Below are 359,922 nucleotides of genomic sequence, written 5' to 3' on the forward strand. Positions count from 1 at the left end.
CGCCGGTGTAGTTGAATTCGCGCATGCCGAGGAAGGTGAAATTGTCGTCGCGCAGCCATTCGAGGAAGGCGATCGCCTCGGTGACATGGGCCTTGTCGAGCGGCACTGGCGAGTAGCGGAATTCCGAAATCGCCTGGTCGAGGCGGGCGAGCATCGGCTTCCAGTCGGTGACGGCGGCGCGCACTTGGCCGAGCAGCTTGGTCAGGCGCGCGGCCAGACCTTCAGCCTGCTCGGCCGAAAGGCGGCCGATATGGACATGGATGACGCTCAGCCGGTCATGGCTGTGGTCGCCCTTGGCATAACCCCCGTCGCCGAGGATTTCCTCGACGCCGTTTTTGCCGTGCCTGACTACTATGACCGGGTGGGTAACCAGCAGCGGCTCGCCGGCGCTCTCGGTGATCTCGCCAAGGACGGAATCGAACAGGAACGGCATGTTGTCGTTGACGACGGTGATCACCGTCATCGGCCGACCCTGGCGGACGACACCGGAATCGACGTCGATGGCAACGACGCAGTCGTCCTTCTTGTGCCTGGCCACTGCGCGGCCGGCGAGTTCGGCAGCGCGTTCGAGATCGATGACGTCGTAGGCGGCGACATCTTCGGCCGGAGCTCGGGCCAGCAGGTAGTCGGCAAGCCTGCCGGGCTTTTCGCCACCCGCGGCTTCACCCCTCGTCAGGCCGGCTTTTTTCAACCGGCTCGCTGACTTTACACTGGCCATGAGTCCCTCCCGTCGCATGTTTTTGCGGCTATGCTAACAGATGACGGGTATTTGGCGACAAAGGTTTGACGGCTTGCGACGAAATGTCGGAATTCACCGGCAGCCTGGCGAAAAACGAGGAGAAATCCGCCATGACGGACAAAATCACCGCACTTGACCTGGCACCGGCGGAGCTGAGCGACGCGACCAAGGCCTATTTCGCCAAATGCCGGGAGAAACTCGGCCTCGTTCCCAATGTGCTACTCGCCTATGCCTTCGACGAGAAGAAGCTGCGCGCTTTCACCGACATGTACAATGATTTGATGCTGGGTGAATCCGGCCTGTCGAAACTCGAGCGCGAGATGATCGCGGTCGCCGTCTCTTCGGTCAACCATTGCTACTATTGCCTGGCCGCGCATGGCGCGGCGGTGCGCCAGCTTTCCGGCGACCCCGCCTTCGGCGAGATGATGGTGATGAATTTTCGCGCCGCCAAGCTGTCGGACAGGCAACGCGCCATGCTCGAATTCGCCGTGAAGCTGACCGAGCAACCGGCAAAGATCGTCGAAGCGGACCGGGCGGCGCTGCGGCAAGTCGGCTTTTCCGACCGCGACATATGGGATGTCGCCTCGACCGCGGCATTCTTCAACATGTCGAACCGGCTGGCATCGGCAATCGATATGCGGCCGAACGATGAATACCACGCGATGGCTCGATAGGGCGCCGCCGTTGCGGGCCAACCGCACATTATATTAGCTACTTCGCATTCTCGTTGCTTGTTTGCCGGTTTGGTCAGATGATCGGCATGCGGCATGACCGCATGCCGGTTCGATGCCGCCGATCAGAGGAGGAGAACATGGCGAAATTTCTCTACGTCTATCATGGCTCGGGCAAGATGCCGACCGAGGAGGCCGAACGGAAGGCAGCGATGGATGCCTGGACCGGCTGGTACGGCAAGCTCGGCTCAGCGGTGGTCGACGGTGGCAATCCAGTCGGCATGTCGAAGACCGTGCTGCCTGGCGGCAAGGTCGAGAACAACGGCGGCAGCAATCCGACCGCTGGTTACACCATCATCGAAGCAAAAGACATCGACGATGCCGTCGGCAAGGCCAAGGATTGTCCTATCTTGACCGACCCAGCCTTTAGTATCGAGATCGCGCCGATCATCGAAATGGGTTGACGCGCCGGCTCAGGACCGCGCCGCGATCGCCGCATCAGCGCCGGCCATGGTGCCGGCGCTGATGCGGTTGGCGATCTTCATCGCCCGCTTGCTTCTCAAGAGCTTGCGCGCCTGCGATGCGGCGAGCACCCAGGTCAAATCGATGGCGACCAGGACCACTGCCATGGTCGCCGTCAGCTCGACCCAGCCGACCACGCTGACCGAACCGAGGTCGATGATGGTCGGCAGCAGCGCCAGATAGAACATCATGATCTTGGGGTTGCCGAGCGTCACAGCCATGCCGGCAAAGAACAGCTTGGCAGGAGAATCTTCGCGCGGCAGCGAACCTTCCTTCGCCTCGACCGGTGCCGTCCACATCTTCCAGGCAAGCCAGCCGAGATAGGCGACGCCGACCCACTTCACGACGACAAAGGCATAATGGAACGTCTGCGCCACCACGGCGAGGCCAAACACCGCCAGAGACAGCCAGATCGCTTCGCCGATCCACATCGCAAGCAGGAACGGAAACACGTCGCGGAAGCCCTTTGCGATGACCCGCGCCACAAGAGCGGCGATCGACGGGCCGGGCGAGCCGGCGGCAACAAGCAGGGCGCCGGCAAAAATCAGCAGCGACGTGAAATGCATGACGGGGTCTCGTTTGAAGTGTTTGGGGTGTTCAACATAACCCAACTGTTCCGGCGACGGTAGCGTCTACCGAAAGAAGGCTTGTCCGCCAGGCACCTCACGGCTAGAGATGTCGTTCCGAAATCCTTTCCGAGCTTCACTTTGCCTACGTAACCGCCGGTCTCGTCAACTCCCCCAACCCAGAGCAGGGCGTCGCAGTCGCGGTGCCTGTTTTCACATGACCTGTTCTTCAGGGTGGCGGTTCGAGACCGGTTTGGCACTGCTGAACCGCTGTCGCGCATAACCACCCGCGACACCTGATTTCCAACTGCCGCAGTCTCTCGCCACGCCGTGCCCGCAAGGGGTTCTCGATATCGCCGATCTGACGAACTTCCCGACGGGAAGGGCTTTTCGGCATGCCTTCGATACTGCGCATCCGCTGGGCGATCGCGCCCAAAACCGCACCTCGACCTCACCTCAACTGCAATCGCTGCGGCGGCCTGAAAGCCTATCGCTGCAGCGGCAAATTCCGCGTCAATGCCAATGGCAAGCGCATTGACGCCTGGTTGATCTACCGCTGCATCGACTGCGACAATTCCTGGAATTTCGGCATTCTGGAGCGCTGCAGCCGCCGGGATATCGAACCGGCAATATTGCAGGCGCTCGAAAGCAACGATCCGGTCCTGGCGCGGCGCCATGCCTTCGATGTTGCCGCATTGCGAAGCAGTATCGGGCGCGTCGAGGAGTTTCCCGAAGCCGCCGTTCATAAGGAGGTGCTCGGCGACAGGCTGAGAAACACCACCGCTCTCGAACTCCAGCTCTGGCTCGAAATGCCGACAGCGCTGCGGCTCGACCGGTTGCTCGCCAGCGAACTCGGTGTCTCGCGATCGCGGCTTCAGGTTTGGGAAGAGAAACGATTGCTGGTCATTAGTCCGGACGGAGCCAAAGCCTTGCGCAGGCCGGCGCGGACGGGAACGGCGATCCGCATCCACCTGTCTGGCGAACCAGACCGGGACGATATCATTTCGGCTGCAGGCAGATGAGGCGACGGCAAGGGCATCCGCAATCGGAGACAGTTGCGGCCAGAGGTCAGTCGCCCTCTTTGGGGGCCGAGCCAATCAAATCCTTGGCCGCATCGAGATCGCTGTCGGCGACTTGCACATGGATCAAGCCGAGCCCGTGTCGAGAAGATAATTCGCGAGAGCGTAAATTCCATACGCGTCGAGCATCGACACGCAAACTTCGGGCTCGGGTCGATTGTCGTATATGACAGCCGTGACGAGTTTACCGCTCACTGCGCGGTATTGCCCTTTATGCCGCGCCGACCACTTTCGCCGACTTCTCAAAACGCTTGCGCTCGTTCGGGTCGAGATAGAGCTTGCGCAGCCGGATGGTCTTCGGCGTCACCTCGACCAGCTCGTCATCCTGGATCCAGGCCAGCGCGCGTTCCAGCGTCATGCGGATCGGCGGCGTCAGCTTCACCGCCTCGTCCTTGCCGGCGGCGCGGATGTTGGTCAGCTTCTTGCCCTTGAGCACGTTGACCTCGAGATCGTTGTCCCTGGAATGGATGCCGATGATCATGCCCTGATAGACCTTGACGCCGGGATCGATGACCATCGGGCCGCGGTCTTCCAGGTTCCACATGGCATAGGCCACCGATTCACCCTGTTCGTTGGAGATCAGCACGCCGTTGGTGCGGCCCGGCAGCTCGCCCTTATAAGGCTCATAGGCATGGAACAGCCGGTTCATCACGGCGGTGCCGCGCGTGTCGGTCAACAGTTCCGACTGGTAGCCGATCAGGCCGCGCGTCGGCGCGTGGAAGACGATGCGCTGGCGATTGCCGCCCGAAGGGCGCAACTCGACCATCTCGGCCTTGCGCTCCGACATCTTCTGCACGACGACGCCGGCATGCTCCTCGTCGACGTCGATGACGACTTCCTCGACCGGCTCCAGCAATTCGCCGTTATCGCCCTTCTGCATGACGACGCGCGGCCGCGACACGGCGATCTCAAAACCTTCGCGGCGCATCGTCTCGATCAGCACGGCCAGCTGCAATTCGCCGCGGCCGGAAACGAAGAACGAATCCTTGTCAGGTGATTCCTCGATCTTCAGCGCGACATTGCCTTCGGCCTCGCGCAGCAGGCGGTCGCGGATGACGCGGCTGGTCACCTTGTCGCCTTCGGTACCGGCCAGCGGCGAATCGTTGACGAGGAAAGACATCGTCACCGTCGGCGGATCGATCGGCTGCGCGTGCAGCGGCTCGGTCACCGACAGGTCGCAGAAGGTGTCGGCCACAGTGCCTTTCGACAGGCCGGCGATGGCGACGATGTCGCCCGCCTGCGCTTCCTCGATGGGCTGACGCTCAAGCCCGCGGAAGGCGAGGATCTTCGAAATGCGGCCGGTTTCGACCTGGGTGCCGTCATGGTGCAGCACCTTGACCGCCTGGTTGGATTTCAGCGTGCCGGATTCGATACGGCCGGTGATGATGCGGCCGAGGAACGGATTGGCTTCCAGGATGGTGCCGATCATGCGGAACGGGCCGGGATGAACGGTCGGCGCCGGCACGTGCTTGATGACGAGGTCGAATAGCGGCGCCAGAGCCTGGTCCTTCGGGCCTTCAGGGTTTTCCGAGACCCAGCCGTCGCGGCCTGAACCGTAAAGGATAGGAAAGTCGAGCTGCTCGTCGGTGGCGTCAAGTGCTGCGAAAAGGTCGAACACCTCGTTGACCACTTCGACATGGCGCGCATCCGGCCGGTCGATCTTGTTGATGACGACGATCGGCTTCAGTCCAACCTTGAGCGCCTTGCCGACGACGAATTTGGTCTGCGGCATCGGGCCCTCGGCGGCGTCGACCAGCACGATGGCCGAATCCACCATCGACAGGATGCGCTCGACCTCGCCGCCGAAATCGGCGTGGCCGGGCGTGTCGACGATGTTGATGCGGGTATCCTTCCAGTCGACCGAGGTCGCCTTGGCCAGGATGGTGATGCCGCGTTCCTTTTCAAGATCGTTTGAATCCATGGCGCGCTCGGCGACGCGCTGGTTGTCGCGGAACGAGCCGGACTGTTTCAGGAGCTGGTCGACGAGGGTGGTTTTTCCATGGTCGACGTGCGCGATGATCGCGATATTGCGGATTTTCATGTTTCGGTCTCGGGAGCGTTGCAGGCAGCAGGCCAAAAGGCGCTGCCTCTTTCGGTTGGGCGGCTCATACAGGGTTTTTCGCATTTGCGAAAGAGGAGGCAAGCCACCAAATAAAGTCACCAAATCTTAAATGTCTTGGTGTGAAGTGGAATTATTAACCAAGGCGGAACCTTTCGTGGTCCGGACAGTTCGAATTTCATGATCGAGACAGGCATCAAACTCCGGCCGATTTTGGCATGTACCGCGCTCGCCGTCCTCCTCGCGGCAAGCGCGGCGCAATCGGCCGCGCCGTCCAAGGAGACGCGGTCTGCTCTGCCGTCCGACAAGCGCTCGGCAGAGCAGCTTTTTGCCGATGCTCCGGACGGCGTCGACCCGGTGGTGACCGGACCGGTCAGCACCGCCTTCAAGCAAAGGCAAAAAAACGCCGGATGCAACAGCGCCGTCTGGCCCAAGATTCCCGTCGTCTGCTATCCCGATTGATGCACATCCACCTTCGGGGTGGTCCTAAAAGGCAATCTCACGCCGACCGCACCGGATCGAGCGTGACCTTGTAGAGTTCGCTGTCGTCGCGATCCATCAGCCGCACCGTCAACTGCTCGGTGGCTCCATCGATGTCGACGAGCCCGAAGAACTGCAGGCCGGCCGACGGCGGCAGGTTCTGACCCTGTTCGGCGGTCGGTGCCTTGATGAACCTCAGCTCCGGGCCGAAAGTCATGTCGAAAGCATTCGGTCCGAATGTGCCGGCGTGGATCGGACCCGAAACGAATTCCCAGAACGGATTGAAGTCCTGGAACTGCGCCTTGTCCGGATTGTAATAATGCGCGGCTGTGTAATGCACGTCTGCGGTTAGCCAGACGGTATTGCTGATCCCCGCGTTCTTTATATAGCGAAGGAGGTCGGCAATTTCCAGCTCGCGCCCCTTGGCCGCGCCATTGTCGCCATTGCTGATTGCCTCGGCCCCGACCTTCTTACTGCCGTCGTTCCAGACGACGAGGCCGAGCGGCATATCGGCGGCGATAATTTTCCAGGTTGCATTGGAATTCGCCAGCTCGCGCTTCAGCCATTTCGTCTGTTGTTCGCCGAGGATGCGTGATTGCGGCGTCATCGTCTCCTGCATATTCGGACCGTTGGGGCCGCGATAGGAACGCATGTCGAGGAAGAACACATCGAGCAGCGGCCCATAGGCGATTTTGCGGTAGACACGGCCGGGCTCAGACGGCTCGTAGCGGATCGTCGTCATTTCGTGAAAGGCGCGCGCCGCGCGTGCCGTCAGTACATGGATGGATTTTTCGGTGTAGCGGTCGTCGGCGCTCAGATCCTTCGAATCCGACCAGTTGTTCACCACCTCGTGGTCGTCCCACTGGTAGAACGTCGGGCAGATGGCGTTCAGCGCCAGCACGTTCCTGTCCATCAAATTGTATTTCCACTGACCCCGGTATTCATCCAGCGTCTCGGCAACCTTGCGTTTTTCGTCGATCAGCACGGTGTTCTTCCACTTGCCGCCGCCGGGCAGGTCGACCTCGTCCTTCATCGCGCCGTCGGCATAGATCGTATCGCCCGAATGCAGGAAGAAGTCCGGCGTGTGCTTGGCGATCGTGGCGTAGGTCTTCATGCCGGTGTCGTCGATGCCCCAGCCCTGGCCGGCGGTGTCGCCCGACCAAGCGAAACGAATGTCGCGCTTCGAGGCAGGTGCCGTGCGGAAGCGGCCGACGATCGGCTCGGAAACGGCGTTGATATCGGAAAGATCGGCCGCGACCATGCGGTAGAAGATGTCCTGGTCGGAGGCGAGATCGGTAAGCAGCCGCTTCACCGTATAGTCGCTGGCCGGCGAGCTATCGAGCGGCGCCAGGCGGACGGCATTGGCGAAGCTCTCCGTCGACGACACTTCGAACATGACGCGCGACGGCGGGTCCGTGCGCGCCCAGACCATGCCGCTGGTCGCGTCGACGTCGCCGGATTGGATCCCGTGGGTAAAGGCCGGGCGCTGATTGGCGCGCGAGTAATAGGGAAGCGCGAGGCCCGACGCGCCGACCAGGCCAACGGCGCTGGCCGACGTGACGAAAGCGCGCCGCGTCATCGAAATCTTGTTCATGGCTGTCTCCTGGATGGCGTTGAACGTCGCCGCCAAGCTCCAGCTTCAATGTTTCAGGCACATTTCGAAACGATGAAGGTTTGATAACAGTGAACAGGCGGGCGATCTCCCCCCCTTGAGGGGGAAATGTCGCCGCAGGCGACAGAGGGCGTCGCCTCGCGTGGAGCGCCGGCTTCCTGCGTCTGCGATAAGAGGCCGAGCCCAGCCGAACCGACCCCCTCTGGCCGCTTCGAGGCCATCTCCCCCTCAACGGGGGAGATTAGCACTCAACTGTGCACCCTAAGCCGCCTGCGGTTCCGGCTCGAAGGCCGGGCGGCTGGTGTTGATCAGCAGCGAGATGCAGGCGGCGGCTATTGCCGTCATACCGGCGATCAGGAAGGCAAGCTCGTAATTGCCTTGCAGCTCGCGCATAGTGCCGCCGAAGAAGGCCGCTGTCGCGGCGCCAACCTGATGGCCGGCGACGATCCAGCCGAAGACGATCGGTCCGCTGCGGTCGCCGAACGCCTCGTTGGAAAGCCTCAGCGTCGGCGGCACCGTGGCGATCCAGTCCAGTCCGTAAAACACGGCGAAGATGATCAGGCTGGTTGCCGAAAAGCCGGAATAGGGCAGATAGATCAACGACAGGCCGCGGATGCCGTAATAGACGCCGAGCAGCTTGCGCGGGTCGAAACGGTCGGTGAGCCAGCCTGATAGCGTCGTGCCGATCAGGTCGAAAATGCCCATCATCGACAGCAGGCCGGCGGCTTGCACTTCGCCTATGCCCATGTCGCCGCAAAAGGCGATCAGGTGCGTGCCGACCAGCCCGTTGGTGGTGAAGCCGCAGACGAAGAAAGTGGCGAACAGATACCAGAACACGCGCGTGCCGGCGGCGCGGCGCAGCGTGCTCAGCGTATGCGAAAGGAAATTGCCTTGCGCGGCCGGCGGCGCCGGCGGCACGTCGTCGGCATCGGCGCCATAGCGGACCATGCCGATCGAGGCCGGGCGCTCCGGCACCAGCATATAGACCAGCGGCACCAGGCAGGCGGTGGCCACGGCAATGGCGATGGCGACCGGCTTCCAGCCGCCTGACTGGGCGAGCGAGGCGAGCAACGGCAGGAAGACCAGCAGCCCGGTGGCGCTGGACGCCGACATCAGTCCCATCACCAGGCCGCGATTGGTCTTGAACCAGCGGTTGACGATGGTTGCGCCGAGCACGGTGGCGACGGCGCCCGAGCTGACGCCGGAAAACACGCCCCAGGTGAGGAGCAGATGCCACGGCTTGGTCATCAACAGGCTGAGCGCGGTCGATCCCGACATCAAAAGCAGCGCGGCAAGCAAGGTGCGGCGCAGCCCAATCCGCTCCATCAGCGCCGCGGCAAACGGCCCGGTCAGGCCATAGAGGAAGATGCCAGTGGCAGCGGCCAGCGAGACGACGTCGCGCCGCCAGCCGAAACTGTTCTCCAGCGGCAGCATCATGACTGCCGGCGCCGAACGCAGGCCCGCTGCGATCAGCAGGCAAAGGAAGATGACGGCGACCACGACGAAAGCGTAGCGCTGGCCAAACGGGCGGGATTGAGCTATCATGTTACTGACCGGTACGTTGCAGGAGCGCGAAACATACGTACCGACCGGTAACATTGTCAACCAGCTAATCGGTACACCAGACATGAAAAGCATTGAACCAACGATCAAGGCGAATGACGCATCGCCGCCTCGCGCCGCCGAACGGATTCTCCAGGTGGCGCGCGACCTGTTTTACCGGCAAGGCATCAGGGCGATCGGGGTCGACGAGATCGTGCGGCGTGCCGGCGTCACCAAGCCCAGCCTTTACCGCAGCTTTCCGTCCAAGGATGAGCTGGCCGCATCCTATCTTCGGCACTATGAGCTCGAATTTTGGGAGCGCTTCGACGAGGCGGTGAATGCCCATCCCGGCGATCCGCGCGCGCAGATCGTCGCCTTCCTGACGCGTGTCGGCAAGCGTACGCAGAAGCCCGACTATCGCGGCTGCGGCATGACCAATGCCGCGGTCGAATATCCGGAACATGGCCATCCGGCCCGCGTCGTGAGCGAGGCCAACAAGCAGGAATTGCGCCGGCGCCTGCGTGCCATGGCGGCAGAGATGGGCGCCGGCGACGCCGACACGCTGGGCGACGGGCTGCTGCTCCTGATCGAGGGCGCCTATATCAGCGGCCAGCTGTTCGGTGTCGGCGGGCCGGCGCAGTCGGTCGCCCGCAACGCCGACCTTCTGATCGAGGCAAGCTTGAAGAAATAGCGTACCGTTTACCAGATCACTGTGAGCAGCCTGAGTTCGTCTAGGCTGCTGCTAGATTTGACGGTACGCTGCGGCAGCCCGAACGGAGTTGTCCGCCATGCGCGCTCTTTTGATCCCGCTTGCCTTCGCCGGCTTCTGCAATGCCGCCCGGGCTGGCGACATATCCAGCGTCTATACCGATCTCGTCTGGGAGAAGGACTGCGTGACTTATGCCCAGGCGGAGGAAGGCGACGGCGACTGGGCCGACCTCGCCTGTTCGGGTTATGGCGGCTACCCGGTGATGGTTTCCTACGACGACGCGCGGGAATCGCTGTTCTACGGCTTTCCACCCGGCGATATGACCACGGTCTGGGAAAGCTTTTCCGGCCTCAACTCGGCTGGACCTAAAGTCGAGTGGCGGATCGAAACCAACGGCAAAACCACCATTCCGTTCGCCGCCATTCATCGTCGCTCGATCAGCGATACCGAGGGCGAGAACAAGTCGACGGAAGTGTTGATCGTCGCCAAGGTTGCCCAGCCTGACACCCACGAAGGCTGCACGATCGGCCTTGTGCTCGCCACCGGTAATCCCGCCGCCAACGATCAGGCGCGCAAGCTTGCCGACGAGAAGGCACCCACCTTCGCCTGCGGCAAGGACAAGCGCGTAGTGATCGGCGACGCGCCCGCTTTCGGCCGCGTCGACAACTGATTATTTGCGCCCGATAATTACTTGCGCTTGGCCCGCTCGATTGCCTCGACGATCATCTTCTTGGCATAGGCCGCATCGTACCAGCCTTCGATCTTGACCCATTTGCCGGGTTCGAGATCCTTGTAGTGCTCGAAGAAATGCTGCACTTGCTGGCGGGTAATGTCAGGCAATTGCGTGTATTCGTGGACGTCCTCGTAGCGTAAGGTCAGCTTGGGCGAAGGCACCGCGATGACCTTCTCGTCCTGGCCGGCATTGTCCTCCATCACCAGCACGCCGATCGGCCGCACATTGATAACGCAGCCTGGCACCAGCGCGCGCGTGTTGCAGACCAGCACGTCGATCGGGTCGCCGTCGCCCGATAACGTGTGTGGTACGAAACCGTAATTGCCGGGATAGCGCATCGAAGTGTGAAGGAAGCGGTCGACGAACAGCGTGCCGGCCTCCTTGTCCATCTCGTATTTGATCGGCTCGCCGCCGATCGGCACCTCGATAATGACGTTGACGTCCTCGGGCGGGTTCTTTCCGCTGGCAATCGCTTCGATCCGCATCGCTTTATCCCTCTCTCGATTGAAGATCGATAGCGGCCGATGGCGAATGGTGCAATGCGGCGAATGGTACTGGGGGGATCGTCCGAACCGAAACCGGCCGGATCATGCGCTGGCCGTCATTCCCAGACGAAAGCGACCTTCTTCAGCGCCTTCTGCTCGAAGATCTCGACGCCCTCGGCCACATCGCGTCCGCCGGCGCCGGCATAGAAGGCAAGTGCGTTCTGATTGTCTTCCAGCGCCCACACCACCATGCCTTTCAGGCCATGGTCGGCCAGCCGTGCCCGTGCGGCTGCGAACAGCCGGCTGCCGAGCCCGATGCCTTGATACTCCGGCCGCAAGTAAAGCTCGTAGATCTCGCCCTGCTGCCTGAGTTCACGTGCTCGGTTCTTGCCGATCGTCGCGTATCCGGCAATTTTGCCGCCGATTTCGACGACCAGGACGGTGGCGGCCCGGCGAATGGCATTTGCCCACCAATCGGCACCGCGGCGGTTGATCATCGATGTCAGTGTACGGTGCGGGATGATGCCCGAATAGGCGCCGCGCCAGGCCTCGAGATGCACGTCGGCAATGGCGGCTGCATCGCGTGGTTCGGCTTTCCTGATGTCGATGCTCAGCGTATTCATGATTGGTTAACCATAAACCCGCCGCGCCCGATTGCAAGAGTCCGGTCGGCCGCCGCGATGCTTTCACACAGCCGAACAGTGCGTCCTTGAGACGCTGGAAAACCGCTTTTAGCGAGATCAAATCTCGACCAGATGGTCGTCCAGTTCGTTGCTGTCGCCGGTCGAGACCGGAAAATGCTCGGCCAGTACCGCACCGACCGCTTCGATCGCCTTGACGAACCCGTCGGCAAGCCGATCGTCGCCGGCATGCGCCGTAAGGTCGCGGACGACACCGTCCCAGACATGCTGGCCGACACGAGAATCGATGCCGCTGTCGGCGACCACCTCGGCATAGCGCTCGGCGATCGAGACGAACACCAGCACGCCCGTGCGCGCCGTGGTGCGGTGGACGTTGCGGGCGAGAAACTGCTTCATCGCATTGGCGTGGGCGGCTTGGTAGCGCAGACGCCTCGGCACCAAATGGATGCGCAATGCGGGCAATGCCCACAACAGGATGAGCACACTGGCAAGCGCCAGCAGCTCGGCGATGACGAAATGCGGCAAGCGGATCGACAGCCACCAGGCTTCCAGCCCGTAACCGACGGCGAGGCTGACGACGAGCATGCCGAGCATCGCCATGAAAGCGGCCGGGAAGAAATAGCCGTCGCTGGCATGCGCCACGACGCAGTAGATCTCGCCGTCGGTCTTTGCTTCGGCAGCGCGGATCGCATCGGCGATGCGCTCATGATCCTCGGGGCTGATCGGTCGTGTTGCCATGATTGATGTCTCACCAGCTTCCTGAAGAACCGCCGCCGCCGGACGAACCGCCGCCACCTGAAAACCCACCGCCCGAACTTCCGGACGACCAACCGCTGCCGGAACTTCCAGACGACCAGCCACTGCCGGACGAGGTCCCCGACGTCCAGCCAGCGCCACCGGAGGATGACGACGCTGGCCCACGGCCGTAGCGGAACGTCATGCCCAGCCACTTGTACACGCCCGGCGACAGCTTCGTGCCGAAGATCGGCGGCAGGAATGCCATTGCCAGGCCGCCGAAGAACATCGTCGCCCACAGGACGATGAACAGAACGAAGATGGGATCGACAGGATTGTCATTCGCCGGATTGCGCTTGCCGCGGGCTTCCAGCTCTTCGGGATTGCCTTCCAGCACCATGATCATGTCATCGACGGCCTTGCTGATGCCGCCGGAGAAATCGCCGGCACGAAAAGCCGGCACCATGTCGTTTTCGATGATCAGCTTGGTGTGCAGGTCGGTCAGCGTGCCTTCCAGCCCATAGCCGACCTCGATGCGCATCTTGCGGTCGTTCGGCGCCACCAGAAGCAGGACGCCGTTGTTCTCCTTCGCCTGGCCCAGTTTCCAGGCGCGGAACAGCCGGTTGGCGTAAGGCTCGATTTCCTCGCCGTCGAGGCTGGGGATGGTCGCGACGACGATCTGGTCCGAACCCTTGGTCTCGAAATCGGCAAGCTTCTGCGTCAGCGCCGTCTCGGTTGCGGCATCGATGATGCCGGCATTGTCGACGACCCGTCCGGTCAGCGCCGGCAATTCGGCGGCAATGGCCGCGAAGCCGACCAGCAGCACCGCCATGGCCATAAGCGCGGTGCCGATCGTTTTGATGAAACGGCTGAATTCCACCGGGCTGATGGCGTGTCTTGTCATCTCGTCACCAACTTCCCGAGGAGCCGCCGCCACCGGACGAACCGCCGCCGCCGGAAAACCCGCCACCGCTTGAACCCGACGACCATCCCCCGCCGGAATCTCCCGACCAGCCGCCGGACGACCGCCGGTTTGGCTCGAAGGTCATGCCCAACCAGCGATAGCGGCCCGGACCGATCTTCTGGCCGAAGATCGGCGGCAGGATGGAGGCTGCGAGGCCGCCGAAAAAGATGATTGCCCAGATCGCTATGAAGATCGTGAAGAACAGATCGTCGCTGTTGAACGGCGCCTGCTGGTTGCGCTTGCCGCGCGCTTCCAGCTCTTCGGGATTGCCTTCCAGCACCATGATCATGTCATCGACGGCCTTGCTGATGCCGCCAGAGAAATCGCCGGCCCGGAAGGCCGGCACCATGTCGTTTTCGATGATCAGCTTGGTGTGCAGGTCGGTCAGCGTGCCTTCCAGCCCATAGCCGACCTCGATGCGCATCTTGCGGTCGTTCGGCGCCACCAGAAGCAGGACGCCGTTGTTCTCCTTCGCCTGGCCCAGTTTCCAGGCGCGGAACAGCCGGTTGGCGTAAGGCTCGATTTCCTCGCCGTCGAGGCTGGGGATGGTCGCGACGACGATCTGGTCCGAACCCTTGGTCTCGAAATCGGCAAGCTTCTGCGTCAGCGCCGCCTCGGTTGCGGCATCGATGATGCCGGCATTGTCGACGACCCGTCCGGTCAGCGCCGGCAATTCGGCGGCGAGAACGATGAGAGGGAGCAGGAGAAAGGTTAGAACGAAGCCAAGAAAAATCAGGCCGGCGTTTCTTCCCACCCCCCTCTGTGGGGAGATGTCCGGCAGGACAGAGGGGGGCGCGAAGGAATACAAGGCCAACAGGCCCAGGCTCAACAGGCGCCGTTCACCCGCCTTGCGTGGTGCTGGTGCCGAAATCGACCTTCGGCGGCTGCATCTTATCCTCCTCGATGGTGAAGTTCGCAAACGGCTGGTTGCCGCGAAACCACAAGGTCGCCCAGATCACCGACGGAAAGGTCCTCAGCGTCAGATTGTACTCTCTCACTGCCTGGATATAGTCGCGGCGGGCGACCGTGATGCGGTTCTCGGTGCCTTCGAGTTGTGCTTGCAGCGCCAGAAAGTTCTGGTTGGCCTTGAGATCGGGGTAGTTCTCCACCACTGCCAGCAGGCGCGACAGCGCGCTGGTCAAGCCGGCCTGGGTGTCCTGGAATTTCTTGAAGGCTTCCGGATTGTTCAGCGTTTCCGGCGTCACAGTCACCTGCGTCGCCTTGGCGCGCGCTTCGACCACGGCATCGAGCGTATCCTTCTCGTGCGCGGCGTATCCCTTGACCGTGTTGACAAGATTGGGGATGAGATCGGCGCGGCGCTGGTATTGATTCAACACCTCGCTCCATGCTGCCTTGGCGTTTTCCTCAGCTGTCGGGATGGTGTTGTAGCCGCAGCCCGCAAGCAGCGGCAGCATGACGGCCATGACCAGGAACGCAGCTATATTACGGAAGATTGGCGGTGAACAAAGGCGCTGGGCGAGCATGATAAGGTCCCCTCGATAGCATTGGCAGGCGAAGCATTAGCACAATCCTTGCGTAAGAAAATGACTTCGGCCGAGAAGTGTTACTGGTTTCTGCCATTCACCGTCAGGCCCTGTGACAGGCAAGGCGAACGGGTTAAGCTCGGCATGAAACGGGGTATCACCATGGCGAAACGCCACGACAGCGACGCGGAATCGCGCCGCATCATCGAGCGGGTGGCGCGCGAGACCGACCCGGGCGGCACCTCGTTCCTCGCGCGAACAGCCAGAGGTGCGCGCGACCGCGTCACCGCGGCCGATGCCGACCGGTCGGATCCGATCGAATATTGGGGCACCCGCATCGGTCGGGCAGCGGGCTTGCTTATTGCCATCGGCCTGTTGATCTGGCTCGTGCTTTTCGTCACCAGGGGCAGTTAGGAAAATCAATGAGTGCCGAAAAAACCGACGCGCCGCGCGCGGTCATCGTCGTCTCCAGCCATGTCGCACGTGGCTCGGTCGGCAACCGTGCCGCCGTCTTTGCGCTGGAGACGCTCGGCTTTCCGGTTTGGGCGGTGCCGACCGTCATTTTGCCCTGGCATCCGGGCCATGGCCGGGCCACCCGCATCGTGCCGCCGCTGGACCAGTTCAAGGCGCTGATGACCGACCTCGAGCGCGCGCCGTGGCTGGGCGAGGTCGGCGCCGTGCTGTCCGGCTATCTCGGCGAGGCTGGCCAGGCCGATGCCGTTGCTTCGCTGGTCGGCGCGGTCAAGGCGAAGACACCGGAAGCCCTCTATATCTGCGACCCGGTGATGGGCGATTCGGGCGGCCTCTACGTACCTGAGCCGACCGCTATCGCCATGCGCGACCGGCTGATGCCGATCGCCGATATCGCCACGCCCAACCGCTATGAGCTGGAATGGATGGCCGGAGCGCCGCTGCCAGACCTGAAATCGGCAATGGCTGCGGCCCTGCAGGCCGGCCCACCGGCCATGCTGGTCACTTCGGCGCCGGCGATGATGGCCGGCGGCACCGGCAATTTGCTGCTCACAGGCAGGGAGGCGCTGCTTGCCGAACACCGGCTCATCGACAAGCCGCCGAATGGGCTCGGTGACCTGACGGCTGCCGTCTACCTGGCGCGGATCCTGTCCGGCCAGCCGGCCGCCAAGGCTCTGCAATCGACCACCGCGGCGGTCTACGAGATCCTGGCGCGCACCGCCAAGCGCGGTGGCGACGAATTGCAGCTCGAGACCGATGCCCAGAGCCTGTCGCACCCAATGGCGATGGTGCAGCTTCGCCATCTCCTGCATCCGGAACGGGACCGCCGGGCGTGACGCAGGCCGAAAACGCCGTGCCGCAGGACGATGCGCCCGAGGACGTTGTGCTTGTCGGCGTCGACGGTTGCAAGGCTGGCTGGATAGCCGTCCGCCGCGATCCCGGTGCGGCACCGTCTACAGCCGTTTTCCCAAGCTTCGCGGCGTTGCTCGACCGACTGCCCGTCAATGCGATCGTGGCGGTCGACATGCCGATCGGCCTGCCCGATTTCTCGCAAAGAGGCGGTCGCGGCCCGGAGGCGCTGGTGCGGCCGCTGCTCGGGGCCCGGCAGTCCAGTGTCTTTGCCATCCCCTCCCGGGCCTCGCTCTACGCCGAGATCGAAGCCTTCACCACGGTCGATGCCTGGTATGCCGCACATCGCAAGGCAAGCGAGGTGGCCAGGACGACATCAGATCCGCCGCGCGGCGTCTCGATCCAGGCCTTCGGCATCTTCGCCAAGATCCGCGAGATCGATTCGCTGCTGATCGCGCGGCCCGAACTGCGCAGCCGCGTCTTCGAATCGCATCCGGAAGTTGCCTTCTGCAAACTGAACGGCGACCGCGCTATGCGCCTGCCCAAGAAGATCAGGGGCAACATCAATCCGGCCGGCATGGCCGAACGCAAGGCGCTGCTTGCCCAGCATGGCTATGGCGAGGATTTTCTCGAACAGACGCCGCCGCGCGGCGCGGCCGCCGACGATTTCCTCGACGCCGCGGCAATGATGGTGGTTGCCGGACGCATCGTCCGAGGCGAGGCAATGCCGTTTCCGGATCCGCCGCTCGCCGATCGTTTAGGCATTCCGGTCGCCATTTGGGCCTGAGGACCAGGGCGTCAGGAGCGTGATCTGAGCGCCTCGTTGAGTGCCCACATATCCTTCTCCTCGGGCGCAGTCTCCAATCCGAGCACGGGAATTTGCTTACGTAAATGGTCGTGGTGGGTGCGCACGCCATATTCGAGATCGGAGAGGTAAAAACCTCCGAAGGCTTCGGACAGCATGGATTCGTTGGACCACATCGAAAGCTGCACGTCCTCGGCCAGCGTGTCGCGATCGATGCGGTAGGACAGGTAGCGGGCAGCCGCCTGTTGCCTGGTCTCGTCGCGATAGCGGTAGATGGCGCCGCGCAGCAGCGTCTCACCCGTCGACAGCGGGAATTCCTGATAGAACTGTACCGATTCCGGCATGATCGACAGCACGTTGTTCGGGAAGATGCCGTAGTAGATCCAGGCCTTGCGCAGGTGCTCCGGCAGGTGCTTCGCCTCGGGTGCGAGCTTGATATATTGCGCGACGCTCCAGCGCCGTCCGGCATGCGGATTGTAAGTGGCGAACGAGCGCGACACGCCGTTGACGAACGGCTCGTCGAAATAGGTTGCACCGTAAAGATCCTGCAGTGCCGGATGTGCCATGGCGACGTGGTAGCCTTCATTGTCGACGTCGCGCACCGACTTCCAGTTGACCGGCGTGTTTTGGGTCCAGATGCCCCGGGACGGCACCATCTCGACTACGCCATAATGAGCAATCTCGGCTTCGATCGGCTTCAACAGCTCGGCCACGGATGGCTGCGGCGCACCCTTGCGGAAGCGGATGAAGATGAAGCCCATCCAGACTTCGAGCTCGAGCGGCATCAAGCCGAATTCGGTCTTGTCGAGGTCGGGGAAGGAACGCGGGCGGGCAGCACCGCGCAGTGTGCCGTCGAGATTGTAGACCCAGCCATGGAAAGGGCAGACCAGCGCGTTCTTGCAAGTGCCCTGGCTGTCGGCGACAACGCGACTGCCGCGGTGGCGGCACATATTGTTGAAGGCGCGTACAACGCCATCCTTGCCGCGCACGATCAGCGCCCGCTCGCCGACCACATCCATCGTCAGATAGTCGCCGGCGTTCGGCACGTCGCAGACATGGCCGGCGATCTGCCAATGATTGCGGAAGACGTGCTCTTTCTCGAGTTCGAGCAAGGCGTCGGAATGATAGCTCCAGCCCGGCAGCCCCCGCCGATCCCAATCGTTGGGAATTGCCACGTCACGCAGATGGGGGTTCATAAAGGCTCTTTATTTATTGAATGCTCGTTCAATAAAAGCATATTTCCCGTTGAAATGCAATGGCTTGCGAAAATGGGGCGAATTTTTGACGGGAAATCGAGCGGGATTTGAGAGCCGAGTCCGAACAATCGAAGCCAGGAAAATCCCGGGAATTCCGGACGTTAATCCCCTTACACTTGTTGAACCCCGACGCTCCGTGGGCCTGGAAAGGCGACGTGGATCTGGTGCCGTGGGTAGCTGAAAACGAGAATGCCACCGGTGCTGCCGGCTACGCCTGATCGGTTTGCCCAGGAATGGCCGCGGGCTTGGTTTCATGCCGGTTACACAATCGTTAATCCATCATCGTTGGCCGGTTACAAGGTGCGATTAGGTTCGTTTCAACAGAGAAAAGAAGAAGACCGAAGGAAACGACGATGCGTACGAAAATCCAGGTCACCAATACCGACCTTCGCCAGCAGGGTCCCCAACGTAACGACCGGCGCCCGAAGCTGGCGCTGCGCCAGCGCGCCAGTGATCATCCAATGGCGATGTTCATGCTGCTGGCGTCCGCCGCATTTGCCGGCATGGCGTTGACGCCGACCGTCGGTCCGGCCTTCGCCTCACTGAACCCGCCGGCCAACCTCATCGATGGCGCGACGACCACCACCAAGACGGCGCGCCTGCCGATTTCGGAGATCGATTTCGCCTGCAAGGGGCAGGCCTGGGGCGCCGAGAGCCTGGACTGCCTGCGCGTCATCGCCGCCCAGTCGGGCAAGGCACGGCCGGTCCGCATGATCGCCAACGCCGCCCCGCTGGCCGATACGCCGAACGTTTTTTGATTTTTGCGAGCGCCCTCCAGCACTCCAGTCAGGCTCCCGCCGCAATGTCGGCCGGGAGCCTTTTTCTTCCGGGAGAGATGGCGGAGTCTAGCCGCCCAGAGCGGCCTGCTCGGCAATGGCCGAGAGCACGCCGCGCACATCCAGCGTGCTGAACGGTTTTTCGAGGATTGGCGGCCGTTGCGGCGCCGGCAGCGCCTCGATCTCGCCTTTCGCGCCGATCAGATCGCCGGTGACAAGCACGAAGCGCCGCGCCAGACCCGGCAATTCGCCGAGTAGCTCGCGATAGGCGGCTATGCCGCTGGTGCCGGGCATGCGCAAATCGGAAAACACGATGTCCGGCGGGACATGGCCACTCAGCGTCGCGGCGGCCGAGACCCAGGCCGGCACGATCCGCGACTTGATACCCATCAACTCCAGAATGTCGGACAGCGACGCGGCGACATCCGGCTCATCGTCTATGATCAGCGCGTGACGCAAGCCGCTCGACCGCGACGGAGCTTCGCCGGCGGCGGCCGCGCCGGCCGCGATCGCCGGCAGCTGCACGACAAAACGCACACCTCGCGGCGAAACCTCCTCGAACCAGATATTGCCATTGTGCCGCTCGATGATCGATTTCGAGATCGACAGACCGATGCCGGTACCGACACCGACCGGCTTGGTGGTGAAATAGGATTCGAATATGCGTGAACGTATCGCTTCCGGCACGCCTGGTCCGTTATCCTCGACCGAGAATCCGGGATTGCCGCGGTCGCTGCGAAACGTCCGGACCTTGATCCGGCGGTCGCCGGCAACGCCGGCCAAGGCATGCTGGCTGTTGATGAGGAAGTTGGCGGCCACCTGCGTCACGTGGTCGGCATCTGCCATCGCCAGCAGCGGGCCGCTGGCGAAATCGGTGTCGATGATGATGCCGCTCGACCGTGCGCCATAGGCGGTCACTTCGAGTGCGGCGCGGATCACCTGGTTGAGGTCGGTTTCGGCCTGTGCGGCCGGGTGCAGGCGGACCATCGACAGGAAGCTCTTGACGATACGGCCGCAGCGCTCGGCAGCGGCGCGCACTTTTTCGGCGCGCACTTTGGTCTGCGGATCGGCGGCGAATTCGTGCAGCAGCGTCGACTGGGCGACAACCACGGCCAGCGGATTGTTGAGCTCGTGCGAAACGCCGGCAAGCAGCGAGCCCATTGCCGCCATCTTCTCGTTCTGGTGCAGTTTTTCGCGCTGGCGGTTGATTTCCTCCTCAGCCCGCAACTTGTCGCGCAGGTCGCGGATCGAGCCGAAGATCAGCTGGCGATCGGCGACCCGCATCTCGGTTGCCGTCAGCTCGATCGGGAAAACCTCGCCAGCGGCATTCTGGGTGACCGTTTCAAGCCGTTGGCCGACCATCGGCGCGCCGCGGCCCGACATGTATTCGGCGCCTGACGCATAGCCCTTGCGGTAATATTCCGGCACGACCGTATCGAGCAGGTCCTTGCCGAGGATATCGCTGCGCCGATAGCCGAACATCTTCTCGGCGGCCGGATTGAATTCGATGATCGAGCCGGTCTCGTCGATGACGATGATAGCGTCGAGCGAGGCCTGCAGCATGGTGCGGCGAATGACGTCGCTGGCATGCGCGTCGGAGGGCGACCGTTCGATGGCATCGCCGATGGCGAGTGCCACCATGTGCAGCGCCGCCTCTTCCTGGTCGGTCCATTCGCGTTCGTGGATGCAGTCGTTGACCGCCAGCGTGCCCCACAAATTGCCGTGCGAAAAGACCGACACCGACAGGAACGACTTGATGTTCTGCTTTTCGAAATCGGTCCGCAGAAAGCCTTCGAGATCGCGTGTGTGCCCGGCGAAAATCTTGCCTTGACGCTCGTCCTCCGCCAGCCGTTCCAGCAATGGGTCCGAATCGACGACCGACTGCATGATGACGGTCGGTGACGCCAGCTCGCCGCCAAACCGGGGGGCGATCCAATAAGCGGCGACCGACTGGGCGAAGCCCTGGCCAGGCAGTTCGCGCAGGCGAAACAGGATGCCGCGGTGACAATCCATGGCTTCGCAAAGCGTTTGGAGGATACCCTCCATCTCGCGCTGCCAGTCACCGGCTTCGCGCAGCCGGCGAACCACATGCACGGCCACCATCGCCGCGCCCTGCCTGGCGCCCTGCACGTCCACGCGTGTTGTTTCAGCCGTCATGATCAGCCGTCATTTCCTGGCCGCGGCTTCCTCAAGCCTTAGTTATTTTCGCCCACTGGCAGCGAGAAGATATAGCCTTCGCCGCGCACCGTGCGCAGGAATTTCGGATTGGCCGGATCCGCCTCGATCTTCTTTCTCAGCCGCATGATGCGGATGTCGACGGCGCGGGACGATTCCGGATCCTCGACGAAACCGATCGCCTCGGAGATCGCCGCCCGCGTCAACAGCCGGTTGGCGCGCGTCAGGAACACCTCCAGCACGTCGAACTCGCTCTTGGCCATGTCAATGACCGCGCCGTTGGCGCCGGTGACGAGCCTGCCGTCGAGATCGGCGTGAAAGGGTCCGAAGCTCACGGACCGGCGGCCGCCGGATGTTTCAGCCTTGGCCTTTTGTGGCTCGGTCGGCTCCGGAACGCGACGCAGCACGCTGCGCACCCTGGCCAGCACTTCGCGCAATTCGTAAGGCTTGACGATGTAGTCGTCAGCGCCGAGCTCCAGTCCGACGATGCGGTCGAGCGCGGTACCGGCGGCCGTCGCATAGATGATGCCGATCGGCATTTTCGAGCGCATCCAGCGCCCGAGCGACAGGCCGTCCTCGCCCGGCATGGCGATGTCGAGAATGGCCAGATGGAAGGACTGCACTTCCAAGAGGTCGCGCGCCGCCGCCGCACTTTCGGCCGTGGCCACATCATAGCCGCTGGCGCCCAGATACTCGGCGACCGCGTCCCTCAGGTCGGGCTCGTCCTCGACAATGACAATTCGTGCACGCACGATGCTTTCGCTCCCGCTTTCAGTGGAAAGTAGATTGGGTATAAACATGATGTCCAGCACTCTTCTTGGGTTGCCGTATGCGGGGTAGAAAAACATGGCTGCACGATCCGTTATCGCGCTTGTTTCCGTCGCTGAAGTAATTGCCACCGATCTCGCCGATCATCTCGAGCGGCGCGGTCATGACGTCCGTGCGGCGCGACAGCCGTGGGAAGCCGAATCGCTGCTTTCGGAAAAGGGTATCGATGTCGTGGTTGTCGGCGACAGCGTCAGCCAGGCAGAGGGGCGCGACCTGCTCAGGCGACATGGCGGCGAAGGCGGACCGGATTTCATCCTGATCTGCCGCCCGGCCGATCTGGTCGACAAGGTGCTGGCGCTCGAACTCGGCGCCGCCGACGTCGTCGAGAGCCCCCTCAATGTCAGGGAGCTTGCGGCTCGCGTCGGCGGCCTTCTGGCTCGGCGCGGCACGAGCGCCGGGGAACTGATCGTGCTGGAGAACGCGACCGTCGATCTCCGATCGGCCATTGTCATGCACCGCTCGGGAACGGAAGAACAGCTGTCCCCCGGGCAGGTGGCGCTGCTCAGGCTGTTCCTGGCCAGCCCGCGCAAGGTTTTGACGCGGGACGACATCATCGCCGCCGCGCCCGCCGAAAATGCCGAAGCCTTCGATCGGTCGATCGATTCGCGCATCGTGCGGCTGCGCCGCAAGCTCGACACCGAAACCATCACCACCATACGGGGTGCCGGTTACCGATTCGATCCGCCGACGCAATTCGCCGATTGAAGGCAGGACAGCCACCCTTTTGTCTTGAGCATCGGGTTTTCCCAAAACCGGTTTCCACTTTGGGGTCCGATGCTCTTCAGCGCACCACGAGAAGCGACGGGCCGGACGGCATGTCACCGGTCGTACTGACCTCGCCGGCATGGGCACGTTCCTTCAGCAGCACGGTGGCGAGGCCGGCAATGCCGAGCAGCCCCTGGACGTAAAGCAGGGCGGAAAGCACGGAAGCGGCGAATTTCGTTTTCATCCTGTTCGTTCCTCAAAATTGGAATTTACGGGCACTTCAGGGAACCCCCGAAGCGCCCGCGCCGCCAGCGGAGCCCCCCGTTGCGGCGCGGGCCTTCGGTCCTCTCGGCTGCAAGTTGCCGGAGGCGCCGCGCATCCTCAACGGCCCTAAGCCGCCCCCGCCAGAGGGGCTTGAGCCGGTCGACGCGCAGGCTGGAAAGTGTCCAGATCAATCCAGGCCGTAGCGAAAACAGTGTTGGCTTCCGATCGTTAGTTGCCCGCTGTTTCGTTAGATCAACTTTGCCTGTTCGCTGTATCCGGATCATGCCGCCGAGGCTGCGCTTTGTTGCAGCTCGGTTTCGGAGTCAGGTGAATTCCTATCAAACGAAAGGCAATCGCGTATTGGCGCCGCGGTTTGGCCGATCCGCCTAGGCAAACACGCCACCCGTCATGACGACGTCGTGCAACTGCAAGCTGCTTTGCACGGACCTTTTCTGTTAACCAGGGGAAACAGAATCGAAACACAAACGAGCATCTTGCGAAATCGGCTTGAAACATGACGCCCCGATAAGCCGGTCATGAATTGGGCCGGCCCCGACCGGCAGAATAGGGGAGACATCATGTACACTGCCATTTCCGCCAAGCTCATCAACATCGCCGCCGCCGTCATCACCGGTACTGCCTTGCTTGTCAGTGCCGGCAACGGCGCAGCCCACGCCGCCGCCAACAAGATCGTCGCGCGTGTGTCGCTATCGCAGCAGACCATGGAAATTCTGGTCGACGGCCGGCCGACATTCGCCTGGAAGGTTTCGACGGGCGACAGGACGCACGTCACACCGACCGGTTCGTTCAAGCCGACCCGCATGCATGAAATTTGGTATTCGAAGAAATACGACAACGCCCCGATGCCGCATTCGGTGTTCTTCAACGGCGGCTACGCCGTACATGCGACAAGCGCCATCAAGCGCCTCGGCCAGCCGGCCTCGCATGGCTGCGTGCGTCTGCATCCGGACAACGCCGCCGATTTCTACCAGCTCGTCGAGGTCTTCGGCCCGGCCAACACCAGCATCGTCATCGTCAAGTGAGCGATGCTGCTCTCGTCGCTCTCAAAAAGGCCGGAAATCCGGCCTTTTATTGTACAATATCAGTACAATCTAATCCGGCATCGCCGGCATCAGCTTCGGATCCGGCTTTTCGGCGTGATGCGGCAGGTCCTTGCTGGCGATAAAGGTGTAGAACATCGGCACCACGAACAGCGTGAACATGGTTCCGACCAGGATGCCGGTGAAGATCACCAGGCCCATCGAATAGCGTGCCGCGGCACCGGCGCCGCTGGAGATGATCAGCGGCACCACGCCTAGCGCCATCGCCGCCGTCGTCATCAGGATCGGCCGCAGCCGCACCCTGGCCGAAGCGATGATCGCATCGCGCCGCCGCATGCCGTGCATTTCACGCTGCTGGTTGGCGAACTCGACCAGGAGGATGCCGTGCTTGGTGATGAGGCCGATCAGCGTGATGAGGCCAACCTGGGTGTAGATATTGAGCGTGCCTAGCCCGATATTAAGCGGCACGATCGCGCCGAAGATCGAGAGCGGCACCGCCATCATGATGATCAACGGATCGCGGAAGCTTTCGAACTGCGCCGCCAGCACCAGATAGATGACGAGCACAGCCGCTGCGAAGGCGATGATGATCGTGTAGCCCTGTTCCTTCTCCTGCCGCGATTGACCGGTATAGTCGATGAAGAAGGTATCGGGCAGGCTTTGTTTGGCAATGTCCTCGATCGCCTGTAGCCCATCCCCGGTAGTGATGCCGGGCCGCGGCAAGGCAGAGATCGTCGCCGAGTTGAGCTGGTTGAACTGCTCGATGGCGGCCGGCGACGCGTTGGTCGAGATCTTCACCACCGCCGAGAGCGGCACCATCTCGCCAGACACGCTGCGCACGAAATACTCACCCAGTTTTTCGGGATTGTCGCGGAATTGCTGCGGCACCTGCGGGATGATGTCGTAGCTGTTGGATTCGCGGTCGAACTGCGCCACCTCGGCGCCACCGACCAGGAGGGTCAGCGTCCGGCCGATGTCGGCGATCGGCAGGTTGAGCGCGGCGGCGCGGTCGCGGTCGATCGTCACCGTCACTTGCGGCGCGTCGAAGGTCATCGAATTCTGCACGACGATGAAGCGGCCGGACGCCTGCGCCTTGTTCTTGATGTCTTCGGCCGCCTCGTACACCTGCGAGGCGTCGCCGGTAGAGCGCACCACCATTGTGATTGGCAGGCCGCCGCCGGAGCCGGGCAGCGTCGGCGGCGCGAAGACGAAAGCTTCGACGCCCGCCACCTTGCTTAGGCGGCCCGTAATGTCTTGCTGGATTTCCTTCGAGTTGCGCGCGCGCTCGGCCCAGTCCTTGAACGCAAAGCCGACGAAAGCGCTGTTCGTCTGGCCGCCGCCGAAGGCGACCGCCGAGAACTGTGCCCGCGTCTCAGGCAGGTCCTTGACCAGGCCGAGTATCTGATTGACGTAGGTTTCGGTGTAGTCCGACGTCGCGTACCGCGGCGCGGTCACCAGCGAAAGCAGGAAACCCTGGTCCTCTTCCGGCGCCAGTTCGCTCGCGGTCTTGGTGAACATGAAACCTGTCGTGGCGACCAGCGCGACGACGATCATCAGCGTCACTGGGCGATATTTCAGCGACCCGCTGACCAGCCGCTCATAGATGTGTTCGACGCGCCCGAACGTATTGTCGACAATGCGCTGGAAGCGGCTGTGCGAGCCGGACCTCAGGATACGCGCCGACATCATCGGTGTGATGGTTAGGGCGACGACACCCGAAAGCACCACCGAGCCGGCAAGCGTCACCGCGAATTCGCGAAACAGCGCGCCGGTCAGGCCGCCGGTGAAGGCCAGCGGGGCGAACACGGCGGCCAACGTTATCGTCATGGCGACGACGGCGGACGAGATCTCGCGCATGCCGTTGAAGGCAGCCTGCATCGGCGACAAACCGTCTTCCTCCATGTGGCGGTGGATGTTTTCCACCACCACGATGGCGTCGTCGACGACGAGGCCGATCGCCAGCACCATTGCCAGCAACGACAAAAGATTGATCGAATAACCCAAAGAAAACAATAGGAAACAGACGCCGATCAACGACAGCGGAATGGTCACGATCGGCATCAGCACCGAGCGGAACGAGCCGAGGAAGAGCAGGATGACGACGATGACGATGGCGACCGCCTCGCCGATGGTCTTGAACACCTCCTCGATCGACGCGCTGATCTGCTCGGTCGAGTCGTAGACGATCTCGATCGTCATGCCGAGCGGCAGCGTCTCCTGGATCGTCGGCACAATCTTGTGGATCGCCGCCGCGGTGGTCAGTGGATTAGCGGCCGGCGTCGGAAAGATGGCGAGAAAGATGCCGGGCTTGCCGTTGAACGTGACCCTGGTGTCGGTGCTCGCCGCGGCGAGCTCGACGCGGGCCACGTCGCGCAGCCTCACCACATTGCCGTCTTTCGAGCGGAGCGGAAGGGCAGCGAAAGCCTCCGGCGTCTGCAGGGTCGAGCGAACCGTGATCGAGGAAGCCACATATTCGTTTTCGGTATCGCCGGGCGCGGAGAGGAAATTCGATTCGTTGATGGCGGTCAGCACTTCCGCCGCCGTCACGCCGCGCGCCGCCAGTTTGATCGGGTCGATCCAGACACGCATCGAATATTCGGCGGCGCCGAAAATCTGCACGTCGGCGACACCTTCGACCGTCGAGATACGCGGCCGCACGACACGCTCGATATATTCGGTGAGCTGTTCCGGTGTCATGTTCGGATTCTGCATCGAGATGTACATCATCGCGAACTGCTGGCCGGTGCCCTTGACGATCACCGGGTCTTTGGTTTCGTCCGGCAGATCGCCGCGAACACTCTGAACCTTCGACAAGACTTCGTTCAGCGCGACGTCGGGGTCGGAGCCGAGCTTCATCTGCACCGTCACGGTGCTGGAGGACGGCCGGCTCGACGACGTGACATAATCGATGTTTTCGGTCGAAGCGACGGCACGCGCGATCGGCGCGGAAATGAACCCCTGGATCAGGTCGGCGCTGGCGCCGGGATAGGCCGTGGTGATGGTGATGGCCGTTTCTTCAACCTCTGGATACTGCCGAATCGAAAGGTTGAAGATGCCCTGAATACCCAGAAGCAGGATCATACAGGCAAGCACGGTCGAAAGGACCGGGCGGCGGATGAAAAGGTCGGAAAAGCTCATTGCTGGGCTGCCTGCTGGTTCCCCGGCTTGCTCGGATCGATCGTGTTGTCGACGGCAACGGACATGCCGTTGGAGAGCCGGTTCTGGCCGGCCGTAACGACTTCGTCGCCGGGCGCGATGCCCTCCAGGATTTCGACCAGGCCGGCGTTGCGGCGGCCTGGCTTGACGAACACCTGGGCGAGCACGAGCTGCGGTTTCTGTTCTTCCGCTGCCGGCTTGGCTTCCGCTGCCGGTTTGGCTGGGGTAGCAGCCGGCTTTTCGTCGGGTTTTGCCACGGGTGCTTCGGCCGCCGGCTTGGCAGCATCTGCAGCCGGCTTTTCTTCCGGCTTTGCCTCGGGAGCCGCGCCGTTGGCTTCGGCGGATTTGGCCGGGCGCACCACGAAGACGAAGTCGCCGTACAGGCTGGAGGTCAGCGCCGTCTGCGGCAGCGCCAGCACGTCGTTCTCCTCGGGCAGTTCGACGCGCACCTGGACGAACTGGCCGGGCGTCAGCTTGCCTTCGGGATTGCCGACCTCCGCCCTTACCGTCACCAGCCGGCTGGTCGGGTCGATCTTCGGATCGATGCCGCGGATGCTGCCGGTGAACGGCATGTCGCCGCCGCCGACGCCCAACCGCACCCTCTGTCCGATCTTCAGTTGCGGAAGCTGCTGCTCCGGCACGGTGAAATCGACACGCATCGTATCCATGTCCTGCAAGGTCACCACGGCGGTGCCGGGTGTGAGATACTGGCCAAGGTCGATTTTCGGAATACCGACAGTACCCTTGAAGGGCGCGGTCAACTGCTTTTGGTCGAGCACCGCTTGCAGCTTGTTTACCTGCGCGGCGGAGACCGATGCTGCTGCCTGCGCCGTGTCGAGCGTGGCATCGGTGCCGACCCCGCGCTTCTGCAGCTCGAGAGCGCGCATCAGCGTCGTCTGGTCGGAGGTGGCTTGCGCCTTCGACGCGACGAGGTCGGCTCGCTCGACGGCATCGTCAAGCTGCAGCAGGACGGCGTTGGCGGCGACCTTCTGATTGGCATGGAACAGGATGTCCTTGACGATGCCAGCAGTTTCGACCGTCAGGTCGACGCCGCGTACGGCACTGACAGTGCCGATCGCCTCGATGCCGGGGGTCCAGGACATCGGTTTGACAATGACTGTCGACACGGTCGTGGCCGGCGGCTTCATGGTGGCGAAGAACTGTTTGATCGCATTGTCGCGAAACAGGTTGAAGCCGACGATGCCGCCGCACACCAGCACGAGCAGAATGAAGGCGATGATGAAGCGCTTGATCACGAACAGTTCCCTCGGCCATGGCCCAGCATAACGGTCGGATGACCGGAACACATACCTGTGACTGGTCCCAATTTCAAATGATGGCGATCTTACTGTACCGTCTGGACGGTCTTGTCAATTCCGCCTAAGCTAATGAATGGGGAACGATTGATGAAGGTCCGCAGAGCAAATTCGCGCGAAAAAATTCTCGCTGCTGCCGCCGCGGTGGCGCGCGAGACGGGTCCTGGCAGCCTGTCGCTGGACGCTGTTGCCAGCCGTGCCGGCGTGTCGAAGGGTGGTCTTCTCTACAATTTCCCGACCAAGGCGAAATTGATGCAGGCGCTGGTGGAGGATTATCTCAGCGCATTCCAACAGGCGCTGGAGGCCGCCCGCAAGAACAGCGGCAGCGGCGAGAGCCCGCTCGCCGCCTATATCAGGCTTTCGGCCGAGCATGCCGAGGAGTCGAAGCCATCGGCATCCTGGATATTTTCGGCAATCGCCGAGGATCCCGATTTTCTAACGCCGATAAAATCGTTCAGGCGGCAGGTGTTCGAGCAGCTGAAGGAGGAGACGCCGAATCTCAAGGCGCTACTGGTCTGCTATCTCGCCATCGAGGGGCTTCGCAGCATGAACCTGTTCGGTTCGGACATTCTCTCCGTCGAAGAGCGCCGGCTGCTGATATCGACCCTGCTGGAGATCGCGGAATAGTCTAGGAATACGCCGGCCGGGTTCAGTTGCGTCGACTGTCGGGATGTGGCTGGAGCGAGGTGCCGTCCACTTGGGGCAGAGTGAGCTCCACGCTTTGAACCTGCGTCTCGGTGGTTTCCGAAAATCGGTTCCGATTTTCGGGCCGATGCGCTAGAGCCTTTCGGGATTGACCCGAGCTGCCTTCAACCCGGAAAGGCTCCCACCGCTGCCCATGCCCCATCTTCCCGAGCATCTTCTCACCGGCTACCGCAGTTTCATGAGCGGCCGCTATCTCACCGAAAGCGGCCGTTATCGCTCGCTGGCGCGGGAGGGCCAGGCACCGGAAACGATGATCGTCGCCTGCTGCGATTCCCGCGCCGCACCCGAAGCGATCTTCGATGCCGGGCCGGGCGAGTTGTTCGTGCTGCGCAATGTCGGCAATCTGGTGCCGCCCTATGCGCCCGACGATCAGTTCCACTCGACATCGGCGGCGCTCGAATTTGCCGTGCAGAGCCTCAAGGTCAAGAACATCGTGGTGATGGGCCACGGCCGCTGCGGTGGCATCCGCGCGGCACTCGACACCACGGCCGCACCCTTGTCGCCGGGCGATTTCATCGGCAAGTGGATGAGCCTGATCGCGCCTGCGGCCGAGACCGTATCGTCCAGCACCTTCATGACCGCGACCGAGCGCCAGACGGCGCTGGAGCGCATCTCGATCCGTTATTCCATAGCCAATCTGCGCACCTTCCCTTGTATTTCGATCCTCGAAGGCAAGGGGCGGCTGTCGCTGCACGGTGCCTGGTTCGATATTTCGACCGGCGAGCTTTGGGTGATGAACAAGGACACAGGCGATTTCGAGCGGCCGGAGACCGAGTAGGAGACGAGGCATGATGCGAGCTCGGTTCGCGTTCGCGGCGGCGGCACTGCTGTGCTCAGCAAATGTTGCGCGCGCCGACGATAGCGCGATCATAGACCGCTGGTATTCGGCACTGCTGGTCGTCGACCGCACCGAATTGTCGGACCTGCTCGCCGACAACGTCCGCATCAAGCTCGACGACCTCGGCGTCGTGCAAAGCAAGCAGGAATTCATCGCCTCGATCGCCGAGTGGCAGGGCGCCGTCGCCGGGGCCGAAATCCGCCACCGGATCGAGAAGACGGAGGGCGGCGTCACCACTGTGATCGCCTGCTATGATTTTCCCAGCAACGACATGCTGATGCAGGAGACTTTCGCGGTCGCCAACGACCAGATCAGCGCCAGTTCGCAAGCCGCGATCGCCGAAAATTGCGAGGGTTACTGACGAAATTTTCGTCCAGGCTATTGAGGACTGGCGCTGGAATTGCCGGTGTTATTTCGCGTCTAAAAATGCGCTATCACCGCAATTCTTGCCTAGAACGATATAGACGACACGATTGATCGGGCAACGTCTAATTCTTCTAGGTAATCTTCATCAGCAAGACATAGATACGTCATAAATACAAAATCATTTCCATTTGACATATACCATGCAGACAGCAATTTTTCGGTAGTTTCTGACAATACGCCAACAGAGACTATACCTTCAGATTCATGTTGCGTGATATGCCTTACATCTATAGAATTATGATTACAAAACTGAATCATAAATGTTCTCAGAACGTCAACATCTACGTTTGGTTTTTCTCCGCTACGATACTTCGCAATTGAGAACTGAATCGCTCCGCAGCCGTCCGTTTCTTTGGCTAAGGTAGGTGGCGATCCCTCAGGAAGATCGCCGGCTATGTCTACCCATCCGGCAGGCAGGTCGAAGGTGAGGCCATGGAATTCTACTCTCATTAAGGTTCCCTTGGATCGGGTGTCAGGTCGGATTCCAGGAATTCCGGTGAACAGTGCACCTTTTGCTGCACGGCGCGTGAGTGAGTATCCTCAGGGTCGCATACGAGTGGAAGCCTCAGTCAAGGGAAAATGCAGGCTACAAGATAATAATCTTCGTGGGCATAGAATTCGGCTCGAATGATAACTCACGGCACCATGTGCGCACGCTTTCAGCGCTAACCGGGCGCTGTTGCGCGCAACCGGCCGGCGCCTTACATCGGTGACGATTCATCTTCTCCCGCCACTCAGCGAAAGTTTGCCCATGCCGTCCACCGTCGACCTCGCCGCCCATCCGCTGACCGCATGGCAAGGGCCGCTCGGCCTGCCCGATTTCACGCGCATCGGCGATGGCGATTTTTCTCCGGTCTTCGACGCGGCCCTGAAGGCGCATGAAGCCGAGATCGAGGCGATTGCCGGCAACGCCGGGACGCCGACCATCGAAAACACGCTTGCCGCGCTCGAGCTTGCCGGCGAGGCTCTCGACCATGTCTCGTCGATCTTCTGGTGCCGCGCCGGCGCCCACACCAACGAGGCGATCCAGGCGCTGGAGCGCGACATCTCGCCGAAGATGTCGCGGCACTTCTCGGCAATCTCGATGAACGAACGCCTGTTCGCCCGCATCGACCACCTCTATCAGCGCCGCGATGCTTTGAAGCTCGATGCCGAAACGCTGCGGGTCTTGGAAAAGACCTGGAAAAACTTCGTTCGCTCCGGCGCCAGGCTCGACGCCGAAGGCAAGAAGCGGCTGGCCTCGATCAACGAGGAATTGTCGTCGCTCGGCACCAATTTCGGCCAGAACGTGCTTGCCGACGAGCGCGACTGGGCGTTGTTCCTCGACGAGGCCGACCTTGCCGGCCTGCCGGAATTCCTGAAGAGCTCGATGGCGGAAGCCGCCGAGATGCGCGGCCAGAAGGGCCGCTACGCCGTCACTCTGTCGCGTTCGATCTACGAGCCGTTCTCGACCTTCTCAGAACGCCGCGATCTGCGCGAGACAGCGTTCCACGCCTTCATCATGCGTGGTCAGAATGGCGGCGCTACCGACAACACGGAAGTGGTGCGCGACATGCTGCGCCTGCGCGCCGAGAAGGCGAAGCTGCTCGGCTATGCTTCCTACGCCGCATTGAAGCTCGACGATACCATGGCCAAGACGCCGGAGGCGGTGCACGCGCTGCTCGATCCGGTCTGGGAAAAGGCGGTGGAAAAGGCCGCAAGCGACCAAGCCGAATTGCAGCGGCTGGCGGCCGAGGCCGGCAGCAACGAAAAATTCGCCGCCTGGGACTGGCGCTTCTATCAGGAGAAGCTGCGCGCAGAGAAATTCGCCTTCGACGAGGCCGAGCTGAAGCCGTACCTGCAGCTAGACCGCATCATCGACGCCTGTTTCGATGTGGCAACACGATTGTTCGGCATTTCTTTCGAAGAAAAGAAGGGCATTGCCACCTGGCATCCCGACGCACGTGTTTTCGTGGTGAAGAATGTCGACGGCAGCGAGCGCGGCCTGTTCCTCGCCGACTATTTCGCGCGACCCTCGAAGCGCTCCGGCGCCTGGATGAGCGCGCTGAAATCCGGCTACAAGCTTGGCGACGGCTCCAAGCCGGTCATCTACAACATCATGAACTTCGCCAAGCCGCCGGCCGGCGAGGCCGCCTTGCTGTCGGTCGATGAAGCCAAGACGCTGTTCCATGAATTCGGTCATGCTCTGCACGGCATGCTGACCGACGTCACTTGGCCGTCGGTCGCTGGCACCTCGGTCAGCCGCGATTTCGTCGAACTGCCTTCGCAGCTTTACGAGCACTGGCTGACGGTACCGGCGGTGCTGGAAAAACATGCGCTGCATGTCAAGACCGGCAAGCCGATGCCAAAGGCGCTGGTCGACAAGATGCTGGCGGCGCGCACCTTCGGCGCGGGCTTCGCCACGGTCGAGTTCACTGCCTCGGCGTTGGTCGACATGGCTTACCACGCGCGGCCGGATGCACCGGACCAGCCGCTTCGTTTCGAAGCCGAAACGTTGGAACGGCTTAACATGCCGGATACCATCGCCATGCGTCACCGCACCCCACATTTCGGCCACATCTTTGCCGGCGACGGCTATTCGGCCGGCTATTATTCCTACATGTGGTCGGAAGTGCTCGATGCCGACGCCTTCGCCGCCTTCGAGGAGACGGGCGATCCGTTCAATCCGGCGCTGGCCGAGCGGCTGCGCAAGAACATCTACGCCGCCGGCGGCTCGAAGGACCCCGAAGAACTCTACACCGCCTTCCGCGGCAAGATGCCTTCACCGGAAGCAATGATGGCCAAGCGCGGACTGGTGTGATGCGTGCCCGCTCTTGTCACGGTTCTCTTCCATCCTGATTGATGTCGGCCGTCATGGCGTCGGGTTGCGTGCCGCCTGATCCGGTTTCTGTCGGTCTCGGCTCGGCCTCGCTGGCTGCGGCTGTGTCGTTGAGGCGACTGCCCGCTATGCTGATCGGCCGCTGGCGCATCCGGACCGCCTTGCGACGACCGCTACGGAAATAAATCTCTCAGTCGCGAACGTCAGGCGGGGCTGGTAAGTTGATTGCCCCGACAAGCTTTTTTTCCGGAGCGATTGGCATAGTCTAGACCCATGACCAGCCAGCTGCAACGATTCCACCTGGCCATCGCGGCACGGGCATCAAGGGGGCAACGACCGTAATGCGACCGCTTCTCTACTCCATCAACGTCACCCTCGATGGTTGCTGCGACCACAACGCCATACCGGCGGACGAGGCACTGCAGCAGACGACAGTGCGCGCGATACATCGCCACGCCACCGAGAGCATCGGCCGGGCCGACGCTCTGCTCTTCGGCCGCGTCACCTACCAAATGATGGAAGGAGCGTGGCGGCTGGCGACGCGGACAATAACGCCGCCCGACTGGACGGAACCTTTCGCGCGCACCATCGACGCGATGAAGAAGTACGTCGTTTCGAGCACGCTCGACCGGGTCGATTGGAACGCGGAGCTGCTTAGCGGAAACCTTGGTGAGGCAGTACAGAAGCTCAAGGAGCAGCCGGGCAAGGCGCTGTTCACGGGCGGCGTGAAACTCCCCATGGCGCTGGCGGAGCTGGGTCTGATCGATGAGTACGAATTCGTAGTGCAGCCCAGACTTGCGGGTCATGGGCCCACGTTGTTCGCCGGGCTCTCCAAATACATCGAGTTGAAGCTCGTCGACCGGCGAGAGCTCAGCACAGGCGCCGTAGTGCTACGCTACGAGCCGAGGAGGTAGCGCGTAAGGTCAGGGAGGGCACAGGACTACTGGATTTCGATCACATCACAATCAAAGGCTTAGCGCGCACTACGTTTGGCAATGGGTATTCGCCGGTTTTGTGGTTTGTGTGACAACCGTTGTCATCGGAGCCACCGCTATGCGCATAGGCACTGGCGCAAAAGGCCGCTAACGTGAACGCCGCAAATGCGGCCAGAATTGTAGGCGAGAAATAAGCGGTGGAGCGTGGAGACCCGGATGACCGCTGACCAAAGCTCCGTTGCAAATCCCAGCCATGACGCCTGCGCCTGTTAGTAGTTTCATTGTAGGCATGACCCTCTGCTTCGTCGGGGTTCTGGCCTATCACTGGTTTGGCGCCATCGCGCTGTTTGTTGTCGGAGGGATTGGTCTTCCGGCGGTGCCCGCCTTCTCCTTATACCGATTTGATTTGAAAAACCGGAAGGCCTGTGAATGGCCTCATCCGACAGACAAGGAATCCTAGACTCCAGTAGGTCACAGTGACAGACAAAAACACAAAAAAGGCTGGGCAAGGATCAGCCATGCTCACCTCGAAGCTAGAGCTTTTGATTTCTGCCCTTTGAATTGGCGACAATATCGAGAGTTTTACCGCCAGCTATATGAAAAACATGAGTTGGTGAGGCCCCTCAAGATTGGAATCTGGGCGGGCATGGCCGTCTGGGGGCGTTCGTCATCTGGACCGTTGTCCACGGCGGAATGTGACGCTGGCCGCCCGCGCCCGCCTAATCCACCATGTCCCGTAGAGGCTTCTTGCGCTTCGGCGCCCTGTACTTCTCGACTAACCTGACCTTGTCGATATCGACCGTCACCAGCGTTCCAAGGTCGATTGTCACCTTCCCGCCTTCCTCGTCCATGCGCGTGACCTCGGCTCGCAGCTCAATCGGCTGGCCCCGCTTGACCTCGGACTTGCTGTCCCTGATCGAATGCGGGAAATGATAGCTCGGGATAGAGACGCTGACGCGGTCGTCTGTCACGCGCCTTCGAACAGTGGCGGTAACCGCCACCACGTCACCAATGCCTACTCCCCGCGCCATAAATTGAGTCTGGGGCGGCCTGTGAGGTAGTCAAGACGTTGCTAATATGCGCTTGGCGGACTGGCGAAACTCCCCCTATGTCCGGCGAATGGCAAAGGGCTGGACGTTTCAATCTCTGATCGACGCGAAAATGGCCGTTACGGCGCACTGCCATCATGCGCCATGCCACCATCGTCAAGAGTTGGATCTAACGAAGCTGAGAAAGACAGCCCCGCTTTCCTTTTTCGGTTGCCTCAACGAGGCTCACCCGCACTGGATATTCCTTATCCTGCGAACGGATCGTATCCCGCGCCAATCGGTGTGCTCTCAGAGCCATGTTCTTAGACTTCCAAACTGACTTGTCTGATGCCTATCGCATCCACGCATTATGAATAACGCGGCGGTGAGGCTGCCCCGGCTTATCTTGTTGGAGGGGGAGTTAGTTCACAAGCCTATAGAGGACAATGGCTTAGGCCAATTTAAAACGGATTTCCGGGGCGGAACAGCGGCCAAGGTTTGGCACTATGCGCGAAGATGCGAAAGCCACGGCAAGGCAAGACATCCCCCGAGGGCGGAAAGAGCGCAAATTTATTTCACAAGCATCGAAGCCGTTTGGACGGGTGCGCATCTGCACCAAGTGGAGATGGAAGTGGGGACCGACAGACACGCTTAGAAAATAGCGCGTCTTTCAGGTACCTAGGATATCCCGCTGGTGGAGCTGAGGAGGATCGAACTCCTGACCTCGTCATTGCGAACGACGCGCTCTCCCAGCTGAGCTACAGCCCCGTCCAGCGGATGGGGCTTTTATCGGCCGCTGCGGTTTCCTGTCAAGGCTGCGCTTGCTGCCGAAATGCCGGTCGGCCGTTCGTGCGCCTCGCCTACGCGTCGGAACGCGGCTCTTGCCGCTTTCAGCTACAGTGGCTACATGTCGGCAACAATCGGAGACCGGCATGATCGCCCTCATTCAGACCATTGTCATGGCGCTTGACCTTTACTGGTGGATCATCATCGCCTCGGCGATATTTTCCTGGCTCTACGCCTTCAACGTCGTCAACTCCCGCAACCAGTTCGTCGATACCATCAGCAACATGCTCTATCGGCTGACCGAACCGGCGCTGCGGCCGATCCGCCGCTTCATGCCCGATCTCGGCGGCATCGACATCTCGCCGATCATCCTGCTGCTGATCCTGTTCTTCATCCGGCAGTTCCTGCTCACCACTGTGCTTTCGCTGGTCGTCTGAGTGCAGGCGTCCCCTGCGCGCGCGTTCCGCACGCGCGCCGACGGCATCGACCTGTTCGTCCGGCTGACGCCGAAATCGGCGATGGACGGGCTCGAGGGGGCCGAAACGACCGCGGATGGGCGAAGCCATCTGAAGGCTCGCGTTCGCGCCGTGCCGGAAAACGGGGCCGCCAATCGAGCGCTGGAAAGGCTGGTCGCTAAGGCGCTTGGCGTGGCCGCTTCGGCCGTCTCGATCGTCGCCGGCGGCACCGCTCGGCTGAAGACGGTCCGTGTGCTTGGCGATCCCGCGGCGCTGGCGAAACGCATCGATACGCTGGGCACGCCTGCGCCATGATCTCGGCTCGCTCACCAACCCCGTAGAAAAAAGGCCGGGCTGCAAAGCCCGGCCAGATGTGAAGGTCGAAAACCTTCAGAGGGGAACGCGCCGGACGAATGGGAGGAAACATCCGGCGCAGCGTGCATATGGGTCGGCATCGCTGACGTTTCAATGACGGGAACGACAATAACAGCTTCGTGAAACCGGGCGGTGGATGTCGATGAACGCCTGGGATTGGGGACCTGTTTGACCGTTGTCTGGGCAATTATTCCTAAGCGATGTCGTCGCGAATGCAGGCCTTCAGATGGCCGTCGGCTGTCGCCCTCAGTGGCGGCACGGCCGCGGCGCAAGCCTCCAGCGCGAACGGGCAACGGGTTCGGAAAACACAGCCCGACGGCGGGTTCGCCGGACTGGGAATATCGCCTTTGAGCACCTGCCGGCCTTGCCTTGCCAGCGGATCGAGCGATGGAATGGCTGACAGCAGCGCACGCGTGTAGGGATGCTGCGGCCGGGCATAAAGCTCGGCGGCCGGCGCAACCTCCATGATGCGCCCGAGATAGAGCACGATGACCGTGTCGCAGATGTACTCGACAACGGCCAGATCGTGCGAAATGAACAGCATGGTCAGGCCGAGCCGGAGCTGCAGGTCGCGCAACAAATTGATGATTTGCGCCTGGATCGAGACGTCGAGTGCCGAGACCGGCTCGTCGGCGACGATGAATTCCGGCTCGAGCGTCAGCGCCCGGGCGATGCCGATGCGCTGGCGCTGGCCGCCCGAGAATTCATGGGCGTAGCGGTCATAGGCGTCGAACGGCAACTCGACCGCGGTAAGTGCCTTCGCGGCCTTCGCCCGCCGCTCGGACCTCTTGCCAATGGCTTGAATGTCAAGGCCTTCGGTGAGGATCTGCCCTATCGTCATGCGCGGCGACAGGCTGGCGAAGGGATCCTGGAAAATATATTGCATCTTGCGACGCTGGCGGCGCAACTGGGCGGCACCCAGCCTGGTGATATCGGTGCCGTCATAGGTGATTTGGCCGGATGTCGGCTCGATCAGACGCAGCACCGAACGGCCGATCGTGGTTTTGCCTGAGCCGGACTCGCCAACCAGGCCGACCACCTCGCCACGCCTGACATCGAAGGAAATGTCCTCCAGCGCCCTGACCACCGGGCCACGCGAGAACGCTGTCGGCGCAAAATGCTTGGTCAGGTTTTTGACCGAAAGGAAGGGAACGTCGGCCATCAGAGCTCCTCGCAACGCAGGCAGCGGCTTTGCTGGGTCGGCGTCGCCGCAAACAAGGGCGGGACTGCGGCACGGCAGGCAGCGATAGCCATCGGGCAGCGCGGCGCGAAGGAACAGCCTTTGGGCAGCAACGCGAGCGACGGAACATTCCCGGCAATGGTCGGCAGCGGCGTGCCCGCCAGCTTCAGTGCCGTGGCCTGGCCGAGCCGCGGCACCGAACGCATCAACCCGGCGGTGTAGGGATGACGCGGACGGGTGAACACTTCGCTCACCGGACCTGTTTCGACGATACGCCCGGCATACATCACCGCTACCCGGTCGGCGATTTCGGCGACGACGCCGAGATTGTGGGTGACGAACAGGATGCCCATGCCGCGCTGCGCCTGCAGCTCGGCCAAAAGATCGAGGATCTGGGCCTGGATGGTGACGTCCAGCGCGGTGGTCGGCTCGTCGGCGATCAGCAAGCCCGGATCGCAGGACAGGGCCATGGCGATGGTGGCGCGCTGGCGCATCCCGCCCGAAAGTTCGTGCGGATACTGCCGCGCCCGCCGCTTCGGATCGGGAATGCCGACCTGTTCCAGCAGCCGCACCGCGTCTGCTTCTGCCTCGCGGTGCGATTTGCCGAGATGAATGCGGATCGGTTCGGCGATCTGCTCGCCGATCGTGTAGACCGGGTTGAGGCTGGTCATCGGCTCCTGGAACACCATGCCGATCTCGTTGCCGCGTATCTTGCGCAGCGACTCGGTATCGAGGCTGGTCAGTTCGGTGAGCGTGCCGTTCTTGCGCCGCAGCGCGATCGACCCCTCGGCGATATGTCCGACCCTTTTCGGCAGCAATCCGATGATCGACAGGCTGGTGACGGACTTGCCCGATCCGGATTCGCCAACGAGCGCCACGGTCTCGCCGGAGCCGATCGTCAGGTCGACATCCCTTATCGCCGCGATGTCGCGCCCCGCAATGCGGAACACCGCGCGCAGGCCGGAAATCGACAGGATCGGCGTGGCGCTCAGCGGAGCAGCCCCACATCGCGAAGGATCATGTCGATCTTTGCGGTTTCCTGCTCGTTCAGGCTGCGCTGCGGCCGCGCCATGGTGTTCGAGGCGATGATGCCGAGGCTCTTCATCGCCGCCTTGAAGGCGCCGACGCCGGCCGAGCCGGCGCTGGTCCTGCCGAGCGAGATCCAGACGATCTCGAAAAGTTTCAACAACCGCTCCTGCTCCAGGCGGGCTTCGGCAAGCTGGCCCGCCTGCGTCAGCTTCCACAGCCTGACATAACCATGCGGGTCAACATTGGCGAGGCCCGGCACGACGCCATGCGCGCCCATCGCCAGCACGCTGTCGACCAGGATCTCGGAACCGGTCATGCCGAAAAAACTGGGATCGTCGGCCATGTCCTTGAGCACGTAACGCAGATTGCCGTCATCGCCGCTGGAATCCTTGATACCCGCAATGGCTCCTTCCCTGGCGAGACCGACCGTGGTCTTGCGCTCCAGCTTGACGTGCACGCAGACCGGGATGTCGTAGGCGATGACCGGAATGTCGAGCGCATCTTTGATGTAGCGGAAGTGATCGCCGATCTCGGGCTGGCTGGTGCGGGTATAAAACGGCGCGGTGACGACGATGGCGTCGGCACCGGCCGATCTGGCGATGCGGGCGTGGTTGATGACGCGGTCGGTCGTCGGGTCGATAACACCGGCGAAGATCGGAACCCGGCCGTTATTGACCTTGACCGCGTGCTCGAGGACGGCCCTGCGGCCCGCCTCGTCGTGGAAGACCACCTCGCTGGTCGAGCCCAGCACGAACAGCCCGTGGACGCCGCCGTCGAGCAGGTTCTCGATGGTGCGCGTGAACGACGGGAAATCGACGCTGAAATCGGCATTGAGCGGGGTGACGACAGGTGGGACGACGCCGGTAAACAGGGGCATTTTGATGAACCTTCGAGGTCAGTTGAGATCGGAGCGGGGATCGAATGCATCGCGCAGGCCGTCGCCGATGAAGTTGATGGCGAGCACCGTGAGCACCAGCGCGGCGCCTGGGAACATCCATTGCCACGGATAATTTTCAAGCACGACGGTGGAGCGGGCGAGATTGAGCATGTTGCCCCAGCTGGCTTCGGGCGGCGCGATGCCGAGGCCGAGGAAGGACAGGCCAGCCTCGAGCAGGATGGCGTTGGCGATCTGCAAGGTGGCATAGACGACCAGGATATCGATGCAATTGGGCAGGCCGTGCCGGAACAGCAGATGCGGCAGCCCCGCGCCCATGCCGCGGGCGGCAACGACGAAATCGCGCTCGCGCAGTTCGAGCAGCCGGGCGCGCACCATGCGCGACAGCACCGGCCAGGAAAGCAGCGAGATCACCAGTATGGTCGGCGCGATGCCGGTGCCGGCAATCGAAGCCAGCACCAGCAGGAAGATCACCGGCGGCAGCGTCATCGCCAGATCGACCAAGCGCATCACCGTGCCGTCGACGAGGCGCCCGCCAAAGCTGGCGACGGCGCCGACCAGGAAGCCGATGACGGTCGATATAGCGACCGAGCAGACGGCGACCAGCAATGAGATCCGCCCACCTTGCAGCAACCGGGCCATGACGTCGCGCCCGACGCCGTCGCTACCCAGCCAATGAATGGCCGACGGCGCCTTGTTCATCGCCCTGAGGTCGATGGCGTTCGGGCCGAACGGCCACCACAAAGAATATGTCGAAACCGCCAACAGGATCGGGATGACGATCAAAAGCCCGGCACGCGCCGCGCGGTTTTCGAAAAAGCGGTCGAACGCGCGGCGGAGCGGCCCCTTGGTCTGCGGTAACGCTGTCGGGTCGACCGTTGGGTCCGGCGCAGTGATTGCCATCACGCCACCTGAATGCGCGGGTCGACGACGGCATAGACGACGTCGGTCAACAGGTTGACCAGGATGACGCAAACGCCGATCACCAGCGTGGCGCCCATGATCACCGGGTAATCGCGGGTGCCAACGGCATTGACCAGAAGCAGTCCCATGCCCGGCCAATTGAACACGCTTTCCAGGAAGATGGCGCCGCCGATGGCGATGCCGACGGTCGAGCCGATCAGCGTAATGACCGGCAGGAGCGCGTTGCGGGTCGCATGCTTGATGATAACCCAGAACTCGCGCACGCCCTTGGCACGCGCCGTCCGCACGTAATCCTGGTTGAGCACTTCCAGCAGCGAAGCGCGCATGTAGCGCATGATCAGCGCGGCATGGCCGATGGACAGCAGGCAAGCGGGCAGGATGAGGTGCGCAAGCACGTCGGTCATCGAGAACGGCGCACCCGCGGCCTGCATGCCGCCGGACGGCGCCCAGCGCAGCAGCACCGAGAAAAAATAGAGGCCAAGCAGCGCCGTCAGAAAAGCCGGGCTGGAGATACCGATAAACGACAGCACCGACAGCGCGATGTCGAACGGTTCGTTACGGCGCACCGCACTGAAAATGCCGGCGGAAATGCCGAGCACGATGGCGATCGCCAGGCCCGTGCCCATCAGCAGCGCGGTCGGGCCGATGCGCTCCATGACCAGCGGCAGCACGGCGACGCCGCTGCGCTGGATCGAAAAGCCGAAGTCCCCGCCCAGCGCCGCGCGCAGCCAGGCCAGATATTGCACGGGAAGCGGCCGGTCGAGCCCAAGCCGTTCGCGCAGCCCCTCGAGATCGGAGGCGGACATCGGCACCGACGGGTTGATATAGGCGTCGATCGGATCGCCCGGTGCCAGCCGCAACAGGATGAAGATGAGGACGCTGAGCGCGACCAGCATCAGCAATCCTGTCGCGCTGCGGCGGGCAATGAAGCTCAACATGGGCTATCCGTGGCGGTGGCAGGCGGCGCCAAAGTGGTCCGCCTGCTCGCTTCGTTGCGGGGTTCTTACTGGATATCCCAGCGCTCCGGGTGAGCTGCGTAGGGGCCGCCGCCCGGCGCCGGCGTCCAGACGAAGTCACGCAGCTTGTTGGAGGCCACGCCATAGCGGTTGGCCACCCACAGCGTTGCCCAGGGCAGGTCCTTGTTCATCACCTTGCAGACCTCCTGCCAGGATTGATCGATCTTGGCCGGATCGGTCTGGCCGAGGGCGGTGTCCAACGCAGTGCTCAGATCGTCGAATTCGATGCGCATGGTGTTGAAGCCTGCCGGCGGGATCTGCGACTTGTTGAGGCCGGGGTTGAGGCTGGCCGGATTGGGGCCGTTCTGCAGGCCGGCATAGACCATCGGAAAGCCATTCCAGTCCGGCGTGCCTTGTTTGTAGACGATGCCGTTATAGGTCGGCGTATCGACGACGCGCGGCACCACGTTAATGCCGACTTCGGCCAGCATCGACTGAATGGCGGCCATCACGTTGGCCGCCTGCGGCGAGCCGTAGTAGGTCAGCAGGGTGATCGGTTTGTCGCCGTTGATCTTGTCCCAGCCCGCCTCGGTCAGCAGCGCCTTGGCCTTGGCCGGATCGTAGGCATAGGGTTCGAGACCCTCGGGAACGAGATGCGGCGCGACATAGCCGCAATTGGCCGGCTTGGCGGCACCGCCATAGAGACTGTCTATGATGGCGTTGCGGTCGATCGCGTACATGATCGCCTGGCGGACACGGATATCCCTGAACAGGTCGACCTTCTGATTCAGCCCGATATAGTTGACCACGTAGGAGGCACCTTCGATCACTTTGAAATTGCTGTCACTTTTGAAGGAGGCCGCATCGTCGGGCTCGACATAGGTGAACTGGATTTCGCCGGCACGGAGCGCGGCGACGGCCGCCGCCGGTGACTCGAAATAGCGGTTGATGAGCACGTCTATCTTCGGTTTGCCGCCGCGATAATCGTCATCGGCTGCCAGCTCGACATATTGGTCGCTCACGTAGCGTTTGAACTTGAACGGGCCGGTGCCGACCGGAGTGGTCGACCACCAGGTGCTGGTCGCCAGCGATTCCGGCGACAGGGTGGCCAGGGCATGCTCCGGCAGGATCATCAGCTGCGAGAGGATCGATAGAAACGATCCGTTCGGTTTCGATAGCTTCACCACTGCGGTGTGGTCATCCGGCGCATCGACCGAGGCGATGTCGGCGAGACGGGCGGCAAACAGGCTGCCGGAGGCCTTGTTCTTGGCAAGCTCGAGCGTGAACTTGACGTCCTTCGAGGTGAACGGCTTGCCGTCGTGCCAAGTCTCGTTGACCAGGTTGAACGTATAGCTCAGCTGGTCGTCGCTGATCTTGTAGTCCTTGGCGAGGTCGCCTTCGATCTCGGTCAATCCGGCATTGTAGATGACCAGCGGTTCAAAATAGGTGCTGAGCCAAGTGTAGCCGCCGGTCGCGACCAGCGGGTTGAAGTTCTTGGGAAAGCCGCCGGGACCGACGTCGAAGCCGCCGGCGATGGTTTTGGCGTTTTGTGCCTGGACGCTGGTCACTGGGGCAATGCTGGCGAGCAGCAGCCCTGCGATAGAGAATGCGGTGGTCCTGATGCGCATGGTTTCCTCCCTTGGCATGTTCAGGGTGTTCGGTTTTTGGCGATAACCTGCTGGATTCCCCGGTAATGGTCGTCGAGCCGCCGACGCGCCTGGTCGACATCCTTGGCGGCCACGGCTTCGACGATCTCGTGATGGTCGCGCCATGTCGCCAGCGGCGTCGGATTATCGAGATTGGCGAAATTCGAGGCCTTGTTGAACGCCATCCAGAAGATGTCGATCAGTGCGCTCAGCATGCGATTGTTCTGGCAGCGGAACAGCAGCTGATGGAATTGCTGGTCCTCTTCGGCGAAGCTCTCATGGCGCTCGGCACGTAGCCGCATGCGCTCGGTCAACTGGCGCAGCGCCTCGATGTCATCGGCGCTGATCATCTCGATTGTCTTGGCGATGAGGCCGGTTTCCAGCACGCGACGGATTTCGCGCAGCTCTTCGACGTCGCGGAGCGAATCCTGCAAACCGTAGGCCAGGTTGTCCAGCAGCGGCTTGAACGAGAACTCCTTGACGAACACGCCGATGCCGCGTCGCGTCTCCAGGATGCCGATCGATTCCAGCGCCTTGATGGCCTCCCGCACGGAGTTGCGGCCGACGCCGAGCCGCTGCGCCAGGAACGTCTCCGGCGGCAAGGGATCGCCGGCCTTGAGCTGGTTGCTTTCGATATAGGCCCTGAGGCTTTCCTGCACGGTGACGTGAAGGAGCGGCGGCCTGCTCAACGGTTCGATCGACTTCAGGTCCGCCATCCCACTGCTTTCATTATCCGCTGGACTACCCTGCCCGCTGCTTGTCGTATAGCTACTTATAGGATATCCTGCAAGCCCATAGCAAACATGTTGCTCCCGAATGAAGATAATCCTCGCCGGCTCGAGCCACTGGCACGCCGAAATGCACCTCGACGCCGCACGCTTTTACGGTGCGGAGATCGCCGGTATCTGGGACGAGAATCCTGGCCAAGCGCATGCGTTCGCCGCACACCACGACCTGCCGTTTATCGAAGATTTCACGAAGATACTCTCCAGCCCGCCGGACGTGATCTTGTTGATGGGGCACCCTTCGACGGTGCCGGCGCGGGTACGTGCGATCATCGGGGCAGGGATACCGCTGATCCTGGAGAAGCCGGCGGCCAGCCATACGAGGGAACTGATGGCGCTGCGCGACGTCGCCCGACAGCACCAGGCCTTTGTCGCTGTGCCCCTGCCCAATCGTTTCGGGCCGGCCGTTGCCGCCTTTGAACGGCTGCACCAGCAGGGCCGTGCCGGTGTGGTGGCGCATTGCCAGTTCCGGCTGGTCAATGGCCCGCCTGGGCGCTACATCGCCGACGGTGTCGCCTGGGTCGTTGACCCGGTGGTTGGTGGTGGAGGTGCGTTGCGGAATCTCGGCATACACGGCGTGGATGCTGCACTCAGCCTCGCAACCGGCAGGCTTGGCCTGAAGACTGTTTCGATTGCGAACCGCATCCATCCCGGCCCGGTCGAGGATCATGCGCTGCTGGTGCTGGAAGACGAGGCCGGCGCGCTGTTCATCGTCGAGGCCGGCTACACTTTTGCCTCGATGCGCCCCGGTGGCGACTTCGAATGGCGCATCGTCGCTGCCAATGCGACCCTGATCGACCACGGCGACCGCGCCATCTGCGCCACGCTCGATGATGCGGCAATCGTCGATCTGCCGGTCGAACTGCCGGCAACGCGCTACCGTCTGTGCATGCGCGACACGCTTGACCGGCTGGCCAGAAAGGCGCCTCCGTCGGTGTCCATCGAGGATTACGTTGCGGCGATGTCGCTGATCGACGCCGCTTATGAAAAGGCAGGACCATGATTGGACTAGGAATTATCGGCGCCGGCGATTTCGGCGCAGCCCATGCGCGGGCAATCCGCGAGGTTGGAGGCATTCGCCTCGCCGCCGCCTCTCGTGGAAACGCCGATGCACTGCGGCAATTCACCGCCGAATATGGGGGCAGCGGCTACACCGACTGGCGTCGGCTGCTGGACGACAAGGAGGTCGACGCGGTCCTCATTGCCAGCCCGCATCACCTCCACGCCGAAATGGCCATCGGCGCAGCAGAGGCCGGCAAGCACATCCTGCTCGAAAAGCCGATGGCGCCGACGGCGGCCGCCTGCGATGCGATCAATGCCGCCGTGGCCGATAGCGGCGTCAAGCTGATGGTCGCCCACCTCATGCATTTCGCCCTGCCCTGCATGGCGGCCAAGCAGGTGCTGGAGGAAGGAGTGCTCGGCCGGCCGCTCATCGGATCGAGCTGGATCATCAAGCTCTGGATGGAGCACAATCGCCGCGACTGGCATCTGCGCAAGGCGAGCGGCGGCGGCATGCTGTTGACTGCTGGCATCCACGCGCTCGACCGCCTCGTCTGGCTGATGGATGACGATGTCGTGTCGGTAAGCGGCATGCTCGGCGCCAAGTTCCATGACCAGGAAGCAGACGATACCGCCTTGCTCGGACTGCGCTTCGCCGGCGGCGGCATCGGCCAGGTGCAGAGCGTCGGGTACAGCACCGGCGCTACGACCTACGCCATGGACCTTATCTGCGAGCAGGGAACGCTGCGCATCGACATGGACCGCGGCACGATGCTTGGCCGCGATACGGTCTGGACCGAGCTGCCCGGTTCCTTTGAACCGAACTGGATGCATAACGCGCTGGTGCGCGAATGGAGCGCGATGCGCGATGCCATTGCCGACGACACGCCGGTGCCGGTCGACGGCGCCTATGGGCGCAAGATGATCGCCATCATCGAGGCCGCCTTTGCCTCGAACGAAACCCGCCGCGAACACGAGATCGCCGGTGGACGCTGATCTTAACGACCACCTGGCCCGCTTGCCCGCACACGCGCCGCGCGGCGTCTGGAGCGCCGTGATGCTGGCCATTGATGATCGCGGAGCGATCGACTGGCAGGCGACGAAAGAGACGATCGCCCGGCTCTGCGCATCGGGTGTCGACGGCGTCTATTCCAATGGCACAGCCTGCGAATTCCATTGCCAGACCGAGCCCGAATTCGACCGGCTTTGTGAGCTGGTTGCCGAAACAGCCAGCCGCGCTCGCCTTCCTTTCCAGATCGGCATCAGCCAGTCCAATCCGCGCGTCGCGCTGGAGCGGCTGACGCGGGTCGCCGCACTTCGCCCGACGGCGGCTCAATTCACCTTGCCCGACTGGTGGCCGCCCAGTGACGACGAGATCTTGCGTTTTGTCGGCGGCCTCTGCGAGGCCGCGCCCGAAACGCCGCTGGTGCTCTACAACCCGCCGCACGCTAAGCGCCGCCTGACGCTCGACGGCATCGCCAGGCTGCGTGCGGCCGTGCCATCGCTGGTCGGCGCCAAGCTGCCGGGCGGCGACGCCGGCTGGTATGCCGATATGCGCCGCAAACTGGACGGATTCTCGGTCTTCGTTCCCGGCCACACGCTGGCGACAGGGTATGCCGGAGGGGCTCACGGCAGCTATTCCAACATTGCCTGCCTCAACCCGAAGGGCGCGGTGCAGTGGTGGCAGATGATCCGCACCGACATGGTCGCAGCTGCCGAGGTCGAGGCCCGCATACGGGCCTTCCTCGCCGCACATGTTCTACCGTTTCGCACCCGTTACGACCTCGGGGATGCAGCACTCGACAAGGCGATGGCGGCGGCCGGCGGCTGGGCGCCGCTCGGGCCGCGATTGCTCTGGCCCTACAGCTCCGTTCCCGATGAGGAAATCCCGACCTTGGCCAAGGCCGCTCACGCCGCTTTCCCGGAATGGCGGCAGCGCCGCCAGCGAGGTGCGTGACGACGGCGGCTCTTCAGCAACCGGCTCTCGCGCCCTGTGTCGCGCGTGACGCAAACGCCCCCGGCTGAGGGATATCGGCCTCGCGCCGTGCCAGCGAATTGCGCAGCAGCGCGATCGCCTCGCGGCCGGCCGTCGCAATCTCGCGTGGCCTGTCGACGCCGACAATCATGAACTCCTTGATCCCCAAAGCGGCGTAGGAAAGCAGCGACAGCGCGACCTGCGCCGGCGTCCCGGCCAGTTCGACCGCCTTCTGGCAGGAAGTGGCCGGTTTGTCTTCCGAGCGGATTTGGACGGGAAGCGCGAAACGCAGCTTGCCGGCCCGGCCGTGTTCGGCGGCGGCGCTGCGTACACGCTCCATAGACTGACGGATTTCTGCAAGCGGGCCCGGCGCCAGCTCGAACACGTCCGCATGCCTGCCCGCGACCCTGAGCGCCGTGCCGGACCGTGCGCCCATGCGGATGTTTACGTCGGCGCCATGCGGCCCCTTGCGCGGCACATAGCCGCCTTTGATGCTGTAGAAAGCGCCTTCATGGTCGAACGGTCTGTCGTTCGACCACAACCGCTTCAGCAGCACCAGATATTCGTCGATGCGTTGCCAGAGCACCGTATGGCTGGCTGGACGTGCCTCGGCATCGTCGTCGCTCAGCGGCTCGCTGAGCATCCTGAGCGACAGCCGGCCACCGCTTCTCGCGTCGAGGGCAGCGAGCTGCCGCGCCGCCACGGTTGGTTCGATCACGCCTGCCCAATGCGTCAGAACGACTTCCAGCGACGAGGTGCGGTCCAGCGTCTGGGCGGCAAGGTCCATATTGGTGAGCAGCCCGGCCTCGTCGTCGATGACGATCTTCCGGAATCCGGCATCTTCGATCAGTGACAGCTTCGTCGCGGTCTCGACAAAGTCATAGAAAAAGCTGGCGTCGGCAGCGCGTATCTTACCGGGAACATGCGTGAACTCGATCGGCATTGCCATCTCCATCACGTTGGAATCAGGGCGCGCAGAAGCGCACCGGCATTCGGTCAACTCCGGAATTTCTGCAAACGGCAGGCCGCTATCCCGAGGAAGCCTCGACGATCAAGGCCTCAATAATCAGGGAATCAGCCCGAGGACCACTGCCCCGGTGAATACAAACGCAAGGGCAAAGACGAGATAGGCGAAAGCGCCGGCGTAGGCCGGCCGCCATACCTGGTCGGAACCCAGCCTTTGACCTCTGCGGGCAGTCTGAGTGTTCTGGCTATAGGACATATCGACCTCCGTCTCGGCGCTTAATCTATAAAATCAGTAGACTTTGTCGAGTGCTATTTTCGCGCGATCCTTAGAACAATTTTCTCCAAACGGCGGACAAATTAGTGCTTTTACTGCTTAGCGTGCTGCCTTTTGAGGCAGGCGGGGTGACGGCAGAAAATGGCAGGTCCACGTGTCCGTGGCTCCTTGGCCAGCCATTGGATGAGGGATAGCATCGCTGCTTCAGTGGAAAGCCACGACGTCACGGCAAGGCAGCAGGAGCAAACCATGGGCACAAGACTGGCCGGCAAGGTCGCCATCATTTCGGGTGGCGCGACGGGCATGGGCGGTGCGGCCTCGGAGCTTTTCGCGGCCGAGGGCGCCAAGGTGGCGATCATCGACCGCAACGGCGAAGCTGCCGCCGCTACCGCAGCAGCAATCAGGCAACGCGGCCATGTCGCCGAGCACTGGGTCGCCGACGTCTCGGACGAGGCGCAGGTCGAAGCGGCGGTGAGGGGCGTGATGGAAAAATTCGGCCGGGTCACGGTTCTGTTCAATCACGCCGGCACCATCGTCATAAAACCCTTCCTGGAGACCACGCTGCAGGAATGGGAATGGCTGCATGCCGTCAATGTGCGCTCGATGTTCCTGATGACGCGCGCCGTGCTACCCGGCATGATCGCCGCCGGCGGCGGTTCCATCGTCTGCACCTCGTCGATCTCGGCGGTGGCGGCGACGCCGATGGAGGTGCTCTACGATACCACCAAGGGCGCCTGCCATATGTTCGCGCGCGCCATTGCCGTCGAGTTCCGCGACCGCAACATCCGCTGCAACGCGGTCTGTCCAGGCTTCATCAGGACACCGCATGGCCTGCGCGAGGTCGCCGATCTCGACAAACTCGGCATCGATGTCTCCGACGCGGCAATGGCGGCGCAGCAAGGACGGATCGGCGAGCCGGAAGAGGTGGCGAAGGCAGCCCTGTTCCTGGCCAGCGACGAGGCCGGCTTCGTCAACGGCGCCCATCTGTTCGTCGACAACGGCTTCACCGCGATGTGAAAGGCGAAGCGCCGTTACCGCTCTTCGCGCCGGAACGGCTTGAGCAGCGCCGAGGGCGCCACCGCATTGCGCGACATCACCGCCATGGCGACGATGGTGAAGATGAACGGCAGCATCAGGAACGCCTCGTAGGGGATATGGCCAAGCCCGCTCGCCTGCATGCGCAACTGCAAGGCGTCGACGGAGGCAAAGAGCAGTGCGGCGCCTGCCGTGCGCCAAGGGTCCCAGCGGCCGAAGACGACGAGCGCGATCGCCACCCAGCCGCGTCCCGAAACGACGCCGAAGGTGAAGGCGTTGAACTGCGCCATCGACAGGAAGGCGCCTGCGAGCCCCATCAAGGCACCACCGAGGATCACCGCCTGGAAGCGCGTTGCGATGACGCTGACGCCGGCCGAATCGGCGGCCCGCGGGTTTTCACCGACCATGCGAACCGACAGGCCCCATGGCGTGCGGTAGAGCACGAAGGCGGCCAGGGGAATAGACAGCATCGCCATGTAGACCAGCGAAAACTGGTTGAACACCGCCGGCCCAAGCACCGGTACGTCGGACAGGATTGGGATCGGCAGCGTCTCGAACCCCTTGATGTTCGGTGGCACCGATTGCTGGCCGAAGATCAGCCGGTAGAGGAAATAGGCAAGGCCCGACGAGAACAGCGTCACGCCGATACCGCAGACATGCTGGCTGAGGCCGAGCGCTACCGTGAACAGCGCATGCACGGCACCCATCAGTCCCCGGTCAGCACCGCCGCAAGCACGCCGAGCCACAGGCTGCCGCTGAGACTCGCCGCGGTGAAGCCGGTCATTGCCGACAAAAGCATGATGCCTTCGATGCCGAGATTGAGCACACCGGCGCGCTCGGAAAACATTTCGCCCAGCGTTGCGAAGGCAAGCGGCGTGGCGATGCGGATGATCGCGGCCAGGAAGCCGACCTGGAAGATTTGCTCCAGCACCACGCTCATCTGGCGGCTCCGACGCGGCGGATGCGATAGGCGGTGAACAGGAGCGCCACCAGCATGGCGAGCAGCGCAGTTCCCTGGATGACTTCGCTGAGGAAGGCCGGAACGCCGGTCGCCCGCGACATCGCCTCGGCGCCGGTCATGACGGCGGCAAGGAAGATCGCCGCCGGCACCACGCCGAGCGGATTGAGCCTCGCCAGCATGGCGACGACGATGCCGGAATAGCCATAGCCCGGCGAGATGTCGCTCATCACCTGGAAATGCACGCCGCCGACCTCGCCGACGCCTGCAAGGCCGGCCAATGCGCCGGACAGCAGCGCCGTCGAAATCAGCACCCGCTCGACATTGATGCCGCCATAGCGCGCGGCTTCCGGGTTCTCGCCGGTGACCCTGATGCGAAAGCCGAGCGTTGTACGCGCGACCACGAACCAGATCAGGGGTGCCGCGACCAGCGCCGCGACGACGCCGAGATGCAGCCGCGTGCCTTCGATGAGTACCGGGAAATTCGCTGAATCCTCGATCGGGGGCGAGATCGGGTAGCCGCTGAAACTGTCCTTCCATGGCCCCTCGATCAGCGCCATCAGCGCGTAGAAAATGACCGAATTGAGCAGCAGCGAGCTGACCACGTCATCGACCCTGAATTTCACCCGTAGCGTCGCGGGGATCAGCGCGACGGCAGCGCCGGCGGCCCCACCCGCCAGCGCCATCAGCAGCATGGCGAGCGGCCCCGGCATCGGGATGGCGCCGACGGCACAGCTCGCCACCGCACCGGCGAGCAATTGCCCTTCGGCGCCGATGTTCCAGAACTTGGCGCGGAAGGCGACCGCCACAGCAAGCCCTGTGAAGATCATCGGGGTGGCACGCACCAGCGTTTCGGTGACGGCGTAGCTGTCGCCCAGCGACGCCGAAAACATCACGCTATAAGCCTCGACGACGCCGGCGCCAGCCAGTGCGATGAGGCCGCTGCACAAGATCAGCGTCGCCCCGATGGCGAGCAGCGGCAGCGCCAGATTGAACCAGGCGGGCGTTGAGGTGCGGGCCTCGAGACGGAACATCACGCCTCCGCTCCGGTCATCATCAACCCGAGTCTGGCGACGCTGGCGTCGGCACTGTCGAGCGTGCCGACGATGCGGCCCTCATACATCACCGCGATACGATCCGAGAGCATCAGCAACTCTTCCAGGTCCTCGCCAATGACGATGATGCCGCAGCCCTTGGCGCGCATGTCGAGGAATTTTTCGTGGATGAAGCGCGCGGCGCCGATGTCGAGGCCGCGAGTCGGCTGCGAAACGATCAGCACCTTCGGATCGAAGGCGAGTTCGCGCGCCAGAAGCGCCTTTTGCAGATTGCCGCCGGAAAGCGCCCCGGCGCGCGTCATCGGGCCGGGGCAACGTATGTCGTAGGCCTTGATCTGCGCCTCGGCGAAGGCGCGGATCGCATCCGGCTTGAGCAGGCCGTTGCGGCTGAACGCCGCCGTGCCGATGCGCGGCAGCACCATGGAATCGGCAAGCGGCAGATTGGTGACCAGCCCTGTCGTCATGCGGTCTTCCGGGATGCGGCCGAGGCCGAGCGCCTGGACTGTGCTCGGCGAGAACCGCGAAACCGCTTTGCCGGCTATGGTCATCTTCCCGGCATCGGGCGCACGCACGCCGGAGATGACTTCGGCAAGCGCGCGCTGGCCATTGCCGGAGACGCCGGCGATGCCAAGGATCTCGCCGCCACGAACCGACAGCGAAACATCGCGCAGCGCCATGCCGGAATGATGCGATGTCGAGATACCGTCGAGGGTCAGCACGGCCGCACCGGGCATCGACGGTCCTCTGGCCGGAGGCACGATCTCGTGGCCGCACATCAGCCGCGCCATCTCCGAAGACGTCGTGCTGGCCGGCGCATCGACGCGACCGGCAACGCGCCCATGCCTGAGCACGACGCAGCGATGCGTCAGCGCCCGCACCTCGTTGAGCTTGTGCGAAATGAAGATGATGCCGAGCCCTTGTGCCGCCATCGAGCGAAGCGCCGAAAACAGTCCGTCGATCTCTGTCGGCGCCAGCACCGCCGTCGGCTCGTCGAGGATCAGCAGCCTTGCGCCGCGAAACAGCGCCTTGACGATTTCGAGCCGCTGTTGCTCGCCGACCGACAGCGCCGAGACGGGGAGGTCTGGGTCGAGCGTCAGCCCGTGCTGGCGGCCGATCTCGGCGAGCCGCGCCACCCCGCCGGCGCGGTCGATTCGGCCCGATCTGCCGGGAATGCCGATCAAGAGGTTCTCCAGCACCGAAAGCCGCGGCGCGAGATGAAAATGCTGGTGCACCATGCCGATGCCAGCGGCCAGCGCATCGGCCGAGCTGTTGATCGCCAGCGGCCGGCCCTGCACCAGGATCTCGCCGGCATCGGGCGCATAGGCGCCGAACAGCACATTCATCAGCGTCGTCTTGCCGGCGCCGTTTTCGCCGAGCAGCCCGAGGATTTCACCCGGCGCGACGCTGAGATCGACGGCTTCGTTCGCCTTGACGGCGCCAAAGCTCTTGGAGATGCCGCGCATTTCGATGAGAGGGGCAGGCGTTGACAAGGCGGGATCCTGGTGGCGTTGACGCCGATATCCCTCCACCTTGAGGGGAGGGTGCCGAGCGAAGCGAGGCGGGAGGGGTCGTCTCAACCGCCTCGACGTTTAGACCGAAAAAGATGGAGCGCGTCGCCGAGAACCCCACCCGGCCCTGCGGGCCACCCTCCCCTCGAGGGAGGGATGCGCCGCTCAGTCCGAGACCGGCGTATTCTCATCGACATCGACACGGAAATTGCCGTCGAGGATTTCGGCCTTCTTCTTTTCGACCAAGTCCTTGACCTCGGTCGGCAGCGTCTTGTCGAACTTGTGATAGGGCGCGAGGTAGGAGCCGCCCTTGGCCATGCGCGAGAAATCACCGTAATCCTGCGCCGTAAAGACGCCGGCCTTGACCAGCTTGATTGCCTGCTCAACCGTCGGATACATGTCCCAGACCGGCCCGGTGATCACCGTGTCGGGGCCGAGGCTCGATTGGTCCGACATGTTGGAGATAGCGAGGATCTTCTTCTCGACCGCCGCTTCGATGACGCCAAAGCGCTCGGCATAGATGACGTCGACGCCGGCGTCGATCTGGGCGACAGCAGCTTCCTTTGCCTTCGGCGGATCGAAGAACGAGCCGATGAAGGCGACCTTCTTCTTGATGTTGGGATTGACCTCCTTGGCACCGGCAAAGAAGGCGTTGACCAGCCGGTTCACTTCCGGAATGCCCATCGCCGCGACGGCGCCAATCGTGCCCGATTTCGACATTTTTCCGGCAATCATGCCGGACAGATAGGCCGGCTCGTGGATCCAGTTGTCGAAAACCCCGAAATTCGGCTCGGCCGGCCCTGCGCCGGAGCCGAACAGGAAGGCGGTCTTCGGGAATTGCTTGGCGGTCCTGCGCGATTCGCGCTCGGCGGCGAAGGCATCGCCCAGCACCAGCTCATAGCCGCCCTGCGCATATTCGCGCATGACACGGCTGAAATCGGCGGTCTGCACCTTCTCCGACCATTTGTATTCGATGCCGAGTTCCTTCTCGGCCTTCTGCAGGGCGACATGGATCTGGTTGTCCCACGGCTCCTCGATCGGCGTGGCGAAGATCGCCGCCACTTTCAGCTTCTTGGTCTTGGCGAAGGCGCTGTCCGGCAGCATCGCCGCCGCCAGGCCGAGCGCGCCCAGCTCCAGCACGTTGCGTCGCGAAAGCCCTTCGCGTTTCGATTGGATTCTGCTCTTCCCGTTGTCCATTGCATGCCCCTCTGATTGGCGCCGTGTCGAGCCGGCTCTCTTCTCTGGAATATCGGCGGAGGAACTATGGAACGGTGCCCGGCTTTTGTCCACATGGTCAAATTTGGCCGGGCGGAACTGCTGTAAACGTTCGTGTAATCGCAGCTTTAGAACGACCGGAGCTGCTTGCTCACAATCTCTCGAGCGCCACCGCGATCCCCTGGCCGACCCCGATGCACATGGTCGCGAGGCCGTAGCGGCCGCCGCGTTCGCGCAGCTCCAGCGCCGCCGTGCCCGTGATGCGCGCGCCGGACATGCCGAGCGGATGGCCGAGCGCGATGGCGCCGCCATTGGGGTTGACGTGCTCCGCATCCTCGGCAATGCCGAGTTGGCGCAGCACGGCAATGCCTTGCGAGGCAAAGGCCTCGTTGACCTCGATGACATCGAATTGTCGCGGCTTCAGGCCGAGCCGGGCGCATAGCTTTTGCGTGGCCGGCACCGGGCCAATGCCCATGATGCGCGGCGCCACGCCGGCGGTGGCACCGCCGAGAATACGGGCGATCGGCGTCAACCCGTATCTTTTCACGGCGGTCTCCGAGGCGACGATCAGCGCTGCGGCACCATCGTTAACGCCCGACGCATTGCCGGCGGTAACCGTGCCGCCTTGCCGGAACGGCGTCGGCAACTTGGCCAACGCTTCGATCGACGTGCCCCCGCGCGGATGCTCATCTCTGTCGACAACGACCGGATCGCCCTTGCGCTGCGCGATCGTCACCGGCGTAATTTCCTTCGCCAGCCGACCATTGGCTTGCGCGGCTACGGCCTTGTCCTGGCTGCGCACGGCAAACGCATCCTGGTCTGCGCGGGAGACAGCGAACTCTTCCGCCACGTTCTCGCCGGTCTCCGGCATCGAATCGACGCCGTATTGCTTCTTCATCAGCGGATTGATGAAGCGCCAGCCGATCGTGGTGTCGTAAATCTCGGCATTGCGCGAAAAGGCGGTCTCCGCCTTCGGCATGACAAACGGAGCACGGCTCATCGATTCGACGCCGCCTGATACTATCAGCTCCGCCTCGCCGGCTTTGATGGCGCGGGCAGCAATCATCACCGCATCCATGCCCGAACCGCAGAGGCGATTGACGGTCGAGCCGGAAACCTCCTTGGGCAGGCCGGCCAGCAGCAGGGACATCCGCGCCACATTACGATTGTCCTCGCCGGCCTGGTTGGCGCAGCCATAGACGACATCGTCGATGGCGGTCCAGTCGATGCCCGAATTACGCTCGACCAGCGCCTTCAAAGGGATAGCGCCGAGATCGTCGGCACGCACCGCCGACAGCGAACCGCCGAAGCGTCCGATCGGCGTGCGGATGTAGTCGCAGATATAGGCCTCGGCCATTAGCCTCTCTCTTGCACTGACGATTTCTGCTCCCGGCCCAGCCATGTTGGCCGCATTTTCCTTGAGACGAAAGCACATCTTGCCGCCGGCCGTTCGGCCAAAGACAATTTCAGCTGCCGCCCGCCGGGAGCGGCGGATCAGCCGATGCTTTCACCCCCGTCGATCACCAGCGCCTGGCCGGCGTTGATACTAGCCGCCGTCCCAGGAACCGGTTTCGGCCATCTGTCTGAGCCGGGGTGCCACTCGAAAGACGTCCTTGCCGGTCCGCCGGTGCCAGTGATCCAGCCGCTGGATGATCTTGTCCACGCCTTCGAGGCTCGCCCAGAACATCGGCCCGCCCTTGCCGACCGGGAAGCCGTAGCCGTTGACCCAGACAAGGTCGATATCGGACGCCCGGGCGGCAATCTTTTCCTCGAGGATTTTGGCGCCCTCGTTGATCATCGGATAGAGCGTCCGCTCGATGATCTCCTCGGCGCCGATTGGCCGCGGTGCGATGCCGCGTTCGGCAGCCTTGTTGCGGATCAGCGTCTCGACCTCGGGATCGGGCAGCGGCGTGCGCGAACCGTTCTCATAACGATAGAAGCCGCTGCCGGTCTTCTGGCCGAAATGTCCCTGTTCGCACAACGCATCGGCGATCACGGCCGTCCGGCCGCGCGCCTTGCGGTTGCGCCAGCCTATGTCGAGGCCGGCGAGATCGCTCATCTCGAACGGCCCCATCGGCCAGCCGAAATCGGTGAACACCTGGTCGACCTGGCTCGGCATGGCGCCTTCCAGTAGAAGCGTCTCCAGTTCCGCACCGCGCGCCGCCAGCATGCGGTTGCCGACGAAGCCGTGGCAGACGCCAACGACGACCGGCACCTTGCCGATCCGCCGTGCCAGATCGACGATGGTCGCCAGCACGTCGGGCGAGGTCTTGTCGGCGCGGACGATTTCCAAAAGCTTCATGACGTTAGCCGGCGAAAAGAAATGCATGCCGAGGAGATCTTGCGGCCGCGACGTCGAACCGGCGATCTCGTTGACGTCGAGATAGGAGGTATTGGTGGCGAGGATCGCGCCCGGTTTGGCCACCGCATCGAGCCTGCCGAAGACATCCTTCTTGACCGCCATCTCCTCGAACACGGCTTCGACGATCAGGTCGCAATCGGCGAGGTCGGCATAGTCGGTGCTGCCCCTGAACAAATCCAGCCGCTCGCGCTTGGCGTCTTCGCTCAGCGATCCGCGGATAACGGAAACGGCATAATTCTTGGCTACCGTCGTCAGTCCGCGTTGCAATGCTTCCTGCGTCGTCTCCAGCAAGGTCACGGGAAGACCGCCATTGGCGAAGGCCATGGCGATGCCGCCGCCCATGGTGCCGGCGCCGATGACGCCGACCCGGGCGATCTTGCGCCTAACGACATCCTTGCCGGTAATCTTTGCCGCCTCACGTTCCGCGAAGAACAGATGCCGCTGCGCGCGTGACTGGTCACCGGCGACAAGCTTGAGGAACAGGTCGCGCTCCGCCGCCAGCGCTTCGTCGAAGGGCAGCGTCAGGGCGTTGCGGACCGACTGCGCACAGGCGATCGGCGCCTCGAGGCCGCGTGCTTTTTTGGAAAACGCTGCCGCCCGCTTGTCGAAAGTCGGCAAGTCGGCCTGGTCGAGGCGATCATTGCGGTCGCGCGCGGGCGTGAACGGACCGCCTTTCGCGGCCGTTTCGCTGGCGAAACTCACCGCTTTCGCGATCAGGTCGCCATCGAAGACGGCATCCACCAGGCCGTCGGCGAGCGCCTCGGCAGCACCGATCGGCGTTCCCGAAACGATCATGCTGAGTGCCTTTAGCGGACCAACCAGGCGCGGTAGACGAACCGTGCCGCCGCCGCCCGGCAGCAGGCCGAGCTTAACTTCCGGCAGGCCGAGCCTTGCCGTTCGGTCGGCAACACGGAAATGGCAGCCGAGCGCCAGTTCCAGGCCGCCGCCGAGCGCAGTGCCGTGAATGGCTGCGACCGTCGGCTTGGTGATAGTTTCCAGCACGGCGACAATAGCGCGCAATTCCGGCTGCTGCGCCGGTCTGCCGAACTCGGTGATGTCGGCGCCTGCAACGAAGGTCCGCCCGGCGCAGGCGATCACGATTGCTCCGACCGACGGCTCGTCCCGCAGGGAAACGAGCGCCCGCATCAACGGCTCGCGCACATGGAAGCTCAGTGCGTTGACCGGCGGATTGTCGATGATCACCACCGCGACGTTGCCATGCCTTGTGGTGCTGACGAAATCGGACACGCAAACCTCATACAACGATGTTGGCCAATAGCGCGACGGGATTTACAGCGCTGGCATGCGGATGGGAACCACGTGTTTTGCGGGCCGGATCGTTATCCCCTCGCCGCCGGGTGCCTCGCCTTAGCGCAGCGCCTTCTGCCCACCGGCGGCGGTGATGACGCCGACGATGATCAGCCCTGTCAGCACCAGGCGGACGCCGACGCTGACGCCGAATGTGTTGAGCATGGTCAACAGCAGCACGAGAAACAGCGCCGCGCCCCAGACCCCCGGCACATTGGCCTTGCCGCCAGCCACCGACGTGCCGCCGATGACGACGACCGCGATTGAGGCCAGCAGATACTCATTGCCGATATCGACATTGGCGCCGCGGAAATAGCCGGCGAGCAGTGCGCCGTCGAGGCCGCCGAGCGCGCCCGACAGCGTGTAGGTGAGGAAGCGGGTGCGGCCGACATTGACGCCGGCCAGCCAGGCGGCGCGGATGTTCTGGCCGATCGCCAGCACCGAGCGTCCGTAGATCATGCGCTGCAAAACGATGCCGGCGCCGATGGTGAACAGCACGGTGAGGATCGCCAGCACCGGGATGCCGAACACCTGCCAGTTGGTGAAGTCGGCAAAGCCCGGCGGCGGCTTGATCTGCAGGCCGCGCCCATAGCTGATATCGACCGACTGGATAACGAAACTGGCCGACAGCGTCGCGATGATCGGTGGAATGCGCAGCGCCCAGATCAGCAGATAGTTGACGGCGCCGATCGCCATGCCGCAGGCAAGCGCGGCCAGCAGCCCGACCGCGATCATCGCATCGTTGCCGTCCATGACCTTCATGGCGACGGCGCTGGCAAGGCCGATGTTGGCCGGCAGCGACAGGTCGACATTGCCCGGCCCGAGCGTGATGACGAACATCTGGCCGACGCCAACAATGACGGTGAAGACCGCGAGCGACAGCGCCGCCGTGATCATGCCGCCGCCGCCATAGCCGCCGGTGAAGGCGATGGTCGCCAGCCACACCAGCAGCGCCCCGAAGAATGACCAGATCCAGGGTCTGGCGAGCAGGGTCCGCAGCGAAGCCATGCTCACCTCTCCCTGCGGCTGATCAGCACCCGCGCCGCCAGCACGATGATCAGGATGGCGCCATTGGCGGCGACCTGCCAGTCGGGCGGAATGTGCATGAAGGTCAAGAGCGGCGATGCCGCCAGCGCCAGCGTCAGCGCGCCGATGACGGCGCCGATCGGCGACACCCGGCCGCCGACGAACTCGCCGCCGCCGAGGATGACGCCGGCGATCGAAAGCAGCGTGTAGCCATTGCCGATATTGGCATCGGCCGAGGTGGTGATGCCGATCAGCGCCATGCCGGACAAAACGCCGAACAGACCGGTCAGCGCAAACAGTGCGATCTTGGTGCGCAGCAGCGACCAGCCGGCGCGCTTGAGTGCGGCTGAATTGCCGCCCGATCCACGCAGGATGACGCCGTAGGAGGTGCGCATCAGGCCAAAGTGGACGACGGCCGCGATCAGCAATGCCGCGACGATCGGGAACGGAATGAAGGGTGGCTTGAAGGCCATCAGCGCCAGCAGCCAGTCCGGCGCCTTGCCGCCGGGCTTGGGCAGGATGAGGATGGCCATGCCCTGCCAGACGAAACTCATGCCGAGCGTCACCACGATAGAGGGCAGGTTGCGCAGATGGATCAGCGCGCCGAGCAGCGCGTAGACGCCGATCGACCCGAGCAGGATGACGACGCCGAGCAGCGGCGCGTCCTTCAGCCACGTCGCCGTCACACAGCCGACGAAGCCGACAAAGGTGCCGATCGACAGATCGAGCTCGTTGCCGGCGATGACGAACATTTGCGCGATCGTCGCCAGAGCGATCGGGATCGCCAGATTGAGCATCAGGCTGAAGCCGAAATAGCTGATGGCGCGCGGGTTGAGCCAGGCGATGGCGATGAGCACCAGCGCCAGCGACAGTGCCGGCAGCAGGCTGCGCAGCATACGCGCCCGCCTCGTGGCGCGAGCCGAAGATTTTAGCCCATTCTCGACAGATGCCGCTGTCATCTCAGGCCGCCTCGCCGAACGACGACTGGATGATTTTTTCCTCCGTCAGTTCGTCGCGACGAAGGTTGGCGACAATCCGGCCGTTCTTGAACACATAGATATGGTCGCAATTGTCGAGCTCTTCGGTTTCGGTGGTGTACCAGAGGAAAGTGCGGCCATGGCGAGCCTCCTCGCGCACCAGGTCGTAGACTTCGAGCTTGGTTCCGATGTCGACGCCGCGCATCGGATCGTCCATCAGCACGATCTTGGCGTCGGAGCCGAGCGCCCGCGCGAACAGCGCCTTCTGCTGGTTGCCGCCGGACAGCGAGAAGATGTTGTTGTTCATGTCGGGCGTGCGGATGCCGATTTTCCGCTGCCACAGCTCGGCGAGCTCGGCTTCCCGCTGCGGCGAGATCAAGAGGCCGTTGCGCAATCGCGCCAGCGAACGGATGCCGATGTTCTCGGCGATCGACCATTGCGGAAAAATCCCGTCCGACTGGCGGTCGCCGGCAACCAGCGCAACCGGCGCGGTGACCTCGATGCCGGTCCTGGCGCGGGAAGCCGCAGCAAAGATCGCCAGCAAAAGATCGGTCTGCCCATGCCCGGCAAGCCCGGCAAGGCCAATGATCTCACCAGCACGGGCGACGAGCTCGTTGCCGTCCTGCTGTCGCGCCGGCCGCGCCCGGACCCGCAGCGGACCGGGCTCCGGCTTGCCGCTGGCAATCTCTGCGGCGGCCTTCTCGCGTGCCGCAGCTCCGCCCATCGCCGTCACCAGCCTGTCGCGGTCGAATTGATCGGCCTGCCCGGCGGCGACGACCTTGCCGTCGCGCATCACGACGATGCGGTCGGCATTTCCGAGCACTTCGCCGAGCACATGCGAGATCAGGATGCAGCTCTTGCCGGCGGCTACGAAGCGGCGCACGAACGCCAGCAGCTGGCCGGCGGTATGCGCATCGAGCGAGGATGTCGGCTCGTCGAGGATGACCAGTTCGAGCGGCTCCTGCGTGACCGTGAAGGCGCGCGCCACCTCCACCATTTGCCGGCTGGTGATGGAAAGATCACCGACGATGTCGGATGCCGAGATGCTGTGGCCGGGGAATATCTCGTCGAGCTTGGCGGCGATCAGATCGGCCGCCTTGCGCCGCCAGCCGAAGCCATTAAGCGACGCGTGGTTGATCCGCGTGTTCTCGGCGACGCTGAGGTTCGGGCAGAGCGACAGTTCCTGGAAAACACAACGGATGCCGAGCTGCTGTGCGCGCGGCACCGAATAACTTGCCTCGACACCGCCGCGGACCGCGATCTGCCCGGTGTCGGGGGCAAGCGTGCCTGCCACCATATGCATGAGCGTCGATTTTCCGGCGCCGTTATGGCCGACGAGACCGACGCATTCTCCGGCACGAACGCTGAAATCGACACCGGCGAGCGCCTTGACGGCGCCGAAATGTTTTTCGGCTCCGTCCAGTCTTATGATGTCCAAACTGACGGCGCCGAAAAGCTTTTCGGCGCCGTCCGGCATGATGATGTCTGCATTGGCCTCGGGCATCCCTCAACGATACCCGGTTATCCGTGGCGGCAACAATAGTGCCATGCTCACTTGATGTTGGCCTTGATCGCGGCGATGGCGTCTTCCTGCGTGTATTCGTGGCTGGCGACACCGCCCTTCGGAATCTTCGGCAGCGCGGCCTCGAAATCATCCTGTGTGAAGGCAAGATAGGGAACCAGCAGGTCGTGCGGCACGTCGGTGCGGCCGTCGAGCACCTGCTGCGCCACCCAGAAGGCAAGCGTCGATACGCCCGGTGCGATCGATGCCGACCAGGTCTGGTAACCGTCTTTTTCCTTCTGCTCCTTCCACCACTGCAATTCGTCCTGGCGATTGCCCATGATGATGGTCGGGCGCGGCTTGCCGGCGGCGGCGAAGGCCTGCGCCGCGCCGTAGCCGTCACCACCCTGGTCGACGACACCGACAACATCCGGCAGCGACGGCAGGATCGTTGCGACCGCTTTCTGTGCCGTTGTCTGGTCCCAGTCGCCGGTCACCGAGCCGACGATCTTGAACTCGGGATGGGCAGCGACACCCTCGAGGATGCCGGCGTGGATGGCGTCGTCGATCGAAGTGCCGGCGAGACCGCGGATTTCCAGGAGATTGCCGCCCTTGGGCTGGAACTTGGCCATCTGTTCGACTTCCTGCTTGCCCATGTCCTTGAAGTCGACGACGACGCGGTAGGCGCAGGGTTCGGTGACGATGCCGTCGAAGGAGACGACGACGATGCCGGCGTCGCAGGCCTGCTTGATGGCGCCGTTGAGCGCATCCGGAGACGCCGCGTTGATGACGATCGCGTCATAGCCCTGCAGGATCAGGTTCTGCACTTGCGCTGCTTGCGTCGGCACTTCCTTGTCGGCCGTCGTGAAGACGTCCGCGGCGCCGACCACCTTGTCGGCAACCGCCTTCTTGGTGACGATGGCGTAGCTGTCCAGCATCGCCTGCCGCCAGGAATTGCCGGCGTAATTGTTAGAGAAGGCGATTTTCTTGCCGCTGGTGTCGGCAAGCGCGGTGCCCGAGGCGAGCATCGCCGCAAGGGCGCCCAAAACGAATATTTTCTTCATGTCATACTCCTCCCGTGAGTTGCTGTCTTACTGGTGGCTAATGGCTGGCTGGTGGCTGATGGTTGATCGCTCACAATGCTGTTTTTTATATATTATCAGACAAATGCAGATGGGCGACAAGCTGTCAACAGCAATCCATGGCCGGCGATCAACTTGCGGTGCAATCATTGAAAACGGTTCGGCTCCTGGTCTAGGGATGGCACTGGAGACCGATTGAATGGCAGCGAACCTTGCCCCGGGTGCACCCGGCATTCCGGCGCGCTGGACCTCGAGCGCCAAGAGCGGCGTCGGCACTGCGCTCTCGCCGGCCTGCCCGATCTGGTTCACCATCAGTCACGGTATTCTCAACGAGATCTACTATCCCCGCCTCGACAGCGCCTGCACCCGCGATCTGGGGCTGATCGTCACCGGACCCGATGGCTATTTCTCGGAAGAAAAGCGCGACGCCGAGCACAGCATCGAACCGCTCGAGGACGGGGTGCCTGCCTATCGGCTGGTCAACACCGCGGCCGATGGAAGCTATCGGATCCAAAAGCGGATCATTACGGATCCGGAACGTCCCGTCGTGCTGCAAGAGATCATTTTCACGCCGCTCAAAGGCGCGGCCGCCGGTTACCGCGTCTACGCGCTGCTGGCGCCGCACCTCGTCAACGCCGGCATGGGCAACACCGCCTGGATCGACGGCCATGAAGGACAGCCTGTCCTGTTTGCATCGGGACGCGGTGTCTGCCTGGCGCTCGCCTCGTCGCTGCCGTGGAAGGCGTGCTCGGCCGGCTATGTCGGCGCCTCCGACGGCTGGCAGCAGCTTCGTCAAGGCGGCCGGCTCGATCCGGCCTGCCGCAGGGCCGAGGATGGCAATGTCGCGCTGACCGGCGAGATCGGCTTTTCGGCCGCGAATCCAAAAATATTGCTGGCGCTCGGCTTCGGCACGACACCGCAACAGGCGGCGGAAACCGCTTTCGCCAGCCTGAGGCAAGGTTTTGAGCCCGCGGTCAGATCCTATGGTCAAAAATGGCGCCAATGGCAGGCCGGTTTGCTGCCGCTGGACCGGCAAGCGGCGTTCGGCCTCAATCCCTACCGCATCAGCACTGCGGTGCTGGCGGCACACCGCTCGTCGACCGGAGCAGCCGTCGCCAGCCTGTCGATCCCGTGGGGCTTCAACAAGGGCGACGACGATCTGGGCGGCTATCACCTGGTCTGGCCGCGCGATCTGGTCGAAACCGCCGGCGGTTTCCTCGCCGCCGGCGACCCGGCGGAAGCCTTGCGCATCCTTGGCTATCTGCGCTCGATCCAGCAGCCGGACGGGCATTGGCCGCAGAACGCCTGGCTCGACGGTTCGGCCTATTGGCCGGGCATCCAGATGGACGAATGCGCCTTTCCGCTGCTGCTCGCCGACGCGCTGCGCCGCGCCGGGCATTTGCCGCCTGCGGTACTCTCCTCCTTCATGCCGATGATCGAGCGCGCGGCCTCCTACGTCGTGCGCAACGGCCCCGTCACCGGCGAAGACCGCTGGGAAGAGGACGCCGGCTACAGCCCGTTCACGCTTGCCGTCGAGATCGCCGCATTGCTTGCGGCTGCGGACATGTTCGATGCCGCCGGCAAAACAGAGCCGGCAAACTACCTGCGCGAAACCGCCGATGTCTGGAACGATCAGATCGAGCGCTGGACCTACGTCGCCGGTAGCTCCTCGGGCGATGAAGCCGGCGTCGAGGGCTACTATGTCCGCATTGCGCCGCCCGACAAAGCCGGCGCGGCATCGCCGAAAGACGGCTACGTCCCGATCAAGAACCGCCCGCCGGCCGATACGGACCGGCCGGCCAAGGCGATCGTCAGCCCGGATGCCCTGGCCCTGGTCCGCTTCGGCCTGAGAGCCGCCGACGATCCGCGCATCCTCGACACGGTCAAGGTGATCGACGCGCAATTGCGTTGCGAGCTGCCGCAGGGGCCGCTCTGGTACCGCTACAACGGCGACGGCTATGGTGAGCATGCGGACGGCGCGCCCTTCGATGGAACCGGCCAGGGCCGGCCCTGGCCGCTGCTGGTCGGCGAGCGCGCGCATTACGAGCTGGCGGCGGGGCGCAAGGACAAAGTGGCAAGCCTGCTCGCGACGTTTGAGGGCTCCGCCGGGCCGGGCGGCCTGCTGCCGGAGCAAGTCTGGGATGGTCCAGACATGCCGGAGCGCGAATTGCGGCATGGCGGCCCCTCCGGCAGCGCCAAGCCGCTGGTTTGGGCGCATTCCGAGCACATCAAACTATTACGTTCGCTCCGCGACAGCGCCGTCTTCGACATGCCGCCACAAGGCGTCAAGCGCTATATCGAGGGCAGAACGGTGTCGCGCCTCAGGGCATGGCGCTTCAACCACAAGATCCGTACCATCCCGGCAGGCAAGGCGCTGCGCATCGAAGTTCTGGCCCGGGCGGTGGTTCATTGGAGCAGCGACAATTGGGCTACCGTCCATGACACCGGGACCGCCGCGAACCTTTTCGGCATCCATTTCGCGGAGTTGCCGGTTGCCGACGCCGCTCCGGGCAATAGCATTGTCTTCACATTCTTCTGGTCCGATGCCGGCCGTTGGGAGAATGTCGACTTTTCCGTTGGTATCGACGATGCGTCACAGCCACTAGATCATCGATCCCTCAAGTAAGGCAGGACGAGACCATGCAGATAGGAATGATGGGACTGGGCAGGATGGGCGCCAACATGGTTCGGCGCCTGCTGCGCGATGGCCACGAATGCGTCGTCTACGACATCAACCCGGCGAGCGTCGCGGCGCTTGTGAGCGCCGGCGCGGTCGGAGCCGCCTCGATGGAGGACTTCGTCGGCAAGCTGACGAAGCCGCGCAGCGCCTGGCTGATGCTGCCGGCGGCGATCACCGGCCGGATCGTCGACCAGGTGGCCGCCCTGATGGAGCCGGGCGACATCATCATCGACGGCGGCAACTCCTATTATCATGAGGCCGTCGACCACGCCGCGCGCCTGGCCTTGAAAGGCTTGAGCTATGTCGATGTCGGCACCAGCGGCGGCGTCTGGGGCCTCGAGCGCGGCTACTGCCTGATGATCGGCGGCCCTGACAGCGCGGTCCAGCATCTCGATCCGATCTTCGCCACGCTGGCGCCCGGCGCCGACGCCGCTTCGCCCGCCCCTGGCAAGGACGCCGGAACCGCTCCCTTCGGCTATCTGCATTGCGGGCCGAGCGGCGCCGGCCATTTCGTCAAGATGGTCCATAACGGCATCGAATATGGTGTCATGGCCGCCTATGCCGAGGGCATGAACATCCTGAAGTCGGCGAATGCCGGCAAACGGCAGCGCACCGCCGACGCGGAAACCAGCCCGCTGGAAAACCCGCAATATTACCAGTTCGACATCGACATCGCCGAAGTGGCCGAGGTGTGGCGGCATGGCAGCGTCATCGGCTCGTGGCTGCTCGACCTGACGGCAGGCGTGTTGAAGGCCGATTCGGCGCTGACGCAGTTCGGCGGACGGGTATCGGATTCCGGCGAAGGCCGCTGGACGCTGAAGGCGGCGATCGACACCGGCGTACCGGCGCCGGTGCTGTCGTCGGCGCTGTTCGACAGGTTCTCCTCGCAAGGCGAGTCCGAATTTGCCGACAAGCTTCTGTCCGCCATGCGTTATGCCTTTGGCGGTCATGTCGAAAAACCGAAGGCCGGCTCGTGACGGGCGACAGGGAGGCACGCCCATGAGCCAGGAACGGTCCGACACGCTGGTGCTTTTCGGCGCCACCGGCGATCTCGCCCACAAGAAGATCTTTCCCGCCCTCTACGCCATGGTGGCCAAGGGAACGCTGAACGAGCCGGTGATCGGCGTCGCCTTCGATCCCTGGGACCTCGCCAAGCTGCAGGCGCGCGCCCGCGACGGTATCGTCAATGCCATCGGCAGCATCGACGAGAAGATCTTCGCCAGGCTTGCCTCGCTGCTTCGCTATGTCAGCGGCGACTACCGGGCGCCTGCGACCTTCGAGAAGCTGAAGACCGCGCTGGGCAGCGCTGAGCGGCCGCTGCACTATCTGGCGGTGCCGCCAGCCATGTTCGAGGTCGTCGTCCAGGGGCTGGAGCAGTCGGGCGCCGCCCAGGGCGCGCGCCTGATGGTGGAAAAGCCGTTCGGCCACGATCTGCAATCGGCGCGCTGGCTGAACCGGGTGCTGCATCTGGTCTTCGACGAAAAGTCGATCTTCCGCATCGACCATTATCTCGGCAAGGAGGCGATCCAGAACCTGCTCTATTTCCGCTTCGCCAATTCCTTCCTCGAGCCGATCTGGAACCGCAATTACGTCGAGAGCGTGCAGATCACCATGGCCGAGGATTTCGGTGTCGAGGGGCGCGGCCGCTTCTACGACGAGGTCGGCTGCATCCGCGACGTCATCGAAAACCATCTGCTCAATATCCTCTTGCTGCTCGCCATGGAGCCGCCGGTCGGCCGTTCGGCCGACGATCTCATCGACGAGAAGGTCCAGGTGCTGCGGGCGATCCGGACGCTGACCAGGGACGATGTCGTGCGCGGCCAGTTCGACGGCTATCTCAACGAGCCGGGCGTCGCGCCGAACTCGCCGGTCGAGACCTTCGCGGCGGTGCGCTTTTTCGTCGATACCTGGCGCTGGCAGGATGTGCCGTTCTTCATCCGCGCCGGCAAATCCCTGCCGGTGCACGCCACCGAGGTCATCGTGCGGCTGAAGCGGCCGCCGCTCGACGTCTTCGATCCGATCAAACCCGGCGAATGCAATCACGTGCGCTTCCGCATCGATCCGCAAGTGGCGATCTCGATCGGAGCCCGGCGCAAGGCACCCGGCGACGACATGGTCGGCGAACAGGTCGAGCTCACCGCGTTGGACGACAGCAAGGGCGACATGCCGCCTTACGAGCGGTTGATCGGCGACGCCATGAACGGCAACGGCCAGCTGTTCACCCGCCAGGACGCCAGCGAACTCGCCTGGCGCATCGTCGGTCCGGTGCTCGGCGACACCACGCCACCGCCTGTCTACGCGCCAAAGACGTGGGGGCCGGCCGAAGCCATGGCTGGATTCGGGCCACCGAACGGCTGGATCAATCCAGCGAAATGATTTCTGGGAGGCGAAAGCGATGGCCAAAGCGGTGAAGCGACCCGCACCCGACGCCGAACAGATCGTGCTTGCGATCGATATCGGCGGCTCGCACGTCAAGGTCCGCACCAGCGCCGGCGCAGAGGAGCGCAAGACCGCTTCCGGACCGGAGCTGACGCCGCAGCAGATGGTCGCTGCAGTGAAGACGCTCGCCGAAGGGCTGCACTACGATGTCGTCTCGATGGGCTATCCGGGTCCCGTGCACCACAACCGGCCTTTGACCGAACCGGCCAATCTCGGCAAGGGCTGGGTCGGCTGCGATTTCGCCGCTGAGTTCGGCAAGCCGGTGAAGGTCGTCAACGATGCGCTGATGCAGGCCGTCGGCAGTTATGAAGGCGGCCGCATGCTGTTCCTTGGCCTCGGCACCGGCCTGGGGGCCGCGATGATCGTCGATAACGTCGCCCAGCCGATGGAGCTTGCCCATCTTCCCTACAAGAAGCGCGGCAGTTTCGAAGACTATGTCGGCGAACGCGGGCTGCAAAAGCGCGGCAAGAAGAAATGGCGCAAATACGTCTTCGACGTCGTCGACCGGCTTCGCACCGCCATGCAGCCGGATTACGTGGTCATCGGCGGCGGCAATGTCGATGAACTCACCGACTTGCCCGCCGATTGCAGACGCGGCGACAACACACGCGCCTTCGAAGGCGGATTTCGACTGTGGCGCGACAAATCCCTGATTATCTGATATTGCTGATTGTCTGATATTATCGAGCACCGGCTCAGGGTTGTTAATCCCGCGCTGCCGTTAGTATTATTATTCAAAATAATGTGTGACGTGGCGCGGCGTCATTGCATTGCGCAGCTTTGCCGACTAGGAATTTCTGCGACCCCCACGGACGGAGAGATAGATTGACCGACGACAACAACAACGCTCGCAAAGACATCGACCTGCTCGAGCTGACCGCCCATATCGTCTCCGCATATGTCGAGAAGAACCGCTTGCCGGCTTCCGGCCTCGGCGATCTCATCGCCAGCGTCAGCGCTTCCATAGGGGGGCTGGGGCAACCGGCAGTGCCGGTCGCCGCGCCGCTGACGCCTGCCGTCAATCCCAAGAAATCGGTGACGCCGGACTACATCATCTGTCTCGAGGACGGCAAGAAGTTCAAATCCTTGAAGCGCCATATCGGCGTTCATTTCGGGCTGACGCCAGACGCCTACCGCGCCAAATGGGGCCTGCCGTCGGACTACCCGATGGTCGCTCCCAACTACGCGGCCTCGCGTTCGCAGCTGGCCAAGGCGATCGGCCTCGGCCGCAAAGCCGCCCCGCCCGCGCCCGTCAAGAGCCGGGGCAGGAAGGCCAAAGCGACGGTTTGATACCAAGGCGAGAGCAGGTTTGATCCTTCAGCGATACCACGTGGGCAGGCGTGGGAGCGCGCTTCGTTATCCCGAGCGAAGCGACGTCGTGGAAACCTTGGTATCCATGCTGCGACTTTCTCCGCGTGGCGAAGGTGCGGAATTTTTTGGTACCAGAGGGACAGCGCCCCCGTCTGTCCTGCCGGACATCTCCCGCTCTAGTGGGGAGATTGGCTACCTCGCCAGTCGTCTCTTTAAACGCACGAATCGCCTTTGACGCTGGAGATTGGCGAAAGCCGTCGGGACGTCCAATCTCCCCCCTTGAGGGGGAGATGTCCGGCAGGACAGAGGGGGGCGCGAAGGAACTCGACCTGGTGCGCCAAATAACCTCTCCACCTCCGCCGAGCGCGTTTGCCATATGCAATTAGCATGGTAGCCCGAAATTCCTTGATCCAGGCCGGATTTTTGCGCGCGCCTCCGGCCGAACTGCGCTAAAGGCTCTCTTGGCCGGACCAGCGCCCATCGTGGAAGTGCCCCGCCGGCCGACATCGCCGCCACGGGGCCTTATTCCATGACCGCAGAATCCCAAGTACCATCCGACCAGCGCTATGCCGCCTTTCGCCACCGGCCGTTCCTGAGCTATTGGGCGGCGCGCTTCCTCTCGACATTCTCCACCCAGATCGTGTCGGTCGCCGTCGGCTGGCAGATCTACGATCTGACCCGCGACCCGTTCGACCTCGGCCTTGTCGGCATCGTCCAGTTCCTGCCTTCGCTGCTGCTGGTGCTGGTCACCGGCGACGTTGCCGACCGTTTCGGGCGTCGGCTGATCATGGCGCTGGCGGTGCTGGTCGAGGCGGGCTGCGCCTTGGCCCTCCTGCTGCTGACGCTGCGCGGCCTCTCCGGGCCGATGCCGGTCTTCATCGTGCTCGCCATGTTCGGCATTGCGCGCGCCTTCTTCGGGCCGGCCTCGTCATCGCTGTTCGCCAATCTGGTGCCGCCTGAGGATTTCGCCAACGCCATCGCCTGGAACTCGTCCGCCTGGCAGACGGCAACCATCGTCGGGCCGGTCGCCGGCGGCCTGCTCTACGGGCTTTCGGCCGAAGCTGCCTACACCACAGCGGCCGTGCTGATGCTCGTTGCCGCCGTGCTGATCTTCACCATCCCGAAGCCTGCCCAGCGCAGCCGGACCGACAGGCCGACGGTACAGACCCTGTTCGCCGGCTTCGGCTACATCTGGAGCGAAAAGATCGTGCTCGGCGCGATATCGCTCGACCTGTTCGCGGTGCTCCTGTCCGGCGCCTCGGCGCTGCTGCCGGTCTACGCGCGCGATATCCTCGAACTCGGCCCGTGGGGGCTCGGCCTGTTGCGCTCGGCGCCCGGCGTCGGCGCCATCTGCGTCGCCATCTGGCTGGCCGGACACCCGATCCGCAACCATGCCGGCCTTGTCATGCTCGGCTTCGTTGCGCTGTTCGGCGCGTTCACTGTCCTGTTCGGCCTCTCGACCATCACCTGGCTGTCGATCGCTGCTCTCGCCTTGCTTGGCGCCACCGACATGTTCAGCGTCTATATCCGCGAGACGCTGATCCAGCTGTGGACGCCGGACGACGTTCGCGGCCGTGTCAACGCCGTCAACCAGGTGTTTGTCGGCGCCTCCAATGAGCTCGGCGAATTCCGCGCCGGCACCATGGCCGCGCTGATCGGCACGGTTCCGGCCGTGGTGGTCGGCGGTGTCGGGGCGATCGCTGTCGCCGGGCTATGGGCGGTGCTGTTCCCGCAGCTGCGCAAGGTGCGTCATCTCAGGGGGCGAAACTGATTACCGCGGCGCCGGCTTGCCGAAAATCATCGGCAGGAACTCGCCGAGCCAGCGCTTGAGGTGCATGTCCCAGATCAGCCGGCCGCCGAGATGGTCGCGGCCGGGCTGCGCGCCGGGCAATTCGAAGCGGTGCGCGCCGCGCACCACCCAGCGCTGCATCATCGCCCGGGTCAATTCGCCATGGAACTGGATGCCCCAGGCATTGTCGCCATAGCGGAAGGCCTGGTTGGGATAGGTTTCGGCCGTCGCCAAAAGCGTCGCGTCCTTCGGCAGCGAAAAGCCCTCGCGATGGAATTGATAGACCATCTCAGGCCAATGCATCAGCCTGCTGCCCGCTTCGGTCGCCTTAAGCGGATACCAGCCGATTTCGACGAGGCCCTCGCCGTGGCCCTCGACCCTGCCGCCAAGATGCTTGACCAGCATTTGCGCGCCGAGGCAGATGCCAAGCAGCGGCCGGTTCTCGTTCAGCGGAATTTTAAGCCAGTCGGTCTCGCGGCGGACGAACTCGTCGCCGTCATTGGCGCTCATCGGGCCGCCGAACACCACCGCGCCGGCATGGCCATCCAGCGTCTGCGGCAAGGCCTCGCCGAGCGGCGGTCGGCGGATGTCGAGGTCGAAGCCTTCCTCGATAAGCATATGGCCGACCCGTCCGGGGCTCGAATGCTCCTGATGCAGCACGATCAGGATCTTTGGTCTCGGGCTTGGCTTGGGCGGCATTGGAAGGCTGGACCCTGTTTATTCGTCGCTTGACGTTCCGGCAGCACCAGGAGCCGCGGCGGCCGCCTTGAGGCGCGCCTCGACACGGTCGCGACGTTCGACGCCGATCAGCTCGGCGACCCGCCAGACGGTATTGTCCTCGAGTTCGTGCAGCTCGCCATCGGCATAGACGATCTCCCACATCAGGCCGATGAAGCCCTTTCGCGCCTCGGCGTCGAGATGGCGCTTGAGCACGCTGGTGAAGGCGTAGAGGTCGATCGCCTCATTGTCGGCCCGCTCGCCGGCAGCCGCCAAAGCGTCGAGTTCGTCGCCGCTGATCGAGTAACTTTCCGCCAGCACCTTCTTGAACCGTTCCCATTCGGTATCCTGGCGCACCCCGTCGGCGTTCATCACGTGGAAAAGCAGGGCGGACGCGGCAACGCGCGGATCGTCGGCGCTGGGGCTGGCGCCACCACCGGACGGCAGATCCCTTAGAAACGACAAAACGCGTTCGAACATCAAATCATTCCCAATAAGTCCGGGTCCACTCGACCCTTATCAGAACAAACGAAACCGGCGCGTCGATTTGTCCGCCGCGTCGTCGGGATCGACGCCGGGATCGTCGGGCAGCCGCGTCAGCTCCTGCGCCGGCTCGACGGCTTCGGCATCTTCCGGCACTTGGGCAAACGCCGCCGCGGTGATTGGTGTCACATGATCCTCGGCGGCACGGTTTTCGGTCCTCACTTCGGTCGCTGTACCCGGTGTCTCGGCAGCAACGGCTGTGTGCTCGATCGCCTCGGCTGTTTCCTGTACCGGTTTGGCTGGAGCCGCGATGGCCGGCATCGGTCCCTCCGGAGTCTCTTCATGGCTGTCGATCAACTGGCCGAGCCGCTCCATCGGCGCCCGCCATTCGAATGCGTCGAGCCTGCCGGTGATCGGCGATACCGGAGCCCAGCGTTCGGAGACGACGCCGTCGGCGACCCAGGCCGGGTCGCGCGGCGCTCTCACCGCCTTCGACAGCAACTGCCGCACCTTGCCCTGGTCACCGCTCTCGGCCTCCTCGATGTCGGCCAGCAGCAGATAGGCGCCTTCGCGGCGATCCATGCGGATGGCGGCTTCCGCCTCGCGGCGGGCGGTTGCAAAATCCTGCGCATCGAGCGCGGCGCGCGCCACGGCCAGCGAAGACTCGGCATGATTCTTCTTCAGCTCCTGCAGCTTCTTTGCCCGGTTCAGCCGGTCGAGCACGGCATCGCCCGGCCTGGCATGGACATAGAGCTCCGCGATCTCCGGGTGCGGCTCGGCCTTCCACGCCGCCTCGAGGATTTTCGAGCCTTTGCGCACGTCGTTCTGCCGAAACAGCAATTTCGCCGCGACGACCGCCGCCGGTGCGAAATCCGGCCGCAGCCGGTTGGCTTCGAGCGCCGCTGCCCTTGCAGCATTGGCATCGCTGTCGATCAGCGCCTGCGCCTTGGCGGTCAGCAGCACGGCGCGACGCCGGTTGGCCGCATCGCGCTCGATCTGCCGGGTCGACTTCTGGGCATCGACCAGTTTCAGCGCGCCATCCCAGTCGCCACGCCCGGTCAGGTCTTCCAATGTCGATTCGGCCGCCCAGGCCAGTTGCGGCGCCACCGCCGCTGCCCGGCCGGCATAGTGGCGGGCCGCGTTGCGGTCGCCGAGCCGCTCGGCCTCGAGATAAAGCCCGCGCAGGCCGAGCAGCCGCATTTCGGGATCATCGAGCATGGTCTCGAATTTTTCACGGGCGCCTTCATGGTCGCCTTCGAGCAGCGAGGCCTGCGCGTCGAGCAGCTGGATCAGCGGCTCCTGGTCGGAGCGGATCAGCTTTGCCGCTTCCTTGGTCTTCTTGCGGGCGAGCGCGCCGTCACCGGCGCCAGCGGCGATCATCCCGGTCGACAGCGCCTGATAGCCGCGGTCGCGGCGACGCACGCGGAAATAGCGCGAGATCGTATAGGGACTGTTCCACAGCGCCTTGACCAGCCACCAGACGATCATCACCGCGGCAACCACGGCAACGACCGCCACCGCCGCGACCATCAGGCTGACCTGGTATTGATAGCCGTTGAAGGTAACGAGCATTTCACCCGGCCGGTCGGCCAGCCAGGCGAAGCCGAGCCCGAGCGCAAAGACGACGGCAAGGAAGGCGAGGATGCGGATCATTGGGTTCCTCACGCCTTCATCGCGCCGGCGATGAGCGAATCGATCTGTGTCTCGACCTCCATCCGCGCTTTCAGTTTCCCGGCAAAGTCGGCGCCGGCGGCCTTGGCCGCCTCAGGCAAGGTTTCGTATTCACTGAGCGCCTTGGCGTAGTCACCCTGATTGACCGCGACCTCCATACGGGCGACGGTTTCCGGGACGCCGGTGCCTTCGACGGCGCCGATCGGCCTGACCTTGACCAGCGATTCGGCGCTCGACAGCAGCTTTTGCAGGATGCCGGCATTCTGGTCGACAGGCATTGCGGCAGCGACCATGGCGTTGGCGGCGGCGTCCGCTTCGGCGGCAATCTCGGCCCGCGTCGGCACCCCCTTTTCGGCATAGGCGCGCAGCGTCGCGATCTCGGGCGCATCCGGTGAGATCGCGGCAAAGGTTTCGAGTTCGGCTGCGAACGGCGCACCTCGGTCGAGCGCAGCCTTGAGCGCCGAGGCGGCAATGGCCAGCGCGATCTTCGGCTGCGAAGCCTGTGCATCGACCTTGCCCGAGAGCTGGGAAACCGACTGTTCCAGGGCCGCAAGCCGGCCTTCCTGCGCCTTTGCCGTTTCGCCGGCTGACTTCACCAAGGCGTCGAGCGCGGCCAGCCTTTCGTTGAGCGGGCCGAGATCGACCGGCACCGTGCCGCCGGCCTTGCCGAGGGCCGCGACCGCCTGCTCGATCTGCCGGACCTTGTCGCCAAGTGCCGCCAGCCCGGCATTGTCGCCGGCGCCGCCTTGTTCGACGGCCGACTTCAACGCCGCGACGTCCGCCCTGACCTGGTCCAACGCCGACGACAGCCCGTCCACCTTGGCCGAGGCGTCATTGTTGGCGTCGGCCTGTCTGAGGTCCGCGACCTCGCGTTTCAGCGAAACGATCTCGCCATTGACCGCGTCGAGCGACACGCCGCCCGACCCCGGCGCACCGAGCAGGCCGGCAAATTGCAGCCCGCCGGCGGCGGCGAGCGCGATGACGCCGCCAACAATGCCGGCGGCGATGCCGCTGATGCCGCTCCGCTTCGGCTGCGCTGCCATATGGTCGTCCCTCGCCTCAGCTGTCTTCTCGCCGGAGCCTGGGATCCCCGGTTCGTTGGCCCCGGTTGGGCTGGATGCATCTTCGAAACTGTAGTCGGAAGCCGTGGAGCGCCCGGCCGGCGCATCCGAACCGGCGGGATAAGAGGTTTCCGTTTCCCGGGTAGGATCGGCGCCGGCATCCGCCGGCTCTTGCGTGCCGGCCGGCGCGGCTGCGTCGGCATGTTCCCATGGCTCGAGATCGGTCTGGTCGGCATGCACCGGCTCTTCAGGCGGCTCGGGCTGCGAGGCGTTCGCCGCTTCCTCGGCTTTCGCCTCGCCGGTTTGCGCCCCCGCTGACTCTGCATTGTCTGGCTGCTGTTTGCCGGCTTCCTGTTCGGCGGCGACTCGCGAGACGGCGCCGGGCTCGAGCTCGATGGTCACCGGCTCACGGCGGCTCTTGGAATGCCGCATCTTCGGCGTCTTGACCATGCTCGGGCTCCGCAAAATTCGCTTCGGATGGTTTGAAGGGTCTAGCACATCACCAAGCGGTGAAAAGGGGCGGCGTGATGACGCCATCGCTTTGGAATTCAGTTTTGGCAAAACGCTGCAGCGATTTTGGGACACGGCATGCGGGACCAGAAATGAAAAACCCGCCTCGGCGGCGGGTCGTTGGCGCGAATCAGCACCTAAGTGATTTTCTAGCATAGCTGCCGGCACAAAGCAAGAACAAAATGTGGCTCGAGGGCGAATCGTCCATGTTGGCGCTGCCCGCCAAGCTGCCGATCTCCCCCCTTGCGGGGGAGATGGCCGGCAGGCCAGAGGGGGTGTGACTGAGCACCAACGTCGACTTAAACCTGTCCCGAACCGGGATGGAGGGCTCGATTGGCTGACAGGTCGGAGGGACAGCACCCCCCTCTGCCCTGCCGGGCATCTCCCCCGCAAGGGGGGGAGATCCGCAGCTTCGCCGACAGCGCCTACTGCGGAATAAATTGAGGATGCCGGCAGAGGTATGCCAACGTCCGGAACAGGCGGATGCCGGTCAGCGCGACGCCTGCAAAAGCCCCAGCAAGGCATCCTCGCTGGGCTCAGGCGCAATCCGGATCCCGGCGACCTCGCCCAAGGCCTCGGCAATGCGCCCCGACAAAGCGAAAAAGCGCGTGTCCTGAAAAAGGCCACGCAGCGCCGGCCGGCTAGCCAGGGCCTGCATCGCCGTGGCCGCCTTGGCCGAATAGAGCAGCACCGCCTCGACCGGCCGGGCGGACAGGCGCGCAAGAACGGCCTCGTCGGAATAATCCAGCGCAAAAGTGTCGTAGGTCTCGACGGCGCGGACATGAACGCCCGACGCAAACAGCCGCTCCTCGAAATCCGGAAAGCGCACCCGCCCGCAGAGATAGACGATGGTCTGCCCCGCGTAACCGCCAGCGAGCGCATCGGCCAGCGCCTTGGCATTGCCCGGGCCTTCGCCGACGGACAGAAACCCGGCCCTGCGGGCGGCTTCCGCCGTCTTCTTGCCGACAGCCTGGCACGGCAAGCGCGCGAGCCCGGCAATGACCTCTTTCGGCGCATGGCGAACCGCATTGGCGCTGGTGACCGCGACCGCCGCGGCGGCGTCAGCGAGCGCGCCTGCTTCGACCGGCAGCGCCGCCGTTTCGGTCAGCGGCAGCAGGATCGGCTGAAAGCCGGCATCGGCGAGCCGGCGCGCCGTGCGCGAGGCGCCCGGTTCGGGCCTCGTCACCAGGACGCGGAGCATGTCAGGTCCAGCCGTCGAAGAATGTTTCGCCGGCCTTGGCCCGAACGATCGCGGCGGCTTCCGCGCCGATGCCGGCAGCCTGTTGCGCCGGCCCTTCCAGCCTGACCTCATGCGACTGCGTGCCATCGGGCGAGATGATCAGCCCGGCAAAGGAAACCGTTCCGCCCGATATCGTCGCATGGCCGGCGATCGGCGTGCGGCAGGAGCCGTCGAGCGCCGCCAGGAAGGCGCGCTCGCAGGCCAGCGCCTCGCCGGTCGGCCCGTCGTGGATCGCTGCCAGCATCTGTTCCACATCGCGGTCGCCGATGCGGCTTTCGAGGCAGATCGCGCCTTGCCCCGGCGCCGGCGGAAAGACGTCGAGCGGCATCAGGTCGGTGACGACGTCCTCGAGCCCGAGCCGCTTCAGCCCGGCATAGGCGAGGATGGTGCCGTCGGCGATGCCGTCGTCGAGCTTGCGCAGCCGCGTCTGCACATTGCCGCGAAACATCACCACTTCGACGTCCGGCCGCATCCGCCGGATCAGCGCCTGGCGCCGCAGCGACGACGAACCGACCTTGGCGCCTTGCGGCAGGCCGGCAATCGTTCGCGCCGCCTTGCCGATGAAGGCGTCGCGCGCGTCCTCGCGCGGCAGGTAGGCGGACAGTTCCAGCCCCTCGGGCAACAGCGTCGGCATGTCCTTCGACGAATGCACGGCGATGTCGATGCGGCGCGCCAGCAGCGCCTCCTCGATCTCCTTGGTGAACAGGCCCTTGCCGCCGGCTTCCGACAGCGGCCGGTCCTGGATGCGGTCACCGCTGGTCGAGATGACGACCACCTCGAACGCCTCGACCGGCATGCCGTGCGCGGCCATCAGCCGCGCCTGCGTTTCATGCGCCTGCGCCAGTGCCAGCGGGCTGCCGCGTGTTCCGATTTTCAAGGTTGTTTGCATGACGCGCCGTCCGTGATAACCCCCGGCAGATCGAGGCAGTTTTCCGGGTTTTCTCCTATCGGGGAAAGGCCGATTGCACAATCATCGAGGACAGCGACGAATTGATCCGCGTTCTGGGCATCGAGACGAGTTGCGACGAGACCGCCGCCAGCGTGGTGGCGCTGGACGGTCGCAGCACGCCGCAAATCCTGTCGAACATCGTGCTCAGCCAGATCGAGGAGCATGCTGCCTTCGGCGGCGTCGTGCCGGAGATTGCCGCGCGCGCCCATGTCGAGGCGCTCGACGGCATCATCGAGGCAGCGCTGGCCGATTCCGGCGTCGACCTCGCCGACATCGATGCGATTGCCGCCACCGCCGGTCCCGGTCTTGTTGGCGGGCTGATCATCGGCCTGATGACGGCAAAAGCCATCGCCGCGGCAGCCAAAAAACCGCTGATCGCCATCAACCATCTCGAAGGCCACGCGCTGACGGCCAGATTGACCGATGGGCTCGACTTTCCCTACCTCTTGCTGCTGGTCTCCGGCGGCCATACCCAGATCGTCGCCGTGCGCGGCGTCGGCGACTACCAGCGCTGGGCGACGACCATCGATGACGCGCTTGGCGAGGCCTTCGACAAGACGGCCAAGATGCTCGGCCTGCCCTATCCGGGCGGACCGAATGTCGAGAAGGCGGCGGCAAATGGCGATGCGGCGCGTTTTGCGTTTCCGCGCCCGATGAAGGGCTCGGCACAGCCAGATTTTTCCTTCTCCGGTCTCAAGACCGCGGTACGCCAGGCGGCAACGGCGATTGCCCCGCTGAGCGACCAGGACGTCGCCGATGTCTGCGCCTCCTTCCAGGCGGCGGTCGCGGATGCGCTGGGCGACCGTGTTGCGCGGGCGCTGACCAGGTTCCGTCAGCAATTCCCGGACAAGGCCGAGCCTGCGCTGGTTGTCGCCGGCGGCGTCGCCGCCAATCGGACGATCAAGGCGACATTGCAGGGCCTGTGCAAGCAGGCCGGGTTCAGCTTCGTCGCGCCGCCGCTTAACCTCTGCACCGATAATGCGGCGATGATCGCCTGGGCCGGCATGGAGCGCCTGCGCGCCGGGATATCAGGCGAAAATGCCGCCGATTTCGTGCCGCGCTCGCGGTGGCCGCTGGACAGCATCTCCGCTCCGATGGTCGGCTCGGGCCGGCGTGGGGCCAAGGCATGACCGGCAGCGAGCACAAGGCTCCAAGCGGTTGGCGCGTCGCCGTGCTCGGCGGCGGCGCCTGGGGCACGGCGCTGGCGCTGGCCATGCTGCGCGCCGGTCATTTCGTCCGCCTCTATGCGCGCGACCCGGAGACCGTCGCGGCGATCGACCGTGGCGAAAATCCGCGCTATCTGCCGGGCATCGCGCTCCAGGCCGGCATCGTGGCGACGAGCGACATCGTGGCCGCGCTCGACGGCGCCGACTGCGTTCTGGCGGTGGCGCCGGCACAATCGTTACGTGTTATGCTGACGGCCGCGTCCAGCCATATGCCGAAAGGCGTCCCGCTGGTCCTCTGCGCCAAGGGCATCGAGCGCGACACCGGCGCGCTGCTGTCGTCCATTGCCGAGGGTATCCTGCCGGCAAATCCGGTCGCCGCTTTGTCGGGCCCAAGCTTTGCCACCGACGTCGCCAGGGGCCTGCCGACGGCTGTCGTGGTCGCCGCCCGCGACGAGGCTCTGGCCACCGACCTCGCCGCCCGCTTTTCGGCGGAAAACCTGCGCTGTTATTCGAGCGACGACCTGATCGGTGTCGAGATCGGCGGCGCGCTGAAGAACGTCTTTGCCATTGCCGCGGGTGCCGTCACCGGCGCCGGGCTCGGTGCCAGCGCCCAGGCGGCGATGGTGACGCGCGGTTTCGTCGAACTGCGCCGCATCGGCGCCGCCTTTGGCGCCAAGGCTGAGACGCTGATGGGACTTTCCGGCCTCGGCGACCTGCTGCTTACCTGCTCGTCCGCGCAGTCGCGCAATTTCGCTTATGGGCTGGCGCTGGGGCAAGGCAAGCCGCTTGCCGGCTTGCCTTTGGCGGAAGGCGTGCCGACGGCGGCAATCGCCGCCCGCATCGCCGGCGAGCGCCGGATCGACGCGCCGATCATCGCCGCCGTCGCAGCCATACTGGACGGCACCATAACCATAGACCAGGCGGTATCGGCATTGATGACACGGCCGCTCAAGACCGAAACCGACATGTAATTCCGAACGATTGCGGACATGGAAAAGATGCTGTTTGCGTTGATTTGCAAGGACAAGCCAGGAAGCCTGCAGGTGCGGCTCGATACGCGGCCCAAGCACCTTGCCTTCCTGGAAGGGCTGAACGGCGACAAGAAATTGGCCTTCGCCGGCCCGTTCCTCGACGCCGACGGCAAGCCGAACGGCACTCTCGCCGTCGTCGAGGCGCCCGATCTGGCTGCGGCAAAAGCCCTGTCGGCGGCCGATCCCTATACCAAGGCAGGGCTGTTCGAAAGCGTCGAAATCCAGCAGTGGAACTGGAGCTTCAACAAGCCGGCGGACATCTGATCGCGGCGGCACCTGAGGAGGAGCAACACAATGAACTACTGGCTGTTCAAATCCGAACCTTCGGTCTTCTCCTTCGAGGACCTCAAGGCCAAGGGCAAGGCCGGCACGCAATGGGACGGCGTGCGCAATTATGCGGCGCGCAACAACATGAAGGCGATGCAGATCGGCGATCTCGGCTTCTTCTACCATTCCAATGACGGGCTCGACATCGTCGGCATCGCCGAAGTCTGCGCGCTGGCCCATCAGGACAGCACCACCGACGACCCCCGCTGGGAGTGCGTCGATATCCGCGCCTTCAAGGACATGCCGAAGCCGGTGACGCTGGAGCAGGCCAAGGCCAATCCACAGCTGGCCGACATGGCGCTGGTGCGGCTCGGCCGGCTGTCCGTGCAGCCGGTGACGCCGGCCGAATGGCAAGAGGTTTGCCGCATGGGCGGCCTGACGCCGGCGCCATGACGGCGCTGACGCCGGACAGCGCCAGGAAATTCATCCTCGACAACACGGCGCTGATGGCGCCGCCGCATGTGCCGGAGATCCGCCTGCACCTGGCCGACGAGGCACATGAATTATGGCAGCGGACCGAGGACGAGCTGACCGAAATCGGCCTGCCGCCACCCTTCTGGGCTTTCGCCTGGGCCGGCGGCCAAGGCCTTGCCCGCTACATCCTCGACAATCCGGCGGCGGTGCGCGGCAGGCGCGTGCTCGACTTCGCCTCAGGCTCCGGCCTTGTCGCCATTGCAGCAGTGAAGGCCGGCGCTGCCGAGGTGATCGCCGCCGATATCGACCCGTTCTGCGCGACCGCGATCCGCCTCAATGCCGAGGCCAATGGGACCGAGATCGAATTCCTCGCCGGCGATCCCATCGGCAGCGATGCCGGGTGGGACGTCGTGCTGGCCGGCGATGTCTTCTACGACAAGTCCTTTGCCGACGGGCTGATGCCGTGGTTCGCCCGGCTGAGGGCGCGCGGCGCCGACATTCTCGTCGGCGATCCCGGCCGCTCCTATCTGCCGAAGACCGGGCTGGAGCCGCTTGCCGTCTACGAAGTGGCGGTGACCCGCGCGCTGGAAGACGCCGAGATCAAGCGCACCACCGTCTGGCGTCTTGCTTGACGGCATCGCCGAACAGGCGTTCCATCGCGCAATCGACCGGAGGGAACCATGGATTTTTCGGCAATCAATTGGCTGGCGGTAATCGTCGCCGCCGTCGTGGCGTGGTTGTTCGGCGCCGCCTGGTACATGGGTTTGAGCAAGCCGTGGCTGAAGGCCGCCAAGCTTGATCCGGCGACGATGAGCAAATCGATGCTGCCCTTCGTCGTCTCCTTCGTCGCGGAGATCGTGATGGCGCTGGTCATGTCGCTGATCATCGGCGCGGTGACCGGCGGCGAACCGAGCCTGCTTGCCGGGGTGATCTTCGGCTTCGTTCTCTGGCTGGGGTTCGTCGCCACGACGCTTTCGGTCAACCATCGCTACGAAGGTTTCGGCTGGGATCTGACGCTCATCGATGTTGGTCACTGGCTCGGCGTGCTGCTTCTCATCGGCGCGGTGATCGGCTGGTTCGGCGCGGCGGCGACCGGCTGACCGTCAGGTCGGCGTCTTGGCGACTTCCTCGAGGAGCCAATCGCGAAAGGCGACGATGCGCGGATCATTCGCCGCCGTTTCGGGATAGACCAGGAAATAGGCGAATTCGGGCGCGACCTTGATGCCGAGTTCGAACGGCCGGATCAGCCGGCCTTCCGAAAGGTCGTTTGCCACCATGGCGAAATCGGCGAGCGCAACCGCGTTGCCGTCGAGCGCGGCCTGGACGGCATCGGTCGAATTGCCGAACACGATGGTCCGGCTGTCGTCGAAATCGTCGACGCCCGCCGCCGCCATCCACATGCTCCAGTTCGGCCAGGTGACGCCCTGGCGCGACCACTCGATATGCGCCAGCGTATGATGAAACAGGTCGCGCGGCTCCTTGAGCGGCGGCCCGGCCCGCAACAGGGCCGGGCTGCAGACCGGAATGATAACGTTTTCGAACAGCCGGTGCGAGCGAAGCCCCTGATATTTGCCGGTGCCGAAACGGATGCCGAGATCGACGTCGTCGCGATCGAAGTCGCGCACCTCGTAGCTGATGTCGAAACGCAGCTCGATCGCCGGATGCTGCTTGCGAAAATCGTCGACGCGCCGCATCAGCCACTTCGTCGCGAATTGCGCATCGAGGGTGACCTTCAGCAGCGCCGATCCGCGTGCCATCTTCTGCGCCCGTGAGACGGCCCGGCCAAGCAGGTCGAGCGCATCGGTCGAAGCTTCGAACAGCACCGCACCCGCCTCGGTCAGCCGGATCGTGCGGCTGGTGCGCGTGAACAGCACGATGCCGAGCTGGTCCTCGATTTCCTTGATCTGATGGCTGACCGCCGCCGGCGTCAGGCCGAGCTCGTCGGCGGCGCGGGTGAAATTGAGATGCCGGGCCGCTGCCTCCAGCGTCCGCAGCGCACGGGTTCCAGGCAGCAGGCGCGCCATCAGTGCCAGACGAGGAAAGTTCGGTCGAGCATCCCAATCCTCAAACAAAACTTGAAGATGCAGAAAAAACTACTCGTTTCCTGTTTGGATTTCAATCGGTCATGATCTGGTCATCGAAGAAACATCAAACCGGATTTGATGTCCGGAGAAGCGGGTTGCACCATGTCTGACATCACCTTGCGCCCTGTTACCCTCCGCCCGGCCTGGCTGCGCGCCGTGCTTGACTGGTTTCGCTACGCAAAAATCGCGGTCAATCTTCCCTACGAGAATGTCGAGGATCTCTCCGATCGCCAGCTGCGCGACATCGGCGGCGAACGCAAGGACATCGCACGCGCCATGGACCGCGAACTCGGCCGGCTCGGCCTTCTCGACACGGGTTGGCAGCTGCCGAGGAAGCGCTAGGACGGTGTAGTGAGTAGTGAAGCTAAGCGGCGGGTCCGCGAATATCCTTCCCGACCAATTTCCCTATTCACTACTCACTATTCCCCTACCTTAATTCACGACTCCCTCACCTTACCACCCTCACCACCGTCCGTTCCGACAGCAGCGGCAGCAGCCGCGCCATGGTGCGAGCCGTTACCGCGACGCAGCCTTGCGTCGGCGTCAAGCCGGGGCGCGCCAGGTGGAAGAAGATGGCGCTGCCGCGCCCGCGCCGCCGCGGCACAATGTTCCAGTCCAGCACCAGGCAGGCGTCATAGAGATCGTCGGTGCGCAGCATCCGCTCATGGCTGGCGCCATAGGGGATTTTGACCGGGCGGTTGTAGTTGCGGTCCCCAGGCACTTCGCACCAGCCGAGGTCGCGGCCGATCGGCGTCATCGCGAGCCGCGTCCGGCGGCCGCCGGCGAAACGGTCGCCGCGAAAATATCCCGACAATATCCGCATCGAGGCAAGCGGCGTGGCGCCGTCGCCCTCGCGCTTGGCCGCCGAGATGCCGCCATGCCCCAGCGCACATGGAAACACCAGTTTGCCGGCCTGCAGAAAGCCCTGGCTGGCATGGCCCGGGCGCGCGCGCACGGTGAGCACGGCGAGCCCTTTCGGCAAAATTGCGCCGACTGCATTGCGATCGTGTTTTTTCTTGTATGATCGTGCCACGGAACAAATCACTGTGAACGGCTGTTGTGCCGGTCAGCTTCCGCATAAACAGGCTGCGGTCAACTGAAATCTCTTTTCAAAACAACGGATTGATCCATGACTTCACGCACCATTCTGATCGTTGACGACGATGACGACCTGCGCGGCACCCTTGTCGAGCAATTGTCGCTTTATGAGGAATTCGATGTCCTGCAGGAAGCGACCGCCGCCAAAGGCATCGCCACGGCGCGCGGCGGTCTCATCGACCTGCTCATCATGGATGTCGGCCTGCCCGACATGGATGGCCGCGAGGCGGTAAAGATATTGCGCAAGGGCGGCTACAAGGCGCCGATCATCATGCTGACCGGCCACGACACCGATTCCGACACCATCCTTGGCCTCGAGGCCGGCGCCAACGACTATGTGACGAAGCCATTCCGCTTTGCCGTGCTGCTGGCCCGCATCCGCGCCCAGCTGCGCCAGCACGAGCAGAGCGAGGACGCCACTTTCTCGGTCGGCCCCTACACGTTCAAGCCTAGCCAGAAGCTTCTGATCGACCCGCGCGGCGCCAAGGTGAGGCTGACCGAAAAGGAAGCCTCGATCATCAAATATCTCTACCGTGCCGACCAGAAGGTGGTGACCCGCGACGTGCTGCTGGAGGAAGTCTGGGGCTACAATTCCGGCGTCACCACTCACACCCTCGAAACGCATGTCTACCGGCTGCGCCAGAAGATCGAGCGCGATCCTTCCAACGCGGAAATTCTCGTGACAGAAAGCGGCGGCTACAAGCTGGTTCCTTAAACATTTCATTATTCAAATAAGCGATCCGGGCGGGGCGCTTTTCGGGTACGGTCCTGAGGCTGGAGGTGGTTTTGGATCGGCCTCGTAGGGGAGGAGTCGGACTGACGGTTCGGGGACATAGCTAGATGGCGCTGGATGACGACATCCGCATCCTGTCCACCGTGAGGCTCTTCGAGGGCTTTACGCAGGAACAACTGCGTCTGCTCGCCTTCGGCGCCGAAACCACCAGGTTGCAAGCCGACCACAAGCTTTACCGCGAGGATGACGCGGCCGATTGCGCCTATATCGTGATCAGCGGCCGCATCGTCCTCTACCGCGAGCACGACGGCGAGCGCATCCCGATCGGCACCGCCGGCCCCGGCACCATGCTCAGCGAACTGGCGCTGATCGCCGATACCAACCGGCTGACCAGCGCCTCTGCCGAAATCGATTCGGAAGTGCTGCGGCTCAGCCGCAAGATGTTCCGCCGCATCCTCGAGGAATACCCGGAGCTGGCGGTTTACCTGCACCAGCGCATCTCGGAGGATTTCCAGGCGATGATCCGCCGCATCGAGGAGCTTGGGCCGCGTTTTGCCGGCTAATACAGCGCCTCTGGTCTAACCAGATCGATTTCGGAACTGCGAGTTCTCAAGGCCGCTGCGTTGCGGAAACAAGCTCGGCCTTGCGCCGCGCCGTCTCCAGTCCGAGCGAAATGAAGCGGCGCGCATGTTTGGCCAGCTCCATATTGTCGGTCCACAGATTGCGCCAGATGGCGGTTTTCCGCGACAGGTTCTCATCGACGATTTCCGACGAGAAGGATTCGAAGCTGAGATCGTCGCTGTAGCCGATGGCGGTCAGCGCGTCGAATATCGCGGCAAAATCGATATTGCCGGTGCCGAGGAAGCCGCGATGGCTCTCACCGATATGGACATAGCCGATCTTCCTTGCGGCGTTGCGAATGGCCAAGCCGACATCGGCCTCCTCGATGTTCATATGGAAGCTGTCGAGATGCAGGAAGATGTTGTCGGAGCCGCTGTCCGCGATGAAGGCCATGCCTTGCGCGGCGGTGTTGAGCAGGTTGCTTTCGAAGCGGTTGACGATCTCGAGGTTGAGGCTGACGCCAGCTGATTTTGCTGTCTCGGCCACCTCGGCAAGCGTGCCGGCGCTGCGGTTCCACTGGTCGCGCGTCGGCGCCTCGCTCTGCAATCCATGGCTGGTGCTGAGGATGCCGGCAACCTTCTGGCCGCCAAGATCGCGGGTCAGCGCGATCGTACGTCTCAGGATTTCGACTCCGCGCGCCGCAATCGTTTTGTCGGCGCTCGAAATATCGCCGTCGGCCGGCAGTCCGATGCTGATCGCGACGCCGAGGCCGAGGTCGCCGATCCGCTTGGCCAAGCCGTCGATGTCGACATTGGCGGGGTCGAGATAAGAGAATTCGATCAGGTCGAAGCCGGCCTCCCTGGTGTTGGCCAGCGTCCGCTCGAGGTCGCTCTGCGCCGAGCTCGCCGACCAGACGAATGAGTGGATTCCGATGCGCGACATGATTGTCTCCGGTCATTCCAGGAGTAGCGGACCCAAGTCCAAATCGGCTTTTGGCAATCCATTGCTCCGATAAAAAGGTGCGGCCGGTCATCCCGGCCGCACCAGGCTTGGGAAGCTTAGCGAGCTGCGGTCCAGCCCTTGTAATCCTTCAAATTGTCGGCCGTGATCAGCTTCGGGTCGAGCAGTACCGTCGGCTCGGCCGGCTTCTTGCCAGCAAGCAGGTCAGCCGCCATCGTCAGCGACTGACCGGCCATCACATAGGGATCCTGCGAGGCCGAGGCTTTGATCATCGACGTGCCGGAAGCGAGTTCCTTCTCGATATCGGGCGCGCCGTCGACCGCGGTGAAGATGAACTCCGAGCGGTTGAGCTGCTTGGCCGCAAGCTGGGCGCCGATCGCCGTCGGATCGTTGATGGCGAAGACCGCGTCGATCTTGTCGAAACGGGTCAGCAGCGACTGGAACACTTTCAGGCCGCCGTCACGCGAGCCTTCGGCGTTCTGGTCGTCGGAAAGGATCTTGATGTCGGGGTGTTTTGCCAGCACGTCCTTGCAGCCCTTGACCCGCTCCAGGATCGATGACGAGGCCGGGCCGTTGAGGATGACGTAGTCGCCCTTGCCGCCGGTATGATCGACCAGATACTGGCACGCCTCTTCGCCGGCCTTGACGTTGTTGGTCATCACGGTGACGTCGGCGCCCGGCGCCGAAACGTCGAAGGCGGCAACGACGATGCCGGCCGCCTGTGCCTTCTTGACCGCCGGCGCGATCGCTTTGGCATCGACAGCGTTGAGCATGATGACGTCGACACCGGCGGCGATGAAGGAATCGACCTGCGAAACCTGCTTGTTGAGGTCGTAGTCGGCCGATACCGAGGTCACCTGCACATTCGGATTGATCTTCTTGGCCGCGTCCTCGATGCCCTTGATGGTGGCGACGAAGAACGGATTGCCGAGCAGGCCGACCGAGATGCCGACCTTGTTCAGGTCTTTGGCTGATGCCGGCGCGATGACGGCGGCCGCAAAGGCTACGCCGCAGAGCAGTTTAGCGATGGTCTTCATTGTTTTATTTTCCTCCTGATGCCCCGCGCCTCTCACGGTGCGTTACACATGAAACCGGCTCGTTGGATGCCGGCGACTAAGGGCCATCACGTTCTTGCCCCTGCCTGGAGCCGGTAACGGTCGAGGGCGACCGCCACGATGATGACCAATCCCTTGATGATGTACTGCCAGATGTCCGAAACACCGGCGAGGATGAGCCCGTTGGACAGCACGGCGATGATCAGGCCGCCGATCAGCGTGCCCCAGATCGAGCCGACGCCGCCGACGAAACTGGTGCCGCCGAGGATGACCGCGGCAATCGCGTCGAGTTCGTAGGACTGGCCGAGCTGCAGCCCGTTGGCGGCATAGAGCCGGGCCGCCGACATAGCGCCGCCAAGCCCGGCCAGAAGGCCGGAAACGCCATAGACGAAGAGCAGCACCAGCGGCACTTTGATGCCGGTCAGCCTGGCGGCCTCGGCGTTACCGCCGACGGCGTAGATCCAGGTGCCGAGCACAGTGCGCTTGAGCACCAGCCAGGACAGCACCACCACCGCCAGTGCGATGATTACCAGCCACGGAATGCCGAACAGCGATCCGTTGCCGATGAAGTCGAACGGCAGGTCCGCGTTGAACACCGTAGTGTCCTGGCCAAGCAGGCGGGCGACGCCGCGCACGGCGGTCAGCGACCCCAGCGTGACGATGAAGGGCGGCAGCTTGATATAGGCGATCAGCAGCCCGTTGATGACGCCGAAGCCGAGGCCGACGAGAATGGCCGCCGGCACGCCCAGCAGTCCCCAATCGGGCACCAGCGACACCATCACCGCCACCATCGCCGAGGCGGCAAGGATCGAGCCGACGGACAGGTCGATGCCGCCGGTCAGGATGACGAAGGTCATGCCGGCCGCCAGCACGATGTTGATCGACGATTGCTGCATGACGATCAGCAGATTGGTCTGGGTGAAAAAGCGCGGGTTGATGAACTGGAAGCCGACCGCCAGCAGAATCAGGATCGGCAGCATGCCGAGTGCGGCGATGGCGGTGCGCCACCTCGTACTTCTGCCGATCGCCCGGTCGTCCGCTTTCATCGTGTCGGCCACCTTGTCGGTCATCGCTGAGCCGCTCCCGTTGCAAGTTCCATGATCGCTTCCTGCCGCAGCGGCTCGCCCTCCGACGCCGTCACCTCGCCGGCAATGGTACCGTCGCGCATCACCAGCACGCGGTCGGCGATGCCGATCACCTCCGGCAGTTCGCTGGAGATCATCAGGATGGCGATGCCTTTCTTGGCCAGGTTGTCGATCAGCCGGTAGATTTCCGACTTCGCCCCGACATCGACGCCGCGGGTCGGCTCGTCGAGGATGACGACCTGCGGCTCGGTTTCCAGCAGGCGGGCGAGCAGCACCTTCTGCTGGTTACCGCCCGACAGCGAACCCGCATTGGCCTGCACCGAGCTGGTGCGGATGGAGAGGTCTGACACCGCCTTGGCGGCGCGCTTTTCGGCAGCCGCGAAGTCGCGCAGACCGCCGGCCTTCGCGTCCTTTGCCAGCACGCCCATGCTGATGTTGTCGGAGATCGACATGTCGAGAAACAGGCCAAGTTGCTTGCGGTCCTCGGTCAGGTAGGCGATGCCGGCATCGAGCGCCTCGCTCGGCGAACCGATGGATATCGGTTTGCCGCCGAGCTCCAGTGTGCCCGATATGTGCCTGTCGGCGCCGAAGATCAGCCGTGCCAGTTCGGTTCGGCCCGAACCGACCAGGCCGGCCAGTGCCAGCACCTCGCCTTTGTGGAGGTCGAAGGAACAATTCTTTATGAGATTGCCGTCCGACATGCCGCGCACCGACAGCGCGACGGCGCGCTTGCTGTCCGGCGGGCGGTGATCCTTCTTGTAGAAGGTCGACAGATCGCGCCCGACCATCATTGATACCAGGCGCGAGGCGTTCAGATCGGCGCGGTCGAGCGTGCCGACATAGCCGCTGTCGCGCAGCACGCTGACGCGGTCGGCGAGCTGGTAGACCTCTTCCATGCGGTGGCTGATGTAGATGATGGCGATGCCTTGCGACTTCAGCGTCGCGATCACCTCGAACAGCCGGTCGGTCTCACGCGAGGTCAGCGACGTGGTCGGCTCGTCCATGACGATGATGCGCGCATTGGTCGACAGCGCCCGGGCGATTTCCACCAGCTGGCGCTCGCCGAGCGACAGGTTGGTGACCGGGGTGCGCGCCGAAAAGGCCACGCCGAGCCGCGCGATGATCTCGCTGGCGCGCTGGTTACATTGCTCGCGGTCGACGATGCCGAACCGTCTTGGCTCATTGCCGAGGAAGATGTTCTGCGCCACCGACAGATTGGGCGCCAGCGACAGCTCCTGATAGATGACCGCAATGCCGGCGGCGCGCGCCTTGATCGGGTCGCCGGTGGCGGCCGGTACGCCGTCGATCAGGATTTCGCCGCCGGGGTCCGGCCGGTAGGCGCCGGACAGCACCTTCATCAGCGTCGACTTGCCGGCACCGTTCTCGCCCATCAACGCGTGCAGCTCGCCGGCGTGAACGGTCAGCGACACATCATGCAAGGCGCGGATCGCCCCGAACGTCTTCGAGATGTGGCGCATCTCCAGCACCGGCTGGCGCATCGTCTCGATCCGGGCGGCGGCGCTCATCGTGCACCTCCCGAGGCTGCCCTGGCCACGCCCCGGTCGGCGGCAAGGCCGCGCCAGTCGTTGCGGTAGCCGGCAAGGCCGCTGAAGCTTGCCGCATGCACCGCCTCCGGCGCCTCGGTGGCAAACTCGCGTCCGACGCTTTCAAAGGCAAGTGCGGCGGCACCGGTGGCGCTGCCCTCCAGCGTTGCGCCCTGCAGGAAGGTCTGCCCGGGCCGCAATTGCGCCAGCAGCGCGGCAAGCAGCCCGCCATTGTTCAGGCCGCCGTCGACGATCACCGTATTGTCCGAATGGATCAGCTCGAGGCACAGATCGAGCATCAGCGCGACGTAGAGCAGCGCCACGGCCGCGCGTTCCTCGGCATTAGGCGTACGCCCGACCAGTTCGCCGCGGCGGTGCGGCATCGGGCCGCCGGGCGCGAAGCTCGGCAGCGCCATGATGCCGGCGTCGATCACCCGTTGTACCGATGACGGCGCGATTGCGCCCTGCCAGCCGGCGCTGATCGTGGCGAATTCGCGACCGCCCATGAAGCGGATGGTCGGCACCGGGCCGCCGTAGACATCGACATTGACCAGCATGTCGCGCTCGCCATCGAGTGCATTGAGCGGACAGTCCGGATTGAGCACGACCACCCAGGTGCCGGTCGAGACCACGGTCACCGGCCCGAGCTGCTGTCGGCGGTAGGCATGGAGCGCAGCATTGCTGTCATGGACGCCGTTGTGGACGGCGACCGGCTTGGCGGCCCGGCTGAAGCGCTGCTCGCCGATCACCGCGCCGGCACGCTCGAAGGCGGGCATCTGGCCGCGCCAGCCCTCGGCATCGACCAGCGAGCTGAAATCGCGTTTGCGCGGCGCCCATAGATGCGAATGGCAGCCGAGATAGGAGACCTCCGACACCGGCCGGCCGCCAAATCGCCAGCTCCAATATTGGGGGTAGCCGAGGATCGATTTCGCTGTGGCGAAGGCACCGGGCTCCACCTCCTTCAGCCACAACATGTGGCGGCCGTAGTTGAAGCCAAGCGGCAGGCGCGGCGAAAAGGTCTCGGCAAAATCCGGAATGCGGCGGTCGATCTGCGCGGCGATTTCAGCTGGCGGTTCCTGCTCGTAATCGAGGATCGGATGCGTCAGCGCGGCTTCGTCGACCAACGCGAAGGTGCAGCCATGGCCGGATACCATCAGCCCTTCCACGCCATGCGTATCGACGGCGTCATCGATGGCGCGAGCCGCCCAGTCGTGCAGCGTTGCCTCGTCGAGCACGCTGAAGCCGCCTTTGCGGATCCAGCTCGGCTGGGTGCGGCGCTCGTCGAGGATCTGTCCGTCCTGGCCGAAGACGAACAGCTTCGAATTGGTCTTGCCGAAATCGAGGACCGCGATGTTCACTGGGCGCCTCCCGAGGAAGCGGCGATCCTCACCGTGACGCCGGCATCTTCGAGCATGCGGGCATCTGTCTCGGACAGGCCGTCATCGGTGACCAGCGTGCCGATCCGCGACAGCGGCAGCGCCACATTGCGCGCGTGGATCGACAGTTTTCGGCTGTCGGCCAGCACGACGATCTGGTCGGCGCAGAGGCTGAGCTCGACGATCGAGCGGACCAGCAGCGGGTGCGATTCCAGAAGGCCTTCCTGGCCGATGCCTTGCGCGCCGAGAAAAAACTTCGAGGCGTAGAACGGCACCGTCTGCGTCAGCGAATGGATGATGCCCGGCTCGCGGTGCAGGTCGCCGCCGGCAACGGTCAGACTGCAATGGCCGTGATCGCTGAGATAGGCCGCGAGCGGCATCGAGTTGGTGTAAAGCCGGATATTGCGGTCGGCGAGCTTGACGCCGAGATGGAAGCAGGTCGAACCGCCATGCACGATGACCGCGTCGCCGTCGCGCACCATGGTGGCGGCGAGAGCGGCGATCTGCCGCTTGGCCTCGACCGCGAGGTCGCGGTTCTCGTCATAGGGCCTGGCATAGGCGACGCCGGCTTGCGAAGCGCCATCGAGCGCCGAGATGCCGCCATAGACCTTGCGCGCTTCGCCGGCCTCATCGATCTTGTCGATGTCGCGCCGCACCGTCGCCGCCGACACGCCAAGCCGCTCCTGCAGCTCGCGCACCGATGCGAAAGGCCGGTCCCGCAAAAGCTCGACGATCTGACGCTGGCGGCCGGAGTCGCTCAACCCTTACCTCCCAATGCGCTTGCCTCCCGAGCCACTGCACGGCATGCCATTTAGCACGGCAATTGGTGCAACTTACTCAACGGCCCTCGGATTGCAAGTCTGATTTGACGCGATAACATCACTGTTGACGTAACTTACTCGCATCTGCGATACCAGCGTCGGTCTTCGTCCCGGCGGCAGGACGTCCAAAGCCGTGGCCACGCGGCCGGTTTGTGGAGGAATTTCGATGACGATCAGTGCGGATGCGCAGGAATTGGCAGCGCTGCGGTCGCTCTCCGCCGAGATCGGCAGCGACCCGCATCTGACCCAGGCCGCCGGCGGCAACACCTCGCTAAAAGCCGGTGACACGCTCTGGATCAAGGCCTCCGGCACCTGGCTGAAGGACGCGCTCACCGCGGACATCATGGTGCCGGTCAGCATTCCGCCATTGCTCGACGCCATCGAACGACGCGACCCGACCGCCGAACAGCCACAGGCCTTCACTGTCGGCGCCCTCAATCCGCGCGGCCTGCGCCCCTCGATCGAGACCACCGTACATGCGCTGATGCCGCAGCGCATCGTTCTGCATGTCCACTGCGTCGAGACCATTTCGCTGGCCGTGCAGGCCGACTGCGAGGCCGAGGCCGCCAGGCGGCTCGACGGCCACCAATGGGCGTATGTTCCCTATCGCCGGCCGGGACTGCCGCTCGCCCAGGGCATCGCCGAGCGCCTGCGGCCAGGCGTGGACATCCTGATCCTCGGCAATCACGGCCTGGTCGTTGCAGCCGACACTGTCGCTGAGGCGGGCATGCTGCTGCGCCGCGTGACACAGCTGCTGGCACGGCCGCCGCGCCAGGTGGCTGAGCCGGACACCGCGGCATTGATGGCGCGCGCCGGCGACAGCGACTACAGATTGCCGGCGGACGTCGAGGCGCACGCGGTGGCGATCGACCCCGAAAGCTGCCGCATGGCTTCGGGTGGCAGCCTCTACCCCGACCACGTCATCTTTCTCGGCAAGGGCTCGGTCGTGGCGAGGCCGGGCGAGGATGTGGAGCGCGTCATCGAGCGCTGCGGCGCCGCACCCGTGGCGATCCTGTTTCCCGGCCTCGGCGTGCTGATGCGCGGCGACGCGGGCGCCGGTGCCGACGCCATGCAGCGCTGCCTCGCCGACGTGACAGCGCGGGTCGATGTCGCGGCGAAGCTTAATTATCTGACAGCGGCAGAGAATGACGAACTGATCAACTGGGACGCCGAAAAATATCGCCAGAAACTCAATGCCGGGGGCAGCTGACATGCCGCGTTCGTCTGGCCCGCTTGCCATCGGCATCGACATCGGTACATCCGGCGCGCGCGCCGTCGCCATGCGCCCGGACTTTTCCATTGCCGCGCATTCCGCTATTGCCCTCGAGCGATTTGGGCCGAACGGCCGCGACCCCGCCATCTGGTGGGAGGCCGTCGGCGCGACGTTGGCGGAACTGCTCAAGTGTATCGATCGCGCGGCAGTGCGCTCGATCGCCGTCGACGGTACGTCGGGCACGCTGCTGCCGGTCGACGGCGCCGGGCGGCCGCTGGCCGAACCGCTGATGTACAACGACAAGGTCGCTGACGACACTATTCTGAGTGAAATAGCCGGCGCGGCACCGGCAACGAGCGCTGCACTCGGGGCGACCTCCGGTCTCGCCAAGGCGCTGTCTTTCCAGCACCTGCCCGGCGTCGCCGCTGTGCTGCACCAGGCCGACTGGATCGCCGGACAGTTCTCCGGCCGCTTCGATGGCAGCGACGAAAACAACGCATTGAAAACCGGCTACGATGTCGAAACCCGCCGCTGGCCGGACTGGATCGCGGCCACCGGAATGCGCATGGAATTGCTGCCTGGCGTCGTGCGGCCGGGCGATGTCACGGGTACGCTCACCGCCAGCGCCGCGAAAATGTTCGGCCTGTCGCGTGACGTGGTCGTGGTCGCCGGCACCACCGATGGCTGTGCGTCGTTCCTGGCAACCGGCGCGACGGCGGCGGGCGACGGCGTCACTGCGCTCGGCTCATCGCTGACCATCAAGATTCTCTCCGACCGGCCGATCTCGGCGCCGCAATTCGGCATCTACAGCCATCGGCTGGGTGACACCTACCTGGCGGGCGGCGCCTCGAACTCCGGCGGCAAGGTTCTGGCCCAGCATTTCCCCGTCGCCCGCATTGTCGAACTCAGCAAAAAAATCGACCCGGCGACCGAGACCAGTCTCGACTATTACCCGCTGCCGGCGCCGGGCGAACGCTTCCCCATAGCCGATCCAGCCTTGCCGCCGCGCCTCGAGCCGCGGCCCGCCGACGACGCCGATTATTTGAAAGCGATGCTTGAGGGTATTGCGGCGATCGAAGCGCTCGGCTATCGCCGGCTTGCCGAACTCGGCGCACCCCGGCTGACATCGGTCAGGAGCGTCGGCGGCGGAGCGGCCAATCCGGCCTGGACGGCAATCCGGCAGCGCAAGCTTGGCGTCGCTCTCGTGCCGGCTCTTTCGGAGGAGGCCGCCGCCGGCACGGCGCGGCTGGCGCTGATGGGCGCTAGCGCAGCGGGGCTTCTATGACGGCCAAGGCAATTCAGCACCTCGACGGCATCGCCGCGCTGGCCGAGCGCTATCAGGTATTCCTGCTCGACCAATTTGGTGTGCTGCACGACGGCACCAGCGCCTATCCAGGCGCTGTCGAGGCCTTGTCGGCACTCAAGCGTGCCGGCAAGACCATCGTGCTGATCTCGAATTCCGGCAAGCGGGCGCAACCCAATGAGCACCGCCTGCTGAAGCTCGGCTTCGAACCGGGAAGCTGGGATCACTTTGTCTCCTCCGGCGAGGTGGCGTGGCGCTCCTTCCATCAAATGGCGGCATCCGGAGCCCTGCGCCCGCAGACAAAATGCCTGCTGATCCGCCGCGACAATGACCGTTCGGCTGTCGACGGCCTGCCCTTCGTCCTGGCCAAGGACGGCGACGATGCAGAACTGGTGCTGATTTCCGCCAGCGAGGGCGATCGCTACGACCTCGACCATTATCGCCGGCTTCTTGGTCCGGCGGCCGCGCGCCGGGTGCCATGCTTCTGCACCAATCCCGACAAGATCATGCTGACTGCCGTCGGCCCTCGCTTCGGCGCCGGCCGGCTCGCCGATCTCTATGAGAGCCTCGGCGGCAGCGTGGCGCGCATCGGCAAGCCCAATCCGCAGATATTCGAGGCAGCGCTGGCACTGGCGGGTCACCCGGAGCGCGACAGCGTGGTCTGCGTCGGCGACAGCGTCGAGCACGACATCGCCGGCGGCAACGGCGTCGGCGTCGCGACGACGCTGGTCCTGTCGGGCATATTGGCGGGGGCTCCAGACCTGGACAACGTTTTCGCCGCGCTCAACGCCCGTCCCGACTACATCGCGGATAGCTTCAGGTTTCGTTGAGTTGTTAAGGCGAGACAAAGCTAATCGAGGTTGAAACGCCCGATCACCGGCACGTGGTCCGAGGGCCGTTCCCAGCCGCGTGCCAGCCGCAGGATTTCGTAGCCGGCAAAATGCGGCACAAGGTTTGGCGACGACCAGATATGGTCGAGGCGGCGGCCACGATTTGAGGCCTGCCAATCCTGGGCGCGATAGCTCCACCAGGTGTAGAGTTTCTCCTCATAGGGCACATTGAGCCGCATCAGGTCGACCCAGTCGCCGGAGAGCCGCATCGCCTCGAAATTTTCCGTCTCGACCGGCGTATGGCTGACGACATTGAGGAGTTGCTTGTGCGACCAGACATCGTGCTCGAGCGGCGCGATGTTGAGGTCGCCGACCAGGATCGAGCCGGAGTGCTCGTCATGCTCGGCCCGCACGGCGTTCATCTCGGCAACGAAATCGAGCTTGTGCTTGAACTTTCGGTTAACGGCCGGGTCGGGCTCATCGCCGCCGGCCGGAACGTAGAAATTGTGCAGCAGGATCGTTTTGCCGCCGGCCTTGACGGTGACCGACAGATGCCGGCTGTCGTCGATCTCGCAGAAGCGGCGCTTTTCGACCACCTCGATCGGACGGCGCGCTATGGTCGCAACGCCGTGATAGCCCTTCTGGCCATGGAAGGCGATGTGCTCGTAGCCGAGCTTGCGGAACGCCTTCTCCGGAAACAATTCGTCCGGAACCTTGGTTTCCTGCAGGCAGAGCATGTCCGGCGCCTGCTCGACCAGCAGGCGCTCGACGATCGGCATGCGCAGTCGAACGGAGTTGATGTTCCAGGTAGCGACGGAAAACGGCATGTGGGGTTCCGGACAACGCAAGATCCGCCGGATGGCTCCGACGGAAGTCAATCGCGGAAACTACTGCCAGCCGCGCACCGCAAAAACAAGCCGCCCGCACCAACGCGGAAAAGCCATCCCGCAGCAGTAGAAAGTTACCGCGTCTTGGTGTTCAGCTCGCGGTTCGCCGTATAATCGATGGCGAAGGTGTCGGGGGCGAAGCTGACGCCCTCCTTGGTGTTGAAGATCATCACCGTTGTGTCCTTGCCCTGCGCATCGGTGATGGTCCACTGCCGCAATTCATAGGATTTCGGATCGAACATCATGGTGATCTTCGAATTGCCGAACACCGATTTGTCGGCAAGCTGGATGGTGGTGAGATCGTTTTCTTCCTTGACGCTTCTGACGCGCCCGCCCGACAGATCGATCTTGTCGTCGAGCAGCAGCTTCAGCGGCGTCTTCGACAGCGGATAGAGGTCGGAGGTCCGCAGTTTCTTGTTGAGGATGACCACCGACTTGCCGTCGGAAATCACCCTGAAATTCGAGGCGCCGTCATAATTGAAGCGGATCTTGCCCGGCCGTTCCAGAAAGAACTTGCCGCCGGTCTGCTCGCCCTTGGGCCCGAACTGCACGAACTCGCCGCTCATCGATTTGACCGAGGAGAAATGATCGGCGATCTTCTGCGCCGTCGCCGGAACCGCTGCTTGCGCCGACGCCAGCAGCTGGAAGCCGGGCACGACATTGGCGGCCGCCGCACCGGCCAGGACCAGACCGAGGCCGAGCACCTGCCGGCGGGTTGGGGCGAAATCCCTTTTTGGGGCGAGAGTTGCGTTTTTCATGCCGGTCACCATCATCTGATTGCTTGCTCGTTATATTGGTCTGGCCCCCCAGTTGGGCTTAAGTTTGGCGGGCCGCACGGCGCTCATCGTTGCAACGCGCCAAAAGGTTCAAAGTTGCCGGCGCGGATGTGCTCTAGAACTTGTCGTCCTCCGTCGGCACCAGGATTTCGCGTTTTCCGGCATGGTTGGCCGGGCCGACAATGCCTTCCTTCTCCATCTTCTCGATGATCGAGGCGGCGCGGTTGTAGCCAATGCCGAGCCGGCGCTGGATGTAGCTGGTCGAGGCCTTGCCGTCGCGCAGCACCACCGCAACCGCCTGGTCGTAGGGATCGTCGGAATCCTCGAAATTACCGCCGTCGCCGCCGCCACTGCCTTTGCCCGTCGGCTCGTCGTCATCCTTGTCGTCGTCCTCCGTGATGGCGTCGAGATATTCCGGCACGCCCTGCAGCTTCAGATGCGCGACGATCTTCTCCACCTCGTCGTCGGAGACGAAGGGACCGTGCACGCGCTGGATGCGGCCGCCGCCGGCCATGTAGAGCATATCGCCCATGCCGAGCAGCTGTTCGGCGCCCTGCTCGCCCAGGATGGTGCGGCTGTCGATCTTCGATGTCACCTGGAACGAGATGCGGGTCGGGAAATTCGCCTTGATGGTGCCGGTGATGACGTCGACCGACGGCCGCTGCGTTGCCATAATGACATGGATGCCGGCGGCGCGCGCCATCTGCGCCAGGCGCTGCACCGCGCCTTCGATGTCCTTGCCGGCGACCATCATCAAATCGGCCATCTCGTCGATGATGACGACGATGTAGGGCATCGGCTCGAGGTCGAGGTTCTCCGTCTCGTAGATCGCTTCGCCGGTCTGGCGGTCGAAGCCGGTCTGCACGGTGCGGGAAATCCTTTCGCCCTTTTTCTCGGCCTGCTGCACGCGCGCGTTGAAACCGTCGATGTTGCGAACGCCGACCTTCGACATCTTGCGGTAGCGGTCCTCCATCTCGCGCACGGTCCATTTCAGCGCCACCACCGCCTTCTTCGGATCGGTGACCACCGGCGTCAGAAGATGCGGGATGCCGTCATAGACCGAGAGTTCCAGCATCTTTGGATCGATCATGATCAGCCGGCAGTCCTGCGGCGTCAGCCGATAGAGCAGCGACAGGATCATGGTGTTGATGGCGACGGACTTGCCCGAGCCGGTGGTACCGGCGACCAGCACGTGCGGCATTTTGGCGATGTCGACGATCACCGCCTCGCCATTGATGGTCTTGCCCAGCGCCAGCGCCAGCTTGGCCTTGGTGGTCTCGAAATCGCGGCTGGCCATGATCTCGCGCAAATAGACGGTCTCGCGCCTGGCGTTCGGCAATTCGATGCCGATGGCGTTGCGGCCCGGCACCACGGCGACACGGCAGGCGATGGCGCTCATCGAGCGGGCAATGTCGTCGGACAGGCCGATGACCCGCGACGATTTGATGCCGGGCGCCGGTTCCAACTCGTAGAGCGTGACGACCGGACCCGGACGCACATGGATGATTTCGCCTTTGACGCCGAAATCCTCCAGCACGCCCTCGAGCAGGCGGGCGTTCTGCTCCAGCGCGTCCTTGGACAGGCTTGCGTCGCGCACCACGTTCTTCGGTTCCGACAGGAAATGCAGCGACGGCATCTCGAATTTCTCCGAGCCGATCAGCGACGTCTGCGCCTCGCGCTGGACGCGGGCGCCTGGTGCCGGCCGCGGCGCCGGCGCCTCGACGCGCGTCGCCGCGTCGGAGCGGAAGTTCTGCACCTTTGCCGTCGGCGCGGCGCGGCGCTGGCCGGCCGGCTCGGGCGCGAAATCCATGTCGTCATTGTCGTCGTTGTCGAAGACGTCGGCATCGTCGGGGTCGATCGAGGCACTGCGGTCGTTGACCATGGCGGCGAAGAATTCCGGCTCGACGCGGGCGCGCCCGCCCGGGCTCATCCGCGCCTCGGCGAACTCGGCCGATTCGACCCGTTCGGCCGCCCGCCGCCAAGCGCTGGGGCGCGGTTCCATCTCCGGTTCGAAATCGTCGCGCTCGCGCCGACGCGCGGCGCGGCGGCGCAGGTAGGCCCGCAGCGACAGCCACCAGTGGGTGATGGCGCCAAGCGCCAATATGCCTTCGTCGCCCTCGTCCTCTTCATTGTCGAAAAGCAGGTCGTCCTGCGGATCGGGCACTGCAGGCTGTTCGAGGACGGCAAAGCCGTTCTTGCGCGAAATCAGCGCCGAGCCATACAAGAATACCCACAGCGCCGGCGCTGCCAGGAGCACGGCGAGCACGCTGGCGACGAGGCCGGTCGGATAGCCGCCGATGATGAGGCCTGGGATATTGAGCACCATATCGCCGAATACGCCGCCGAGGCCGGTCGGCAGCGGCCAGGTCTTGGGCGGCACCACGCAGCCGGCGATTGCCGCGCCAAGCAGCGAAAACCCGAACCAGGCGAGCGCCCGTTTCGGCAGCCTGTCGACGCCGCGCGCGGTAAACAGCAGAAATCCCCAGATCACCGCCGGCACCAGTGCCGCAACGGCGGCAAGCCCGAAGAACTGCATGGCGATGTCGGAAAAGACGGCGCCCGCATAACCCATTGCATTGGTGACGATATTATCGGTGGCGTGCGAAAAGCTCGGATCGGCGACGTTCCAGGTGGCAAGGGCGGCGACGCCGAAGCCAACCAGAGCAAACAGCCCGGCACCGACCAGCCGCCCGACCTGGCGCCTTGCGAACGCCCGGATGCCGTGCCCCGTATCGGCCAGCGCAAGCGGTGCTGAAGCCCCTGAACGCATGCTCTTCCTCGTCTGTCGTTGCCCGGCCGGGCGCGGACGCGCAACACGGCAGATTCGGCTGTCAGACTAGCGGCGGGAAGGTTAAGGGCGCATTAACCATGGGCAATCTGCGTCTCAGGGACGGGCGCAAGATGTCATGCCTGACGTCCCATTCGAACATGACGACCGCCACCACAGTTCGGAGCCGCCGCGGCCGATGTTTCACGCCGCCGGCGGATCGAGCACCCTTGATCAAGCGACCGCGATCGAGCCATCACGGCCATCCGCGCGCAAAAAAGAGGCCCGGAAGGTTTCCGGGCCTCAAGGCGTGAGTCCTTTCGGGAGCGTCACGACGGGATCTTCCCGGCACCGGCAAAACGCCGATGCCGGCCAATGCCTTTACGCCACCACTTCGCCGTGCTGGCTGATGTCGAGGCCTTCGACCTCTTCCTGGGTGGAAGGACGCAGGCCGACCAGCGCCTTGACGATGTAGAGGATCACGAAACTCGCGATCGCCGTCCACAGGATGGTGAAGACGATACCGTAGAGCTGCTTGCCGACGGAGGCGCCTGAGCCGAGGCTGTTGATCGCCGGATCGGCGAGCACGCCGGTCAGCAATGCGCCGATGATGCCGCCGATGCCGTGCACGCCGAATGCATCGAGCGAGTCGTCATAGCCGAACGCGTGCTTGAGCTTGACGGCCGAGACGTAGCACAGCACGCCGGCGACGATGCCGACGATGAAGGCGCCGGTCGGATTGACGAAGCCGGAAGCCGGCGTCACCGCGACCAGGCCAGCGACGGCGCCCGAGATGATGCCGAGAACGCTCGGCTTCTTGGCGACGATCCATTCGGCGAACATCCAGGCGAGCGCCGCAGCGGCAGCGGCAACCTGGGTGTTCAGCATCGCGGCGCCGGCAAGGCCGTCGGCGGCCAGTTCCGAACCGGCGTTGAAGCCGAACCAGCCGACCCACAGCAGCGAAGCACCGATTACGGAGTAGACGAGGTTGTGCGGCGCCATGTTGGTGGTGCCGTAGCCTTCACGCTTGCCGAGAACCAGCGCGCAGACCAGGCCGGCAACACCGGCATTGATATGAACGACAGTGCCGCCGGCGAAATCGAGAACGCCGGCTGTGCCGAGGAAGCCGCCGCCCCACACCCAGTGCGCGATCGGGGCATAGACCACCAGCAGCCACGCCCCCATGAAGATGAGCAGCGCCGAGAACTTCATGCGTTCGGCGAAGGCGCCGGCAATCAGCGCCGGCGTGATGATGGCGAAGGTCATCTGGAACATCGAGAAGACGAACTCAGGGATGTTCGCCACGCCCGGCAGCCACAGCGACGAGGTGGTGATGCCGTTGTGGAAGAACTTCGAGAAGCCGCCGAGATAGGCATTCATGCCGCCGCCATCCGAGAAGGCCAGCGAGTAGCCGAACATGAACCACAGCACCGTCACCAGGCAGGTGATGGCAAAGCTCTGCATGATGGTGGCGAGCACGTTCTTCTTGCGCACCATGCCGCCATAAAACAGCGCCAGGCCCGGTATGGTCATCATCAGCACCAGCGCCGTCGAGGTCAGCATCCAGGCGGTGTTGCCGGTGTCGAGCGCGGGCGCTGGGGCAGCCGGTGCTGCCGGTGCCGCTTCCTGCGCGAACGCAGCAACCGTGCCCAGTGCAGCGAGAGCGAGCGAGCCCAAAACGGCCGCGCGTCCCGTTATCTTCAAGGTGGAAGGAATATTCATTGAACTCTCCATTGGAATACGTATCGGCGGCTCAAAGCGCGTCGGTGTCTGTTTCGCCGGTGCGAATGCGCACCGCCTGGTCGATGCCGAAAACGAAGATCTTGCCGTCGCCGATCTGGCCGGTCTTGGCCGCGGCGGTGATGGCTTCGACAGCCCTGTCGACCATGTCGACGGCGACCGCGACTTCGATCTTGATCTTCGGCAGGAAGCTGACCGCGTATTCCGCCCCGCGATAGATTTCCGTGTGCCCCTTCTGGCGTCCGTAGCCTTTTACTTCGGTGACGGTCAGGCCCTGGATGCCGACCGCGGTGAGCGCCTCGCGCACCTCGTCGAGCTTGAACGGCTTTATGATTGCCATCACGATCTTCATAAGGTTTCACCCTTTGCTGTTGCGGGTCCCCGCGTTTTGCACGACTTCGCCGATCCCCATGAGAGCCGGAGAGTGCCCGCTAGGATTCAAGCTCTGTGCCAATTGCCGAAGCAGGGTGTTAAGCTGTTGTTAAACAACGAAATCGGGAAGGTTTGCCGGCTGCCTGTTCACAGTCGCGGCAACGCATATGATTAAAAAATAGGCAAATTTCGAAAAATGCCTACTCCGCAGGCGGTCGCCTCAGCCGGATGAGTCCTTCTTGGGCAACCGAGGCGATCAACGTGCCGTCGCGGGCAAACAGCGAGCCGCGGGTAAAACCGCGCGATCCTTGCGTCGACGGGCTGTCTTGCGTGTACAGCATCCAGTCGTCGAGCGGGTGGCTGCGGTGGAACCACATGGCATGGTCGAGGCTGGCTGCCTGGATATCGCGATCGAAAATGGCGCGGCCATGGGCAAAGGTTGAGGTGTCAAGCAGCGTCATGTCGGAGAGGTAAGCGAGCACAGCCGCCTGCGTGGCGCGATCGGCCGGCACCGGACCGGTGGTGCGGATCCAGATGTTCTGCTTCGGCTCGAGCTTTTCCCGGCTGGTATAATGCTTCAGCATCACCGGCTTCATCTCGATCGGCCGGTCGCGCTCCCAATAGCGCTTGATGCCCTCGGGCACCGCTTCGCCGAACTTGCCCAGCAATTCGCGTTGCGACAGCAACGTGTCGGGCGCCGGCACGTCCTGCGGCATCGGCACCTGATGTTCCAGGCCGACCTCATCCTGCTGGAACGAGGCTTCCAGCGAAAAGATCGCCTGGCCGTGCTGGATCGCCACGACGCGGCGCGTGGTGAAGGAGCCGCCGTCACGGATACGGTCGACCTCGTAGATGATCGGCACCTTGGTGTCGCCCGGCCGCATGAAATAGCCATGCAGTGAGTGCACATAGCGCTCGGGCTCAACCGTTCGCTGTGCGGCGACCAGCGCCTGGGCGATGGTCTGGCCGCCGAAGATGCGCTGCCAGTCGAGCTTGGGGCTGCGACCACGATACAGGTTGTGTTCCAGCTGCTCGAGGTCGAGAATGCCGAGAAGCTCGTCCATGGCTGCCGTCATCTTGACCTCGCCGCAAAATTACCATGGCGGTTTCCGACAGGAACAGCGGGCAGTCAAGGGCGGAAAGCCCGGCGACGGTCAGGCTGCGAAAGGAATTGCGATGGTGGACAGCAAGAATTCGCTCGACGTTCTTGTCGCCGGCGCCGGCTATGTCGGCCTGGCCGCCGCCGTATCGCTGAAGCAGGCGCGGCCGAGCCTTGCCGTTGCCGTCGTCGATGCAGCACCCGCCGGGGTCTGGCGGAAGGACGGCCGCGCCTCGGCGATTGCCGCCGCCGCGTGCCGCATGCTCGACCAGCTCGGCGTCTGGAACGAGATCGCGCCGGAGGCGCAGGCGATCACCGAAATGATCGTCACTGATTCGCGCACATCCGATCCGGTCCGCCCGGTGTTCCTCACTTTCGATGGCGAGGTCGCGCCCGGCGAACCCTTCGCGCATATGGTCGCCAACAAGGATTTGAACGGCGCCTTGCGCCGGCGCGCCGAACAACTCGGCATCGGCATCATCGAAGGCGTCGCCGTCAGCGCCTTCGACATCAACGGCGCCGGCATAACCGTGCATCTTGCCGACGGCGCGACGCTGAAGGCGCGGCTGCTGGTTGCCGCCGACGGCGTCAATTCGAAGCTGCGCGACATGGCCGGCATCAAGACGGTGAAATGGGAGTATGGCCAGTCCGGCATCGTCTGCACGGTGGCGCATGAGCGGCCGCACAACGGCCGCGCCGAAGAGCATTTCCTTCCCGCAGGCCCGTTTGCCACGCTGCCGCTCAAGCCGGGCAAGGACGGCACCAACCGCTCGTCGATCGTCTGGGTCGAACGGTCGCAGGATGCCGACAAGCTGGTCGGTGGCGACACCCTGGTCCTGGAATATGAGCTCGAGCAGCGCTTTGGCCTGAAACTCGGCGAAATCCATATCGCCGACAAGCCGCGTGCCTGGCCGCTTGGGCTGATCATTGCGCGCGCCTTCGTCGCGCCGCGCATCGCCTTGGCCGGCGACGCCGCCCACGGCATCCACCCGATCGCCGGCCAGGGCCTGAATCTCGGCTTCAAGGACGTGGCGGCGCTGGCCGAAGTGGTGGTTGAGGCCGACCGGCTCGGCCAGGACATCGGCGCGCTGGACGTGCTTGAGCGCTACCAGCAATGGCGGCGTTTCGACACGGTGCAGATGGGCATCACCACCGATGTGCTGAACCGGCTGTTTTCCAACGATTTCGGCCCGCTGCGCACTTTGCGCGACATCGGCCTCGGCCTTGTCGAGCGCATGCCGCGGCTGAAGGGGTTCTTCATCCGCCAGGCGTCGGGTCTGTCCGGCGACACGCCGAAACTGTTGAAGGGCGAGGCGATCTAGGGCCGGCAAGCGCGCGCGTTTTACTAGCGTTCGGTCAGTTGACCTCAAAGCCTAGCTTCTGGCGCAGCCGAAGCATGCGCTGGTCGGGAATCGGCAGGTTTTGTCCACCAGCTTCCGCCGCACGGCTGACCATTCGCAGCAGATCGTTCCTTTCAGCTGCGTCGAGCCGTTCGCGCAGAAACGGTGCCAGCTTGTCGATGACGACCGTGGCGTCGTCGCTTTGCGATGCCGCCCATTTGGCGTAGATCACGGCTTCATCGGTCTGCTTTTTGTCGGCGATCTCCGAGATCGCCGATCGAATGGCGGCTTCGCGTTGCGGCAGCACAGGACCATGCTCGGAAACAATCGCGGTGATCAGCGTCGCGGCCGCGACGACCGGATCGTCGATCGCCGTCAGCGGCGAGAGCGCCGCCTGCTTGCGCAGCTTCTTGCGGCGGATATTGCCCTGGACGCGGCCAACGACGTCGGCAACCTCACGCGCCGCGTCGTTCATGATCTTCAGCCGGTACCACCAGAACGCCGCTGCCCCAAGCAGGCCGATTGCAGCAATCAATATATGCATACCCCAAGATCCCCAATCTCGGGCGACGATAGGAGAAGTATTGCTTCGCTTCAACACGCAAAAGTTGCATCGATCGAAGAAAACGAAAGCCTGCGCCAGTCATCGGCCGCCATCACTTTGCCAAGGATCGTATCGGGACATCCCTACGACCCCGGCACGTTGTAGATCGCCCGCACCTCGATCGTGCCGATTTCGGCTAGCGGAATGCCGCCGGCGATCTCCAGCGCCTCCTCGAGATCCCCGGCCTCGATCATGACGAAACCGAGCAGCTGCTCCTTGGTCTCGGCGAAGGGGCCGTCAGTGACCAGCCGCTTGCCCTGGCGCCGGCGCACGGTCTTCGATGTCTTCACCGATTGCAGCGCCTGCGCGATGATCAGGCGGCCGCTTTGCGCCACCGACCTGTCATAGGCCAGCGAATCGGCGTCGAGCTTGGCCAGCCTCGCAGGCGTCATTGCGTAGAGATCTTTTTCTTCACCATAGACCAGGCAAACGTATTTCATCTTTACCTCCATTCCTGGGTTGGACCGTAGGACGAGGCTACGGAAACATTGGCCGGGCCTTTGGCCGCTGCATAATCGAGAAAGGACACCGCAATGCCGATAATGGCAATCGCCGCAAGCAGCCGGCCGAAGCCGGAAGGCGGCAGGCGCGACCAGTCGGCTTGTTGTTCACCGGCCATGTGGCTGGTGCTTGTCCAGTGAGCAGAAAACAGATTGTTCATGTGGTCCTCCATCCGGCCACCAATTCCATGGCCGCCCGCAGGACGGCCGGGACAGATGGAAGTCGACATTTTTGCACGCGTATTTTTTCGAATTTTTTTCGCTCGAACATGGTGTGTCACGCTGCCGCCGATACGAAAGCGTGGGTGGCCTTCGCTCCGGCGCGCGCTATAGTCGACCGGACGCCGACTACGGGCTCAATCACGACAATCAAGGAGGAATTGATGGACCGCACCGCCAACGCCGTTTGGAAAGGCAGTTTCAAGGAAGGCAAAGGCACGCTCGATACCCAGAGCGGGACGCTGAAAGGCACGCCCTATTCTGCCAAGATGCGTTTCGAGGACGAGAGCGGCAAATCCGGCACCAACCCGGAAGAGCTGATCGCCGCCGCCCATGCCGGCTGCTTTGCCATGCAACTTGCGCATCTTCTTGCCGAGAACGGCACTCCGGCTACCGAGCTCGACGCCAAGGCCGTGGTGACACTGGTCCCCGGCACCGGCATCACCGGCAGCGCGATCACGCTGGTCGGCAAGGTACCGGGCATCGATGCCGCCAAATTCCAGGAACTAGCCGAAAAAGCCAAGGGCGGATGCCCGGTCTCGAAGGCGCTCGGCGCCATCAAGGTATCGCTCGACGCCAGACTCGGCTGAGGGGCGAGGTTCGGGGCAATCGGTTCAGACAGATGGACCCCAATTGTTGAGGCCGGCGCTGCCCCTCACCCGTCCACCGGGCATTTCTCCCCGTATAGTGAAGGGGAGAAAGAAGCTGGCCCCAGCCGCGGCACCCTTCTTGCTACGCTAACTATTGGGCGAAACCGTCGATGAGAACGTCCTCTCCCCGTCACTATACGGGGAGAGGACGCCGGTAGGCGGGTGAGAGGCAGCGCTAGCCGATCGAAAGCGGCAACGAACATGTCACCTTGAGGGCGCTGTCCGCCAACGTCTCGAAAATCCTTATCGCCCATCGCCGGTCAGCGCATCCAGGCGGGCGCGCAATGCCGCGACCTCCTCCTCGAGGGCCTGCACGCGCGTCTCCAGATCCGAGGCCGGCGAGGACGATTGCAGGGGCGCTGCTGCAGTCGACAGCTGCACCGGCCCGCTGAGCAGATGGACATAGCGATCCTCGCGCTGGCCGGGGCCGCGATCGATCTGCTGCACCAGCGGCGGCCTTCGGCCGATCAGCAGATCGAGATTGCCGCGAAGCTCGTCGATCGACGGCAACCGCGCCAGGCGCTCGCTTCGCGCCAGCAATTCATAGGCCGTCTGCGGGCCGCGCAGCAACAACAGGCCGAGCAGCGCGATCTGCGCCGAGGTCAGGGAAAAGCGCTGCGCCACGACATGCTCATAGCGCTCGACGCGCGACGCGAACACCTGCCTGACGAGGCCCTTCTGCTCGAGCTGGCCAAGCGCCCGTCTGACCTCGGCAAGCTCGACCGACATTACCGGCTCGCGCGCCGTTTTCTGGTTGGCCGCCGCATGTGCTGCATTGAGCGTCAGCGGATAGACGTCCGGCGTCAGTTCCTTCTTCTCGATCAGGCTGCCGAGGACGCGCGCTTCGATGGGCGAGAGGACGGGAAGGTCGGAGTCGGTCATTGGATCGGCTATCCTTCTGAGGCCGGAGGGACAGCACCCCCCTCTGTCCTGCCGGACATCTCCCCCGCAAGGGGGGAGATCGGCAGCTTCAACGCTGTGCGTCCATTCTTGCAATGGTGGAGATTAGCGAAAGCCAAGATGACGGCCAATCTCCCCCGTTGCGGGGGAGATGTCCGGCAGGACAGAGGGGGGCGCGAAGGATCGCTACGGACAACACGATCGGCAACGCCGCCAGCCCCCTTATACCCGTCGCTCCACCATCATCTTCTTGATCTCGGCGATCGCCTTGGCCGGGTTGAGCCCCTTGGGGCAGGTCTGGGCGCAGTTCATGATGGTGTGGCAGCGATAGAGCCGGAACGGGTCTTCGAGATTGTCGAGCCGCTCGCCCGTCGCCTCGTCCCTGGAATCGATCAGCCAGCGATAGGCCTGCAGAAGCGTCGCCGGGCCGAGATAGCGATCGCCGTTCCACCAGTAGCTCGGGCAGGAGGTCGAGCAGCAGGCGCACAATATGCACTCGTAGAGCCCGTCGAGCTTTTCGCGGTCCTCGTGGCTTTGCAGCCATTCCTTGGCCGGCTCGGGCGACACCGTCTTCAGCCAGGGTTCGATCGAGGCGTGCTGGGCGTAGAAATTGGTGAGGTCGGGCACGAGGTCCTTGACCACGGCCATATGCGGCAGCGGATAGACCTTGACCGCGCCGGAAATGTCGTCGCAGCCCTTGGTGCAGGCGAGCGTGTTCGACCCGTCGATGTTCATGGCGCAGGACCCGCAAATGCCTTCGCGGCAGGAGCGGCGCAGCGTCAGCGTCGGGTCGATCTTATTCTTGATCCAGAGCAGCGCGTCGAGCACCATCGGCCCGCAATCGTCCATGTCGACGAAATATGTATCCATGCGCGGGTTCTCGTCATCGTCCGGCGACCAGCGGTAGATGCGGTATTCGCGCAGATTGGTGGCACCCTCCGGCTTCGGCCAGGTTTTTCCGGCCATGATTTTCGAGTTTTTCGGAAGCGTGAGTTCGACCATTACCTCAGGTCCTTTCGGATGACGAGCTTCAGCCCGGACCAGATCTCGTTCACGGCGGCGACCTTGACGTCGACGAGGTCGAGTTTCAGCGCCTCGGCGCGGATAACGTCCTCGGTGACGTCGGTCGGCACTTTCGACGCCTTTTTCGGCCAGGACACCCAGACCATGCCGTCGCGCTTGATCGCCGCTTCGACATCGGCGAGACGGTCCTCGATCTCTGCACGCTGTCTGGTGAAGGCGTGAACGGCATCGTATTTCAATGCAGCATTTGAAATCTTCGACCAGTCGGCCAGCCGGTCGACATGGGCGAAATCGACGGCCTCGGCCAGATCGTCGAGTTCAGGCGGCAAGGCGATGAAGGCGGCAATCATCCCGTCCTTCAGGCCGAGCTTGGCCGGACGGGGCGTGCCGGAATATCCTGCAACCGCCAGCGCCACCATCAATACACCCTGGCCTTCGGCGCAATCTTGGCCGGATTGATGCCGCCGTCTGCCTCCTTGAGCAGCGTCTCGGTGTGCACCGGCCGGTAGCTGAGCGCCACCTCGCCGGCCTCGTTGAGCCGGGCCAGCGTATGCTTGCGCCAGTTGGCGTCGTCGCGGGCCGAAAAGTCCTCCCGCGCGTGCGCGCCGCGGCTTTCCTTGCGCGCCTCGGCGCCGTAGACGGTGGTGATGGCGTTGGCCATCAGATTTTCCAGCTCCAGCGTCTCGACCAGGTCGGAGTTCCAGATCATCGAGCGGTCAAACACCTTGACGTCCTTGAGCTCGCCCCAAAGCTGCGAAATGCGCCTGCAGCCGCTTTCCAGCGATTCCTGGGTGCGGAACACCGCCGCGTCCTCCTGCATCGCCTTCTGCATTTTTTCGCGCAAAACCGCTGTCGGCGTCGAGCCGTTGGCGTGACGCAGCCGGTCGAAGCGGTCCATGATCTTTTCGACGGCGGCCTCGTTGGGCGAAGGGATCGCCGATGTCCGGTCGATCACCTGGCCGGCCCGGATTGCCGCCGCACGGCCGAACACCACCAGGTCGATCAGCGAGTTCGAGCCCAGCCGGTTGGCGCCGTGCACCGAGGCGCAGCCGGCCTCGCCGACCGCCATCAGCCCGGGCGACACCTGGTCCGGGTTCAAGGCAGTAGGGTTGAGCACTTCGCCCCAGTAATTGGTCGGCACGCCGCCCATATTGTAATGGACCGTCGGCAGCACCGGGATCGGCTCCTTGGTCAGGTCGACGCCGGCAAAGATCTTTGCCGATTCCGAAATACCCGGGAGCCTCTCGTGCAGAACGGCCGGGTCGAGATGGTCGAGGTGCAGGAAGATATGATCCTTCTTCGGGCCGACGCCGCGGCCCTCCCTGATCTCCAGCGTCATACAGCGCGAGACCACGTCGCGCGAAGCCAGATCCTTGGCTGACGGCGCGTAGCGTTCCATGAAGCGCTCGCCCTCGGAATTGACGAGATAGCCGCCCTCGCCGCGCGCGCCCTCGGTGATCAGGCAGCCGGCGCCGTAGATGCCCGTCGGGTGGAACTGCACGAACTCCATGTCCTGCAGCGGCAGCCCTGCGCGTGCGGCCATGCCGCCGCCATCGCCGGTGCAGGTATGCGCCGAGGTGGCCGAGAAATAAGCGCGGCCATAGCCGCCGGTCGCCAGCACCACCATTTTCGCCGAAAAGCGGTGGATGGTGCCGTCGTCGAGGTTCCAGGCGACGACGCCGGTGCAGGTGCCGTCCGGCTCCATGATCAGGTCGAGCGCGAAATACTCGATGAAGAACTGCGCATTGTGCTTCAGCGACTGGCCGTAGAGCGTGTGCAGCATGGCGTGGCCGGTGCGGTCGGCGGCCGCGCAGGTGCGCTGCACCGGCGGCCCCTCGCCGAAATTCATCATCATGCCGCCGAACGGCCGCTGGTAGATTTTCCCGTCCTCGGTGCGGCTGAAGGGGACGCCGTAGTGCTCGAGCTCGTAGACTGCCGCCGGCGCTTCGCGCACCATGTATTCCTGCGCGTCGGTGTCGCCCAGCCAATCCGAGCCTTTGACGGTGTCGAAGAGATGCCACTGCCAGTTGTCGGGACCCATATTGGCGAGCGAGGCGGCAATGCCGCCCTGCGCCGCGACCGTATGCGAGCGCGTCGGGAACACCTTGGTGATGCAGGCGGTGCGCAGGCCCTGCTCGGCCATGCCGAGCGTGGCCCGCAGGCCGGCGCCGCCGGCGCCGACGACCACGACGTCGAATTTGTGGTCGACATAGCTATAGGCGGAAGCCGTGTTGGCGTTCTTCGCGTCCTTGGCCAAAACTCAGCCTCCAAATGCCAGTTTAAGCAGGGCGAAGACCGAAGCGACGCCGACGATTACGGGAAAGAATGTGTTGAGGGCGAGCAGCGCCAGCCTGGCGCCTTCGCCATGCACATAGTCTTCGATGATTGCCTGCATGCCGAGCCGCATGTGGTAGAGCACCGACAGCAGCACCAGCGCCAGCACCAGTGCCACGAATGGATTGGCAAGTGCGGCGCGCACCTCGATATAGCTGGCGCCGTTGAGTGCGATCAGGAAGCCGACGAAGAACAGGACCAGCGGGATGTTGGAGATCGCCGTCAGCCGCTGGCGCCAGAAATGGCCGGTGCCCTCGCGGGCGGAACCGAGGCCGCGGACCTTGGCCAGCGGCGTGCGCATGTCGGTGTTTTTGCCGCTCATGTCACGCTCCCCCGCGCCATGTAGCCGGCGATCCAGATCAGCAGCGTCAGCGTGACCGAGCCGGCCAGCGTCGCCCAGGCGATCCTCGACGCGGTATGCTTTTCCAGCCCTGCCCCAGTGTCCCAGATCAGATGGCGCACACCGCCCAGCATGTGGTGCATCAGCGCCCAGCTGTAGCCGAACAGCACCAGCCTTCCCAGCCACGAGCCGAAGGCCCAGTTGACGGCATTGAAGGTCGCCTCCGAACTCGCCGCCGCCATCAGCCACAGCGCGACCAGCAGCGTGCCGAAATACAGCGCCCCGCCGGTGATGCGGTGGACGATCGACATCGTCATGGTGATCGGCGGCCGATAGACGGTCAGGTGCGGCGAAAGCGGCCGTTCACGTCTGGCAAATTCGCGGGTGGCTGGTGATTTGCTCATGGCTCCCCCAGTTCGGCGTCTCTGGAGCCTCAGGTGGGAATGCGGCATTGCCGCTTCCGGTTGCGACTTCGGACAGCCGGTTTCTAATGCTCTTTTTGCACCGCGTCAAAGCCGGAAAACCGTTTCGAAAACGTAATTTAGTCTGATGAAAGCGAGGCTTTCAGCTTCAATCGATTAGGACTGTCGCCTTGAGCCGGCACAATGTCGCTGCACTGCAAAATATGGCTGCCACAGGGGGGCGGATCAGCGCTTGCAGGCCAGCGGTGAGGCACCGCCCTTCATCACCAGCGCGTCACGCCCGTCGATCACGATTGCGTCATGCGCCTCGCCGTAACGGCTGGTCTGATTGGCCGGTGAGGCCGGCAGCTCGGCACTGGTGCCGTCCTGGCCGAGCACGCGCACCGACGTGCCAAGGTTCTCGATGGTCATCACGCTACCGTCGGCGCAGTTGTAAGTAGCAATGCGCGGCTGCGGTGCCGTCGGTTCGCTGGCGGCGGGAGCAAGCGACACGGAAGCGGCGGCCGTATTGCCAAGCTTGGGCGCGCTGGTCTGCGGCGCGCAGGCGGCGGCCGCCAGTAGCGGCGGAATGGCCAGCGCCACCCGAAACCTGCGGTGTAATCTCATGCTGCTTTCCCCCGCGCATCGAGCCCCCCGGATTTTCATGCTTTTTGAGTCGCGCCCGATGCCGGCGATCGTGGGAACAAGGCATGGCCGAATGATGGCCGGCGGGCGATCGGGTATTAACCATATTTTGCGAGACCTCGCCCCGGCTGCGGTTGCCCTCTTAACAAAGGTTAATAAAAGGTTAATTTCTGATTCGAGGAGGCTTGCCTCTCAGCAATGGAGCAGCACGCCATGCATTCGAATTCAGCAGGATCGCGCCTTCCCTGGTTCCTACTGGCGGCGCTCGCCTTCGGCGTCGTCGCACCGGCATTCGCCGGGGCGCGCCATCATGACCGCGTCTATGCCGATTCCTTCGGCAATCTCGTCATCGAAAGCGCCGCCGGCTACAAGCGTATCCTCGTTGGCGAGGGCAAGCTGGCCAAGGAGTTGTCCGACTACACCGGCGCCGGCCAGCCCGACGTGATCTACGAAAACGAATCGGACGATGTCCGCGGCGGCGACTGCTACAGGCCGCCGGTTTTCGTCAAGGGCCGCAGCTATATGTACGGCCTCTCCGACGGCGAAATGCCGGAGCTCAGCCCCTGCCGCTGACGGCCACGCCGCCCTTGGTTGACGGCGCCGGCAGGGCAACAGCCGGCCCCACCGAGACACGCACGCAATCGCGGCCGCTGCCCTTCGCCTGATAGAGCGCTTTGTCGGCGCGCCGCAGCAGGTCGGAAAAGCTTTCGCCCGGACCAAGCTCGGCAACGCCGAAGCTGGCGCTGCAGCGGTGATTCGCGGGCAGGCAGTCGATCGGCGTGGCACCGAAGGCGCTGCGCGTGCCCTCGGCAAAGAGCCGGGCGGCGGCTAGATTGGTCCCCGGCAGGAAAATAGCGAATTCCTCGCCGCCGATGCGTCCGGCGACATGATGGTCGGCCGCGGCATCGCGGAGAAAACCGGCAAAGGCCTCGATGACCCGATCGCCCGACGCGTGGCCGTAAGTATCGTTGATGCGCTTGAAATGGTCGAGATCGGCAATGACCAGTGCCGCTGGAACGGCGCGCCGCATGGCATCACGCAGTGCGATCTCGGCATGGCGCTCGAAGCCGCCACGGTTGAGCAGCCGCGAAAGCGTGTCGGTTTCCGATTTCGACGTCGCCTCGGCGAGCACGTCGCGGACCAGGATAGCCAATGTCACCAGCGCAAGCGCCAGGCCGAACACGGTGCCGACAGACTGCGACACCAACGCATAGCTGGTCTGCGCATAAGATTGCGGGTTGGCGCCCCAGCCACCAAGCGCATGGGCGATGAAGGGTTTGCTGGTGAATTGCAAGGTGCTGGCCGCCAGGACAGCCATCAGCATATAGTCGAGCCGCTCGCGTCTTTGCCTGGACGACAGGACGATCGCCAGCCCGGTGAATTGCATGGCCGCATAGGGAAGCTGGTAGGCCGCCATTCGCACAAAGGATTGGCGTGGCAGATCCTGGACGAAGTAGACCGCGAGGGTGGCGAAGACCAGGAAGAGCAGCATCGGCGGCCAAGGCGGCGAAACGCGGTATTTATGGGCAAGCCCGCCATTGAAGGCGATGGTAGCAGCAAGGAAAGCGGCAAAGGCGGGGACAACTACGGGGCGCGCATTGTCGAAGGCAGGAATGCTGAACTCGATCGCGAAATAAGCCATGCCGAGCACATAGCCGAACGCTAGCCAGCGCGCCGACACCCGGCCGGCGTCATAGACCGCGATCGTCATGAAGGCCGCCGCCAGCAGCCCGGCAACGAACAGGTTGATCAGCAGGATGAAATTAGCGCTGCCCATGGCGTTTTGGCACTCCCCCGAACAGCAGATCACCAACGCGCGAAAAAGACGTTAATTCGAAGCCGCCGCTGATGCTCAGCCAGCACTGGTCCGATTGGGAAGGACGACCGTTTCAGGCCGCTGATAGGACAGGCACACGCTGTCGCGGCCATTCCTCTTGGCTTTGTAGAGCGCTTCGTCGGCGCGGCGCATCAGCGGGTCTAGCCCTTCGTCGCTGGTGCGGGCGGCCACGCCGAAGCTCGCGGTAACTCTTGTCTCGGGCGGAAGCCCGTCGATTCGGCCCGCCGAATAGAGCGTGCGAACGGTTTCGGCATACAGTCTTGCCGCGCCAAGGTCGCTGAGCGGCAGCAGCACGGCGAACTCTTCGCCGCCGATGCGGCCGGCAACGCCGCGCGTACCTGCAGCCGACAGAAGCTTGGCGGCGAAATCGACGATGACGCGATCGCCGGCCGCGTGGCCATGCTGATCGTTGAGTGCCTTGAAATGATCGAGATCGGCCAGCACCAGCGTAACCGGCAATCGGGCCGTGGCACAGTGCTGCAGCACCAGCGTGGCGCGCTCCTCGAAGCCGCGGCGGTTGAGCAGGCCCGACAGCGGGTCTGTCAGGGTTTCGGTCTTCAGGGTCTTCATCACATCGAGCGCGGCGGCGCCGAACAGGCAAAGTGCAATAAGCAGCGACAGCAATGCATGCGACAGCAGCGCCGTCGTCCAATAGGACGAGGTGTAAAGCCCTTCATAGCTGGTGAACGGCCCATGCGCGATGACGACGGCAAGGGTCCGCGCCAGGAAGTTCATGCCGGAAAGCAGCGACAGCACAAACAGGACCATTTCTGTCGGGCCGTTGTTGCGCACCGCGCGCAACTCGGCGGCAACAACCAGGCTGATGCCGCCGAAGCTGAAATTGACGGCAAGGATGCGCCAGGTGAGATCCGGCCGGGCAAAAAGAAACCACGAGAACGCGGCCAGTCCGCCGCAGGCCAGAATGCCGACCGCCGTGTAAGGCACGCGCCGCCCATAGCGCGCAATGACCGCGCCGGCGAGACAGCAAGCGGCAAAGGTGAAGCACAGGATCGAGATGAGCTTGGTGGGCGCCATACCGACAGGCAGCGTGAAATACTGGAGCAGGAAGCCTGCGGCCGAGGCCGAATAGCCCGCCGCCAGCACAGCCAGATAGGAACGGTGGCGCTGATAGAACCACAGCACGAGAAATGCCGCTCCGAGCGTGAGGGCGATGCCTGGATTGAGCAGCGCTATGAGCAGGCCGGTGTCCAAGCGCTGTAATTTCCCCTCGCTTCCCTCCGGAGACGTTAGAGCGGAAGCCCAAACAAGCGGTTAAGCGAAAGCGAATATACGACAGGTGCGTCGACGCAGCCGCTGGGCGGAACCGCGAACGGCGAGCGGCGTTTCACGACGGCAACCAGGAGACGCTCCGATGGCCGACACGATCATGTTGACCGATCACGATGCAATTCGCTCATGGGCGGCGGCGCGCGCCGGCTTTCCGGCGATCGTCGACGTGTCGCCCGAAGCCGGAACGCAGCCCATGCTGAGGCTGGTCTTCGGCCAGCACGCCTATCAGGACCAGGATGAGCCCGAACGTCCGGTCAACGCCGGCGGCTATGAACTGGTCGAATGGGATGAATGGTTCGAACTCTTCGACGAGCGCCAACTGGCGCTGGTCGTTGCAAAGGACCAACCCGGCCGACGTGAGGGATTTCACGAATTTGTCAGGCGGCCCGGCTGAAGAATGCCCGAACCGCATTGCGGCTCGGGCACTCTCATATCCGACAGGGCGCGCCCTGCGCTATTTCCACTCGCGGATGTCGACGAAATGGCCGGCAATTGCCGCCGCCGCCGCCATTGCCGGCGACACCAGATGGGTGCGGCCCTTGAAGCCTTGGCGCCCTTCAAAATTGCGGTTCGAGGTCGAGGCGCAGCGCTCATGCGGCTTCAGCCGGTCGTCGTTCATGGCAAGGCACATTGAGCAGCCCGGCTCGCGCCAGTCGAAGCCGGCCGCGACAAAGATCTTGTCGAGGCCTTCGGCCTCGGCCTGTTCCTTGACCAGGCCGGAGCCCGGCACGATCATCGCGCTGACCCGTGGATTGACCTTCTTGCCTTCGATCACCTTGGCGGCGGCGCGCAGATCCTCGATGCGGCCATTGGTACAGGAGCCGATGAAGACGCGGTCAAGTTCGATATCGGTGATCTTGGTGCCCGGTGTCAGGCCCATATAGTCGAGTGCACGCTGCTTGGACGTGCGCTTGTTCTCGTCGGTGATGTCGTCCGGGTTCGGCACGATGCCTTGCACCGAGACCACGTCCTCGGGCGAGGAGCCCCAGGAGACGATCGGCGGCAGCTTTGCCGCGTCGAGCACGACGACTTTGTCGAAATGCGCGCCTTCGTCGGACTGCAGCGTCTTCCAATAGGCGAGCGCGGCATCCCAGGCTTCGCCCTTGGGGGCGCGCGGCTTGTCCTTGACATAGGCGAAGGTGGTCTCGTCCGGCGCGATCAGGCCGGCGCGCGCGCCGGCTTCGATCGACATGTTGCAGATCGTCATGCGGCCTTCCATCGACAGCGCACGGATTGCCTCGCCGGCATATTCGATGACATAGCCGGTGCCGCCGGCTGTGCCGATCTCGCCGATGATGGCGAGGATGATGTCCTTGGCGGTGACGCCTTCCGGCAGTGCGCCGTCGACGCGCACCAGCATGTTCTTGGCCTTGCGCTGGATCAGCGTCTGCGTCGCCAGCACATGCTCGACTTCCGAGGTGCCGATGCCGTGCGCCAGCGCCCCGAACGCGCCATGCGTCGAGGTATGGCTGTCGCCGCAGACGATGGTCATGCCGGGCAGCGTGAAGCCCTGCTCGGGACCGATGATGTGGACGATGCCCTGGCGGATATCCTTCTCGGAATAATATTCGATACCGAAATCCTTGGCGTTTTTGGCCAGCGCCTCGACCTGGATGCGGCTTTCCTCGTTCTTGATGCCGAACTTTCGCTCCGGCGAGGTCGACACGTTGTGGTCGACGACAGCCAGCGTCTTTTCCGGATGCCGAACCTTGCGGCCGGTCATGCGCAGGCCTTCGAAAGCCTGCGGGCTGGTGACTTCATGGACGAGGTGGCGGTCGATATAGAGCAGGCAGGTGCCGTCGTCCTGGCGGTCGACGACATGGTCGTCGAAAATCTTGTCGTAGAGGGTGCGCGGTGCGCTCATGTGCGTAAATCCGTCGATTTAAAAAGGGAAAAGGACGCCGGTCGGCCCCGGCGAAACAGCCTGGCGAGTCCGCCCTAGCGAAGTCGGCTGGTCAGCGCCCCGCAGACGCGCGCGGAAAATCGCGACGGCAGGCGTTTCCTGTCCTGCAGCACGAAACCTTTATAGGCCGGATCGCCAAAAAGCTCTTCCATGGCGCTGCTCATATCAATGTTTTGGCTTTTCAGCAATCGCGTCTGCCTTCGCAGGCGCTTCACAGCACCTCGAACACGAAGGTCTTCACCAGCGCATTGGGCTCGGCGATCGCGTAGCAGCGGAACCATGGGCTCTCCTCGACCGGCCGCCATTTTTTCGCCTGCTCCAATTCGCCAAACACGGCCTTGAACCCGCTGCTTTCAAATACCTGGTCACGGACCGTAAAGATGGCGTGGCCGCCCTTCCGGGTGATGCGTACCAGCTCATGCAGCCCCGACGCCGGCGCGTGGCTGATGGTGAACACGCCGGTCGAGAAAAAGGCGCGGAAATAGCCGTCCGGCCAGGGCAATGGCCCGCCGAGTATCGCCTGTTTCAGCTCGCTGTAGGCCTGCCGGCCGCCGGCGATTTTCAGCATGTCCTGCGACAGGTCGAGGCCGGCAATGTCGTGGTAGCCGAGCGCCTTGAGCGACGGCCCCGACAGGCCGGTGCCGCAGCCGGCGTCGAGCAGCGGTCCTTCGCCCGGCGGCACGTAGCGCGCCACCCAGGCGGTGATCAGGGACGGCAGGAGATAGCCGAGCGCCGCGGTTTCGCCGTCATAGGTCGCGGCCCATTGCGCATAGGCCTTGGCGAGCGCCTCAGGCGTGTCGGCCGTGTAGACCGCTTCAAGCGCCGCATTGGCCTTGTCGATGATCATGGGTCCTCCCCGGTCGCGTCCGCTCGATGGTAGCGCCGTTTTCGCCTGCCTTCTATTCCCCGTGCTGGTGGCGCAGCCGCTTCTCCAGCGCCCGCATGGCCAGCGACAGGCCGACGGTCAGGATGAGATAGATATAGGCGACGATCGAATAGGTTTCGAAGAAGCGGAACGAGCCGGCGGCGTAGATCTTGCCCATCTGGGTGATGTCAGCGACGCCGAGCACCGAGACCAGCGAGGAATCCTTGACCATGGCGACGAAATCATTGCCGAGCGGCGGCAGGATGGTGCGGATCGCCTGCGGAAAGACGACCAGCCGGAAGCGCTGCGTGCGCGTCAGCCCGAGCGCCTTCGCCGCCTCGATCTGGCCCTTCTCGACCGCCTGGATGCCGGCGCGGAACACCTCCGAGATGAAGGCGGAATAGCCGATGGTCAGCGCCATGACGGCGCGCCATAAAAGCGAGACGTCGCGTACCAGCAGCTCACCGAAGAGGCCGGCGCTTTGCAGCGGCGCCGTCAGCGCGTTCCACGCCGCGACGAAGGCCGGCGCGCCGGCAAAGGCGATCCAGAACAACAGCACCAGCATCGGTACGCCGCGGATGATCTCGACGTAGAAGCGGGCGATCTGGCTGAGCCAGCGTGAGCCCGACAGGCCCATCAGCGCGACGCCGAGCCCGATCGCGCAAGCCAGCGCAAAAGCGACCACGGTGACGAAGATGGTGACGCCGATGCCCTTGGCGACGGTTGCGAAGACCTGGGCATAGAGGTCGCTGGCAACGATGAAGACGGCGGCGGCCAAGGCGATCGCCACGGCCACGGCAAGCCACCACGGGAAGTCGGATTTGGCCGAGGCGAGAGGCGGCGACGGCATCAAGCGGTACCGGTGACAGAGTCACGAAGGCAGCGTTCTGTCACACCCCCCTCTGGCCTGCCGGCCATCTCCCCCTCAAGGGGGGAGATCGGCAGCTTTGACCTCGCCGCCCGTTCTGCAACACTGAAAGTTAGCGAAAACCGATGCGAAATCCGATCTCCCCCCTTGCGGGGGAGATGGCCGGTAGGCCAGAGGGGGGTGTACGAGCGCAGAGTCAGCGCGAGTTCCCGCGCACAATCGTCATGAAATGCGCGCAACAAGCGGGCCTACTGCCCCATCTTGTAGTCGAGGAACCACTTCTTGTTGAGCGCGTCGAGCGTGCCGTCGGCCTTGAGCGCGGCGATCGCCGCGTTGACCGGCTTCACCAGGTCGGAGCCCTTGGGGAAGATGAAGCCGAAATCCTCGGTGCCGAGCGGCCCGCCGATCAGCTTCAGCCCGCCATTGGACGCATCGACATAGCCCTTGCCGGCAGTGCCGTCGGTGAGCACGACATCGACGTCGCCGGCCTTCAGCGCCTGCACCGTCGCGCCGAATGTCTCGAACAGCTTTATGCGCGGGTTCTGCTCATTGCCGTCGAGCACGCTGTAGACGGCGGTGTAGAACGGCGTGGTGCCGGCCTGCGCACCGATCAGCCCGTCCTTGAAGGCAGCGAACGTCTTGGCATCGGTGAAGCGTTTCTCGTCGCCGCGCACCAGCATGAACTGTTCCGAGCGCATATAGGGATCGGAGAAATCGACCTTCTGCTTGCGGTCGTCCTTGATGGTGATGCCGGTCATGCCGATGTTGTATTGATTGTCGGAAACCGCCTGGATCATCGCGTCCCACGAGGTGTTCTGATACTCGACCTTGAAGTTCAGCCGTTTGGCGATCTCGTTCATCGCGTCATATTCCCAACCGATCTGCTTACCGGTCTTGGCATCGATGAACTGCAGCGGCGGATAGGCGTTTTCGGTCACCACCACCACTTTCCTGCCGCCAAGATCGGGCAGCGCCTGCGCCAGGGCCGCGATGGGCACGAGAAGGCAAGCCAGCAGGCCGGCCAGCAGCAGTTTCGATTTGGTCATGACACGCTCCCCAGGAACTGAACCGCCTCGATCGACCGAGGCATGCAGGAAATCCGGCGCCGACTTTAACTTTCCGCAGGCGCCTTGCAAGCCGCTCCGATGCGCCGCTCGGCACGAAAATGAGTTTCCAATGCTTTCAATAGCGGCATTACGGAACGATCCGTATCGATTGCGGACCGGCAAAATCGAATCCACCTGGCGAAACAAAAAGGCGGCCGAAGCCGCCTTTCCGAAACCATGGGTTTTGACGACGCCTTATTCGGCGGCAGCTGCTTCCGCGGCCTTGGCGGCCTCGTCGGCGGCCTTCTTCTCGGCGGCGTCCTGCGCGGCCTTCTCGGCGGCCAGCGCCTGGGCGGCCGCCACCTTCTCGGCCTCGATGCGCGCCTTCTCGGCGTTCAGCGCATCGCGCTCTTCGTCGTTGAGCTTGCGGGCGCGCACGCCGGTGTTTTCCGAAATACGCGCCGATTTGCCGCGACGATCGCGCAGATAATAAAGCTTGGCGCGACGCACCTTGCCGCGGCGCACGATCTCGACGCCCTCGACCATCGGCGAATAGACGGGGAACACCCGCTCCACGCCTTCGCCGTAGGAGATCTTGCGGACGGTGAAATTTTCCTGGAAGCCGGCACCGGCGCGGGCGATAACGACACCCTCATAGGCCTGGACGCGGGTGCGGGTGCCTTCGGTCACACGGACCTGGACGCGCACGGTGTCGCCGGGCTGGAATTCGGGAAGCTTGCGCTTGGCTTCGATCTTGGCGGCCTGCTCGGCCTCGAGCTGACGGAGGATGTCCATCTCAATAATCCACTTCTTGTTCTTCCGACAGTCAGAGCGTCCGACACTCGCCTTGCAGTCGCATCGACCGCTCGGCTATGCCCTTCGTTCGAGAACTTCTGTTCGAGAACATCGGGCAGGGGCGACTACACCGTCACTGTTGACGGGTCCGGGAGAATTTTCTTCCGGTTCGGCGCGCACATACAGCTATTTCGGCGCTTTGTCACGCCTTCGCTGGCTCTTTTTTGGCGCTGCTTCTTTTTGGCTGGCGCCGCTGTGGCAATCCCGTGATCGCTTGTGGTCCAGGGGGTTGCGCCCGCGCGTCAAGCTTTCTAAGCCGGAAGATAAGCATTTTTCCTCCAGCGACGACACCCCTCATGCCAATCTTGGACGCGGTCCTGCTCTTTCTCGCCGGCTTTCTATCAGGTGCGGTCAACGCCGTTGCCGGCGGCGGCACGTTCATAACCTTTGGCGCCATGACCCTGGCCGGCCTGCCGCCGATCGTCGCCAACGCGACATCGTCGGTGACGCAATTTCCTGGCTATATCACCTCGACGCTGGCCTATTGGCACGACATCAAGCATTTCTGGCGCGGCGCACTGCTGCTCAGCCTCATTTCGGCTCTCGGTGCGCTGTCTGGCGCGCTCATCCTTCTAGGCCTCGACAACCCGTCGTTCCGCGCCTTGGTGCCGTGGCTGCTGCTGGCGGCAACAGCGTTGTTCGCTGCCGGACCATGGCTGAAGCCGGCGCCCAAGCCGGAGCATGAGGCCGCGGTGGGGTCGCTGGTCGGGTCGCTGGCGCAGTTCGCCACCGCCGTCTATGGCGGCTTCTTCGGCGCCGGCATGGGCGTCATGATGCTGGCGACGCTCGGTCTAACCCAGTCCGGCGATTATCATCGGCTGAACGCATTGAAGAACATGCTGGCCGTGGTCATCGCTGCGGTTGCCATCCTGGTCTTCGTCTCTGGCGGCGTCATCGCCTGGCTGCAGGCGATCATCATGATCCCGGGTGGCGCGCTCGGCGGCTATGCCGGCGTCTGGATCGCCAGGCGCGTGCCGCAGAACGCGGTGCGCGGCTTCGTCATTGCCGTCGGCCTGTTCCTGGCCTTCTACTATTTCGATAAGGGCTGAGCGGCTAAAAGATCCGGCCGTCGCTCCTTCGTCAGCCTCTCCGCTTCGGCCCGCCGCCACGCCGCGATCTTGCTGTGATTGCCCGAAATCAACACTTCGGGAATCGGCCGGCCCTCGAATTCCTGCGGCCGCGTATAATGCGGATGTTCGAGCAGGCCGTTTTCAAAGCTCTCTTCCTCGCCCGATACCGCATTGCCCATCACGCCGGGTAGCAGGCGCACCACGGCGTCGAGCAGCACGAGTGCCGCCGGCTCGCCGCCGGACAGGATGAAATCGCCGATCGAGACTTCCTCGAGGCCTCGCGATTCGATGACCCGCTGGTCGACGCCTTCGAAGCGGCCGCAGACGATCACCGCACCCGGCCCGGCGGCGAGCTCACGCACACGGCGCTGTGTCAGCGGCTTGCCGCGAGGGCTCATCAGCAGGCGCGGACGTGGATCGCCTGCCGGCGAGGCATGGTCGATAGCGCTGGCCAGCACGTCTGCCCGCATCACCATGCCGGCGCCGCCGCCGGCCGGCGTGTCGTCCACGGTCCGGTGACGATCGCGGGCAAAGTCGCGGATCTGGATCGTTTGGAGCGACCAAATGCCGGTCTCGAGCGCGCGGCCGGCCAGCGACAGGCCAAGCGCGCCGGGAAACATCTCGGGATAGAGCGTCAGCACCGAAGCCGAAAAACTCACCGGTTGCCTCCGGCGTCCCTCGGCCCGCGCGGCCTGCCCTTGGGGTCGAAGCTGTCGCGCTCGGCAGACTCTCCGTCCTCGTCCTCGACCAACCCTGCCGCAGCCGGATCGATGCGGACAAAGCCGCCGGCGATCGACACTTCCGGAACAGCGGCCTGCGTGAACGGGATAAGCACGCCTTTGCGCCCCGCCAGCGTCACGTCGAGAATGTCGCCGCCGCCAAAATTATGCACGGCGACGACCTTGCCGATAATGGCACCGGTGTCGTCCTTGACCTCCAGCCCGACGAGATCGGCGTGGTAGAATTCGTCCTCTTCGCCCTCATCAGGCAACACCGAACGGTCGACAAACAATTCGGTGCCGGCAAGCGCCTCGGCGGCATTGCGATCGTTGACGCCTTTGAAGCGCACCACCACGACGGTGTTGGCAGGCCTGATGTCGACGATCTGGAAGGCGCGGCCATCCCTGGCGTAGAGCGGACCGTAATCGGCCAGCGCCAGCGGGTCGCCGGTAAAGCTCTTGACGCGCAATTCGCCCTTGATGCCGTGCGCGGCACCGATTACGGCCATCTGGACGGGGTTTTGCGGTTTGCTCATCTGCGGAAAATCCTTTGCCTTGCTCTAACCCCAGCCCATCGTCATTTCAATGATGCCGCTCTTCACCGCTTACTAACCCGCATGCCGGAAGATGGCCGGGAACTGGAAGAGCGCAATGCAGGAATTCCTCATACCGGCAAAACCCGATCTTCAGGCGGCGCGCGAGGCCTGGCTGAAGATGCTGGCGCGCGAACGCCGGCTGTCGCCCGAAACCGTCGAGGCCTATGAGCGCGACACGCGCCAGTTCCTGCATTTCCTGACCGGCCATTGCGGCGGCTCGCCCGGTATTTCAGACATCGCCGATCTGCGCCCAGCCGATCTGCGCGGCTTTCTCGCTGCCCGCCGTGCCGAGGGCGCCGGCGCCCGCACGCTCGGGCGCGGGCTGGCCGGCATCCGCTCGCTGCTGCGTTTCCTGGAACGGCGCGGCCTCGCCAATGCGGCAGGTGCGGCAGCCTTGCGCGCACCGCGGCAGCCGAAATCGCTGCCCAAGCCGCTGACCGCAAGCGATGCAAAACACGTCGTCTCGGTGGAAGGCCAACTGGCGGAGGAGCCGTGGATTGCCGCGCGCAACGCCGCCGTGCTGACTCTGCTTTATGGGTCCGGCTTGCGGATCTCCGAGGCGCTCGGCCTGTCGGGCGCCGATCTGTCCTCACCTGGTGATACTGTGCTGCGCGTCACCGGCAAGGGCGGCAAGACGCGGCTGGTGCCGGTGCTGCCGGTGGCGCTGCGGGCGATTGCCGAATACCGCCGCCTCTGCCCCTGGCATCTCGATCCCAAGGGCCTGCTGTTTCGCGGTGCCCGCGGCGGCCCGCTCAACCCGGCGATCGTCCAGCGCGACATGGCCAAGCTGCGCTCGGCGCTCAACCTGCCCGACACCGCGACGCCGCATGCGCTGCGCCATTCTTTCGCCACGCATCTGCTTGGGCGCGGCGGCGACCTGCGCACCATCCAGGAGTTGCTCGGCCACGCCAGCCTGTCGACAACCCAGATATACACCGGCGTCGACACCGCGAGGCTGCTCGAGATTTACGAAGCAGCTCATCCTCGTGCGTGACGGACGCTTGAATCGGTGACGATCTCGCAACAATTTTGATGCGCCGATTAACCGTTTTGCCGCTTTTTGCGCCTACAAGCGCAGCATGAAACGCCTCATCGCCATCGCCGACCGCGCGACCCAAGTGTCGCTGAAGCTGCTCGTCGCGCTCAACGCCCTGTTTTTCCTCTCCTTCCTCATCATCGCGCTGCTCGCCGCGGCCAAGGCACGCGCCGAGACCCCGGTCTGCGCCGGTACCGATATGCTGAGCGCGCTGCAAAAGAACGACCCGGCTGGCTACCGCAAGATCGAGGCGGACGCGGCAGCAACACCGAACGGCAAGGGCTTGCTGTGGAAGCTCGAAAAATCAGGCGAAAAACCGTCCTTCCTGTTCGGCACCATGCACCTTACCGACCCGCGCGTCACCACGCTGCCACCCGCCGCGCAGAAGGCGTTCGATGCAGCTGGCACCGTCATCATCGAGACCACCGAAGTGCTCGACAAGCAGAAGATGATGGCAGCATTGCTGAAAGAGCCGGATCTGATGATGTTCACCGACAAGACGACGCTTTCATCGCTGCTGTCGCCGGAGGATGCGGCGGTGGTCGACAAGGCGCTCGACGCGCGTGGCATCCCGCCAGCGACCGTCGCCAAGATGAAACCTTGGTTGCTGTCGGCGATGGTGGCGCTACCAGCATGCGAAGTCGCCCGCCAGGCTGGCGGCGCGCCGGTGCTCGACGTCAAGCTTGCCAAGGACGCCGAGGCTGCAGGCAAATCAGTCGAGGGACTGGAGACAATCGCCGACCAGCTGCGCGCCATGGCTTCGCTGCCGATCGCCTTTCACCTGAAGGGGCTGGTCGATACGCTGAAGCTTGGCGACAAGGTGAACGACGTCAACGAAACCATGATCGTGCTTTACCGCCGTGGCGACACTGGCATGTACGTACCGCTGTTTCGGGCTGTCGTCCCCGAACAGGTCGACGACCAATCGGGTTACGCCGAATTCGAGCAGACCATGATCACCAGCCGCAACAGGGTGATGGTTGATCGTGCAGCGCCGATCCTCGCCCACGGCAATGTCTTCATGGCGGTCGGCGCCATGCACCTTCCCGGAGCGCAAGGCTTGGTCGAGGGTTTCCGCAAGACCGGCTATACGGTGACTGCCGTCAACTGAACAACACGCCGGAGTTGCACACCGAATCATCGCCACGCCTGGGTCAACCCCTACTCGCGGCGCGACGGCGGACCAGCCGCGCTTCGTGTCAAGAAACTGAAAAAGGTTCGCTTTGGCTCGACCGAACCCATTTTGCGGTGGAAATGCATGCCTGCAAGCGATTCCGGATCAGAATTGCCCTGTTTTCGGCGTTTTCAACGCCTAATGTGAAACCGATTCAACGATTGTACGTTGATGGCTATTACTTGATGTTTTTCATCCACGGAGGACACTTTTATGGCGAACACACCCAATCCGAACGACCCATTCACCTCGCCGGGCTCCGCGCGGCCAAGCGGCGGCGGCAGCGGCTGGCTGATTGCCCTGGTCGTCGTTATCCTGGCAATTGTCGCCTATTATGTTTTTGGAAGACGTAGCGAGGCACCTGCGCCTGCCGAACCGCCCGCAGCCAGCACACCAGCTCCGGCCCCAGCGCCCGCCGAGCCGATGAAACCAGCCGAACCGGCTCCTGCGCCAGCTCCGGCAACACCCGCTCCGGCTCCCGCTCCGGCAGAGCCTGCACCCGCTCCGGCCCCTGCGCCAGCCCCGGCCCCGGCACCAGCACCAGCACCTGCCCCGGCTCAGTGATCAAACTGCTGATTTGATATAAGAACGGCCCGCTGAAAAGCGGGCCGTTTTGTTTTTGGGAGCAGCCGTCGAGGGCTTTGGACGTTTCAGCCAATCTCTAAGGTTTGCGATTCACCGCTCAGATATGGATCGGCTTGAAGAACGTCGCCAGTGCCGCCTCCTTTACCGCTTCCGACATTGTCGGATGGGCGTGACAGGTGCGGGCCAGGTCCTCCGACGAGCCGCCAAATTCCATCAGCACGGCCGCCTCGTGGATCATCTCGCCGGCGCCGAAGCCGACGATGTGGACGCCGAGCACACGGTCGCTGGCCTTGTCGGCCAGGATTTTCACAAAGCCGTCGGTGTGCAGCATGGCGCGCGCCCGTCCATTGGCGCTGAAGGGGAATTTTCCGGCCTTGTAGTCGATGCCGGCCTTCTTCAATTCTTCTTCGGTCTTGCCGACCGAGGCGATTTCCGGCGTGGTGTAGACGACGCTCGGAATCACGTCGTAATTCACATGACCGGCCTGGCCGGCGATGGTTTCGGCCACCGCCACGCCCTCGTCCTCGGCCTTGTGTGCAAGCATCGGCCCGGCGATGACATCGCCGATGGCGTAGATGCCGGGCACGTTGGTCCTGAGATGACCGTCGGTCTTGACCCGGCCGCGCTCATCGACGTCGACGCCTGCCTCCTTCAGCCCGAGAGCGTCCGAATAGGCCCGTCGTCCCGTCGCAATCAGCACCGCGTCCGCCTCGATCGTCTCGGCTGCTCCGCCATTGACCGGCTCGAAGGTAACCGTCGCCCCCTTCCTGGCCTTGGCGACGCCGGTCACCTTGGCGCCCAGCCTGAACTCAAAGCCCTGCTTCGACAGCAGGCGCTGGAACTGCTTGGAGACCTCGCCATCCATGCCGCCCAGGATGGTGTCGAGGAACTCGACCACGGTGACCTTGGCGCCGAGCCGCGCCCATACCGAGCCGAGCTCCAGACCGATGACACCACCGCCGACCACCACCAGATGGCCCGGCACCTTGTCCAGCGACAGCGCGCCGGTCGACGAGACGATCACCTTCTCATCGAAATCGACCTTGACGCCGGGAATGCCGGCGACGTCGGAGCCGGTGGCGATGACGATGTTCTTGGTCTCGATCTCCTCGACCTTGCCGTCATCGGAGGTCACCGACACCTTGCCGGCCGCAACTATCTTGCCGGTGCCACGAAAACTGTCGATCTTGTTCTTCTTGAACAGGAAGGCGACGCCATTGACGTTGGCCGTTACCGTCGCATCCTTGTGTGCCATCATCTTCCCAAGGTTGAGCTTGGGCGCGCCGATCTCGACGCCGAGCGCCTCGAAGGAATGGCCGGCCTCGGCAAACATCTCGGACGCATGCAGCAGCGCCTTCGACGGGATGCAGCCGATGTTGAGGCAGGTACCGCCGAAGGTCGGGTCCTTTTCGACCACCGCCGTCTTCAGACCGAGCTGCGCCGCCTTGATGGCGCAGACATAGCCGCCTGGTCCCGATCCGATGATAACGACATCATAGGCCATGATAATGTCCCTTTTGCTTTAGCGGCCGCCGCCGATTTCCAGATTGGCGCCTGTTGTGTAGGACGCCTCGTCCGACAGCAGCCACAGAATTGCGGCTGCGACTTCCTCGGCGGTGCCGACGCGCTGCATGGGCACCACCTTGCGCATTCTCTCGGCGCGATCCGGCTGACCGCCGGAGGCATGAATTTCGGTGTCGATGATGCCCGGGCTGACCGCGTTGACACGAATGCCTTCGCCGGCCACTTCGCGGGCAAGCCCGATGGTGAAGGAATCGAGCGCGCCCTTCGAGGCGGCGTAGTCGACATATTGACCCGGCCCGCCAAGCCTTGCCGCGATCGAAGAAACATTGGCGATGGCGCCACCCTTGCCGCCATGCCTGGTCGACATCCGCTTCACCGCCTCGCGGGCGCAAAGCATCGGCGCGATCACATTGATGCGCATCATGCGCTCCAGCCTTGCAGCGCTAAACTCGTCGACGCGCGCGCTCTGGTCGACCACGCCGGCATTGTTGACGAGCGCGTCGAGCCGACCGAAACGGGCATCGACAGCCTCGAACATGGCCACTACGTCCGTCTCGCTGCCGACATCGGCCTTGACTGTGAAGGCTTCTCCGCCAGCAGCCTGGATGTCGGCGACCACCGTTTCGGCGGCTTTTGCATTCGACGCGTAATTGACCGCAATGCGATAGCCGGCCTTGGCGGCAAGCCTGCATGTAGCGGCGCCAATGCCGCGGCTGCCGCCGGTCACCAGCAGGATCTTTCCGCTCGCGCTCATTCCTGACATCCCTTCAGGGCAAAGACGTCCCAGGGCACCCTGGAAAAGCCGTTGGCGCCATAGGCCGCCGACATCTGCAACGACGCTCCCAAGTCCGGCAAGATCAGCTTCTTCGGCGCATCCTTTCCTTCGCCCGGCAGCAACGCGATATTGCCCTGGTCGTCGGCAGTGTAGATGACGCCCTCCCACACGGTGCAGGCGGCGAGCTCGTCGCCGGTGACGTCGCCGGCCGGGCATTTGTACATCAGCGAGCCGTGCGGCCGCGCCACGCCCTCCGTCCACATGACGATGCCGTCGAGCACGACGCCGTTGTCGAGCACCATCTTGAAGGTATTGGTGACGGTAGCCGACTCCATGGTCGGCCTGAAATCGATCTCGGCGGCGTTTTCAGGATCGCCATAGACGGCCAGTTCGAGCGGGCAGGCGGCGAGGGCCCCGGAGACCGTCTGCACGCCGAGCGCGCAGACTGTGACAAACAAACCGGACCGGAAACGACACGAACTCATCCGGCGGCGCAGATCCATACTCCGGCCCACGTCGGCCGCCCCTAGAGGTCGAGCACCAGCCGCTCAGGATCCTCCAGGCTTTCCTTGACCCGCACCAGGAAGGTCACCGCTTCCTTGCCGTCGACGATGCGGTGGTCGTAGGACAGCGCCAGATACATCATCGGCCGGATGACGATCTGGCCGCCGACCACCACCGGCCGCTCCTGGATCTTGTGCATACCCAGAATGCCGGACTGCGGCGCATTGAGGATCGGCGTCGACATCAGCGACCCGTAAACGCCACCGTTGGAAATCGTGAACGTGCCGCCTTGCATATCGGCGACGGAAAGCTTGCCGTCGCGCGCCGCAAGCCCCAGCCTGCCGATGTCCTTCTCGATTTCGGCGATGGACATCTGGTCGGCATTGCGCACAACCGGCACGACAAGGCCTTTCTCTGTACCGACGGCAACGCCGATATGAGCGTAGTTCTTGAAGATGATGTCGGTGCCGTCGATCTCGGCATTGACCGACGGGATCTCCTTCAGCGCATGGGTGACGGCCTTGGTGAAGAAGCCCATGAAGCCGAGCTTCACGCCATGCTTCCTCTCGAACACGTCCTTGTATTTGCTCCTCAGCGCCATCACCGCGCTCATGTCGACCTCGTTGAAGGTGGTCAGCATGGCGGCGGTCGATTGCGCTTCCTTGAGGCGCCGCGCAATGGTCTGGCGCAGCTTGGTCATGCGCACACGCTCCTCGCGCGACGCATCGTCGGCAGGGGACGGCGCGCGCGCGGCAACGGGTGCCGGTACAGGCGCGGCCTTGGGCATTTCTGCCGGCTGCGACGGCGCGCCCCTGGCGATAAGGTCGAGCACGTCGCCTTTCAGCACCTGGCCGCGCTTGCCCGAGCCCGACACCTGGTCGACCGCGAGATTGTGCTCGGCCAGCAGCTTTGCCGCCGACGGCGCCGGCGGCATGGTGCGCGTCTCGATCGCGCCGGCGTCGCCGGCAATCTTGGCCGTCTCGGCCGCAGCCTGCTTGACGCTTGAGGCCGCAGTCGGAGCCGAGGCCTGCGACACCGCCTCCTGCTTCGTTGCCGGAGCGGCGGCGGCATTGGCTGCCGCGCCGGCGCCTGCCGAAATCGTGCCGAGCAGTGCGCCGACGCCGACCGTTTCGCCTTCCTTGACGGCGATCTCGGCGAGCGTGCCCGCGGCGGCGGCCGGCACTTCCACCGTCACCTTGTCGGTTTCGAGCTCGACCAGCGGCTCATCGGCGGCGATCGCGTCGCCGACCTTCTTGAACCACTTGCCGATGGTCGCCTCGGTGACGGATTCACCAAGTGTCGGAACGCGGATTTCGGTTGCCATTGTGCCTGTCCGTTTCTTTCGGTTCTGTTCTATTCACCAAGCGCGTCGTCGAGCAAGGCGGCAAGCTGGGCGAGATGTTTCGACATCAATCCGGTCGCCGGCGAGGCGGCGGCCGGCCGGCCGGTATAGCGCACCCGCTGATGCTTGGCGTCGATATGCGCCAGCACCCATTCGAGATACGGGTCGATGAACGACCAGGCGCCCATGTTCTTGGGCTCCTCCTGGCACCACACCATCTCGGCATTACGGAAGCGCGACAGTTCGGTGATCAGCGCCTTGGCCGGGAACGGATAGAGCTGCTCGACGCGCAGCAAATAGATGTCGTTGATGCCGCGCTTCTCGCGCTCTTCGTAGAGGTCATAATAGACCTTGCCCGAACAGAGCACGACACGGCGGATTTTCGAATCCTTGGTGAGCTTGATGGCCTGGCCTGACAGCAGCTGCGCGTCATCCCACAACAGCCGGTGAAAGGCGCTTTCGCCCGACATTTCCGGGAGGGTCGACACAGCCCGCTTGTGGCGCAGCAGCGACTTCGGCGTCATCAGGATCAGCGGCTTACGGAAGTCCCGCTTCAATTGCCGGCGCAAGATGTGGAAGTAATTGGCCGGCGTCGTGACATTGGCGACCTGCATGTTGTCTTCGGCGCAAAGCTGCAGGAAGCGCTCGAGCCGGGCCGACGAATGCTCGGGCCCCTGGCCTTCATAGCCATGCGGCAGCAGGCAGACGAGGCCCGACATTCTGAGCCATTTGCGCTCGCCCGACGAGATAAACTGGTCGAACACCACCTGGGCGCCGTTGGCGAAGTCGCCGAACTGCGCTTCCCACAGCGTCAGCGCCTTCGGCTCGGCCAGCGAGTAGCCATATTCGAAGCCGAGCACGGCCTCTTCCGAAAGCATCGAGTTGATGACCTCGAAGCCGGCCTGCGCCGCCGACAGATTGTTGAGCGGGATATAGCGTGTCTCGTCGCGCTGGTCGTAGAGCACGGAATGGCGCTGCGAGAAGGTGCCGCGCTCAGAATCCTGTCCGGACAGCCGGATCGGATTGCCGTCGAGCAGGATGGCGCCGAAGGCCAGCGCCTCGGCCGTCGACCAGTCGATGCCTTCGCCGGACTCGATCGCCTGGCGGCGATTGTCGAGGAAGCGGATGATCGTCTTGTGCGCCTCGAAATCCTTCGGCACCTCGGTCAGTTTCTTGCCGATCTCCTTCAGCGTCTTGACCGGCACGGCGGTCTTGCCGCGCCGCTGTTCGTCCTGGTTGTCGGCCGAGCGCAAGCCGGACCACGCGCCGTCCAGCCAATCGGCCTTGTTCGGCTTGTAATGCTGGCCGACCTCGAATTCCTGCTCGAGATGCGCCCGCCAATCGGCCTTCATCTTTTCGAACTCGGCCTGGGTGATGTGGCCTTCGGAAATCAGCCGGTCGGCATAGATCTGCACCGTCGTCTTCTGGTTGCGGATCTTGCGATACATGATCGGCTGGGTGAAGGCGGGCTCGTCGCCCTCATTGTGGCCGAAGCGGCGGTAGCAGAACATGTCCACCACGACAGGCTTGTGGAACTTCATGCGGAATTCGATCGCCACCTTGGTGGCATGGACCACGGCTTCCGGATCGTCGCCGTTGACGTGGAAGATCGGCGCCTCGATCATCTTGGCCACGTCGGACGGATAGGGCGACGAACGCGAAAAGCGCGGGTTGGTGGTGAAGCCGATCTGGTTGTTGATGATGAAATGCAGCGTGCCGGCGACGCGGTGGCCGCGCAGGCCGGACAGGCCGAGGATTTCGGCAATCACGCCCTGGCCGGCGAAGGCGGCGTCGCCATGCAGCAGCAAGGGCAGCACCTTGGCACGCTCTTCCAGCGGCACGATCTCCTCGCGGCTGCGGCCGAACAGATAGTCCTGCTTGGCGCGCGCCTTGCCCATCACCACCGGATCGACGATTTCCAGATGCGAGGGATTGGCGGTCAGCGACAGATGCACCTTGTTGCCGTCGAATTCGCGATCCGACGAGGCACCGAGATGGTACTTCACGTCGCCCGAGCCTTCGACCTCGTCGGGCGCAGCCGAGCCGCCCTTGAACTCGTGGAAAATGGCGCGGTGCGGCTTGGCCATCACCTGCGACAGCACGTTCAGCCGGCCGCGATGCGCCATGCCGAGCACGATCTCCTTCATGCCGAGCTGGCCGCCGCGCTTGATGATCTGCTCCAGCGCCGGGATCAGCGACTCGCCGCCATCGAGGCCAAAGCGCTTGGTGCCCTTGTATTTGACGTCGATGAACTGCTCGAAGCCTTCGGCCTCGACCAGCTTCTGCAGGATCGCCTTCTTGCCGGCGGCGGTGAAGGAGATCTCCTTGTCGGTGCCCTCGATGCGCGCCTGGATCCAGGCTTTCTCCTCGGGGTCGGAAATATGCATGAATTCGACGCCGAGCGTCGAGCAATAGGTCCGGGTCAGGATGTCGAGCATCTGCCGGATGGTGCCGAATTCCAGCCCGAGCACATTGTCGAGGAAGATCGGCCGGTCGTAATCGGCTTCGGTGAATCCGTAATTCTCCGGCGACAGCTCGTTATAATCCTCGAGCGGCTTGGCAATGCCGAGCGGATCGAGATTGGCGTGCAGGTGGCCGCGCATGCGGAAGGCGCGGATCATCATGATGGCGCGGACGGAATCGCGCGTCGCCTGATGCACGTCGGCGTCGGAAAGCGCCGCGCCGTTGCCGGCTGCCCTGTCCTTGACCTTCTTTTCGATGTGCTTTTCGACGAGGCCCCAATTGCCGTCCAGCGCAGAGACCAGCTCGCCATTGGCCTGCATCGGCCAGGAGGGCTTGGCCCAAGAGGCGCCCTTGGCGTTCCTGCGCACGTCGCCGGCGTCATCCTTCAGCGCCGCGAAGAAGTCCTGCCATTCGGGATCGACCGAAGCGGGATCGTCCTCGTAGGCGGCATAGAGCGCGTCGATATAATCGGCATTACCGCCATAGAGGAAAGAGGTAAGCGAAAACTGGTCGTTGGCCTGATCTTGTCTTGCCATTTTTTGTCCGCGGAGCGCCTGCTCCGTCTCCTTTTCAGAGCGAATAGAGAGTAGCGAATAGCGAGTAGGGATTTTCCCTGGTTCGCGCCGTTACTCTGTTCTTACCTATTCGCTATTCACTACTCGCTACTCACTAACCTTTGATCGCCTCGACCAGCGTCGTGCCGAGCCGGGCCGGCGATGGCGAAACCTTGATGCCGGCCGATTCCATCGCCGCGATCTTGTCTTCCGCGCCGCCCTTGCCGCCGGAGATGACCGCGCCCGCATGACCCATGGTGCGGCCGGCCGGCGCTGTGCGCCCGGCGATAAAGCCGGCCATCGGCTTGCTGCGGCCGCGCTTTGCCTCGTCCTTGAGGAACTGCGCGGCGTCTTCCTCGGCCGAACCGCCGATCTCACCGATCATGATGATCGACTTGGTCTCGTCGTCGGCGAGGAACATCTCCAGCACGTCTATGAACTCCGTGCCTTTGACCGGGTCGCCGCCGATGCCGACGGCGGTGGTCTGGCCGAGGCCGACATTGGTGGTCTGGAACACCGCCTCATAGGTAAGCGTTCCCGAGCGCGAAACAACGCCGACCGAGCCCTTGCGGAAGATGTTGCCGGGCATGATGCCGATCTTGCATTCGTCGGGGGTCAACACGCCGGGGCAGTTCGGCCCGATCAGCCGCGATGTCGAGCGGTCGAGCCTTGCCTTGACCTTGATCATGTCCATCACCGGTATGCCCTCGGTGATGCAGACGATCAGCGGGATCTCGGCCTCGATCGCTTCCAGGATCGCTTCGGCAGCACCCGCCGGCGGCACGTAGACGACGGAGGCATTGGCGCCGGTCTTCGCCTTGCCTTCGGCAACGGTGGAGAAGATCGGCAGCGTCTCGCCCTTGGTGCCGGTCCAGGTCTCGCCGCCCTTCTTGGGGTGGATGCCGCCGACCATCTTTGTGCCGTGATAGGCGAGCGCCTGTTCGGTGTGGAACGTGCCGGTCTTGCCGGTCAGGCCCTGTACCAGCACCTTGGTGTTCTTGTCGACGAGAATGGACATGGTGGTCCTTTTTAAAAACCGTTGATCGGGGAAGGCCGCGCGCTCATGGTCACAACCGCTTCAGGTCGGCGACGGTGAGGTCGCTTTTGGCGTTGCCGGTGTTGAGCGTCGTCGCCGGCTCGAACATCAGCACGACAGGTTCCTCGCTCAGCGAGCGCGGCCGGTGCTCGACGGCGCGCGGCACGACGATGAACTCGCCGCTGCCAAGTTCCACCGTGCCGTCGCGGAAATCGATGGCGATGCGGCCGCGCAGCACGAGGAACGCCTCGTCCTCATTGTCGTGGGCGTGCCAGTCGAAGACATCGCCGAACTTGGCGATCTTGACCTGGCTGTCATTCACGTCGCCGGCAATGTGCGGATCGAACACCTTCTTGATCTTCGCATCGGCCGCTTCGACGAGGTTTATCTTATGCGGAGGCACAGACTCAGCCCTTCACCGCCGCGACAATCTTCTTGGCTGCGTCATCGAGGTCATCCGCCGACACCACGTTCAGTCCGCTGTCGTTGATGATCTTCTTGCCGAGCTCGGCATTGGTGCCTTCCAGCCGCACCACCAGCGGCACTTGCAGGCCGACCTCCTTGACCGCGGCGATGACGCCCTCGGCGATGATGTCGCACTTCATGATGCCGCCGAAGATGTTGATCAGGATGCCTTTGACCGCCGGATCCTTGGTGATGATCTTGAACGCCGCCGTCACCTTTTCTTTCGACGCGCCGCCGCCGACATCGAGGAAGTTGGCGGGCTCGGCGCCGTAGAGCTTGATGATGTCCATCGTCGCCATGGCAAGGCCGGCGCCGTTGACCATGCAGCCGATATTGCCGTCGAGCGCGACATAGGCGAGGTCGTATTTCGACGCCTCGATCTCCTTCTCGTCCTCTTCGGTGGTGTCGCGCAATTCGAGCACGTCCGGGTGACGGAACAGCGCATTGTTGTCGAACGACACTTTTGCGTCGAGCACGCGCAGCCGGCCGTTCTTCATGACGATCAACGGGTTGACCTCGAGCAGGCTCATGTCCTTTTCGACAAACGCCTTGTAGAGGATCGGAAACAGCGTGGAGCCGTCCTTGGCGGCGTCGCCGTCGAGCCTCAGTGCGGCGTTGAGCTTCTTCACATCGTCGGCCGTCACGCCCTTTTCCGGGTCGATGGCGACGGTAATGATCTTTTCCGGCGTGTCGTGGGCGACCGCCTCGATGTCCATGCCGCCCTCGGTCGAGACGACGAAGGCGACGCGCCCGACCGAGCGGTCGACCAGGATCGACAGATAGAGTTCGCGCTCGATGTCGGCGCCGTCCTCGATATAGAGCCGGTTGACCTGCTTGCCGGACGGGCCGGTCTGCTTGGTGACCAGCGTGTGGCCGAGCATCTCCTTGGCGTTGGCGACGACCTCGGCCACCGACTTCGCCAGCCTGACGCCGCCCTTGGCATCGGGCCCGAGCTCCTTGAACTTGCCTTTGCCGCGGCCGCCGGCATGGATCTGGCTCTTGACCACATAGAGTGGGCCGGGCAGCGCCTTGGCGGCAGCTTCCGCCTCGCTCGCCTTGAACACCGGCACGCCCTCGGCCACGGGTGCGCCAAAGCCTTTCAGCAGCGCCTTGCCCTGATATTCATGGATGTTCATGCGCTATGTCTCCAGCTTGCTTGGCGGGCTTGGTTACCGGCTTACTTGGCCGCGAGATGTGGAGCGATCTTGACGCAGGCGTCGCACAGGCCCTGCACCGCCGCGACCGAATTGTCGAACATCTTCTGCTCGTTCCTTGTGAGCTCGATCTCGATGATCCGCTCGACGCCGCCGGCGCCGATCACCACGGGAACGCCGACATAGGTGTTCTTGACGCCATATTGGCCGGAGAGGTACGCCGCACAGGGCAGCACCCGCTTCTTGTCCTTGAGATAGGCTTCGGCCATGGCGATGGCCGAGGCGGCCGGCGCATAAAAGGCAGAGCCGGTCTTGAGCAGGCCGACGATCTCGGCGCCGCCGTCGCGGGTGCGCTGCACGATCTGGTCGAGCCGCTCCTTCGAGGTCCAGCCCATCTTGATGAGGTCGGGCAGCGGGATGCCGGCAACCGTCGAATAGCGGATCATCGGCACCATGGAATCGCCATGGCCGCCGAGCACGAAGGCGGTGACGTCCTCGACCGAGACCTTGAATTCCTCCGCCAGGAAATAACGGAAGCGCGAACTGTCGAGCACGCCGGCCATGCCGACGACATGGCTCTTGGGCAGGCCGGAAAACTTCTGCAGCGCCCAGACCATGGCGTCGAGCGGGTTGGTGATGCAGATGACGAAGGCTTTCGGCGCGTATTTCTTGAGGCCGGCGCCGACCTGCTCCATCACCTTCAGATTGATGCCCAGAAGATCGTCGCGGCTCATGCCGGGCTTGCGCGGCACGCCGGCGGTGACGATGCAGACGTCGGCGCCCTCGATGCCGGCATAGTCGTTGACGCCGGTCAGCCTGGAGTCGAACCCATCAACCGGCGACGACTGCGCGATGTCCAGCCCCTTGCCTTGCGGGATGCCTTCGGCGATATCGAACAGCACGACGTCGCCGAGATCCTTGAGGCCGACCATGTGGGCGAGGGTGCCGCCGATCATGCCCGAGCCGATGAGCGCTATCTTGTTGCGTGCCATGTCAGGATGTTTTCCCTTTGACTATGACGGCGCCCAAATCCTTGACGATTTGATGACGGCGTCGGAGGAAGAGGCCGGAATGCTGCGGAACCGCGAAATTCGCCGCACGCAATAGCCCCGGCCGCACAAAAATTCAAACGATTATTTTGCAGTGAATAATTTCAATCGGTTAGAAACAATGGGACTTACGTAAACGTCAAATTCTGAAGCCGACTAGAGGAATTCTACACAATGGCACTGGAAATCAGAAGGCTGTTTCCTGGCGATGACGCCCTTGTGATGCGGGTTGCCGACGAAGTCTTCGACGAGCCGGTCAGGCCGGATCGGCTCTCCGCCTATCTTGCGGAGCCCGGTCATTTCATGGTCGTGGCGCTCGCCGACGGCATCGTCGTTGGCCAATGCGCAGCCGTCATCCACCGCCACCCTGACAAGGTGAGCGAACTCTATATAGACGAGGTCGGCGTGGCGCCGGCCTTTCAACGCCAGGGCATTGCGACGAGGATGCTCGACGCCATGTTCGCACTCGGTTGCGAGCATGGCTGTGAGGAGGCGTGGGTCGGCACCGAGCCGGACAATGTTGCTGCTCGCGCACTTTACGAGTCGCGAAAAGAGCCGCGTGGGCCGGCGGAGGGGTTCGTCATGTATGTTTATCGGTTATAGGCGCCGGCGGCAGGGGCCTCTTCTGTACTATCCCTCACGCCTGAGCCTGCCGTGCCTCGGTCGATGATCCCTGCGCCCTCTGCCTCTCCGCCCAGTTCTCCAGCCAGTCGTGGCTCTGCATCTCGATCAGCCGCGATGCGGTGCGCTCGAACTCGAAGACTTCGTTGCCGCGCTTGGCCGTATAGAGCTGCGCCGGCGGTGCCGCGGCGCTCATCACCAGCCGTACATGATGATCGTAGAGCGTATCGACCAGCAGGATGAAGCGCTTGGCTTCGTTGCGCTTGCCTTCGCCGAGCACCGGCACCCGGTCGATGACGATGGTCGAGAAACGACGGGCAATGGCAAGATAGTCGCGGGCCCCGAGCGGCCTCTCGCAGAGATCGGCAAACGAAAACCGCGCCGCCTCGCCGGCAGTACGCGGTACCACGACGTGTCGGCCCTTAACCGTCAGCATCGTCTCGGCCGTCGGCCTGCCATGCGTCATCACCGCCCACAGCTCGTCGAGCGTATGGTCGGCGGCGGCATCGGCCGGGGTGATGTAGACCGGCATGCGGCTGAGCTTGTCTAGGCGGTAATCCTTGTCGGCGTCCAGCGCCAGCACGTGCGCGTGGCGCTCCAGGATAGCGACAAACGGCAAAAACAACTGACGGTTCAGGCCGTCGCGGTAGAGATCCTGCGGCGCGACATTGGAGGTGGCGACCAGCACCACGCCATTGGCAAACAACGCCGAAAACAACCTGGACAGGATCATCGCATCGGCGATGTCGGTGACCGAAAACTCGTCGAAGCACAGCACCCAGGCTTCCTCGGCAAGCGCGCGCGCCACCGGCGGGATCGGGTCGTCCTCCTTGACCGTACCCTCTTTACGCGCCTGCCGGTGCTTCTGGATGCGGTCCTGCACGTCGGCCATGAAATCGTTGAAATGCACGCGGCGCTTGCGCCGCACCGGCAGCAGCTCGAAGAACATGTCCATCAGCATGGTCTTGCCGCGGCCGACGCCGCCATGGATATAGAGGCCCTTGACCGCCTCGCGCCCCTCGCGCTTGCGGGCGAACAACCACCCCAGCGCGCTTGATTTATGCGCCAGCCGCTTTGCCGATATCTCGTCGATCAGCCGGTCGAGCGCAGCGGCGATCCGCTCCTGCGCCGGATCGCGCCCGATGGCGCCCGTCTCGACCAGATGGTCATAGCGCTGCTTGACGGTCGCATGGGTCTGGAGGCCGTCACGCAGATGCATCGGTCACGTCGTTCCGGAGCAATTCCAAGAAAAGTGTGTTGCGGTTTTCTGTCCGGAATTGCGTAAAAAACAAAAGAGAGCAATTCCAGGAAAAGGGTGTAGCGGTTTTCTGCCCGGAATTGCGTAACAATGGGGGCCGTTCTCTTACCTTGTAAGCGAGATCGGCAGCCCGTTGGAAGTCTGGCCGTCGAATTTCTCGCCGCCCGAGGAATAAAGCCGTGCCAGCGTGCCGCCATTCTCGTCATAGAGCGTCAGTTGCTTGCCGGCGACGTTCCAGGATTTGATGCCGTCGAGCGGCGCCGGGCAATGCAGCGGTCCGGCGCGGTAGCCCGACCCGAATTTGGTCTGCGGCGTCGCCACCTGACAGCTCTGGCCGGACACGCTTGCTTTCCACACGCCAGCGACGCTTGAGGCGGTCAGGTCGGCCGCACCGGCCGGCGCCGTCCCGTCGGGCGGCAGCGAGGCGACCTGCGTGTTCTGCGGCGCAGTCGGAAATTTCGACGGGTCGGCCGCGCCGGGTGTCGCCGGTGGCGGCAACTGGTTTGCAGTCACCTTGCCGGCGGGCGCAGCTTCCAGCGGCGCCGGCTGCTGCTCGTCCATCGATGAGAACCGCGAGGTCGAACAGCCGCTCGCAACGAGCGCGGCCAGCGATACGGCCAGCAGGCCGGTTTTCGAAAATTTCATTCTTCAACCTCCGTCGGATCGAGCTGGGGAAGCCGTCCGCGCAATGTCCCCCTCACCAAGATGGAGAAGGTGGCGAAATTTCAACCCGATATGGTTAAAATACGGTTTGCGCCGCTAATGTTGCAAATTTGTCGCAAAATGCACATTGCCTGAATTGCGTCGCGCCTTGGCCTTTGGCCGGCACCTCCGGTTGATGCGATGCGGCGCGCTGGCGTCAAATCTTTCGCGTTTCCTTGGCGTTCACCTCAAATGCTTGTGCGGGCCGGCTCCGGCATTATCTCTTGGCGATCAGCAAACTGCAGGGAGCCGATTTCTTGGTCGCGAGAAAGAGAGCCGCCAACCGCTATTACAGCGGGCCGCCCAGCGATCATTTCGACGGCACCTTGTTCTTCAATCCCGGCGGACGGCCGCCGGGTCGCTTTGCCGATCTGTTGAAGTGGCAACTGAGCCGCGAGCGCTCGAAATGGCCGACGGCGGATCCGAGCCCGTTTCCGCCGGCAAGACCGTTCGAGCGCATCGATGGTTCTGCGCTGCGCCTCACTATGGTCGGTCATTCCTCGCTGCTCGTCCAGACAGCAGGCCTGAACATCCTGACCGATCCGGTCTGGTCGCGGCGTGTCTCGCCGCTCTCCTTCGCCGGGCCGAAACGCGTCAATCCGCCCGGCATCGCCTTTTCGCATTTGCCGCCGATCGACCTCGTGCTGGTCAGCCACAACCATTACGACCATCTCGACCTCGCCACGCTGAAGCGCCTGAAGGCAAAACACGACCCGCTGCTGCTGACGCCGCTCGGCAACGACACAATCATCGGCGCCGCCGTGCCCGGTATGCGGCTTTCCGCGCATGACTGGGGCGACCGGGTCGATATCGGCGATGGCGTCGCCGTCCATGTCGAGCCGGTGCATCACTGGTCGGCCCGCGGTGCTCGCGACCGGCGCATGGCGCTGTGGGCGGGTTTCGTCGTCGAGACGCCCGACGCAAAGATCTTTTTCGCCGGTGACACCGGCTTCCACGGCGGCATCAATTACCGGCTGATGGCGCAAAAGCACGGCGGCTTCCGCCTCGCCATCCTGCCGATCGGCGCCTACGAGCCGCGCTGGTTCATGGCGCCTCATCACCAGGATCCGGAAGAGGCGGTGCAAGGCATGCTTTTGTGCAACGCCGCCTATGCCGCCGGCTGTCACTGGGGCACGTTCCGGCTCACCAACGAGCCGATCGAGGAGCCGCCCAGAAAGCTCGGCGAAGCGCTCGATGCTGCCGGCCTGCCGCGGCAACGTTTTCGCGCCTTGCGGCCGGGCGAAGTGTGGGACGTACCGGAGGTTTAGCGCGGCGGAACCTGAGGCATCACATAGACGTTTGTAGGTTGTTCAAACCTGTCGGTTGCGAGGTGCCTCTTATGATCAGGTGGATTATCATTCTTTTGATTATCGCGGCCGCGGCGAGCCTGCTCGGCATGCCGGCACTGGCCGGAGCCGCCGCCACCGGCGCGCGCATCCTCATCGGCATCGTGCTGATCATCTTCCTGCTGATCGTGCTTGGCGTCTTCGCGGTGACGTGAAAATCACGCCGCGCTGGTAATTTCTGCCGCTATCCGCCATATAGGCGCCAAACCGGCAAGAGACCTTTCGATCGATGGCAAGCGCGGCCCCTTTCGCCAAGATGAACGGCATCGGCAACGAAATCATCGTTGCCGATATGCGTGGCCGTGCCGATCGCGTGACGTCTGCGGCAGCCGTCGCGCTCAATGCCGACACGTCGACCCGGTTCGACCAGATCATGGCGATCCACGACGCCAGGACGCCGGGCACCGCCTTTTTCATCGATATCTTGAATTCCGACGGGACCAGCGCGCAAGCTTGCGGCAACGGCATGCGCTGTGTCGTCCAGGCGCTCGCCGCCGAGACCGGCCAGAAGACATTTGCCTTTGAAACAGTCGCCGGCATCCTAAACGCCGAGGAACATGCCGACGGAATGATCTCGGTCGACATGGGCAGGCCGCGCTTTGGCTGGCAGGACATCCCGCTGGCCGAGGAATTCCGCGACACCCGCATGATCGAGCTGCAGATCGGTCCGATCGATGCCCCGGTGCTGCATTCGCCGTCGGTCGTCTCGATGGGCAATCCGCACGCTATCTTCTGGGTCGACCGCGACGTCTGGTCCTACGAGCTCGAGCGCTTCGGCCCGCTGCTCGAAAACCACCCGATCTTCCCCGAGCGCGCCAACATCACCATCGCGCAGGTGACTTCGCCGGAGACCATGATCATCCGCACCTGGGAGCGCGGCGCCGGCCTGACTAAGGCCTGCGGCTCGGCCGCTTGCGCCGCCGTGGTCGCCGCGGCCCGCACCCGGCGCACCGGCCGCAGCGTCACACTGATAACGCCCGGCGGCGGCTCGCTGCATGTTCTGTGGCGCGACGACGACCACGTCATCCTCACCGGTGCCGCCGAATGGGAATTTTCCGGCAGCTTCGATCCGGCGACCGGGGCGTGGGCGCGCGACACCGAAAGCGCCGCCTGATGCCTTCTCTTGGCAACAAGGGCATCGAGGTCGTCACCTTCGGTTGCCGGCTGAACACCTATGAATCCGAGGTGATGCGGCGTGAAGCCGAAAGTGCGGGCCTCGGCGGCCTCGAAGGCGGCGCCATCATCTTCAACACCTGCGCCGTCACCGGCGAGGCTGTACGCCAAGCCAAGCAGTCGATCAGAAAAGCCCGCCGTGAGAACCCGGCCGCCCGCATCATCGTCACCGGCTGCGCCGCGCAGACCGGCCCACAGGATTTCGTCGCCATGCACGAGGTCGACCTCGTCCTCGGCAATGAGGAAAAGCTGAAGGCGCATTCCTATCGCGCGCTGCCGGATTTCGGCGTCAACGACACCGAAAAGGCGCGCGTCAACGATATTTTTTCGGTACGCGAGACGGCCGCCCACATGGTCGACGCCATCGAGGGCCGGGCACGCGCTTTCGTCCAGGTGCAGAACGGCTGCGACCACCGCTGCACCTTCTGCATCATTCCCTACGGTCGCGGCAATTCGCGCTCGGTGCCGATGGGCGCCGTGGTCGAGCAGGTCAAGCGACTCGTCGGCAATGGTTATGCCGAGATCGTGCTGACCGGCGTCGACATGACCAGTTTCGGCGCCGATCTGCCGGGCGCGCCGAAGCTCGGCAAATTGGTCAAGACCATCCTGAAGCAGGTGCCGGACGTGAAACGCCTGCGGCTTTCCTCCATCGATTCGATCGAGGCTGACGACGATCTGCTGGACGCCATCGCCACCGAGCCCAGGCTGATGCCGCATCTGCATCTGTCGCTGCAATCGGGTGACGACATGATCCTGAAGCGGATGAAGCGCCGGCACAGCCGCGACCAGTCGATCCGCTTTTGCGAGGATATGCGCAAACTGCGCCCCGGTATCGTTTTCGGCGCAGACATCATCGCCGGCTTCCCGACCGAGACGGACGCCATGTTCGAAAACTCGCTGGAGATCGTCGAGGAATGCGGCCTGACGCATCTTCATGTCTTCCCGTTTTCGCCGCGCGAAGGCACGCCCGCCGCGCGCATGCCGCAGCTGCGCCGCGACGTCGTCAAGCAACGCGCGGCACGCCTGCGCGCGGCCGGCGAGGCCGCCTATCGCCGCCATCTGGCATCGCTCGCCGGCACACGCCAGTCGATCCTGGTCGAGCGTGACGGCCTTGGCCGCACCGAGGGGTTTACGCTGGCAGTGTTGTCGGCGGGCGCGCCGGGCGACATCGTCGAGGCTGATATCGCCGGCCATGACGGTATCAGACTGATCGCCGCGCCGCTTGCCGCCCGCGGCGTCTGAGAGCGCAAGACATGGCTGGTTTTTTCAAGAAGATATTTTCGTTCGGCAAGAAGGAAGTGGTCGAGGAGCGGCCCGACGAGACCGCACCGCTGCCGCCGATCAAATGGGACGAACTGGAGGCGCTGAAGCCGGCCGTCGAGCAGACCGTTCCGGAGTTTTTGAAACGCGAAGAGCCTCGCCCCGAGACCGAAGCCGTACCGCCGGTCGAGGCGGAAGCACCCGCGCCGCAGCCGGCGCCTGTTGAAGGGGCCGAGCCCGAGCCTGCGCCGACCCTTCCGCCCGAGCCGGACGTCCAGCCAGAAGCCGCTCCGGTCGAGGAGCCAGAGGCGCCTGCCGAACAGGCGGCGTCAGACGCCGCTCCCGTCGTTCCCGAGCCAGCCCCGGAGCCAGAGCCGAAGGAAATTCCTGAGCCAGAGCCGACGCAGCCAGAAATCGTCCAGACTGAGCCTCCGCCATCCGAACGTGGCGCTGCCCCTCATCCGCCTGCAGGCACCTTCTCCCCGTATAGTGACGGGGAGAAGGGTGCTGATCGTCACGCCGAGCCTCGTTTTGAAAGCGGCAAAGAAAAAGCTCCGGCGCTGACGCCCCCCTCTCCCCGTCCCTTACGGGGGTCCGAAGGACGGGTGAGACAAGCGGCGCGCCCCGGAACGGGTGAGGGTGAGGGGCAGCGCCAACCTGCGCAAGACGCGGCACCCACTGCCGAAATCACGCCACCAGCACCCGAAGCGCCGCCGCCGGCCGAAATCCCGCCGCCGATCCGCCAGCCAGCGCCCGTCGAGACGAAGCCGCCGCTCGCCGAGATCGCGCCCGAGCCGGAGCCCGTCCCGCAACCATCGCCGGAGCCAAAGCCCGCCCCCGGCAAAGTCACCGTAACCAAGAAGGTCGAGCAGAAAGCCGAGCCGCAGAAGGCGCCCGAACCGGCGCCGAGGCGCTCCTGGTTCCAGCGCATGCGAGACGGGCTTGCGCGCTCCTCCCGGGAGTTGTCGGGCAACATCGCCGGCGTCTTCACCAAGCGGAAACTCGACGAGGACACGCTGCAGGACCTGGAGGATGTGCTGATCCGCGCCGATCTCGGCATGGAGACGGCTTTGCGCGTAACCGATGCACTCTCCGCCAGCCGCTACGGCAAGGACGTCTCCGACACCGAAGTCCGCGCCATCATGGCGGCCGAGGTGGAGAAGGTGCTGTCCCATGTCGCCATGCCGCTGGAACTCGACCTCAGTCATAAGCCGCATGTTATCCTGGTGGTCGGCGTCAACGGCACCGGGAAAACAACGACTATCGGCAAGCTCGCCGCAAAGCTCACCGATGGCGGCCTCTCGGTGATGCTCGCCGCCGGCGATACTTTCCGCGCAGCCGCCATCGAGCAACTGAAGATCTGGGGCGAGCGCACCAACTCGCCAGTCATTGCCTCGAAGCTCGGCGCCGACGCCGCTGGCCTCGCCTATGACGCATTCGAGCGGGCGAAGGAGGCCGGCTCCGACGTGCTGATCATCGACACCGCCGGGCGGCTGCAGAACAAGACCGAGCTGATGGCGGAACTGGAAAAGATCGTCCGCGTGCTGGGCAAGCTCGATCCGGAAGCGCCGCACACGGTGCTGCAGACGGTCGATGCCACCACCGGCCAGAACGCGCTCAACCAGGTCGAGATCTTCCGCAATGTCGCCGGCGTCAACGGCCTGGTGATGACCAAGCTGGACGGCACGGCGCGCGGCGGTATTCTGGTGGCGATCGCGGCAAAGCATAAATTGCCGGTCTATTTCATCGGCGTCGGCGAACAGGTCGACGACCTCGAACCCTTTTCCGCAAGCGAATTCGCCAGGGCGATCGCTGGCGTGGCTTGACGAGCATGATCCCAATAAGGTGCAGGCTTTTTGGATTGAATCATGCGTAAGAAGGACCTTATGAGCCCACCCATTCTCGAACGCGACCCATCCGACCCGCAAAAGCAGAAGAAGGAAGCCGTCAATCCGTTGCTCAAGCTGGTGCTGGAGCTTGGCCCGCTGATGGTATTCTTCTTCGCCAATGCGCGCGGCGCATGGCTGGTGCAGAAATTCCCGGCGCTGGGCGAGTTCGGCGGACCGATCTTCGTCGCGACCGGCCTGTTCATGGCCGCGACCGCGATCGCGCTGATCGCTTCCTGGCTGCTGACCCGTACCTTGCCGATCATGCCGATGGTGTCGGGCGTCGTCGTCTTCATCTTCGGCGCGCTGACGCTCTATCTGCAGGACGATATCTTCATCAAGATGAAGCCGACCATCGTCAACACGCTGTTCGGCGGCGTGTTGCTCGGCGGCCTGTTCTTCGGCAAATCGCTGCTCGGCTATGTCTTCGAATCGGCCTTCAATCTCGACGCCGAGGGTTGGCGCAAGCTCACCTTCCGCTGGGGCCTGTTCTTCCTGTTCCTAGCCCTTGTCAACGAAGTGGTCTGGCGGAATTTTTCCACCGATACATGGGTTACCTTCAAGGTCTGGGGCATCATGCCGATCACGCTTCTGTTCACCTTCAGCCAGATGCCGCTGATCCTCCGCCATTCGCTCGAGGACAAGACCGAGAAAGCGGGAAAGGCCAGCAAGTAGCAATTCCAGGAAAAGGTCTGTGCAGCGGTTTCCCCTGGGAATTGCGTCAGAATAGGAGGGGACGAGGATGGAATTTATCATCACGCGCGACGAGCTGAGGACGATCTACAAGACGCCTCGGCCGACCGACGGCTCGATCCGCAAGGAATTGAAGACATTGGACGGCCATTGCCGTTCCTTCATCGGCAAGAGCCCGTTCGTGCTGATCGGCTCGGCCGACGGCGCCGGCAATGCCGATGTGACGCCCAAGGGCGACAGGCCGGGTTTTGTGGCGGTGCTCGACGAGAAGACCATCGCCATCCCCGACCGGCCGGGCAACAACCGGCTCGACACGCTGGAGAACATCCTTCTCAATCCCTCGGTCGGGCTGCTCTTCCTCATTCCCGGCATGAACGAGACGCTGCGTGTCAACGGCGATGCCCGCATCACCGTCGATGCGGCATTGCGCGAGCGGCTGGCGGTCGACTGCAAGGCACCGCAAAGCGTCGTCGTGGTGACGGTCAAGGCCGCCTACATGCATTGCGCCAAGGCCTTCATGCGCTCCGAACTGTGGAAGCCCGAAACCTGGTACGACCGCGCGACGCTGCCGACGCTCGGCCAGATCCTGCGCGACCAGCTGGCGCTTGCCGAAACGGCGGAGGCCACCGACCGCTGGCTTGACGAGGATTACAAGCAGACCATGTGGTAGCGTGCCCGGCAACGAATCGCCGAGCCGCTCCCTTTGCTGAACATTCTCGCCATTTCCGGCAGCCTGCGCGCCGCCTCGACCAATTCGGCCCTGGTCGCGGCCCTCACGCAAAACGCGCCGCCGGACTGTCACGTCTCCGTCTATGACGGGCTTGGTCGGCTGCCGATCTTCAACCCCGACGACGAAGGCGAGCGGACGCCGCCGCAAGCAGCGGCGCTGATCGATGCGGTCACCGCCGCTGACGGCGTCATCGTCTCCTGCCCGGAATACGCACACGGCGTGCCAGGCGGCCTGAAGAACGCGCTCGACTGGCTGGTGTCGCGCGATGCCGCCGTCGGCAAGCCAGCCATGCTGGTGCATGCCTCGCCGCGCTCGCTGTTTGCCCGCGCCGCACTGGTCGAGGTCATGCGGACAATGTCTTTTGCGCTCTATGAGGAAGCAGCGCTCGAAATCGCACTGCTCGGCAAGAGGCCGCCGGAGGTGGAGAAAATCCTGGCGGAGCCGGAAAACCGGCTGGCGATGCGCGGCGCCGTTTCGGATTTCGCCGAGTTCATCCGCGCTGGCTGAGCGGCGCTCAACCCTTGCCTCTCCGCGTCTCGACGTCGGTTTCGCCGACGAACCAGTCGCGTGCAGCGACCTCCTCGAAGACCACCCAGACATCGTTGTTGGTCAGGCCGGTGACGCCCGTTATGGCCGCTGTCACCTGGGCGGCGATCGCGGCCTTTTTGCCGGCCGGGTCATCGGCAATCACCTCCTTGACCAGGCGGATGTTCACGAATGGCATGGGTCCCTCCCTTGGATATGCCTGGCGTCCGCTCAGTAGGTTTTGGCGCCGTTGACCATGAGCCGGACCATGTAGAGCGAGGTCGTGCCGGCGATATAGAGGCAGTTCAGCTTGTTGCCGCCGAACACGCAATTGGCAACGACTTCCGGTACCTTGACCTTGCCGATCAGCGTCCCGTCTGGATCGTAGCAGTGGATGCCGTCGGCGGCGCTGGTCCAGATGCGGCCGTCCGCATCCAGCCTGAAGCCGTCGAACAGGCCGGCGGTGCAGTCGGCAAAGACCTTTCCGCCTGAGACCGTCTTGCCGTCCTGGCCGACATTGAACACCCGGATGTGCGCCGGGTTTTGCGCACCATGCGTGCGGCCGGTGTCGGCGACATAGAGTTGGCGCTCGTCGAGCGAGAAGGCGAGTCCGTTGGGTCTGACCATGTCGGTGATCACCGCCTCGGTCTCGCCGGTGCCGGGATCGACCCGATAGACATGGCAGGCGCCGATCTCGCTTTCGGCCTTGTCGCCCTCGTAATCGGTATCGATGCCGTAGCTCGGATCGGTGAACCAGATCGAGCCATCGGACTTGACCACCGCGTCATTGGGCGAGTTCAGCCGCTTGCCGCGCCATTTGTCGGTGATGGTGATGACCGAGCCGTCATGCTCGGTGCGGCTGACGCGGCGGCCGGAATGCTCGCAAGTAACCAGCCGGCCTTGCCGGTCGACGGTGTTGCCGTTGGAATTGCCCGACGGCTGACGGAACACGCTGACACTGCCGTCGGTCTCGTCGTAACGCAGCATGCGATTGTTCGGGATGTCGGACCAGACCACATAACGCCCGGCTGCAAACCAGGCCGGTCCTTCCGCCCATCGGCAGCCGGTAAACAGCCTGTCGACCTGTGCATTGCCGTTGAACAGCCGCGAAAAGCGCGGATCGAGAACTTCGTAGAATTCGCTGGCCATGGTTCCTCCCGGTAGCAGTCGCTTGGCGAGGCGCGATCAAGCCAGCCTGCGATCGATATGGCAAGATCGATGATGCGTCAGAAGCATTGTGGAAGCGAATGCTGGCCCGGACGGCAGGTCACATCCGGTTAACCGGTTATGCGCCCAGCGCAATGGTGCATTGCAACATCTTATTTTTGCAACGCACCATAACTATGTCATGCTTCGTATCGATCAAGGGAGGAACAACTGGCCGCAAATGCGGCGCAAAAGGAGACTCGCTATGATCATCGACAGCCTCATGAGCCGCGCTCGCGCCAGCATCGCCAAGCGCCGGCATTACAACCGCCTCGTCGCCGAAATCGACAGCTTCACCAGCCGCGACCTCGCCGACATGCGCGCCGACCGCTCAGAAATGCTCTACCAGGTCCACAAGCAGATCTACGGCTGAGTCTTCGGTCGACCTATCACAAACGGCGGGCAATCAGCCCGGCACGGCCAGCGCCTTCTCGATCTCCGGCAGCAGCAGCGTCTGCGCCGAGTCCGGCGTCAGCGGCCCGACATGCTTGTAGGCGATCTTGCCATCCTTGCCGATGACGAAGGTCTCCGGCACGCCGTAGACACCCCAGTCGATCGCCGTGCGGCCGGCCTGGTCGACGCCGATCGCCTGGAACGGATTGCCGAGATCGCCAAGGAACCGACGGGCGTTTTCCGGCTGGTCCTTGTAGTTCAACGCTGCCATGACGAAGCGTCTGTCCTGCGACAGCGCCAGCAGCACCGGGTGCTCTTCGCGGCACGGCGCGCACCACGACGCGAAGACGTTGACCAGCGTCACCTTGCCGGCGAACTGTTTTGAATCGAGGCCCGGCAAATTGGTGCCCTCGAGCGCCGGCAGGTTGGTCTGCGGCGCCGGCAGGCCGATCAGCGCCGACGGCACTTCCGACACGTCGCGCCCGGACAAGAGCTGCGCCAGGAACAATCCCGCCAGCCCGAGAAAGACCAGCAGCGGCAGCAGCACGATCAGGCGGCGGCGCGCCGGTGTTTCCGTTTCCGTGCTCATGACTTGACTGCCCTATCGGAGCGCCGGCGCACGCCGGATGCTTCCAGCTCGGCGAGTTCTCGCTTGCGGCCGCGCTGGTCCAGCAGGATCCAGCCGATCAGCCCGCCCAGCACCACGGCCGTGATCGCATAGGCGGCGGCGACATAAAGCGCGTGTACGCTCATGCTTTTCGCTCCGCGGCGCTTTCCAAACCGTCCGTCTCGCCTTGTTCCGACATGTCTTCTCTTAACGCCGCGCCATCGGCTCCGCAATTGTTCGCCGCGCCGCAGGGATGAGCTGAAGCCAACACATCAATCCGTTCCGTGCCGCAGCGCCAGCGCCGCCGCCACCGGCCCGAGCACGGCAAGGAACAGGGTCAGCGCGGCAAGAATGAGGAAGGGCTGCAGGAACGGATCGGGGTCCGCTACCGCGCCATAGCTTGCCGATACGCCGAAGATCAGCACGGGAATGGTCAGCGGCAGCACCAGCACCGAGATCAGCAGCCCGCCGCGCGGCAACGCTACCGCCACCGCAGCACCGGCGGCACCGATGAAAGTAATCGCCGGCGTGCCGACCAGCAGCGTCAGCGCCGTGGCGCCGATGCCGGCCGGCTCCATGTTCATGAACAGGCCGAGCAGGGGAGCGGCGACCACCAGCGGCAGCACGCTTCCCGCCCAATGCGCAAGGCATTTCGTCAGCACGGTCAAGGCCAGCATTTGCCGGTCGTTGCCAAGCACCAGAAGATCGAGAGAGCCGTCTTCCCGATCAGCCTGGAACAGCCGGTCGAGGCCGAGCAGGCAGGCAAGCAAGGCGGCAATCCACAGGATCGCCGGGCCGATGCGGGCCAGCAGCCTCAGGTCGGGACCGACGCCGAAGGGGATGGTCGCGATGACGGCGAGAAAGAAAATCACTCCAGTCAGCGCCCCGCCGCCGGCGCGGATGCTCAGGCGGATGTCGCGCAGGAAGAGGGCTAGCATGATGTGAGATGCTTTCGCCCAGGCACCCCCCTCTGTCCTGCCGGACATCTCCCCCGCAAGGGGGGAGATTGGTAATCACAACCGCTCTGGACCGCTGAAAGATGGGCGCAGCGACGAAGCTGCCGATCTCCCCCCTTGCGGGGGAGATGTCCGGCAGGACAGAGGGGGGTGGGAAGGAACGCCGACATCACCCACTTTCCCCCATCCTCAATGCCTTCGCCCTATCGATCCCTAACGGCAGATGCGTCGCCGCGACGATGATGCCTCCCTCTTCCAGATGCTGCGTCATCAGCCCGCCGAATCTCTCCTCCGAAGCCTTGTCCAGTCCTGCGGTCGGCTCATCAAGCAGCCACAATGGCCGATAGCTGACCAGCAGTTTTGCGATCGCCGCGCGCCGCCGCTGCCCGGTCGAGAGATAGCCGAACGGCAGATGGCCGATGCCGCCCAGGCCGACGGTTTCCAGCGCGTCTTCAACACCCGCAGAACCCGCGCCGGAAAAATCGCGCCAAAAGCACAGATTCTCCTTAACGCTCAGCGCCGTCTTCATCGCGTTGAGGTGGCCGAGATAGTGACAGGCCGAGGCGGCCGACGGAAAGTCTTCGCCACCACCTTCGAACCGCACACGGCCTGCCGCCACCGGCAACAGACCGGCGATGATCCTGAGCAGCGTCGATTTGCCGGCGCCGTTCGCCCCGGTGACGACCAGCGCCTGGCCATCCCCCAGCGCGAATTCGATGGCGGAAAATACCGACTCGCCGCCGCGTTCGCCGCCCAGATTTTCGGCGATCAGCCGCATCCGTTCCCCTTCGCCGAAAAGTACAAATGCGGCTTCGGTGCGCCGCAGCAAAAATGGCGATTCCGTGTCTAGAACTATTCCAGAAAATTCTCTATATCCGCATCATCCGTGCCAGCGGTCGGCGCGGGAACCGAATTTGCGCCGAACCAGCGCGCGTGCCGCCTTGAACGGCCCGGACGCTTGGGAACGGACAGCGGAAATGGCCGTACCCGCACCTTTGCGCGTGATTTGCATGCCCACTGGCGTCCGTTCCCTCCCGGCAACCGACAGTTAGGGATCGCACGTGTCCAAATCACTCGACAGCTTCAATTGCCGCCGCACGCTGACCGCCAGCGGCACCGAGTACATCTACTATGACCTTGTCGAGGCCGAAAAGAACGGCCTCACAGGCATTGCCCAATTGCCTTATTCGATGAAGGTGCTGCTGGAGAACCTGCTGCGCAACGAGGACGGCCGTTCCGTTACCAAGGAGAGCATCCAGGCGGTCGCCGGCTGGCTGACCGACCGGGGCACTGCCGGCGTCGAGATCGCCTATCGCCCGGCCCGCGTGCTGATGCAGGATTTCACCGGCGTTCCGGCTGTGGTCGACCTTGCCGCCATGCGCGACGCCATGGCCTCGCTCGGCGGCGACCCGCAAAAGATCAATCCGCTGGTGCCGGTCGATCTGGTCATCGACCATTCGGTCATCGTCGACGAATTCGGCACGCCGCTGGCTTTCGCCCGCAATGTCGAGCTTGAATATGAGCGCAACGAGGAACGCTACAAATTCCTGAAATGGGGCCAGCAGGCGTTCCGCAATTTCCGCGTGGTGCCGCCCGGCACCGGCATCTGCCATCAGGTCAATCTCGAGTACCTCGGCCAGGTGGTGTGGACCAACAGCGAAGACGGCGAGACCACCGCCTATCCCGACACCTGCGTCGGCACCGATTCGCACACCACGATGATCAACGGCCTTGGCGTGCTCGGCTGGGGCGTCGGCGGCATCGAGGCGGAGGCCGCGATGCTCGGCCAGCCGGTTTCCATGCTGCTGCCGGAAGTCATCGGCTTTCGCCTCACCGGCAGGTTGAGGGAAGGCGTCACCGCCACCGACCTGGTGCTCACCGTCACCCAGATGCTGCGCAAGAAGGGCGTCGTCGGCAAGTTCGTCGAATTTTTCGGTCCGGGCCTGTCCAACATGACGCTGGCCGATCGCGCCACCATCGGCAACATGGCGCCGGAATATGGTGCCACCTGCGGCTTCTTCCCGGTCGACAGCGAAACCCTCCGGTACCTGACCATGTCCGGTCGCGACGAAGGCCGCATCGCCCTGGTCGAGGCTTATTCGAAGGCGCAAGGCTTGTGGCGCGATGCCGGCTCGGCCGATCCGGTCTTCACCGACCTGCTGGAGCTCGATCTCGGCAGCGTCGTCCCGTCGATGGCCGGCCCCAAGCGGCCGGAAGGCCGGGTCGCACTTGAAGACATTCCGGCTGGCTTCGCCAAGGCCATGGAGACCGAATACAAGAAGGCCGCCGAAATCGACAAGCGCTATGCTGTCGAGGGGACGGACTACGATCTTGGCCATGGCGATGTCGTCATCGCCGCCATCACCTCCTGCACCAACACCTCGAACCCGAGCGTGCTGATCGGCGCCGGGCTGTTGGCGCGCAACGCCAACCGGCTCGGCCTCAAGCAGAAGCCGTGGGTCAAGACCTCATTGGCGCCGGGCAGCCAGGTCGTGGCCGAATATCTCGAGAAATCCGGCCTGCAGAAGGAACTCGACCAGATCGGCTTCAACCTGGTCGGCTTCGGCTGCACCACCTGCATCGGCAATTCCGGCCCGCTGCCGGCGCCGATCTCCAAGACCATCAATGATAAGGGCTTGATTGCCGCGGCAGTCTTGTCCGGCAACCGCAATTTCGAAGGCCGCGTCTCGCCCGACGTGCAGGCGAACTATCTCGCCTCGCCGCCACTGGTCGTCGCCCACGCGCTGGCTGGGACCGTGACCAAGGATCTGACCACCGAGCCGCTCGGCGAGGATCGCAACGGCAATCCGGTCTATCTCAGGGATATCTGGCCGAGTTCGGTCGAGATCCAGGAATTCATCGAGAAGAACGTCACGCGCGAATTGTTCGCCCGCAAATATGCCGACGTCTTCAAGGGCGACGAGTACTGGCAGAACGTCAAGGCGCCGGAAGGCCAGACCTATGCCTGGGACGACAATTCCACCTATGTGCAGAACCCGCCCTATTTCGCCGGCATGACGTCAGGCTTCGGCAAGATCGGCGATATCAAGGGCGCGCGTGTGCTCGGGCTGTTCGGCGACAAGATCACCACCGACCACATTTCGCCCGCCGGTTCGATCAAGGCGGCCTCCCCGGCCGGCAAGTACCTCACCGACCACGGCGTCGGCGTCGCCGATTTCAACCAGTACGGCACGCGCCGCGGCAATCATGAGGTAATGATGCGCGGCACCTTCGCCAACATCCGCATTCGCAACCACATGCTGGGCGAGAATGGCCGCGAGGGCGGCTACACCATCCATTACCCGTCGAAAGAAGAGGAATCGATCTACGACGCCGCCATGCGCTACAAGAAGGAAGGCGTGCCGCTGGTCATCTTCGCCGGCGTCGAATATGGCAACGGCTCGTCGCGCGACTGGGCGGCCAAGGGCACCAATTTGCTGGGCGTCCGCGCTGTCATCGCCCAGTCCTTCGAGCGCATCCACCGCTCCAATCTTGTCGGTATGGGCGTCATCCCCTTCGTCTTCGAGGAAGGCACCTCATGGGCCTCGCTCAACCTCAAGGGCGACGAACTGGTTGAGATCGACGGACTGGGCAACATCAAGCCGCGGCAGAAGATGATCGCCAGAATCACCTACGGCGACGGCAGCGTCAAAGAGGTTCCGATCATCTGCCGCATCGATACGCTGGACGAGCTCGACTACTTCAAGAATGGCGGCATCCTGCAATACGTGCTGCGCGATCTGGCAGCATAGAGAGAGGAGTAGGGCAGTCAGGGAGTAGGGAACGCTTCCCCTATTCCCCTATTCCCGGCTTTCCAAACCGTGCTGTCGCCGCCAGCAGCACACCGAGCATCAGCCCGTTGAGGATGTGCCACAGGAAGTGCGTGCCGAGCGGGAAGCTGCCGCAGACCAGCGGATCGATCATCCGGCAGATGACCGACACGACGAAGATCGCCGAGCCCGCCAGATTGTACCAGCCGGCACGGTTGCCGCTCGCCGCCACCAAGGCGCCGAAGAAGGCGAGCGCCAGGAAGGGCGGCAGATAGCCGGTCGTGCCGTTCGACGCCTCGCGCAGCCAGTCCGGCACGGCAAAGGTCACCAGCCCGGCGACGGCATAGAAGGCGACGAAGATGGTGATCGCCTTGCCCCATTTCATGCCGAGAAAACGCCGCAGGTTGAACAGCGTGTAGGCCAGCGTGAACCCGGCGATCGGCAGCACGTCGGCCCAGACCGTGCCACGGTTGGCAAAGGTGTGGAACAGCGACGAGCCGACGCCAATCGCCACCACCCACCAGGCCAGCACTTCGGCGAAGATGCCGGTGCCGCGCCTGCGCACCTGCCAGACACCCCACAGCCCGGCGGCAAAAAAAGCCAGATTGCTCAGCGCATTGAGCGGTTCGGCCCACAGTTCCGGCCCGGTCCGCTCGCAGTACAGGTCGACCGGCGCCAGGAGAGATTGCCACATGCTGATTGCCGCCCGAATCGCTTCCATGGTGTAGTGCAAGTCCACCTATTGCGCCCTTGCCGGCGGTTGCAACGGCAAAATTTCACCGCAACGTGACTTCCCGTTGACTGCCGCTTCTGCCACATATTTCGACAACCAGAACAAAGCCGGCGTCACCGGCGGGATCGGAACGGCCATGCCATCTCGAAGACCATTGCGGCTTGCGGCCCTTGCGCTGGCCCTCTCGGCGTTTGCCGGCGGGGCCCTTGCCGAGCCAACCGACAAACCATTAGGCGTCGTCGAGCTCTTCACCAGCCAGGGATGCAACTCCTGTCCGCCGGCCGACGAATTCTTCGCCGAGCTCGCCGCCAAGGAGAACATCGTCGCGCTCGCCTATCACGTCGATTATTGGGATTACCTCGGCTGGCAGGACACGCTGAGCCGCAAGGAAAATACCGAGCGGCAATACGAGTATATGCGCGCGTTCGGCAGCCGTTCCGTCTACACCCCGCAAGCCGTCATAAACGGCCGCAGCCATGTCAACGGCGCCAGCCGCAAGGAAGTCGACGGCGCGCTGGCCCGCATGGAGAGGGTCGGCGAAGGCATGCGCGTCGGCATCAAAGTCAGCCGGACCAGCGATCGCGTCATGATCGATGCCGGCGACGCCGTGACCGGCCCCGCCGACGCGCATGTCGTCATCGTCTATTTCAACCCGCCGCAGACGATAAAGATCGGCAAGGGCGAAAACAGCGGCCGCAGCATGACCTACTGGAACGCCGTCTCCAGCATCCAGACCGCCGGCATGTGGCACGGCAAGGCGCAGCGCTACGAACTGCCGATGAGCGAGATCGCCAAGAAGGGCGGCTGTGCCGTGCTGCTGCAGTCAGTTGGCAAGGACGGCATGCCCGGTCCGATCCTGGGTGCAGCCTTTATCCGCAAGCCTTAAATAGAGCGCTCCCCCTTCTTCCCTGTGGGAGAAAGGATAACCGCGCTCAAGCCTCCGACGACAGCCTATCTGGAGGGATCGCACCGCCGCGGCTCCGGCCAATAAAAAACCGGCGTCAGCTTGCTTCTGACGCCGGTCATTTAGGTTTTGGGATCGTCGCACCCGATCTTTCCAAGGAAAAACCGAGGTTGGTTCGATCCGACGCAGACCCGTGGGCGGGGGGCTTGGGGTTTACGAGCCGGTGCCGGACCGAACCGTCTCAGGCAACACCGGTAAATTCGTCGGACATTGGGGCATGAGCACGGATAAAAAAAGGCAGGATTGTGGCGAAGCATCACCAATTCCAACAGGCGTTTCGCAAACGTGACTGGACGCTGGAGAAACCGCACGGCGCTGCCCTTGCCCGGCCGGGCCTTGCAATTCGGCAACGAAAGCGCCAACTTTGGTCGGCGTACGATTCATTGCGAGGATCCAGGCATGACTGATCGCAGCAGCGGGATGGAGGATGGGGACGCATCCGCAATACTGATCCCGCTGCATGAGGCAAGACGCGAACGCCTCGACCAGCCGGTGCAGTTCGACCGGCGCGAACTGGACCAGATCCTCAGGCTCTACGGCCGTATGGTTGCCGCCAATGAGTGGCGCGACTATGCCATCGACCATCTCGCCGACCGCGCCGTTTTTTCTGTCTTCCGCCGCACCAGCGAAGTGCCGCTTTTCCAGATCGTCAAGGATCCGAAGCTGGCGCGCCGGCAAGGCGCGTTCGCCGTCATCGCCGCCGGCGGGCGCATCCTCAAGCGCGGCCAGGAGCTCGGCCGGGTGCTTGGCGTGTTCGACCGAACGCTGAAGCTGGTCGAAGCGTAACCTCTTATTTTTGTTCGCGGAACTTCCGCTCGGGCAGCGACTGCGGATCAGGCGGGATCGACGCCCCGCCATTGATCGGCAACTGCATGAACACCGTGTCGAGCCAGCGTCCGTGCTTATACCCTGAGCCCTCCAGGCGGCCGGAATGACGAAAGCCGAGCTTCTGGTGCAACCGTACCGAGGCGCTATCGGGCCGGCCGTCGCCGATCACCGCGATGATCTGGCGAAAACCTGCCGCCTTGGCCGCTTCGATCAGCCCTTGCATCAAGAGCAGCCCGACGCCTTGCCCTTTGGCCTCGGGCGCGACATAGACGGAATCCTCAACGACGAAGCGGTAGGCCGGGCGCGGCCGGAACGCCCCGGCATAGGCATAGCCGAGCACGCTGCCGGCCTTTTCCGCAACCAGATACGGAAAGCCGCCCGCTATCAGGTTGTCGAAGCGCGCGCCCATCTCGGTGCGGCTTGGTGGCTCGAGTTCATAGCTGGCAGTGCCATTCGTCACCGCGTCGGCATAGATTTCCGTGATCCGGTCGAGATCGGCCGACGTCGCGGCCCGCAAGGTGATGCTGCTCATAATTTAGGCACGTCGTTCATCTGCCCTATATCACAGCAAAAGCCAGCACAAAAGAAAAGGGCGGCCATTGGGCCGCCCTTTCCAAACTCGCTGGTCCAGGAAACCGTATTTAGCGACGGTCGCCCATGAACTGCAGCAGGAACATGAACAGGTTGATGAAATCGAGATAGAGCCTCAATGCGCCCATGATCGCCTTGCGGCCGGCAACATCAGTCTCGTCGCCCTCGAAATACATCTCCTTGATGTTCTGCGTGTCGTAGGCGGTGAGGCCTGCGAAGATCAGCACCCCGATCGCCGAAACGGCGAAGGAAAGCGCCGACGACTGCAGGAAGATGTTGATCACCATCGCGATGATCAGGCCGACCAGGCCCATGACCAGGAACGACCCGAATGCCGAGAGATCGCGCTTGGTCGTGTAGCCGTAGAGGGACAGCCCGCCAAAGGCGGCGGCGGTGGCGAAGAAGGTCTGCGAGATGCTGGCGGTGGTGTAGACCAGGAAGATCGACGACAGCGACAGGCCGACGAGGCCGGCATAGACCCAGAACGTCGTCTGCGCGGCCGAAACGCTCATCGACTGGACGCGGAACGACAGGAACATCACCGCTGCCAGCGGGGCAAAGATCACGAGCCATTTTAGCGGCGAGCCGAAGATCGCGTAGCCGAACGAGGTCAGCATCTCGCCGCTTGGCAACGTCGCGACCGCCGAGGCGGGATCGCTGGTCGTGGCCAGCATGATTGTGCCGACCGCGGCAAGGCCGGTGATGAGGAGGCCAAGCCCCATCAGATTGTAGACCTTGATCATGTAGGCCCGCAGGCCCTGGTCGATGGCAGCATCGACGCCGGCGCCGGGCACGGCGCGCGTCTGATAATTGCGAACGGGATCAGCCATGGAAATCCTCATATTGCTTCTGCCCCGTCCGGTGTCAGGTCCATTTGAACCCAGGCGCCGCTGGCGGGGCTCCAGCATGCCTGCGCCGAAATATGATGGTTCTTGGCGTAAACGACAAGACCGTAACCAGACGTAATGCTCCGTGAAGTGCCAGAGATCCGGTTTTATTGGCCTTCCCGCCCGGAACATTAACGAGATTTAATCAAAACCGGCTCTGGCTCAAAGATTCCGCAGCACCGGCGCCGCCTTGTGGCCCAGCACCCGCCACGTGCCGGCAAGGCCGATGCCGACCGTGACCACCAGTGAAAAGCCGATGGTCGCCACCGCCACCTCGGGCATGAAGTGCGATGGCAGCGTCATGATGCGCGCGACGACGAACCATGCCGCCACACCGCCCGCCGCCAGCGCGAAGATCGCGGTGGCAAGGCCGATCAGCATGTATTCCAGCGAAAAAGCGGCGATCAGCGTTTTCCTGGTCGCACCCAGGGTCTTCAGCACCACCGCGTCGTGGATGCGAGCCCGGTTGCCGGCGGCGAGCGCGCCGGCCAGCACCAGCACCGAGGCGATCAACGCCACGCCCGCTGCCGCCCTGATTGCTGTGCCGAGCTGCGCTACCAGCCGGTTGACGATTTCGAGCGCGTCCTTGACCCTGACCGTCGTGACCGCGGGAAAGGCACGCGTGACGGCATTGAGAAGATGCGCGTCGTCGGCTGCCGACGCATTCGTCTCGGTAAGCGTCGCCAACCAGCCGTGCGGCGCCCCGGCGAATGTGTTGGGCGAGAACACCATAACGAAATTGATGCCCATGGTTTCCCATTCGACCTGGCGGAAATTGGCGATCTTGGCCGTGATGTTGCGGCCGAGCACGTTGACGGTGATGGTGTCGCCGAGCTTCAGCCCGATCTCGTTGCCTTCCTTGGCGGAAAACGAGACCAGCGGCTCGCCGGCATAGTTCTCCGGCCACCAGCTGCCCTCGGTCAGCGTCGCATTCTCCGGCATCTTTGCGTCATAGGTCAGGCCGCGATCGCCGCGCAGCACCCAGGCGCCCCCGGCCGGAACCTTGACCTTGTCGGCAGCGACGCCGTTGAGCGCCATCACCCGGCCGCGCAGCATCGGCACCTTGATCAGCCTGCCCTGCGGCGCCTCTTTGCCGACCAGCGCAGAGAAAGCATCGACGTCGCCGCTCTGGATATCGACGAAGAAGAAGTTCGGTGCCCGTTCCGGCAGGCTGCCCGAGATCTGCCGCCTGAGGTTGCCGTCGATCAGCGCCAGCGTCACCAGCAGCGTCAGGCCGAGGCCAAGCGACAGAACCACCGATGGCGTCAAGGCGCCTGGCCGATGGATGTTGCCGATGGCGAGCCTGAGCGCGGTCGAACGCACGCGCGGGCTTTTCTTTGCCGCCCACTGCACCAGCGAGCCGACGACACGCAGCACCAGGAACGACACCACCGTGGCCCCAATGAAGATCGAGGCAATACGGCGGTCGTCGGAAAACAGGATCACCAGTACCGCCAGGAGCAGGGCGATGCCCAATGCCGCGGCGATGTAGAGCGGGTGGGGAAAACCGCGGCCCTCGAAACCCATTTCGCGAAACAGCGCCGTTGCCGGCACGTCGCGGGCGCGGCCGAGCGGAAGCAAGGCGAAAGCCAGCGTCACCAGCAGCCCGAACAGCGCTGCCATGCCGAGGGCGCCGGGATAGAACCCACCTTCCGCCGGCACAGGAATAACCGATTGGAGTGCGGCGCTGGCCGCGAATGGCATCAATGCGCCGAGCACCAGGCCCAGCGTGATGCCGAGGGCGGCGATCATCAGGATCTGGACCAGATAGACGGCAAAGACGAACCCGCCCGAAGCCCCTAGGCTCTTGAAGGTGGCGATGACGCCGCGCTTGCCGTCGAGATAGGCACGCACGGCATTGGCCACGCCGACGCCGCCGACCACCAGAGCCGTCAGCCCAACCAGCGTCAGGAATTGCGAGAACCGCTCGATGTTCGAGGACAACGCCGGCGCCGCGTTGCTGCGCGTGCGGATCGACCAGCCGGCCTGCGGGAACTCTTTTGCCGTCTGCTCCCGGATAGCCTTGATCTGTGCGTCGCCGGTGCCGCCGGGCAGCCGGACCTTATAGGCGTTCTCGACCAGGCTGCCCGGCTGGATCAGGCCGGAAGCGGCAAGCCCGTCGGTCGACACCATCAGCCGCGGCGCAAAGCCGAAGCCATCCGACACCGCATCCGGCTCGTTGACCAGCCTTGCACGCAGCTCGAATGTCGCGCTGCCGAGCTTCAGCCGGTCGCCGATGCCAAGGTTCAGCCGCTCGAACAAAAGGTCCGGCGCGGCTGCGCCGAAGACGCCGGATTTTTCGCCGAACAGATCCTCTCGCGACAGCACCGGCTCGGTCTCCAGCGCGCCATAGAGCGGATAGGCGCCGTCGACCGCCTTGGCCTCGACCAGCGCCTGGTCGGAGCCGTCCTCGAGCCTGGCCATCGAGCGCATGTTGGCACTGTGCGAAACCGTGCCAAGCCGGTCGAGGAAGCTGCGTTCGGCTCTGGTAAGATCGCGCTGGTTGAGCTGGAAGCGGAGATCGCCGCCGAGCAGCGTCTGGCCCTGGTCGGCAACACCGGCGGAAATCGCTTGCGCGACCGAATTGACGCCGCCGATTGCCGCGACGCCGAGCGCGATGCAGGCAAGGAAGATCAGGAAGCCGGACAGCCCGCCACGCATTTCGCGCAGCGAAAACCGAAAGGCGAGCCTCAGTGTTTGCGACAGCGGCATCAGGCGGTCACCTTGCCGGCCCTGGTGGCCGGCTCAGGCGCGTCCTCGATCAGCCCCGACCGCATCGACACCTGGCGCGAGCAGCGCGCGGCGAGTACCGGGTCATGTGTGACCAGCACCAGCGTCATGCCGCGCTCGGTGGCCTTGGCAAACAGCAGGTCGGCGACGTGCCGCCCCGTCGCCTGGTCGAGATTGCCGGTCGGCTCGTCGGCGATCAGGATGCGCGGCGACGGCGCCAGCGCCCGGGCGATAGCCACGCGCTGTTGCTCGCCGCCAGACAATTCGCCGGGGTAATGGGTGACGCGATCGCTGAGACCGACCGCCGCCAGCTCGCGCGCCGCCACGCCGAACGGATCGGCATGGCCGGCAAGCTCCAGCGGGACGGCAACGTTTTCCAGCGCCGTCATATTGGGGATGAGATGGAAAGACTGGAATACGATGCCGATGTTTCGCCCCCGAAACGATGCGATCTGGTCTTCGCTTTTGCCGTTGAGCAGCTCGCCGGCAATTCGAACCGTGCCCGAATCGACCCTTTCAAGCCCAGCCAAAACCATCAGCAGTGTCGACTTTCCCGAACCGGAGGGTCCAACGATGCCTGTCGCCTCGCCGCCCGCCACATTGAGGCTGACGCCCTTCAGCACATGGACCGAGGAGCCACCTTCACCGAGCGTCAGCGATACGTCTTTCAGCGAAATGACGGCTTCTTCCAAAATCAAATCGTCCTATATGGAGGATGAAGGCTAGAGCATCCGATGCTCGACAAAAATGAAAACCTGCCTTTGCCAACAGATGTTCCTGGTTCATATGGGGCCTGCCGCATGGCTTTCAAACACACCTTTGCCGCAGCCTTCGCCCTTTTCCTCGCCGTTTGCGGCGCCATTTCGTCGGCGAGCGCCGAACCGTTCACCATTGTCGGTTTGGGCGACAGCTTGATGGCGGGTTATGGCCTCGGGCCAGGTCAGGGCTTCACCGAAAAGCTGCAGGCGGCGCTTCGCGCCAAGGGCTACGATGTCACGGTCGCCAATGCTGGCGTCTCCGGCGATACGACGAGCGGCGGCCTGTCACGGCTCGACTGGTCCGTGCCGGACGGAACGCAACTCGTCATCCTGGAGCTCGGCGCCAATGACATGCTGCGCGGCGTTTCGCCCGCCATAGCGGAAAAAAACCTGGACGCCATGCTGGCAAAACTGAAGCAGCGCAAGATCGCCGTTTTGCTTGCCGGAATGCGCGCGGCGCCCAATCTCGGCGCCGACTACCAGAAGGCGTTCGACGCAATCTTTCCGCGACTGGCTGAAAAATACGGCGTGCCGCTCTATCCTTTCTTTCTCGAGGGCATCGCTGGTCAATCCGTCCTGCAGCTCGAGGACGGCCTTCATCCGAACGCCGGAGGCGTCGACCGCATCGTCGAGGGTATCCTGCCCGGTGTGGAGAAGGCCATTGCAACGGTGCGGGGTAATTCCTGAAGGCGAGCGTTCGCCGCCGCACCACATTCCGTAGGGGAAGCTTTTAGGCAGCCCTGCGACCAACAAACCGCTTGCCCCGTTCGAATATCGATGATTCGCTAGGGGCAAGAGTTCGATTCGAGGACAGGAGGCTTCCCATGCCGCGTCTTTTTACCGCCCTCGAAATACCGCGTGATGCCGCTCTTTCGCTGTCCCTGCTCAGGGGCGGCCTGCCCGGAGCCCGCTGGATCGACGTCGAGAACTACCATCTGACGCTGCGCTTCATCGGCGATGTCGAGGGCCATGTCGCCGACGAAATCGCCAACGCGCTCGACCGTGTTCACCGCTCCTCCTTCCCGCTGACGCTGTCCGGCGTCGGCGCCTTCGGCCAGAAGAAGCCGCATGCGGTGTGGGCCGGGGTCGCCGCTTCGCCCGATCTTTCCGCATTGCAGGCCGAGATCGAGCGCATCTGCCAGCGGCTCGGCATCCCGGCCGACCCGCGCAAGTTCATGCCGCATGTGACGCTGGCCCGCCTGCGCAATTCGAGCCCGCTCGATGTCGCCCAGTACCTGTCGGCACGCGGCAATTTTTCGACGCTGCCGTTCCGGGTCGGCCGCTTCGTGCTGATGTCGTCGCGCGATTCGGTCGGCGGCGGGCCTTACGTCGTCGAGGAGGCCTGGCCGCTTTCAGGTGCCGACAACCGCATCGCCAGCCGTTTGGTCGGCGTCGCCGACGCTTCGCGGATCATGCGGTAGGCGGATATGGCCAGGGAGAAACTAGCAAAAGAGGCGATCCGCGCCGAACTTGCCGGCCTCGAAGGCTGGTCGCTGGCCAAGGATGGCGGCTCGATCACCCGCACCTTCACCTTCAAGAATTTCTCCGAAGCCTTTGCCTTCATGACCCGCGTCGCCCTGGCGGCGGAGAAGATGGACCACCATCCCGACTGGTCGAACGTCTACAAGACGGTAAACGTGACCCTCAACACGCACGACGCCGGCGGCCTGACGGCGCTGGATTTCGATCTGGCCAGAAAGATGAACCGCTATTTCGGCGGCTGAGCCTAGCTGCACTTGCAGCGAGGTTCGGCTTTCACCACATTTTGCCTTGTGGTCATGCGTGAAGTCACGCGACGGCCGCACGGAGAGATTGATGGCGCAAAAATCCGGTTTTGATTTCTTCGGCCTCGGCAGCAAGCCGGGCAACGAGAGTGAAGTGCGCGATAAGTTCTGGCGTACGGCGAAGAAAGCCGCCCGGCATATCCCGTTTATGGAAGAGGTGGTCGCCGCCTATTACTGCGCCATGGACAAGAAGACGCCGCTTCGCGCCAAGGGCACATTGCTGGCTGCGCTCGGCTATTTCGTGCTGCCGACGGACGTCATCCCCGATTTCATGGTTGGGCTTGGCTTCACCGACGACATCGCCGTGCTGACCGCCGCGATCACAACCGTCAGCGCCCACATCACGCCCGCGCACCGGCTCGCCGCCAAACAGGCCATCGCCGACAAGAGCTGAGCCGGTACGGCGCAAAAAATCGCGCGAGACTTTCCGGCCGTCAAACCCACCGCCGCACCCGCGCCTTGTAGGCGCGATAGGCATCTCCGAACTTGCGCTCGAGATAGCGCTCTTCCGGCGCGATGACGCCGGTATTGATCACCCACAGCAGGGGGATGACGAGCGCAATAGCCCAAAGACTTCCGGCAGCGACGCCGAGGCCCAGATAGATGAGGGTCGCTCCCAGATACAAGGGGTTTCTGGTCCGCCGATAGATACCGTCGACGACCAGCGCCGTCGTTGGCAAGGTCGGTGGTATGTTGGTTCCAGCGGCCTGAAAGCGGCCCGCCGCCATAAAGAGGAACACGAAGCCGCACACCGCGAGCACGGCGCCGGCCAGATAGCGGGCGAGCGCCTGCCCGGCCATGACCGGGAGCGGCGCGAGCACCTCGAGCACGGTTGCCGCCGCCAGGAAGCCGAGGAAAATCAAAGGCGGTAGCGCAATGACCCCGGGTACGTCGGACGCGCCCGATCCGCCCGCCGCCTGTCCGCCATCCGACCGGGGCACCGCGCCGCTAGCCGCCGCGCGGACGCCGACACGAATGCCAAACACGATCGCCAGGACGACTGTGCCGCCCGCGAGGATCAGGACTGTCTCGGAAATGGCCATGGCCAAATCTCCCGTAAGCCGCCAAGGAGGGCACCCTGGCCGAGTGCCGTGGCGACGAACGCAGACATGGTACCGCCTGCAGGGAAATTCGTCACGTACCTCAAGAAAAGCGGGAATCGCCGCGAAACCTAGCTGCTTGAAAAGTCAAACTCTTGCCGTTTTCGTGGCCTCCAAGTCGCGGCAGGGACAGTGCGCCAGCCGCTTTTTTGAGCGGCAGCGCGAAGACGGCGGCGGTTTCCTGGCGTGAACATCCTTTTCTTAGGGAAATTCACCGTTTGGTAACCCAGATTAAATCAAAATGAAGCGACGGGCAGGACGCCGAGCCGGCCTGCCGCCGCACCAGTGGAATACGGGAAAAGCGATGCGCGGATTGATTGCTATAGTTTCCAGCCTGGCCCTGGTGGCCCTGACGGCGCCCGCGCTGGCGCAGTCGGCCACCAAGATCGGCCAGCATAATGCCTGGGGCACCTACAGCTATCAGGCGTCGGGCGGCGGCAAGGTCTGCTATGTCCTGACCGTCCCTACCGACAAGCAGCCGCCGACGCTCGATCACGGCGACATGTTCTTCTTCGTCAGCCAGCGGCCGGGGCAGCAAGTGTCCTACGAGCCGCAATTCATTGCCGGCTATACCTTCCAGGAGGGTTCCAAGGCCACCGTCACCATCGACAAGAAGTCTTTCTCGATGTTCACGCGCGGCAAGTCGGCCTGGGTCGAGAACGCCGCCGAGGAGCCGGTGCTGATCGCCGCGATGAAGACCGGCACCGACATGAAGGTATCGGCGAAGTCCGGCCGCGGCAACACCACCACTTACGTCTTCTCGCTGAAGGGCATCTCGGCGGCGCTGGCCTCGATCGCCAAGTGCAAGTAGGCGGTTAGGCACGGTCTTCCCTTCTCCCCTTGTTGTGGGAGAAGGTGGATCGGCGCGCAGCGCCGAGACGGAAGAGGGGTGTTGGACGGAACGCCGTCGGCGCCAAGCTGGAACGCCCCCGACCGAGCTACGCTCGGCCACCTTCTCCCAGGGGAGAAGGGAAGACCACCGGCATGACTCCGCCGCTAACCTGTGCTATGCGCCGCGCTTCATTTCGGGCACGATGCTGTATTCGGCCGCAAATCGCTTATATTGGCGCAACAATGACCCTTTCATTCGATCTTACCACTGAGGGCGCGCGTGACGCGTTGCGCACCCGCACGACGCCTGAAAAGCCGTCGCTGATCGGCCTGACGCGCGCCGAACTCGGGGCCGCCCTCGTCGCCGCCGGCATCGTGCCGGAGCGCCAGGCGAAAATGCGCGCCCAACAGCTCTGGCATTGGATCTATGTGCGCGGCGTTTCCGACTTTGCCGGCATGTTCAACATCTCCAAGGATCTGCGCGCCGCCCTCGACACGCATTTCACCGTTGCCAGGCCCGAGATCGTCGAGGAGCAGATTTCCTCCGACGGCACGCGCAAATGGCTGTTCCGCTTTCCGCCGCGCGGCGCCGGCCGGCCGGTCGAGATCGAGACCGTCTACATTCCCGAAGAAGGCCGCGGCACGCTCTGCATCTCTTCGCAGGTCGGCTGCACCCTGACCTGCTCCTTCTGCCACACCGGCACGCAGAAGCTGGTGCGCAACCTGACCGCCGAGGAAATCCTCGCGCAGCTTTTGACCGCCCGCGACCGGCTCGGCGATTTCCCCGACCGCGACACACCCGACGGCGCCATCGTGCCGGCCGAGGGCCGGAAGGTGTCCAACATCGTCATGATGGGCATGGGCGAGCCGCTCTACAATTTCGAGGCGGTAAAGAAGGCGCTGCTTATCGCATCCGACGGCGACGGGCTTTCCCTGTCGAAGAGGCGCATCACGCTCTCGACATCGGGCGTCGTGCCCGAGATCTTCCGCACCGGCGAGGAGATCGGTGTGATGCTGGCGATCTCGCTGCACGCCACCAATGACGATCTGCGCGACCTTTTGGTGCCGATCAACAAGAAGTATCCGCTCAACGAGCTGATCGCTGCCTGCCATGCCTATCCCGGCCTGTCCAACGCCAAGCGGATCACCTTCGAATATGTGATGCTGAAGGACGTCAACGATTCGATCGAGGACGCCAAGGCGCTGGTCAAGCTGCTCAAGGGCATCCCCGCCAAGATCAATCTGATTCCGTTCAATCCGTGGCCGGGCACCAACTACCAGTGCTCGGACTGGGAGACGATCGAGAAATTCGCCGACTACATCAACAATGCCGGCTATGCTTCGCCGATCCGCACGCCGCGCGGCCGCGACATCCTCGCCGCCTGCGGCCAGCTCAAGTCGGACTCCGAGCGTATGCGCAAGGTCGACCGGCTGGCGCTGGAAGCGATGATGATCGCGGGGCATGGCGAGGTGTGAATCGCGTCGTCGCCTATCTGATCCGCTTCGCCGTTATCCTTGTCGGCTATGGCGTTGCTTCGCTGGCGGCAAGCGCCTTCCTTAACATCATGTTCCTGGCGTCTCTTGGGCTGATAACGGATGAGACGCAACCGGCGGCGCAGGCTTCGCTGTGGTTTTCAGTCCCCTTCGTCGGGCTGTTCGTCGCCTATTTCGCTTTCATGCCGGCGGCGATCGCCATCCTGATTTCCGAGATCCTTGGTCGGCGGGACTGGCTGTTCTATGCACTGGCGGGCGCGGCGGTGGCGGCGGTCTTCCTCGGCTTCGTCCACCAGACGGCCGATGCCAATTTCGAGGTTACCAACACCAGCGTCATGCTGGCGGTGATCGGCTGCGGTATGGTCGGCGGTATTTTCCACTGGCTGAGCGCCGGGCGCTCGGCCGGAAGCTGGCGCCAGATCAGCGCATGACCCCGAACCAAAGGTTCGGAAAGGATCATGCGCAAAATGAAAGTACCTATTTCGCCTGGGCCGTCAGGATCTTGAGCGCGAAGGCCGAAAAAACTCCGGCAAACAGATAGTCGACGACGCGGGTCACGCGCGGGCTGGATTTCATCGCGGCCGAGAATTTTTCCGCCGCCAGCACCATCGGCGCCGTCACCGGGATCGCCAGCACGACGAACATCACGCCGAGGAAGAACAGCTTTCCCGGCGCGTTGGGATCATGCGCGGAGACGAATTGCGGCAGGAAGGTCATGAAGAACAGGATGATCTTCGGGTTGAGCAGATTGACCCCGAGCCCCGCGGCCCAGCTGCGGAACAGCGAGATCTGCGGCCCGCTCTTCTTCTCCGGTGAAAACGCCGACCCTTTTGTGATCGCCTGCCATGCCAGGAAGACCAGATAGCCGGCGCCGAAAATCTTCAGCACGAAGAACGCCATCGGCGAGGCGACGATCAGCGCCGAGACGCCGACCACCACCAGCGTGGTGTGAATCAGTGTGCCGCACAAGGCGCCGGCCATCGAGGCAAAGCCGGTGGCACGGCCCTGGCTCAGCGTGCGCGAGACGAACAGCGTCATGTCAGGCCCGGGCGTGATCGCCAGGATGAAGGTGGCGATGGCGAACTGGATAAGCGTCGTACTGTCGGGGATGAAGGACATGGCTCGTCTCGTAGCGGCAAAAGACGGCGCAGCCATAGCGCAGGACCCGTGTGCTCGCCAGCCTCTGAGCGATACAGCATCTGGTCCAGGCATCGTTCGTCCCTTGCGCTGGCCTAAAACGCCGTGATACCTCGCCCGCGAAGAACCCCTGTCGCGGAACTGCCCACCATGTCGAAAGCAAAAGCCGTCAAGAAAGTCGTGCTCGCCTATTCCGGCGGCCTCGATACCTCGATCATCCTGAAATGGCTGCAGACCGAGCTCGGCGCCGAGGTCGTCACCTTCACCGCCGATCTCGGCCAGGGTGGCGAACTGGAGCCGGCTAGGCGCAAGGCCGAGATGATGGGCATCAAGGACATCCGCATCGTAGATGTCCGCGAGGAGTTCGTATCCGATTTCGTCTTCCCGATGTTCCGCGCCAACGCCGTCTATGAGGGCAGCTATCTGCTCGGCACCTCGATCGCCCGGCCGCTGATCTCGAAACATCTTGTCGAGATCGCCAGGGAGACCGGCGCCGACGCGATCGCGCATGGGGCCACCGGCAAGGGTAACGATCAGGTGCGTTTCGAGCTTTCCGCCTATGCGCTGAACCCCGACATCAAGGTCATCGCACCCTGGCGCGACTGGTCGTTCAAGTCGCGCACCGACCTGATCAACTTCGCTGAGCAGCACCAGATCCCGGTGCCGAAGGACAAGAAGGGCGATGCGCCGTTCTCGGTCGACGCCAACCTTCTGCACTCCTCCTCCGAGGGCAAGGTGCTAGAGGACCCGTGGAGCGAGCCGCCGGAATTCGTCCACCAGCGCACCATCTCGCCGATGGATGCGCCGGATGAGGTCACCGAGATCGAGATCGAATTCCTCAAGGGCGACCCGGTTGCGCTCAACGGCAAGAAGCTGTCGCCGGCAACGATGCTGGCGGCGCTCAATGATCTCGGCCGTGACAATGGCATCGGCCGGCTCGACCTGGTCGAGAACCGTTTCGTCGGCATGAAATCGCGTGGTGTATACGAGACCCCCGGCGGCACCATCCTGATATCGGCCCACCGGGCGATCGAATCGATCACGCTCGACCGAGGTGCGGCCCACCTCAAGGACGAGTTCATGCCGCGCTATGCCGAGCTGATCTATAACGGCTTCTGGTTCGCGCCCGAGCGGCTGATGCTGCAGGCGATGATCGACAAGAGCCAGGAAGACGTTGAAGGCACCGTGCGGCTGAAGCTCTACAAGGGCAACGTCATTGTCACCGGCCGCAAGTCGAGGAAGACGCTCTATTCCGATGCGCTGGTCACCTTCGAGGACGATCGCGGCGCCTACGACCAGAAGGACGCCGAAGGATTCATCCGCCTCAACGCGCTCAGGCTTAGGACACTAGCGGCGCGTAGTCGTGAACGCTAAGTATATATTCATAAAAATATCGCTTAGCCCGGTTCAATATTCTTAACGAAGCTAATGTAGTTGTTTCTAGTGACAGCTGCAGAGCTTTTCTTGCTTGACCTCATGGCCAGATTGTCCAATTGCTTTTTTGGGCAATGGGGCTATAATAATGAAACGTCGTCTTTTGATTTTGCCGGCGACAATCGGCATTCTGGCGGGCTGCCAGACTGGACAAGAAGCCGTGAACAAGGACCCCAAAGCGGCATACGACCGGTGCATCGGCAACGTCGCGACATGGAGCATCACCGCCAAACACGAAGCGATGGCCTTCATGGGTGTTTCCGAAGAGCGCATGCCGGCCACATTTTGCCGACGCCTCGTCGACGCGTTGGCCAGCGGCAGACTTACCCTCTCCGATATAAACAGGCTTCAGACCAACCAACCCACCGACGTCTGGAGGGTCATCAAGGGGAAGTGACGGGTTGGGCAATGGTTATTTTGCGATGCGCCGCGCAAGTTCCGCTGGATGTTTCTGGTTGGCCTGGCGGTGGCCGAAGGAAGTCCCCGCCAGTAATCTTTTCCCTCCGGCAATATCAGCTTGATTCACATCCCGGCAAGGTGCTCGCCGGCTGCTCCTACGCGCTCGACGTGAAATAGAAAGCCCGGTGCTTGGCCGGGCTTTCCGTCGAAGAGAGCAATTCCAGGAAAGGCGTGAAACGGTTTTCTGTCTGGAATTGCGTTAAAACAAAGCTCTAGGGTTTTCTGTCAGTCGGCATCGATCGCTGTGGCCATGCGGGCGATGGCCTGTTGGTAGACGCTCGCGGAATTCCAGCCGGCAATTGCACCGATATTCGCCTGCGCGCTGGCGCCCGGTCGCCAACCATGACTCTTGAGGAAGTTGGCGGTAGAAGCCAACGCAGTGGCCTTGTCGCGCAGGTTTTTGTTACCTACGCCATATGTCAAAACATTTCCGGGCAGGAACTGCGTGTGACCAATCTCGCCATGCGCGGCACCGACCGACGAGGCGCTCAACGCTCCGCGATCAACCAGCTTCAGGGCCGCAATGGCATGCGGGTAGAAGAACTCCGGACGGCGGCAGTCATAAGCAAGCGTTAAAATGGCGGAGACCGTATTCTGGTTGCCCATGGCGGAACCGAAGCCGGTCTCCATGCCCCAGATGGCGAGCAACACGCCCGGCGACACGCCGTAATTCTGTTCGATCTTGTCGAACAGCGCAGCATTGGCCTTCTTCAGCGCACGGCCCCTGGCAATGATCGCGGACGCGCCACGGCGCTTCATGAAAGCTTCCACCGAGCCGCTGAAAGCCTTATGGATGGCGCGGTCGACGGAGATCGTCTTTGTCGCGTAGGTTGCGCGAGCCAGAGCGGCCAGACCCTTCGAGCCGACGCCGTCGGCCTTGGCCTCCGCGGCGAACTCCGGTTTCCACGCCTCGAAGCCGGCGCCGCTCTTGCCACAGCTGGCCGCCTGCGCGCCCGTCGCCAGCGCAAGCACCGCCACCACCGTGGCCACTACAAACATCTTCTTGGCAAGAAATGCCATGCTGCTCTCCTGGTTGCCTGAATCACGTTCCCAATTGCGAACTTGCCTGCGAAACACCTGCTTGTCACTGCCCCGGCGCCACGCCGATGCACTCAATACAGCAGGAACCTCAAATCCACCACACTGGCGGACGCCCGGGAATTTGCCTACGATCAAGTAATTATTGTGGCGGGGGCAGAATAAGCATGGAAGACGTTGACGTCGTGATCATCGGCGCCGGTTCAGCCGGGCTTTCGGCTGCCAAGACCCTGCGCGCTGCCGGTTTTTCCTTCAAATTGTTGGAAGCGATGAACCGCATTGGCGGCCGCGCCTGGACCAGCGATCAGCATTTCGGCGTGCCGTTCGACATCGGCTGCGCCTGGTTGCATGCCGCGGACCGCAATCCTTATTTTCCCGAGGCGAAAGCCGCCGCCTGGACGCTTCATCACCACGACATGAATGTCGATCATCTCTACTACCGCGAGCGAAAGGCAAGCGAAGCCGAAGAGGCGGCGATGAAGGTTGCCGACGCAAGGCTGTTCGAACTGGTGGCGGCACATCAGGTGAGGGAAGGCGACGACGACCGTCTTTCGGCATTGCTCGCCAAGGGACACGCGCCGCGCGCCGCCGCAACCTTCGCCGGGCCGATGGATTTCGGCGCCGACGAGGACGAGATATCGATCCGCGACTTTCAGGCGGCCGCCGATCTCGATCCGAACTATTTCACCAGGGAAGGCTTCGGTACGCTGGTTGCGCGCTTCGGCGCCGATGTGCCGGTGGCACTGTCGACGCCGGTGCGCAAGATCGTCTGGGATGGGCCGGGCGTAGCCTGCGTCACCGATCGCGGTACCATCTGCGCCAAGGCGGTTATCGTCACCGCCTCGCCGGCAGTGCTCGCCTTCGAGGAGATTGCGTTCTCGCCTGCACTCCCCGACGCGCATTTCGCCGCCTTCTTTGACCTGCCGATGGGCATGCTGACCAAGCTGCCGGTCGAAATATCCGGTACAAGGCTCGGCCTGGAGCCGTTCGACGATTTGCTGATCGAGCGGCTGGCCAGACACGACATCTACTTCCTCTGCTTTCCCTTCGACCTCGATCTGATGGTCGGTTTCGTCGGCGGCGATTTCGCCTGGGAGATGTCGGCGGCGGGCGAGGCGGCCGGCATCGACTTCGTCGTCGACCGGCTCTGCGGCATCTTTGGCGGCGACGTGCGAAAACATGTCGGACGCGCGATGATGACCAATTGGGGCGCTGAGCGGTTCGTGCGCGGCGCCTATGCGGCGGCGCGGCCAGGCCGCTCGCAAGCGCGCGCCACGCTGATGCAGCCGGTGGCGGAAAAGATCTTCTTCGCCGGCGAGCATTTGGCCGGTCCGCTGATGCAGACCTGCGGCGGCGCCAGGCTATCGGGCGCGGCAGTGGCCAAGGAGGTCGTCGCCCAGCTTGCGGCAAAATAGCGTCGGCCGGCAGGAACGTGGGCAGCTGACAGGCGTTTGGCGTTCTCCTGTTCGTATTGTCCTTCGCATTTCGAATGATTTGAGACGCCAATGAAGCTTTTCGACTGCCCGCATTGCGGCCACCGTCTCTATTTCGAGAACGCGCAATGCCTGCACTGCGCCAGCGTCGTGGTCTACGATCCCGAGCATGCGCGCTTCGCGCTGTCCGGCGGCGACGTCTTCCATTGCACCAATGCCGACGAATGCGCCTGCAACTGGATGGCGGAGCCCGGCCACGCCTTCTGCCGCGCCTGTGCGCTGAACCAGCTGATTCCGGATCTGTCGGTCGACGGCAACCGCCGCCGCTGGATCCGTGTCGAGGCGGCAAAGAAGCGTGCCGTGTATTCGCTGCTCGCCTTCGGCCTGCCGGTCGCACCCAAGCAGAATCCCGGCGACGAGATCGGCCTCGCTTTCGATTTTCTTGCCGATCCGATCGGCGGCGGTCCCGGCGGCGAGCGTATCTTGACCGGCCACGACAACGGCCGGATCACGCTCAACGTCGCCGAGGCGGATTCGGCAGAGCGCGAGCGACGGCGCGTCGAGATGGGCGAGAACTACCGCACGCTGCTCGGCCATTTCCGCCATGAACTCGGCCATTATTACTGGGACCGCCTGATCCGCGACGATCCGCAAAGGCTTGCCGGTTTTCGCGCTTTGTTCGGCGACGAGCGCGCCGATTACGAACAGGCGCTGAAGACCTATTATGCCGATGGCGCGCCGCCCGACTGGCAGCAGCGCCATATCTCGGCCTATGCGACGTCGCACCCATGGGAGGACTGGGCCGAGACATGGGCGCATCACATGCACATCACCGACACGCTGGAGATGGTGCATGCCCTGAATTTCCCGCTCGGCCGGTTGGAGACTGTTGAAGCCAACGAGCTGCCGCGCGCCGATACCGGCGGCAAGTTGCAGCCGGCACCATCGGAACCCGCCCCCAGGCCAGAGCCCTTCGAAAGGATTCTCGAGCGCTGGCTGGTGCTGTCGGAGGCGTCCAACTCGATCAACCGCTGCATGGGCCTGCCCGATCTCTATCCGTTCGTCATCTCGGACGTGGCGGCGCAAAAACTTGCTTTTGTTCACGAGCTTTTGACCGACCTGCCGAAAACGACTGGAACAAATCGTGAGCCGGCCGAAGCCTTTTAGCCGGAACGCATGCGGCTTTGCTTCGTTTTCGGTCCCGAGGGACTGTGAAACGGAGAGAAAACCATGAAACGCATATTGTTTCCGGCGGTGGCCGGAGCGCTCATAGCGATGTCGGGCTCTGCTTTGGCCGACACCGCCGTCTCGGCCATCACCGATCTCAATGTACGCGCCGGCCCCGGCCCACAATATCCGGTCATCGGTGTGCTCGCGGCCGGCCAGTCCGCGACGCTCGACGGCTGCATCGCCAACAGCAAATGGTGCACCATCGCCGAGGCCAACGGCCAGGGCTGGGTCTATTCCGACTATGTGACGGCCGATTTCGGCGGCAGCCGTGTGGTCCTGACACAGCGTCCGGCCAGCGCCGACATTGCCATCGTGACGCCGCCCGCCGATAGCGCCGAATATTCCGACACCTATACCGGAGCGATCGTTGCCGGCGAGGCGATCGAGCCCATCCGGAGACCGCCGGCCGAGATCCGCACCTATGTCCGTACGCATCGGCTCGAACCGGTCTATCTCGAGGGCGAGGTGGTGACCGGCGCGACGTTGCCTGACACCGTCGAGCTGCGCGAAATTCCTGACTATGATTACCGCTATGTCTATGTGAACGGCCAGCCGGCACTGGTCGATCCAGGCACCAGGCGCATCATGTACGTCGAGCGCTGACAATACAAACAGGGCGGTCGCATAGCGGCGGCCGCTCGCACTGCCGACATTGCCACACGCCGGTACTGCCGCTGCAATACCGGTTTCCACATTGCGGCCGATGTTCTAGACCTTGCGAGCCGAAGCAACAGCCAGCGAGCCCGCGTGACGATCGACCCAACCGCCTTCCAACAGTACCGGCACACCACCAACAACAAGACCACTTTGCCGCGGCTTCCGCTTGGAGCGGTGGTCGTCATCCTGTTCTGGCTCGGAACCACTGCCGCCGTGCTGTTCGGCGGCACATATGCCTTTGCCGTTTGGCAGGCGTCATCTGGCACCGCCTCGCCAGGTGGAGGAGCGGTGCAGGATTTCATGGCCTCTCGTGCGGGCATCCTCGCGGCGCTGGCTTCATTTGCCGGAATCTGGCTCGGCCTTTGGGCTGCAATGCGCTGGATCCATCGCGAAAAGCTGACCGCCCTGATTGGCGTCAGCCGGCGCATTTCCTGGGCGGGATTCCTGAAAGGGCTGACCGCGGTGCTGATCACCTCGCTGCTTTCCGAGATCCTGCTTTATGGTTTGCAGCCCGACATCGCGCGCGGCGCGATCGGCCTGTCCGCGTGGCTTTTGTTCCTGATCCCGATCGCCGCCCTGACCTTTCTGCAGACCTCGTCGGAGGAGATGCTTTTTCGCGGTTATCTGCTCAGGGGCCTGGCGAGCCGGTTCCAGAACCCTTTCATCTGGGCGCTGCTGCCGGGATTGCTGTTCACCTCCCTGCACTGGAGCCCAGGTTCGAGCGCCGCCATCAATGCCTGCGTGCTGGCCTCGATCGCCGCCTTTGCGCTGTTGCTGACCCTTCTGGTCTATGCGACCGGCAATCTCGGTGCCGGCTTCGGCGCCCATCTCGGCAACAATCTGACCGGTTTCCTGCTGATTTCGCACCAGCAAAGCTATAATTCCTTCGCCCTGTTCAACGCCAAGCCGCTCGAATCCGCCGGCTGGACGACTTTAGACGCCGTCCTCATCGCCGTGATCGGCATCGTCAGCAGCCTGTTGACTGTTCTGTTGCTTTTGCATCCGCGCTCACCGCTGAAGGTCGAGCCGGATATGCCGCTCGCCGGCGGCGTGCGCTGATGCGCCTTGCCTGGCCGCCCCGAGCATATTTGGCGCAAAGCCTGACCAAAGCTTGACTCTGCGGCCGATTTCCTGTCTACACGCCGCGAAATCCGCGACGAGTATTCCTCCGAGCAGACCGACCGGGACGCCGAAACCTCCTTGAGGTGAAGTGCTGTAAATCGATCCCGGAGGCCAACACCCGGCAGCGCTGTGCGCCCCCGGGTGCTTTTTGGCTTTGGGCTTTTGCCCGGACCGGCTTTTGTTTGGACAGTTGGCGCGAACGCATTACCTCTCGGGCACATCCGGGTGCCAGGGAAAAGGAAAAAGAATGTTTGAATCGCTACAGGAACGCACAAGAAGCGTGGAGGGCCATCGGCCCGACAGGGATCAAAATCAATCCAAGGCGCTGTCGCGCGGTGGGTTGACCAATGTTTGAGTCCCTGCAAGAGCGCCTTGGTTCGATCCTGAACGGCCTCACCGGCCGCGGCGCCTTGTCGGAGGCTGATGTCTCGGCGGCGCTGCGCGAGGTGCGCCGTGCGTTGCTCGAGGCCGACGTGGCCCTGGAAGTGGTGCGTTCCTTCACCGACAAGGTGCGCGAAAAGGCCGTCGGTGCCGCCGTGGTCAAGTCGATCAAGCCCGGCCAGATGGTCGTCAAGATCGTCCATGACGAATTGGTCGAGATGCTCGGCGCCGAGGGCGTCGCCATCGATCTCAATGCACCGGCTCCGGTCGTCATCATGATGGTCGGCTTGCAGGGTTCCGGCAAGACGACGACCTCGGCCAAGATCGCCAGGCGCCTCACCGATCGTCAAAACAAGAAGGTTTTGATGGCCTCGCTCGACACGCGGCGTCCCGCCGCACAAGAGCAGCTCCGCCAGCTCGGCGAGCAGGTCAAGGTCGCCACATTGCCGATCGTCGCCGGCCAGACGCCGGTCGACATCGCCCGCCGCGCCGTGCAGGCGGCCAAGCTCGGCGGCCATGACGTCGTCATCCTCGACACTGCCGGCCGCACCCATATAGACGAGCCGCTGATGGTCGAGATGGCCGACATCAAGAAGATGTCGTCGCCGCACGAGATCCTGCTGGTTGCCGATTCGCTGACCGGCCAGGACGCCGTCAATCTGGCAAAAAGCTTCGACGAGCGCGTCGGCATCACCGGCCTCGTGCTGACCCGCATGGATGGCGACGGCCGCGGTGGTGCGGCGCTCTCGATGCGCGCCGTTACCGGCAAGCCGATCAAGCTGATCGGCACCGGCGAAAAAATGGACGCGCTGGAGGAATTCCATCCCAAGCGTATCGCCGACCGCATCCTCGGCATGGGCGACATCGTCAGCCTCGTCGAAAAGGCGGCCGAGAACATCGACGCCGAGCAGGCGGCGGCGATGGCCAGGAAAATGCAGTCGGGCAAGTTCGACCTGAACGACCTCGCCGGCCAGCTTCAGCAAATGTCGAAAATGGGCGGCATGGGAGGCATCATGGGGATGATGCCCGGTATGGGCAAGATGAAGGACCAGATGGCCGCCGCCGGTCTCGACGACAAGATGTTCGGCCGCCAGCTCGCCATCATCTCGTCGATGACCAAGGCCGAGCGCGCCAACCCGGATATTCTGAAGCACTCGCGCAAGAAGCGCATCGCCGCCGGCTCGGGCACCGACGCGGCCGAAATCAACAAACTGTTGAAGATGCATCGCGGCATGGCCGACATGATGAAGGCGATGGGCGGCAAGGGCAAAGGCGGCGGCCTGATGCGCGGCATGATGGGCGGCCTCGCTTCCAAGATGGGGCTCGGCGGCATGATGCCTGGCGGCCCAGGCGGTCCCGGAGGCGGCATGATGGGCGGCGGCATGCCGGATCTCTCCAAGATGGACCCCAAGCAGCTCGAAGCCTTGCAGAAGCAGGCGCAGGCGGCCGGGCTCGGCGGCATGAAGGGCCTGCCCGGCGGTCTTCCCGGTGGCGGTGGCCTGCCTGGGCTGCCCGGCGGCATGAAACTTCCCGGCCTGCCGGGCGGTGGTGGGCTGCCAATGCTTGGCAAGAATGGCCTCGGCAAGAAGAAGTGAGAGCGCCATGAACGAAGAGAAGGACATGGCGGACGCACGTGCGGCGCTGGCCAATTATCGCGCCTCGATCGACAACATCGACGCGGCGCTGATCCACATGCTGGCCGAGCGCTTCCGCTGCACCAAGGCAGTCGGCGTGCTGAAGGCGGAACATGGCCTGCCGCCTGCCGACCCGGCGCGCGAGCAGGAGCAGATCGCCCGTCTTCGCCAACTGGCCAAGGACGCCCATCTCGACCCGGATTTCGCGGAGAAATTCCTGAACTTCGTCGTCCGCGAAGTGATCCGCCATCACGAGCAGATCGCCGCATCCAACGGCGTGACGAAAACCGGCTGAGGACCAGCCACCAACCGATCAACCAAATCAGAGCTTTAGGAGAAGAGAAATGCCACTGAAAATCCGATTGGCCCGTGCGGGCTCGAAGAAGCGTCCCTATTACCATGTCGTCGTCGCCGACGCGCGTTCGCCGCGCGACGGTCGTTTCATCGAGTCGCTCGGCTCGTGGAACCCGCTGCTGCCCAAGGACGGCGAACGCGTCAAGGTCGACGCCGAGCGCGTCAAGCATTGGCTGTCGCATGGCGCCCAGCCGACCGACCGCGTGCTGCGCTTCCTTGATGAAGCCGGCATCGCCAAGCGCGAAGCCCGCTCCAACCCGAAGAAGGCCGAGCCCGGCAAGAAGGCGCAGGAGCGCGCAGCCTTGCTGAAGAAGGCGCAGGAAGATGCCGCCGCGGCCGTAGCCGCCGCTGCAGCCGCGCCGGCCGAGGCGGAAGCCGCCAGCGCCGAATAAATCATCTCCACCACCACGAAACGGCGGGCCTTGCCCGCCGTTTGCTGTTCGTCCGCATGGTGCGGCCTGATCAATAGCCCTCGGGGCAACTCGCAACGTACACACGACCGTTACGATCGCGATAACGGCACTGGCCGCTTTCGCTGGCACGGCCGATCAGCGCACCGGCCAAAGCGCCGGCCGCACCGCCGATCACCGCGCCCTTGGTTGGGTTGCCGGCCACCGCAGCGCCGACCGCCGCACCGCCCAGGCCACCAACTGCCGCGCCTTGCTCAGTGCGGGAGCAGGCACCGAGCGGTACCAGCAAGGCCATCAAGATCATCACCTTTTTCATTGTCGTTCCTCTCCAACAGGGTGCCGTCCTCGCCGCTGCACCTCCTAACTCGCAACCAGGCGATTTGATCCAAAGAAGAAGATCGGCTGCCGCCCGGCGCTCTGGCGGCGTGGCCACCATCGAACGGCTTTCGAAGTCGCCGCTATTGGTTGAATGGGAACAACCCGCGCACCCTTGGATCGCGCAGATACAGGCCACCCCAGAGGATGGCGCCGAGATAGACGCCGAACAGTATGTGCGAGAACAAAGGGCTACCGATCCGCACATGCGTGGCGACGGCGCCGCCGAGATAGGCGGTGAGCAGGATGGCGCCGAGCACCGAGGTGCGCGGCAGCGCGTAAAGCGCTGTCGAGACCAGTCCAATGATGCCGAGCATGCGCGAGACATTGGCATCGGCCGGCCAGCCGAGCTGCACCATGGTCTGGGTGACGATTTCGAGCGGCGGTAGCTTGATCACGCCGTCGAAGATCATAAACAGCACGACGACGGCGCTGAGCACGCGGCCGGCCCACAAGGCACGCGATGAGACGGGTGCTGCCTGAGACATGGTCATTGATGTTCCCTCCGGTCGTTGTGAGCACTGGCTCCTCCGCCAGCTCGAACCAAGGACGCGGCCCGTGACGGCGATCCGACACGCCTCCAGTTTTTTCACTCCAGCGGCGAACCTTGGGTGTGTACGTTCAGTCAGCAACGAACCTGGCCAAGTCCACCTTGCGGGGTGAGGTGGAGGGCGTTATCGAAAATCCATAGAAGTGTCTTCGAGCGCTCGACGCAGCAGCCGCCTAGTCGCACAACGAAAGCAATCGATGGCCGGAGAGACCGACCTGAAACAGTTGCTGGCGGCAATGACGCCGGAATTGCTTGCCGGGGTTCATGTGTTTCACCACGTTGCCACCCGATGCGCCCGTTCCCGACAGGCTCCACCCGGTGATGCTATTTCGCGAGCGCGAGGGCATGACGCTGATCGTGCATGAAGACCATGCCAAGGCCGCTGGACTGAAAACCGTGTTCCGCTGCCGGATGCTGACGCTCAACATCCATTCGTCGCTGGACGCGATCGGCTTCCTCGCCGCCATCACCGCACGGCTGGCCGCGGCCGGCATCGGCGTCAATCCGGTCTCGGCCTTCTACCACAATCACCTGTTCGTGCCCGCCGACCGGGCGGAGGAGGCGCGGGAGTTGCTGTTGGACCTAGCGGAGGAGAACCGGCTGTGACGCCGGCACCTTGCTGCCTATTTGAGACGCCTGCGCTGCCCCTCATCCTCCTGCCGGAACCTTTTCCCCGTGAGCGGGGAGAAGGGCGCTAACGGCCGAAGGCCGTGCCTGCGACCGCAGGCCGCCGGTCGTCCGGCGCCCCGCGGAGGCCAGCCGCGTTAGCGGCGATACGGCCGTGAGCGAAACTACGCCGCCTTCTTCTTTGGCTGGATCAGCCCGCGCTCGACCAGCATCTCGGCGATCTGAACCGCATTGAGTGCCGCGCCCTTGCGCAGATTGTCGGAGACGATCCACATCGACAGGCCGTTGTCGATGGTCGAATCCTCGCGGATGCGCGAGATGAAGGTGGCGTCCTCGCCGGCCGATTCCAGTGGCGTGATGTAGCCTCCGTCCTCGCGCTTGTCGATGACCTGGCAGCCCGGCGCCTCGCGCAGGATCTCGCGCGCCTCATCGGCGGTGATCGGCTTTTCGAACTCGATGTTGACCGCTTCCGAATGACCGATGAACACCGGCACCCGCACGCAGGTCGCCGTCAGCTTGATCTTGGGGTCGAGCATCTTCTTGGTCTCGGCCACCATCTTCCACTCTTCCTTGGTGAAGCCGTCGTCGAGGAAGACGTCGATATGCGGGATGACGTTGAAGGCGATACGCTTGGTGAACTTCTTGACGTCGACGGTGTCGGCGACGAACACCGCGCGCGTCTGCGTGAACAATTCGTCCATGCCTTCCTTGCCGGCGCCGGAGACCGACTGGTAGGTGGCGACGACGACGCGCTTGATGGTGGCAGCGTCATGCAGCGGCTTCAGCGCCACGACCAGCTGCGCCGTCGAGCAGTTCGGGTTGGCGATGATGTTCTTGCGCGTGAACAGCGAGATCGCATCCGGGTTCACTTCCGGAACGATCAGCGGCACGTCCTGGTCGTAACGGAAGGCCGACGAATTGTCGATGACGACGCAGCCCTGCTTGCCGATCTTCGGCGACCATTCCTTGGAGACGTTGCCGCCAGCCGACATGATGCAGATGTCGGTGTCTGAAAAATCATATTGGTCGAGCGCCCTGACCTTCAGCGTGCGGTCGCCGAACGACACTTCCGTGCCCTGGCTGCGCCGCGAGGCCAGCGCCACCACCTCGCTCACCGGAAAGCCGCGTTCCTCCAGTATGTTGAGCATTTCCCGGCCCACATTGCCCGTGGCGCCGACGATCGCAACCTTAAAACTCATCGAAATCTCCTGTCCCTCTCCGCTCGGTTTCTGGAGAAAACCCGCCGGCCGATGCGGGTTTCAACCCCCGGGCCGGACCCGGGAGAGGGTGGTTAGGCCAAGGGAATCAGACCGTTTTGGTGGTCGTTTTGCCGGTTTTTTTGAGCAACAACGTGGGTTTGCTGGAACGAGGAGACGCAGCGACGCACCCGGCCCAATGGTTCGCATTGGGGCCGGGGATGTCGAATGCAAGGAGCGCCATCAGAAGGCCGCGCATCGAAACTATCCCGTTCGGTGCCGGCTTTTACGCGGTTTGCGTCCAGAGTCAATCGCAACCAGGCCGACCCGCCCGCCCTGTACAATGCCAGCGGCACCAAGTACGAACGGGTATCGTCTGGCTCGTGGCGCCCGTCCGTGGCGCTTGCCGACACTTGACCCGTCGCCGGGTATTTAAGAATCCGAATTTCGAAAGAGCAAGATGTCCAATTTCGAAGCTATCGTTCCCGCGCTGGCAAAGGCGCTGGAAAAACGCGGCTATGTCGAGCTGACGCCGGTGCAGAAGGCGGTTCTCGAGCTTGGCCAGGCCGATGCGCTGGTTTCGGCCCAGACCGGCTCCGGCAAGACCGTCGCCTTCGGGCTGGCTTTGGCGCCGACCCTTCTGGACGGCGCGGAACGCTTTTCCCACAGGGCGGCACCCCTGGCACTGGCCGTCGCGCCGACGCGGGAACTGGCCCTGCAGGTGACGCGCGAGTTGGAATGGCTTTACGAACTGACCGGCGCCACGGTGGCGTCCTGCGTCGGCGGCATGGACATGCGCACCGAGCGGCGCACGCTGGAACGCGGCGCCCATATCGTCGTCGGCACGCCCGGCCGCCTGCGCGACCACATCACCCGCAACTCGCTCGACATGTCGGCGCTCAAGGCAGTGGTGCTCGACGAAGCCGACGAGATGCTCGATCTCGGCTTTCGCGAGGATCTGGAATTCATCCTCGATGCTGCCCCTGCCGATCGCCGCACGCTGATGTTTTCCGCCACTGTGCCGCGCTCCATCGCCACGCTGGCCAAGGGCTACCAGCGCGATGCGGTACGCATCTCGGCTGGTGGCGAGGAGAAACAACATCTCGACATCGAATACCGGGCGCTGAGCGTCGCCCAGGCGGATCGCGAAAACGCCATCATCAACGTGCTGCGCTTTTACGAAGCCAAGAACGCGCTGGTGTTCTGCAACACCCGCGCCGCCGTCAACCATCTGACGGCGCGCTTCAACAACCGCAACTTTTCCGTCGTGGCGCTGTCCGGCGAGCTTAGCCAGAACGAGCGCAGCCACGCGCTGCAGGCGATGCGCGACGGCCGCGCAAAAGTCTGCATCGCCACCGACGTCGCGGCACGCGGCATCGACCTGCCCAACCTCGAACTGGTCATCCACGCCGACTTGCCGACCAACCCGGAGACGCTCCTGCACCGAAGCGGGCGGACGGGACGGGCAGGACGCAAGGGCGTCAGCGCGCTGATCGTGCCCAACAATGCCCGCAGGCGCACCGAACGCCTGCTGCAAAGCGCCGGCCTTGCAGCGACGTGGGCGAGCCCGCCTTCGGCCGACGACGTCTTGCGCCGCGACGACGAACGCATCCTCGCCGACCCGGTCTTCAGCGAGCCGGTGGCGGACGATGAGCGCGGCTTCGTCAACGCGCTTCTCGCCCAACGTGGCGCCGAACTGGTGGCGGCGGCCTTCGTGCGTCTCTGCCGCTCCAGCCGCTCGGCGCCCGAGGATCTCTTGGAGGTCGCTCCGTTCACGCCGTCGGGCGACAGACCCGCTGGCGACAGAGCCGCCCGCCGCGACGAGCCACCGAGCCGCCGCGACGATTTCGGCGACAGCGTCTGGTTCTCGCTGTCGGTCGGACGCCGGCAGAACGCCGAGCCGCGCTGGCTGATCCCGATGCTGTGCCGGACAGGCGGCATTTCCAAGCGCGAGATTGGCGCGATCAAGATGCAGCCGGAGGAAACCTTCGTGCAGATCGCGGCGGACTGGGCCGAGCGCTTCCTCGCTGCGATCGGTCCCGACCGCAAGCTGCAGGGCAACATTGCGGTCAACCGGCTGGACGGCACGCCGGATTTGTCGCGAGCCGGTTATCAGGAACCGCGGCCCGACAAGAAGCCCCACCGCGGCAAGCGCACCTTCGATCAGCATGCGCCCAAATTCGAGAAGCGCGCACCGGCCGACCAGCGCCCGGCATTCGAGGCGAAGCCCTGGGCCGGAAAACCGGCCAAGGCGAAGTTCGAAGGCGGACCTGCGAAACACAAGAAATCGAAGAAACGGCCGGGGTAAATAGCCAACACTCTCCATTTCCGCACGCCCTTGCGGTCTGCCGGAACTTTGCACACTCTGGGGCAGGGAAATGGGGGTGGGCAGGACATGCGCGGCGAAGTTCTTCATTACGACGAAGACCAGGGTTTTGGTTTCATCACCGGAGCCGACGGCAACCGCTACACTTTGGCGCGCGAAGATTTGCGCCGCGAAGCATCGGTTGCCGGAGGTACGACCGTCGAATTCCAGCCGGCTGGCGGACGGGCACGCGATGTTTTTTCGATCCGCGCCCAACCTCGCAGTGCGCCTGCCGACGCCTCCACTGCAACCGCCGTGCCATCTCAGGCCGGCAATGCGCCAGCGGCATGTCAGCCGCAGCATTTCGGCCGTTCCGCTGAGCAAAGTCCGGCCGAATCCGCCGGCCTGTGGAACGATTTCTGGCTGGGTCTAACCGAGAATTACTTCAACTTCGCCGGCCGTGCCCGCCGCAAGGAATATTGGGGGTATTGCCTGTTCTGGACGATCGCGCTGATCGTGGTCATAGGCATCGGCGTCTTCATCGACGACGCCATGGGCAATCTCGACAACAGTGAATTGCCGGCAGTGACGGTCGGCCTTTTCGGCCTCTTTCTACTGGCGACAGCCCTGCCGTGGTTCGGGCTGAACGTGCGTCGCCTGCACGACATCGGCCTGACCGGCTGGCTCTTCCTTCTTTTCCTGATCCCGACCTTCGGCATCGTGATCATCCTGATCTTTGCGCTGATCCCGACCCAGCCGCGTGAAAACCAGTGGGGTCCGGTGCCGGCAGGCGTCAGGGTTTAGCCGGCGCCGCGCCTCGCAGCCGCTCCATTCGCACATGTCATGCGTGCATATTGCAATTGAAAACAACCTTGGATAGTATCCGTACGGCACAGTATTTGGGGGCAAGCAATGCGCGGCGCGATTTATCATTATGACCAGGATCAGGGTTTCGGATACATCAATGGAACCGACGGCAAGCGTTACATCGTCGGGCATGAGGATCTGAGTCCCGGCGTGGCGTTGGTCAGAGGCGCACCCGTCGAGTTCCAGCCGGACGATGGGACTGCGCGCGCCGTCATTGCAGGAAGGCCAAGGGCTGCCGAATCCCGCAGCCTCATTCCCAACGGCGTTGAACCTGCCCAATCCACCGGATTATGGGCTTATTTCTGGCGCGCATTCAAAGTGAGACATGTCAGCTTCACCGGCCGCGCCCGCCGCAAGGAATTTTGGGGCTTTTTTCTGTTCACGCTGATCGTGTTCTTCGCGCTTTTTGCGTTCGGCGTCCTCATCAATGCAGCGATCACAGCTGTCAGAGGCGACCTGGAATTTGGAGCTTTGGGTTATGCGCCAGCCTTCGTGTTCCTGCTACTGACTGTCCTGCCGTGGTTTGCCCTTATGGTACGACGCCTGCACGACATCGGCCTGAGCGGCTGGTTCGTTTTGCTGTACTTCGTTCCCGGCTTCAACACGCTGGGTCTGTTGGCGCTTGGGCTTATCCCATCCAAGGTCGGTGAAAACCTTTGGGGGCCGGTGCCGGCGGGCGTCAGGGTTTAGCGATCGCCTTCAGCGCCTCGCTCGAAAGTCTGAGGAAGACCTTCCGGGCCTGGCGCTCCGCGCCGAGCCCGACGTAGAAGCGCAGCGCACGCTCGTTCCAGTCCTCGGCGGTCAAGTCGATGCGGCCGATGCCTTCGCGCAGGCAATGGCCGGCAAGGAATGCCATCAGCGCTCGACCGACACCGCCATTGCGGGCATCATCGCGTACGAATAGGTCCTTGAGGAACAGCAGCCGCTCGAGATCGATGCCGGGATGCGCGATCGCAACCGAGGCCAGCCCGCAAACTTCACCATCGACGAAGGCGAGCGCAAAATGCGGATAGGCCGGACTTTCGTCGCCAAGCCATTTCTGCGCCGCCGACAAAGCTTGGCTGGCGTCGAGTGGCGGCTGCCGGTAATGCACTGCCATTTCGCAAAGCATGGCGGCGAGTGCGGCGGCATCCCCGGTCGTCGCCCAGCGGACGTCGACCGACACGGGATCAGCCCAGGAACTTGGCGATGATCGCGTCGCCCATCTCAGCGGTGCCGACCTCGGTCATCCCCGGCGAATGAATATCCCTGGTGCGCAAGCCCTGGTCGAGAACGGCGGCGATCGCGCCTTCCAGCCGGTCGGCCTCTTCAACCATGCCGAAGGAATAGCGCATGCACATGGCGAAGGAGGCGATCATGGCGATCGGATTGGCGATGCCCTTGCCGGCGATGTCGGGCGCCGAGCCGTGCACCGGCTCGTAGAGCGCCTTGCGCTTTTTTGTCTTCGCATCCGGCGCGCCGAGAGAGGCGGACGGCAGCATGCCGATCGAGCCGGTCAGCATGGCGGCGATGTCGGACAGCATGTCGCCGAACAGATTGTCGGTGACGATGACGTCGAACTGCTTCGGCCAGCGCACCAACTGCATGCCGCCGGCATCGGCCAACATGTGATCGAGCTTGACGTCGGCATAGCGCGCCTTGTGCGTCTGGGTGACGACCTCGTTCCACAGCACGCCAGATTTCATCACATTGCGCTTTTCCATCGAGGTGACGTGGTTCTTGCGCGTGCGTGCCAACTCGAAGGCAACGCCCGAAATGCGCTCGATCTCGAACGTATCGTAGACTTGGGTGTCGATGCCGCGCTTCTGGCCGTTGCCGAGATCGATGATCTGCTTCGGCTCGCCGAAATAGACGCCGCCGGTGAGCTCGCGCACGATGAGGATATCGAGCCCTTCGACCACCTCCTGCTTGAGCGAGGAGGACGCCGCCAGCGCCGGATAACAAATGGCGGGTCGAAGATTGGCGAACAGCTCCATGTCCTTGCGCAGCCGCAGCAGACCCGCCTCCGGGCGCACCTCGTAAGGCACCGCATCCCATTTCGGTCCGCCGACGGCGCCGAACAGCACTGCGTCCGCGGCCATCGCCTTGGCCATGTCGGCATCGGAGATCGCCGCGCCATGCGCGTCATAGGCGCAGCCGCCGACAAGGCCCTCATCGGTGACGAAATCGCTGCCGAGCCTGTCGTTCATGGCGGCGATCAGCTTCTTCACCTCGGCCATCGCCTCGGGGCCGATGCCGTCGCCGGCAAGCAGGAGAAGATTTTTCGAAGCCATGAGAACCGTCCCGATTGTTTAGCGCATGAACGCGGCCTTGCTAAACGCCAAGCAGCCGGCGCGCAAGCCTGCGGTTCATAGCATTGGACCCAAAAGTGGAGACCGGTTTTGGGAGAATCCGATGCTCAAGCCAAAACGCCTACAGATGCGAAAGAATATTGACCAGCCTGCCGAACGGGTCGCGTACGAAGAAGCGCCGCACGCCCCAGGGTTCGTCCGCCGGACCATATTCGATGGCAAAGCCGGCCGTCCTCATGCCTTCAAGCGCGGCATCGACGTCGTCGACTTCGATAGAGATGTCCGGCACCGACGTTCCTGATCCCCCTTCGGCCATGAAACTGACCTGCACGGACATCGTCTCTTGCGAGCCGTAGGTAGCGATCCAGCCCATATCCATCTTGAGATCGAGGCCGAGCACATCCTGATAGAAGGGTTTTGCCGCCGCGATATCCTGCGTGTCTATGTTTGCAACGATGCGCCTGACCTTCACCATTGGCCGATCCTCATGCTAACCGTGTCGTTGTCGCAACCGTGGCAGGCATCAGGCTGTGCGCCGCAGCGCCGTCACCTCGATCTCGATCTTCATCTCCGGCTTGTTGAGCTGGCACACGATCATCGTTGCCGCCGGCCTGATCTCGCCAAAGGCCTCGCCGAGGATCGGGAACACCACATCCACGAAAGCCGCATCGGTGATATAGTAATGTGCCCGCACCACATCGGCCATCTCGAAGCCGCCGTCTTGCAATGCCTTGGCGATCGTCGCCAGGCAATTGCGCGTCTGCGCCTCGACCGTCTCCGGCATCGTCATAGTGGCATAGTCGTAACCGGTCGTTCCGGAGACGAAACACCAGTCGCCCTGCACCACGGCACGCGAATAGCCGGCGGTCTTCTCGAAGGGCGAACCGGTGGAGATCAGTTTTCGCATGGGGCGGCCTCGTTGGGTTGCTGAGCGTCGTCTAGCAGAGGGGCCGGGCGGGTCATGAGCCAAGCTAGGCAAATTGTTGTCACGAGGCGGCAAGACGCAAACCTTGGAGATTGGCCGGAGCATCTATCCGTCGTCATCCTATGGTGGAGCAAGGAGCGTAGCGACGCAGCGTAGACCATAGATCCATGCCGAGACATCATGGGCTTTGCCACGGTGCAGAATTTCTGCTCAGCCGCGCCTTCCGACAACGGTCGCGGCATGGATCCTCGGCTCAAGCCCGAGGATGACGAATGCGCAGTTGCGACCCCTTGTCGAAACCTTAATTCGCCGACCCCAGCGCCTTGTCCAGCGCTTCCTTGACGTCGGCCGGCCATGTACTCACCGCCGGCCACGCGTCCGGCTCGGGCTTGTCGCCGCGGCGGGCGAAATAGAGCTTATGGTTGACCGGGTCGACGGCCATGAAACCGTCATTGCCGCCGCAATCATGCGGCACGCAGCCGCTGGCAAAAAAGGCGCCCGAAGCGGTCTCCGCAGTACCGCCGCCGACCAGCAGGCTGGTCGCCATGTCGGGCATGTCCTTGCCGAGCAGCGTCTCGGCTAGCCTGTAGACGGCCTCGTTGTGAAAGGCATCAATGATGTTGTCGTATTTCGACGGATCGACGTCTTTCCAGTCCGTGCCAGGCTCCGGCATGTAGGTCAGATTACCGGACGTCGTCAGCCCGTCCGTCGGCGACCATTGCAGCGCCGGCTTGGAATCGCCCGGCAAAAGATAGGGTACGAAATAGATGGCGCTGTCGGAGATCGCGGCCGGCGGTGCGCCGCATTCATCCTGCTCGACCGTGGTCGTCTGGATCGTGCCGCCTTCCGGCTTCCACACGATCACCTTGGCTGGGCCGCATTGATTGCCGCCGTCGCCGACATCGACCAACGCCACCTTGACGCCGCCGACCTCGACGATCTTGTCGAAGAAGACGTCGTAATTGCGCGCCAGCTCCTTGCCGTCGAAGGCGAGCACCCGTTCCCCGTACTCTTCCTCCTGGGTGATGGTCAGCTGGCCGCCCTCGAACGGGATCGGCGCCTGTTTGTCATTGTCGGCAGCAGCTGTGTCGCTGGCGCCTTGATCTGTCGCTGGCGCCTCGGTGGTGGGCGTCTGCGTCTGGGCATAGACGCTCGCCGCTGGCAGCAGTATCAGCGGCAGTCCGCAGGCAGCGGCAACAAGCAAGCGTGTCATCACATCCCTCCCGGACTTAGGCCGACCGTCGGCGCGGCTTTAGAGCCTATGCCCAGGGGCGCTCAGCAGCATTCTTCTTCTCGAACGAAGCGATGGCGCCGGCCTTCTCCATGGTCAGACCGATATCGTCGAGCCCGTTGAGCAGGCAGTGGCGCTTGAACTCGTCGAGGTCGAACTTGACCACGCCGCCGTCCGGCCCGCGGATTTCCTTGGTCTCGAGATCGACCGACAGCGTCGCGTTGGAACCGCGCGAGGCATCGTCCATCAGCTTCTCCAGGTCTTCAGCGCTGACGGTGATCGGCAGGATGCCGTTCTTGAAGCAGTTGTTGTAGAAAATGTCGGCGAACGAGGTCGAGATGACGCAGCGGATGCCGAAATCGAGCAGCGCCCACGGCGCATGTTCCCGGCTCGAACCGCAGCCGAAATTGTCGCCGGCGACCAGGATCTGCGCCTTGCGGTAGGCCGGCTTGTTGAGCACGAAGTCCGGATTTTCCGAACCGTCGTCCTTGTAGCGCATTTCGGCGAACAAGCCGGTGCCGAGCCCGGTGCGCTTGATCGTCTTGAGATAATCCTTGGGGATGATCATGTCGGTGTCGACATTGACGATCGGCATCGGCGCGGCGACGCCGGTGAGCTTGGTGAATTTTTCCATGGTTCTTGCCCGTCTTCTTCTCGTTGCGGGGAATTGCTGGCGCCCGGTTTACACAAAGCCGCGGGCAAATAAAAGGCGGCTGTTTCCGGACTTCCGTCGTCGATCGAAACACAAAACGCTTCAAAACCACCGGCCCATGGTGCACTTTTATCGACATGACAACGCGATCCACGATCCTTTACGCCAGCGAACCGGGCCTCGGCATCGCCGAGTTCCGCCGCGTGCTGGTGGAATCCGGCCTCGGCGAGACACGGCCCGTCGATGACAACACTCGATTGAAGGCGATGTTGTCAGCGGCCAATTTGGTGCTCACCGCGCGGCTCGACACAGAAGGCAAGCCGCTGGTCGGTGTCGCTCGCGGCATCACCGACTTTTCCTGGGTCTGCTATATCTCCGAGCTCGCTGTTTCTGCATCGGCGCAAGGGCTGGGTATCGGCAAGGGTCTGATGGATGAGGCACGCCGGCAACTCGGACCGTCCGTCGCCATCAGCCTGATCTCCATGCCCGACGCCGTCGGCTTCTATGAGCGTATCGGCATGGAGCGCATGCCCAACGCATTCTGGTTCGCCCGCAAGCGCTGAAATCCACTTTCAGCGATCTCAGCCTGCGCATCCTCGGCCAAGGTTCTGCCTCTTGACATGCAACCAGATGGTTGCATATTAGGGTCATGAGCATGGATGCCGTCTTTCGCGCCTTGGCCGACCCGACACGTCGGCGATTACTGGACAGCCTTCATGCAAGGAACGGGCAGACGCTGAACGCGCTGTGCGGTGAGATGGACATGACGCGCCAGGCGGTGACCAAGCATCTGGCGATCCTGGAAGCAGCAAACCTCGTCACCACCATCCGCAAGGGACGCGAGAAGCAACATTATCTGAATCCGGTTCCCATCAACGAGATCGCCGAACGCTGGATCGGCAAATTCGAGCGGGGGCGACTGGGCGCCCTCAGCGATTTGAAGAAACGCCTCGAAAGGGAAGACTGATGAGCAACATTTTCGTTTATGTCACCTACATCCGCACCTCGCCCGAAAAACTCTGGCAAGCGCTGACCGAGCCGGAGTTCCAGCGGCAATATTTCCTCGGCGCCCAGATGCTAAGCGACTGGAAACAAGGTTCGGCGTGGAAGATGGTTTACACCGACGGCCGCGTCACCGACAGCGGCGAGGTCCTCGAGATCGATCCACCCAAGCGCATCGTGCTCAAATGGCGCAACGAGTTCATGCCCGAGGTCAAGGCGGACGGCTACACACGCTGCACCTTCGCCATCGAGCAGGAGGGCGAGATGGTGAAGCTCGCCATCACACACGAAGCCGATGGACCGCACAAGCTGCTTGGCCATGTGGCGAACGGCTGGCCGCTCATCCTGTCCAGCCTGAAGAGCCTGCTCGAAACCGGCAAAGGCCTGTCGCGCCCGGCGTCGAAGTGAGGTTGTTTCGATAGCGAAACGTTTCTGGAGGCAGGCGATGTACAGTGCCGCGGTGCACAGCATGACGAATGGCAAGACCGTTATGGCGAGCGCCGATGTTTGCGCGCCGCCCGAGCGGATCTTTGACGCGCTCGTTACACGCGAGGTCGAGCGCTGGTGGGGGTCCGCCAAGACCTACCGGATGACCGGATGGACGGCCGACCTCCACGTCGGCGGCCGCTGGAGCGTCACCGTCGAGACGGCGGCCGGCAGACACCTGCCCGCCAGCGGCGAATTCCTGGAGATCGAAGAGCCGCGCCGGATCGTGCAGACGCGCAGATACGGCTGGGACCATCCGACGCTAGGCCGCCGCGAAACCAAAGTCGCCTGGCTGCTGGAGCCGATCGCCGGCGGCACACGCGTCACCATCTGCCATGGCGGCTTCGCCGGCCTCGCTGCTGCCGCGACGAAGCATGCCGAAGGCTGGGCCCAGGTGCTGGGCTGGCTTCAGGCGTATCTTGGTACGGACGGCTTGGTGGCGGCTTAATCCACCAAGCAACGGTGGCATCCCTTCGGGCTAGCGTTAAATTACATTCAATTCCCGAAACGGCCGCCCATCGGCGATCCGGCTATACCCGAACGCCGAGCAATCCACCGTGCGATAGCCACCATGCACGATCAGTTCGGCCAGCGCCTTGCCGACCGCTGGAGCCTGCTGCAAGCCGTGACCGGAAAACCCGTTGGCGAAGAGGAAATTACCGACCTCGGGATGCGGGCCGATCACCGCATTCTGGTCGAGCGTGTTGTAGTCGTAATGGCCGACCCAGGCGCGCGTCGGCTTGATCGCCTCGAAGGCTGGAATGCGGGTCGCCAGCACCGGCCAGATCACCTCTTCGAACAGCGGCCAGTCGGGATCGAAGTCGGCGGGATCGGCTGGTCCTTCGCCCGCTTCCGGCTCGGCGCCGCCGGTGATGTAGACCGAGCCCTCCGGCCGGACATAGATGCCGCTCGGGTCGACCAGCAGCGGCATGTCCTCATATTTCTCGCGCGCCTCGAAGACAAAGACGTTGCGCTTGCGCGGCTCCACCGGCAGCGCCAGCCCGGCCATTGCCGCCACCTTGCCGGCATTCGGCCCGGCGGCGTTGACGACGGTGCCGGCCTCGAGCCGCTCGCCATTGTCCAGAAATACACCAGTGACGCGGCCGCCTGGCCGCTCGATACCCGTCACCGACGCCGTGATAAAGTCGATGCTCTTCGTCCGCAGTGCCTTGCGGAACAGCATCAGCATCGCATGCGCGTCGAACCAGCCTTCGCCGCTGCGGCCATAGGCGCCGGCGGAAATGCCTTCGACCGACAGCCACGGAAAGCGGCGGACGAGCGCCTCCGCATCGTCGAGCAGGATGTCGGCGCCCTCGGCCATCTGCGCTTCGTGGTTGGCCCGCAGGATAGGCAGCCCGTTTTCGCCGGCAAGGATGAGATAACCGCCTTCGCGAAAGCCGATATCGGCATCCGCGCCAAACTCTTCCCTGAGCCGCCGGAACAGTTTCAGCGTGAACTGCGACAGACGGATGTTTTCCGGGATCGAAAACTGCTGGCGGATGGAGGCGCAGGACAGTGTGGTCGCCGCATGAGAAAATTGCGGGTCGCGCTCGACAAGTGCAATCGAGCCCGAAAACCCTTCCTCGCGCAGGTAATAGGCAACCGACGAGCCGACGATGGCTCCACCGATGATGACGATGTCGTAATGCACCTTTTCGCCCTTCCGGTCTGAATCGCCGAGTCACGCCGCCGGCAGGATGATCTCGAAGCGCGTGCCGCTCGCGGAGTCAACCAGCCGGATCGTGCCATCATGCGCTTTCAGGAGGGCCAGCACGATGCCGAGGCCCATGCCGGTGCCGCCGGAATCGCGGCGCGTGGTGAAGAACGGCTCGAAGATGCGGCCTCGGTTGCTGGGCGAAATGCCGGCGCCGTCGTCGTCCACCACAATGGTGGCCTTGCCGTCCGCGCTTGCGGCCGTGATCGAAACCAGCGTTGCGCCGTGCCGCGCCGAATTGTCGATGAGGTTGGCCAGCACGATCGCCGCGTTTTCGGCCGATATGCGCAGACCGATCCGGGCGCCCGCCTCGAGGCGCACCGCCAGCCTGTCGTCGGCCGGCAGCAGCGCCAGCGCAGCGGTGAGCGACGTGCTTTCGCCGCTGGGCTCGAGATTTTCGGCGCGCGCCAGGTCGAGCAGGCGGCGCACCAGCAGATTGAGCCGGCCGGCATCGGTGACGATATTGTCCGAAAAGCGCCGCTGCTCGGCCTCGTCCATCGCGCTGCCCGAATCGCGCAACAGTTCGGCGGCGCCCTGGATCGCCGTCAGCGGCGATTTGAGCTCGTGCGAGACGTGGGTGGCAAAAGTCTGGATGCCGTCGGAGCGTGCATGCAGTTTTTCGGCCATGTCGAGGAAGGCGGCAGAAAGCGCCGCCATTTCGCGCGTGCCGTGGTGATCAAGCGGCCTGATCGCCGCGCGGTCGCCGGCGGCGATGCGATTCGTGCGTTCCATCAGCGCATAAATCGGCCGGCTGACGGTGCGCAGGAAAACCAGCCCGATCAGCAGCGTGCCGCCTAGTATGGCAATTGCCGCCAGCGCCACCTTGCCGCGCTCGCCATAGAGATGCTTGACGATGTTGTTGGGCGTCCGCGACAGATAGACCACGCCGGCGACCTTGCCGGAAACGGCAACCGGCATGGCGACAAAGACGCGAACCTTGGTGCCGCGGCTGACCGAATAGAGCGGCGGCGAAGGCTGGTCGGGAACCCGCAGCCTGAGCGCGCTGGCGTAGCGGCCGGCAAGCGCTGCGCGAACTTCTTCGACAGCGGCGAGCGACAGGCCGGCCTCCTCACGGCCGGCGATGACCACGCCTCTGGGATCGAGCAGCCGGAAGCCGGCAAGTGTGGTTTTCTGCGTCTCGGCAAGAATGCCCGACAGCCGCGCGCCGATGGCCGTGAAGGCAGGATCGACGCTGGCCGCCGTGGCTGCTGGCCGGGTTGGCAGGATCCTGTCGGACGCAAGATCGAGGCGCGGTTCGATTGGCTGGTAGGGAGAAGCCCGATCCCTGGTACTGGGTGGAGGCATGGATGTGCCGAGCTTTTCCGGGGCAAGGCCGGCCTCACGGACCTCTTGCGCATAGATCGCGGCAAGGGCGGCACCTTGTGCGATCAGCTCGGCCTCGGTTTGGCGGATCAGCTGGTTCTCGTAGAGCCGGAAGAAGAACAGGCCGGCCAGCGGCAGCGCCATCACCATGATCAGGATGGCAATGACGACCGTGGCAAGCCGTGGCCGCCATTTGCTGCCAATCCATTTTCGGGCGCTCAACTCCCGCATCGGCCGAGCCGGAAGCCGACGCCATGCACGGTCTCGATCGCATCGACGCAGCCGATGGCCGCGAGCTTGGCGCGGATGTTGCGGATATGGCTGTCGACGGTGCGGTCGGCGACGTGGATGTTGGCGGCATAGGCATTGGCCATCACCATGTCGCGGCCGAGCACATGCGCCGGCCGCGCCAGAAACCCTTTCAGGATCGCGAATTCGATCGAGGTCAGCGCCAGCGGCTTGCCGTCGAAGCTGGCTGTATGGCTTGCCGGCACCAGCGCCAGTCTGCCATGAGCGAATTGCCGGTCGTCGGCTGGTTCGGGCGCAGGCCGGGCGCGGCGCAGGATGACGTTGACGCGGGCGACCAGCTCGCGCGGGCTGAACGGCTTGGTGACATAGTCGTCGCCGCCCATTTCCAGCCCCAGTATGCGGTCGATCTCCTCATCCCGCGCGGACAGGAACAGCACCGGCACGTCGGATGTGTGGCGAAGCCGCCGGCACAGTTCCAGCCCGTCCATTTCCGGCATGCCGATATCGAGCACGACAAGATCCGGAGCACGGCGTTCGATCGCCAGCAAGGCAGCTGCGCCGTCCGGCACCGCCAGCGTTTTCATGCCGGCCTTTTCGAGCGCGAAGCAGATGATTTCGCGAATGTGCGGATCGTCGTCGGCGACCAGTATGTGGTGCGGCATCAACTCAGCGGCCCGGCATGAAGGGTTCGGACATCGGAGGGACCACAAACGGGCCACGCCTGTCGAGGGCGCGGTTGAGCCGCCAGTCACGAAAGCTCCAGCCGCGCCAGTTTTCCTGGCCGGCGCGGAAGCGTGCTTCGTCCTGTGCATACCAGCCGGCGAGTTCGCGGATGGAGGCATCCTCCGCGGAAACCGTCCTGCTCTGGTGCTGGACGAAACGATCGAGTGCCGGCAAGGCGCCGGGCCCGAGCGAGCGCAGGTACCAGACGTCGAGCTGGGTGCCTTGGCCGGTCATTTCGAAGGAATGGTCGACATTGTAGTTGGCGATCAGCGCGGCAAAGTTGATGAACGAGCAGGCATAGAGCGTCGCCGATAGCGTCAGAAGATTGGCGGAAAGCAGCCATTCGTTGGATTTTCCGCGCGCGATGCGGGCTATGATCAGGGCAAGGCCCGCCGCCACCAGCCCCATCCAGACGAAGGCGGCGACACGCCAGTAGGTCAGCGCATAGATGCCGATATAGAGATCGAGCCGCAGGATCGACGAGATGACCAGGAGTATGTTCTGCGCCACCCAGGCATAGACCAGCCGGCGGATGAGCGGATCGCCGGAGGTCGCGCTTCCCGGCCTCAGCGCCGCCAGCACGAAGCCGGCGGCCAGCAGTGCCGTGACAATCAGCGGGTAGGCGCCGCGATGCGCGTAGGCGGCATAGGTCAGCCCGTCGGGAAGCGCGATGCCGCCCCACAGATAGGTGGCGTCGAGTGCGCTCTGCACCGCGAACAGGATGTTGAAGACGACGAGCGCGCGGAGGATAGCGGCCTTACCGAAGACGATGTCCTCGATCGTGGTCCTGGTGGCCGCCGTCGCCGCTGCGCTGGCTGGCGACACCCTGCGGCGGCGGAGAAACCGCGGCAGGCGCGGCCGCAGAAAGGCCCATACGCCGACGAGCACGGACAGCCAGAAGGCAAGACGCGGCAACTGCATGAGGTTGAGCAGGGCGAAGAGGTCAATCAGCGAAAACCAGTATTCGATGACCGGATTGGCGGCGCCGAACAGCGCGAGAAACACTGCGCCGAGGCTCAGCGGCATGACCCAGACGGCGATCGCCGCAAGGCGCACGCGCCGCCTGCCAAGCCGCCGCGCCGCTGTGCGCCAGCGGAAGAAATCGCGGATGAACCGAAAAGGCGCTGCGAGCAGGAAGGTCAAAAGCTGGCCGGCAATGCGGGCAAGGCCGCGCCGCAGCCGTCCGGCCAGTGAAAGTACGAAAATGGCCAGCCCCGCCCCCGCGATCGAAACGGACAGTGCGCTGACATTTTCCACAAGCGGCAGCAGCCCCGCAAGCAGCGCAACCGGCTTGAACAAGAACTTGCCATCGTTGAAGACGCCGAGAGGATGGAGAGCCATGCTCGCCGCGGCAATCGCAACGCCGAACAGGAAAAGCGTGATGCCAGCCGGTTGGCCATAGAAGAAGAAATCGGCCAACGCGACGAGCAGGACGGCAACGCCGAAGCGGCGGCAATAGCTCGGCGTCGCCGAGAGGAATACTGTCATGATCGGGCTTTCTCGGCGGCTTTGATGCGGCCGGTGGGCAGGGATTTGCGGACGAAAGGGAGGAGGGGTGCCAAAGTCTGGGGCGGATCGACGAGCCACCAGCTTTCGCGGCGAAGCCGGTACGGCACGGACCAACGGGAGTTCGTTTGCTCTTGCATGCCGCCCTTGTCGCATTCTGCCGGGTGGCAAGCGGGGCGGAGACGAGGAGATTTTCCGAAATTGCGTGCAGTTTTTATGCACGGCTTGCCTCGGCTGGCTGCAGGCGGCATAGATCGAACATGATCACCGAAAGCTACCGCCCGCGCCGCTCGGTGCTTTACGTTCCGGCCTCGAACGACAAGGCGCTGGCCAAGATCCCGTCGCTGACCTGCGATGCCGTCGTCATCGATCTCGAGGACGCCGTCGCCCCGGCCGACAAGCTTTCCGCGCGCGAAAAACTGGCGGCGATTTTCGCCGGCCGTTCCAACCGGCGCTGCGAAATGGTGGTGCGCGTCAATGCGCTGTCGAGCGAATGGGGCGCCGACGATCTGCTGGCCGCGGCAAAATGCACGCCCGACGCCATCCTGCTGCCCAAGGTCGACACGCCGCGCGACATCCTCGAGGCCGGCGACGTGCTAGACGACAATTTTATCGCGGACGAGGTCAAGCTGTGGGCGATGATCGAGACGCCCAAGGCGCTGCTCAATATCGGGCCGATCGCCGAGCTCGGCCGCGACCCTGCCTCCCGCCTGGTTTGTTTCGTTGCCGGAACGAACGACCTGGTCAAGGACACCGGCATTCTCGCCACGCCCGATCGGCGCTATCTCGTGCCATGGCTGATGCAAATGGTGCTCGCGGCGCGTGCCGGCGGCCTCGATCTGCTCGATGGCGTCTTCAATGATTTTCGCGATATGGACGGGTTTGCGCGCGAGTGCACGGAAGCGGCCGCCATGGGTTTTGACGGCAAGTCGCTGATCCATCCAGCCCAGATCGAGGCGGCGAACCGCGCTTTTGTACCGACGCCTGACGCATTGGCCGAGGCGCGCGCGATCAAGGAAGCCTTCGCGCTTGCGGCAAATGCCGGCAAGGCGGTGATTGCGCTGAACGGAAAAATGGTCGAGCGGCTGCATCTGGCGCAGGCCGAAAAACTGCTGGCGAAGGCCGCCGCTGTTCGCGCATGATTATCGTAACTGACAACAGGATTGAAGAATGAAACTCTACCGCTTTCTGTCCGGCCCGGACGATGCCAGCTTCTGCCACAAGGTGACGGCGGCGCTGAACAAGGGCTGGCACCTGTTCGGCTCACCGACCTATGCCTATGACAAGGAAGCCAGGACCATGCGCTGCGGCCAGGCGGTGGTGAAGGACATCGAGGGCCAGGAATACGGCCCCGACACCAAGCTCAGCGATTGGTAAGCTTTGCAAAAGCGCCGAAGCAGGGTGTGTTGAGCTTCAGGTCAGGCCGCGCCGAGAATGGTGGTTTCCGAGAACCGGAGCGGAGCGTACTTTTGAGTACGTGAGCACCGGAAGCGCAGGAAACCGCCGTTCGCAGGCCGGCATCACCTGAATATCAGCACATCCTACTCCGCTGCCTCTTCGATCTTCTCCATATCGTCGTCCGACAGGCCGAAATGGTGGCCGATCTCGTGGATCAGCACATGGGTGACGATGTCGCCCAGCGTTTCCTCGTTCTCGGCCCAGTAGTCGAGGATGGCGCGACGATAGAGCGTGATGCGGTTCGGCCCCTCGCCGGTCTGCGGATTCCAGCGCTCGGCGATGCCGCGCCCCTCGAACAGCCCCAACAGGTCGAAGGGCGTTTCCAGCGAAAGGTCGTCCATGATCTCGTCGGTCGGGAATTCGGCGATCTGAATGACGATCTCGCCGGTCAATTTGCGAAAGTCCTCCGGCAGATGGGCATAGGCCTCCAGCGCCAGGAACTCGATTTCCTCCATCGTTGGCGAAAGCTGGTCGTGCCAGATGCGTGTTTGGTAGATGCGAGCCATGCTTTGTCCTTTGATCCCGGCATATAGGCTTTCGGGCCGGACTCGGCAAATGGCCGGGCTGGGGTGACCGTGCCACGCCCCTACTAGAGGAATAAATTCCCCATGACTCCGCTTGACTCTTTGGCCGGCCTCTGGAATCTATAGGAACATAACAGGAACAATTGTGAGTGGAAGCTGACCGTCATGGCGACAAGCGCCGTGGCGCGGGAGACTGTTTTTGCCCTGCGCCGCCAGATCGCGAAGATCGAGGGAACGCTGTCCGAACGTCTGGAGGCGTCGGCCGGCGCAGCCCCCGTTGATGCGGATGTCAGCCCCCAGACTCTGACATTGCCTCGAAATCTAACTATTGTCCGGCGCGGCCTCGCCGTGGCTTCGCAGGATGCGTTTTTGTCCACCGGCGCGGAGCGCCTCGATGCTGCGCTGAGCGGTGGCCTGCCGAAGGCGGCGCTGAGCGAGTTTCATGGCGCCGCGACGCGCGATGCCGGGGCCGTCGCCGGCTTTGTGCTCGCGCTCGTCAGCCTGATCCTCAGCCAGGGCCCGCGACTGCCGGTGCTGTGGATCGGCACATCCGAGGTTTTCCGCGAGGCGGGCTTCCCCTACGCCAGGGGGCTTCACGCCTTTTTCGGCATCGAGCCGGAGCAATTGCTGTTTTCCGAGGCGCCAAGGCTGCTCGATGCGCTGTGGGTCGCCGAGGAGGCTGCCCGGATGACGGCGCTGGCCGCTGTCATCCTCGAAATCCGCGGCAGCCCGCAGCGGCTGGATCTCACCGCGACGCGGCGGCTGCACGCCCGGGCGCAGAGTGCCGGCCGGCCGCTGTTCCTGCTGCGCCAGGCCGGCGAGCCCGAGCCGACGGCAGCGCCCGTCCGCCTCATCCTGTCGGCGGCACCGGCGGCAGCGCGCCAGACAATCGCCGGGCCGCTCGCCGGCTCGATCGGCCGGCCCGCCTTCACCGTCGCCATCGGCAAGAGCCGCACGGCTTTGCCCGGACAATTCACACTGGAGTGGAACCCCGATGAACGCATATTCGAAGAAAGACGGGGCGAGCAAGGAAGGTCTCAGGAATCGGCCCCAGAACGGCCAAAGAATCCTCTCCCTGTGGTTTCCGCATCTCGCCGCCGAGAGGATCCTGCGGCAGCGTCTGGGGCGGTCCTGGCGTTCCCGGCCGTCGGATCACCTGCCGCTGGTGATCAGCCATCGCCAAGGGAACGCCCAGCGCATCGCCGCCCTCGACGAACGGGCTGAGGCGCTTAATCTGAAACGCGGCATGGGCATAGCCGACGCATGCGCCATGCATCCCTCGATCGACATAGTGGAGGCCGATCCGGAGGCCGACCGGCGCCTGCTCGAAGGCCTCGCCGACTGGTGCGACCGCTATACCCCGCTGGTGGCGCTCGACGGGACCGACGGCCTCTATCTCGATGTCACCGGCTGCACGCATCTTTTCGGCGGCGAACGCTCGATGCTGGACGATATCCTGGCGCGTTTTTTCCATCAGGGCTTCGATGTCCGCGCCGGGCTTGCCGCCACACCTGGTGCTGCCTGGGCGGCGGCGCGGTTTGCCGGCGACCGCATCGTGCCCGATGGTGAGGAGGAAGCGCTTCTCGCGCCCATGCCGCTGGCGGCGCTGCGCATCGACCCGGAGGTCCGCGCCAGCCTCGAGAGCGTCGGCCTGCGCACGGCCGGCGCCGTCATGGCAGCACCGCGCGCGCCGCTGGCCCGCCGCTTCGGCGCATCGCTGCTCTTGCGCCTCGACCAGGCGCTCGGCCGCCTCGACGAAGCCGTGTCGCCGCGCCTGCCGGTGGCACCGCTTTCGGTCGAGCGTCACCTTGCCGAGCCGATCCTGTTGACCGAGGACATCGAGCGGCTGACCGGCATGCTGGCGACCACCTTGAAGAGCGACCTCGAGCGTCGAGGCGAGGGCGCAAGGCGGCTGGCGCTGCTGCTTTTCCGCGTCGATGGCGGCGTCAGCCGCATCGCCGTCGGCACCTCGCGGCCTTTGCGCGAGCCGCGGCTGATCCAGAAATTGTTCCACGAAAGGCTTGCTGCGCTCGAACGGGATATCGACGCCGGCTATGGCTTCGATCTCGTGCGCCTTTCGGTGCTGACCGCCGCCGCCTTCGACATGCAGCAGGCAGACCTTGCCGGCGAGACGAGCGACGACGGTGCCGATATCGCGCTTTTTGCCGACCGCATTCGTGCCCGGCTCGGCGAAGGCGCGGTCTTGAAGCCGGTCGCCGTCGAGAGCCATTTGCCGGAGCGCGCCGTCGCCACTATCCCCTTCACGGAGGCGCCGCAGAGAAGCTCGCCGCCGAAGCAGCCGGACAAGGCGAAGGACGCTCCCACGACCGTCTTCCAGCCTGAACGACCGATCCGGCTTTTCCGTTCGCCCGAGCCGATCGAAGTGCCAGCCACCGAAATGCCGGAAGGCCCGCCTTTGAACTTCCGCTGGCGGCGCGCGCTCTACCGGGTCGCGCGCGCCGAAGGGCCGGAGCGCATCGCGCCGGAATGGTGGCGAGAGGCGGCGGGACGAGAAGATGCCCCGACCCGGGATTATTTCCGCATCGAGGATGCCGACGGCCGCCGCTACTGGCTCTATCGTCAGGGCCTTTACGGCGCCTCTCAAGTCCCGCCGCGCTGGTTCATGCATGGGATCTTCGCATGAATGCGCTGACGGCCATCCCCTATGCCGAATTCGGCATCCAGTCGAACTTCTCGTTCCTGCGCGGTGCCTCGAAACCGGAGGAGCTGGTGGTCGCGGCAAAATTCCTGGGGTTTTCGGCGATCGGTCTCGCCGACCGAAACACGGTGGCGGGCGTGGTGCGCGCCTGGCAGCAGGCCAAGGTGGAGGGTGTTTCCTATCATCCCGGCTGCCGCCTGGTTTTTTGCGACGGCACGCCGGACATCCTCGCCTACCCGCAAAACCGCAAGGGCTGGGGTCATCTCTGCCGCATGCTGACGCAGGCCAATCTGCGCGACGAGAACGAAAAGGGCGCAACGCTTCTCAAACAGAGCGATCTTCTTGAATGGGGCGATCTCCTGTCGCTGGCCATATTGCCGGATCTGTCGGCGGACGCGGAAACTGGCCTCGCACTGATTAGCCGGCTCAGGGATCGGTTCGGCGAAAACCTGAGGCTGGCGGTTTCGCCGGATTACCGCGGTAACGACCGCTTCCGTATCGAGCAGGCGGCGGCGATGGCCGAGCTGGCTGGCATCCCGCTGATGGCCACCAACGACGTTCTCTACCATACGTCGGAACGGCGCCCGCTGCAGGACGTGCTGACGGCGATCCGCCTCAATGTGCCCGTCGCCGAGGTGGGGCTGGAGCTGGCGGCCAATGCCGAGCGCCACTTAAAGCCGCCGCTGGAGATGGCACGGCTTTTCCGCAGGCATCCGCAAGCGCTGGCGGAAACGCTGCGTTTTGCCAGCGAGCTGACCTTCTCGCTCAGTGATCTGCAATACAACTATCCCGACGAGCCGACGGAATCAGGCCTCGGGCCGCAGGCCGAGCTGGAAAGGCTGGCCAAGGAGGGGGCCGCCATCCGCTACCCCTCGGGCGTGCCCGCTTTTGTGACGCAACGCATCGAGGAGGAGCTCGCCCTGATCGAGCGCCTGAACTACGCGCGCTATTTCCTGACTGTCCACGACATCGTCAAATTCGCCCGCAGCCAGAACATTCTCTGCCAGGGGCGCGGCTCCGCCGCCAACTCGATCGTCTGCTTCTGTATCGGCATCACCGAAGTTGGCCCGGACAAGATCGACACGCTTTTCGAGCGCTTCATTTCCGAGGAAAGAAACGAACCGCCTGACATCGACGTCGATTTCGAGCATGAAAAGCGCGAGGAGGTCATCCAGTACATCTATTCCAAATACAGTACCAAGCGCACCGCGCTGGCCGCTGCCGTCGTCAGCTACCGGGGCCGCTCGGCGATGCGCGAAGTGGCTAAGGCGATGGGCCTGTCGGACGACGTCCGCAGCGCGCTGTCCAGTTCGATCTGGGGCTGGTCGACCTCGGAGCTCGGCGAAAAGGAGACAAAAGCCGGCGGCCTCGATCAGACAGATCCATCGACAAGGCACGTGATCGAATGCGCCAACGAGATCATGGGCTTTCCCCGTCATTTGTCGCAGCATGTCGGCGGTTTTGTCATCACCAGGGACCGGCTCGACGAGATCGTGCCCATCGTCAAGACGGCGATGGACGAGCGCAAGATGGTCGAGTGGGACAAGGACGACCTCGACGCGGTGAAAATCCTTAAAGTGGACGTGCTGGCGCTCGGCATGCTGACCTGCCTGCAGCGCGCCTTCACCCTGCTCCGGGATCATTATCCGGAGGCGCGGGACGATTACGGCCAACCCTATGTGCTGGCCACTCTGCCTGCCGAGGACAAGCATGTCTACAACATGATCTGCCGTGCCGACACGATCGGCGTCTTCCAGATCGAATCCCGCGCGCAGATGTCGATGCTGCCGCGGCTGCGGCCGAAAAACTTTTACGATCTCGTCATCGAGGTGGCGATCGTGCGGCCCGGCCCGATCCAGGGCGACATGGTCCATCCCTATCTGCGCCGCCGGCAAGGCAAGGAAAAACCCGAATACCCCAAGCCGGAACTGGAAAAAATCCTCGGCAGGACGCTGGGCGTGCCGTTGTTCCAGGAGCAGGCGATGAAGATCGCCATCGTCGCCGGCGGCTTCAGGCCGGGCGAGGCCGATGAACTGCGCCGCGCCATGGCGACGTTTAAGCGCACCGGCACGATTGGCAATTACCGCAAGAGAATGGTCGACGGCATGGTCGCCAAGGGCTACGCAAGAGACTTCGCCGAGCGCTGCTTCAAGCAGATCGAAGGCTTTGGCGAATACGGCTTTCCCGAAAGCCACGCCGCCTCCTTCGCCCTGCTGGTCTATGCCTCCTGCTGGTTCAAGACCTTCTATCCCGACGTGTTCTGCGCCGCGATCCTGAATTCCCAGCCGATGGGGTTTTACCAGCCGGCTCAGCTTGTCCGCGACGCGCATGACCACGGCGTCGAGATCCGCGAGGTCGACGTCAATTTTTCCAGCTGGGATTGCGCCTTGGAGAAATCGCCTTTCGATCCGGATCGTATCCTTGACCGCCATGCCCAGATGCACGGCGTCATCCGGACCAGCCATGCCGTCCGGCTTGGTTTTCGCCAGGTCAAGGGCCTGTCGAAGGAGCGCATGGAGACCTTTGTGCTGCGACGCGGCGACGGCTACGCATCCGTGCGCGATGTCTGGCTGCGCTCGGGCCTCAACGTCGACGAGATTGAAAAACTGGCACAGGCCGACGCTTTCCGCTCGCTTGGATTGAACCGCCGCGACGCTCTATGGGCGGTCCGCGCGCTCGACGGCAAGAGTGCCGCCGAAAAGCTGCCGCTGTTCGATCAGCCGGCGATCCGCTTGCGCGATCTCGAGCCTGAAACCCGGCTCCCGGCAATGCCGCTCGGCGAGCACGTCGTCCACGACTACCGCTCGCTCGGCCTGTCGCTGAAGGCGCACCCGGTCGCCTTCCTGCGTCAAAGGCTGGATCGGTCCGGCGTCACGCCCAATGCGCGGCTCGGCCAGGTGCGGGACGGCCGCCGCGTTTCGGTCGCCGGCCTCGTGCTGGTGCGGCAGCGGCCGGGCAATGGCAAGGCGATTTTCCTGACGCTGGAAGACGAGAATGCGGTCGCCAATATCATTTTCTGGGAAAGAACCTTCAACCGCTTCCGCCCCATCGTCATGGGCGCGCGTCTCATCCGCGTCACCGGCAAGCTGCAATCGGAGTCGGACGTCATCCATATCGTCGCCGAGAAGGTCGAGGATCTGACGCCGTGGCTGTCGGTGCTGCTTGAGGAGGCAAGGCTTGTGGATGAACCTTCGAGCGGCCCCGAGGAGAAGCGGCCCGATAGCATCGCGCAAACGGAACTATTGGGAAAGGCAGAGAAGGTCATGCCCAAAGGGCGCAATTTTCAGTAGAACAGTGGCTGGCTATTGGCCTCTTCTCTTCGTCAGGCCGTTCCGCCCAGGCGCGGTGGCGTGGGCACGGCATCGTCAATATTGATCGTGCGCGCCTCCGATGGCAGCATGATCGGAATGCCGTCCCGCACCGGATAGGCAAGCTTTGCCACCCGCGAGATGAGCTCGCCGCGCTCCGGATCCCAGGCAAGCGGCCCCTTGGTCAGCGGGCAGGCCAAGAGCTCCAGCAGCTTGGGATCGACAGCCCTGTTCCCGTCACGTCCATCCGCCATTCGATCCATCCTTTCCACAAGGCGACCGCTTCAGGTTTTTGCGCGCGGCCTCCCCTTCTCCCTTGTGGGAGAAGGAGGGCCAACCTACTGCAAACTCGAACCGAAATCCTCATTGTCGCGCGCCAGCGCCATTTCGGTGATGGCGATCAGGGTCTCGGCGCGTGTCTTCAGATCGGCCGCTTCGAGCAGCGCCTGTTTCTCGGCCGGCCCGTAGGGCGCCATCATCGACAGTGCGTTGACCAGCATGGCGTTTTCGGCGCGGCTGACGCTCTCCCAGTCGGCCTCCAGATCGTTGGCCTGCAGATAGGCGCGAAACGCTTTGAGCAGCGCCGGCCGGTCGATCTCGGCGTCTGCCTGTTCCTCGTCGAGATCGGCGAGAAAAGGTGCCAGCCGGCACTGGCGGAACGGCGTCTTGACCGTGAGTTCCTGAACAATGCGGAAGCGGCACACGCCCTGCAGCGAAATCAGGTAACGGCCGTCGCCGCTCTCGGACAGCGCAATGATGCGCCCGGCACAGCCGACATTGCAGAGCTCCGGCTCGCCGTCTGGACGCAGTGCACCGTCGAGGCTGGGCTGGATCATGCCGATCAGCCGCGGCCCAGCGATCGCTTCGTCGACCATCTGCAGATAGCGCGGCTCGAAGATGTTGAGCGGCATGCGGCCTCCCGGCAACAGCAACGCGCCCTCGAGCGGAAAGATCGGCATGGTCGACGGTAAGTCCGCAGCGAGCCGGTAATGCGCGTTTCCCGCCTGCACCTCAATCCTCCGATCGCTTTGTCAGGAAGCGCACCAAATCCGTCTCCTCCCGGCCGGCACAAGGCGCAACACCGGAAACCTGAAATCGAGCGCCGTCCGAAAACCTAATCTGGCGCAGCTGCCGCCCACCGCAAGCCCGCGCGACAAAACAGTCTGCGCCGGCTCAGGAAAACAGCAGCGACGACAATTTGCGCCGTGCCGACAGCGTTGCTTCGTCGGTCATGCCCCATGCCTCGAAGAGCTGCAGCAACTGGGTTCTGGCGCCGTCGTCGTTCCACGAGCGGTCGGCCTTGATGATCGCCAGCAGATTGTCGGCCGCCGCCATGCGATCACCCTTGGCGTTCTGGATCATGGCGAGCTCGAACCGTGCCTGGTGATCCCCGGGATTTGCGGCCAGCCGCCGTTCCAGTTCCGCCGGATTGCCGAGCACTGCTGCCTGCGCGGCGAGCGCCATCTTGGCCCGCAGCGCGGCGAGCTGGGGCGCATCCTTCTTCGCTTCCGGCGCCCGCTCCAGCACCGCCTCGGCACCTTCGGCATCGCCGGCCTCGAACAGCAGATCGCCCAAGCCGGCGATCGCCTCGATCGTCTCCGGCGCCTGTTCCAGGATGGCATCATAAATGTCGGCAGCGGTCTGCACGTCACCGGCGTCGCGCGCCTCGGCAGCGGCGGCCAGTGCCTCGGCCACTTGCGGCGCGCCACCGTTCTTGCCGCCGACCTTCTGGATGAATTGCGTGATCTGGCTCTCGGGAATGGCGCCCATGAAGCCGTCGACCGGCTGGCCGTCCTTGAAGGCAATGACCGCCGGTATCGACTGGATGCCGAGCTGGCCGGCGATCGATGGATGGTCGTCGATATTCATCTTGACCAGCTTGACCTTGCCACCGGCGGCTTTCACCGCCTTCTCCAGCAGCGGCGTCAATTGCTTGCAGGGGCCGCACCACGGCGCCCAGAAATCGACCAGCACCGGCTGGCGACGCGATTCCTGGATGACGTCGGCAGCAAATCCAGCGGTCGTTGTGTCCTTGATGACATCGGCCGGCGCCTCCGCAAGCGCGACCTTCTCACGCGCGGCGTCGGTGCCGCCATATTGCACGGTGGTGGCATACTGGCCGCCATTGCTGCCAAATGGGCCGCCAAAGGGGTTGCTATCGCTCATCTCTCGTCGCCTTTCGGTCGCGCCGCCGGCCAAGGGACGGGCGCAACATCCTTCTTTAGAACCCGGTTTCAGTCACCCCGGTCTTAGTCACCCATGTGGCGATCATGCCGAGACTTTCAAGATAACAGCATCATGTCCGGTTGCCTCGACGAATTTGACCAGGTCCGCGGCAGCGATGGAAGTCGTCGCTTCATTGGTCAGCGGGTGGGCATTGACCACCGCATGGCTCATCAGCTTCTCGTCCAAAACGACCTTGACCCTTCGCTCGGTGTCGTTGATCAGCCCGAACACCGTGACCGCGCCCGGGACGACGCCGAGAAGCTCCATCAGCATCTCCGGCCGGCCGAAAGACACGCGCCCCGCAGCGCCGATCAGATGGTGGATCTGCTTGAGATCGACCACCGCCTCCTCGTCGACGCTGACCAGGAAGAAATTGTCCTTCTTGTCCTTGAGGAACAGGTTCTTGGTGTGGCCGCCGGCAATCTCGCCGCGCAGCGCCTGCGAATCGGCGACCGTGAACAGCGGCGGATGCCGCCGCGTCGATACCTCGATCCCGAGTCCGGCAAGAAAGGCGAAAAGTTCGGCTTCGGTCTTCGGCATCGGTCTTTCTTCTGGTGGCCCGCTTTCAACGGCTTGTTCGGCTAACGCCGTTTACGGCCAATGATGCGGCCAAGACAAGTCCGTCGCGCAACGCCGGGGGTGATTGCCTTGCGACGTCCGGAGGAGCACTTCTCCGCATTGCCGGCGAAGCAAAAAAGCCTGCGAATTCCCTGTTGCAATCGCCGCGCTCTTCAGCCATATAGGCGCGGCTTGCGGCCCAAAAGCCGCGCGAGCGGGTGTAGCTCAGGGGTAGAGCACAACCTTGCCAAGGTTGGGGTCGAGCGTTCGAATCGCTTCACCCGCTCCATTTCTCTCAAGGGAAATCAGGCATCGAAAAGCCGCGGTCCGCCGCGGCTTTTTCGTTTTTGCGCGCCAACAGGGCGCAGCGCGCCGAATCGCCTGGCCGCGCGCGCAAGTTCATTTGCCACGAGATTCATCCGCAGACCGCTCAGGTGCTTTTGAGCGTTCCGTTCATTCCGTTCGGGTAGAAGCCGCCCTTGCTGACGCCTTTCTGGTCGGTCAGATATACGATCCGAAGCACTTCTTGCGGCGTCCTCGTGAAGGCGATTGCATCCGGGGTCGATGGAACGATATTGGCTTTGCCGTCCACTCGGATGCCCTGGTCCTTGTCTTCCGGTCCATCGATCTTGTCGCGGGCGTCGGAAACCGCATTGGCGGCCTTCCAGGCATCCTCGCCCATTCGGTAAAGCGACGATCGCGTGCACGGCGTATGGCGCGGGTCCTATCGTATCTGGGTCTGCGATGGTCAAAATGCTTCACGGGGAATCCCGCGATCACGTCGCGGGATTCTTCGATGATGTCTGCCTTGTGGGCCAGCGCGAGGAAAGCAGCCTCGCGTTGCAGTACAGCGCGGCCCGAAACCTCAGGAGATTGGTTAGCTACATTCGTTCAAGGCGAGGAGATTGTCCTTCCAAACTCCGTCGGCATAGGTCTGGATGAACTTATTGCCGTTAGAGCTGGTCCTGACACCGACCCAGGCGGTCTTCCCGCCCTCGTTCGTGTAGAACCTATGCGTACCCTGCTCGATGAACCGCACGATGTTTGGAACAGTGTCTTTCCAGCGCCCGCTGCTATTCGGATTCGGCCCGCCCGCGTGAGTGATGTGATCGTGGGTACTGTTGCGGTTCGGTTTGTTGATGCAGTCGATCCTGTGGTCAGCCATTGGCTACCCCTTTCGTGATGAAGTGACCCGCCCGAAGCGCCGGGTCATTGATCTTTAAGGGGAGGCCAGCTAGGGTAATGTTGTTCAAGACATGCCTAGCGGGGCTTCGGCCCCCGGTATCGGAATCCGGTTGGTCGTTTAGGTCAGCCGGTTTTCCATCCATGTCGCCTTCGGAGTCAGGTACGGGCCCCTAGGCGACAGCTCATCGGGATCGGCCGGAGCGACGCCGGCGAACCGGCTGCCTTCCTTGATCTCAGCGACCCGGCCCTGATTGACGCCGAAGAACGCTGCGATGTCGTGATGACGATCGCCACGAAGGATCATGCCGCGGATCAACGCCGCGTCGGACTCAGTGAGTGCCTGCCCGCTGGGCTCGGCTCGTGCAGCCATTTGAAACCTCATCGGTTAGTGGTGGAAGCCAGACTCAAGCCTGACTTTGGCAAATATGGGGTCCGGCGACGATGTCGTCAACATAAATTTGCGATGTACGGCAACGTAGTCAAATACGATTATGTCCAAATTGCCAAAAAGGCGGTTGACGTAGCATGATACGGGCCTTATCTATCGTGTATGAACGGACTGGCTGCACGATCTTTCTCCGCCCCTGTGGTGGCACGCCTTGGGGACATAGCCGAGGTGTTCGCGGGCGCCGGTGTAACCCGGGAAGACAGCCTGGAACGGCCCGGCGAGAAGTTGCCCGTTATAGGGGTGCGCCATCTTCAGGATACTGGCGTGGCGCCTACTGCCGAACTCGACCTGGTGGGATTTGCCTCCCGGACGCGTGCGTTGGCTAATGCGGTCAAGGTGGATGACGTGTTGTTGACGGGACGCGGCACAGTTTTGAAGTTCGGCCTCGTCGGACTCGAGACGGATGGAGCGATCGCAAGTGGCAACATCATCGTCGTGCGGCCCGGTGCCGGAGTCGTGGGAGGTGCGCTGTTCGCGCTCCTTTCAAGCGATACCTACCGGCCAAAGATTGAAGTGCTACGGCGCGGCGCAACCACTTTGCTGTCATTGTCGGCCAAAGACATCAAGAACCTCGAAGTCAGCTTACCGCCGCTAGACGAGCAACGCCGTGTCGCCGCGTTCGCAATCGAGGCGCAGACCGCTTACCGCACCGCTATCAAGGCCGCCGAAATCCGCCGCTCCCTTGCGCGCGCCGTTATGGACGCGCGTCTATTCGATAATCCAGAAACCGGGAAGAATGATGCCTAAGCTGACCAAAGACGAACTGTTCAACCATCTCTGGAGGTCGGCGGACATCCTGCGCGGGTCCATCGATAGCTCGGACTACAAGATTTATATCTTCGGGTTTCTTTTCCTGAAGCGACTGTCTGACCGGTTCGAGGAAGAAGTGCGCGAATGCGTTAAGCACGGTCTGCCGGCCGAGATCGCGTACAGCGATCCAGACGAGCACGAATTCTTCGTACCCGAGCGCGGACGCTGGAACGAAATCCAGAAGCTGACGAGCAGCATCGGCGATCACCTGAACAAAGCCTGCGCGGCGATCGAAGATGCGAACCCGTCCATGCAGGGCGTGCTCGTCAACATCGATTTCAACTCGGAATCGCGTCTTGGTGATGAGAAAAATAAGGAAAAGGTGCTGTCCCTACTCATCAGGCACTTCTCCTATCTGGACCTGTCCAACGCCTCGCTGTCAGAGCCGGATTTGCTCGGCCGTGCTTATGAGAAGCTTATTGAGTGGTTCGCTGACGATGCGGGCAAGAAGGGAGGCGAGTTCTACACTCCGCATCCTGTCGTCAAACTCATCGTTGAATTGCTGAACCCACAGCCGGCTATGCGCATCAGTGACCCGACTTGCGGCTCGGGTGGCATGCTGATCGAAAGCGCCAGGCACGTGGCTGATATCGAGGGCAAGCGCCTCGGGCAACCGATCAATGTGACGCTGCATGGCCAGGAAAAGAACCTCGGCACTTGGGCCATCGCCAAAATGAACCTGTTGCTGCACGGGCTGCGCGACGCGCGGATTGAGAAAGGCGATACGATCCGGAATCCGCGCCTTCTGGACGGCGATGGCAATCTGCTCGTCTATGATCGCGTCATCGCCAATCCGCCCTTCTCACTCGATAGTTGGGGCGCGGACGACGTTTCGAGCGATGCGGAGAAACAGGGGCATAACCGCTTCATCTATGGCATCCCGCCCAAGAATATGGGCGATTTGGCCTTTGTTCAGCACATGGTCGCGACCCTGAACACGAACGGCGTATGCGGCGTAGTCATGCCCCATGGTGTGCTGTTTCGCGGTGCGGGCGATGGGCGCATCCGCGAGGGGATGCTGAAGGACGATCTTTTCGAGGCGATCATTGGCTTGCCGGAGAACTTGTTCGCCGGAACCGGCATCCCTGCAACAGTGCTGATCCTCAACAAAGCGAAGTTGCCGCAACGCAAAGGCAAAGTCCTCTTCATCTATGCTGCCAAGGAATTTGTAGAGCGGCCGAAGAAGAACGTGCTTAGTGACGGCAACATAAGGCGCATCGTCGACGCCTTCCGCGCCTGGAAGGACGAGGATCGCTTTAGCCGCGTCGTCGAATTGAAAGAAATCGTGGAGAACGACTTCAACCTAAACATCTCCCGCTATATCGATACGCTGGAGCCAGAAGCACCGATCGACGTGAAAGGCGAGCTTGAAAAGCTCCGGAAGGCCGAACTGGCGCGGGATGGAGCAGTGGCGCGCATGAATGCCCTTCTTGAGGAGATGGGCTATGTCGAGTGAATTGCCAAAGGGGTGGCAGTCGGTCCGAATTGGCAATTTTGCTCGAGAACTATCCGAACGAAATCACAGCGGCGGAAGCATGCCTGTTTTGAGTATGACGAAGCACCGAGGATTCGTTCGCGCTGCTGAATATTTTTCAAAGTCGGTTCATAGTGAAAACACCGATAACTATAAAGTCGTTCGCAAGGGACAGTTTGCCTATGCCACTATCCATTTAGACGAAGGTTCTATTGATTTCTTACGCCGCTACGATGCTGGTCTAATCAGTCCAATGTATACTGTTTTCGAATTGACTTCAGAAGCAGTGGATAGTGAGTTCATTTTTCGAAGCTTGAAGCGCCTTGCGTTAATTGGACGGTTTGATCCTTACAGCAATGGCGGGGTCAATCGTAGGAAGTCTATCTCCTTCCACGATCTCAGGGCTTTCAGGTTCGCGCTCCCTCCACTTCCCGAACAGAGAGCGATCACTGACATCTTGGATGCGGTGGAGGCCGCTATCGGCCGGGCAGTGGCGTTGATTGCAGCCGTCGCTGATGCCAAACGCGCGACGATGCGTGACCTGCTAACGCGCGGCGTTCGCCGCTCAAACGCGCCGCTCAAGAAATTGCCGGCAAGATGGGTTCTTGGGCGCATTGCTGAGGGTGTGACGCATATTCCCGCCGACTGGGACCTAGCGATTCTCTCTCAGGTCGCCAAGCTTGAAAGCGGGCATACGCCAAGCCGCGATAAGCCCGGTTATTGGGGCGGTGACATTCCATGGATTTCTCTGGCCGATACCGACGCTTTGGACGCCCTGACGATCGGAACGACGGCGGAGTGCGTGACACCAGATGGCATAGCCAAATCGTCTGCTCGCGTGCTGCCAGCGGGAACAGTCGTTCTTTCGAGAACCGCGACCGTGGGAAAGGCAAGCCGTATGGTACGCGAGATGGCGACTAGCCAAGACTTTGCAAACTGGGTTTGCGGTCCAAAACTTCTGCCCGCCTATCTTGTGCAAGTATTCCGACATATGGGCCGTGAATGGGAACGGCTTCAGGAAGGCAGCACGCACCAGACGATCTACATGCCCGTATTCAAGAAGTTGCAAATTCTACTGCCGTCGGTGGCTGAGCAAGAAAAGATTGCGGCTGTTGGCGAGGCGTTTGACATGCGTATTGAAAATGAACAGGCCGAGCTGGCGGCATTGAAGAACTGTCGCAACACATTGGCACAAGAGCTTCTCTCGGGGCGCCTTCGCCTTCCCGAATGCATGATCGCGCGACACGCCAATACCCCGGACAAAGCGGCATGACTACTGCCAACGAGATGCTGGAACGCGAATGGGTGGAGGAACCTGCCGCCGACTTGCTGCGAGTGCTATTCGACTATAAGCCCTTGAGCGTATCCGACGTTTGGGCTTTACGGGAAGGCACGGCCAGTGAGCCGGTACTGAACATTCGTCTTGGCGAGTGCCTGAAGCGTCTAAACCCGTGGCTTGGGGACGATGGCGTGCGACGTGCCATCAATGCGGTGACGCGCATCGTCGCAACGGACCTGATGGAGGCGAGCGAAGCGGCGCATACGGCTCTGTCCTATGGTGTCACCGCCCCCCACACCGAAGCCGGACGTCGGCAAGATCGTACGGTACGCTTCTTCAGTTTCGAAGATCCTTTGGCCAACACGTTCGAGTTCGCGCGGCAGGTCGCAATCAAGGGTCCGCGACAGGAAATTATTCCGGACATCATTGTCTATGTGAACGGCCTTCCACTTGCCGTTATCGAATGCAAATCGCCATCGCTCGCCGATCCGATCGGTGAAGCCATGCGGCAATTCCGCCGCTATGAAGGCCGCGACGAATTCGCAGGTCTTGGCGCGCCACGTCTCTTCGAGACGGCCCAAATCTCTATCGCGCTTGGGCGGGACGTTGCCAAGTATGGCACGACGCTGACGCCCGTCCGTCACTGGGCAGAATGGAAAGATCCCTACCCGCTTACTCTCGATCAATTGATGTCCCAGCTTGGTCGCACGCCAACAGGGCAGGACATTCTGCTCGCCGGGCTGCTCGCGCCTGCGAACCTACTGGACCTCATCCGCAATTTCGTGATGTTCGAGACGATCGACGGGCGCCGAGTGAAAAAGCTAGCGCGCTATCAGCAATTCGTGGCAGTCGGCAAGGCAATCGATCGCATCCGCACGGCGCCCACCCCTCAGCGGCGAGGTGGTGTGATTCACCACACGCAAGGCTCCGGCAAGTCGCTGACTATGGTGTTTCTGGCAACGAAATTACGCCGGCTAACTGAGGCGGAAAATCCGACACTTGTGATTGTCACCGATCGCACGGACTTAGACGACCAGATCACAGGGCAGTTCAAGCGCTCAGGTTTGCCGAACCCAATTCAGGCCGAGAGCGGGCAAGCATTGCGGCAGACCCTCTCCGCTGGCGTAGGCACGACCGTACTGACGACGGTCCACAAATTCCACAGTGCCGTACCGAAGCGCTCGTCTGTCATCTCTGATGCTCAAAATGTTTTCGTTATGGTGGACGAGGCACACCGCACGCAATACGGCGCGCTCGCGGCCCGCATGCGAGCCGGACTGCCCAATGCATGCATGCTCGCTTTTACCGGCACGCCCATCGACAAAAAGGACCGCAGCACCCGTGAGGTTTTCGGCGACTACCTGCACCGGTACCTGATTGATCAGGCCGTTAAAGACGGCACCACCGTGCCTATCTTTTACGAAATGAGAGACGCGCGGCTCCGGATTGAAGGTCAAGGGATCGAGGCTGATTTGCGGAGCGCCTTCCGAGACTTGTCCGACGCAGAAATTGAGAAGCTAAAGCGCGGCTCAAACTGGAAGGAAAAGATTGCCGGGTCGCCTGTTCGGGTTGAGGCCGCCGCGAAAGACATCCTTGAGCACTTTCGCTCAACGATCGAGCCAAATGGGTTCAAAGCGCAGATCGTAACGGTGAACCGTGACGTGGCCGTGAGCTATGTCGAGACATTGCGCCGACTTGGCGCCCCGGAATGTGCGCTCATCATGTCGGCCTCGAACAATGACAGCGCCCGACTGCAAGCTCATCATCTCTCAAAAAGAGAGCGCGATAATCGAATTGCACGGTTCAAGCGCAAAGACGACCCGCTCAAGATACTGGTGGTCTGCGACATGCTATTGACCGGCTTCGATGCGCCTGTTGAGCAAGTACTTTATCTCGATGCGCCGCTGAAAGAGCACACACTTTTGCAGGCAATCGCCCGCGTGAACCGGACAGCAGACGGCAAGGGCTATGGGCTAGTCGTCGACTATTGGGGCGACAACCGGCGCATTTCGGATGCGTTGGACATGTTTTCGGAAGAGGATGGTGTAGGTAATGCACTCCGGCCACAATCCGAGAAGGTGCAGCTACTCGAAAGTCGCCACCGCGCGGCGATCCGGCTGTTCGAGGGTGTCGGTTGCAATGACGAGCGAGCGTGTCTCGACCTGCTGAAGCCCGACGATACTCTCGCCAAATTTGAACTCGACTTTCTGCGGTTCGCGGAAGCGATGGACATGGTCCTGCCGGATCCGAAAGGCTTGGAAGAGCCCTATGTTTCGGATCTCAAATGGCTGTCTCGACTTCGTGTCACCGCGCGTCGCGTACATTACTGGGAGCCCTTCGACCCAAAGGACTATGGCGCGAAGGTGGGAGATATCATCACCCGGCATCTTGCGGTGGAGGGCGTGGAACTCCTCCTCACGAAGCGAGACATTCTTGACCCGTCATTCAGGCAGCACCTCGCGAGCTTAGCTTCGGCCGAAGCCAAAGCCGCAGAAATCGAGCATGCTATCCGTCAGGAAATCCACGTGCACCGCGACGAAAATCCGGCGGCCTACGCTTCGTTGTGGGAGCAGTTGGAGAAGATCGTTAACAAACGCCGCGAAGATCGCGTCGCTGCCGCAAGCGCGCTGGAAAACTTAGGCGAGCTTGAGGCGCTCGCCGCACAGGTCCCCAATGCCCGTGCTGGCAAGAGCGAAGGCGGCTCAGGACTTGCCGGTACGGCAGGGCGCATTCTGCCCTTTGTTAGCGAGGTTCTGCCGCCTCAGGCTCGGGCGGCAGCCGCATCCGACATTGCGTCCGCACTTGAGACCTATGCAAGTTTCGTCGACTGGCAGCATAAGGAAGATGTGCAGCGACAGATGCGGCGCGCCATCAAAGAGCGCCTTCGGTCCGCTGGCATCGAGCCCGCCATTGTCGAGGCAGCAACGGCAAGCATGATGGATGTGGCACGTAAGAGCCTAGCTAGATGACGGCAACGCATGAATTCAATTTCGGGGGTGAATTTATCCGGTTCGCTATCGAACGCACTTCGCGGCGCAAGACGGTTGCCATCTCCGTAGGCTTTGACGGAGTGAGGGTGCTTGCCCCGTCTGATCTGGATGACGCGCGTGTTATCGAAATCGTGCGTAAGAAAGGACCTTGGGTCCTACGCAAGCAGGCGGGCTATCGCGAACTCGGTGGCGTTCCAATTGACCGGGAATTCGTCAGCGGGGAAACATATCACTATCTCGGGCGCCCATACCGCCTGCGGATAGTGCCTGACGCAGACGCTGTTATATCGCGGATCGTAGCACGCGGGTCGATGTTGATAGCGCCGGTCCTGCCGGACATGCAGGCCCTCATCCAACGCTCCGCCGTTCGAAGCGCACTAAGGCACTGGTATCGCGACAAAGCCAAGAAGCATTTCCCAGAGCGGGCGCGCATCATGGCTGAAACTTTAGGGGTCAGGAGACCACCGATCCACGTGGTGGACCAATCCAAACGGTGGGGGAGTTGTGACGCAAGAGGACATATTCGTCTGAATTGGCGGTTGGTCATGGCACCTGTATCGCTCATCGACTACGTCATTGCGCACGAAACTTGTCATATTCTTGAACACAACCATTCTCGGCGCTTCTGGCGAGCTCTCGAAACGATTATGCCCGACTATGAAGGGCGGTTGAGAAAACTCGACAGACTAGGGCACAAGTTTATCTGGTAAGCTCGCCGGATTGTCGGCTGCCCAAGACAATGCAGTGACATTTGCGGATCGACGAGGATGAGATGCCCGTGATAAACCAGCACGCTTTAGAAGCCCTCGTTGTCGCCAATCCTGACTTCGAAGCTATCGAACGATCCCGCAGCGTTTTTTGCCCCTTCGAGGCAGTCGGAATGGTGCGCCAAGAAATCCGGCACGGCCACTTTCTGGGTTACTGTCTGGATCCGCAGCGCCCCCACGGATTTGGGTCTGAATGCCTCCGTGCGTTGCTACGCTCTGCAGCTTACGCGCATCGTTCCGAGTTGGGCGAACCACGTTCCGGCGCTATTACCCCGCTTAGCGTCCATCTCATGGATTTTGAGAAGGCTCAGATCCGCAGAGAGTGGCGCGGCATCGATCTTCTCGCGATCGTCAATGACGAAAAGCTCGCGGTCGCAATTGAACTCAAAATTGATTCCACTGAGCACAGCGGGCAGCTGCGCCGTTATCGGGAGCAGATCACGCAACAATGGAAAACAGAGCACGGCTGGCGGCACCTGTTTCTTTATCTGACAAAACATGGGGATGAGGCGAGCGATGAGGACGGCGAAGGTTGGTTGGCGCTCCACCTAGATATGGTCGCTAATGAGTTTGATAGCGTAGTGCAGCGGCAAATGGGCACGCCGGAGGCTCTTGGACTCCTTAGGGCATATTTGGCCATGCTTAGGAGGCATCACTTGACGGATGAATATCTAGAAGAGCTCGCTACCAAATTGTGGAGCCAGCATCGCGAAGCTCTGAATTTTCTAATGGAGCGGCGGCCTGACGCTGCTTCTGAGCTGTTTGCACAAATTTATGAACGCCGGGCGCAACTCGCTCAAATAATGACCGCAAGGTCCGGCTTGGAAATAGTTCCGGACGACAGTTCCCGCAGCATTGTCCGATTCGCCATCAAAGAATGGGACACGCTTCCCGATTTCCTCACCGCGCAACGATGGACGTCAACCAGTAGACTCCTTTTGATGGAATTCCAAAGCGACAACGACAAGCGGAATTTGAGGGTCCGGTTTGTGCTGGGCCCTTCGGACCCAGCTAGACGAAAAGCGTACTATCAAGCTTTGGTTGCTGCAGGGGTGCCAACCACAAAAAAGAAGATCACGGATTCCTATACTCGCCTAGCTACCAAAAGCGTTCGCGTCGCTGATGATGACGATTCAGAAACGAAAGCGGACCTTTATGACCGCGTTGTCAGTCTAGCCGAAGCGTACGCGAGAGACATAATTCCTGCGTACAATGCCGCGATAGCGTCACTCCGTGGCTGACCATATTGCTCGCCAATGCTCTCAACCAGTGGAATGCGGTCACCACGCGGTTACAGTTCCTGGCGTGCACGGAGCTTCGTTAGGTTTCGTCACGGCAGCGTGCAGAGGTCCCGTTCTCGCGCCCATTCGGAGGCATTCCAGCGAACTGCTTTGAATTGGGCAGACGGCGCAATTTCTGCCTTGCCAAGGTTGGGGTCGAGCGTTCGAATCGCTTCACCCGCTCCATTTCTCTCAAGGGAAATCAGGCATCGAAAAGCCGCGGTCCGCCGCGGCTTTTTCGTTTTTGCGCGCCAACAGGGCGCAGCGCGCCGAATCGCCTGGCCGCGCGCGCAAGTTCATTTGCCACGAGATTCATCCGCAGACCGCTCAGGTGCTTTTGAGCGTTCCGTTCATTCCGTTCGGGTAGAAGCCGCCCTTGCTGACGCCTTTCTGGTCGGTCAGATATACGATCCGAAGCACTTCTTGCGGCGTCCTCGTGAAGGCGATTGCATCCGGGGTCGATGGAACGATATTGGCTTTGCCGTCCACTCGGATGCCCTGGTCCTTGTCTTCCGGTCCATCGATCTTGTCGCGGGCGTCGGAAACCGCATTGGCGGCCTTCCAGGCATCCTCGCCCATTCGGTAAAGCGACGATCGCGCCATCCCCATGTGATAGGCCTCGACGGCCAGGATGCCAGCGGCGGCGGCCTGGAAATCTTTGTTTTTCAGAAGGGGCGCGGCGCCGGCATAGGCAGTGACGCCGACATCCTCGAACAGCATGCCGCCGAGCACGAAGTTCATCTGGTTGCCGAAAGGATCGAAGTCCGCTCCGAGCCCCGCCGCCTTGGCAACCGCCGCAAAGCCTGCATCGAAATCGATTGCCGGCCGGTCGACCGCATCGCTTCCAAGTGTCTTGCGATAGAACCTGACATGGGCAAGTTCGTTTTCGGCGACCTCCCGCATGAACTCGCCGATTGCAGGCGTGTCAAAGTGAACCTGTTTGCCGCCAGCCACAGCGCCGGCCTTCGGGCCGGCATCCGAATCATCGATCCCTTTGCCGGTGGTGCCGCGCAGGTAATATTCGGCTTCCATATATTCGAGATTGAGGGCGAACCGGAAAATGTCTTCGTCTTTGACCTCATCCTGCGCATAGGCGCGGGAAACCGGGGCAAGCCCGGTGGCCGAAGCGAGCGTGGCCCCTAGGCCAAACTGCAATGCGCGGCGGCGTGAAACACGAAATGCAGGCGTGACGCGGATCATGGCTTCCTCCCAAAAGCCCGCCGGCATCAAACATTTTGGCACCTCAAAAGCGGGCCTGCGCTCCCAACTTCACGAAGGGTGGAATGTTCCTCAATCGCCTTAAATGATCTCGCCGGATGGCGAGCACCGAGGTTTCCTCGATTGTAACCTCATGTCAGCCGACGCACGCTGCGCTGCAGCGGCGCTGGATCTGACGGCAGCAAAAATCCAGCCGTTGCGGTCGTCCGAAGTACGCTGTCGATAAAATTAAGGACTTTTGCGTGCCGGTTTCGGACCAAGGTCCATCTTGCAGAATACTGTATTTGAACAAAGCTAGTAACAGCCGGCTTTCACATTGGAAGTCCTGACGTTTTTCATCTGGAACCCATCCTGGCGGGAGGGCGATTCGAAGGAGGAACTATGAAAACGCGCACCTGTCTATTCGCGACTGTAGCCGCTCTCACGCTTGTCGCATCTCCGGTCCTCGCTGCTCCCGGCGGCAATGGCAATGGCAACGGCAATGGCGGCAGCAACGGCAACGGTGGAAACTCGGCCGGGGCCGGCTCGCAGGGACACGGAGCCGCTACCTCCGCCGCGGCCAGGGACAAGTCGACGCACGGAGTTGCTCACGCAGCGGCGGTCGTTGCGACGACACCAGCCTCACCACAGGCCACGTTGGCCTTGCAGGCAGCGCTGGCAAGACAGACCGCGGATGACGCGGCGGACACTGCCGACGACACCTCCGACGAAACCGAATAAGCTTTCGAAGCAGCCACTTGTTGTGTTGAAAAGCCGCGGTTCGCCGCGGCTTTTTCGTTTCCCGACGACGAACTCTCAAGGTGAACAGCGCTTCCAGAAAAAAGCTGCTCAACGGCGGCACTGAAGCTACGCTAAGGCCAAACGCCGCCGCATCGGCGTCGGTTTCGATTGCATTTGAGGAGATCCCATGACCGGCTTTGTCGACCGCGAGCGCGCAACTGACCTGATGCAGCGCGCCGGCATCGAGGCGCTGGTGCTTTGCGAACCCGAGGCGTTCCAATATGCCACCGGCGCCTGGATCGGCCCGGCCGGCCTGTTCCGGCGGGCCGGCGCCGGTTTCGTCGTTATTCCCAAGCGAGGCGACCTGCCGATCGGCGTCGTGGTGGCGGATTTCCAGGCTGCCCAGCTCCCGGCGGCGATGGCCGGCGCCATGGTGCGCACGCATCCGATCTGGATCGAATCGGCGTCGCTCGAGCCGGCGACTGCCGACCGGCCTGTTGCGCAGCGCATCGAGGCCGGCCTGGTTGGCCGCGGCCCCGGTTTTTCACGTCCGGCGACCTTCGAGCTTGCCCGCTCCGTCCGCGAGCTGAAAACGATCCTCGCAGAATTCGGGCTGGAGCGTGCGACGCTCGGCCTCGAGCTGGATTTTGTCTCGGCCAGCGATTTTTCCGCGATGCAGGCGATGTTGCCGGGCACTGCCCTGGTCAACGGTTCGCCGATCCTCGACCGGCTGCGGGCGATCAAGTCACAGAGCGAGATCGACCTGTTGCAGCAGGGCATCGTCCTGTCGGAGGCCGGCCTGTCGCGGCTGCAGCAGCATGCAGCGGCCGGCATGCGTCAGTCTGAGCTGGTCGCGCTTTACCGGCAAGGCGTCGCGGATGCAGCCGCCGGGTCGTCGCAGCAAATCTCGACGGCGGAATACGTCACGCTGGGCGCTCGCCCAAAGGGCGCCGACGCGGTCGCCGCCGCCGGCGATCCGCTGAAGGCCGACATGGTGTGCAGCGTGAACGGCTATGCCTCGGATATGTCGCGGAATTTCACCTTCGGGCCGCCGTCGCCCGAACAGGCCGAATTGCATGCGATAGCCGAACGCGCCTTCGCCGACGGGCTTGCCGCGCTTATGCCCGGAAAGCCGTTGGCCACTGTGTATCGCGCCGCCAGCGACAGCCTGGCGCGCCAGGGCCTGCGTTCCTATCGCCGCGGCCATTTCGGCCACGGCGTCGGCCATTCCGTGTTTTCCGAGCAATGGCCGTTCATTTCGGCCGACAGCAATGTCGTGATCGAGGCCGGCATGGTGCTGGCATTCGAGATCCCGCTCTACATCGACGGTCTCGCCAGTTTCAATCTCGAGGACCAGTTCCTGATCACCTCCAACGGACCGCTGCCGATGAACCGCCTGCCGGGACGTCTGGGGGTTATCGGCTGAATCCAGCCGGCGCCCTTATCTGGCGCCGGCCACGCCCCTGCGGAAATCCGACGGCGACATGCCGGCAAGCTTGCGGAACGACTTGTTGAACGCGCTGAGCGAGCCGAAGCCCGATTCCATGGCGACGCGCAGCACATTGGCATCCTGATGCATCAGCAGCGCCTGCGCGTAGCTGAGGCGCAGCAGATTCACATATTCATTGAGCGTCATGCCGGTCGATTTCTTGAAGATGCTCATGGCGTATTTGGGATGGATGTCGGCCGCCGCGGCGATGTCGACGCAATCGATCTCGTAGAGGAAATTCTCCGCAATGAAGTCGCACATGCGCCCGACATTGCGCAGCGATTGCTGATCGAACGGGCTGCCTAGCTCCTGTTCGACCGGCGTTTCCGGCACCAGCCGGTAGGGCTCGAATCGCACCCGCTCAAGCCGCAGCAAAAGCTCGTTGACGGCATGCTCCGCCTTGACCGGGTCGCCGGAGCGGGCATAGCGGTTCCAGCGCTCAAAATTGTGGTCGTCCGACCGGTCGGTGGCATCGGTCACCAGCGTCGCGCCGGTCATCAGCCTGTTGCGGACATCGGCGGGCAAATGCAGCCGGAAGAAATGAACCAGCGGCAGATGCGCGCCAGCGTAGATGGCATCGTCGGAGGCTTCGTCCATCTGGTGCGGCAGGCCGCCCCAGAACAGGCACATGTCGCCCGCAGAAAGCGAAAGCCCGTGCCCGTCCATGCGGTAATGCACGGGGCCACGCACGATGAAATTCACCTCGACCTGGGCGTGCCAATGCGGCTTGAGCATCACCAGGGGCTGGGTGTGGAACATTTGCAGCAGCAGCGGCAGGCCCTCCACGCTGCTGGCGCCAGGCTGGTAAAACGGCCTTTCCGGCATCTTACTTTCCGCTCATTTCTTATTCCCTTTGTCGCGGACAAGGCTTTCCCGAAGCCTAGTCTAGCCACGCTCGCAAACAGAGAGCAACTGAAATGGGAGGATTTCAATGCGCTTAAAATTGACCTGCGCCGCGCTCGCGCTTGCCCTGGGCTCCAGCCCAGCCTTTGCGCAGTCCGGTGAAATCACGATCTGGAGCTGGAACATCGCCGCTTCGTCGCTGAAGGCCACCATAGCGGGCTTCAACAAGCAGTATCCCGACATCAAGGTCACGGTCGAGGACCTCGGCAACCAGCCGACCTACGACAAGTCGATCGCCGGCTGTGCCGCCGGCGGCGAGGGCCTGCCGGACATCGTGACGATCGAGAACGGCGAGGCGGAAAACTACTGGAGCCAGTTCCCGGATTGCTTCGTCGACCTGCATACGCTCGGCTACACCGCGGAAGACCAGGCAAAATTCCCAGACTTCAAGCGTACCGAGCTCGAGGTTGACGACAAGGCCTATGCGATGCCCTGGGATTCGGGCCCTGTAGCGATGTTCTACCGCCGCGACTTCTATGAGAAGGCCGGCGTCGACCCGTCTTCGATCAAGACCTGGGACGATTTCATCGCCGCCGCAAAGAAGATCCAGGCCGCCAATCCCGGCGTGACGATGACCAACGCCGATTTCAACGGCGATTCCGAATTCTTCCGCATGATCTCCAACGAGCAGGGCTGCGCCTATTTCTCTGCCGATGGTCAATCGATCACCGTCAATCAGCCCAAATGCGTCGATGCCATGACCAAGATCAAGGAGATGAAGGACGCCGGTATCATTTCCTCTGCCGACTGGAGCACCAAAATCACCAACAACACCGCCGGCAAGGTCGCCAGCCAGATGTATGGCGGCTGGTATGAAGGCACCATACGCACCGAGTCGCCCGATGGCGCAGGCAAATGGGGCGTCTATCTGATGCCGAGCCTGACCGCCGACGGTCCGCGCGCCGCCAATCTCGGCGGCTCCTCGCTCGCCATCACCTCGGTATCGAAGAACAAGGAAGCCGCCTACGCCTATCTGAAATACACGCTAGGGACGAATGAGGGCCAGATCACCATGCTGAAAGGCTTCGGCCTGGTGCCGTCGCTGATCTCGGCGCTCAACGACCCTTACGTCTCCGAAGGCCTGCCCTATTGGGGTGGCCAAGCCGTGTGGAAGGATATCCTCGGCACCTTGCCCAAGGTCGTCCCCAGCCGCGGCACGCCGTTCCAGAGCGACGCCGAAATCATCATCCGCGCGGTGCAGACCAAATATCTGGCCGGCGGCTATCCCGACGCCAAGGCAGCGCTCGACGATGCCGCAAGCCAGATCGCCGCGGCGACCGGCCTGCCGGTCAAGTCGTGATCTAGATACGGGATGGCTCCAGACTTCGTGATCTATTTCGAACGCTGGCGCTGCCCCTCACCCTTACCCTCTCCCCGTGAAGGACGGGGAGAGGGGAATCCCCCAGCATTGCGGCCAAGCAGGCGGATGAGGGGCGGCGCCGGCCTTCGAACAAGCCGCCGTTTGCGGCGGCGCATCACCTGAACATCAACACCGCGCGCCCCAGCAGGCGAAAGCAGAAAGGAGGAAAACGATGCGCTACCAGAACGCCACGGCGTATCGCTTTCTCGCGCCCTATCTGCTGATCTTCTCGATCTTCTGGCTGTGGCCGATCATCGATTCCTTCCTGATCTCGTTCCAGGCGACGCGCACCGTGCCGTGGCGGTTCGCGCCGACCTTCAACTGGGGCCGGCTGATCGGCGACCCCGCCTTCTTCAATGCGTTGAAGAACACATTGCTGATCCTCGTCATCCAGGTGCCGGTGATGATTTCCCTGGCGATAGTGATGGCGGTGCTTTTGAATTCGCCGCTGCTCAAGGCGCGTGGCCTGTTCCGCTTTGCCTTCTTCGCGCCGGTCGTGGTCGGCGAAGTCGCCTATTCGGCGGTTTTCCGGCTGATGTTCAATCTCGACTACGGCATCATCAACAAATTGCTGAACAGCATCGGCCTGCCCAGTGTCGACTGGTTTACCAACGTCACCCCGGCGATGGCGGTGATCATGATGGCGGTGACCTGGCGCTGGGCCGGCTACAACGCCATCATCCTGCTCGCCGGCCTGCAGTCCATCCCCGAGGATGTCTACGAGGCGGCAACCTTGGACCGGGTCAGCAAGGTCAAACAGTTCTTTTACATCACGCTGCCGCTGCTCAAGCCGATCATCGTGTTCTGCGCCGTGCTGTCGATCATCGGGACCATGCAGCTGTTCACCGAGCCCTTCCTGATCACCGAGCGCGGCGGGCCGGGCGGCGGCACCGAAACGCTCGGGCTGCTGCTTTACCGCCAGGGCTTCCGGTCGCTCAATTTCGGCTACGCCTCGGCCGTCGCCTACACCATGGCCGGGCTGGCGATTGCCATTTCGCTGGTGCAGATATGGCTGACGAGGGAACCGAAATGACCTCGCGCTCCCCAATCAGCCATTCCCGGGTCAGCCGTTCCCAGGCCAGATTGGGCCGCAGCATCGCGCTGCATCTGTTCCTGACGCCGCTGGCGCTGGTCTGGCTGTTTCCGCTGTGGATGATGGTGGTCTTTTCCACGATGCCCGACAATGGCATCTTCAGCCCCGACATCGAGCTTTTGCCGCACGGCAATTTTCTCGACAATGTCAGCAATCTGCAGCGCGGCACCAATTTCATCGGCGCCATCGGCATCTCCGTCTCAGTGGCGGTCACCTATACCTTCCTGTCGGTGATGCTCACCTCGATGGCCGGCTGGGCGCTGGCGCGTTACAACTTCTTCGGCAAGGGCATGGTCGTCGCCATCATCTTCGGCACCATCACGCTGCCCTATGCGGTCGTGCTGATCCCGCAATTCATCATGGTGGCGCGCGACTTCAAGCTCGCCAACACCTGGGTGGCGCTGATCGTGCCGCCGCTGTTCAACTCGCTGGGCGTGCTGTTCATGCGGCAGAGTTTTTCGATGATGCCGCACGAGCTGTTCGACGCCGCCAAGGTCGAGGGCGTCAAGGAATGGCGGATATTCCTGTTCGTCGCATTGCCTCTGGCGCGGCCGATGCTGGCGGCACTCGCCATCATCCTCTTTCTTGCCTCCTGGAACAATTATCTGTGGCCGCTGCTGATCAATTCCAAGCCGGGCGCAATGACCGCGCCGGTGGCGCTCGGCACGCTGATCGGTCTCACCAAGGTGTCCTGGGGCGGCATCATGGCGGGCGCGGTGATGCTGACGGCGCCAATGCTCGTCGTGTTCGTGCTTCTGCAGCGCCATTTCGTCGCCGGCATCGCCGCCGGCGCCATCAAGTAAGGATCAGCATGGCGGCAGTCACACTCAAAAACGTCATCAAGCGCTTCGGCGTCTTCGAGATCGTCCACGGTGCCAATATCGATATCGATGACGGCGAATTCGTCGTCTTCGTCGGCCCTTCCGGCTGCGGCAAGTCCACGCTGCTCCGGATGATCGCCGGGCTCGAGGACATCAGCGACGGCGAGATCGCCATTGGCGGCAAGGTGGTGAACGACGTCGAGGCGGCCGATCGCGGCATCGCCATGGTGTTCCAGTCCTACGCGCTCTATCCGCACATGACGGTCGAGCAGAATCTGAGCTTCGGCCTGAGAATGACCGGCAACCCCAAGGCAGATACCGAGCGGCGGGTGAAGCGGGCTTCCGAAATCCTGCGCATCGCCGAGCTGATGAAGCGGCGGCCGCGGCAATTGTCGGGCGGCCAGCGCCAGCGCGTCGCCATCGGCCGCGCCATCGTGCGCGAGCCGCAAGTGTTCCTGTTCGACGAACCGCTCAGCAATCTCGACGCCGAGCTCCGGGTGCAGATGCGCGTCGAGATATCGCGCCTTCACAAGGAGCTTGGCGTTACCATGGTCTATGTGACGCACGACCAGACCGAGGCGATGACGCTGGCCGACAGGATCGTCGTGCTCAACGCCGGCAATATCGAGCAGATCGGCGCGCCGCTCGATCTCTACGACGACCCCGCCAACCGCTTCGTTGCCGGCTTCGTCGGCTCCCCGAAAATGAACTTTCTGGCGGCGAAAATGGTCGGGGCCGACAACGGTGCTGCGGTCGTCGAACTGGTCAATCATCGCGGCGCGCGACTGCGCAAGCCGCTTTCGGATGCTCTGCCTGCGATAGGCGGCGATGTCGTGCTTGGCGTGCGGCCGGAGCATTTCTTCGACGCCGGCCAGGGCGATTGCGACCTTACCCTCAAGGCCGACGTCGCCGAGCACTTGGGATCGGTGAGCTATGTCTATGCCAATTCCGGGACCGGGGGCGGGGGCGAGGAACTGATCATCGAGCGCGAGGCCTCGCGGCATCGCGCGAACGGCGACGACCTGGTGGTGTCGATCAAGGCCGACCGCTCGCTTCTCTTCGACGCCACCGGCGCACGCATTCGCTAACCCATCTTTTTTTGTCCGATCGCGACTGGTCGCGGCCCACCCCACGGAGATTTGACATGACGTCCAAACCAGAACAAATTCGCTGGGGCATTCTCGGGCCCGGCAACATCGCCAAGGCGTTTGCCGGCGGCGTCGCCCATTCGCGCACCGGCACATTGGTCGCCTTAGGGGCGCGCAATCCCGGCAAGGCCGGACTCACTGAGGCCTTCCCCGGCGCCCGCATCCTCGATGGCTACGAGGCTTTGCTTGGCGCTCCGGATGTCGACGCGATCTATATTTCAACGCCGCATCCAAGCCATGCCGAATGGGCGATCAAGGCAGCCGAGGCCGGAAAGCATGTGCTTTGCGAAAAGCCGCTTGGCCTGACCGCCTTCGAGGCCGACGCCATGATCCATGCCGCGCGCAAGGCCGGCACCTTTCTCGGCGAAGCCTTCATGTACCGGCTGCATCCGCAGACGGCCAGGCTGGTCGAGCTGGTCAGGGCCGGCGCGATCGGCGACATCAAGATGATCAAATCCAGTTTCGGCTTCGCCATGCCGGGCTTCATGCCGGAGCACCGGCTTTACGCCAAGGATCTCGCCGGCGGCGGCATTCTCGATATCGGCGGCTATCCCGTCTCGATGGCGCGGCTGATTGCCGGCGCCGCGGCGGGAAAGCCCTTCGCCGAGCCGGACAAAGTGGTCGGCGCTGCGCATCTCGGCCAATCCGGCGTCGACGAATGGGCGTCGGCGCTGTTGCATTTTCCGGGCGGCATCGTTGCGGAAGTCTCCTGCAGCATTTCGCTCGCGCAGGACAACGTATTGCGTATTCTCGGCAGCAAGGGCCGTATCGAGGTGGCGGATTTCTGGTATGCCGGCGGCCAGCAAGGCGGCACCGGCGAAATCCGCATCATCCGTCCGGGTGTCACCGAGGTGGTCGAGGTCAAGGAGGACGGCTGGCTTTACGCATTCGAGGTGGACGCCGCCGGCGAGGCCATTCTCGGCGGGAGGCAGGAGTTCGCCTGGCCGGGCATGGGCTGGGCCGACAGTCTCGGCAATCTGCGCGTGCTCGATAAATGGCGGGCCGCCATCGGGCTCGAATACGACATCGAGAAACCGGCAAAGCGCGTCCACACGATCTCCGGACGGAAGCTGCGCTCCGGCGGGACCGCCATCCCCAAGCGCGGCATTCCGGGCCTGCCGCGGCCGGCTTCGTGCCTGGCACTCGGCTTCGAGGATTTCCGCACCTTTTCGTCGGGCGCCATCCTGCTCGACGCCTATTTTGAGGCGGGCGGCAATCTGTTCGACACCGCCTTCGTCTACGGTTCCGGCTACACCGAGACGCTGCTCGGCCAGTGGCTGAAGAACCGCGGCGTGCGCGAGCAATCGGTGGTCATCGGCAAGGGTGCGCACTCGCCGCTCTGCTATCCCGACGTCATCGGCAAGCAGCTCACCCAGTCGCTTGAGCGGCTGCAGACCGACCATATCGACGTCTATTTCATGCATCGCGACAACCCGGACGTGCCGGTCGACGAGTTCGTCGATGCGATGGATCGCGAGGTCAAGGCCGGCCGCATTCGCGGTCCGTTCGGTGGCTCGAACTGGACGATGGAACGCATGGACGAGGCGATTGCCTATGCCGAGCGCACCGGCAAGCAGAAACCCGGCGCGCTTTCCAACAATTTCTCGCTGGCCGAGATGCTGGAGCCGATCTGGGCAGGCTGCGTCACGTCCTCCAGCGACGAGTGGAAGGCCTGGCTTACCGCCCGGCAAATGCCGAACTTCGCCTGGTCGAGCCAGGGCCGCGGCTTCTTCACCGACCGCGCCGGCCGCGACCGGCGCGACAATGAGGAACTGGTCCGGGTCTGGTACTCGGAGAGGAACTTCGGCCGCCGCGACCGCGCCATCGAGCTCGCCAAACGGCTAGGCAAAAGCCCGATCCACGTCGCGCTCGCCTATGTCCTGGCGCAGCCCTTTCCGTCCGTCCCGCTGATCGGGCCGCGCACGCTCGACGAGTTGGAAGACAGCCTCCAGGCGCTCGACATCTCACTTTCGCCGGACGATCTTGCATGGCTGGATAGCGGTTCGGATCAGGCCCGCGCGCGCGCCTGATAGCGGGGTCTTGCGCTGCGCCCTTAATTTCCGGACTGTTTGCGCCGCCCCTCACCTACCCTCTCCCTCCTCTTCGGGAGAGAGGATAAGGTTAAAGGGCAGCGCCGAAGTCGCAGGAGATAGGGAAGACAGATGCTCGACATATCACCGTCGAAACAGGCGGCCACCTGGCTCGGTTCCTTTGCGCGAGCGCTCGAGGCGGGCGACGTCGCGGCCGCAATCAACCTGTTCGTCGAGGACTGTTACTGGCGCGACCTGCTGACCTTCACCTGGAACATCAAGACCATGGAAGGCCGCGCGGCGATCCGCGACATGCTGGAAGCCACGCTGGCAATTACAAGGCCTGCTCGGTGGCAGCTCAGCAGCGAAGCGACTTCGGACGAAGGCATTATCGAAGCCTGGTTTTCTTTCGAGACGTCATCAGCGTGGGGCCAAGGCATCATGCGCCTCAGGGACGGCAAATGCCGGACACTGTTTACGGCGATGAGCGATCTCAAGGGGTTTGAGGAGCGCAAGGGCCCGGCGCGGCCTCTGGGCGTCCGCCACAGGGCCGATCCGGAGCGCGAGACCTGGCTGGAGGCGAGGGCGCGCGAGACGCGTGAACTCGGCGCCGGCCAGCAGCCTTATTGCCTGGTCATCGGCGGCGGCCAGGGCGGCATCATGCTGGGCGCACGGCTCCGGCAACTCGGCGTGCCGGCCATCATCATCGAGAAGAATGCGCAGGCCGGCGATTCCTGGCGCAATCGCTATCGCTCGCTCGTGCTGCACGACCCGGTCTGGTACGACCATCTGCCCTACATCCCGTTTCCCGAGAACTGGCCGGTGTTCACGCCCAAGGACAAGATGGGCGACTGGCTGGAAATGTACACGCGCGTCATGGAGCTCAACTACTGGACCTCCACAAGATGCATCAGCGCGTCCTACGACGACACCGAAAAGGTCTGGACGGTCGAGGTCGACCGCGCCGGCCAGCGCATCACGCTAAAGCCGAAGCACATCGTCTTTGCAACCGGTGCTTATGGTCCGCCCAGGCAGATCGACCTGCCAGGCGCCGAGGCCTTCCAGGGCGAGATCCTGCACTCCAGCCAATATTTCAGCGGCGAGAAATTCCGCGGCAAAAAGGTCGCCGTCATCGGCGCCGCAAGTTCCGGCCATGACGTCAGCGTCGATCTGTGGGAGAGCGGCGCCGAGGTGACGATGGTCCAGCGCTCGCCGACGACGGTGGTCAAGTCGGACACTCTGATGGAGATCGGTTTCGAGATCTTTTCGGAAAAGGCGCTGGCCCGCGGCATCACCACTGAGAAGGCCGACATGATCGTCGCCTCGACGCCGTTCGCGCTGCTGCCACAGGGCCAGCGCGCGCTCTACGACATCATCAAGGCGCGCGACGCGGCCTTCTACGACCGCTTGCGCGGCGCCGGCTTCGCCATCGATTTCGGCGACGACGAGACCGGGCTTTTGATGAAGGCCTACCGCACCGGCTCGGGCTTCTACATCGACGTCGGCGCCTGCGATCTGATCATCGACGGCGAGATCGGCATCCGCAGCGGCGTCGGGATCAAGTCGCTGACGCCGACAGGCATCCTCTTCGACGACGGCACCGAACTGGCGGCCGACGCAATCATCGCCTGCACCGGCTATCTCTCGATGAACGAAACGGTGGCGGCGATCGTCTCCCGTGAAGTCGCCGACAAGGTCGGGCCGTGCTGGGGGATTGGCTCGGGCGTGAAGGGCGACCCGGGTCCATGGCAAGGCGAATTGCGCAACATGTGGAAGCCGACCGCGCAGGAAGCGCTGTGGTTCCACGGCGGCAATCTGGCGCTGTCGCGCTTCTATTCGAAGTTCGTGGCGCTGCAGATCAAGGCGAGGATGGAAGGCATTGCGACGCCGGTTTATGGGACGCCGCGGTGAAGCTGTGATCTCCCCCCTTGAGCGGGAGATCAGCCACGCCCGAAATGCCGGGCGGCAACCTCGACATGCGTGTCGTGCGCATGCGCTTCGAAGCGCTCGGTTTCGCCGAGATCGTTCAGGGCCTCGTTCGGCCACCACGTGCCGCCCACCACGATGCCGTCCGAGACCAGCCTTTGCTCGGCGACCAGCGAGGCGCCGACCGAGTCGACAAAGGTGAAGCGGCCCGGACGCAGCCGCAGCACCGCGATGTCGCCGACCGCACCAACCGCAAGCCTGCCCAAATCGGGCCTGGCGATCGCTTCGGCCGGCCGCTGTGTCGCGGCGCGCAGCACCTCGACCAGCGGCATGCCGAGGACCAGCAGCTTCGACATGCACACCAGAATGTCGAAGGCCGGCCCGTCGACGCAATAGAGATGCACGTCGCTGCTGATCACGTCCGGCGCCAGCCCCTCGCTCAGCATCGCCTTGGCCACCTCGAAATCGAACGAGCCCATGCCGTGGCCGATATCGAAGATGACGCCGCGCTCGCGCGCCAGCCGCATGTCCGGCCGCACCGCGCCCGAAGCGAAGACCGGCGCGTTGGGAAACGGCCGGAAGCAGTGGGTGAGGATATCGCCTTTGCGCAGCCGCGGCAGCACTTCCGAGCGGCCCGGCGGCGGCTCGTCTATATGCGCCATCAGCGGCAGGCCGGCCTTGTCGGCGGCTTCCAGGCCGAGATCGACCGGCGCGATGCCGCTGCTGCCGCCGGCATGGCGACCGGAGCGGACCTTGACGCCGACTACCACGTCTGCGTGCTCACGCGCCGCCGCCACCGTTTCGCGCGGTTCGCAGAGCCTGAGGTCGCTGCATTCGCCGACCGCGACGGTCTGCGAGAAGCCGAAAATGCCGGCAAAGGAGATGTTGACGTAAGCCAGGATACGGACCTTCGAGCGCTCGATGACGTGGCGGCGAAAGCCGAGGAAATTGCCGGCGCCGGCGCTTCCGGCATCGACGAAGGTGGTGGTGCCGCTCTTTGCGGCGAGCCGGTCGGCATCGACGCCGAGCGACGTGCCGCCCCAATAGACATGGCTGTGCAGGTCGATCAGGCCGGGCGCGACGATCGAGCCCGTGGCGTCGATGACGCGGGCTGCACGTTCGAAGGGGATTTCGGCGTCGATGGCGGCGATACGGCCGTCGGCAATCGCCAGATCGCGTTGTGCGTCGAGGCCCGACGCCGGATCGATGAGGCGGCCGCCTTTTATCAGGAGATCGAATTGCATTGCGCCTGTCTCCGCTTTTCCGTCACGCCGGCCTGTAGGCGACGGCTTCGACCTCGATCTTGATGTCGATCATAAGCCGTGACTCCACCGTCGTGCGTGCCGGCGGATCTTTCGGGAAATGCCGGGCGTAGACGGTGTTGAAGATGCCGAAATCGCGCGCGTCCTCGAGCCAGACCGTCGTCTTGACCACGTCGTCGAGCGTGCAGCCGGCCAGCGCCAGTGCCGCCTTGACGTTCGACAGCACCTGTTCGGTCTGCTCGGCGATGCCGCCCTTGACCACCAGCCCGTCGCTGCCGACCGGCACCTGGCCTGAGACATAGACGAAATCGCCGGCCCTGACCGCCGGCGACAACGGCACATGGGATTTTCCGAAACACTGCTTGGGCAAGGGGGCCTCCTGTCTAGGTCCTTTGGGTGAACGCGCGATGCTGCGAGAGATTGGGGGCGGCTGCACGCCATCGATCCACATTTTGAAAGCCTATATCGCTTTGCTGCGGTAACGCCAGAACGATCACCGCCCTTGCTGATCCTTCGCGCCAGCGTCTGGACCCGCGACACCAGCCGGCTCAGCGGTCGATCCGCGTCGACAGGATGATCGACGACGACGTCCGCTCGACCCCGTCCATGGCGCCGATCTGGTCGAGGAGCGTGTCGAGATCCCTGATCGACGGCGCTTCGACGACAACGATCATGTCGAAATTGCCGCTGACCGAGTGCAGGGTTCGAACCGGTGCCAGCGCCTGCAGGCTGCGCACCACCTTGTCGGCGAGCTTGGGGGTGACGGTAAGCAGGACATGCGCCCTGACCAGCCCCTGTTCGTAGTCGGGCGAAAGCCTGACACCGTAGCCGGTGATGATGCCGCGCTGTTCCAGCCGCTCGATCCGGCTCTGCACCGTGGTCCGCGACACGCCCAGCCGCCGCGCCAGTTCGGCGGTCGAGGCGCGTGCATTGATGCGCAGCAGGGAAAGTAGAGCCTGGTCGGCATCGCTGAGCATTTCGACGAACCTTGCCGGCACATTGCACAAAGAGAGACTGCGTTTCGTACAGTCTCACGCTTCCTTTCGACAGGCAAGCTGCGATTCTAGCCATCAATCCAATGTTGGTGCGAGGGACCTGTCATGAAGGAAATCATCGTCGTCGGCGCCGGCAAGATCGGCTCGACCATTGCCGAGATGCTGGCTTCCACGGGCAACTACCATGTCACGCTCGTCGACCGCTCGGCGGCGCAGCTCGGCGCGGCCGAACTGCCTGAAACGGTCGAGACGCTGGAACTCGACATCGAAGCCGCCGGCACCCTCGAAGCGGCCTTGGCCGGCAAATTCGCGGTGCTCAGCGCCGCGCCCTTCCATCTGACCACGCGCATCGCGGAGGCGGCGGCCAGTGCCGGCGTGCACTATCTCGATCTGACCGAGGACGTCGTCAGCACCAGGCGCGTCAAGGAGCTGGCGCGCTCCGGCAGCAGCGCCTTCATTCCGCAATGCGGCCTGGCGCCGGGCTTCATCTCGATCGTTGCCAACGACCTCGCCAGCCGCTTCGACACGCTGGAGAGCGTGCGCATGCGGGTTGGCGCGCTGCCGCAGTACCCGTCGAACGCGCTGAACTACAATCTGACCTGGAGCACCGACGGCGTCATCAACGAATATTGCGAGCCTTGCGAGGCGATCGTCGAAGGCGAGCTGATCGAGGTGCCGCCACTCGAGGAGCGCGAGGAGTTCTCGCTCGACGGCGTCACCTATGAGGCGTTCAACACCTCGGGCGGGCTGGGCACGCTGGCCGAAACGCTGAAAGGCAGGGTGCGCACGCTGAATTACCGCACCATCCGTTATCCCGGCCATGCCGCGATCATGAAGGCGCTGCTCAACGACCTCGGCCTGCGCCACCGCCGCGACGTGCTGAAGGACATTTTCGAAAGCGCCCTGCCGGCAACGCTGCAGGACGTGGTTATCGTCTTCGTCACCGTCAGCGGCCGCAAGAACGGCCGTCTGCTGCAGGAGACCTATGCCAACAAGATCTACGCCAGGCGCGACGGCGAAAAGGTGCGCAGCGCCATCCAGATCACCACCGCATCGGCGATCTGCGCCGTGCTCGACATGCTCGCCGACGGCACCTTGCCGGCAAGAGGTTTCATCAAGCAGGAGGACATCGCGCTGGACGCTTTTCTGGCCAACCGATTCGGCCGCGCCTATGCGCAGCACGAGATGGTTAGCCGGCTTGCGGGGTGAGCTGCGTAATCTCCCCCCTCGAGGGGGAGACGTCGCCGAAGGCGACAGAGGGGGTCGCCTCGCGAAGAGCGCCAACCTCCATCTGTCGCAAGGGAGGTCGCATCCAGTCGAACCGACCCCCTCTGGCCTGCCGGCCATCTCCCCCTCAAGGGGGGAGAGCGCGAGCCCTCAAACATGCAGCGCATGCCCCAGCGCCTTGAGCGCCGCTTCCTGAAAACCCTCGCCCTGTGTCGGATGGGCATGGATCGTCCCGGCGATATCCTCCAGCGTCGCGCCCATCTCCAGCGCTAGGCCAAAGGCCGTAGATAATTCCGACACGCCCTGGCCGACGGCCTGGATGCCCAGCACCAGATGGTTGTCGGCGCGGGCAACGACCCGGACGAACCCGTCCTCGCCCAACTTCGTCATCGCCCGGCCATTGGCGGTGAAGGGAAACAGTCCGACCTTGATCTCGCCACGCGTCTTGGCCTCTTCCGGCGACAGGCCTGCGGCGACCAGCTCCGGATCGGTGAAGCAGACAGCCGGGATCGCTCGTCTGTCCCAGCTGCGCCTGTGGCCGGCGACGATCTCGGCGACCATTTCGCCTTGCGCCATCGCCCGGTGCGCCAGCATCGGCTCGCCGGTGACGTCGCCAATGGCAAAGATACCGCGCATCGAGCTGCGGCACTGGTCGTCGATGCGGATGAAGGGGCCGGCCATGTCGAGGTCGATCTGCTCCAACCCCCAGCCTTCGGTCACCGGCTTGCGACCGACCGTGACCAGGACCTTGTCGGCAGCGATCTTGCCGTTCTTGCCGCCATTCGTCTCGACCAGCAGCGCGTCGCGCTTGGTGGACAGCCCCTTGGCCTTGGCGTTCACGAGCACCTCGATGCCCAACTCGGCCAGCCGCTTAACCACCGGCCGGGTCAGTTCCGCATCGTATTGTGCCAGCACGCGCGGCAACGCCTCGACCACGGTCACCTTGGCGCCCAGCTTGGCAAAGGCGATGCCGAGTTCCAGCCCGATATAGCCGCCGCCGACCACCGCCAGCCTCGCCGGAACTTCGCTCAGCGCCAGCGCCTCGGTCGACGAAATGACCGGTCCGCCGAATGGCAACGATGGCAGTTCGACCGGCGCCGAGCCGGTCGCGATCACCACCGTTTCGGCGCGGATCACCTGCATGCCGATCTCGGTCTCGACGGCAACGGTCTTTCCGTCGCGAAATGTCGCCCAGCCATGCACCGTCTTCACGCCAGCTTTCTTCAGCAGGCCGGCAACACCGTTGTTCAGCCGGCTAACGATGCCATCTTTCCAGGCCATAGTGCCGGCGAGATCAAGCGATGGTGCGGCGATTGCAATGCCGAGCGGGTTCTTGCCGCTGGCCATGTGCGAGAGCTTCTGGAACTCTTCGGCCGCATGAATCAGCGCCTTGGACGGGATGCAGCCGACATTGAGACAGGTGCCGCCCGGTCTGCCGAACTCGACGATAACCGTATCGATGCCGAGCTGCCCGGCACGGATAGCGCAGACATAGCCACCCGGACCAGCGCCGATGACCAGCAGCTTGCAGGAGATTTCCTTCATCATGTCACGCTAGTTCCTCTCGACGGTACAGGACTTTGAGGCCGGAGGGACAGAAGGATCGCCACTCCACTCATTCTGCGCCGCTGCAATCCTCCGCCCACGGGTCTAATCCACAAAAATCAACGCCGGCGTCTCGAGCAGCGTCTTGATGCGCTGGATGAACACCGCAGCGTCCCAGCCGTCGACGACGCGATGGTCGAAGCTGGAGGACAGGTTCATCATCTTGCGCGGGATGAACTGGCTGCCGTCCCATACCGGCCGCACCATCATCTTGTTGACGCCGATGATCGCCACTTCCGGGTGATTGATCACCGGCGTCGTCGCCACGCCACCCATGGCGCCGAGCGACGTGATGGTGATGGTCGAGCCCGAGAGCTCGTCGCGCGTCGCCGTGCCGGACTTTGCCGCCTCGGCCAGCCTGACAACCTCGGCTGCACAGTCCCAGATGTCGCGCGCCTCGGCGTGCTTGACCACCGGCACCATCAGCCCCGCAGGCGTCTGCGCCGCGATGCCGATATGGACGCCGCCATGCTGGTGGACGATGCCGGCTTGGTCGTCGAACAGCGCATTGAGGTTCGGCTGGTCGGCAACGGCCTTGACCATCGCCCGCATCAGGAACGGCAGCAGCGTCAGCTTCGGCCTGTCCGCGCCCGGCCGCTTCTCCTTGTTGAGCGCGGCGCGCAAATCCTCGAGCGCGGTGACGTCGATCTCCTCGACATAGGTGATGTGCGGGATGCGCGACTTGGCCAGCGTCATCTTCTCGGCGATCTTTCGCCTGAGCCCGACTATCTTGATGTCCTCGACCGCCTCGTTACGGGCGAGACCAGGGGCCTTCGCCAGCTGTGGTCCGCGTGCCAGGAACGCGTCGATGTCCTCATGCCGGATGCGACCGGCCGGGCCGGTTCCCGGGACCTGCCGAAGGTCGATGCCGGCCTCTTTCGCCCTGAGGCGGACGGCCGGCGAGGCCAGTGGCTTTTCTCCCTCGGGACGCGGCGCGCTGTTGACCTTTGACCTGGCGCCGTCATCCTCGGGCTTGTCCCGAGGATCTACCGACCTCTCGGAACTGATCGCGTCATATCCGTGTGGGACGGCAGATCCTCGGGACAAGCCCGAGGATGACGGCGCCAAATTGGGTAATGACGGCCCCAAGCCCGAGGACGGGCGAGCCCGCCCATCGTCAGGGGTACCCTCCGCCGTAACGTCTGCAAGCGTCGCGCCAACCCTGACGTTCCCCTCGCCCGCCACCCTCAGCCTGACAATCGGCGAGCCGATCGCCACAGTGTCGCCGATCTCGGCGCCAAGCCAGAGGATCTCGCCATCGACGGGCGAAGGAATTTCGACCGTCGCCTTGTCGGTCATGACCGCGGCAAGCACGGCGTCCTCGCGCACGAGATCGCCGACCTTGACCTGCCATTCGACCAGCTCGGCCTCGGCGACGCCTTCGCCGACATCGGGCAGCTTGATGACATATTCGCCCATCGTCTTCCCCCTCAGGCTTCCATCGTTTCGATGAGCGCGCGGCCTAGCCGGGCGGGACCGGGAAAATAGTCCCACTCCTGCGCATGCGGATAGGGCGTGTCCCAGCCGGTGACCCGCGCCACCGGCGCTTCCAGATGGTAGAAGCAGTTCTCCTGAACCAGCGCCGAAAGTTCGGCGCCGAAGCCGGATGTCAGCGTCGCCTCATGCACGACCACGCAGCGCCCGGTCTTGTTGACCGAGGCGACGATCGTCTCGAGATCCAGCGGCAGCAGCGTCCTCAGATCGATGATCTCGGCATCGATGCCGGTCTCCTCGGCTGCTGCTTGGGCGACATAGACCATCGTGCCGTAGGCAAGCACGGTAACTGCCGCACCAGGCCGCCGGATCACCGCCTTGCCGAGCGGCACCGTGTAGTGGCCATCGGCGACTTCGCCGAGCTGATGTTTCGACCATGGCGTCACCGGCCGCTCGTGATGACCGTCGAAGGGGCCGTTATACAGCCGCTTCGGCTCTAGGAAGATCACCGGGTCGGGATCCTCGATCGCTGCGATCAGCAGGCCCTTGGCGTCGTGCGGATTGGACGGAACCACGACTTTCAGGCCGGAGACATGGGTGAACAGCGCCTCCGGGCTCTGGCTGTGGGTCTGGCCTCCAAAGATGCCGCCGCCGGTCGGCATTCTCACGACGATCGGGCAGGTGAAATCGCCGTTCGACCGGTAGCGCAGCCGCGCTGCTTCCGAGACGATCTGGTCATAGGCCGGATAAACATAGTCGGCAAACTGCACCTCGACGCAAGGCTTCAGCCCATAGGCCGCCATGCCGATGGCCGCGCCGACAATCCCGGATTCGCTGATCGGCGCATCGAAGCAGCGGCCCTTGCCGTATTTCGCCTGCAGGCCTTGTGTGCAGCGGAAGACGCCGCCGAAGAAGCCGACATCCTCGCCGAACACGATGACGCGTTCGTCGCGCGCCATCGACACGTCCATGGCGTCGCGGATCGCCTCAATCATGGTCCGCCGGGGCATGGTCAGACCCCGGCCTGTTGGCGCTGGCGCCTGAGATGCGGCGGCATCTCGGCATAGACGCCCTCGAACATATCGCGCGCCGAAGGCTTGCCGCCGGCATGCAGCGTGCCGTGGCGCTCGGCCTCCCGCTGCGCTGAAATCACCGTGTCGAGGATTTCCGCCTCGGCCTGGGCGTGGCGTTCGTCAGACCAGACGCCGCGCTGGATGAGATGGTTCTTCAGCCTGACGATCGGGTCGCCGAGCGGCCAGGCGTCGGACTCGGCCTTCGGCCTGTAGGCCGACGGGTCGTCGGAGCTCGAATGCGCGCCGACGCGGTAGGTGACGTATTCGACCAGCGTCGGCCCGAGATTGCTGCGCGCCCGTTCCGCCGCCCATTTGGCCACCGCATGGACGGCGAGATAGTCGTTGCCGTCGACGCGCAGTGACGGGATGCCGAAGCCGAGGCCACGGGCGGCAAAAGTGCCGGAGCCGCCGCGGGCGATGCCCTGGAAGGTCGAAATCGCCCACTGGTTGTTGACGACGTTAAGCACGACCGGGGCCTTGTAGGTCGAGGCGAACACCAGCGCCGAATGGAAGTCGGACTCGGCGGTCGAGCCGTCGCCGATCCAGGCGGCGGCGATCTTTGAATCGTTGCTGATTGCCGAGGCCATCGCCCAGCCGACTGCCTGGATGTACTGCGTCGCCAGATTGCCGGAGATCGAGAAGAAACCGTGCTCCTTCGACGAATACATGATTGGCAATTGCCGCCCTTTCAGCGGATCGGCCTCGTTCGAATAGATCTGGTTCATCATCGTGACCATCGGGTAGCCGTCGGCGATGAGCAGGCCGGCCTGCCGATAGGTCGGAAAATTCATGTCGCCCCGCGACAGCGCCTTGCGGAAGGCGCAGCTCACTGCCTCTTCGCCGAGATGCTGCATGTAGAAGGAGGTCTTGCCCTGGCGCTGCGCCATCTGCATGCGCGCATCGAAGCTGCGCAGCGTCATCATATGGCGCAGCCCCTCCAGCAACTCGTCGTCCGAAAGCAGCCCTGCCCACGGCCCGACCGCCTCGCCAGCGCGGTTGAGCACGCGGATGATCGAGAAGGCCAGATCGCGGATGTCGCGCGGGTCGACGTCGATCTTCGGGCGCGGCACCGAGCCAGCTTTTGGAATGCTCACGTTGGAGAAATCCGGCGTCCCGCCCGGCCGCACTTCCGGTTCCGGAACATGGAAGCGCAACATTCCGGCATCGGCCATGATCTCGGTCCTCCACTGTTGCCCGGCCACGATATTTGCACACCGCCGGACCAGTGCCAATTCGCCGGGCGCAGCTTCGGGCCAACGACCGCGCCGGCCAGCACTCGTCAAGATGAAGATATGTCCGCGAAATTTCTTGTCGATCTTCCTCCGCCATGCGCAATTTGCCGAATGGTCCGGCCCGATCTGGCGCATGAGAAGGGATTCCTGCTGGCAAGATCCCTCTGTCGAGTTCCTTCGCGCCTATAGAACAGAGGGGGCGCTGTCCTATAGGCGTCTCGATACAATCCCGCCAATCCCTCCGTTCACCCCGCGCCCGCCTCGTGCTAATCAGCGCCCATGGCACAGAAGAAAGCATACGAAGTCGATGCATGGCTCGCGAAGCCGGATCCGCGCGTCTCGATCGTGCTGCTTTACGGTCCCGATCGCGGGCTGGTTGCTGAGCGGGCAAAGGCCTTTGCCGCCAAGACCGGCCTGCCGCTTGACGATCCGTTCTCGGTGGTCAGGCTGGACGGTTCGGAAGTCGATCGCGACGAGGGCCGCCTGCTCGACGAGGCCCGCACCGTGCCGATGTTTTCGGAGCGGCGCCTGCTATGGGTGCGCAATGCCGGCGCCCAAAAGGCGCTTGCCGACGACGTCAAGGCGCTGATGTCGGAGCCCGCGCGGGACGCCATCATCCTTATCGAGGCCGGCGACCTGAAGAAGGGCGTCGGCCTGCGCGCCGTGGTGGAGGCGGCGGATAATGCCATGGCATTGCCTTGCTATGCCGATGAAGCCAGGGATATCGACACGGTCATCGACGACGAACTGCGCAAGGCCGGCATGTCGATGACGCTGGAGGCCCGGCAGGCGCTGCGCCGCAATCTCGGCGGCGACCGGCTGGCCTCGCGCGGCGAGATCGAAAAGCTTGTGCTTTATGCGCATGGCCAGGCCGAAATCGGCCTTGACGACGTCAAGGCGACGTCTGGCGACGTCTCAGGCCTCTCCTTCGATGCGGCGGTGGACGCCCTGCTCGAAGGCAGGATCGCCGACTTCGACACCGCCTTTACCCGCCATTGCCAGTCCGGCGGCCAGCCCTTCCTGGTGCTTTCATCGGCGATGCGGCAGCTGCAGACGATCCAGGCCATGCGCGGCCAGATGGACGCCGGCGGCCGCAATGCCGCTTCGGTCGTTGCCGCGGCGCGCCCGCCGGTTTTTTTCTCCCGGCGCAAGCTGGTGGAGAAAGCCCTCGAACGCTGGAGCAGCGAAGCGCTCGGCCGCGCACTCAACCGCCTGCAGACGGCGGTCCTGCAGACACGCCGGAGGCCGGATCTGTCGGTCGCGCTGGCGCGCCAGGCCCTGCTCGGCATTGCCGTGGAGAGCGCAAGGCTGGCGCAGCGAGCCTGATCTCCCCCTTCGAGGGGGAGACGTCGCCGAAGGCGACAGAGGGGTCGGCGAGCGCAAGGCGCCAGCGCCTTCCGCGACGACAGACGACGTGGGCGCTTGATGTGAGACGACCCCTTCTGGCCTGCCGGGCATTGCTCCCGTTATAGTGACTCCCTCAAGGGGGAGATTGACGGCTTCAGCGATTTCGCCAACCGCCAATGTCTCAAAGAGAAAACGGCCGACGCAATGGCTGGCCTTTATTGACTCACTTAGTCTACTTCATTTGCCGGCTAAATACCGCGATCTTTAGTAGCCTACCTACTCCCGCTTCAGCCTTCGGCAAAGCTCGTCAAGCTGCTCCAGCGTCCGGTAAGCGACGCTGATCACGCCGCCGCGCTGGTTGTGCTCGATCGTGACGATCATGCCGATCGTATTGGTCATCAATTTTTCCAGCGCCAGCGTGTCGGCATCCTTTTGCGGCGGCGCTGCGGGCGGGCGCTTTGCCGCCGGCGCGCCGACCGGCATTTGCGCCAGCGCCTCGGCCTGACGCACCGAAAGCCCTTCATCGATGATCCGCTTGGCGAGCCCGGCCGGGTCGTCGGCCGTCACCAGGGTACGGGCGTGGCCTGCCGAGAGCGCGCCGTCGACCAGCATGTCGCGGATCACGTCGGGCAGCTTGAGCAGTCTCAACGTGTTGGCGACATGGCTGCGGCTCTTGCCGATCACCTGGCCGAGATCGGCCTGGGTGTAGCCGTGGTCGTCGATCAGCTGCTGGTAGCCCAACGCTTCCTCGACCGGGTTGAGGTCGGTGCGCTGGACGTTTTCGATGATCGCCAGCTCGAGCGCCGTGCGGTCGTTGACGTCGCGTACGATGATCGGGATTTCGGTCAGCCCGGCGCGTTGCGCCGCGCGCCAACGACGCTCGCCGGCGATGATCTCGTAGCGGCCCGTTTGGGTTTTCGACGGCCGCGCCACCACCGGCTGCACCACGCCATGTTCGCGGATCGACTGGGCGAGGTCGGTCAGGTCGGCGTCGCCAAAATGCCGGCGCGGGTTCTTGGGGTTGGGGCTGAGGAACTCGATCGGCACCTTGCCGTCGGCCGCCAGCCCGGGCTTTTCCGGAGCCGCCGGGCGATCGATTTCGCCGATCAGCGCCGCCAGTCCCCGTCCCAGTCTTTTTCTCGAAGGGTCTTCGTTCATCGTCCGTCCAGATCGTTTCGGTGTCGAATCGGCTTATCGTTCAGGCGGCCCGCAATTTGCGCTCGCGGCGGATCACTTCCGAGGCAAGCTGCAGATAGGCCTGGCTGCCCGAGCATTTGAGGTCGTAGAGAATCGCCGGCTTGCCATAGGACGGCGCCTCGGAAACGCGGACATTGCGCGGAATGACGGTCTCATAGACCTTGTCGCCCATATGCGCCCGGACATCCTGCACCACCTGGTTGGCGAGATTGTTGCGGCCGTCAAACATGGTTAGCACGATGCCCTGGATCGTCAGGTCGGGGTTGATCGAACGGCGCACCTGCTCGACCGTCTCCAAAAGCTGGCTCAGGCCCTCCAGCGCGAAAAACTCGCACTGCAGCGGCACCAGCACCGAATCTGCCGCAGCCATCGAATTCAGTGTCAGCAGGTTGAGCGAGGGCGGGCAATCGATCAGCACATAGCCGAAATTGGCCGAGCGCGCGGCCGAAGCCCGCAGCGCGTTGCGCAGCCGCAGCACCCGATCCGGCGCCGAGGCGATTTCCATCTCGATGCCGAGCAGGTCGAGCGTCGACGGCACGATCGACAGGCCGGGCACCGCCGTCGGGATTGCCGCCGCTTCGAGGTCCAGTTCGCCGGTCAGCACATCATAGGAGGAGACGGTGCGGTCGCGCCGGTCGATGCCAAGCCCGGTGCTGGCGTTGCCCTGCGGGTCGAGGTCGACGATCAGCACCTGTTCGCCTATGGCCGCCAATGCGGTGGCCAGGTTGATGGCCGTCGTCGTCTTGCCGACGCCGCCTTTCTGGTTGGCGACGGTGATGATTCGGGGGCCGTTCTTCATCATGGGTCTATGCCAGAAATTCATTTGGGCCAGAAATTCATTTGGGGTCGCCGGTCACAAGCCAGGGTGCGGTCGCAAGTCGGATACTTCGAGAATGACGCCCTGCGCGTCGGTTGCACTGGCATGTTCTACCAGATCGAAAGACCATCGTTGAGCGCTTTCTGCCACTTCGGCGCGGTAATCCCTGCCTTTGTGAAACAGGCCATGCGACCCCTTGGTCAGCCACGGCGCCGCCAGGTCGAGCAAGTCGGGCAGCGATGCGAGTGCCCTAGCTGTGACGATTTGCGGTGCAGGAACAAGAGGATAGCTATCGTCGATGCGGCGCGCGATGACCTTGGCGGGCAGATTGAACTTTCCGACCACCGTTTGCAGGAACGATGCTTTTTTCCGGTTGCTTTCAACAAGATCGATGCTGGCGCCTTCCCGCTCGGCGAGCAAAAATGCCAGCACTAGGCCGGGAAACCCGCCGCCGGAGCCCAGATCGACCCAGCGCTTCGCCTCTGGTTTGATTCGCGCCAGCTGCGCGCTGTCGAGGATGTGGCGGCGCCAGACATCGTCCTGCGTCGATTGCGCGGCGAGATTGATCCGGCGGTTCCATTTCTGGAAGACGGCCTCGAACGCGACCAGGCGATCGAATGTTTCACGTGAAACCGGGCCCGCTGCCGCCTGCAGGTTTGCCCAGGACGCAGCGCTCACGCGACCTGCTTTCGCGCAGCCGCCTCGGCATTGCGCACATGGGCGACGATGATCGCCAGCGCCGCCGGCGTCATGCCCTCCATACGCTGCGCATCGGCAATGGAGCGCGGCTGGCGTGCCAGCATCTTCTGCCTCAATTCATTGGACAGGCCGGGAACAGAGGCAAAGTCGAGCGATTCGGGAATCAGCCGGCTCTCCTCATGCCTGATCTGCGAGACGTCTGCCTGCTGGCGGTCGAGATAGACAGAATATTTAGCTTCCGTTTCAAGACGTTCGGCCGTTTTGCTGTCGATCGCCGCGAAAGCCGGTTCGATCCGCGCCAGCCAGGCGATGTCGACGCCGGGATAGGCCAGCAACTCATAGGCCGAGCGACGGACGCCGTCCCGGTTGATCTCGAGCCCATGGCGCGCCGCCTCATTGGGAGTCATGGTGGTGCCGAGGGCGAGCTGTCGCGCCTTCTCAAGGTCTTGCACGACATTGTTGAACCGCTGCATCCGCTCGGGCGAGGCAATCCCCAGTCTCATCGCCAGCGGCGTCAGCCGCTCATCGGCGTTGTCGGCTCGCAAAGATAGCCGGAACTCGGCGCGCGAGGTGAACATGCGGTAGGGTTCGGCGATGCCGCGGCTGGTCAAATCGTCGACCATCACCCCGATATAGGCTTCGGTGCGGCTGAGCACGATTTCATCGCTCACCGAAGCCTTGCGCGCCGCGTTGAGGCCGGCGAGCAGCCCTTGCGCGCCGGCCTCCTCGTAGCCGGTGGTGCCGTTGATCTGCCCGGCGAGGAAAAGCCCGCCGATCCGCTTTGTCTCCAGCGTTGGCTTGAGCTCGCGCGGGTCGACATGGTCATATTCGATGGCATAGCCCGGCTGCAGCATGGTTGCCCGCTCCAGCCCTGGAATGGTCTTTAGAATATCCAGTTGCACATCTTCCGGCAGCGAAGTCGAGATGCCGTTCGGGTACACCGTGTCGTCGTCCAGCCCTTCCGGCTCCAGAAAGATCTGGTGGCCGTCGCGGTCGCCGAATTTGACGATCTTGTCTTCGATCGACGGGCAGTAGCGCGGCCCGACGCCTTCGATTGACCCCGAATACATCGCCGAGCGGCCGAGATTGGCGCGAATCAGCTCATGCGTGGCATTGGTCGTTCGGGTAATGCCGCAATGGATCTGCGGGTTTTCGATGCGCTCGGTGAGCAGCGAGAACGGTACGGGATCTTCGTCCGCCGCCTGGCTCTCCAGCGACGCCCAATCGATCGTCCTGCCGTCCAGCCGCGGCGGCGTGCCGGTCTTCAGCCGCCCGAGCTTGAAGCCGGCGCGGCTCATTGTCGCCGACAGGCCGGCGCTCGCCTGCTCGTTCATGCGGCCGGCGACGATCTTCTTCTCGCCGATATGGATCAGCCCGCGCAAGAAAGTGCCGGTCGTCAGCACCACGGCGCCGCAGGCGAGCCGGCGTCCATCCGCCAGCAGCACCGCCGCGATGCGTCTGTCGTCGATTTCTCCGTCGTTGATTTCCCTGCCGTTGATTTCGAAGTCCAGCACCTCGCCTTCGATGACCTCGAGCCCGGCCTGCTGGCGGATTGCCGCCTGCATGGCAAGACGATAGAGCTTTCTGTCGGCTTGCGTCCGCGGACCACGTACCGCCGGCCCTTTGCGGCGGTTGAGCAGCCGGAACTGGATGCCGGCCGCATCGGCAACGCGCCCCATCAGCCCGTCCATGGCATCGATCTCGCGAACCAGATGGCCCTTGCCGAGGCCGCCGATCGCCGGATTGCAGGACATCACGCCGATCGTGTCGAAGCGCAGCGTCACCAGCGCCGTTCTGGCGCCAGCCCGCGCAGCGGCGCTTGCGGCCTCGCACCCAGCATGGCCGCCGCCTACCACAACCACATCGTAGCGATTGGTCATTTGTGTATTCCGATTCAAATCTGCCGACACATGTGCCCACAGCCACATGCTGTCAAGAACAGTGCTCGTTTCACGTGAAACAATGTGGCGGTATCGGGGCCCTGGTGTTTCACGTGAGTCATGGCGTTGGTCCCTTCGGTGGCGCAGAACATCGGCGGGACAGCGAAGGAGCGCCGTCGCTCGGCTTCCGTCACTGTTGCTTGCAACGTTTCACGTGAGTCATTTGCCGATACAGAACTGCGAAAAGATAACGTCCAGCATATCCTCGACATCGACCGCCCCGACGATTCGTCCAAGCCGATCCGCTGCCAGGCGCAGTTCCTCGGCCCGTAGCTCCTGCCCGCGATGACCACTGGCCCCTGCTGCGACCAGGAAGCGTTTCGTCTCGTTGAGCAACTCGACGTGCCGCAGCCGCGACGGCAGGATATCGCCGGCCTTGCCGATCTGCGCTGCGGCACGACGCCCGATCTCGTCCAGCAATTCGGCCAGACCCGTGCCGTCCCGCGTCGAGATGGCGAAATCATAGTGCGCCGTGGGCGAGGGTGACTTGCCGCCCAACAGGTCAATTTTTGTTCCGACCCTCAGCGCCGGAATGCCGCTCGGCACCACACCGATCGCGACTGGCTCCGCCAGATCCTCCAGCAGCAACAGCAGATCAGCGCTGTGCGCCTTGGTTCTGGCCTTCTCGATGCCAATCGCCTCAATCTTGCCGGGCGCCTCGCGCAGACCGGCGGTGTCGGTTACCCTGACCCGCACGCCTTCCAGGTCCAGTACAACCTCAAGCAGGTCGCGGGTCGTGCCGGGCTCGTCGGTGACGATGGCCGCTTCGCGCCGCGCCAAAGCGTTGAACAGGCTGGACTTGCCGGCATTCGGCGCGCCAAGGATGACGACTTCGAACCCGTCGCGGAGGATTTCGGCGGCACGAAAGCCGGCGACATGGCGCTCGATTTCGTCGATCATGGCCTGAACATCGGACCAGACCGAATCGGCGACCGAACCCGGCACGTCGTCCTCGTCGGCAAAATCGATCTCGGCCTCGATCATCGCCCGGGCGTGGATCAGCCGTCGGCGCCAGCCCAGATAGAGTTCGCTCTGCACGCCCTGAGCGTTGTGAACGGCAAAACGCCGCTGCGCTTCGGTCTCGGCGTTGATGAGATCGGCCAGCGCCTCGGTCTCGACCAGATCGAGCTTGCCGTTGAGAAAGGCGCGGCGGGTGAATTCGCCAGGCTCGGCATGCCTGACGCCATCGAAGCCGGCGATCGTTTCCAGCATCCTCGCCACGACGGCGCGTCCGCCATGCACGTGGAACTCGGCGACGTCCTCGCCGGTGAAACTGTCGGGCCCGGCAAAGAAGACAACCAGGCCGCTGTCCAGCACCGATCCGTCGCGCGCCCGGAGCTTGCGATAGGTGGCCACGCGGTTCGGCACGGTCGATCCGGAAATCGTTTCGACAACGAATCGACTCTGCGGCCCGGAAATCCGGATCACCGCAATGCCGGCCGGCAGGCGCCCGCTCGATAGCGCTACGATGGAGTCTTTTAAAATCATTTGCCCGCTCTGCCGAAGCGCCCTAGCTATGCCTGTTCAATCCGCCATCGAGTAGCGCCGTGACCTTGCCTGCACAAAACCTGCTTGCCGAAGAGGCCAGCCCCTATCTGCAGCAGCACAGCGGCAATCCGGTGCACTGGCGGCCGTGGTCGCCCGCCGCTCTGGCCGAAGCAAAGGCGCTGCAGCGCCCGATCCTGCTCTCTGTCGGCTACGCCGCGTGCCATTGGTGCCACGTCATGGCGCATGAGAGCTTCGAGAACGACGACGTCGCCGCCGTCATGAACCGTCTCTTCGTCAATATCAAGGTGGACCGCGAGGAGCGGCCCGACATCGACCAGATCTATATGGCGGCATTGTCCTCGATGGGCGAGCAAGGCGGCTGGCCGCTGACCATGTTCCTGACCCCGGACGGCAAGCCGTTCTGGGGCGGCACCTACTTTCCGCGCGAGGCCCGCTACGGCCGGCCGGGCTTTGTCCAGGTGCTGGAGGCGGTTGACAAGGCTTGGCGGGAGAAGAAAGAAAGCGTTAACCAAAGTGCCGACGGCTTGAGCACGCATGTCGAGACGCGGCTGGCGGGCAGCCATGCCAAGGCCGTACTCGACCGCGGCATGCTGGCAAAGTTCGCCAACGGCATTGACGGCATGATCGACCGCGAGCTGGGCGGCCTGCGCGGCGCGCCGAAATTCCCCAACGCGCCCTTCATGCAGAGCCTCTGGCTGTCCTGGCTGCGCGACGGCACCGCATCCCACCGCGACGCCGTTCTCCTCAGCCTCGAAAAGATGCTGGCCGGCGGCATCTACGACCATATAGGCGGCGGACTCAGCCGCTACTCGACCGACGCCGAATGGCTGGTGCCGCATTTCGAAAAAATGCTCTATGACAATGCCCAGCTCGTCCGGCTATGCAACTGGGCCTACGCGGCGACCGGCAAGGAATTATTCCGGCTGCGAATCGAAGAGACGGTCGCCTGGCTGTTGCGCGAAATGAGGGCCGAGGGCGGTGCCTTTGCCGCCAGCCTCGATGCCGATAGCGAGGGCGAGGAGGGGTTGTTCTACACCTGGAGCAGGGATGAAATCGAGACCGCCCTTGGCTACGAATCAGCCTTGTTTTTCAAATACTTCACACTTGCCGATCCGCATGGCTGGGAAGGCAAGCCGATCATCCACCAAACCGAAGCCCAGCAAATACAAAGCGTCGTCGATCAAGACCTCCTGGTTCCGCTCAAGCAGAGGCTGCTGGCAGCGAGGGAACAGCGCGTTCGGCCCGGGCGTGACGGCAAGGCCCTGACCGACTGGAACGGGTTGACGATCGCAGCCCTTGCCGAGGCCGGACGATCGCTTGGCCGATCCGACTGGATCGAAGCGTCGGAAGCGGCCTTTGCCGCCATTGCGGGCGCCGCCCGCGACGCCCGCCTGCCGCATTCCATGCTCGGGGAAAAGAAATTGTTTCCCGCGCTGTCGAGCGACTATGCGGCCATGGCCAATGCAGCCATCTCACTGTTCGAGGCGACCGGCAATCCCGACTATATCGATCGCGCCAGGAAATTCATCGGGCAACTCGATCTCTGGCACCGGGACAGCGACAAGACCGGCTACTATCTGACCGCGTCCGACAGCGCGGATGTGCCCATCCGCATCCGCGGCGATGTCGACGAAGCCATTCCTTCCGCTACCGGCCAAATCATCGAAGCCCTGGTCCGATTGTCGTCGCTGACCGGCGATCTCGATCTCTGGGAAAAAGCCGGGACGGTCGCCGAGCATGCAGCCGGGCGGGCTGAGCACCAGGGCTATGGCCAGGCGGGTATAGTCAATGCCTGTACCTTGGCGTTCGAGCCGTTGAAATTGGTGATCGTGGATAGATCTGAGAATCCAAGGCTTGTTCCGGTTGCGAATCGAAATCCGGACCCGCGCCGGGTGGACATCGTCGTGCCCGTCGGCTCTGCGACAAACCTGCCGACGCTGCCAGGCGGCGTCCTGCCACCAACCGAAAAGCCCGGCGCCTGGCTCTGCACCGGGCAGGTCTGCCTGCCAGTGATAACGGAAGCTGAGGAGCTGGAACGGATGCTGCGGCGGTGATGGACCTGGCGCTCCGTCCCTTCTCCGTTGTGGGAGAAGGTGGATTGGTGCGCAGCGCCGAGACGGTTGAGGGGTGTTGGACGGAGTGCCGTCATAGCCAAGCTGGAGCACCCTCATCCGACCGAGCTTCGCTCGGCCACCTTCTCCCACAAGGGAGAAGGGAAGGCCCGCAACCCTACGTGTTCATCGAATCGAAGAAATCCGCATTGGTCTTGGTCTGCTTGAGCTTGTCGATCAGGAACTCGATGGCGTCGGTTGTTCCCATCGGCGCCAGGATGCGGCGCAACACGAAGATCTTCTGCAGGTCCTGGCGCGGAACCAGAAGGTCCTCCTTGCGGGTGCCGGACTTGAGGATGTCCATGGCCGGGTAGATGCGCTTGTCCGCCACCTTGCGATCGAGCACGATTTCCGAATTGCCGGTGCCCTTGAACTCTTCGAAGATGACTTCGTCCATGCGGCTGCCGGTGTCGATCAGCGCGGTGGCGATGATGGTCAGCGAACCGCCTTCCTCGATATTGCGGGCAGCACCGAAGAAGCGCTTCGGCCGCTGCAGCGCGTTGGCGTCGACACCGCCGGTCAGCACCTTGCCGGATGACGGCACGACGGTGTTGTAGGCGCGGCCGAGGCGGGTGATCGAATCCAGCAGGATGACAACGTCGCGGCCGTGCTCGACGAGGCGCTTGGCCTTCTCGATGACCATTTCGGCAACCTGGACGTGGCGAACCGCCGGCTCGTCGAAGGTCGAGGAGACGACCTCGCCCTTCACCGAGCGCTGCATGTCGGTGACTTCCTCCGGCCGCTCGTCAATCAGAAGCACGATCAGGTAGCATTCCGGGTGGTTGGTGGTGATCGAATGGGCGATGTTCTGCAACAGCACCGTCTTGCCGGTGCGCGGCTGCGCCACGATCAGGGCGCGCTGGCCCTTGCCGAGCGGCGCCACCAGGTCGATGACGCGCGCCGAAATATCCTTAGAGGTCGGAACCTCCATCTCCATCTTCAGCCGCGAGGTCGGATAAAGCGGCGTCAGATTGTCGAAATGGATCTTGTGGCGGATTTTTTCAGGGTCGTCGAAATTGATCGTGTTGACCTTGAGCAGCGCGAAATAGCGCTCGCCCTCTTTCGGGCTGCGGATCGGCCCTTCGACCGTATCGCCGGTCTTCAGTGAGAACCGCCGGATCTGCGATGGTGAAATGTAGATATCGTCGGGGCCTGGCAAATAGTTGGCATTGGCGGAGCGCAGGAAGCCAAAACCGTCCTGCAGCACTTCGACGACGCCGTCGCCGATGATCTCGATATCCTGGGTCGCCAGTCTCTTCAGGATCGCGAACATCAGCTCCTGCTTGCGCATGACGCTGGCGTTCTCGACCTCGAGCGATTCCGCATAAGCGATCAGCTCTGGTGGTTTCTTGTTCTTGAACTCTGTGAGCTTCATTTCTTGCATCATTAGACGGACTCTGAGTAAGCTTTGGGAAAAATATCGGCGGGATGCGACAAATGCCGGGCGCGGCCGAAGCGATAAATGGGCGGCGCATGACGGGAAGGAAGACCCGTCTTTTATCGTCGGTCGGTTGAAAGAGCAAGCCGCCTTTTGCGGGCAACCGAGGACGTCAGAACGGTTTTACGATAACCAGGACGACGATGACGATCATCAGCAATGTAGGGATCTCATTGACGATCCGCCAGTGCCTTGCCGATTTTTCATTGCGGTCTTCGGCAAATTTGCGAACGGCGCCGGCGAGATAGCCATGCACGGCCGACAGACCAACCACCGCAGCGATCTTGGCATGCAGCCAGCCGCCCTGAAAACCAAAGCCTTTCCAGGCGAGCCACAGGCCGAATGCCCAGGTAATCACCATTGCCGGATTGATGATGCCGCGCAGCAGGCGGCGCTCCATCACCTTGAAAGTCTCCGACTGGACGGAGCCTTTTTCGGCATCAGCATGATAGACCAACAAGCGCGGCAGATAGAGCATGCCCGCCATCCAGGAGATGACGGCAATCACATGGATCGCCTTCGCCCAGGGATAGAAATCATCGGGCCCGAAGAAAAACAGCAGCCCGGCCAGCACCAGGAAGATGGCGATCCCAATTGCCGCGCGGTGCATCGCCCCTCGACCGCTGTTCGCGTTGTCTGCGCCCATCATCGTCACGATGCGCTCCGCACCAGTTTCACCATCTGCTCGACATGCGCCAGCGGCGTCTCCGGCGTGATGCCGTGGCCGAGGTTGAAGATCAGTGGTCCGTCGCCCAGCGCCTTCAGGATCGCCGCTACGCCGTCGGCAAGCGCCTTGCCGCCGACTACGAGCCTCAGCGGATCGAGATTGCCCTGCACGGCGCCGTCGCGCTGCAATTCCTTCGCCGTCGACAAGGGCACGGTCCAGTCGAGGCCCAGCCCGGTCACGCCGGTCTGCTGGCGATAGCTTCGATAGTGGTCTCCCGCGCCCTTGGGAAAGCCGATGATCGGAACATTGGGATGGACAGCCTTCACTTGCCGAACGATCTCGGCCACCGGCTCGACGCAGAACAATTCGAACGACGCTTCGTCGAGCACGCCTGACCACGAATCGAAGATCTGCACCACATCGGCGCCGGCTTCGATCTGGCGGATCAGATAGGCAGCCGAATGATCGGCGAGCACCTTCAGCAGCCGAAGAAAGGCCGCCGGCTCGCGATAGGCGAACAGCCTGGCCGGCGCCTGGTCGGGCGTACCGTGGCCGGCAATCATGTAGGTCGCCACTGTCCAGGGCGCACCGCAGAAGCCGATCAGCGTCGTTTCATCGGGCAGTCTGGCGCGCAATCGCCGCACCGTCTCGTAGACCGGCTCGAGATTCACGTGAAACGTTTCGCCGTCGAGAGCCTCGATCTCCACAGCCGTGATCGGCGTCAGCAACGGGCCGCGTCCTTCCTCGAAGCGCACGTCGCGGCCTAGCGCATGCGGAACGACAAGGATGTCGGAAAACAGGATCGATGCATCGAAGCCGAAGCGTTCGATCGGCTGCAGCGTCACTTCGACGGCGAGATCCGGGTCGTAACAAAGATCGAGGAAGGATCCGGCCCACCTCCTCGTCTCCCGGTATTCCGGCAGATAGCGGCCGGCCTGGCGCATCATCCAGACCGGTGGCGGAAACACCGTCTTGCCTCTCAACACGTCCAGCACGATCCGGTCTTGAGGCATTGAGCGCTAGCCTTTCCAGGCTTCCCTATAATTAAATATTCTATGTTTAGGAATCTTATGATTCTAAGAGTCTGTTGGTTGTGGTGGTTGTCTCCTGTCCCGCTTTGTCCTGGAAAAGACCAGCCAGCATATTGTCGCGCGCTTCTCCAGCGGGATTGCAGGACTTTGTGGAAAACCGCGAATTTACGACTGGAGTCAATGCGTTGCCGCCACGCCAGGGAAATTGCCCCTGTGGATGAAGCGAAGGCAAAAAGCTCCGTCCCCGGACTTGTCCCCAACCGCCCGGAGAAGCCGACAGCACATCGAATTGTGGACAAACCGGCATCTGATACAGTCGCTTTGCGGTGGCCGAGTTTTCCGCCCGGCTTATCCACATCGGCCCACAGCCTGGAATGTATCCTGTGAACAAACCGCAAAGCTTCTTTCATCTTCACCTGATTTCCGACGCGACCGGCGAAACGCTGCTGGCTGCCGGCCGCGCGGCTTCCGCGCAATACAAGGATGCGCGCGCCATCGAACATATCTATCCGCTCATTCGCACCGAAAAGCAGGTGACGAAGGTGTTCGAGGACATCGAAGAGGAGCCAGGCATCATCCTCTACACGGTGGTCGACCAGAAGCTTGCCCGCGGCATCGACGAACGCTGCGCGGCGATGGGCCTGCCTTGCGTCTCGGTGCTGGAACCGGTGCTGACGGTGTTCCAGTCCTATCTCGGCACGCCTGCCGGCCGCCGCGTCGGTGCCCAGCATGTGCTGGACGCCGAATATTTCCGCCGCATCGACGCGCTCAACTTCACCATGGAGCATGACGATGGCCAGCTGCCGGCCAATATGGATGATGCCGACATCGTGCTCGTCGGCATCTCCCGCACCTCGAAGACGCCGACCAGCATCTATCTCGCCAATCGCGGCATCAAGACCGCCAACATCCCGATCGTGCTCGGCGTGCCGGTGCCCGAAAGCCTGGTCAATGCCACGCGGCCGCTGATCGTCGGCCTGGTCGCCACCGCCGAACGGATCTCGCAGGTCCGGCAGAACCGCATTCTCGGCACCAGTGCCTACGAACCGACCGACTATGTCGACCGTGCCGCGATCGCCGAAGAGCTCGCCTATGCCCGCCAGATATGCACGCGGCATGGCTGGCCGATGATCGACGTCAGCCGCCGTTCGATCGAGGAGACGGCGGCGGCCATCGTTGCCCTGCGCGGCAAGACGCGGTAGGGCATGTCGATATTCAGGTGATGCCGGCCTGCGAACGGCGGTTTCCTGCGCTTCCGGTACTCACGGACCCAAATGTCCGCTCCGTTCCGGTTCTCGGAACCCACCATTCTCGACTCGGCCTGGCCTGAATCTCGACACACCCTAGTGAGCGCCAGGAAACGGGCGAAAAAATGACCGAAAAAATCATCCTTGCCTCGGGCAGCCCGTTCCGCAAGGCGCTGCTCGTCAATGCCGGCGTCACTGCCGAAGCGGTTCCGGCTTCTGTCGATGAGCGCGCGCTGGAGGCGCCGCTGCAGAATAGTGGCGTGTCGCCGCAGGACGTCGCCCTGGTGCTCGCCGAAGCCAAGGCCACCGAAGTCAGCGAGCGCAGGCCCGGCGCCCTGGTGCTCGGCTGCGACCAGACGCTGTCCCTCGGTGACGAGTTGTTCCACAAGCCGGCCGACATGGAAGGGGCGCGCCGTCATCTGCTGGCGCTGTCGGGCAAGACGCATCATCTCAACAGCGCCGTCGTGCTCGCCCGTGACGGCCAGGTTCTGTGGCGGCATGTCGGCATCGCCAGTCTGACTATGCGCAAGCTCGATCCGGCCTTCATCGGCCGCCATCTGGCGCGCGTCGGCGCCAAGGCGTTGTCCAGCGTCGGCGCCTACCAGATCGAAGGCGAAGGCATCCAGCTATTCGAAAAAATCGAAGGCGACTATTTTACCATTGTCGGCCTGCCACTCTTGCCGGTGCTGGCCAAGCTGCGTGAGTTCGGGGCGATCGATGGCTGAGGCCTCGAAAAAAGCCTTCGTCACCGGCCACCCGATCGCCCATTCCAGGTCTCCGAAGATCCACGGCCATTGGCTGGCGAAATACGGCATCGACGGCGTCTACGAGGCCATTGACGTTGCACCGGAGGCCTTTGCCGAATTCTTGCAGACGCTGCAGGCACAAGGCTATCGCGGCGGCAACGTCACCATCCCGCACAAGGAAGCCGCCTTCGCCTTGGCCGAGCGGCGTGACGCCGACGCCGAACAGATCGGTGCGGTCAATACGCTGTGGTTCGAGAATGGCGAATTGTGGGGCGGCAACACCGATGCCCATGGCTTTGCCGCCAATCTGGACGAATATGCACCGGGCTGGGCGGCCAACGGCCCCGCCGTGGTGCTCGGTGCCGGCGGCGCCGCTCGCGCGGTCATCCATGCGCTGAAGCAGCGCGGCATCAACGACATCCGCATCGTCAACCGGACGCTTGCGAGGGCGCAGGAGCTGCGCGACCGCTTCGGTGCCGGCGTCTCCGCCCATGGCATGGCGGCGACCGGCGAATTCCTCGAAGATGCCGGCCTGCTGGTCAACACGACAGCGCTCGGCATGCATGGCAATGAAGGCCTGTCCGCGGATCCGGGCAGACTGCCGGACCGCGCCATCGTCACCGACATCGTCTACGTGCCGCTGGAGACGCCGCTGCTTGCCACCGCCAAAGCGCGCGGCCTGAGAACCGTCGATGGGCTCGGCATGCTACTGCACCAGGCGGTGCCCGGCTTCGAGCGCTGGTTCGGCATCAGGCCAGAAGTCACCGCCGAACTGCGGCAAATAGTTATTGCCGATATCGGCGCGATAAAATGATCGTGCTCGGCCTCACCGGATCGATCGGCATGGGCAAATCGACCACGGCCAAGATGTTTGCCGAAGCCGGCGTGCCGGTCCATGATTCCGACGAGGCTGTGCATCGCCTTTATGCCGGCAAGGCCGCGCCCTTGGTCGAGGCGGCCTTTCCCGGCATCACCAGATCCGGTGCGGTCGACCGCGCGGCACTGGCGGCGCGGGTGCTCGGCGACGCCCCCGCGCTGAAACGGCTGGAAGCGATCATCCATCCGCTGGTCCGTGCCGATGCCGATGCGTTCCTGGCTGAAAATCGTGCCGCCGGCGCGCCGCTTGCCGTGCTCGATATACCGCTGCTGTTCGAGACCGGCGGCGGGAACCGCGTCGACAAGGTCGTGGTCGTCACCGCGCCGCCTGAAGTTCAGCGCGCCCGCGTGCTGGCGCGTCCGGGCATGAACGAGGAGAAACTGGCGTCGATCCTGGCCAGGCAGGTTCCCGACGCCGAAAAGCGCCGGCGCGCCGACTTTGTCATCGACACCGGTCAGGGCTTTGACGCCGCTCGCGCAGCCGTCAAGGCCATCATCGCCGAACTAGTCGTGGATAAGGCAGCCAGGCCTGGTTAAGAGGCTTGCAGACCCACATTAGTTGTTGCCATTTTGTTCCTGGTGTGATTCGGCTAGAATGATGCCGGCACCAGTGGACTGATTCGATGCGTGAGATCATCTTCGATACGGAAACCACCGGCCTCGACACGCGCGAGGACCGCGTCATCGAGCTTGGCGGCGTCGAGTTGGTCAACCGTTTCCCGACCGGCCGAACCTTCCACAAATATATCAACCCGCAAGGCCGCCAGATCCATCACGAGGCGCAGGCCGTGCACGGCATCAGCGCCGCCGATCTCGTCGGCAAGCCGACTTTCATGGAGATCGCCGAGGAGTTTCTGACCTTCATCGACGGCGCCAAACTGGTCGCGCACAATGCCGGCTTCGACATCGGCTTCCTTAATCTCGAATTCGGCCGGCTTGGCCATCCGGCCATCGATCCGGGACGGATCGTCGACACGCTGGCGCTGGCGCGCCGCAAGCATCCGATGGGCCCCAATTCGCTCGACGCGCTCTGCCGCCGCTATGGCATCGACAACGGCCGCCGCACCAAGCACGGCGCGCTGCTCGATTCGGAATTGCTGGCCGAGGTCTATATCGAGCTCATCGGTGGCAAGCAGGCAAGCCTTATCCTCGACAGCATCCTGACTCCGACGGGCGGCAGGCAGAATGTCGAAGACATCGATATTTCGATCGGCGTCAGGCCGATCGCCTTGCCGTCGCGCCTGACCGACGCCGAGCGCACCGCGCACGCGGGCATGGTTGGCACATTGGGCGAAAAGGCGCTCTGGCTGCGGGTCGCCCAGGAAGCGAGTTCCGCGGCGTAGTGATTTTGACAGGACAGAGGGGGGCGCTGTCCCGCCGACGTCTCAAACAAAAAACCCCGGCGCAAGGCCGGGTTTTCAAACGCTAGCAGCCGCGCTCAGCTCACCTTGACTTTGGCGGCAGCCTGGTCCTCGGCCAGCTTCTGCTGGAACATCTGCGCGAAATCGATCGGGTCCAGCATCAGCGGCGGGAAGCCGCCGTTGCGTGTTGCCTCGGCAATGATCTGCCGCGCGAACGGGAACAGCAGCCGCGGGCATTCGATGAACAGGATCGGCAGCATGTGCTCCTGCGGGAAGCCGCTGATGGCGAAGACGCCGCCATAGACCAGTTCGACATTGAACAGCACTTCCTGGTCGAACGACGCTTTGGCATTCAGCGTCAAATTGACGTCGAACTGCTTGTCCGAAAGCGGATTGGCGTTGACGTTGACGTTGATAGCGATGCCGGGAGCCTTGTCGCGACCGCGCAGCGAGTTAGGTGCGCCGGGGCTTTCGAAGGACAGGTCCTTCACATATTGCGCAAGTACGTTGAGCGAAGGCTGCGCCGCATTTCCATTACCGTTGGCTGCGCCGGTCGGCGCGTCGTCGTTGCTGGCCATAAGCTGTGGTCCTTTTGCCTGGGCAGCGTTGCTGACCGGATTGAAATTCGGGCGTTCGCTATCATGGCCGGTCCGACAAGACAAGTTTGCAAAAGACGCTGATTGCTTTGCGGCTATTCGTCCTTGAGGCGGCGCCAGGGAGAATCCGGTCCGCGCGTATGGTCGTCGGCACGCGAATAGTCGCCGTCGTCGAGATCGATGATCTTGCCGCGTTGCCTTGCCCGCAAACCACTGCTGAAATCGGTGGCCAGCACGATGCGGCCTTTCAGCATCCGCCAGGCAAGATCGCGCACTGGCGGCAGGAACAGCAGAATGCCGAAAATATCCGAGATGAAGCCGGGGATGATCAAAAGGATCGCGGCCAGCACGATCATGGCGCCATGCGCAAGCTGGCCGCTCGGATCACGCCCGGCGTCCATTTCGGCACGTACCCTGGCCATGACGCCAAAACCCTGGTGTCGAAGGAGCAAGGCGCCGGCGACGCTCGAGGCCAGCACCAGCCCGACCGTCGCCAGCGCGCCGATCTGGCGGCCGACAATCACGAAACCGGCTATCTCCAGCAGCGGAAGCGCGAGAATGAACAGGGGAAACAGCGAGATACGCAAATCTTGACCGATCGTTTCGATGTTTTGCCGGCCGGCGAGCAATCGCCGCTGGCACCAGAGCTGTTAGATAGGTATGGCTGCCTTTGATTTGAATGATTGCGCCATGCGTTCTATATGCTTTGGATACCGAACGCTATGTGATCGCGGCCCCTGCTTGGCCGCTGGTCCGGCCAAAGCAGGGATTGATCGGCGCAAGATATGGGCTTCTTCGACTTCGGCACGATTTTCTTTCTGATTGCGGCGGTGGTGATCTTCTTCCAGCTGCGCAACGTGCTTGGCCGACGCACGGGCAACGAGCGCCCGCCCTTCGATCCATATACGGCAGCGCGCAAAAACGACAAGGATGCCGCCCAGAAACCCGAGAACGTGGTTTCGCTGCCGCGCAAGCGTCTGACAGGAGAGCCGGCGGCCGACACCTATGCGGCGATCGATGCCTTTGCCAAGCCCGACACCGATCTCAACCGGGGCCTGCGGGCGATCAAGGACAATGATCCGACGTTCGACCCGAAGACCTTCGTCGACGGCGCAAAGATGGCTTATGAGATGATCGTCATGGCCTACGCCGATGGCGACCGCAAAACCTTGAAGAACCTTTTGTCGCGCGAGGTCTATGACGGCTTCGTCGCGGCCATCGGCGACCGTGAGGCGAAAGCCGAAAAGATCCAGTCCTCCTTCGTCGGCATCGACAAGGCCGACATCGTTTCGGCCGAGATGAAGGGCAGCGAGGCCCACATCACGCTGCGCATTGTCAGCGAGCTGATTTCGGCGACCCGCGACAAGGCCGGCGCTGTCATCGACGGCGATCCCGAGACCGTCGCGGAGGTCAAGGACGTCTGGACCTTCGCCCGCGACACGCGCTCGCGCGATCCGAACTGGAAGCTCGTCGCCACCGAAGAAGAAGACTGAACTGGACGGCGGCGGAGGCTGTCGTGTCGCTTTCTCGAGCCTTCAGCGAAAAATCCTTTGGCGAATTGCCGGGCTGGGGCGAGGACGACCATCTCCCTGCCTTTGACGCCTTTCGCCGCTCGGCCTTTCATACCCTGACCAAACCCTACCGCTCCGGCGTGCTCGGCGTCGACTACAATGGCTTTGCCGATGCCTATGCCGAAGCGCGTACCGTTTCGTCGGCGAATCGGTCGCAGGCACGAAGCTTTTTCGAGCGCCATTTCGTTCCGGCCCGTATCGATACCGAAGATGGTGGTCCCGGCCTGGTAACCGGCTTTTATGAGCCGGAGGTCGAAGCCTCGCCGGTGCGCACGGAACGATTTTCGGTACCGTTGCTGGCGCGCCCTGCCGACCTGGTCGACATCGACGACGGCAATCGTCCTTCCGGCTTGGATCCTTATCTCGCCTTCGCTCGTGCGGCGCCGAACGGCCCGGTCGAATATTTCGACCGCGGCGAGATCGAACGCGGCGCGCTTGCCGGAAAAGGGCTGGAAATCGCCTGGCTCGCCGACAAGGTCGACGCCTTCTTCATTCACGTGCAGGGCGCGGCACGGCTCAACATGACCGATGGCAGGCTTCGCCGCATCACCTATGCCGCCAAATCCGGCCAGCGCTTTACCGGCCCGGGCAAGATCCTGAGCGAGGAAGGCGAGATCCCGCCGGAGAAAGTGACGATGCAGTCGATCCGTGCCTGGTTCAAGGCGCATCCGGAGCGGGTCGACGAGACCCTGTGGCGCAACCGCTCCTATATCTTCTTCCGCGAGACGGGCGTCGACGACCGGGAGCTCGGCCCGATTGCTGCCGCCAAGGTGCCGTTGACACCCGGCCGCTCGATCGCCGTCGACCGGCTGCTGCACACGTTCGGCACGCCCTTCCATATCGACGCGCCGTCGCTGACCGTTTTCGACGGAAAACCGTTCCGGCGGCTGATGATCGCGCAGGACACCGGTTCGGCGATCACCGGCCCGGCCCGTGGTGATTTGTTTGCCGGGTCGGGCGAAGCGGCCGGCGAGACCGCCGGCGTTATCCGGAACGCCGCCGATTTTTATGCGCTGATCCCCCGGCCGCTGGTTTCAGGAGCAGGCCGATGACCCGGCGCATCGACAGGCTGAGCGAGGACGACCGGGTGCTGTGGAACCTGGTGGCGCGCACGGCAAAACCGCTGAAGGGCAGAACCGCCGTCGAAATTCCACACGTTGGGCCGGAGATCGACGAGACCAGGCAGGCGCCGCCGCCGGCACAGGGCGCGGGCAATCCTGCCGCGGCCGCAAAGCCGAAGGCGCAGCATGTCTCCCACGCACTCGACGAACCGACGCTGGACAAGCTGTCGAAGGGCCGGCTGCCGATCGAGGGCCGCGTCGACCTGCATGGCCTGACCCAGGACCAAGCCTATTCGCTGTTGTTTTCCTTCCTGTGCCGAGCGCATGCCGGCGGCATCCGCTACGTCCTGGTGATCACCGGCAAGGGCTCTTCGTCGGGCGGTGATGGCGTCTTGCGGCGCGCCGTGCCCTCATGGCTGTCGACACCCGCTTTCCGGCCCCTCGTCTCCAGCCACGACCATGCCGCCCGCAAACATGGCGGCTCGGGTGCGCTCTATGTCCGCTTGCGGCGGGCACGCTCATGAGGGCATGCCGATGAGGGACGCACCTATGAGGATGCATCCATGAAGGTGCGCTTGTGACCCCGTTCGGCGAAAAGCTTCGCGTGCTGCGAAACGAGCGCGGCGTCAGCCAGAAGGACATGGCCAAGGCCATCGGCGTCAGCGCAGCCTATCTCTCGGCGCTGGAACACGGCCGCCGCGGTGCGCCGAGCTGGACGCTGATCCAGAAGATCATCGGCTACTTCAACATCATTTGGGACGATGCCGAGGAACTGGCGCGGCTGGCCGAAACCTCGCATCCGCGCGTCAAGCTCGACACGTCGGGCCTTAGCCCGGCGTCGACCGAGCTTGCCAATCTCCTGGCCGACAACATTGAAAAGCTCGACGAAGCCGAGCTTCGCCGCATCATTGCGTCGATCCGCGCCGCGCTGGCACGGCCGAAATGAGCTGCCTTGTTACTGGACCGAGCCGACCAGAACCTGCTGGCCGCCGCGGATGGAGACCCAGCGGCCGGTATTGTCGATCGCCTGCCGCTTGAGGAAACGATAGCCGGTCTGGTCCCAGGAACGGACCTGGTCGGTCAGATTGTCAAGGATGTAGTCGCCCTTGTCGGTGCGCACCGTCAGCACGGCGTGGCCTTCGCCATCCGGCTTGCGCACGACGGTCATCAGCAGATCGGCAAACGAGACGCCCAGCCGGTTCAGCTCACGGCGCTTTTCCAGGACATAGTCCTCGCAATCGCCAACGCCCTTGTCGGGATAGGCCCAGACCTCATCCTTGCCGTAGATGTCGAAGTCGCTCTCCGGCTTGACGGCGGCGTTGACCTTTGCCGTGACGCTGAGCAGCTTGCGCCACAGCGAGCCGGTCAGGCTGGCGGGCGACAGATCCTTCGGGCGGATCGAGCATTCGGAGGCGTAGCTCTTGCAGAAATCATAATGGCCGATCGGCTGTGAGGTCGGGCCACCTGTTATCATCGGGCCGGCCGCCGAGGCCGAACTGGCCCAACCTGCCGCCACAGTAAGTCCGGCCAGCGCGCACAGGCGCAGCGTTCTCGCCATTGGTGAGGAAATCATTGTCCCCGCTTGTCCCTTGTTATTAACGAAACGTTAAGGGGTATTTACAGTCCGTGTCAATTATGAGGATGGCTTGATTTTTGCGGCATGGTTACCTGCGTGGCGCCAACGCGACTATTGTGCAACAGGTCGACCGGCCGCACGGCCCCGCCAACCGATGATTTTGGCATTGACCGACCTGATGCGGATTGACGGGCATCATCACTGGTCGCCTATTTCTTGCCGGTTCTGACCAGCTTGGGCTTCACCGCAACACGGTTCTGACGGCCGTAGCTGGTGATGAAGTCGACGATGCGCGGCACGATTTCGGAGCGGAAGCGCGAGCCGTTGAACACACCATAATGGCCGACCGCCGGCTGCATGTAATGGGCGTGCCTGTCGGCCGGGATGTTGATGCACAGGTCGTGCGCGGCCTTGGTCTGGCCGAGGCCGGAGATGTCGTCGTTCTCGCCCTCGACCGTGAACAGGGCGACATTGCGGATCGCCGAAGGGTCGACCGCCACGCCGCGATGCGTCATCGTGCCCTTGGGCAAGGCCTGGCGGACAAACACGGTGTCGACGGTCTGCAGGTAGAATTCCGCCGTCAGATCCATCACCGCCAGATATTCGTCGTAGAACTCGCGGTGCTTCTCGGCATTGTCACCGTCATGCTTCACCAGATGCATGAAGAAGTCCTTGTGGGCGGTGATGTGGCGGTCGAGGTTCATGCTCATGAAACCCGAAAGCTGCAGGAAGCCGGGATAGACCTCACGGCCGAAGCCCGGCACCGGCCAGGGCGCGCGCATGATGACGTTGTCGCGGAACCAGTCGATGCCCTTTTCCTGCGCCAGCAGATTGACCGCCGTCGGATTGCGGCGCGTGTCGATCGGCCCGCCCATCAGCGTCATCGTCGAGGGCACGAACGGATCACCCTTGGCTTCCATCAGTGCCGCCGCCGCCAGCACCGGCACCGAAGGCTGGCACACCGCCATCACATGGGTGTCGGGGCCCAGCGCATGCAGCATGTCGACGATGTAGTCGATGTAGTCGTCAAGATCGAAGCTGCCGTCGGCCAGCGGCACCATGCGGGCATCGACCCAGTCGGTGATATGCACGTCGGCATAGGGCAGCATCGCCTCCACCGTGCCGCGCAGCAGCGTCGCGTAGTGGCCCGACATCGGCGCGACGATCAACAGCTTCGGGTCCGGCCGGCGCCCGGCAGGAACCGCCCGCTCGAAACGAACCAGGTTGCAGAACGGCCGCGACCAGACCGTACGTTCGCTTACCTCGACGTTTTTCCAGTCGACCACGGTCTTGGTCAGGCCGAATTGCGGCTTGCCGTAGCGGCGCGTCGTGCGCTCGAACAGTTCGGCCGTTGCCGCAACCGAGCGGCCCCAGGACGTGTGTGAGACCGGATTGAGCGGATTGGAGTAGAACAGGCGCACCGCATCGGCATAGAGGCGCGCCGGCTGCAAGGCGGCGTGGTTCAGTTCGTAGAGCTGGTAGAACATCGAGAACCCCGCTGCCGACTGCGATCGAAGGGCCGACGAGCAGCGCCGAGCCTTGAATGCTTTGCGGGGAAGTTAGCAACAATCTGCTGCGATGCAATACGTCAACTTGCGTGATTTATGCTCGTTCTTTCGTCCAAGGCATTGAGAATCCGCCTGGAAGGGCAACAGCCGGCTCAATGTGCGCCTGCGAAGGCGAGGCAAAGAGCACGGCTATTGGGGACAATCGTTGGAGGCGGTGTCCGGCCGTGGCGGCCTTACCGTTAGACCCGTGCCATGCAGACAGCGGTATGGCCCGAGCTGATGAAGCCAAGCTGACTGGCTGCGCCCTTCGACAGATCGAGCATCCGGCCCCTGATAAAGGGGCCGCGGTCGTTGATGCGCACGACGACGCTGCGCCCATTGTTGCGATTGGTCACCTTCAGCTTGGTGCCGAACGGCAGGCTGCGATGCGCTGCGGTCAGCGCCGACGGGTTCATGCGTTCGCCGGAAGCGGTTCTGGAATGCAGTGAGTACCAGGAGGCACGGCCGCACTGAGCGGCGGCGTTGGTGGCGGATGCGCCGACCGTCAGGCCGGCCGCAATCGTGGCCGCGACGAGCGCGGCCTGATAGCTTTTCTTCATGCTTGGGGTTAGCTCCGTTGACAGACCCAAGCCGTTAGGTGCCGAACAAGGCAGCAAATGCGGCAATGATCTGTCGGTTCCATGGCAATGTTACACGTTTGGAGTCGGCGCGAAACAATTTGTCAGAGACTTTCCGCAGCGAGGCGCAGCTTCTTTGATGATGTCTGCGCCGATCTCCGGGCGTCTTGCACAAGATCAGAGATTAGCATCCAAGTAGAAGTTGGTGTAATCGAGCGGCCTCTTTTCGCTGTTCCATTCCGGCTGGAACGCGGTTGATGATCGACTTGGAACGGAGTTCTAGCGATGAGATTGATCAAAAATCTGCTGGCCTTGATCGTGCTCGCAATCGGCGTGCTGTGGACGTTGCAAGGCATCGGCTTCATCCGCGGCAGCTTCATGACCGGCCAGTCGCAATGGCTCTATGTCGGCATCGTCACTGCGCTGGTCGGCTTGGCCGGCCTGGCCTGGGCGAACCGTTCACGCGTTTGAGCAGGGCGTCGATGCTCAGGCTCCCGCCAGAGCAGCGCACAGCGTACCCGTGGCGGCCGGGTCACCGCGACCAGTATTGCCAGCCCCAGTAGAAACTTTCGTCGCGCGGCGGCAGGCGGTTGCGCTCCGCGTCCAGATGCACCGGCGTTTTGCGTTCGCCGTCAGGCGGCTGTTTGTCCCCGGCCTTGATCAGGCGGAGCCAATGGCCGAAATGCGCAAACAGTACAGCGATGGAATGGGGCATTGTCGGTCACTCCCGCCCTGCCCACGGGACGAGCACCCGCTCGATCCTGCGGATGATGAATTCGAGCACGAAGGCAATGGCCGCGATCACCAGTATGCCCATCACCACCACGTCGGTGACGAGGAACTGGGCAGCGGACTGGATCATGAAACCGAGCCCGCGCGTCGCGGCCACCAGCTCGGCGGCGACCAGCGTCGACCAACCGGCGCCAAGCGCGATGCGCAGACCGGTCAGGATCGAGGGCAGCGCGCTGGGCAGGGTGACGTGCCTGATCACTTGGCGCTGCGTGGCGCCAAGCGAACGCGCTGCATTGATGCGTTCCTGCGAGACGCCGCGAACACCCGATGCCGTCGACAGCGCAACCGGTGCCAGCATGGCAACGGCAATCACCAGGATCTTGGACGGCTCGCCAATGCCGAACCAGATAATGATCAGCGGCAGATAGGCGAGCGGCGGGATCGGCCGCAGGAATTCGAGCAGCGGATCGAAGAGGCCACGCCCGATCGTGCTTACGCCGATCGCCAGCCCGATGGGAACGCCGACGACGATGGCGACGATCAGCGCTGCAAACACGCGCCACAGGCTGGCGGCGATATGCTGGAGCAGCTTCGCGTCGACAAAGCCGTCACGGGCGACGACGACAAATTTGTTCCAGACTGCCACAGGCGACGGCAGGAAAACCGGCGACACCAATTGCAGGCGGGCCGATACCGTCCACACTGCCAGCACCATCAGAATGGTGATCGCGCTAACCACGCGGGCCGAAACGCGGCTGCGTCTCGGCAGCGGCCGCGACCATGGCACCGACAGCGCGTCGGCTCCGTCGTCGACCTTGGAGCGCCGCGGCCGCTCGGTATAGGAGGTAACGGTCATGCTGCCTCCCCTTCGAAGATCGCGTCGGTCAGCTCGCCGCGCGCCGCGGCGAAGGCGGGATCGGCCTTGATGCTGCGAATGGCCTCGCCGGCTGCATAGCGCCGGCTGAAACCGGCCTCGAAACTCCGCACCACCCGGCCAGGGCCGGGAGCGAGCACAATGATGCGGGTGGCGAGCACCAGCGCTTCGTCGATGCCGTGCGTGACCATCAGCACGCCGACCTGGCTTGCCGTCCACAGATCGAGCAGCGTTGTCTGCATGCGTTCGCGTGTCAGCGCATCGAGTGCGCCCAGCGGTTCGTCGAGCAGCAGGAATTGCGGCTCGGCTGCCAGCGCCCTGGCCAGGCCGACGCGCTGGCGCATGCCGCCGGAAAGCTCCCAGATGCGCTTGTCGCCGGCGCCGTCGAGCTTCACCAGCGCCAGAAGGTCGTCGGCAGTCCGCGCCCGTTCGGCGGCCCCGACACCGCGCAGCCTGAGAGCAAAGGCGACATTTTCCCGCGCGGTCAGCCACGGAAACAATGCGTCGTTCTGGAACACGACGGCGCGGTCCGAGCCCGGCGCCGTGATCGGCCTGCCGCCAATCGTGGCGCGTCCGCGCACAGGCTGGACCAGGCCCGCGGCGACGTTGAGCAACGAGGTCTTGCCGCAGCCGGAACGGCCGACCAGGACAACGAAGTCGTCCTTAGCGATGTCAATCGACACGCGTTCGACGGCCGGCGCCGGCTGGCCGTCATAGTGAACCGAGACTTGGTCGAGCACGAGATGCGTCATGTGGGGTCGCCGATATTCTGAACCTGCCTGCCCCGAAGCCGTTCCTCGTCAGCGGCTCCGGGGCAGGCAACGCGCGTCAGGGAAGGGAGGACGCGCGGTATTGAGCCGCCGCTAATTCGAGGCCAGCGCCTCGCCGACATATTTCGACGACACGTATTTCGAATAATCCGGCAAGACGGCGTCAATCTTGCCCTGCTCCTTGAGGAAGGCCGATGTCGCCTCGACCGCCTTGACCGTGCCGCCACCGAGGAACTTGTCCGAGGCCTGCTCCTCGAGCGTCGGGAAGACATAGCCTCTCAGCAGTTGCGGCACGTCTTCGAGCTTGGCCCCGGTGATCCTGGCGATCTTGGCCGCTTGCGGCGAGGACACCGACCATTGATCCGGCTTGGCCAGGAAGTCGGCATAGGCAGCGCCCGTCACTTTGACGAAGTCGCGCACCGCCTCCGGGTTCCTTTCGGCGAAGTCGGTGCGCACGATCCAGGCGTCGAAGGTCGGCGCGCCCCAGGCTGCGACCTGCGAGGAATCCAGCACGACCTTGCCCGTCGTCTTGATCTGGCCGAGTGCCGGATCCCAGACATAGGCGGCGTCGATGTCGCCGCGCGCCCATGCCGCCGCGATCTCCGGTGGCCGCAGGTTGAGAATATCGACCGACTTCGGGTCGACACCCTCATGCTTCAGCGCGGCAAGCAGGCTGTAATGCGTCGTCGAAACGAAGGGCACCGCCACCTTCTTGCCGGCAAGGTCGGCGGCCTTCTCGATGCCGGCGCCATTGCGGGCGACAAGGGCCTCGGATTCGCCGATCAGCCCGACAATGAAGATTGTCTGGATGGGAAGCTCGCGGCTCGCCGCCGCCGCCAGCGGGCTCGAGCCGACATAGCCGATGTCGACCGAACCGGAAGCGATGGCGGCGATCACGTCGGCGCCGGAATCGAATTTCCGCCAGTCGATTGCCGCCTTGGTCGCGCTCTCATAGGCGCCGTCGGCCTGCGGCACCTTCGAGGGTTCGACGACTGTCTGGTAGCCGATAGTGATCTTGAGGTCCTGCGCATCGGCTGGGCCGAGAAAGACGGCACCTGCCAGAGCCGCCGAGGACAAGAGAACGATACGTCGCGAAATGGTGGACATGAAAGGCTCCTTGGAAACGAGAAAACCGGGATTGCGTTTCATAGTCATCTAACTCTATCGTTCTTGTAGAGTTAAATCCTTCCAATCGGCTCGGCCTTGTTAGAAAAAGTCGTCTGGCTAGGGCAGTTGCCCATTCGCACGCTTCTGGGTGATGGCCCGGGTTAGAACCAGCATCCTTGCCCGGGAACCCCTTCCACGCCGTCCATGCCCACAACAAGGATTTTCCCGTTTTCGCCCTGCATCGGCAAACCCGTGCTGTGAATAGCCAGGAAATTGGAAACAAGTTCCCTGTGTTCGCGGTTAAGTCTAGTATGCTTATCGACATTGAAGGATTGGAGAGGACGATGAGCGACGCCACCCTCCTTGTTGCCGTGCGCGGCATGCTTTGGCCTTCAAATTCAGGGGCAGAAGCTGCCGTCGGCATTCTCGCCGATCGGGACATTCCTGCCACCGGCCAGTTTGCCGGTGTGCCATTCGCGGCGGCTCCTGTGCTCGCAAGGGCACAAGCCCCGACCAGAATGGCCATTGCGGCTTGAAAACGAAGCAAAATCAACGTTTCTCGGCTTGTATATCATGTCACTAGAATTTATCTGTAGTGACAGCTTGGACGCGGCGCGGAGGCACGCCAGGCGTTTCGCAACCGGTGGCCTTGCGCCATCGCATGACAGAGAAACGTTCGGGTTATGCTCACGAAAAAAGGTAAGTACGGCCTCAAGGCGCTCGTCCATCTGGCGCGCCTGCCGGTTGGACAGCTCGCCTTCGTCAACGACATCGCTACAGGAAACAATATTCCGAAGAAGTTCCTTGATGCCATTCTTGGCGAATTGCGCAGTGCGGGGTTCGTCCAGAGCCGCAAGGGCAAGGACGGCGGCTATCGGCTGGCGCGCCCGGCGGACGAGATCAAGGTCGGCCACGTCGTGCGCGTGCTCGACGGGCCGCTTGCCCCCATTCCTTGCGCCAGCCGCACCCAGTATCAGCGCTGCGAAGACTGCAACGAGGCGACATGCCAAGTCCGACACCTGATGCTGGAGGTCCGGCAGGCCATCGCCGAGGTGCTGGATCAGCGCAGCCTCGCCGAAATGCGCGATATCGTCGGCGACGAAGACTTTTCGGCGGCGTTGAAAATCCAGGCCTGAACCAATCTCTCCTGAGCCGGCGACGATCGCCAGCACAGCTGGTGTGCGTATGACCGGGCGCGTTACGCCAAATTCGATCATCATTGTCGGTGGCGGCGCCAGCGGCGTCGTGCTTGCGGCGCATCTGCTGAAGTCGCCCAATCCCGATCTCCGCGTCAGCCTGATCGAAAAACGCCCGCATTTTGGGCAAGGCATGGCCTATTCAACGCTGCTGTCGGCGCATGTGCTGAATGTCAGCGCGTCGGGCATGAGCGCCTATGCCGACGATCCGGGCAATTTCTTGCGCTGGCTGCTTGAACGCGGGATAGCGACGCCGGAACAGGCGCCGGTCTATGCACCGCGCAGCGTCTACGCCCGCTATCTCAAGGAGCTGCTCGACGAGCTCGAGACGCGTGAGCAGCAGACGGGCCGGCTGCGCCTGATCCGCGAGGAGAGCCTGTCGATCTCGCCGACCGCCTCCGGCGTCGAGGTGACGCTGGCCAACGGCACCAGCGTGGTCGCGCATCTTGCCGTGCTCGCCACCGGGCATGACGAAGAGCCGGGGGCGGGGCAGGGGCATGCGATCAGGATGGGATCCGAGGCGGACACTGCGCTCGACCCCGAAGCCCAAGTCCTGGTGCTGGGCACCGGCTTGAGCATGGTCGATGCCTTCCTGTCGCTCGAGCAGCGCGGCCACCGCGGCGCGATCGTCGCGGTGTCGCGGCGCGGCCTGCTGCCTTCGCCGCATCGCAAGGGCAATCCGATCAAGCTCGACGTCGCCGACATTCCGCTCGGTACCCAGCTTTCCTATTTCGTCGGCTGGTTCCGCGACCTGATCCGGGAAAACCAGAAGGCCGGTATCGACTGGCGCGACGTCGTCGACGGTCTGAGACCCTTCAACCAGAAGATCTGGCAGAACTGGCCGTCCTCGGCCAAGCGCCGCTTCGTCGAGCACACCAAGGCCTGGTGGGACATCCACCGCCATCGCATGGCGCCGGAAGTCTACACCCGCGTTGCCGAGGCAGTGCAAGCGGGCCGCATCCGCCTTGTCGCCGGGCGCGTCGTCGAGATCGCCGCGGGCGACGGCTTCAGCGTACAGGTCCAGTCGCGCCACACGCAGCAGCTCGAAAGGTTCGACGTCACCCGCATCTATGATTGCACCGGCATCGCCAGGGACATCTCGACCACCTCGAACAGCGTGGTACGGTCGCTGGTCGAGCGTGGACTGGCACGGCCGGATCCGCTGCGCCTCGGCCTCGACGTGACCGCGAACTGCGAGGTCATCGCCGGCGACGGCACGGTATCCGCCAAGATCCTCGCCGTCGGGCCACTGACGCGCGGCACCTTCTTCGAAATCGACGCCATTCCCGATATTCGCGTGCAGTGCGCGCGGCTGAGCAAGCGCTTGCTCGGATGAGGACCTCTTGGTCTAGACGCAATGTGGATGCAATACCGCCGCCGTTGGGTGAAAAGACCTCGACGGCATAACCGCGTTCGCTGAAGGCGAACCAGGGTGCGGGAGCTCGCTCCACCAGAAGTCAGCCCGTGGTGGTCGAGACAGCTAAGCGATGACGCCACGTTCGGCCGTCTCGCATTTGACCGGATTGGTGTCGCGTACGCTCGTTTTCGGTCTCCTCCACGGATTTTGTAGTCGGCGAGGCCGTAAGCCGACCCTGGCCAGATGGCCGGGCAAATTCTGCTTTCGTCGTCACCGTGCCTTGCCTACCATGGCGCATGACCCAACGGGGAAGACTCTACGGCTGTCCGGTCGAGTTCGCGCTCGACGCGCTCGGCGGCAAATGGAAGACGGTGATCCTGGCGCGCATCAAGGAACAGCCGATGCGCTATTCCGAACTGCGCCGGCTGATCCCCTCGCTTTCCGACAAGATGCTGAAGACCTCGTCAGCCTCTCGGTCTATATCGCCGGCGACCTGAACATAGGGCCGGCCTTCGGCGCTTGGATGGCCTTCTGGGCAAACCGTGGCGCGCCGCCGATCATCAAGGTGCTGCGCGTCGCCGGCCTCGGCAATCCGGATTTTCTGATCGAGATCGAAGCCCAGGCCGCGATCGCCTGAACCCTGAGCAGGTTCTGCAAATCTTTTGCCTTGCCTGGAGCCGGCGAAGCTTTCGCGAAATTCCATTCCCCTGCTGGCGGCCGGATTGGCACGATCTATCTTCTTTCCAACTGCAAACGGCTGGAAAAGACGGTAGGTTGCCGTCTTCCAGGGCGGTTGCTCATTCTGGCAACGGAGCATCTGACATGAGCAAGCACAAGATCGTGGCACAAGACGATGCATCGTCCCGCCTGCGCCCGCCCTATGCCTCGGTTCTCGACCTGATCGGGCAGACGCCGGTCGTCGAGCTGACCAAATTCGACATCGGCAAGTGCCGGCTGTTCATCAAGCTCGAAAGCCAGAATCCCGGCGGCTCGATCAAGGACCGCATCGCGCTGTCGATGATTGCCGCCGCCGAAAAACAGGGCAAACTGAAACGCGGCGGGACGATCGTCGAGGCGACCGCCGGCAACACCGGTCTTGGTCTCGCCCAGGTCGGCATCCCCAAGGGCTACCACATCATCCTCGTCGTGCCTGACAAGATGTCGCGCGAAAAGATCCAGCATCTGCGGGCGCTCGGCGCGGAAGTGCGCATGACGCGTTCCGATGTCGGCAAGGGCCATGCCGAATATTATCAGGACATGGCCGAAAAGATCGCCGCCGAGCTGCCCGGCGCCTTCTACGCCAACCAGTTTGCCAACCCGGCCAATCCGCTCGCCCACGAGACCACGACTGGGCCGGAAATCTTTCAACAGCTCGAAGGCGATGTCGATGCGGTGGTCGTCGGCGTCGGCTCAGGCGGCACACTGACCGGGCTCGGCCGCTACTTTGCGAAAGTCTCGCCGAAGACCGAGATGGTGCTCGCCGATCCGGTCGGCTCGGTGCTGGCGCCCCTGATCAAGACAGGCAAGATGGTTGAGGCCGGAAGCTGGACCGTCGAAGGCATCGGCGAGGATTTCGTGCCGCCCAATGCCGATCTGTCGCTGGTCAGGAAGGCCTATTCCATCCCCGATAAGCAGAGCATGCTTGCAGTGCGCGACCTGCTTTCGAAGGAAGGCATTCTCGCCGGCTCGTCGTCGGGCACGCTGCTTTCGGCAGCACTCCGCTATTGCCGGGAGCAGACCGTGTCGAAGCGTGTCGTCACCTTCGTCTGCGACAGCGGCAACAAGTATCTGTCGAAAGTCTTCGACGACTTCTGGCTAGCCGAGCAGGGCCTTGCCGAGCAGGAGCAGCATGGCGACCTGCGCGACCTGGTTATGCGCACGCTCCGCACCGGCGATGTCGTGTCCGTCGGCCCCGACGAAAGCCTGCTCAACGCCTATGGCCGCATGCGCCGCTCGGATGTCTCGCAACTGCCAGTGCTGGACGAGGGCAAGCTCGTCGGCATCATCGACGAAAGCGATATCCTGGCCAAGGTCGAAGGTCCCTATGACAGCCGCTGGGACCGCTTCAAGGCCCCGGTTAGGACGGCGATGACCACCAATCTGCACACGCTGCAGGCCAGCCAGACGCTGGACGCGCTGCTGCCGGTGTTCGACCGCAACGAGGTCGCCATCGTCTTCGACGGCGACGAATTTATTGGCCTGATAACCCGCATCGACCTGATCAACCATCTGAGGCGCGCCCGATGACCATAAAAGCCACTGTATCGGGCAAAAACCGCCTCGCCTTCTCGACCCGCACCATCCATGGCGGCCAGAGCCACGACCCGACGACGGGCGCGGTGATGGTGCCGATCTACGCCACCTCGACCTATGGCCAGCAGAGCCCGGGCGTGCACAAGGGCTTTGAGTATGCCCGCAGCCAGAACCCGACCCGCTTTGCTTTCGAGCGCGCTGTGGCCGACCTCGAAAGCGGCACAGCCGCTTTCGCTTTCGCTTCGGGGCTGGCGGCGATCGCCACGGTGTTTGAATTGCTTGATTCAGGCGCGCATATCGTCGCCACCGACGACATCTATGGCGGCACGTTCCGGCTGCTGGAACGGGTGCGCAAGCGCTCGGCCAATTTGCAGGTCGACTTCGTCGACTTCACCGATCTTGCCGCGGTCGAAGCGGCGATCCGCCCGGAAACCAAAATGCTCTGGGTCGAGACGCCGACCAATCCGCTGCTGCGTGTCGTCGACCTCGAAGGCGTCGCAGCACTGGCCAGGCGCAAAGGCGTGCTTTCGGTCGCCGACAACACCTTCTGCAGCCCCTATCTGCAGCGGCCGCTGGAGCTCGGCATCGACATATCAGTGCATTCGACTACCAAATACCTCAATGGCCATTCCGATATGGTCGGCGGCGTCACCGTGGTCGGCGACAACAAGGATCTGGCCGACCGGCTGAAATTCCTGCAGAACGCCATCGGTGCCATTTCCGGGCCGTTCGACAGTTTCCTGGCGCTGCGCGGCTTGAAGACGCTGGCGCTCAGGATGGAGCGCCATTCGTCCAACGGCCAGAAGATCGCGCACTGGCTGGAAAGCCGCCCCGACATCCGTCGTGTCATCTATCCCGGCCTTCCCAGCCATCCGCAGCACGCCATCGCCAGGCGGCAGATGCACGCCTTCGGCGGCATGATCACGGTCGAGCTCGACCGCGACCTCGCCGGCACCAAGCGCTTCCTCGAACACACGCAACTGTTCACGCTGGCCGAAAGCCTTGGCGGCGTCGAAAGCCTGATCGAGCACCCGGCGCTGATGACGCATGGCTCGATCCCCGCGAAAAAACGCGCCGAGATCGGGATTTCCGATTCGCTGGTGCGCTTATCGGCCGGGATCGAGGATGGTGACGATCTGATTGCGGATCTGGATCAGGCGCTGGCGAGCTGAGCCCGGCAGCAAGAACCTTGCGAGACGTCGGCGGACAGTGCCCCGCTGCCCTACCGGGCATCTCGGCCACGAGGGGTGAGATTGGCCGTCATCTTGCGCTTTCGCCAACCTCCAATACTGAAACACGGACGGGACGGCGAAGCTGCCAATCTCCCCCCTCGAGGAGGAGATGTCCGGCAGGACAGGGGGCGTGAAGGATCGCCAACGAGCGGCGCTTGTTCTGCATCCATATCCATGTGTCTTACATTCTATTCCGTTGACCTTGGCGCCATCTGGCAGAATTGTAGCTTCCTGATCCACCTTGCTGCCTGGCTCCGGAAGCTATGAACAACCGACAACGCAACCAACCGACGGCAAGCGATACCCCGCTCACCTTCGCCATCCTGGTTTTCCCCGGCTTTCCGATGATGGCGTTCAGTTCGGTTATCGAGCCGTTGCGCGCCGCCAACGTACTGGCCAAGCGGGACTGCTATCGCTGGATTATCGTCGGCGCCGAGAGGGGGCCGGTCGAGGCCTCGAATGGCGTCGTCATCCAGCCCGGTTTTTCCGCCCATGACGCGCCGAAGGTCGATCGCATCGTCGTCTGCTCAGGCGGAGATGCCGATCATCTCGTCGCGTACGATGCCGTGAGCTGGATCCGCAAGAGCCTGCGCGGTGGCGCCCATATCGGTGCTGTGGCGGATGCGGCGTTCTTCCTTGCCCGCGCGGGCCTGCTCGACGGCCATGCCTGCACCTTGCACTGGACCAGCCAGGCCGCTTTCACCGAGGCCTTTCCGGACATCGAGCTGAGGCGCGATCTCTACGTCATCGACCGCAAGCGCTTCACCTCGGCCGGCGGTGTCGGCAGCCTCGACATGATGCTGGAGATCATCACCCGCGATTATGGCGCCGAACTCGCGGCCGGCGTCGCCGAATGGTTCGTGCACAGCCCGCTGCGCTCCAGCGTCGACCGCAAGCTGATGCCGCTGCGCTTACGCACCGGCGTGCAGAACGAACTGGTGCTGTCGGCCATCGCCATCATGGAGGATGCAGTCGAGGAACGGCTCGGCATGGCGGAGTTGGCGAATAGGCTTGGCGTCTCCTCCGACAAGCTCGAACGCAATTTTCGCTCCGAGCTCAGCATTTCGCCCAACGGCTACTACCGCCGGCTGCGGCTGAAGCGTGCCGCCGATCTTTTGGCCCATTCGACGCTGATGGTGCGCGACGTGGCGCTCGCCTGCGGCTTTGCCTCGATGTCGAGCTTTGCGCGGGCGTTTCGGGAAGAGCATGGGCATGCGCCGAAGGTGATGAGAAGGCATTAGGGGCCTCTGCAAGCCGCAAACGTCGGAGATTAGCCGAACACCCCTCCGTTCGTCATCCCAGGGCGGAGCAAGGAGCGAAGCGACGCGGCGCAGACCCTGGGATCCATGCCGTTACCTCGCGGCAGTGCGCCTGCGGACCAGAACCGAATGCTACCACCCCGTCCCGCGAAAAAGCTCGAACCATTCCGCATTGGTCTTCTCGATCAGCTCGATCTTCCATTGGCGTGGCCAGCGCTTCAGCGACTTCTCGCGCTGGATGGCGTCGACAATGTCGAAATGTTCCTCATACCAGACCAGACGCCGCACACCGTAACGGCTGGTGAACCGCGAGCCCTCGCCGGATTTGTGCTCCGGCATGCGGCGGCCGAGGTCGTTGGTAACCCCGATATAGATCGTACCGCGCTTCTGGCTTGCGGTCATATAGGTATAGCCGGTCATGGTTGAAGGGTAGCTGGCGCCTGTGCCGACGCAAGTGCCGTTCTGAACCGTTGCATTCTTCGGCAGATGCAATGGCATGGATCCCAGGGTCTGCGCCGCGTCGCTTCGCTCCTTGCTCCGCCCTAGGATGACGAAAACGTTCGGGCTCACAGTCAATCGCCGAGGTAATTGAAGGGGGCTGCCGCCTAGCGGCATACGGCACAACACCTGCGGGATTCCGCACAGCCTCTGCGCAACGCATGGCTCATCGTCGCCGCTTCCAGGAGGCACCCATGAGCATTGTCGTTTTTGACCCCGACAGCACCGAGGACGTCGACTTCAAGGACCGCATGCGCCATCCGGCGGCGGCCGATCCGGCCGGCGGCATGTGGCTGTCCGATACCGAGCCGTCCTTCATCGACGCCGACGCGCTGCGCAAGGGGCGCCTTGCCAGGCTGCGTGCCTGGATGCGCGAGGCCGGCTATGGCGGCGTCGTCCTGTTCGACCCCTACAACCAACGTTACGCCACCGGTTCGCGCAACATGTTCGGCTATTTCCTGCGCAACTCGACGCGCTACTTCTTCATCCCCAGCGAAGGGCCGATCGTGCTGTTCGAATATCCGCAGAGCTACCATGTCTCGATGGTGCTCGACACGATCGACGAGGCGCGTCCGTCCAAGCTGGTATGGTCTTCGGTGTCGGGCCGCGACGACGAAACCGCGGGTCCTTTCGCCGACGAGGTCGCCGATTTGCTCAAGGCGCATGGCGGCGGCTCGATGAAGCTCGGCCTCGACCGCTGCAGCCATCTGCAGGCGCTGGCGCTCGAAAAGCGCGGCTGCGACGTCCGCGATTGCCAGGGCGAGATTTTGGCGGTGCGCGCGGTCAAGACGCCCGAGGAAGTAAAATGCCTGCAGGTGTCGATGGCCGGCGCCGAGGCCGCGGTCTATGCCGTGCGCGAGGCGATCAAGCCCGGCGTTTCCGAAAACGAGCTGTTCGCCATCATGTATGGCGAGGTGATCCGGCAGGGCGGCGAGTTCATCGAAACCCGTTTGCTGACCTCGGGCCAGCGCACCAACCCTTGGTTCAACGAAGCGAGCGGCCGCAAGATCAGGCCGGGCGAACTCTTGGCGCTCGATACCGACACGATCGGCTGCTACGGCTATTATTCGGATTTCTCGCGCACCTTCCGCTGCGGCCCGGGCAGGCCGACGGATTACCAGAAGTCGCTCTACAAGATGGCGCACGACCAGGTTCAGCACAATATCGGGGTCGTCAAGCCCGGCATGGCGTTTCGCGAGATTGCCGAAAAGGCCTGGAAGATCCCGGACCGCTTCGTCGACCAGCGCTATACCTCGGTCATGCACGGCGTCGGCATGCATGGCGAGACGCCGTTCATCGCGCACTCCATGGATTACGAAACCTATGGTCGCGACGGGGTCATCGTGCCCGGCATGGTGGTCAGCGTCGAAAGCTATATCGGCGAGAAGGGCGGCCGCGAGGGCGTCAAGCTGGAGGACGAGATCCTGATCACCGAGACCGGCACCGAACTTCTGTCGCGCTTCCCCTACGAGGACGATTTTCTTGACACGCACGTTTGAGTGCTGACAGGCAGTTTTGCATGAAAAGCCCGATCTCGATCAAGCCCGGCAAGGCGGCGGCGGTGTTCATCGATCTCCAGGAGGAGCATCGGCGGGACAAGCGCTATCTGGTCGAAGGCTATGGCGATATCCTCGCCAACGTACAGCGCCTGCAGGCAGCAGCACGAGCCAATCATGTGCCTTTGTATCACTGGGCCTATGTCGTCGATGTCGCCACAGCACGGCCGTTCCACCCGGTCGAGACCAACGGCAAGTCGGCCTTTTCCGACAAGGACGATCCGCTGACGGCGATCTGTCCGGAAGTGGCGCCTGCAGCCGGCGAGACGATGATGGTCAAGACGCAGGCCAGCGCCTTTGGTGGAGGGCCTGCCGCCGGGCGGCTCAAGGCCGACGGCATCGAATGGCTGGTCGTTGCCGGCGTCTGGACCGAGGCCTGCATCGATGCCACCGTCAAAGATGCGGTGGCGCTCGGGTTTCGCGTGCTGCTGGTCAAGGATGCCTGCGGCAGCGGCAGCACGGCGATGCACCAGACGGCCATCCTCAACCTCGCCAACCGGCTCTATGGCGGTGCCGTCACCACCACCGAGGCCGCCTGCCGGCTGCTGGCCGGCGAGACGGTCGATGCCTGGCAGGTCGAGGGCTCGGTGCCGCTGCGTTTCAGCTACGAAAACGCCGCCCGGCTCTACGCCGAGCTCTGAGCGGGATCGCGCCGCGATGGTCACCGAAGCCGAGCGACCCGAAACGACAGACCGCGGAAAATACCTGACGCTGCTCGATCCGGAGCTGTGGGCCTATATCGATCGGGTCAACGAGTGGTATCCGCCCGAAATCGTCTACATGCCGATCGACAGGCAGCGGGCGGTCTATGATGCCATGTGCCGGGCGTTTCGCGAGCCCTATCCACCCGGCGTCAAGGCCAGCGACAGCAGCGTCGGCGACCGTGCGATCCCGGTCCGGCGTTACCATATGGCGGGAACGGCGCCGCAGGCGATGGTCGTCTATTATCACGGCGGCGGTTTCGTGCTTGGCGGGCTCGACAGCCATGACGACATCTGCGCCGAGATCTGCGCCGGCACCGGCTTTGCGGTTCTGTCCGCCGACTACCGGCTGGCGCCGGAACATCTGCATCCGGCGGCCTTCGCGGATGCGCTGGCGGTGTTCGAATGGGCTGCGGCGACGACCGGCTTGCCGATCGTGCTCTGCGGCGAGAGCGCCGGCGGCAACCTGGCCGCAGCAGTGGCGCAGGCGACGCGCCGCCATCCTCGCCGCGCGATCGGCCAGGTGCTGATCTATCCCGAGCTCGGCGGTGACGAGCTAGACGGCCCAGAGCTGGACCGCAAAGCGCGCACCGGCTCCTATATCGAGCACGCCGAAGCGCCGCTGCTGACGTTGCGGGACGTCGAATTCTATCGGCATATCCGGGCAGCGAAGGGGCAGTCGCCGGACGACCCGACATTTTCGCCACTTAACGATAGCGACTTCTCCGGCCTGCCGCCGACGGTCATCGTCACCGCGCAATGCGATCCGCTGTCATCGGACGGCCAGACCTATCGCGACCGCATCCTTGCCGCCGGCGGTAAGGCATGGTGGCGCGAGGAGCCGCGCCTCGTGCACAGTTTCCTGCGCGCCCGCAAGACCGTGCCGCGCGCCAGCGAGGCCTTTGATCGCATCGTCGCGGCCATAGCCGCGCTGGGCGGGGGTAAGTGGCCGGAGTGACGGCGGAGTGCGGCTCTCATGCCGGCCAGGCAAGCGCAGAAATCCGCTCTCCTCAAGCTCCCCACTGCGGAACAGCGCACAACAACTGCGGAAACCCGAACACTTGCCCGCTCAAGCCAGCATTATCATCACCTCACGTAAGGCGCCCCTGCGAAACGCATCCACCCCCGCGGCGCGGTCGGTCGGAGGCGCCCAACAAAGAGGGAACGACGATGAAGTTCATGCTGACCGATCGGAAATTGCATCCGCAGGCCGCGCCCGTCGCCGACGGCTTCAAGAAGGGCCAGATGAACCGGCGCGAATATCTCGCCACCATGGCCGCGTTTGGTGTCAGCGCTGCCGGCGCGCTGGCGCTTGGCGGGCTTGCTCCGTCACCGGCCAGGGCCGAGGAGGCGAAGCGCGGCGGCGTCTTGCGCGTTGCCATGAACGTCAAGGGCTGGAAGGATCCGCGCACCTTCGACGGCGTCGAGATGTCCAACGTCGCCCGCCAGTGTAATGAATATCTGGTGCGCTGGAACCGCGACTTCACCTTCGAGCCATGGCTGCTCGAGAGCTGGGAGACCAGCGACGATGCCCGCGTGCTGACGCTGCATGTCCGCAAAGGCGTCAACTGGTCGAACGGCGACACCTTCAACGCCGACGATGTCATTCACAATCTGACGCGCTGGTGCGATGCGTCCGTCGCCGGCAATTCTGTCGCCGCGCGGATGGGCGCGCTGGTCAACGCGGACACCAAGAAAGCCGTCGACGGCGGCATCGAACGCGTCGACGACTTCACCGTGCGGCTCAATTTGCCCAAGCCCGACATTTCACTGATTGCCGGCATGGCCGACTATCCGGCACTGATCATGCACCGCAGCTATGAAGGCGACGGCGACCCGATGAAGGCATTGGCGATCACAACCGGGCCGTGCGAACTCGTGGCATGGGACGCCGAGGTCGGCGCCGAAGTCCGCCGCAAGGACAAGCCATGGTGGAAGGGCGAGTTCCACCTCGACGGCATCAAATGGGTCGACTACGGCTCCGACCCCAACGCCATGCTGTCGGCCTTCGAATCGGGCGAGATCGACACCGACCACGAAACCGCCTCCGACACGGTTGCGCAGACCGACTCCATGGGCCTGAGCAATTCCGAGATCGCCACCGGCTCGACGATCGTCGCGCGTTTCAATGTCGCCAATCCGCCCTATGACGACATCAAGGTGCGCCGCGCCGCCCAGCTCGCCGTCGACAACGCCGCTGTGCTGAAGATCGGCATGGACAACCGCGGCAAGCCGGCCGAGAACCATCATGTCGGGCCGATGCATCCCGAATATGCCGATATCGGCCCAGCCGTGCGCAACATCGATCAAGCCAAGGCCCTGCTCGCCGAGGCCGGCAAGGCCGATCACGAATACGAGCTCATTTCGGTCGACGTCGACTGGCAAAGGAGCACCGGCGACGCCATCGCAGCGCAGATGCGCGAGGCTGGGCTGAAGATCAAGCGCACGGTGCTGCCGGCCGCCACCTTCTGGAACGACTGGAGCAAATATCCGTTCTCCTGCACCGAATGGCTCGGCCGGCCGCTGGGCGTGCAGGTGCTGGCGCTGGCCTACAAATCGGGCGCCGCCTGGAACGAGAGCGCCTACGCCAATCCGGAATTCGACAGCCTGCTCGACAAGGCGCTGGCGATGCCCGATGCCGGTGCCCGCAAGGAGATCATGGCAAAGATCGAGCAGAATCTCCGCGATTCCGGCATCATCATCCAGCCCTACTGGCGCTCGGTCTACCGCACCTACCGCAAGGGCGTCCATGGCTGCGAGCAGCACCAGTCGCTCGAGCAGCATTTCGAGAAGGTCTGGCTCGAGGCGTGAGTCGTGCCGCTCGACGGAAAGCCGGCGCGCAGGGCAGCGGAAGCCGGCGTCAGCCGGCGGTGCCCGCCCTTGAAATCTCCCGCCCGAGGCGCACCGTTTCCCGCACCAGCAGGTCCAGATCGTCGCGCCGGGTACGGTGGTTGTTGATGGCGACCCTGAGGCAATGCTGGCCAAGCACCGTCGTGTCGGAAATGGCGGCGATGCCTTCTTCCTGCAGCCTCAGCATGATCTCGGTGTTGAGCGCTTTCAGGCGCTCAGCGTCCAACCCATCGGCGCGATAGCGAAAGCAGACGATGTTGATGTTCACCGGCGCCACCAGCTGGAGCGCCGGTTCGGCCTCGATCAGCTGACCGAGATACTGCCCTTGCGCGATGTTCTGGTCGATCAGCCGGCCGAACTTTTCGATGCCATGTTCTCTCAGCGCCATCCACACCTTCAGCGCCCGGAAGCCGCGTGAGGTCTGCAAGCCGTAGTCGTGCAGCCATTGGCCGGAGGCCAGGCCGCGCGGCGTCGATTCCAGATATTCCGGCGTCACCGCGAACGTGCGGCGATGCGCGGAGGCATCCCGGATCAGCGCGCAGCCGACCTCGAAGGGCGCGTGCAGCCATTTATGCGGATCGAGCGCGATTGAGTGGGCGTGCTCGATGCCGGCAACGCGATGCGAATTGTCCGCCGCAATCGCAAGCAAGGCGCCGATGCAGCCATCGACGTGAAACCACAGATCCTCTTTTGCCGCCAGGTCGGCCAGCGCTTGCAGGTCGTCGATTGCGCCGGTGTTCACCGTGCCGGCCGTACCGATCACGCAGACCGGCTTGAAACCGGCGTCACGGTCCTCGGCGATCGCCGCCCGCAACGCAGCGATGTCGATCCGCAGCCCGGCATCGCTCGGGATGCGGCGCAGCGCCCGGTTGCCGAGGCCGAGCGCCTCCATCGCCTTGCGATGACAGGAGTGAAGCTGGTCGGAGCCGTAGAAACGCAGTGGCTTGTCGATGCCGGCAACGCCGTGCTCGCGTATGTCGATGCCGGCCTTGGCGTTGCGCGCCACGGTCAGACCGATGATGTTGGCCATCGAGCCGCCGCTGACCAGCGTGCCGCTGGCCGATTGCGGAAAGCCCATCATTTCCTTGCACCAGTCGACGACCTGATTGTCCATCAGCGCGGCGGCATGGTTGCCGCCGCCGAGGTTGGAGCCCTGGATCGCCGCCAGGAAATCGCCGAGCGCGCCGGTGAAATTGCTCGAGCCCATATACCAGGACCAGAAGCGCGGATGGATGTTGCCCATCGGATAGGGCATCAAGCTCCTGGTGACGTCGCCATAGATTTCTGCCAGCGGCGCCGGCGAACGCGGCAGCGGCGATGTGAAGAAGGTCCTCACATCGACCGGCATCTCCTGCCACACCGGACGCTCTCTGACATCGCGCAGGTAAGCGACGGCATCGTCGACGATCCGATGCGACAGGACCTGCACATCGGCCCAGTTCGAGGGGTCAAGCGTTTCCTCGCTGGCCGTGACGGCCAATCCAGGTTTCGTGTCCATGCAGGCCGCTCCCGATGTGCCGCCGTCACGCCGGAAACTGGCAGCCGGGCGTCGACTGCGAAAGCGCGGTCTCCTCGGCGTCCATCTCCGCTTCGATGCCGTCGAACAGCGGCGTGGTCATGTAACGTTCGCCGGTGTCGGGAAGCATGCACAGGATCACCGAGCCGGGCACCGCCTTTTCCGCGATCTGCCGCGCTACCGCGAAGGTCGCGCCGCCAGAGATGCCGGTGAAAATCCCTTCCTTCTGCGCCAGCGCCTTGGCCCATTTCATGCCCTCGGGCCCGGCAATCGGCACCACCTCGTCGTAGAGGCTTGTGTCGATCGCCTCCTGCAGCACGTCCGGAATGAAGTCAGGCGTCCAGCCCTGGATCGGATGCGGCTCGAACGCTGGATGGCTGGCGGCAGGCGCGCCGCCGGCGCCGCGCTGCTGCGGCTTGCCGCTGCCGATAAGCTGCGCATTGGCCGGTTCGGCGAGCATGATCCGGGTCTCCGGCCGTTCGCGGCGCAGCACGCGTCCGACGCCGGCGACGGTGCCGCCCGTGCCATAGCCGGTGACGAAACAGTCGAGCCGCGAGCCGGCGAAATCGTTGATGATCTCGCGCGCCGTGGTCGCTTCGTGAATGGCGGCATTGGCTTTGGTCTCGAACTGGCGGGCAAGGAACCAGCCATTGGCCTCGGCGAGCTCCACCGCCTTCTTGTACATGCCGAAACCCTTCTGGGCGCGCGGCGTCAGCACCACCTTGGCGCCCAGCATGCGCATCAGCTTGCGGCGTTCGATGGAAAAACTGTCGGCCATCGTCACCACCAGCGGATAGCCCTTCTGGGCGCAAACCATGGCCAGGCCGATGCCAGTGTTGCCGCTGGTCGCCTCGACGACGGTCTGGCCCGGCTTCAAGGCGCCGCTGCGCTCGCCCTCCTCGATGATGTTGAGCGCCAGCCTGTCCTTTACCGAGGCGGCGGGATTGAAGAACTCGGCCTTCACATAGATCGTGGCATGGTCCGGTCCGAGGTTATTGATGCGGATCACCGGCGTATCGCCGACCGTGTCGAGAATGCTGTCGAACAGACGTCCGCGCCCGGCGGTGGTTCTGATTTTCTGTTGATGCAACATGTCGATCTCCTCGCGTTTTCGTTGTCTCATGTCGTCACGGGCCGGTTACAGACCGGTGGCTTGGGCGGCGAGGTTTCGAGACCTTGCCGCGCTACATTTGCACCCCGGCAATGCCAGCATCCGGTGCGGGAATTCGCTGCCGGATGCACCGTGTCGCGTTTGGTGATAAAACAAAGGCCGACTGGCCAGCGTGGGAGCAGGCGTGGAAACTTACGTGGAATCCGCCCGATCGAGCCTCGGCGGCGAGATGGCCGGTCTTTGCGTGCGTCTGCTCGGACCGCTGACGATCGCACGCAACGGCATCATCATCCAGCTCCCAAAATCTCGCAAGCTGCGTGCGCTGCTCGCCTATCTGGCGCTGGCGCCGCATCCGGTCGGCCGCAGCCGCCTCTGCGAGCTTTTGTGGGATGTGCCGAACGACCCGCGCGGCGAGCTTCGCTGGTGTCTGAGCAAGCTTAGAGGCCTCCTCGATGAACCGCACCATCGCAGGGTCGAGACACCAGGCGACACGATCGCGCTTGATCTGAAAGGTGCTTCCGTCGACGCTGTCGACATAGCCTCGACCGCCGCCAAGGGCGTTGAGACGCTCGGTCTGGAGCGGCTGCAGGCTCTTTCCGGAATGTTCGCCGGCGATTTTCTCGATGGGTTGGAGATCGACCGCAGCCCGCATTTCAACGGTTGGCTGATCGCTCAGCGCCGCCGCTTCAGCTCCTGGCACGCCGCAATCCTGGAACACCTCGTCAACAAGCTTCCGGCGGATGCCGACGAAATGTCCTCGCATCTGGACAAATGGCTGGAACTCGCTCCGTTCGACGGGCGCGCGCATGTGGCTCTTCTGAAAAGGCTGGCGCAGCGCGGCCAGTTTGGCGCGGGCGAGGAACATCTCGCTTCCGCGGCGCGGCTGTTTGCTTCAGAGGATCTGGATTTCGGAGCCGTTCGCGAGGCATGGCGGACGATCCGCGGCGAACGACCTGCAGCAGCACTCTGGGCGCGACCTTCACTCGTACCCGCGGCCCCCCACGCGTCAATTGTGCCTCCCCGTTCCGATACTGCTGCATCGCAGAAGGCTTCGCTCGCGGTGATGCCGTTTGCCGAAGAGGCGGCTGTCGGCGGCCCGCGCGGTGGATTGGCCGACGGCCTCACCCACGACATCATCACCCGCCTGGCCAAGCTCAGGGACTTTTTCGTCATCGCACGCGGCTCGGTGTTTGCGCTCGCCGAAAAAAACATTGCGCCGGAGGACGCCGGCCGCCGGCTCAACGTCGACTATGTCGCCACCGGCACGGTACGCAGCCAGGCAGCCCGCGTCGTGGTCAGCGTGGAACTTGTCGAGGTGCGCACGGCCAGGATCGTCTGGGCCGAGACGTTCGAGCGCAGACCGGACGACATCTTTACCGTGCTCGACGACATCGGCAACAGCATCGTCTCGTCGATCTCGGCCGAGATCGAAACCGTCGAGCGCAACCGCGCCATGCTGAAGGCGCCCAATTCGCTGAACGCCTGGGAAGCCTACCATCGCGGCCTCTGGCACATGTATCGCTTCACCCGCACGGAAAACGAGCAGGCCCGGCATTTCTTCGACACGGCCTTGAAGCTCGATCCGACCTTCGCCCGCGCCTATGCCGGCCTCTCCTTCACCCATTGGCAAAATGCCTTCCAGCGTTGGGGCGACCGCGACCAGGAAAGCGCCCTGGCCTTCGAGGCAGCCGGCCAGAGCCTGCTCGTCGACGATCACAATCCGGCCGCTCACTGGGCCATGGGGCGGGCGCTGTGGCTGCGCGGCGAACAGGACGGCTCCCTCATCGAGCTCGAACGCGCCGTAGACCTCAGCCCGAATTTCGCGCTCGGCCACTATGCGCTGTCGTTCGTCCACTCGCAGTCCGGCGACCCGCAGGCCGCGATCGGCTCGTCCGACCATTCCAGGCATCTGAGTCCCTTCGATCCGCTGCTGTTCGGCATGTTGGGCGCCAGGGCGATGTCGCATGTCCGGCTTGGCCAGTTCGATGAAGCCGCCGAATGGGCGCTGAAAGCAGCCGCCCGTCCCAACGCCCATGCCATCATCCTGGCGATTGCCGCGCATTGCCTTGCGCTGGCGGGGCGGCTGAGCGAGGCACGAAGTTTCGCCGCTGCGCTGCGCAAGATGCTGCCGAACTACTGCGCCGACGATTTCATCGGCACCTTTCGCTTCGAGCCGGACGCCGAGGCGCTGTTCCGGCAAGGCGCCAAGCGGATCGGGCTGGGGTGAGACAAGGCGTGGTTCGTCCGGCTTTCTAAACCGCTCATCGCGGCCGGCGCCACGAAACATCGTCATGTCCGCAGCCAAGGCGCATCGTCAGGCTGACCTTGAGGATGTTTGCCGTCGCCTGGCCCGACGGCCAGCACGAAAAGTCGGCAAAGGGGCGGCGTTTCTTTCGGCCCTCGCAACGGGTTGGGCTGGGTTCGAAAAAAATACCATAGATCGCGATTAGGGCGATCTTATAAGAAACGGTCTCGTCGTTTTTTGGTAGAGCAGGCGAAAAGTCGCAACGATATGGAGTATTACTTGTATCAATGAGAAACAAAGCTAACGCAACATTCCGTAATCTTGCTGGAGATGCATGTTTCAGTGTCTGCTAAGATAACCGGTTCTGATTCCGAAATATTAAGCATCTGCCAAATTCAATCCTGCGGTATTGGGATTTGTCCTTGTCACAGGCGGACTCGGATGCAATTTCTTGGAAGCACAACCGCGTCAGCGGATTGTTGAAACATGCTTGGGCGGACGGGGCACTAAGCATGGAGAGGAATATTGACATTCGCTAATGCGGCGGCCCCCGCCGGGAGCGTTCCCTCCGACGTTAGAGATTACGGCAACCATCGGCTAAGTCGTCGAATGCGTCGCCGACAGCCTGGCTCTTGTTCGATGGCCGGCGAAGCTTTGCCCTCCTCCGATTGGCGCCAGATTCCGCGGCAAAGGCGGGGATCGCCGCCTGCAACGGCCTTCCGATATGGACGATGTCCGCCAGCCAGTCGGAGGAATGAACCATGAAATTCGTAATCTGTGCGGCCTTGGCCACTGCTGTGATGGCGATCGCCGGTTGTACCACCGACGATTACGATGATTGTCGCGGAAAGGGCTGCCTGGTTGATCCGTCCCACAAAGGCGGCCGAAAGATTGATGACCGGCCGCAGTTCGACAGGAACGGCAATCCCAACTTCGATACCAGGGGCCGTTACATCGGCTGCCATGGGCTCGGATGTAAAGTCGACGATCCTGATGACGGGGATCAAAGCATCGACGACAGACCGCAGTACGACAACGAAGGCAATCCCACCTTCGATACGCAAGGCAACTACCAAGGCTGCCGCGGCATCGGCTGCGAGGTCGATATACCGGACGATGACAATTCATCGGACGATGACGATTCCGAATAAGGGACTCCGGGGCGAAAAAGGAGGAAGCCAATTATGCCTGAATTCAGCGGCCTGGTCCGGCGACATGCCAAAATCGTTATGGCCGGCCTCACGGGGCTGGGAATGACGCTGACATCCGCCTTCGCTGCGGGTAGCGCCTGCGACGGCATAAAGGTCGAAGCGACGAAGGCGCGCAAGCAGGAATATGCATCTCTCGTCGCCTCGGCGTTGAACAACAAGGTCAAGCCCGCTCGGGTGAAGTTCATCACGATCATAGAGAACGGCAACTGGAGCGCCGCTTACGTCTCCACGCCCGTGAGCGACGACGGTGTGATGTTCTTCCAGACAGTCGATGGAAAAAAGCAGTTCCGCGACGTCTGGGGCGGCTATGCCGAGCCGTCGGAAAAACCTGAACTGGTATCCTGGGCGAAGAAGCTCGGAGCGCCGCAAGATCTGGCAAAGTGTTTTGCCGAGCAAGTTACGGAATGATGGTGATCGGTGGAGATTTGCCGCCGACGCCGTTGGCGCATGAGGAGAACAACTATTCCGGCGTGACGGAAGTCGTGTCACGGTCTCCGAAGGTGACAAAGCTGATCCAACGAAAACCAGATAATCACGCCATGGGCACGGCTGACCGTGGCAATGACGGACAGCTGAAGAGGACATGGGGCGGGGCTGAGCAACTTAAGAGCTTGACTGCAACCGGAAAGGGAAATCGATGAAAACCGCAATACTGATTGCTGCCGTGGTTCCGGCCATGCCGACTTTCGCCTTCGCCGAGGACAAGTGCGCCGATGCCAAGGATCAGGCCACCATGAACCAGTGCTTCGGTGCCGAGTTTCAGAAATCCGACAAGAAGCTCAACGAGCTTTACAAGCAGATCGAAGCCCGCCTGAAGAACGATGCGGATACCAAGAAGCTTCTTGTTCAGGCACAGCGGGATTGGGGCAAGTTTCGCGACGCGGAGTGCAGTTTCCAGACCGCGGGAGCGGCCGGAGGAAGCATGATGCCAATGCTCATCGCGCAGTGCATGGACGGCCTTACGCAATCCCGTGCCAAAGATTTCGAAGGCTATCTGAAATGCCAGGAGGGCGACATGAGCTGCCCTGTTCCGGCCGCGAACTGACACACGCCACAGCTGATCTGATCACGATGACGCCGGCGGCGAGCGTGGCGTCGCCGCCGGACATGAAAGGATGCGAGGCGCGCAAGGGCAGTGCGGACAATTTGCTCAACGGCGATTTCATCGACGGTCCACTGTGCGATGTCCAAAGGGAGCCTGTGGCGGTTCATTGCGGATTGATCGAAGAAAACGTGGACACGAAGTTGAAGCCATAAGGCTACAAAAACTCATGCCGCCTCGTTACTGGCTTCAACGCAGAAATTGTCGACGGCATGACGTTGCTCACTTACTTCAGGAAGGCAAAGATTCTCATGCGTCCGCTGTTCGCTATCTGGGCTATGGATGTGCGTGCATGACCGTCGAGACCAACGCCAAACGGCAAAAAATCACCAGAGTAATCTCGGGCGAAATCCTTCCGCTGGTGCGCTGTCGCAACGACAGATCGCTGCCTAGCCCGGACCGATAATTATTGGATATTAATAGGTACCATAGGCGACGGCGGACAGCCTAGGCTCCAGTTCAACAAAAAAGCCCGGGAAACCGGGCTTTTTCTTGGAGTCTCTGAACCATATCAAACGGTCCGAAACGGGAATTTGGTGCCCAGAAGAGGCGTATTGCCAAGAAACCAAACTTCCAGCTACCCGAAAAAAATCTCCCGAATCCAACGGCTTAGGCGTCCCTCTTTAGTTTTCCGCCAAGCGGCGGTGTACCGCATGTGCGCTTGAAAGTGTACTCAAGAGACATGTTCAGCGGCAGAAGGCCAGATCACTCAGCGGGGTGCAGTTTAGCGGCAACACGCAACAAGGTTGCGACCTGCTTGAGCCGGCGTTTTGAGAACATCCACGCTTTACTGCCGTCCTTGGTCGAAATCCACTTGCCGCCCAACTCCCGAAGCTTCTCTTTGAAGTCGACTGTGTCGCCCCGCACAACGAACGCCTTTTCTGTGTAGTCAAACAGTCCTATTGTGGTCGCAGTATCGGATTTTGGTTCGGCTGTCGGCGCGATTCCTCCGGGGCGTGTAGACGCGCGTGCCGCCTCGACAGTACGTTTGTCGATCACCGGAGCTACAGACATGTCTCTCATGACGATCGTCCGGCCGCGATAATTTTTCTCGCAGCTCGCCGACTGAGTGATAGTCCTCCTGAATGCCCTTGTCGCGAATTGACGCCTTGAAATCTCTCAATTTTCTGTACTGTTCTAAATCGACTGTATCCATGTCAACAGTGGCCTTGGAATAATAAAGCATGACAGGCTTTTTGTTAGTAAGAAACCACTTTACCTCCTCCACCGTGCCACTCTCTTCCACTCCGGTCGGCGACCCCAATCTATTCCAAAAAGAACCGATTAGTATGTCGCACCTCTTTACGACACGCTCATTTATAAGGCCTTGGGGCCGGTCGCCCATGGAAGGTGCACTGTGCGTCTCCCACATTACAGGGAGCAGGATTTTCCCTTGGTCTTCGGAATGAAGGGAGTTCCAGTCTTGAAGGCTCTGAGCAATTGCTGCCCGTTCCCCCGGCAGATCAGAGGGTGACGCAATTAAGACGTTAAATACAGTGGCGGAAAATGGCATTGCCCCACACTCCCTCAGCATGTGAACGCTTAGGCTTGAAATAGCCAGCGGCCACAAACCTTTACCTGCTCTACGGCTTTGCTTTGGGTTCCGCAACCATCAGTATGGCAGTTTTGCTCGCCGTTGCATTTGCGACCACAGCGCTGTTGAAGCGATCAGCCGGTGGCTATCCACAGACCGCCGACTGTTGGTATAGCAGGACTGGCAATCTTGGGTTGCCGCTGTCGCCTCGCGAGAGCGACGCTAGCTCTACCAAAGAACAACGCAGACACTGGGGGAGACTGGCTTCCGGGCTTCGGCCAACAACCGTTCAAATTCAGCATTGATTTTTGGGTAGGCCAGAAGAGCCTCGCGCGGGGTCGAGCCCAGCCGACGCTTGAATTCTCGCCGCCCAATGGCCTCGCAAAGCTCTCTGGGGATTTTACGCCGGTAGTGCAGAGTGCCGGCTTTGGTGGTCTGTACGTGCTTCAAAACTAGACCCATAGGGGACCTCCAGTGTACCGAGAAATGTACCGGAGGGACTTCCTAGTAGTTGAAATCCTTGAGAAATATGGGTTCTCAAGGGAGAAATGGTGCCCAGAAGAGGACTCGAACCTCCACTCCTTGCGGAACACGGACCTGAACCGTGCGCGTCTACCAATTCCGCCATCTGGGCTGGTGCGCGCTCATTAAGCGGGCGAGGGATGAGTGTCAACGCGCTTTTTTGAATGCCGCGTTCCTTCTCCGCCTCAGCCCTCCAGCACTTCCTTCGATGCCACCGTCGAATCGGCGTTGAGCGTGTATATGACCGGCACGCCGGTGCCGAGTTCGAGCTTGACGATCTCCTCGCCCGATTTGCCGTCCAGCGCCATGATCAGCGCGCGCAGCGAATTGCCGTGTGCCGCCACCAGCACCGTGCCGCCGCGCAGCACATGCGGCTGCAGATCGTGCAGGTAATAGGGCCAGACGCGCGCGCCGGTGTCTTTCAGGCTTTCACCGCCGGGCGGCGCCACGTCGTAGGAGCGGCGCCATATATGCACCTGCTCCTCGCCCCATTTCTTGCGCGCATCATCCTTGTTGAGGCCGGAGAGATCGCCATAGTCGCGCTCGTTCAGCGCCTGGTCGCGGATGGTCTCGAGCTCGCTCTGGCCAACGGCGTCGAGAATATGCTGGCAGGTCTTCTGCGCCCGGATCAGCGACGACGTGAAGGCGATGTCGAATTTCATGCCGCGCGCCCTGAGCTTGGCGCCGGCCGCCTTGGCCTCGGCATGGCCCAGTTCGGTCAGGTCGACGTCGCGCCAGCCGGTAAACAGGTTCTTGAGGTTCCATTCGCTCTGGCCGTGGCGCACGAGCACGAGAGTTCTCGACATATTTGCTCCTTCAAATTTTGTGAATCGGCTAATCTTGTGGATCAGCCAAGTCTGTGGATCAGCTTGTCAGGCCGAGCACGTCCCGCATCGAATAGAGGCCCGGCTTGCGGCCGCGCGCCCACAGGGCTGCCTTGACCGCGCCGCGGGCAAAGATTGCCCGGTCTTCGGCGTGGTGGGCGAGCGTGATGCGCTCGCCGGTACCGGCCAGCACCACACTGTGATCGCCGACCACCGAGCCGCCACGCAAGCTGGCGAAACCGATCGAGCCTACCTTGCGCACGCCGGTATGGCCGTCGCGTACGCGAACATCGTTGCCGGCAAGTGCTACGCCGCGCCCGGCAGCGGCGGCTTCGCCGAGCAGCAGCGCCGTGCCCGACGGCGCATCGACCTTGTGCCGGTGATGCATCTCCAGGATCTCGATGTCGAAATCGTCGGCATCGAGCGCGCGCGCCGCCTGCTCAACCAGCACTGCCAGCAGATTGACGCCGAGGCTCATATTGCCTGACTTGACGATCGTCGCGTGCCGTGCCGCTGCGGCGATCCTGGCATTGTCTTCGGCCGAGCAGCCGGTGGTGCCGATGATATGGGCGATGCGCGCCTGCGCGGCGTAGCCGGCGAATTCGACGGTCGCCGCCGGCGCGGTGAAATCGAGCACGCCGTCGGCCTTGGCAAAGGCCGGCAGCGGATCGTCGCCGATCGCCACCTCAAGCCTGCCGACGCCGGCCAGCTCGCCGGCATCCTTGCCGATATGGGGCGAACCGGCCCGCTCGATCGCGCCGGCAACGCGGGCGCCTGGTATCGTGTGGATGGCGCGGATCAGCGCCTGGCCCATGCGGCCGGCCGCGCCCACCACCACCAGGCCCATTTCCCCCGTTTCATTGATGTTGACGGTCGGTGTGTCGCTCATGCATGTCTCCCGGCCGCCTGTTTCGCGTGACCATTTTGCGCCGCAGTCTGGATTGGCTTGGCGTCATCGACAAGCCCCAGCCCTTTCCTGCCCTGCACCCGGTGGAACCGCGCATAGACGCTGTGCGGGTCGGCCATCAACGAGGCATGCGTGCCCTGTTCGACCAGCCGGCCCTGCTCCAGCACGATGATATGGTCGGCATTGACCACCGTCGACAGCCGGTGCGCGATGACGATGGTGGTGCGCCCTTCCATGACATGGGTCAGCGCCTCCTGGACGCGGGCCTCGGCCTCGTTGTCGAGCGCCGAGGTGGCTTCATCGAGCAGCAGAATCGGCGCCTGCCGAACGATGGCGCGTGCAATCGATACACGCTGGCGCTGGCCGCCCGACAGCGTCACGCCGTTCTCGCCGACCGGTGTGTCGTAGCCTTGCGGCTGCTGGCGGATGAAATCGTCGGCCGCAGCCTGTTGCGCGGCGCGTTCAATCTCGGCGTCGGTGGCGCTCAGACGTCCGTAGCGGATGTTGTCGCGGATGGTGCCTTCGAACAGATAGGGCTGCTGCGAAACATAGGCGATCGAGCCGCGCAGCGAATGCTTGGTGACCTTTGAAATGTCCTGGCCGTCGATTTCGATGCTGCCCGACTCGACGTCGTAGAAGCGCTGCAGCAGCGCAACCAGCGTCGTCTTGCCGGCGCCCGAGGCGCCGACGATGGCGGTCACCTTGCCGGCGGCGGCGACAAAGCTCAAATCCTGCAGGACCGGCGCTTCTTCGACATAGCGAAAGGACACGTTGTTGAAGCGCACTTCGCCAGAGGTGAATTTCGCCTCGGCGGCTCCCGGCACGTCACCCTGCTGCGGCTCGAGGTCGAGAAGCTCGTAGATCATGCGCGCATTGACCAGCGACTTTTCCATGCCGACCTGCATGCGCGCCAGCCGCCTGGCGGGGTCGTAGGCAAGCAGCAGGGCGGTGATGAAGGCAAACACGGCGCCCGGCGGCTGGCCGCCGACGGTCGCCCGGTAGCCGGAATAGGCGATAACGCCGGCGACGGCGAAGCCGGCCAGCATTTCGGAGATCGGCGTCAGCCGTTCCGAGACGCGGGCGATCTTGTTTGCCCGCTGCTCGGCGCCTGCGACGAGGCCGCCGATGCGGCGCGACAGCTCGTCTTCCAGGGTGAAAGCCTTGACGATGGCGATACCTTGCGTGGCTTCCTGCATCGCGCCGATCAGCCGCGAGTTGATCTGCACCGATTCACGGGTGATGCGACGCACCCGGCGCATCAAATAGGTGACACTGTAGATCAAAGGCGGGCCGATCAGCAGCGACATTGCGGAGAGCATCGGGTCCTGCCAGATCATGACGCCGACCAGCGCGACAAGCGATACCGCATCGCGCGCCAGCGATGTCAGCGTCATCGACAGGAGATCGCGGATGCCATTGACGTTCTCGTTGATCTGCGCGGCGAGCCGGCCCGAGCGGGTGTCGTTGAAGAAACCGACGCCGAGCTTCATCAGGTGGTCGAAGATGCGGCGTTGATAGCGCGCCACCAGATTGTTGCCGATTTTGGCCAGCGTCACTGCCTGGCCGTAGCTGGCCAGCCCGCGTAGCATGAAGGCGGCCAGGATCGACACGCTGATCAGCGCGATAAGATCGCCGCGCCGTTGGTAGAAGATCTGATCGATGACATCCTTCATGATCCAGGCTGTGAAGGCGGTCGTCGCCGCGATCGTCACCAGGCACAGCACGGCAAGAGCATAGTACCAGCGATAGTCGCGGCTGTTCTCGGCGATGATGCGGCGGATAACAGCCACGATCTCGCTGGGACGGACTTTCCCTTTGGTTGGTGCTGGAAGTGTCACGTTTGAGCGCTTTGTGGTTTCGGTTCGGCCGGGCTGCAATTCGGCAACCTCTTAACGCCCCAATGGCGACTTGCCTATGGCCGGGGACGGCGAAACTTCGTCGCGGCGCAGCTTGTGTCCTAAACCCGCCAGCGTCGCCCCGCCGTCTGCACGCCGAACAGCGACGGATTTCTGGCATAGGCGGCCAGCCCTAAAAGCGCCGCAAGCGGATGGGTGATGACGTAGACCGGCATGCTGCGCATCAGGGCGCTATGCGGCGCCTTGTCCTCGAAGGCAGCGCGGAAACTGCCGGTCCGCAGCGCCGGCAGGATTTTTTGCGCGATGCCGCCGGTGAGGAAAACACCGCCGCGGCTTATGAACACCAGAGCGAGGTCGCCGGCGGTGCGCCCCAGGCAGGTGACGAAGATCGACAGCGCCTCTTCGGCCACCGGATCGTTCTTTGCCAGCGCCGCGGCGGTGATCTCGGCAGGCGTGGTGAAGGGCGACGGCTTGCCGTCCGCTTTGGCCACCGCCCGGTAGGCGTTTACCAGGCCGCGTCCTGACAGGATCTGTTCGCCGGAGATGCGACCCTCGAGCTTCTCGATATGCGGAAACACCTCGAAATCACGCGGCGAGCGCGGCCCGATATCCATATGGCCGCCCTCGCCGGGCACCGGTATCCAGTGATGCAGCGCATAAACCAGCCCGGCGACACCGAGCCCGGTTCCCGGGCCGAGCACCACCCGCCCGGAATTCGGTTCCGGCTCGTCGCCGCCGATCTTTTCCATGTGCTCTTCGCCGAGCGCGACGACAGCCAGCGCCTGCGCCTCGAAGTCGTTGAGCACCACGACGTCGCCGAGACCGAGACTGGCGAACATCTGTCTCGGCTTGACGATCCATGGGCAATTGGTGAGGGGGATCTCGTCGCTCTCGACAGGGCCGGCCACCGCCAGCACAGCTGAATTCGGCCGGACCGACGAGCGGTCGAGCACGGCCGACTGGATCGCCTCGTCGATCGTATTGAAGTTGGCGGTTTGGACGATGGTCGGCTCGCCGGGCTCGGAATTCGCATCAAGTACGATCGAGAAGCGCGCATTGGTGCCGCCTATGTCGCCGATCAGGATCGGAAATCGCAACAGAGTGTCGTCGTCGCTTACGCCTGGCATGCTCTCGTCCGTTCCCGACGCGTATCGCCGTTCTCTCGTTGACTAGCGCATGACCGCAAAAAGGGAAATCGGTTTTCGAAGTGGAGATGCACGGATACAGACAGCGAACACGCTGCCCGCATCAGTGCCCCGGTCGTGGCCTCGGCAGCGGAATGCCGAACTCGGGCGTCGCCATAAAGGCGTTCGCCGAGGCTGGAAGCGCTGCCGCGCCGGCTGCGAGCGTCGGCGGCGGCGAAGGCTCTGCCGCGGGAGCGGGTGCGGCCGCAACCGGCACGCCGTCGCCATAGTAGGTGACTGCTTCCGCCGAGGGCGGAGCCGGCGCGTCGAGCACGAACTGGCATTGCCTGGGCAGGTTCGCCATCGTCATCACGTCGCGTGCCTTCGGCTTGTCCGGGTTCTTGTTGGGACGCCACGGCTCCTCGGTGAACCACCAGGCCAGCGCCTGGTCGCAGCCATCGCCCGGCGCCGTCGCTTCCTGCGCCTTGCAGTCGGGTGACCCAGGCTGGCAGCCGATGCGAATGTGGAAGTGGTAGTCGTGGCCCCAGAACGGCCTGACCTTGCGCAACCAGCTACGGTCGCCTTTGACCGTGTCGCAGAGCTTCTTCTTGATCCCGGGATTGACCAGGATGCGCTCGACTTCGGGATAGCTCGCGGCGCGCCTCAACAGCCGCGTATGCATCGGCGTCCACAGCCCGTCCTTCACCAGATGGGTCTTTTCGTCGACCATCAAGGTAGCGCTGATGTTTTCGCGCTCCTCGGCCGTGAGCTTGCGGTCGGGCATCGGCGTCAGCCAGATGTCGGCGTCGAGGCCGATCTGGTGCGAGGCATGGCCGGTCAGCATCGGACCGCCGCGCGGTTGCGAGATGTCGCCGATCAACAGGCCCGGCCAGCCGTCGGCAGCGGCATCGCGCGACAGCTTCTCGATCAGCGCGATCATTGCCGGATGGCCCCAGCGGCGGTTGCGCGACGGTCGCATCACCTCCCAGTGCCGGCCGTCCAGGGGCAGGGCGACGCCGCCGGAAAAACAGCCTTTGGAATAGAAGCCGATCGATTGCGCTGCTGCGAGTGCCGGCAGCTTTTTGGCGCCGAACAGGTCCTTTGCCCGTTGCTCGGCGCTCCCTGGCTGCGTTGCAAGCGCCGCCAAGCTGGCGACGGCCAGTGCTGCCGTCAGCGGCAGCGTTTTGCCGGGCAAGACTCGCTTCAACATTTTCCCCAAGCTGGACCCCTCCGCGATTTGAACCGCATCATACCATAGCCCGCGCAACGTATCGATCAGGACCGTTTCATCGGGCTGCGCGCCTCGCCGTCGCGCCAGTCGCCGCTCGCCCACATGGCATCGAGCGCCGAGCGGTAGTCGGGAAAGCGAAAGCCATAACCGGCCGCCTTGATTGCCGCGTTGGCGACACGCTTGTTCTCGCCATAGAAAGACCGCGCCATGGGCGAAAGTTGGGCGGCCTCAAACGGAATTTCGGGCGGCGGCTCGATGCCCATCAATTGGGCGGCATAGGCGACGACGTCCTGCGGCGGCGCCGGCAGGTCGTCGGTGATGTTGAAGATGCCGCCGCGATTGCCTTCGGCCAGATGCCAGAGCGCGCCGGCAATGTCGTCGCAATGGATGCGGTTGAACACCTGGCCCGGCTTGACCAACCGCCGGGCGGTGCCGTTTTCCAGATTGACCAAGGCGTTGCGGCCTGGCCCATAAATGCCGGAAAGTCGCAGGATCGCCACCGGTCGGCCGACGTCGTGGCCCAGTTTCAGCCAATCCTGCTCGGCGGCAACCCTCATCGCTGATCGCTTCGATACTGGCCGGCATTCGGCGGCCTCGTCCACCCAATTGCCGCCATGGTCGCCATAGACGCCGACGGTGGAGAGATAGGCGATCCATTCGAGCTCCGGCATGTTGGCCGCGATCTCCTCGCGGGCCGCGCCCAGCACCGGGTCGCCGGCCTCGTCCGGCGCGACCGAGACGACGAGATGGGTTGTCTTCCCAAGGGCATCGCCGATTTCGGAGGTCAGTGTGCCATCGAAACGCAGCGGCACGATACCGGCTTGCCGCAGCGCCGCGAATTTTTCCAGCGACCGTGTTGTACCGAAGATCGTTGTGTCGGCGTCTCTGTTGGCGCGGGCAAAGGCCTTGCCCGAATAACCGGCGCCGAAGATGAAAATCTGCTTTTTTGTCATGTATGCGCCTCGATCGGCTTTGGCAGGGGCAGAAGCCATTCGCCTCTCACCGCCTCGTCATCTTCTGCCTGCAACGCGGCTGCGGCACGTTCGGCAAACTCCCGACCGGGCACCAGCCGCGACAGCGCCCATACCGCGGCTCCGCGAACCAGGGGCGAGGCGTCGTCGAGCAGCGCGCGAACGGCGCCGGCCAGCGACAAGTCCTGGGAATTGCCGGCCGCTATCAGCACGTTGCGGATAAAACGGTCGCGGCCGATGCGCTTGATCGGCGAGCCCGAAAAAAGCGTTCGGAAGGCAGTGTCGTCGAGACGCAGCAGCTCGGTGATCGGCGGTTCGCGCAAGTCCGCGCGGGCGGCAAGCTTTGCCTCCGAAGCGGCTTGGGCGAACTTGTTCCACGGGCAGGCGGCCAGGCAGTCGTCGCAGCCATAGATGCGATTGCCGATCTTTTCCCGGAACTCATGCGGGATCGGTCCTTTGTTCTCGATGGTGAGGTATGAAATGCAGCGCCGCGCATCGAGCCGGTAAGGCGCCGGAAAGGCGTCGGTCGGGCAGGCGTCGAGGCAGGCCCGGCAGGAGCCGCAATGATCGTTCTCAGGCGCGTCGGGCACCAGCTCGGCCGTCGTGAAGATGGTGCCGAGGAACAGCCAGGAGCCATGCGCGCGGCTAACCAGGTTGGTGTGCTTGCCTTGCCAGCCGAGACCGGCCGCCTCGGCCAGCGGCTTTTCCATCACCGGTGCGGTGTCGACAAACACTTTCACGTCACCGCCGGCGCGCGCCACGATCTTGCCGGCGATCTCCTTCAGCCGGCCTTTCATCACGTCATGATAGTCGCGGTTCTGCGCATAGGCCGAGATCGCGCCGCGGTCGCGCTTCGCCAGCACCTCGCGTGGGTCGTGGTCGGGGCCGTAATTCATCGCCAGCACGATGATCGAGCGGACCTCTGGCCAAAGCGTCGTCGGTTTGCCTCGCCGCTCGAGCGTTTCGGCAATCCAGCCCATCGAGCCGTGAAAGCCGTCGGTAACGAATTCGGCCAGCCGCTCTGGTGCCTGCGGGATCGCATCGGGCGTGGTGACGGCAACGGCGTCGAAGCCGGCGTTCCGCGCCTCGCGGTCGATGAGCGCGCGCAGCTTTGCCGTATCAGAAATCGAGATCCGCATAATGTGACACCGGCGACAGGCCGCGCACCCGGTCGGACAGAAGCGGCCGGAACGAAGGCCGTGATTTCACCCTTGTATACCATTCGCGCGCGGCGCTGTGTTCGCGCCAGTCGATCTCGCCGAGATAGTCGAGCACCGACAGTGCCGCCGCCGCCGCGAGATCGGCATAGGTGACCTTGTTGCCGGCCAGCCAATGACGGGTGCCGGCCAGCCAGTTGGTGTATTTCATGTGCTGGCGGATATTGGCGCGGGCGGCGCGGATCGCCGCCGAATCGGGCGAGCCGCCGCCTGCCGTTTCCGGCATGACCGGCTTCAGGACGCGCTCGCGCACCAGATGCCGGGTAACCTCGCTTTCCGCCTTGTTGAGGTACCAGTCGGTCAGCCGGCGGATTTCGGCGCGCTCCATCGGATCCTCGGCGAACAGCCGCTTGTCGCGCTTGAGTACGCCGCGCGTCTCGTCGAGATATTCGGCGATGACCATCGCGCCGACGATCGGCACGTCGCCCTCGGCAAGCAGGATCGGCAGCGTGCCGGCCGGGTTCAGTGCCAGGAACTCCTTGCGCCGCGTCCACGGCTTTTCTTCGATCAGCGCCAGTTCCTCGGCATACTCGCCAAAGGCGAGGCGGACGAAGCGGCAGCTGGCGAACATCGGATGGTGGAAAAGCGTCAGCATGGTCCCGCGATAATAGAGCGCACTGGCAAATCGCCGGCTGCGCCGGTAAGTCTTGGCCGCCCGATTCAGGGGCTGTCAGGGTGCTGCGACCTATAGGGGGAGTTCCGCGCCGTGACAAGCAAACCGTTTTCTCAAGCCCGCCCTCCAACGCCGAGGTTGCCATGGAAAGCCAAACCGTAGTCGAAGCGCTGCTGCTCGGCATGCTCGAAGGCCTGACCGAGTTTATTCCGGTGTCTTCGACCGGTCATATCCTGCTCGCCGGCCATTTCCTCGGCTTTCATTCGACCGGCAAGGCCTTCGAGATCCTGATCCAGCTCGGCGCCATATTGGCGATCCTCAGCGTCTATTTCCGCCGTCTCTGGAAGATGCTGCTCGAGCTGCCCTACGATCGGCTGACGCGGCATTTCGTCCTTGGCATTCTCATCGCATTCCTGCCGGCGGCCATTATCGGCGCACTGGCGCATGACTTCATCAAGACGGTGCTGTTCGAATCGCCGCGGCTGATCTGCATCATGCTGATGATCGGCGGTGTCATCCTGCTGCTGGTCGATCGCATGACGCCGAAGCCGTATTACCACGATGTCGAGCGGTTTCCGACCAGGCTTTATCTGCAGATCGGGCTGTTCCAGTGCTTGTCGCTAATCCCCGGCACGTCGCGTTCGGGCTCGACCATCGTCGGCGCGCTGCTGCTCGGCGTCGACAAGCGGTCGGCGGCGGAATTCTCTTTCTTCCTTGCCATCCCGACGATGGTCGGCGCCTTCGCCTTCGACCTGTTCAAGAACCGCAATGTGCTAAGCAGCGCCGACTTGCCCATCATCACGGTCGGCTTCGTTGCCGCCTTCGTCACCGCGCTAATCGTCGTGCGCTTCCTGCTCGACTACGTCTCGCGCCATGGCTACGCGCTGTTCGGCTGGTGGCGGCTGGTCGTCGGCATCGTCGGGCTGACGGGGCTGGCAATCTGGGGGTGAGCCGGCGCGGATAGCGCAAATCCCAGCCGGAACTCTATTCTTGCCTGAAGCCGAGCCATACGATCTTGTGGACGTATGGTTGGCAGGGGGAATGCGTGAGCGAAGTTCTTGACGCCCTCATTATTGGTGCCGGTCCGGCGGGACTCGGCGTCAGCTACTTCTTGAAACGGCAGGGCCGCGACCACCGTGTACTCGATCGAGGCCGGATTGGCGAAACGTGGCGAACGCAGCGATGGAACTCGTTTCGACTGAACTCGCCGACCATCCGCTCCATCTTACCCGGTGATTCCTACGACGGCCCCGAGCCGTGGGGCGCGATAACCCACCACGAGTTCGTCGCATACCTCGAAGGCTATGCCGAGCGGCACCGCTTGCCGGTAAGCACTCAAACTCCGGTGCAAGAGCTGACCAGAGACGACGGGATCTTTCGCATCACCACGACGGACAGGGCATTTCTGGCGCGCACTGTGGTGATCGCCACCGGCGACCAGAATCGGCAGGTCCGGCCACCAGGGTCGGCGGATTTGCCAACCGCAATTCGCCAAGTCGATTCCTCGGCCTATCGCAACCCGGCCGAGTTCGAGAGTGGCGCGGTGCTGGTGGTCGGAAGCGGCCAGTCGGGCGGCCAGATCGCCGAGGATCTGGCGTCGGCAGGACGTGTGGTCTTTTTGGCGACCAGCCGCAACGGCCGTTGGGTGCGGCGCTACCGCGGGGGCAACATACTCAAATGGCTGACGCTGTCCGGGTTTCTCGACGTTCCACGCAAGGAACTCGTCCTCCCCTCCGGCAAGCTGCAGGCCCGCGCGCTGGTCGGCGCGACCCACACGATCAGCCTGCAATCGCTGAGCGCGCAGGGCGTGGTGCTGCTCGGCCGCTTCAGGGGTGTGGAGAACGGCAACCTCGTCTTCGGCGACGAGCTCGACGACCATATGCGATTTGCCGACGAAGTCTCGGCGAATGCCAAGCGCCTGGTTGACGAGTACATCGAGCGCGCCGGCCTCGATGCGCCACCGGCCGAGGACGATCCGGCCGAGACGATTGAACCGCGCTTGCCCGATCCTCCGATCCGCTCCCTCGACTGGACGGCGAGCGGCATCAGATCGGTGATCTGGTGCACGGGCTTCACCGGCGATTTCTCGTGGGTTCGGCTTCCCGGCGCGCTCGATGCAGCCGGCCAGCCCGTCCACGAGGATGGCGTCGGTGCTGTTCCAGGTCTCTTTTTCGCCGGCCTCGATTTCGGATCGACGCGGAAGTCGGGCACCATACCGGCCATTCCAGAGGAGGCGGCCGCCATCGTGGAGCGACTTGTCCAAGCGCGAGCCGACTTGCCACGGAACGGCGTCTAAACCAGCCGACGAACGCGGGTTCTTGAACTGCAAGAACATGACAGCTCTGGCGCGATCAAGACGACGCACGCTGCCTTTTATCGAAGCGCACCGGCAATTTTCCGTAGTCCGATTGGTGCGACAGCCAGAAGTCGCCGGCACCTTCGATACGGCGCTCCGATTCACGGCCGACTGCATCCATTTGCCTCTATCAGCGTGCGGCGGCCTTGACCTCGGCGCATCTTGACCTCGGCTGGTCGTCGTCGTGCTGACAGCACTGGCCATATGGGATGAGCCGGCGCAGTCGTTCGGAATGGTCGACCTGGAGACGCCAAAAATGAGGCGTGTCAAGGCGCGCGATCGGTCAGCGCGCTCGCGCCTTCCTCCGCGGCGCAATGTGCGCAGCAGTAGATGATGTCATCCTGTTCGACGCCATGTCCGATGATCCGGCATCCGCAATGCGGACACGTCGGAGCAAGTTTCTGGACCGCGCATTCGAAGCTGTCGAATGTGTAGGTCTCGTCGGCCATCGTCACGTTGAAAGCCTTGTCGTAGTCATTCCCGCATTGATCGCATCTGGCCATGGTTCTTTTCCTTCTTTCACTGGCTCCAAGCTCGACCAACCTGTCGCGCGGCGATAGGTTCCCGCCAGGATCAGGGGGCCGTCCTAGCTAAGGCGGAGACGAGCGCGAGCCTACGCCACGGCGCTGTTCGATCGCACGGATCACCTCGTCGATACCCCGCGGCTCGATGTCGAGTTCCTTAAGGCCCGGCGCGTCGATTGCTGCCACATTGTCCTGACGCATGAGGTCGATCTGGTTGCGCGTTATGGGGGCAGCCGGGAGGAGTTCCGCGACGCCAGCCAAGGCGTTCCATACCGCAAACGGCACCGGCATCAGCTTGACGTGCGTATCGAGCTGTCGGGCGATCTCCCGAAGCAGTTCCTTATAGGTATAGATACGCGGGCCACCGAACTCGAATATGGATGAACCCTTGTGGCTTCGCCCGTCGATCAGCCGGCTCACTGCTTCTGCTACGTCTGCCACATAGACCGGCTGAAGCCGTGTGCCTCCATCGCCGAACAGCGGATAGACCGGCAGGAGGCGTATCAGCCTCACAATGGTCGTCAGGAAAGCGTCGTCAGGTCCGGTCATGACGGCGGGACGCACAATGAAAGCGCCGGGAAATGCGCTTTCCACGGCACCTTCTCCGCGCCCACGCGCCCTTATGTAATTCGAATCCGATTGAGGATCGGAGCCGATCCCTGAAATCTGGACGAACTGGTCGATCGCGCGGTCGTGCGACGCGGCAGCGAGATCGCCCGCGGCTTTCACATGCACGCGTTCAAAGGTCTGGACGCCCTGCTCGACGTAAAGACTGACGGCATTCACGACCGCCCGCGATCCGGTAATAGCCGACCGGATCGAGGACGCATCCGTTATATCCGCCTCGACTGCTTCGGGCATCCTTCTAATCGAGGAGAAGACCAGGGCCACGCGAGCCGGATGGCGAGATGCGGCGCGCACCGTGAAACCTCTTTCGAGGAGCCGCTTCACGATCCTGCGCCCGAGAAAGCCAGTTCCGCCGAACACGGTGACGATCCGTTCCGGGTTGAGATCGTCGGGATCCATTTGCCTCGCCATCCCTTTGTCCTCGCATAGCTGCCACGAGGACTGCCCTGGCCGGCATTTGAACCAGCCCATCGAACATCAGGACGATTGAGGAACAACGCAGGAACGCTTTTGTTCCAGTCAGCGCTGGGGGGACGCTTGACAGATCGGCAAACCATGATCTGAACCGCAGGCGCAGCAAAACGGCCCCACTTCGAGAATGGCCTAGTTTCGCCCGTAAAACACATTCTCGACATGCACCGGCCAGCGCCACGGCAGCACCGCCACCATGTCGAAGCGCACCGATAATTTTCCGTAATCGGATTGGCGCGACAGCCAGAAATCGGCGGCGCCTTCGATGCGGTGCTCCGATTCACGACCGACGGCTTCCATTGCCTCCATCAGCGTGCGGCGCGCCTTGACCTCGACGATCAGCACCAGATCGCCACGCCGCGCGATCAGGTCGATCTCGCCGAACCTGGTGCGGTGGCGGCGGGCAAGAATTCGGTAGCCTTTCAGCATCAGCGCCGCCGCCGCCAGCCATTCGCCGTGATGGCCGCGCCGATAGGCCTTTTGCCGGCTGGCGCTTGGCCGTTCAGCCATCGCCGTCTCCGCCGGCCCCGGCTCTTCCAGCATTCTTGAGGTCGAGCAGCCGACGATAGAGCGTCTGCTTCTGGCCACCCGTCATCTTGGCGGCTTCCGCCGCTGCCTTGGAGGCCGGCATTTCGGCGGCGAGCGAAAGCAGCAGCCGGTCGATGTCTTCTGGCTCATCAGCGACCGCATCGGCCGGGCCGACGCAGATGACGATTTCACCCTTGGGCGTATCGGCTCCCGCATAATGGCCGGCGAGCGATTGCAGGGTGCCGGTCCGCATCTCCTCGAAAGTCTTGGTCAGCTCGCGGCCGATCGCCGCCTTGCGGGCACCGCCCAGCACCTCGACCATGGCACTGAGCGTCTCGGCCAGCCGGCGCGGCGATTCGAAGAAGATCAACGTTGCCGGCACCGCCTTCAGCTCTTCCAGCCGCGTCAGCCGCTGCCCGGTCTTCACCGGCAGGAAGCCGGCAAACAGAAACGCGTCCGAGGGCAGGCCGGATGCCGTCAAAGCGGCAAGTGCTGCTGATGGGCCGGGGATCGGCACGACACGAATGCCGCGTTCCAGCGCCTCACCGACCAGCCGGTAGCCGGGGTCGGAGATGAGCGGCGTGCCGGCATCCGAGATCAGCGCTACGCTTTGGCCGGCCAGCAGCGCCGCGATCAGCTTCGGTCCGGCCTCGCCGGCATTGTGCTCGTGGTAGGCGGTGGTGCGGCGGCGGATGCCGTAGCGGTCGAGCAGCACGCGGCTGACGCGTGTGTCCTCGCAAGCGACGATATCGGCGGCGGCGAGCGTTTCCAGCGCGCGCAGCGTGATGTCGGCGAGATTGCCGATAGGCGTCGCGACCAGGTAGAGCGCCGGCTCGAGCGGCCGGGCGGCGATTTCGGTCTGCCCGACCACATAACTGCGTTTGGCCGATTCGCCGGTCACCTGCACAACTCCGTTCGACCCTGTTTGGCACGGCTCACGCTTGCTTGCAAAAGCCTGGGTTGCAAAGGCCCGGGTTCCAAAAGGGATGCCGACGTGAACCAGCCGCCATGCCTTCGCCATAGTAGGGAACGAAACCGTTGCCGGCGAATTTTACACCTGATCTCGGGAGGAGCAGGATGAACAGCCTGACCATACAGGACGTTTTCGAACCCTACTATGCCGGCCGCAAACGCTTCGCCCTGCCATGCGACAAGAGCCTGCCTGCCGAAGCCGCAGATGGCAGAGCCAAGAAGCCGCGTGCACGCCAGCGATCGGCCGAGGGCAAGCCCGCAAACGAAACCGACCGCAAGATGGAGCACTGACCGGACGATGCCCAATCGCTTCGACATTTTCATCACCCGCCTCGAAACAAAAAGCGCCCGCGATGGCGCAGCGTCACATTCCACAGACGACCAGCACCATGCCTCACGCGACAAAAGCGAGATCAAGCCGGCCCGTTCCGGAGAGACCAGCGAAAAAGATCGCGCCAAACACCGCCACAAGCACGAGGCTTGACCCCGCAAACCTTAGCGATCGGTCGAGACAGTTCTCGAAGTGCGGTTGCGCATGCTCCGCGATGTATCATCACCCAGATACTTCGAGACACGGGCCTCCAGCAGGCCCACCAGAGCCGGGTCCATGAATGCATAGTCGTCGGGAATAGCGAGGCAGATTACTCGAGCCTTTTTCAGGCTTGTCTTCTCTTGAATTTCTGCTGCAGTTTGGCGCGGTGCGTTTTTTCCATCACGAAGATGATGTCGGCCCAGGCGACGAGTTCATGCGTCAACAGAATGTCGGCATCGTGATTAGTGCCCGGCCGAAGCGACCTCGATGTCCCGCCGCTTGGAAAACACCTGCTCCGCCGTCGGGCTGCGCAAGCGATTCTGGCTGCAGGTGAAGAGAACGTTCTTCAACGTGCTATCTGGCCAAATCCGCCACGACCGCATCGAGCACGATCATGCCGGCCGGCGTGGCGCGCAGGCGGGCATTGCCGATCGGTGCCACCAGGCCTTCGTCCTGCAGCACCGACAGCCGTGCCGTCGACAGGCCGCGCCCTGAAAATGCCTCGTAGCGGGAAAGGTCGATGCCTTCCGCCAGCCTCAGCCCCATCAGCAGGAACTCGTCGGCCTCTTCCGACCGCGTCAGGATTTCGCCGCCGGTAACGCCATGGCCCTTGGCCTCGACCAGATTGGCCCAGGTCTCCGGCATTCTCTCGGCGATCGTCACCACGCGGCGGCCATTTTCGACGAACCGGCCATGCGCGCCGGGACCGACGCCGACATATTCGCCATAACGCCAGTAGGTGAGATTGTGCCGGCTTTCGGCGCCGGGCCTGGCGTGGTTGGAAATTTCGTAGGCCGGCAGTCCGCGCGCGGCGGTGATCTCCTGCGTTAACGCGTAGAGATCGGCGGCAAGCTCATTGTCTGGAATGATGAATTTCCTTGCCGCATGCAGTGCATGGAACGGCGTGCCTTCCTCGATGGTCAGCTGATAGAGCGACAGATGGTCTGCGGCGTGGCCGATCGCCTGCTCGAGCTCCGTCTGCCACGCCTCAGGCGTCTGGCCGGGCCGCGCGTAGATCAGGTCGAACGACAGCCGTGGGAAAATCTCGCGCGCCAGGCCGATCGCATGCAGGGCCTCATCGACATTGTGCAAGCGGCCGAGAAAGCGCAGATCCTTGTCGTTCAGCGCCTGCACGCCAAGCGACACCCGGTTGATGCCCGCCGCGCGATAGCCGCGAAAGCGCTCGGCCTCGACCGAGGAAGGATTGGCCTCCAGCGTCACCTCGATGCCGCCGGGCACCGTCCAGTTCTTCGCCACGGCATCCAGCACCGCCGCCACGGTCTGCGGCTTCATCAGCGACGGCGTGCCGCCGCCAAGAAAGATGCTGGTCACCTCGCGCGGCCCGGTGCGGCCGCGCATCGTCGCCAGCTCGGTCTCGAAGGCGCGGGCAAAACGCTCCTGGTCGACCGGCTGGTGGCGGACATGGCTGTTGAAGTCGCAATAGGGGCATTTGGCCGCGCAGAATGGCCAGTGGACGTAGACGCCGAAACCGGGGCTGCGGTCGAGCAGCATGGTCATGCGCCGGCCAATCGGGCTTGTGCGAATTTCTGGAAAGCACGGGCACGGTGCGACAATGCGGTTGGCTGGCCGGGCTTCCAGCCATGCTTTTCCTCCGCGCTCATCTCGCCGAAGGTCTTTTCGAACCCATCGGGCAAGAACACCGGATCGTAGCCGAAGCCGAGCTCGCCGCGCGGCGGCCATACCAGCGTGCCCTCGACCTCACCGCGAAAATATTCCGCCTGGCCATCGGGGAAGGCAAGGCAGATGACCGCGACAAAGCGGCCCTTGCGCTGGGCAGGCGTGATCGCGCCAACTTCTTGCAAGGCCACTTCCGTGCGCTGCATGGCCATGCCGAAGTCGCGGGAGCCGTCCGGCGTCTCGGCCCAGTTGGCGGTGTAGACGCCGGGTGCGCCGTCGAGCGCATCGACGCACAGGCCGGAATCGTCCGACAGCGCCGGCAATCCAGTTGCCTTGGCGGCGGCCAACGCCTTTATGAATGCGTTCTGCTCGAAGGTGGTGCCGGTCTCGTCCGGCTCCGGCAAGCCGTATTCCTTGGCGGACTTCGCTTCTATGCCGAATGGCGCCATCAGATCGGCGAATTCGCGCAATTTGCCGGCGTTATGGCTGGCGACGACGATCTTATGCCCATCAAGCGAATGAATAGTTGGTGAATGAACAGTTGGCGAATGCATCAGATGCCCCAGATTCTTGGCTCGGCGAATTCGATCGAATTGCCCGAGGGGTCGCGAATATAGATCGAGCGACCGCCCTGAGGCCATTCGAACTCGCTTTCGATGGCGATTTTCTTCGCCTCAAGATGCGCTTTCCAGCGCGGGATTTCATCCGCGCTTGCGGCGAAGCAAAGATGGCCCTCGCCGACCGTGCCATGCGGCGGCACGGGCAGCTTGGCGTCGGCCCGCGGCGGCACTTTGGTCGCCTCGGCATTGAAGATAAGCAGCACGCCGTCGCCGCAGCGGAAGAAGAGATGCCTGCCATCGACCTTACCGAGCAGATCGAGCCCGAGGACGCCCGAATAGAACCGTTCCGCGGCAGCAAGGTCCGTCACATAGAGTGCTGATTCCAGGATTGCGGAAGGAGTCACAGGATCGCCAATCTCTTCAATATTGACCGCAGCTAAGCCACCGCCATCTGCTGCAAGCTGACCAGGCGCTGAATGCCTTTCTTGGCGAGCCCCATCAGCGCCGCGAACTGCTCTTCCGAGAACGGCTCGCCCTCGGCTGTGCCCTGGATCTCGACGATGCCGCCCTTGCCGGTCATGACGAAATTGGCGTCGGTGCCGGCCGAGGAATCCTCGATATAGTCGAGATCGATGACCGGCTGGCCATCATGGATGCCGCAGGAGATCGCCGCGACGTGATCCTTAAGCACCTTGCCCAGGCTCGCCATCTGGCGGGCTTCCATCCAGCGCAGGCAGTCGTAGAGCGCCACCCAGCCGCCGGTGATCGAAGCGGTGCGCGTGCCGCCGTCGGCCTGGATCACGTCGCAGTCGACGGTGATCTGCTGCTCGCCGAGCGCCTGCAGATCGACCACGGCGCGCAGGGAGCGGCCGATCAGCCGCTGGATCTCCAGCGTGCGGCCGCCTTGTTTGCCGGCCGAAGCCTCGCGGCGCATGCGCTCGCCGGTCGAACGCGGCAGCATGCCGTATTCCGCCGTCACCCAGCCCTTGCCGGAGTTGCGCATCCAGCCCGGCACCTTTTCCTCCAGGCTGGCCGTACACAGCACATGCGTGTCGCCGAACTTCACCAGGCACGAGCCTTCCGCATGTTTGGAGACGCCGCGCTCGAAGGAGATGGGGCGCATTTCGTCGAATTGACGTTTGGAAGGGCGCATTCAGGCTTCTTTCTTTCTTCGGAATCTTGGCCGGGGAATCTTGGCCGGCTTGTAGCCGCACGGGGCGTGAGGCGCAAAGGAAAATGGACCGGTTGCGCCGACGCCGCGGAAGTCTATATCTTCGGACCGGAGGTTTTTGGCTCGAATGACCAAGGTAGTCGATCCCGGTTCGCAGTCGCCAGTGCTCTCGTCGCCGGCACTTCAACCGCCCGCGCTTCAATCGCTCGATATGCGTTCGCGCGACATCTTCCGGCGCATCGTCGATTCCTATTTGAGGGATGGCGAGCCGGTCGGTTCGCGCAGCCTGTCGCGCATCCTGCCCTCATCGCTGTCGCCGGCCACCATCCGCAACGTGATGAGCGACCTCGAGCATCTCGGCCTGATCTATGCGCCGCACATCTCGGCTGGCCGGCTGCCGACCCAGGCCGGCTTGCGCTTCTTCGTCGATGCATTCATGGAACTCGGCGACCTCTCCGACGAGGAGCGCCGCACCATCGAGGCGCAGGTGCGCGCCTCCGGCTCGGGCGCGACGCTGGAGCATATGCTGACCGAGGCCAGCCAGATGCTGTCCGGCATGTCGCGCGGCGCCGGCCTCGTGCTCGCCGCCAAAAATGAGGCGGCGCTGAAGCACATCGAATTCATCCAGCTCGAGCCGACCAAGGCGCTGGCCGTGCTGGTCTCGCAGAACGGCGACGTCGAAAATCGCGTCATCGATCTGCCCGCCGGCATCACCGTCTCGCAATTGCACGAAGCCTCCAACTTCCTCAACGCCCATATCCGCGGCCGCACCCTGGCCGAGGCCCGGGTCGAAATCGCCCGCATCAAGGAAGAGACCAGGGCAGCCCTCGACACGCTGTCGCAGGATCTGGTCGAGAAGGGCCTGGCGGTCTGGGCAGGCGCCGAAAGCGGGGTGCCTGGGCGGCTTATCGTGCGCGGCCGCGCCAATCTCCTGGAAAACGTCACCGCCCAGGCCGACATAGAATTGCTGCGGCATCTGTTCGAGGATCTGGAGACGCAGGATGGGCTGATCCAGCTCCTCGACCTCGCCGAGGAAGGCCCGGGGGTGCGCATATTCATCGGTTCGGAAAACAAGCTGTTTTCGCTGTCGGGCTCCTCGCTGGTGGTGGCACCCTATCGCGACAAGGACGCGCGCGTCGTCGGTGCGCTCGGCGTCATCGGGCCGACGCGGCTGAATTATGCGCGCATAGTACCGATGGTCGACTATACCGCGCAGCTGATTTCGCGCATGCTGCGCTAGGAGCCGCCGCGGCCTGCCGCAAGGAGAAAAAGAATGGCGCTGGAATCGTTCAAGGCCCAGATCAGCCTGCTGCTCGAGGAAATGGTCAATCAGCCTGAGGATCAGCACGAGGTGCAAGAGCAGTTGCGTGAGAAGCTGCAAGAGATGCGGGCCATGGGCCTGCCGCTGCCGGCCGATCTGGTCGCGCTGGAAAAGCGCCTCGACGACGACTTCTACGCCTCTGGCAACTGAACGGGGTTCGGCTTCAAATCCTCGTGTGCTGGACCACCGCTTGGAACGACCAATGCCTGATCCCGTTTGCCCTCTTCGAGGCAAACCTCGGAGGACGTTAATGATCCGATCTGGCGGCTTTGCGGCCGTTGCCGCTGCCCTCCTTGTCGCGACACCGGCAGCCGCCCAGCAGGCGGATCAAAAGGTGCTCAAAGGCGAAGCCGCTTTTGGCGATTGGCACGCCGACAGGCCTGGCGTCCGCCGCCTGATCGGGCCGCAAGACATGCCGGCAGCCGACCCCGCTCAATCCGCTTCGAACGGCGGCGGCGTGGCGGAACGGCCCGAAAGCGCCGAGCCAGAATTGCCGCCGGGCTTTTCGGCCGAAAGGATCGCCTCCGGACTCTATAATCCGCGCGTCGTTCGCGTCGCTCCGAACGGCGACCTGTTCATCGCAAACGGCCATGCCGACCAAATACGCGTCTACCGTCTGGCCGAGGGCCGCGCCAAACCCATCGAGAAAGCGATTTTCGCCCAAGGCCTCAACTATCCATACGGCATCGCCTTCTATCCGCCAGGCGGCAAGCCGCAATGGGTCTATGTCGCAAACAGCGACAGCATCGTCCGCTTCCCCTATCGCGACGGTGACCTGAAGGCGTCCGGTAAACCGGAAACCATTGTCGCCAAAATCCCGTCGGGCGGTCACTCGACCCGCGACATCGCCTTCTCGCTTGACGGCAAAACGCTTTTTTTATCGGTTGGCTCGGACTCGAATGTCGCCGAGGACATGGACAAGCAGCCGGATGGCGGCCTTGACGCCTGGGCGAAATCAAAGCCGCTCGGGGCGGCCTGGGGCCCCGAGGAAGGCCGTGCCGATGTGCTCGCCTTTGACCCGGACGGGAAAAATCCCCGAACTGTCGCCACCGGCCTGCGCAACTGTACGGGCATGACGGTGCAGCCCGCCAGCGGCGCGTTGTGGTGCGTCGTCAACGAGCGCGACGAGCTCGGCGACAATGTGCCGTTCGAGTTTGCAACTGAAGTCAAGGACGGTGCGTTCTATGGTTGGCCTTGGTACTACATCGGCAACCACGAGGATCCGCGCCATCAGGGCGAGCGGCCAGACCTCGCCGGCAAGGCCACTGTCCCCGACGTGTTGATGCAGGCGCATTCGGCGCCAATGAACATAGCCTTCTACGACGGCAAGAACTTTCCGGCGGATTACCGGGGTGATGCTTTCGTCACCATGCATGGTTCGTGGAACCGTGGCGCCAGGACCGGCTACAAGGTCGTGAGGCTCAAATTCAGGGATGGCAAGCCGACCGGCGAGTATGAGGACTTCATGACCGGCTTCGTCATCTCGAACGACGCCGTCTGGGGCCGCCCGGTCGGTGTCGCCATGGCCAAGGACGGCTCCCTGATCGTCACCGAGGACGGTAACGGCACCATCTGGCGCGTTACCTACGAAGACGGCCGCTCCTGAGCGGCGGCGTCGCCTGCTGCGCTGGCGCAATAGAATTCGGCCCGAGGGAATTCACCCAACTTCAACATTGTGCGACAAGCGCGAACCATGACGCTCACCGGGTTCCTCGCCTATAGCGCCGCCCTCGGCATCGCCGCAGCCATCCCCGGCCCAGGCGTCACCGCGCTTGTTGCGCGTGCGCTGGGTTCCGGCTTCCGCTCGTCGCTGGCCATGTCGTTCGGGCTGATGCTCGGCGACCTGACCTATTTAACTGCCGTGGTGCTCGGCCTGGCTTTCGTCGCACAGACGTTCGGCATGATCTTCCTGGCCATCAAATGGCTGGGCGTCGCCTACCTCGCTTTTCTTGGCTGGCGTTTCTGGACGAGCGGCATCACGCCCGAAACGGTAGAGGCGAAGAAAGGCAAAGGCGGCTTGGCATCCAGCTTTGTAGCCGGTCTCGCCGTCACACTCGGCAATCCGAAGACGATGATCTTCTATCTCGCCATCACCCCGACCATCGTCGATCTGAAGACGATCACGCTGGCCGATTACGGCATCCTGGTCGCGCTCACTATCGTCGTTCTACTCGTGGTACTGGTGCCCTATCTGGCGCTGGCGGCCAAGGCGCGCTGGTTCCTGAAGTCGCCGCGGGCGCTGAGGGCACTCAACCGCACCGCCGCCGGCTTCATGGTCGGTGCGGCGGCGGCAATTGCCGCCCGCCAGTAGATCTCTTCGCCAATCCGCCCAACGATTGTCACGCCCTGCAAGGCGCCGGTATTCAGCACGAACGTCACTCGGATATTTTTCGAACGTGCCTATCTTGCGCGGTGGATGGCTCTATCCTATGCCCGCCCGGCTCTTGCCGCTTGACCTCTGGGAGGAAAACCAATGAACAAGCCCGCCACCCACACACACGTGCCCGGCCGCGGCCGCATCTACAATTCGATCACCGAGACGATCGGCGACACGCCGCTGGTGCGGCTGGATAAATTCGCCAGGGAGAAGGGTGTCGTCGCCAACCTGCTGGCCAAGCTCGAATTCTTCAACCCGATCGCCTCGGTCAAGGACCGCATCGGCGTGTCGATGATCGAGGCATTGGAGGCTTCGGGCAGGATTACGCCCGGCAAGACCACGCTGATCGAGCCGACCTCGGGCAATACCGGCATCGCGCTCGCCTTTGCCGCCGCCGCCAAGGGCTACAAGCTGATCCTGACGATGCCGGAAACCATGTCCGTCGAACGCCGCAAGATGCTGGCGCTGCTCGGTGCCGAGCTGGTGCTGACCGAAGGGCCGAAAGGAATGAAGGGCGCCATCGCCAAGGCGGACGAGCTGGCGGCAACACTGCCCGACGCCGTCATTCCGCAGCAATTCGAAAACCCCGCCAATCCGGAAATCCATCGCCGCACCACGGCCGAGGAAATCTGGAACGACACCCATGGCGAAGTCGATATCTTCGTTGCCGGCATCGGGACCGGCGGCACCATCACCGGCGTCGGCCAGGTGCTGAAGAAGCGCAAGCCCTCGGTGCATGTCGTCGCCGTCGAACCGGAAGCCTCGCCGGTGCTGTCGGGCGGCCAGCCAGGCCCGCACAAGATCCAGGGCATTGGCGCCGGCTTCGCGCCAAAAATCCTCGACACGACGATCTACGACGAGATCGTCAAGGTCTCGAACGAGGATTCGGTTGCCAATGCACGGCTCGTCGCTCGGCTCGAAGGTGTGCCGGTCGGCATTTCGTCGGGTGCCGCCCTGCAAGCGGCGATCGTCGTCGGCTCGCGGCCCGAGAACAAGGGCAAGACTCTCGTCGTCGTCATCCCCTCCTTCGCCGAGCGCTATCTCTCGACTATCCTGTTCGAGGGATTGGGGACTTAGAGTCTGGACACGAGAGTGTTTGACCGGTTATAGCGATCCTTCGCGCTGCCCCTCCGGCATCAAACATTCTGTATCGACGCTTCGGCGTGGACCGCTGAAAAACCACCAAATCGTCGCTGCCCGGCAGGTGGAGGACTTCATGTATAAGCTCTATACGCGTGCCAATACCGGCGGCTTTGTCGTCGAGGCGGCGCTCGCTTTGGCAGGCGTGCCTTTCCACCAGGTCGACGTTCCGAAGGGCCGCCTCGATCAGGCCTTTCTTGATATCAGCCCCTTGAACCAGGTGCCGGTGCTGATCTTGCCGGACGGACGCTCGATGACCGAATCCCCGGCGATCTGCATCCTGCTGGCCGAGCGCCACCCGGAAGCAGGACTGGCGCCCGCGGCAAGTTCGCCTGACCGTGCGGATTTCCTGCGCTGGATGTTTTTCATGTCCTCCGTCATCTATCCAGCCAACCTGCGGTTCTTCTACGCGCATCGCTACACGGCCGACGCCGCTGGCGTGGACGCCCTCAAACAGGCGGCGGTCTCGGAAATGGATCGCAGCTTCGCCATTCTCGATGCCGCCCTCGACGGCCGCGACTGGCTGGCCGGCGACCAACTCTCGCTGGCCGACATCTATCTCGTCATGTTGGTGGCCTGGCATCCGGAGGTCGCGAAGGTTCCAACCGCTTGGCCGAACATCGCACGCCTGTGGGCCAATTTGCGGGAACATCGGGTGATAAAGAGGCTGATTGCTTCCCACGACATGTGGCCGGCCTGAGCACTCCGCCTTGTCTCAGTATTTTTCCGCGCGGCCGAGCTCTGCCCGTCGTTCCTGCAAGAACCGGCGCACGGCTGGATCGCGTTCGAGGCCGATAGCCCGGTCATAGGCCTCGCTCGCTTGCGGAACTTTGCCGAGTCTGGCCAGCAGGCCCGCGCGGGCGGCCCAGTAAGGTTGATAGTCATACAGCCGCTTGTCGCCGCTGAGTTGATCAAGGGCGTCCAATCCTGCCGAAGCACCTTCGGCCTCGGCAATGGCTACCGCACGGTTGATCGAAACCACCGGCGAGCCGGCAATCACCGACAGCGCGTTATAGAGCTCCTTGATCGCGACCCAGTCGGTGCCGCCGGTCAGCCGTCTTGTCGCATGGGCGGACTGCACGGCGGCCTCAAGCTGGTAGCGGCCGACAACGCCCTTGGCCGCAGCGCGCCCGAGCAGCGTCTCCGCTTCATCGATCAGCGTATCGTCCCACAGTGCAAGATCCTGCTCGGCCAGCGGCACATAATCGCCCGCCGCATTGCGCCGCGCCGCGCGCCGCGCTTCGGCGAACAGCATCAGCGCCAAAAGGCCGAGCGCCTCCGGCTCGTCCGGCATCAGCGTGGCCATCAGACGGCCGAGCCAGATGGCTTCGGTCGCGAGGTTGCGGCGCCGCGTTTCGGTGCCGGCCGGGTCGGACCAGCCTTCGGCAAACGCCGCGTAGATTGCTTCCAGAACGGTGCCCAGCCGCTCGCCGAGTTCGGCCCGCTCCGGCACGCGGAACGGAATGCCTGTCTCGCGAATTCGTGTCTTGGCGCGCACCAGGCGCTGGCTCATCGTGGCTGGCGAGACAAGGAAAGCCGAGGCGATCGTCGGTGCGTCGAAGCCCAGGACCGTCTGCAGGATCAGCGGCGCGCGGACGCCGGCCTCGATCGCCGGATGGGCGCAGGCAAACATCAGCCGGAGCCGCTCGTCCGGCAGGTCTTCGTCGACCATGCGTGCCTCCATCTCCTCGGCGATCAGCCTAAGGTGGTCGCGGGCCGCCTCGCTTGTCAGTCGTCGTCTGACCGCGTCGACGCGGCGCTTGCGTGCCACCGCCAGCAGCCAGGCTTCCGGCTTGTCGGGCACGCCCGCCTGTGGCCAACGCTCGAGCGCCGCTGCAAAGGCATCTGCCAAGGCGTCCTCGGCAGCGGCCACGTCGCGTGTGCGCGCGGCGAGATACGCGACCAGCTTGCCGTAGCTTTGCCGGGCGGCCGCTTCCGCCGCCGCCCGCGCGATCTCCGGACGACTGTCCATCACACGGACTGGGATGGGTACTCGGTCATTTCCCAGATCGGCCGCACCTCGATCGTGCCGGTGCTGGCACCCGGGCAGCGAGCCGCCCAGGCAATTGCTGCGTCGGCGTCCTCAGCCTCGATCATGTAGAAGCCGGCGAGCTGCTCCTTGGTGTCGGCATAGGGACCGTCGAGCACATTGGTCTTGCCGTTGGCCATCCGCACCGTGGTGGCGGTCTGGGTCGGCTTCAACCGGTCGCCGGCCAGCCACGCTCCGGATTTCTTCAACGCCTCGGTATAGGCTCCATAGGCTGCACTGATTTCGTAGGTCTTCTCCGTCGGCGCGGCCGCCATCGCGGCTTCGTTCGCATAGATCAAAAGCATGTATCGCATGGTCTTCTCCCGTTTTTCTCGAAGGCCGCTCCGTTGCGGGCCGAACGTATGTCGCGCGGCCTCGCCCGATTTCGACAGGCGCTGCAAAAATCTTTCGGCTCCCATGGCATTTCACGCAAGCTCAACCGTTCGTCTAATGGCGACAATTGCGGGTTGGCATTTCCCGTCCGCTCTCTAAACTCGTCCCGGATCGCGCTGACGAGGAGAGTGCGGCAGATACTTCAGGGAGGAAACGGAATGCTCAATTTCAGGACGAAGTTCGTTGCCGCCGGCGCGATAGCGCTGTCGCTTGGCCTTGGCGCGGTATCGGTCAAGGCACAGGAATTCATCAACGTGCTGACCGGCGGCACGTCGGGCGTCTACTATCCGCTCGGCGTGGCGCTGTCGGAAATCTACGGCAAGGGCATCGAAGGTGCGCGCACCCAGGTGCAGGCGACGAAAGCGTCGGTCGAAAACCTCAACCTGCTGCAGCAGGGCAAGGGCGAGATCGCCTTTGCGCTCGGCGATTCCGTCAAGCTGGCCGCCGAAGGCAACACCGAAGCAGGCTTCCCAGGCAAGCTCGACAAGCTGCGCGGCATTGCGGCCATCTATCCCAATTATATCCAGATCGTCGCCAGCAAGGAATCCGGCATCAAGACGCTCGCCGATCTCAAGGGCAAGAGCCTTTCGGTCGGCGCGCCGGCCTCAGGCACCGAGCTCAACGCCCGCACCATTTTCGCCGCTGCCGGGCTGAAATACGAAGACCTCGGGCGGATCGAATATCTGCCCTTTGCCGAATCCGTAGAGTTGATCAAGAACCGCCAGCTCGACGCCACGCTGCAGTCGGCGGGCCTTGGGGTCGCATCGATCCGTGACCTCGCCACCTCGGTGCCGGTAAACATCGTTGCCGTGCCGGCGGAGGACGTCGCCAAGATCGGCTCGCCCTATCTTTCCGTGGTCATCCCCAAGGGCACCTATGAGGGCCAGACCGAGGATGTTGCGACCGCCGCCGTCGGCAATTTCCTGATCACCAGCGCCGATGTCCCTGACGAGACCGCCTACCAGATGACCAAATTGCTGTTCGAGCATCTCGACCAGCTCACCGCTGCCCACGCCGCCGCCAAGGCGATCGACCCCGCCAAGGCGCTCGACGGCATGCCGGTGCCGCTGCATCCAGGCGCCGAGAGGTACTACAAGGAAAAGGGATTGGTGAAGTAAGGAGCCTCGCCTCGCTCCGCACCCTCCCTCGGGGAGGGGAGCGCCCCGCCAGGAACCCCGCCAATGACCGCAACCCCGACCGTTCTTTCCCCCACAGCGGAAGCTCCTGTCGAAGGATTGCCGCCGGGCTTCGGCGAAGGCATCGCCGGCAAGGCGGCTTTTCTCATCGCCATCGCCTTCTCCATCTTCCAGATCTACATCGCCGCCTATGGCAGCCTGCCGAGCCAGGTCGTACGCGCCATGCATGTCGGCTTCCTGCTGCTGCTCGGCTTTGCCCTAATCGCCAATCTGCGCGCCAAAAGCGTCCCGGCGAAAGCAGTGTTCTGGACGCTCGGCGTGCTCGGCTTCGCCACCGGTCTGTACAATTGGGTGTTCTATGCCGACCTCATCCGCCGCTCCGGCTTTCTCACCACGCCTGACCTGATCGTCGGCGCGGTGCTGGTCGTGCTGGTCTTCGAGGCGGCGCGGCGGTTGATGGGGCTGCCGCTCGCCGTCATTGCCCTCATCTTTCTCGCCTACGCATTTGTCGGCAATCATCTGCCGCCGCCTTTCATCCATCGCGGCTATGATTTCGCCCAGCTCGTCGACACCTTCGCCTATGGCACCGAAGGCATCTACGGCACGCCGATCTATGTTTCGGCCGCCTACATCTTCATCTTCGTCGTCTTCGCCGCCTTTCTTGAGCGCGCCGGCATGATCGCGCTGTTCAACGATTTTGCGCTTGGCCTGGTCGGCTCATGGCGCGGAGGTCCGGCACAGGTCTGTGTGCTGTCCTCGGCGCTGATGGGCACCATTTCCGGCTCCGGCGTCGCCAATGTGGTGGCCAGCGGCCAGTTCACCATCCCGCTGATGAAGCGCTTCGGTTTCCGCTCGGCTTTCGCCGGCGCCGTCGAGGCGACCTCGTCGATGGGCGGCCAGATCATGCCGCCGGTGATGGGAGCGGTTGCCTTTATCATGGCCGAGACCCTGAACATCCCCTATGCCGCGGTGGTCAAGGCGGCGATCATCCCGGCGCTGCTCTATTTCGGCGCCTGTTTCTGGCAGGTGCACCTGGAGGCAGGCAAGGCCGGCCTGCACGGCATGGCCAAGGCCGACCTGCCCAATCCGTGGGATGCGGTGAGACAGCACTGGCCGCTGGTACTGCCGCTCGCAGCACTGATCTACCTGCTGTTTGCCGGCTACACACCGGTGTTCGCCGGCACCATGGGCCTCGCGTTGACCATCGTGCTCATCCTCGGCACGCCGCTGGCAGCATCGATCGGGCCGCTCGCCTTCCGCATCGTCTTCTGGCTGGCGCTCGGGCTTGCCGCGGCTTCCTTCATGAAATTCGGCGTCGACATCCTCAGCCTGGTCATCGCCGTGCTGGTCGTCGCCTGCCTCGCGTTCAAGGGCGGGCGCGAGACGCTGCGCATATGCATCGATTCCCTTGCGGAGGGAGCAAAGAACGCGCTGCCGGTCGGCATTGCCTGCGCCATCGTCGGCATCGTCATCGGCACGTTGACGCTTACCGGCATCGCCTCGACCTTCATCGGCTGGATCATCTCGATCGGCGAGAACAATCTGTTCCTGTCGCTGCTTTTGACCATGCTCACCTGCCTGGTGCTCGGCATGGGCATACCGACCATTCCCAATTACATCATCACTTCGTCGCTGGCCGGGCCGGCGCTGCTGTCGCTCGGCGTGCCGTTGGTGGTCAGCCATATGTTCGTCTTCTATTTCGGCATCATGGCCGATCTCACCCCGCCTGTGGCGCTGGCCGCCTTCGCCGCCGCACCCATGGCCAAGGAAAGCGGTCTCAAGATCGGCATCCAGGCCACCAAGCTTGCCATTGCCGGCTTCGTAGTGCCGTTCATGGCGGTCTATACCCCGGCGCTGATGCTGCAGGACCCCGGCCCGATCGCCGCCCAGTTCGGCTATCCCGTCGAGGTCGCCTATATCGTCATCAAAGCCTGCATGGGCATAGTCCTGTGGGGCGCCGCTGCCGTCGGATTTCTGGCCCGGCGCATGGCCTGGTGGGAACGCCTCATCGCCTTCGCCGCCGGCGTGCTGCTGGTTGCGGCGCTGCCGCTTACCGACGAGGCGGGCTGGGCGCTGTCCCTTGCCTGGATCGGCTGGCACTGCTGGCGTGCGCGGCAGGCTTCGCTGGCCAACTCGGCATGAGCCTCTGCATCGCCGCGGCCGGCAAGACGGTGACGCTCGCGGTCGCTGCCTTCACGCTCTCCTGGCTGCATTCGGTGGAGAAGACCCAGTGGCAGGAAGACTGGAAGGTGCTGCCGTCCGGCCTGCAGCTGGTCGAGGCCCGCATCAAGGGATCGGGCGCCGGGATGGAGCCGCCGCAAGGCTCGGTGCTGAGAAACGGCTGGTGGGTCTATGCGCCCAAGGTCGGGCCACAGCGGCGCCTCGTGCTCGCCGCGTCGGGCGCTACGGGTCAGGGTTGGACGCTGTGCACGGCGCAGGACTGCCGCGAACTGGCTAAGCTGGCAGGCGACACGATCTCGCTGGAGCCGTGCGGGCCGGAGGGCTCCAGCCAGCCGCGGTAGCAGGCGATCATGCCGGCAAGTGGATGCGAGATCTCGACGTGGAAGCGGAAGCGGCCATCCTCCACCGTTTCGTAGGAAGTCGAGCGTGGACCGAGCCACATCGGCAGCGGCATTCTGGCGGCTCAGGAGAATGGTTCGGCTTGACGATCACGTGACGCCCGGCAGCTGGTGTCAGGCGACACTAGACCTGCCGGCGGCTGGATCAAAGCCCGGACTGCTGAAGGCTTGGCGTTGTCGCACGCCGTCTGTCGGTCAGCGCAGGGCGCTCGGCGCGATAGGTCGTTGACCGATTGTCGGCGTCGGGCCGGCATATCCGGCTGTCGTGACGGCTCTCCATGCTCATCATCAGTGCACGCTGATCCCAAGCGTGTTGCCACGGCGCGCGCAGGCGGGGCCTGGGCCGCGCATGTAATAGCGCTCGGGCCGATAGGTCGGTGCGACGAATTCGCGGATGGCGGCAGCATAGCCGGCGATGTGATTCCAGAAGCTCATTTTACTCGGTCCCTGTCCCGTTTCGGATGTCCCTTCCGAATTGCGGGGATCATAGCGTCCAGGCGTGAATAGTCGGTGAACGCGATGTTAATCTCTGGTCGAAAATGCCTTCGTTCATGGCTGGAATGCGGCTGATTCGCGGTGTTTCCATGCAGTCCGTCGGCATTTCGCCCAGTGTGACTTTTGCATCACATATGTTTCGCCTGAATGTCGCGGAGGCGCGATTTTGTTTCAGCTTTTTGCTGGACCGCGAAATTTCCGTGCACGCGGCCGGAAAACCAGGAACCCGCCCGTCAGCCGCACGTTGATTTCCCAGTGCCGGGACGAACCGGTTCCGCAGGCTGTGGTGCTCGGGTTGGGCCGCAGCCAAAAATCCGAAACTGCAAGAGCAATGGAAAGGCAAAGGCCATGGGCTTCTTTTCGAAGGATATCAAAACACTCGATGACCTGTTCGTGCACACGCTGCGCGACATCTATTACGCTGAAAAACAGATCGAGAAATCGCTGCCGAAGATGATCGACAAGGCGAGTGATCCGCAGCTGAAAGCCGGCTTTGAGAAACATCTCGCCCAGACCAAGGGTCATATCCAGCGTGTCGAGCAGGTGTTCGAACTGCACGGCGTGAAGGCCAAGCAGGTCGACTGCCCGGCCATCGACGGCATTCTCGAAGAGGCCGACGACATCAGCGGCGACATCGCCGACAAGGAGGTCCTCGACGCTGCGCTGATCGCCTCGGCCCAGGCGGTCGAGCATTATGAGATGACCCGTTACGGCACCTTGATTGCCTGGGCCAAGCAACTGGGCCGCAGCGACTGCGCCAATGTGCTGGCCAACAATCTCAAGGAGGAGCAGGCGACCGACCGCAAGCTTACCGAGATAGCCGAAAGCAAGATCAACCTGCAGGCCGCCGAGTAGGGCAGCGATAGAGAATTGAGTTCGAGGCAAGGCCGGGCTGAAAGCCCGGACTTGCCTTTTTGCGCCGCCGGAACCGGAACGGGCTTTGGCCGTTCTCGGTTGAACGCCGTTATCGGTTGAACCTTGTCGCGCAGGGAGTTTGTCATGGCGCCGCGCCCCGCCTGGAGAGGATATCTCAAGCTTTCGCTGGTCACTTGCGCCGTCGAACTGACCAATGTCGTCACCCAGGCGGAGAAAGTCTCGTTCCGCGTGCTCAACCGCAAGACCGGCAATACCGTCAAGCGCGTCTATGTCGATTCGGCCAACGGCAAGCCGCTCGATGAAGGCGACGAGATCAAGGGCTACGAGATCGGCGACGGCGACTTCGTCCAAATCGAGGAGGAGGAGATCGAAGCCGTGCAGATTGAATCCTCGCACACGATGAGCCTCGATGGTTTTATCGAAAAATCCTCGATCCAGCAGATCTATCTCGATACGCCCTATTATGTGACGCCTGCGGACGAGGTCTCGGAAGAGGCCTTCGCCGTCATCCGCGACGCCATGGCCGCCAGGAAGACGGCGGGGCTGGCCCGTATCGTGCTCTATCGCCGCGAACGTCCGGCGGTCATCGAGCCGTTGGGCAAGGGTCTGTTGCTGACGACGCTGCGCTATGGCGATACGGTTCGCAGGCCCGAGATGGTGTTCGGCGACATCAAGCCGGTGAAGACCGACGCCGAAATGATCAGGCTGGCCGAACACATCGTCGATGAGAAACAGGCGAAGTTCGATCCTTCCGAATTCGAGGACAAATACGAAAACGCCCTGATCGAGCTGGTCCGCGCCAAGAAGGCCGGCAGGAAGGCACCGAAGACAAAGGCGGAACCACGGCCCTCCAACGTCGTCAATCTCTTCGATGCACTGAAGAAGAGCCTTTCGTCGGAAGCCGGTGCGCCGGCAAAGACCGGACGCCCGGCAAAGGGCGCCAAGTCCAAAGCCGCTCGGCGCAAATCTGCTTAGGATCTGACCATGGTCAGCCTCGAGCAGTATCACGCCAAGCGCAATTTCAAGAAGACCACCGAACCGGCCGGCAAGGTTTCGCGCGGCAAGAAAGCCGAGCCAGGTGGCATCTTCGTCATCCACAAGCATGCCGCCACCAGGCTCCACTACGACCTTCGTCTCGAGCATGGCGGCGTGCTGTGGAGCTGGGCAGTGACGCGGGGCCCGAGCCTCGACCCGCACGAAAAGCGGCTCGCCGTGCATGTCGAGGACCACCCGATCGACTATGCGCCGTTTGAAGGCACTATCCCGAAGGACCAATATGGCGGCGGCTCGGTCATTGTCTGGGACGAGGGAACTTGGGTCCCCGATGGCGACCCGGCAAAAGCGATGAAGAAAGGCCATATCAGTTTCGAACTGCATGGCCACAAATTGCATGGCGCCTGGCATCTGGTGCGGCTGAAGCCGCGTCCGGGCGAAAAGCGTGACAACTGGTTGCTGATCAAATCCGACGATGCCGCCGCGCGTCCGGGCGAGGACATTTTGCAGGAGGCGCCGCAATCGGTGAAATCCGGCCTGACCATCGAGGAGGTTGGCGAAGGCAAGACCGCCGATGGCAAGAAGCCAAGCGTCTGGCAGTCCGACAGGCCGGCCGCCAGCAAAGCGAAGGCCGTCGCCGCAAGGCGGCTCGAATTCATCGAACCGGCGCTCGCAACGCTGGAGCGGGACGCCCCGCCCGGCAAGGACTGGCTGCATGAGGTGAAGTTCGACGGCTATCGCATGCAGGCGCAGCTTGCCGGCACCGAGGTGCGGCTTTTGACACGCGCCGGCCTCGACTGGACCGACAAATTCGGTGGCGCAATTGTCGCGGCACTTGGCCGCCTGAAATGCACCGATGCTATCATCGACGGCGAAATCGTCGTGCTGGCGGATAATGGCGTGTCGTCATTCTCGCTGCTGCAGCAAGATCTGTCGGCGGGCCGCACGGATCGCTTCATCTACTACGTTTTCGACCTGCTGCGTCTTAACGGTGAGGATATCCGTTCCGAGCCGCTGGTCGAGCGCAAGGAAAGGCTGCGCACTTTGCTCGCCGGACAGACTGAGGATCAGGCCGTGCGCTTCAGCGACCACTTTGCCGAGCCCGGCAAGATCATGCTGGAGCATGCTTGCCGGCTGGGGCTCGAAGGCGTCGTCTCCAAGCGCGCCGACGCGCCCTACCGCAGCGGCCGGGTCCCGTCCTGGGTGAAGTCGAAATGTACGGCGCGCCAGGAATTCGTCATCGGCGGCTACATGCCGTCGGACAAGACCGGGCGCGGCCTGCGCTCGCTGCTGGTCGGCTATCACGAGGGCGGCAAGCTGCGCTATGCCGGCCGCGTCGGCACCGGCTTCACGGCCAAAAGCACCAACGAGCTGAAGAAGAGGCTTGATGCGCTGAAGACGACAACCTCGCCCTTCGACAGGGCGGTGCCAAGGGGTAAGGGGCTGGTCTGGGTCAAGCCCGAACTTGTCGGCGAAGTGGAGTTTCGCAGTTGGACGTCGGACCGTATAATACGCCACGCGTCGTTCCAGGGATTGCGCGAGGACAAGCCGGCGGAGGAAGTCGTGCAGGAGAAACCGAAAGCACGCTCAGCCCCGGCAGAGTCGAAGCCAAAGCCCGCCAAACCCGTGGCCACGGCGAAAACCTCGGTTACGCTGTCCCGCCCCGACAAGCTTCTGTGGCCCGAGGAGAACGTATCGAAGCAGGATCTGGTCGATCACTACGCGCTGGTCTGGCCGCGCATGAAGCAATTCGTCATCAACCGGCCGCTCAGCCTCGTGCGGGCGCCGGACGGTGTTGGCGGCCAACGGTTCTTCCAGAAGCATGCCTCGGCCGGCATGCACGACAAGATCGCCGTGATGAAGGATCCCACCGACGGCGAGGAGATATTGTTCATCCGCGATTTCGACGGTGTCGTGGCCCTCGTTCAACTTGGCGTCGTCGAGATCCACATCTGGGGATCGACCACGGACGAGCTGGAAAAACCAGACCAGATCATCTTCGATCTCGATCCCGACGAGGGTGTCGACGTGAAGGCGGTGCTTGCCGCGGCGCTCGACATCCGCAGCCGGCTCGACGAACTGTCCCTGCCTAATTTCGTCAAGACCTCGGGCGGCAAGGGCTATCATGTCCTCGTCCCGCTGAAGCCGTCGGCGGACTGGGACGAGGTCAAAGGCTTCGCCCATGAGTTCGCCCGAGCGCTCGAGCAAGCCGCACCCGACCGCTACACGGCGACGTTGTCGAAGAAGGCGCGCACCGGCAGGATATTTGTCGATTATCTGCGCAATGGCCGTGGCGCGACCACGGTCGCGCCCTATTCGTCGCGCGCCAAGAAAGGCGCCACTGTATCAATGCCGGTGACCTGGGCGGAAATCGAGGCCGGATTGCCGCCGAACGCCTTTCCGATCGGCGACAAGACGACGCTGAAGCGGCTTGGGCAAGCCGATCCCTGGGAGGATTTTTTCAAGCAGGCCAAGCCGCTCAAGCGCGGCTAGAGCAATTCCAGGAAAAGTGTGTGGAACGATTTTCCGTCCGGAATTGCGTCAAAACAACAAAGATAGAGCGGTTCGGCGTTTCCGTGGAGACGACGGGCCGTTCTGGCGCGTCGAAGCGAGCCGTCAGGCGAGAAACGTCTTCTCGAATGCCTGCTTGCCTGTCGGCGAGAAGATCACCGCACGGCTGTCCTTCTCGCGCCGCGCCCATTTCTCGGCGAGGATCTTATCGAGAATGGCGGCGCCCAGCGTGCCGGCGAGGTGCGAACGCCGCACGCTCCAGTCGAGGCAGGCCCGGCACACCGGTCGCCGCGCCTTGCCCTCGACATCGATGCCGATCGCGGCGAAATGCGAGGCGGCCGACGGCCCAAGCCGGATCTCCTCATCATTGCGCAGGAGCACTTGTCGAGCGACGAGACGGTCCAGCATCGCCACCGCCTGCTCGCCGGCGAGGTGGTCGTAGCAGACCCGCGCCACGCGCATGGCGGCGTCGCGTGGGCCAGGCCGCACTCGTTGCGGCCCGACCGCGGCGGCAACACCGGTGATCGCCTCGATCATGCCTGCCACCTGCGGGCCGGCGAGGCCGTAGTAGCGATGCCGTCCCTGGCTTGCCAGCGTCAGCAGCCCGCCTTCCATCAGCTTCGACAGATGGGAACTCGCTGTCGGAAGCGACACGCCGGCCTCGAGTGCCAGTTCACTCGCCGTCAGTGCCGTGCCGCCCATCAGTGCGGACAGCATGTTTGCCCGCGCCGGATCGCCCACCAGGCTGGCAATGCGGGCTATGTCAGGTCCTTCGCGCATGGTTCGTTCCTCATCGAAGCATCCTCGTCAGACAAGCACTAATCTCCATGCAAATCAAGGAGACGACAATGCCTGCAAGGACCATTCTCGGCGCCGCGCCTGCTCGCCGGCCGTTCCCGTTCATTGTCTTGCGCCGCTTGCGGCTGCGGCTCCTGAAACGGTGGTACGACCGTCATTTGCAGCGTCTCGACCTCGCCGAGATCGACGATCATCTGCTGCGTGACCTTGGCCTGACACCCGAAGACGTCCGCCGCGAATGCGCGAAATCCTTCTGGCAAACCTGACCGGCCAGCGAATTTGCCTAGCATATCGATCTTCGGAACGTTTCGACCCGGCTCGAACTGTGACCGCCAGAAAACATCCACCGCCAAGGAGGCGAAAATGACCATCACCTGCTTCATCCGCTACGAGATCGATCCGTTCGGCAAGGCGGCGTTCGAGGAATATGCACGCAATTGGGGGCAGGCGATCCCGCGCTGCGGCGCCGATCTGATCGGCTATTTCGCGCCGCACGAAGGCTCGGCCACCAGGGCTTATGCCGCCTATAACATCGACAGTCTTGCGGCCTACGAAGCCTACCGCGCCCGGCTCGCCGCCGATCCCGCCGGCAAGGCGAATTACGAGTTCGCCCGGCGGGAAAAATTTATCCTGAAGGAGGACCGCATCTTCCTCAAGCTGGCCTCCGGGCCACATGCTTCTTTGGTGAAGCCATGATCGCCGTCATCTTCGAGGTCGAGCCGGCGGCGGGCATGCGCGATGCCTATCTCGGCATCGCCGCCGATCTGCGCCCACTGCTCGACGGCATCGACGGTTTCCTGTCGATCGAGCGCTTCCAGAGCCTTGCCGATCCGAACCGCATCCTGTCGCTGTCCTTCTGGCGCGACGAGGATGCGGTGAAGGCCTGGCGCAACACGCAGGAACATCGGCAGGCGCAGAGGGCTGGGCGCGGCGGCATCTTTGCCGGCTACCGTTTGCGCATCGCCCATGTCATGCGCGATTACGGCCTGACCGAACGCGCCGAGGCGCCAGCAGACAGCCGGGCGGTGAATGGGTAGCGACTGCTATGCATTCCCGATCAGCACCCCTGCCGCAAACACCAGCGCGCCGCCCAGCACCACCTGGAAGGCGGCGCGCCAGAATGGCGTCTGCATGTAGCGGTTCTGTACGAAGGCGATGGTCCAAAGTTCGAAGAACACCACGACCGCGGCGACGATCGTCGCCGTCCAGAAAAGCGGGATGAGATAGGGCAGCGCGTGCCCGAGCCCGCCCAGCGTCGTCATGACGCCGACGGTCAGCCCGCGTTTTACCGGCGAGCCGCGGCCGGATAGCTTGCCGTCGTCGGAGGCCACTTCGGTGAATCCCATCGAGATACCGGCGCCGATCGAGGCGGCAAGCCCGACCAGAAAGGTCTGGAACGTGTCGTGTGTGGCAAAGGCCGCGGCAAAGATCGGCGCCAGCGTCGACACCGAGCCATCCATCAGCCCGGCCAGCCCGGGCTGCACGTAAGTCAGGATGAACTGACGTTGCTCGGCTGCCGCCTCTTCGTCCTTGACCGCGCCCGATATATGCTTTTGCTCCAGCCGCTGCGCCAGTGTCTCGTGGCCCTGTTCGGCCACCGCCAGATCGTCGAGCAACTTTCTCGTCGAGGCATCGCCTGTGCGTTTGGCCGCCTCGATATAGAACAGGTAGGCCTGCCGCTCCATGGCCTCGGCTTGGCTGCGCACATGATCGATACCGAGCGGCCTCACCAGCCAGTCCGGCTTGCGCTCGTAATAACCCTTCACATGCTCGCGCCGGATCAGCGGTATGCGCTCGCCGAAACGCTTGCGGTAAAGCTCGATCAGCGCGTCGCGATGGCCGTCCTCTTCCTCCGCCATCTCCTCGAACACTTTGGCCGATTGCGGAAAGCTTTCCGCCAGCCCGTCGGCATAGGCGCGATAGATGCGCCCGTCATCCTCCTCGGAGGAGATTGCGAGCGCCAGGATCTCCTGCTCCGAGAGAGATTCAAACGGACGGCGGCCGAAGCCGAAAACGCGGGAAAGCATGAGAAATTCACCCCAGTTTAGAATAGTTCTAAACTAGAGCTTCGCACATCCTCGGTCAATCGCGCCCGCTCCATTCATCTGCTCAAAAGTATCGACGTCGAAACCGAACGAGGCACCGTTTGCTATCGGCGAACGTTCACCTATATAATCGAATCCGAACCAAGAGAAAGGAACCCGCAGATGCCGGAGCAACAGCAGCCGTTTGACCCCAAGCCGGTTCTCGACCTGATCGCTAACATCGAGGCGGACTTGCAGCGCCTGAAAGGGCTGGTCGAGCAGCAGGTCGAAAAATTCGATCCCGCCAATCCGCACAACAAAGCTCCCGACGGCAAGTTGACCGAAGAGGGCGTCGAGTGCTGCTATCGCCTGTTCGACGAGGGTAAGTCGCGCTATTCGGTTGCTCAGCAGATGAAGATCTCCTTCGCTGCTGCCACCCATCGCTTCAACACCTGGCGCAAGATGGGCGGCCCCAAACGGCAAAAGACGCTGTTGGGATGAGGAGCGGCCGGCAATGCCGGGTCAGGCAACGATTTGTCGATTGAAGTGACGAATGCATAGCGGAGGGTGGAGGCGGCGGTGGGTGACAGTCACGCCCCACTCCTGCCTCCAAGTCGAATTGTAACGGTCACATTTTTTCATTGGTGCGCGGCCTCCCTTTCCGTGCACCATAGGCGGTCTCATTTCTTGCAGGACCCCAGCCATGACCATCCCTCCCGGCATCGCCGATATTCACAGCGCAGCAGCGCGATTGTCCGGACTGATCGTCGAAACGCCGCTGATCGAATCGCCGGAGTTGAACAAGCGCTTCGGCGCCAGGATCCTGTTCAAGCCGGAGACGTTGCAGCGCACCGGCTCGTTCAAGTTCCGCGGTGCATATAACAAGCTCTCCTCGCTCTCGGCGGAAGAACGCGCCCGCGGCATCGTCGCCTTCTCGTCGGGTAATCACGCGCAAGGCGTTGCCGCCGCAGCGGCGATGTTCGGCGTCAAGGCCATCATCGCCATGCCTGCCGATGCGCCGGCGATGAAAGTCGGCAATGTCAGGAAGATGGGCGCCGAAGTGATCACCTTCGACCGGGTCCGTGACGATCGCACTGCCGTTGTCCGTTCTTACGTGGAAAAGGGCATGGTCCTGGTGCCGCCCTACGACGATCCGGCCATCATCGCCGGCCAGGGCACGATCGGCCTCGAATTGATGCGCCAAGCAAAAGCGCTTGGCGTCAGCCTCGATGCGGTAGTGGTTCCCTGCGGCGGCGGCGGGTTGAGCAGCGGCATTTCGATCGCGGTCAAGGACGCCTCGCCGGACACCGCCGTCTGGGCCGTGGAACCCGAGCATTTCGACGACACACGCCGCTCGCTGATCCAAGGCGCCAGGGTGTCGAACGCGCCCGGCCACACCTCGATCTGCGATGCCCTTCTCGTCGCCGAGCCGGGTGCCATCACTTTCGAGATCAACCGCAAGAACCTTGCCGGCGCCATCGCCGTTTCCGACCGGGCGGTGGCCCAGGCGATGCGCGACGCGATGGCTTGCCTGAAGCTGGTGGTCGAACCTGGCGGCTGCGTCGGTTTGGCCGCGCTGTCGTCAGGCGAGATCGACCTTACCGGGAAATGCGTGGCCGTGGTGCTGTCCGGCGGCAATGTCGATTTCAGCACCTATGCCGAGATCATTGCTGCCAGCTAAGATAGCAACCAGTTGCAGGTCATGTGCCGGTTCGAGGCGCTCGAGCCTCCGTTGCGTCCGGTCGAACCGGTCCCATTCAAGGACTGAGATCAATGAAACTGTTCTTCAGCCGCAATCCCAATCCTCGCCTCGCGGTCGCCGTGGCACGTTATCTCAATGCCAAGGTCGAGTTTGAATTCGCCTCCCCCTTCGCTCCGGGGCAGGCCGAGCGCTTTCGGCCGCTCAATCCAAATCTTTCATTGCCCATCCTTGTGGACTTGGGAAAAAGCCTCTGGGAGGCCGATGCCATAGCCTGCCGGCTTTCACGCGACACGCATTCGCATTTCTGGCGCGCCGGCGACGACGAGCCGGAGATGATCCGATGGCTGAGTTGGGGCAAAGAGAACTTCGCAAGAGCCTGCGATGTAGTTCATTTCGAACGCGGGACCAAACAGCGCTATGGGCTCGGCCCGATCGATCAGGCACGAGTTGAGGAGGGCCTGAGGGACTTCAGTACCGCCGCTGCAATACTTGATGCCGAGCTTTCCCAGCGAGAATGGCTGGTCGGAAATTCGGTTTCCTACGCCGACTTTCGAATGGCGACGTTTCTGCCCTTCAACGACGTCGCCCGACTGCCTCTCGATGATTATCCTTCTGTCGGCCGCTGGTATCGGCAGCTTGAAGAAATCGACGCCTGGCGCGATCCCTTCGAAGGGCTCAATGCACCTGAATTGACACCGGTCCCGGGCCAGGCCAAGGCCGTGTGATTTTCGATCATTTGCGCAAGCTGATTGCGTCGACCCTAATCCAGCGTCCGGCGGAACCGCACCAGCGCAATGCCGGCGAACAGCGCCACGAACACCACCAGCCAGCCGATCTCCGTTGCCACCGCCGGCAGCTCGGCGCCCTTCAGCATCACCGCGCGGATAATGCGCAGGAAATGCGTCAGCGGCAGCACTTCGCCGAAAACCTGCGCCCAGTCCGGCATGCCGCGATAGGGGAACATGAAGCCGGACAGCATGATCGACGGCAGGAAGAAGAAGAAGGTGAGCTGCAGGGCCTGCATCTGCGTGCGGGCGATCGTCGAAATCGTGTAGCCGAGCAGCACCAGCGCCAAGACGAAGATCAGGACCGCCGTCAACAGCAGCGACATAGATCCGGTGAAGGGTATGGCAAACAGAAGCTTCGAGGCCGCCAGCACCACCAGCACCTGCACGGCGCCGACCGCCAGATAGGGCAGCACCTTGCCCAGCATGATCTCGAGCGGGCTGGACGGCATCGCCAGAAGGTTCTCCATCGTGCCGCGCTCGGTCTCGCGCGTCAGCGCGATCGAGGTCATCATCACCATCGTCATCTGCAGGATGACGCCGAGCAGACCGGGCACGATGTTGTACTGCGAGACGGCTTCCGGATTGTAGCGCCGGTGCACCACCACCTGGAGCTGGCCCCGGGCAGCTTCGGCCGCCGTCTCCTGCATGCCGCGTGCCCTGAGCAGCGCCTGGTTGGCGACGGTGCCGAGCGTCGAGATGGCGCCGCTCGCGACGGCCGGGTCGGTTGCATCCGCCTCGATCAGGATCTGCGGGCTGTCGCCGCGCTCGACCCGTCGGGCAAAATCGGCGGGAATGGTGACGACGAAGGCGACATCGCCGCGCGCCATCAGGAATTCGGCTTCGGCGGCACTTTGCGCAACATGGTCGAAGCGGTAATAGCCGGTGGTCTGCAGCGCCGAAACCATGGCCCGCGTGTAAGGATCGCTGCTCATCGCCACCAGCGCTGCCGGCAGGCTCTTCGGATCGTTGTTGATGGCATAGCCGAACAGCACCAGCTGCATCAGCGGCACGCCGAGCATCATGGCGAAGGTGATGCGGTCGCGCCGCATCTGGATGAACTCCTTGATCAGCAGCGCGCCTAGCCTGGCGAAGGAAAAGATGCTGTTTATCCCGTTCTTCATCCCATGTTGTCCTTCGAACCGGACATGAACTGGATGAACACATCCTCCAGGCTGGTCTCGCCGGGCGATACGGTGACGCCCTTGTGCTCCTTCTCGACATCGGCGAGCGCTGCCTGAAGCGCCTTCCTGTCGGAACCGACGACATGCAGCGTCGCCCCGAACGGCGCCACCTGGTCGACGCCGGGGCGGCCATGAAGTGCGGCCGCGACCTGATCGAGCCGCGGCCCTTGCAGGACGAAGGTGGTCAGCCCGGCATTCCTCACCACGTCCTCGACCGTCCCAGTGGCCAGCATCTTGCCATAGGAGATGTAGCTGATGCGGTGGCAGCGCTCGGCTTCGTCCATGTAGTGGGTGGAGACCAGCACGGTCAGGCCGCCGCTCGCCAGCCGGTGGATCTCGTCCCAGAATTCGCGTCTGGCCTTCGGGTCGACGCCCGCCGTCGGCTCGTCGAGCAGCAGCAGTTTCGGCTTGTGCATGATGCAGGCGGCCAGCGCCAGCCGCTGCTTCCAGCCGCCGGACAGCGTACCAGCCAGCTGGTTCTTGCGCGATGTCAGGCCGAGTTCCTCAAGCGTCTTAGCCACATGCCCGTCGAGCGGCTTCAGCCGGTAAAGCCGTGCCACGAATTCGAGATTCTCGCCGATCGTGAGGTCTTCGTAGAACGAGAATCTCTGTGTCATGTAGCCGACTTCGCGCTTGATCCGCAGGCTGTCGGTGCGAATGTCGAAGCCCAGAACCGTGCCTTCGCCCTCATCCGGCGTCAGCAAGCCGCACATGATGCGGATGGTCGTCGTCTTGCCTGAGCCGTTCGGCCCGAGGAAGCCGACGATCTCGCCCTCGGCCACCGTCATCGTCACATGGTCGACGACGGTCTTGTCACCGAAGCGCTTGACCAGGCCGTGCACGTCGATGACGTTCATTTTCCGATGTCCGCCAGATCGACGTCGACGATCTGCCCGGGCTGCAATGCGCTGGCGTCGCCCTCCGGCCGCGCTTCGACCAGATAGACCAGCTTTTGCCGGGTCTCGAGCGAGTAGATCACCGGCGGCGTGAATTCCGGATCCGGTGACACGTAGCTGACGCGAGCCTTCACGCCCGCTCCGCAACCGTCGCAATGGACATTGAGCAGCGTGCCGACATCGACCGAGGAGAACGCGCTTTCCGGCACATAGACGCTGAGCTTCACCGCGCCATCCGGCAGTATGGAGATGACCGGCGCGGTCGGCCCGGCCGTGTCGCCTGGATAGCGGATGACATCGTTGACCCGGCCGGGCGAGGGCGCCGTCAGCACGCGCTTCGACAGTCGCCATTGCGCTTGCTCCAGCGCCGACTGCGCCTGCCTGACCTGATTGTCGGCGGCCTTGATCGTCTCGGGCCGGGCCGGCAGCCCGCCGACGGCGAGATTGGCCTCCGCCTGGCCGACCTGCGCGTTGGCCGTCTCCAGCGTCGCAGAAGCCGTGTCGTAGTCGGCCTGCGTGCCGGTGCCGCGTTTGAACAGATCGCTGGCGCGGATGTAACGGCGTTTGGCGTCGGCGGCTTGCGCCTTGGCCATGTCGACCTGCGCCTTGAGCACCGCAATCTCTTCCGGCCGCTTGCCGACCTGCAGGTCGGCAAGTTGCGCCTGGGCCTGCGCAAGGGCCGCCTCGGCTTGTGCGATGGCGATCTTGGCGTCGGCGTTTTCCAGCGTCACCACCGGCGTGCCGGGCGCGACGCGGTCGCCGCGCTTGACCGCAATCGTCTCGACCTGCGCCACTTCGATCGGCGCGAGCAGGACGTAGTCGCCCTCGACGTAGCCGACGGCGAGCGGTGCTGCCGGCGCGCAGGCGCTGAAAAGCTGGGCGGCAAGCGGCAAAGAACAGAGCAGGCTCATGATCCACGATCCTTCCGGACAGCCAAATCGCGCCGAGCTAAAATCGCGCTGAGATTGTCGGTTATTGTTGCCGCGATCTTGCCGGCCTCATCATCGCCGATCTTGCGCCAGTCCATCCGGCGCATAACCGCCTCGCGGCCGATGCGGAAATAGACGACCTGGCCGATCAGCGTGAATATGGTGAGTTTTGTGCGCTCGCTCTCGGCCGGCTCGCCCGTCGCCTGTTCCCAGATCAGGCAGAGCCGGTGATGCGCCGGTTCGAACACGCCGTCATAGATACGGTCGAGTGCCGCGGTTGGATGCGACAGCTCGCGCAGGACGAACTGTACAATCTCGCCGGCTTCCGGCCTTGCCGCGATGAAGGCGACCATGCGCTCCAGTGCGACGGCTAAATGTGCCCGCGCGGCCTCGGTGTCCGCCAATGCCGCGACCGGCGCCTGCAGATTGCCGATCGCCTGGCCGGCAACGGTCTGGATGGTGTCGACGATGTAGTCGGCTGCCGCGTTGCGGAGCCCTTCCTTGCCTCCAAAATGGTAGGCGATCGAGCCGATATTGGCCTTGGCCTCAGCCGCGATCTGGCGCGTCGACGTGCCGTCGAAACCCTGGCGTCCGAACAGCTTCAGCGCCGCGCGCACGAGTGCCGTCCGCGTCATATCTGCGGCGGTCTTGGGCGCCTCATGAGGAAGGCTGCTGGCGCTGGGCGATTTGATCATCATCGATAATTTAATCAATCGAATGATTAAAGTCAACTGCGATCAAGCGGCTTGCCAACTCTGGCCGTGCGCGCTCTAGTGCATGGCCATGGGCAAGGAAATCGAGCGTAAATTCCTGGTCTCAGGTGAGGAATGGCGGGCAATGGTCGAGGCGGACATTCATATCCGTCAATTCTACCTTGTCGCCGAACCCAGCCGTACGGTGCGTGTGCGCATCAGCAATGATGCCGCCGCCAAGCTGACGCTCAAGTTCGGCAGCCAGGCACGCCAGCGCGATGAATTCGAATATCCGGTGCCTTTGGCGGAGGCGCAGGAGATGCAGGCCTTTGCCATCGGACATGTCATCGAGAAGACACGCCATCATGTTAGACACCGCGGCTATCTCTACGAAGTCGATGTCTTCGGGGGGACGCTTGCGGGGTTGGTGATCGCCGAGCTCGAGACGCCGGAGGATGTACCGGACGAAATGCTGCCAGATTGGCTCGGCCGCGAAGTCACCGGCGAGCCGAGATTTTACAACGCGTCGCTCGCCCTTGGGGGGATTGCGGAGATCGTCGCATGAGCTTTCGTATCGATCCGCACATGTCGCTGACCGGCGAGGTCAGGCGCATCCTCGCCGAGGAGATCGGCAAGGCGCTTGTCCATCTGGACGCCGCGCGTGACAGGCCCGAGCAGGGGCTGCACAACTGTCGCAAACGGCTGAAGAACGTCCGCGCCTTGCTGCGCCTTGTCCGTTCCGGAGACGAAACATTCTGCGTGACTGAGAATGAATGCTACCGCCAGGTGGCGGCCCTGCTTGCCGGCCCGCGCGAGGCAACCGCACTGGTGGAAACAATCGACCGGCTAGCGGCAAGCTTTCCCGAGCAAAGTGCCGGCGGTGGCCTCGATGCCGTTCGCGACCGGCTCGTCGCGCGCCAGCATGAACTGCATGGCGGAGCAGGCCTCGATGCTGCGATAGGCGCGGCGATCGCCGCTTGCGAGCAAGGTGTCGGCCGGATCGACAAGCTCGCTCTGCCCGACCAGCCGGAGCAGGCTGCCGACGTGCTCGCCGAAGGCGCGCGCGCCACTTTGCGCCGCGCCAGGAAAGCGCTGGACAAGGCGGCTTCGCGCGGCGAAGCCGATGACTTTCACGACCTGCGCAAGGCGGCCAAGACGCATGGCATGCACCTGTCGCTGCTCGGCCGGCTGTGGCCGACGCCGATCAAGGCCCGGCGCAAGGCCGTCGATGAATTGGGCGAGCGGCTCGGCGAACTGCACGACGTGTTCGTCATGCGCGCGCTTCTCGATGCCGAGGACCAGCCGCTCGGTCCCCCTGAGGACACGCGGTTGCTTGCCAAGCTGCTGAAGCGCTCGGAAAAGAGCCTGAAAAAAACCTGCCTCGCCGAGGCGGCCCAGCTTTTCGGCGACAGTCCGAAGCGCTCGACAAGGAAGCTTGCCCGCAAGGTGCGCGACGACCTCACAGCGGTATCGCACGAAGACGCCGGCGCGCCTGGCGTGGGCTGATCATGGTGTAATTTGCCGCCCTGTGATAATCGCCGTCTGGCATGACCGAGCCCGGCGACACGCTTCTGGACCGACTTGGCCGCTGGCTTGCCGGCCGGCTGCAGGAGGAATCGTCCGGCTACGAGCCTTACACGCCGTCGGACGCTATTCGCGCAAGGAAATCCTGCCATCACTCGCTCTACACGCCGCGCGACTTCGACCTGTCGCCCTATTTCCGCATCGTCAAGCCGACCCTCGAATATGGTTTCGACTACCGGCAGATGATTTGAGACGACAACCCCAGAATTACCAACGCCGAAACAAGGGTTCAGAGTGGCGGCTAGGCCGGCAGCGGCCGTCGTGTCTTTGCGGCGGCCCGGCCGGGTGTCCGCGCGCCGGCGTCGCGCGGATGCGGTCCGATCGGCATGATCGCCGGGAATGGCGTCGCGCCGAAAGCGAAGGTCCATTTGTAGCCGACCAACCCCTCTTCCGGCGTCGTGTGCTGATCGTGATGCGCAAGCAATTTGGCGCGCTCGGCCAGTTCCTCCGCCTCCCGCCTGACCATTTCCGCCGTCTCGGGCCGCATCCGCCTGGAGAAGCTGACGAATGTCGCCTCGCGCTCCAGATGCGTGATGGCCCAGCCGATGAAGTTCTTGTTGGTCACCTCGAACAGTGGCCGCAATGGCCCGTCGAAATTCCACTGGATTGGCGTCTCGACCAGCAGCCTGGCCGACAGGCCGCGACCGAGCGCGACCAGCCCCAACTCCTCGAGGTCTCGCAGATAGAGGAACATCGAAGCCTCGCTCAACCCCTGTGAGCGCATGATGCCTTCGGGCGTAAATTCTTCCGAAAGCATGACGAAGATGAACAGCAGTGCCGGCCGGCCGGCGAGCTTGCGCTCGATCTCCGGCGCGATGTGGTTGGCAGGTCCTGGTCCTCTGTTCATAGAGCCGAGCACGTTCTCCAACTCCACGCCGGCGGCAGCGCAGATCTCCATCAGCCGGTCGAGCTTGCAGTTGCGCTCGTGGAAGATGCGCTTCACCGTCGGCTCGGAAACGCCCATTCGCTCGGCAAGGACGCGGTAGGTCACGCCCTTGGCCTTCAGCGTCCGCTTCAGCGCGTCGAAGATCAGGCCGTTCATGGGATGCACCTCTTTTGCACGATTTGGTATCAACCTTCGGTACTAGTCCCGATAGATCTTCCCGAAAAGTATCGAAAGACCTAGCTCTCCGCCAGTCCATTACAGGAGACTAGCCATGAAAAGCCTCTTCACACCGATACTTCTCGCCATTGTCGGCATCGCGACTGCGCCGGCAGTTCAGGCCGCTGAACTCTGGCGCGCCAGCGGCCTCGAGCAACCTGAATCGGCGCTGTTCGACGCCGCCGGCCAGCGCGTTATCGTCTCGAACATCGTCGGCAATCCCGGCGAAGCCGACGGCAACGGCTATCTGTCGGTTCTGTCGATGGACGGCAAGCTGGTCACGCAACACTGGACCGACGGCATGGACGCGCCCAAGGGCATGGCGATTGCCGGCGGCAAACTCTACGTCGCCGACATCACCCATGTGCGCGTCGTCGATCTCCAAAGCGGCAAGCTAGCGTCGACGATCGACGTGCCGAACGCTGTCTTTCTCAACGACATGACCGCTGACGCATCCGGCAAGGTCTACGTCACGGATATGCTTGCCGATACGATCTATCGCATCGACGGCGACCGGCCCGAACTGTTCATCAAGGATGCGGCGCTTGCTTCGCCGAATGGCATCTTCGCAGATGGCGGCCGGCTGATCGTCGCTTCGTGGGGCAAGGGCATCAAGCCCGACTTCAGCACCGCGGAGCCGGGCGGCCTGCTCTCGGTCGATCTCGCCACCAAGGCCGTTTCGCCTCTGGCTGGCGCGGAAAACTTTGCCAACCTCGATGGCGTCGTTACCATCGGCGGCAGCATCTACGCCACTGCCTATATGACCGGCACGCTCTACCGCTACAAAGCCGGCGGTACGCCGCAAGTGGTTGCGACGTTCAAGCCGGGCAGCGCCGATATCGGCACAGATGGCAAGTCGACAATCTTCGTGCCGCTGATGAATGAGGGCGAGGTCTCAGCGTTGGGCCTCGACTAAGCCGGCAGTTGCCAGCTCAGGCGGCGGGCGCGGCTTTCTTCAGCTGCGCCCGCGCATCCGTGATCGATGCGGCATAAGTCACCAGCGGCCGCTTGACACCGTGGTTGATCAGCATGCGGCGTGTCTGCGGTGAAGCGCCTGAGATAATAAAGCGAACGCCGGCGCGCTTGGCCTTGTGGGCCGCGCCCTCGATGACATTGGCCGCCGTCGAATCGAAGAACGGCACCGCCGAACAGTCGAGGATGAAGTTCTTGCGCTGGTCGGCGATGCGGTCCAGCACCGTGCCGACGGTCGAGGCGGCGCCGAAGAAAAAGGCGCCCGATATCCGGTAGACGACGGTGTCGGCATCGCTCGCCTCGCTGGAATCATAAGCGCTGGCTCGGTCGGCGACGTCTTCCTGCACCAAAGATTGATGGTCCGCCTCCACCGCGATGCTCTTGGCCATGCGGTCGATGAACAGGATCGAGCCTAGCGCGAAGCCGACGACGATGCCTTCGGTCAGGTCGCGGAAGATGACGATCAGGAACGTCGCCATCAGTACCAGCGCATCGCCGCGCGAGGCGCGCAGCAAGGTGGCGAAGGCCTGTTTCTCGAACATGTTCCAGCACACCACCGCCAGCACGCCGGCAAGTGCTGCAAGCGGGATATAGCTGGCCAGCGGTGCAGCCACCAGCATCAGAGCAAGCAGGATGGCCGAGTGCATCATGCCTGAGACCGGTCCATGCGCGCCGGCCCGTACATTGGTCGCGGTGCGGGCAATGGTGCCAGTGGTGCATATGCCGCCGAACAAGGCGGAGGCGATATTGGCGAAGCCTTGCGCCACCAACTCGCAATTGGAGCGATGCCGCCTTCCGGTCATGCCGTCGGCGACGACGGCCGACAGCAGCGATTCGATCGCCCCGAGCAGCGCAAAGGCGATAGCGTCCGGCAGCACGTCGATTATCCTGTCGAGGCTGAGCGGCGGGAAGGCCGGCCATTGCAGGCTGCGCGGGATGCCGCCGAAGCGCGTGCCGATCGTCTCGGCCGGCATGGCGAGCAATGCTACGACGAGGGATGCCAGTCCGATGGCAATCAGCATAGCCGGCCACTTCGGCCGAAACCGCCTCAACGTCGCAATGGTGATGATGGTCAGTGCCGCCACCGCAGTTGCGGCGAGGTTGATTCCGGCCGCTTCGCCGATGGCCATCAGCTTCGGCACCAGCGGCCCTGGCTCCTTGCCGGCGAGCTTCAGCCCGAACAGTTCGACGATCTGGCCGGAGAAGATGATGACAGCGATGCCGGCGGTGAAGCCGACGGTCACCGGGTAGGGGATGAATTTGATGTAGGTCCCAAGTCTGAGATAGCCGATGGCAAGCAGGAACACGCCGGCCATCATCGTCGCCAGCAGTAAGCCATCGACGCCAACCCGCGCCACCGTCGCCGCCACAAGCACAATGAAGGCGCCGGCCGGGCCGCCGATCTGGAAACGGCTGCCGCCAAGCGCCGAGACCAGGAAGCCGCCAATGATCGAGGTGTAGAGCCCGCGCTCCGGCGTCACGCCTGAAGCAATGGCAATTGCCATCGACAACGGCAGCGCAATGATGGCGACAGTCAGCCCGGCGATGGCATCCGCCTTGAAATGCGTGAGCGTGTAGCCCTCCCGCAGCACCGTCACCAGCTTCGGGGTGAACAGTTCGGAAAATGTCGGCCGCGCCGGTTGATGCACTGCCCGCTGCGTCTGATCCATCGAGTGCCTTCCGCATGAAACCAAGGAGCGGCGGGATCGTCGGCAGGACTGTCGGCGGTCGCCGTCGCGACTTGGAGCGGCGTGCGTCCAAATAGGCGCACAGATACGCCCCAACACTTTTGACCCGCGCATCGGACTATCCGAAAACCGAATTTGATTTTCGGCGATGCGGCAGTAGCGTCAGCCTTGCGGGTTCTGCGGCGTGAAAGGCTTGAGGCGAACGCCCCTGCCGCCACGCTCGCTCGCCTGGTTTTCGCCGATCAGCTCGACCCCGGCCTCTTCAAGGGCCTGGATGACCTTCATCAGCGTATCGACCACGCCCCGGACCACGCCGTCGCTCGCTTCCATGCGCTGAATGGTTGGAAGCGAAACCCCGGCGCGCTCGGCGAGGGTCTTCTGATCGATGCCGGCCAGCGCCCTCGCGGCACGCATCTGCGCGGCAGTGATCATCGGTCAAAACCCCGTCTGAGTTCTGCGGTATCACGTATAATACCTTCATGATGATGGGTCAAACATCATCTTGCATATGTGAAACATGCAACAGTCTTTGCCAGCCGGTGCGCTGGCATGCTACAAACCTCGGCATCGTTTGGCGGGACATCCATTACGGTACCGATTTTACAGTAGGACCTCAAAAAGGATGAGCAGGTGAAGACATTCAAAGCGTTGGCGACCTCGACAGTCGTGCTGTCGATGGTTTTCCTGCTGGCAGGCTGCGGACATGGCCTGATCAACAGGCTGATTTGAAGTAGTCCGGCCGACGTCAGGTGCCGTCGGCCCGCCCTAGCCATCGCTGCAGCAATCGTGCCGCCAGCCAGCACAGCATCGCCCAGGCAAAGCCGGCGCACCAGCCGGCCAGCACGTCGGACGGCCAGTGGACGCCGAGATAGATGCGGCTGATGCCGACCACCACCGTCGTCAGCACCGCCAGCATGAGCACATAGATCTTCGTTGTGCGCCCGGGCAAAAACCGTGCCGCCATGCTGCCCAGCGTCAAATACGTCACCGCCGACAGCATGGCGTGGCCGCTCGGAAACGAAAGCGATGCCACATCGGCGAGATGCGAGACCAGATCGGGGCGCGGCCGGTCGATATCGAATTTCAGCACGCTTGACAGGAGCTGGCCGCCCGCCACCGCGACGAACATGAGAAGCGCCGCGCCTGGCCTGCGGATAAGGAGCAGATAGACGATCATTGCTGCCGTGATCAGCACCAGTACGCTGGCGCTGCCGAGGCTGGTGATGTCGCGCATCGCTCCTTCCAGCCACGCCGGTCCGATCGGATTGTCGGGCTGGCCGGCCTTGCGGAAGGCAAGCAGGATTTCGGTGTCGAAGGCATGCGGCGTGGTCGCCCGCGCCAGCTCCATCAGTTCTTCGAACCCCCACAGCCCGCCGGCAATGACCAGCCCGGCCAGCAGAACCGGGAACTCCAGCCAGTTGCGCAGTCTGCTTGCAATCTTCTTCATCGGCCCGATCGCAGCTACAGCCTTTGCAGATAGGGCCCGAGCGTGATCAGCGCCACGGCTGCGATGGCAAGCACAATGCCGGTTGCCTGCAAGGCATTGACGCGCTCGCCGAAGAAGACCAGCGCCACCACATTCACCGACACCAGCTGGATCACCGCCGACAGGCTGAACGACACCGACATGCCGAATTCACGGATCAGCCTCAGCATGATCAGATTGCCCAGCGAATAGAGCGCCAACGTCAGCACGATCTTGCCGAGGCTCGGCGCCAGCCCCCACTGTTTTGCGGCCATCGCCGCCAGCAGGAAGATCACCGTCGAAACGCAGAGCTGCCCAAGTCCCCAGAAACTCACTTTTGTTCCTCCGATGCGGTCCCTACGCGCCTGCCGCAGCTCTTGTTTCCGAAGCGCCGGTCGCGGTCAAGCGGGACTGATGTTGGATACGAAATCGCAGGTGGCAATTAGCCGGCATGTCATCAAACTGTGACCTGCCGGTAATACCGGATTGGCCAGGCAACACGCTCCAGCAATCCATCCAGCCAGAGGCAGGCCCCCATGACTGAACAGCGCTCGACCGAACATCGCACCCCTGACGCCCATTTCCGCACCAGTCTGCTCGAGGAAAACGATGGGCCAGGAGCCAATCCCACCGACAACCGCACCATGGGTGAGATCATCGCCGCGCGGTTCTCGCGCCGCGGCTTCCTCAAGGGCTCGCTTGCCGTCTCGGCCATAGCCGCTACCGTCAGCCCGCTGGCGCTGATTGCCGCCGACAACGCCCGCGCCGCCGAAGGCTCCGCCTTCGCTTTCGACGAGCTCGAGGCCGGCATCGACGACAAGCATCACGTCGCACCTGGCTATGACGCCGACGTGCTGCTGCGCTGGGGCGATCCGCTGTTCGCCGATTCGCCGGAATTCGATCCGACAAAACAGTCGGCGGAAGCCCAGGCCAGACAATTCGGCTACAACAACGACTATGTCGGTTATATCCCGATCGGCGGCTCGGCCGAGCATGGCCTGCTGGTCGTCAACCACGAATACACCAATCCGCATCTGATGTTCCCGGGCCTCGTCACCATCGTCGATGGCAAAGCCAAGCAGGCCCCCCTCAGCAAGGAGCAAGTCGATGTCGAGATGGCCGCGCATGGCGGCACCATTGTCGAGATCCGCAAAGAAGCCGGCAAATGGCAGGTCGTGCGCGACGGCAAGCTCAACCGCCGCATCACCTCCAATACCGAGATGGCACTGTCTGGCCCCGTCGCCGGCCACGACCGCGTCAAGACCAGCGCCGACCCGAGCGGTACGAAGGTCATCGGCACCCTCAACAACTGCGCCGGCGGCGTCACGCCGTGGGGCACCTATGTCATGGCCGAGGAGAACATCCACGGCTATTTCTCGGGCGAGCTGCCGCAGAGCCATAACGAGGCGGCCAACTACAAGCGCCTCGGCATTCCCGAAGGCGCCTATGAATGGGCGGCGCATCACGACCGTTTCGATATCGGCAAGGAGCCGAACGAGCCGAACCGCTTCGGCTGGATCGTCGAGGTCGACGTCCAGGATCCGACGTCGGTGCCGAGGAAGCGCACCGCCATGGGCCGCTTCAAGCATGAGGGCGCAGAATCGATTGTCGCCAAGGATGGCCGTGTCGTCTTCTACCTCGGCGACGACGAGCGCTTCGACTATGTCTATAAGTTCGTCACCACAGGCAAGTTCAATCCGGACGATCGCGCCGCCAACATGAATTTGCTCGACGACGGCACCCTGCATGTCGCCAAGTTCGCCGAGGACGGTTCGATCGAATGGCTGCCGATCGTCTTCGGCCAGGGACCGCTGACGGCGGCAAACGGCTTTGCCAGCCAGGCCGACGTGCTGATCGAGACGCGCCGTGCCGCCGACCTGCTTGGCGCCACCAAGATGGACCGCCCGGAAGACATCCAGCCCAATGCCGCCAATGGCAAGGTCTATGTCATGCTGACCAACAATTCGAAGCGCAAGGCCGACCAGGTCGACGCCGCCAATCCGCGCGCCGAAAACGCCTTTGGCCATATCATTGAGATCGTCGAGGATGGCGGTGATTTCGCTGCGACCAAGGGCAAGTGGGAAATCCTGCTGAAATGCGGCGATCCCGCCGTGGCCGAAATCGGCGCCACCTTCTCCACCGCAACCACTGCCAACGGCTGGTTCGGCATGCCGGACAATTGCGCGGTCGATTCGGCCGGCCGCCTCTGGGTTGCTACCGACGGCCAGGGCCCGAAGGCAACAGGCCGCACCGACGGCCTGTGGGCGGTCGACACGGAAGGCCCGGCGCGGGCGACCTCAAAGCTGTTCTTCCGTGTGCCGATCGGCGCCGAAATGTGTGGTCCCCTGTTTGCGCCGGACGACCAGACTGCTTTCGTTGCCGTCCAGCATCCAGGCGACGGTGGCGAGGACTGGGAGGCTTTTGGGCGTCCCTCCTATTATGAGGATTTGTCGACCCGCTGGCCTGACTTCAAGCCGGACATGCCGGTGCGCCCGGCGGTCGTTGCCATCACCAGGCAAGGCGGCGGCAAGATCGCGGTCTGAGACGCAGGAAGGCCTTGCAGTCTCGAGGAAGGATTTCGGTGGATGCGAAATCCTTCCTTTCCTGATACGGGATGCATCCATGCTGCGCATCATGCGCCGACCAATCATTCGGTGCGCTGAACCACGGCCACATTCATTGTGCTTCGCAACCTGAAGCCAATGGACTCGTATAGTCTGATGGCCGTGGCGTTGCTGGCATAGGCGTGAAGATAGGGAACTTCGCCGCGCGCCACTATCCGGTTTGCCACGAACAGGGACAGCAGCTTGCCTAGGCCACCGCCGCGAAATTCCGGATGTGAGCACACCCCGCTGAGTTCGGTATAGCCAGGTTGCTTCATGCGCTCGCCGGCCATTGCCACAAGTCTGCCCTCGATTTTCACGCCCCAAAAATCGCCCAGGCTCAGGGCTTCGAGCGTGAATGGGCCAGGCTTGGTGAGCAATGCCAGGGCGAGCATCTCAGCCGCATCGTCTCGGGTCAAACGTTGCACACGTTGGTCAGACACGGTTTGCAACGGCCGCTCGGCAATCATTTGAACCCCGGCTGCGGTCGAAGTCGCAAAAAGCCCCGCGGGCAGAGCAATGGCGTCCGACTGAAGCAGGATGACACTCTCGCCCGCGGAGACAAGCTGTTCGAGCGCCCGCAGGCTTTCGGCGTCGTCGGCGCCCGTGGCGGCGAACGGAACAATCGACGGCCGATACCGCCTGGCGAGGTCATTACCTTGTGCGAACGCCCGATGTCGCGTCTGAAGCGCGCTCCAGATAGGCCGGTCGAGCAGGTGTTTCATCACGCAGCGCCCTCCGGATTTTTCACTCGACGGTCGAGAGGGGCCGCGGCTAGGCCGTCCTCGATGGCGGTCAGCTGCTCAAGAAGCGGCCCCGAAAGATCCGCGCACAAATCCGCAACGGCGTTTTCGATGCGCGGCCAGACCTCGCGCTTTGCGACATCGACCAGCCGCCGGCCGTCCCGAGTGAGAGAGACAATCCTGCGCCGCTGGTCATCGGTCGACGGACTAACCTCGAGCAATCCCAATCCGGCCAGAAGCGAGACGCTTCGCGTTACACCTGGCTGCGCGATGCCAAGCGATTGCGCCAGTTCCCCGACAGGCAGCGGGCCCAGCCTGTCGAGCGCGGCCAGCAGTGGGTACTGGCTCGCCTGAACCGGAACATCCAGCCGGTCGAGCAGGCGCTGCGCCTCCGCTTGCAGTTGCTCGCCTATACGCTTCATCCTGCTGCCCAGGCACAAGAAACCAAGCGATCGTACGACGTCTTCCATATGCCAATTCCGTCTCGCGAAAAACAATAACATGATATATAACAAAACATGAAGATCAAGGGCATCGACGCAAGGGCTGCACTCAGCGCTGTTTCCGTTGACTGATAAGGCTGCTTTGCCTGGCGGGCCAGTCGATCAGTTGCGCAGCCGGTAGCCGGTCCTGAAGATCCAGGCGACGATTGCTATGCAGACGAGCAGGAAAACAACCGTCATGCCGAGGCTGACGCCGACCGAAACGTCGGACTTGCCGTAAAAACTCCAGCGGAACCCACTGACCAGGTAGACGACCGGGTTGAACAACGTCACCGTGCGCCAGATGCCCGGCAGCATGTTGATCGAATAGAAGCTGCCGCCGAGGAAGGTCAGCGGCGTGATGATCAGCAGCGGCACCAGCTGCAGCTGCTCGAAGCTCTTCGCCCAGATGCCGATGATGAAGCCGAACAGGCTGAAGGTCACCGCCGTCAGCACCAGGAAGGCGAGCATCCAGACCGGATGCTCGATGTGAAGCGGCACGAACAGCGAGGCCGTCGCCAGGATGATCAGGCCAAGCACAATCGACTTTGTCGCCGCACCCCCGACATAGGCGATGACGATCTCCAGATAGGACACAGGCGCCGACAGCAATTCGTAGATCGAGCCGACGAATTTCGGAAAATAGATAGCGAAAGAAGCGTTGGAGATCGACTGCGTCAGCAGCGACAGCATGATCAGCCCCGGCACGATGAAGGCGCCGTAGCTGATGCCGTCGATCTCGGTGATGCGCGAGCCGATGGCCGAGCCGAAAACGACGAAATAGAGCGACGTGGAAATGACCGGCGAAACAATGCTCTGCAGCACCGTGCGAAGGGCGCGCGCCATCTCCACCCGATAGATCGCCCATACCGCATGAAGATTCATGACCGCGCGCGGGTTCATGCCGGTTTCCTCACCAGATTGACGAAGATCTCCTCAAGCGAGCTGTTTTCCGTATCGATGTCGCGGAACTGGATGCCGGCCGCCTCGAGCTCGCGGATCAACGAGGCGACGCCCGGCCGTTCGCTCTGGTTGTCATAAGTATAGGTCAGCTGCCCGCCATCCGGCGAAAGCTCCAGCGCGTAGCGCGAAAAGGCGTCGGGAACGGTGGCCAGGGGACTGCGCAGTTCCAGCACAAGCCGCTTGCGGCCGAGCTTGCGCATCAGCTCGGCCTTGTCCTCGACCAGCACGATCTCGCCGCGGTTGATGACGCCGACGCGGTTGGCCATCGCCTCCGCTTCTTCGATGTAGTGCGTGGTCAGGATGATGGTGACGCCGTCTTCGCGCAGCCGGCGCACCATCGCCCACATGTCCTGGCGCAGCTCGACATCGACGCCTGCCGTCGGTTCGTCGAGGAACAGGATGCGCGGCTCGTGCGACAACGCCTTGGCAATCATCAGCCGGCGCTTCATGCCGCCGGACAGCGTGATCGCCTTGGCGTCCTTCTTGTCCCAGAGCGACAGGTCGCGCAGCACTTTTTCGACGAACGCCTTGTCCGCCGGTTTGCCGAACAGGCCGCGGCTATAATTGACCGTCGCCCACACGCTCTCGAAGGCGTCGATGGTCAGTTCCTGCGGCACCAGCCCGATCAGGCTGCGCGCCGCGCGGTAGTCGCGGTTGATGTCATGGCCGTCGACGGTGACGGAACCCGACGAGCGGTTGACGATGCCGCAGACGATCGAGATCAGCGTCGTCTTGCCGGCGCCGTTCGGCCCGAGCAGCGCAAAGATCTCGCCGCGCACTATATCGAGATTGATCTCCTTCAGCGCCTTGAAGCCGGTGGCGTAGGTCTTGGTGACCCCGGAAATCGAGATGATCGGCTGCATGGCTGAAAACGGCTGCTTGAAACAGAGTTGTTGATTTAATCCGCTGAATGTCGGTTCGCAAACCCGGATGTCAATGCCGCTCCTGACAGTTCTGGACATCGAGGTTCGCCGGAATAGGCGACACCTGGCCGATCGTCCAGCCAAATCCAGGCAAAAACAGATTCACCGACACTGCGGCGTTCCGCCTCGCGGCGGGACGCCGCTTTGACCGTCCCGCGCATGAAGCCTATCCTTGTACAAACAAGCAGCAGCCGGAGCCGCCATGGACCCGCTCATTCTGTCGCGCATTCAGTTCGGCGCGAACATTTCGTTCCACATCCTGTTCCCGGCGATCACCATCGCGCTCGGCTGGGTGCTGCTGTTCTTCAAGCTCCGCTACAACGCGACAGGCGATTCGGCCTGGATGCGCGCTTATTTCACCTGGGTTAAGGTATTCGCGCTGTCCTTCGCCATGGGCGTGGTTTCCGGCGTCACCATGAGTTTTCAGTTCGGCACCAACTGGCCGGGCTATATGGAGACGGTCGGCAACATTGCCGGCCCGCTGCTGGCCTACGAGATCCTGACCGCCTTTTTCCTCGAGGCGGCGTTCCTCGGCATCATGCTGTTCGGCTTCCGCCGCGTCTCGAACCGCGTCCATACGCTGGCGACGGTGCTGGTGGCCGGCGGCACCACCTTGTCCGCCTTCTGGATCATCGCACTCAATTCGTGGATGCAGACGCCGGCCGGCTTCGAGATGCGCGATGGTGTAGCGCACGCCACCGACTGGTGGGCCGTTGTCTTCAACCCGTCCATGCCCTACCGGCTCGTCCATATGCTGCTTGCTTCGGGGCTGACCGTCTCGTTCCTGATCGCCGGCCTGTCGGCGCTGCGCTATCTCTACGGCGATCGTTCGGAATCGATGTGGAAGGCGCTGCGCACCGGCGTCTTCACCGCCGCGATCCTGATCCCGATCCAGATCTTCGCCGGCGACCAGCACGGCCTCAACACGCTGGAACACCAGCCGCAGAAGATCGCCGCCATGGAGGCCAACTGGAACACCGGTCCCAACGTGCCGCTGGTGCTGTTTGCGCTTCCCGATGAAGCGGCGAGCGAGAACAGGTTCGAGCTCACCATTCCCGACGGCGCCAGCCTCATCCTCAGGCACAGCGCCGGCGGCGTCGTGCCGGGGCTGAACGATTATGCCGGCAACCATCCGCCGGTATTTCCGGTGTTCTGGGGCTTTCGCATCATGGTCGGCACAGGCCTCCTTATGCTCGCCGTCTCCTGGTCGGCGGCCTTCTTCCTCAAGCGCCGCCACAGCCTGCCCAAGCCGCTGGCGCTCGTCATGGTGCCGATGGCGCTGTCCGGCTGGCTGGCGACGCTGGCCGGCTGGTATACCACTGAGATCGGCCGCCAGCCCTGGCTGGTCACCGGCGTGCTGCGTACCGCCGATGCTGTCGGGCCGGTCGCCGGCAGCCATGTCGCGCTGTCGCTCGCGGTCTACCTCATCCTCTACGTGCTGCTCTTGGTCGCCTATCTCAGCGTGTTGGTGCATCTGGCATTGAAGGCGGCGAAGGATGGAGACACCTCGCCGCTGCCGGGCGTCATGAACAGGCCGCTGTCGCAGCCGGTTGCGCAACCAGGAGAAACATCATGAGCTTCGACTGGCCGACCCTGCTGCCTCTGATCTTCGCCGGGCTGATGGGCTTCGCCATCCTGATCTACGTCATTCTCGACGGCTTCGATCTCGGCATCGGCATCCTGTTCGCCGCAGCCGAAGGCACCGAACAGGATACGATGATCGCCGCCATCGGCCCGTTCTGGGACGCCAACGAGACCTGGCTGGTGCTGGCGGTCGGCCTGCTGCTGGTCGCCTTCCCGCTGGCGCACGGCACGATCCTGACCGCGCTCTACATTCCGGTTTTCGTGCTGCTGGTCGGCTTGATCCTGCGCGGCGTCGCCTTCGATTTCCGCGCCAAGGTGCCGGCCGGCAGGAAGCACCGCTGGAACCGCATCTTCTTCCTCGGCTCGATCATCGCTTCGCTGGCGCAAGGTTATATGCTCGGCGTCTATGTGCTCGGCCTCGACGTCGGCCCTGGCGGCATGGCGTTCGGCGCGCTGGTGGCGCTCTGCCTTGCCGCGGCCTACGCGGCGATGGGCGCGGCCTGGGTCATCTATAAGACCGAAGGCGATCTGCAGAAGAAGGCGGTGCTGTGGCTGCGCACGACGCTGGTGCTGACCGCGCTCGGCATGGTCGCGGTATCGCTGGCCACGCCCTTTGCCAGCGCGCGCATCTTCGACAAATGGTTCGTCTGGCCGGCCATGCTCTATTTGTCACCGCTGCCGATCCTGTCGGCAGTGCTGTTCCTGTGGCTGTGGCGCCAGACCTTCCATCTGCCGAAACCCGGCGACCGCCACGCGCTGCTCCCGTTCCTGACATTGGCCGCGATCTTCACGCTCGGCTTTGCCGGCCTCGCCTGGTCTTTCTACCCCTTCGTGGTGCCCGACCGGCTGACCATCTGGCAGGCTGCTTCGGCACCCGAAAGCCTGGCTGTCATCCTGGTCGGCACGGCCGTCGTGCTGCCGATCATCATCTTCTATTCGTTCTTTGCCTACCGGGTGTTCGCCGGCAAGGCGACGGATCTGACCTATGACTGACCGGCATCGCCGTCGCCGCCTGAAACAGAATATTCATCTTCAAGCGGAATAACCTTCTCTGGCCGGCCGAGCAGAATTCGCCGGCATCAAGAAGGGCGATGCAATGACCCCCTTTTTTGCGGCAGGACAGGATCGGCTGCTGCTTTTGCTGATCCGGACGGTCGCGCTGATCGGCGCACTCGCGCTTGCCGGCCTGCTGCCGGCCATGCCGCAGGCGCATGCCCAGGACGCGGCCAACTGGACCGGCGTGTGGGACACGAAGTGGCGCGGCGGCGGCGCCCAGATCAAGTTCGAGCAGACCGGCGCCGACGTTAAGGGCGTCTACCCGCTTTATAACGGCCGTATCGAGGCAAAGGCCGAAGGCGACAAGCTTGTCGGCCACTGGTTCGAAGGCGACCGCCAGGGCGCCTTCACTTTCGTCCAATCGCCTGACGGCGGCAGCTTCATGGGCCGCTTCGATGCCGCCACCGCCGAATGGTGGACAGGTGTGCGCGTCAGCGCCGTCGAGGACGTGCGTGTCGACCAGTCGAGCCCGATGAGCACCATGCGCTCGTTCCTGCAGACGATGAACGAGAGCGGCGCCGACAACGTGCCGCGCGCCACCGGCGGCGGCATGGGTCTTGCCGGTCTGGCGGCGGGTCTCGTCGACGTCACCGAGGCCGACCGCGGCGGCCTCAACATGCCCGATTACACCAAGCTGCTGTTCACCGTCATCGACAACGCGACGTTCCGTCTGTGGAGCCTGCCGCATGACGCGATTGCCGGCGACGAGGTGACGGCGACGCTGCCGCAATACGGCACCAGGGTCTCCTTCGCCGTCACTTTTCGCCGCAAGAATGGCGACTGGTTCATCGTCGGGCCGCCACTTGGCGAGCTCCAGGCAAAGCTCGCCGAATTCCAGGAAGCGCGTGGCGAAGCCATCGACATGGTCGACGATCCGAGCAGGCTCGCCTCGCCGCGCGACACGTTCAAGGTGCTGTTGAGCGGCCTCACCGAAGCCGGCGACCCGGCCCAGGCGGCGCTCGACCTGCGCAACTACAGTCAGGCCGTGCGCGGCGACGAGGCGTTCCTGCTCGAGCGCTATCTCAAAAAGGTCATCGACCGCATCGGCTACGTCTATTGGCAGGAGATCCCCGACGATCCGAAGAGCAACACCCCCTTCGTCTATTTCGAGCATCCCGCCGGCAACATCGTCATCGGCCCGGTCGAGACCGACCCCGACGGCACCGGCAAGCGCAAGATCTGGCAGTTCACGCCCGAGACGCTCGCCCACATCCGCGCGCTCTACGCCGACGTCGAAGACGTGCCGGTGGCGCCGGAATTCGCCGCCTTCGCCAGCACCGACCCGTTCTTCATCGCCCGTGGCCTCGCCCGCGAGATCAGCCCCGGCCTGCTCACCCGCGCCGGCCCGATGGAGCACTGGCAATGGTGGATGCTCGGCCTTGCCGCACTGGCCGGCATCGTCTTCGGCTTCATCGCCAATGCGCTGATTTCCTTGTTTGTGCGAAGGACGGACAGCCCGGCCTTCTTCCGCATCGTCGAATGGGCGGTGCGCTCGATCGTGCTTGGCTTCTTCCTGCTGTTGACGCTGCGCCCGCTCGGTCTGCCGCAAGTGGTCGCCGCTCCGGTCAAGGCAATCGCCTGGAGCCTGATCGTGATCGGCGCCGTGCCGGTGGTCTGGCACCTGATCGGCAAGGTCGCCGACCATTACCGCGGACTGTGGCAGGTGCCCGGCTATCACGACACGCTGATTTCGCTGTCCACCGGTGTGGCGCGCGTCGCCGTGCTGGTTATCGCCTTCCTGCTGTTGGCCGAAGTGCTCGCCATCCCCTACGAAGGCGTCATCGCCGGTCTCGGCATCGGCGGTCTGGCGGTGGCGCTGGCCGCGCAGCCGACGTTGCAGAACTTCCTCTCCGGCCTGACGCTCTATGCCGACCGGCCGGTAAGCGTCGGCGACTTCTGCAAGTTCGGCGACCAGTCCGGCACGATCGAGCATATCGGCATGCGCTCGACGCGCATCAGGTCCCTCGACCGCACCATCATCTCGGTGCCGAACTCGGATTTCGCCGGCATGCAGATCGAGAACTACGCCCATCGCGACCGCACCCGGTTCGCGACGACGCTGCAGCTGCGCTACGAGACCACGCCCGATCAGCTGCGTTACGTCCTGGCCGAGCTGCGCAAGCTGCTGATTGCCCATCCGCGCGTTATCGATGAGCCGTGCCGCGTGCGCTTTGCCGGCTTCGGCGCCTATTCGCTCGATATCGACGTGTTCACTTATATTAAAACCGCCGACGTGGCCGATTTTCAAGCCGTCCGCGAGGACATCCTGTTGTCCATGATCAACATCATGGATGATGCCGGCGCGCAGTTCGCCTTCCCTTCGTCACTGGAATACAGAGCCACCGACCTTCCGGTCGACGACGAAAAACGCATCGCCGCGGAGAAAAGAGTCGGCGATTGGCGCGAGGCGCAAAATCTGCCTTTCCCCGACTTCAGCCAGATCGACAAATTCGCCCTCAACAACACGCTTGCCTACCCGCCTGAGGGCTCGGCCCATTATCGCGAGACAGAGCCCGACCCGGACTCGGCCGAGGCAAAGGCGACGCTGGAGAAAGTGCGCTGGAGCCTGCCCTGGAAAAAGGGCACTTAGTAATCTCCCCCCTTGAGGGGGAGATGTCGCTGAAGGCGACAGAGGGGGTCGCCGCGCGTGGAGCGCCAACTTCGTCTTTCCTCGACATACCGGCCGCGTCGCGCCAACCGAACCGACCCCCTCTGGCCTGCCGGCCATCTCCCCCTCGAGGGGGGAGATTACCTCCCCCCAAGCTCAGCTCTTGTTGGCGGCCAGCACCAGCACCGGCTTTTCGCTGTAGAGGTTGGGGAACAGCCGCTTCAGGTTCTCGACCTTGGGCAAATCATTGTAGACGATATAGGGATAGGTCGGGTTGAGCGTGAGAAAGTCCTGGTGGTAGTCCTCGGCCGGATAGAAGCTCTTGCCGGTCTCCAGCGTCGTCACGATCGGCCTAGGAAACACCTTGGCCTTGTCGAGCTGGGCGATATAGCTTTCGGCGATCTTTTTCTGCGTGTCGTTTTCAGCAAAGATCGTCGAACGGTACTGTGTGCCGCTGTCCGGCCCCTGGTAGTTCAGTTGCGTCGGATTGTGCGCCACCGAGAAATACACCTGCAGCAGCTGGCCGTAAGTAACCTTGGACGGCTCGTAGGTGATCTCGACGGATTCGGCATGGCCCGTCCGGCTGGTGCCGACCATTTCATAGACGGCCGTGTCCTTGTCGCCGCCGGCATAGCCGGAGACGGCGCTGGTGACGCCCTTGACGTGCTGGAACACGCCTTGCACACCCCAGAAACAGCCGCCGGCGAAGACCGCCTTTTCGGTGCCGGCGGTGGCCTTCTCGTCCATTGCCGGCGGCGGGATCACCACCGCGTCTTCGGCCGAGACTGCCGGGGTCTGCCAGAATACGGCGGCGGCGGCCGTGAGGATGAGCGCGGCAGCTGCTGCTTTTGCGAAAATCGACGATCGTTTCACGGCTGCGGTCATGTCTGATCTCCCATGATGTGGTGTGGATTATACGACGGATAGGTCCGCCGGGCTCTCACATTGCTGTGCGCATCGCCTATTTGGCCGGAGCCATGGCATCGCAGGCCTTGGTCGCCTCCGCCTTCTTCATGGCGTCCGTCTCGGCGTCGGCCTTGTTCATGCAGTCGGCCTTCATCGGATGTGTCGCCTTCATCGCGGTCGTAGCCATCGCGTCAGCCGCCATGGCGCCGGCCGGCTTCATTGCGTCCGTTGCCGGCTTCATGGCGCCCGTTGCCGGCTTCATGGCGTTTGTCGCCATCGCCGGCTTCATCGCATCTTCGGCCCGCGCCGCGCCTCCTGCGAACAGCGCCGCCGAGCAAAGTGCGAAGGCGAGTGCCGCCAGGGTCGGGCGATTGGTCAAACGATTGGTCATGATGATCTCCTAGGGTTTGGCAGGGGTTGGCGGCATGCGGCGGCGCCGCTGCGCGTTGGGGGAATTTCGCGCGGGTTTCTAATTCGTAGCGGCAGCAAGGATCGGCCCGCCGTCCGGCACCTGCACCAGCACCGCCGTGCTAAGGCCGCCCGTCGTCGCCGGCAGCGGCAGCGCGGTGGCGTCGCCGGTCCAACTGCCCAGCCTGGTCAGCGAATGCACGACATTGGCGTGCGGCAGCGTGCGGCCGGTGTTTTCTCCCCGCGCCACCGGCACCTCGACGACGCCCTTGCCGTAACGCACCAGCCAAACGTCGGCCTTGCCGCCGGGAACCGGACCGGCGCCGATGCTGACCATCCCGCCGGCGAGCGACAGCGAAGGTCCGTCGGCGTGGCCGCCGCTCGAAATCAGCTGCGCGATCTCACCCGGCCTGGCGCCGACCGCATCGGCCCTGCCGTTGACCACCACTTGCGGCGTGAACGGGCCGGAACGGCCGAGCGACGGTTCATAGCGGACCTGGCGCTGCGTGAATTCTTCTTTGCCGAATGTGTCCTTCCAGCCGAGATAGTCCCAGTAGGTGACGTTGAAGGACAGCGCCAGCACGCCGGGCCGGTCCATGACCTTGATCAGATTGGCGTTGGCCGGCGGGCAGGACGAGCAGCCCTGGCTGGTGAACAGCTCGACGACGGTCTGCGTCTGGCCGGCGGCCGCGCCGGTTGCCGACAGCACAGTTGCCGAAAACAGTATTGCGGCGAGCCCCTTCAGGGCTGTGCTGCGTTTCGATCCGGTCATCGCTGTTCTCCTGTGCGGTTCCATGTCCACACTTCGCCGCCGACGCGCCGTTCGTTACAGCATCACCGCTTCGTGATCGTTCGCAGCTCTCCCTTCCCTTTGTGGGAGAAGGTGGATCGGCGCGAAGCGCCGAGACCGTTGAGGGGTGCTGGAGGCAATGAGGCGTCGGCGTTCCCTGGAACACCCCTCATCCGACCGAGCTTCGCTCGGCCGCCTTCTCCCACAGGGGGCGAAGGGAAGACGGTCGCTCGCAACCAACACGCCACCCGATGTGACCGGGCGGCGGTGGGACGGGCAGCCTAAGCGGGCCGATATGCCCTCGCACTCAGCTGCTGCATCCTATTGTGTCAACAGCGTTTCCGATGCCCGCTGATTGAAGGCGCACTTGCCGGTTACTGTGTAGAAAAAGTCCGCGTTGGAATCGGTGATGGTCGGAGATGTCGGCACCGACGATCCCCCGTCTTCCCACGCTTGTGTGCTGGTCTGGCCGCACGGCACCAGTGTAAAGATATCGACCGTTTGGCCACTGGCGATCTCGAGGCCGTCCGCGTAGAGGCGATTCGATGTTGCCGGATCGTTCGATTTGAGCACCGTTGGATTGCCTGACGGCACATCCATCTGCAGGTAGAGCTGGTCCATCTGGCTGACGTCGATCACCGCGCCGGCACCGGTCGCGGGGTACATGGTGTTGACGCAGGTGGTCGCATATTTCTTGCCGTTGGAAGCGGTCTGGGTGATCGTGGTGCTGGGCAGCCCATAAAAGCTGAGCACCGTGGTGGTCGTACACACCTGCTGCTGGACCGTAGTGATCGTCGCTCCGTTGATGGTGGAGACGGTCGCCGTGCCATAGCCTTTCGGATCGCCATAACCGTTGTATGTGTAGGTGATCTTCATCAGCTTATTGGCCACCGTGTCCCCGAATTTGGTGCCGTAGAGCGTCATTGTCTTGCCCCACCAGCCCGAGACCTTGGTCACCTTGAACGTAGCTTGCACCAGCGCCGGCCGCTTTGTCACTGCCGACGCAACGCCGACCTGCACCGTGTTGATCCTGGCGATCTGCATGAAATTCGTCGGCATGGCAAAGCCGGCCGAAGCCTTGATGCTGGCGGCGCCGTCGGTGGCGACGACGAAGCTGTCGAGCTTGGCCGTGCCTTGCCCGCCATTGGCCAGGTACACCTCCTGCAGTTTTACCTGGCGGTCCGCCAATGAGGTGTCCGTCGCAAGCGTCGTGATCGACAGCGACGCTGCATCGAGGGCGTTCTGCATCGATGCCCTGGTTGAAACCGCCGAGGTATAGTCGATGGAAAAGCCCAATGCGGCAACCATCGGGATAAGCAGGATGGCGAGCATCGGCGCGAACGAGCCGCTCACCGATCCGAGAAATTTGCGTGCTGACAGCGGCATTCCGATCCCCCCGAAACGGCGATAGGCCGGTGGGCTATCACGCCGGGCGCAAACTATGCTCTAATCTCATGGATCAAAGTTTAACGACTTTGCCGTCCCGCCGCCTTCGCCCCGCCGCTTGCCGATATACCGTGCCCCTGCTAAAGCGCGCCGCATGACCACGCCGATCAAGAACATCCGCAACTTCTCCATCGTTGCCCATATCGACCATGGCAAATCCACGCTTGCCGACCGGCTGATCCAGTCGACCGGCGGGCTGGAGCTGCGCGACATGAAGGAGCAGGTGCTGGACTCGATGGACATCGAGCGCGAGCGCGGCATCACCATCAAGGCGCAGACGGTGCGGCTGAAATACCGCGCCAACAATGGCGAGGATTATATCCTCAACCTGATCGACACGCCCGGCCATGTCGACTTCGCATATGAAGTGTCGCGCTCGCTGGCCGCCTGCGAGGGCTCGCTGCTGGTCGTCGATGCCTCGCAAGGCGTCGAGGCGCAGACGCTGGCCAATGTCTACCAGGCCATCGACAACAACCACGAGATCGTCGTGGTGCTGAACAAGGTCGACCTGCCCGCCGCAGAGCCCGAGCGCATCCGCGAGCAGGTCGAGGAGGTGATCGGCATCGACGCCTCCAACGCCGTGCTGATCTCGGCCAAGACCGGGCTGGGCATTCCCGACGTGCTGGAGGCCATCGTCAACGATCTGCCGCCGCCGCGCGAGGGCGACATCACGGCTCCGCTGAAGGCGATGCTGGTCGATAGCTGGTACGACGCCTATCTCGGCGTCATCGTGCTGGTGCGCATCATCGACGGCGTGCTGAAGAAGGGCCAGACCATCCGCATGATGGGCACCGGCGCCAGGTACCTGGTCGAGCGCACCGGCGTCTTCACGCCCGCCCGCATCAATGTCGACGAGCTCGGCCCCGGCGAGTTCGGTTTCTTCACCGGCTCGATCAAGGAGGTTGCCGATACCCGCGTCGGCGACACCATCACCGAGGACAAGCGCCCGACTGCACAAGCCCTGCCCGGCTTCAAGCCGGCGCAGCCGGTGGTGTTCTGCGGCCTGTTCCCGGTCGACGCCGCCGATTTCGAAGACCTGCGCGCCGCCGTCGGCAAACTGCGCCTCAACGACGCCTCCTTCTCCTTCGAAATGGAAACCAGTGCCGCGCTCGGCTTCGGCTATCGCTGCGGCTTCCTGGGCCTTTTGCATCTTGAAATCATCCAGGAGCGGCTGGAGCGCGAGTTCAACCTCGACCTTATCGCCACCGCGCCCAGCGTCGTCTACCGCCTGCTGTTGAACGACGGCACGGTCAAGGAACTGCACAACCCGGCCGACATGCCCGACGTGGTCAAGATCTCGGCCATCGAGGAGCCATGGATCCGCGCCACCATCCTCACCCCCGACGACTATCTCGGCGGCATCCTGAAACTCTGCCAGGACCGGCGTGGCATCCAGGCCGACCTGTCCTATGTCGGCAAGCGCGCCATGCTGATCTACGATTTGCCGCTCAACGAGGTGGTCTTCGACTTCTACGACCGGCTGAAGTCGATCTCCAAGGGCTATGCCTCCTTCGACTATCACCTGACCGACTATCGCGAGGGCGACCTGGTGAAAATGTCGATCCTGGTCAATGAGGAGCCGGTCGACGCGTTGTCGATGCTGGTCCACCGCACGGCGGCGGAAAAGCGCGGCCGCCAGATGTGCGAGAAGCTGAAGGAGCTGATCCCGCACCATCTGTTCAAGATCCCGATCCAGGCCGCGATCGGCGGCAAGGTCATCGCCCGCGAGACCATCTCGGCGCTGCGCAAGGACGTCACCGCCAAATGCTACGGCGGCGACGTCTCCCGCAAGCGCAAGCTGCTCGACAAGCAGAAAGAGGGCAAGAAGCGGATGCGTCAGTTCGGCAAGGTGGATATCCCGCAGGAGGCGTTTATCCAGGCGCTGAAGATGGGGGATTGAGGACGGCTGTGAGCGTCCGGAGAGCGGAGGTCTCCGAGCTAGGATCGCTGCCTCGAGACCATTTTGTCCATCGAAACGAAAACGTTTTCCCGTTTGCAGTTAACGCAGCTGGCCTAATGATGCTGCAAATGCTTAGCCTTTTGGTCAAGCCATCTGGCGTCTCAAATCCCGGTGGAAGAATCTTCCACTTCGTCACAGGGACCGCAGATAACAGTTGCATATCTGCAGGCCGGAGTGCCTGTTCGCGAGTCATGCCGGCCTAGGTGACCAATTCCCATTTCCTGTCATCTAGGCTGAGCGTTCGACACTAGAGGAATCGCGCAGGTGTCGGGCCAAAGGTCCTTTCAGCCGATCCTTCAACAACATCCCACTTTGGCGTATCCTCACCGCGCTTGGGGGAAATACAATGCGTTCCACTCTGGACATCGTCGCCGCGATCGGCCTGGCCATCGGCGGCGCTCTGGGCCTTGCTGGCACCTTCGTAGAGAGCGCCGAGCTTCGCGAAACGCTCTGGACGATCGACGGCGTGGCACTCGTCGTGGCCGCCGCGCTGCTGACCATGAAATATCAGCGGCAGGGCAATGACTGGGTGGCGGCCGGCTTTCTGACCTTTCTCGCCGGCGAGAGTCTGCTCCTGGCCGGCAATGCCGCAGGCCTCCAGGCCAGCGTACCCTCCTATGTCGGCGGTATCTCGCTTTGGGCGGCTGCGCTTATCATGGTCAGCGGGCCGAAAACCTTCGCGCTGTGGATGCGGCTTACCGCTGTCGTGGCGGCTTTGCTGTTTGTCGTGTCGGCAGGCCTGATCCTGTGGGGTGCGCCGTTGCTGCCGACCTCGACGCCGCTGCCCGCTGCCGGGTATCCGTTCCTGGTGCTCACATTTATCGGCTGGATATGGACGCTGCTGAAGCCCGGACGTTGAGCCCGGTCGGACCGCCTCCTCTCAGGCCACCTCTCCCCCACCTTGTGGGGGCGAGGAACCCAAGCCTTGTGAGGCTTCGGCGATTGGCATTCCTCGCCCCGGGGAGAGGTGGTTTGCGAAGCAAACCGGAGAGGGGTCTTGCTTAGCAACCTCGCGCGCCACGCGATGCGCAAATGGCGCAACCCCCTTCCACCCATCCCGCCGCCATGCCATGTTCCCCCTCGCGGCCGGGCAGGCCGTTTCATTCCGGGGGGAATCATCATGTTGTCCTACGCTTTCGTGCGCCGCGCTGCCGCGGCGCTTTGCCTTGCCGCCTTGTTTGCGCCTGTCGCGCATGCCGGCGATGTCACCTTCGAGATCAAGAACAGCCATCCGAACGCCATGCGCGTCGAGCTCTACAGCCAGGACCGCGACCATGTCTGGCCGGGCAACAATCAGGATTATTATCTCAACGACGGCGAGACCAAGTCGATCCCGCTGTCCTGCAATGACGGCGAATCGATCTGCTACGGCGCCTGGGTCGACGGCGACGAAAACACCTATTGGGGCGTCGGCCCCGGCAACACGGAAAAATGCGACGATTGCTGCTACACCTGCAGCGGCGGCGAGACCGAGGAGATCGATCTGGTTCCGTAGCGCGCGAACCTCCCCCCTCGAGGGGGAGATGGCCGGCAGGCCAGAGGGATCGCCGCGCGTGGAGCGCCATCCTGTCCTGCAGTAGCAGGCCGAGCCCAGTCGGGCCGACCCCCTCTGTCGCCTTCGGCGACATCTCCCCCTCAAGGGGGGAGATCAGGCGCCCAGCCTCTCAGGCAGCTTGACGCCGTCCCGGCCGCCGCCATAGCGTGACGCCTTCAGCAAGGAGATGCACCCATGGCAGTGGTCGAAGGCGAAAAAATCGATATCGGCTTTTCCGGGCGCCGCTGCATCCATTCGCGCAATTGCGTGCTGGGCGATCCCCATGTCTTCGTGCCCAATGCCCCCGGCCAGTGGATCCACCCCGAGGCGGCCAGCGTCGAGAAGATCGTGGCGCTCGCCGAAGCCTGCCCGTCCGGCGCCATCACCTATGTCCGCAAGGATGGCGGGCCGCAGGAGCAGCCGCCGGTGGTCAACACCGTGCGCATAAGGGAAAACGGTCCGCTAGCGCTGCATGCCGAGATCGTGCTTGGCGGCGAAACGTTTTACCGCGCCACGCTCTGCCGCTGCGGCGCCTCGGAAAACAAGCCGTTCTGCGATGGCGCCCATGCCAAATCAGGCTTCACCGCCACGGGCGAGCCGGCGCTGAAGGACACGCCGGCGCTGGAGGCGCGCAATGGCCCGCTGACCGTCACACCGACGACCAACGGCCCGCTCAAGCTCGAGGGCAATGTCGAGATCGTCACCGGCACCGGCCACACGGTCGATCGCACGACGCGCACCTTCCTCTGCCGCTGCGGCCATTCCGCCAACAAGCCGTTCTGCGATGGCAGCCACAAGAAGGTGGGGTTTGTGGGGTAGGCGGCAAAGCTGCCAATCTCCCCCCTCGTGGGGGAGATGTCCGGCAGGACAGAGGGGGTCGTCTCGCGTGGAGCGCCGGCATCCTCTGTCCACTATTGGGGGTCGCGTCAGGACGTACCGACCCCCTCTGTCGCCTTCGACGACATCTCCCCCTCAAGGAGATTAGGCGTCGCGGCCCAGCGCTCGCCGCCAATCTCGGCCTTCGACAACTGCGCCCGGTTGATGTTAGATCTTTGCTACCGGTGCGTGCATATGCCGGAATGGCGGTCGTCGGGCTTGGGGGATTTCAAAGTGCGCAAATATGTCTTGCTGTTTCTCAGCCTCTGTATCGATTACGCCTGGGTAAACACGGCCGTCGTCCTGGCCGACCAGCTCGGCATTGCCGAGACCGTTCTTGGCCAGCCGGCGTCATGGGCGGCCCGGCAGGTCCTTTCGCTGATCCTGCTCAGCCTTGTAAGGGTGGCAAACGTCTCGCTGGGCGAATGGCTGCTGTCCTATGCGCAGACGGAGCAGCCTGCCGGCCAGCGCCAATGGGCCAATCTGTTGCTCGGCACGATGGGTGTGCTGTCCGGGATCTGGGCCCTGCTGCGCCTCACCGGACCAGACGACGGCGCGCCGTTCCTGTTCATGGTGGAGGACACGCCGCTGAAGACAGCGGCCGTTGCGCTCTACAGCACCCTTTACAGTTGGTGTGGCGTGATGCTGCTGCGCTTCGAGCTCAAGGCGAAGCTCTGCAATGCCCTGCTGTTCGCCTCGGTCCTGCCATTGACCGCAATAAACCTGATCTTCTCCCGCGACGCGCTGGTTGCCTCGATGGTGGCGCGCGCCGCCATCGAGGGTCGCACGTTCCCGGTGGAAAAGGCGGAGGTCTATGCCCGCGTCTCGATCTACTACGCCATCCTGCTTGTCGCGGTGATGCTGACGATCTTGTATTTCTGCCGCGAACGGCCCACCGCTTCTGTCGGCAGGCCGCTCGAAGGCTCGCCGGGCAACCGAGCGTAGCCCTATTTGGCCAACAAGCCTTTCTTGTGGGGTAGGCGGCCAAGCTGCCAATCTCCCCCACGAGGGGGGAGATTGGCCGTCACCACGATCATCGCCCGTGGCCCAGCCATCACGGCTTTATCGATGGGCCGGTATCCGCTAAGGGGCGGAGACGAATTCTCCGGACGCAAATATGACCGCCAGGCCCAAACCCTCACCTCTCTTCCTCGGCATCGACACCGGCGGCACCTATACCGATGCCGTGCTGTGGTCGGAAGTGGGTGGCCCAAGCGGCAAGGTTCTGGCCAAGGCCAAGGCGCTGACGACGCGCCACGATCTCGCCGTCGGCATATCGGGCGCGGTCGATGCGGTGCTGCAAAAAGCCGGCACCGACCCGACTGCGATAAAACTGGTGTCGATGTCGACGACGCTTGCCACCAACGCGTTGGTCGAGGGCCAGGGCGGGCGCGTAGCACTGGTGATGATCGGCTTTGCCGAGGGCGATCTCGCCCGCGACGGGCTGAAGGCGGCGCTTGGCACCGATCCCGTAGTGCTCTGCCCCGGCGGCCACGATGTCCACGGCAATGCGGCAAAGCTCGATCTGTCCGGGCTGGAGGCAGCTTTGCCGGAACTGGAAAAGTCGGTGTCCGGCTTTGCCGTCTGCGCCTATTTCGCCACCCGCAATCCGGGGCACGAGCTAAGCGCGCGGAACCTGATCCGCGACAGGACCGGCCTGCCGGTCACCGCCAGCCACGAACTTTCGGCCAAGCTCGGCGGCCCGCGCCGGGCGCTGACGACCTTGCTCAACGCCAGGCTGATCTCGATGATCGACCGGCTGGTCGCGGCAACCGAAGGCTTTTTGGCCGCGCGCAACATTGCCGCCCCGCTGATGGTGGTGCGCGGCGACGGCGCTTTGGTCTCGGCCGCCTTTGCCCGCCAGCGGCCGATCGAGACGATCCTGTCCGGCCCGGCCGCCAGCCTGGTCGGCGCCCGCCACATGACCGGCCTCGACAATGCGGTGGTCTCCGACATCGGCGGCACCACCACCGACGTCGCCGTGCTCGACAAGGGCCGGCCGCGGCTCGATCCGGAAGGCGCCACCGTCGGCGGCTTCCGCACCATGGTCGAAGCCGTCGCCATGCGCACCTTTGGGCTGGGCGGCGATTCCGAAGTGGCGCTGGAGGACGGCGTGCTCAACCCGAAAATCCTGCTCGGGCCGCGCCGCCTGGTGCCGCTGGCGCTGGCCGGCATGATACATGGCGAGGCGGTTACATCAGAGCTGGAACGCCAGCTGCGGGCCCCCAACCCCGGCCGCATGGATGGCCGCCTGGCGGTGCGCACCGGCGTGCCGGAGCGGCTGGCGGCCGGACTGACCGGTGCCGAAGCCAGGCTTTACGAACTGATCGGTGCCGTGCCGCAGGCTCTCGACAGATTGCTGACCTCGAACGCCCAGAACGCCACTCTGAACCGGCTGGTGTCGCGCGGGCTGGTGCATGTCGCAGGCTTCACGCCGTCGGATGCCGCGCATGTGCTGGGCAGGCAGGCCAATTGGGATGCGGCCGCGGCGCGTCTCGGCGCCGAGCTGTTCGCGCGCAGGCGTGACGGCCGCGGCCAGTTCATCGCCGCCTCGCCGGAGGCGATCTCGGAACGGGTGCTGACCGCGCTGACCCGCCTGTCGGCCGAAGTCATCCTCGAGACCGCCTTCGCCGAGGATGGGCTGGATGGCGCGGCGACCGTCGCCCATGCGCTGGTCCAGCGTGCCGTCGACGCCCATCCAGGCATCGCCCGCCTCAGCGTCGCGCTCGACCGTCCGGTCATCGGCCTCGGCGCCTCGGCGCCGCTGCACTATGCCGGGCTGGCCGAGTTGGTCGGCAATCGATGCGTGGTGCCGGAGGATACCGATGTCGCGAATGCGCTCGGCGCCGTCGTCGGCCAGGTCCGGGTCTCGGCCGAGGCGCGGGTCAGCCAGCCCAAGGAAGGGCTGTTCCGTGTCGCCTCAGGCGAAAGCGTGCGGGACTTCAACGACGAGGCGGCGGCGATCGCCGCGGCGGAGAAAGATGTGCGCGCGATTGCCGCCGGGCGGGCGAAGGATGCCGGCACCGACAGCGCCGAGATCGAAATCGCCAGCGAGTTCCGCGTCTCGACCGTCGAGGGCCAGCGCATGTTCATCGAGGCGCATGTCGTGGCGGTGGCGTCGGGCAGGCCAAGGATTGCGGTGTGAGCGAGTAATCTCCCCCCTCGAGGGGGAGATGTCGCCAAAGGCGACAGAGGGGGTCGCCTCGCACGAAGCGCGACTTCCTTCTGCCGCAGGAGGCCGAGCCCGGTCGAACCGACCCCCTCTGGCCGCTTCGCGCCCATCTCCCCCTCAAGGGCAGGGGAATCGCATATGGCGATTTTGGGGTTGAGTTTAGGCTGAGAAAGGATTCTTTGGAGAGGCAGTTGAGCGAAGGAGCGACTGCCATTTCCTGCCTTGAGAGCTACTTTGGCGCGGTGCCTGATCCACGCGCGCCCAACGCCACGCATCGGCTTGGCGACCTGATCGTGATGATGATTGCGGCAAGCCTGTGTGGTGCCAGCAATGCGACGGAGTTCGCCCTGTTTGCGCAGGAGCGCAAGCAGGCGCTGTCGCGGCTGATCGACTATGACGCAGCTCCCAGCCACGACACCTTCTCGCGGCTGC

Annotated in this window: 362 protein-coding genes, 3 tRNA genes and 6 pseudogenes; 172 read left to right on the plus strand and 199 right to left on the minus strand. The window is 63.4% G+C overall.

The window, feature by feature from the left end; translation table 11 throughout:
* Positions 1 to 718, minus strand: a pseudogene (locus tag NMG46_RS11320) (NAD-glutamate dehydrogenase domain-containing protein); the annotation flags it as partial.
* A gap of 131 nt (positions 719 to 849) precedes the next feature.
* Between NMG46_RS11320 and NMG46_RS11325 the strand changes: the two are divergent.
* The gene (locus NMG46_RS11325) at positions 850 to 1,413 is read left to right on the plus strand and encodes a peroxidase-related enzyme (protein ID WP_254817739.1); all 564 of its coding nucleotides are present in this window, start codon (positions 850 to 852) and stop codon (positions 1,411 to 1,413) included.
* A 137-nt stretch (positions 1,414 to 1,550) separates the two neighbouring features.
* On the plus strand, positions 1,551 to 1,874 hold the full coding sequence (locus NMG46_RS11330; RefSeq protein WP_254817740.1) for a hypothetical protein: 324 nt from the start codon (positions 1,551 to 1,553) through the stop codon (positions 1,872 to 1,874).
* 9 nt (positions 1,875 to 1,883) lie between these two features.
* Here NMG46_RS11330 and NMG46_RS11335 read toward each other — a convergent pair whose 3' ends face one another.
* Positions 1,884 to 2,498 carry a LysE family translocator gene (locus NMG46_RS11335; protein WP_254817741.1) on the minus strand — a complete coding sequence of 205 codons (615 nt, stop codon included), beginning with the start codon at positions 2,496 to 2,498 and terminating at the stop codon, positions 1,884 to 1,886.
* 395 nt (positions 2,499 to 2,893) lie between these two features.
* Between NMG46_RS11335 and NMG46_RS11340 the strand changes: the two genes are divergently transcribed.
* Positions 2,894 to 3,520 carry a DUF1062 domain-containing protein gene (locus NMG46_RS11340; RefSeq protein WP_254817742.1) on the plus strand — a complete coding sequence of 209 codons (627 nt, stop codon included), beginning with the start codon at positions 2,894 to 2,896 and terminating at the stop codon, positions 3,518 to 3,520.
* 268 nt (positions 3,521 to 3,788) lie between these two features.
* On the opposite strand, the gene typA is transcribed toward NMG46_RS11340, so the two are convergent.
* A complete protein-coding gene (gene typA, locus NMG46_RS11345) occupies positions 3,789 to 5,618 on the minus strand; it encodes a translational GTPase TypA (RefSeq protein ID WP_254817743.1) in 1,830 nt (609 codons plus the stop codon).
* 198 nt (positions 5,619 to 5,816) lie between these two features.
* Here typA and NMG46_RS11350 point away from each other — a divergent pair, with 198 nt between their 5' ends.
* The gene (locus NMG46_RS11350; RefSeq protein WP_254817744.1) at positions 5,817 to 6,098 is read left to right on the plus strand and encodes a hypothetical protein; all 282 of its coding nucleotides are present in this window, start codon (positions 5,817 to 5,819) and stop codon (positions 6,096 to 6,098) included.
* A gap of 37 nt (positions 6,099 to 6,135) precedes the next feature.
* On the opposite strand, the gene NMG46_RS11355 is transcribed toward NMG46_RS11350, so the two are convergent.
* Positions 6,136 to 7,710 carry an alkaline phosphatase gene (locus NMG46_RS11355; RefSeq protein ID WP_254817745.1) on the minus strand — a complete coding sequence of 525 codons (1,575 nt, stop codon included), beginning with the start codon at positions 7,708 to 7,710 and terminating at the stop codon, positions 6,136 to 6,138.
* A gap of 279 nt (positions 7,711 to 7,989) precedes the next feature.
* Entirely contained in the window at positions 7,990 to 9,273 is a 1,284-nt protein-coding gene (locus NMG46_RS11360) for an MFS transporter (RefSeq protein WP_254817746.1), read from the minus strand.
* A gap of 82 nt (positions 9,274 to 9,355) precedes the next feature.
* On the opposite strand from NMG46_RS11360, the gene NMG46_RS11365 reads away from it, so the two are divergent.
* Together NMG46_RS11365 and NMG46_RS11370 are read left to right on the plus strand one after the other, a co-directional pair.
* On the plus strand, positions 9,356 to 9,961 hold the full coding sequence (locus NMG46_RS11365) for a TetR/AcrR family transcriptional regulator (protein ID WP_254817747.1): 606 nt from the start codon (positions 9,356 to 9,358) through the stop codon (positions 9,959 to 9,961).
* Positions 9,962 to 10,058: 97 nt separating this feature from the next.
* On the plus strand, positions 10,059 to 10,649 hold the full coding sequence (locus NMG46_RS11370; protein WP_254817748.1) for a hypothetical protein: 591 nt from the start codon (positions 10,059 to 10,061) through the stop codon (positions 10,647 to 10,649).
* A gap of 17 nt (positions 10,650 to 10,666) precedes the next feature.
* Here NMG46_RS11370 and ppa read toward each other — a convergent pair whose 3' ends face one another.
* The 6 genes from ppa to NMG46_RS11400 form a co-directional block, all read right to left on the minus strand.
* Positions 10,667 to 11,197, minus strand: a complete 531-nt coding sequence (gene ppa, locus NMG46_RS11375; RefSeq protein ID WP_023721304.1) for an inorganic diphosphatase — start codon at positions 11,195 to 11,197, stop codon at positions 10,667 to 10,669.
* A 116-nt stretch (positions 11,198 to 11,313) separates the two neighbouring features.
* Positions 11,314 to 11,820 carry a GNAT family N-acetyltransferase gene (locus NMG46_RS11380; RefSeq protein WP_254817749.1) on the minus strand — a complete coding sequence of 169 codons (507 nt, stop codon included), beginning with the start codon at positions 11,818 to 11,820 and terminating at the stop codon, positions 11,314 to 11,316.
* 117 nt (positions 11,821 to 11,937) lie between these two features.
* Positions 11,938 to 12,576 (minus strand): TPM domain-containing protein, encoded by a 639-nt coding sequence (locus NMG46_RS11385; protein WP_254817750.1) that lies wholly within the window; start codon positions 12,574 to 12,576, stop codon positions 11,938 to 11,940.
* Positions 12,577 to 12,586: 10 nt separating this feature from the next.
* Positions 12,587 to 13,411, minus strand: coding sequence for a YgcG family protein (locus tag NMG46_RS11390; protein ID WP_254818054.1), 825 nt, complete (start codon positions 13,409 to 13,411; stop codon positions 12,587 to 12,589).
* A gap of 70 nt (positions 13,412 to 13,481) precedes the next feature.
* Positions 13,482 to 14,273, minus strand: coding sequence for a YgcG family protein (locus NMG46_RS11395; RefSeq protein WP_254818055.1), 792 nt, complete (start codon positions 14,271 to 14,273; stop codon positions 13,482 to 13,484).
* 103 nt (positions 14,274 to 14,376) lie between these two features.
* Positions 14,377 to 15,021, minus strand: coding sequence for a LemA family protein (locus NMG46_RS11400; protein ID WP_254817751.1), 645 nt, complete (start codon positions 15,019 to 15,021; stop codon positions 14,377 to 14,379).
* Between the two features lie 162 nt (positions 15,022 to 15,183).
* Between NMG46_RS11400 and NMG46_RS11405 the strand changes: the two genes are divergently transcribed.
* Genes NMG46_RS11405 through NMG46_RS11415 form a run of 3 tightly spaced genes read left to right on the plus strand, consistent with a single transcriptional unit; the run spans position 15,184 to position 17,128 of the window.
* On the plus strand, positions 15,184 to 15,435 hold the full coding sequence (locus tag NMG46_RS11405; protein WP_254818056.1) for a hypothetical protein: 252 nt from the start codon (positions 15,184 to 15,186) through the stop codon (positions 15,433 to 15,435).
* An 8-nt stretch (positions 15,436 to 15,443) separates the two neighbouring features.
* Positions 15,444 to 16,328, plus strand: coding sequence for a pyridoxal kinase PdxY (pdxY, locus tag NMG46_RS11410; protein WP_254817752.1), 885 nt, complete (start codon positions 15,444 to 15,446; stop codon positions 16,326 to 16,328).
* Entirely contained in the window at positions 16,325 to 17,128 is an 804-nt protein-coding gene (locus tag NMG46_RS11415) for a DUF429 domain-containing protein (RefSeq protein WP_254817753.1), read from the plus strand. Before pdxY ends, NMG46_RS11415 begins: the two co-directional genes overlap by 4 nt.
* Before the next feature lie 11 nt (positions 17,129 to 17,139).
* On the opposite strand, the gene NMG46_RS11420 is transcribed toward NMG46_RS11415, so the two are convergent.
* On the minus strand, positions 17,140 to 18,342 hold the full coding sequence (locus tag NMG46_RS11420; RefSeq protein ID WP_254817754.1) for an SRPBCC family protein: 1,203 nt from the start codon (positions 18,340 to 18,342) through the stop codon (positions 17,140 to 17,142).
* A gap of 413 nt (positions 18,343 to 18,755) precedes the next feature.
* Here NMG46_RS11420 and NMG46_RS11425 point away from each other — a divergent pair, with 413 nt between their 5' ends.
* Positions 18,756 to 19,160 carry a hypothetical protein gene (locus NMG46_RS11425; RefSeq protein WP_254817755.1) on the plus strand — a complete coding sequence of 135 codons (405 nt, stop codon included), beginning with the start codon at positions 18,756 to 18,758 and terminating at the stop codon, positions 19,158 to 19,160.
* Between the two features lie 87 nt (positions 19,161 to 19,247).
* On the opposite strand, the gene NMG46_RS11430 is transcribed toward NMG46_RS11425, so the two are convergent.
* A complete protein-coding gene (locus tag NMG46_RS11430; RefSeq protein ID WP_254817756.1) occupies positions 19,248 to 21,335 on the minus strand; it encodes a PAS domain S-box protein in 2,088 nt (695 codons plus the stop codon).
* Between the two features lie 38 nt (positions 21,336 to 21,373).
* Positions 21,374 to 22,153, minus strand: coding sequence for a response regulator (locus NMG46_RS11435; RefSeq protein WP_254817757.1), 780 nt, complete (start codon positions 22,151 to 22,153; stop codon positions 21,374 to 21,376).
* 46 nt (positions 22,154 to 22,199) lie between these two features.
* Between NMG46_RS11435 and NMG46_RS11440 the strand changes: the two genes are divergently transcribed.
* Complete coding sequence (locus tag NMG46_RS11440) at positions 22,200 to 22,886, plus strand: response regulator transcription factor (protein WP_254817758.1); 687 nt, start codon at positions 22,200 to 22,202, stop codon at positions 22,884 to 22,886.
* A 76-nt stretch (positions 22,887 to 22,962) separates the two neighbouring features.
* Here NMG46_RS11440 and NMG46_RS11445 read toward each other — a convergent pair whose 3' ends face one another.
* Positions 22,963 to 23,130, minus strand: a complete 168-nt coding sequence (locus tag NMG46_RS11445; protein WP_254817759.1) for a hypothetical protein — start codon at positions 23,128 to 23,130, stop codon at positions 22,963 to 22,965.
* A 598-nt stretch (positions 23,131 to 23,728) separates the two neighbouring features.
* On the opposite strand from NMG46_RS11445, the gene NMG46_RS11450 reads away from it, so the two are divergent.
* Complete coding sequence (locus NMG46_RS11450) at positions 23,729 to 24,193, plus strand: L,D-transpeptidase (RefSeq protein ID WP_254817760.1); 465 nt, start codon at positions 23,729 to 23,731, stop codon at positions 24,191 to 24,193.
* A 69-nt stretch (positions 24,194 to 24,262) separates the two neighbouring features.
* Here the strand turns inward: NMG46_RS11450 and NMG46_RS11455 are convergent, their stop codons facing one another.
* Positions 24,263 to 27,349, minus strand: coding sequence for an efflux RND transporter permease subunit (locus NMG46_RS11455; RefSeq protein WP_254817761.1), 3,087 nt, complete (start codon positions 27,347 to 27,349; stop codon positions 24,263 to 24,265).
* Entirely contained in the window at positions 27,346 to 28,629 is a 1,284-nt protein-coding gene (locus NMG46_RS11460) for an efflux RND transporter periplasmic adaptor subunit (protein WP_254818057.1), read from the minus strand. The genes NMG46_RS11455 and NMG46_RS11460 overlap by 4 nt, the downstream gene beginning before the upstream one ends.
* Before the next feature lie 144 nt (positions 28,630 to 28,773).
* Here NMG46_RS11460 and NMG46_RS11465 point away from each other — a divergent pair, with 144 nt between their 5' ends.
* From NMG46_RS11465 to NMG46_RS11475, 3 genes are all read left to right on the plus strand, one after another.
* Entirely contained in the window at positions 28,774 to 29,310 is a 537-nt protein-coding gene (locus tag NMG46_RS11465) for a TetR/AcrR family transcriptional regulator (protein ID WP_254817762.1), read from the plus strand.
* Between the two features lie 211 nt (positions 29,311 to 29,521).
* Positions 29,522 to 30,166, plus strand: a complete 645-nt coding sequence (locus tag NMG46_RS11470; protein ID WP_254817763.1) for a carbonic anhydrase — start codon at positions 29,522 to 29,524, stop codon at positions 30,164 to 30,166.
* A 13-nt stretch (positions 30,167 to 30,179) separates the two neighbouring features.
* Positions 30,180 to 30,587 carry a nuclear transport factor 2 family protein gene (locus NMG46_RS11475; protein WP_254818058.1) on the plus strand — a complete coding sequence of 136 codons (408 nt, stop codon included), beginning with the start codon at positions 30,180 to 30,182 and terminating at the stop codon, positions 30,585 to 30,587.
* Positions 30,588 to 30,676: 89 nt separating this feature from the next.
* Here NMG46_RS11475 and NMG46_RS11480 read toward each other — a convergent pair whose 3' ends face one another.
* Positions 30,677 to 31,102 (minus strand): hypothetical protein, encoded by a 426-nt coding sequence (locus NMG46_RS11480; RefSeq protein ID WP_254817764.1) that lies wholly within the window; start codon positions 31,100 to 31,102, stop codon positions 30,677 to 30,679.
* A 295-nt stretch (positions 31,103 to 31,397) separates the two neighbouring features.
* On the opposite strand from NMG46_RS11480, the gene NMG46_RS11485 reads away from it, so the two are divergent.
* Complete coding sequence (locus tag NMG46_RS11485; RefSeq protein ID WP_254818059.1) at positions 31,398 to 33,452, plus strand: M3 family metallopeptidase; 2,055 nt, start codon at positions 31,398 to 31,400, stop codon at positions 33,450 to 33,452.
* A 359-nt stretch (positions 33,453 to 33,811) separates the two neighbouring features.
* Positions 33,812 to 34,384, plus strand: coding sequence for a dihydrofolate reductase family protein (locus tag NMG46_RS11490; protein WP_254817765.1), 573 nt, complete (start codon positions 33,812 to 33,814; stop codon positions 34,382 to 34,384).
* A gap of 40 nt (positions 34,385 to 34,424) precedes the next feature.
* Here NMG46_RS11490 and NMG46_RS29685 read toward each other — a convergent pair whose 3' ends face one another.
* The 3 genes from NMG46_RS29685 to NMG46_RS11500 all read right to left on the minus strand — a co-directional run bounded on the left by NMG46_RS29685 (position 34,425) and on the right by NMG46_RS11500 (position 36,201).
* On the minus strand, positions 34,425 to 34,730 hold the full coding sequence (locus NMG46_RS29685) for a YHYH domain-containing protein (RefSeq protein WP_368389291.1): 306 nt from the start codon (positions 34,728 to 34,730) through the stop codon (positions 34,425 to 34,427).
* A gap of 394 nt (positions 34,731 to 35,124) precedes the next feature.
* Positions 35,125 to 35,376 (minus strand): hypothetical protein, encoded by a 252-nt coding sequence (locus NMG46_RS11495; protein ID WP_368389292.1) that lies wholly within the window; start codon positions 35,374 to 35,376, stop codon positions 35,125 to 35,127.
* A 749-nt stretch (positions 35,377 to 36,125) separates the two neighbouring features.
* Positions 36,126 to 36,201, minus strand: a tRNA-Ala gene (locus NMG46_RS11500).
* Between the two features lie 164 nt (positions 36,202 to 36,365).
* On the opposite strand from NMG46_RS11500, the gene NMG46_RS11505 reads away from it, so the two are divergent.
* Together NMG46_RS11505 and NMG46_RS11510 are read left to right on the plus strand one after the other, a co-directional pair.
* Positions 36,366 to 36,656 carry a YggT family protein gene (locus NMG46_RS11505; RefSeq protein WP_023678162.1) on the plus strand — a complete coding sequence of 97 codons (291 nt, stop codon included), beginning with the start codon at positions 36,366 to 36,368 and terminating at the stop codon, positions 36,654 to 36,656.
* Entirely contained in the window at positions 36,657 to 36,989 is a 333-nt protein-coding gene (locus NMG46_RS11510; protein WP_254817767.1) for a DUF167 family protein, read from the plus strand.
* A gap of 253 nt (positions 36,990 to 37,242) precedes the next feature.
* Here NMG46_RS11510 and NMG46_RS11515 read toward each other — a convergent pair whose 3' ends face one another.
* The 7 genes from NMG46_RS11515 to NMG46_RS11545 form a co-directional block, all read right to left on the minus strand.
* Positions 37,243 to 38,211 (minus strand): ABC transporter ATP-binding protein, encoded by a 969-nt coding sequence (locus NMG46_RS11515; RefSeq protein ID WP_254817768.1) that lies wholly within the window; start codon positions 38,209 to 38,211, stop codon positions 37,243 to 37,245.
* A complete protein-coding gene (locus NMG46_RS11520) occupies positions 38,211 to 39,221 on the minus strand; it encodes an ABC transporter ATP-binding protein (protein ID WP_254818060.1) in 1,011 nt (336 codons plus the stop codon). Before NMG46_RS11520 ends, NMG46_RS11515 begins: the two co-directional genes overlap by 1 nt.
* Positions 39,218 to 40,135, minus strand: coding sequence for a dihydrodipicolinate synthase family protein (locus NMG46_RS11525; RefSeq protein ID WP_254817769.1), 918 nt, complete (start codon positions 40,133 to 40,135; stop codon positions 39,218 to 39,220). Before NMG46_RS11525 ends, NMG46_RS11520 begins: the two co-directional genes overlap by 4 nt.
* A gap of 18 nt (positions 40,136 to 40,153) precedes the next feature.
* Positions 40,154 to 41,056 (minus strand): ABC transporter permease, encoded by a 903-nt coding sequence (locus tag NMG46_RS11530; protein WP_254817770.1) that lies wholly within the window; start codon positions 41,054 to 41,056, stop codon positions 40,154 to 40,156.
* On the minus strand, positions 41,056 to 42,015 hold the full coding sequence (locus NMG46_RS11535) for an ABC transporter permease (protein WP_254817771.1): 960 nt from the start codon (positions 42,013 to 42,015) through the stop codon (positions 41,056 to 41,058). Before NMG46_RS11535 ends, NMG46_RS11530 begins: the two co-directional genes overlap by 1 nt.
* A gap of 65 nt (positions 42,016 to 42,080) precedes the next feature.
* The gene (locus tag NMG46_RS11540) at positions 42,081 to 43,661 is read right to left on the minus strand and encodes an ABC transporter substrate-binding protein (RefSeq protein ID WP_254817772.1); all 1,581 of its coding nucleotides are present in this window, start codon (positions 43,659 to 43,661) and stop codon (positions 42,081 to 42,083) included.
* Between the two features lie 20 nt (positions 43,662 to 43,681).
* Complete coding sequence (locus NMG46_RS11545; protein WP_254817773.1) at positions 43,682 to 44,395, minus strand: FadR/GntR family transcriptional regulator; 714 nt, start codon at positions 44,393 to 44,395, stop codon at positions 43,682 to 43,684.
* Between the two features lie 100 nt (positions 44,396 to 44,495).
* Between NMG46_RS11545 and NMG46_RS11550 the strand changes: the two genes are divergently transcribed.
* Genes NMG46_RS11550 through NMG46_RS11560 form a run of 3 tightly spaced genes read left to right on the plus strand, consistent with a single transcriptional unit; the run spans position 44,496 to position 47,420 of the window.
* Positions 44,496 to 45,467 carry a Gfo/Idh/MocA family protein gene (locus NMG46_RS11550; protein ID WP_254817774.1) on the plus strand — a complete coding sequence of 324 codons (972 nt, stop codon included), beginning with the start codon at positions 44,496 to 44,498 and terminating at the stop codon, positions 45,465 to 45,467.
* Positions 45,464 to 46,459, plus strand: a complete 996-nt coding sequence (locus NMG46_RS11555; protein WP_254817775.1) for a Gfo/Idh/MocA family protein — start codon at positions 45,464 to 45,466, stop codon at positions 46,457 to 46,459. Before NMG46_RS11550 ends, NMG46_RS11555 begins: the two co-directional genes overlap by 4 nt.
* Positions 46,449 to 47,420 carry a dihydrodipicolinate synthase family protein gene (locus NMG46_RS11560; protein ID WP_368389293.1) on the plus strand — a complete coding sequence of 324 codons (972 nt, stop codon included), beginning with the start codon at positions 46,449 to 46,451 and terminating at the stop codon, positions 47,418 to 47,420. Before NMG46_RS11555 ends, NMG46_RS11560 begins: the two co-directional genes overlap by 11 nt.
* Positions 47,421 to 47,433: 13 nt before the next feature.
* Here NMG46_RS11560 and NMG46_RS11565 read toward each other — a convergent pair whose 3' ends face one another.
* Positions 47,434 to 48,381 (minus strand): LLM class flavin-dependent oxidoreductase, encoded by a 948-nt coding sequence (locus tag NMG46_RS11565; RefSeq protein ID WP_254817776.1) that lies wholly within the window; start codon positions 48,379 to 48,381, stop codon positions 47,434 to 47,436.
* Positions 48,382 to 48,504: 123 nt separating this feature from the next.
* Entirely contained in the window at positions 48,505 to 48,660 is a 156-nt protein-coding gene (locus NMG46_RS11570; RefSeq protein WP_254817777.1) for a hypothetical protein, read from the minus strand.
* A gap of 267 nt (positions 48,661 to 48,927) precedes the next feature.
* On the opposite strand from NMG46_RS11570, the gene NMG46_RS11575 reads away from it, so the two are divergent.
* On the plus strand, positions 48,928 to 49,695 hold the full coding sequence (locus tag NMG46_RS11575; RefSeq protein WP_254817778.1) for an SDR family NAD(P)-dependent oxidoreductase: 768 nt from the start codon (positions 48,928 to 48,930) through the stop codon (positions 49,693 to 49,695).
* A 14-nt stretch (positions 49,696 to 49,709) separates the two neighbouring features.
* Here NMG46_RS11575 and NMG46_RS11580 read toward each other — a convergent pair.
* The 10 genes and pseudogenes from NMG46_RS11580 to NMG46_RS11625 form a co-directional block, all read right to left on the minus strand.
* Positions 49,710 to 50,653, minus strand: a pseudogene (locus NMG46_RS11580) (ABC transporter permease).
* Positions 50,650 to 51,705, minus strand: coding sequence for an ABC transporter permease (locus NMG46_RS11585; protein WP_254817779.1), 1,056 nt, complete (start codon positions 51,703 to 51,705; stop codon positions 50,650 to 50,652). The pseudogene NMG46_RS11580 and the gene NMG46_RS11585 overlap by 4 nt, the downstream one beginning before the upstream one ends.
* 233 nt (positions 51,706 to 51,938) lie before the next feature.
* Positions 51,939 to 53,189: pseudogene (locus NMG46_RS11590) on the minus strand (ABC transporter ATP-binding protein); the annotation flags it as partial.
* A 210-nt stretch (positions 53,190 to 53,399) separates the two neighbouring features.
* Complete coding sequence (locus NMG46_RS11595) at positions 53,400 to 54,431, minus strand: BMP family protein (protein WP_254817780.1); 1,032 nt, start codon at positions 54,429 to 54,431, stop codon at positions 53,400 to 53,402.
* 169 nt (positions 54,432 to 54,600) lie between these two features.
* Positions 54,601 to 55,806 carry a 3-oxoadipyl-CoA thiolase gene (pcaF, locus tag NMG46_RS11600; RefSeq protein ID WP_254817781.1) on the minus strand — a complete coding sequence of 402 codons (1,206 nt, stop codon included), beginning with the start codon at positions 55,804 to 55,806 and terminating at the stop codon, positions 54,601 to 54,603.
* Positions 55,807 to 55,995: 189 nt separating this feature from the next.
* Positions 55,996 to 58,059 carry a 3-hydroxyacyl-CoA dehydrogenase NAD-binding domain-containing protein gene (locus tag NMG46_RS11605; protein ID WP_254817782.1) on the minus strand — a complete coding sequence of 688 codons (2,064 nt, stop codon included), beginning with the start codon at positions 58,057 to 58,059 and terminating at the stop codon, positions 55,996 to 55,998.
* Positions 58,060 to 58,179: 120 nt separating this feature from the next.
* Positions 58,180 to 59,127: an ABC transporter permease gene (locus tag NMG46_RS11610; protein WP_023678189.1), complete on the minus strand. Its 948-nt coding sequence runs from the start codon at positions 59,125 to 59,127 to the stop codon at positions 58,180 to 58,182.
* Between the two features lie 2 nt (positions 59,128 to 59,129).
* On the minus strand, positions 59,130 to 60,104 hold the full coding sequence (locus tag NMG46_RS11615) for an ABC transporter permease (RefSeq protein WP_254817783.1): 975 nt from the start codon (positions 60,102 to 60,104) through the stop codon (positions 59,130 to 59,132).
* A gap of 1 nt (position 60,105) precedes the next feature.
* Positions 60,106 to 61,599, minus strand: a complete 1,494-nt coding sequence (locus NMG46_RS11620) for a sugar ABC transporter ATP-binding protein (protein ID WP_254818063.1) — start codon at positions 61,597 to 61,599, stop codon at positions 60,106 to 60,108.
* 74 nt (positions 61,600 to 61,673) lie between these two features.
* Complete coding sequence (locus NMG46_RS11625) at positions 61,674 to 62,687, minus strand: ABC transporter substrate-binding protein (protein ID WP_254817784.1); 1,014 nt, start codon at positions 62,685 to 62,687, stop codon at positions 61,674 to 61,676.
* 217 nt (positions 62,688 to 62,904) lie between these two features.
* Between NMG46_RS11625 and NMG46_RS11630 the strand changes: the two genes are divergently transcribed.
* From NMG46_RS11630 to NMG46_RS11655, 6 genes are all read left to right on the plus strand, one after another.
* A complete protein-coding gene (locus NMG46_RS11630) occupies positions 62,905 to 65,331 on the plus strand; it encodes a glucan 1,4-alpha-glucosidase (protein ID WP_254817785.1) in 2,427 nt (808 codons plus the stop codon).
* A 14-nt stretch (positions 65,332 to 65,345) separates the two neighbouring features.
* Positions 65,346 to 66,362: a phosphogluconate dehydrogenase (NAD(+)-dependent, decarboxylating) gene (gene gnd, locus NMG46_RS11635; RefSeq protein ID WP_254817786.1), complete on the plus strand. Its 1,017-nt coding sequence runs from the start codon at positions 65,346 to 65,348 to the stop codon at positions 66,360 to 66,362.
* A 22-nt stretch (positions 66,363 to 66,384) separates the two neighbouring features.
* On the plus strand, positions 66,385 to 67,761 hold the full coding sequence (gene zwf / locus NMG46_RS11640) for a glucose-6-phosphate dehydrogenase (RefSeq protein ID WP_254817787.1): 1,377 nt from the start codon (positions 66,385 to 66,387) through the stop codon (positions 67,759 to 67,761).
* A 19-nt stretch (positions 67,762 to 67,780) separates the two neighbouring features.
* The gene (locus tag NMG46_RS11645; protein ID WP_254817788.1) at positions 67,781 to 68,485 is read left to right on the plus strand and encodes an ROK family protein; all 705 of its coding nucleotides are present in this window, start codon (positions 67,781 to 67,783) and stop codon (positions 68,483 to 68,485) included.
* 164 nt (positions 68,486 to 68,649) lie between these two features.
* Entirely contained in the window at positions 68,650 to 69,114 is a 465-nt protein-coding gene (locus tag NMG46_RS11650) for a MucR family transcriptional regulator (protein WP_254817789.1), read from the plus strand.
* Positions 69,115 to 69,664: 550 nt separating this feature from the next.
* A complete protein-coding gene (locus tag NMG46_RS11655) occupies positions 69,665 to 70,906 on the plus strand; it encodes an MFS transporter (RefSeq protein WP_254817790.1) in 1,242 nt (413 codons plus the stop codon).
* On the opposite strand, the gene NMG46_RS11660 is transcribed toward NMG46_RS11655, so the two are convergent.
* The 6 genes from NMG46_RS11660 to hemC form a co-directional block, all read right to left on the minus strand.
* Positions 70,907 to 71,623 (minus strand): glutamine amidotransferase, encoded by a 717-nt coding sequence (locus tag NMG46_RS11660; RefSeq protein WP_254817791.1) that lies wholly within the window; start codon positions 71,621 to 71,623, stop codon positions 70,907 to 70,909.
* A gap of 18 nt (positions 71,624 to 71,641) precedes the next feature.
* Positions 71,642 to 72,121 carry a TerB family tellurite resistance protein gene (locus tag NMG46_RS11665; RefSeq protein ID WP_254817792.1) on the minus strand — a complete coding sequence of 160 codons (480 nt, stop codon included), beginning with the start codon at positions 72,119 to 72,121 and terminating at the stop codon, positions 71,642 to 71,644.
* 39 nt (positions 72,122 to 72,160) lie between these two features.
* On the minus strand, positions 72,161 to 73,777 hold the full coding sequence (locus NMG46_RS11670) for a heme biosynthesis protein HemY (RefSeq protein ID WP_254817793.1): 1,617 nt from the start codon (positions 73,775 to 73,777) through the stop codon (positions 72,161 to 72,163).
* Positions 73,778 to 73,785: 8 nt separating this feature from the next.
* Positions 73,786 to 75,306: a COG4223 family protein gene (locus tag NMG46_RS11675; protein WP_254817794.1), complete on the minus strand. Its 1,521-nt coding sequence runs from the start codon at positions 75,304 to 75,306 to the stop codon at positions 73,786 to 73,788.
* 550 nt (positions 75,307 to 75,856) lie between these two features.
* The gene (locus tag NMG46_RS11680) at positions 75,857 to 76,567 is read right to left on the minus strand and encodes a uroporphyrinogen-III synthase (RefSeq protein ID WP_254817795.1); all 711 of its coding nucleotides are present in this window, start codon (positions 76,565 to 76,567) and stop codon (positions 75,857 to 75,859) included.
* A gap of 1 nt (position 76,568) precedes the next feature.
* Complete coding sequence (gene hemC, locus NMG46_RS11685) at positions 76,569 to 77,495, minus strand: hydroxymethylbilane synthase (RefSeq protein WP_254817796.1); 927 nt, start codon at positions 77,493 to 77,495, stop codon at positions 76,569 to 76,571.
* A 104-nt stretch (positions 77,496 to 77,599) separates the two neighbouring features.
* Here hemC and tsaD point away from each other — a divergent pair, with 104 nt between their 5' ends.
* Genes tsaD through NMG46_RS11715 form a run of 6 tightly spaced genes read left to right on the plus strand, consistent with a single transcriptional unit; the run spans position 77,600 to position 81,593 of the window.
* Positions 77,600 to 78,685, plus strand: a complete 1,086-nt coding sequence (gene tsaD, locus NMG46_RS11690; RefSeq protein WP_254818064.1) for a tRNA (adenosine(37)-N6)-threonylcarbamoyltransferase complex transferase subunit TsaD — start codon at positions 77,600 to 77,602, stop codon at positions 78,683 to 78,685.
* Entirely contained in the window at positions 78,682 to 79,692 is a 1,011-nt protein-coding gene (locus tag NMG46_RS11695; RefSeq protein ID WP_254817797.1) for an NAD(P)H-dependent glycerol-3-phosphate dehydrogenase, read from the plus strand. The genes tsaD and NMG46_RS11695 overlap by 4 nt, the downstream gene beginning before the upstream one ends.
* Before the next feature lie 27 nt (positions 79,693 to 79,719).
* The gene (locus tag NMG46_RS11700) at positions 79,720 to 80,016 is read left to right on the plus strand and encodes a YciI-like protein (RefSeq protein WP_254818065.1); all 297 of its coding nucleotides are present in this window, start codon (positions 79,720 to 79,722) and stop codon (positions 80,014 to 80,016) included.
* A gap of 30 nt (positions 80,017 to 80,046) precedes the next feature.
* Entirely contained in the window at positions 80,047 to 80,472 is a 426-nt protein-coding gene (locus NMG46_RS11705) for an EVE domain-containing protein (protein WP_254817798.1), read from the plus strand.
* A complete protein-coding gene (locus tag NMG46_RS11710; RefSeq protein WP_254818066.1) occupies positions 80,469 to 81,125 on the plus strand; it encodes a methyltransferase in 657 nt (218 codons plus the stop codon). Before NMG46_RS11705 ends, NMG46_RS11710 begins: the two co-directional genes overlap by 4 nt.
* Positions 81,126 to 81,173: 48 nt before the next feature.
* Positions 81,174 to 81,593, plus strand: a complete 420-nt coding sequence (locus NMG46_RS11715) for a DUF1761 domain-containing protein (RefSeq protein WP_254817799.1) — start codon at positions 81,174 to 81,176, stop codon at positions 81,591 to 81,593.
* Between the two features lie 3 nt (positions 81,594 to 81,596).
* Here NMG46_RS11715 and gcvA read toward each other — a convergent pair whose 3' ends face one another.
* Positions 81,597 to 82,517 (minus strand): transcriptional regulator GcvA, encoded by a 921-nt coding sequence (gene gcvA / locus NMG46_RS11720; RefSeq protein ID WP_254817800.1) that lies wholly within the window; start codon positions 82,515 to 82,517, stop codon positions 81,597 to 81,599.
* 162 nt (positions 82,518 to 82,679) lie between these two features.
* Between gcvA and NMG46_RS11725 the strand changes: the two genes are divergently transcribed.
* The gene (locus NMG46_RS11725; protein ID WP_254817801.1) at positions 82,680 to 82,919 is read left to right on the plus strand and encodes a hypothetical protein; all 240 of its coding nucleotides are present in this window, start codon (positions 82,680 to 82,682) and stop codon (positions 82,917 to 82,919) included.
* A gap of 106 nt (positions 82,920 to 83,025) precedes the next feature.
* On the opposite strand, the gene NMG46_RS11730 is transcribed toward NMG46_RS11725, so the two are convergent.
* The gene (locus NMG46_RS11730) at positions 83,026 to 83,562 is read right to left on the minus strand and encodes a L,D-transpeptidase (protein WP_254818067.1); all 537 of its coding nucleotides are present in this window, start codon (positions 83,560 to 83,562) and stop codon (positions 83,026 to 83,028) included.
* A 144-nt stretch (positions 83,563 to 83,706) separates the two neighbouring features.
* On the opposite strand from NMG46_RS11730, the gene NMG46_RS11735 reads away from it, so the two are divergent.
* Both NMG46_RS11735 and NMG46_RS11740 read left to right on the plus strand, forming a co-directional pair.
* The gene (locus NMG46_RS11735) at positions 83,707 to 84,390 is read left to right on the plus strand and encodes a response regulator transcription factor (protein WP_254817802.1); all 684 of its coding nucleotides are present in this window, start codon (positions 83,707 to 83,709) and stop codon (positions 84,388 to 84,390) included.
* A 125-nt stretch (positions 84,391 to 84,515) separates the two neighbouring features.
* Complete coding sequence (locus tag NMG46_RS11740) at positions 84,516 to 84,971, plus strand: Crp/Fnr family transcriptional regulator (protein ID WP_254817803.1); 456 nt, start codon at positions 84,516 to 84,518, stop codon at positions 84,969 to 84,971.
* A 46-nt stretch (positions 84,972 to 85,017) separates the two neighbouring features.
* Here NMG46_RS11740 and NMG46_RS11745 read toward each other — a convergent pair whose 3' ends face one another.
* From NMG46_RS11745 to NMG46_RS11770, 6 genes are all read right to left on the minus strand, one after another.
* On the minus strand, positions 85,018 to 85,911 hold the full coding sequence (locus NMG46_RS11745) for a sugar phosphate isomerase/epimerase (protein ID WP_254817804.1): 894 nt from the start codon (positions 85,909 to 85,911) through the stop codon (positions 85,018 to 85,020).
* Between the two features lie 116 nt (positions 85,912 to 86,027).
* A complete protein-coding gene (locus NMG46_RS11750) occupies positions 86,028 to 86,966 on the minus strand; it encodes an ABC transporter substrate-binding protein (protein ID WP_254817805.1) in 939 nt (312 codons plus the stop codon).
* A gap of 86 nt (positions 86,967 to 87,052) precedes the next feature.
* The gene (locus NMG46_RS11755) at positions 87,053 to 88,054 is read right to left on the minus strand and encodes a ribose ABC transporter permease (RefSeq protein WP_254817806.1); all 1,002 of its coding nucleotides are present in this window, start codon (positions 88,052 to 88,054) and stop codon (positions 87,053 to 87,055) included.
* The gene (locus tag NMG46_RS11760; protein WP_254817807.1) at positions 88,051 to 89,595 is read right to left on the minus strand and encodes a sugar ABC transporter ATP-binding protein; all 1,545 of its coding nucleotides are present in this window, start codon (positions 89,593 to 89,595) and stop codon (positions 88,051 to 88,053) included. The genes NMG46_RS11755 and NMG46_RS11760 overlap by 4 nt, the downstream gene beginning before the upstream one ends.
* The gene (locus tag NMG46_RS11765; RefSeq protein ID WP_254817808.1) at positions 89,592 to 90,971 is read right to left on the minus strand and encodes a carbohydrate kinase; all 1,380 of its coding nucleotides are present in this window, start codon (positions 90,969 to 90,971) and stop codon (positions 89,592 to 89,594) included. The genes NMG46_RS11760 and NMG46_RS11765 overlap by 4 nt, the downstream gene beginning before the upstream one ends.
* The gene (locus tag NMG46_RS11770; RefSeq protein WP_254817809.1) at positions 90,968 to 91,750 is read right to left on the minus strand and encodes a DeoR/GlpR family DNA-binding transcription regulator; all 783 of its coding nucleotides are present in this window, start codon (positions 91,748 to 91,750) and stop codon (positions 90,968 to 90,970) included. The genes NMG46_RS11765 and NMG46_RS11770 overlap by 4 nt, the downstream gene beginning before the upstream one ends.
* Positions 91,751 to 91,976: 226 nt before the next feature.
* Here NMG46_RS11770 and NMG46_RS11775 point away from each other — a divergent pair, with 226 nt between their 5' ends.
* Genes NMG46_RS11775 through NMG46_RS11785 form a run of 3 tightly spaced genes read left to right on the plus strand, consistent with a single transcriptional unit; the run spans position 91,977 to position 95,156 of the window.
* Entirely contained in the window at positions 91,977 to 93,020 is a 1,044-nt protein-coding gene (locus tag NMG46_RS11775; RefSeq protein WP_254817810.1) for a class II aldolase/adducin family protein, read from the plus strand.
* A 1-nt stretch (position 93,021) separates the two neighbouring features.
* Positions 93,022 to 94,308 carry an FGGY-family carbohydrate kinase gene (locus tag NMG46_RS11780; protein WP_254817811.1) on the plus strand — a complete coding sequence of 429 codons (1,287 nt, stop codon included), beginning with the start codon at positions 93,022 to 93,024 and terminating at the stop codon, positions 94,306 to 94,308.
* Entirely contained in the window at positions 94,305 to 95,156 is an 852-nt protein-coding gene (locus NMG46_RS11785; protein ID WP_254817812.1) for a TIGR01459 family HAD-type hydrolase, read from the plus strand. Before NMG46_RS11780 ends, NMG46_RS11785 begins: the two co-directional genes overlap by 4 nt.
* A 20-nt stretch (positions 95,157 to 95,176) precedes the next feature.
* On the opposite strand, the gene NMG46_RS11790 is transcribed toward NMG46_RS11785, so the two are convergent.
* From NMG46_RS11790 to tesB, 6 genes are all read right to left on the minus strand, one after another.
* Positions 95,177 to 95,983 (minus strand): exodeoxyribonuclease III, encoded by an 807-nt coding sequence (locus NMG46_RS11790; RefSeq protein WP_254817813.1) that lies wholly within the window; start codon positions 95,981 to 95,983, stop codon positions 95,177 to 95,179.
* A gap of 134 nt (positions 95,984 to 96,117) precedes the next feature.
* Entirely contained in the window at positions 96,118 to 96,801 is a 684-nt protein-coding gene (locus tag NMG46_RS11795) for an outer membrane lipoprotein carrier protein LolA (RefSeq protein WP_254817814.1), read from the minus strand.
* A 133-nt stretch (positions 96,802 to 96,934) separates the two neighbouring features.
* A complete protein-coding gene (locus tag NMG46_RS11800; protein WP_254817815.1) occupies positions 96,935 to 99,589 on the minus strand; it encodes a DNA translocase FtsK in 2,655 nt (884 codons plus the stop codon).
* 378 nt (positions 99,590 to 99,967) lie between these two features.
* Positions 99,968 to 101,290, minus strand: coding sequence for an ammonium transporter (locus NMG46_RS11805; protein WP_254818068.1), 1,323 nt, complete (start codon positions 101,288 to 101,290; stop codon positions 99,968 to 99,970).
* A 49-nt stretch (positions 101,291 to 101,339) separates the two neighbouring features.
* Positions 101,340 to 101,678, minus strand: a complete 339-nt coding sequence (locus tag NMG46_RS11810) for a P-II family nitrogen regulator (RefSeq protein WP_254817816.1) — start codon at positions 101,676 to 101,678, stop codon at positions 101,340 to 101,342.
* A gap of 220 nt (positions 101,679 to 101,898) precedes the next feature.
* On the minus strand, positions 101,899 to 102,774 hold the full coding sequence (gene tesB, locus NMG46_RS11815; protein WP_254817817.1) for an acyl-CoA thioesterase II: 876 nt from the start codon (positions 102,772 to 102,774) through the stop codon (positions 101,899 to 101,901).
* Between the two features lie 100 nt (positions 102,775 to 102,874).
* Here tesB and NMG46_RS11820 point away from each other — a divergent pair, with 100 nt between their 5' ends.
* On the plus strand, positions 102,875 to 104,119 hold the full coding sequence (locus NMG46_RS11820; protein WP_254818069.1) for a ubiquinone biosynthesis hydroxylase: 1,245 nt from the start codon (positions 102,875 to 102,877) through the stop codon (positions 104,117 to 104,119).
* 34 nt (positions 104,120 to 104,153) lie between these two features.
* Here NMG46_RS11820 and NMG46_RS11825 read toward each other — a convergent pair whose 3' ends face one another.
* The 3 genes from NMG46_RS11825 to NMG46_RS11835 form a co-directional block, all read right to left on the minus strand.
* Positions 104,154 to 104,681, minus strand: a complete 528-nt coding sequence (locus NMG46_RS11825; RefSeq protein WP_254817818.1) for a hypothetical protein — start codon at positions 104,679 to 104,681, stop codon at positions 104,154 to 104,156.
* A gap of 143 nt (positions 104,682 to 104,824) precedes the next feature.
* Complete coding sequence (locus tag NMG46_RS11830) at positions 104,825 to 105,181, minus strand: YciI family protein (protein WP_254817819.1); 357 nt, start codon at positions 105,179 to 105,181, stop codon at positions 104,825 to 104,827.
* Positions 105,182 to 105,183: 2 nt separating this feature from the next.
* Entirely contained in the window at positions 105,184 to 105,402 is a 219-nt protein-coding gene (locus NMG46_RS11835) for a hypothetical protein (RefSeq protein WP_254817820.1), read from the minus strand.
* Between the two features lie 222 nt (positions 105,403 to 105,624).
* Here NMG46_RS11835 and NMG46_RS11840 point away from each other — a divergent pair, with 222 nt between their 5' ends.
* On the plus strand, positions 105,625 to 106,050 hold the full coding sequence (locus NMG46_RS11840) for an OsmC family protein (RefSeq protein WP_254817821.1): 426 nt from the start codon (positions 105,625 to 105,627) through the stop codon (positions 106,048 to 106,050).
* A 303-nt stretch (positions 106,051 to 106,353) separates the two neighbouring features.
* On the opposite strand, the gene NMG46_RS11845 is transcribed toward NMG46_RS11840, so the two are convergent.
* From NMG46_RS11845 to NMG46_RS11875, 7 genes are all read right to left on the minus strand, one after another.
* Positions 106,354 to 106,992: a YceH family protein gene (locus NMG46_RS11845; RefSeq protein WP_254817822.1), complete on the minus strand. Its 639-nt coding sequence runs from the start codon at positions 106,990 to 106,992 to the stop codon at positions 106,354 to 106,356.
* A 240-nt stretch (positions 106,993 to 107,232) separates the two neighbouring features.
* The gene (locus tag NMG46_RS11850; RefSeq protein WP_254817823.1) at positions 107,233 to 108,012 is read right to left on the minus strand and encodes a succinate dehydrogenase iron-sulfur subunit; all 780 of its coding nucleotides are present in this window, start codon (positions 108,010 to 108,012) and stop codon (positions 107,233 to 107,235) included.
* Positions 108,012 to 108,449 carry a DUF3052 family protein gene (locus NMG46_RS11855; protein ID WP_254818070.1) on the minus strand — a complete coding sequence of 146 codons (438 nt, stop codon included), beginning with the start codon at positions 108,447 to 108,449 and terminating at the stop codon, positions 108,012 to 108,014. Before NMG46_RS11855 ends, NMG46_RS11850 begins: the two co-directional genes overlap by 1 nt.
* 2 nt (positions 108,450 to 108,451) lie before the next feature.
* The gene (gene sdhA, locus NMG46_RS11860; protein ID WP_254817824.1) at positions 108,452 to 110,290 is read right to left on the minus strand and encodes a succinate dehydrogenase flavoprotein subunit; all 1,839 of its coding nucleotides are present in this window, start codon (positions 110,288 to 110,290) and stop codon (positions 108,452 to 108,454) included.
* A gap of 3 nt (positions 110,291 to 110,293) precedes the next feature.
* Positions 110,294 to 110,689 (minus strand): succinate dehydrogenase, hydrophobic membrane anchor protein, encoded by a 396-nt coding sequence (gene sdhD / locus NMG46_RS11865; RefSeq protein WP_254817825.1) that lies wholly within the window; start codon positions 110,687 to 110,689, stop codon positions 110,294 to 110,296.
* Positions 110,686 to 111,111 (minus strand): succinate dehydrogenase, cytochrome b556 subunit, encoded by a 426-nt coding sequence (gene sdhC, locus NMG46_RS11870; RefSeq protein ID WP_254817826.1) that lies wholly within the window; start codon positions 111,109 to 111,111, stop codon positions 110,686 to 110,688. The genes sdhD and sdhC overlap by 4 nt, the downstream gene beginning before the upstream one ends.
* Before the next feature lie 243 nt (positions 111,112 to 111,354).
* A complete protein-coding gene (locus tag NMG46_RS11875) occupies positions 111,355 to 111,735 on the minus strand; it encodes a hypothetical protein (protein WP_254817827.1) in 381 nt (126 codons plus the stop codon).
* 231 nt (positions 111,736 to 111,966) lie between these two features.
* On the opposite strand from NMG46_RS11875, the gene NMG46_RS11880 reads away from it, so the two are divergent.
* Positions 111,967 to 112,326: a hypothetical protein gene (locus NMG46_RS11880; protein ID WP_254817828.1), complete on the plus strand. Its 360-nt coding sequence runs from the start codon at positions 111,967 to 111,969 to the stop codon at positions 112,324 to 112,326.
* On the opposite strand, the gene NMG46_RS11885 is transcribed toward NMG46_RS11880, so the two are convergent.
* Positions 112,310 to 113,530: a GGDEF domain-containing protein gene (locus tag NMG46_RS11885; protein ID WP_254817829.1), complete on the minus strand. Its 1,221-nt coding sequence runs from the start codon at positions 113,528 to 113,530 to the stop codon at positions 112,310 to 112,312. The genes NMG46_RS11880 and NMG46_RS11885 overlap by 17 nt on opposite strands.
* 75 nt (positions 113,531 to 113,605) lie before the next feature.
* Positions 113,606 to 114,802, minus strand: coding sequence for a diguanylate cyclase (locus NMG46_RS11890; protein WP_254817830.1), 1,197 nt, complete (start codon positions 114,800 to 114,802; stop codon positions 113,606 to 113,608).
* A gap of 160 nt (positions 114,803 to 114,962) precedes the next feature.
* Between NMG46_RS11890 and NMG46_RS11895 the strand changes: the two genes are divergently transcribed.
* On the plus strand, positions 114,963 to 115,274 hold the full coding sequence (locus tag NMG46_RS11895) for a hypothetical protein (protein ID WP_254817831.1): 312 nt from the start codon (positions 114,963 to 114,965) through the stop codon (positions 115,272 to 115,274).
* Positions 115,275 to 115,334: 60 nt separating this feature from the next.
* Here NMG46_RS11895 and leuC read toward each other — a convergent pair whose 3' ends face one another.
* The 5 genes from leuC to rplS all read right to left on the minus strand — a co-directional run bounded on the left by leuC (position 115,335) and on the right by rplS (position 120,357).
* Positions 115,335 to 116,744, minus strand: a complete 1,410-nt coding sequence (gene leuC / locus NMG46_RS11900) for a 3-isopropylmalate dehydratase large subunit (protein WP_023722709.1) — start codon at positions 116,742 to 116,744, stop codon at positions 115,335 to 115,337.
* Between the two features lie 250 nt (positions 116,745 to 116,994).
* Entirely contained in the window at positions 116,995 to 117,630 is a 636-nt protein-coding gene (locus NMG46_RS11905; RefSeq protein ID WP_254817832.1) for a class I SAM-dependent methyltransferase, read from the minus strand.
* A gap of 52 nt (positions 117,631 to 117,682) precedes the next feature.
* Positions 117,683 to 118,498 carry an amino acid ABC transporter permease gene (locus NMG46_RS11910; protein ID WP_254817833.1) on the minus strand — a complete coding sequence of 272 codons (816 nt, stop codon included), beginning with the start codon at positions 118,496 to 118,498 and terminating at the stop codon, positions 117,683 to 117,685.
* Positions 118,499 to 118,764: 266 nt separating this feature from the next.
* Entirely contained in the window at positions 118,765 to 119,562 is a 798-nt protein-coding gene (locus NMG46_RS11915; protein WP_254817834.1) for a transporter substrate-binding domain-containing protein, read from the minus strand.
* Positions 119,563 to 119,817: 255 nt separating this feature from the next.
* Positions 119,818 to 120,357, minus strand: coding sequence for a 50S ribosomal protein L19 (rplS, locus tag NMG46_RS11920; RefSeq protein WP_254817835.1), 540 nt, complete (start codon positions 120,355 to 120,357; stop codon positions 119,818 to 119,820).
* Between the two features lie 356 nt (positions 120,358 to 120,713).
* Here rplS and NMG46_RS11925 point away from each other — a divergent pair, with 356 nt between their 5' ends.
* Positions 120,714 to 121,466, plus strand: coding sequence for a sulfite exporter TauE/SafE family protein (locus NMG46_RS11925; protein ID WP_023679781.1), 753 nt, complete (start codon positions 120,714 to 120,716; stop codon positions 121,464 to 121,466).
* Here the strand turns inward: NMG46_RS11925 and trmD are convergent.
* Positions 121,448 to 122,146, minus strand: coding sequence for a tRNA (guanosine(37)-N1)-methyltransferase TrmD (trmD, locus tag NMG46_RS11930; protein ID WP_254817836.1), 699 nt, complete (start codon positions 122,144 to 122,146; stop codon positions 121,448 to 121,450). The genes NMG46_RS11925 and trmD overlap by 19 nt on opposite strands.
* Positions 122,143 to 122,742: a ribosome maturation factor RimM gene (gene rimM, locus NMG46_RS11935; RefSeq protein ID WP_254817837.1), complete on the minus strand. Its 600-nt coding sequence runs from the start codon at positions 122,740 to 122,742 to the stop codon at positions 122,143 to 122,145. Before rimM ends, trmD begins: the two co-directional genes overlap by 4 nt.
* Before the next feature lie 115 nt (positions 122,743 to 122,857).
* Here rimM and NMG46_RS11940 point away from each other — a divergent pair, with 115 nt between their 5' ends.
* A complete protein-coding gene (locus tag NMG46_RS11940) occupies positions 122,858 to 123,796 on the plus strand; it encodes a tyrosine recombinase XerC (RefSeq protein WP_254817838.1) in 939 nt (312 codons plus the stop codon).
* A gap of 85 nt (positions 123,797 to 123,881) precedes the next feature.
* Entirely contained in the window at positions 123,882 to 124,949 is a 1,068-nt protein-coding gene (locus NMG46_RS11945) for a TraB/GumN family protein (protein ID WP_254817839.1), read from the plus strand.
* A gap of 373 nt (positions 124,950 to 125,322) precedes the next feature.
* Here the strand turns inward: NMG46_RS11945 and NMG46_RS11950 are convergent, their stop codons facing one another.
* The 10 genes from NMG46_RS11950 to mdh all read right to left on the minus strand — a co-directional run bounded on the left by NMG46_RS11950 (position 125,323) and on the right by mdh (position 136,406).
* On the minus strand, positions 125,323 to 125,670 hold the full coding sequence (locus NMG46_RS11950; RefSeq protein ID WP_254817840.1) for a hypothetical protein: 348 nt from the start codon (positions 125,668 to 125,670) through the stop codon (positions 125,323 to 125,325).
* A gap of 24 nt (positions 125,671 to 125,694) precedes the next feature.
* Complete coding sequence (gene lpdA / locus NMG46_RS11955) at positions 125,695 to 127,101, minus strand: dihydrolipoyl dehydrogenase (protein WP_254817841.1); 1,407 nt, start codon at positions 127,099 to 127,101, stop codon at positions 125,695 to 125,697.
* A gap of 18 nt (positions 127,102 to 127,119) precedes the next feature.
* Positions 127,120 to 127,875 (minus strand): SDR family oxidoreductase, encoded by a 756-nt coding sequence (locus NMG46_RS11960; protein ID WP_254817842.1) that lies wholly within the window; start codon positions 127,873 to 127,875, stop codon positions 127,120 to 127,122.
* Positions 127,872 to 128,381: a hypothetical protein gene (locus NMG46_RS11965; RefSeq protein WP_254817843.1), complete on the minus strand. Its 510-nt coding sequence runs from the start codon at positions 128,379 to 128,381 to the stop codon at positions 127,872 to 127,874. Before NMG46_RS11965 ends, NMG46_RS11960 begins: the two co-directional genes overlap by 4 nt.
* Positions 128,382 to 128,422: 41 nt before the next feature.
* Positions 128,423 to 129,724, minus strand: a complete 1,302-nt coding sequence (gene odhB / locus NMG46_RS11970; RefSeq protein ID WP_254817844.1) for a 2-oxoglutarate dehydrogenase complex dihydrolipoyllysine-residue succinyltransferase — start codon at positions 129,722 to 129,724, stop codon at positions 128,423 to 128,425.
* A gap of 29 nt (positions 129,725 to 129,753) precedes the next feature.
* On the minus strand, positions 129,754 to 132,741 hold the full coding sequence (locus NMG46_RS11975; RefSeq protein ID WP_254817845.1) for a 2-oxoglutarate dehydrogenase E1 component: 2,988 nt from the start codon (positions 132,739 to 132,741) through the stop codon (positions 129,754 to 129,756).
* A gap of 133 nt (positions 132,742 to 132,874) precedes the next feature.
* Positions 132,875 to 133,777, minus strand: a complete 903-nt coding sequence (sucD, locus tag NMG46_RS11980; protein ID WP_254817846.1) for a succinate--CoA ligase subunit alpha — start codon at positions 133,775 to 133,777, stop codon at positions 132,875 to 132,877.
* Between the two features lie 49 nt (positions 133,778 to 133,826).
* Positions 133,827 to 134,198, minus strand: a complete 372-nt coding sequence (locus tag NMG46_RS11985) for a cupin domain-containing protein (RefSeq protein WP_254817847.1) — start codon at positions 134,196 to 134,198, stop codon at positions 133,827 to 133,829.
* Positions 134,199 to 134,202: 4 nt separating this feature from the next.
* Positions 134,203 to 135,396: an ADP-forming succinate--CoA ligase subunit beta gene (gene sucC, locus NMG46_RS11990; RefSeq protein WP_254817848.1), complete on the minus strand. Its 1,194-nt coding sequence runs from the start codon at positions 135,394 to 135,396 to the stop codon at positions 134,203 to 134,205.
* A gap of 41 nt (positions 135,397 to 135,437) precedes the next feature.
* Complete coding sequence (mdh, locus tag NMG46_RS11995) at positions 135,438 to 136,406, minus strand: malate dehydrogenase (RefSeq protein ID WP_254817849.1); 969 nt, start codon at positions 136,404 to 136,406, stop codon at positions 135,438 to 135,440.
* 231 nt (positions 136,407 to 136,637) lie between these two features.
* On the opposite strand from mdh, the gene NMG46_RS12000 reads away from it, so the two are divergent.
* Positions 136,638 to 137,066 carry a GNAT family N-acetyltransferase gene (locus NMG46_RS12000; protein WP_254817850.1) on the plus strand — a complete coding sequence of 143 codons (429 nt, stop codon included), beginning with the start codon at positions 136,638 to 136,640 and terminating at the stop codon, positions 137,064 to 137,066.
* A 34-nt stretch (positions 137,067 to 137,100) separates the two neighbouring features.
* On the opposite strand, the gene zapE is transcribed toward NMG46_RS12000, so the two are convergent.
* Both zapE and NMG46_RS12010 read right to left on the minus strand, forming a co-directional pair.
* The gene (zapE, locus tag NMG46_RS12005) at positions 137,101 to 138,303 is read right to left on the minus strand and encodes a cell division protein ZapE (RefSeq protein ID WP_254817851.1); all 1,203 of its coding nucleotides are present in this window, start codon (positions 138,301 to 138,303) and stop codon (positions 137,101 to 137,103) included.
* A 144-nt stretch (positions 138,304 to 138,447) separates the two neighbouring features.
* A complete protein-coding gene (locus NMG46_RS12010) occupies positions 138,448 to 138,987 on the minus strand; it encodes a protease inhibitor Inh/omp19 family protein (RefSeq protein WP_254817852.1) in 540 nt (179 codons plus the stop codon).
* A gap of 314 nt (positions 138,988 to 139,301) precedes the next feature.
* Here NMG46_RS12010 and NMG46_RS12015 point away from each other — a divergent pair, with 314 nt between their 5' ends.
* The 8 genes from NMG46_RS12015 (at position 139,302) to NMG46_RS12050 (ending at position 146,639) form a co-directional block, all read left to right on the plus strand.
* The gene (locus tag NMG46_RS12015) at positions 139,302 to 140,312 is read left to right on the plus strand and encodes an MBL fold metallo-hydrolase (protein WP_254817853.1); all 1,011 of its coding nucleotides are present in this window, start codon (positions 139,302 to 139,304) and stop codon (positions 140,310 to 140,312) included.
* 71 nt (positions 140,313 to 140,383) lie between these two features.
* Entirely contained in the window at positions 140,384 to 140,545 is a 162-nt protein-coding gene (locus tag NMG46_RS12020) for a DUF1328 family protein (protein WP_031195454.1), read from the plus strand.
* A gap of 74 nt (positions 140,546 to 140,619) precedes the next feature.
* Positions 140,620 to 141,504, plus strand: coding sequence for a diaminopimelate epimerase (dapF, locus tag NMG46_RS12025; protein WP_254817854.1), 885 nt, complete (start codon positions 140,620 to 140,622; stop codon positions 141,502 to 141,504).
* Positions 141,504 to 142,805 (plus strand): tRNA (N(6)-L-threonylcarbamoyladenosine(37)-C(2))-methylthiotransferase MtaB, encoded by a 1,302-nt coding sequence (gene mtaB, locus NMG46_RS12030; protein ID WP_254817855.1) that lies wholly within the window; start codon positions 141,504 to 141,506, stop codon positions 142,803 to 142,805. Before dapF ends, mtaB begins: the two co-directional genes overlap by 1 nt.
* 11 nt (positions 142,806 to 142,816) lie before the next feature.
* On the plus strand, positions 142,817 to 144,649 hold the full coding sequence (gene ftsY / locus NMG46_RS12035) for a signal recognition particle-docking protein FtsY (RefSeq protein WP_254817856.1): 1,833 nt from the start codon (positions 142,817 to 142,819) through the stop codon (positions 144,647 to 144,649).
* Positions 144,650 to 144,709: 60 nt separating this feature from the next.
* The gene (locus NMG46_RS12040; RefSeq protein ID WP_254818071.1) at positions 144,710 to 145,384 is read left to right on the plus strand and encodes a septation protein A; all 675 of its coding nucleotides are present in this window, start codon (positions 144,710 to 144,712) and stop codon (positions 145,382 to 145,384) included.
* 67 nt (positions 145,385 to 145,451) lie between these two features.
* On the plus strand, positions 145,452 to 146,072 hold the full coding sequence (locus NMG46_RS12045) for a pyridoxamine 5'-phosphate oxidase family protein (protein ID WP_254817857.1): 621 nt from the start codon (positions 145,452 to 145,454) through the stop codon (positions 146,070 to 146,072).
* A 33-nt stretch (positions 146,073 to 146,105) separates the two neighbouring features.
* A complete protein-coding gene (locus NMG46_RS12050; protein ID WP_254817858.1) occupies positions 146,106 to 146,639 on the plus strand; it encodes an NADPH-dependent FMN reductase in 534 nt (177 codons plus the stop codon).
* Between the two features lie 7 nt (positions 146,640 to 146,646).
* On the opposite strand, the gene NMG46_RS12055 is transcribed toward NMG46_RS12050, so the two are convergent.
* Complete coding sequence (locus NMG46_RS12055; protein ID WP_254817859.1) at positions 146,647 to 146,856, minus strand: tautomerase family protein; 210 nt, start codon at positions 146,854 to 146,856, stop codon at positions 146,647 to 146,649.
* A gap of 32 nt (positions 146,857 to 146,888) precedes the next feature.
* On the minus strand, positions 146,889 to 147,806 hold the full coding sequence (locus NMG46_RS12060) for an SMP-30/gluconolactonase/LRE family protein (protein ID WP_254817860.1): 918 nt from the start codon (positions 147,804 to 147,806) through the stop codon (positions 146,889 to 146,891).
* 262 nt (positions 147,807 to 148,068) lie between these two features.
* On the opposite strand from NMG46_RS12060, the gene NMG46_RS12065 reads away from it, so the two are divergent.
* Positions 148,069 to 148,236 (plus strand): hypothetical protein, encoded by a 168-nt coding sequence (locus tag NMG46_RS12065; protein WP_254817861.1) that lies wholly within the window; start codon positions 148,069 to 148,071, stop codon positions 148,234 to 148,236.
* Between the two features lie 33 nt (positions 148,237 to 148,269).
* On the opposite strand, the gene NMG46_RS12070 is transcribed toward NMG46_RS12065, so the two are convergent.
* From NMG46_RS12070 to ccmA, 4 genes are all read right to left on the minus strand, one after another.
* Complete coding sequence (locus tag NMG46_RS12070) at positions 148,270 to 148,845, minus strand: DsbE family thiol:disulfide interchange protein (RefSeq protein ID WP_254817862.1); 576 nt, start codon at positions 148,843 to 148,845, stop codon at positions 148,270 to 148,272.
* Complete coding sequence (gene ccmD, locus NMG46_RS12075; RefSeq protein WP_254817863.1) at positions 148,842 to 149,009, minus strand: heme exporter protein CcmD; 168 nt, start codon at positions 149,007 to 149,009, stop codon at positions 148,842 to 148,844. The genes NMG46_RS12070 and ccmD overlap by 4 nt, the downstream gene beginning before the upstream one ends.
* Before the next feature lie 126 nt (positions 149,010 to 149,135).
* Positions 149,136 to 149,801, minus strand: a complete 666-nt coding sequence (gene ccmB / locus NMG46_RS12080) for a heme exporter protein CcmB (RefSeq protein ID WP_254817864.1) — start codon at positions 149,799 to 149,801, stop codon at positions 149,136 to 149,138.
* A gap of 187 nt (positions 149,802 to 149,988) precedes the next feature.
* Positions 149,989 to 150,597, minus strand: coding sequence for a heme ABC exporter ATP-binding protein CcmA (ccmA, locus tag NMG46_RS12085; protein WP_254817865.1), 609 nt, complete (start codon positions 150,595 to 150,597; stop codon positions 149,989 to 149,991).
* Between the two features lie 283 nt (positions 150,598 to 150,880).
* Between ccmA and acnA the strand changes: the two genes are divergently transcribed.
* Complete coding sequence (gene acnA, locus NMG46_RS12090; protein ID WP_254817866.1) at positions 150,881 to 153,571, plus strand: aconitate hydratase AcnA; 2,691 nt, start codon at positions 150,881 to 150,883, stop codon at positions 153,569 to 153,571.
* Positions 153,572 to 153,611: 40 nt separating this feature from the next.
* On the opposite strand, the gene NMG46_RS12095 is transcribed toward acnA, so the two are convergent.
* Positions 153,612 to 154,283, minus strand: a complete 672-nt coding sequence (locus NMG46_RS12095) for a ceramidase domain-containing protein (RefSeq protein ID WP_254817867.1) — start codon at positions 154,281 to 154,283, stop codon at positions 153,612 to 153,614.
* Positions 154,284 to 154,458: 175 nt separating this feature from the next.
* Here NMG46_RS12095 and NMG46_RS12100 point away from each other — a divergent pair, with 175 nt between their 5' ends.
* Both NMG46_RS12100 and NMG46_RS12105 read left to right on the plus strand, forming a co-directional pair.
* Positions 154,459 to 155,208 carry a thioredoxin family protein gene (locus tag NMG46_RS12100; RefSeq protein ID WP_254817868.1) on the plus strand — a complete coding sequence of 250 codons (750 nt, stop codon included), beginning with the start codon at positions 154,459 to 154,461 and terminating at the stop codon, positions 155,206 to 155,208.
* 477 nt (positions 155,209 to 155,685) lie between these two features.
* Positions 155,686 to 156,072 carry a DUF2794 domain-containing protein gene (locus NMG46_RS12105; protein WP_254817869.1) on the plus strand — a complete coding sequence of 129 codons (387 nt, stop codon included), beginning with the start codon at positions 155,686 to 155,688 and terminating at the stop codon, positions 156,070 to 156,072.
* Positions 156,073 to 156,076: 4 nt separating this feature from the next.
* Here the strand turns inward: NMG46_RS12105 and NMG46_RS12110 are convergent, their stop codons facing one another.
* The 4 genes from NMG46_RS12110 to NMG46_RS12125 form a co-directional block, all read right to left on the minus strand.
* Positions 156,077 to 156,646, minus strand: coding sequence for a GNAT family N-acetyltransferase (locus NMG46_RS12110; protein WP_254817870.1), 570 nt, complete (start codon positions 156,644 to 156,646; stop codon positions 156,077 to 156,079).
* Positions 156,647 to 156,755: 109 nt separating this feature from the next.
* The gene (locus tag NMG46_RS12115; protein WP_254817871.1) at positions 156,756 to 157,535 is read right to left on the minus strand and encodes a Bax inhibitor-1/YccA family protein; all 780 of its coding nucleotides are present in this window, start codon (positions 157,533 to 157,535) and stop codon (positions 156,756 to 156,758) included.
* A 219-nt stretch (positions 157,536 to 157,754) separates the two neighbouring features.
* Positions 157,755 to 160,304 (minus strand): ABC transporter permease, encoded by a 2,550-nt coding sequence (locus tag NMG46_RS12120; RefSeq protein ID WP_254817872.1) that lies wholly within the window; start codon positions 160,302 to 160,304, stop codon positions 157,755 to 157,757.
* Positions 160,304 to 161,014 (minus strand): ABC transporter ATP-binding protein, encoded by a 711-nt coding sequence (locus tag NMG46_RS12125; protein ID WP_254817873.1) that lies wholly within the window; start codon positions 161,012 to 161,014, stop codon positions 160,304 to 160,306. Before NMG46_RS12125 ends, NMG46_RS12120 begins: the two co-directional genes overlap by 1 nt.
* Positions 161,015 to 161,122: 108 nt before the next feature.
* Between NMG46_RS12125 and NMG46_RS12130 the strand changes: the two genes are divergently transcribed.
* From NMG46_RS12130 to NMG46_RS12145, 4 genes are all read left to right on the plus strand, one after another.
* Positions 161,123 to 161,767, plus strand: a complete 645-nt coding sequence (locus tag NMG46_RS12130) for an arylesterase (RefSeq protein WP_254817874.1) — start codon at positions 161,123 to 161,125, stop codon at positions 161,765 to 161,767.
* Positions 161,768 to 161,904: 137 nt separating this feature from the next.
* Entirely contained in the window at positions 161,905 to 162,501 is a 597-nt protein-coding gene (thpR, locus tag NMG46_RS12135) for an RNA 2',3'-cyclic phosphodiesterase (protein WP_254817875.1), read from the plus strand.
* A 6-nt stretch (positions 162,502 to 162,507) separates the two neighbouring features.
* Entirely contained in the window at positions 162,508 to 162,804 is a 297-nt protein-coding gene (locus tag NMG46_RS12140) for a 4a-hydroxytetrahydrobiopterin dehydratase (protein WP_254817876.1), read from the plus strand.
* Between the two features lie 91 nt (positions 162,805 to 162,895).
* Complete coding sequence (locus NMG46_RS12145; RefSeq protein ID WP_254817877.1) at positions 162,896 to 163,258, plus strand: YkvA family protein; 363 nt, start codon at positions 162,896 to 162,898, stop codon at positions 163,256 to 163,258.
* Positions 163,259 to 163,298: 40 nt separating this feature from the next.
* On the opposite strand, the gene NMG46_RS12150 is transcribed toward NMG46_RS12145, so the two are convergent.
* Positions 163,299 to 163,907, minus strand: a complete 609-nt coding sequence (locus NMG46_RS12150; protein WP_254817878.1) for an isoprenylcysteine carboxylmethyltransferase family protein — start codon at positions 163,905 to 163,907, stop codon at positions 163,299 to 163,301.
* 361 nt (positions 163,908 to 164,268) lie between these two features.
* On the opposite strand from NMG46_RS12150, the gene NMG46_RS12155 reads away from it, so the two are divergent.
* The 3 genes from NMG46_RS12155 to NMG46_RS12165 all read left to right on the plus strand — a co-directional run bounded on the left by NMG46_RS12155 (position 164,269) and on the right by NMG46_RS12165 (position 166,720).
* Positions 164,269 to 164,775 (plus strand): invasion associated locus B family protein, encoded by a 507-nt coding sequence (locus NMG46_RS12155; protein ID WP_023721899.1) that lies wholly within the window; start codon positions 164,269 to 164,271, stop codon positions 164,773 to 164,775.
* A 263-nt stretch (positions 164,776 to 165,038) separates the two neighbouring features.
* Positions 165,039 to 166,271 (plus strand): 23S rRNA (adenine(2503)-C(2))-methyltransferase RlmN, encoded by a 1,233-nt coding sequence (rlmN, locus tag NMG46_RS12160; protein WP_254817879.1) that lies wholly within the window; start codon positions 165,039 to 165,041, stop codon positions 166,269 to 166,271.
* A complete protein-coding gene (locus tag NMG46_RS12165) occupies positions 166,268 to 166,720 on the plus strand; it encodes a hypothetical protein (RefSeq protein WP_254817880.1) in 453 nt (150 codons plus the stop codon). Before rlmN ends, NMG46_RS12165 begins: the two co-directional genes overlap by 4 nt.
* Positions 166,721 to 166,766: 46 nt before the next feature.
* On the opposite strand, the gene NMG46_RS12170 is transcribed toward NMG46_RS12165, so the two are convergent.
* Positions 166,767 to 167,408: a LysE family translocator gene (locus NMG46_RS12170; protein WP_254817881.1), complete on the minus strand. Its 642-nt coding sequence runs from the start codon at positions 167,406 to 167,408 to the stop codon at positions 166,767 to 166,769.
* 168 nt (positions 167,409 to 167,576) lie between these two features.
* Between NMG46_RS12170 and NMG46_RS12175 the strand changes: the two genes are divergently transcribed.
* Together NMG46_RS12175 and NMG46_RS12180 are read left to right on the plus strand one after the other, a co-directional pair.
* Complete coding sequence (locus NMG46_RS12175) at positions 167,577 to 168,800, plus strand: argininosuccinate synthase (protein WP_254817882.1); 1,224 nt, start codon at positions 167,577 to 167,579, stop codon at positions 168,798 to 168,800.
* 148 nt (positions 168,801 to 168,948) lie between these two features.
* Positions 168,949 to 169,257, plus strand: a complete 309-nt coding sequence (locus tag NMG46_RS12180) for a hypothetical protein (protein WP_254817883.1) — start codon at positions 168,949 to 168,951, stop codon at positions 169,255 to 169,257.
* 287 nt (positions 169,258 to 169,544) lie between these two features.
* On the opposite strand, the gene NMG46_RS12185 is transcribed toward NMG46_RS12180, so the two are convergent.
* Positions 169,545 to 170,339, minus strand: a complete 795-nt coding sequence (locus tag NMG46_RS12185; protein ID WP_254817884.1) for a lytic transglycosylase domain-containing protein — start codon at positions 170,337 to 170,339, stop codon at positions 169,545 to 169,547.
* A 185-nt stretch (positions 170,340 to 170,524) separates the two neighbouring features.
* On the opposite strand from NMG46_RS12185, the gene NMG46_RS12190 reads away from it, so the two are divergent.
* The 7 genes from NMG46_RS12190 to rpsP all read left to right on the plus strand — a co-directional run bounded on the left by NMG46_RS12190 (position 170,525) and on the right by rpsP (position 177,560).
* The gene (locus tag NMG46_RS12190) at positions 170,525 to 171,772 is read left to right on the plus strand and encodes an NAD(P)/FAD-dependent oxidoreductase (RefSeq protein WP_254817885.1); all 1,248 of its coding nucleotides are present in this window, start codon (positions 170,525 to 170,527) and stop codon (positions 171,770 to 171,772) included.
* A gap of 90 nt (positions 171,773 to 171,862) precedes the next feature.
* On the plus strand, positions 171,863 to 172,957 hold the full coding sequence (locus NMG46_RS12195) for a putative zinc-binding metallopeptidase (protein WP_254817886.1): 1,095 nt from the start codon (positions 171,863 to 171,865) through the stop codon (positions 172,955 to 172,957).
* A 63-nt stretch (positions 172,958 to 173,020) separates the two neighbouring features.
* A complete protein-coding gene (locus tag NMG46_RS12200) occupies positions 173,021 to 173,623 on the plus strand; it encodes a DUF1236 domain-containing protein (protein ID WP_254817887.1) in 603 nt (200 codons plus the stop codon).
* A 144-nt stretch (positions 173,624 to 173,767) separates the two neighbouring features.
* The gene (locus tag NMG46_RS12205) at positions 173,768 to 174,736 is read left to right on the plus strand and encodes a type II CAAX endopeptidase family protein (protein ID WP_254817888.1); all 969 of its coding nucleotides are present in this window, start codon (positions 173,768 to 173,770) and stop codon (positions 174,734 to 174,736) included.
* 410 nt (positions 174,737 to 175,146) lie between these two features.
* Positions 175,147 to 176,775 (plus strand): signal recognition particle protein, encoded by a 1,629-nt coding sequence (gene ffh / locus NMG46_RS12210; RefSeq protein ID WP_254817889.1) that lies wholly within the window; start codon positions 175,147 to 175,149, stop codon positions 176,773 to 176,775.
* Positions 176,776 to 176,782: 7 nt separating this feature from the next.
* Entirely contained in the window at positions 176,783 to 177,109 is a 327-nt protein-coding gene (locus tag NMG46_RS12215; RefSeq protein WP_254817890.1) for a chorismate mutase, read from the plus strand.
* Between the two features lie 49 nt (positions 177,110 to 177,158).
* Positions 177,159 to 177,560, plus strand: a complete 402-nt coding sequence (gene rpsP / locus NMG46_RS12220) for a 30S ribosomal protein S16 (protein WP_254817891.1) — start codon at positions 177,159 to 177,161, stop codon at positions 177,558 to 177,560.
* A 70-nt stretch (positions 177,561 to 177,630) separates the two neighbouring features.
* Here rpsP and NMG46_RS12225 read toward each other — a convergent pair whose 3' ends face one another.
* On the minus strand, positions 177,631 to 177,894 hold the full coding sequence (locus NMG46_RS12225; RefSeq protein WP_023680734.1) for a YMGG-like glycine zipper-containing protein: 264 nt from the start codon (positions 177,892 to 177,894) through the stop codon (positions 177,631 to 177,633).
* Positions 177,895 to 178,036: 142 nt separating this feature from the next.
* Positions 178,037 to 178,447 carry a DoxX family protein gene (locus NMG46_RS12230; protein WP_254817892.1) on the minus strand — a complete coding sequence of 137 codons (411 nt, stop codon included), beginning with the start codon at positions 178,445 to 178,447 and terminating at the stop codon, positions 178,037 to 178,039.
* Positions 178,448 to 178,824: 377 nt separating this feature from the next.
* Between NMG46_RS12230 and NMG46_RS12235 the strand changes: the two genes are divergently transcribed.
* A complete protein-coding gene (locus NMG46_RS12235; protein WP_368389295.1) occupies positions 178,825 to 179,109 on the plus strand; it encodes an ACT domain-containing protein in 285 nt (94 codons plus the stop codon).
* 185 nt (positions 179,110 to 179,294) lie between these two features.
* On the opposite strand, the gene NMG46_RS12240 is transcribed toward NMG46_RS12235, so the two are convergent.
* Both NMG46_RS12240 and NMG46_RS12245 read right to left on the minus strand, forming a co-directional pair.
* The gene (locus NMG46_RS12240; RefSeq protein ID WP_254817893.1) at positions 179,295 to 180,329 is read right to left on the minus strand and encodes an aspartate-semialdehyde dehydrogenase; all 1,035 of its coding nucleotides are present in this window, start codon (positions 180,327 to 180,329) and stop codon (positions 179,295 to 179,297) included.
* A 106-nt stretch (positions 180,330 to 180,435) separates the two neighbouring features.
* Positions 180,436 to 180,585, minus strand: a complete 150-nt coding sequence (locus tag NMG46_RS12245) for a hypothetical protein (RefSeq protein WP_254817894.1) — start codon at positions 180,583 to 180,585, stop codon at positions 180,436 to 180,438.
* 201 nt (positions 180,586 to 180,786) lie between these two features.
* Here NMG46_RS12245 and NMG46_RS12250 point away from each other — a divergent pair, with 201 nt between their 5' ends.
* The 3 genes from NMG46_RS12250 to NMG46_RS12260 all read left to right on the plus strand — a co-directional run bounded on the left by NMG46_RS12250 (position 180,787) and on the right by NMG46_RS12260 (position 184,188).
* Positions 180,787 to 182,634, plus strand: a complete 1,848-nt coding sequence (locus NMG46_RS12250; RefSeq protein WP_254817895.1) for a DEAD/DEAH box helicase — start codon at positions 180,787 to 180,789, stop codon at positions 182,632 to 182,634.
* 87 nt (positions 182,635 to 182,721) lie between these two features.
* Entirely contained in the window at positions 182,722 to 183,435 is a 714-nt protein-coding gene (locus NMG46_RS12255; protein WP_254817896.1) for a DUF805 domain-containing protein, read from the plus strand.
* A 108-nt stretch (positions 183,436 to 183,543) separates the two neighbouring features.
* Complete coding sequence (locus NMG46_RS12260; RefSeq protein WP_254817897.1) at positions 183,544 to 184,188, plus strand: DUF805 domain-containing protein; 645 nt, start codon at positions 183,544 to 183,546, stop codon at positions 184,186 to 184,188.
* Here the strand turns inward: NMG46_RS12260 and NMG46_RS12265 are convergent.
* From NMG46_RS12265 to leuD, 6 genes are all read right to left on the minus strand, one after another.
* Positions 184,178 to 184,663, minus strand: coding sequence for a GNAT family N-acetyltransferase (locus NMG46_RS12265; protein ID WP_254817898.1), 486 nt, complete (start codon positions 184,661 to 184,663; stop codon positions 184,178 to 184,180). The two genes, NMG46_RS12260 and NMG46_RS12265, sit on opposite strands and share 11 nt — an antisense overlap.
* Before the next feature lie 4 nt (positions 184,664 to 184,667).
* Positions 184,668 to 185,771 (minus strand): 3-isopropylmalate dehydrogenase, encoded by a 1,104-nt coding sequence (gene leuB, locus NMG46_RS12270; protein ID WP_254817899.1) that lies wholly within the window; start codon positions 185,769 to 185,771, stop codon positions 184,668 to 184,670.
* Positions 185,772 to 185,910: 139 nt separating this feature from the next.
* Positions 185,911 to 186,261 carry a VOC family protein gene (locus tag NMG46_RS12275; RefSeq protein ID WP_254818072.1) on the minus strand — a complete coding sequence of 117 codons (351 nt, stop codon included), beginning with the start codon at positions 186,259 to 186,261 and terminating at the stop codon, positions 185,911 to 185,913.
* 51 nt (positions 186,262 to 186,312) lie between these two features.
* Entirely contained in the window at positions 186,313 to 186,696 is a 384-nt protein-coding gene (locus NMG46_RS12280) for a RidA family protein (RefSeq protein ID WP_254817900.1), read from the minus strand.
* Positions 186,697 to 187,015: 319 nt separating this feature from the next.
* A complete protein-coding gene (locus tag NMG46_RS12285; protein ID WP_254817901.1) occupies positions 187,016 to 187,927 on the minus strand; it encodes a hypothetical protein in 912 nt (303 codons plus the stop codon).
* 46 nt (positions 187,928 to 187,973) lie between these two features.
* Positions 187,974 to 188,579 (minus strand): 3-isopropylmalate dehydratase small subunit, encoded by a 606-nt coding sequence (gene leuD, locus NMG46_RS12290; protein ID WP_254817902.1) that lies wholly within the window; start codon positions 188,577 to 188,579, stop codon positions 187,974 to 187,976.
* Between the two features lie 155 nt (positions 188,580 to 188,734).
* Here leuD and NMG46_RS12295 point away from each other — a divergent pair, with 155 nt between their 5' ends.
* The 4 genes from NMG46_RS12295 (at position 188,735) to NMG46_RS12310 (ending at position 190,533) form a co-directional block, all read left to right on the plus strand.
* Positions 188,735 to 189,160 carry a GNAT family N-acetyltransferase gene (locus NMG46_RS12295; protein ID WP_254817903.1) on the plus strand — a complete coding sequence of 142 codons (426 nt, stop codon included), beginning with the start codon at positions 188,735 to 188,737 and terminating at the stop codon, positions 189,158 to 189,160.
* A gap of 92 nt (positions 189,161 to 189,252) precedes the next feature.
* Entirely contained in the window at positions 189,253 to 189,564 is a 312-nt protein-coding gene (locus tag NMG46_RS12300; RefSeq protein WP_254818073.1) for a helix-turn-helix transcriptional regulator, read from the plus strand.
* The gene (locus NMG46_RS12305; RefSeq protein ID WP_254817904.1) at positions 189,564 to 190,007 is read left to right on the plus strand and encodes an SRPBCC family protein; all 444 of its coding nucleotides are present in this window, start codon (positions 189,564 to 189,566) and stop codon (positions 190,005 to 190,007) included. Before NMG46_RS12300 ends, NMG46_RS12305 begins: the two co-directional genes overlap by 1 nt.
* 37 nt (positions 190,008 to 190,044) lie before the next feature.
* Positions 190,045 to 190,533: an SRPBCC domain-containing protein gene (locus NMG46_RS12310; protein WP_254817905.1), complete on the plus strand. Its 489-nt coding sequence runs from the start codon at positions 190,045 to 190,047 to the stop codon at positions 190,531 to 190,533.
* A gap of 36 nt (positions 190,534 to 190,569) precedes the next feature.
* Here the strand turns inward: NMG46_RS12310 and NMG46_RS12315 are convergent, their stop codons facing one another.
* Genes NMG46_RS12315 through NMG46_RS12330 form a run of 4 tightly spaced genes read right to left on the minus strand, consistent with a single transcriptional unit; the run spans position 190,570 to position 195,582 of the window.
* Positions 190,570 to 191,736 carry an FAD-binding oxidoreductase gene (locus NMG46_RS12315; RefSeq protein WP_254817906.1) on the minus strand — a complete coding sequence of 389 codons (1,167 nt, stop codon included), beginning with the start codon at positions 191,734 to 191,736 and terminating at the stop codon, positions 190,570 to 190,572.
* A 30-nt stretch (positions 191,737 to 191,766) separates the two neighbouring features.
* Positions 191,767 to 193,353: an ATP-binding protein gene (locus NMG46_RS12320; protein WP_254817907.1), complete on the minus strand. Its 1,587-nt coding sequence runs from the start codon at positions 193,351 to 193,353 to the stop codon at positions 191,767 to 191,769.
* Positions 193,341 to 194,033 carry a response regulator transcription factor gene (locus NMG46_RS12325; RefSeq protein WP_254817908.1) on the minus strand — a complete coding sequence of 231 codons (693 nt, stop codon included), beginning with the start codon at positions 194,031 to 194,033 and terminating at the stop codon, positions 193,341 to 193,343. Before NMG46_RS12325 ends, NMG46_RS12320 begins: the two co-directional genes overlap by 13 nt.
* 4 nt (positions 194,034 to 194,037) lie before the next feature.
* Positions 194,038 to 195,582, minus strand: a complete 1,545-nt coding sequence (locus NMG46_RS12330) for a DUF4173 domain-containing protein (protein ID WP_254817909.1) — start codon at positions 195,580 to 195,582, stop codon at positions 194,038 to 194,040.
* Positions 195,583 to 195,863: 281 nt separating this feature from the next.
* Between NMG46_RS12330 and NMG46_RS12335 the strand changes: the two genes are divergently transcribed.
* Positions 195,864 to 196,742, plus strand: a complete 879-nt coding sequence (locus NMG46_RS12335; protein WP_254818074.1) for a CoA ester lyase — start codon at positions 195,864 to 195,866, stop codon at positions 196,740 to 196,742.
* A gap of 28 nt (positions 196,743 to 196,770) precedes the next feature.
* Complete coding sequence (locus tag NMG46_RS12340; protein ID WP_254817910.1) at positions 196,771 to 196,977, plus strand: DUF1737 domain-containing protein; 207 nt, start codon at positions 196,771 to 196,773, stop codon at positions 196,975 to 196,977.
* A gap of 164 nt (positions 196,978 to 197,141) precedes the next feature.
* On the opposite strand, the gene NMG46_RS12345 is transcribed toward NMG46_RS12340, so the two are convergent.
* Positions 197,142 to 197,564 (minus strand): metallopeptidase family protein, encoded by a 423-nt coding sequence (locus NMG46_RS12345; protein ID WP_254817911.1) that lies wholly within the window; start codon positions 197,562 to 197,564, stop codon positions 197,142 to 197,144.
* Between the two features lie 183 nt (positions 197,565 to 197,747).
* Here NMG46_RS12345 and NMG46_RS12350 point away from each other — a divergent pair, with 183 nt between their 5' ends.
* From NMG46_RS12350 to NMG46_RS12360, 3 genes are read left to right on the plus strand one after another with little or no spacing between them, the layout of a single operon-like run.
* A complete protein-coding gene (locus NMG46_RS12350) occupies positions 197,748 to 198,806 on the plus strand; it encodes an ImuA family protein (RefSeq protein WP_254817912.1) in 1,059 nt (352 codons plus the stop codon).
* Positions 198,748 to 200,226, plus strand: coding sequence for a DNA polymerase Y family protein (locus NMG46_RS12355; RefSeq protein ID WP_254817913.1), 1,479 nt, complete (start codon positions 198,748 to 198,750; stop codon positions 200,224 to 200,226). Before NMG46_RS12350 ends, NMG46_RS12355 begins: the two co-directional genes overlap by 59 nt.
* Complete coding sequence (locus NMG46_RS12360; RefSeq protein ID WP_254817914.1) at positions 200,223 to 203,531, plus strand: error-prone DNA polymerase; 3,309 nt, start codon at positions 200,223 to 200,225, stop codon at positions 203,529 to 203,531. The genes NMG46_RS12355 and NMG46_RS12360 overlap by 4 nt, the downstream gene beginning before the upstream one ends.
* Positions 203,532 to 203,563: 32 nt before the next feature.
* On the opposite strand, the gene NMG46_RS12365 is transcribed toward NMG46_RS12360, so the two are convergent.
* From NMG46_RS12365 to NMG46_RS12380, 4 genes are all read right to left on the minus strand, one after another.
* Entirely contained in the window at positions 203,564 to 203,803 is a 240-nt protein-coding gene (locus NMG46_RS12365) for a Trm112 family protein (protein WP_254817915.1), read from the minus strand.
* A gap of 84 nt (positions 203,804 to 203,887) precedes the next feature.
* On the minus strand, positions 203,888 to 204,559 hold the full coding sequence (locus tag NMG46_RS12370; RefSeq protein WP_023675985.1) for an LON peptidase substrate-binding domain-containing protein: 672 nt from the start codon (positions 204,557 to 204,559) through the stop codon (positions 203,888 to 203,890).
* A gap of 163 nt (positions 204,560 to 204,722) precedes the next feature.
* Entirely contained in the window at positions 204,723 to 205,715 is a 993-nt protein-coding gene (gene trxA / locus NMG46_RS12375; RefSeq protein WP_254817916.1) for a thioredoxin, read from the minus strand.
* 102 nt (positions 205,716 to 205,817) lie between these two features.
* A complete protein-coding gene (locus NMG46_RS12380) occupies positions 205,818 to 206,315 on the minus strand; it encodes a prolyl-tRNA synthetase associated domain-containing protein (protein ID WP_254817917.1) in 498 nt (165 codons plus the stop codon).
* A 232-nt stretch (positions 206,316 to 206,547) separates the two neighbouring features.
* Here NMG46_RS12380 and NMG46_RS12385 point away from each other — a divergent pair.
* A tRNA-Gly gene (locus tag NMG46_RS12385) sits at positions 206,548 to 206,622 on the plus strand.
* Between the two features lie 141 nt (positions 206,623 to 206,763).
* Here the strand turns inward: NMG46_RS12385 and NMG46_RS12390 are convergent.
* The 3 genes and pseudogenes from NMG46_RS12390 to NMG46_RS12400 all read right to left on the minus strand — a co-directional run.
* Positions 206,764 to 207,033 (minus strand): annotated as a pseudogene (locus NMG46_RS12390) (ferritin-like domain-containing protein); the annotation flags it as partial.
* A gap of 177 nt (positions 207,034 to 207,210) precedes the next feature.
* Positions 207,211 to 207,498: a DUF3892 domain-containing protein gene (locus NMG46_RS12395; protein WP_254817918.1), complete on the minus strand. Its 288-nt coding sequence runs from the start codon at positions 207,496 to 207,498 to the stop codon at positions 207,211 to 207,213.
* A 138-nt stretch (positions 207,499 to 207,636) separates the two neighbouring features.
* The gene (locus tag NMG46_RS12400; RefSeq protein WP_254818084.1) at positions 207,637 to 207,888 is read right to left on the minus strand and encodes a hypothetical protein; all 252 of its coding nucleotides are present in this window, start codon (positions 207,886 to 207,888) and stop codon (positions 207,637 to 207,639) included.
* 180 nt (positions 207,889 to 208,068) lie between these two features.
* Here NMG46_RS12400 and NMG46_RS12405 point away from each other — a divergent pair, with 180 nt between their 5' ends.
* The 6 genes from NMG46_RS12405 (at position 208,069) to NMG46_RS12430 (ending at position 216,527) form a co-directional block, all read left to right on the plus strand.
* Positions 208,069 to 208,713 carry a restriction endonuclease subunit S gene (locus NMG46_RS12405; protein ID WP_254817919.1) on the plus strand — a complete coding sequence of 215 codons (645 nt, stop codon included), beginning with the start codon at positions 208,069 to 208,071 and terminating at the stop codon, positions 208,711 to 208,713.
* Positions 208,706 to 210,232, plus strand: a complete 1,527-nt coding sequence (locus tag NMG46_RS12410; protein ID WP_254817920.1) for a class I SAM-dependent DNA methyltransferase — start codon at positions 208,706 to 208,708, stop codon at positions 210,230 to 210,232. The genes NMG46_RS12405 and NMG46_RS12410 overlap by 8 nt, the downstream gene beginning before the upstream one ends.
* The gene (locus NMG46_RS12415) at positions 210,222 to 211,523 is read left to right on the plus strand and encodes a restriction endonuclease subunit S (RefSeq protein WP_254817921.1); all 1,302 of its coding nucleotides are present in this window, start codon (positions 210,222 to 210,224) and stop codon (positions 211,521 to 211,523) included. The genes NMG46_RS12410 and NMG46_RS12415 overlap by 11 nt, the downstream gene beginning before the upstream one ends.
* The gene (locus NMG46_RS12420; protein WP_254817922.1) at positions 211,520 to 214,498 is read left to right on the plus strand and encodes a type I restriction endonuclease subunit R; all 2,979 of its coding nucleotides are present in this window, start codon (positions 211,520 to 211,522) and stop codon (positions 214,496 to 214,498) included. Before NMG46_RS12415 ends, NMG46_RS12420 begins: the two co-directional genes overlap by 4 nt.
* Positions 214,495 to 215,229: a M48 family metallopeptidase gene (locus tag NMG46_RS12425; protein WP_254817923.1), complete on the plus strand. Its 735-nt coding sequence runs from the start codon at positions 214,495 to 214,497 to the stop codon at positions 215,227 to 215,229. Before NMG46_RS12420 ends, NMG46_RS12425 begins: the two co-directional genes overlap by 4 nt.
* 62 nt (positions 215,230 to 215,291) lie before the next feature.
* Positions 215,292 to 216,527 (plus strand): PD-(D/E)XK nuclease family protein, encoded by a 1,236-nt coding sequence (locus NMG46_RS12430; RefSeq protein ID WP_254817924.1) that lies wholly within the window; start codon positions 215,292 to 215,294, stop codon positions 216,525 to 216,527.
* Between the two features lie 366 nt (positions 216,528 to 216,893).
* Here NMG46_RS12430 and NMG46_RS12435 read toward each other — a convergent pair whose 3' ends face one another.
* A complete protein-coding gene (locus NMG46_RS12435; protein WP_254817925.1) occupies positions 216,894 to 217,766 on the minus strand; it encodes a ferritin-like domain-containing protein in 873 nt (290 codons plus the stop codon).
* A 399-nt stretch (positions 217,767 to 218,165) separates the two neighbouring features.
* Here NMG46_RS12435 and NMG46_RS12440 point away from each other — a divergent pair, with 399 nt between their 5' ends.
* Both NMG46_RS12440 and NMG46_RS12445 read left to right on the plus strand, forming a co-directional pair.
* Entirely contained in the window at positions 218,166 to 218,504 is a 339-nt protein-coding gene (locus tag NMG46_RS12440) for a hypothetical protein (RefSeq protein WP_254817926.1), read from the plus strand.
* 187 nt (positions 218,505 to 218,691) lie between these two features.
* Positions 218,692 to 219,930: a Xaa-Pro peptidase family protein gene (locus NMG46_RS12445; RefSeq protein ID WP_254817927.1), complete on the plus strand. Its 1,239-nt coding sequence runs from the start codon at positions 218,692 to 218,694 to the stop codon at positions 219,928 to 219,930.
* Between the two features lie 15 nt (positions 219,931 to 219,945).
* Here NMG46_RS12445 and NMG46_RS12450 read toward each other — a convergent pair whose 3' ends face one another.
* The gene (locus NMG46_RS12450; protein WP_254817928.1) at positions 219,946 to 220,818 is read right to left on the minus strand and encodes a helix-turn-helix domain-containing protein; all 873 of its coding nucleotides are present in this window, start codon (positions 220,816 to 220,818) and stop codon (positions 219,946 to 219,948) included.
* 106 nt (positions 220,819 to 220,924) lie between these two features.
* Here NMG46_RS12450 and NMG46_RS12455 point away from each other — a divergent pair, with 106 nt between their 5' ends.
* The 6 genes from NMG46_RS12455 (at position 220,925) to NMG46_RS12480 (ending at position 229,259) form a co-directional block, all read left to right on the plus strand.
* A complete protein-coding gene (locus NMG46_RS12455; RefSeq protein WP_254817929.1) occupies positions 220,925 to 222,196 on the plus strand; it encodes an extracellular solute-binding protein in 1,272 nt (423 codons plus the stop codon).
* 232 nt (positions 222,197 to 222,428) lie between these two features.
* The gene (locus tag NMG46_RS12460) at positions 222,429 to 223,289 is read left to right on the plus strand and encodes a carbohydrate ABC transporter permease (protein WP_254817930.1); all 861 of its coding nucleotides are present in this window, start codon (positions 222,429 to 222,431) and stop codon (positions 223,287 to 223,289) included.
* Positions 223,286 to 224,152: a carbohydrate ABC transporter permease gene (locus NMG46_RS12465; RefSeq protein ID WP_023720571.1), complete on the plus strand. Its 867-nt coding sequence runs from the start codon at positions 223,286 to 223,288 to the stop codon at positions 224,150 to 224,152. The genes NMG46_RS12460 and NMG46_RS12465 overlap by 4 nt, the downstream gene beginning before the upstream one ends.
* A gap of 8 nt (positions 224,153 to 224,160) precedes the next feature.
* On the plus strand, positions 224,161 to 225,258 hold the full coding sequence (locus NMG46_RS12470; RefSeq protein ID WP_254817931.1) for an ABC transporter ATP-binding protein: 1,098 nt from the start codon (positions 224,161 to 224,163) through the stop codon (positions 225,256 to 225,258).
* A 56-nt stretch (positions 225,259 to 225,314) separates the two neighbouring features.
* The gene (locus tag NMG46_RS12475; RefSeq protein WP_254817932.1) at positions 225,315 to 227,348 is read left to right on the plus strand and encodes an aldo/keto reductase; all 2,034 of its coding nucleotides are present in this window, start codon (positions 225,315 to 225,317) and stop codon (positions 227,346 to 227,348) included.
* 132 nt (positions 227,349 to 227,480) lie between these two features.
* Entirely contained in the window at positions 227,481 to 229,259 is a 1,779-nt protein-coding gene (locus tag NMG46_RS12480; RefSeq protein WP_254817933.1) for an NAD(P)/FAD-dependent oxidoreductase, read from the plus strand.
* Positions 229,260 to 229,288: 29 nt separating this feature from the next.
* Here the strand turns inward: NMG46_RS12480 and NMG46_RS12485 are convergent, their stop codons facing one another.
* From NMG46_RS12485 to NMG46_RS12495, 3 genes are all read right to left on the minus strand, one after another.
* Positions 229,289 to 230,518, minus strand: a complete 1,230-nt coding sequence (locus NMG46_RS12485) for an amidohydrolase/deacetylase family metallohydrolase (protein WP_254817934.1) — start codon at positions 230,516 to 230,518, stop codon at positions 229,289 to 229,291.
* A 22-nt stretch (positions 230,519 to 230,540) separates the two neighbouring features.
* Positions 230,541 to 230,906 (minus strand): RidA family protein, encoded by a 366-nt coding sequence (locus NMG46_RS12490; protein WP_254817935.1) that lies wholly within the window; start codon positions 230,904 to 230,906, stop codon positions 230,541 to 230,543.
* A 178-nt stretch (positions 230,907 to 231,084) separates the two neighbouring features.
* Complete coding sequence (locus NMG46_RS12495; RefSeq protein ID WP_254817936.1) at positions 231,085 to 231,513, minus strand: Lrp/AsnC family transcriptional regulator; 429 nt, start codon at positions 231,511 to 231,513, stop codon at positions 231,085 to 231,087.
* Positions 231,514 to 231,636: 123 nt separating this feature from the next.
* Here NMG46_RS12495 and NMG46_RS12500 point away from each other — a divergent pair, with 123 nt between their 5' ends.
* The gene (locus tag NMG46_RS12500) at positions 231,637 to 232,740 is read left to right on the plus strand and encodes a saccharopine dehydrogenase family protein (protein ID WP_254817937.1); all 1,104 of its coding nucleotides are present in this window, start codon (positions 231,637 to 231,639) and stop codon (positions 232,738 to 232,740) included.
* 168 nt (positions 232,741 to 232,908) lie between these two features.
* Here the strand turns inward: NMG46_RS12500 and lpdA (NMG46_RS12505) are convergent, their stop codons facing one another.
* The 4 genes from lpdA (NMG46_RS12505) to NMG46_RS12520 form a co-directional block, all read right to left on the minus strand.
* Positions 232,909 to 234,303 carry a dihydrolipoyl dehydrogenase gene (lpdA, locus tag NMG46_RS12505; RefSeq protein WP_254818075.1) on the minus strand — a complete coding sequence of 465 codons (1,395 nt, stop codon included), beginning with the start codon at positions 234,301 to 234,303 and terminating at the stop codon, positions 232,909 to 232,911.
* Between the two features lie 105 nt (positions 234,304 to 234,408).
* Positions 234,409 to 235,782 (minus strand): dihydrolipoamide acetyltransferase family protein, encoded by a 1,374-nt coding sequence (locus NMG46_RS12510; RefSeq protein ID WP_254817938.1) that lies wholly within the window; start codon positions 235,780 to 235,782, stop codon positions 234,409 to 234,411.
* 11 nt (positions 235,783 to 235,793) lie between these two features.
* On the minus strand, positions 235,794 to 236,807 hold the full coding sequence (locus NMG46_RS12515) for an alpha-ketoacid dehydrogenase subunit beta (RefSeq protein WP_254817939.1): 1,014 nt from the start codon (positions 236,805 to 236,807) through the stop codon (positions 235,794 to 235,796).
* A 2-nt stretch (positions 236,808 to 236,809) separates the two neighbouring features.
* A complete protein-coding gene (locus tag NMG46_RS12520; RefSeq protein ID WP_254817940.1) occupies positions 236,810 to 238,042 on the minus strand; it encodes a 3-methyl-2-oxobutanoate dehydrogenase (2-methylpropanoyl-transferring) subunit alpha in 1,233 nt (410 codons plus the stop codon).
* 339 nt (positions 238,043 to 238,381) lie between these two features.
* Here NMG46_RS12520 and holA point away from each other — a divergent pair, with 339 nt between their 5' ends.
* Positions 238,382 to 239,428 carry a DNA polymerase III subunit delta gene (gene holA, locus NMG46_RS12525; RefSeq protein WP_254817941.1) on the plus strand — a complete coding sequence of 349 codons (1,047 nt, stop codon included), beginning with the start codon at positions 238,382 to 238,384 and terminating at the stop codon, positions 239,426 to 239,428.
* Between the two features lie 297 nt (positions 239,429 to 239,725).
* On the opposite strand, the gene NMG46_RS12530 is transcribed toward holA, so the two are convergent.
* From NMG46_RS12530 to mnmE, 5 genes are all read right to left on the minus strand, one after another.
* Positions 239,726 to 240,607 (minus strand): ParB/RepB/Spo0J family partition protein, encoded by an 882-nt coding sequence (locus NMG46_RS12530; protein ID WP_254817942.1) that lies wholly within the window; start codon positions 240,605 to 240,607, stop codon positions 239,726 to 239,728.
* A 40-nt stretch (positions 240,608 to 240,647) separates the two neighbouring features.
* A complete protein-coding gene (locus tag NMG46_RS12535; RefSeq protein ID WP_254817943.1) occupies positions 240,648 to 241,448 on the minus strand; it encodes a ParA family protein in 801 nt (266 codons plus the stop codon).
* 51 nt (positions 241,449 to 241,499) lie between these two features.
* On the minus strand, positions 241,500 to 242,141 hold the full coding sequence (gene rsmG, locus NMG46_RS12540; protein WP_254817944.1) for a 16S rRNA (guanine(527)-N(7))-methyltransferase RsmG: 642 nt from the start codon (positions 242,139 to 242,141) through the stop codon (positions 241,500 to 241,502).
* Entirely contained in the window at positions 242,138 to 244,042 is a 1,905-nt protein-coding gene (mnmG, locus tag NMG46_RS12545; protein WP_254817945.1) for a tRNA uridine-5-carboxymethylaminomethyl(34) synthesis enzyme MnmG, read from the minus strand. Before mnmG ends, rsmG begins: the two co-directional genes overlap by 4 nt.
* Before the next feature lie 219 nt (positions 244,043 to 244,261).
* Positions 244,262 to 245,590 (minus strand): tRNA uridine-5-carboxymethylaminomethyl(34) synthesis GTPase MnmE, encoded by a 1,329-nt coding sequence (gene mnmE / locus NMG46_RS12550; RefSeq protein ID WP_254817946.1) that lies wholly within the window; start codon positions 245,588 to 245,590, stop codon positions 244,262 to 244,264.
* 59 nt (positions 245,591 to 245,649) lie between these two features.
* Between mnmE and NMG46_RS12555 the strand changes: the two genes are divergently transcribed.
* Positions 245,650 to 247,665 carry a thioredoxin domain-containing protein gene (locus NMG46_RS12555; RefSeq protein WP_254817947.1) on the plus strand — a complete coding sequence of 672 codons (2,016 nt, stop codon included), beginning with the start codon at positions 245,650 to 245,652 and terminating at the stop codon, positions 247,663 to 247,665.
* A gap of 175 nt (positions 247,666 to 247,840) precedes the next feature.
* Here the strand turns inward: NMG46_RS12555 and rho are convergent, their stop codons facing one another.
* The 3 genes from rho to hemE all read right to left on the minus strand — a co-directional run bounded on the left by rho (position 247,841) and on the right by hemE (position 250,840).
* Positions 247,841 to 249,106 (minus strand): transcription termination factor Rho, encoded by a 1,266-nt coding sequence (gene rho, locus NMG46_RS12560; RefSeq protein WP_023675925.1) that lies wholly within the window; start codon positions 249,104 to 249,106, stop codon positions 247,841 to 247,843.
* Positions 249,107 to 249,272: 166 nt separating this feature from the next.
* Positions 249,273 to 249,809, minus strand: coding sequence for a protoporphyrinogen oxidase HemJ (hemJ, locus tag NMG46_RS12565; RefSeq protein WP_254818076.1), 537 nt, complete (start codon positions 249,807 to 249,809; stop codon positions 249,273 to 249,275).
* Between the two features lie 2 nt (positions 249,810 to 249,811).
* A complete protein-coding gene (gene hemE, locus NMG46_RS12570; RefSeq protein WP_254817948.1) occupies positions 249,812 to 250,840 on the minus strand; it encodes a uroporphyrinogen decarboxylase in 1,029 nt (342 codons plus the stop codon).
* A 401-nt stretch (positions 250,841 to 251,241) separates the two neighbouring features.
* On the opposite strand from hemE, the gene NMG46_RS12575 reads away from it, so the two are divergent.
* The 5 genes from NMG46_RS12575 (at position 251,242) to dnaQ (ending at position 255,070) form a co-directional block, all read left to right on the plus strand.
* Positions 251,242 to 252,060, plus strand: coding sequence for a pyruvate, water dikinase regulatory protein (locus NMG46_RS12575; protein ID WP_254817949.1), 819 nt, complete (start codon positions 251,242 to 251,244; stop codon positions 252,058 to 252,060).
* A gap of 170 nt (positions 252,061 to 252,230) precedes the next feature.
* Positions 252,231 to 252,830, plus strand: coding sequence for a Maf-like protein (locus tag NMG46_RS12580; RefSeq protein ID WP_254817950.1), 600 nt, complete (start codon positions 252,231 to 252,233; stop codon positions 252,828 to 252,830).
* Positions 252,823 to 253,665, plus strand: a complete 843-nt coding sequence (locus tag NMG46_RS12585) for a shikimate dehydrogenase (RefSeq protein ID WP_254817951.1) — start codon at positions 252,823 to 252,825, stop codon at positions 253,663 to 253,665. Before NMG46_RS12580 ends, NMG46_RS12585 begins: the two co-directional genes overlap by 8 nt.
* Complete coding sequence (coaE, locus tag NMG46_RS12590; protein WP_254817952.1) at positions 253,662 to 254,264, plus strand: dephospho-CoA kinase; 603 nt, start codon at positions 253,662 to 253,664, stop codon at positions 254,262 to 254,264. Before NMG46_RS12585 ends, coaE begins: the two co-directional genes overlap by 4 nt.
* 86 nt (positions 254,265 to 254,350) lie before the next feature.
* On the plus strand, positions 254,351 to 255,070 hold the full coding sequence (gene dnaQ, locus NMG46_RS12595; protein ID WP_254817953.1) for a DNA polymerase III subunit epsilon: 720 nt from the start codon (positions 254,351 to 254,353) through the stop codon (positions 255,068 to 255,070).
* A 95-nt stretch (positions 255,071 to 255,165) separates the two neighbouring features.
* On the opposite strand, the gene secB is transcribed toward dnaQ, so the two are convergent.
* Both secB and NMG46_RS12605 read right to left on the minus strand, forming a co-directional pair.
* The gene (gene secB, locus NMG46_RS12600) at positions 255,166 to 255,666 is read right to left on the minus strand and encodes a protein-export chaperone SecB (RefSeq protein ID WP_254817954.1); all 501 of its coding nucleotides are present in this window, start codon (positions 255,664 to 255,666) and stop codon (positions 255,166 to 255,168) included.
* A 113-nt stretch (positions 255,667 to 255,779) separates the two neighbouring features.
* Entirely contained in the window at positions 255,780 to 256,271 is a 492-nt protein-coding gene (locus tag NMG46_RS12605; RefSeq protein WP_254817955.1) for an FxsA family protein, read from the minus strand.
* A gap of 198 nt (positions 256,272 to 256,469) precedes the next feature.
* On the opposite strand from NMG46_RS12605, the gene NMG46_RS12610 reads away from it, so the two are divergent.
* Genes NMG46_RS12610 through NMG46_RS12625 form a run of 4 tightly spaced genes read left to right on the plus strand, consistent with a single transcriptional unit; the run spans position 256,470 to position 259,262 of the window.
* Positions 256,470 to 257,177 carry a Tim44/TimA family putative adaptor protein gene (locus tag NMG46_RS12610; RefSeq protein WP_254817956.1) on the plus strand — a complete coding sequence of 236 codons (708 nt, stop codon included), beginning with the start codon at positions 256,470 to 256,472 and terminating at the stop codon, positions 257,175 to 257,177.
* Positions 257,178 to 257,200: 23 nt separating this feature from the next.
* Positions 257,201 to 258,307: a murein transglycosylase A gene (locus tag NMG46_RS12615; RefSeq protein ID WP_254817957.1), complete on the plus strand. Its 1,107-nt coding sequence runs from the start codon at positions 257,201 to 257,203 to the stop codon at positions 258,305 to 258,307.
* Positions 258,304 to 258,840 (plus strand): Smr/MutS family protein, encoded by a 537-nt coding sequence (locus NMG46_RS12620; protein WP_254817958.1) that lies wholly within the window; start codon positions 258,304 to 258,306, stop codon positions 258,838 to 258,840. Before NMG46_RS12615 ends, NMG46_RS12620 begins: the two co-directional genes overlap by 4 nt.
* A 53-nt stretch (positions 258,841 to 258,893) precedes the next feature.
* Positions 258,894 to 259,262, plus strand: coding sequence for a helix-turn-helix transcriptional regulator (locus NMG46_RS12625; RefSeq protein WP_254817959.1), 369 nt, complete (start codon positions 258,894 to 258,896; stop codon positions 259,260 to 259,262).
* Positions 259,263 to 259,271: 9 nt separating this feature from the next.
* Here NMG46_RS12625 and NMG46_RS12630 read toward each other — a convergent pair whose 3' ends face one another.
* The 3 genes from NMG46_RS12630 to NMG46_RS12640 form a co-directional block, all read right to left on the minus strand.
* Entirely contained in the window at positions 259,272 to 259,889 is a 618-nt protein-coding gene (locus tag NMG46_RS12630; RefSeq protein ID WP_254817960.1) for a transglutaminase-like cysteine peptidase, read from the minus strand.
* 212 nt (positions 259,890 to 260,101) lie between these two features.
* Positions 260,102 to 261,379, minus strand: coding sequence for a polyhydroxyalkanoate depolymerase (locus tag NMG46_RS12635; protein WP_254817961.1), 1,278 nt, complete (start codon positions 261,377 to 261,379; stop codon positions 260,102 to 260,104).
* Positions 261,380 to 261,639: 260 nt separating this feature from the next.
* Entirely contained in the window at positions 261,640 to 261,999 is a 360-nt protein-coding gene (locus NMG46_RS12640) for a septal ring lytic transglycosylase RlpA family protein (RefSeq protein ID WP_254817962.1), read from the minus strand.
* A 303-nt stretch (positions 262,000 to 262,302) separates the two neighbouring features.
* Between NMG46_RS12640 and NMG46_RS12645 the strand changes: the two genes are divergently transcribed.
* Positions 262,303 to 262,488 (plus strand): hypothetical protein, encoded by a 186-nt coding sequence (locus NMG46_RS12645; protein ID WP_254817963.1) that lies wholly within the window; start codon positions 262,303 to 262,305, stop codon positions 262,486 to 262,488.
* Between the two features lie 61 nt (positions 262,489 to 262,549).
* Here the strand turns inward: NMG46_RS12645 and NMG46_RS12650 are convergent, their stop codons facing one another.
* The 4 genes from NMG46_RS12650 to tauA form a co-directional block, all read right to left on the minus strand.
* Positions 262,550 to 262,732 carry a hypothetical protein gene (locus NMG46_RS12650; RefSeq protein ID WP_254817964.1) on the minus strand — a complete coding sequence of 61 codons (183 nt, stop codon included), beginning with the start codon at positions 262,730 to 262,732 and terminating at the stop codon, positions 262,550 to 262,552.
* Positions 262,733 to 262,738: 6 nt separating this feature from the next.
* Entirely contained in the window at positions 262,739 to 263,605 is an 867-nt protein-coding gene (locus NMG46_RS12655) for an ABC transporter permease subunit (RefSeq protein WP_254817965.1), read from the minus strand.
* Positions 263,602 to 264,375, minus strand: coding sequence for a taurine ABC transporter ATP-binding protein (locus NMG46_RS12660; RefSeq protein ID WP_254817966.1), 774 nt, complete (start codon positions 264,373 to 264,375; stop codon positions 263,602 to 263,604). The genes NMG46_RS12655 and NMG46_RS12660 overlap by 4 nt, the downstream gene beginning before the upstream one ends.
* A gap of 111 nt (positions 264,376 to 264,486) precedes the next feature.
* Positions 264,487 to 265,500, minus strand: a complete 1,014-nt coding sequence (gene tauA, locus NMG46_RS12665; protein WP_254817967.1) for a taurine ABC transporter substrate-binding protein — start codon at positions 265,498 to 265,500, stop codon at positions 264,487 to 264,489.
* 176 nt (positions 265,501 to 265,676) lie between these two features.
* Here tauA and NMG46_RS12670 point away from each other — a divergent pair, with 176 nt between their 5' ends.
* The 7 genes from NMG46_RS12670 to NMG46_RS12700 all read left to right on the plus strand — a co-directional run bounded on the left by NMG46_RS12670 (position 265,677) and on the right by NMG46_RS12700 (position 272,779).
* Positions 265,677 to 266,036 (plus strand): hypothetical protein, encoded by a 360-nt coding sequence (locus NMG46_RS12670; RefSeq protein WP_254817968.1) that lies wholly within the window; start codon positions 265,677 to 265,679, stop codon positions 266,034 to 266,036.
* Between the two features lie 147 nt (positions 266,037 to 266,183).
* Positions 266,184 to 266,636: an Rrf2 family transcriptional regulator gene (locus tag NMG46_RS12675; RefSeq protein ID WP_254817969.1), complete on the plus strand. Its 453-nt coding sequence runs from the start codon at positions 266,184 to 266,186 to the stop codon at positions 266,634 to 266,636.
* A gap of 49 nt (positions 266,637 to 266,685) precedes the next feature.
* Positions 266,686 to 268,032 carry an FAD/NAD(P)-binding protein gene (locus NMG46_RS12680; protein WP_254817970.1) on the plus strand — a complete coding sequence of 449 codons (1,347 nt, stop codon included), beginning with the start codon at positions 266,686 to 266,688 and terminating at the stop codon, positions 268,030 to 268,032.
* A 317-nt stretch (positions 268,033 to 268,349) separates the two neighbouring features.
* A complete protein-coding gene (locus NMG46_RS12685; protein WP_254817971.1) occupies positions 268,350 to 268,550 on the plus strand; it encodes a helix-turn-helix domain-containing protein in 201 nt (66 codons plus the stop codon).
* 325 nt (positions 268,551 to 268,875) lie between these two features.
* Positions 268,876 to 270,300: a pyridoxal-phosphate dependent enzyme gene (locus tag NMG46_RS12690; protein WP_254817972.1), complete on the plus strand. Its 1,425-nt coding sequence runs from the start codon at positions 268,876 to 268,878 to the stop codon at positions 270,298 to 270,300.
* On the plus strand, positions 270,297 to 271,478 hold the full coding sequence (locus tag NMG46_RS12695) for a cystathionine gamma-synthase (protein ID WP_254817973.1): 1,182 nt from the start codon (positions 270,297 to 270,299) through the stop codon (positions 271,476 to 271,478). The genes NMG46_RS12690 and NMG46_RS12695 overlap by 4 nt, the downstream gene beginning before the upstream one ends.
* 323 nt (positions 271,479 to 271,801) lie before the next feature.
* Positions 271,802 to 272,779, plus strand: coding sequence for a GlxA family transcriptional regulator (locus NMG46_RS12700; RefSeq protein ID WP_254817974.1), 978 nt, complete (start codon positions 271,802 to 271,804; stop codon positions 272,777 to 272,779).
* A 150-nt stretch (positions 272,780 to 272,929) separates the two neighbouring features.
* Here the strand turns inward: NMG46_RS12700 and NMG46_RS12705 are convergent, their stop codons facing one another.
* Positions 272,930 to 273,217 carry a GIY-YIG nuclease family protein gene (locus tag NMG46_RS12705; RefSeq protein ID WP_254818077.1) on the minus strand — a complete coding sequence of 96 codons (288 nt, stop codon included), beginning with the start codon at positions 273,215 to 273,217 and terminating at the stop codon, positions 272,930 to 272,932.
* 272 nt (positions 273,218 to 273,489) lie between these two features.
* Between NMG46_RS12705 and NMG46_RS12710 the strand changes: the two genes are divergently transcribed.
* The 4 genes from NMG46_RS12710 to NMG46_RS12725 all read left to right on the plus strand — a co-directional run bounded on the left by NMG46_RS12710 (position 273,490) and on the right by NMG46_RS12725 (position 278,363).
* On the plus strand, positions 273,490 to 274,794 hold the full coding sequence (locus tag NMG46_RS12710) for a Xaa-Pro peptidase family protein (RefSeq protein WP_254817975.1): 1,305 nt from the start codon (positions 273,490 to 273,492) through the stop codon (positions 274,792 to 274,794).
* Between the two features lie 20 nt (positions 274,795 to 274,814).
* On the plus strand, positions 274,815 to 275,492 hold the full coding sequence (locus tag NMG46_RS12715; RefSeq protein ID WP_254817976.1) for an isochorismatase family protein: 678 nt from the start codon (positions 274,815 to 274,817) through the stop codon (positions 275,490 to 275,492).
* 16 nt (positions 275,493 to 275,508) lie between these two features.
* The gene (locus NMG46_RS12720; protein ID WP_254817977.1) at positions 275,509 to 276,510 is read left to right on the plus strand and encodes an alpha/beta hydrolase; all 1,002 of its coding nucleotides are present in this window, start codon (positions 275,509 to 275,511) and stop codon (positions 276,508 to 276,510) included.
* A gap of 212 nt (positions 276,511 to 276,722) precedes the next feature.
* Positions 276,723 to 278,363, plus strand: coding sequence for an ABC transporter substrate-binding protein (locus NMG46_RS12725; RefSeq protein ID WP_254817978.1), 1,641 nt, complete (start codon positions 276,723 to 276,725; stop codon positions 278,361 to 278,363).
* A 49-nt stretch (positions 278,364 to 278,412) separates the two neighbouring features.
* On the opposite strand, the gene NMG46_RS12730 is transcribed toward NMG46_RS12725, so the two are convergent.
* The gene (locus NMG46_RS12730) at positions 278,413 to 279,900 is read right to left on the minus strand and encodes an aspartate aminotransferase family protein (RefSeq protein ID WP_254817979.1); all 1,488 of its coding nucleotides are present in this window, start codon (positions 279,898 to 279,900) and stop codon (positions 278,413 to 278,415) included.
* 25 nt (positions 279,901 to 279,925) lie between these two features.
* A complete protein-coding gene (locus tag NMG46_RS12735; protein WP_254817980.1) occupies positions 279,926 to 281,011 on the minus strand; it encodes a PLP-dependent cysteine synthase family protein in 1,086 nt (361 codons plus the stop codon).
* A gap of 247 nt (positions 281,012 to 281,258) precedes the next feature.
* Here NMG46_RS12735 and NMG46_RS12740 point away from each other — a divergent pair, with 247 nt between their 5' ends.
* From NMG46_RS12740 to NMG46_RS29690, 7 genes are all read left to right on the plus strand, one after another.
* On the plus strand, positions 281,259 to 283,256 hold the full coding sequence (locus NMG46_RS12740) for a transcriptional regulator (protein ID WP_254818078.1): 1,998 nt from the start codon (positions 281,259 to 281,261) through the stop codon (positions 283,254 to 283,256).
* A gap of 779 nt (positions 283,257 to 284,035) precedes the next feature.
* Entirely contained in the window at positions 284,036 to 284,425 is a 390-nt protein-coding gene (locus NMG46_RS12745) for a hypothetical protein (RefSeq protein WP_254817981.1), read from the plus strand.
* 33 nt (positions 284,426 to 284,458) lie between these two features.
* A complete protein-coding gene (locus tag NMG46_RS12750) occupies positions 284,459 to 284,893 on the plus strand; it encodes a hypothetical protein (RefSeq protein ID WP_254817982.1) in 435 nt (144 codons plus the stop codon).
* Entirely contained in the window at positions 284,890 to 285,126 is a 237-nt protein-coding gene (locus tag NMG46_RS12755; RefSeq protein WP_254817983.1) for a hypothetical protein, read from the plus strand. Before NMG46_RS12750 ends, NMG46_RS12755 begins: the two co-directional genes overlap by 4 nt.
* Positions 285,123 to 285,530, plus strand: a complete 408-nt coding sequence (locus tag NMG46_RS12760) for a lysozyme inhibitor LprI family protein (protein WP_254817984.1) — start codon at positions 285,123 to 285,125, stop codon at positions 285,528 to 285,530. Before NMG46_RS12755 ends, NMG46_RS12760 begins: the two co-directional genes overlap by 4 nt.
* Before the next feature lie 26 nt (positions 285,531 to 285,556).
* Positions 285,557 to 285,742, plus strand: a complete 186-nt coding sequence (locus tag NMG46_RS12765) for a hypothetical protein (protein ID WP_254817985.1) — start codon at positions 285,557 to 285,559, stop codon at positions 285,740 to 285,742.
* A gap of 14 nt (positions 285,743 to 285,756) precedes the next feature.
* Positions 285,757 to 285,993: a DUF4087 domain-containing protein gene (locus tag NMG46_RS29690; protein ID WP_302895493.1), complete on the plus strand. Its 237-nt coding sequence runs from the start codon at positions 285,757 to 285,759 to the stop codon at positions 285,991 to 285,993.
* Positions 285,994 to 286,292: 299 nt separating this feature from the next.
* On the opposite strand, the gene NMG46_RS12775 is transcribed toward NMG46_RS29690, so the two are convergent.
* The 11 genes from NMG46_RS12775 to NMG46_RS12820 form a co-directional block, all read right to left on the minus strand.
* A complete protein-coding gene (locus NMG46_RS12775) occupies positions 286,293 to 286,610 on the minus strand; it encodes a hypothetical protein (protein WP_254817987.1) in 318 nt (105 codons plus the stop codon).
* Between the two features lie 739 nt (positions 286,611 to 287,349).
* Positions 287,350 to 287,583 carry a DUF6538 domain-containing protein gene (locus NMG46_RS29890; protein WP_368389294.1) on the minus strand — a complete coding sequence of 78 codons (234 nt, stop codon included), beginning with the start codon at positions 287,581 to 287,583 and terminating at the stop codon, positions 287,350 to 287,352.
* An 87-nt stretch (positions 287,584 to 287,670) separates the two neighbouring features.
* Positions 287,671 to 287,755: transfer RNA gene (locus NMG46_RS12780), tRNA-Leu, on the minus strand.
* A gap of 73 nt (positions 287,756 to 287,828) precedes the next feature.
* Complete coding sequence (locus tag NMG46_RS12785) at positions 287,829 to 288,449, minus strand: 2,3-bisphosphoglycerate-dependent phosphoglycerate mutase (protein WP_254817988.1); 621 nt, start codon at positions 288,447 to 288,449, stop codon at positions 287,829 to 287,831.
* 58 nt (positions 288,450 to 288,507) lie between these two features.
* A complete protein-coding gene (gene dapB / locus NMG46_RS12790) occupies positions 288,508 to 289,332 on the minus strand; it encodes a 4-hydroxy-tetrahydrodipicolinate reductase (protein ID WP_254818079.1) in 825 nt (274 codons plus the stop codon).
* A gap of 20 nt (positions 289,333 to 289,352) precedes the next feature.
* Positions 289,353 to 291,212, minus strand: a complete 1,860-nt coding sequence (locus tag NMG46_RS12795; RefSeq protein WP_254817989.1) for an ABC transporter ATP-binding protein — start codon at positions 291,210 to 291,212, stop codon at positions 289,353 to 289,355.
* Positions 291,213 to 291,331: 119 nt separating this feature from the next.
* Positions 291,332 to 292,357: a glucokinase gene (locus NMG46_RS12800; protein WP_254817990.1), complete on the minus strand. Its 1,026-nt coding sequence runs from the start codon at positions 292,355 to 292,357 to the stop codon at positions 291,332 to 291,334.
* 121 nt (positions 292,358 to 292,478) lie between these two features.
* Complete coding sequence (mepA, locus tag NMG46_RS12805) at positions 292,479 to 293,564, minus strand: penicillin-insensitive murein endopeptidase (RefSeq protein WP_254817991.1); 1,086 nt, start codon at positions 293,562 to 293,564, stop codon at positions 292,479 to 292,481.
* Between the two features lie 65 nt (positions 293,565 to 293,629).
* Complete coding sequence (locus NMG46_RS12810) at positions 293,630 to 294,538, minus strand: SDR family oxidoreductase (protein ID WP_254817992.1); 909 nt, start codon at positions 294,536 to 294,538, stop codon at positions 293,630 to 293,632.
* On the minus strand, positions 294,535 to 295,695 hold the full coding sequence (gene queG / locus NMG46_RS12815) for a tRNA epoxyqueuosine(34) reductase QueG (RefSeq protein ID WP_254817993.1): 1,161 nt from the start codon (positions 295,693 to 295,695) through the stop codon (positions 294,535 to 294,537). Before queG ends, NMG46_RS12810 begins: the two co-directional genes overlap by 4 nt.
* Positions 295,676 to 296,368: a glutathione S-transferase family protein gene (locus tag NMG46_RS12820; protein ID WP_254817994.1), complete on the minus strand. Its 693-nt coding sequence runs from the start codon at positions 296,366 to 296,368 to the stop codon at positions 295,676 to 295,678. Before NMG46_RS12820 ends, queG begins: the two co-directional genes overlap by 20 nt.
* 161 nt (positions 296,369 to 296,529) lie before the next feature.
* On the opposite strand from NMG46_RS12820, the gene NMG46_RS12825 reads away from it, so the two are divergent.
* Together NMG46_RS12825 and NMG46_RS12830 are read left to right on the plus strand one after the other, a co-directional pair.
* Positions 296,530 to 297,336 (plus strand): undecaprenyl-diphosphate phosphatase, encoded by an 807-nt coding sequence (locus tag NMG46_RS12825; RefSeq protein WP_254817995.1) that lies wholly within the window; start codon positions 296,530 to 296,532, stop codon positions 297,334 to 297,336.
* A 95-nt stretch (positions 297,337 to 297,431) separates the two neighbouring features.
* Positions 297,432 to 298,682 (plus strand): NAD(P)/FAD-dependent oxidoreductase, encoded by a 1,251-nt coding sequence (locus NMG46_RS12830; protein ID WP_254817996.1) that lies wholly within the window; start codon positions 297,432 to 297,434, stop codon positions 298,680 to 298,682.
* A gap of 326 nt (positions 298,683 to 299,008) precedes the next feature.
* Here the strand turns inward: NMG46_RS12830 and NMG46_RS12835 are convergent, their stop codons facing one another.
* The 4 genes from NMG46_RS12835 to rsmI all read right to left on the minus strand — a co-directional run bounded on the left by NMG46_RS12835 (position 299,009) and on the right by rsmI (position 301,793).
* On the minus strand, positions 299,009 to 299,245 hold the full coding sequence (locus tag NMG46_RS12835; protein WP_254817997.1) for a hypothetical protein: 237 nt from the start codon (positions 299,243 to 299,245) through the stop codon (positions 299,009 to 299,011).
* 87 nt (positions 299,246 to 299,332) lie between these two features.
* A complete protein-coding gene (locus NMG46_RS12840) occupies positions 299,333 to 300,292 on the minus strand; it encodes a complex I NDUFA9 subunit family protein (RefSeq protein WP_254817998.1) in 960 nt (319 codons plus the stop codon).
* A gap of 204 nt (positions 300,293 to 300,496) precedes the next feature.
* Complete coding sequence (locus tag NMG46_RS12845) at positions 300,497 to 300,874, minus strand: YraN family protein (RefSeq protein WP_023678973.1); 378 nt, start codon at positions 300,872 to 300,874, stop codon at positions 300,497 to 300,499.
* Positions 300,867 to 301,793 (minus strand): 16S rRNA (cytidine(1402)-2'-O)-methyltransferase, encoded by a 927-nt coding sequence (gene rsmI / locus NMG46_RS12850; protein WP_254817999.1) that lies wholly within the window; start codon positions 301,791 to 301,793, stop codon positions 300,867 to 300,869. The genes NMG46_RS12845 and rsmI overlap by 8 nt, the downstream gene beginning before the upstream one ends.
* A 176-nt stretch (positions 301,794 to 301,969) precedes the next feature.
* Between rsmI and NMG46_RS12855 the strand changes: the two genes are divergently transcribed.
* Positions 301,970 to 302,155, plus strand: a complete 186-nt coding sequence (locus tag NMG46_RS12855; RefSeq protein WP_254818000.1) for a hypothetical protein — start codon at positions 301,970 to 301,972, stop codon at positions 302,153 to 302,155.
* Positions 302,156 to 302,359: 204 nt separating this feature from the next.
* Here NMG46_RS12855 and NMG46_RS12860 read toward each other — a convergent pair.
* From NMG46_RS12860 to rph, 5 genes and pseudogenes are all read right to left on the minus strand, one after another.
* Positions 302,360 to 302,746 (minus strand): annotated as a pseudogene (locus tag NMG46_RS12860) (low molecular weight protein tyrosine phosphatase family protein).
* Positions 302,747 to 302,750: 4 nt separating this feature from the next.
* On the minus strand, positions 302,751 to 303,914 hold the full coding sequence (hemW, locus tag NMG46_RS12865) for a radical SAM family heme chaperone HemW (protein ID WP_254818001.1): 1,164 nt from the start codon (positions 303,912 to 303,914) through the stop codon (positions 302,751 to 302,753).
* Positions 303,911 to 304,558, minus strand: a complete 648-nt coding sequence (rdgB, locus tag NMG46_RS12870) for an RdgB/HAM1 family non-canonical purine NTP pyrophosphatase (protein ID WP_254818080.1) — start codon at positions 304,556 to 304,558, stop codon at positions 303,911 to 303,913. The genes hemW and rdgB overlap by 4 nt, the downstream gene beginning before the upstream one ends.
* Before the next feature lie 29 nt (positions 304,559 to 304,587).
* Positions 304,588 to 304,998 carry a VOC family protein gene (locus NMG46_RS12875; RefSeq protein ID WP_254818002.1) on the minus strand — a complete coding sequence of 137 codons (411 nt, stop codon included), beginning with the start codon at positions 304,996 to 304,998 and terminating at the stop codon, positions 304,588 to 304,590.
* A 32-nt stretch (positions 304,999 to 305,030) separates the two neighbouring features.
* Entirely contained in the window at positions 305,031 to 305,747 is a 717-nt protein-coding gene (gene rph / locus NMG46_RS12880; protein ID WP_254818003.1) for a ribonuclease PH, read from the minus strand.
* A gap of 145 nt (positions 305,748 to 305,892) precedes the next feature.
* Here rph and hrcA point away from each other — a divergent pair, with 145 nt between their 5' ends.
* From hrcA to NMG46_RS12910, 6 genes are all read left to right on the plus strand, one after another.
* Positions 305,893 to 307,005 (plus strand): heat-inducible transcriptional repressor HrcA, encoded by a 1,113-nt coding sequence (gene hrcA / locus NMG46_RS12885; protein WP_254818004.1) that lies wholly within the window; start codon positions 305,893 to 305,895, stop codon positions 307,003 to 307,005.
* A 33-nt stretch (positions 307,006 to 307,038) separates the two neighbouring features.
* A complete protein-coding gene (locus NMG46_RS12890; protein ID WP_254818005.1) occupies positions 307,039 to 307,236 on the plus strand; it encodes a hypothetical protein in 198 nt (65 codons plus the stop codon).
* 100 nt (positions 307,237 to 307,336) lie between these two features.
* Positions 307,337 to 308,692: a sorbosone dehydrogenase family protein gene (locus NMG46_RS12895; protein WP_254818006.1), complete on the plus strand. Its 1,356-nt coding sequence runs from the start codon at positions 307,337 to 307,339 to the stop codon at positions 308,690 to 308,692.
* 87 nt (positions 308,693 to 308,779) lie between these two features.
* The gene (locus tag NMG46_RS12900; protein ID WP_254818007.1) at positions 308,780 to 309,397 is read left to right on the plus strand and encodes a LysE family translocator; all 618 of its coding nucleotides are present in this window, start codon (positions 308,780 to 308,782) and stop codon (positions 309,395 to 309,397) included.
* A gap of 162 nt (positions 309,398 to 309,559) precedes the next feature.
* On the plus strand, positions 309,560 to 310,540 hold the full coding sequence (gene cysK / locus NMG46_RS12905) for a cysteine synthase A (RefSeq protein ID WP_254818008.1): 981 nt from the start codon (positions 309,560 to 309,562) through the stop codon (positions 310,538 to 310,540).
* 139 nt (positions 310,541 to 310,679) lie between these two features.
* A complete protein-coding gene (locus NMG46_RS12910) occupies positions 310,680 to 311,303 on the plus strand; it encodes a glutathione S-transferase family protein (RefSeq protein ID WP_254818009.1) in 624 nt (207 codons plus the stop codon).
* Between the two features lie 15 nt (positions 311,304 to 311,318).
* Here the strand turns inward: NMG46_RS12910 and NMG46_RS12915 are convergent, their stop codons facing one another.
* The gene (locus tag NMG46_RS12915) at positions 311,319 to 312,575 is read right to left on the minus strand and encodes an RNA polymerase sigma factor (protein ID WP_254818010.1); all 1,257 of its coding nucleotides are present in this window, start codon (positions 312,573 to 312,575) and stop codon (positions 311,319 to 311,321) included.
* Complete coding sequence (locus tag NMG46_RS12920) at positions 312,575 to 312,946, minus strand: YciI family protein (protein WP_254818011.1); 372 nt, start codon at positions 312,944 to 312,946, stop codon at positions 312,575 to 312,577. Before NMG46_RS12920 ends, NMG46_RS12915 begins: the two co-directional genes overlap by 1 nt.
* A 237-nt stretch (positions 312,947 to 313,183) precedes the next feature.
* Between NMG46_RS12920 and NMG46_RS12925 the strand changes: the two genes are divergently transcribed.
* The 3 genes from NMG46_RS12925 to NMG46_RS12935 all read left to right on the plus strand — a co-directional run bounded on the left by NMG46_RS12925 (position 313,184) and on the right by NMG46_RS12935 (position 316,683).
* Entirely contained in the window at positions 313,184 to 314,143 is a 960-nt protein-coding gene (locus NMG46_RS12925; protein ID WP_254818012.1) for a TAXI family TRAP transporter solute-binding subunit, read from the plus strand.
* Positions 314,144 to 314,206: 63 nt separating this feature from the next.
* Complete coding sequence (locus NMG46_RS12930; protein WP_254818013.1) at positions 314,207 to 316,303, plus strand: TRAP transporter permease; 2,097 nt, start codon at positions 314,207 to 314,209, stop codon at positions 316,301 to 316,303.
* Positions 316,300 to 316,683 carry a DUF1850 domain-containing protein gene (locus tag NMG46_RS12935; RefSeq protein WP_254818014.1) on the plus strand — a complete coding sequence of 128 codons (384 nt, stop codon included), beginning with the start codon at positions 316,300 to 316,302 and terminating at the stop codon, positions 316,681 to 316,683. The genes NMG46_RS12930 and NMG46_RS12935 overlap by 4 nt, the downstream gene beginning before the upstream one ends.
* A 44-nt stretch (positions 316,684 to 316,727) precedes the next feature.
* On the opposite strand, the pseudogene NMG46_RS29895 reads toward NMG46_RS12935, so the two are convergent.
* Both NMG46_RS29895 and NMG46_RS12940 read right to left on the minus strand, forming a co-directional pair.
* Positions 316,728 to 316,796 (minus strand): annotated as a pseudogene (locus NMG46_RS29895) (hypothetical protein); the annotation flags it as partial.
* Between the two features lie 232 nt (positions 316,797 to 317,028).
* Positions 317,029 to 317,175 carry a hypothetical protein gene (locus NMG46_RS12940; protein ID WP_254818015.1) on the minus strand — a complete coding sequence of 49 codons (147 nt, stop codon included), beginning with the start codon at positions 317,173 to 317,175 and terminating at the stop codon, positions 317,029 to 317,031.
* A gap of 408 nt (positions 317,176 to 317,583) precedes the next feature.
* On the opposite strand from NMG46_RS12940, the gene NMG46_RS12945 reads away from it, so the two are divergent.
* The 3 genes from NMG46_RS12945 (at position 317,584) to ligD (ending at position 321,597) form a co-directional block, all read left to right on the plus strand.
* A complete protein-coding gene (locus NMG46_RS12945; protein WP_254818016.1) occupies positions 317,584 to 318,090 on the plus strand; it encodes a ferritin-like domain-containing protein in 507 nt (168 codons plus the stop codon).
* A 144-nt stretch (positions 318,091 to 318,234) separates the two neighbouring features.
* The gene (locus NMG46_RS12950; RefSeq protein WP_254818017.1) at positions 318,235 to 319,086 is read left to right on the plus strand and encodes a Ku protein; all 852 of its coding nucleotides are present in this window, start codon (positions 318,235 to 318,237) and stop codon (positions 319,084 to 319,086) included.
* A gap of 9 nt (positions 319,087 to 319,095) precedes the next feature.
* Positions 319,096 to 321,597: a DNA ligase D gene (gene ligD / locus NMG46_RS12955; protein WP_254818018.1), complete on the plus strand. Its 2,502-nt coding sequence runs from the start codon at positions 319,096 to 319,098 to the stop codon at positions 321,595 to 321,597.
* A 123-nt stretch (positions 321,598 to 321,720) separates the two neighbouring features.
* Here ligD and NMG46_RS12960 read toward each other — a convergent pair whose 3' ends face one another.
* Complete coding sequence (locus NMG46_RS12960) at positions 321,721 to 322,395, minus strand: helix-turn-helix transcriptional regulator (protein ID WP_254818019.1); 675 nt, start codon at positions 322,393 to 322,395, stop codon at positions 321,721 to 321,723.
* 68 nt (positions 322,396 to 322,463) lie between these two features.
* Here NMG46_RS12960 and NMG46_RS12965 point away from each other — a divergent pair, with 68 nt between their 5' ends.
* The 3 genes from NMG46_RS12965 to NMG46_RS12975 all read left to right on the plus strand — a co-directional run bounded on the left by NMG46_RS12965 (position 322,464) and on the right by NMG46_RS12975 (position 323,450).
* Positions 322,464 to 322,679: a DUF1127 domain-containing protein gene (locus tag NMG46_RS12965; RefSeq protein WP_254818020.1), complete on the plus strand. Its 216-nt coding sequence runs from the start codon at positions 322,464 to 322,466 to the stop codon at positions 322,677 to 322,679.
* A gap of 97 nt (positions 322,680 to 322,776) precedes the next feature.
* On the plus strand, positions 322,777 to 323,109 hold the full coding sequence (locus tag NMG46_RS12970; RefSeq protein WP_254818021.1) for an NIPSNAP family protein: 333 nt from the start codon (positions 322,777 to 322,779) through the stop codon (positions 323,107 to 323,109).
* On the plus strand, positions 323,106 to 323,450 hold the full coding sequence (locus tag NMG46_RS12975) for an antibiotic biosynthesis monooxygenase (protein ID WP_254818022.1): 345 nt from the start codon (positions 323,106 to 323,108) through the stop codon (positions 323,448 to 323,450). The genes NMG46_RS12970 and NMG46_RS12975 overlap by 4 nt, the downstream gene beginning before the upstream one ends.
* A gap of 6 nt (positions 323,451 to 323,456) precedes the next feature.
* Here the strand turns inward: NMG46_RS12975 and mbfA are convergent, their stop codons facing one another.
* Entirely contained in the window at positions 323,457 to 324,440 is a 984-nt protein-coding gene (mbfA, locus tag NMG46_RS12980) for an iron exporter MbfA (protein ID WP_254818023.1), read from the minus strand.
* 180 nt (positions 324,441 to 324,620) lie between these two features.
* Here mbfA and NMG46_RS12985 point away from each other — a divergent pair, with 180 nt between their 5' ends.
* The 3 genes from NMG46_RS12985 (at position 324,621) to NMG46_RS12995 (ending at position 326,864) form a co-directional block, all read left to right on the plus strand.
* Positions 324,621 to 324,938 (plus strand): hypothetical protein, encoded by a 318-nt coding sequence (locus NMG46_RS12985; RefSeq protein WP_254818024.1) that lies wholly within the window; start codon positions 324,621 to 324,623, stop codon positions 324,936 to 324,938.
* A gap of 202 nt (positions 324,939 to 325,140) precedes the next feature.
* Positions 325,141 to 326,118: a threonine/serine dehydratase gene (locus NMG46_RS12990; RefSeq protein ID WP_254818025.1), complete on the plus strand. Its 978-nt coding sequence runs from the start codon at positions 325,141 to 325,143 to the stop codon at positions 326,116 to 326,118.
* 92 nt (positions 326,119 to 326,210) lie between these two features.
* Entirely contained in the window at positions 326,211 to 326,864 is a 654-nt protein-coding gene (locus NMG46_RS12995; RefSeq protein WP_254818026.1) for a glutathione S-transferase family protein, read from the plus strand.
* 35 nt (positions 326,865 to 326,899) lie between these two features.
* On the opposite strand, the gene NMG46_RS13000 is transcribed toward NMG46_RS12995, so the two are convergent.
* From NMG46_RS13000 to NMG46_RS13015, 4 genes are read right to left on the minus strand one after another with little or no spacing between them, the layout of a single operon-like run.
* Positions 326,900 to 328,036, minus strand: coding sequence for an ABC transporter permease (locus tag NMG46_RS13000; RefSeq protein WP_023679006.1), 1,137 nt, complete (start codon positions 328,034 to 328,036; stop codon positions 326,900 to 326,902).
* A gap of 8 nt (positions 328,037 to 328,044) precedes the next feature.
* The gene (locus NMG46_RS13005; protein WP_254818027.1) at positions 328,045 to 328,965 is read right to left on the minus strand and encodes an ABC transporter ATP-binding protein; all 921 of its coding nucleotides are present in this window, start codon (positions 328,963 to 328,965) and stop codon (positions 328,045 to 328,047) included.
* On the minus strand, positions 328,962 to 329,915 hold the full coding sequence (locus tag NMG46_RS13010) for an HlyD family secretion protein (protein ID WP_254818028.1): 954 nt from the start codon (positions 329,913 to 329,915) through the stop codon (positions 328,962 to 328,964). Before NMG46_RS13010 ends, NMG46_RS13005 begins: the two co-directional genes overlap by 4 nt.
* Positions 329,912 to 330,628, minus strand: coding sequence for a CerR family C-terminal domain-containing protein (locus NMG46_RS13015; protein ID WP_254818081.1), 717 nt, complete (start codon positions 330,626 to 330,628; stop codon positions 329,912 to 329,914). The genes NMG46_RS13010 and NMG46_RS13015 overlap by 4 nt, the downstream gene beginning before the upstream one ends.
* 88 nt (positions 330,629 to 330,716) lie before the next feature.
* On the opposite strand from NMG46_RS13015, the gene NMG46_RS13020 reads away from it, so the two are divergent.
* Genes NMG46_RS13020 through NMG46_RS13030 form a run of 3 tightly spaced genes read left to right on the plus strand, consistent with a single transcriptional unit; the run spans position 330,717 to position 332,400 of the window.
* Complete coding sequence (locus NMG46_RS13020) at positions 330,717 to 331,190, plus strand: CYTH domain-containing protein (RefSeq protein WP_254818029.1); 474 nt, start codon at positions 330,717 to 330,719, stop codon at positions 331,188 to 331,190.
* Complete coding sequence (locus NMG46_RS13025; RefSeq protein ID WP_254818030.1) at positions 331,187 to 332,131, plus strand: CHAD domain-containing protein; 945 nt, start codon at positions 331,187 to 331,189, stop codon at positions 332,129 to 332,131. Before NMG46_RS13020 ends, NMG46_RS13025 begins: the two co-directional genes overlap by 4 nt.
* A gap of 41 nt (positions 332,132 to 332,172) precedes the next feature.
* Complete coding sequence (locus tag NMG46_RS13030; protein WP_254818031.1) at positions 332,173 to 332,400, plus strand: hypothetical protein; 228 nt, start codon at positions 332,173 to 332,175, stop codon at positions 332,398 to 332,400.
* Between the two features lie 50 nt (positions 332,401 to 332,450).
* Here the strand turns inward: NMG46_RS13030 and NMG46_RS13035 are convergent, their stop codons facing one another.
* Positions 332,451 to 333,251, minus strand: coding sequence for a helix-turn-helix transcriptional regulator (locus NMG46_RS13035; protein WP_254818032.1), 801 nt, complete (start codon positions 333,249 to 333,251; stop codon positions 332,451 to 332,453).
* Between the two features lie 115 nt (positions 333,252 to 333,366).
* Here NMG46_RS13035 and NMG46_RS13040 point away from each other — a divergent pair, with 115 nt between their 5' ends.
* A complete protein-coding gene (locus NMG46_RS13040; RefSeq protein WP_254818033.1) occupies positions 333,367 to 334,227 on the plus strand; it encodes an SMP-30/gluconolactonase/LRE family protein in 861 nt (286 codons plus the stop codon).
* A 16-nt stretch (positions 334,228 to 334,243) separates the two neighbouring features.
* On the opposite strand, the gene NMG46_RS13045 is transcribed toward NMG46_RS13040, so the two are convergent.
* The 4 genes from NMG46_RS13045 to NMG46_RS13060 form a co-directional block, all read right to left on the minus strand.
* On the minus strand, positions 334,244 to 335,953 hold the full coding sequence (locus NMG46_RS13045; RefSeq protein ID WP_254818034.1) for a SulP family inorganic anion transporter: 1,710 nt from the start codon (positions 335,951 to 335,953) through the stop codon (positions 334,244 to 334,246).
* Between the two features lie 180 nt (positions 335,954 to 336,133).
* Entirely contained in the window at positions 336,134 to 336,403 is a 270-nt protein-coding gene (locus NMG46_RS13050) for a helix-turn-helix domain-containing protein (protein ID WP_254818035.1), read from the minus strand.
* A 313-nt stretch (positions 336,404 to 336,716) separates the two neighbouring features.
* Positions 336,717 to 337,418: a phosphatase PAP2 family protein gene (locus NMG46_RS13055; RefSeq protein WP_254818036.1), complete on the minus strand. Its 702-nt coding sequence runs from the start codon at positions 337,416 to 337,418 to the stop codon at positions 336,717 to 336,719.
* Positions 337,419 to 337,432: 14 nt separating this feature from the next.
* Positions 337,433 to 337,771: a hypothetical protein gene (locus tag NMG46_RS13060; protein WP_023679017.1), complete on the minus strand. Its 339-nt coding sequence runs from the start codon at positions 337,769 to 337,771 to the stop codon at positions 337,433 to 337,435.
* Between the two features lie 201 nt (positions 337,772 to 337,972).
* Here NMG46_RS13060 and NMG46_RS13065 point away from each other — a divergent pair, with 201 nt between their 5' ends.
* Complete coding sequence (locus NMG46_RS13065) at positions 337,973 to 339,979, plus strand: PhoX family phosphatase (protein ID WP_254818037.1); 2,007 nt, start codon at positions 337,973 to 337,975, stop codon at positions 339,977 to 339,979.
* A 104-nt stretch (positions 339,980 to 340,083) separates the two neighbouring features.
* Here NMG46_RS13065 and NMG46_RS13070 read toward each other — a convergent pair whose 3' ends face one another.
* The 4 genes from NMG46_RS13070 to NMG46_RS13085 all read right to left on the minus strand — a co-directional run bounded on the left by NMG46_RS13070 (position 340,084) and on the right by NMG46_RS13085 (position 343,090).
* The gene (locus NMG46_RS13070; protein WP_254818038.1) at positions 340,084 to 340,764 is read right to left on the minus strand and encodes a GNAT family N-acetyltransferase; all 681 of its coding nucleotides are present in this window, start codon (positions 340,762 to 340,764) and stop codon (positions 340,084 to 340,086) included.
* Positions 340,764 to 341,252: a MarR family winged helix-turn-helix transcriptional regulator gene (locus NMG46_RS13075; protein ID WP_254818039.1), complete on the minus strand. Its 489-nt coding sequence runs from the start codon at positions 341,250 to 341,252 to the stop codon at positions 340,764 to 340,766. Before NMG46_RS13075 ends, NMG46_RS13070 begins: the two co-directional genes overlap by 1 nt.
* Before the next feature lie 135 nt (positions 341,253 to 341,387).
* Positions 341,388 to 342,149, minus strand: a complete 762-nt coding sequence (locus NMG46_RS13080; protein WP_254818082.1) for an ABC transporter permease — start codon at positions 342,147 to 342,149, stop codon at positions 341,388 to 341,390.
* A gap of 14 nt (positions 342,150 to 342,163) precedes the next feature.
* The gene (locus NMG46_RS13085; RefSeq protein WP_254818040.1) at positions 342,164 to 343,090 is read right to left on the minus strand and encodes an ABC transporter ATP-binding protein; all 927 of its coding nucleotides are present in this window, start codon (positions 343,088 to 343,090) and stop codon (positions 342,164 to 342,166) included.
* 262 nt (positions 343,091 to 343,352) lie between these two features.
* On the opposite strand from NMG46_RS13085, the gene NMG46_RS13090 reads away from it, so the two are divergent.
* The 3 genes from NMG46_RS13090 to NMG46_RS13100 all read left to right on the plus strand — a co-directional run bounded on the left by NMG46_RS13090 (position 343,353) and on the right by NMG46_RS13100 (position 348,380).
* Complete coding sequence (locus tag NMG46_RS13090) at positions 343,353 to 344,726, plus strand: cytochrome ubiquinol oxidase subunit I (protein WP_254818041.1); 1,374 nt, start codon at positions 343,353 to 343,355, stop codon at positions 344,724 to 344,726.
* Positions 344,723 to 345,727 carry a cytochrome d ubiquinol oxidase subunit II gene (locus tag NMG46_RS13095; protein WP_254818042.1) on the plus strand — a complete coding sequence of 335 codons (1,005 nt, stop codon included), beginning with the start codon at positions 344,723 to 344,725 and terminating at the stop codon, positions 345,725 to 345,727. Before NMG46_RS13090 ends, NMG46_RS13095 begins: the two co-directional genes overlap by 4 nt.
* Before the next feature lie 103 nt (positions 345,728 to 345,830).
* Positions 345,831 to 348,380 (plus strand): mechanosensitive ion channel family protein, encoded by a 2,550-nt coding sequence (locus NMG46_RS13100; RefSeq protein WP_254818043.1) that lies wholly within the window; start codon positions 345,831 to 345,833, stop codon positions 348,378 to 348,380.
* Positions 348,381 to 348,554: 174 nt separating this feature from the next.
* Here the strand turns inward: NMG46_RS13100 and msrA are convergent, their stop codons facing one another.
* The 4 genes from msrA to NMG46_RS13120 form a co-directional block, all read right to left on the minus strand.
* Positions 348,555 to 349,283, minus strand: a complete 729-nt coding sequence (gene msrA / locus NMG46_RS13105; RefSeq protein ID WP_254818044.1) for a peptide-methionine (S)-S-oxide reductase MsrA — start codon at positions 349,281 to 349,283, stop codon at positions 348,555 to 348,557.
* A 76-nt stretch (positions 349,284 to 349,359) separates the two neighbouring features.
* Positions 349,360 to 349,695 carry a hypothetical protein gene (locus NMG46_RS13110; protein WP_254818045.1) on the minus strand — a complete coding sequence of 112 codons (336 nt, stop codon included), beginning with the start codon at positions 349,693 to 349,695 and terminating at the stop codon, positions 349,360 to 349,362.
* 78 nt (positions 349,696 to 349,773) lie between these two features.
* Complete coding sequence (locus tag NMG46_RS13115) at positions 349,774 to 350,484, minus strand: thioredoxin family protein (RefSeq protein WP_254818046.1); 711 nt, start codon at positions 350,482 to 350,484, stop codon at positions 349,774 to 349,776.
* 339 nt (positions 350,485 to 350,823) lie between these two features.
* On the minus strand, positions 350,824 to 351,888 hold the full coding sequence (locus tag NMG46_RS13120; protein WP_254818047.1) for a TadE/TadG family type IV pilus assembly protein: 1,065 nt from the start codon (positions 351,886 to 351,888) through the stop codon (positions 350,824 to 350,826).
* A 154-nt stretch (positions 351,889 to 352,042) separates the two neighbouring features.
* On the opposite strand from NMG46_RS13120, the gene lepA reads away from it, so the two are divergent.
* The 7 genes from lepA to NMG46_RS13155 all read left to right on the plus strand — a co-directional run.
* Positions 352,043 to 353,848 carry a translation elongation factor 4 gene (gene lepA, locus NMG46_RS13125; RefSeq protein ID WP_254818048.1) on the plus strand — a complete coding sequence of 602 codons (1,806 nt, stop codon included), beginning with the start codon at positions 352,043 to 352,045 and terminating at the stop codon, positions 353,846 to 353,848.
* Between the two features lie 406 nt (positions 353,849 to 354,254).
* The gene (locus NMG46_RS13130; RefSeq protein WP_254818049.1) at positions 354,255 to 354,767 is read left to right on the plus strand and encodes a hypothetical protein; all 513 of its coding nucleotides are present in this window, start codon (positions 354,255 to 354,257) and stop codon (positions 354,765 to 354,767) included.
* Positions 354,768 to 355,031: 264 nt separating this feature from the next.
* Complete coding sequence (locus NMG46_RS13135; RefSeq protein ID WP_254818083.1) at positions 355,032 to 355,403, plus strand: hypothetical protein; 372 nt, start codon at positions 355,032 to 355,034, stop codon at positions 355,401 to 355,403.
* Between the two features lie 234 nt (positions 355,404 to 355,637).
* Complete coding sequence (locus NMG46_RS13140; RefSeq protein WP_254818050.1) at positions 355,638 to 356,261, plus strand: CDGSH iron-sulfur domain-containing protein; 624 nt, start codon at positions 355,638 to 355,640, stop codon at positions 356,259 to 356,261.
* 291 nt (positions 356,262 to 356,552) lie between these two features.
* A complete protein-coding gene (locus NMG46_RS13145) occupies positions 356,553 to 357,263 on the plus strand; it encodes a hypothetical protein (protein WP_254818051.1) in 711 nt (236 codons plus the stop codon).
* A 172-nt stretch (positions 357,264 to 357,435) separates the two neighbouring features.
* A complete protein-coding gene (locus tag NMG46_RS13150) occupies positions 357,436 to 359,463 on the plus strand; it encodes a hydantoinase/oxoprolinase family protein (RefSeq protein ID WP_254818052.1) in 2,028 nt (675 codons plus the stop codon).
* Positions 359,464 to 359,681: 218 nt separating this feature from the next.
* Positions 359,682 to 359,922: transposase family protein (locus NMG46_RS13155; protein WP_254818053.1), on the plus strand; the 241-nt coding region annotated here is incomplete at its 3' end.

Source organism: Mesorhizobium sp. LMG 17147, assembly GCF_024297145.1.
GTDB lineage: Bacteria > Pseudomonadota > Alphaproteobacteria > Rhizobiales > Rhizobiaceae > Mesorhizobium.

Excerpts from the sequence above, each read along its gene's own strand:
- NMG46_RS12345 (WP_254817911.1), bottom strand. The coding sequence starts at position 197,564 with ATGGCTCGCATCTACCAAACACGCATCTGGCACGACCAGCTTTCGCCA.
- NMG46_RS11400 (WP_254817751.1), bottom strand. The coding sequence starts at position 15,021 with ATGCTCGCCCAGCGCCTTTGTTCACCGCCAATCTTCCGTAATATAGCT.
- NMG46_RS11910 (WP_254817833.1), bottom strand. The coding sequence starts at position 118,498 with ATGCCGTCGCCGCCTCTCGCCTCGGCCAAATCCGACTTCCCGTGGTGG.
- thpR (WP_254817875.1), top strand. The coding sequence starts at position 161,905 with ATGCCGCGTCTTTTTACCGCCCTCGAAATACCGCGTGATGCCGCTCTT.
- NMG46_RS11455 (WP_254817761.1), bottom strand. The coding sequence starts at position 27,349 with ATGAGCTTTTCCGACCTTTTCATCCGCCGCCCGGTCCTTTCGACCGTG.
- NMG46_RS12460 (WP_254817930.1), top strand. The coding sequence starts at position 222,429 with ATGCGCTACCAGAACGCCACGGCGTATCGCTTTCTCGCGCCCTATCTG.
- NMG46_RS12245 (WP_254817894.1), bottom strand. The coding sequence starts at position 180,585 with ATGCGCGGCCTTCTGATGGCGCTCCTTGCATTCGACATCCCCGGCCCC.
- NMG46_RS11625 (WP_254817784.1), bottom strand. The coding sequence starts at position 62,687 with ATGAAGAAAATATTCGTTTTGGGCGCCCTTGCGGCGATGCTCGCCTCG.
- NMG46_RS12255 (WP_254817896.1), top strand. The coding sequence starts at position 182,722 with ATGCGCGGCGAAGTTCTTCATTACGACGAAGACCAGGGTTTTGGTTTC.
- NMG46_RS12280 (WP_254817900.1), bottom strand. The coding sequence starts at position 186,696 with ATGCGAAAACTGATCTCCACCGGTTCGCCCTTCGAGAAGACCGCCGGC.
- NMG46_RS13075 (WP_254818039.1), bottom strand. The coding sequence starts at position 341,252 with ATGGAAGACGTCGTACGATCGCTTGGTTTCTTGTGCCTGGGCAGCAGG.
- hemC (WP_254817796.1), bottom strand. The coding sequence starts at position 77,495 with ATGCAAACAACCTTGAAAATCGGAACACGCGGCAGCCCGCTGGCACTG.
- NMG46_RS29890 (WP_368389294.1), bottom strand. The coding sequence starts at position 287,583 with ATGGGTCTAGTTTTGAAGCACGTACAGACCACCAAAGCCGGCACTCTG.
- NMG46_RS12380 (WP_254817917.1), bottom strand. The coding sequence starts at position 206,315 with ATGCCGAAGACCGAAGCCGAACTTTTCGCCTTTCTTGCCGGACTCGGG.
- NMG46_RS12655 (WP_254817965.1), bottom strand. The coding sequence starts at position 263,605 with ATGACCGTTACCTCCTATACCGAGCGGCCGCGGCGCTCCAAGGTCGAC.
- NMG46_RS12915 (WP_254818010.1), bottom strand. The coding sequence starts at position 312,575 with ATGGACAGTCGTCCGGAGATCGCGCGGGCGGCGGCGGAAGCGGCCGCC.
- NMG46_RS12130 (WP_254817874.1), top strand. The coding sequence starts at position 161,123 with ATGGCTTTCAAACACACCTTTGCCGCAGCCTTCGCCCTTTTCCTCGCC.
- NMG46_RS12585 (WP_254817951.1), top strand. The coding sequence starts at position 252,823 with ATGGCTGAGGCCTCGAAAAAAGCCTTCGTCACCGGCCACCCGATCGCC.
- NMG46_RS12685 (WP_254817971.1), top strand. The coding sequence starts at position 268,350 with ATGACCCAACGGGGAAGACTCTACGGCTGTCCGGTCGAGTTCGCGCTC.
- NMG46_RS12820 (WP_254817994.1), bottom strand. The coding sequence starts at position 296,368 with ATGCTGACGCTTTTCCACCATCCGATGTTCGCCAGCTGCCGCTTCGTC.
- NMG46_RS12225 (WP_023680734.1), bottom strand. The coding sequence starts at position 177,894 with ATGAAAAAGGTGATGATCTTGATGGCCTTGCTGGTACCGCTCGGTGCC.
- ccmA (WP_254817865.1), bottom strand. The coding sequence starts at position 150,597 with ATGCGGCTGATCGCCGAAAATCTGGGCGGCGAACGCGGCGGCGAGTCG.
- NMG46_RS13080 (WP_254818082.1), bottom strand. The coding sequence starts at position 342,149 with ATGAATCTTCATGCGGTATGGGCGATCTATCGGGTGGAGATGGCGCGC.
- NMG46_RS12185 (WP_254817884.1), bottom strand. The coding sequence starts at position 170,339 with ATGGCATTTCTTGCCAAGAAGATGTTTGTAGTGGCCACGGTGGTGGCG.
- NMG46_RS12320 (WP_254817907.1), bottom strand. The coding sequence starts at position 193,353 with ATGCGGGAGTTGAGCGCCCGAAAATGGATTGGCAGCAAATGGCGGCCA.
- NMG46_RS11545 (WP_254817773.1), bottom strand. The coding sequence starts at position 44,395 with ATGGCGGACCTGAAGTCGATCGAACCGTTGAGCAGGCCGCCGCTCCTT.
- NMG46_RS11710 (WP_254818066.1), top strand. The coding sequence starts at position 80,469 with ATGACGGCGCTGACGCCGGACAGCGCCAGGAAATTCATCCTCGACAAC.
- mnmE (WP_254817946.1), bottom strand. The coding sequence starts at position 245,590 with ATGATTTTAAAAGACTCCATCGTAGCGCTATCGAGCGGGCGCCTGCCG.
- NMG46_RS11490 (WP_254817765.1), top strand. The coding sequence starts at position 33,812 with ATGCGACCGCTTCTCTACTCCATCAACGTCACCCTCGATGGTTGCTGC.
- NMG46_RS11705 (WP_254817798.1), top strand. The coding sequence starts at position 80,047 with ATGAACTACTGGCTGTTCAAATCCGAACCTTCGGTCTTCTCCTTCGAG.
- NMG46_RS11645 (WP_254817788.1), top strand. The coding sequence starts at position 67,781 with ATGGCCAAAGCGGTGAAGCGACCCGCACCCGACGCCGAACAGATCGTG.
- rlmN (WP_254817879.1), top strand. The coding sequence starts at position 165,039 with ATGACCCTTTCATTCGATCTTACCACTGAGGGCGCGCGTGACGCGTTG.
- typA (WP_254817743.1), bottom strand. The coding sequence starts at position 5,618 with ATGAAAATCCGCAATATCGCGATCATCGCGCACGTCGACCATGGAAAA.
- coaE (WP_254817952.1), top strand. The coding sequence starts at position 253,662 with ATGATCGTGCTCGGCCTCACCGGATCGATCGGCATGGGCAAATCGACC.
- NMG46_RS12010 (WP_254817852.1), bottom strand. The coding sequence starts at position 138,987 with ATGAAATTTTCGAAAACCGGCCTGCTGGCCGTATCGCTGGCCGCGCTC.
- NMG46_RS11530 (WP_254817770.1), bottom strand. The coding sequence starts at position 41,056 with ATGGCAATCACTGCGCCGGACCCAACGGTCGACCCGACAGCGTTACCG.
- mdh (WP_254817849.1), bottom strand. The coding sequence starts at position 136,406 with ATGGCACGCAACAAGATAGCGCTCATCGGCTCGGGCATGATCGGCGGC.
- NMG46_RS12640 (WP_254817962.1), bottom strand. The coding sequence starts at position 261,999 with ATGAAGAAAAGCTATCAGGCCGCGCTCGTCGCGGCCACGATTGCGGCC.
- ccmD (WP_254817863.1), bottom strand. The coding sequence starts at position 149,009 with ATGAGCGTACACGCGCTTTATGTCGCCGCCGCCTATGCGATCACGGCC.
- NMG46_RS12150 (WP_254817878.1), bottom strand. The coding sequence starts at position 163,907 with ATGGCCATTTCCGAGACAGTCCTGATCCTCGCGGGCGGCACAGTCGTC.
- ppa (WP_023721304.1), bottom strand. The coding sequence starts at position 11,197 with ATGCGGATCGAAGCGATTGCCAGCGGAAAGAACCCGCCCGAGGACGTC.
- NMG46_RS12470 (WP_254817931.1), top strand. The coding sequence starts at position 224,161 with ATGGCGGCAGTCACACTCAAAAACGTCATCAAGCGCTTCGGCGTCTTC.
- ccmB (WP_254817864.1), bottom strand. The coding sequence starts at position 149,801 with ATGCTAGCCCTCTTCCTGCGCGACATCCGCCTGAGCATCCGCGCCGGC.
- NMG46_RS11875 (WP_254817827.1), bottom strand. The coding sequence starts at position 111,735 with ATGAGATTACACCGCAGGTTTCGGGTGGCGCTGGCCATTCCGCCGCTA.
- sucC (WP_254817848.1), bottom strand. The coding sequence starts at position 135,396 with ATGAACATCCATGAATATCAGGGCAAGGCGCTGCTGAAAGGCTTTGGC.
- rimM (WP_254817837.1), bottom strand. The coding sequence starts at position 122,742 with ATGAGCAAACCGCAAAACCCCGTCCAGATGGCCGTAATCGGTGCCGCG.
- NMG46_RS12180 (WP_254817883.1), top strand. The coding sequence starts at position 168,949 with ATGAAACGTCGTCTTTTGATTTTGCCGGCGACAATCGGCATTCTGGCG.
- NMG46_RS12835 (WP_254817997.1), bottom strand. The coding sequence starts at position 299,245 with ATGGCCAGATGCGATCAATGCGGGAATGACTACGACAAGGCTTTCAAC.
- NMG46_RS11435 (WP_254817757.1), bottom strand. The coding sequence starts at position 22,153 with ATGTTTATACCCAATCTACTTTCCACTGAAAGCGGGAGCGAAAGCATC.
- NMG46_RS12890 (WP_254818005.1), top strand. The coding sequence starts at position 307,039 with ATGGCGCTGGAATCGTTCAAGGCCCAGATCAGCCTGCTGCTCGAGGAA.
- leuC (WP_023722709.1), bottom strand. The coding sequence starts at position 116,744 with ATGAGCGCACCGCGCACCCTCTACGACAAGATTTTCGACGACCATGTC.
- NMG46_RS12170 (WP_254817881.1), bottom strand. The coding sequence starts at position 167,408 with ATGTCCTTCATCCCCGACAGTACGACGCTTATCCAGTTCGCCATCGCC.
- NMG46_RS11775 (WP_254817810.1), top strand. The coding sequence starts at position 91,977 with ATGACGATCAGTGCGGATGCGCAGGAATTGGCAGCGCTGCGGTCGCTC.
- NMG46_RS29690 (WP_302895493.1), top strand. The coding sequence starts at position 285,757 with ATGCCGCCTCGTTACTGGCTTCAACGCAGAAATTGTCGACGGCATGAC.
- NMG46_RS12530 (WP_254817942.1), bottom strand. The coding sequence starts at position 240,607 with ATGAACGAAGACCCTTCGAGAAAAAGACTGGGACGGGGACTGGCGGCG.
- NMG46_RS12610 (WP_254817956.1), top strand. The coding sequence starts at position 256,470 with ATGGGCTTCTTCGACTTCGGCACGATTTTCTTTCTGATTGCGGCGGTG.
- ffh (WP_254817889.1), top strand. The coding sequence starts at position 175,147 with ATGTTTGAGTCCCTGCAAGAGCGCCTTGGTTCGATCCTGAACGGCCTC.
- NMG46_RS11350 (WP_254817744.1), top strand. The coding sequence starts at position 5,817 with ATGATCGAGACAGGCATCAAACTCCGGCCGATTTTGGCATGTACCGCG.
- NMG46_RS11925 (WP_023679781.1), top strand. The coding sequence starts at position 120,714 with ATGCCAATCTTGGACGCGGTCCTGCTCTTTCTCGCCGGCTTTCTATCA.
- NMG46_RS12535 (WP_254817943.1), bottom strand. The coding sequence starts at position 241,448 with ATGATGAAGAACGGCCCCCGAATCATCACCGTCGCCAACCAGAAAGGC.
- NMG46_RS11905 (WP_254817832.1), bottom strand. The coding sequence starts at position 117,630 with ATGATCATCGACAAGGCCAATGCGGCGCTTGAAGCGGTCTACACGGCC.
- NMG46_RS13045 (WP_254818034.1), bottom strand. The coding sequence starts at position 335,953 with ATGGATCAGACGCAGCGGGCAGTGCATCAACCGGCGCGGCCGACATTT.
- NMG46_RS12420 (WP_254817922.1), top strand. The coding sequence starts at position 211,520 with ATGACTACTGCCAACGAGATGCTGGAACGCGAATGGGTGGAGGAACCT.
- NMG46_RS11975 (WP_254817845.1), bottom strand. The coding sequence starts at position 132,741 with ATGGCAAGACAAGATCAGGCCAACGACCAGTTTTCGCTTACCTCTTTC.
- NMG46_RS13140 (WP_254818050.1), top strand. The coding sequence starts at position 355,638 with ATGGCAGTGGTCGAAGGCGAAAAAATCGATATCGGCTTTTCCGGGCGC.
- NMG46_RS11695 (WP_254817797.1), top strand. The coding sequence starts at position 78,682 with ATGACCGGCAGCGAGCACAAGGCTCCAAGCGGTTGGCGCGTCGCCGTG.
- NMG46_RS12700 (WP_254817974.1), top strand. The coding sequence starts at position 271,802 with ATGAACAACCGACAACGCAACCAACCGACGGCAAGCGATACCCCGCTC.
- NMG46_RS12305 (WP_254817904.1), top strand. The coding sequence starts at position 189,564 with ATGAGCAACATTTTCGTTTATGTCACCTACATCCGCACCTCGCCCGAA.
- NMG46_RS12745 (WP_254817981.1), top strand. The coding sequence starts at position 284,036 with ATGAAATTCGTAATCTGTGCGGCCTTGGCCACTGCTGTGATGGCGATC.
- NMG46_RS11525 (WP_254817769.1), bottom strand. The coding sequence starts at position 40,135 with ATGCCCCTGTTTACCGGCGTCGTCCCACCTGTCGTCACCCCGCTCAAT.
- NMG46_RS11850 (WP_254817823.1), bottom strand. The coding sequence starts at position 108,012 with ATGGTCGAACTCACGCTTCCGAAAAACTCGAAAATCATGGCCGGAAAA.
- NMG46_RS11760 (WP_254817807.1), bottom strand. The coding sequence starts at position 89,595 with ATGAGCGCCGCCGCCCGGATCGAGACGATGCGCCAGCCGGTGCTGGAG.
- NMG46_RS11655 (WP_254817790.1), top strand. The coding sequence starts at position 69,665 with ATGACCGCAGAATCCCAAGTACCATCCGACCAGCGCTATGCCGCCTTT.
- NMG46_RS12675 (WP_254817969.1), top strand. The coding sequence starts at position 266,184 with ATGCTCACGAAAAAAGGTAAGTACGGCCTCAAGGCGCTCGTCCATCTG.
- NMG46_RS13100 (WP_254818043.1), top strand. The coding sequence starts at position 345,831 with ATGACCCCCTTTTTTGCGGCAGGACAGGATCGGCTGCTGCTTTTGCTG.
- NMG46_RS11390 (WP_254818054.1), bottom strand. The coding sequence starts at position 13,411 with ATGGCCATGGCGGTGCTGCTGGTCGGCTTCGCGGCCATTGCCGCCGAA.
- NMG46_RS12365 (WP_254817915.1), bottom strand. The coding sequence starts at position 203,803 with ATGGCGGATGGACGTGACGGGAACAGGGCTGTCGATCCCAAGCTGCTG.
- lpdA (WP_254818075.1), bottom strand. The coding sequence starts at position 234,303 with ATGAAGGAAATCTCCTGCAAGCTGCTGGTCATCGGCGCTGGTCCGGGT.
- msrA (WP_254818044.1), bottom strand. The coding sequence starts at position 349,283 with ATGACCGCAGCCGTGAAACGATCGTCGATTTTCGCAAAAGCAGCAGCT.
- leuD (WP_254817902.1), bottom strand. The coding sequence starts at position 188,579 with ATGGAAAAATTCACCAAGCTCACCGGCGTCGCCGCGCCGATGCCGATC.
- NMG46_RS12285 (WP_254817901.1), bottom strand. The coding sequence starts at position 187,927 with ATGACACGCTTGCTTGTTGCCGCTGCCTGCGGACTGCCGCTGATACTG.
- hemJ (WP_254818076.1), bottom strand. The coding sequence starts at position 249,809 with ATGATGGGCGCAGACAACGCGAACAGCGGTCGAGGGGCGATGCACCGC.
- NMG46_RS12215 (WP_254817890.1), top strand. The coding sequence starts at position 176,783 with ATGAACGAAGAGAAGGACATGGCGGACGCACGTGCGGCGCTGGCCAAT.
- NMG46_RS11840 (WP_254817821.1), top strand. The coding sequence starts at position 105,625 with ATGGACCGCACCGCCAACGCCGTTTGGAAAGGCAGTTTCAAGGAAGGC.
- NMG46_RS11475 (WP_254818058.1), top strand. The coding sequence starts at position 30,180 with ATGCGAGCTCGGTTCGCGTTCGCGGCGGCGGCACTGCTGTGCTCAGCA.
- NMG46_RS13110 (WP_254818045.1), bottom strand. The coding sequence starts at position 349,695 with ATGACCAATCGTTTGACCAATCGCCCGACCCTGGCGGCACTCGCCTTC.
- NMG46_RS12825 (WP_254817995.1), top strand. The coding sequence starts at position 296,530 with ATGGAAAGCCAAACCGTAGTCGAAGCGCTGCTGCTCGGCATGCTCGAA.
- NMG46_RS11790 (WP_254817813.1), bottom strand. The coding sequence starts at position 95,983 with ATGCCGTTTTCCGTCGCTACCTGGAACATCAACTCCGTTCGACTGCGC.
- NMG46_RS12140 (WP_254817876.1), top strand. The coding sequence starts at position 162,508 with ATGGCCAGGGAGAAACTAGCAAAAGAGGCGATCCGCGCCGAACTTGCC.
- NMG46_RS12520 (WP_254817940.1), bottom strand. The coding sequence starts at position 238,042 with ATGGCCGATGCCGGAATGTTGCGCTTCCATGTTCCGGAACCGGAAGTG.
- NMG46_RS11505 (WP_023678162.1), top strand. The coding sequence starts at position 36,366 with ATGATCGCCCTCATTCAGACCATTGTCATGGCGCTTGACCTTTACTGG.
- NMG46_RS12480 (WP_254817933.1), top strand. The coding sequence starts at position 227,481 with ATGCTCGACATATCACCGTCGAAACAGGCGGCCACCTGGCTCGGTTCC.
- NMG46_RS12990 (WP_254818025.1), top strand. The coding sequence starts at position 325,141 with ATGACCATCCCTCCCGGCATCGCCGATATTCACAGCGCAGCAGCGCGA.
- NMG46_RS13095 (WP_254818042.1), top strand. The coding sequence starts at position 344,723 with ATGAGCTTCGACTGGCCGACCCTGCTGCCTCTGATCTTCGCCGGGCTG.
- NMG46_RS11755 (WP_254817806.1), bottom strand. The coding sequence starts at position 88,054 with ATGACCGACAAGGTGGCCGACACGATGAAAGCGGACGACCGGGCGATC.
- NMG46_RS12945 (WP_254818016.1), top strand. The coding sequence starts at position 317,584 with ATGGGCTTCTTTTCGAAGGATATCAAAACACTCGATGACCTGTTCGTG.
- NMG46_RS12845 (WP_023678973.1), bottom strand. The coding sequence starts at position 300,874 with ATGGCTGAACGGCCAAGCGCCAGCCGGCAAAAGGCCTATCGGCGCGGC.
- NMG46_RS12660 (WP_254817966.1), bottom strand. The coding sequence starts at position 264,375 with ATGACGCATCTCGTGCTCGACCAAGTCTCGGTTCACTATGACGGCCAG.
- NMG46_RS12510 (WP_254817938.1), bottom strand. The coding sequence starts at position 235,782 with ATGGGCGAATATGTCATCAAGCTGCCCGATGTCGGCGAAGGCGTCGCC.
- NMG46_RS11540 (WP_254817772.1), bottom strand. The coding sequence starts at position 43,661 with ATGCGCATCAGGACCACCGCATTCTCTATCGCAGGGCTGCTGCTCGCC.
- sdhC (WP_254817826.1), bottom strand. The coding sequence starts at position 111,111 with ATGAGCAAATCACCAGCCACCCGCGAATTTGCCAGACGTGAACGGCCG.
- NMG46_RS11965 (WP_254817843.1), bottom strand. The coding sequence starts at position 128,381 with ATGAGTTCGTGTCGTTTCCGGTCCGGTTTGTTTGTCACAGTCTGCGCG.
- NMG46_RS12260 (WP_254817897.1), top strand. The coding sequence starts at position 183,544 with ATGCGCGGCGCGATTTATCATTATGACCAGGATCAGGGTTTCGGATAC.
- NMG46_RS12930 (WP_254818013.1), top strand. The coding sequence starts at position 314,207 with ATGACCGCAACCCCGACCGTTCTTTCCCCCACAGCGGAAGCTCCTGTC.
- NMG46_RS11940 (WP_254817838.1), top strand. The coding sequence starts at position 122,858 with ATGCAGGAATTCCTCATACCGGCAAAACCCGATCTTCAGGCGGCGCGC.
- NMG46_RS11735 (WP_254817802.1), top strand. The coding sequence starts at position 83,707 with ATGACTTCACGCACCATTCTGATCGTTGACGACGATGACGACCTGCGC.
- NMG46_RS12800 (WP_254817990.1), bottom strand. The coding sequence starts at position 292,357 with ATGCCAGGCGTAAGCGACGACGACACTCTGTTGCGATTTCCGATCCTG.
- NMG46_RS12120 (WP_254817872.1), bottom strand. The coding sequence starts at position 160,304 with ATGCCGCTGTCGCAAACACTGAGGCTCGCCTTTCGGTTTTCGCTGCGC.
- NMG46_RS12045 (WP_254817857.1), top strand. The coding sequence starts at position 145,452 with ATGGAATTTATCATCACGCGCGACGAGCTGAGGACGATCTACAAGACG.
- NMG46_RS12230 (WP_254817892.1), bottom strand. The coding sequence starts at position 178,447 with ATGACCATGTCTCAGGCAGCACCCGTCTCATCGCGTGCCTTGTGGGCC.
- trxA (WP_254817916.1), bottom strand. The coding sequence starts at position 205,715 with ATGAGCGATAGCAACCCCTTTGGCGGCCCATTTGGCAGCAATGGCGGC.
- NMG46_RS11335 (WP_254817741.1), bottom strand. The coding sequence starts at position 2,498 with ATGCATTTCACGTCGCTGCTGATTTTTGCCGGCGCCCTGCTTGTTGCC.
- NMG46_RS11610 (WP_023678189.1), bottom strand. The coding sequence starts at position 59,127 with ATGGCTTCGCTGCGGACCCTGCTCGCCAGACCCTGGATCTGGTCATTC.
- NMG46_RS11535 (WP_254817771.1), bottom strand. The coding sequence starts at position 42,015 with ATGTTGAGCTTCATTGCCCGCCGCAGCGCGACAGGATTGCTGATGCTG.
- NMG46_RS13150 (WP_254818052.1), top strand. The coding sequence starts at position 357,436 with ATGACCGCCAGGCCCAAACCCTCACCTCTCTTCCTCGGCATCGACACC.
- NMG46_RS12175 (WP_254817882.1), top strand. The coding sequence starts at position 167,577 with ATGTCGAAAGCAAAAGCCGTCAAGAAAGTCGTGCTCGCCTATTCCGGC.
- NMG46_RS12455 (WP_254817929.1), top strand. The coding sequence starts at position 220,925 with ATGCGCTTAAAATTGACCTGCGCCGCGCTCGCGCTTGCCCTGGGCTCC.
- NMG46_RS12020 (WP_031195454.1), top strand. The coding sequence starts at position 140,384 with ATGATCAGGTGGATTATCATTCTTTTGATTATCGCGGCCGCGGCGAGC.
- zapE (WP_254817851.1), bottom strand. The coding sequence starts at position 138,303 with ATGCATCTGCGTGACGGCCTCCAGACCCATGCGACCGTCAAGCAGCGC.
- cysK (WP_254818008.1), top strand. The coding sequence starts at position 309,560 with ATGAACAAGCCCGCCACCCACACACACGTGCCCGGCCGCGGCCGCATC.
- NMG46_RS13040 (WP_254818033.1), top strand. The coding sequence starts at position 333,367 with ATGAAAAGCCTCTTCACACCGATACTTCTCGCCATTGTCGGCATCGCG.
- NMG46_RS12055 (WP_254817859.1), bottom strand. The coding sequence starts at position 146,856 with ATGCCATTCGTGAACATCCGCCTGGTCAAGGAGGTGATTGCCGATGAC.
- NMG46_RS12995 (WP_254818026.1), top strand. The coding sequence starts at position 326,211 with ATGAAACTGTTCTTCAGCCGCAATCCCAATCCTCGCCTCGCGGTCGCC.
- NMG46_RS11880 (WP_254817828.1), top strand. The coding sequence starts at position 111,967 with ATGCATTCGAATTCAGCAGGATCGCGCCTTCCCTGGTTCCTACTGGCG.
- holA (WP_254817941.1), top strand. The coding sequence starts at position 238,382 with ATGGCACAGAAGAAAGCATACGAAGTCGATGCATGGCTCGCGAAGCCG.
- NMG46_RS12095 (WP_254817867.1), bottom strand. The coding sequence starts at position 154,283 with ATGTGGCAATCTCTCCTGGCGCCGGTCGACCTGTACTGCGAGCGGACC.
- NMG46_RS11365 (WP_254817747.1), top strand. The coding sequence starts at position 9,356 with ATGAAAAGCATTGAACCAACGATCAAGGCGAATGACGCATCGCCGCCT.
- sucD (WP_254817846.1), bottom strand. The coding sequence starts at position 133,777 with ATGTCCATTCTCGTCGACAAGAACACCAAGGTGCTGGTACAGGGCCTG.
- NMG46_RS11750 (WP_254817805.1), bottom strand. The coding sequence starts at position 86,966 with ATGAAGACCATCGCTAAACTGCTCTGCGGCGTAGCCTTTGCGGCCGCC.
- secB (WP_254817954.1), bottom strand. The coding sequence starts at position 255,666 with ATGGCCAGCAACGACGACGCGCCGACCGGCGCAGCCAACGGTAATGGA.
- NMG46_RS12635 (WP_254817961.1), bottom strand. The coding sequence starts at position 261,379 with ATGTTCTACCAGCTCTACGAACTGAACCACGCCGCCTTGCAGCCGGCG.
- NMG46_RS11355 (WP_254817745.1), bottom strand. The coding sequence starts at position 7,710 with ATGAACAAGATTTCGATGACGCGGCGCGCTTTCGTCACGTCGGCCAGC.
- NMG46_RS13005 (WP_254818027.1), bottom strand. The coding sequence starts at position 328,965 with ATGAACGTCATCGACGTGCACGGCCTGGTCAAGCGCTTCGGTGACAAG.
- NMG46_RS12690 (WP_254817972.1), top strand. The coding sequence starts at position 268,876 with ATGAGCAAGCACAAGATCGTGGCACAAGACGATGCATCGTCCCGCCTG.
- NMG46_RS11915 (WP_254817834.1), bottom strand. The coding sequence starts at position 119,562 with ATGACCAAATCGAAACTGCTGCTGGCCGGCCTGCTGGCTTGCCTTCTC.
- NMG46_RS12310 (WP_254817905.1), top strand. The coding sequence starts at position 190,045 with ATGTACAGTGCCGCGGTGCACAGCATGACGAATGGCAAGACCGTTATG.
- NMG46_RS11825 (WP_254817818.1), bottom strand. The coding sequence starts at position 104,681 with ATGCATATATTGATTGCTGCAATCGGCCTGCTTGGGGCAGCGGCGTTC.
- NMG46_RS12060 (WP_254817860.1), bottom strand. The coding sequence starts at position 147,806 with ATGGCCAGCGAATTCTACGAAGTTCTCGATCCGCGCTTTTCGCGGCTG.
- NMG46_RS11810 (WP_254817816.1), bottom strand. The coding sequence starts at position 101,678 with ATGAAGATCGTGATGGCAATCATAAAGCCGTTCAAGCTCGACGAGGTG.
- NMG46_RS12430 (WP_254817924.1), top strand. The coding sequence starts at position 215,292 with ATGCCCGTGATAAACCAGCACGCTTTAGAAGCCCTCGTTGTCGCCAAT.
- odhB (WP_254817844.1), bottom strand. The coding sequence starts at position 129,724 with ATGGCAACCGAAATCCGCGTTCCGACACTTGGTGAATCCGTCACCGAG.
- NMG46_RS11515 (WP_254817768.1), bottom strand. The coding sequence starts at position 38,211 with ATGGCCGACGTTCCCTTCCTTTCGGTCAAAAACCTGACCAAGCATTTT.
- NMG46_RS12325 (WP_254817908.1), bottom strand. The coding sequence starts at position 194,033 with ATGCCGCACCACATACTGGTCGCCGACGACGATCCGCACATTCGCGAA.
- NMG46_RS11340 (WP_254817742.1), top strand. The coding sequence starts at position 2,894 with ATGCCTTCGATACTGCGCATCCGCTGGGCGATCGCGCCCAAAACCGCA.
- NMG46_RS11665 (WP_254817792.1), bottom strand. The coding sequence starts at position 72,121 with ATGTTCGAACGCGTTTTGTCGTTTCTAAGGGATCTGCCGTCCGGTGGT.
- NMG46_RS11885 (WP_254817829.1), bottom strand. The coding sequence starts at position 113,530 with ATGGGCAGCGCTAATTTCATCCTGCTGATCAACCTGTTCGTTGCCGGG.
- NMG46_RS12705 (WP_254818077.1), bottom strand. The coding sequence starts at position 273,217 with ATGACCGGCTATACCTATATGACCGCAAGCCAGAAGCGCGGTACGATC.
- NMG46_RS11360 (WP_254817746.1), bottom strand. The coding sequence starts at position 9,273 with ATGATAGCTCAATCCCGCCCGTTTGGCCAGCGCTACGCTTTCGTCGTG.
- NMG46_RS12330 (WP_254817909.1), bottom strand. The coding sequence starts at position 195,582 with ATGACAGTATTCCTCTCGGCGACGCCGAGCTATTGCCGCCGCTTCGGC.
- NMG46_RS11425 (WP_254817755.1), top strand. The coding sequence starts at position 18,756 with ATGCGTACGAAAATCCAGGTCACCAATACCGACCTTCGCCAGCAGGGT.
- NMG46_RS12810 (WP_254817992.1), bottom strand. The coding sequence starts at position 294,538 with ATGACAAAAAAGCAGATTTTCATCTTCGGCGCCGGTTATTCGGGCAAG.
- NMG46_RS11845 (WP_254817822.1), bottom strand. The coding sequence starts at position 106,992 with ATGACCGACTCCGACCTTCCCGTCCTCTCGCCCATCGAAGCGCGCGTC.
- NMG46_RS11945 (WP_254817839.1), top strand. The coding sequence starts at position 123,882 with ATGAAACGCCTCATCGCCATCGCCGACCGCGCGACCCAAGTGTCGCTG.
- NMG46_RS11670 (WP_254817793.1), bottom strand. The coding sequence starts at position 73,777 with ATGATCCGCATCCTCGCCTTCCTTGCCGTCGTCTTTGCGCTCGGGCTC.
- NMG46_RS12410 (WP_254817920.1), top strand. The coding sequence starts at position 208,706 with ATGCCTAAGCTGACCAAAGACGAACTGTTCAACCATCTCTGGAGGTCG.
- lpdA (WP_254817841.1), bottom strand. The coding sequence starts at position 127,101 with ATGGCCTATGATGTCGTTATCATCGGATCGGGACCAGGCGGCTATGTC.
- hemE (WP_254817948.1), bottom strand. The coding sequence starts at position 250,840 with ATGCCTCAAGACCGGATCGTGCTGGACGTGTTGAGAGGCAAGACGGTG.
- NMG46_RS12925 (WP_254818012.1), top strand. The coding sequence starts at position 313,184 with ATGCTCAATTTCAGGACGAAGTTCGTTGCCGCCGGCGCGATAGCGCTG.
- ftsY (WP_254817856.1), top strand. The coding sequence starts at position 142,817 with ATGGCTGGTTTTTTCAAGAAGATATTTTCGTTCGGCAAGAAGGAAGTG.
- NMG46_RS11450 (WP_254817760.1), top strand. The coding sequence starts at position 23,729 with ATGTACACTGCCATTTCCGCCAAGCTCATCAACATCGCCGCCGCCGTC.
- NMG46_RS11370 (WP_254817748.1), top strand. The coding sequence starts at position 10,059 with ATGCGCGCTCTTTTGATCCCGCTTGCCTTCGCCGGCTTCTGCAATGCC.
- NMG46_RS12710 (WP_254817975.1), top strand. The coding sequence starts at position 273,490 with ATGAGCATTGTCGTTTTTGACCCCGACAGCACCGAGGACGTCGACTTC.
- NMG46_RS11615 (WP_254817783.1), bottom strand. The coding sequence starts at position 60,104 with ATGACAGCGGCATCTGTCGAGAATGGGCTAAAATCTTCGGCTCGCGCC.
- NMG46_RS13035 (WP_254818032.1), bottom strand. The coding sequence starts at position 333,251 with ATGAACGGCCTGATCTTCGACGCGCTGAAGCGGACGCTGAAGGCCAAG.
- NMG46_RS11385 (WP_254817750.1), bottom strand. The coding sequence starts at position 12,576 with ATGGCAACACGACCGATCAGCCCCGAGGATCATGAGCGCATCGCCGAT.
- NMG46_RS12405 (WP_254817919.1), top strand. The coding sequence starts at position 208,069 with ATGAACGGACTGGCTGCACGATCTTTCTCCGCCCCTGTGGTGGCACGC.
- NMG46_RS12765 (WP_254817985.1), top strand. The coding sequence starts at position 285,557 with ATGACGCCGGCGGCGAGCGTGGCGTCGCCGCCGGACATGAAAGGATGC.
- NMG46_RS12970 (WP_254818021.1), top strand. The coding sequence starts at position 322,777 with ATGACCATCACCTGCTTCATCCGCTACGAGATCGATCCGTTCGGCAAG.
- NMG46_RS12415 (WP_254817921.1), top strand. The coding sequence starts at position 210,222 with ATGTCGAGTGAATTGCCAAAGGGGTGGCAGTCGGTCCGAATTGGCAAT.
- NMG46_RS12395 (WP_254817918.1), bottom strand. The coding sequence starts at position 207,498 with ATGGCTGACCACAGGATCGACTGCATCAACAAACCGAACCGCAACAGT.
- rplS (WP_254817835.1), bottom strand. The coding sequence starts at position 120,357 with ATGGACATCCTCCGTCAGCTCGAGGCCGAGCAGGCCGCCAAGATCGAA.
- NMG46_RS12485 (WP_254817934.1), bottom strand. The coding sequence starts at position 230,518 with ATGCAATTCGATCTCCTGATAAAAGGCGGCCGCCTCATCGATCCGGCG.
- NMG46_RS13065 (WP_254818037.1), top strand. The coding sequence starts at position 337,973 with ATGACTGAACAGCGCTCGACCGAACATCGCACCCCTGACGCCCATTTC.
- NMG46_RS13050 (WP_254818035.1), bottom strand. The coding sequence starts at position 336,403 with ATGATCACTGCCGCGCAGATGCGTGCCGCGAGGGCGCTGGCCGGCATC.
- NMG46_RS11620 (WP_254818063.1), bottom strand. The coding sequence starts at position 61,599 with ATGCCGGACGGCGCCGAAAAGCTTTTCGGCGCCGTCAGTTTGGACATC.
- gcvA (WP_254817800.1), bottom strand. The coding sequence starts at position 82,517 with ATGGCGCGCCTGCTGCCTGGAACCCGTGCGCTGCGGACGCTGGAGGCA.
- NMG46_RS11480 (WP_254817764.1), bottom strand. The coding sequence starts at position 31,102 with ATGAGAGTAGAATTCCATGGCCTCACCTTCGACCTGCCTGCCGGATGG.
- NMG46_RS12720 (WP_254817977.1), top strand. The coding sequence starts at position 275,509 with ATGGTCACCGAAGCCGAGCGACCCGAAACGACAGACCGCGGAAAATAC.
- NMG46_RS11440 (WP_254817758.1), top strand. The coding sequence starts at position 22,200 with ATGGCTGCACGATCCGTTATCGCGCTTGTTTCCGTCGCTGAAGTAATT.
- NMG46_RS11785 (WP_254817812.1), top strand. The coding sequence starts at position 94,305 with ATGACGGCCAAGGCAATTCAGCACCTCGACGGCATCGCCGCGCTGGCC.
- NMG46_RS11575 (WP_254817778.1), top strand. The coding sequence starts at position 48,928 with ATGGGCACAAGACTGGCCGGCAAGGTCGCCATCATTTCGGGTGGCGCG.
- NMG46_RS11325 (WP_254817739.1), top strand. The coding sequence starts at position 850 with ATGACGGACAAAATCACCGCACTTGACCTGGCACCGGCGGAGCTGAGC.
- NMG46_RS12785 (WP_254817988.1), bottom strand. The coding sequence starts at position 288,449 with ATGTCGAGAACTCTCGTGCTCGTGCGCCACGGCCAGAGCGAATGGAAC.
- NMG46_RS12040 (WP_254818071.1), top strand. The coding sequence starts at position 144,710 with ATGAGCCCACCCATTCTCGAACGCGACCCATCCGACCCGCAAAAGCAG.
- NMG46_RS12495 (WP_254817936.1), bottom strand. The coding sequence starts at position 231,513 with ATGCTCAGCGATGCCGACCAGGCTCTACTTTCCCTGCTGCGCATCAAT.
- NMG46_RS11820 (WP_254818069.1), top strand. The coding sequence starts at position 102,875 with ATGGTGGACAGCAAGAATTCGCTCGACGTTCTTGTCGCCGGCGCCGGC.
- NMG46_RS11740 (WP_254817803.1), top strand. The coding sequence starts at position 84,516 with ATGGCGCTGGATGACGACATCCGCATCCTGTCCACCGTGAGGCTCTTC.
- queG (WP_254817993.1), bottom strand. The coding sequence starts at position 295,695 with ATGCGGATCTCGATTTCTGATACGGCAAAGCTGCGCGCGCTCATCGAC.
- NMG46_RS11780 (WP_254817811.1), top strand. The coding sequence starts at position 93,022 with ATGCCGCGTTCGTCTGGCCCGCTTGCCATCGGCATCGACATCGGTACA.
- NMG46_RS12110 (WP_254817870.1), bottom strand. The coding sequence starts at position 156,646 with ATGAGCAGCATCACCTTGCGGGCCGCGACGTCGGCCGATCTCGACCGG.
- NMG46_RS12965 (WP_254818020.1), top strand. The coding sequence starts at position 322,464 with ATGCCTGCAAGGACCATTCTCGGCGCCGCGCCTGCTCGCCGGCCGTTC.
- NMG46_RS11795 (WP_254817814.1), bottom strand. The coding sequence starts at position 96,801 with ATGAAAAACGCAACTCTCGCCCCAAAAAGGGATTTCGCCCCAACCCGC.
- NMG46_RS12725 (WP_254817978.1), top strand. The coding sequence starts at position 276,723 with ATGAAGTTCATGCTGACCGATCGGAAATTGCATCCGCAGGCCGCGCCC.
- NMG46_RS13025 (WP_254818030.1), top strand. The coding sequence starts at position 331,187 with ATGAGCTTTCGTATCGATCCGCACATGTCGCTGACCGGCGAGGTCAGG.
- NMG46_RS12070 (WP_254817862.1), bottom strand. The coding sequence starts at position 148,845 with ATGAGCACGGAAACGGAAACACCGGCGCGCCGCCGCCTGATCGTGCTG.
- NMG46_RS13015 (WP_254818081.1), bottom strand. The coding sequence starts at position 330,628 with ATGATCAAATCGCCCAGCGCCAGCAGCCTTCCTCATGAGGCGCCCAAG.
- NMG46_RS12445 (WP_254817927.1), top strand. The coding sequence starts at position 218,692 with ATGACCGGCTTTGTCGACCGCGAGCGCGCAACTGACCTGATGCAGCGC.
- tesB (WP_254817817.1), bottom strand. The coding sequence starts at position 102,774 with ATGACGGCAGCCATGGACGAGCTTCTCGGCATTCTCGACCTCGAGCAG.
- NMG46_RS12440 (WP_254817926.1), top strand. The coding sequence starts at position 218,166 with ATGAAAACGCGCACCTGTCTATTCGCGACTGTAGCCGCTCTCACGCTT.
- NMG46_RS11715 (WP_254817799.1), top strand. The coding sequence starts at position 81,174 with ATGGATTTTTCGGCAATCAATTGGCTGGCGGTAATCGTCGCCGCCGTC.
- NMG46_RS12650 (WP_254817964.1), bottom strand. The coding sequence starts at position 262,732 with ATGCCCCATTCCATCGCTGTACTGTTTGCGCATTTCGGCCATTGGCTC.
- NMG46_RS12240 (WP_254817893.1), bottom strand. The coding sequence starts at position 180,329 with ATGAGTTTTAAGGTTGCGATCGTCGGCGCCACGGGCAATGTGGGCCGG.
- mepA (WP_254817991.1), bottom strand. The coding sequence starts at position 293,564 with ATGTTGAAGCGAGTCTTGCCCGGCAAAACGCTGCCGCTGACGGCAGCA.
- NMG46_RS11585 (WP_254817779.1), bottom strand. The coding sequence starts at position 51,705 with ATGTTCCGTCTCGAGGCCCGCACCTCAACGCCCGCCTGGTTCAATCTG.
- NMG46_RS12200 (WP_254817887.1), top strand. The coding sequence starts at position 173,021 with ATGAAACGCATATTGTTTCCGGCGGTGGCCGGAGCGCTCATAGCGATG.
- NMG46_RS13030 (WP_254818031.1), top strand. The coding sequence starts at position 332,173 with ATGACCGAGCCCGGCGACACGCTTCTGGACCGACTTGGCCGCTGGCTT.
- NMG46_RS12195 (WP_254817886.1), top strand. The coding sequence starts at position 171,863 with ATGAAGCTTTTCGACTGCCCGCATTGCGGCCACCGTCTCTATTTCGAG.
- NMG46_RS12680 (WP_254817970.1), top strand. The coding sequence starts at position 266,686 with ATGACCGGGCGCGTTACGCCAAATTCGATCATCATTGTCGGTGGCGGC.
- pcaF (WP_254817781.1), bottom strand. The coding sequence starts at position 55,806 with ATGGCCGAGGCCTATATCTGCGACTACATCCGCACGCCGATCGGACGC.
- NMG46_RS12975 (WP_254818022.1), top strand. The coding sequence starts at position 323,106 with ATGATCGCCGTCATCTTCGAGGTCGAGCCGGCGGCGGGCATGCGCGAT.
- NMG46_RS13010 (WP_254818028.1), bottom strand. The coding sequence starts at position 329,915 with ATGAGCCTGCTCTGTTCTTTGCCGCTTGCCGCCCAGCTTTTCAGCGCC.
- NMG46_RS12740 (WP_254818078.1), top strand. The coding sequence starts at position 281,259 with ATGGCCGGTCTTTGCGTGCGTCTGCTCGGACCGCTGACGATCGCACGC.
- NMG46_RS12855 (WP_254818000.1), top strand. The coding sequence starts at position 301,970 with ATGAACAGCCTGACCATACAGGACGTTTTCGAACCCTACTATGCCGGC.
- NMG46_RS11595 (WP_254817780.1), bottom strand. The coding sequence starts at position 54,431 with ATGGACAACGGGAAGAGCAGAATCCAATCGAAACGCGAAGGGCTTTCG.
- NMG46_RS11565 (WP_254817776.1), bottom strand. The coding sequence starts at position 48,381 with ATGCCGATCGAGTTCACGCATGTTCCCGGTAAGATACGCGCTGCCGAC.
- NMG46_RS11405 (WP_254818056.1), top strand. The coding sequence starts at position 15,184 with ATGGCGAAACGCCACGACAGCGACGCGGAATCGCGCCGCATCATCGAG.
- NMG46_RS13120 (WP_254818047.1), bottom strand. The coding sequence starts at position 351,888 with ATGCCGCTGTCAGCACGCAAATTTCTCGGATCGGTGAGCGGCTCGTTC.
- NMG46_RS13090 (WP_254818041.1), top strand. The coding sequence starts at position 343,353 with ATGGACCCGCTCATTCTGTCGCGCATTCAGTTCGGCGCGAACATTTCG.
- NMG46_RS11445 (WP_254817759.1), bottom strand. The coding sequence starts at position 23,130 with ATGAAAACGAAATTCGCCGCTTCCGTGCTTTCCGCCCTGCTTTACGTC.
- tauA (WP_254817967.1), bottom strand. The coding sequence starts at position 265,500 with ATGTCCACCATTTCGCGACGTATCGTTCTCTTGTCCTCGGCGGCTCTG.
- NMG46_RS12100 (WP_254817868.1), top strand. The coding sequence starts at position 154,459 with ATGCCATCTCGAAGACCATTGCGGCTTGCGGCCCTTGCGCTGGCCCTC.
- NMG46_RS12695 (WP_254817973.1), top strand. The coding sequence starts at position 270,297 with ATGACCATAAAAGCCACTGTATCGGGCAAAAACCGCCTCGCCTTCTCG.
- NMG46_RS12645 (WP_254817963.1), top strand. The coding sequence starts at position 262,303 with ATGAGATTGATCAAAAATCTGCTGGCCTTGATCGTGCTCGCAATCGGC.
- NMG46_RS11700 (WP_254818065.1), top strand. The coding sequence starts at position 79,720 with ATGCTGTTTGCGTTGATTTGCAAGGACAAGCCAGGAAGCCTGCAGGTG.
- leuB (WP_254817899.1), bottom strand. The coding sequence starts at position 185,771 with ATGGCTTCGAAAAATCTTCTCCTGCTTGCCGGCGACGGCATCGGCCCC.
- NMG46_RS12450 (WP_254817928.1), bottom strand. The coding sequence starts at position 220,818 with ATGCCGGAAAGGCCGTTTTACCAGCCTGGCGCCAGCAGCGTGGAGGGC.
- NMG46_RS12065 (WP_254817861.1), top strand. The coding sequence starts at position 148,069 with ATGATCATCGACAGCCTCATGAGCCGCGCTCGCGCCAGCATCGCCAAG.
- NMG46_RS12000 (WP_254817850.1), top strand. The coding sequence starts at position 136,638 with ATGGCACTGGAAATCAGAAGGCTGTTTCCTGGCGATGACGCCCTTGTG.
- NMG46_RS12715 (WP_254817976.1), top strand. The coding sequence starts at position 274,815 with ATGAAAAGCCCGATCTCGATCAAGCCCGGCAAGGCGGCGGCGGTGTTC.
- NMG46_RS12435 (WP_254817925.1), bottom strand. The coding sequence starts at position 217,766 with ATGATCCGCGTCACGCCTGCATTTCGTGTTTCACGCCGCCGCGCATTG.
- NMG46_RS12735 (WP_254817980.1), bottom strand. The coding sequence starts at position 281,011 with ATGTTGCATCAACAGAAAATCAGAACCACCGCCGGGCGCGGACGTCTG.
- NMG46_RS11630 (WP_254817785.1), top strand. The coding sequence starts at position 62,905 with ATGGCAGCGAACCTTGCCCCGGGTGCACCCGGCATTCCGGCGCGCTGG.
- NMG46_RS11430 (WP_254817756.1), bottom strand. The coding sequence starts at position 21,335 with ATGACGGCTGAAACAACACGCGTGGACGTGCAGGGCGCCAGGCAGGGC.
- NMG46_RS12985 (WP_254818024.1), top strand. The coding sequence starts at position 324,621 with ATGCCGGAGCAACAGCAGCCGTTTGACCCCAAGCCGGTTCTCGACCTG.
- NMG46_RS13055 (WP_254818036.1), bottom strand. The coding sequence starts at position 337,418 with ATGAAGAAGATTGCAAGCAGACTGCGCAACTGGCTGGAGTTCCCGGTT.
- NMG46_RS11745 (WP_254817804.1), bottom strand. The coding sequence starts at position 85,911 with ATGTCGCGCATCGGAATCCACTCATTCGTCTGGTCGGCGAGCTCGGCG.
- NMG46_RS11550 (WP_254817774.1), top strand. The coding sequence starts at position 44,496 with ATGAAGATAATCCTCGCCGGCTCGAGCCACTGGCACGCCGAAATGCAC.
- NMG46_RS12580 (WP_254817950.1), top strand. The coding sequence starts at position 252,231 with ATGACCGAAAAAATCATCCTTGCCTCGGGCAGCCCGTTCCGCAAGGCG.
- NMG46_RS11725 (WP_254817801.1), top strand. The coding sequence starts at position 82,680 with ATGTCTGACATCACCTTGCGCCCTGTTACCCTCCGCCCGGCCTGGCTG.
- NMG46_RS12960 (WP_254818019.1), bottom strand. The coding sequence starts at position 322,395 with ATGCGCGAAGGACCTGACATAGCCCGCATTGCCAGCCTGGTGGGCGAT.
- NMG46_RS13085 (WP_254818040.1), bottom strand. The coding sequence starts at position 343,090 with ATGCAGCCGATCATCTCGATTTCCGGGGTCACCAAGACCTACGCCACC.
- rph (WP_254818003.1), bottom strand. The coding sequence starts at position 305,747 with ATGCGCCCTTCCAAACGTCAATTCGACGAAATGCGCCCCATCTCCTTC.
- lepA (WP_254818048.1), top strand. The coding sequence starts at position 352,043 with ATGACCACGCCGATCAAGAACATCCGCAACTTCTCCATCGTTGCCCAT.
- NMG46_RS11330 (WP_254817740.1), top strand. The coding sequence starts at position 1,551 with ATGGCGAAATTTCTCTACGTCTATCATGGCTCGGGCAAGATGCCGACC.
- NMG46_RS12755 (WP_254817983.1), top strand. The coding sequence starts at position 284,890 with ATGATGGTGATCGGTGGAGATTTGCCGCCGACGCCGTTGGCGCATGAG.
- NMG46_RS12730 (WP_254817979.1), bottom strand. The coding sequence starts at position 279,900 with ATGGACACGAAACCTGGATTGGCCGTCACGGCCAGCGAGGAAACGCTT.
- rho (WP_023675925.1), bottom strand. The coding sequence starts at position 249,106 with ATGCAAGAAATGAAGCTCACAGAGTTCAAGAACAAGAAACCACCAGAG.
- NMG46_RS11570 (WP_254817777.1), bottom strand. The coding sequence starts at position 48,660 with ATGTCCTATAGCCAGAACACTCAGACTGCCCGCAGAGGTCAAAGGCTG.
- NMG46_RS12775 (WP_254817987.1), bottom strand. The coding sequence starts at position 286,610 with ATGAGAGACATGTCTGTAGCTCCGGTGATCGACAAACGTACTGTCGAG.
- NMG46_RS12425 (WP_254817923.1), top strand. The coding sequence starts at position 214,495 with ATGACGGCAACGCATGAATTCAATTTCGGGGGTGAATTTATCCGGTTC.
- NMG46_RS12360 (WP_254817914.1), top strand. The coding sequence starts at position 200,223 with ATGAATGCGCTGACGGCCATCCCCTATGCCGAATTCGGCATCCAGTCG.
- gnd (WP_254817786.1), top strand. The coding sequence starts at position 65,346 with ATGCAGATAGGAATGATGGGACTGGGCAGGATGGGCGCCAACATGGTT.
- NMG46_RS12105 (WP_254817869.1), top strand. The coding sequence starts at position 155,686 with ATGACTGATCGCAGCAGCGGGATGGAGGATGGGGACGCATCCGCAATA.
- NMG46_RS12935 (WP_254818014.1), top strand. The coding sequence starts at position 316,300 with ATGAGCCTCTGCATCGCCGCGGCCGGCAAGACGGTGACGCTCGCGGTC.
- NMG46_RS12900 (WP_254818007.1), top strand. The coding sequence starts at position 308,780 with ATGACGCTCACCGGGTTCCTCGCCTATAGCGCCGCCCTCGGCATCGCC.
- NMG46_RS11675 (WP_254817794.1), bottom strand. The coding sequence starts at position 75,306 with ATGGTCAAGACGCCGAAGATGCGGCATTCCAAGAGCCGCCGTGAGCCG.
- NMG46_RS12630 (WP_254817960.1), bottom strand. The coding sequence starts at position 259,889 with ATGATTTCCTCACCAATGGCGAGAACGCTGCGCCTGTGCGCGCTGGCC.
- NMG46_RS12400 (WP_254818084.1), bottom strand. The coding sequence starts at position 207,888 with ATGGCTGCACGAGCCGAGCCCAGCGGGCAGGCACTCACTGAGTCCGAC.
- NMG46_RS12295 (WP_254817903.1), top strand. The coding sequence starts at position 188,735 with ATGACAACGCGATCCACGATCCTTTACGCCAGCGAACCGGGCCTCGGC.
- mbfA (WP_254818023.1), bottom strand. The coding sequence starts at position 324,440 with ATGCTTTCCCGCGTTTTCGGCTTCGGCCGCCGTCCGTTTGAATCTCTC.
- NMG46_RS11380 (WP_254817749.1), bottom strand. The coding sequence starts at position 11,820 with ATGAATACGCTGAGCATCGACATCAGGAAAGCCGAACCACGCGATGCA.
- NMG46_RS11680 (WP_254817795.1), bottom strand. The coding sequence starts at position 76,567 with ATGCTCCGCGTCCTGGTGACGAGGCCCGAACCGGGCGCCTCGCGCACG.
- hemW (WP_254818001.1), bottom strand. The coding sequence starts at position 303,914 with ATGACCATGCTGCTCGACCGCAGCCCCGGTTTCGGCGTCTACGTCCAC.
- NMG46_RS12920 (WP_254818011.1), bottom strand. The coding sequence starts at position 312,946 with ATGCGATACATGCTTTTGATCTATGCGAACGAAGCCGCGATGGCGGCC.
- NMG46_RS11555 (WP_254817775.1), top strand. The coding sequence starts at position 45,464 with ATGATTGGACTAGGAATTATCGGCGCCGGCGATTTCGGCGCAGCCCAT.
- NMG46_RS13020 (WP_254818029.1), top strand. The coding sequence starts at position 330,717 with ATGGGCAAGGAAATCGAGCGTAAATTCCTGGTCTCAGGTGAGGAATGG.
- dapF (WP_254817854.1), top strand. The coding sequence starts at position 140,620 with ATGGCAAGCGCGGCCCCTTTCGCCAAGATGAACGGCATCGGCAACGAA.
- NMG46_RS12155 (WP_023721899.1), top strand. The coding sequence starts at position 164,269 with ATGCGCGGATTGATTGCTATAGTTTCCAGCCTGGCCCTGGTGGCCCTG.
- NMG46_RS12840 (WP_254817998.1), bottom strand. The coding sequence starts at position 300,292 with ATGGATCCCGACGATCTCAACCCGGAACGGATCGTCACCGTGTTCGGC.
- hrcA (WP_254818004.1), top strand. The coding sequence starts at position 305,893 with ATGACCAAGGTAGTCGATCCCGGTTCGCAGTCGCCAGTGCTCTCGTCG.
- NMG46_RS12145 (WP_254817877.1), top strand. The coding sequence starts at position 162,896 with ATGGCGCAAAAATCCGGTTTTGATTTCTTCGGCCTCGGCAGCAAGCCG.
- NMG46_RS12350 (WP_254817912.1), top strand. The coding sequence starts at position 197,748 with ATGGCGACAAGCGCCGTGGCGCGGGAGACTGTTTTTGCCCTGCGCCGC.
- NMG46_RS12250 (WP_254817895.1), top strand. The coding sequence starts at position 180,787 with ATGTCCAATTTCGAAGCTATCGTTCCCGCGCTGGCAAAGGCGCTGGAA.
- NMG46_RS12190 (WP_254817885.1), top strand. The coding sequence starts at position 170,525 with ATGGAAGACGTTGACGTCGTGATCATCGGCGCCGGTTCAGCCGGGCTT.
- zwf (WP_254817787.1), top strand. The coding sequence starts at position 66,385 with ATGAGCCAGGAACGGTCCGACACGCTGGTGCTTTTCGGCGCCACCGGC.
- NMG46_RS12235 (WP_368389295.1), top strand. The coding sequence starts at position 178,825 with ATGCTATTTCGCGAGCGCGAGGGCATGACGCTGATCGTGCATGAAGAC.
- NMG46_RS12300 (WP_254818073.1), top strand. The coding sequence starts at position 189,253 with ATGGATGCCGTCTTTCGCGCCTTGGCCGACCCGACACGTCGGCGATTA.
- NMG46_RS12895 (WP_254818006.1), top strand. The coding sequence starts at position 307,337 with ATGATCCGATCTGGCGGCTTTGCGGCCGTTGCCGCTGCCCTCCTTGTC.
- sdhD (WP_254817825.1), bottom strand. The coding sequence starts at position 110,689 with ATGAGCGGCAAAAACACCGACATGCGCACGCCGCTGGCCAAGGTCCGC.
- NMG46_RS12950 (WP_254818017.1), top strand. The coding sequence starts at position 318,235 with ATGGCGCCGCGCCCCGCCTGGAGAGGATATCTCAAGCTTTCGCTGGTC.
- NMG46_RS12750 (WP_254817982.1), top strand. The coding sequence starts at position 284,459 with ATGCCTGAATTCAGCGGCCTGGTCCGGCGACATGCCAAAATCGTTATG.
- NMG46_RS11660 (WP_254817791.1), bottom strand. The coding sequence starts at position 71,623 with ATGCCGCCCAAGCCAAGCCCGAGACCAAAGATCCTGATCGTGCTGCAT.
- NMG46_RS11420 (WP_254817754.1), bottom strand. The coding sequence starts at position 18,342 with ATGAACCCCCATCTGCGTGACGTGGCAATTCCCAACGATTGGGATCGG.
- ligD (WP_254818018.1), top strand. The coding sequence starts at position 319,096 with ATGGTCAGCCTCGAGCAGTATCACGCCAAGCGCAATTTCAAGAAGACC.
- NMG46_RS13130 (WP_254818049.1), top strand. The coding sequence starts at position 354,255 with ATGCGTTCCACTCTGGACATCGTCGCCGCGATCGGCCTGGCCATCGGC.
- NMG46_RS11465 (WP_254817762.1), top strand. The coding sequence starts at position 28,774 with ATGAAGGTCCGCAGAGCAAATTCGCGCGAAAAAATTCTCGCTGCTGCC.
- NMG46_RS11800 (WP_254817815.1), bottom strand. The coding sequence starts at position 99,589 with ATGCGTTCAGGGGCTTCAGCACCGCTTGCGCTGGCCGATACGGGGCAC.
- NMG46_RS12910 (WP_254818009.1), top strand. The coding sequence starts at position 310,680 with ATGTATAAGCTCTATACGCGTGCCAATACCGGCGGCTTTGTCGTCGAG.
- NMG46_RS12475 (WP_254817932.1), top strand. The coding sequence starts at position 225,315 with ATGACGTCCAAACCAGAACAAATTCGCTGGGGCATTCTCGGGCCCGGC.
- pdxY (WP_254817752.1), top strand. The coding sequence starts at position 15,444 with ATGAGTGCCGAAAAAACCGACGCGCCGCGCGCGGTCATCGTCGTCTCC.
- dnaQ (WP_254817953.1), top strand. The coding sequence starts at position 254,351 with ATGCGTGAGATCATCTTCGATACGGAAACCACCGGCCTCGACACGCGC.
- NMG46_RS11895 (WP_254817831.1), top strand. The coding sequence starts at position 114,963 with ATGGCCGACACGATCATGTTGACCGATCACGATGCAATTCGCTCATGG.
- NMG46_RS12465 (WP_023720571.1), top strand. The coding sequence starts at position 223,286 with ATGACCTCGCGCTCCCCAATCAGCCATTCCCGGGTCAGCCGTTCCCAG.
- mnmG (WP_254817945.1), bottom strand. The coding sequence starts at position 244,042 with ATGACCAATCGCTACGATGTGGTTGTGGTAGGCGGCGGCCATGCTGGG.
- NMG46_RS11470 (WP_254817763.1), top strand. The coding sequence starts at position 29,522 with ATGCCCCATCTTCCCGAGCATCTTCTCACCGGCTACCGCAGTTTCATG.
- NMG46_RS12940 (WP_254818015.1), bottom strand. The coding sequence starts at position 317,175 with ATGAGCTTCTGGAATCACATCGCCGGCTATGCTGCCGCCATCCGCGAA.
- mtaB (WP_254817855.1), top strand. The coding sequence starts at position 141,504 with ATGCCTTCTCTTGGCAACAAGGGCATCGAGGTCGTCACCTTCGGTTGC.
- NMG46_RS12340 (WP_254817910.1), top strand. The coding sequence starts at position 196,771 with ATGAAACTCTACCGCTTTCTGTCCGGCCCGGACGATGCCAGCTTCTGC.
- NMG46_RS11960 (WP_254817842.1), bottom strand. The coding sequence starts at position 127,875 with ATGAGCGCGAGCGGAAAGATCCTGCTGGTGACCGGCGGCAGCCGCGGC.
- NMG46_RS13070 (WP_254818038.1), bottom strand. The coding sequence starts at position 340,764 with ATGAAACACCTGCTCGACCGGCCTATCTGGAGCGCGCTTCAGACGCGA.
- NMG46_RS11830 (WP_254817819.1), bottom strand. The coding sequence starts at position 105,181 with ATGAAATACGTTTGCCTGGTCTATGGTGAAGAAAAAGATCTCTACGCA.
- NMG46_RS13115 (WP_254818046.1), bottom strand. The coding sequence starts at position 350,484 with ATGACCGGATCGAAACGCAGCACAGCCCTGAAGGGGCTCGCCGCAATA.
- NMG46_RS11835 (WP_254817820.1), bottom strand. The coding sequence starts at position 105,402 with ATGAACAATCTGTTTTCTGCTCACTGGACAAGCACCAGCCACATGGCC.
- NMG46_RS12115 (WP_254817871.1), bottom strand. The coding sequence starts at position 157,535 with ATGGCTGATCCCGTTCGCAATTATCAGACGCGCGCCGTGCCCGGCGCC.
- NMG46_RS12500 (WP_254817937.1), top strand. The coding sequence starts at position 231,637 with ATGAAGGAAATCATCGTCGTCGGCGCCGGCAAGATCGGCTCGACCATT.
- NMG46_RS12515 (WP_254817939.1), bottom strand. The coding sequence starts at position 236,807 with ATGCCCCGGCGGACCATGATTGAGGCGATCCGCGACGCCATGGACGTG.
- NMG46_RS12760 (WP_254817984.1), top strand. The coding sequence starts at position 285,123 with ATGAAAACCGCAATACTGATTGCTGCCGTGGTTCCGGCCATGCCGACT.
- rpsP (WP_254817891.1), top strand. The coding sequence starts at position 177,159 with ATGCCACTGAAAATCCGATTGGCCCGTGCGGGCTCGAAGAAGCGTCCC.
- NMG46_RS12620 (WP_254817958.1), top strand. The coding sequence starts at position 258,304 with ATGACCCGGCGCATCGACAGGCTGAGCGAGGACGACCGGGTGCTGTGG.